This is a genomic window from Pseudomonas sp. HLS-6, from assembly GCF_002753995.1.
GTDB lineage: Bacteria > Pseudomonadota > Gammaproteobacteria > Pseudomonadales > Pseudomonadaceae > Aquipseudomonas > Aquipseudomonas defluvii.
Map to the genome: position 1 here is coordinate 3,357,141 of NZ_CP024478.1, position 461,373 is coordinate 3,818,513.

The following is a 461,373-nucleotide window of genomic DNA, read 5'->3' on the forward strand; positions in this document are numbered from 1 at the left end:
GTTGCCAGTCGGCGGTGGCCTTGAGCCTGAGGTACTGTTCTGCGGAAGCGTTCAGGTCGAGCGCTGACAGTTCGGCACCACGGGCATCGACCCGGCCTTGCAGGGCCAGGGCGATCGGGCCCTGCGAGGCCGGCAGGCTGGCATTGCCCGCAAGCCGGTAACCCGCGCTCAGGTCGCCTTCACCGGTCAGCAACACCTGATTGAGCTGCAGGGTATCCGGCAGGTCGGCGCTCGCCTTGAAGGCGTCGGCGCTGATACGCACCTTGGCCGGCAGGTTCGCCGCCAGCGGCTGCAACTGCCCATCGAGTCGTCCCTGCAAATAGCCCGTACTGTCCGCGCTTACCCGCAACGTCTGCTGCAGGTCACCGTCCACCTTCAGGGCCAATTGCCACGGCTGCCCATCCACTACAGGCAATTGCAGTTGGCCGCTGGCCTGCATGGGCCAGTCGCCTTCAGGCTTCAGCATCCCCTGCAGCGCCAGGTGCAAATCCTCGCGCTGAACCTGCAGGCGATCAATACGCAGGCCCTCGACGCTCCAACGCGCCGCCAGTTGCAACTCACTCAACTGCTCATTGCCATCCAGCGTCAGTCGACCAATCTGTAGCTCACCCAGCTCGATGTTCAGCGGCAATGCCAAGGCCGGCAACTGCAGCGGGCCGCTGTCTGTCGAGGGCTCGCCGGGGGCAAACGCCAGGTCCACCCGCTCGGCGCGTAGCTGGGTTACGCATAACGTCATTCGCAACAGGCAGGCGGGCGACCACGCCAGCAACGGCTGCGTCAACTCGACCCGGTTACCCGACTGCTCCCACAACAGGCGCTTGGCCTGCCACTGCCCTGCCAGCCGCCCTTGGAAGTCGTCCAGTTGCAACCCTGGCACCCGGTTCAGTACCCAACGGCTGCCCGCCTGCGTACCCAGTACAGCGGCCACACCGAAGACCACAACCAGCAGTACGCCGACCAGGCCGATGGCAATCCCTTTAAACACACGACTCACAGTTCCGGCCCCATGGAAAAGTGCAAACGAATACCGCCCTCGTCATCCAGCGCGTGGGCGAGGTCCAGGCGCAGTGGGCCCACCGGAGATACCCAGCGCACACCAAGACCGACGCCGGTCTTGAGGCTAGGCAGTTCCAGACTGTTGAATGAGTTGCCTTGATCGACGAAGGTCGCCACGCGCCACTTCTCGGCAATCGAGTATTGGTACTCAACACTGCCGGCCACCAGGTAGCGGCCGCCGATACGGTCACCGTCCGAGTTCTTCGGCGACAGCGTCTGGTAGTCGTAACCGCGCACGCTCTGATCGCCACCGGCGAAAAACCGCAACGACGGCGGCATTGATTTGTAGCCGTTGGTGGCGCTGCCGCCAAACTGTACCCGGCCCAGGAAACGGTGGTTCCGCCCAAGGGTGGTCAAGCCCTTGAGCAGGACATTGCCATGCACCAGGTTGGTGTCCGAGAGCAGGCCTTCCTTCGCGACCTGCGTGTCGAACTGCAGGCGGTAGCCATTGTGCGGATCAATGCGGTTGTCGCTGCGCAGGTAGGCATAACTGACACCGGGCATCAGCAGGTTGCTCAACCCGGAGTCGTCACCCAGGCGATACTCTTCACGCTGCCATTTCAGCGAGATCACCCGCTGCCAACCACTGGGCAACTTGCTGTGCCATTCCGGGCCTACCGTCAGCAGCTTACTGAGGCTGTCGGTATTGGCGATTTCTTCGTTCTGGTAACCGCCGGCAAAACGAAACTTGTCGGTCAGCGGAGGATCCAGAGGCACGTCGTACCACAGGCCGACGTTCTGCCGGGGGGCCGATACCTCGGTCTCGATACCGTAGCTATGACCTTCAGGGTTAACCCAATGGCGCGTCCAGTTAGCCTTGGCACGAGGCCCGACGTCCGTCGAAAAACCCAGGCCCAAGCCCATGGTACGGGGCTTGCGGGTCTGCAACTGAACCGCCACCGGGATTGTCTGGCCGACGGATGCCGTCGGTGCCGCATCGACACGTACCCTCTCGAAGTAACCACTGGACTGCAGCGCATTGTTGAGCTCGGCGATCAGCTCAGAATCATAGGGCGCACCTTCCTGGAACGGCACCATCCTGCGCAACAGGTCCTCATCGAACGGGCTGTCACCGGTAAACTGGACCTTGCCCAGGGCGTAGCGCGGGCCACTGTCGTAGACCAGCTCGATATCAGCGACCCCAGCCAGTGGATCGACCGTCAGACGTTGCCGGAGAAACCGGCCACTGAAGAAGCCATAGCGGGAAGCCTGGTTCTGAATCAGCCGCTTGGCGTCCTCATAATGCCCATGATTGAGCACTTCGCCCGAGCGCAAGTAACGGCTATTTGGAATCCGAAAGGCTTTCAGTTCACTGGCCGGCCCTTGAATACGTACCGTGATGTCGCGAATCCGGATTGGCTCGCCCGGCTCAACGGTCATCACCAGGCGTGGCCCCTTGTTCGCCTTGGCCGGGGGTTTGATCTCGGTTTCGATATGGGGCTGGTAGTAACCCAAGGCCTGGGCCGCTTTTCTGGCCTGCTCGACGGCACCGCGACTGAAGCGCATCAAAGCCTCTTCGTCACGGTCACCCAGGCTACCAATGTAACCTTCGATATTGTCCTTGAGCTCGCTGTTGGCAGGCTTTATCCGAACGACCAGTTCACTTTGTGCACAAACGGCGAAGCTGGCGATGCATAGAATCAAACCACAGGTAAAAGGTGCTAAATACGTCATAAGCACCGATGCTACCAGAGCTTTACGGCAGCCGGGCGACCGCGGCCATCGCTCATTGCTCGATTACGCCCCGATTTGCCGGGAATGCTGGGGGTTCGGGTGAAAAAAAACGTGCTCACGAACAGGCCCTACCGCAATTTCACCAATCTCCTGATAGCCCTGCCGCGCATAAAACGCCAGGTAATGCTCATTGCCGGTGTCCAGAACAATCCCTTGAGAGTGCTCATCTTCGGCACACCAGTCGTGCAACGCCTGCAGTAACTGTTCACCAAAGTGCTGGCCCTGAAACTGCGGATGGACACCCAGCAGCGGCAACATGTGAACCGCGTCAGTGGGTAGGCAGGCCATCAGTGCCGCCTGGTAATCCAGGTAACGGCGCGTGCAGTTGAACCCGGTGCTCAGCAACATGCGCATACGCCAGGCCCAGCTTTCCGTGACGCTGAGCCGACGTTGTGGTGGTGCAATCAGTGCAACGCCAATCAAACGCTCCCCGATCAGCAACCCCAACGCGGGCAGTTCTTGATAGAAGTGCTGCTGCACCAGCTCTCGCACCGTGGCGCGGATGCGGTGGTCGTAACCAGGGCGCGCCGCTTCGAACAGGTAGGCAAAGGTCGGCTCGCGGCGGTAGGCATGGTAAAGCAACGAGCGGGTTTCATGACTGTAGCCCCCATCGAGCAAGCGGACTTCAGCCGTAACAGCAGTCGATTCGGACATCGTGAAAACCTCCAGGCCTGGGCATTCATTGCCAGTGAGGTACTCGCTACGCTGGCGCGCCCTCGTGAAGCACGTTAGCAGGCGATCGACAGGGCCGCCACGCTGGTCGTGGCCGACGATGTCAGCTAGCATCCTGACTTTTACCAGGATTGTTGCTTCCATGAAGATCGTCTCGTTCAACATCAACGGCCTGCGCGCCCGGCCCCATCAGTTGGCCGCGTTGATCGAAAAGCACCAACCGGACGTGATCGGCCTGCAAGAAACCAAAGTGGCTGACGAGCAATTCCCACTGGCTGAAGTTCAGGCGCTGGGCTACCACGTGAACTTCCATGGTCAAAAGGGCCACTACGGCGTCGCCCTGCTCTCGCGCCAAGCGCCATTGAGCCTGTTCAAGGGCTTCAGTACCGACGAGGAAGACGCCCAGCGCCGTTTCATCTGGGGCACCTTCGCCGACGTCGATGGCACACCGATCACCATCATGAACGGCTACTTCCCCCAGGGTGAAAGTCGCGACCACCCCACCAAATTTCCGGCCAAACAGCGTTTCTACAGCGACCTGCAAACCCTGCTTGAAAGCCAGTTCCAGAACCAGCAGCCCTTGGTGGTAATGGGCGACGTGAACATCTCCCCGGAAGACTGCGACATTGGTATCGGCCCGGACAACGCCAAGCGCTGGCTCAAGACCGGTAAATGCAGCTTCCTGCCGGAAGAGCGCGAGTGGATGGCACGGCTGAAAAACTGGGGCCTGGTCGACAGCTTCCGCCACCTGAACCCTGACGTTTGCGACCGTTTCAGCTGGTTCGACTACCGCAGCCGTGGTTTCGAGGATGAACCCAAGCGTGGCCTGCGCATCGACCTGATCATGACCTCTCAAGGGCTGCTGCCACGGCTCAAGGATGCAGGCGTCGATTACGAACTGCGCGGCATGGAAAAGCCCTCGGACCACGCACCGATCTGGCTGGAATTGAGCTAAGCCCCGCCCCTGGCTTGCCTGCATCCCACATGTGGGAGCGGGCTTGCCCGCGATGCAAACACCGCGAACGCCAAGGCACCCCACCGACACCCGGTGGCAGACAACGCCGATGTTCAGTCCAGCTTGAGCTGGCTGATCGTGTCTTTATCAGCGTCCTTATACTGCTGCGCCGTCATCTCTTCAAGATTGTCGACCGTGCGTTCATAGCTGTCTGCGGACGCACACACGTGTGCCTCAAAACGACTGGGGCCGCGGCTGTCCGGATCCTCGGCCAGGCGCTTGGCTTCAAGCGCTTCACAGTGTTCCGTGTACTGCGCAAGGTTCGCCTTCGATGACTCAAGATGAGCCGCCTGATCCTTTTCGGCTTGCGCCAGGGCCGCCTCATCCTGTTTTTCACGGATATCCGCAGCAAGGTCCAGGACATCCTCGGCGTCCTTGCCATCCAACGCCTTGGCCATTCGCGCGCGGTCAAGCCCATATGCTTCCCTGACCACTGTCAGCGCCCGATCAAACGCCGCTTTCTGCTCCAGGTCCAAGCCCTGACTTATGGCCACCATCGACGCAGAAAATGATGCTTCACTGGTACTGTCGACGTGCGTCGCACACGCCGCAAGCAGTGCAAAGGAAGAAACCAGTAACGTCACGCTTAACCGTTGCAGCATCGGTCGATCCTCACGTCAGGCGTTTGGCCACAGGGAACCACGCAAAATGCGTGTTTCTCAGAGGGTAGTAGCAATGTTGCCGGCGTACCATTCAGCCAAGATCCTCTGACCCTTCGTCATCTTGCGGTCATCGTATTGTCTTAATCTCCCGGCACGACCTATAGCCGCGAGCACCCACTGGCATGTTCCCCCTTGTTTTTCGGCTGCTCCTCAGCCTGTTAGCCGCCCTCCCCATCGCCGCGCACGCCGGGCAAACGGTACTACGCCTGCAGGGTTCCAACACTATCGGCAGCGTGCTGGCGCCAGCCTTGGTGCGCGGCATGCTGCAAACGCAAGCCGTGCAGGACATCCAGATCCTGCCCGGCACGGTTGCCAACGAAGTCCAGGTACAAGGCCACACTGCTCAGGGCGAGTTGATCCAGGTGAACATTGCGGCCCACGGGTCGAGCACCGGTTTTACCGCGCTTAAAAACGGTGACGCCGACCTGGCGGCGGCCTCGCGCCCGATCAAAGACAGCGAACTGGTCGACCTGGAAGCGCTTGGCGATCTGAAAAGTGCCGATGCCGAGCAGGTGATCGCCCTTGATGGCATGGCGGTGATCGTCCACCCGGACAATCCCTTGCCACAATTGACCACCGAACAGTTGGCAAAAATTTTCGCTGGCCGCATTACGACCTGGGACGCGCTAGGTCTCGGCAGCGGGCCGATCCGCTTGTACGCTCGCGACGATCGCTCCGGTACGTTCGAGACGTTCAAGAGCCTGGTACTCGACCCCCATGATCTGACGCTGGCAACCAGTACCACACGGTTTGAGTCGGGTGAGCAGTTGGCCGCCGAAGTTCGTCGTGATCGTCAGGCAATCGGTTTCAGCAGCCTGAGCTCAGTGCACGGCGCCAAAGTCCTGGCCATCGCCGACGGCGCGGCGAGTGCGATGTTGCCGACACCCGGGCTGATCGCCAGCGAAGATTATCCGCTGGCCCGTCGGCTGTATTTCTACCTGCCACCCGGCCAGCACAACCCCTGGGCCCAGGCGCTGATTCGCTTTGCACAAAGCGAACCCGGCCAGGCCATCGTCACCGCCAGCGGCTTCATTGCCCAGACCATCCAGGCGATGCCGGTACGGGCCAATGCCGAGATGCCTGCGGCTTATCGAGGTCTGCTTGAACAGGCACAACGGCTCTCGGTGAACTTTCGCTTCGCCGAAGGCAGCGCCACGCTGGACAACAAGGCGCAAGCCGATCTGCAACGGGTGGTCGCGTACCTCAAGCGCACCGGCAAGCTCGACCAGAAGATCAGCCTGGTGGGGTTCGGCGATGCCAAGAGCGACCCGGCGCGCGCCACCCTGCTGTCCAAGTTGCGCGCCATGGCCGTGCGCCGCGAGCTGGCCCGGCAAGGCGTGACCGCTCGGGAGATCCTTGGCCTGGGCGCCGAACTGCCGGTAGCGGCGAACGACCAGGACGAAGGCCGAATCCGCAACCGCCGGGTCGAGGTCTGGGTTTACTGAGGCTCGCTGCGAAGTGGCTCGCGCGGTACGTACTTGCCGATCTCGTACTTGCCGATCGCGGCGCGGTGGACCTCATCCGGGCCATCGGCCAATCGTAACGTGCGCTGCATGGCGTACATGTAGGCCAGCGGGAAGTCACCGGAAACGCCAGCCCCGCCATGTATCTGAATGGCCCGATCGATCACCTTCAACGCAACGTTTGGTGCCACCACCTTGATCTGGGCGATCTCGCTGCGGGCCACCTTGTTACCCACCGTGTCCATCATGTAGGCCGCCTTGAGGGTCAACAGTCGGGCCATGTCGATCTCCATCCGCGAATCAGCGATCTTGTCGATGTTACCGCCCAGCCGCGCCAGCGGTTTGCCAAAGGCGTTGCGCGCCACTGAACGCTTGCACATCAACTCCAGGGCACGCTCGGCCATACCGATCGAACGCATGCAGTGGTGAATGCGGCCTGGGCCGAGACGGCCCTGGGCAATCTCAAAACCCCTGCCCTCGCCCAGCAATACGTTGTCGTAGGGTACGCGGACATTCTCGAAGAGCACTTCAGCATGACCATGGGGCGCATCGTCATAACCGAACACCGGCAACGGCCTGACAATGTTCACCCCGGGGGTATCGGTAGGTACCAGGATCATCGAGTGCTGTTGATGACGTGGCCCTTGCGGGTTGCTCAAGCCCATGAAGATCATGACCTTGCAACGCGGATCACAGGCGCCGGAGGTCCACCATTTGCGCCCATTGATCACCCACGCATCGCCATCGCGCACCGCCGTAGCTTGCATATTGGTGGCGTCAGAAGATGCCACGTCCGGCTCGGTCATGGCGAACGCAGAACGAATCTCGCCACGCAACAAGGGCACCAGCCACTGCTGCTTATGCGCCTCACTGCCATAGCGCACCAACACTTCCATGTTGCCGGTGTCCGGCGCAGAGCAGTTGAATGGCTCCGGCCCCAGCAATGAGCGGCCCATGATTTCGGCCAACGGCGCATATTCCAGGTTGGTCAGCCCCGCCCCCAGTTCCGACTCAGGCAAGAACAGGTTCCACAGGCCTTCAGCCTGAGCCCTGCGCTTGAGTTCCTCCATGATTACAGTCGGCTGCCAGCGATCACCCTCGGCGACCTGACGCTCGAAGACCGCTTCGGCCGGGTAAACATAGGCATCCATGAACGCCATGACGCGCTCGCGCAACGCCTGGACCTTGGGTGAATAGGCGAAATCCATCGGCAGTACCTTCTGCGTAAAAAGGGGCTGAGCAGACTGTAGTTCACCGGCCAAAATCCACCTAGCCTATTCTCACCGTGTATAAACATTCATAAGCGATATATGATCAGCAGATAACACCTACAAGAGCAGCGCCCATGAACCTGAACAAGGTCGATCTCAATCTGTTTATCGTCTTCGATGCGATCTACACCGAAGCCAACCTGACCCGCGCCGGGCAGATCGTCGGCATTACCCAGCCAGCGGTCTCCAACGCCCTGGCACGGCTGCGTGATACCTTCAACGATCCCTTGTTCGTGCGTACCGCTCAGGGCATGGTGCCTACCCCCATGGCCCAGAACATTATCGGCCCGGTGCGTAACGCCCTGTCGTTGCTGCGTGTGTCGGTACAGGAGAGCCGGATCTTCACCCCCCTGCAGGCGAACAAGACCTTTCGTATCAGCATGACGGACCTGACCGAAGCGGTGATTCTGCCCCCCTTGTTCCAACGCCTGCGGCGTCTGGCCCCGGCAGTGGCCATCGAAAGTTTCCTCTGCAAACGCCGAGAAACGACCAAGGAGCTGGCGGCCGGGCGCCTTGACTTCGCCGTCGACGCGCCGCTCAACACAGACCCGCAAGTGCGTCATGTAAAACTGATGCAAGACCAGTACGTCTGCGCCATGCGCGAGGGCCACCCGCTGGCCAAAGACACGCTCAGCCTGGATGAATACATGGGCCTGACCCACATCCACATTTCCAGCCGCCGCAACGGGCTGGGCTATGTCGACCTGGCACTGGGCAAGATGGGCTTGCAACGCAAGATCGCCCTGCGTTCACAACATTACCTGATGGCCTCGCAGGTGTTGCAACAGACCGACATGGTGATGACCGTGCCAGAACGCTTTGCTCGGCTCCATCATCTGAATTTCACACCACTGCCGGTCAACGATGTTCCGCCGCTGGAAACCCACCTGTACTGGCATGAGAGCACGGACCAGGACCCCGCCAACCGCTGGATGCGCGAGCAGATCATCGAGTTGTGCCAACGGGTCGTCGCGCAAGAAACGCAGCCCGTACACGCCTGAACTCAAACCCTGTCGCATGCACAATCACAATCCAGCTTGACGTATACGTAAAGCTGCCTTTAGGTTTAGCGCATGCACCTAGCCGAGCCTTGCCATGAGTAGCCAGACCTACAGTATTTCCGACCTTTCCCGCGAACTGGACATTACCACCCGTGCCATTCGCTTTTATGAGGAGCAAGGACTGCTCAGCCCCGAACGCCGGGGCCTGGAGCGTATCTATACGGCTCGCGACAAAGTCAGCCTGAAGCTGATCCTGCGTGGCAAGCGAATCGGCTTTTCGCTGGCAGAGTGCCGCGAGCTGATCGAGCTCTACGACCCCAGCAGCGGTAACCAGAAGCAGCTCAACAGCATGTTGGCAAAGATTGCCGAGCGGCGCGCCCAGCTTGAGCAGCAGTTACTCGACATCCAACAGATGCAACTGGAACTGGACACCGCCGAAGAGCGCTGCATACAGGCGCTGGCAACCACCCTGAACAATCAGAAAAGCGCCGTTGAGGCCTCACAGGAACCTTCCCAATGACAATGCCCGAGAATGTCCGCCTGGTCGAAGTCGGCCCACGCGACGGCCTGCAGAACGAAGCCCAGCCGATCAGCGTGGCAGACAAGGTACAGCTGGTCGATGACCTGACTGCTGCGGGGCTTGGTTACATTGAAGTCGGCAGCTTTGTCTCACCGAAGTGGGTACCGCAAATGGCGGGTTCCGCCGATGTGTTCGCGCACATCAAACAAAAAGCCGGCGTGACCTACGCCGCCCTGGCACCGAACCTGCGCGGTTTCGAGGACGCACTGGCCGCCGGAGTCAAGGAGGTCGCGGTATTCGCGGCGGCCTCTGAAGCCTTCTCGCAGCGAAACATCAACTGCTCGATCAGCGAGAGCCTGCAACGCTTCGTACCGATCATGGAAGCCGCACGACAGCACGGCGTGCGTGTACGCGGCTATGTGTCGTGTGTACTGGGCTGCCCTTATGAAGGTGCGGTAAGCGCCGAGCAAGTGGCCCCGGTAGCCCGCGAGCTTTACGACATGGGCTGCTATGAAGTCTCGCTGGGTGACACCATCGGTACCGGCACCCCAGGCGCAACCCGCCGGATGTTCGAGGTGGTTGGTGCGCAGGTACCACGGGCACAACTGGCCGGGCACTTCCATGACACCTATGGCCAGGCACTGGCCAACGTCTATGCCAGCCTGCTGGAAGGGATTGCCGTGTTCGACAGCTCGGTCGCAGGGCTGGGTGGCTGCCCTTATGCCAAGGGCGCCAGCGGTAACGTGGCCAGTGAGGATGTGCTGTACATGCTTCAGGGCCTGGGCATCAAGACCGGTATCGACCTGGACGCACTGATTGCAGCCGGCCAGCGGATCAGCAACGTTCTGGGCCGCGCCAGCGGTTCACGTGTTGCGCGTGCACGTAACGCCCAGTAATCCCGTGACGGTAACAGCCGGCCTCGCAGCCAGTGTTACCGCCCCCACATTTTTCAGGGAAAAAACGGGTAACACAGAAACAAATCGACAGATTCTCCCGGCCAACCTTTTCAACAAAATCTCTAAACCATTGATTTTATTGAGTTTTAAAAAGTTGGCACGCCACCTGCTATATGTTCGGTACAACAACAATAAAAAATGCGACAACCCAATAAAAATAAGACGCAACGACTCTGGCATAACAAGAACAACCACGGCAGAGACGCAGCTAACAGATTTTTTTGGAGATGATGTGCTTTTCGGGGGCGTGCCCCCACGACCAGGCAGAGAACAATAAAACTACCCCAAGGTAGCGCCCGTCAGGTTGTATCAGCAATGATGAAAGCAGATCAGCGCTCAAAAAAATACGTTTGCTCTTGATCCCGGATGGGGATCGCCCGCAACACAGAGGTCGTGGCCGACAAAAACAACAAAAGGCCACCCTCACAATAATAAAAAGAGCACGCAACAATCTTTGAGGGGAGCCTAGGCTCCCCTCAGTGCTTCCTGCCTCCTCAAAAATCGCCCACAGATCCACGCCTCTGCAACGGGTGCGGTGGATAGTCGCAGGCACGTCGCGCACAACGGCCCGAGCCAGGCAATCTGCGGCCTGCGCCCCCACCCAACTGAATCTGATACGGTTTTTATCGCAATACCTGAGCCTGTTATGCAAACAGAACGCTCGCCATAGTGCTCTGGCCTGATCGAGGCCTGATGAGCGACGAACCATGAGCGATAGAATCCCCGTCCAGATCGTTGAGATTGCCGAGCCCTCCCCCTTCAAGAAGAAGGCCGCCAGCAGCGACGGACACATCCACACCCGCAGCTTCACCGGCCTGTTCCGCAACCTGCGCATCGGTGGTGCCGGCTTTCTTTTCCTGCTGTTTTTCGGCACGGTCTGGTTGAACTGGGGCGGTCGTCAGGCCGTGCTCTGGGACCTGGCCGAAAGCAAGTTCCATATTTTCGGTGCCACGTTCTGGCCGCAGGATTTCATCCTGCTTTCGGCATTGCTGATCATCTGCGCCTTTGGCCTGTTCGCCATTACCGTGTTTGCCGGGCGCATCTGGTGCGGTTATACCTGCCCGCAAAGCTCCTGGACGTGGATCTTCATGTGGTGCGAGAAGATCACCGAAGGCGAGCGCAACCAGCGAATCAAACTGGATGCTGCGCCCTGGAGCCTGAACAAGCTGGCCCGCCGTTCAGCCAAGCACACCCTGTGGCTGGCCATAAGCGTACTGACCGGGCTGACCTTTGTTGGCTACTTCACGCCGGTCCGGCCACTGGCCGAAGAACTTTTCAGCTTGCAACTGGGCGGCGTCAGCCTGTTCTGGGTGCTGTTTTTCACCGGGGCAACCTACATCAATGCTGGCTGGCTACGTGAAGCCGTCTGCATGCACATGTGCCCCTACGCCCGCTTCCAGAGCGTGATGTTCGACAAAGACACCCTGACCGTCGCCTATGACCCGCGACGCGGCGAGTCACGCGGCCCACGCAAGAAAGACGTCGACCACAAGGCCAAGGGCCTGGGCGACTGCATCGACTGCCATATGTGCGTACAGGTTTGCCCCACCGGCATCGACATCCGCGATGGCCTGCAAATGGAGTGCATCGGTTGTGCGGCCTGCATCGACGCCTGCGACTCGATCATGGACAAGATGGGCTATGACCGTGGCCTGATCGGCTACAAGTCCGAACACACCCTGCAAGGGGGCAAAACCCATTGGCTGCGCCCACGCTTGCTCGGCTACTGCACCGTGCTGGTGGTGATGATCGGTGCCCTGGTGATTGCCTTGAACCAGCGCCCAATGGTCTCGCTCGATGTCAGCAAGGACCGCGGCCTGTTCCGGGAAAACAACCTGGGGCAGATCGAGAACATCTACACCCTCAAGGTCATCAACAAAACCCAACAGCGCCAGCATTACCGCCTGCGCCTGGTCGACAGCGAAGGCTTCGTGCTCCACGGCCAGACCGAGTTCAACCTGGCACCGGGCGAGATCAGCGACTTGCCGGTCTCGGTGGCCATGCTCGCCGACCGTCCGGACAGCAGCGCCCAGGAGATCAGTTTCGAGGTTGTCGACAGCGATGAACCCAGCGTACGCAGCGTGGCCCGCAGCCGCTTTGTTGCGCCTTTGAACCGCTGATCACATACACTCCGTGTACCCAGAACCTGCCGAGCCATGATGAAACGCTACGAGAAATTCGCCGACGATATTGCCGAACTGATCCGTTCCGGGGTGCTCGGCCCTGGCCAGCGAGTACCGTCGGTGCGCTATGCCAGCCAGACCCACGGCGTCAGCCCGTCCACGGTGTTCCAGGCGTATTACCTGCTGGAGCGTCGCGGGCTGATCCGCGCCCGGCCACGTTCCGGCTATTTCGTTAACGCCCACGCACCACGCCAGTTCAATGAGCCGCAGATCATCGAGCAGGCCACCGAGTCCACCGAAGTTGACGTCAGCGAACTGGTGTTCTCCATCCTCGACTCGATCAAAGACCCGCAAACCGTCGCCTTCGGCTCGGCCTTCCCGAGCCCGAACCTGTTCCCACTGCCGCGCCTGGCCCGCTCGCTGGCCAGCGCCAGCCGGGAAATGGACCCACGCATGGTGGTCACCGACCTGTCGCCAGGCAACCCGCAACTGCGGCGGCAGATAGCCCTGCGCTATATGGTCGGCGGCTTGATGCTGCCGATGGAGGAGCTGCTGATCACCAACGGCGCCCTGGAGGCGCTGAACCTGTGCCTGCAAGCCGTCACCGAACCCGGCGATCTGGTAGCGATCGAGGCACCTGCGTTCTACGCCTGCCTGCAGATTCTTGAACGGTTGAAACTCAAGGCCGTGGAAATTCCCGTTCACCCACGCGAAGGCATCGACCTTGGCGTCCTCGCCCAGACACTGGAGCGGCATCCGGTAAAAGCCTGCTGGTGCATGACCAATTTCCAGAACCCGGTGGGCGCCAGCATGCCGGAGGAGAAGAAGAAACAGTTGGTGGAACTGCTGCGTCAGCATCAGGTGCCACTGATTGAAGATGATGTCTACGCCGAACTCTACTATGCCCAACAGGCACCGAAACCGGCGAAGGCGTTCGACACCGATGGCCTGGTGATGCACTGCGGTTCCTTCTCCAAAAGCCTGGCACCGGGGTATCGCATCGGCTGGGTGGCCGCCGGACGCTACGCCCAGAAGATCGAACGGCTCAAGCTGATGACCTCGCTGTGCGCCTCAATGCCGGCGCAGGCAGCCATTGCCGACTACCTGCAGCACGGCGGCTATGACCGCCACCTGCGCAAACTGCGCTATGCCCTGGAAGAACAGCAGAGCGCCATGCTCGCGGCCATTGCCAGGCATTTTCCGGCACAAACGCGGGTCAGCCACCCGGATGGAGGCTACTTCCTGTGGCTGGAATTGCCGGAGCAGATGGACTCTCTGAAGCTCTTTCAGATGGCCTTGGCACAAGGTATCAGCATTGCACCGGGGCCGATTTTCTCAGCCACTCAGCGCTTTCGTAACTGCATACGATTGAACTACGGCAGCCCTTGGACCGAGCAATCGGAAAAGGCCATGGAGACACTGGGGCGAATCGTCCGCTCGTTCTGATCTGCAGGCGCGTCAGCGCCCACCCCCCAACTCGATAAAACTGCCGGTGGAATAGGACGCCTTGTCCGACAGCAACCAGATAATGGCCTCGGCCACTTCTTCAGCCCGCCCGCCGCGCCCCATGGGGAGGCTGGCCTCCAGCGTGCTGACCCGGTCCGGGTCGCCACTGAGCGCGTGGAAATCGGTGTGAATGTAGCCAGGACGCACGGCGTTGACCCGCACACCGTCACTCGCGACCTCCTTGGCCAGCCCCACGGTAAACGTGTCCAGCGCACCTTTGGAGGCGGCATAATCGACATATTCGTTGGGCGAACCGAGCCGGGCGGCCACTGAAGATACGTTCACGATACTGCCCCCCAGCCCGCCATGGCGGGTCGACATGCGCTGCAGCGCATGTTTGGCGCAGAGCATAGGCCCCACCACATTGGTCTTCATCAGCTTGAGCAGACGGAACTCGGACATGTCCTCAAGCCGGCTGGTGTGCCCGATGGTCCCGGCGTTGTTGACCAGCGCCGTCACCCGCCCCAACTCACTGTCGACCCGATGAAACAACTGGATGACTTCATCTTCGACACTGACATCGGCGCGAACGGCAATCGCCTCGGCACCCAACTCACGGACCTCAGCCAACACACGCTCGGCCGCCTCATCGTCGGCGTGATAGTTGATGCAAACCCGATAGCCCTGAAGCGCCGCAAGACGTGCGGTAGCGGCACCGATGCCACGGCTTGCGCCGGTTATGACGATGACTTGCTGCATGAAAACCCCTTGCCCAAATAACCTTTGCTTAATTAAGGCTAACGCCCCGATCAGGCCGCTGACAACACCTTACAAACCTGTAATCCAACGCTCAGCTTTCTGACAGGCCAAACGGGCTAGAATCGAGCCCTCAGCGTGATCGCTGTCTCCCGCTTCGCCACACCGGGGGATGAGCCAGCGGCAACAGGCCACGCTGCACCTGAACGCCAATTCCGCTATTCTGCCGGCTAACCGCTGGGCACTCGAACACACGTGACACACCAGCGTCTGGATCTGGAGATTAACCATGCTGACCAAGAAAATCGCCCTGTTTGGCCTGCTGGCCTTCAGCACCCTGACTCAAGCCGGCCAGACCATTGATGTCTACCGCGACCCCAACTGCGGTTGCTGCAAGGAATGGATCAGCCACCTGCGTGACAACGGTTTCACGGTCAATGACCATGTCGAGCCGAACATGAGCGCGGTCAAGGAACGCCTGGGCGTTGCCCCCCGCCTGGCCTCATGTCACACCGGTGTGATCGACGGCAAGTTCGTCGAGGGCCACGTACCCGCCGAACAGGTCAAACTGCTGGCCAAGCGCTCCGACCTGAAAGGCCTGGCCGTCCCAGGCATGCCAATGGGGTCACCCGGCATGGAAATGGGAGACCACAAAGACGCCTACCAAGTCATCGGCCTGACCAAGGACGGCACTGACGAAGTGATCGCCACGTACTGATCGCGTGTTCATGCTCAGCCACTGGGGGCTGTTTCTCAGTGCTTTTGCGGCAGCGACGCTGCTGCCCATGCAGTCCGAAGCCGTATTGGTGGGTTTGCTGATTGGCGAGCCCGATGCGGTGCTCAGCCTGCTACTGATTGCCACACTCGGTAATGTGCTGGGTTCGATCGTCAACTGGTTGCTGGGCCGCGGTATCGAACAGCTACGCGACAAACGCTGGTTTCCGTTCAAACCCGAGCAACTGGACAAGGCCCAGCAGCGCTACCAACGTTACGGTCAATGGTCACTGTTGCTGAGCTGGATGCCGGTGATCGGCGACCCGCTAACCCTGATTGCCGGGGTAATGCGTGAGCCGTTCTGGCGCTTCCTGTTACTCGTCAGTGTGGCCAAGGGTGGTCGCTACCTGATACTTGCGCTGCTCACCCTTGGCTGGATACACCGTTGATACTGGCACGGCACTAGCCCCAGATCTGCTCCTCTGTCCAGCCCAGTTCGGCAAAGTCCTGAGCCCTTAGCTCAGACTCCTGCGCACAGAAAAACTCATCGAGTTGCGGTGGCGGCACTTCGGTTTCGGCAAGCATCGCGTGCACCTGGCCACGGTGGTGGATCTGGTGCTGAAACAGGTGCGCCAGCAGACGCAAGCGCTGCTCACACTGCACACGGTCAGGCCGCACGATACTGACTTCACGCTGCAATTGATGATCGTGCAACTGGCTGCAGTAGGCGATCAGCCGATGATCGACCTGCGCCTGCTCGCGCTGCAACTGGTCACAGCCCTCAAACGCCTCCAGTGGCTCGAAGAGCCCTTCTGCCTCGATGTCCGGCGGCTCACCACGGTGCTCACGCTCCAAGGCCTGAAGGTAGAACGTGTCGACCTGCAGAATGTGCTCAAGCGTTGCCTTGATCGATGGAAAAAAACCGCAGCGTGGCGCGACGAAATCATCCTGAGTCAATTGCTGACAGGCTTTGTACAAGCGGTGATTGGCCCAGGCATTGTTGTAGGCCATGGTCAGCAGGTGGTGCGACAGTGGCTCGGCCATGATCGGCTCCTCAACAGAAGCGTTGCAGTTGCATCTCCCGCAAGCGACTCAACGTACGCCGGAACGGGAACTCGAGATACCCTTGAGTGTAGAGCGCTTCCAGCGGTACCTGCGCCTCCAGGTACAACGCCACCCGACGGTCGTAACATTCATCGACCAATGCAATGAAACGCCGCACACCATCATCCTGCACCGATAACTGTGGCAACTCGCGGTCACCTGCAGCAACCCGCTCAACCCCGTCCTCAGTGCCCCGGGCAATTTTTGCCGGGCGCTGAGCCGCGCCGAGGGCAGGCACCTCGCCAAGCAGAATCGCCTGGAAACGGTCGCACAAGGCCATGAACTCCGGCGCGGCCATCGGCTGCTCGCACAGGTCGGCGTAGCGACACCAGAGCACCTGGTCGCTGCGTTGCACTACCTGCACGCTGCGGTGCTCTACACGCAGGGGTTCGGCTGACCATTGGGCATCACCACAAAGGCTCGCAAACACCGCCCCCAGTACACTGCTCTCGCCAGGCTGGCGCACCCAATAGCGCTGTTTAGCCACCCCAGGGTGCAGGCGGTGATCCTGCCCGCCGTCCACAGCGACGACCTGCATATGCTGCTCGATCGCCGCGATGGCCGGCAGAAAGCGCTCACGGTTGAAGCCATCGTGGTAGAGCTGCTGCGGTGGCTGGTTAGAGGTGGCAACGATGACCACCCCCTCATCGAACAGCACCTGGAACAGTCCACCCAGAATGATCGCATCACCAATATCGTTAACGAACAACTCGTCGAAGCAGAGCACCCGGATCTCGTCAGCCAAGGCGCGTGCCAGGGCCCGTAGCGGATCAGCCGTACCGTTGAGCTGGAACAGCCGCTGGTGAACCCAACGCATGAAGTGGTGAAAATGCTGGCGCCGTGCCGGCTGCTTCAGGCTGCGATGAAACTGGTCCATCAGCCAGGTTTTGCCACGCCCCACCGGCCCCCACAGGTAGACGCCACGTGCTGACGCACCCTGTTCTACAGCGTCGAAACAGGCTTGCAGGGCTGTCGCCGCCTGCAGTTGGGCTGCATCGGCGACAAAGCCGTTACAGGCGACCGCCTGTTGGTAGAACTGCAACGGTGAAGCTTCGCTGAAGCCAGACATCAGGAGCGTCTCAGGCAAAACGCCAAGCCTACCGCCGTGCAGTGCCTGAGCGCCAGCCTTCCCCTGCCCTCAGTGCAGTTACGGTACACGTCTGGAGTCGCGTGGCGGACGCGAAGGCTCCAGATTCGGCACCTGCTGTTCCCGGCGCAGGTTATCGCCATTACCGATGCCCCGGTTTTCCAGGGTCGGCGGGCGCGGATTGGGTTGGGTAGACGGGCCAGGAACTGGCGGCATGGCCGGCACGCTACCTTGTCGACTGTTCGGGTTGGCTCTGCGGATCGGGCTGTTATAAGGGTTATCGGGTTGCGCAGCCAGGTACAACGGAGCAGCCGGTTGCGCCTGCGCGGTTGCCGCCAGCAACAGACTCAAGCCAAGCAACTGCACGCCTAGCCATGATGTGTTCATCGAATCACCTCCACAACGCGTTGCGCCCAATCGTTGGATAGCTCGGAACACTACAGGTTCAGCGACAAACCTGTGGTTTGCTGCTCACATCGGCTACCACCACCCCGGTGTATTTGCCACACTGAGCCTGTGCCCTATTACCGAGGACTGCCCATGTTCCGTACCTTGCGTCAAACCTTGAGCGTGCTGCTGATCCTGGCCTTGAGCGCGTGCGCGCTGTTTCAGGGGCGTGACCCGGTAAACATCAGCGTCATCGGTATCGAACCGCTACCGGGACAAGAGCTTGAACTGCGCATGGCCGTCAAGCTGCGTATCCAGAACCCAAACGAAACGCCTATCAACTACAACGGTATTGCCCTGAACCTTGAGGTCAATGGTCAACCACTGGCAGCCGGTGTCAGTAATCAGCGCGGCAGCGTTGCTCGCTACAGCGAGGACATACTGGTGGTACCGGTAAGCATCACCGCCTTTTCCATGCTGCGCCAGGCGTATGGATTAGGTCAGGCGCGCAGCCTCGATGGCCTGCCGTATGAGTTACGCGGCAAACTGGCCAGCGGGCCACAGGGTACCGTGCGCTTTACCAACCGCGGGCGCCTGAACCTGCCAGAACCCACAAGCAGTGTCTGGTAGCCGCAGGCTTTGCAAGGTTGTAGAGACGGCTGTCACCAATGTCAGCGTGATGCAGCCATCAGCTTGTTGACTTCACTGCGCACCATGTTGGCGTATTCGGGCGGCGACATGCCGTCCAGCTCCGTACGCACCCACTCGGCCCACTTGCCCTTGCGGCGTGGCTTTTCGCCGATCAGTCGTGCAGCCTCGCCCTTGGCTTTGCCCAGGCTGGTCTGCCAGAGTTCGAACAGCCGGGACTTCTCGTCTTCGATCTGTGCCCGTTCGGCAAAACTCTTGTTGGCCAGATTGAAACTCATGAGGACTTCCTACCGCTTGAAAATGGGCGTTATCTTACACTGTAGCCGCTGGCGTCGGCCAAACCGCTGCAACTTTCCGCGACGCCAGCATCCATCGATCAATGTTCACCAAAATAGAGGAAGCGTTCATGGCCAGGAAAATCACTGTGCAAGCCGATACCGAGCAGATCAAGGATCAGGCCTTCAGTGAGCTGCAGGCGCTGATTGAAGAGTCGGAAAGGCTGCTGAGAGACAGCGCCACGCTGGTTGGCGAAGAGGCCGAGACCTTGCGAACCCAGGTCGGCCAGAAACTCAAGCAGGCGCGCCATGCGATGAACGCTGTCGGTGAGCGTGCGAAACCGGTCGTCGAAGCGACTGAAACCTACATCGGTGGCCACCCTTGGCAGACCGTAGCGATTTCGGCCGGGGTCGGCCTGATCGTCGGCCTGCTGCTGGGACGTCGCGGTTAACGCCTGCAAGCAACAACTGCGCGACCGTCAGGGCCCGCGCAGTTGCAGCGGGTCGACCTGTGCACAGGCAATCGCCATGCCCACCAACTCCGGCAGGTGTTCGGCCTGCATGCGCTTCATGACCCGAGAGCGGTACAAGTCGACCGTCTTCACACTGACAGCCAACTGCTCAGCAATTTCCCGGTTGGTAAACCCTTGCACCAACGGCAGGAACACATCACGTTCACGCGGGGTAAGGCTGTCAATGCGTGCCTGCACCGCATCACGCTGACTGCTGCCAGCCTGCGCCCGGTGAGAGCGCCCCAGGGCATCTTGAACGCTGTCCAGCAACAACTGATCGTTATAGGGCTTTTCGATAAAATCACAGGCCCCGGCCTTGAAGGCTCGTACCACGATCGGCACATCGGCATGACCGCTGAGAAAGATGATGGGCAAATCAAGCCCACGCGCCCGCAATGCTTCCTGCACGCTTAGCCCGCCCATACCTGGCATTCGCACATCAAGCAGCACACACGCTGGCAGACACGCGTCACAGGCATCCAGAAAGGCCTGGCCACTGGTGAACGGCAATGCCTGAAGGCCCACCGACTCCAACAGCCAGACCGTGGAATCGAGCATGCCCTGATCGTCATCGACCACGTAAACCTTCGGTTCCTGCATCAAGACCTCTTGTTCAGACAGTAGCTGCCGGCGCCAGCCGACAACACAGAATCAATCCGCCGCCATCGCCCGGACTGGCCTGCAGCGTTCCACCAAAACCCTCGACGATACTGCGGCTCATGCTCAAACCCAAGCCAAGCCCCTCCGGCTTGCTGGTATTGAACGGGGTGAAGATACCGTCGAGCCGCTCTGCAGCCACACCCGGCCCCTGGTCGCACACCCGGATCGTCAACCACCCTGCCTCTAGCACAGCACTCAGCAGCACACGAGAAGGCCGCCCGGGCTGTTGCTCGCGGTTAGCCTCGAACGCATTGCGCAGCAGATTGAGCAAGACCTGCTCAAGGAGGATGCGGTCGGCGTAAACCGGCGGCAGATTGTGCGCCATACGCTGGTCGATCGTCACCTGTGCTTGATTGGCTTCCCACGCACACAGGCGCACGGCTTCACGGGCAACCTCGGCGATATGCAAGGCTTGCAGGCGGCGCGGCTCCTTGCGCAAAAAGGCACGCAGGCGCTTGATCACTTCAGCCGCATGAGTGGCCTGTTCATTGATCCGCTGCAAGCCCTGGGCTACACGCTGCACAGCCTTGGGGTCGTGCTCCAGTGTCTGCAGATAGCGCTGACTGGCACTGGCGTAATTCACCACGGCGGCCAGCGGCTGGTTGATCTCATGGGCGATCCCCGACGCCAGCTCACCCAGGGTGACCAAGCGCGCAGTATGCGCCAGTTCGTCCTGATGTCGACGCTGCTGAGCTTCGCGCAGTTCGCGCTCCGTCATGTCCCGCGCCACCAGCGAGTAATAGCGCTCACCGCCGTTGGCACGATGAGCCAACAGTACCAGCGACACCGGAAACAGGCTGCCGCCGCCGCAAGGCTTGAAGGTCGCTTCGCACTGCCAGACGCCCTCGCGTTCGGCCTGTTGCCAACCTTCAGCATCCAGGCGCTGCACGGCCTCATCATCGAGCACATCACGAAGGCCCGGTGCCGCCTGCTGTTCAACCAGCCCCAGTGCACGCCGTGCCGAACGATTGAGGTAGGTGAGTTGCCCCGCCGGGTCGGTAAACAACACCAGATCCGTGTTGGCTTCTACCACCTCGGCCAGTCGTCGCAAGTTCTCCTGAGCCTCAACACGAAGGGTAATCTCACGGGAAACACTGATCACTTCCACCACCGCGCCGGTGTAGGTTTCCCGGATCGCCCGGCTGGCAATCTCAAACCATCGGTAATGGCCATCCCGGTGGCGAACACGACAGGTCATGGTCTGATAACCATCCTGCTCCAGTGCCTCGCCAGCCTGGGGTAGCGACTGCAAGCAGTCATGAGGATGAAACAGGCTCTGCACGGCAACACCACGCAGTTCTTCAGGCCAGTAACCGAGCAAACGGTAGGATGCCGGCGACGCATCAAGGAAACACCCATCGGGCGTGTGCCGAGAAATCAGGTCGGTAGTGTTCTCGGTAATCAGCCGATAGAGCCGTCGAGCCTGGCTGGCATCGCGCACACTCTGGCGCTCGGCGGTCGCGTCACGGCAGCGGGCGATCACCTGACGGCAATCATCTGAAGGGATCAGCGTCCATAGCAGAATACGCTCGCCAACCTGCGCTTCTACCTCGGCAATAGCCCGATCCTGAAACAGGCAGGCCTGGATCAAGGCGGCGTAGTTGGAGGGCAGCACCGTCGCCGGGGAGCGCCCCAGGGCCAGCGCCTCAAACGCCGGATTAGCGCTGAGCAGCCGCGCCGCTGCATCGAGTATGAGCGTAGGCTGCGGGTCCTTGGCAAACAAGGCAGTCGTCGATAGCGTCAAGAATAGGTCCGTTTTTTATAGTATAAGTACCATATTGCTATAGTCTAGCTTCCATATACTATGGCGTTTCGAGTAAAAAATGCGACACCCAGCGGGCCACGATCTCGCTGTAGAAACCTGATCAGAGCTAACAATCAGCCAACGGGGGTTTCAGTTCGCCAAGCGCGGCTGCCTCCTGCACAGGACACTGTCATGTCGATCTACGAACAAGGCCTCGCGCCCGCCTCTGTCAATCACACTGCCCTTACTCCCCTGAGTTTCATCGAGCGCACGGCCGCTGTCTATGGGCAATATCCTGCCGTCATCCATGGCTCGATCCGCCGTAACTGGCAAGACACGTATGCCCGGTGCCGACGCCTTGCCAGCGCCCTGGCCGGCCGTGGCATCGGAAAAGGCGACACCGTTGCCGTCATGCTGCCCAACATTCCGGCAATGCTGGAGGCACACTTCGGCGTGCCAATGATCGGCGCCGTACTGAACACCCTTAACGTGCGCCTGGATTACGAGGCCATCGCGTTCATGCTTGAGCATGGCGAAGCCAAGGTACTGATCACCGACCGCGAGTTCCACTCGGTGATCACCGCAGCACTGGCCCTGCTGAAGAACCCACCCCTGGTCATTGACGTAGATGACCCGGAGTATGGCGAAGGCTGTGCGGTCAGTACGCTGGATTACGAGGCCTTCCTCGCTGAAGGCGACCCGGACTACGACTGGACCTGGCCGGAAGACGAATGGCAGGCCATCTCGCTCAACTACACATCCGGTACTACCGGCAACCCCAAGGGCGTAGTTTACCACCATCGGGGCGCCTACCTGAACTCGCTGGGCAACCAGATCACCTGGGCAATGGGCAACCACCCGGTCTACCTCTGGACCCTGCCGATGTTCCACTGCAATGGTTGGTGCTATCCGTGGATCGTCACTGCACTGGCCGGCACCCATGTATTCCTGCGCCGGGTAGACCCACAGAAAATCCTGACCATGATTCGCGAGCATCAGGTCACTCACCTGTGCGGTGCCCCCATTGTGCTCAACGCACTGATCAACATGCCCGACACGGCCAAAGCCGCCATTGACCACCCCGTCAATGCCATGGTTGCCGGCGCTGCGCCACCGGCCAAAGTGATTGGCGCGGTCGAGGAAATGGGCATCAAGGTGACCCACGTCTACGGCCTGACTGAAGTGTATGGCCCGGTCACCGTGTGTGCCTGGCATAGCGAGTGGGACGAAAAACCACTGTATGAGCGCGCCCGCATCAAGTCACGCCAGGGCGTTCGCTACGTCACGCTTGAAGGCCTGATGGTCGCCGACCCACAAACCCTGGAGCCTGTACCGCGCGATGGCAACACCATCGGCGAGATCTTCATGCGCGGTAACACCGTCATGAAAGGCTACCTGAAAAACCCGACTGCCACTGCAGAAGCGTTCCGTGGCGACTGGTTCCACACTGGCGACCTCGCCGTCTGGCACCCGGACGGCTATGTCGAAATCAAGGACCGGTTGAAAGACATCATTATCTCGGGCGGCGAAAACATCTCGACCATCGAGGTTGAAGACACGCTGTACCGCCACCCATCGGTACTTGAAGCCGCGGTGGTCGCTCGTCCCGATGAAAAATGGGGTGAAACCCCGTGCGCCTACATCACGCTGAAAGGCCACTGCCAGGACACCACAGAAGACGAGATCATCGCCTTCTGCCGCGAGCACCTGGCCGGTTTCAAATTGCCGAAGACGGTGATTTTCAGTGAGCTGCCAAAGACCTCAACCGGCAAGATTCAAAAGTACTTGCTGCGTGACTGGGCAAAAGCGCTCTGATCCCTATCCACCCGATTTCTGCGAGACCCGCGATGCCTGAGTTCAATGCACCACTGCGCGACATGCGCTTCGTCCTTCATGAGGTTTTCCAGGGCCCTGCCCTCTGGGCCCGCCTGCCAGCACTGGCCGGCGCGGTCGATGCAGAGACTGCCGATGCGATCCTTGAGGAGGCGGCGAAGATTACCGGCCAGTTGATTGCCCCGCTCAACCGCAGTGGCGATGAAGAGGGTGTCGGCTTCGAGGCAGGCGCTGTGACCACACCGCAAGGCTTCAAGGAAGCCTGGCAGACCTACCGCGATGGCGGCTGGGTAGGCCTGGCCGGGAACCCGGCGTATGGCGGCATGGGCATGCCAAAGATGCTGGCCGTGCAGTTTGAGGAAATGCTGTATGCCGCCAACTGCAGTTTCAGCCTTTACTCGGCCTTGAGTGCCGGTTGCTGCCTGGCCATTGACGCTCACGCCAGCGAAGCCCTGAAAGCCACCTACCTGCCGCCGCTCTACAGCGGCGAATGGGCTGGCACCATGTGCCTGACCGAGCCTCACGCCGGCACTGACCTGGGCATCATCCGCAGCAAGGCTGAACCTCAGGCCGATGGCAGCTACGCCATCAGCGGCACCAAGATCTTCATCACCGGTGGCGATCAGGATCTGACCGAGAATATCGTTCACCTGGTACTGGCCAAGTTGCCCGATGCCCCGGCTGGGCCAAAAGGCATCTCACTGTTCCTGGTGCCCAAACGCCTGGTTAACGCGGATGGCAGCCTGGGTGCAACCAACGCCGTCAGTTGTGGCTCGGTAGAGCACAAGATGGGCATCAAGGCCTCCGCGACCTGCGTCATGAACTTCGACGGCGCGATTGGTTACCTGGTCGGTGAAGAAAACCGTGGCCTGGCCGCCATGTTCACCATGATGAACTACGAGCGTCTGTCCATCGGTATCCAGGGCATCGGCTGCGCCGAAGCCTCATACCAGAATGCCGCCACCTACGCCCGCGACCGCCTGCAAAGCCGCGCCGCCGGGGGCCCGCAGGCGAAAGACAAGATTGCCGACCCGATCATCGTTCACCCGGATGTACGGCGCATGCTGCTGACCATGCGCGCACTGACCGAAGGTGGTCGCGCCTTCGCCACCTACGTCGGCCAGCAACTGGACATCAGCAAATACGGTGAAGACGCGGCCGAGTGTGATTCTGCACAGCGCCTGGTCGCACTGCTGACCCCCGTAGCCAAAGCGTTCTTCACCGACACTGGCCTGGAAAGCTGCGTGCTGGGCCAACAAGTGTTTGGTGGGCACGGCTATATCCGCGAGTGGGGCCAGGAACAGCTGGTACGTGATGTGCGGATCGCACAAATCTACGAGGGTACCAACGGCATCCAGGCACTGGACCTGCTCGGTCGCAAGGTAGTTGCCGATGGCGGCCAGTCGCTGGCGATCTTCGCCCGGGAAATCCGCGCCTTCTGCGAAACCGCAGCACCGTTCAGCGAGCCATTGCTGCAAGCCTTGGCCCAACTGGAAAGTACCAGCCAGTGGCTTTGCCAGCAGGCCGTCAAGGACCCGAATGCGGTGGGTGCTGCTTCGGTTGAATACCTGCATATGTTTGGCTATGTAGCCTACGCCTACATGTGGTCGCGAATGGCAGCCACCGCACACGAGAACCGTGCGCAGGATCCGGCCTTCTATCAGGCCAAGCTCGCCACCGCAGCGTTCTACTTTGAACGCCTGCTGCCACGCGTGCTCTCGCTGCACGCCAGCATTCGCGCTGGAAGCACGACGCTCTACATGCTGTCCGCCGAGCAGTTCTAAGGCGGGCCACCAACGGGGCCTTGGTGCGCAGGTACCAAGGCCCCGTTGTCTTGTCTGAAAGAGACGTCCATTTGATTGCCCGCTGTATCACGCGCAAGAATGATGGTCCGTCGAGTTCGACCTACAGCACCATTGCCGCCACCCAGCCAAAGGCCAGCAGCGGCAAATTGTAGTGAATAAAGGTAGGAACCACCGTGTCCCAGATATGGTGATGCTGACCATCGACGTTCAACCCGGAGGTTGGCCCCAGGGTCGAATCCGACGCCGGCGAACCGGCATCACCCAGCGCGCCAGCGGTGCCAACGATGCACACGGTAGCCACAGGATCGAAGCCCAACTGCACGCATAGAGGGACGAAGATCGCCGCCAGGATCGGTACGGTGGAAAACGACGAGCCGATGCCCATGGTGACCAGCAGCCCAACCAGCAGCATCAGCAATGCACCGACCCCTTTGCTGTGATTGATCCAGACTGCCGATGCCTCGACCAGTGTTTTCACCTCGCCTGTGGCCTTCATTACCTCGGCAAAACCCGACGCCGCAATCATGATGAAACCAATCATGGCCATCATTTTCATGCCTTCGGTAAACAGGCCGTCAGTCTCCTTCCAGCGGACAATGCCCGACAGCGAGAAAATCAGGAAACCGGCCATGGCACCGATGATCATTGAGTCCAGCCATAGCTGGATAATGAACGCGGCAGCGATGGCACAGCCGGCTACCAGCAGTGTCAGCGGGTTGTAACGTACTGCGACCTGCTCGACCTGCTCGATCTTTTCCAGGTCATAGGCGCGTTTTTTTCGATAGCTGAAGAACACCGCCAGCAACAGGCCAAAAAGCATGCCCGCCGCCGGAATGGCCATGGCATGGGTCACATTGACGCCACTCACATCCACACCGCTGCGGCTGACATTCGCCAACAGAATTTCATTAAGGAAAATGTTGCCGAAACCAACAGGCAGGAACATGTAGGGCGTGATCAAGCCAAAGGTCATGACGCAGGCCACCAACCGACGATCAATCGACAACCGGGTCAGCACATACAACAGTGGCGGCACCAGCAGTGGAATAAACGCGATATGGATCGGCAGAATGTTCTGCGAAGAAATGGCCACCACCAGTAGCAGTGAAATCAGCAACCATTTGACCTTGCCGCCTTCATTGCCACGCTGTTGATCGAACATTGCCAGCGCCCTGTCTGCCAGTGCGTGCGCCAACCCCGACTTGGCAATGGCCACGGCAAAGGCCCCGAGCAATGCATAAGACAGTGCTACCGTTGCACCACCGCCCAGGCCACCGTTGAACGCCTTCAAGGTGCCCTCGATACCAAGACCACCTGCCAGCCCGCCGGCCAAGGCACCGATGATCAGCGCAATCACCACATGCACGCGGGACAGGCTCAATATCAGCATGATGCCGACCCCGGCAATTACTGCATTCATTCCAGAGACCTCTTGAAAACCAGACAAAAAGCGTGCGCTTCGGCAACGGGATGGCCCGGCCGAACGAATTAGTATTTTTATGGAGGGCGCACACTCTGAAGCAGACACCCCGCCTTGTCAAAGCAGGGGCCCCGAACGGGGTCGCCTGAACATCCGAAAATGACGCTTTTCAATTGAGCGTTTAAATAAAGAAACAGTATTGGCGGCCGTTACAGTCGATAGCCTCAATCATTTTTGATTCAAAGGACTTCGCCATGTCGCTCAGACAACTTTCCATTCAATGGAAAATCACCCTGCTGGCCGGACTTTGCCTCGCGAGCATTGTCACCCTGCTGGTAGGACTTTCGTTGTACCGCATGGAACACAACTCCGACCTGGTCAAGGCCAGCAGCATGCAGATGCTGACTGAAGCTGCCCAGGCTCGCATCGAGTCTCAGGGCGAAGTCCAGGCCTCAAGCATCCGTCGTCAATTCATGGACGCCTACCAGTACGGTGCCGGTTTCGCCCGCCAGGTCCTGTTCCTGCGCGAGCAGTCCGAAAAGCGCTTCCTGGATGCGTTCGACCTGCGTGAAGACATGACCCGCCAAGTGCGCTCGGCATTGCAGGCAAACCCCGAACTGCTGGGCCTGTCGCTCGTCTTCGACCCCAATGCACTGGATAACAAAGACGCGCTGTTCATTGGCCAGAAGGACTTGGGCAGTAACGAAACAGGTCGTTTTGCGCTGTACTGGTCACAGCCAACACCAGGCAATCTGGTGTCCATGGCATTGCCCGAACATGACATCAACGACACCAGCGTCGGCCCGAGCGGGGAACCCGCCAACACCTGGTTCGCCTGCCCACGCAGCACTCGCCAACCGTGCGTGGTTGAACCGTACTTTTATGAGATCAACGGTCAACAGGTGCTGATGACCAGCATCGTCTACCCGCTGATCGTGGCCGACAAGGTCGTTGCCTCTCTCTCAGTCGACATCAATCTCAACAGCCTGCAAGGGCTCAGCCAGCAAGCCAGCCGCAGCCTGTATGAAGGCCGTACCCAGGTCGGGATCCTCAGCCCTGTCGGCCTGTTGGCAGGCTACAGCCCTGACGCGAGCAAACTGGCCCAGCGCTTTGAACAGGTCGACAGCGCCAACGGCGCCGAACTGGTTCGCCTGCTGGCCGATACCAGCGCCATGCACAGCATCCACCACAACAACCGCTTGAAGGTACTGGCATCGTTTGCCCCCATCCCAGGCGCCAAGTCATGGGGCGTATTACTGGATGTGCCTGAAAGCGCACTGACAGGCCCGGCCGAAGCACTTAAAGCGGAGCTGGATCAACGCAACACCAGCGGCACCTTGATCGAGCTGGGGCTTGGCCTGCTGGCGGCACTGGTGGGCCTGCTACTCGTCTGGTTGATGGCCCGCAGCGTCACCCGCCCTATCCTCGGTGTTGCAGCGATGCTCAAGGACATTGCCAGTGGCGAAGGCGACCTGACCCGCCGCCTGAACTACGAGAAACGTGATGAGCTGGGTGAGTTGGCCGGCTGGTTCAACCGTTTCCTGGACAAGTTGCAGCCGACCATTGCAGAGGTCAAACAGTCGGTTCAGGCAGCCCGTAATACTGCCGACCAGTCTTCGGCGATTGCCAGCCAGACCAGTGCCGGCATGGAACAGCAGTACCGCCAGGTCGACCAGGTGGCTACCGCCTCCCACGAGATGAGTGCCACCGCGCAGGACGTCGCTCGCAGCGCAGCACAAGCCGCTCAAGCGGCCCGCGAGGCGGATCAGGCCACCCACCAGGGCCTGGCAGTTATCGACCTGACAACCAGCAGCATCGACACCCTGGCGGCCGATATGAGCTCTGCCATGCGCCAAGTCGAAGGCCTGGCCGAAAACAGTGAAAAGATTGGCTCGGTGCTGGAAGTGATTCGCTCGATCGCCGAGCAGACCAACCTGCTGGCCCTGAACGCGGCCATCGAGGCGGCCCGGGCGGGTGAAGCCGGTCGTGGCTTCGCCGTTGTCGCTGATGAAGTGCGCAACCTGGCGCGACGTACTCAGGAGTCGGTCGAAGAAACCCGTCAGGTCATCGAACAGCTCCAGGCCGGTACGCACGACGTGGTGGGCGCGATGGACAGCAGCCACCGCCAGGCCCAGGGCAGCGTCGAACACGTCAGCCAAGCCGTCATCGCCCTGCGCCAGATCGGTGATGCCGTCACGGTCATCACCGACATGAACCTGCAGATTGCCAGCGCGGCCGAGGAGCAAAGTGCGGTGGCCGAAGAAATCAACAACAACGTCGCAACCATTCGCGACGTTACCGAATCGTTGGCCGGTCAGGCCAATGAGTCGGCGCGGGTCAGCCAGTCACTCAACAGCCTGGCCAACCAGCAGCAAGGCCTGATGGATCAATTCCGAGTGTGACAACCAAACCCCATAGCGGCTACCCAGCCGCTATGGGGCCGCCTGCCGCTTGCCTTGGCGCGGCAACTCAATACTGACACGCAATCCGCCCATGGGACTGTCCTGCAAGCTCATGCGCCCGCCCCAGGCGTCGACGATATCGCGCACAATGCCCAACCCCAGGCCATGACCATCGACCTGCTCGTCCAACCGAGCACCGCGGTTTAACACCTCGTCACGCAAATGTTCCGCGATACCCGGGCCATCGTCGTCGACCCACAGCACATAACCCTCAGCACACTCCTGAATAGTGACGCACACCTCTGCGAAAGCCCACTTGCAGGCGTTGTCCAGAAGGTTGCCGAGGAGCTCCAACAAGTCTTCACGGTCCCAGGGCAAGAGCAGGCCCGGCGCCGAGACATGGTTAAGGATAAGCGCCTGGCCATGAATCATGTTCAAGGTTGAAAGCAGCCCCGGCAGTTCGGCATCACAATCGAACTGAGCCCCTGGCAAGGCATCACCCGCCAACCTCGCACGGTTCAGTTCCCGCCCCAACCGTTGCTGAATCTGCTCAAGTTGCTCACGCAACTGTTCACGGATTTCGGGGTGATCGTTGAGCTTCTCGCTGGAGGCCAGGCTGAGCAACACCGCGAGGGGCGTCTTGAGCGCATGCCCAAGGTTTCCCAAGGCATTTCGTGAGCGCCTGAGGCTGTCTTCAGTGTGGGCCAGCAGGTGGTTGATCTGCGCAACCAGAGGCTCCAGCTCTGTCGGCACTTGCGTATCGAGCTGAGAGCGCTTGCCCTGCTGGAGCTGGGCAATCTGTTCGCGCGTACGCTCCAGAGGTCGCAGGGATCGGGTAACGGTTATTCGCTGAAGTATCAGGACCAGCAACAGGGCTATCAGCCCCATTCCCAAGCCGATCTGCTGCATGCGCCGAAAGCCATCGCGTACGGGGGTATAGTCTTGCGCCACGCTGATGGAAATCAGTTGGCCCAGGCGTCGATAGTCTGCCCGCAGTACCAGCAGCTGCTGCCCCTCAGGGCCAAGCTGAAGCCCCGCGTGCAAGCCTGGGGTTTTCGGCATGGGCATGTCCATGTCCCACAGGGACCGGGACCGCCAACTGCCGCCCTCGAAATCAACGCGGAAGTAATAGCCGGAAAATGGCCGTTTGTATGCTGAGGATACCCGTCGCTCATCCAGCTCCAGGCCGGACTGGCCGCGCCCCAATGCAACCAGAAGGTTCTCACTCTCTTTGCGCAACCCGGTTTCCAGGTAGCGTTGCAGCCCGACCTCGAACAACCACAAACTCAACTGAGCCAGCACCAACCCCACGACGACTAACACGCCAACCAGGCCGAGACTCAAACGTGCCTGAATCGACTTCACTGCCCCACTCCACCGAAGCGGTAGCCTTGGCCACGGCGGGTTTCGATCACACTGCGACCGAGCTTGCGACGCAGGTGATTGACATGAACCTCCAGAACATTGGAGTCGCGCTCGGTTTCACCATCGTAGAGGTGCTCAGCCAGGTGGCTCTTCGAAAGGATCTGCTGAGGGTGCAGCATAAAGTAGCGTAACAACCGAAACTCAGCCGCAGTCAGTTGCACGTCTTCACCATTGCGCGTCACGCACTGGCGACCTTCATCCAGGTGCAAACCCGCCGACTCCAGCTTTGGCTGGTTGGCCAGGCCACGCGCACGACGCAACAACGACTGAATGCGCAGTTGCAGTTCTTCGGGGTGAAAAGGCTTGGTCAGGTAATCATCGGCTCCAGCCTTGAGCCCTTCAATACGCTCAGCCCAGGAATCGCGGGCCGTCAGGATCAGAACAGGCGTAGCCAGCCCGCCGGAACGCCACTGTGCCAGAACCTCAAGCCCAGGCAGCCCGGGTAGGCCAAGGTCCAGAATGATCGCGTCATAGGGCTCGCTCGCGCCTTGATACACCGCATCACGCCCGTCAGCCAGCCAATCGACTGCGTAGCCCTGACGCTGTAGACCCGCAGTCAGCTCATCGGCCAGCGGAACATTGTCCTCGACCAGTAGCAAACGCATCAGTCGTCTTCCTCATCTTTGAGCAGCGCACCGGAGGCCGCATCGAGTTTGATTTCACGCACGACACCTTCGGTGGTCAGCAATTCCACTTCATAGACATACTGGCTGTGTTTCTCCTCCAGCTCGGCCTCCAACAGCCTCGCCCCGGGATGTCGGCCCAGGGCTTGTTGCATCAACTGCTCGAGCGGCAGGATGACGCCCTGCTGACGTAAATGCAGGGCTTCATCCTGATCAAGGTCACGGGCCAGCACTTGCGCACAGTACGCTGAAAGTATGAGCAGCAGCGCCAAGCCCGTTCGAGAAACGTGTTTCATCACTTGTCCTGATGGTCCTTGAGGACTGCACCGGTAGTTGCATCCAGGTCCACATCCCACTCTACGTTCTGGGCATCACGCAGTTCGACCTTATAGATGTAACGGCCGTAGGCGTCTTCGAGTTCGGTGTCCGTCACTGTTGCGCCTGGGTGCTTGGCCAAGGCGGCAGCGTTGAGCTTCTCGAAGGACTGAATCTTGTTCTCCTGAACCAGCTTCATCGCTTGGTCCGGCCCCAGGTCTTTCGCCATGGCAATGTTGGCGGTCAGGGCAAGGGCAGCGGTGGCGAACAGGGCAGTCAACGTTTTCATAGTGCATCTCCATAAAGGTTAATCTTGTCCACGGGGAGCAGAATAACGAACTGGACTTAATTCAAACTGAAAATGGCTGGCCCCATGATAGCGCAGCACTACCCCGCTAATGCCTGGCGTTCTCTATAATCAGCGCCTCTGACTGCGAGGTCCGTATGAGTGCGATCCATATCAAGTATCCGGCGCTAACCTTCAAAGCAGGCACGCAAGCCTTTGCCAGGTTACGTCAGCGCCCCTTGCAGGCAGCGGATGTGGGCATCGTGCCCGGCGCTGCGGGTGGCCCAAAAGCACTCGGTATTCAGGGCCTTGATCTGGCATTGTTCGGGCAATGGCTACCTTCAGCCCCGCGTGAACGGTCATTGATCGGCGCCTCTATTGGCTCCTGGCGCTTCGCCAGTGCCTGCCTCCCCCAGCCTGCGCAAGCGCTACGCCGTCTAGGGGCGCTGTACACAGCCCTGGACTTTCCAAAAGGTGTAACCCAGGAGGAGGTCAGCCTGAGTTGTCATCGAATGCTTGATGCGCTGCTTGAAGGACGCGATGCGCAGATTCTCGACAATCCGCTCTATCGACTGAACATCATGCTGGTCAAGAGCCATGGCTTGCTCGCGCACGATCAGCGCGCTCGATTGGGCGCAGGGCTATCCGCTGTGATTGCCGACAATTTACTCGGGCGCTCGCGCTTGGCTCGGCATTTTGAACGGATCATCCTCCATGACGCCCGCCTTACTCCGCCTCTACAGCCGCTGAACGACTTTCCGTCACGGTTGCTGCCGCTGAGCACCACCAATCTACGTCAAGCCCTGCTGGCTTCTGGCTCGATTCCAATGGTGATGGAAGGCGTACGCGACATACCAGGTGTCGGCCGCGGGACCTTTCGCGATGGTGGCCTACTCGATTACCACCTCGACTTACCCTACAACGGTGACGACATAGTCCTGTACCCGCACTTCACTGATAAGGTTGTACCTGGCTGGTTCGACAAAGCCCTGCCTTGGCGGCGAGGCAATGCCGAGCATCTGAAAAATGTGCTGTTAGTGGCACCTTCAGCGCAGTACCTGGCCAGCCTGCCATACGGCAAATTACCCGATCGCAGCGATTTCAAACGTTTCATCGGTGATGCGACTGCGCGACAACGCTACTGGCACAAGGCAATGGCTGAAAGCCAACGTCTGGGTGACGAGTTTCTTGAATGGGTAGAAACCGGCAAGCTACATGAGCGTCTGCAACCACTGCACTAGCCTTGCTGTTAAACTGCTCGCCAGCATCGCTTCTAAGAGTTATAGACACCGTGGAAATTTTCAAAGAATTCACGTTCGAATCCGCCCACCGCCTGCCGCACGTACCCGACGGGCATAAGTGCGGGCGCCTGCATGGCCACTCGTTCAAGGTCGCACTGCACCTGACCGGCCCTCTCGATCCTCATACAGGCTGGATCCGCGACTTTTCCGAGATCAAGGCGATCTTCAAGCCGCTCTATGAACAGCTCGACCACAATTACCTGAACGACATCCCTGGCCTGGAGAATCCTACCAGCGAGGTGATTGCCAAGTGGATCTGGGACCAGGTCAAGCCGTTGCTGCCGGAGCTTTCCAAGGTCCGCATTCATGAAACCTGCACCAGCGGCTGCGAGTATTACGGCGACTAAATCGCACGTAGCGAACAGCAAACCACCCGTGATGGGTGGTTTTTTTTGCCCGCAAAAACCGGAAATTTTTCAAAGCCACAAAGACAAAACCCCTACCTGCGTGTGCAGATAGGGGTTTCGGAATTTAATCTTGACGATGACCTACTCTCACATGGGGAAACCCCACACTACCATCGGCGATGCATCGTTTCACTGCTGAGTTCGGGATGGGATCAGGTGGTTCCAATGCTCTATGGTCGTCAAGAAATTCTGTGTACCAGACCGTCTTTCGACGCTCCAGCAAATCGGGTATGTGATAGTTGTGAGTCGCAAACTTTCGGTTCGTTTCGTCTTCACAACACCGCAATCTGGCTTTTCGACGCAAATTGCTTGGGTGTTATATGGTCAAGCCTCACGGGCAATTAGTATTGGTTAGCTCAATGCCTCACAGCACTTACACACCCAACCTATCAACGTCGTAGTCTTCGACGGCCCTTCAGGGAGCTCAAGGCTCCAGTGAGATCTCATCTTGAGGCAAGTTTCCCGCTTAGATGCTTTCAGCGGTTATCTCTTCCGAACATAGCTACCCGGCAATGCCACTGGCGTGACAACCGGAACACCAGAGGTTCGTCCACTCCGGTCCTCTCGTACTAGGAGCAGCCCCTCTCAAATCTCAAACGTCCACGGCAGATAGGGACCGAACTGTCTCACGACGTTCTAAACCCAGCTCGCGTACCACTTTAAATGGCGAACAGCCATACCCTTGGGACCGGCTTCAGCCCCAGGATGTGATGAGCCGACATCGAGGTGCCAAACACCGCCGTCGATATGAACTCTTGGGCGGTATCAGCCTGTTATCCCCGGAGTACCTTTTATCCGTTGAGCGATGGCCCTTCCATACAGAACCACCGGATCACTAAGACCTACTTTCGTACCTGCTCGACGTGTCTGTCTCGCAGTCAAGCGCGCTTTTGCCTTTATACTCTACGACCGATTTCCGACCGGTCTGAGCGCACCTTCGTACTCCTCCGTTACTCTTTAGGAGGAGACCGCCCCAGTCAAACTACCCACCATACACTGTCCTCGATCCGGATGACGGACCTGAGTTAGAACCTCAAAGTTGCCAGGGTGGTATTTCAAGGATGGCTCCACGCGAACTGGCGTCCACGCTTCAAAGCCTCCCACCTATCCTACACAAGCAAATTCAAAGTCCAGTGCAAAGCTATAGTAAAGGTTCACGGGGTCTTTCCGTCTAGCCGCGGATACACTGCATCTTCACAGCGATTTCAATTTCACTGAGTCTCGGGTGGAGACAGCGCCGCCATCGTTACGCCATTCGTGCAGGTCGGAACTTACCCGACAAGGAATTTCGCTACCTTAGGACCGTTATAGTTACGGCCGCCGTTTACCGGGGCTTCGATCAAGAGCTTCGCGTTAGCTAACCCCATCAATTAACCTTCCGGCACCGGGCAGGCGTCACACCCTATACGTCCACTTTCGTGTTTGCAGAGTGCTGTGTTTTTAATAAACAGTCGCAGCGGCCTGGTATCTTCGACCGGCATGGGCTTACGGAGCAAGTCCTTCACCCTCACCGGCGCACCTTCTCCCGAAGTTACGGTGCCATTTTGCCTAGTTCCTTCACCCGAGTTCTCTCAAGCGCCTTGGTATTCTCTACCCAACCACCTGTGTCGGTTTGGGGTACGGTTCCTGGTTATCTGAAGCTTAGAAGCTTTTCTTGGAAGCATGGCATCAACCACTTCGCGCTCTAAAGAGCACTCGTCATCAGCTCTCGGCCTTAAGATCCCGGATTTACCTAAGATCTCAGCCTACCACCTTAAACTTGGACAACCAACGCCAAGCTGGCCTAGCCTTCTCCGTCCCTCCATCGCAATAACCAGAAGTACAGGAATATTAACCTGTTTTCCATCGACTACGCTTTTCAGCCTCGCCTTAGGGACCGACTAACCCTGCGTCGATTAACGTTGCGCAGGAAACCTTGGTCTTTCGGCGTGGGAGTTTTTCACTCCCATTGTCGTTACTCATGTCAGCATTCGCACTTCTGATACCTCCAGCAAGCTTCTCAACTCACCTTCACAGGCTTACAGAACGCTCCTCTACCGCATCACCTAAGTGATACCCGTAGCTTCGGTGCATGGTTTGAGCCCCGTTACATCTTCCGCGCAGGCCGACTCGACTAGTGAGCTATTACGCTTTCTTTAAAGGGTGGCTGCTTCTAAGCCAACCTCCTAGCTGTCTAAGCCTTCCCACATCGTTTCCCACTTAACCATGACTTTGGGACCTTAGCTGACGGTCTGGGTTGTTTCCCTTTTCACGACGGACGTTAGCACCCGCCGTGTGTCTCCCATGCTCGGCACTTGTAGGTATTCGGAGTTTGCATCGGTTTGGTAAGTCGGGATGACCCCCTAGCCGAAACAGTGCTCTACCCCCTACAGTGATACATGAGGCGCTACCTAAATAGCTTTCGAGGAGAACCAGCTATCTCCGAGCTTGATTAGCCTTTCACTCCGATCCACAGGTCATCCGCTAACTTTTCAACGGTAGTCGGTTCGGTCCTCCAGTCAGTGTTACCTAACCTTCAACCTGCCCATGGATAGATCGCCCGGTTTCGGGTCTATACCCAGCGACTAAACGCCCTATTAAGACTCGCTTTCGCTACGCCTCCCCTATTCGGTTAAGCTCGCCACTGAATATAAGTCGCTGACCCATTATACAAAAGGTACGCAGTCACCTAACAAAGTAGGCTCCCACTGCTTGTACGCATACGGTTTCAGGATCTATTTCACTCCCCTCTCCGGGGTTCTTTTCGCCTTTCCCTCACGGTACTAGTTCACTATCGGTCAGTCAGTAGTATTTAGCCTTGGAGGATGGTCCCCCCATATTCAGACAAAGTTTCTCGTGCTCCGTCCTACTCGATTTCATTGATAAGAGATTTTCGCGTACAGGGCTATCACCCACTATGGCCGCACTTTCCAGAGCGTTCCGCTAATCTCAAATCAACTTAAGGGCTAGTCCCCGTTCGCTCGCCACTACTAAGGGAATCTCGGTTGATTTCTTTTCCTCAGGGTACTTAGATGTTTCAGTTCCCCTGGTTCGCCTCTTGCACCTATGTATTCAGTACAAGATACCTAGGTTATCCTAGGTGGGTTCCCCCATTCAGAGATCTCCGGATCAAAGTCTGTTTGCCGACTCCCCGAAGCTTATCGCAGGCTACCACGTCTTTCATCGCCTCTGACTGCCAAGGCATCCACCGTATGCGCTTCTTCACTTGACCATATAACCCCAAGCAATCTGGTTATACTGTGAAGACGACATTCGCCGAAAATTCGCAATACTCTTAAGACTTAAGAGACACTCACAAATTTTACCTTAGCCTGAATAAACACCAGTGAAAGTGCTATTCAGTCTATTTCTATCACATACCCAAATTTTTAAAGAACGATTCTGAAAAAGTTCAGAAATCAACATTCACCATCATCACAATGGAATGCTCATTTCTAAGCTTTGACACGGCTAAGCAAGAGGGGTGGTGGAGCCAAGCGGGATCGAACCGCTGACCTCCTGCGTGCAAGGCAGGCGCTCTCCCAGCTGAGCTATGGCCCCAGCAATTGGTGGGTCTGGGCAGATTCGAACTGCCGACCTCACCCTTATCAGGGGTGCGCTCTAACCAACTGAGCTACAGACCCAATCGAGGGTTACTACATGCCGACCTCACCCTGCTCTTTATTCAAAAGCATGGGGTGCGCTCAAACCATCTGAGCTACAGGCCACCATCAAGGTTGCTAACCTAATCGTCTTCTTCAATGAATCAAGCAATTCGTGTGGGAGCTTATGAAGCAGCTGATGTCTTCGATTAAGGAGGTGATCCAGCCGCAGGTTCCCCTACGGCTACCTTGTTACGACTTCACCCCAGTCATGAATCACACCGTGGTAACCGTCCTCCCGAAGGTTAGACTAGCTACTTCTGGTGCAACCCACTCCCATGGTGTGACGGGCGGTGTGTACAAGGCCCGGGAACGTATTCACCGCGACATTCTGATTCGCGATTACTAGCGATTCCGACTTCACGCAGTCGAGTTGCAGACTGCGATCCGGACTACGATCGGTTTTGTGAGATTAGCTCCACCTCGCGGCTTGGCAACCCTCTGTACCGACCATTGTAGCACGTGTGTAGCCCAGGCCGTAAGGGCCATGATGACTTGACGTCATCCCCACCTTCCTCCGGTTTGTCACCGGCAGTCTCCTTAGAGTGCCCACCATAACGTGCTGGTAACTAAGGACAAGGGTTGCGCTCGTTACGGGACTTAACCCAACATCTCACGACACGAGCTGACGACAGCCATGCAGCACCTGTCTCAATGTTCCCGAAGGCACCAATCCATCTCTGGAAAGTTCATTGGATGTCAAGGCCTGGTAAGGTTCTTCGCGTTGCTTCGAATTAAACCACATGCTCCACCGCTTGTGCGGGCCCCCGTCAATTCATTTGAGTTTTAACCTTGCGGCCGTACTCCCCAGGCGGTCAACTTAATGCGTTAGCTGCGCCACTAAAATCTCAAGGATTCCAACGGCTAGTTGACATCGTTTACGGCGTGGACTACCAGGGTATCTAATCCTGTTTGCTCCCCACGCTTTCGCACCTCAGTGTCAGTATGAGCCCAGGTGGTCGCCTTCGCCACTGGTGTTCCTTCCTATATCTACGCATTTCACCGCTACACAGGAAATTCCACCACCCTCTGCCCTACTCTAGCTCGCCAGTTTTGGATGCAGTTCCCAGGTTGAGCCCGGGGATTTCACATCCAACTTAACGAACCACCTACGCGCGCTTTACGCCCAGTAATTCCGATTAACGCTTGCACCCTCTGTATTACCGCGGCTGCTGGCACAGAGTTAGCCGGTGCTTATTCTGTCGGTAACGTCAAAACAGCAAGGTATTAGCTTACTGCCCTTCCTCCCAACTTAAAGTGCTTTACAATCCGAAGACCTTCTTCACACACGCGGCATGGCTGGATCAGGCTTTCGCCCATTGTCCAATATTCCCCACTGCTGCCTCCCGTAGGAGTCTGGACCGTGTCTCAGTTCCAGTGTGACTGATCATCCTCTCAGACCAGTTACGGATCGTCGCCTTGGTGAGCCATTACCTCACCAACTAGCTAATCCGACCTAGGCTCATCTGATAGCGCAAGGCCCGAAGGTCCCCTGCTTTCTCCCGTAGGACGTATGCGGTATTAGCGTTCCTTTCGAAACGTTGTCCCCCACTATCAGGCAGATTCCTAGGTATTACTCACCCGTCCGCCGCTGAATCGAGGAGCAAGCTCCCGTCATCCGCTCGACTTGCATGTGTTAGGCCTGCCGCCAGCGTTCAATCTGAGCCATGATCAAACTCTTCAGTTCAATACTGCTTGGGTTTTGAGAAAACCCTAAACTTGGCTCAGCAATCTCAAATGACTATTTCGATTTCTCGTGTAGTCACTTGTGATGCTGATAATCTTTTTGACTATCAGTCTGATTTCACAAGCACCCACACGAATTGCTTGATTCGATTGTTAAAGAGCGGTTGGTTAAGAGCTTTTCGTCTCAACCGAGGCGCGCATTCTACGCTTTCCTCTGTCTCTGTCAAGCGTTTATTTTGAAGTTTTTCAGAATTTTCCGTTCAACTTCAACCACTTGACTCGCTTCGATCTCTCGTTAGCGGGAGGCGAATTTTACAGCGTTTCAACTCGCTGTCAACTACCTTTTTCACCGCTGCCGATCTATTCGACCGAAGCACTTCCAGCACCATCTTTAAACATCTAACTCGTTGATTACCAAGGAGTTTTCTGTTTCGACTGCGCCGGAAGAGGTGCGCATTATAGAGAGATGAAACGAGGCGTCAAGCCGTATTATTGAAAACAACCGATAAAAGAAAGATGCGCACTATATTGCTCATTGGTAAAGGGTTCGCGCATCATACGACGACCCCCTCAGCCTATATATAGAAAGGACATCGTCCGCAGCATGAATGCCCAACCCCGCAGCCTGGCGACAACCCTATTCCCCATTGCACTGCTAATGATTGCCATGGCCTCGATCCAGTCTGGCGCTTCGCTGGCCAAGAGCCTGTTCCCCCTTATCGGGGCACAAGGCACGACCACACTGCGCCTGATATTCGCCAGCGTGATCATGCTGCTGTTGCTGCGCCCCTGGCGCGCCAAGCTAAACGCCAGCACACTCAAGACAGTGTTGATCTATGGCGCGGCACTGGGTGGGATGAACCTCCTCTTCTATATGTCGTTACGCACCGTGCCGCTTGGCATCGCCGTAGCCCTGGAGTTCACAGGCCCTCTGGCGGTAGCGCTCTACGCATCACGGCGCGCGGTAGACTTCCTCTGGATTGGTCTTGCCGTGCTGGGTTTGGCGCTGCTTATCCCGGTGGGCCAGACAGGTACGGGCATCGATCTGGTCGGTGCCTGCTATGCATTGGGGGCGGGCGTCTGCTGGGCACTCTATATTCTGTATGGCCAGAAAGCCGGCGCCGATAATGGCATTCAGACTGCCGCGCTGGGGGTGGTGATCGCCGCTTTCGTCGTAGCGCCCTTCGGCATTGCGCATGCAGGCACCGACTTGCTATCCCCTGCACTCATCCCCGTAGCAATTGGCGTCGCGATCCTCTCCACCGCCCTGCCCTACAGCCTGGAGATGGTGGCACTGACCAGAATGCCTGCCAAGACCTTTGGCACACTAATGAGCATCGAGCCAGCCTTTGGCGCGCTTTCCGGCCTGCTGTTCCTCAATGAGGTGCTCAGCCTGACCCAGTGGCTGGCCATCGCGGCGATCATCACCGCGTCTGCTGGCGCCACACTGTCCTTGCGTAGAGAGCCGCAACCCTTGGTTGCAGCCGACTGACATGAGAAATACTTTCATCTAAATCGATGCAGGTCATTGTGTCGAATACCTGCCATCTTTAAGCTGTAACCTGACGCCAAGCTTGAAGTTTTTCATTCATCAGACAAGGATGCTGTAGGCGCCAGGAAGGATGCATCGGCTATGTAGACGGCTCGAAGGCTCGGGCACGCAGTAAGGACAGGAATGAAACGAATTTTGCTCATCCTAGCCATTTTGGCCATCGCAGGCTGTGCCGCGACCGCCAAGACAGAGGTCAAGCGCGGGAAAAAAGGGCTGCACATCAATTGTTCCGGCCTGTCGTCATCGTGGAGCAAGTGCTACAGCAAAGCCGAAAGCTCATGCGGCAGCAAAGGCTATAAAGTCCTCGCAAAATCTGGCGATGATGAAGGAGAGCCTGGGGATTTTGTCTTTGGAATAAACCCGGCGGGATACACCAGTCGCAGCATGATCGTGATCTGCCGCTGACCCGGACACGGTAGAAGGCTACCCTCAGGCGACCTTCTACCGTTGCTGCACGGTCAATCAATCAGATTGCCGCCGTGCGCACCTGCAACCATTGCAGCGCATCGCCTCCGAGCAAAGGCGACAATCGCTGACACACCTCGTCGTGATACGCGTTGAGCCACTGCCGCTCCTCGGCGCTCAGCAACTCAGGCAGCAAGCAACGCGTATCAATCGGGCACAACGTCAGGGTTTCAAATTCGAGGAAGTCACCAAACGTGCTCTTCCCCGACTCCCGGTTGAACACCAGGTTCTCGATACGGACGCCCCACTGCCCTGGCCTGTAGGTTCCTGGTTCAATTGAGGTAATCATGCCCGCTTGCATTGCCGTCTGCGGTGCAGGCGCAGCCTGATAGGCAATGACCTGTGGGCCCTCGTGCACATTCATGAAGTAGCCAACGCCATGCCCGGTGCCATGCCCATAGTCGACATGCTCAGCCCAAAGTGGCGCCCGTGCAATGGCGTCGAGCAGGGGTGAAAGCACCCCACGCGGAAACCGCGCACGTGAAAGCGCAATCATACCCTTGAGTACGCGCGTGCAGTCCTGCTTCTGTTCGACGCTTGGCGAGCCGATGGGCACCATCCGCGTAATGTCGGTGGTACCGCCCAGGTACTGCCCACCTGAGTCGATCAACAGCAGTCCATCCCCCTCGATTGTTGCATGGGATTCCTCGGTTGCCCGGTAATGCGGCATGGCACCATTACTGTTGAAGGCGGCAATCGTCGCAAAGCTGGGCGAGACGAAACCGGGGCGACGGGCTCGAGCCGCGCCCAGCTTTTCGTCAACGGTCACTTCCGTGATGCGCTCACGCCCCAACGCCGACTCGAACCAGGCAAAAAACTCGCACAACGCCGCACCATCCTGTTCCATGGCCTGGCGGACGTGAGCCAGATCAGCTTCACTTTTGCGCGATTTGGCCAGGGTCGTCGGATTGATCTCCTCCACAAGCCGCACATCGTTGTTCAGGTTCGCCACAAGACCGAGAGTGACCTTGGCTGGATCAATCAACAACGAGCAGCCTGGGGCAATTTCGGCCAAAGCCGCACCTGCGGTGGTGTAGTCCCGCAAATGAACACCATCGGCTTCGAGCACCTGACGCAGGTTTTCGTCGACCTTGCTCAGGGCCACGAACAGGATTGCCTTCTCCTGGCTGACCAAGGCAAACGACACAAACACCGGGTTGTAAGAGACATCACTGCCGCGCAGGTTGAACAGCCAGGCAATGTCATCCAGCGTGGCGAGGAAATGCCAGTCGGCGCCACGCGCCTGAAGCGTCCGACGCAGGTTTTCCAACTTTTGCACCCGACTGACCGTCGCATACGGTGGCAGATGTGGGTAAACCGGGTTGGCTGGCAATGGCGGGCGCTCATCCCACACATCAAGCAACAAGTCTTTATCTGCCAACAACCGCACATTGCGCAGTTTGAGTCGCGCCTCCAGTTGCCGGGCTGATGCCAATGCCATGACGGTACCATCGACAGCAACTGCACCGCCCTCAGGCGCCTGCTCAGCGAGCCAGTCCAGCGGGCCGGGCTGGCCGGGCAGCAACTTCATCAGCACGATACCACTGCCACTCAACGCTTTTTCGGCCTGCTCCCAGTAGCGGCTATCCACCCAAAGACCAGCGAAATCCGCTGTGATGATCAGCGTCCCCACCGAGCCATGAAAACCGGAGAGCCACTGCCGTCCCTGCCAATACCCTGGCAGGTACTCGGAAAGATGCGGGTCGGCCGACGGCACCAACAGCGCATCGACACCTTCCCGGCTCATCACGTCGCGCATACGCGCCAAACGCGTCGTTACTGCCACCTGCGTTGAAGACTGACTGTTCATGCTGACTCCTGCTACCACGACATCCATTGGTCTTGGTCGCAGATAATGGAACAGCCCTCAGCCCTGGGCAACTGCCCAGAAGGGTGCTGCCTGCGATGACGCCTTGATGGCCGCTGCAGCCTGGTCGATGTCGGCCTCACTGGTGTAGCGCCCCAGGCTCAGGCGAAGGGTTCGGCGCGCGGCTTGCTCGTCATGCCCAAGGGCGAGCAGCACATGGGACGCTGCACTGCTGGCTGAATTGCATGCCGACGTGGAGGAGAACGCCAATCGCGTGGCCAGAGCGTGCAGATCGACGCTATTGTCGGCGAAGGTCAGGCTCAACGTATGAGCAATGCGCTGCTGGGGGCTTCCGTTCAAGCCTAGCCCCGGCACGCCAGCCAACTGCTCCAGCAAGCGAGTACGCAAGCGCCTGATGCGTGCAAGCTCGTCGTCAAACAGTTCGCCGGCCAACGCGAAGGCCGCGCCCATCGCCACGATTTGATGGGTCGCCAACGTTCCTGAGCGCAACCCACCCTCATGCCCGCCGCCATGCACTTGAGCCTGAAGCGCGGGGCGAGCACGCTCACCGACATACAATGCCCCGATACCTTTCGGACCGTAGACCTTATGCGCAGAGAAGGACACCAGGTCCACCGGCCAACGCGCCAGATCGATCTCGACCTTGCCGGCCGCCTGGGCCGCATCGACATGCAGGAATGCACCATGACCACGCACGTGTTCGCCAATGGCCTGCACATCGTTGAGCGTTCCCAGTTCGTTATTGACCAGCATCAGCGAAACCAGAAAGGTATCGTCTCGCAGCGCACCCGCAACGGCCTGCGGCGTAATGAGCCCTTGAGCATCCGGCGCCAGCCAGGTGACCTCGAACCCGGCCAGTTCAAGTTGCCTGACACTATCAAGCACAGCTTTGTGTTCGATCAGGCTGGTGATGATATGCCCGCCACTGCGCCCCTGAGCCAGGCCCTTGAGTGCCAGGTTGTTCGACTCGGTAGCACCGGACGTCCAGACGATCTGCTCGGGTTTAGCGCGCACCAGACTGGCAACCTGAGCACGCGCTCGCTCCACCGCCTGACGGGCCTGCTGCCCATAACAATGAGAACTGGACGCGGGGTTGCCAAAATTTCCAGATACGCCCAGACACTCGACCATCACCTGAATGACCCGCTCGTCGACAGGTGTCGTGGCGGCGTAGTCGAAATACAACGGTAGATTGCTCATAGGTCAAGCCCTTGCTTGGCGCCGCGCCGCTGCAGAGCGAGCACTACGCCAATCCTTCCTGGTAAGTTCACCTGGATAGTGCCTCGAGACCTATTAGAACAATAAATTATTAATTATTATATTTATATTCCAATATTGGCATCACTGACACCTGACAGCAAACCTCAGTGAGGTCACATCGCCAAGCGCTGCGCCAAGGCTTTCGCCTGCAGCGCCACATCAGTGACAGCAGTACTTTCCCACCACATACCGCGCAACGGCGGCCCAATGGCGAACAAGCGCTCACTGGCATGCCCTTGAGCATCCAGCACAGCGCCGTCCGGGTTGGCAGCAATGCCCAGCGCCAGTGGCCCCGGCTGAACAAGGCCACGCGCCAGCAGGTTTTGCGGCAGGGGCCGATCAACACGGCGCCAATCGTATTCGATACCCATTGAATTGATCAGTGCCGCCCCCGTCACACGCGTCGTCGCCTGCTGACCGCGGAAACGCAAACGAATACCCACCGCCTCGCCCTCAACAGCGTCGACGCCTTGCCAAGAGGCAGCATGAATGCGCAAGCGCCCCTCGTCACGCAGACGTTGGAGCAATGCCGCGCCAGGCGGCGCTGAACGGTGGTGATGACTCTCCCACCAGGGCCGTACATGACGCACAAACTGGCGCCGCTCACGATCGCTGGCCTGGCTCCAGAGCCTGGCGATATGTTGTCGGACGGTATCCAGCGGCGCCTGCCAGTCGACACCCTGAGCAATCGCCAAGCGGCATTGTTCACGTACAGCTCGAAGCAGTTGGCGGGGGCTGCGCAAGCCAGGGTCAGTTGCCAGGAAGTCGACCCAGGTCGGGGGCTGCCGACGGACATGGGGTAGCAGGCCATGGCGGGAAAACACCTCGATAGGTCCCCGATGCCCAGCCTGCTGCAACGACACCAACGCATCGATCATGGTCAGGCCGGAGCCGATGATCAACACTCGCCCTTGAGGATCAAGCCCACGCATGGCCGAGACATCCCAAGGGTCAAGGGTGGTCTGCTCCAACGCCTCTGCACCAAGGCGCGGGGTACGTGCGGCAGTAAACATGCCCGTAGCCAGCACAGCGCGCTCAGCCCGCAGCCGGCGCCCGTCGGCACACTGTATAAGCACGCCCTCGTTGTCGACGTGCAGGTCGTCTACCTCGCTACGCAAGTGCTCGACTCTGGAGCCTGAACGCGCACCTATGACCTCAGCGTCAGCCAGACGTTGGCGCGCATAACAGCCGAACAGGCCACGGGGCGGAAACAACTCGGCAATCGGTACCTGTTGCTCGGCAGACTCAGGCCAACCGCCCTCCCGAATACACTGCGTAAGCCACTGGGTCAGGTCATCGGGGTTATCTGGGTCGACACTCATCCGCGCGGCATTGCCATTGAGGGTATGCCCTGGTTCAGTCGCACTGTAGGCCTCGCCACGAGCAAGCTCGGGCCGAGGTTCAACGACGACGATACGTCGTTGACCAGGCTGGCGTAGCAGTTGCGCAGCAAGCATCGCGCCACTGAGGCCACCCCCAACAATGAGTACATCAATGACTGTATCCGGGTACGTCGCAGCGTATGGTGCGTGCATTCGCGTCTCCTTGCGCAATTATCTGGATGATAAGCGGCAAACGGCGGCAAACGCAGCCACACCGGTACTAAAGTAGGTTCATGCCGACGGCGCGCCAAAGCGCTTGCGATAGTCGCTCGGCGCCAACCCCATGACCTTGTGGAACACTTTGCGGAAAGCCCCAGGGTCTTGATACCCGACACCCCAGGCAATCTGCTCGACATTGCGATTGGTGAACTCCAGCATGCGACACGCGCGCCCGACGCGAACCTGCTGGCAGTACTCGGTCGGTTTCAGTCCGGTAGCACGACGAAAACGGCGCAGAAAGGTACGCTCCTCAAGGCCGGCATAACCGGCCATCCCTTCGAGGCTGACATCCTTGGCGCCGGTGCCTTGCAACCAGTGCTGAACCTTGAGAATCGCTTCGTCTCCATGGTCCAGGCAGGGGCTGAAGACACTGCCTAGACGCTGCCCGCTCACCACCCGTTCCACGGCCAGGAACCGGGCGGTTTCCGTCGCCAAGGTAGCCCCCAGAAAGCGCTCGACCAGGTTCAAACCCAGCTCGGTCCAGGCCATCAACCCTGCGGAAGTAATAATGTCGCCGTCATCCAGCAACGGCAAATGGGTCTCGACCTTCACCAGTGGAAAGCGCTGAGCCAGGGATGGCGCAAAGTTCCAATGCGTGGTTGCCGGGCGGCCGTCGAGCAAGCCGCTTGCCGCAATAAAGAACACCCCGACGCATACCGACACCAGCACGGCGCCCTCACGGTGCCACTGCCTGAGGTCGCCACAGAACCGCTCAAGCAACTCAGGATCCGGCGCCTGGGTGAGGCTTGGCGGAATGATAATGGCGCGCGGCTGGTGAGCGCGCTGCGGATGCGTATCAAAGCTGACCGCCAGCCCTCCGCCATCGACCTCACACCAGTGAGTGACACGCAACAACGGCCGCTCCAGCGCGCCGAGCTCGACGGACATGCGATTCGCGACCGCCAGCAAGTCGGTAACACCCTGCACGGCCGCCATCTGCGCGCCCGGGTACACCAGAATGCCGATCTCCAGCGTGTCGCGTACGGTAGTCATTGTCAGTTTTTCCAGCCAATTTGTCGGTTGCGCCAATCTGCAAGCCTGTCGATCAAGCCTATAACTATCGCCACGTCACAACCACTCCCAGTACAAGGAAAGCGACATGACCCGACACGCGCTGATCGTCATTGATATTCAGAACGACTATTTTCCCGGCGGCAAATGGCCCCTCGACGGTGTCGAGTCTGCTGCCGATAACGCAGCACAGGTATTGGCAGCAGCGCGGGCCCGGAACGACCTGGTGGTTCACGTGCGCCATGAGTTCGAGTCCGCGGACGCACCGTTCTTCACGCCCGGCTCAGAGGGTGCTCAGATACATCCCAAGGCAGAAAACCAGGCAAATGAACCGGTGGTTCTCAAGCACAAGGTAAATGCCTTCCTGGATACCGAGCTCAAGGCACTGCTGGATGATCACCACGTCAGCGCCATTACCCTGGTCGGCAGCATGAGTCATATGTGCATCGACGCGGCAGCACGCGCGGCGGCCGACTTTGGCTACGCGACCACAGTCATTCACGATGCCTGCGCTACCCGCGCACTGGTGTTCAACGATATGACAGTACCCGCTGAGCAGGTGCATGCCGCCTATATGGCGTCGCTGGCATTCGGTTATGCGCAGGTCGTGTCGACAGCCGAATACCTCGACGCCCAACGCGACTGACCTACCGGGCAGCGCTCAGATCACGACATTGCGTACGAAGCGTACCGCCACCTCACCATCGTTGCGATAGACGTGCATCCGGTTGCTGGCGAAGGTAAAAAATTCGCCAGCGGCCAGGCTGTGTACCTGATCCTCGATCAACAAGGTCAGGCAACCTTCAAATACGTAGAGTTGCTCGCTCCACCCGTCAGCATCGGCCTCGGAGGGGTACACTTCGCCGGGCTCCAGGCGCCACTCCCACAACTCGACCTCGCGGCTGGCCGCGGAGCTGGCCAACAGAATCGCCTTGCTGCCCGGATGAACGCCCGTCCAGGCCAGTTCGTTGATTCGACTGGGATCGCGATTGTCCGGTGCCTGGATCAAATCGCTGAATGCGACATCAAGTGCTTCGGCTATTCGATCCAGTGTCGTCAGGCTGACGTTCTTTTCGCCAGCCTCGATGGCAACCAGCATGCGACGACTCACACCCGATTTTTCCGCCAGTGCAGTCTGGCTGAGGCCGGCAGCATGACGCAGGCGACGGATGTTCTGACTGACGTGCTGCAACACAGACGCCCTGTGATTCGAATCTTTGTGCACTATATTGCTCGCTGGTAGAGTGTGCGCAGTATACTGCCCACTTTGGCGCATTGTGCGTCGCCCATCATTCGTGTGCAAGACCATGACCTCAAGCGCCCCGCAACACGCGACCGTGTCCTTCCGGCCAAGCAAAGCCGAGTGGGTACTGATCTTCATCACTGTCCTCTGGGGCGGCACTTTTCTGCTCGTGCACAAGGTGATGACCGTGAGTGGCCCGATGTTCTTCGTGGGCCTGCGTTTTGCGGCTGCCGCACTGTTCGTTGCCATGGTATCGGCCCGCTCGCTGTCCGGCCTGACCACCACCGAACTCAAGGCCGGTTTCTTGATTGGCGTCTCCATCATGCTTGGCTATGGCCTGCAGACAGTTGGCCTGCAAACCATCAGCAGCAGCCAATCGGCGTTTATCACAGCCTTGTATGTGCCATTCGTGCCCTTGCTTCAATGGGTGATTCTGGGCCGTCGCCCCGGGCTCATGCCAAGCATCGGCATCAGCCTGGCATTCATCGGGCTCATGCTGCTGGCAGGCCCGAACGGCCGTTCGTTGCAGTTCAGTCCCGGCGAGATCGCCACGGTGGTCAGCGCGGTCGCCATTGCAGCCGAGATCATTCTGATCAGCCGCTTTGCAGGCAAGGTCGATGTGCGCCGCGTCACTGTCGTACAACTGGCAACGGCCTCGGCCCTGTCATTCCTGATGATTGTTCCGACCCAGGAAGCATTGCCAGACTTTTCCTGGCTACTGGTGCTCAGCGCTGTCGGCCTGGGCGCGATGAGCGCAGCCATCCAGGTGGCAATGAACTGGGCACAGAAATCGGTTTCGCCTACCCGCGCCACCCTCATCTACGCGGGCGAACCCGTGTGGGGCGGCGTCTTCGGACGGCTGGCGGGAGAGCGCCTGCCGGGCGCCGCGCTGGTCGGTGCATTGCTCATCGTCATTGCGGTAGTGGTCAGCGAATTGAAGGTCAAACGTCGAGAGGAGAAGTCCGTCGAGGAAGAGATACGCGAACAAGAGCGCGAACCGGGTTGAGGCAGCAGGCTTCACGCCATCCCTGAAAAAAACTGTTATAAAAAAATAGTTTAATGCACCGTTCTTGTAGGATTCTGCGACAGCTTGCAGGTTGGTGATCGACGGTCCGGCACGTATGATCCCTTACAAACTCCTGCAGATTAGAAACCCATGTCCTTGATAGTTCTGCTGCTTCTGCCATTCATCGGCAGCTGTCTGGCGGCTGTCCTGCCGCATAACGCGCGTAACAGTGAGTCACTACTGGCAGGTCTTGTTGCACTTGTCGGCACCGTACAGGTGGCGCTGCTGTACCCTCAGATTGCCGATGGCGGCATCATTCGCGAAGAAGTGCGCTGGCTGCCCAGCCTTGGGCTGAACCTGGTCTTGCGCCTGGATGGCTTCGCCTGGCTGTTCTCCCTGCTGGTGCTTGGCATCGGCACGCTGGTCTCGCTCTATGCCCGTTACTACATGTCCCCTCAGGACCCGGTACCGCGCTTTTTCGCGTTTTTCCTGGCATTCATGGGGGCCATGCTCGGCCTGGTGATTTCCGGCAACCTGATCCAGATCGTATTCTTCTGGGAACTGACCAGCCTGTTCTCCTTCCTGCTGATCGGTTACTGGCATCATCGCAGCGATGCACGACGCGGGGCCTATATGGCCTTGATGGTTACCGGGGCTGGCGGCCTGTGCCTGCTGGCAGGGGTGCTGCTGCTCGGCCATGTGGTCGGCAGCTACGACCTGGACACGGTGCTGGCTGCCGGTGATCAGATACGTAGCCATGCCCTCTACCCGGTACTACTGCCCCTCATCCTGCTGGGCGCCCTGAGCAAAAGCGCACAATTCCCCTTCCACTTCTGGCTTCCCCATGCCATGGCCGCGCCGACGCCCGTATCGGCCTACCTGCACTCCGCAACCATGGTCAAAGCCGGGGTGTTCCTGCTCGCAAGGCTTTGGCCGGCGCTGGCCGGCAGCGAACAATGGTTCTGGATCGTCAGCGGCGCGGGCGCCTGCACCTTGCTGCTGGGCGCTTACACGGCGATGTTCCAGAATGACCTCAAGGGCCTGCTGGCCTATTCGACCATCAGCCACCTGGGCTTGATCACCCTGCTGCTCGGGCTTAACAGCCCATTGGCGGCCGTCGCGGCAGTGTTCCACATTCTCAATCACGCAACCTTCAAGGCCTCACTGTTCATGGCGGCCGGGATCATCGATCACGAGAGCGGCACCCGTGACATTCGCAAACTCAGCGGGCTGTTTCGCCTGATCCCCTTTACCGCGACGCTGGCCATGGTTGCCAGTGCTTCGATGGCCGGCGTGCCATTGCTCAACGGCTTTCTGTCCAAGGAAATGTTCTTCGCCGAAACCGTGTTCATTTCCTCCACTGCCTGGGTCGAAACGACCCTGCCGGTCATCGCGACACTGGCCGGTACCTTCAGTGTGGCCTACGCCCTGCGCTTCACCGTGGATGTATTTTTCGGGCCGCAGGCCACCGACCTGCCCCACACGCCGCATGAGCCACCGCGCTGGATGCGTGCACCGGTCGAGCTCCTGGTACTGACCTGCCTGGTGGTGGGTATTTTTCCAGCCCAGTCCGTAGGCCCCCTGCTTGCCGCGGCCGCCTTGCCTGTAGTCGGCGGCACCCTGCCCGAATACAGCCTGGCAATCTGGCACGGCTGGAATGCACCACTGATCATGAGCCTGATTGCCATGGCGGGCGGCATCGTGCTGTACCTGTTGCTGCGCAACCAGTTCAAGCTCGGCCGCATTGCCCATCCACCCTTCATCGAGCGTTTCAACGGCAAGCGACTGTTTGAACGCTGCCAGGTACTGCTGATGCGCATGGCCCGCCGTGCCGAGCGCCTGCTCACGACCCGACGCCTGCAAAAGCAGTTGTTCATGCTGGTACTGGCAGCGTTCCTCGCAGGCCTGCTGCCCATGCTGCACAGTGGCCTGAGTTGGGGTGATCGACCGAAGATCCCAGGTTCCGGTGTATTCGTGGCCCTCTGGCTGATCGCAATTACCTGCGCCCTTGGTGCGGCCTGGCAAGCCAAGTATCACCGACTGGCCGCCCTGACCATGGTCAGCGTATGCGGCCTGATGACCTGTATCACCTTCGTCTGGTTCTCGGCACCCGACCTGGCGCTGACCCAACTGGTCGTGGAGGTGGTCACCACGATCCTGATCCTGCTGGGCCTGCGCTGGCTGCCACGCCGGATCGAGGGCGTCTCGCCCCTGGGCAGCCAGGAGCGTGCCCGCCTGCGACGCCTGCGCGACCTGGTACTGGCAGTGCTGGTCGGTACCGGCATGGCCCTGCTGTCCTACGCCATGCTGACCCGGCCTACCCCCAACGACATCTCCTCGTTCTACCTGAGCCGGGCACTGCCCGAGGGCGGTGGCAGCAACGTCGTCAACGTGATGCTGGTGGACTTCCGCGGCTTCGATACCTTGGGCGAAATCACCGTGCTGGTTGCCGTGGCGCTCGCGGTGTTTGCCCTGCTGCGACGTTTCCGACCGCCACGCGAAAGTATCGAGTTACCCGCACAACAGCGTCTGCTGGCGCCGGACGTGGTCACCGATCTGGTCAACCCACGGCACGCCGCCGATACGGCACTGGGTTTCATGATGGTGCCCGCCGCCCTGGTTCGCCTGCTACTGCCGATTGCCCTGGTGGTGTCGATGTACCTGTTCATGCGCGGGCACAACCAGCCGGGCGGCGGCTTCGTTGCCGGTCTGGTGATGTCGGTAGCCTTCATCCTCCAGTACATGGTCGCCGGCACCCAGTGGGTTGAAGCACAAATGAGCCTGCGCCCGCTGCGCTGGATGGGCACCGGCCTGCTCTGCGCCACCCTCACCGGGGTGGGTGCCATGCTGCTGGGCTACCCCTTCCTGACCACCCACACCGCCCACCTTCACCTGCCGGTGATCGGTGACTTGCATGTGGCCAGCGCACTGTTCTTCGATATCGGCGTGTTCACGGTCGTAGTCGGTTCAACCCTGCTGATCCTTACCGCGCTGGCGCACCAGTCGGTACGTAGCCATCGCCCCGGTGGCCACGTGAAAAATTCTCAACCAGGAGCCGCCTGATGGAAGAAGTCATTGCAATTGCCATCGGTGTACTCGCCGCCTCAGGTGTATGGCTGATACTGCGGCCACGGACCTTCCAGGTAGTGATGGGCCTGTGCCTGTTGTCCTATGGCGTCAACCTGTTCATCTTCAGTATGGGCAGCCTGTTCATTGGCAAGGAGCCAATCATCAAGGACGGCGTACCGCAGGACCTGTTCAACTACACCGACCCGCTGCCCCAAGCCCTGGTACTGACGGCAATCGTCATCAGCTTCGCCATGACCGCCTTGTTTCTGGTCGTACTGCTGGCGTCACGTGGCTTGACCGGCACTGACCACGTCGATGGCCGGGAGCCGAGTGAATGAATGCGATGAACCAACTGATCGTCGCCCCCATCCTGCTGCCTCTGATGACCGCAGCGCTGATGCTGCTGCTCGGCGAAAAGCGACGGCCACTCAAGGCCCGTATCAACCTGGTTTCAACCCTGCTTGGCCTGGGCATTTCCGTGGTGCTACTGGTGTGGGTACACACACAGGGGCATGCCAGTTCGATGGGTGTTTACCTGCCCGGGAACTGGCCCGCACCGTTCGGCATCGTGCTGGTAGTCGACCGCCTCGCGGCAATGATGCTGGTGTTGACCGGCATTGTCGGGCTTAGCGCGCTGCTCTACGCCATGGCCCGCTGGGACAGCGCAGGAGCCAGTTTCCATGCCCTCTTCCAGATCCAGCTGATGGGGCTGTACGGGGCCTTCCTGACGGCAGACCTGTTCAACCTGTTCGTCTTTTTCGAGGTGCTACTGGCGGCATCCTATGGCTTGATCCTGCACGGTTCGGGACGGGCACGGGTCAAGGCCGGCCTGCATTACATTGCCATCAACCTCGTCGCGTCATCGCTGTTCCTGATTGGCGCAGCGATGCTCTATGGCGTTACCGGCACCCTGAACATGGCCGACCTGGCGGTCAAGATCCCACTGGTGCCTGAGGCCGACCGAGGCTTGCTGCACGCTAGCGCCGCGATTCTGGCCATCGCCTTTCTGGCAAAGGCCGGCATCTGGCCGTTGAATTTCTGGCTGGTACCGGCGTACTCGGCAGCAAGCGCCCCCGTGGCCGCACTTTTCGCAATCATGACCAAGGTCGGCATCTACACCGTGTTGCGTCTCTGGACCTTGCTGTTTTCCGGGCAAGCCGGCGACTCTTCATTCTTCGGTGGTGAATGGCTGGTGTACGGCGGCCTCGCAACCCTGGGTTGTGCCGCACTGTTGATACTCGCCGCCCAGCGTCTTGAACGTATGGCCAGCCTGAGCATCCTGGTCTCGGCAGGTACGCTGCTGGCCGCGATAGGCTTCGGGCAACCCGCCCTGACCGCAGCGGCGCTGTTCTATCTGGTCAGCTCGACGCTGGCGCTGTGCGCACTGTTCCTGCTTGCGGAACTGATCGAACGCTCTCGTTCGGTCAACGAGATTCCGCTGGACGACGACGGCGACACCCTGCCGGCGCCACCCGAGCCACCCCAACTGCCCAAAGGCATCAACCTGGACGATGATCAGAAGGCCGTTGTCGGCCAGGTCATCCCCTGGGCCATGGCGTTTCTCGGCCTGAGCTTCATCGCCTGCGCCCTGCTGGTGATCGGCATGCCACCGCTATCGGGTTTCATCGGCAAGCTGAACCTGATCAGCGCCCTGCTCAACCCGCGAGGCCTCGGCATCACGACCGAACAGCCGTTGCCGATGACCGGCTGGACACTGCTGGCACTGCTGGTGCTCTCGGGCCTGGCATCACTGATTGCCCTGGCGCGCGTCGGCATCAAGCGCTTCTGGACACCACAGGAACGCCCTTCGCCAGTACTAAGGCGCCTGGAATGCCTGCCGATTGTTGCCCTGCTCGGCTTGTGCGTACTCCTCAGCATCCAGGCCGAGCCACTGTTACGCTACACGCACGACACTGCGAACGGCCTGCAGAACCCGCAGCAGTACATTTCTGCGGTGTTCGCTACACGGCCAGTGGCAGGCCCGCTGGCTGTACCTGAGGGGGTGCAGCCATGAAGCGCCTGTTCCCTGCCCCTCTGATATCGCTGGCGCTGTGGTTGCTGTGGCTGGTATTGAACCTTTCGATAAGCCCCGGCAACCTGTTGCTGGGCGCGCTGCTTGGCATGCTCGCACCGCTACTGATGGCCCCCCTGCGACCACAGTCAGTGAGCATTCGCAAACCTGCGACCATCGTACGCCTGATCCTGCGGGTGGGCCTGGATGTGCTGAGCTCCAACCTGCAAGTGGCTCGCAGTGTCCTGACTGCCGGCCAGCGCCCACCACGGTCGGCCTTCGTGCGCATTCCACTGGACTTGCGCGATGCTCATGGGCTAGCAGCCTTGTCGATGATCACAACGGTGGTCCCTGGCACCATCTGGTCGGAGCTGGCGCTGGACCGCAGTGTCTTGTTACTGCATGTCTTTGATCTGGACGACGAAACGCAATTCATCGAGCACTTCAAGCACACCTACGAACGCCCGCTGATGGAGATCTTTGAATGACAGGCCTGCTCGCCAACGCCATTCTCGCCAGCCTGTTCATTTTCGCCATGGCCATGGCCTTGACCTTGGTCAGGCTGTTCCGAGGCCCATCGGCGCAAGACCGGGTACTGGCGCTGGACTACCTGTACATCCTGGCCATGCTGATGATGCTGGTGCTGGGCATTCGCTACGCCAGTGATACCTACTTTGAAGGCGCGCTACTGATCGCGCTGTTCGGCTTTGTCGGCTCGTTCGCCCTGGCCAAATTCCTGCTGCGCGGTGAGGTGATCGAATGAGCGAGTTCAATGCATTGCCATTCTGGCTTGAACTGGCTACCGCGGCACTGCTGCTAACCGGCAGTGTGTTTGCCTTGATAGGCGCATTCGGCCTCCTGCGCATGAAGACGTTCTTTCAGCGCATGCACCCACCAGCCCTTGCCTCGACGCTGGGGACCTGGTGTGTCGCCCTGGCCTCGATCCTGTACTTTTCCGGCCTCAAGCACATGCCGGTTCTACATGCCTGGCTGATCCCGATCCTGCTTTCGATTACCGTACCGGTCACCACACTGCTGCTGGCGCGAGCGGCACTTTTCCGCAAACGCATGGCGAATGAGCCTGTGCCAGAAGAGATCAGTAGCGGGCGCGACAGGGGTAACTGATAGATCACGTGCTAAGGCGTTGCAGCTCACGTCGAACCATCGAAGCAAACTCCGGCGGGCTTAGTTGGTAGAGTTGCGCGGCAACCCAATCAAGCCAGGCGGCCTTAAGTTGTGCACGCTGCGCAAGCCATTGTTCAGCCAATTCGCGCGCCTGCGCCTGGTGCTGCGCATGAAACTCGGCCCGACCACGCCGTTCAGTGCCGACATCCGTCATTCGCTGGCCTTGAAGGTCATCTCGCCCTTGCGCCACTTGGCCGCTTTGGCGGTGGCCGCCTTGAGAATCTTGCTCAAGCCTTCCTGCAGTTGTGCATGGGCCGCAAATATCAGCACCACACTCTGCCCTTCACGTAACACGATTCCGTTGCCGTCCGGGGTCGATACGAAGGCATAGTCGCCCAGACCATAAACCGTATGTTTGATGTCACGGAATCGAACTTCCAACTTACCGCCCTCACGACTGGGCAGTACCGCCGCGCGAAAGTGGTCGCCGACCTTTAACTCCAGACGCTGCTTGTCATCAACGACCAACGCCTCTTCAGTGTCGATTTCGGCCATGTAAAGGCCTTCGGCACTTTGTTCAGTGACATAGACAAAACGCGATTGAAACTGTTTGACCAGCTTGGCCCGAAGATCGCCCAGCACAAACAGGGCCTGCATATCCAGATTGCTGACTGCCAATGAAAAATTCCTCAACGACTGATCACGCCCCTGCCAACGCTGGCAGCAATGCCGCGCAATGGCCAAGGCACGTTGTTTTGAATGGCTAAGATAGTAGTGGTTTAGCGAATGATTATCCCGTGCAGATAAACACCCAAGCCTGAAGGAAAGTTAACTATTTCCTGCCGGCATAAGCCTTTTGGCGAATTCTCAGCAGATTTCCTCAATCAAGGAAGCTTTTTCTGACAGCAATATTGCATCAGACATGCGATAGCTGAAAGAACAGCCCCATCAGCGGGGGTGTCCTGACAATCACTCATGCACTACAGGAAGCTGAATATGCACGAAAACACTGAATTCCGTCGAGAGGCCAACGCGTATTGTGGTGTAGAAAGTCGAAACCCTGCCAAGCCTCCCCGCTTCGTCGTGGTACCTGCAGGTATCGGATTCTTTCACATAACCGAGTACACCACCGGGCGGGTCAAAGGCTTTCGCCGTCAGCACACGGAAGCCTGCGCACTGGCGCGTGACCTTGAGCGCTGAAGGCGTGCACTCAGCAGGCGTGGCGAGCCGCACCCACCCTGGCAGCCTTGTTCAACTGATCCAGCCACGCGGCGCGGCATTCCTGAGCCTCGCTGCGGCTGGCAAAAGCGGTGCCTCGACGCTCGCCATTGACCAGCACCACCCAACATACTCGCTTGCCAAGTGCCTGCATCGATGCAGGCACACCAGAACCGATCATCACGGCTACATCGACCTTGCTATGCATGATTCCCTCCGGAACGTCATTAGCAAACTAACGATAGGGCCATGATAAAACCCGTTCCTCTCGGGAAAAAGCTATCGCCTGCATAGCAGTTTTACATCAGCCGCAACAAAACACTCAGCCCACAGCCGCCACCTGCGGCTTGTAACCCAGGCGAAAGCCACCCCAATGACGCCCATGAACCTCAATGGGCACAGACAGATCATGCATCAGCTCACCGGTATCGCGGGTGTAGGTCTGCAACAAAACAGCCTGTTGGTGGCTGCCACATCGAATGCCTGTCGGGTCATCGAACTTGCGCTTGCTGCGATTATGCGCAGTATCAAGCGCTTCATCGCCGGTCAATGGCTGATTGAACGCTGCGTTGTGCGTTGGCACATAACCCTGTTGCGTGCAGGCAATGGCAAACACCAAGCCTTCGTGCTCTTTCAGCAAAGGCTCCTGGATGGCCGGCAGAACCTGGTCAGTGTACTGGTCAAAGCGCGTGCGATAACGCACGGGCCGAGTACCGGGGATCGCCTGATAGTGCCGATCAAACAGATCATCCAGACTGATACGGCCTTGTGCGACATCGGCCTCAAACTGCCTGGCCATTTTCTGCGCCCCCTCGCGCGCCAGGTCGTAGATGCGCTGGTGATACTCGTCCAGGCCGACCTCAGCCAAGCGCTCACTGATGCTCTCGGCCTGCCCTTCCATTTGCACCGCAGCCTTGGCCAGTTGCCGGGTCTGTTGGTCGCTGACCTGCAGGTCGCTGCGCATTTGCTCGACAGCGCGGAACAGGCTGTCGAGTTGGCCCAGGTTGGTTTCTGTACCTTGGGCAATCTCGCTGATCTGCTGCTCTACGCCCGCGGCCAGCCCGGCAATGCTGTCGAGTTGCTCACCGGTGTGCTCCACCTGATCGACCCCCGTGTGCAGGTCATCGGACAACTCACGAATCTGCTCCACGACCTGGGCCGTGCGTTGCTGGATATCAGCAACCATCAGCCCGACCTCTTCAGTCGCCGTTGCCGTTCGCCCGGCCAAGCCGCGCACCTCATCGGCAACGACCGCAAACCCGCGCCCATGCTCACCGGCGCGGGCAGCCTCGATAGCCGCATTCAGGGCCAGCAAGTTGGTCTGACTGGCAATGGTGTGAATCACCAGGGTGACCCGCGCAATGTCTTCACTGCGTTGATGCAAGGCCTCGATCAACTCGCGACTCTCGCTGGCACGGGCACTCAACTGATGCATCCGCTGGATCGACTCCGCAAGCACCGAACGCCCGGCAGCACTGCTCTGGTGTGCTTCACGGGCGGCAGCCAAGGCCTGCTGGCTGAGGTGCGAGGTCGCTTGCTCAGTATCGATCATGACGTGTGCGCTACTGACAATCTGAGCGGCTGAAGCAAGTTGCGATTGCAGCTTGCCGGCCAGTTGCTTCACAGAAAATGCCACACCCGCTGCCGACAAGGCGTTATGACTGGTGGTGCGCGAAAGATCACGGGTCAGCTCAGTGAGCGGATCGACTGCACGATGCACTTCATCCGGTTCGCGCCGGCGAAAACGCGGCAGCACAAGGGTCAACAAAGCCAGTGGCGCGCAGACATAGAACGACAGCCCGGCAAATGCCATCGCGGCCAACAGCACCAGCAGTACCAGACTTTGCAGCGCGACCCCCGCCCACCCCTGCCTGGCAATGGGTGAATGGCGCGGTGTTAGCATGGCCTCTGGCAGAGATCCTTCTCGCATCATGGTTCAAGCTCCATAGACACTGTCGTTTTTGTGACGCCATTAAACGCCACTATAAAGCCATTATCTATGCTTCCTTGGACCTAATACGACTGTGCTTGATACAGGACAAGAAACGCAAAGGCCCCGGGGTTTGATCCCTGGGGCCTTGAGCTACACCCGTGCTGACGTCAGATCTGACGCTGGTGCTTGTCGATCTGCTCGTGGCGTTCTTGCGCTTCGATGCAGTACTTGGTGGTCGGGCTGATAAGCAGACGCTTCAGGCCGATTGGCTCACCACTGTCATCGCACCAGCCGAAGCTTTCGTCGGCAATTCGGCCCAGTGCCATCTCCAGCTGTGGCAGCAGGCGCTGATCACGTTCGATGGCGTTGACCAGCCAATGGCGCTCTTCTTCGACCGAGGCAGCGTCGGCAGGATCGGCAGGCGAGTCCAGGCTTTCAATGGCTACACGGCTCTGTTCGATACGCTCCTGGGTTTCGATCTTCATCGACTGCAACAAGTCGGTAAAGAAGGCCAGTTGCTCGGCATTCATGTAGTCATCGGCCGGCATGGCCAGCAACTTTTCCTTTGTCATTGATTTCTCTATAAAAAATACGTGCATTAAGGCGAATCGGGTGCTGCTCGCGACGAGCGCGCTCAGCGGAATTCTTCAAGCACCATCCGGCACTCAATTTACAGGGGGCGGCAGTCTAAGGCCGAGATTCGTACTCAGCAACATAAAAGACAGTGGATGCACCCGAAAAAACCAAGGGTCATACTCACCTGATGGCCCGAGAGCGCAGGCTTTATAGCAAATAAAAGGGCTAGCCGGCGTACTGCAAGAGACAAACGGCAGCACCCGCCCCCGGCTCCCGGGAACCAACCGTTCAGATACTGTAACAATTTCTTGTGCATTCACGTGAATGCACACTACCCCAACAACTGACTCAACACCGCACGCAACTTGCCCGGTTTCACCGGTTTGCTCAACAACGGAGCCCCAAGGCGCTGCATCGCCAGACGGCTCTGATCGCTACGATCAGCAGTGATCATCACCGCGGCAATCGGCCGCCCAAAGTGCGCCCGCAGGTCCATGACCACATCACAGCCTGTTATTCCGTGGTCGAGGTGGTAGTCCGCCAGGATCAGCTCCGGCTCACGCCCCTGCAGCACCTCCAGCGCACTCTCACGGTCTGTGGCGGTCAGCACCTCACACCCCCACTGGCCAAGCAACGAGGCCATGCTCTGGAGAATGCTCAGCTCATTGTCCAGTACCAGCAAACGGCGCCCCGGCAATGGATTGCCGATACTGGGTTGCGGCAACACGGCTGCCGCCGGTGGGCGTGGCAAATCGTGGGTCAGCGGTACATCAATGCTGAATACCGAGCCGCGCCCCGGCCAGGAACGCACACGCACCTGGCAGTCGAGTATGCGGGCAATACGCTCGACAATCGCCAACCCCAGGCCAACCCCCTTGCGATCAGCCGCACGACCAACGTCGAGCTGATTGAACTCCAGAAAAATCGACTCCAGGCGATCGGCGGCAATCCCCCTACCGCTATCCCACACCTCAAGTCGCAGGTAATGACCACATCGCCTGGCCCCCAACAACACACGTCCGTGCTCGGTGTATCGGCAGGCATTGCTGAGGAAGTTACGCAGGATCCGCGTCAACAAGCGCAAATCGGTATGAATCACCCGCTGACCGCTACGCACCCGCAAGCTCAGCCCTGCCGCCTCCGCTACCGGCTGGAACTCCGACGCCAATGGGGCCAACACCTCATCAAGGCTATACAGGTCAAGGTCCGGCTTGATCGCGGCCTGGTCCAGCCGGGAGATATCGAGCAAATCGGTAAGCAGGTCTTCGGCGCCTTCCAGCGCCTGATGAGCGCGTTCGACCAACACCTGCTCGGTGGCCGGTAGCGGTCGCTCACGCAAGGTAGAAATCAGCAGCCGCGCCGCATTCAACGGTTGCAACAGGTCATGGCTGGCCGCAGCCAGGTACTTGTCCTTGCTACGGTTGGCGGCCTGGGCCGCATCGCGAGCCTCAATCAATTCATTGGTACGCTCGGTGACACGCTGCTCCAGTTCATCGTTGAGCTGTTGCATGCGCTCTTGAGCCTGCTTGCGCTCGGTAATATCGGCAACAAAGCCTTCCACCAGGCCCTCTTCATCCGGTCGTCGCAGCAGGTTCATCAGCACGTCGATACTGCTGCCATCACGGCGACGCAACTGTGTCTCATAGCCCAGCAAGGCGCCGTCACGCTGCAACACCTGGGTAATTTGCAACAGCTCCGTCGGCCCACCGACAAACAAATGCCCTCCCAGGTCTCTGCGAGCAAACAACACAGCCTGAGGGTCCGAGTAACCCAGCATACGTGCCAATGCCGGGTTCGCGGCACGCAGGCCATCGTCCAGGCTGGCCTGAAAAATCCCGTGTACCGCGTGCTCGAACAGCCACTTGTAACGATTGCGCTCGGCCTCCAGCTCCTCCAGCCGCACGGCCAACTCCGGGTAGTGGCTCTTGCGAACCGTGTGGTTGCTCAGCCCTAACAGCCCGGCAAGGGCATCGGCCCGAGGTTCAGAGGGCCTCGCCATACACCACCTCGACATCACGCAAGCTCGAGGCACGCGGGTTGGTCAGAATGCATGGATCATCCATGGCATGCTGCGACAGGAACGGGATATCCGACAGGCCAACACCGTGCAGGCCAAGGGTTTCATGGAAGCCCACCGCATGCTTGAGGGCAATCAGGTGCTCAACCAGCCGCTGGCGAATCTGGTTATGGTTCAAACCGCGGCAATCAATACCGAGGGTCTCGGCGATCACCTTGAAACGCTCGGGGGCGGCGCTGTAGTTGAAGGCCACGACGTGCTCAACCAACACCGCATTGCACAAGCCATGCGGCAGGTCGAGAAAACCGCCCAGGCTATGGGACATGGCATGTACCGCCCCCAGGATGGCGTTGGAAAACGCCAACCCGGCCTGCATGCTGCCCAACATGATCTTCTCGCGCAGGGCGATATCGCCGGGATTGGCGATCATCTGCACCAGGTGGCCGTTGATCAGGCGCATCGCTTCCAGGGCATGGGGATCGGTCAGCGGCCCGTGGCCGGTAGAGACAAAAGCCTCGATGGCATGCACCAACGCATCGATACCGGTGCAGGCGGAAAGGAATGGGTCCATGCTCAGGGTGGTTTCCGGGTCGATCAACGACACATCCGGCACCACTGCCTTGCTGACGATGGAGAATTTCATCCGTTCTTGCTGGTTGGAAATGATCACGAACTGCGAGACATCCGCCGAGGTGCCGGCCGTGGTCGGGATCAGGATCAGCGGCGGGCTCGGCACGCGAATGGTATCGACCCCTTCAAACTCCAGAATATGCCGCCCATGCGCGACCACGATGCCAATGCCCTTGGCGCAATCCATCGGGCTACCGCCACCGACGGCGACAATCACATCACACTGCTCACTGCGGTAACGCTCAGCGCCGGCCATGACCTCCTCGACCCGAGGATTGGGCGACACGTCGCTGTACAGGCAGTACTCAATGCCTTGCTCACGCAGGCTGGCTTCGATATCAGCCACCCACCCCGCCACGATCACCCCAGGGTCGCTGACCAGCAACACCTTGCGTGCGCCAAAGGTCTTGGCGTAGTTGGCCACATGGTGCCGACAGCCGGCGCCGAAGATGATTTCCGGGGAGACGAATTTACGCAACTGGCTCAGGTTCGGGCTCATGCAACGCCTTCTTGTTTTTTTTAAGATAGCGCCAGCCTAAAGCATCGGACCGGGATTGCAATCAGACCGTCAAGGTCGTCGAAGATAAGCCGCGCCGGTCACTGCAACCAGTGACCGGCGGGAGAAGGATCAACGGTTGGCGAAGTACATCGTCACTTCAAAACCAATACGCAGATCAGTGAACGCAGGCTTTTTCCACATAGCTCGATCCTCTTCTAGCACCACAGGATTGCGGTGATTTCATTAAACACTTGCCCTGCAAACCACGCCTCCTACTTTGGGAGCAAATGGCGCAGCGCTTTGGTGCCATACCCTCAACAAGCCCTTCAGATACGCCGCGCACACGCGAGCGCCCTGCCAAGGGCAGATCCCGTCAAGCGAGCACTGAGTGGAGCACGAAAAAGCAGCCGCTGAACACTGACAGAAATGCCAGGTATCCAGCGGCTGAAAGGGACGTGAATTAGAAGAAGCCCAGCGGATTGATGTCGTAGCTCACCAGCAGGTTCTTGGTCTGCTGGTAATGGTCGAGCATCATTTTGTGGGTTTCACGGCCAACGCCAGACTTCTTGTAACCACCAAATGCGGCATGGGCCGGGTACAGGTGGTAGCAGTTGGTCCACACGCGACCGGCCTTGATCGCGCGGCCCATGCGGTAGGCGCGATTGATGTCACGGGTCCAGACGCCAGCACCAAGGCCAAACTCGGTGTCGTTGGCAATCGCCAGGGCTTCGGCCTCGTCCTTGAAGGTGGTCACACCAACGACAGGGCCGAAGATTTCTTCCTGGAACACCCGCATGCCATTGTGCCCCTTGAGCAGGGTCGGCTGGATGTAATAGCCCTGGGACAAATCACCGGCCAGACGCTCGCGATCACCACCGGTGAGCACCTCGGCGCCTTCTTCGCGAGCGACCTGCATGTAGGAGAGGATCTTTTCGTACTGCTGTTCTGAAGCCTGGGCGCCGACCATGGTTTCGGTGTCCAGCGGATTGCCGCGTTTGATCTGGCCGATCTTCTTCATCACCGCGGCCATGAAGGGCTCGTAGATCGACTCCTGAACCAACGCCCGTGATGGGCAGGTACAGACTTCACCCTGGTTGAAGAACGCCAGCACCAGGCCTTCGGCAGCCTTTTCGATGAATGCAGGTTCGGCCTGCATGATGTCTTCAAAGAAAATGTTCGGCGATTTCCCGCCCAACTCCACTGTCGACGGAATGATGTTTTCGGCAGCACATTTGAGGATGTGCGAGCCCACAGGAGTGGAACCAGTGAAGGCGATCTTGGCGATGCGCTTGCTGGTGGCCAGGGCCTCACCCGCTTCACGACCAAACCCCTGAACGATGTTCAACACGCCCGGTGGCAACAGGTCGCCAACCAGCTCGGCCAGCACTGTAATCGACAGCGGCGTCTGCTCAGCGGGTTTGAGCACGATGCAGTTACCGGCGGCCAGCGCCGGCGCGAGCTTCCAGGCCGCCATCAACAGTGGAAAGTTCCACGGGATGATCTGCCCGACCACTCCCAGCGGCTCGTGGAAATGGTAAGCCGTCGTGGTGTCATTGATCTCGGCAGCGCCACCCTCCTGAGCACGGATGCAGCCGGCAAAGTAACGGAAATGGTCAGCGGCCAAGGGTACGTCGGCATTCAGGGTTTCACGGATGGCCTTGCCATTGTCCCAGGTTTCGCTGATGGCCAGCACTTCCAGGTACTGCTCGATACGGTCGGCAATCTGCAGCAGAATCCGCGAGCGGTCCTGCACCGAGGTTCGCCCCCAGGCATCGGCAGCGGCATGGGCGGCGTCCAGTGCACGGTCGATATCGGCCGCATTGGAGCGCGGAAACTCCGCAATCAGTTGGCCATTGACCGGCGAGCTGTTGCTGAAGTACTGGCCGCTCAACGGCGCAACGAACTCACCGCCGATGTAGTTGCCATAACGGGGCTTGAAACTGACAAGGGCATCTGGGGTGCCGGGTGCTGCGTAAATCATGCGCAAACCTCTGCTGATCGAGGCCTGCCGAAGGGCAGGCAGTGGTTCGATCTTAGCCAGCAGGTCGATAGCCGCGAATGAGCCGTTGGCAGCGGGCGGCTCATTATTTGGTAGTAGGTCTGGCAGGCGTCGTAGCACCTTGGCAAGGCCTGGCTCCCACCGCCCAATGTCTGCGGGAGCAGGCCTTGCCGGCGAGCTGGTGCCTTAACGGTCCTTGAACTGTGCTTCGCGCTTGGCGATGAAAGCCGCCATGCCTTCTTTCTGGTCTTCAGTGGCGAAGGCCGCATGGAACACGCGACGCTCGAAGCGCACACCTTCGGTGAGGTTGACTTCAAAGGCGCGGTTGACGCTTTCCTTGACCATCATGGTCATCGGGATCGATTTGCTGGCGATCACGGCAGCGACCTTCAGCGCTTCGTCGAGCAACTCCGCCTGAGGTACGACACGGGCAACCAGCCCCGCACGCTCGGCCTCTTCAGCGCCCATCAGGCGACCGGTCAGGCACAGTTCCATAGCCTTGGCCTTGCCTACGGCGCGCGTCAGGCGCTGAGTACCGCCCATGCCTGGCAGCACACCCAGGTTGATTTCCGGCTGGCCGAACTTGGCGTTGTCAGCGGCAAGGATGAAGTCGCACATCATCGCCAATTCACAACCGCCACCCAAGGCGAAACCGGAGACGGCAGCAATGATCGGCTTGCGGCGATTGGCGATACGGTCAGCGTCGCTGAACAGGTCATCGACGTAGATCTGCGGGTAACGCAGGTCGGCCATTTCCTTGATATCGGCACCGGCAGCAAAGGCCTTCTGGGAGCCGGTAAGCACCACGCAGCCGATGTTCGGGTCGCGTTCGAGCTGGTCCAGCGCCTGGTTGATCTCACTCACGATTTGCGCGTTCAGGGCATTGAGCGCCTGCGGCCGATTGAGGGTGATCAGACCGACCTTGTCACGGATGTCCAACAGGATGGTTTCGTACGTCATGCAAACGGCTCCCTTCAAAGATTGCGCGCAATGACCATGCGCTGAATGTCGCTGGTGCCTTCGTAGATCTGGCAAACCCGCACATCGCGGTAGATCCGCTCCAGCGGGAAGTCGCTCAGATAGCCATAACCGCCCAGGGTCTGCAAGGCATCGGAGCAGACCTTCTCGGCCATTTCCGAAGCAAACAGCTTGGCCATCGAGGCTTCCACCAGCGCCGGACGCCCTGCATCACGCAAGGCTGCGGCATGATGCACCATCTGCCGCGCCACGGCGATGCGCGTTGCCATATCGGCCAGACGGAACGCGACAGCCTGATGCTCGATCAATGGCTTGCCGAAGCTTTGCCGCTCGCGGGCATAATCGCGGGCCACTTCAAACGCTGCGCGGGCCATACCCACCGATTGCGCGGCAATGCCGATGCGCCCGCCCTCCAGGTTCGCCAGCGCAATCTTGTAGCCTTCGCCCTCCTCGCCGAGGCGGTTGGCCACCGGCACGCGGACGTCATCGAAAACGATCTGGCAGGTGTCGGAAGCATGCTGGCCCAGCTTGTCTTCGACCCTGGCGACCTGGTAGCCCGGTGAATCCGTCGGCACGATGAAAGCGCTGATGCCGCGCTTGCCGGCTGCCGGATCCGTCACGGCAAACACGATCACCACACCGGCATTTTGCCCGGAGGTGATGAACTGCTTGCAGCCATTCAGTACGTAATGATCGCCATCACGGCGGGCGCGGGTTTTCAGGCTGCTGGCATCGGAACCGGCCTGCGGCTCGGTCAGGGCGAACGCACCGAGCATGGCGCCACTGGCCAGCGGGGTAAGGAACTGGGCTTTCTGCTGGTCATTGCCAAACTTGAGGATCGGCACACAGCCCACCGAGTTGTGCACGCTCATGATGGTCGAGCAGGCGCCATCACCGGCAGCGATTTCCTCAAGGGCCATGGCGTAAGCCAGGTAACCGGTGTCACAACCGCCCCACTGCTCCGGCACCAGCATGCCGAAGAAGCCCAGTTCAGCCATTTCGACCATGGCTTCTTTCGGGAAGCGGTGCTCACGGTCCCACTGTTCGGCAAAGGGCCGCAGACGCTCTTGGGCAAACTGCCGGGCGGCGTCGCTGATCTGCTGTTGTTCGTCATTCACTAACATGGTGGACCTCAATACAGGCATTCAACGGCCATGGCCGTGGCTTCACCGCCGCCGATGCAGATCGCAGCCACACCACGGCGCAGGCCTTTCTGGCGCAGGGCCGAGAGCAGCGTGACGATAATCCGCGCACCCGACGCACCGATTGGATGGCCAAGGGCGCAAGCGCCACCGTGGACATTGACCTTGTCATGGGGCAATTCGAGCGCGTGCATGGCGGCCAGGGTAACCACGGCAAAGGCTTCGTTGATTTCGAACAGATCGACTTCGCTGAGGTTCCAGCCGGTACGCTTCATCAGCTTTTCGATGGCGCCAATCGGCGCAACCGGGAACAGCGATGGCACATCAGCGAACGCCGCGTGACCATGGATCACTGCCAGCGGCTTGAGGCCGCGTTGCTCGGCCTGGGAACGGCGCATCAGCACCAGCGCGGCAGCGCCGTCGGAGATCGAACTGGAGTTGGCCGCCGTTACGGTACCACCGTCACGAAAGGCCGGTTTGAGTTGCGGGATCTTGTCCAGGCGCGCCTTGGGCGGCTGTTCGTCATCACTGATCAGACGCTGTTCCTTGCCCACGGTGACTTCGACCGGAACGATCTCGGCGGCGAAGCTGCCGTCCTTGATCGCCTGCTGGGCGCGGGTCAGCGAGGCAATGGCAAAATCGTCCTGGGCTTTGCGACTGAAGCCATTCTTCTCGGCGCAATCCTCAGCGAAGGTGCCCATCAAGCGGCCCTTGTCGTAGGCATCTTCCAGGCCATCGAAGAACATGTGATCGATGATCTTGCCGTGCCCCATGCGATAACCGCTGCGGGCCTTGTCCAGCAGGTACGGCGCGTTGGACATGCTTTCCATGCCACCGGCCACCACCACATCGGCGCTGCCGGCCAGCAGCAGGTCATGGGCCATGATCGCGGCCTGCATGCCCGAACCACACATTTTGTTCAGGGTTGTACAGGTAGTGCCCTTGTCCAGGCCGGCACCGAGGGCTGCCTGACGGGCCGGCGCCTGACCAAGACCGGCAGGCAGTACACAGCCGAACAGCACCTGCTCGACGCTATCGCTGGCAATACCGGCGCGCTCTACGGCTGCACGGATGGCTGCAGCGCCGAGTTGCGGGGCCGTCAGGCTTTTCAGGTCACCCTGCAGCCCACCCATGGGGGTACGCACGGCGCTGACAATGACAATTGGATCGTTGGCGAGGGTCATGATGGTTACTCTCTGATTACTTGGCAGCCATGCGCAGCGCACCGTCGAGACGGATCACTTCGCCGTTGAGCATGCTGTTCTCGATAATGTGACGGGCCAGCGCCGCGTATTCCTGCGGACGCCCCAGGCGTGGCGGATACGGCACACCTGCAGCCAGCGAATCACGCACTTCCTGAGGCATACCCGCCATCATTGGGGTCTCGAAGATGCCTGGGGCGATGGTCATCACGCGGATACCAAACCGCGCCAGTTCACGGGCCGCCGGCAACGTCAGGCTGGCGATGGCGCCCTTGGAGGCAGCATAGGCTGCCTGGCCGATCTGGCCATCATAGGCAGCGATGGATGCGGTGTTGATGATCACTCCGCGTTCACCCTCGGCACCGGCCTCAGTTTCAGCCATGGCCGCCGCAACCAAACGCAGCAAATTGAAGCTACCGACCAGGTTAATGTTGATTACCCGACTGAAGCTGTCCAGGCCGTGCGGGCCCTGTTTACCGAGGATCTTCTCGGCACCGACCACGCCGGCACAGTTGACCAGCCCGTGAAGGCTACCAAAGGCTTCAACTGCGGCATCCACAGCAGCCTTGGCGGCGGCTTCCTGGCTGATATCGGCAACCGCGTAACGCGCCTTGGGGCCAAGGGCCTGCGCCTTGGCCGCTACAGCCTCGGCATTGAGGTCGACCAGCATGACCTGGGCACCGGCCTCGATGAGCATTTCGGCGGTGGCCGCGCCCAGCCCGGAGGCCGCGCCGCTGACGATGAAGTTTTTATTGGCAATGTGCATGTTCGGGTTCCTCAGGCGCTGGCGGTCTGACCCAGCGCGGCTTGTTGTTTGGCGATTTCCTGATTGCGCAGGATGAAGCGCTGCAGCTTGCCGCTCGGGGTTTTCGGCAGCTCGCTGACAAATTCGATTTCACGTGGGTAGGCATGGGCATACAGGCGTTGGCGCACGTGCTGGCGCAGGGTTTCGGCCAGTTCGGGGCTGGCGCTGTGGCCATTGCCCAGCACCACGAACGCCTTGACCAGCTCAGTGCGCTCTGGGTCGGGTTTGCCGATCACCGCGGCCTCGACTACCGAAGGGTGTTCGATCAAGGCGCTCTCGACGTCGAACGGTCCAACCCGGTAACCGGAGGTGGTGATCACGTCGTCACTGCGGCCGACGAAGCTGATGCTGCCGTCGTCGTTCAACTCGACGGTGTCGCCACTCAGGTAGTACTTGCCGACAAAGGCCTTGGTTGGCAGGCCGTGATAACCCGCGAACCAGCACAGTGGTGACTGCTCACGGTCCACGGCGAGAATGCCCGGCTGCCCGGCAGGCAGTTCACGCTGCTGCTCATCCAGCACGACAATGCGATGCCCTGGAACGGCAAAACCTGCGGCGCCCATATGCACCTTGTGCGCAAGACCATGGTGATTGCACAGGACCATGCCCAGCTCGGTCTGGCCATAGTGGTCATGGATAGGCACATTCAACTGCTCGGCGAACCAGCGGATCACTTCTGGGTTGAGCGGCTCCCCAGCGCTACTGACCACCCGCAGGCAACCCTTGATCGGCGCCGAAAAGTCCTCACCGGCAGCAATCAACATACGGTAGGCGGTCGGCGAACCGGCGAGGTTGGTAATGCCGTATTTCTTGATAACCTTGTAGGTGCTTTCAACGCTGAACGGGCCATCGAAGAAGGTCGTCGCGTGGCCCAGCGACAGCGGGCCGGTAACCGCATAGTAGAGCCCGTAAGCCCAACCCGGGTCGGCCAGGTTCCAGAAAGCGTCTTCCGGGCGCAGGTCGATGGCGTCGCGCATGTACCCCTGGAAGGCGACGATCGCGCGCAGCGGCACTTCCAGCGGCTTGGCCGGGCCGGTGGTGCCGGAGGTGAACATCAGCAGAAACGGTGCGTCGGCGCTCAGCAGCACTGGCTCGCATTCACTGGCCGCAGCATTGAGTTCGGTATGGAAGTCGAGGTCGCCGGAGTCGGCCTGGGCGAGCACCGAGATAATCCGCGGGCAACCCTCGACGTCATCGAGCTTGCTGCGGTTGTTGCGGTCGGTGATCACCACCTTGGCACCGGAGCTTTCCAGTCGGTGCTCGATCGCCTTGGGGCCAAATGCGGTGAACAGCGGCTGGTACACCGCACCCAGACGCCAGGTACCGAGTATCGTCACCAGCAGTTCTGCGGTACGTGGCAACAAACCCGCCACACGGTCGCCAGGGCCTACACCCTGAGCCTTGAGCACGTTGGCAAACCGCGCGGCGCGGGCCTGCAGATCGGCAAAACTGTAGTGCGTGCTGTTACCGTCACGGTCTTCGCAGTTCAACGCAATACGCCCGTCCTGGGCATGTCGGTCACAGCACTCAACACAGGCGTTGAGCGCCTCAAGGTTACCTGCAAGGGCCTCGTCGGCGGCCTGCTGATAGTTGAAGCTGCTCGCAGCCACGCTGTATTCACGCATCACCAGACTCCTCGTTTCTTATTTTTGGAATAAACGAATGATCTGTTGATAGTCGCGCTGGTCACTGCCTGCGGCAATGGTCAAAGCGCGCAATCTGGATGACTGGTTTGGCCACTCAGTCGGTCGGCAGAAGAATCAGGCTGCGGTAGTGCCCCGGGTTACTGCCGGTCCATTTGCGGAATACCTTGTAGAACGAGCTGGTATCGGCAAACCCCAGGCGCGCGGCAATGTCAGCAAAACTGACGTCGGCTTCGGCCAACCAGGTAATCGCCAGTTCCCGGCGCACACTGTCTTTCAAGCCCTGATAGGTCTGCCCTTCATCGGCCAAGCGCCGCCGTAACGTCGAGGCGGAAATGCACAGGCGCTGGGCCAGGGCTTCGGTCTCGGGCCAGGCAGCAGCGGGCAGCGCGCGCAGGTCGTGGCGAATACGCCGCGCCAGGCTGGCCGGGTCGCGGTACTTGACCAGGATGTTGGCGGGCGCTTCGGCCAGAAAACGCTGCAACTCATCGACGCTGCGCCTGACGGGAAGATCAAGGCACTCGGCCGCAAAGATCATCCGCGTGCGCGGGCGACCGAACTGCAGGTTCTCGGAAAACATCACCCGGTAGTCGTCGCAGAAGTCCGGCTCGGTACAGCGCAGTTCGATGGCCAGGATCGGAATACGCCGCCCTGCCAGCCAGCAGGCGACACCATGAACGATCATCCAGAAGGTGAAGTAGGTAAACGCCCGACGGGGTGCATCTTCAGGTTCGCCGACCACGATTTCGGCCAGGCTCTGCTGGCGCACCAACACCGGTTGCAAGTGCTCCAGCATCAATGACAGGAAGCTCAGCGCCGACTCCAGCGCGGCGCCCAGCGTGGGCTGCGCCATGGAAGAACGGCACAAAAATGCCAGGCTGCCGCTGCGCAAGCCGCGCGGGTCCATGCAGAAAAACTCATCGTGACAACGTCGCGCCAACAGCCGCCATAGCTGCGCATAGGCACTGGCCGGCACACGGGCATCGAGCTGGCCCAACTGCTGCGGGTCGATGCCGACCCGTTTGAGTACCTCGCTCGTGGCGCTGCCTGCTGCACAACTCTGCAACAGGGCCTCACGCACCAGTTGCATGGAGATCGTGTCTTTCTCCGTCATCGCTTGTACTTCACCTTCCCTTGAGGTTGCCGGTCGACATCTTAGAGCTCCGCCAGCGAAAACGCTCGTTTCAGCCCTGCTGTGCCAGGTCCAGAAATGCCCGTATCAGCCGTAGCTCACGGCGCCGTTCCAGACAACCCAGCATATGCTGGTTGATCAGCCCCGGGCCGGCAATCGGCCGGGCCACAACACGCGGGTCGTGGCTGACTTCGACCGAGGCGACAATGCCGATACCCAGCTCTGCCGCCACGGCTTCGGTCACTGCTTCGCGGCTATCCAGTTCCAGCAGGACCCTGGGCTGCACCTGCGCTTCGCTGCACGCCTGATCGAAGGTGCGCCGGGTAATCGAACTGGGCTCGCGCAGCACCATGATCTGTTTATCCAACTGGTCAATGGGCAACTGCGCAGTACTGGCAGCCCATTCATGCCCGGCCGGAATCAGTGCACAGATATGCGACGGCCCAAGGCTCTGCAAATACAGCCCCTTGCGCGGTTCCACCTCGGTCAGTACCGCCACATCGGCATGTTCGGACAACAACGCCGCAAGGGTTTCCTGAGCATTGCCCAGGCGCAGGTTGACCGTAATGCCCGGGTAGCGGGCGCGCAATTGCGCGAGCATCGGCATGACCCGGTGCGGGCCGTCTGCGGCCACTTCCAGGCGCCCGGTCAGCAACTGCCGGTTGGCTTCAAGCATCGCCTGGGCCTCTTCAGCCAGGCTGAACATGGCACGGGTGATCGCCGCCAGGCGGGTGCCCTCCTCGGTCAGTTCCACCCGGCGCGCCGTACGGCGCAACAAGGTGATCTGGTAATGCTCTTCAAGTGCCTTGATATGCCCGGTGACCGCTGGCTGGCTGATGAACAAGCGATTGGCGGCCCGGGTAAAACTGCCTTCACGGGCCACGGCATCAAAGGCGCGGAGCTGGAACAGGTTCATCAGTATCGGCCCCACTTATAGTTGGCATAACAACAAACAATTTGATTGATGGCGCGCGGAATTGCAACTTAAGCCCCGTACCTTCAGCCCACAGTTTGTGAGGACCACCACCATGAGTACTGCCGCTCCGATCCTGCTGACCCCTGGCCCCCTGACCACTTCGGCCCGTACACGGCAAGCAATGCTGGTGGACTGGGGCTCGTGGGACCGTGACTTCAACCAACTGACCGCCAGCCTGTGCCAACAACTGCTGGCCATCATCAACGGCGCCGGGACACACCATTGCGTTCCCCTGCAAGGCAGCGGCACCTTCGCCGTGGAAGCAGCCATCGGTACCCTGGTACCGCGCGACGGTAAAGTGCTGGTACTGATCAACGGCGCCTACGGCCAGCGCCTGGCAAAAATCTGCGAAGTACTAGGGCGCGCCTACAGCACGTTCGAAACCGCAGAAGACGAGCCGACCACGGCTGCCGATGTCGACCGCCTGCTGCAAGCCGACGCCAGCATCACCCACGTGGCGCTGATTCATTGTGAAACCAGTACCGGCATTCTCAACCCGCTGCCCGACATCGCCCGGGTCGTCGCCAACCACGGCAAGCGCCTGATCATCGATGCCATGAGTTCGTTTGGAGCCTTGCCGATCGACGCCAGCGAAGTGCCCTTCGATGCCCTGATCGCCGCTTCCGGCAAGTGCCTGGAAGGTGTGCCGGGCATGGGCTTCGTATTCGCCAACCAGGCATCGCTGGCCGCTGCCGAAGGCAACTCGCATTCCCTGGCAATGGACCTGCACGATCAACACAGCTACATGGCCAAGACCGGCCAATGGCGCTTCACCCCGCCCACCCATGTGGTCGCGGCCCTGCATGAAGCCCTGCTGCAGTACAACGAGGAAGGTGGCCTGCCCGCTCGTTATCAGCGCTACGCCAGCAACTGCAAAACCCTGCTCGATGGCATGGCCGCCATTGGCCTGCGCAGCTTCCTGCCGGCAGACATCCAGGCACCGATCATCGTCACCTTTCACGCCCCTCGTGATGCACGCTACGCCTTCAAAGACTTCTACGAGCGGGTCAAGGCCAAGGGGTTCATCCTCTACCCTGGCAAGCTCACCCAAGTGGAAACCTTCCGCGTCGGTTGCATCGGCTGTGTTGGCCCGGACGGCATGAGCGCCGCCGTCAACGCCATTGCCGAAGTGCTGCGCGAAATGGAAGTGCTGGATATCTGAAGCCGTTTTCAATCCGCCCGATGGCATGACCGATCAAGGAATTCACCGATGAACTACAAAAACCCAACACACCTGCAAGCCGCGATCCTCGACTGGGCCGGCACCGTGGTCGACTTTGGCTCCTTTGCACCTACGCAGATCTTCGTCGAAGCCTTTGCCGAGTTCGACGTCGAGGTTTCTATCGAGGAAGCCCGCGGCCCGATGGGCATGGGCAAATGGGACCATATCCGCACCCTCTGCGACCAACCGCAGATTGCCGAGCGCTACCGCAAGGTGTTCGGACGCACCCCGACCGATGATGACGTGACCGCCATTTACCAGCGTTTCATGCCGCTGCAGATCGAGAAGATCGCCGTGCATTCGGCACTGATCCCCGGCGCGCTGGACACCCTCACCGGCCTGCGTCAGAACGGCCTGAAGATCGGCTCGTGCTCGGGCTATCCGAAAGTGGTGATGGACAAGGTGGTCGAGCTGGCGGCAAAGAACGGCTATGTTGCCGACCACGTAGTGGCCACCGACGAAACCCCTAATGGACGCCCTTGGCCGGCGCAAGCGCTGGCCAACGTGATTGCCTTGGGCATCGACGACGTCGCTGCATGCGTCAAGGTCGATGACACCGTGCCAGGCATCCTCGAAGGCCGCCGCGCCGGCATGTGGACCGTCGCCCTGGTCTGTTCCGGCAACGCCCTGGGCCTGACCTACGAAGGCTATCGCGCCCTCGACCCGAACACGCTGGAAGCCGAGCGCAAACGCATTCATGCGATGTTCGAAGGTTCGCGCCCGCACTACCTGATCGACACTATCAATGAGTTACCCGGTGTGATCGCTGACATCAACCAGCGTCTGGCCCGAGGTGAGATGCCGCAAGCGGTTTGACTGCGCAGTGCCGGCTCCCGAAAGGAGCCGGCCTCACCTCAACGCTGATGCAACGCGACCCAGCGCGCATAGCTGTCAATGAACCCCTGCAGAAACGGCCGGGTTTTCTCCGAAAGCTTGCCATGTTCATCGAACAGGCTCCCCGCCCCGCCTACATATGCCTCAGGCTGCTGCATGCAGGGCACGTCGAGGAACACCAGCGACTGGCGCAAATGATGGTTGGCACCAAAGCCCCCCACCGCACCCGGCGACACACTGATTACCGCGCCCGGCTTGCCGCTCCAGGCACTCTGCCCGTAGGGCCGTGAACCCACATCAATGGCGTTTTTCAGCACACCTGGGACCGAACGGTTGTACTCAGGTGTCACAAACAACAGTGCATCGCTGTTGCGAATCTGCTCACGAAAAGCCGTATAGGCAGCGGGTGGCGTGCCATCAATGTCTTCGTTGTACAGCGCCAGCCCGCCAATTTCGACAATACTCAATTTGAGACTGGGGGGCGCCAACTCGGCAAGCGCGCGAGCGACCTTGCGATTCAAGGACTCCTTACGCAGGCTGCCCACCAGCACCGCAACTGAATAGACCGGACTCATAGCGCTCTCCAACCTGAAAAACATAGGGAATTTTAGGTATAGACGATCAGTGCAGCTCCTCAGTTTTTTTCTACACTGGCAAAACTCCCCGCAGTTACAGCGGTCTATGGCTGACAGCGCATTTTTATTTCAGAGGTTGCACGTTAAATGACAGCAGTACTGGTCGGACAATTTCATGCACGGGATGCTGAAGGACGTATCTACCCTGTACATGAGTTCCAGGAATCTACCCTGCAGGCCGATGGAACTGCCGCCTCGCTCCCCGTTACCACCTACCGCCTGGCGATCGGTGACCGGGTCAACCACCTGGGTGAAGACCGTTTTGAACTGGTGCAAAGCGGTGTGGAGATCATCCGCATCCCCTGAGCCCATTCAGGGCGTAATGCAATCGACGGTATAGACCCGCCCCTGGGCGGTGTCTTCATGCTGGAGCCCATGCACGTCCGCGACAAAGCCGGGAAAACCGGTGTCGAAAGCCCGCGCGAAGGCCAGGTAGTCGATGATTGAGCGTGTCGCCTCGGTGAAGCGCTCACCCGGCATGATCAAGGGTATGCCCGGCGGGTACGGCACCAACATGACGGCGGCAATACGCCCGATCAATTGGTCGATGGGCACCGCCTCCACCTCCCCCCTGATCAGTTTGTCGTAGGCGTCGGCCGGTTTCATGACCACCTCTGGCAAACGGGTGTACAAACGCTTGAGTTGCTTGGCCGTGGCATTGCTGCGGTAACAGTCGTGCAACTGGTCACACAGGTCACGCAGGCCCAACCGCTGGTAACGCGACGGGTCCAGGTTTGCCACGCACGGCAGGCTTTCGAGCAAGTCGGTATTGGCGTCGTAGTTGCGCTTGAACTCCAGCAGCTCGGTCAGCAAGGTGCTCCACTTGCCCTTGGTAATACCCATGGAAAACAGCACCAGGAAGGAATAGAGCCCGGTCTTTTCCACCACCAGCCCTCGCTCCCAGAGAAACTTGCTGACCACGGCCGCCGGAATCCCGTGCTCGCCCAGCGCACCGTCCGCAGTCAGGCCCGGCATGACCAGCGTGACCTTGATCGGATCGAGCAGCACATAGTCATCGGCCACCTCGCCAAACCCGTGCCATGCGGCCTGCGGCTGCAGCAGCCAGTCAGCAGTAGCCACCGCCCGCGCACCTTCGACCCGTGGTGGTTGCCAGACACTGAACCACCAGTCATCGGCGGCGATATGCGTGCGCAGGTTGGCCAGGGCCCGCCTGAAGCTCAACGCTTCATCGAACATTTCCTGCAGCAACGAACGCCCCGCCGGGCCTTCCATCATCGCCGACGCCACGTCGAGCGACGCCAGGATGCTGTATTGCGGCGACGTGGAAATATGCATCATGAACGCTTCGTTGAAACGGTCTCGGTCCAACTGCCGAGCCCCGCCATCCTGCACATGGATCATCGAAGCCTGGCTGAAGGCTGCCAGCAATTTGTGGGTCGAATGGGTGCTGAACACCAGCGGGCTGTCCGCACTGCGTGACGTTCCCATGGCGAAACGCCCGGCGAAAAACTCATGAAACGCCGCATAGGCATACCAGGCTTCGTCGAAGTGCAGCACCTCGACACTGTTGCCGAGCATCTGCTTGATCAGCTCGGCGTTGTAGCACAGGCCGTCATAGGTCGAGTTGGTCACCACGGCCATTCTCACCTTCGGCGCGCGGCCCTGCGCCAGCGGGTTGGCGTCGATCTTGGCCTGAATCGACTCGCGGCTGAATTCACTCAGCGGGATCGGCCCGATGATGCCCAGTTCGTTGCGTTCAGGGCACAGGTACAAAGGGATTGCACCGGTCATGATAATGGCGTGCAACACTGACTTGTGGCAGTTGCGGTCAACCAGCACCAGATCATCGCGAGCGACCATCGCATGCCAGACAATCTTGTTGGCCGTAGAGGTGCCGTTGATCACAAAGAAGGTGTGGTCCGCACCAAAGTTGCGCGCAGCCCGCGCTTCAGCGTCAGCCAGTGGCCCGGTGTGATCGAGCAGCGAGCCAAGCTCCGGCACCGACACCGAGAGATCCGAGCGCAAGGTGTTTTCACCGAAAAACTGGTGGAACGCCTGGCCCACCGGGCTTTTGCGATACGCCACGCCGCCACCGTGCCCCGGCGTATGCCAGGAGTAGTTGGACTGCGCAGTGTGTTGCACCAATGCCTTGAAGAACGGCGGCAACAGCCCGTCCAGGTAATTGTGCGCAGCCCGTGCCACCTGCCGCGCCAAAAACGGTACCGTGTCTTCAAAAAGGTAGAGGATACCGCGCAGCTGGTTCAGCTCGCTCATGGCTTCTGCCGGCGCATTCTCCAGCGTCACTTGCTCGCCCAAGGCAAAGATCGGCAGGTGTGGCGCACGCAGCCGCGCCAGGCGAATGAGCTCGACCATGTTCTGCAGCAGGTGAGTATTCTCCCCGGCACCCTCGGCAGCGATCAGCATGCACGCCAGGCCATGGTGAGTGGACGCCACCAAACGTCCTTCGGCGTAATCCACTGCCGAAAGAATCGCAAAGCCGTCTTGCGTCAGCTCCTGGGCAATGGCGCGTACGCGCTCGCCAGCAACCGTATCAGCCTTGATATCGCGGTGAACGATCAGAACGGGAAACTTAAGATCCTTGTACATGCGCCACCCCACCCCGGAAACGACAGGCCCGAAGAGCCTTTCACTTCACAGGTTAGAAGGTTGCCGCCAGTGTGCAGGAACGACTTCAGTTCGCCTCGTTCATCTGTTGCCACAACGACGGACCACCCGCGGACTTGGCGATCGCTTCCAGGCGGGCAAGATGGGCTTCAAGCTCGCTGGCGTTAGCCCGAATGATTCGTCCAGGCTGACGATCAGCCGGCAACCGACGAATTTCGCTGCCCTGAATGCTGTTGCCGTTACTGTCTTCAGCACCGTCGGCAGCCAACGAAAGGCTGGTCTGCCCGCCGGTCATGGCCAGGTAGACGTCTGCCAGCAACTCGGAGTCGAGCAACGCGCCGTGCAAGTCGCGGCCGGAGTTGTCGATACCGTAGCGTTTGCACAAGGCATCAAGGCTGTTGCGTTGCCCCGGATGACGTTCCCGCGCCATCATCAGGGTGTCGAGCACGTCGCAGTATTGGGTGATGTCAGTGCGGTCGGCGTAACCGGCCAAGGCGAATTCGTTGTTGATGAAACCAACGTCGAACGCCGCGTTATGGATGATCAGCCGCGCACCCTTGATGTATTCATAGAATTCATCGGCGACTTCGGCAAAGCGCGGTTTGCCAATCAGGAACGCATCGGTGATGCCGTGAACGCCGATAGCGCCCTCGTCACTCTCCCGATCCGGTTGCAGGTAAACGTGGAAGTTGCGGCCCGTCAGACGCCGACCAATCACCTCGACACAACCGATCTCGATGATCCGGTGACCGTCGGTAACCGGCATACCGGTGGTTTCGGTATCCAGCACTACCGACCTGTTGTTATGCATCTCCACGCCGGTGATCTCCTGCCGCGCACATCTAGAAAACCGCACCCCGTCGCTGATCCGGCCAAGCCGACAGTGACAGGGTGCTCAATTGGGAAAGCCGGGAATTCTACCTCAGCTCCCAGGCATTTGCCGGACCGATTTACGCTCAGCGCAGACCGCGCACTTCGTCGACACCGCGGTTGGCCAACTGGTCGGCACGCTCGTTGCCGTCATGGCCAGTGTGGCCGCGCACCCACTTCCAGGTCACCTGGTGCCGACCGACCTGTTCGTCAAGCTGCTGCCACAGGTCGGCATTCTTCACCGGTTGCTTGGCAGCGGTTTTCCACCCGCGTTTCTTCCAATTGACCATCCACTCGTTAATGCCCTTCATGACATATTCCGAGTCGGTGACCAACAACACTTCGCAACTGCGCTTGAGGGCTTCCAGCGCACGGATGGCGGCCATCAACTCCATACGGTTGTTGGTCGTCTCGCGCTCGCCCCCCCACAACTCCTTTTCCACACCCTTGCAAATCAGCAGGGCGCCCCAGCCACCGGGGCCAGGGTTACCCTTGCAGGCACCATCGGTGTAGATCTCGACGCTTTCGCTCATGTACAGCCTTTTTCATCAGTAATTGCCCCCGAGCCTGCACGCTCAGGGTTCGGAATTGCGTCGGTTGACCTTGGCCATCGGAAGGGGCAGCAACTTGCCCATGGGTTCGCGACGCTCCTGGCGCAGCGGCCGCAGGCCAACCACCATTTTGCGCGCTACCAACAGGTAGACACCACCGCCGACACCCTGCCATCGGCCGGCCAAGCGCTCCCAGCCTTCCAGGCGCTGTTGCCAGGCGGCGGAAGCGAGCGGCGGACGATAGCACCCGAAGCGGCGTTTCTCCAGCGCGAAGCCCAGCAGGTTCAACCAGTCGCCGACGCGAGAGGGCGAGATGCAGCGCGCCTTGCGCAAGGCATCATGGGCAAAGAAATGACGCACTCCCCAGGTACTCCAAGGGTTGATACCGACGATCAATAAATGCCCACCAGGGCGCACGCTGCTGGCGGCCTCGCGCAGCAGGCCGTGCGGCGAAAGGCTGAAGTCCAGCCCATGCTGCAGCACGACCACATCAGCGGCGTGCTCACTCAACGGCCAGGCCTGCTCTTCACAGACAATCTCCACCCCTGGCAACGGCGCGCCCAGGCGCACATTGCGCTGCACTTGCGGCGCATTGGGCGGAGCCTCGGCACAAGGGCCGTAATGCACCAGGTAGCCACCGAAGTAACGCCCCAGTTCCTCCTCCAGCAGCCGCTGCTCTTCTTTGAGCAACAACTGCCCCAATGGCCCGCCGAACCAGTCTCTCGCCAAACTGATCAGCTCAAGCCAGTCCGGATCAGCCTGAGCGAACGCTTTGTCGGTCATAGCCCTCTCCCGCTTGCCGGGTTCTCGTGGAACCCCATAGCCTCTAAGATGCACCAATGTCCCACGCTTGGCGAATCGCACCATGATACAGATCGATGCCCTGCCCGCTTTCTCCGATAATTACATCTGGCTGTTGCAGGACCCTGCCAGCCGCCGTTGTGCGGTCGTCGATCCGGGGGACGCCGGCCCCGTGCTCACCTGGCTCGACCATCACCCTGGCTGGCAGTTGAGCGACATTCTGATCACCCACCACCACCACGATCATGTCGGCGGCATCGAAACGCTCAAGGCGACCACCGGCGCCCGGGTGTGCGGCCCGGCCACAGAGCCAATCCCGGCCCGCGACCTGGCCCTGAACGACAACGACCGCCTGCACGTGCTGGGCCTGACGTTCCAGGTGCTGGCAGTGCCCGGTCATACACTGGGGCATATTGCTTATTACAGTAGCCAGACACCAACACCGCTACTGTTCAGCGGCGACACGCTATTCGCCGCTGGCTGCGGTCGCCTGTTCGAAGGCACTGCCGAGCAAATGCACCAGTCACTGCAACGCCTGGCAGCCCTGCCAGCCGAGACGCTGGTCTATTGCACACATGAATACACTCTCAGCAACCTGCGCTTTGCCTGTGCGGTGGAACCACAAAACCCGCATATTGCCCAACGCTTCGCCGACGTTACCCAGTTTCGAGCACACGATCGCATCACATTACCCTCCACGCTGGCACTGGAGAAGCTGACGAACCCCTTTTTGCGCACCGGCGAAACATCCGTTAAAGAAAAAGTGGACGAACGGAATGGCACCCCAAGCGCCTCTCCAAGTACTGTTTTTGCTGGCTTAAGGGCTTGGAAGGATACGTTCTAAGCAGACGCGGCTGGGCACCAAAAGTTCTGAGAGGTTGACCACCCCCCGGCTGCTTTCTAGAATCGCCCGACATTTTTGCCAGGAACTTACTTCCAGCCAATGTCGTCCCTTAGCCGCAGAACCCTCAATTCCGTCACCCTGACGCGCGTCGCACAAGCTGTCGCGCTGGCTCTGACTGCCACGCTCGTGGGCTGCCAGAGCACCAGTCATATGGGTGACTCCGAGAGCGTTCGCGCGCACAACTACCAGGCCCGACTGAAGCAAAAACCGGTCTTCATCCACGACAAGCCTGCACAACAGGCACCGGATGATGTCTGGGAGCGCATGCGTCAGGGCTTCAAGTTGCAGGACGATATCGGGGTCAACCCGCGCATCGAGCAACAGCGCCTGTGGTTTGCCAGTAACCCTTCGCACCTGGAAACGGTCGGTGACCGCGGCAGCCTGTACATGCATTACATCGTCGAGCGTCTTGAAGAGCGCGACATGCCGCTGGAACTGGCACTGCTACCCGCGATCGAGAGCGCCTACAACCCCCTGGCGTATTCACGCGCCCATGCGGTCGGCCTATGGCAGTTCATCCCCTCGACCGGGCGGCACTTCAACCTGCGCCAAACGCGTTTCTATGATGGTCGGCGCGACATTACCGCGTCGACCAACGCAGCGCTGGACTACCTGTCACGCCTGCACGACATGTTCAACGGCGACTGGCTGCTGGCACTGGCGGCCTACAACGCTGGCGAAGGCACCGTGAGCCGCGCCATTGAGCGTAACGAACGCCTCGGCCTGCCGACCGACTACTGGAACCTGCCGCTCCCCAAGGAAACCCGCGACTACGTGCCCAAGCTGCTGGCACTCTCGCAAGTTGTGCTGACACCACAGGCTTACGGCGTAAACCTCAACCCGATTGCCAATGAACCCTACTTCGAGGCCATCGAGATCAAGGACCGCCTGGACCTTTCGCGCGTGGCGGCCCTGGCCGAAATCGACGAAGACGAGATGTATCAGCTCAACCCGGCCTTCAAAAAACGCATGACGGTCGATGGCCCACAGCAACTGCTGGTCCCCACGGCCAAAGCGCAACTGCTCACGACCAGCCTGTCGAACATGAAGCCCGAAGAGTTGCTCAGCTTGCAGCCCAAGCCGGCCGTGTTCAAAGCCGCATTGGCCGAAGCGGAACCCGGCACAGCGGGTACCGCCCGTAGCTACCGGGTCAAGCGGGGGGACAACCTCGCCAGCATTGCCAAAGCCAACCGTGTCAGCGTCAACGATCTGCAACGCTGGAACAAGCTTTCCGGGCGCAACGTCAAGGTCGGCCAGACCCTTGCCTTGCGCGACACCAAAGGTGCCGTGAAGCAACGCTCCACCCAGTACAAGGTGCGCAAAGGTGACTCGCTGTACATGGTCGCCAAACGCTTCAACGTCGAAATGCAGCACCTCAAGCGCTGGAATCCGAGCACCGCGCACGCACTCAAACCAGGCCAGACACTGACCGTCTATCTGCCTCATTGAGGCCGCACGGCACATCAACTCGGTGCCGCGCCGCCCCTGTGCGACCCGGTACTCTTTTTCCTGTCGATACAAGCTGTTACTGTAGCCAGACCAAAGCCCAAGCCGCCTGGAATGGATCCCCGACTTGATACGCCCCCTCCTGCTGTCAATCAGCCTGGCCTTGAGCTTTCCTGCGGGCGCAACAATCATCGAAAGCCATGGTTACGCCCAGTTTGGCACGCTCAAGTATCCAGCCAAGTTCACCCATTTTGACTGGGTCAATCCGCAAGCGCCCAAGGGCGGTACGTTGCGGGCCATGGCCTTTGGCACGTTCGATACGCTCAACCCCTACACCTTCAAGGGCAGCAGCCCGGTAACCACGCCGAACTTCCTGCAGTATGGCGTGAGCGAGCTGAACGAAACCCTCATGGTCGGTACCGGCCAGTACGATCCTTCCGGCGATGAGCCGACGTCCAGCTACGGCTTGATCGCCCGCTCGGTCGAGTACAGCGAGGACCGTAGCTGGGTGGTGTTCAACTTGCGTCCTGAAGCGCGCTTCCACGACGGCGCCCCGATTACCGCGACAGACGTCGCGTTTTCCTATCGCACGCTTCTCAAGGAAGGCCATCCGCTCTACCGCACCAACCTGCAGGAAGTACAACGGGTCGACATTCTCAGTCCTCAGCGGATTCGCTTCGTGTTCAAACGCGCTGGCAATCCACTGTTGATCCTGCGCCTGGGCGAGATGCCGGTACTGCCGCAGCACTACTGGAAAACACGCGACTTCAAGGCCACGACCTTCGAGCCGCCCTTGGGCAGCGGACCGTACCGCATTGTTCAGGTACAGCCCGGCAGAAGCCTGGTGTTCGAGCGCGTCAGTAACTATTGGGGCAAGGACCTGGCGGTCAATCGTGGCAAGTACAACTTCGACCGGGTTGAGTTCGAGTTCTACCGCGACAGCGATGTTGCGTTTGAAGCCTTCAAGGCGGGCGAATTCGACATCTATATCGAACACCAGGCGAAGAACTGGGCCAATGGCTATACCTTCCCTGCCGTACGTCGCGGCGAGGTGATCAAGGCGCAGATCCCGCACCAGATTCCAACCCAGACCCAAGGCCTGTTCATGAACAGCCGCCGGGCGACCTTTGCCGACACCCGGGTTCGCCAGGCGCTGGGCCTGATGCTGGATTTCGAATGGACCAACCGCACCCTGTTCAGTAGCGCCTACCAGCGCGCGACCAGTTTCTACCCAAACAGCGAGTTCAGCGCCACTGGCTTGCCTGTCGGACAAGAATGGCTAATGCTTTCGCCCTACCGCAACCAACTGCCGCCAGAGCTGTTCACCCAGCCGTTCAAGGTCAGCAGCACCGAAGGCCGGGGCATTGGCCGGGATACCTTGCGCCAGGCCCTGACACTGCTCAACCAGGCGGGCTGGAAACTGAGCGGACAACGCCTGCTCAACGCCAAGGGGCAACCCTTGAAACTGGAGATCCTGCTGGTCAACCCAAACCTGGAGCGGATTCTGCAACCTTATGTCGAAAATCTGGCGAGCATCGGGATCGATGCACGCTTGCGCACCGTTGACCGCGCCCAGTACAAACAGCGGCTGGACCAGTTCGATTTCGACATGATTCTGATGACGCTCAACCAGACCCTCAGCCCGGGTCTTGAACAGTGGCAGTATTTCCATTCAAGCCAGGCCGCGGTCAAAGGCAGCAAAAACTATGCAGGGGTCAAGGACCCGGTGGTCGACCACTTGCTGGAGGTACTGCTCGCCGCAAAAAGCCGGGACGAGCAGGTTGCGGCCACTCGCGCACTGGACCGGGTACTGCTCTGGCAGCACTACATGATTCCCAACTGGTACCTGAACAATCAGCGCCTGGCCTACCGCAATCGGTTCGCCTTCGTCGCCACACCGCCCTATACCCTGGGCCTTAACAGTTGGTGGCTCAAGCCTTCGGAGAATGCCCAATGACGCCATTGCCCGGCTTTCGCATACTGGCTGGCCTGTTGCTTGCTGGCCTCAGCCTGCAGACCCTGGCCGCGCCGCAACATGCGCTGACCCTGTACAACGAAGCGCCGAAGTACCCAGCCAACTTCAAGCACTTTGATTACGTCAACCCGGACGCGCCCAAGGGCGGCACCTTCCGCCAGAATGGCTTCGGCAGCTTCGACAGCCTAAACCCATTCATCAACAAGGGCGTCTCGGCGGACAACCTCGACCTGATCTACGACACCCTGGCCCGCGCCAGCCTGGACGAACCGTTCAGCGAATACGGCTTGCTGGCACAACAGATCGAAAAGGCCCCGGACAACAGCTGGGTGCGCTTCTACCTGCGCCCGGAAGCCCGCTTCCACGACGGCCACCCGGTACGCGCCGAGGACGTGGTGTTCACCTTCAACATGCTGATCAAGCACGGCGCCCCACTTTACCGCGGCTACTATGCCGACGTTGCGGAAGTGGTCGCCGAAGATCCGCTGCGGGTGCTGTTCAAGTTCAAGCACAACAACAACCGCGAGCTGCCGCTGATTCTCGGGCAGATCGCCGTATTGCCCAAACACTGGTGGGAAGGTCGTGACTTCACCAAGGGCAACCTGGAAATCCCGCTGGGCAGCGGGCCTTACACCATCGCCGAGGTCAAGCCCGGGCGCTCAATTCGCTACGTGCGCGACAAGAACTACTGGGGCAAGGACCTGCCGGTCAACCGCGGCTTCTACAACTTCGACCAGATGACGGTCGATTACTACCGAGACAACACCGTCGCCCTGCAGGCACTCAAGGCAGGGCAGTTCGATTATTGGCTGGAAAGCAGCGCCAAAAACTGGGCAACGGCCTACGACACCCCAGCGGTACGCGAAGGTCGCCTGATCCGTGAAGAAATCCCCAACGGCCTGCCCACCGGCATGCAAGGCTTCGTCTTCAACCTGCGTCGTCCTGTGTTCCAGGATGTGCGGGTACGGGAAGCCCTGAGCCTGCTGCTGGACTTCGAGTGGACCAACAAGCAGTTGTTCAACGGCGCTTATACCCGCACCGGCAGCTACTTTGAAAACTCCGAGATGGCTGCCCGTGGCCTGCCTGATGCCGCCGAACTGAAGATCCTTGAACCCCTGCGCGGCAAGGTTCCCGAGCAGGTCTTCACCCAGGCCTTCGCCAACCCGGTCACCGATGGCAGCGGCATGATCCGCGAACAGCAGCGCAAAGCCTACAAGCTGTTGCAGGAGGCCGGCTGGAGCATCAAGGATGACAAGATGGTCGATGCCCAGGGCAAACCGCTGAAAATCGAATTTCTGCTGGCCCAGACCGAGTTCGAGCGTGTCCTGTTACCCTACAAACGCAACCTGGCCGACCTTGGTATCGATCTGACCCTTCGCCGGGTGGACGTTGCCGAATACGTCAACCGCCTGCGCTCACGTGACTTCGACATGATCGTCAGCGGCTTCCCGCAATCCAACTCCCCGGGCAACGAGCAGCGTGAGTATTGGCAAAGCGCCAGTGCCGACAACCCGGGCAGCCGCAATTTCATGGGCCTGAAAGACCCCGCCGTGGATTCGCTGGTGGAATCGCTGATCAACGCCGAATCGCGGCAAGACCTGATCGCCCATACCCGCGCACTCGACCGCGTATTGCTATGGGGTTACTACGTGGTACCCAACTGGCACATCAAAACCTGGCGCGTGGCCTACTGGAACCATATCGGCCATCCGCAAACCCCGCCCAAGTTCGACATTGGCATCAACACCTGGTGGATCAAACCCAGTACTACCCCTGTGATGCCCGTAGCAGCACCGACCGAGACTGCATCGACGAGCGGAGCACACTAGTATGCTGGCCTATACCCTACGCCGCCTGCTGCTGATTATCCCGACCCTGCTGGGCATCCTGGTCATCAACTTCATCATCATCCAGGCCGCCCCCGGCGGCCCGGTAGAGCAGATGATCGCCAAGCTCGAAGGTTTCGAGGGCGCCACCAGCCGGATTGCCGGCGGCGGCGCCGAAGTGTCGGTAGCCGGTTCCAACTACCGCGGCGCGCAAGGCCTGGATCCGGCCCTGATCAAGGAAATCGAGCGCATGTACGGCTTCGACAAGTCGGCGCCGGAACGCCTGTGGATCATGATCAAGAACTATGCCCGGCTCGATTTCGGCGAAAGCTTCTTCCGCGATGCCAAGGTCATCGACCTTATCGCAGAAAAGCTCCCGGTCTCGATTTCCCTGGGGCTGTGGAGCACCCTGATCATGTACCTGGTCTCGATCCCCCTGGGCATCGCCAAGGCCACCCGCCACGGCAGCCATTTCGACGTCTGGACCAGTTCGGCGATCATCATCGGCTACGCAATCCCGGCGTTTCTGTTTGCCATTCTGCTGATCGTATTGTTCGCAGGGGGCAGCTACTTCGACTGGTTCCCGCTGCGCGGCCTGACGTCGAACAACTTCGACGAACTGAGCACCACCGGCAAGATCCTCGACTACTTCTGGCACCTGGTACTACCGGTGACCGCACTGGTAATCGGCAACTTCGCGACCATGACCCTGCTGACCAAGAACAGCTTCCTTGACGAGATCAACAAGCAGTATGTGATCACCGCCAAGGCCAAGGGCCTGAGCAATAACCGTGTGCTTTACGGGCATGTGTTCCGCAATGCCATGCTGCTGGTGATTGCCGGCTTCCCCTCGGCCTTCATCGGCATTTTCTTCACTGGCTCGCTGTTGGTGGAGGTGATTTTCTCGCTCGACGGCCTGGGCCTGATGAGCTTCGAGGCAGCCATCAACCGTGACTACCCGGTGGTGTTCGGCACGCTGTTCATCTTCACCTTGCTGGGGCTGGTCGTGAAACTGATCGGCGACCTGACCTACACCCTGGTCGACCCACGTATCGACTTTGAAAGCCGGGAGCAATGAGATGAAACTGTCACCGCTCAATCGCCGGCGTTTTGAACGCTTCAAAGCCAACCGCCGTGGCTGGTGGTCGCTCTGGCTGTTCCTGATCCTGTTCGGCCTGAGCCTGGGCGCGGAACTGATCGCCAACGATAAACCCCTCGCCGTGCGCTACGACGGCCAATGGTACTTCCCTGCGGTCAAACGCTACCCGGAAACCACCTTTGGCGGCGAGTTTCCGCTGGAGCCCAACTACAAGAGCCCGTACATGCGCGAACTGCTGGCCGCCAAGGACAGCTGGGTACTCTGGGCGCCCATTCCTTTCAGCTACCAGAGCATCAACTATGATCTGAAAGTCCCCGCCCCCGCGCCACCCTCGGCACAGAACTGGCTGGGCACCGACGACCAGGGGCGCGATGTGCTGGCGCGGGTAATCTATGGCTTTCGGATCTCGGTGCTGTTCGCGCTGACCCTGACAATCCTGAGCTCGATCATCGGCGTGATCAGCGGCGCCCTGCAGGGTTTCTATGGTGGCTGGGTAGACCTGGCCGGGCAGCGCTTCCTGGAGATCTGGTCAGGCTTACCAGTGCTTTACCTGCTGATCATCCTGGCCAGTTTCGTGCAGCCGAACTTCTGGTGGCTACTGGGCATCATGCTGTTGTTTTCCTGGATGAGCCTGGTCGACGTGGTGCGTGCCGAATTCCTGCGCGGGCGCAATCTGGAGTACGTGCGTGCGGCGCGAGCCCTCGGCATGCAAAATGGCGCGATCATGTTCCGGCATATCCTGCCCAACGCCATGGTCTCGACCATGACCTTCATGCCCTTCATTCTCACCGGCGCAATCGGCACCCTGACCGCACTGGACTTCCTCGGCTTCGGCCTGCCGCCTGGCGCTCCATCGCTGGGTGAACTGGTCGCACAGGGCAAGTCCAACCTGCAAGCACCGTGGCTGGGTATCAGTGCGTTTGCGGTACTGGCGCTGATGCTTAGCCTGCTGGTGTTCATCGGTGAATCCGCCCGCGATGCCTTCGACCCGAGGAAATAAGATGAATCAGGACAATTTGATCGAAGTCCGCGACCTTTCCGTCGAATTCGTCGTCGGCGACCAGATACAACGGGCCGTCGAACATATCAGTTTCGATATTCGCCGCGGCGAGACGCTGGCCCTGGTGGGCGAAAGCGGCTCAGGCAAATCGGTGACGGCTCACTCGATCCTGCGCCTGCTGCCCTACCCGATCGCCCGCCACCCCTCCGGCAGCATCCACTATGAGCAACGCGACCTGCTGAAACTGGACGAAAAGCAAATGCGCCACATCCGTGGCAACCGCATTGCGATGATCTTCCAGGAACCGATGACCTCGCTGAACCCGCTGCACACCATCGAAAAGCAGATCAACGAAGTACTGCTGCTGCACAAAGGCCTGACGGGTAAAGCCGCCACCGAGCGCACCCTGGAGTTGCTGGACCTGGTGGGAATTCCCGAACCGGTCAAACGCCTCAAGGCACTCCCGCACGAACTCTCTGGTGGCCAACGTCAACGGGTAATGATCGCCATGGCCCTGGCCAACGAGCCGGAGTTGCTAATCGCCGACGAACCAACCACCGCCCTGGACGTGACCGTCCAACTGAAAATTCTCAACCTGCTCAGGGAGCTGCAGTCGCGGCTGGGCATGGCCATGCTGCTGATCAGCCATGATTTGAACCTGGTAAAAAGAATTGCACATCGCGTATGTGTCATGCAGCGCGGTTGTATCGTCGAACAAGCGTCGTGCAACGAATTGTTCAGTGCTCCACAGCATCCGTATACCCAGATGCTGCTGGGCGCAGAGCCCAGTGGGCAGCCTGCGAACAACCCGATCGGCAAGCCGCTACTGGAGGTCGAAGACCTGCGTGTGTGGTTCCCGATCAAAAAAGGCCTGATGCGACGAACAGTCGATTACGTCAAGGCGGTGGACGGCATCAATTTCAGCCTGCCTCAGGGCCAAACCCTGGGGATTGTTGGCGAGAGTGGTTCCGGAAAGTCCACGCTGGGTTTGGCAATTCTGCGGTTGCTGCACAGCCAAGGTGCCATACGTTTTCAAGGAAAGGCGCTAGACTGCCTTTCTCAGCAACAGGTTCGGCCGTTCCGACGGCAGATGCAAGTGGTCTTCCAGGACCCTTTCGGCAGCCTCAGCCCACGTATGTGCGTGAGCGATATCGTCGGTGAGGGCCTGCGCATCCATCGGATTGGCACGGCAGCAGAACAGGAACAGGCGATCATAGAGGCACTCAAGGAGGTAGGGCTGGATCCGGAAACCCGGCACCGCTACCCTCACGAGTTCTCTGGAGGCCAGCGACAACGAATTGCCATTGCCCGGGCATTGGTATTGAAACCGGCACTGATACTGCTGGACGAGCCCACTTCGGCGCTCGACCGGACCGTTCAGCGCCAAGTGGTGGAGCTGCTGCGTTCGCTGCAGACCAAGTACAACCTGACCTACTTGTTTATCAGCCATGACCTGGCGGTGATCAAGGCGCTAAGCCACCAACTGATCGTGGTCAAGCAGGGCCAGGTGGTTGAACAAGGTCCGGCGGCAAGCATTTTCGCTGCACCGCAACATACTTATACACAGCAGCTGCTGGAAGCGGCCTTTTTGGCCCCAACAGCTGTCGATTAACCTGAAGAGGAACAACACATGGGTTTTCTCGCCGGTAAGCGCGTACTGATCGTCGGTGTCGCAAGCAAACTGTCCATCGCATCCGGTATTGCTGCCGCCATGCATCGCGAGGGCGCAGAACTTGCCTTCACCTACCAGAACGAAAAGCTCAAGGGCCGCGTCGAAGAGTTCGCCGCTGGCTGGGGCTCCAGCCCTGAGCTGTGCTTCCCCTGTGACGTTGCCAGCGACGAAGAGATCGCCAAGGTCTTCGAGGAACTGAGCAAGAAGTGGGACGGCCTGGATTGCATCGTGCACTCGGTTGGCTTCGCCCCGGGCGACCAACTGGATGGCGACTTCACCGAGGTCACCACCCGCGAAGGTTTCCGCATCGCCCACGACATCAGCGCCTACAGCTTCGTCGCCCTGGCCAAGGCCGGTCGCGAAATGATGAAAGGCCGTAATGGCAGCCTGCTGACCCTGTCCTACCTGGGCGCAGAGCGCACCATGCCGAACTACAACGTCATGGGCATGGCCAAGGCCAGCCTGGAAGCCGGCGTACGCTACCTGGCCGGCAGCCTGGGCCCAGAGGGCACCCGCGTGAACGCCGTTTCCGCTGGCCCGATCCGTACACTGGCTGCCTCCGGCATCAAGAGCTTCCGCAAGATGCTGGCTGCCAACGAAGCCCAGACCCCACTGCGTCGTAACGTCACCATCGAGGAAGTCGGCAACGCTGGCGCCTTCCTCTGCTCCGACCTGGCGTCGGGCATCAGCGGCGAAATCATGTACGTAGACGGCGGCTTCAACACCACCGCCATGGGCGATCTCTCCGAGTAAGCCACAGCCGTAGTTGCAAACAAACCCCCGCTTTTTAGCGGGGGTTTGTATTTGTGGGCCAACGATACAGACGCCAAGCCTGCATCCCACAGGAAGCTGTAGGCCGTGGCACTTGCCCCAAACAAAAGCCCCTGGCCTTTCGGTCAGGGGCTTTGTCGGTTGCCGTTGCTGCTCTAGAGGAACGTCACTCAGTAGCGAGTGATGTCCGCCTTGGCTTCCAACTGCTTGCGGTAGGCTGCAAAGTCTTGCTGGCCAGCACGCGACGCCAGGAAGCGACGGTAGGCCGACTTCTCTTCGTCAGTGGCCGCAGAACCTTCGTTGACGCCATCCAGACGCAGTACAACGAAGCTGCCATCGGCCAGGCTGACACTGCCGAAGAGCGGCTTGTCCTTGGCTTCAGGCTTGCCCATGCGGAACAGGGCTTGCAGCTCTACAGGATCAATACCGTCCTGATTACGCGTCACTGCTTCCTGTACCTTCCAGCTCTGGCCCTCATACGCCGCTGTCGGCGCGATCTTGCCGTCACGCAGGCCGGCAATCAGGGCTTCGCCTTTAGCCTTCACAGCAGCACTGGCGTGCTCCTTGGCCAGGTGCTTGCGAATGCTGTCGGCGACCGCTTCCAGCGGCAGCTGGGCCGGCTTGCGATGCTCTTTGACGCGAATGACCACGACCGTTTCAGGGTCCAGCTCGATGGACGAACTGTTAGCGCCCTCTTCCATGACTTCAGGGCTGAACGCCGCCTGAATCACAGCACGGTTAGCCGTCACGCCTTCGCCACCTTCACGACCGAAAGGCTCGGACGTCTTGACCTTCAAGCCCAGCTCCTGAGCTGGCTGGCTCAGGTCGGAGGCCTCGAATGCGGAGTCAACCAGTTGCTTGGTCGCCTCGACAAAGCGCTGCTCGACCTGCTGCGTCTTCAACTCTCGCGTCAGCTTGTCTTTCAGGCTGGCGAAACTTGGCACCTCAGGTGCTTGCACACCCAACAGCTTGATCAGGTGAAAGCCGTAGTCGGTACGAACCGGGGCCGACACTTGATCCTTGTCCAGCGCGTACAGCGCCTCTTCGAAAGCCGGGTCGTAAACGCCCTGACCCGCAAAGCCGAGGTCACCGCCATTGCTGGCCGAGCCCGGGTCCTGCGAAAACTCCTTGGCCAGCGCGGCAAAGTCTTCACCTTTGGCCAGGCGCTGTTGAATCTCTTCGATACGAGCCTTGGCCTGCGCTTCATTCACCTTGTCGTTGACTTCGATGAGGATGTGCGCGGCATGACGCTGCTCGGCGAGGCCGGAAATTTCTTTCTCATACAGCGCCTGAAGCTCATCTTCATTGACACTGACCTGATCGAAGAACGCGGACTTCTTCAGCTCCAGGTAGTCGATGACCACTTGATCCGGGCTCATGAACTCCTTGGCGTGCGCGTCGTAGTGAGCCTTGATCTCGTCGTCGCTCACCTTGCTCGCAGCAACATCTGCCTTGAAGGTGATGGAGGCGAAGTCACGGGTCTGTTTTTCCAGACGGGCGAATGCTTCAACCTGCGAGTCGGTCACAAAACCGCTTCCGGCAAGGCCGGTACGCAGTTGGCCAATGAGCATTTCCTGCGCCAGCATTTCGCGGAACTGCAGACGGCCGTAACCCATCTGCCGAATGACCTGGTCGAAGCGCTCGGCACTGAACTTGCCGTCAACCTGGAACTCCGGCGTCTGCAGGATCAGTTGATCCAGCGCCGCTTCGGAGAACGCGAACTTGGCATCGTGGGCCCCTTGAAGCAGCAACTTGCGATCGATCAGCCCCTTGAGTGCCGCTTCGCGCAACATGTTTTCATCCAACAGGGAGGCGTCGAAATCCTTGCCCAACTGTTGCATCAGCTGACGACGTTGCATGTCGACCGCTTGGCTCAGCTCGTTCTGGCTAATGGCATCGCCATTGACCTTGGCAGCGTCCTGGCTGTGGCTGGTGGCCTGGAAGATGGCATCGACGCCGGTCAGCGCCATCAAGGCTACGATGACACCGATGATGGTCTTGGCAATCCAACCTTGTGAATTGTCCCTGATATTCTGCAGCATGCGTCCCCCAGAAACGGTTGTACTGATAAAGCAACCGCGGAGCGTGGGTAGAGTCCTGATAGAAGAAAGGCGCATCCGAGGATGCGCCTTCTCGTAGCTGGCGAAGCGGTCGAAAGCCGGATATCTAAGCTTTCGGAGGAGACGCCTCTCGAGAGGCTTGCCCCCTTTGCGCTTCGCTGTCGAACCAGGCCATGGCCTGACTCGACGAGGCGTAAGCCCGAAAGAAGCGACTTAGTTGACGGCTTCTTTCAGTGCTTTGCCAGCTTTGAAGCCTGGCTTCTTGGCAGCAGGGATTTCCAGAGTCTTACCGGTTTGCGGGTTACGGCCGGTACGCGCAGGACGGTCGGTCACGGAGAACGTGCCGAAGCCTACCAGTACAACCGAGTCACCTGCCTTCAGGGCGCCGGTGACGGAGTCGATTACTGCATCCAGCGCACGGCCAGCTACAGCTTTCGGGATGTCAGCAGATGCAGCGATAGCGTCAATCAGTTCCGACTTGTTCACTCTAAGTCCCCTTATATCTCTATTGAGTATGTTTCTAAGTATGTAATCAAAGCAAAACGATGCTGGGTGGCCAGTTGGCATTTAAGTGCCGCCCTATAACAAAGGCTCTAACTGCCGCCAACCAAGCCCCCCAACCAAATACGTATTAATGCGTGCTGATTCTTTCCTTGGAATCACCGTCGCGCTTTTCATCCTTTGCGACAATCTCGGGAGCCACATCTGGCAAGGGCTCCGGGGCGTATTGCAGCGCAATTTGGAGGACTTCGTCAATCCATTTCACGGGTTTAATCTGCAGATCCCGCTTAATATTCTCAGGAATTTCTTTCAGATCCCGCACATTCTCTTCCGGAATGATCACCGTCTTGATTCCGCCACGGTGTGCGGCCAGTAGTTTTTCCTTCAAACCACCAATCGCCAATACCTGACCACGCAGGGTAATTTCACCGGTCATTGCCACATCGGCACGCACCGGAATCTGGGTCAGTGCCGACACCAGCGCGGTGCACATACCGATACCTGCACTTGGACCGTCCTTCGGCGTGGCCCCTTCCGGCATGTGGATATGGGTGTCACGCTTCTCGTGGAAGTCTGCAGGAATACCCAGGCTGCGGGCCCGGCTACGGACGACGGTCTGTGCAGCGGTGATCGACTCAACCATGACATCGCCCAGCGAACCGGTCTTGATCAACTGGCCCTTGCCTGGCACCACAGCCGCTTCGATGGTCAGCAATTCGCCACCCACCTGAGTCCAGGCCAGCCCCGTAACCTGGCCAACCTGATCCTGCTGCTCAGCCAGACCATAACGGAACTTGCGAACGCCGAGGAAATGCTCGAGCTGATCGCCACTCACCTTGACGGCCACCTGCTTGTGCCCGGTGTGTTCCTTGACCACCTTGCGACAAACCTTGGCAATCTGACGCTCAAGGCCACGCACACCGGCTTCACGGGTGTAGTAGCGAATGATGTCGCGAATCGCCGTGGTGTCGATATCCAGTTCGCCTTTCTTCAAGCCGTTGGCCTTGATCTGCTTCGGCACCAGGTACTTGACAGCGATGTTGATCTTTTCGTCCTCGGTGTACCCCGGCAAACGGATGACTTCCATACGGTCCAGCAGGGCTGGTGGAATGTTCATCGAGTTCGAGGTGCAGAGGAACATCACGTCCGACAGGTCGTAATCGACCTCAAGGTAGTGATCGTTGAAGTTGTGGTTCTGCTCTGGATCCAGCACTTCCAGCAGCGCCGACGCCGGGTCGCCACGCATGTCGCTGCCCATCTTGTCGATTTCATCGAGCAGGAACAGTGGGTTGCGTACACCAACCTTGGTCATTTTCTGGATCAGGCGACCCGGCATCGAGCCGATGTAGGTACGCCGGTGGCCACGAATCTCGGCCTCGTCACGCACGCCGCCCAGCGCCATGCGCACGAACTTGCGATTGGTCGCAGCCGCGATCGACTCCGCCAGGGACGTTTTACCGACACCGGGCGGGCCCACCAGGCACAACACCGGACCACGGATCTTTTTGACCCGTTTCTGTACGGCAAGGTACTCAAGGATGCGCTCCTTGACCTCTTCCAGGCCATAGTGGTCGGCATCGAGGATTTCTTCGGCCTTGGCCAGGTCCAGGCGGACCTTGCTCTGAGCTTTCCACGGTACCTGAACCAGCCAGTCCAGATAGGAGCGCACCACGGTCGCTTCAGCAGACATCGGAGACATCTGCTTGAGCTTGTTCAGCTCGGCTTGCGCCTTGGCGTAGGCATCCTTGGGCAGGCCCGCCTCGTCGATGCGCTTTTTCAGCTCTTCGACTTCGTTGTGACCTTCTTCGCTATCGCCCAGCTCTTTCTGAATGGCCTTCATCTGCTCATTCAGGTAGTACTCGCGCTGGCTGCGCTCCATTTGTTTCTTGACCCGGCCGCGGATGCGCTTCTCGACCTGCAACAGGTCGATTTCGGCATCCAGCAAGGCCAGGACATGCTCAACCCGGGCACCCAGGTCGATGATTTCGAGGATTTCCTGTTTCTGCTCGATTTTCAGCGCCATGTGTGCAGCCATGGTGTCGACCAGACGACCCGGCTCATCGATGCTGTTCAGCGACGACAGGACTTCAGCCGGGACTTTCTTGCCCAGCTGGACATATTGCTCGAACTGCGACAGCAGCGTGCGCACGAACACTTCGGATTCGCGGTCAGCGGCTTCCGACTCGTCGATCAGTGCGACTTCGGCACGGATGTGCCCGTCAACTTCGTTGAAACGCTCGACAGCACCACGCTGCTCACCCTCGACCAGCACCTTGACGGTGCCATCAGGCAGTTTCAGCAGCTGCAGAACGGTAGCGATGGTGCCCACACGATACAGGGCGTCTTCGCCTGGATCATCGTCGGCTGGATTCTTCTGGGCCAGCAGGAGGATCTGCTTCTCGCCCGTCATCGCGGCCTCGAGGGCCTCGATGGACTTCTCGCGCCCCACAAACAGCGGGATAACCATGTGCGGATAGACGACAACATCACGCAATGGCAAAAGAGGCAAGTCGAGGGTTGTCTTCATGATTTCGCCTCTACAGCGGCCTTGTGGCCGTAAAACCGATGGAATTTGAGCTTGAACCTAATGTGGGGGCAGCCCCGGAAAAAAACAAGCTCTACGACAGGAAAAGCAAAGGGGCCCGAAGGCCCCTTGCTGATTCGAGCCGGTGAAGGGCTCAGGCATCAGGTGCAGCTTTGGCTTGCGGCTCGCTGTTCTCATAGATCAACAGCGGCTGCGAAGAACCATCGATGACACTCTCGTCGATCACCACCTTGCTGACATCCTTCTGCGAAGGAATCTCGTACATGGTGTCGAGCAGGATGCCTTCGAGAATGGAACGCAGGCCACGTGCGCCGGTCTTGCGCTCCAGTGCCTTGCGGGCAACTGAACGCAGCGCGTCGTTGCGGAACTCCAGGTCCACGCCTTCCATCTCGAACAACTTGGCGTACTGCTTGGTCAGGGCGTTCTTTGGCTCGGTCAGGATCTGCATCAAGGCAGCCTCATCCAGCTCGTCGAGGGTTGCCAACACGGGCAAACGACCGACGAACTCAGGGATCAGGCCAAACTTGACCAGATCGTCCGGCTCGACTTCACGCAGCGACTCGCCAACCTTCTTGCCTTCCTGCTTGCTGCGTACTTCGGCAGTGAAGCCGATGCCGCCGCGGGTGGAACGGCTCTGGATCACTTTTTCCAGGCCAGAGAACGCACCGCCACAGATAAACAGGATGTTGCGCGTATCGACCTGCAGGAACTCCTGCTGCGGGTGCTTGCGGCCACCTTGCGGCGGAACGGAAGCGACCGTGCCTTCGATCAGCTTGAGCAGCGCTTGCTGCACGCCCTCACCCGACACATCGCGGGTAATCGACGGGTTGTCCGACTTACGCGAAATCTTGTCGATTTCGTCGATGTAGACAATACCCATCTGGGCTTTTTCGACGTCGTAGTCGCACTTTTGCAACAGCTTCTGAATGATGTTCTCGACATCCTCACCGACATAGCCCGCTTCAGTCAGCGTGGTGGCATCGGCGATGGTGAACGGCACATTCAGCAGGCGCGCCAAGGTTTCAGCGAGCAGCGTCTTGCCCGAACCAGTCGGGCCGATCAGCAGGATGTTGCTCTTGCCAAGTTCGACGTCGTCGTTTTTCTTGTCGCGTTGGTTCAGGCGCTTGTAGTGGTTGTACACCGCTACGGCCAAGACCTTTTTCGCGCGCTCCTGACCAATGACGTACTGGTCCAGGATGGCGCTGATTTCTTTCGGCGAAGGCAATTTATGCGCACTGCTCTCGGCCTGGGCTTCCTGCACCTCCTCACGGATGATGTCGTTGCACAGGTCGACGCACTCGTCGCAGATAAATACCGAGGGGCCGGCAATCAACTTGCGCACTTCATGCTGGCTTTTGCCGCAGAAGGAGCAATAGAGCAATTTGCCGTTGTCCTCGCCGTTACGGGTGTCAGTCATTCGATCGATCCAATCCGGTAGGCTTGCAACACAAGATGAAGGCAATTGCGGGCTTTTTCAAGTCCGCAGGTGGCTGGGCGGGCCCAGCACCTGCTTTTGAGTCGATCAAGCAGTCATTTGACGCTTGTCGAACACCGAGTCGATCAGACCGTACTCGGCAGCGCGTTGAGCGCTCATGAAGTTGTCACGGTTGGTGTCACGCTCGATGGTTTCGATCGACTGGCCGGTGTGGAACGCCAGCAGTTCGTTCAGACGCGAACGGATCGAAAGAATTTCCTTGGCATGGATGTCGATGTCCGACGCCTGACCCTGGAAACCACCCAGCGGCTGGTGAATCATCATCCGCGAGTTCGGCAGGCAATGACGCTTGCCCTTGGCACCACCGGCCAACAGGAACGCACCCATGCTGCAGGCCTGGCCGATGCAGATGGTGGAGACGTCTGGCTTGATGAACTGCATGGTGTCGTAGATCGACATGCCCGCAGTCACCGAACCACCCGGCGAGTTGATATAGAGATGGATATCCTTGTCCGGGTTTTCCGCTTCAAGGAACAGCATCTGCGCCGCTACCAGGTTAGCCATGTAGTCCTCTACCGGGCCAACCAGGAAGATGATCCGCTCCTTCAAGAGGCGCGAATAAATATCGTAGGCACGTTCGCCACGAGCGGATTGCTCGATAACCATCGGGACCAGGCCGCCTGCGGCCTGGATGTCAGAGCTCTGCTGATAATAAGAATTGCGGGACATGTCCTGCACTCACTCCCAAATAGTCATGTCTTGAATACGCATAAGCCAGCACGAAGGCTGGCTTATGGTGTTTTCCTACGAGAAAAGGAAATCAGTCGGCAGTTGGTGCTTGCGCCGGCTTGACAGCTTCTTCGTAAGAGACCGATTTATCGGTCACAGTCGCTTTCTGCAGAACAGTATCCACAACTTGTTCTTCCAGCACAACCGAACGGACTTCGTTCAGTTGCTGGTCGTTCTTGTAGTACCACGCCACGACTTGCTCAGGCTCCTGGTAGGCCGAAGCCATTTCCTGGATCAGCTCACGTACGCGGTCTTCGTCCGGCTTCAGCTCGTTCTGCTTGACCACTTCGGCGACGATCAGGCCCAGCACGACGCGACGCTTGGCTTGCTCTTCGAACAGCTCAGCCGGCAGTTGCTCTGGCTTGATGTTGCCACCGAACTGTTGAACGGCTTGAACGCGCAGGCGGTTCACTTCGTTTTCCAGCAGGGCCTTTGGTACTTCGATCGGGTTGGCAGCCAGCAGGCCGTCCATTACCTGATTCTTGACCTTGGTCTTGATCGCCTGACGCAGTTCACGCTCCATGTTCTTGCGAACTTCGGCGCGGAAACCATCGACACCGGCTTCCTTGATACCGAACTGGGCGAAGAACTCTTCGGTCAGCTCAGGCAGCTTGGGCTCGGAAACGCTGTTGACGGTAACGGTGAACTCGGCAGCCTTGTTGGCCAGGTCCAGGTTCTGGTAGTTCTCAGGGAAGGTCAGGTTCAGAACGCGCTCTTCACCGGCCTTGGCACCGACCAGACCTTCTTCGAAGCCTGGGATCATGCGACCGGAACCCAGCACCAGCTGAGTGCCCTTGGCCGAACCGCCGGCGAAGGCTTCGCCATCGATCTTGCCAACGAAATCAATGTTCAGTTGGTCTTCGTTCTGAGCAGCGCGCTCTGCCACTTCGTAACGGACGTTCTGCTTACGCAGTACTTCCAGCATGTTGTCCAGGTCGGCGTCAGCCACTTCGGCGCTCAGGCGCTCAACGGCGATCGACTCGAAACCGGCAACGGCGAACTCAGGGAATACTTCGAAGGTGGCAACGTATTCCAGGTCCTTGCCCTTTTCGAACACTTTTGGCTCGACGGCAGGGGCGCCAGCAGGGTTCAGCTTCTGCTCAACCACAGCTTCATAGAACGTGGCCTGGATCAGGTCGCCCAGGGCTTCCTGACGTGCTGCGTCTTCGTAACGCTGACGAATCACGCTCATAGGCACTTTGCCAGGACGGAAGCCTGGGACCTTGGCGCGACGGGCAGTCTGTTGCAGACGCTTGTTGACTTCGGTCTCGATGCGCTCGGCCGGAACGCCGATGGTCATGCGGCGCTCGAGAGCGGAAGTATTTTCAACAGAAACTTGCATGGATATTCCTCGTTGCACAGACGTTAGCCGGCGATACCCGACTCCAGAATCAAGGGCAAGCATTCTAGTAGCTCAAACACCAGAAGTCACCCCGTTCAAGACGACGGGAAACCACACCGGTCCTTTTATATGAAGGGGTATCGGCCAAAATGGCCAGACACCCGCAAACCAAGGCGCGCCGGGCACTACGAAACGGTGCTCGATTTTGCCCACACCCTCGGCAAATCTTTTCAAAACACTACACGACGCTCATCACGGCGCAGTTTCATCGAGCTCATTAAGCCCGCAGTACTCTTCCCAGCTCATGCCCAATGCCTCGGCCACTTCACGATGCACTTCCAGGCGCATGGCCTGCAGCTCCTCGGGAGATGCTGCAATCAGCTGCAGCGCCAGTTCCCAAGGCTGGAGCCCCTGCGTCTCGGCTTCATCTTCGAACGCCCACTGGATCTGTTGCGCCTGATCATGCTCGCTAAGCTGGGCAATTTCAGCCAGCAACTGCGGATTGGCCTCGGCGAAACGCTCCAGGGCAACCGCCTGGCGGAACTCTTTTGCGATCATATAGCTCTTCCTTCCTGCAGCCGACAGCTCGACCACTACCTCAACCGCCTGAAATCTATCAGCTTTCAGGCCATTGTCACCACCCGTGCGCACGCTGAATACCTTGACGCCACAGGTCTTTGCGACGCAGACGATCAGATAGTGCTCATCTGATCCAGATCAAACCCGGCCAGGCCTTTTGCGATTCAATTGAAACCTGAGCATCAAGACAGCCCCTCGCACACCAACCCCAGTGCCTGGCTCGCCCTCCATATTCCGGGCAAATCACCGCGCAAACAAAGACAACAACTGTCGAAAATCACTGCAAAGGAGATATGAAAATGGCTAACTCCGTAAAAAAAATGCCGGTCCAGCAAGAAGAAAAACCCGGCCAGCACTTGGCCACCTCAGATATGTGGCGCCCCTTCGAAAAACTCCGTCAGCAGGTTGATCACCTGTTCGAGGATTTCAACCGAGGCTCGCTTTCCACCCCATTCGGCCGAGGCCTGTTTGACGCCGAACCCTTCTGGCGCAGGGAACTGATCAGCCGCAATGTACCCGCCGTGGACATTTCCGATAAAGAAAAAAGCTACGAAATCACGGCCGAACTTCCCGGCATGGATGAAAAAAACATCGAGGTCAAACTGTCCAATGGCAGCCTGATCATCAAAGGCGAAAAGAAAGAAGACAAGGAAGAGAAAAGAAAGGGCTACTACCTCTCCGAGCGCCACTATGGCTCGTTTGAACGGGTATTCAACCTGCCCAAAGAGGTCGACGCCGACAAAATCGAAGCCAGCTTCAGTAAAGGCATATTGACCATATCGCTACCGAAAAAGCCTGAAGCCATCAAGCCAGAAAAGGTCGTGCCCATTAAAAGCAGCTGATGCTGCACCCTTGCCCCTTGTCGCGCCCACGGCAAGGGGCGTCTGGGAAAATGCCACAGACCCTAACAGGGCAACCACCTCGATTCTTGATGCGTCACCGACCGCTGCACCTCAGTACGCATCGGAGAGCAGCAATGGACAAATACCAGCACAGCCAGAAAGACAAGCTGTTCAAAACAGACAAAACAGATCCATACCTGGAAGCGCACCGACCTGGTGGCTCAGCGCAATGTCCGGAATGTGGCGCCAAATACCATGCAGGTCAGTGGTCATGGCATGCTGATGCGCCCCACGTTTCAGTCGAAAATTTTGTCTGCCCGGCCTGCAGGCGTATCGCCGATCGCGCAGTAGCGGGCCAAGTGCGGCTGGCAGGAGCATTTCTGCAAAAGCACCGCGAGGAACTTGTTCATCTTGTCCGCAATACAGAAGCAAGGGAAAAGGCCGAGCACGCCTTGGAACGACTGATTGATGTAACAGAGGATGGCGATGAGGTTCTGGTTACCACGACCGGCCTGCACCTGGCCAATCGCATCGGCCACGACCTGGAAGCTGCTTACGACGGAGACACCAGTTATCGCTACAGCGACAGCGAGTTCTACCTCAGCGTGGACTGGCGTCGAGACTGATTCGGCAAAGATCAAACCCAGAAGTAAAAATCAGCAGTCAGAAACGACAAAGGGCAGCCACATGGGCTGCCCTTTTTGCCTGTTCATTCCCAAAGTGTTCCCAAAACGCTCCCATTTGAAGGGAAATCTTGAAAAACGCCTTTAAAAACAAACGCTTAGATGGTGCGGACGAAGAGATCCGAATTTATCAAGAAATCACCAGCATTTACTGGTCGCACCATGGGTAGAAGGCAGTAGCTGTACTAGAAACTGTACTAAAAAATCACCGCTGGGGGTCTTAGGTGATCGCCACAGGCACAACTATATCAAGCTGCAACCGGTCGCACCGGACGATAAGCTGCATCAGGAAAATGATCGGCCCCCTCCGCCCAGGCACGTAACTGGATGCGATAGTCACGCCACTGGCGATCATTACCAGATAGCGCTGCAGGGTCACCGTCCTCGATGCGCAACAGCTGATCAGCAACCACCAGCAACTCAGCCGAACGCCAGGCCGTTTCAATCTCAACGGCAGCGCGGTAGGCAATCATTGGATCAATGGCCCATGTGCCGTCAGCCATGGCGACATACTCAGCAGCGCGATCATCCTCGGGACGAGCACCGACCATCAAAATATACCCACTAGGGCAATCACCGCCGACCTGCTGAAAGTTTTCACCGACCTTTGCATATACCGGAAAATTCATCCCTTAAGCCTCCATACCTGCGCCCTGCATGGCAGGGCTGTTTGGGTTGACGCCGGATAAGTCGGAGTCGTGATGAGCTGCCCGATAGGCGTGTTAATGAGAAGGCCGGCTGATCCTGTTCGAGCAACAATTTTATCTCTTCGACCAGCGGCCAGTACGCCATAGGAGGCCGTAGTGGTTCCAAACTCAGCAGGAGTACAGGTTTCCCATTCGCCGTTATACAAGAACTGCGGAACGCAAATTACCGGATGATCGCCAAACGGATTGGCCACCTCGTACCGAGAGTTAATTGCAACGTTTACCGGCGAACCCTCTGAACCACCATTGAAGTAGACGTAAGCAAACCCGGTTGCAGCATCCAGCGCGTTGAGCTGCGCCTGTTGGTTAGCGTAGCTGGTTGCCAATACGGCTGCATCGGCAAGCCCTGGGTTACTTACCGAACCGAACAGCACCACACCCCATACACCAACGCCGTGTGTTGGGAACGTCTCTGTACCAGTACGCGCTACCAAGGAGGCATTGAACGTAGCCAAATCTGCGTTAGCGTTAGATCCGCCTAATGTCCCCAAAGACACCGCAGACGGCCCACCTTTAGATTCAACGCTAAAGGCCCCGCTACCACTTAACAGGGCACCATTCCCCCCAACCGTGACGTAGCCACGTCCGAGCAATGTGCCGCTTATATTTTGAATCTGATCTTGACGCAGCGTGCCTGTAGCAAACCCAAGACTACCGTCGCCACGGAAGAACGCCGGTCCCAAAGACCCAGCCGACTTTCCGTTCCAGTCCGGCACACGGATCTGGTTTGCCACGCTGTCATAAGCCCAGCAGAGTCGCTTGGTTGGGTCAGATAGCCAGAGCGCTGGCGTGGTTACTGGAACGCTTGGTGTACCGCTTTGCAGATCAGCAACCGCAGCAGGATATTGCGCCAAGGCATTACTGATCAGTTGACCATCCGCCTTGATAACCCCGTTTGGCGAGCTGTTGCGGTTCGGCAACATGACTACCTCACCAAAGAATCGTCCCGCACGACCATCAACTGATGCCGCCGAGGCTGCTGCCGCTGCTGCCGAAGAACTTGCAGAGCTTTCTGAAGATGATGCAGCAATAGCAGAAGCGGCCGCTGCCTGGGCAGACTCGACAGCCAAAGCCGGTTGTTCTTCTATTTGTGCAAGCGTGAGATTAGACGTCACAGGGTCGCCAAAGGCGTCGAATGCCAACACCTTTGAGGCCCGCAAGCCCTTTACAGGCAATGGCGGAATGCCTTCAGGCTCAAGTGGGCTAACCGTGAAAGCCCGGCCGCTGTCCCGGTTGATCTGTTTGATGGCCAGCCAGAGCCGGTCTAGATCCCGGTTTACCGTTTCAGATAGAAGATCACCGTTGATCTGGTAATCGTTCAATCGCTGGAAGGGGATCATCTGCTGGAATAGCAGATCCCCAGTCGGCGGCGCCGTGAAAGTACAAGTGCTGGTCGGGTTTCCAATGTTGGTCAACGTGAAACCCGAGGTGACCAGAACACCATCCAGGGTGATCTGTAGATCGCTCGCATCCAGTAGCAGGAACGGGATGGTAAAAACGGTGGTCACGCCGTTGGCGGCGTAGCGCTTGTAGGTGACTCCGGGTTGAACTGACATGGTTGGCCCCTTTGAATCGCGGGCTCAGTAGTCGACCTGCACCTCGTGCACGCCCGCATTAGTGCGCCAATCGTCCCGCCGAGCCTCTGTCGGTTTCCCGACTATTCGGCCAATGCGTACGGGGGTCTGTGCAATGGCGCCAGATCCGGAATCGAGGTAATCGTCGTCCTGGTCGGTAAGCGCTGGGTTGAAGTCGCGCATCTGGTCCCACAGCGGGCCGCGCAGCACATCGACGTGCGCCCACAGGAAGCGCGCCGACAGCGGCGACTCGAGGGCATCGAGGATGCGTTTCTGTTTGTTGGTACTGCTGTGCTCCTCCCCTACCCCGCAGCCTGTGCCCCTGAGAGCCTGGCGCAGGATGGTCGGCACAAAGCCGCCCGGCCCGTTGGTCTCAACCACCACCCGGGTGATCTGGTACTTGATGACCAAGTCGCGGACCTGCTTTACCTGACCGCCGGTGATCTTCTCAGTGCGCTCGTCGAATTCGGCGATCTCGCCTTCCAGGCCTTTGCACACTTGCCAATAGAGTTGGCCACGGGCATCGGTCAGAATCAGCGAGAAGGCCGATGCGTCGGACTTGATCTTGCCTAGCGAGCAGTCCCAGTACGCTGCAGCGCCGACGATTTGCGTGCTGCCCAGATACATGGCGCAGGCGCCGTTGGCGTAGCGGATCTCCGGTTCCAGGTCATACGGGATCATCCGAGCCGGGTCGAGACGAACCTCGGTAACCGGCTTGCTGTGCAGCTGATACTGGCTGTCCCATTCGTTGATGGTCCGGGTTTCGCGGCGGCGCGTCTCCAGCGTGGCCATGTCGAACCGCTCAGGCCAAGCACTACCGGCATAGCAATCGACCAACGTGCAGGGTGGTGTAAAGAAGGCAATACCGGTTTTGGTTAATTGGTAGTCCTTGCCAACCACCAGTACCCGCGCGTGCTTGCCGATACCAGAGAACACCACTTCTGGCACAAATGGCACGTCGTAGGCGTTCTCCTTGGCGTCCTCTATCCGATGCTCCTGATCGAACATACGGATGGTCAGACAGTCGGCGCCCATGCTCTCGACCTCGTCATACAGACTGTCGTGCGTATGCGGGGTGCCGATGTACAGTTTGCTGCCGCCCGGTACCAGAATGTGCGTTTGCTCGCCCAGGCGGTACCGAAGCTTTTCCCGGGCCTCAGGCGTCTGAATGTTCCGTGGTACCTCAACGTCGTCGTTCTGGCACTCGTCGGCCCGTGCGGACGTGACGTTCGACAGGATGCCCTTGGCGAACATGCTGGCGTTCCGAAAGTCAGCCGCGCCGTCCACCCACCACTGCTCCACCGTGCCCTGGTTGGGTGGCAGAAGGTGGCGGGTCAATGGATGGTTCCGGATTACGTTTTGCGTGTCACGACTGGTCTTGTAGGCAGTCGGGTCTGACTCCGACTGGTGCAGGATTCGGAATGTGGGGTTCTTGTAGTACAGCCAGGCGTTATAGATAGCCAACAGGGTCGACTTACCGAAGCCCCGGAAACAACGCAAAACGGCCAGAGGCCCTTTAGCCTCCAGCCATATCAGTGCGCGAACGTGGATAACCGGCACATCCCACCGCATGCGCCGTGCCCACAGCATGAAGAAAACCAGTAGGCTGACTTTCTTCTCGGGCTCAGTGGACATTACCGCTTCGCTGCATCTTCTCGATTATCGCCTGGGCTTCGCGCTCAGCGGCCGCCAACTCGCCTTCCAGTTCGTCTACAGCATGGCCAGCGTCTGGCGCCGGCTTCTGCCGGTTCATCACGCCGGCGATGTTCACAACCTTCAGAAGCAGGGTCATGGTGGCGGCGGCGTTTTTCTTGCACCAGTACCGGTCGCCGCGCTCCTGCTGGGTGAGTTCAGCCGGGGGTTTCTCGGCTCCCGGCCAGTTATGCGGATCTACTTCGGTGATAACGACCTCGCCCAAGCGTTCGCTGAGCGCCTGCAGACGGGTGATTTGATCGTCACGCATATCAGCGCCCCCCTACAGCTGCGCCAAGGCTTGGGCCGCGATCTGGAGTTGCTTCGCCAGGCTCCCACCAGAACTGCTGGCCAAAGTCCTTGCGCGCGCGGCGGCGCATGTTGCGCAGATAGCCAGGGGAGAAATACTCCTGCAGCTGGTGAAAGATCATGTGGTCAGTTGCGGCCTTGGTGTACCAAAGGTTTGCCGCTGGTGTGTGGCTCTTCAGCAGACGGACCAGGTTGCCGCCAACCTTGTCGACGTCGCCTTCCGTGGCACTGCCTTTCAGGTTCGCGATGGAATCGATGTCACCAGCGATTGGCCCAAATATTGAAGCAACGAATGAGGTTCCCATCTGCGTCTGGTTGCTGAATAGGAAGTCGCCGTACAGGCCGAGCGAACCACCCTTCAGGAATGCGGCGGCACCGAAACGAAGGCCAGGCACCCCCAACACGCCGTCATCCAGCATATTCTTGGGGTCGCGCCCACTGGCAATTTCATTGAGCTGAATGGCCATACCGCCAAGTACCGTGGTACTGGCCATCAGCGCAGCCATGTACCCGGCCTTACCCCAGCCGGTTTCTTGGGCCATGGCGCGCTTGAAGTGGCGCATCATCATGGCAATAGAAAAGCTTTTGAACTGCCAGAACGAGCGCGTCATCTCGCCCTTGACCGTCCCACGCTGCACGCCGCCGTGCATGAACGCTTTTTCGCGTGCGCCCGGCTCGATGATGGCCATGTTGGTTTCGTCCAGCACGGTACCGAGCAACTTGGTGGCGGCCTGATCCTTGAGGCGCTGCGGTGTGGTCTTGAGCTGGCGTGCTAGTTGCACCAGGTCGGCGTCCGGTATGCGGTAGATACTGCCCGACGTCAGCACCGTGTCTCCTGAGCCACGCCAGTCCTCCGGCTGCGCAAGGCGCCAGACAGCCCAGTCAGTTTCAGTTACACCCTGACCAAGTAGCCGCTTGCTGTCGGCCGGGTCCATGCTGGCGATGGTTTGGAAACGGCGCGACATATCCCCTATCGTGTCCATCATCACGGCACCAAACGCACGCTGGGCGCCGGCAGTCATGGCGTTCATGCCTGAGACCTGCATCACCTTGCTGGCAGCGGTCTGTGAGAACTTGGCTACTCGGCCCGATATCTGCTCAGTGGTCCCAAGGCCGTCAGCCCCCCAGCGGTTCAGGCTGCCGATCATCTGATTCAGGCCAAGACCTGCACGCTGCGCCAGTCGCCGATCGGTAGCGTCAGCCGGATTGAGCATGCGTAGCTCGTTCTCGAACACCTTCATCACCGGCATACCGTTCATGGATGCAGTGAGGCCCAGCGTTCCCTGGTCGGTAACACTGGTGATGACCGCCGAACCCAATCGGCTGGCAACGTTAAGGGCGCGGTAGGTATCGAAGCCGTTGGCAATGGCTGCCGACGCTGGCGGTTCGCGGGTGCCAGCCACTTCCTCATATAGGTATTCAATCTTCTTGCGCTGCTTGGCGGTTGACGTTGCATCCTTCGGCCGCATCTCGTCGGTAGCCTTCTGGCCAGCATCGAGGAAGTAGCGCATCTGGTTGTTTGGGTTCGGGCCTAGGGCTTCGACCAGGGAGATATCGCGGGCGGCGCGATCAATGTGGCCGATCAGAAGTTCCAAGAGGTTCTTGTCGCCATAGGCCTGCTGTGCGGCGATGAAGCTTTCAGCGTCCTTATAGTGGATCTGCCGCGACTCGCTGCCACGGTTGGCGCGCATGCCATTACCGGCGACGTTGCCGGGCTCCATCTTGTTGGTACCACCGGTGGCCAGCGTCTGCCAGGCATGATTCAAGAACTCTGTCAGCTGCTGGTCATTCATGGGCGTGCCGTCTTCATTCATGTACTTGGCACGGTTCGCCCATTTGAGGTGGTCACCCACCCACTTGGCCTGATCCTTAGATACCTTGATTTGCGAATGGTCACGCGGCATCGCCCAGTCATCCAGCTGGCCAACATCGCCACCTGAGCGGTTGAAACGCTGGCGCAGTTGCTCTGCAGTGTCGGCAAACTGCTTGGCCGCAACCTTGGCAGCAGCATTGCCAGAATCTTGCCCGTGCAGCTCGCGCACCAAGGCAAGGTTGCCGGCCTCGTCCTGGAACAGGCCCATGAACTTGCCTTTGGTCACATCGATGACATCAAGCATGTTGCTCAATGCGTCGTCACGGATTGCGCGTGTGGCTGACTCAATGGACTGGATACCACTCTTGCCGTCGCTGGAGAACGCCAACAACCGGTCGAGCCCTTCTAGCGGCTGGCCAGGGAAGCGCTTCATATAGCTCTCGATGCGATCGTGAGCCAGGATCGTCAGTGCAACGCGCTTCTTCTTGAGGTCGGCTTCGGCCACCAGATCCTTGGCGGATTTGGTGGCGGCTTCGTTCAGGCGGTCAGCGGCTGTCTTGGACTGCCAGGCCGGATCGGTATGCGACAGTTGTTTCATGTTCCGGCGAACGCGGTTTTCGATGCCTTGTATTTCAGCTTGGGTAAGGGATCGACCAATCGCCTGAGTGACGGCCTGGATACATTCGGGGCGCATGGGCTTGCTCCTTGGGGGATGGGAGCAAGCCTATGGAGGTGAGGCAGTCGGTTTCCCGACTATTTGAAGTGCATCACCAAACGCCTATCCACACCCCAAAGCCATGCACGATAGCTACCGGGAAAAAGATAGCGCCGGCGATAAGGAAGCCCCATTTCTCATCGGTGAAACACACAAAAAGATGCGTGAACCACGCACCTGTAGCAGCCAGGAACAACAACGTAATCGCGGCGCTAGAAAGTTTTTCCATCATTGGTGGGTCTCCTTCTTATTGCAGAGCATTCGAGATCAGTGCGCGTTATACATTATTGGCAGCGTCTCTGCCGCTACATTCCCCGCTGCAAAAAACAAGCTGCCGCAGCAGCAAAGCCTTTGCTGTCTTGCTGGGCGGCCTGAATATCAGCATCAGCCTGGGCCAGCAGTTCACGCGCGGAAATCGTCACCGGCTTGCCGTCAGCATCCGTCGCTCCCGTGGCCAAGTGCATATCGTCCATGCGTGCCAGCACCTCATTAGCTAGTTGGATGGTGGGATCGGTATCGATCTGGCTAGGGCCAGCAAGGTCTGTTGCATCTTTTGCCGGTTGCGATGCAGTTTCAGCGCCGGGTGTTGCGGGTTTCGCCTGATTTGATGCAGGTTTCGCCTCTGGCGTTGCAGGCTGTTGCGCAGGTGTTGCAGTCTTCGATGCACCAATATCCAGAGCCTTGGCCTGCAGCACTGGCTGAGCCCGATCCTGATCGGCAATGATTCTGGCCATCTCCTGTCGGGCAACCTGGGCGATGCTCAAACGGTTGCCTTCAGCCACAGCACCAGCCAGCGGCTTCTGTTCAACACCCTTGGTGATGGCGTCCGCCCGCCGCTCTATGCGCGGCTGCATACGCTGAGGGATCTCCCCACGGGCCAGCGCTGCAAGATCAGCACGGGCAAGCTCTGCGGTTCGGTTGCCGTCAAGGGAGTCAGTCAGCGCTGTGATACGGTCGGAAAGCTCTAGGCGCTCAGCTTCGATAGTCTGACGGGCTGATGCCTCTGCCAACTTGCGGCCCTGCCCTTGGGCCTGAAATTCTTTCGCCCGCTCTCGGAAAGTAGCGTCCAAACCATCCAGTGAACGCTGCACGCTCGCTAACTCAGTGCGGATATCTGCCACGTTCGGCAACATACCGGCAGCTTCCTGCTCGAGCTCGATGCGCAAGGTTGGTTCCAGGTCCTGGCGGGCGGTGAACAGCGCCTGCTCACGGGTAGGCGCCACCGGCCTTGGCTGATCGGTACCCCGCAGGAACTCAGCGGCGTGGATGCTATCGGGCAACACCACTGGTTCGCCGCGGCTGATCTGACTGATAGCAGTGCGTAGCGCTTCTTGGTGAGCGACGGCCGACCGGGGATTGATCGGCGCACCTGGTGCAGTGTCGACGTCAAAGTGCTGAGTGGTGCGCTCGGCCAAGGCCGCATCAACCTGCTCGGTGGTAGGCCTGCGCATGCCGGCCCTGCCGATGCCGAAGAACGCAGCCCCCAGAATGGCATCGGTAGCCATCGCTGTGCCGTCCATCATCCGATACTGGGCAGCCTGGGCGGTGTACCCACCATCCTCCAGAACTTTGGCGGTAAGCCCGCGCCCTGTCATACCCAAGCCAACGTTCGCTCCCACAGCAATTGCAGCATCACCGAGAACAGGGCCAACGAACCGCGCCGCCGGCAAGATTGCACCAATGCCCACGGTGCCGGCATCTATCAGCCCCTTGAGCGTTGCGGTGTTCTCATCGATGCCTTCGGTCATAGCCACCTGCTTACCGCTGTAACCTGCAGGTCCACCAGCAGCCACTGCACCGCCAACCGGCCCCGCCAATACAGTGCCGACCACGGTGCGCGGCAGCACAGCGGCAGCCTCGCCCAGGATCTGACCTACAACACCGACTTCAGCAGGATCAGGGCGCAGCTCCATCACTTCTTGGGCTGTGCCTTTCCCCAGCGTTTCCTGGCTCGATCGCTCGGCGCTGGTGACGTCCGGGGTACCGCCGAACTTCGGCTCGGGCAGCAACACGCTGGCGGCCGCATCCAAGCCAGTCTGCCAGAGCGAGCTGAAACCGGACTCGACCGACGAGCTTGCCTCAAGCCCACCACGCAATAAGCCAGGGCCGATAACGTCAAGAGCGCCCGTAAAGGCGCCTGGCTCAAGTCGTTCGGTAGTTCTATCCAGGCGCTGCTCTTGGCTCGCTACCTCACCCTCGTCGACCATTCCATCAAGCCAGCTCACTTAGCTACCCCCACGTTAACGATCATCGGTTCATTGGTCTTCGGGTCTACCTGAATACGACCCGCGTTCAGCAGGTAGTAAGCCCCCTCCTTGCCCGGTACCGGCGACATAGGCATGTCCTCCAGCTGGCCGATGGGGAACTCGGTACGCTTGGCCAGGCCTTCCAGTTCGATGTCCACGATCTTGCCGAAGTTGCTGTCGGACATGCCGTAGGGCTTCACGACCTTGGCGCCAGCACGCTCTGCAATGCCACCAGTGATCATGTCGACAGCAGCCTGGGCCGTCTTGCTATCGAGGTCATCTCCCGCTTCATAGCTCAAGCCCTTCGACGTAGCGGTACCCACGTACAGCGCTTTGAAGCCTTGGTAGGCTTGCTCACGTTGCGGGGTACCTGGTTGTAGTGAGTTGCCAACGTGCTCGTCGAATGCGGCACGGAGCATGTCTTCCTTGGGCTGAGGCGTGGACTTATCCGCCAGAACCTTCTGACCGAGTAGCAGCATCTTGGGCACGTCGGTACCGTCGGTGCCTTTGAGCCCACGAAACTGCGCCATGCCGGCCAGAACGGTGACTGGTTGATCTGCGGCCAGCGACTTGGCTGTTGCAGCAAAGTCGGCGCCTGTAGGGGCTGCTTTGGCCAAGGCACCAAAGATCTGCAGCTTGGTGTTGTCGTCGGCCTGGAGCAGAGCAGCTTTCAGCATAGTCTGCTCGCCCTCCTTCAACGGTACTCTGGCAACCTCTGGGCCATAGGCCTTACGCATTGCGTTAACAGTGTCGTAGCGCCCGCCCAACTGCTCGACTAAGCGCTGCTGACCTTCTGGCGTGCTGATACCGCTGATATCCAGCGGCTCGACGTCGGTACCGGTACGCATGGAGTTGAAGGTCAATGGATCTTCCTTCATCAGCTTGACGTTGCTTTCTATAGCGGACTGCAAGCGGTTGAGGTTAGTAACCTGGGCAACACTCCCGCCGTTGATAGCAAGTTGCTGGCGCTGTTTATCCAGGTACTGTTGCTGCTCCAGGATCGGCAGGCGTAAAACCTGCTGTACCTGGTTCATCTCCGCAATGCGGGTGTTGTACTCGCCAGCAGCCGAGGTACCAGATAGGCCAGCCTGCCAGCGCTGCTGCTCTGCTGGCGAAGGTGGAATGCCCGTGGCGGCCTGCCGATCCATCTGGGTCAGGATGCGCTCTGCCTTCATTTCACGCATTTCAGCCTGGCGCTGGTTGTGTTCCTTCACCTGGTAGATGCGACCGGTAACAGTGTTCAGCAACTGGTTGCGTTTCTCAGGATCAAGCTTCTTGGCGTAGAACCCATCTTCGGCGGTCAGGTCGTGCTCGATCTGCTGCAGGTTGCCGAGCCCATCACGTGCAGCAACCACCCGCTGGGTGGCATGAGTAGTCCAATTGGAGTCCTTGAACTCCTGTTTCTTTGCGGTCCACATTTCGCCATAGGCCAGACGCCCAGCGATGTCGATGTCTTCGGCATCCATGCAGGCGTTGATCTGATCTATGTTCGCGCCGGGCATGGCTGCATCCTTGCCCAACATGTCCATGCGTACAGCCAAATCGCCCTTGGCAGCATCGGTACGGGCCGAAATGGCGACCTTACGGATGTTGTCCAGGCCACTTAACTGGAAACGCTTGGCAGAAATCCCAAGCCCCTCTTGCTCTGCCTCGTCCAGGCCTGGACTGGTGATAGGGTCAAGCTTGGAAACAGCCCCCGTATAGGCCTCTTCAAGTTTGTCGTAGGTGATTTTCCCCAGCCTAACCTGCTCAGCCAGATCGGTGGTGATGGTTGAGATTTGGGTTTCACGCTCGAGCAGAGCGTTGTTCGCCTTCACTCTGGCAAGGGCTTTGTTCTCCCGGGTCTGCTGATCCATCACAGTCAGTGCAACGTTCTGGACTGCATTACCGGCCTGCTGGAGGCCTCGACCCTGACCGCTGGAATCGCCGGTTATCACCCTGTTCTGCTGAGCCTCAGGGAGTACACGGGAAATACCTGGCCCCGTTGGAATCCTCATCAACCATTCCCTCCTACACCAGCAGCCTTACCGTTGCTGCCTGCAGAGGCCTTCCAGTTGGAATAGCCCATGAACCCCTGCGCAGCACCACCAAGGACCGTGCCTGCCGCCTGCATGTTGGCCGAAGACTGTGCCTGCCGCCCCGCCAACGATATGTTGCTGGCATCGACATAGCCTCGCTTTCGCTGGTTTTCGCCGTTGAAGATCGTCATTGCGGCATCTTCTTCCGCGTTTTTGTAGATATCTTCATTGATGTTCACGGCGGTACCGGCACCAACTTCAACACCAGAAGCCGCAAGTGCGGCATTAGCCTCACCTGCTTGGATGCGCGCCATTTTCCTGATGCGGTCGGCCTGCACCACAGCAGCGCTGGCTGCGTTGTCTGCATCGATTTGGGCCTGATCTGATTGAGCATCGGCGGTTAGCTTGGCCTGCCTGCCTTGCTGGACCGATGAGTAAGCCGACATTGCTGTACCTGCTACCAGCGCAGTGACCAGAGCAACTTCAACACCCATGGTTAGATCTCCATCTTGAAAAGTGGGCCAGCTTCACGAAAGCCAAGGTGGCGATACAGTCGCGCCGTACCTTCGACGTTCATGGCAGTGGTGATGCCCATATGAATCTGCTTGGCGCCCTTGATCCTGGCCCACTCCTTGAAGGTTAGGATCAGGCGGGATGCAAGGATCCCTTGTCGCCGCCCTGGTTCGATAAACACGGAATAGTCGTAGGCAATCAGGTCATTGCTGAACCACTGCTCAGCAACTGCACCGGCGAAACCGCCAACAACCTTGCCGTCAACTTCAGCAGCGAACACAACGCCTAAACCGTCGATCAGGGCACGGAGGTGCTTTTCGACCTTCTCGGCGGAATAGCCCGCCTCGGAATAGCAGCTGGTTTCGTGCAACAGGGTGCCAAGCTCAACCAAGCGTGGAACATCATCATGGGTTGCGGGCCGAATCATTGGGCACCTCAGTCGTTGATTGTGATTTTCTTGATGACGCAGAGCAGGTGGAACGGCAGCGGCTGGTCTTGGACAATTTCGACCGAGGCCTTACCGCGCTCCCAGCCCAGGTTCTCCAGTCGATGATCTCCGGTGAACAATGGCGCCGGCTTGTCCAAGACACCGACACCAAGGTTGCGAAATGCGATGGTTTGGCCGTTTACCTTGCAGCCGGTGGTTTCCAGAAACCGCAAAGTGATCTCACCCACGCGCATGCTGTTGCCCTGGGCGCTGCCGGTGCCGCCCTGAACCTCAGGCGTCAGCGTTTTGATGCGGGTCGTGAACGGCAAACCCGCCTGGATGTTGAAGGCCACTCGCGGGAGAGTGATCTGGCCGCCAGTGACGACCTGCTGTTGCATGACAACGCCGTCTGCGACGATGTCGAGGGTCTTGCCTTCCAGATGACTCAGGCCAGACCAGACCGCCTTTCCGGCTTCGCTGGTGCCGAAGATGCCGCAATCAACCTGACAGCCATCTGTGAAGCGCTCGATGTAGCGTACGTTCTGGCCGTTGATGGTACGGCGCACAACCGCGAACACTTGGTCACCGTCTTCGGTAGGAATCGAAGCAACCGACTCGAAAGCACCATCAGTGATCTGGCGGGCCCAGCCGACCACATCCTGGTCACGGTCGACTGTCATGGTCGCCATCACACCGTCAGCGCGGGCCATGAACAGAATCGACTCCTGCTCTTGCTGATAAGCCATCGAGACGATGCCCGACTTCGTAGCGTGCTCGGACAGCACGGACATATCCGGCGAGCCATACGCGTCGGAATCGTACTTGTAGGCCATAGCCCGCAGCTTGCGATTGGAGCGCTGGACGAAATACAGCTCGTTGCCGATCCGAACAGGCCGCACCTTGTTGCAACCGTACACCGACTGGTTTTTTACCTGGATGTTGGTCGGTGTGATGGGCTTTTCGACACCACCGGTCAAACTGAACTCACCGCCGTAGGTAAGCGCGATCAAGACCTTGACCTGAGCCAAGTGGGAGACTGGGTTGATTTGGTCGGAAGCGACAGTGAACGACATTGCATCGTCGTCCTTGGTGCCCAGCTCGAAATTCAGGTACTCGCCGGTACGGCTGAGCCATACGGTTTGGGGGTAGTTCGGCGATCCCGCGCAGGCCAGGCGCTGCTCGTACAACGTACCGGTAGCCGGGTACCCATTCACCGCATCCCAAACCGGCGATTCGAGCGACCAGGCGTTAGCCGTAGACGCAACTGCAGACGTGAGCGCAGCTTTGATGATGCCTTTGACGATTGTTGAGCTTGTGTACGCAGTTATCTGGACAAGCCCCTCATTGATCTTGACGTACTTGCCCACATCCGTAGGACGCCAGCCTGCGGCACTGAGAGTCAAGGTGATGGCCTTACCCACAGGATCTTTTGCGCTTGGCGTATTGCTGGTCTGTGGCGACAAGCTCAACTCCCAGTTGGCAATCGCAGTGCCCGCGAACGCAACGACCACCTCAACGGTGGCCACGGTGGCGCTGGTGACTGTGGTCACCTCGGCAATGCCTCCGCCAGCGGCAATCTGCCGACCAACATCAGACGCCAGGAAGGCGCTGGCCGAAGAAGTGAACGTGCGCCCTGTACCTACAGTGGCATCAGAAATGGTCGCGGACGTGCTGAACTTAATGCCGGCCTCAGCAAACGGTGTCGTAACGAACGGTGCCGGGGCCAACGTCCATGCGGTATTGGTGACCCGACGTAGGCGATGGATTGGCACCATGGGGTGGAACAGAAACATGGTGTCAGCGCCCTGCACGTATTCCAGCTGAGCAAGCATGTCCTGTGTGTATGGGCTGACCAGTTCAAGCGGAACGCCTGGAGCGCTCTCGATTGGGTCGCCATTAGGGTAGAAAAGTCGCACGTACAGGTCACCGAACTCGACCATGTAGGCCTGCTCGGTGTTGAATACGTAAGGGATCAGGATTGCCTTTTTGTCGTGGAACTTGGCCGCAGCGCAATGCAGCGTGCCATATCGGCGCATCGCCCCACCGTGCACAACTGGCCACGCATTCTCCATGGTCATGGCGCCGTTCTGGTACCGAGCAATATCGACACGGCCATACATCCGCGGGGAAATCTCACCAGCGGTGAAATTGGTCTGGATCAGTGTGAACCTGGCCATCAGCGCCATGCCCCAAGTCGAGCAGCCAAGAGGCGTTCATCGCCCAACGTCTGGGGTGGGTCTTCCTGGCCATCCACTGCCTTGGCAACTTTCAGCGCCCGCTCCAGTTTCATCTCGCGGGAGTCACGCTCCGATGTCGACTGCGTTATCGGATAGGCCAAAACAGCGGCCATAGCGATGGTCATCAGATCAATCAGGTGTGAGTCCCAAGAGCTCTCCACTTCATTGCGGAAGACATAGCGCAGCTCCAGCACGGTTGTATCGGCCTGGATGGATCGACCTTCCACCAAGTAATCGATCTGCATCCCACCGGTACCGACCTCAAGCACGCGCAGGCAGTCGGCGGGCAGCTCAAAGGCATGGGAGTAGCCAAATGCTGGAGCAACTGCGTCAGGCGCCAGCACGATGCGCTTGATACAGCAGTTCCAAGGATGGGCACGCAGCATGGTGTCGCGCTGCGAGGGATAGAGGTTTGCGCAGAGCTTCGCCCGGTCCAGGTTCACCTGGTCGGCAAAGTCGTTGATGGTCTGAGCACCGAGCATCAACAGCGCGTTGGAGCAAATTGAAACGCCGGTAGCCATCGTCATACTTTGTGTCTCCGGATAAAAAGACCGGGGCACAAGGCCCCGGAAAGGTGGTTCGCCATCCGTGGCAGCGCGGTTAGTTCTGGCCGGCGTACTGCGCTACCAAGGTGATGACCTGGCCAGCCTGAAGGGCTGCACCAGCCACAGTGGAAAGCAGCTCACTTTGATCGGTAGGCAAGCCCTGCTGAGCAACGCTGACCTCAAACAATGCACCGTTAGCAAACTGGGCCTCGGCCACAGCGTTACCAGCAGCAGCCACTGAGGTGGCAGCCAGATAGCGAGCCTGCGACACCGGATCGCCCAGGTTGAGGGTGGAAGACGCGGCACCGGCTGAGAAATACAGCTTGGTACCGGGCATGAGGCGTGCACCGAACGGCAGAAAGCCCCACGAGATCTTGTCGCCGATTGCCAGGCCACCAGCCGGAACGGTGAAGGTACTGACCAGAATCTGGATATCGGCGCCCTGCAGGTTCGGTTTCACCAGTTGCTGAGGAAGCGCAGCACGGGCGGCGGCGACGGATGCGTTTGCGGTTGCCATGGTTTGGCTCCTAAATCTGGGAAGAGGTAAAGGCCAAAGCCGCTTACGCGGCCTCGGTTACTGCGATTTCCACGACCTTTTCTTCCTCGACCCGAACGGCGCCGATGGACATCTTGGCGTAGATGCGGACGTTGAAGCCCTTGCCCGGGTCTTCACCCACCTTGGTGGTGATGTCCGCCCCTTTGCCCAGGGTTACGCCGGACTTTGCCCAGGCGTACAAGCGTCGGGTTGCGCCGTCGTAAGGGGTGCGCTCGCTGGGAATCCAGTTGAAGCCCATCCATTTACCTTCAACGTCGCCGTCCTCGAGGAATCGACCGGCCAAGTAGTCGGCGCTGGTCAGCGTCGGGTCAGCCAGGATGTCAGCAGCTGCCTGGGCGCTGTAGCTGATGAACAACTCTTCGCCGGCATGCTTGTCGGCCTCGTTCTTCCGGAACATCTTGCGGGCTTGAATGATCTTGGCTTTGGTCAAGCCAGTACCGCCCACCGCGATCTTCTGGGTTGCCGGAAGGATGATGTTGCCGGAGGCTGAGCGAGAGTTACCGCCCATCGAGGCGATGATGACGTCATCTTTCGCACGGTTCAGCGAAGCAATCATTGCCTTGACGTATTCGGACGTCGGGTCAACCAGCATGCGGATCTTGTCCTGGTCATCGATCATGTCACCGTCATCCCAGTCGAACAGGTCGACAAAGCGGGTGCTGTGTGGTTGATCGTTGATTGGGGTGTCAGCGTGGCGCTGGGTGCGGCGGTTCGCGGTGCGCTGGCCCAGGCGGTTAACCGACTTGGACATCCCGACGATGTTCGGCTCGATGGTTACATGCGGCTCGAAGCGCGATTGCATCTGCTGAGCCAGGTGGCGGAAGTTGTCAGCGAACTGCTGAACAAACGCCTCGGTGATTTGCTGTGACATACGATGCACTCCAATGCAGATAGTTGGGTTGCCTGCAGGGTGTCCACCGCTTGGGTGGGCCTGAATTCCTGGCGTGCATCGGCATTGCTTCGCCTGGGGCTTGCCGGGTATCTGCGTGCCACCGCAGGCCGGCCCATTGCTGGGATGCCTGCGATGTTTGTGCATGGAGGGTGTCGGTTTCCCGACTATTTGCGCTGAGGACTCAGCCGAGGCGGGATTTGTTCTTGCTGTAGCGTTGCTCGTACATGGCATCCAACTGTTGCTTGATGGCGGCGCGCTTCGGATCGTGCGCCGGCATCTTCGCCAACTGCTCGCGCAGCTCACTGGTCTTGACGTTGAAGTCGGCCTCATTCACCGCGCCACCGTTGATTGGCGTGTCTTCGCTCAGCTCCTTGCCGATATTGGCCGTGAAAGCGATGAAGTCCGGGTCGTTCCCATACTTGGCCATCAGGTTCTGAAAGCTGCCCGGCTGGCCTTCCGCACTGGCGAAGGCCTCGGCTGCACGATAGGAGGCGCGCACGTTGGTCTGCATGGCCTGGTCATCGGTCCAAACAGACTTGAGTGCAGCGGTGCAGTCTTGGGCGGTCAGCTGGGCGCCACCCTCGACCAGGCCGGGGGCAACCTTCAAGTACTCACCGATCACATACGACACCTGGTCGTTCGTCAGGCCCTTGGCGTGGGCCCCCTTCAGGAACGACTGCGTACCCTCGTCGGCCTTGAACTCTTCCCAGTTGAAGCCCTCGACCCCTTCCAGCTTGACGTTGTATTCATCGACGGTCTTCGGCGCCACATCACCCGAGCCCAAGCGGGTTTCGAGGCTCCGGTAGGCGTCGGCAACCTTCCGCGACGATGCTTCAAGATCAAGGCTGCCATCCTCCTTGTTGGTGCGGTACTTCTCAGGGAGCCAGTCGTTGGTTGCACCAGTGTTCAGCACGGTGCTTGCCGGTGGGGTTGCTGCTGGTGGGGTAGCGCCGCCGCTTGGGTCGCCGCCCTCGCCTGTTTCGTTGCACAGGTAGTGGCCGAGACGGTTGTGGATGTACCAGTTCATGCGTCACCCCCGGTGAATGGATCAGCAGGCTTGGCAATGGAGCGAACGAACCACATAAAGCCCTGTTGAAGGTTGGTCTTGGCTAGCGCCAGCAGTCGCTGGTCGACGCCATCGATCTTGCCGATCTGCTTGAACAGCTCACCGGCATCAGCTTCCAGAGCCTTGATCGAATTCATTCCGTCGATCTCGGATTGGCTCAGGTCACGGTAGCCGGTGATCTTCTTGTGCTGATTGTCCATGGTCATTCCTCTTCAGGTTGGTCTTGCACGCCATTGGCGCGATTGATGCGGAGCAGGATGTGGTCGAGCACCTCGCGGTGGCCGGCCTGCAGGTAGGTTTTGAGAACGGCATCGATGCCGCCCACGGTTACGGCGTTTCGGCTGAAACGCTGAATCAGGTGCTCGAGCACAAGCACACCCTCGGCGTGCTGCTCGAATACCCGCTTGAACATGTCGTCGATTTGCTCAGGGGTCACGCTGCTGCTCCTGGTGCTTGTTTGAGTGCGGCCTCACCGACCATCTGTTGCATTGCCATCTGCTGTTGCTGCTCCATGGCCGCCTGCTGGGCTTGGGCGCGGTCCTCCCGCAGCTTGTCGCGGTCGGCCTTGCTGCGGATGACAGCTGAGGGCACGCCCATAGCCTCGCCCTTGAAGCGCTGGGCCTCGTCCAGATCGATGTTGTCCATAACGGTTGGATCTGCCTGAGCGACGACCAGTGCTCCTTGCACGAACTGGTCGATGGCCGTGACCTCTTCCAGCTTCTGAGAGCGGGCCAGCGGACTCAGGTAACGCACGGTGAAGTTGCGACCTGCCAGCGTTTCAGGTGCCTGCCCGAGGATCCCGGCCCGGTACGCGATACCGAAGCAGCGCTCGATCAGGGGTTGCAGGTACTCGGTCTGCAGGCGGCCATAGACCGGGCCCAGCAGTTGGCGGATCAGATTCACCCGCACATGCACTTCGGTCGCCGTCATGGCCGGGCCGTCTTGCGCCTGGAGCTGGTCAGCCATCAGGGTCTTGCGGATGGCGGCCTGCAACCTGCTGATACGGGCGTCGGCGTACTGGAAGTTGGACCCGCTTTGCAGGGGTTTCATGCTGTCGACGGAGTTGGCCACGATGATCTTGCGCGGGCCTACACGCACGGTCTTCGGGTTAAGCACCCCGTCATCTTCCGCGATCCACATGCCAGCAATGGCCAAGTCAGCCGCAGCCAAGTCCATGCGCACCATCTCGTTGAGGGTGCGAGCGTCCGGAAGCGCATCGGCCACAGGGCCAGTGGCATACACGCTGTCGGGGATCATCATCCAGCGCGGCACAACGACCGGCATTTCGTGATAGCCCGACTCTGTCACGACCTTCTTTGCAGCAACCTCCACCTTGCAGGAAGCGATCGGCATGTTCTTGGCCAAGCGGGCGCCGACCATGTAGGTGCTGCGCGGGTAGACCGCGTGCACGAACTCAACCAACTCTTGGGGCTTGGTCTTGGCCAGCTTGCGCGTTGGCTCGCTAAGGTTCTCCTCCCCGAACTCATTGACGGCCTGTTCGGCGGTGAGCTTGTAGGTGCGGTAGACGGTATCGATCTTGCCGCCTGCCTTGGACGCCGAGCAGAACACGCTGGCGATGGGCCAGAGGTCGAACGTGAAACCGCCCCGCTCCCGGTCAGAATCGATGTACAGGGCGAACCAGCCGGCGCAAACAACGTCGAGCAGTCCCTCAAAGGCTGCCGCGTCGAAGTTGGATGCGTGAATGTTCTGCCAGATGATGTCGGACGAGTCGTCCAGCCAGCGGCGTTCATCCTCGCTCTCTTGGCCGACGTCCATGCCGAACCAGATGCTGTTGGCCGGCGTCAGGCCGGACTGCACCGACGACGACAGGATGCGTGCCGCGTCGGTGGTGGTGCCGTCGAAGATCCGCGCTTTGCGGTTAAGGGCTTCCTGTGCGCTCATCATCTCGCAGTAGAAGCCGTTCCCCCGGATCGGGTAGGTGTGGTCGTAGCAATCGCGCCAGACCTGCTCATGCGGGCTGCGCAGCGACTTGAGCGTGCTCAGGGTCTTGCAGATCTGGTCGGCATTCATGATCCGAGGGTTCTCTTTCCTTGCTCGATGACGGTGCCTGCGGCGCCACCGGACGACAGCAGGCTGCTTTCGGACTTACGCTTACGCCGCACAGCGGTTTCGTCGTTGGCTTTCTTGGCCGCTGCGTCAGCCGCTTTTTGGGCGGTGACTGCGGGATCTTCGGTCTGAACGACCTTGGGTTTGCTTGGGCCTCCGCCGCACATGGCCTTACTCCTTCGCAGCCGGCTCAGGACACAGCCAGCCCTCGCTGGTCATGACAGCCTGCTTGATGGTGGTTGGATCGACGGCTTGCGCGGTGGTGGGTTGGCGCTGCTCCAGGGTTGCGCGGTCGGAGTCGCGGCGCGCATCGATGACCAGGGGCTCACCGCCATCGTTCAGACGCTGGGCCTCGGCTTCGGCCTGTTCCTTGGCGCCGTCGCCGATGGCAACGAAGTCGCTAAACCAGTCGGCCTGGCCTTCGACTGGCGTGTACCAGATCTTCCAGCGACCGCCACCGTTGTGTTTGGCGGTGTAGGTAGGGGTTACAGGTGGCTGCGATTCAGTGCTGGTGGTCGTCGATGCTGCTGGATCGACGGCTTGCGCGGTGGTGGTTACTGGTTCGCCCGGGGTCTGGACGATCAGGCTATCGGGGGCTGGCATGGGGTGAGCCTCGGTGATTGGTAGGGATCAACGAGGCCCAGCATCATGGTGGAGAGGTGTCGGGATCCCGACTATTTGGCGGGGCACGCAGTCCGGACGTAGTCCTGCAGTGCGCTCAGTTGGCGGATGGCGTCGTCGCCGTCGTTGGTGATTCGGACAATTCGTTCAGCAGCCGCTGGGTCAAGTTCGGCTCGCGCTTGATCATGGTCCAGGCTGCTGGCGCCTGTTGATCCTCTTGCGGGGCACTTGGCGAGGACTGACAGCCGGTGTTCGCCAGCAGCGACAGCAGCACGAAGGTTGGCATTGGTCTGATTGGCACGTTCACGCTCCTGGGTATGTTCGGTGTCGAGCTGGGTCAGTAAGCGCTGGGTGTTCTTGCGGGATTCGTTTGCGTTCTCCAGCTCTCGCACACGCTGCGTAGCGGTGCTTAAGCTGGTGTCGGTATGGTCGAGCCGCCAAAGCGCCAGAATCAACGCCAGAGAAAGCCCAGCGATGAGATAGCGGACCATCACTGCACCGCCTTGCACTTGGCGTTGCGCTCGAGCTGGCGTTTCCAGACGCCAGGACAGCGCTTGTTGCCGGGTGTCGAGCAGTCGAAGCCGGCGGCATACCGGTACAGCAGCAGCGCTTCGCAGGCCCCGACGTAGTTACCCTCCAGCAGGTACCGGCGCGGTGATCCAGTGCGCCAGTTGCCCATGCCGTACTGGCCCACAAAGTCCATGTACAGGTCGAACTCTTCCTGGTACAGCTTCACGCCCGGGATCGAGGCCGCGAACTGCTTTTCGTCCTGACTGATAAGGTTTCGTGCCAACACGTCTGCCCGGGCCGGGGTGATGGTGTCGCCCATCCTGACGCGGGTGCCGTCCTCATACCGCGTCGAGCCGTGGCCGATGGTGGGAACGTCGCCCTTGGTGGGGATGATGGCGTTGCTGGTATAGCCCTCGTTGGCCTTCCAGGCGCCAATGCCGGCAAGGCTCATGGTCAGCAGGCCTACCGCTATGCGGTTGCGGGCGCTCATCGCTGGCACTGCTCGCGGATTGATTGGATGCGTGCCTCACTCTCGGCGGACTCGCGGCGGTCGCGGCGAGCCTGGAAGTAGGCATTGACCAGCAGGCCGAACACTGCGACCAGGACACCAGCAATACCGATCCAGTTGACCTGGGACAGCCAGCCGACAAAACCGGTGGCGGCGCCGACCATCATCCCTTTGTTTGCGACGGACGCGCCCACCACTTCCGCAATCCCTTCCGGTGCCTGATTCGCCATGTGCTTGCTCCTGACTGGGGCGTTCATGGGTTGCCTCCAGGGTCAAAAAAACCCCGCACGGTGGCGGGGCATCGATGACACGGAGAATCAGGGCAGTGGGCTGTCGGAATCCTGACTATTTCGCGTGGTACGCCCACCAGTCACCGACGGCGACCATAGGCAGCTTTGAGCGGTCTTGCTCGGTGATCTTGCACCAGAGCAGCACCAAGCGTTCGCCTTCGCTGTAACGCGGCTCAGCGCCCTGTTTCCATCCGATCAGCGTGGTACGGGCAACATCGATGGCATCCGCCGCCGACTGGATCGAGTAACCACCCCGTAACACCATGGTGATGACCCTGAACCAATCGATGCGCTTCGGGCCTGGCCGCGATGGTGGCGGCGCGTGCAGTACAAGCGGGCGCGCAGCCAAAGCCGCACGAACGGGCTCAGGCTGCGCAAACAGGGCCATTTGCTCAGGCGCAGGCGGCTTCATACTGGTCACCCTGACCCGTTCCAAACGCGTGCGCGCGCGAGGCAGACACCGGTTGAGCGCTCGCCCGCTCCATTGCCTCGGTCAATTCCTTGATCACTGCCAAGAACATGGCGCGAGGATCTTTGGCGTTATCGAACATGAACGGGTGAACGGCATGGCGAAGCCCGACCATCGTGCCGCTGGGCAACATCTGGTCGACACCGACGAAGACAAATCCGTCGTTGCCGAACCCACGGCAATACCAGGTTGGTCCATGGATGCTCTTGCTCATGATGCAGCCCCCTCAAGCGGAACGATGCGTACCTGCACACCTGGTGTATCGCCGAACCGCTTGCGGGCGAAAACGTCGACAACCTGCACGTCGTCCTTCCACACCACGCCGTTGAGGCCGTCACAGATGGCTTTGAGTACGTTGTCGAAGTCGGGTTTCTTGGTTGGCATGACGTCACCAGCAAGCGCAGCGGCCTGTTTTTTCTTGCTCCAGGACTTCGGTACCGAGAGGTTGACGCGGATCTCGACCATGACCGGGCCTTGCAGCAGTTCACGACCTGCCATGGCGTTGCTGCCGCTGGTAGCGATCAGGCCTTCGTAGTTGGCGGTCTTGGCTGGTGTGTACATGCGAGCGTGTCCGGCGATGGTGCTGACGCGTGGCCTGCCCTTCCCCACTGGCTCACCCGGTACCAGGAACGAAACGGGCTTCAGGTCATGCATGGTTGTCTCTCCGGATTCCTACCTTGGCCAGCAGCAAAGCGCGTGCAGCCTTGGGATCATTGGGTATGCCCTGTGCGGCCATCAGGTCGCGGGCTTCCTGGTGCGATGCTGCGAGCTGCACCTGGCGTGGTGTCTTGGTGTCGTGACTGATGCCCATAGGGATCTTGCCGTCGAGGGGCTGGGCGTTCTGGGCGCGGCGCTGGACGATGGCGTAGTTGCGCTCGAAGTTCTGGCGCAGTGCCTTGTCGCTGTGCTTGGCGGTGCGCAGGTCGAACAGGCCGGTAGCTTCGGCTGCGACCTTCACGGCTTCATGGGTGTACTTGCCAATCAGGGCTTCGGTCCAGGCTTGGTCTTCGCTTGGGAAGCCGGGCATTTGCATGCACAGCGAGCGGAAGACGTTGGCGGATGGTGGCCAGTCGTACTGAGGGTCAGCCGATACGGCACTCAGCCCGTTGGCGAGCTGCTGGCCGTTCAGGTCGCCCAAGATCTTGGACCAGGAATGCTCCGGGTTAGCTGATTCGCCGAAATTCGCCGTCCAGCGGTGCCCGTAGATCTCCGTCATCTTGAGCCAAAGCTTGTTCAGCGCCTTCTGCGACAGCCTGGACTGCTCGTTCGAGTTCTTCCCCTGCACGCTTGACCCGGTCGACGGCAGAAAGTGGACGTTGGCGAGCAGGTCGGTGGCCTGCTGCGGTTTTTGCTGATCCATGGGTATACCCCCCGGCTTGTGCCTGGCGAAGTTGGTGTTTCAGGGATTGAGCGAGCGCGTGCTCCCACTGGGCCTGCGACTGTTCCTTCTCAGGGCGTGCAATCCAGTACGAGCGGAATTCGTTAAGTGCGTCGGCATCGATGGCCGTGGGAATGGCATTGCGTAGTGCGGTGGCGCCCCAAGTCCTGGGATTCGGCTCCCAGCCGTCAAGCATTACGAAGTAGCCACGCGCGGAGAGAGTAGTAGGGCTTTTACCGGATATCGGAGGTAGGTTGCTGATCAGCGTTTCGTCTGATTCTGATCCGGTTGCTGATCCATTTTCAGATTCGCTGAAAGCCTCGTAATCCGTGGCCTCTGGCTGTTCTTGCGGTGGTTGCTGATCTGGTTGCTGATCTGGTTGTTCATCGGTTGTTGATCGTTTGGACGGACTATCCCAGTCCGCATTCGGCAGCTGGTAAACAAGAGGTCCAACAGGGGTGATGACACCGAGGGTGATCAGACGATCAATGAGGGATCGGACCTTCTGCCTGGTGGGGGAACCAGACTCATGGCGGCCGCGAGTGGGGGCAATATACAGCTCTTCACGGAACATTTGTTCGCTGAGCCGACGCTTAACACCAGACACGCCCGTCCTGTAGTCCATAAACCGGCGTATGGCGCAGTACAGCTTGAAGACGTCCGCTGGCTCATCGGCCAAGGCGCCCCACTCTGCGTCATTGATCTGGAAGGAAGGCACTAATCAGCCCTCTTCCAACTGGTCGACGTTCTGGACGTGCTCCATCCAGCGCTTGGCCTGGTGGAAGATCGCCTCGATGTCGCGCTGGTTGAAGCAACGCATCTCCATCGGAACGATCTTCAAATCCAGCACCGCGAGAATCTCGGCGAACTGCTGGAACTTCTCCGGCTTCATGCGGCTGATGGTCGCTTCGTCGCAACCGACTGCATGCGCAACCGGGCCATTGCCGACCGATGCAAGCCGCTGCATGAGAACGGCCATGTTCTTGCGAGACGTTACAAGCTGCTCCTGGCTTAATGCGGTCGTGGTCATGGTCAAGCCGCCACGTCGTCGGCCCCAGCAAATCGCTCGGGGTACAAGATGTGGATCTCGGTTAGTTCGCCGTCGAAAACCTGAACCAGCTTTTCAGCTAAAGCAGCAGAGGCGCGCTGTGTACCGCGCTCCACTCTGGACAAATTTCCGGAGTCGAACCGATCACCGAGCGCTGCGAGGCGAGCCGAAACATCGGCCAATGTCCACTTATGGGACAGTCGTGCGCGTTTTAACGGAGTCATGGCTAAGGCCTTATTGAGATTGAACAACTCAATTCTGCGCAATGCGCAAATTTCACGCAACAAAAATCTGCGCATGACGCTTTGCGCCTGACGCAGCAGCTAGGGAGAATCCAAGCCATGGATATCGGACAGATCATCAGAAAAGCGCGGAAGGCCAAGGGCTGGACGCTGGAAGAGCTTGCTCATCGGGTCGAAACCGACTCTGGCAACCTGTCGCGCCTGGAGCGCGGACTACAGGGTGCGAGCAAGGAATTACTGGGACGCGTGCTCAAGGCGCTAGATCTGTCGCTGGCCTCGGCTGGTAGGATCGACGAGGGAAGCAATATCACCCCAGCCCTGCAGCCAACCCGAAAGCACAAGGAATATCCGTTGATCAGCTGGGTTCAGGCCGGTGACCTGACAGAATCGCCAAGCAACGTAGGAAGTGAGCACAAGTGGTTTGAATCGACGGAGAACGCTGGTGATGGGGGCTACTGGCTCAAGGTCCAAGGCGACTCAATGACCTGCCTCGGCAATCCAAGTTTTCCTGCTGGCTCGCTAATCCTGGTGCGACCCGAAGCCGACGTCATTAACGGTAAGTACTATGTGGTCGAGATGCTTGATAGCGGCGAGAAAACCTTCAAACAGTACGTAGAGGACGCAGGTTTCAAGTACCTACGCCCCCTGAATCCTGGCTACCGTACCATCGAGATAAATGGGAATTGTCGGGTTCTCGGACGTGTGATCGATACAAAGATGACGGGGCTTTGATCATGGAGTCACTTGGCAAAATCACGACGGGCCTGGATACACCCATCAAGCGGGGTGGCTTCATCATCCTATTGGTTGGGGTGGTATTGACGGTGGTAGGTGCTTTACAGCTTGGCTTCAGCACTAGCAGTTACAATTGGCTCACCGGGTTTCTCAGCGCTTGGGGAGAGGCATTAGTTTTCGACCGTCGCAGCTACCGTCATTACCCTCTTGCAAGCATCGGCCCGTACGTTCTGATTGCTGGTTTAACCCTCTCCTACTTCTACGACAGAACCGTAGGCCGCTTGGTAGCATGGATACACCGAGGGTCGACCCCGATCTAACTCTGTCAAAGAAATAAGAATCCCGCCATCGAGCGGGTTTTTTTTTGCCATCGATAAATTTTCTGCGCTTGACGCAAATTAAATTCTGCGCATAATGCAATCCATGTTCTGCGCATTACGCAAATTCGGAAGAGCCCGGAACTAGGCGAAAGCCACCGCTCTTTAGTTTCAAGCGCCGCAGCAAGCCATGGCGTTGCCCTCGGGCAGAACGGTACAGCGGTAGCCTCGCCGCGTGGCTCGAAGCATAGAGAGCCCCAGATCACAAGAGAGCCAGTGGGTGACGAACCGCGACTGGCTGTTGAGCCCAAAGGGCTCCCGAAAAAGTATTCGCCCAGCCCACCGTGGCGTGTAACGGAGGCCAGCAACACAAATTTCCCTGACAGCCGGAAAGACGGCCCGATGCCCTGCTCCCCATCGCAGGCTGCATCGGAGTGTGATCTGGAAGCGCAGGCTGATGCGCAGGTTTGAAAGCAAACAGTTTCCGCGAACGATCGATACCAGCTAAGTAGTTTCATATGCCCGCGCGGTACTGGGTCGTAATAACTGGCATTGAGGTAGGCGCAAGCCGTTCACCTCGGCATGGTTCGCAAGCCGGAGATCAGTACCGGCCAGATCACACCCCGATGCATCCCGCCTACATCGAGGTAACCACCATGTTCAACAAGACCGCCCGCCCGCTGTTCGATGAACGAATCAGCAAGGTGCTGGAAACGCCACCAGGTGACTTGGTGGATACCGAAAGTGAACTCAGCTATGCCGCTGGCATGGCGGCATACGCCCTGGCTCGCGGCGATATCGGCCACGAAGAGCACAACCTGCTGAACATGCGCATCGACATGGCGCGGTTCAGCGTTCTGGCTCGCATCCAACGGCAATGCCGGATAGAGCGGGTGGCGCCGCAATGACCGCCCACGACATGTGGCTCGACCCGCCAGACGACGAGCCAGAACCCTGCGAGTTTGACTACGACGTTGATCCGGACAACCTCCCGGTCGGCGACTACCGCTCAGATGAGCGCGACATCATGCTGGAGCGCCGCTATGACCAGTAAATGCCGGGCGGTAATCGCCCCCTCCCTTCCCGCCCTAATCAAGGCCCTGCAAGCGCAGGGCTTTTTTCTGCCCACTGCTATGCCAGGCCTGCCCCACCGCATCGAAGTGCGCGGGGACATGCTCGTTGTGAGGTTTCCATGAGCGAAGTGAATCTCCCCCCGGTAGGGTCAACGGTGCGAATCGTGAAAATCGACCTTCCTATTTGGCCTCAGGCTGAGCAGTTCATTGGCGCCGATTGCACGCTCTGTGCGGTCTTCCTCACTTGTGACACCTGGATGGTTGCTGTTGAGCACCAAGCAGAAGGTGTCTGCTGCTGTTTTCAGGCTCGCATGGTGCGTACGCCTGAGCAGGCCGCAGCGGAAGAGCGGGCAGCAGCAATCAAGGAAATGCAGCAGGTTGTGGGCACGTTCAACGTGCATCCGTTTGAGTGCCTATACGACGCGGGCTATCGCAAGCTGACTTCGCCATGACCGCCGCCAAACGCCTGGAAGACCTAGCAATTTCCTACGCCAAGAACCGCGCCGAGCTGATGGAGAACTCGAAGGCCATCCGTGACCTGCATAACGATGTGGATGCCTACATCGATATGAAGCCTTTCCGTGATCGCTTCTACCAAGGTGAATGGCTGGACGATGAAGCTGTTCTTCGCTGGAACGGCTGGCTGTACGCGGTTGAGGTTCTGTACATCCTCGACGACAAGCCACTCGATGAAGACGACGCATACCGCTCCATGGCGATCCTGCTGGACGAGCGCAAAGCCATTAAGCAGCGCGCCAACGCCCTGAAGTCCCGCCTTCGCCAGATCGGTAACAAGCTACTAAAGGCTACGGCATGACCACCGCCCAACGCCGGCGCCGCCACCTGATCTGGCGCGGCGCTACCTCCTCCCTTATTGGCTGGTCCGGTTGGCTGCTGCTGATCGGACTGGCTGACCTTGTCACCCGATAGGACTCCAAGACATGAACGATCTCGCGATCAAACAAACCTTCAGCCTGGCCCCGCAGAACCTCGACGAAGCGTTGAAGTTCGCCGACTACTTGGCCAACTCCGACATCGTCCCCAAGGACTTCCAGCGCAAGCCGGCCAACATCCTGGTCGCAGTTCAGTGGGGCATGGAGCTGGGCCTGCAGCCGATGCAGGCCATGCAGAGCATCGCGGTCATCAACGGCCGCCCTGCCCTGTGGGGTGACGCGGTCATCGCACTGGCTCGCAGCTCGCCGCTGTGCGAGTACGTCACCGAGACAGACGACGGCGAGACGGCAACCTGCCGAGTTAAGCGCCGCGGTGAGGAAGAGCAGGTGCGCACGTTCAGCATGACCGACGCCAAGCTCGCTGGCCTGGTCGGCAAGCAAGGCCCATGGAGCCAGTACCCAAAGCGGATGCGCCAGATGCGTGCTCGAGCATTTGCTTTGCGTGACGTTTTCCCAGACGTGCTGCGCGGCATGGCGGTGGCCGAGGAGGTACAGGACATCCCGACCGAGCGCGAGCTCAACCAGACGCACGCCCGCAAGGCCGACGAGCCGAAGCAACTGCCGGCCTACCCCGACAGCAAGCTCGAAGAGAACGCCGACAAGTGGCGATCGATGATCGCCGCGAACCGCACCAGCCCCGATCACCTGCTGGCGAACCTCACCAGCAAATACACCCTCACCCCAGAGCAGATCGAGCGCATCCACGCGCTGGCCCCCATCGAAGGAGATCACACCAATGCAAGTGCATAACGTCCAGCAGGGCACCCCAGAATGGCATGCCCTCCGCTCCAGCTACTTCACCGCTTCGGAGGCGCCAGCGATGATGGGCGCATCGAAGTACCAGACCCGCACCGATCTGCTGACGATGAAGAAAACCGGCATCGTGCCGGAGGTCACCCCGGCACAACAGGCCATCTTCGACCGTGGCCACGCCACCGAGGAACTGGCCCGGCCACTGGTCGAGGAAATGATCGGCGAAGAGCTCTACCCCATCGTCGGCACCAGCGGCAACCTGCTGGCGTCGATGGACGGCGCAACGATGCTCGGAGACACCCTATTCGAGCACAAGCTGTGGAACGAGCGCCTGGTTGCGCAGGTCCGCGCCGGCGAGCTCGAGGCCCACTACTACTGGCAGTTGGAGCAGCAGCTGCTTGTGAGCGGCGCCGAGCGTGTGATCTTCGTTTGCTCGGACGGCACGCCAGAAAAGTTCGTGCACATGGAGTACCAGCCAGTTGCTGGCCGACGCGAGCAATTGGTGGCCGGCTGGGCCCAGTTTGAAGAAGACCTCGGTACCTTCGAGGTGCAAGAAGCCAAGGTCGAAGTTACCGGCGCAGCGCCTGATCAGCTGCCAGCCCTGCGCATCGATGTCACCGGCATGGTCACCGCCAGTAACCTGGATGCGTTCAAAGCCCATGCTCTGGGCGTGATCGGCAACATCAACACCCAGTTGTCGACCGACAAGGACTTCGCCGACGCCGATGCCACTGTGAAGTGGTGCAGCGAGGTCGAGGACAAGCTTAAGGCCGCGAAAGAACACGCCTTGAGCCAGACCGAAAGCATCGACGTGCTGTTCAAGGCCATCGATGACATCGCGGCAGAGACGAGGCGCAAACGCCTGGAGCTGGAAAAGCTGGTCAAGGCACGCAAGGACATCATCAGGTCCGATATCGTCATGGACGCGGCCAAAGCCTTGCAGGACCACATCGACCAGATCAACGTCACGCTCGGCGGCAAGATCCGCATGCCGCGTGTTCACGCTGACTTCGCCGGGGTCATCAAAGGCAAGCGCACGATCGACAGCCTGAAAGAAGCGGCTGATGCCGAACTCGCCCGGGCCAAGATCGAGGCCAGCCGCATCGCTGACGGCATCCGGGCGAACCTAAACAGCCTGCGCGAACTGGCGGCCAGCCACGCGTTCCTGTTCCACGATGCCCAGGACCTGGTGCTGAAGGCCAATGACGACCTGGTGGCGCTGATCAAGGTCCGCATCAATGAGCACGAGCAGGAGCAGCAGGCCGAGCAGCAGCGCCGAGATGCCGAACTTGAACGTCAGCAGGCAGAGCAACAGGCTGCTCAGCAGCAACCCGTGCAGGAGCAGGTCCAGGCGCAGCCGGTGGTCGAGCAGATCCACAGCCCAGAACCAAAGCCAGCAGCCACGCCGATAACCACGGCAGCTCAGCCAACAGCCGACGACGGCCAGCGTATCAAGCTTGGCGATATCAGCACGCGCCTGGGCTTCACGCTGACGGCTGACTTCCTGACCTCGCTGGGCTTCGAGGCAGTAGCCCAGGAACGCTCGGCCAAGCTGTACCGCGCCAGTGACTTCCCCCGCATCTGTGCCGCGCTGATCAACCACATCCAGGCGGTGCAAGCCAATCGCGCCGCTGCATGATCAGGAGCACCTGCCATGGCCAGCCAGACTGTGGAAGAGCTGTACGACCGAGTCGAAGAATTTACGTCCCTGCTTGCCGCCGCTGAGCTCCACGCAGACGGCTCTTGGGAAGAAGAATTCATCACCAACATGCGGGCCAACTTCAAGCGCCACGGCCCGCGCACCCTTCTAAGCCCACACCAGCAGAAAAAGCTGGAGCAAATCGGCAAATACTGAGGAAACCCCATGAAAGTAGAACACCGCGATGCCATAGAGCGCGCCAAGCTGCACGGAATTGAACCCATGGTGCTGGCTCACCAGCTCATGGTGCACGACCTGGTCGAAGCCGCCCTCTTTGAGCTGCGCAATATCAAAGTGCCGTTCGGCCGCTTGGGCGAGGATGACCAGCAAGAGGTGATCGACCGCATTACGAAACAGGCCGAGGAAGTCGTGTGGACGGCGGTGGGCATCATCAGTTCCCGCAGCGTCGACACCATCCCGATCAAAATCGCCGACTCCAAGTTCAAGGAGAAGAACATCACGGTGACTGGCGTGGTGGACGCCCAAGACCCGAACCGGCATGGCCTGATCGATCTATCCGGAAAGCTGGCCCTGTTGGTGCTGGCCCCGAACGACTACGCCGAGGGCGTCGACGGCATCCGCGCCGAGCGGGACCAGCGCGAGCTGCCGCTGAGCGCATCCGAGATTGTCGCAGGCATGGGCCTTGATCGCCGGCAAGAACAGCAGCTGGATCTGGCAGAGCAGCAGGACCAGCAGAGTCCTCAGGATGACAGCGACGTGGTGGACGCAGAGTTTCCCGAGGGCGGTTTCCCCGACAGCAAGGAATTCGGCGACTTCGACTACGACGACGCCAAGCAACTGATCGTGCTCAAAGCCAACGGAAAGCCGTTCAAGGCCCACTGGGTGCAGAGCCGCCTGGCCATCAGCAGCGAGCAGGTAACCACCCTGCTGGTACGCCTGCTCGACGACAAGGTGATTGAGGTTGAAGCCGAGGGCGAATCTGCCCTGGAGCACAGCTACAAGGTCGTCGCCACCCTGGAAGACGTGGTCGCTTGATCGCCAGCCACCACAGCAATACCCACAGGCGCCTACGGGCGCCTTCTTTTCGCCTAAAGGAAAACCGCCATGTCTCAATTGATCTGCGTCTTCGACACCGAAACCACCGGCTTCCCGCACTGGAAACTGCCGAGCGACGACCCGCGCCAGCCACACCTCGTCGATGTCTGCGCCCTGCTCTACACCACGGAAGGCGAGCTGGTCGACAGCTTCGAGGCCATGGTTCGCCCGGATGGCTGGGACATCCCCAGCGATGTCGCGGCAATCCACGGCATCACCAACGAGATCGCGCTCGAGCACGGGATCCCCGAAGCGCTGGCCGTCAAAGGCTTCCTTGGCATCTGGCGCCGCGCCGGGCTGCGGGTCGCGCACAACGAATCGTTCGACGCTCGCATGTTGCGGATCGCGCTGAAGCGCTTCAAGGATTCCTGGGTGGCTGAGGACTTCCGCGACGGCGCCAAGTTCTGCACCGCGATCACGTCAAAGCCTATCTGCCAACTGCCACCGACCGAGGCCATGAAGGCCACTAACTTCAAGAACAGCTTCAAGACGCCAACCGTCTCCGAGGCCTTAAAGTTCTTCACAGGTGAAGACCTGGTCGACGCCCACCGCGCCCGCCCCGACGCCGAGGCCTGCGCCCGCGTGTACTTCGCCCTGCAGGCCTACCAGTCGGCGGCCTGACTGCAAGCAACAGTCCCTTGGAGCAACAATCGTGAAGATCGGAAGACTTGAGATAACTGCGAGCCGTTTCCCTTGGCAGGGCTACGGATGGTTCCCGCATAAGAACGGGAAAGGCCCAACGGCCATTCTCAATCCGAACGGCGCTCGTTTTGGTGCCGGCTGGAACTACAAGCTCGGCATCAGCGTAGGCGGCACCACCATCCTGATCGACCTGCTGTTCGGCACCGTCCGCATCAGTCTGAAGTAATCACCAGCGCCGGGTAACCGGCGCCACACAACAACCAGAATATTCTAAAAACCGCAGGGTTATTTAAAACCTCCCACATGTAAATCAAGCCTTGGCCAGCTCAGGAAGTTTCTTTATAACCTCAACCAAAGTCAGATCACCTCTCAAAAATTTACGAACCTCAAACTCTTGAACGCCAGGCACACCATTAGACTTTACATAAGAAACACGTAAATCATAATAAATATCAGCGTTAAGAATCCCTTCAAATGACAGGACTGACTGCCCACCATTACTCAGCGGAGAACATTCTGACGCCCCCAGCTCTTCATCTCCTAAAAACACGCGACCCACTACATGCTCACAATAGGCACCAGCATTCACAATAGACAAATATACCAGCTCCTTTGGGACACCCGAAACCAGTGAACGACGTATCTTGTCGCTTCTCACTTGTAACAACGGCTCAAGAGAAATCTCGTGATTTCTTAGAGATATATTTGTCGCCTTTACCAACTCAGTCTGCTGAAACACAGATGCTTTCAATTCGTCAGCCTGCATGCGCAATGCCTCAGAACTAATCCGAAGTTCCTTACCTTGCTGAAGGAAGCCCAGTACCAGCCATAGAAATGCTACCGGCCCGAATGCACCGGCAAGGAAATCACCAACCTCGTTCAACGCGATCGTTGAGAGGTTACCGAGCCTCCCCCAAAGCAGCCAGGTAAGCCCTGCGAGGTAAAGCAATGTGACTATTCCACCAATCAACCCAAGCCTACGCCCCATACACACCCTTAAATTCAACCAATTAGTCCATCATGAATACTGCAATCAAATAGGGCGACGATCACGGCGTCGCCCTATGCAGCCGGTTACTTAATATTTTTAAACAGCAAAGCCTCCGCGTAGACAACGGCTGCAGCTTGCTGCATTTCGTTCCAGCTTCCAAAGCCCGTTTCTTGCTTTATGAACCCTTCCCATTCTGCGTCCGGGATAGCTTCAAAGTCGTCAGTAGTTTCCACCTCATACCCTGCCCCCCGACACAACTCGTAGAAATCGGAAAAGCGACTATGCTCGGACACAAAATTTGAGTTCATCACTTCAAGAAATGGGACAGCTGCTTTCCCTTCAAGTTCTCGAGCATTCTTCAGAAGCCTCTCAAGGCCATCAGTATTTCTTGTGACTTTTATCATCAGATGACTCCGCAGTATTGAAATACTAGTAAGACACAGGAACACCTAAAGATCTAGTTCAACGATTCTTTGCTGTGTTTGAAACATCAACGATGTCGCCCCACCCAATCGAGGAACACATGACAACAGCAATCGACCTGTTCGCCGGCTTCGGCGGATGGAGCACCGGCGCGTGCGCCGCAGGCGTCCAGGTTCTCTGGGCGGCAAACCATTGGCCCGAGGCCGTGAAGTGGCATTCAGCCAACCACCCACACGCCGAGCACGTCTGCCAAGATCTGCATCAGGCCAGATGGGAGCAGGTGCCCTCGCACGACCTGCTGCTGGCATCGCCCTGCTGCCAAGGCCACTCGAAGGCACGGGGCAAGAAGTCGGGAAACCCGCAGCACGACTCGTCACGCTCGACAGCTTGGGCGGTGGTATCCGCTTTGGAGTTTCACCGGCCGGAAGCGGCGCTGGTAGAGAACGTAGAAGAGTTCACCGACTGGGCGCTGTACCCGGCCTGGGTCGCGGCAGTTCAGGCGCTGGGGTACCAGGTCGCACCGCATGTTGTTGACTGTGCCGACTTGGGCGTACCGCAACACCGCGTGCGGTTGTTCTTGGTGCTAACCCGCAGCAAGGCACCACTGATGCTAGAACTTCACCGACATCAGCATGTGCCGGCCGCCAGCTTCCTCGACTTCGATGCCGGGCGCTGGTCATTGATCGACAAGCCGGGCCGGGCCCGGGCCACCCTCGACAGGGTTCGCAACGGCCGCGAACGCTTCGGACACCGCTTCATCATGCCCTACTACGGCAAAGGCTCTGGAACCACCGGGCGCGACATCAACCGGCCGATAGGCACAATCACCACCCTCGACCGCTGGGCACTGGTCGATGGCGACCGCATGCGGATGCTCAGCGCCAGCGAGGCACTGGCCGCAATGTCGTTCCCGGCTGACACCCTGCGCCCGAATAACCACCGGCTGACCATGCACATGGCGGGCAACGCTGTACCGCCGCTGGCCGGGCAGCGCGTGATTGAGGCCTTACTGAAGGCCGCATAGCAAAAAGAGTACATTTGTACTCATCATGAAATCCCAACTCCCCCTCTACTGAACAGCCGCCATACGCGGTATGGAGCCCCTATGAACACAGCACGTGCCACCGAAGACATCGAGTTCATCAAACTACCTGAGGTCCGGAGAATCACCGGCATGGGTACAACCTTCATTTATGAGAAGGCCAAGCAGGGGGAGTTCCCCCGCCAGGTCAAACTGGGCACCAAGTCCGTAGCCTGGATCAGGGCCGAGGTTCAAGAGTGGGCAAACGCTCAAATCGCAGCAGCCCGTGGACAGAGCTGACGGGCTACTCGCCCGCCTCAAGCTTGTCGAGATAGTCCGCCCACTCCTGCATCATCGTTCTCCGCTGCTCCACGTACTCCGCATGGTTGTACGAGCCCCGCACCTTGTTGGGGTCTGCGTGAGAAAGCTGTGCCTCAATCCAATCTCTGTTGTAGCCCATCTCATTGAGGGCGGTTGATACCGTTCCACGTATGCCGTGGCCGGTCAGCTTGCCCTCATATCCCATTCGCTTGATGGCCACGTTGATGGTGTTCTCGCTCATCACCTTGCTGGGATCGTTCCGGCCGGTGAACAACAGCTTGCAGCGCCCGGTCATCTGAAGCACCTCCCGCACTACCCCTACCGCCTGCCGCGACAGTGGCACCAGATATGGCGGAATTTCCCCACTTTCAGTACGAACACGGCTTCGCAACTGCTTTACCCCCTCCGGGGGGATGCGCCACAGCGCTTCGTCCAGGTCAAACTGGGTCGGTGATGCCGAGCGCGCCTCAATCGTGCGCACCATGGTCAGCAGCATCAGGCGGATCGCGCTTTTGGTGAACATCGACATACCCGAGGCTCGCAGCTTGCGCAGGAACTCGCCCAGCTCATCGCGGCGCAATATCGGGTTGTGCTTAACCGGTGGCTGGATGGCCGCGACGATATCGATGTCCGAGGCCGGGTTCATCTCAATGACGCCCTCGGCAATGGCATAACGGAAAATCTCGTTCAGCCAACCTCGGCACTTTTCTGCGACATGCAGCGCACCGCGTTCCTCCAGGCGGCGAACAGCCTTCAGTACATCCGCGCGCTTGATATCAGTGATCGGCATTCGACCAAGCGCAGGGATTAGATCCTTGTCCAGGTACCGGCGCGATTGGGCTGCACTGCCCTTCTTGGCATCGGTCAACCGCAAGGCTTTGAAGTTATGCCATCGGTTAGCCACAGCCTCGAAGGTATTCCCCGCACGCTCGCCAGCCTCAACGTGTGTCTTTCGGCGCTGCTCTCGCGGATCAATCCCCTTGGCAACTAGGGCACGGGCTTCGTCCCGCAGCTCTCTGGCTTCGCGCAGGGAGATTTCTGGGTAGGTACCAAACGAGAAGCGCGGCTGCTTGCCGTGCCATGAATAGCGGAAGTACCAGGACTTGGTGCCGACAGTCGCGACAAACAGTGAAAGACCATCGCTGTCGCTGAGCGTGTAGTCCTTTTCCTTGGGCTTGGCCTGCCTGACGGCGGTATCGGTGAGTGGCATTTAGTACAGTTCCGGAGGGTCATATTCAGCTGTGCTGAGAACTGTACTAAAAATTCGCGACAGACTGCGAAAGAAAGCGGAAGTCCACAAAAGAAAAAAGCCGCTCTAGGCGGCTTGTTTCTTGGCTTTCGCGGAACTCAACGGAACCTAGCGAAAGTACATGTGGTGCGGACGAAGAGACTCGAACTCTTACAGCTTGCGCCGCTGGAACCTAAATCCAGTGTGTCTACCAATTTCACCACGTCCGCGTAAAGCGTTTAAAGCAAAGGCGCCGGACTATTCATCGGGCGCCTTTTAGAATATGGGGTGGACGATGGGGATCGAACCCACGACAACAGGAGTCACAATCCTGTGCTCTACCAACTGAGCTACGCCCACCATATTACGTTACTGCTTCACTTGTGCCAAAGCTGCCTTAATGGCGCACCCGGCAGGACTCGAACCTGCGACCATCCGCTTAGAAGGCGGATGCTCTATCCAGCTGAGCTACGGGCGCATATTTAATCTGCTTTCGTTTAAGATTACAAACTAACTTTTCAGTCCCGCCAAACGAGCTTAAAATCCGCTCATTCTGCCTGACCTTGCTAACCAGTGCTAGGCTCTGCCCGACAAGTGCGACGAATGTTATAGACGAGTGGCAGGGTCGTCAACTCTTTTTTGAAAAAAATTCATTTTATTTAAGGGCTTAGAGCATTTGCCAGACCAAGCGCCTTTGCCCTAGGGCTGTGTCATGCGAGAATGCGCGCTCATTTTATTCCCTCTCGATGGTTAATCACGCGTCATGACTGCACAACTTATCGACGGCAAGGCGATCGCCGCCAACCTGCGCCAGCAGATCGCCCAACGTGTCGCGGAGCGCCGCCAGCAAGGCCTGCGCACTCCTGGCCTGGCAGTGATCCTGGTCGGCAACGACCCCGCCTCTCAAGTCTATGTTTCGCACAAGCGCAAGGATTGCGAAGAGGTCGGCTTTATCTCCCAGGCCTTTGACCTGCCCAGCGATACCACGCAGCAAGCCCTGACCGACCTGATCGATCGCCTTAATAACGACGCGAACATCGACGGCATCCTGCTGCAGTTGCCGCTTCCGGCACACCTGGATGCATCGCTGCTGCTTGAGCGCATCCGCCCAGACAAAGACGTCGACGGCTTCCATCCTTATAACGTCGGTCGCCTGGCTCAGCGCATTCCCCTGCTGCGCCCTTGCACGCCGAAAGGCATCATGACCCTGCTGCAGAGCACCGGTCAGGACCTGTACGGCATGAATGCCGTAGTGGTGGGGGCTTCGAACATCGTTGGCCGCCCAATGGCCATGGAGCTGCTGCTGGCAGGCTGCACCGTGACCGTCACCCACCGTTTCACCAAGGACCTGGCAGGCCACGTCGGCCGTGCCGACCTGGTAGTGGTTGCCGCCGGCAAGCCAGGCCTGGTCAAGGGTGAGTGGATCAAGGAAGGCGCGATCGTCATCGACGTCGGCATCAACCGCCAGGAAGATGGCAAGCTGGTCGGCGATGTGGTTTATGAAACCGCCCTGCCACGCGCAGGCTGGATCACGCCGGTTCCAGGTGGTGTAGGCCCGATGACCCGTGCCTGCCTGCTGGAGAACACCTTGTATGCGGCAGAAACGCTGCACAAATAAGGCATCAGGCAACTGAACGTACGGCACCTGCGAAGGTGCCGTTTTTGTTGGCACCCGAAAAACCTGATCGCCCTTCCCCCCCTCGACGCCCTCACCACAGCCGATTCCGCTGCACCGCGACCGCATTCAGCTTTCCCGGCTGAGCACCACACCGGCTTCAGCCGGGATTTACACGGCATCCCACGGACAATAGGCACATAGCCAACCCTGGATGCGTGCCTCGATGCAAACCACCAATACCGTCTTGATGATCCGCCCGGCGCGGTTCGCCTTCAACCCGGACACGGCCTTCAACAACCGCTTTCAGCAACCCTTTCTCGCCCCCGAACAGGCACAGCAGAAAGCGCTGGAAGAGTTCGATGGCTACGTCGACACCCTGCGCCAGCACGGCGTAGAAGTACTGGTCGTGCAGGACACCCCTGCCCCTCACACCCCGGACTCGATCTTCCCCAACAATTGGTGGAGCAGCCACGCGGACGGCAGCCTGGTGCTGTATCCGATGGAAGGCCAGAACCGTCGCCTGGAGCGCAACAAAGGCGTACTGCGCGTTCTGGAAGAGCGCTTTGCAATTAACACCACCGTCGACCTGAGCCCGCTGGAGCAGCAGAGCATGTTCCTCGAAGGCACCGGCAGCATGGTGCTGGACCGCGAGCACCGGATCAGCTACGCCTGCCACTCCGGGCGCACCCACAGCGAAGCGCTGCGCCAGTTCGCCGAGCAACTTGATTACCGCCTCTGCGTGTTCCACGCCGTCGACCGGCACCACGCGCCGATCTACCACAGCAACGTGATGATGAGCGTTGGCACTGAGCTCTCGGTGGTGTGCCTGCAAGCCCTGCCCGATGCGAGCGAGCGGCAGGCACTGGAGCGCTCCCTGCGCGACACCGGCAAAGACATCCTGGCACTGGACTTCGACCAGCTTGAAGGCTTCGCCGGCAACATGCTCGAAGTCCACGACAAGCAGGGCCAGCCGCTGCTGGTGATGTCGCGTAGCGCCTGGGCTTCGCTGAAGCCCGACCAACGCGAACAGGTCGAACAGCACAGCCGCCCGGTGGTGGTGAACATCGACAACATCGAACGCATTGGCGGTGGCAGCGCCCGCTGCATGCTCGCCGAAGTCCACCTGCCCGTGCGCAACTAAACTGATTATAAGAAGGAGAACAGCATGACCCGTTATCTGGATGTCACCGACCTGAGCCACCTGGTCACTCGTAAAGGTTTGAGCACCTGCCTGCGCGAGATGGCCGAGTACATCCGCCAGGACTATCTGCGCTGGCACGACTTTGAAAAGTGCGCGCGCCTGGCCAACCATTCGCCCGATGGTGTCATCGAATTGATGCCGGTATCCGATGCGAACCTGTATGCCTTCAAGTACGTCAATGGCCACCCCAAGAACACCCAGCGCGGCATGCTCACCGTCATGGCGTTTGGCGCGCTTGGCGATGTCGATACGGGCGCCCCGGTCCTGCTGAGCGAGATGACCCTGACCACCGCCCTGCGAACCGCCGCCACCTCGGCCCTGGCCGCACGCTACCTGGCGCGCCCGGGCAGCCGCAGCATGGCGCTGATCGGCAACGGCTCGCAGAGTGAATTTCAAGCCTTGGCATTCCATGCCCTGCTGGGCATCGAAGAGATCCGTCTGTACGACCTCGATCCGCAGGCGACCGCCAAGCTGATCGCCAACCTCAGCACCTTCCCGGCACTGAAACTGATTCAGGCCAGCTCTGTGGCCGACGCCGTTCGCGGCGCCGATATCATCACCACAGTCACCGCCGACAAGGCCTACGCCACCATCCTCACCCCGGAGATGATCGAGCCAGGCATGCACCTCAACGCTGTCGGTGGCGACTGCCCAGGCAAGACTGAGCTGCACCGCAACATCGTCGAAAACGCCCGAGTGATTGTTGAGTACGAGCCACAAAGCCGTATCGAAGGCGAGATCCAGCAGATGCCGGCCGACTCACCGACCACCGAGTTCTGGCAAGTCGTGAACGGCCAGGCAGCAGGCCGCGAAAATGACACCCAGGTGACCCTGTTCGACTCCGTCGGATTTGCCCTGGAGGACTATTCGGCCCTGCGCTATGTACTGGACGAGGCCACGGCACTCGGGATAGGCCACCAGATCGAGCTGGTGCCTGAACTCAGCAACCCGAAGGACCTCTTCGCCCTGCTGCGCAACCCTGCCGAAACCCTGGCAAAAAAACGCGCCTGAACCCGCCAAACCTGCTGCGCCCAGGCGCGGCAGGTCGGAAACGGCTGTGCAAAAGCCAAAACAGGCAACACCACAGCCGAATCGGCTGCACGGCAATTGTTAACAGCAAATTACGGTCGCCATGGCCGGCTGAAACGACACAAAAAAAAACCGCTCATCGCGCATTCTGAGGCCAGACCGAAGAGTCACTTCAAGACCCAAACAGCCTCACGATTTTTTACTGCCCTAAATCAATTACAAAACCAAGGGATACCCTCATGACTTCGTTTCGAAAGCCCCTTAGCGTGTTGCTCCTTGCGCTGTGCGCAAGCGCGGTTCAGGCTCAAGAATGGAAAGAAATCCGTTTTGGTGTCTACCCTGAGTACCCGCCGTTTGAATCGGTAGCGGCCGACGGCAGCCTGCAAGGCTTCGACATTGAGCTGGGCAATGCCATTTGCGCCAAGCTGCAGGTCAAGTGCACCTGGGTCAACAACGAGTTCGATGGCATGATTCCGGCACTGCGTGCGCGCAAGTTCGACGCGATCATGTCCTCCATGGCCGTGACCCCGGCACGGCAGAAGCAGATCGACTTCACTGACCGCCTGTTCCTCAGCCCGACATCCGTGATCACCCGCAAAGGTGCTGATTTCGGCGACACGCCGGAATCGCTCAAAGGCAAGCAGGTCGGCGTGCTGCAAGGCTCGCTGCAAGAGGCCTACGCCCGCGCCAAGCTGGCGCCGCTGGGCGCGCAGGTCAAGGCCTACCAGGCCCAGGACCAGAACTATGCCGACCTGATGAACGGCCGACTCGACGCCACCCTGACCGACAAGCTGGAAGCCCAACTGAACTTCCTGGCCAAACCCGAAGGTGCCGACTTCAAGACCGGCCCGGCCATCAAGGACCCCACCTTGCCGCTGGACATCGCCATGGGCTTGCGCAAAAACGATAGCGAACTGAAGGCCTTGCTGAACAAAGGCATCGCTGAGGTCCTTGCCGATGGGACCTTCGCCGAAATCCAGAAAAAGTACGTCGGCGACCTGGATATCTACAACGAGTAAATCTGTCTGCGGCCAGCCATCCTGCTGGCCGCAGCGGTCTCCACTCCAGCTTCTGACGAGACTCTCCCGTGAATGACCTCCTCCACTCAATCGGCCTGCAGGCCCTGAGCCTGCAGGGCTTTGGCCCGCTGTTGGCGCAAGGGACCTGGATGACCCTGAAACTGGCGCTGCTGTCGCTGGCATTAAGCCTGAGCCTGGGCCTGATCGGCGCCTGCGCCAAGTGCTCACCGCTACGCCTGCTGCGCGCTCCGGCCACGCTTTACACCACGCTAATACGCAGCGTGCCGGACCTGGTACTGATCCTGCTGATCTTCTACACCCTGCAATTGTGGCTCAACGATTTCACCGAAATGCTGGGCTGGAACTACGTCGAGATCGACCCGTTCAGGGCCGGGGTGATCACCCTGGGTTTCATCTACGGTGCCTACTTCACCGAGAACTTTCGCGGTGCCATTCTCAGCGTACCGGCAGGCCAGCTCGAGGCTGCTACCGCGTACGGCCTGAGCCGCGCCCAGCGTTTTCGCCTGGTGCTGTTCCCACAGCTGATGCGCTTCGCCCTGCCAGGGCTGGGCAACAACTGGCTGGTACTGCTCAAGTCCACGGCGCTGGTGTCGATCATCGGCCTGGCCGACCTGGTCAAAGCCGCACAGAACGCCGGCAAGACCACCAATAACACCCTGTACTTCCTGATCCTCGCCGCACTGGTCTACCTGGTGATCACAACCCTTTCAAACCGGCTATTCAAACGCCTGGAACGGCGCTACAACACGGGCATCAAGGGGCTGGCATCATGATCGAACTGCTTGAGCAATATGGCCTGGCCTACCTCTACAGTGATGGCGCCGGTTTTTCCGGGCTGGCGGTGACCCTGTGGTTGTTTATCGTGACGACCGTCCTGGGTTTCCTGCTGTCGCTGCCCTTGGCCCTGGCCAGGGTTTCACGCCAGCGCTGGCTGCGCTGGCCCGTGGAGTTCTACACCTACGTCTTTCGCGGCACACCACTCTACATACAACTGCTGATCTGCTACACCGGCCTGTACGGGCTGGAGGTCGTTCGCGACAACGCCTTGCTCGACGCGTTCTTCCGCAACGCGCTGAACTGCACCCTGCTGGCCTTCGTCCTCAATACCTGCGCCTACACCGTGGAGATCTTCGCCGGGGCGATTCGCAATATCCCCCACGGCGAAATTGAAGCGGCCCAGGCCTATGGTCTGTATGGCTGGCGCCTGAACCTGTTCGTGATTCTGCCAGCCGCCCTGCGCCGTGCGCTGCCGGCCTACAGCAACGAACTGATCCTGATGCTGCACGCCACCTCCCTGGCCTTCACCGCAACCATCGCCGACATCCTCAAGGTCGCGCGCGACGCCAATGCCGCGACCTTCCTGACCTTCCAGGCCTTTGGTGTCGCGGCCCTGCTGTACATGCTGCTGTCCTTCGTGCTGGTCGGGCTGTTCCGCCTGGCCGAACGCCGCTGGATGCGTTTTCTTGTTCCTGTCCGAGGCTAAACCATGACCCTTTCTGCACACGCCTTGTCGTCCCATCACCAGCCACTGACTGAGCCACTTACGACAGCACGCCAGGCCAACGTCGCCCAGACAGCGGCGGTCAAACTGACCGTCGAAGACCTGCACAAACACTACGGCGATCATCAGGTACTCAAAGGCGTCTCGCTGCAAGCGCGCAAAGGCGATGTCATCAGCCTGATTGGTGCCAGCGGCTCGGGCAAAAGTACAATGCTGCGCTGCATCAACTTCCTTGAACAACCCGACGCGGGCGCGATTACCCTCGATGGCCAAACCATCGAGATGCGCCAGGGTCGCGCGGGCGTGCGCGCACCGCACCCTGCCCAATTGCAGAACCTGCGTACGCGCCTGGCCATGGTGTTCCAGCACTTCAACCTGTGGAGCCACATGACTGTGCTGGAGAACATTTGCCTGGCCCCTCGCCGTGTGCTCGGTGTCAGCGCACAGGACGCCGAAGCCCGCGCTCGCGCCTACCTGGACAAGGTCGGGCTGCCATCGCGCGCAGCCGATCAGTACCCGGCGTTTCTCTCCGGCGGGCAACAACAACGGGTTGCCATCGCCCGCGCACTGGCCATGGAGCCGGAAATCATCCTCTTCGATGAACCCACCTCGGCGCTAGACCCAGAGCTGGTGGGCGAGGTGCTCAAAGTCATACAGACGCTGGCCGAGGAAGGTCGTACCATGCTCATGGTCACCCACGAAATGGGCTTTGCCCGGAAGGTGTCCAGCCAGGTGTTGTTCCTGCATCAGGGCCGGGTCGAGGAACAAGGTAGCGCCGCGATACTCGACCACCCGCAGAGCGAGCGCCTGCAGCAATTTCTATCCAACCGTTTGAAGTGAAGCAGACCCGCATGGAAAACAAGGCCAACAGCCCCCACTGCGCGCCCCCTCTGGACCGGATCGATGAAGCCATCATTGATGTACTGCGCCATAACGGGCGGATCACCTATGAGAAGCTTTCATCACTGGTGCATCTGACGCCTCGCCCGTGCCTTGAGCGGGTGCGCAAGCTGGAAAGGCGCGGCGTGATTCGAGGCTACGGCGCGATCATCGACGTGCAGATGGTTTCACCGGGGCTGTCGCTGCTGGTGCTGGTTGCCCTCTCCAACCAGAGCGGGCGCGCAGCGCAACGCGCGTTTGAGGCCTGCGTTCGGGCCTGCCCACAGGTTTTTGAATGCCAACTGATCAGCGGCCACTTCGATTACAGCCTGCGCATGCGCTGCCGGGACATGGAGCACTACCGGGTGCTGACCGAGACCTGGATGAACAACGACGAACTGCACATCGACAAATTGGTCGCGCACCCAGAGCTGGCCGTGGTGAAAAACACCGCAACCCAACTCTAGGCACCCGTGATGCAGGCGATGCCATCGGCGCCTGCATCGTCAACACCGCTGACGCCTATACCGTCAGCGGTGCCAATGCAGCCCACTCCGCGGGCTGCACATAACCCTCGACCCACAGCGTCACATCGGCAGCGGGCATTGGCCGGGCAATGCAGTAGCCTTGCGCCATGTCACAGCCCAAGTCCATCAGCAACTGACCATGTTCAACCGTTTCCAGGCCTTCGGCGATCACCTGACGGCCGAACGCCCGCGCCAGGCTAATCACCGCGCGGGTCAAGGCCAGGTCATCCTGGTCGTGGAGGATGTCACGAACAAACGACTTATCGATCTTGATCGTCTGGGTTGGCAGCCGCTTGAGGTAACTCAGCGATGAGTAACCTGTGCCGAAATCATCCAGGGAGAACTGCACACCCAGCTCCTGACAGGCATCCAGGCATTGGCTGACCCGCTGAATGTTCTCGATGGCCACCGATTCGACGATTTCCAGATCCAACATGCTTGGCGCCACCGCTGCGTGGCGGGCCAGCAGTCGTTTCAACCGCTCGACAAAGTCCGAACGCTGGAAATGCCGGGCCGCAATGTTCACGCTCACCGACCAGCAGAAACCCTGCAGTTGCCATTGGTGCATTTGCGCCATGGCCTGATCGATCACCCATTCACCGATATCGACGATCAGGTCAGTCTGCTCTACCAACGGTAAAAATTCCGCCGGCGGCACCAGCCCCTTGACCGGATGCTGCCAGCGCAACAACGCCTCAAAGCCAATCACCGCACCGGTGCGCATATTGACCTTGGGCTGGTAGTACAGGCACAACTCACCCTTGGCCAACGCCTGGCGCAAGCGCTCAACGGTCTGGTGGGTGGCCTTGACCTCCTTGTCCAGCGAGACGTCAAACACGTGGTAGCGGTTACGCCCACTTTGTTTGGCCACATACATGGCCTGGTCGGCATGGCGCAGCAAGGTGTCGGCATCGTCATTGTCGAGCGGAAACAGCGTCACCCCGATGCTCGCGCTGACTCTCAAGTCCTGACCGTTGATGGCGTAAGGCGATGCAACGGCGGCGAGTACCCGCTGAAGGGCAATGTGCAGACGATAGTGGTCGTGAACGTCACGCAGAATCAGCACGAACTCATCGCCTGACAACCGCGCCACGGCATCACCGCCGCGCAGGATGCCCTTGAGACGGGCGGCCACCTCGACCAGCAACAAATCGCCACTGGCGTGACCATAGCCATCGTTGACTGCCTTGAAGCCATCCAGATCAAGCATGCAGACTGCCAACTGCGTGCCCTCTTGCCGGGAAAAATCCAGTGCTTGCGTCAACAGGTCAGACAGGTAGGCCCGGTTGGGCAAACCGGTGAGCACATCGTGGCTGACCCGCCATTGCAGGGTGCGCAGCAACTGGCGCTTCTCGCTGACATCGAAACGAATCGAGACATACTTGCGTACCTTCCCGCTCAGCGGGTCCATCAATGGCACCATCGTACTGTCGACCCAGTACAACGAGCCGTCCTTGGCGCGGTTGCAGATCTCGCCTTTCCAGACCTTGCCCATTACCAGGGAACGCCACATCTCCTGGAAAAACTCCGGATCATGCAGGCCCGAATTGAGGATACGGTGGTTGGCCCCAAGCAGCTCTTCGCGGCTGTAGCCGGAAATGCTGCAAAACTGTTGGTTTACGTAGGTAATCCGACCCGTCAGATCGGTTTCGGAAAAAATCGCGGCCGCATCGACGGCCGCGCGGTAGTTATCGTCCATGACGTCCTCTGCACCCTGCCGGCTATCGATTGAATCGCTCGACCAGAGCGCGCAGGCCCGAAGAAATGCGCTCCAATTCACCGCCCCGTGTCGCCGCAGCATTGGCATTCTGCGCGGTTTTCTGCACCGTGCTGGCTACCGTATTGATCTGCCGCGAGACATCTTCGGCGACATTTGACTGTTCCTGAGAAGCAGCAGCCATCTGATGGCTCATGTCACTGATACGCTCTACGGCTTCGCGGATACCTTGCAAGGCACGCTGTGCTTCCAGCACCTGCGCAACCCCCTGCTCTGCTTCCTGAATACCCAGGTTGGCGATGCTCACGGCCTCCTCCGCACCCGTACGAAGGCTTTCAATGACGCCCTGAATTTGCAGGGTCGACTGACGGGTCTTGCCGGCCAATGCCCGCACTTCGTCAGCCACCACCGCAAAGCCGCGCCCTTGTTCGCCGGCGCGAGCGGCCTCAATGGCAGCGTTGAGCGCCAACAGGTTGGTCTGTTCGGCAATCGAGCGGATCACGCTCGCAGCCATCATGATGTCCTGGGTCTGCCCGGCCAGGTTTCCGACTGCCTGGTTGATCTGGGTGACCGTACTGGCCAGCAACTGGATCGCTTCGCGGGTGGTACCGGCCACCTGACTGCCCTGATCGGCCAAGAGGTTGGCGGTTTGCGCTTCACCTGCCGTTTGCTGCACATGCTGGGCGACCTCAGCGATGGACGCGGCCATCTCGGTCATGGCCGCTGCCGTCATGTCGGTTTCGGCACGCTGTTCGAGCAACGCCGACTCCGTGCTGCTGGACAACCGACTGGAATCGGTCGCTGCCTCAGCCATCTGCCTGGCCAGATCGCTCAAACGTGTGAGGGCTGTTTTCAACCGCGCCTCTTCACTGATCAGGATCATCTGCAATTGAGCGCTCGGCCCCACGGCATCGGTGTAGGTCATTGCAACGATCGGGTCAGCAAAGGTATTGGGCGTAGACTGCACGATCTGTTTGAGCTCGCGCCCAAGGCGGCTGTGGCCATAGAGACCAACCAGCCCGAAAAGCCCAAGCGTGGCGCCCTGGCCAAGCAGACCGGGAGCGGCCTGGTTTAGCACAATGGAAACCCCGGCAGCCAGCACCGGCAACGCCAGTACCTTGCCGATCACCGCAGCGCGGCGCAGCACTGGCACGGCGGGCTTGCCTTCACGCAAACGCGCATACAGCGTCTCGGCACGCTGCACCTGCTCGCGGGTTGGCTTGACCCGCACAGACTCGTACCCCACCAGGCGCCCGTCCTCGAGCACCGGCGTGACGTAGGCACTGACCCAGTAGAAGTTGCCGTTCTTGCAGCGGTTCTTGACGATCCCCATCCAGCTCTGGCCGGCCTTGAGGTACTGCCACATCTGCTGGAACACCTCTGGCGGCATGTCCGGGTGACGTACAAGGTTGTGGGTACTACCGATAAGTTCTGCCTGACTGAAGCCGCTCATGGCGGCGAATTCGGCATTGCAGTAAGTGATCTTACTGGTGGTATCGGTTGCGGAAACAAGGCGTTGATGTTCCGGAAACGTCTGTTCGACAGAGGTTACCGGCAAATTGAGACGCACGTTAGAACTCCGTTAGTGGCGGTCGTAATCCTGGATCCAGTCCATGTTGAACCAGGCATTCAGACTCTTGTCTGACAATCCAATTCTACGAATTACATCACGTTTATGACAGTAATGTTACAGAATCTGGCGTTGCCTAGCTCGACCAAATACCGTTAAGTTCTTGATTCTAAATGGGAATTAAGCGATGACAATTTCAGGTTTGGGTTCAGCCATAAAGCGCTACCGCAAGGTGGCAGGGCTTACTCAGGCTGAATTCGGCGAGAAAACCGGTTTTGATCCCAAAACCATCAGCCGCTTTGAAACCGGCTCCTACACCCCAAGCGTTGAAGCACTGTTCAAATTTGCCGAAGTGCTGGGTATAAAGCTGAAAGCTTTTTTCTCGGAGTTGGGCGATGAAGACGAGCAAAGAGCCTATCTGTTCAACGTCGTACACAAAGCCCCCCCAAAAGACCTGGGAAAGCTGATCGCGGCGGTCGATATGGCCCTGTCCAGGCGTTAACGCCAGCAACAGCAAGCAGACAGGCTTATCGCTAAACAGCGCTGCCCCATTTTAGGGGCGCGGAGTATATCTGATTCAGCCCCCAGATGGGGGCTGAGGCTTGGCAGCGCCCCGCGTTTCTAGAAGCGCCAGAACGACGGTGTGAACAGCACCAGAACGGTGAGGATTTCCAGACGCCCCAGCAGCATGCCCACGGTCAGCAGCCACTTCGCAGCATCGGGCAGTGAGGAGAAGTTACCGGCCGGCCCGATCACCGGCCCCAACCCAGGCCCCACATTGCAGACGGCCGTCGCCGCTCCGGTCAGTGCAATGGTCCAGTCCAGGCCGATCAGGGCCAGCCCCAGCGCAATGGCGGCGATGGTGGTGGTAAAGAAAAAGCAGAAGGTCAGCAGCGAACGCACGATGTCTTCATCCAGCGGATGGCCGTTGTACTTGCTGCGAATCGTTGCGCGCGGGTGAATCAGTTGCGACAGGCTGCTATGCAGTAACTGGCCGGCGACCTGAAAACGAAAGATCTTCAAACCACCGGCGGTTGATCCCGAACAACCACCGACGAACGTCAGGTAGAAGAAGAACAACACCGAAAATGTGCCCCACAGGGTGTAGTCACCCAGCGCAACGCCCGTTGTAGTGACCACCGATGTGACGTTGACTGCCACCAGGCGCACCGCCTCCCACCATCCATATGGCCCGTTGAAATGCAGCCAGGTGCCGACCAGCAGCCAGGTCAACACCAGAAAGCCAATGAAGCCACGTACCTGATGATCCTTGAACAAGGCGCCTCTATTGCCCCGCAGCACCGCCACATACAACGTAAAGGGCAAGCTGCCGAGGATCATCACCCCTACCGCGACCCAGTGAATGGCCGGCTGCGACCAGTGCGCCAACGAACTGTCCGAGGTCGAGAAGCCACCGGTGGATATCAGTGACATTGAGTGGTTGATCGCCTCGAACGGCGTCATCCCCGCCCACCAGAACGCCAGGTAGCCAATCCCGGTCAACACGACATAGACCAGCAGAATGTATTTCGCCATGACATGGGAGCGTGGCAGCACTTTGTCCGACCAGTCCGACGACTCGGTCTGGAACAAGCGCATCCCCCCGACGCGCAGCAACGGCAGAATCGCTACCGCCATACCGATAAAGCCGATGCCGCCCAACCAATGCAACATCGAGCGCCAGATCAGCAAGCCCGGAGACGCGGTGTCCAGCCCGGTCAGCACGGTCGAACCGGTGGTGGTGATACCCGACATCGTTTCAAAAAACGCATCCGTGTAGCTGATATCCCGTATGAACACCATCGGCAGCGCCGCAAAGGTACAGACCACGACCCAACTGGCCGTCGTCAGCAAATACATGTCTCGCGGGCGTAAATGAGCGTCCTCGGGACGCCCTTGTGCGACCAGCGCAATACCGGTGAGAAAGGTGATGACACCTGAACGGACAAATGCAGAAAGCCCGTCCTGCTGCTCATAAAGCATCAAGGTGAACAGAGGGATCGTCATGCTCACCGCAAGGGTGATGAGGAAGACACCGAGGATGAAACCAATCAAGCGGATTCTGGCAACTGACATGTATGGGCTCTGACTGAATGGCGCGCGCAAGTATCGTTATAGCGCAGCACACAGACGCGTAAAGAATCCGTAAAATTCAGTGGCTTCACGCCTCATACTGCCACCGCCCGCGCAGCCACTGTTGCGCCAACAACAGCAGCGAAACTGTTGGCCCAGCAACAGCCATTCAACAGGGCGCACTTCAAGCAACACTTGAGCACCCCGCAAAAAGCTCATAACAAGCTGATAAATAAAGACTTTCAACACATGGAACAACTCTTGCTCCTGCCCCTGCACCTTCAACAGCAACGGGCCTGTAGCCATGAGCACTCCAATCAAAGTCGTCGCCGTTTCCGGTGGCACGTTCCGCCCTTCGCGCACACTGGTTCTGACCCAGGCCATCCTGGCTGAACTGGCGCAACAACTGCCCATCGAGAGCAAGGTCATTGAACTGGGGGATATCGTCCGCCCACTGGGTGGCGCACTCTCGCGTAAAGAGCTGCCGGAAACCGTAGAGCATGAGCTGCGCGCAATCGAGTCCGCCGACCTGCTGATCGTCGCGGCCCCCGTCTACCGTGGCACCTACCCGGGCCAGTTCAAGCACCTGTTCGACCTGATTGGCCAGGATGCCTTGATTGATACGCCAGTACTGCTCGCCGCAACCGGTGGCAGTGAACGCCATGCGCTGGTCATCGACCACCAACTGCGCCCGCTGTTCAGCTTCTTCCAGTCGGTCACCCTGCCGATCGGGGTCTACGCCGCTGAAGCCGATTTCAGCAACTACCAGATCACCAGCACGGCCCTGCAGGCTCGTATCCGCCTGGCCGGGGAAAAAGCTGCCGAGCAGCTCAACGGCCACCGCGCTGTTCTACGTAAAATTGCCTGAGGCGCCGACATGAATGTTTTCTGGTTTCTGCCCACCCACGGCGACGGTCATTTGCTGGGTACCAGTGAGGGCGCCCGCCCCGTCACCCTGCCCTACCTCAAACAGGTGGCCCAGGCCGCCGACAGCCTCGGTTACTACGGCGTACTGATACCCACTGGACGCTCCTGCGAAGACTCCTGGGTGGTGGCCTCTGCCCTGGTACCGCTGACCGAACGCCTGCGTTACCTGGTAGCGATCCGCCCCGGGATCATTTCGCCGACGGTCTCTGCACGCATGGCCGCGACCCTTGATCGCTTGTCCGCAGGTCGCCTGTTGATCAACGTGGTAACCGGCGGTGACCCGGACGAAAACCGTGGAGATGGCCTGCATCTGAGCCACAGTGAACGCTATGAGGCCAGTGGCGAGTTCCTGCATATCTGGCGGCGTGTGCTGCAGGGCGAAGCCGTGGACTATGACGGCAAGCACCTGCAAGTGCAAAACGCCAAGGCGCTCTACCCGCCCGTGCAAAAACCCTATCCACCGCTGTATTTCGGCGGCTCTTCCGACGCGGCCCACGAGCTGGCCGCCGAGCAGGTGGATGTCTACCTGACCTGGGGCGAGCCACCGGCGGCTGTCGCCGAAAAGATCGCCGATGTCCGTGCCCGCGCAGCCAAACACGGGCGCACCGTGAAGTTCGGCATTCGCTTGCATGTGATTGTCCGCGAGACCGCCGAACAAGCCTGGCAAGCAGCCGACAAGCTGATCGCCAACATCAGCGACGAAACCATTGCCGCCGCGCAGCAGTCCTTCTCGCGTTTCGATTCCGAGGGGCAACGGCGCATGGCCGCACTGCATGGTGGTCGGCGTGACCAACTGGAGATCTACCCGAACCTCTGGGCGGGCGTTGGCCTGGTGCGTGGCGGTGCAGGCACGGCCCTGGTCGGTGACCCGCAACAAGTGGCCGGGCTGATCAAGGAATATGCCGACCTCGGCATCGAGAGCTTCATCTTCTCCGGCTACCCACACCTGGAAGAGGCCTATCGCTTTGCCGAACTGGTCTTTCCGCTGCTGCCGGAGCCCTATGCGAGCCTGGCAGGCCGCGGTGTCACCAACCTCTCAGGCCCCTTTGGCGAAATGATCGCCAACGACGTGCTGCCCACCCAGGCAACCGCGCAACCAGCCTGATGGTCGCGCCTCAAGCCCCCCTCCCCCCCGATGAGGACAGCCTGTGACTGCTATTCATCAATCCGCACGCCTGACGCCACTGCAGATTGCCCAAGCGCTGGCCAGCACCTTCGCCGAAAGCGCCGCGGAACGTGACCGCCTCGGCGGCACACCGAAAGCCGAGCGCGATGCGCTGCGCCAAAGCGGCTTGCTGGGCTTGATCATTCCGACGCAATACGGCGGCCTGGGCGCCAACTGGACAGAGACGCTGAACATCGTTCGCGAATTTGCCAAGGTCGACAGCTCGATCGCTCACGTCTTTGGCTTCCAGCACCTGATGCTGGCTACTGTGCGCTTGTTCTCCCGGCCAGACCAATGGCAACCGTGGTTCGAGCTGACAGCACGCAACAACTGGTTCTGGGGCAACGCCCTCAACCCGCTGGATACCCGTACCGTCTCGAAAAAACTCGCCGGTTGGCGTGAGTTCTCGGGGCGTAAAAGCTTTTGCTCGGGCTCGGCCGACTCGGAAATGCTGATTGCCTCGGCGCTGGATGAGTCCACCCAGGGCAAACTGCTGATTGCCGCCATCCCAAGCGGGCGCACCGGCATCACCCTGCACGGAGACTGGGACAACATTGGTCAACGGCAAACCGACAGTGGCAGTGCGACCTTTGAACGGGTACGGGTCGAGGAAAACGAGTTGCTGCTCGAACCCGGCCCCTTGAGCACGCCCTTCGCCTGCCTGCGCCCGCTGATCGCGCAGCTCACCTTCGTCAACATGTTCCTTGGCATTGCCGAAGGCGCCTTCGTCGAAGCCCGCAACTACACCCTCAAGGAAACCCGCCCGTGGTTCAAGGCCAAGGTTGAACACGCCAACGAAGACCCTTACATCCTCGGCCACTATGGCGAGTTCTGGGTCGGCCTGGAAAGCGTGCGATTGCTCACCGAACGGGCGAACGCGCTGCTCGATCAGGCCTGGCGCAAGGAGCATCAACTGCATAGCGTAGAACGCGGTGAACTGGCCGTCGCCATCGCAACCGCCAAGGTGGCGGCAACACGCATCGGCCTGGACCTGACCAGCCGCTTGTTTGAAGTGACCGGTGCCCGTTCCACCCACGCGGCCCTGCGCCTCGACCGCTACTGGCGCAACCTGCGCACACAGTCTCTGCATGATCCTGTGGACTACAAACTGCAAGAGCTGGGTGACTGGGCGCTGAATGCTCAACTGCCAACCCCGACGTTCTACTCCTAGGGTGGTGGCCTCGCGTCTTCGCAGCGGTTCATCAACGGCGACCCGGTCGTTGCCCCAGACAACACCGGGACAACACCACCGGAACAACACCGGGGCACATGTGCCCCGGTGTCGATGCAGCATCAGGAGTCTTTGCTGCAGTCGCGCGGGATGATGCCTTTCTCCTTCGCGTACTTTTGTGCAGAAGCTTCGATGATTGGCCGCAGTAGTGCGCGGTCGGCCTGCACCCAATCGCTGATCAGGTTCCACTTCTCCCCATCCCACTGCTGGAAGCGCACGGCACCGCCGCCCTCATGGTCGGAGCAGGACAGTTGCAGGGGTTGCACCAGGCCTAGCGCGCCCAGTTCCTTGAGCCGCGCCTCATCCAGCTTCAGGTGCTCAAAGCCCCAGCGCACCTGCTCGCCGCTCAACGGCTTGTGGCCGTACTTTTCCTGCGCCAGGCGTACCGCCTCGACGTTGAGGATGCCGTTCACCACACCCAGGTTGTAGTAGACGGTCCCGAAACGCTTTGGATCGGCGAGGTCGCCATGACCGGCATCGATAACGTCCTTCTTGATCCCTTGCGTCACCGGGAACGTGGTCCCGGACGGGTGCGTGGTAATCGAGATGAAGCCCTTGGCTGCAGCCCCTGCCGGTGCGGCGTCTTCCTCGGAGTTACTCCAGATGTTGCCGATGATTCGGTCCGCCGGGAAGCCGACCTTCTGCGCGCTCTTCAAGGCAACCGGGTTCATGACACCCCAGCCTCGCAGAATGACCCAGTCCGGCTTGGCGCGACGGATGTTCAGCCACTGCGATTGCTGTTCGTTGCCAGGGTGCGGCACCTCCAGCAAGGTCAGGGTAAAGCCATACTTGTCGGCCAGCGCCTGCAGCACCTCATTGGTCTCCTTGCCATAGGGTGAACCATGGTAGAGCGTGACGATCTTCTTGCCACTCAACTTGTCCAGGCCACCCGACTGCTGGCCGATGTAGTTGATGATCGCCGACACTTCGGAATACGGGTTCAGTTGCAACGGGAAGGCATAGGGGAACACGCTGCCATCGGTAGAGTCCGTGCGCCCGTGGTTGATGGTGATCAAGGGCAATTTGTCTGCCGTCGAGCGGTCCAGGGTGGCGTAGGCAATACCTACCGAGAGCGGGTTGGTCGCAGCGGCCGGCGCCCCGTTCAAACCGTTCTTCAGGCGTTCGTAGCACTCAACGCCCTTCTCCACCACGTACTCGGTTTCGCACTCGCTCCAGGTCAACTTGACGCCATTGACCCCACCATTGGCGTTGACGTACTTGAGGTAATCGATAAACCCGCCAAAGAACCCGGTACCGCCTGCCGCGTAAGGGCCAACACGGTAGCTTTGCAGCGGGAAGTACTGCTCGCCATCGGCCTTGGCGATGAAGGCAGTGGCACTCAAGCTCACGGCCAGCGCGAGGCTGCTGAGCAAAGATCGTTTGAACATCGCGTGTTTCCTTGTCGAATCGTTGAGCTATGGCTTGCGCCTGAAGGGTGAACTGCGGAGCACGCTCCGCCTGCAGGGATTCGCTCAGTAGCGCAGCGGCCATCGCCGTGCGCGCTCGCGAAAGCGTTGCCAGAGGCGCGCCAGCCCCTCTGGTTCCTTGATCAGGAAAAGGATGATCAGTGCGCCGAACACCATCTTTTGCAGGTTCTCGACCTGCCCGGCATCGATCAGGCCCGCAGGCAACAGCCCGGCCAGGTTCGAGAGCAGGATCGGGAACAGCACGATGAACGCTGCACCGAGGAAGTTGCCGAGCAAGCTGCCCAGGCCACCGATAATGATGATGAACAACACCTGGAATGAGCGGTTCAGGTCGAAGCCATGCGGCTCTACCGTACCCAGGTAGGTGAAGGCCCACAGTGCGCCGGCAATGCCGAGGAAAAAGCCGCTGATGGCAAAGGCCAGCAGCTTGGTCTTGAGCAGCGGAATACCGATGATTGCAGCGGCAGTGTCCATGTCGCGCACCGCCATCCAGTTACGCCCCAACTCACTGCGCACCAGGTTTTTGCCCAGCCAGAACAGCACCACGACCACCCCAAGCGTGAACAGGTAACGGCCCGCCGGCGAACTGAAATCGACCCCCATGAGGTGTAGCGGCGGCGCACTGATCACCCCAGAGGCGCTGTCATTGGAAAACCAGCTGAACTTGGTCAACGCCCATTGCACGAAAAACTGCGCAGCCAGGGTGGACACCAGCAAGTAGAAGCCTTTGATGCGAAGGCTGGGCAAACCGAACAGCAACGCCGTCAGGGCCGCACAAACGCCGCCCAGCACAAGGCTCAGCAGTAGCGGCAAACCCGGTACTCGCAGTTCGATGTTGTAGGTAGCAAAGGCCCCTACCGCCATGAAGGCCGCCGAACCGAGGGAGAGTTGCCCGGCATAGCCCGTCAGCAAATTCAGCCCAAGCCCGGCCAGCGACAACACCAGAAAAGGAATCAGGATGGCACTGAACCAGTAGTCATTGCCCAGGTAAGGCACCGCCACAAAGGCAAACAGCAGCAGCGCCAGCAATGCGTGGCGATCCTGACGCAAGCGGAACACTCGACGATCCTGGGCGTAACGGGTACTGAACTGACCGGCTTCGTTGTACAACATGGCACTCTCCCTCAAACCCGCTCAATGGCACGTTCGCCAAACAATCCGGCTGGACGCACCAGCAAAAACAGCAACGCCAGGACATAGGGGAACCAGTTCTCGATCCCCCCGCCCACGAACGGCCCGAGGTAGACCTCGGCAAGTTTCTCGCTTGCGCCGATGATCAAGCCGCCGACAATCGCCCCACTGATCGAGGTGAACCCGCCAATGATCAGTACCGGCAAGGCCTTGAGCACGATGAGCGAAAGGGAGAACTGCACGCCCAGGCGAGCGCCCCAGAGCAGCCCGGCGACCAGGCCGACAAACCCTGCCACGGCCCACACCACGGCCCAGATGTGCTGCAAGCGAATGCCCACGGCCAAGGCTGCGACGGGATCGTCGGCCACGGCCCGCAACGACAGGCCAATACGGGTCTTGCTGAACAGCAATGACAGCACCAGTACCAGCAGCGCTGCCGTGGCTGCCGCAAACAGGTCGAACGAAGACAGCAACATGCCGCCCAACGCCAACGGCTCATCACTGATGCCCAGGTCAAGGCCGTGCACCTGCGCGCCCCACAGCGCCTGGGCAAAACCTTCGATCATGTACGACAGGCCGAGCGTGGCCATGAACAGGGTGATCGGTGAGCGGTTGACCAACGGCCGCAGCACCACCCGCTCAACCGCCAGGGCCAACAGCACCATCGCCGCCAGGGTCACCACAAACGCCAACCAGAACGGCAACCCGCGCTCCAGCAAACTGACAAAGGTCAGCGCGGAGAACAGCACCATCGCGCCCTGAGCGAAATTGAACACGCCGGAGGCCTTGTAGATCAGCACAAACCCGATGGCCACCAGGGCATACATCACCCCGGCCAGCAAAGCGCCGATCAGTACTTCAAAGAAAAAATCCATGTCGTTTCCTGCTTTTCGGGCAATACGAAGCCAACCGCCCAACGCAGGACGGCAAACACGTAAACGCGCGTTAGTGTCGGGTACCGAGGTAAGCAGCAATGACCTCAGGGTCTTGCCGGACCTGATCCGGCGGGCCATCGCCAATCTTGCGGCCGTAGTCCAGCACCACCACATGGTGCGAAATGCCCATGACCACGCCGATGTCGTGCTCGATCAAGACCACGGTGGTACCGAATTCGCGGTTGATGTCGACGATGAAACGGCTCATCTGCGCCTTCTCTTCGGCATTCATTCCGGCCATTGGCTCATCCAGCAACAGCAAGGTAGGTTCCGCGGCCAAGGCACGGGCCAACTCAACCCGCTTTTGCAAACCGTAGGGCAAGGTGCCGACAATCGCATCACGCCACGGCTGGATCTGCAAAAACGCAATGACCCGTTCTGCCGCAGCGCGCTGAAGGTCATCTTCAGCCGCGACTCGCCCCACCCGCAGCACTTGCTCCAACCAAGTGCTACGCCGTTTCAGGTTGCGCCCGGTCAGGACGTTGTCGAGTACCGTCATGCCCTTGAACAGCGCGATGTTCTGAAAGGTCCGGGCGATACCGCGTTGCGCCGCGTCGTGAGGACGCATGCGGCGCCGCACCTGGCCGGCAAAATGAATGTGGCCTTCCTGTGCCTGGTACACACCGTTGATCACATTCAACAACGAACTCTTGCCGGCACCGTTAGGCCCGATCAAGGCGCAGATCTCACCGGGCGCGACCGAAAAGCTGATGCCGGTAACCGCCTTGACGCCCTTGAAGGACAGGGAAATATTGTCCAGCGCCAGTAGCGGCGCCGGAACAGCAGAGTGGCTTGTGGACATCGTTCGCTCTCCTCATCAAGCCAATTGTGGATGGTCGTCAATCCAACCACTGATACGGCTGGCAGGCTCACTCGGCGCCACCTGCCAACGTGCGGGGTCTGGCCAGGTCCGCACACGAATGTCCAGCGCGGCAAAAAAGGCCTGCGCTGGTTCTGCCAACGGCTCCCCGACCAACAACGGTGCCTGTATGCGGCTGAAGCCAAGGATGTCGCGCAGCGCACGCCTCACCAGCCAGTAACCAAGCACACGCCTGAGTACGCCCGGCTGCGCCGCCAGCGCCCAATCCACCAGCCGCCGCTGCCAGGTGCCCTCCTCAGGCAGACGTGCCAGCACCTCCTGGTGCAAACGGCCATAGGTCTCCCGGGTCCCGGCCACCAAGGTTGGCCCCAGCTCACGGCGATCGCGGTCACGGGTGTGCAGGCTCTCGGGGAAGTTCAGGCGAAACCCGGCAATCAGCCACGGCGCCAGCAAGTAGCGCGCCTGACCACTGGCGGCAAAGGCCCGGGCGGCCAGTGCTTCCTCGCCCGGCCCAAGGTGTTCAAGCTGTACCAGACGCGCCCCTTCGCGCACCAGCTCTGCATGGCTGATGCGCTGCAATTCGATGTGCTGGCCCTCATGCAAACGGTAAAAGATGAAGGCGCTGCGCTCCGTGCGCGCCTTCAGCTTGAGCGCCGGGTCGGCCGCCCGTGCCACAAGCACGGCATAATCGAGCGCTGTTTCTGCATGCTCGGCGGCCAAGCCTCGACCATCGGCATAAAACAGCAGAGCAGCATTCAGATTCGCCGCACCGACCTGCGCCAGTTCCTCAGCGCCTTCAGCAAAGAAGTAACCAGGGTTCAGCTCACGCAACAACTCAACCTGAGCAGCACCGCCCTGCAACGGATCGAACAACACCGCAACACCGCCCAACCATTGCGCAGCGAGTGCCGCGATCAGGGCTTCCGGGCGTGGACGGCTCAACACCACGAGGGTGTTCGCCTCGGTAAAACCACGCAGTTGAAGCGCCGAGGCCAAGCGACGGACTTCATCTGCCAACTGCTGCCAGGTACGCACCTGCCAGACACCCAGATGCTTGTGCCGCAGGGCCAGACGTGTACCGTGGTCAGCCGCCTGTCGCTGCAACCATTCAGGCAAGGTGCCAGGGGCATCAGGGCTGTGTTGCGCAAACTGAACCATAACGACTCCCGCCTCAGGCTACGGCCTTGTCGACCAAACGCCGGGCTTCCAGTTCACGGACCAATGGCAGTACCTTGCGCCCGAAGTACTCGACTTCCTCCTGGAAGTGCAGGAAACCACCCAACACCAGATCCACCCCCACGGCTTTCAGAGCGACGATGCGTTCGGCGATCTGCTGCGGCGTACCAATCAGGTTGGTCTTGAAGCCATCGTTGTACTGCACCAGGTCCTCGAAACTGGACTTGGCCCAGTTGCCTTCGCCTTCCGGGCTGGCCTTGCCGGCTTGCCGCGCCGCATCGCCAAAGGCGTTGACCGCTTCCGGATCGGCCTTGTCGATGATCTCGGCGAGTACCGCGCGGGCCTCTTCCTCGGTGTCGCGGGCGATGATGAATGCGTTCACACCGACCTTGACCGTATGGTTGTTCGCCGCAGCCTTGGCCTTGATGTCATCCACCTGAGCCTTGATGCCGTCTACGGTATTGCCGTTGGTGAAGTACCAGTCAGACACCCGTGCCGCCATATCGCGAGCGGCCCGCGAGCTGCCACCCTGGAAGATCTCTGGATGCTGCTGCAGTGGCTTGGGCCGCAAGGTGTAGTTATGGAAGCGATAGAAGTCACCGCGCTGGGTGAAGTTGTCGGTGGTCCAGATACCTTTGAGTGCAGTGATGAACTCTTCCGAACGACGGTAGCGTTCATCGTGTTCCAGCCACGGTTCGCCGATCGCGGTGAACTCACCCTTGAACCAGCCCGACACCACGTTGATGGCCACCCGCCCACCCGTCAGGTGATCGATGGTCGCAATCTGCTTGGCCAACAACGCCGGAGTCCAAGGCCCTGGCAGTACCGCAGCAATCACCTTCAGGCGCGTGGTGGCGGCGAGCAGTGCATGGCTGAACGTGACCGATTCATGCTGGTACTCCGCGCCATAGCCGGCGGTGAAGCGGATTTGCGACAGCGCATACTCGAAGCCGGCGTTCTCGGCGATTTGCGCGAGCTTGCGGTTGTAGTCGATGTCCCAGCTGGTGCGCTGTTCGATCTTGCTGACCACCAGACCACCGCTGACGTTAGGCACCCAATAGGCAAACTTGATCTGTTCTTGGCTCATTGCAGGTACTCCATTGAGTTGAAAGGGCTGAATCAGGCTGCGCTGGCGTTGCGCTGAAAACGTGGGCCGAGGCTTGCGACCGCAGCCTCGACCGCCCGCTCGATACGCTCGCGCAGCTGCGTGTTACTGATGTGGTAGTTATCGAAATCGGCTTCTGCGGCGTACACGCCAACTGGCAGGCTGAGCGCCTGGAAAAAGCCGAACAACGGTCGTAGCTGATGGTCGATGATCAGGGCATGGCGCTCCGAACCACCGGTGGCGGCCAACAGCACAGGGACCTGCTTCAAGGCCTCGTGATGAACAAAGTCGAACAGGTGCTTGAACAGACCGGTATAGGACGCGCGGTACACCGGGGTTGCCGCAATCAGCAAATCGGCGCTTTCGATGGCCTGCAGGTCTGCCTGTACCGCGGCGGGCAAATCTTCACGGCGCAGCACACCGGCGAATTGCGGGCCGACCTTGGCCAGCTCAATCAGTTGCAGCTCAATGGGCACCTGTTGCGCCAGCTCTGCCACCAGCGCGTTAAGCAGCACCAAGGTACGTGAGGGCTGTTGCACGCTCCCCGAGACTGCGACGACTTTCAGTATTCTGCTCATTGATCGACCCCTGCCTGGACATGCCACCGCGGCATCCACACAAGGGCTATAGCAGCAACTGTGCCACTGCATTAATTCCTTATATTTCAATGATTTAACAGAAATCAGCGAACATCGCCCGATGTACCGCAGCAGGCAAGCTGCTGATCATCTGTTGCCGGGCAAACACTTGCGCGCAGCAGGCCATTGCCGACATGCCTGCACACCCTCCTGACGCAGCTGTTGCCTGGGCAGCAGCAGTTCCACAACGTGCCCGCCAGCCGACATCAAAAAGCAGCCAAAACGTGCCAGACACCACGGATTACGGGGCCTTCCATGCTGGGCATGGCCTGTGCATTACACCGTAGGACAGCGACCGGACCGGTTCGCGGCTTTGTTTAATGCCCTCACAGGAGCGACAGCATGACTGCCCAGCAACAGCACATTCCGCACCCCCTCTCCACCGGAACCGACTATGAGCAACTGGCTGCGCGATTCCGGCCGATTTTCACCCGCATCGCCGCCGGCGCCCTCGAACGCGAGCGCACCCGCAGCCTGCCCTACGAGCCGGTAAAATGGCTCAAGGAAGCCGGCTTTGGCGCCGTGCGCGTACCGGTGCAATACGGTGGCGCCGGCGCCTCATTGCCACAATTGTTCCAACTGCTGATCGAACTGGCCGAAGCCGACTCCAACCTGCCGCAAGCCCTGCGCGGCCACTTCGCCTTTGTCGAAGATCGCCTCAACGCTCACGCCAACACGCCACAGGACGTCTGGTTCAAACGTTTTCTCGACGGCGACCTGGTGGGCAATGCCTGGACCGAAGTAGGCGCCGTGAAGCTGGGGCAGGTGATTACCCGTGTCTCGCGCCAAGGCGATCAGTGGCGGGTCAATGGCACCAAGTACTACAGCACCGGCAGTATCTTTGCCGACTGGATCGACCTCTATGCCCAACGTGACGACACTGGCGGTGATGTCATCGCTGCGGTTCGTGTCCAGCAACCCGGCATTACCCTCAGCGACGACTGGGACGGTTTTGGCCAGCGCACCACTGGCAGCGGCACCTCGGTGTTCGATAACGTTGTGGTCGAAGACGAAAACCTGTTCGACTTCGCCACCCGCTTCAAGTACCAGACAGCGTTCTATCAGTTGGTACTGCTGGCGGTACTGGCAGGCTCCGGTCGCGCAGCCGTGCGCGACATCGCCGAAGAAGTGCGCAAACGCACGCGCATTTTCAGCACGGGCAATGCTGCCGCGGCCAGTGACGATGCCCAGGTTCAGCAGGTGGTCGGCAAGGCTTCGGCCCAGGCCTATGCCGCCGAAGCCACGGCACTGCGTGCTGCCGCTGCCGCGCAGCGCGCCTACGAGAGCCACTTTGGCAATGATGCTGAAGCTGAGCGCGCAGCCAACATCGCCGCCGAACTGGAGTCGGCTCAAGGCCAGGTCGTCATTGCCGAGCTGGTCCTGCGCGCCACCAGCGACCTGTTCAACGCCCTCAGCGCTTCAGCCACCAGCACCAGCAAACTGCTCGACCGTCATTGGCGCAACGCCCGCACCGCCGCCTCGCACAACCCGCTGATCTACAAGGAACGGATCATCGGTGACTGGGAGATCAACGGCACCGAACCACCGTATGTCTGGCAGATCGGTGGTGGTGCTAAACAGGGCTAATGCAAACGCCCCCTCGTCACATCGACGAGGGGGCGGCTCAATCATCGTGGCCTGTTATCCCGCCGGGATCAGGCCAGTACTGAAGCGTCTTCTTCACGTGCCGCCAGCGCGGCGAGATCGCGGTAATCGGCAGCAGGATGGTTCTGCGGCAAACGCGGGCCTTCGCCGAAGAGTTTTTCGCGCAAGGTGCCGGGAGCGTACTCCGTCTTGTAGACACCACGCTTCTGCAACTCTGGCACCAACAGCTCGACCACATCGGAGAAGGTTTCATGAGCCAGGGCATAGGCCAGGTTGAAACCATCCACGTCGGTTTCCTCAACCCATGCCTGCAACTCATCCGCCACTGTTTGCGCACTGCCCACCAACAGCGGGCCAAAGCCGCCAATGCCCACCCAGTCGGCCAACTCTTTTACGGTCCATTGCTTGTTCGGGTCGGCCGTGGAGAACGTTTCGACCGCCGACTGAATAGCGTTGGTATGGATGTGCTTGAGGACCTGATCCGGTTGGTACTCGGAAAAGTCGATGCCGGTCCAGCCCGAAATCAGGGCCAGAGCGCCTTCATAACTGGTGTACGACTTGTAGTCCTGCCACTTGGCCTGGGCCTGGGCATCAGTTTCGCCGACGATCACCGTCAGCAGGTTGAAGACCAGCACCTTGCGCGGATCGCGACCGGCTTCGGCAGCACGCCGACGAATGTCCGCCACGGTCTTCTTCAGCAAGATTTTCGACGGAGATGCAACAAACACACATTCAGCATGCTCCGCCGCGAACTGCTTGCCACGGCTGGAGGCTCCCGCCTGATACAACACCGGGGTGCGCTGGGGCGACGGCTCGCAGAGGTGAATGCCCGGAACCTGGAAATGCTTGCCGGCATGCTTGATGCCATGGATCTTGCTCGGGTCACTGAAGATACGCCGCTCACGATCACGCTGTATCGCACCCTCCTCCCAACTGCCCTCAAACAGCTTGTAGAGCACTTCAAGGTACTCGTCGGCATAGTCGTAACGGGCATCGTGATCGCTCAGGGCTTTCTGCCCGAGGTTACGCGCACCGCTGTCCAGGTACGAGGTGACAATGTTCCAGCCAATACGCCCCTTGGTCAGGTGGTCGAGGGTGGAAAGGCGGCGGGCAAAAGGATAGGGGTGCTCGAAACTCAACGACGCGGTCAGACCGAAACCCAGATGCTCGGTCACCAGCGCCATCGGGGTGATCAGCGCCAGCGGATCGTTGACCGGTACCTGGGTCGACTGACGGATCGCCGCATCACCATTGCCGTTGAACACATCGTAGATACCGATGACATCCGCGATGAAAATGCCGTCGAAACGGCCACGCTCCAACAACTTGGCCAGGTCGGTCCAATACTCCAGGTCCTTGTACTGCCAGGAACGGTCCCGGGGATGCGCCCAGAGGCCAGGAGATTGATGACCGACGCAGTTCATCTCAAAAGCATTCAAACGAATTTCACGGGGCATGGGAGTTCTCCAGTACGCAACAAGTTCTACGCCACATCAGGCGCTCTTGCCGAGTACGTCTCACAAACCATGCCAGCTACTTAGTTCTTTATTATCAATAACTTATACAAACAAAACGATCGAATGCCTGTGTAACCGGCGACACCTTGTTGATCCACTGTACGTGAGACAACAGCAAGACCATGTGTTTGCAGCAAGACAGCACGTGCCGGGTGGAAGCTGTAAACCCTGAATTTTAGAGGCAAAACATATAGTACTAATACTATACAACGCAGGTAGTACTTCCATAATTGACCGACATTGTTATATAAGGTGCGCGGAGCCATCTGCGCTGCTTCCCACCGACAAGGGTGCAGCAAACATCAAGAGCTAATAATCAGCCACCGGGTGCCAGTTATGTCGATCTTCACACAGGGACCAGTCCCTGCACGCGCGCGTCTTATTACCTTCAATACGCTCTACCCGAGCGAACCTGGCGCCGGCTTTTCCCACATTCCCCCGTTTTGATCAGTCGATTCCGAGTGAGCTGAAACGCTGCGCGACATGATTCCGCCGGCGTAACACAGCACTCGACGCTTACCCGTTTTTCCTGGCGAAAAGCTGCAGCCCATCGCCACGACGCCGTGCACCCAAAAAACGGCTGCAGGGCACACCAGGCAATAAAAAAAACAAGGAGCCACACCGATGAAAAACGCTGAGCTGTCCCATGCGCAGAGTTGCGACCGCATCCGCGCCAACCCCAAATTCCAACGCCTGGTACGCAGCCGTTCGCGCCTGGCCTGGTCATTGAGTGCCGCCGTGCTGGGCGCCTACTACCTGTTCATGCTGGTGGTCGCGTTCTACCCGCACGTACTGCATGCCCCTCTGGCCGAAGGCCGCCAACTGACGGTAGGGATCCCGGTCGCGGCGGCAATCATCGTGCTGTCCTGGCTGCTCACCGGCTGGTACGTGCGCAGCGCCAACACCCGCTTCGACGCACTGAGTGCCGACCTGCTGGAGGAGTTGAAATGAGCCGTCGCCTCGCCTCCCTTGGCCTTGCCAGCCTGCTGCTGGCACCGGCCGCAGCCTTTGCCGCCCCCCTCGTCGTGGCGGAAAAACAACCGATCAACCTCCACGCCATCGGCATGTTCTTCGTGTTCGTCCTCGGCACCTTGATGATCACCTGGTGGGCTGCACGGCAAACCAAGTCGACCTCGGACTTCTACACCGCTGGCGGCGGCATCAGTGGTTTCCAGAACGGCCTGGCGATTGCCGGTGACTACATGTCGGCGGCCACCCTGCTGGGCTTGTCCAGCCTGGTCTTCGCCAAAGGCTATGACGGTTTCATCTACACCGTGGCGTTCTTCGTCGGCTGGCCGATCATCACCTTTCTGATGGCCGAGCGCCTGCGCAACCTGGGGCGCTATACCTTCGCCGACATCGTCTCGTACCGTCTGGACCAGACCAAAATCCGCACCTTCGCAGCCTTCGGCTCGCTCACCGTGGTGTGCTGCTACCTGGTCGTGCAGATGGTCGGCGCGGGTCAGTTGATCAAGCTGCTGTTCGGCCTGGACTACTCCACCGCCGTGATGGTGGTTGGCGTGCTGATGCTGGTCTATGTGATCTTCGGCGGCATGATCGCCACCACCTGGGTACAGATCATCAAGGCTGTACTGCTGCTGGCCGGCGGCACGACCCTGGCCCTGCTGGCCATGGCCGAGTTCGGCTTCAGCTTTGAAACCCTGGCAACCCGCGCGGTTAAAGCCCACGCTACGGGCTGGAACATCATGGGCCCCGGCTCGATGCTCGCCGACCCGATCAACGCAGCTTCGCTGTCGCTTGGCCTGGTGTTCGGTATTGCCGGCCTGCCGCATATCCTGATGCGCTTCTTCACCGTGCCGAACGCCAAGGAAGCCCGCAAGTCGGTGTTCTTTGCCACCGGCTTCATCGGTTTCTTCTTCCTCGTGGTCATGGTGCTGGGTTATGCCGCGATTGTGATCGTCGGCACTGACCCGCAGTTCTATGTCGGCGGCGACCTCAAAGGCGCATTGATCGGCGGCGGCAACATGGTTGCCATGCACCTGGCCAAGGCCGTGGGTGGCAACCTGTTCCTCGGCTTCCTCTCGGCCGTGGCTTTCGCCACCATCCTGGCCGTCGTGTCGGGCCTGGCCCTGGCCGGTGCGTCGGCGATCTCCCACGACCTGTACGCCACCGTACTGAAGAAAGGCACCGCCAGCGAAAAAGACGAGATGCGCGTAACCCGTATCGCCACGGTCGGCTTGGGCATCATCGCCATCCTCCTGGGCATCCTGTTCGAGAAGCAGAACGTCGCCTTCCTGGTGGGCCTGACCTTCGGCATCGCCGCCTCCACCAACTTCCCGGTACTGATCATGGCCATGTACTGGAAAGACCTGACCACCAAGGGCGCCCTGGCCGGTGGTTTCGTCGGCCTGTTCACCGCCCTGACCCTGGTGATCCTGTCGCCTGCGGTCTGGGTGTCGGTGCTTGGCAATGCGCAGGCGATCTACCCGTATGACCACCCGGCCCTGTTCTCCATGCCACTGGCCTTCCTGGTGATCGTGCTGGTGTCCAAGCTCGACCGCAGTGCGCAAGCCGCCCGCGAACGTGCCGCATTCGACGACCAGTTCGTACGTGCCCAGACCGGCCTGGGTGCCGCCACGGCAGTCGCCCATTGATCCGCGTAAACCGCTGACCGTATCACCTGCAACCACCTGCACCGATCGCAACCGCGACCGGTGCAGGCCATGCCGTACCCCATTCAATAACAATAAAAGGGCTTTACCATGTACCGCACGCATCCCATCGCTACCCGCCTTTTGGTTTCGGCAACGCTGGCCGGCCTCTGCGCACCTGCCAACGCAGAGTTTCTCAAGGACAGCAAAGCCAACCTGGAGCTGCGTAACTTCTACTTCAACCGCGACTTTCGCCAGCACAACGCGCCTCAAAACAAGGCTGAGGAATGGGCCCAGGGCTTTCTGCTACGCTATGAGTCCGGCTTCACCGAAGGCACGGTCGGCTTCGGCGTCGATGCCATCGGCCTGCTCGGGGTCAAACTCGATTCAAGCCCGGATCGCAGCGGCAGCGGCCTGCTGCAACGTGACCGCGAAGCACCACACCGCGCTCAGGACGAGTACGGCGAACTGGGCATGACCGCCAAAGTACGCGTCTCCAAGAGCGTACTGAAAGCCGGTACGCTGCTACCCAAACTGCCAGTGCTGATGGCAAACGACTCCCGCCTGCTGCCGCAAACCTTCGAGGGCGGGCAACTGAACTCGCAGGAAATCGACAAGCTGAACGTCGACCTCGGTCAGGTGCGCCAGGTGAACCAGCGCGACTCCACCGACTATGAAGACATGGCCATCACCACGGGTGGGGCGAAGAACATCAAGGCCCGTAGCACCACCAGCGACCAGTTCAACTTCGCCAACCTCACCTACAAGTGGAGCGACAGCCTGAACACCACCTATGGCTACGGCGGGCTGGACAACTTCTACCGCCAGCATTTCCTTGGCCTGAACCACATACTGGCACTGGGTGAAGGGCAATCGCTGAAAAGCGACCTGCGTTTCGCCCGCTCCCTTGATGAGGGTGGCAGCAACGTCGACAACAAGGCATTCGGCGCAATGTTCACCTACGGTATCCAGGGCCACGCCTTTGGCCTGGGGTACCAGCGCATGAGCGGCGACACCGGTTTTGCCTACATCAACGGCGCCGACGCATACCTGGTGAACTTCGTGCAGATCGGTGACTTCGCCAACAAGGACGAACAGTCCTTGCAGGCGCGCTACGACTTCAACTTCGCCAGCGTGGGCATTCCCGGCCTGACATTCATGACCCGCTACCTGCAGGGCGACAACATCGACCTCGGCGCCGGCAAGCCTGAAGGCAAGGAATGGGAGCGCGATACCGATATCGGCTATGTGGTCCAGAGCGGTACGTTGAAAAACTTCGGCATCAAATGGCGCAACGCTACCGTGCGCACCAGCCACTTTGGCAACAAGCTGGACGAGAACCGCCTGATCCTGAGCTACAGCATCGCGCTGTGGTAACGGCCGCGGCCATCACCTGAAGCGGCAACAGGGGCATTGATTCCAATGCCCCATCCAACATCTGGTTATAACCTAATAGCACATAATTATATTTGGCTATAAAAAAAGCCGTTATGCTTCTCGAGCCCCGCTCACAGCTCGTCTGGTGCTTAGATAGATTATGGATGCAGGTTACTTAGGTTTTTCCGTTGCAGGCTTGGTTGTCGGATTCATCGTCGGCATGACCGGCGTTGGTGGCGGATCGCTGATGACTCCGATCCTGCTCTGGTTCGGCATCAACCCGGCTACGGCGGTAGGCACCGACCTGCTCTACGCTGCCATCACCAAGGGCAGTGGCGTCTGGGTTCATGGCAAGAACAAGAACATCGACTGGAAAATCACCGGCTGGCTCGCGCTCGGCAGTGTTCCAGCCGCAGCGCTGACACTCTGGTTCCTCACCACCCTGCACACTGACACCCAGGCCTTGAACGCGGTGATCAAGCAGGGCCTGGCCGTGGTACTGGTACTGACGGCACTGGCGATTCTGTTCAAAAGCCGCCTGCAGGCCTTCGCCAGCAAACACGCCGGCGACCACTACCACCTCAGCGACAAGACCCTGAACATCCTGACCGTGATCACCGGCATCGTGCTTGGCATCATGGTTTCCCTGACGTCCATCGGCGCTGGCGCCTTGGGCACCGTAGCACTGTTCCTGCTGTACCCGTACCTGGCTACCCGTCGTCTGGTCGGTACCGAAATCGCTCACGCCGTGCCCCTGACCCTGGTCGCCGGCCTCGGCCACGCCAGCATGGGCAACATGGACTGGACCCTGCTGGGCTACCTGCTGCTTGGCTCGCTGCCTGGGATCTACATCGGCAGCCACCTGACCGGCCGTATCTCCGACAACGTACTGCGCCCTTGCCTGGCCTGCATGCTGCTACTGATTGGCTACAAACTGGCCTTCTGATCACGATACCGGCGCCGCCATCGCAGGCAAGCCAGCTCCAGCAAAGCCCGCGCACGCTGTAGGAGCGGGGCTTGCCCGCGATGCAGCCACCGCGAACCCACTGACACCCTGCCGAAGCCATCGCAGGCAAGCCAGCTCCAACAGAACCCGCGCAGCCTGTAGGAGCCGGGCTTGCCCGCGATGCAAACACCGCTTACTCGCTGACACCCCACCGACGCCATCGCAGGCAAGCCAGCTCCAACAGACCCCGCGCAAAGCTGTAGGAACCGGGCTTGCCCGCGATGCAGCCACCGCGAACCCACTGACACCCTGCCGAAGCCATCGCAGGCAAGCCAGCTCCAACAGACCCCGCGCAAAGCTGTAGGAGCCGGGCTTGCCCGCGATACATACGCCGCGAACCCACTGACACCCCACCGACACCATCGCAGACAAGCCTGCTCCAACAAAGACCGCGCAAAACTGTAGGAGCGGGTCTTGCCCGCGATGCAGCCACCGCGCACTCACGGGCACCCCGCCGACGCCATCGCAGGCAAGCCAGCTCCAACAGACCCCGCGCAAAGCTGTAGGAGCCGGGCTTGCCCGCGATGCAAACACCGCGCACTCACTGGCACCCCACCGACGCCATCGCAGGCAAGCCAGCTCCAACAGACCCCGCGCAAAACTGTAGGAGCCGGGCTTGCCCGCGATGCAAACACCGCGCACTCACTGGCACCCCACCGACGCCATCGCAGGCAAGCCAGCTCCAACAGACCCTGCGCAAAGCTGTAGGAGCCGGGCTTGCCCGCGATGCAGACACCGCAAACCCACTGACACCCCACCGAAGCCATCGCAGGCAAGCCAGCTCCAACAAAGACCGCGCAAAACTGTAGGAGCCGGGCTTGCCCGCGATGCAAACACCGCGCACTCACTGACACCCCGCCGACGCCATCGCAGGCAAGCCTGCGCCAACAGGTAGCCGTTAGAAACTCAACAACCACAAGCTGAGAGCGGGGAACGCGACCAGCAACACAATGCGTAGCAGGTCCGAACACAGGAACGGGACGATACCTATCGCGGTTTCACTGTAGGGCACGTCGCGCGCCGTGCGCTGGACGATGAACAGGTTCATGCCCAGCGGAGGGTGAATCAGCCCGATCTCCACCACCATCAAGGCCAGAATGCCAAACCAGATCGATTTTTCCGAGGCGTCCAGGCCATAAAAATCCAGGCCCATGATCATCGGATAGAAGATCGGGATGGTCAGCAGAATCATCGCCAACGAATCCATCACACAGCCCAGCAGCAGGTACAGGCCAAGGATGACGACCAGCACCAGCATCGGTGCAAGACCACTGTTGATCACCCACGCGGCCAACTCCGTGGGCATCTGGGTCAGGGCCAGGCCGGAGTTGAGCAGGTCTGCGCCCAGCAGCACGAGAAAAATCATCGCCGAGGTTTCTGCCGTACCCAACAGGCTCGCCCGAATACCGTCCCAGCGCATGCCGCCTTGCTGAACCGCAAGGATGCCGCAGGCCGCCGCACCGATCGAAGCCGCTTCGGTGGGGTTGGCCCAACCACCATAGATGCCGACGATCACCACCAGGAAAACGCCAATCACTGGCGACACCTGAACCAGTGCCTTGAGCCGCTCCACCCGCGTTGCCTTCGGCGACACCGTGGCCTGGCTTTCGTCACGGGAGACCATGATCCGCAACACGATCATGTAACCGATGATGGCAACAACCCCCGGCACGATCGCCGCCACAAACAGCTTGGCAATCGATTCCTGGGTCAGCACGGCATAGATGATCAACGGCACCGACGGCGGAATCAGGATACCCAGGGTGCCACCGGCAGCAACGGTCGCGGTCGCCAGACGACCGGAATAGTTGTGCCGGCGCAACTCGGGCAATGCCACATGGCTCATGGTCGCTGCCGTGGCCAGGGACGACCCGCAAATCGCCCCGAAACCTGCGCAAGCACCAACCGCCGACATGCCCATGCCGCCCTTCCAGTGGCCGATGAACGCCGACGCACAGCGAAAGATCGAACGTGACAGGCCACCGTGGGTGGCGAACTGGCCCATCATCACAAACAGCGGGATGACTGCCAGGTCGTAGTTGGACAGGCGCGAATAGGCCAGATCATTGAGGGTGAACAACAGGCTCGACAGATCGCCGTTGTTCACCGCCCAGAAACAGGCCGCGCCACCGATCAGCATGGTGATGCCGATGTGCACACGCAGTAACAACAGCACCATGGTAATGGACAGCGCAATCAGACCCAGGCTCAGACCGCTCATGCGCGACCTCCCATACGGTGGAAAATGTCGGCAATACGCGCCAGCGCGCACACACCCAATAGCACCAAGCTAGGCACGATCAGCATTAACGGAATCCACAGCGGGAACGACAGCAATGTGGTGACATCGCCGTTTTCATGGTTGTCGAACATCTGCTGTGTGGTGCGCCAGGCCATAATCCACGCCACGGCGCAGCACAGCAGGTGCGCCAAGACATCCAGCAGGTCACGCACCCGTACTGGCAACCACTGGGTCAGCGCGTCGACCTTGATGTGCTGACCGCGCAGCTCGCACAACGGCAGGAACGCAGCGATGGCAAAGGAGGCGCCCACCTCCATCAACTCCATGTCCCCCCGGATCGGCGCCGAAAACAGCTTGCGCCCGACAATGGAAACCAGCGACATGCCGATCAATGCCATGAACGTCAGCCCGCCGGCCAGGGCAAAGCCCTGGGCCAGCTGCATCAAGGCCCTTCGGCCACTCCCCTGTGTTACGTCCGAGGCGACGTTGAAGTCCAAGGATTCGTTCATGGGCGGTTACTGCGCTGCGCGGGAGAGCTTACGCACGCCGTCCACCAGCGCCTGGCCGTCGAGCCCCTTGCCGGCCACTTCCTTGACCCATTGATCGACCGCTGGCGCAGCCGCCGCCTGCATGTCGGCGTAGGCCGCACCATTGATTTCGACCAGACCTTCGGCCGGGGTGGCGTCGTGAGCGCGGTCCATGGCGTTGTCCCAGGAGTTGGCAAAGCGTTCGGACAACGCCTTGCCGCTGTTGCGCTCGATGATCGCCTGCAAGTCTTTAGGCAGGCTGTCGAACTTGCGCTGGCTCATCAGCATGGCCAGTACGGTGTAACCGAAGGCCGGCTGCCCGGCCGGCGTGGCGCTGTGGTACTGGGTCACTTCGTTGAGCTTGGTCGCCGGCACCACTTCCCAGGACGCCAGGGCGCCATCCACCACACCTTTGGAAATGGCCTCAGTCATCTGCGCGGGCGGCATGCTGACTGGAGTGGCACCCAGGCTTTCGATGGTCTTGGCAGCGGTACGGCTGGAGGCACGCAGCTTCAGGCCTGTCAGATCCGCCAGGTTCTGCACCGCCTTGCCGCGCGTGTGCAGGCTCATGCCGCCGTCACCGTGGATCACCAGCACCTTGTAGTCCTTGAAGTCGTCCTTGGCGTACTGCTCGTAGTAATCCCAGATGATCTGGTTCCCAACCTTGCCGCCATAAGGCAGCACGAACGGCAGTTCCAGCGCCTCGACCCGCGGGAACTTGCCGGCGGAGTACGACGGGCCGGTCCAGACGATATCGGCGACCCCGTTACGGGCCATATCCGCGAGCTTGGCCGGCGTGCCGCCCAACTGCATCGACGGATAGAGCTGGCATTGCAGGCGGTCCTGGGATTCCTGGCGCAGCTGATCGCACCACGGCTGAATGATGTTGACCTGAGCGTTGGAGGTGGACGGCAGGAAATGCGCGACCTTGAGGGTGTAGGTCTCGGCATGAGCAGACAGGGCACCTGTCATCGCAATGCACAGGGCGGCAGCTTTGATTTTCTTCATTGTGGTAGCTCCGTTTTGTTTTTGTAGTCGTGTGCGCAGCCGTGGTTCGTGCCGGCATGGGAGGCATTGATACGTTAACAGGTTAATTTTATCAACCGGCTCGTCATGCCTGAAAATGAGCTGAAGCTACCAAAAATCCCGACAAAAAATTTAATAACTCTTAAAAATCAGTTAATTAGCATGATTACTCTGTTTTTCAAATGAAGCTCCTTCGGCTAAAAATCTAAAAAAATGTTGTTAACAGCTTAACAAGTAGCTAACTTTCAGCTGCAAGCCCCTACCGCGCAAAGGGGCCTTCACTCCAAAAACAAAAATGCCTAGAGATAACAATAATGATAAGGAAATTGGGCTCACTGCCCCTGCTCTCCTGTGCCATCGCCAGCAGTTTCAGCGGCGTCGCACTGGCCGATTTCATCGGTGACAGCACCGCACGCATCGAAGCGCGCAACATGTACATGAACCGCGACTTCCGCCAGGACAATGCCCCTCAGGCCAAAGCCGAAGAGTGGGCACAAGGCTTGACCGGCCGCTTCGAGTCAGGCTTCACCGAAGGCACGGTGGGTTTTGGGGTGGATGCACTCGCCCAGGTCGGGATCAAACTCGACTCCAGCCGTGACCGCCGCAACACCGGCCTGCTGCCCTATGGCCGGCAAAGCCTGGAGCCGGAAGACAACTACAGCGAACTGGGCATGACCGCAAAACTGCGGGTATCGAAAAGCGTGCTCAAGGTGGGGACCTTGCAGCCCCTTCTGCCCGTAGTCTCGTATAACGACACGCGCCTGCTCTCCTCCACCTACTCCGGCGGCCTGCTGACCTCGCAGGAAATCGACGGCCTGACCCTCAACGCCGGGCGCCTGGACAAGATCAACCTGCGCGACTCATCCAGCAACGATGAGATGAACTACGGCGGCGTGGAAAGCGATCACCTCGACCTGGCCGGCGGTAGCTACAACCTCACCCCGAACCTGACGGCGAGCTACTACTTCGCCAAGATGGAAGACATCTACCAGCAGCACTTCGCCGGCCTGGTACACACCTGGAAACTGGGCGAAGGCGTCAGCCTGAAAACCGACCTGCGCTACTTCAGCACCGGCGAAGACGGCGAGAAACGCTTTCGCAGTGCGGCACGGGTCAATGGCGGGCACATCGACAACCGCTTCTTCAACGGCATGACTACCCTGGCGGTGGGTGCGCATAAATTCGGTTTGGGCTACCAGAACCTGTCGGGAGATGGCGACTTCGCGTTCCCAGGCGTAGACCCGTACTCGGTCAACCTGGTGACCTACAACGCCTTCACCAAAGCCGAGACCGACGCCTGGCAAGCCCGTTACGACTATGACTTCGCGGGCCTGGGCATTCCCGGGCTGGCTTTCATGACCCGCTACGTCAACGCCAAGAACGTCGAGACTGCCGCCGTGCAGGGCGGCACAGAGTGGGAACGCGATACCGACCTGGTCTACACCTTCCAGGACGGCTCACTGAAAGGCCTGAACATACGCCTGCGCAACGCGACCTTCCGCTCCGGTGACGGCCTGAAAACCGCAATCGACGAAAACCGCATCATCCTCGGCTACACCCTGGCACTGTTCTAAGCCTGACGCGCGCCTGCCCGCAACCCTGGGCAGGTGCGACACACTCAGGGCTTGATCTGCTTGAGCTCTTCCAGCAAGCCAAGCAGTTGCTGCAGCTTCTCCTCGCCCATCTGTTGCTGAATACGCCGATAGTTCGCCTCCACCTCGTCAATCATGGACACGAAGCACTGCTGCCCCTTTGCCGTCAGATTGATCATGACCCGCCGCTGATCATGGGCAAGCTTGCGCCGGCTGACGATACCGTCGCGCTCCAGACGCCCCAGCACGCCGGTCATGCTCGGTTTGAGAATGCAGGCCAGCTCCGCCAACTGATAATTTTCCATCTCGCCCTGCTGACGCAGAATGCGGATGACCCGCCATTGCTGCTCGGTGAAACCGTGCTGGTTGAGCAATGGCCGAAAGAACGCCATGGCTGCTTCGCGGGCCTGTAGCAGGGCGAGCGTGAGAGAGGGGCTGGTAACGGGCATGAGGGGTAATGGGCTCCGACGTGTTATGAGTTATTCAACGGCGCTGACACCAGACTGCCCAACAGAGGGTGCAGCGTCAATTGAATAGCGGCCTGACCCTACCGGCTCATCAGGTACTTGGCCACGGCATGGTAGGCCGGCAACGACGTCGCATCGTTGGCCGCGTTGGCGGCGACGGGATGGCTGGCGAACCGTGCGATCACCACCTCGGCCTTTGGATCAACATAGAGTGCCTGGCCATAGACACCTCGCGCCATGAATGCACCATGCTCGTTATGGGTGTTCCACCACATGTCGTGGTAGCTCCAGCCGGCCAATGTGGCGTAGCCGGCCTTGGCAAAGGCCTCCTTGCTGGCACCGCGGCGAATGTCATCCACGGCAGCCTTAGGCACGACCTGCTGCCCGTTGTACCGCCCTTCGTTGCGGATCATTTCACCGAACCGGGCCAAATCACGCAGCCCCGCATTGAAACCACCACCCGCAAACGGCGTACCCGTCGAGTCGACCGTCATGTAGGCATCCTGCTCCGCCCCAAGCTTGCTCCAGATACGCTCGGAAAGCAGCTGCGCGACGTTTTTACCACTCACCCGCGCCAACACCCAGCCCAAGGCATCGGTATTGGCCGTGCGGTAATGGAACGCCTCACCGTGAACACCTTCTGGCTGCACGGTTTGCAGGAACTCGTAGTACGAACGCGGGCCGGTGTAGTCTTTCGGCTTAGGCAGAGGGCTACCGGCGGCAGCATGCGCCCATACTTCAGCCTTGGGGTCGGCGTAGTTCTCGCTGAAGCGTATGCCCGCGGTCATGTCCATCAACTGGCGCACGGTCGCACTGCCAAACGCCGACTTGCCCAGCTCTGGCACGTACTCAACCACCTTGCGCTCAGGATCAAGCGAGCCCTCGGCCACCATCATCGCCGCCAGCGTGCCGATGAACGTCTTGGTCACTGACATCCCTGCATGCTGCCCTTCGGGCTTCAATACGCCGAAATAGCGCTCGTACACAACGCGCCCTTTGTGCAGCACGACGATGCCATCGGTGTAGTTCGCCAACAACGAATCGCGCCAGGTCATCGGGCGGTCGCTGCCCATCGGGACAAAACTTACCTCATCAATACCCGCCTGCAGCTCACGCTCGAGCGTGTTGGGTGCACCAATGCCACGCGACACATTAATCGTCGGCATCAACTCCCTGAAGTGCGCGACACTCCAACGCCACTGCGGATACTGGAAGTAACTGCCATCTTCGAAGCGAATAATACGCTCGGGCGGGGGTGGCGACCCGACCATCCAGCCCATTTTGGCTGGGTCACTCTCCAGCGCATTAGGGGTGGGTGGGCTACTGAATGCAGCACTCGGCATCATCAATGCCAGCACTGCACACACGAGGGGAACACGAACAGCGCGTTGCATCCGACCAAGCTTCATAGCTCAACTCCCTTTTGGCTTATCGCCACCATACCGATAACCGCCTAAAGCCGCTCGCTTTAGCGTGCCATGATATGGCGCCGTACCGCGATCAAAACACGGCCGTTTGGATTAGGTATGCAGATGCTGCGATGGCGTCGGCGGGGTGCCTGTGAGTGCGCGGCGCCTGCATCGCGGGCAAGCCCGGCTCCTACAGAACTGGCGCGAACCCTGTTGGAGCAGGCTTGCCTGCGATGGCGTCGGTGGAGTGTCAGTGCGTTCGCAGCGCCTGCATCGTACCGAGCAATTCAGACACACTCTCCAGCGCATCAGGCATGGCGACACCGGGCACAACAGCGAACAACTTGCCCTGCTTCGCCGCATCGCCAGTGCCATGAAACAACGCACCTGGGCCGGTACTAATAACGAACCTCTGCCGCTCGTCAGGCGTCATTGGGCACCGCCTTGCCTGGCTGGCGGGCACGCGTTGGGCATGAGGGTGTAGGGATGGGTTTTGGATGAATTTGGAGTGGACACAGGTAAGGCTCCTTCTGCTATAGAGGAGCTGCCACGATCCTTCCTACGGGATTGGGTGGCAGCTGTGCACGGGGTAGGAATACCGGGGCAAAAGGAACCCGGCCAGGCCGAAGCCTGCCCGCACACAGCCGCCATAGCACTGCGCTGCAGGCGAAAACACCTGCAGCCAGGTATGTGGGCTGTTGCACCTTTTGCTTATCGGGTTCCTACGCCCGGCCACGGGATTGACCGTGACTTTCGCTGACGAGTCAGCGACGGGCGAACCATACCGAGCCTGACCGCAGGCTGCAACCCGGTTTACAGCACGGGTTCTGCACACCTCGCCATGACCGCACATGCTGCACAAGGGATGGTGCAGCGTGACAAAGAGCACCCAAAACACATCGCCTTCTCGCATTTCTGCGCTTTACCAAACTCGTCAGGCCGCATTGCCCAGTAGCTCAGAGCTTCCTGCTCAGACTGTCCTTGCGCAGCCGGAACCACCCTTTTCCTGATAAACTCCACGACAGCCGCAATCGCCCCAATCGTACCTCTACAGACACTCCCAATGCCCTCGAACACCGCCAAAACCATTACACCAGAGCCTTCTCGGCGCTTTTCTGTTGCGCCCATGATGGACTGGACTGACCGCCACTGCCGTTTCTTCCTGCGGCTGCTGTCGCAAAACGCCCTGCTCTACACCGAGATGGTCACCACCGGCGCGTTGCTGCACGGTGATGCGGAGCGTTTTCTGCGTCATGACGAGGCTGAGTACCCGTTGGCGTTGCAGTTGGGCGGCAGTGTTCCGGCGGACCTGGCGGCCTGTGCGCGCCTGGCGCAGGGCGCGGGCTATAACGAGGTGAACCTGAACGTCGGCTGCCCGAGCGACCGTGTGCAGAACAACATGATCGGCGCCTGCCTGATGGGGCATCCGGCACTGGTTGCCGATTGCGTGAAGGCGATGATCGATGCCGTGGATATTCCGGTGACGGTCAAGCACCGTATTGGGATCAATGGCCGCGACAGTTATGCCGAGCTGTGCGATTTCGTCGGCCAGGTGCGTGAGGCCGGCTGCCGCAGTTTCACGGTGCATGCCCGTATCGCGATTCTCGAAGGCCTGTCGCCGAAGGAGAACCGTGAGATCCCGCCACTGCGCTATGACGTGGCGGCGCAGTTGAAGCAGGACTTCCCCGACCTGGAGCTGATCCTCAACGGCGGGATCAAGACGCTTGATGAGTGCAAGGTGCACCTGCAGACGTTCGACGGGGTGATGCTGGGCCGCGAGGCATATCACAACCCTTACCTGTTGGCCGAAGTCGATCAACAGTTGTTCGGCAGCACGGCTGCGGTGATTTCGCGCAGTGACGCGCTGGCCAAGCTGCGTCCGTACATCGCGGCGCACCTGGCGGCAGGTGGTGCGATGCACCATATCACCCGGCATGTTCTCGGCCTCGGCCAAGGTTTCCCGGGGGCGCGCAAGTTCCGCCAGTTGCTGTCGGTGGACATCCACAAGACCCAGGATCCTCTAGGCCTGCTCGATCAGGCCAGCCAGCTTTTGCAAGGGCGCTAAGCCGGGAACCTGTAAACGTTTTACGACTCGAAGGGTTATCGACCTCCTGCCTGCCAGCACGGCCCTTGAGCGGCTGGCAGGGCTCGGGTAATGTCGTAGGAATCGCACAGGACAGAGCACGCTCATGACTTCCAAGCTGGACCAACTCAAGCAGTTCACCACCGTGGTTGCCGATACCGGCGATATTGATGCAATCAGCCGCCTCAAGCCCGTCGATGCCACCACCAACCCGTCGCTGCTGCTCAAGGCTGCGGCGATGCCCGGTTACGCCGAGCTGCTCGACCAGGCCGTGCGTAACAGCAAAGGCGACCTGGGGCTGGCCTGCGATGCCTTCGCGGTGGCCGTCGGCAGCGGTATCCTGAAAGTCATTCCAGGGCGTATTTCCACCGAAGTGGATGCACGCCTGTCGTTCGATGAGCCGGCCCTGCTGAGCAAGGCGCGCCAACTGATCGAGCTGTACGACAAGGCCGGCGTTGGCCGTGACCGCATACTGATCAAGCTGGCTTCGACCTGGGAAGGTATTCGCGCTGCCGAAAAGCTCGAACGCGAAGGTATCCAGACCAACCTGACCCTGCTGTTCTCTTTCGCACAGGCCGTGGCCTGCGCCGATGCCGGGGTGTTCCTGATCTCGCCATTCGTGGGCCGGATCTATGACTGGTACAAGAAGTCCACCGGCAAGGAGTATGTCGGTGCCGAAGACCCGGGCGTGCAGTCGGTCACGCGCATTTACAACTACTACAAGGCCAATGGCTACGACACCGTGGTCATGGGCGCGAGTTTCCGCAATATCGGCCAGATCGAACAGTTGGCCGGCTGCGACCGCCTGACCATCAGCCCCGAGTTGCTGCAGCAACTGACCGACGACCAAGGCGAACTGGTGCGTAAACTCAGCCCAGGGCATGCTGGCGAGCCGCGCCAGCACCTGAGCGAGAGCCAGTACCGCTGGGCCATGAACGAAGACGCGATGGGCACCGAAAAACTGGCCGAAGGCATTCGCCAGTTCGCCCGCGACCAGGAAAAGCTTGAAGCCTTGCTGGCCGCAAAAGCCTGAGGCAATGCGCTGCCGAAGCGGGTTCGCCTGCTTCGACGCCCTCCCCGCGCACGCCCCTCCCCGCCTGAGTTGACCTGAGTTGCCGATGCCCGAAAACCCTACCTTGCCGCTGGTGCTGGCTGGCCCGTTGTTACGCCGCCTGGAACCTTCGCGGCTGGTGATGTGGCTGGTCGCTTCACAGCCGCTACAGCCTGACCTGTTGTTGTACTGCACGGGCACAGCCCCTGTTGAACTGCCCCTGGAAGGCGAGCGTTGCCGCATTGTGCCGATTGGCCGCCATGCCTTTGTGCACTTGATCGACGTGAAGCTGGACACCCCCTTGCCCGTCGATGAAGCGATCGGCTATGACCTGATCATTCACGGCGCCAGCGAGCCACAGCATATCGCTGACTGGGCACCGCACCTGCTGTATGACGGCAAGCAACGACCTGACTTCGTCTTGCGTGCACAACTGGACAACGTGCTGCATGGCTCTTGCCGCAAACCGCACTTCGACGCGGCAGACGGCCTGCTCTGCGCCGACCGGCTGCTGGCGACCGAGCACACTGCGAGGGCACGCCCGGCACTGCTGATGATGAGCGGCGACCAGATCTACGCCGACGATGTCGCTGGGCCCATGCTGCGTGCTATCCATGCCTTGATTGCTCGCCTGGCGCTGTTCGAGGAGCGATTGGAGGGCGCGGTGGTCGAGGACAGCACCGCGTTGTACGAGCACCCCGCCAGTTACTACCACCGCGCTGACCTGCTGCCGGAAATCAAGAGCAACGAAACCCTGCGCGAGCGGTTTTTCGGCGGGGCCAGCAAACCTATTTTCACCAGCAGCAATGCCGACAATCACTTGGTCACCTTCGCCGAAGTCATGGCCATGTACCTGCTGGTGTGGTCGCCGGTCTGCTGGACGCTGATCGATCCGCAGCCACCAGCACTGACACCCGAGCGCCAGCAACGTTACGACGATGAGCAAGCCGTGATTCGCAGGTTCGTCGCAGGCCTTGGCCAGGTTGCCCGCGTGCTGGCACACCTGCCGAGCCTGATGATCTTTGACGACCACGACATTACCGACGATTGGAACCTGTCGGCGCAGTGGGAGGAAAGTGCCTATGGCCACCCTTTCTCGCGACGCATCATCGGCAATGCGCTGATCGGTTACCTGCTTTGCCAGGGCTGGGGCAACAATCCGGACGCATTCACGCGGTTACTGGCAAGCTGGCAGGGCCTGGCCGACGGCGCCATGAACGACCGCTACCTGAACAGCCCGCAACAGGATGCGCTGATCGGTGAGTTGCTGCGCTTCCAGAACTGGCACTATGCGCTGCCCAGCACCCCAGCGCTGCTGGTACTCGACACCCGCACCCGCCGCTGGCGCAGCGAGAGCAACCTCAGGCGCCCTTCAGGCTTGCTTGACTGGGAAGCCCTCAGCGAACTGCAACAGGCCCTGCTGGACCACCCATCGGCGATTATCGTCTCGCCGGCGCCGATCTTCGGCGTCAAGCTGATTGAAACCGTACAACGGGTATTCAGTTGGCTAGGCTATCCGCTGCTGGTGGATGCCGAAAACTGGATGGCTCATCGGGGCGCAGCGCAGGTGATCCTGAATATTTTCCGCCACTCACGCACACCCGGGCATTACGTGATCCTGTCGGGTGATGTGCATTACTCGTTTGTCTACGAAGTGCTGATTCGTCACCGCCAACGCAGCCCACACCTCTGGCAGATCACCAGCAGCGGTATCAAGAACCAGTTTCCACGGCGCCTGCTGGAGACCTTCGACCGCCTCAACCGCTGGCTGTATTCACCCCGTTCGCCACTGAACTGGCTGACCAAGCGTCGACGCATGGAAGTCATTCCGCGCACCCCGACACACAGCAAGGCTGGCGAGCGACTGTGGAACAGCGCAGGCCTGGGTCAGGTGTTTTTCAACGCGCAGGGGCAGCCGGAGCGCGTTTTCCAGCTCAACGCAGACGGCTCGCCGCCCACAGAGTTTCCTCGCGGGCAACGCCAGTAGTCAGGGAAGTTACCAGGGAGCGCAGAAACGCGCCCCTGGGCACGATCAGGTTCGCTCGAGGGCGTTGACCAGGTCGTGGAAGGCTTCGCGATTGGAATCGTTCAGGCCCATGAGGATCTTGTGCGCCTCAAGTACCTTGGCCCGCACCACGTCCTCACTCTGGTCCTGAGACGGCAGGTCGGTGAGGCATTCCGGGCACGGGATCGGCCGGTCGACGATGTTGAATACCTGATCGAAACCCATCGACTGCAACAGCCGGGTGATGTCGGCGTGGGTGGTGACCACGGTCGGCAGCAGCCCAACCTTCTGCCGCGAGAGAATCGACAGCTTGGCCAACAGGCCCAGGGTGGTGCTGTCGATGCTTTGGGTTTCGGTCAAATCAATCACGATCGCCGAAAAATTCAGCGCGGTGAAGATTTTTTCAATAGTCGCATCCAACGCCGAACACAGGGTAAGGCGTACTTCACCGACGAACTTCAGAACGAAGGTGCCATTCTGCTCGGCGAACTGGATTCTACCAGTACTCATTGAAGGTTCCTGCTCAACACCAATAGGGCGATATCATCCGGCATCTCCCCAAGCGTAGCCAATCCGAATCGTTGCCGCAGCCCATCCAGGCTGCCGCCCGCTGCCTTGACGATTTCCGGCAAGGCGGCTTCTTTATCTTTGAGTGTGCTGCCAGGCAAAAGGTCCAGAATGCCATCAGATAGCAGCGTAAGGCTGAATGCTGGTGGCAACTCCATGACCTGATCCTGATAGGTGGCTTCCTCGAACAACCCCACCGGCAGCCCGCGACCCTCGAGGTAGCGGCTCTGGCCTGGGGTATACAACACCGGCAACGGCAAGTGCCCGCCAATACTGTAGGTCAGAAGGCCGGTGTCTTCGTCAATCACGCCACCTACCATAGTGACATGTTTGCCCAGCTTGCAGTTGATCAACCCTCGGTTGATGTGCCCGAGCACTTCCGAGGGTTTGAAATCACGCAGGGTGCCACTGCGCTTGAACTCGAACAACAGGCGCGTGGTCATGAACTTGAGCAGCACCGTGACGAAGGCGGACGACGCCCCATGGCCGGAAACATCCGCCAGGTAAAAGGCAATACGACGCTCGTCGACACGGAAGTAATCGGCAAAATCGCCCGAGAGGTAGAGCGACGGAATGATCTGGTGCTCGAATGAAAAGTCACCCGCCACCCAGGGGCTTTCCGGCAACATGTTCATCTGCACCTGACGGCCCGCTGTCTGGTCTTCCTGCAACAGGTGCAGGCTGGCTTCCAGTTCGCGGTTGGCCGCTTCAAGTTTCTCCCGGTAGCGCTGGTTTTCCAGTACCAGTTGCGCACGGTCCAGTGCTCGACGCACCGAGTGCTCAAGTACTGCAAGGTCTTCCAGAGGCTTGATCAGGTAATCGGCAGCACCCAGCCGCAGCGCTTCGACAGCGTCATTCATGACCCCGGCGCCAGACACCACAATGACCGGCAGATCAGGTGTGCGCTCAGTCACCTGGCGAATCAGCTCCAGGCCACCCATCTGCGGCATGCGCAGGTCACAAATCACGAGATCGGGCTGGTTCTGCTCGAAGACTTGAAGACCCTGCTGGCCATTACTCGCTTGCAGGACATTGAAACCGCTGTCTTCGAGGTAGGCGGCGAGACTGGCACGTACTACGTCGTCATCGTCGATTATCAGCAGCGTTGCACTGGTTTTCTGCATGTGGGCAAACGGCGCCAGAAATAGGTTGGGGTAGGCGGCTCGGTCGGGCCGGAGCGCACTTACTGGATTCACTTCTAGCCTCTCTTCTATGAGTTGTAGGACAAGATGACCTGCCCAGCAAATATCAGAGGTGCCCTGTAAGGCGCAGACGGTACTCCCATCTGCCGGGTGTTTCAAGCTCACGCCGATGGTCGCTGATGCTCTTTACAGCGCAAAGAGCCGGGAGTTATAAAAACGGCTTTGACCGCAACTCAATGGAAGGATGCAGGTATGAGTCGAATCCACGCAGACTACAGCGAAAAGCGCGATTTCATTCGAATGAAAGTGGACAAGGATGTCAGCCTGATCCACGCCGACCAGGTCATTGCCGCTGTATGTCTGGATCTTTCAAGCAGCGGCCTGCAGGTACAGGCCCCCCGCTCGTTCAAGGTCGGTGACGCGCTTGAGGTTCGTATCGAGTCTGATCACCCTGCCCTCAAAGGGCTGGAGGCCAGTACCCGAGTCGTGTGGATTGCCGATCAGGCCGAAGGCCAGCAGAAACTGGGCCTGCGCATCATCGAAATGCACTAAGCCACGCCCAGGAAAGAGGTGCACGTTTGCTGAGCAGCAGCGATACCATCGCAGGCAAGCGTGCTCCCACGGTGCAGGAGCAGGTCTTGCCAGCGATGCACGCGCTGCGTATCGGCCGACGGCGGCCGGGACGCCTTTTAGCGCTTCTGCGGATCAGAAGTCGTCTTCGACCTGCCCATCCTTGACCTTGAACTCACGGTTTTGCAGGTAGGCGTTGCGGATGAAGGTGTACTTGTCGCCACGAATCATCTTCTCGGCTGACAACAGGCTGGCACGGGTATCCACTACATCAACGCCAATACTGGTGTTACGGGTCGGGATATGGCCCATGTAACGGAAGGGTTCGGTGTAAGTGTCCGGGTACTTGGAAATGGCATCACGGACGTTGCTTGGGCCCAGGAATGGCAATACGACGTATGGGCCGCTGCTTACGCCCCAGTAACCCAGCGTTTGGCCGAAGTCTTCATCGTTGCGCTCCAGCCCCATCTTGGTGCCCACATCGAAGAAGCCGACAAGACCAAAGGTGGTGTTGAAGATCAGCCGTGCAGTATCGACCCCGGCAGCACGAGGCTTGAGCTGAAGGACATCGTTGGCCAGGTTGCCAACATCACCGATGTTGCGAAACATGTTGTGGATACCGTCTTCCAGAAACTGTGGCGTGACGGCCTGGTAACCCTGCGCCAAAGGCTTGAGCGCATAGGTGTCGATCGTATCGTTGAAGCGGAAGATGGGCCGGTTGATGCTCTCCCATGGGTCTTCCTCGGTTGCCGCCTGGGCCGCCAGGGGCCCCAGCAGCAGCCCGGCACAGACGCAGACACGGGTCATCCGATCAATCAAGCCTGTACCAATCCTGCGCATACACTCACTCCTCGACAATCACAAGGCGCTATCCGCGCCCCAAACTCAAAAATGAGATCAGTATAAAGGGTATGTCTCAGATTAGTCAGCGCGACATGGCCGGGATCAGCAAAATGTAAACATTTGCCACATTGTTTGATCGTCATCTGGCTGTCACCCTCTGTGCGTAGCCTGCAAGGTTATTTCAGGGACGATGCCATGCCCCAATCACCTGCTTTAACCGCACTGCTATTCGGACTACGCGGCTGCCTGGTTGACTTTGGCGCACGTAGCGATAGTTTCGAGCATTCGCCACAGGCGACTCCCGGCGCACTGCCGGCATTGGCACGCCTGCGCAGGCAAGCCGTGCCCTGCGGCTGGATCGATGAAATCCCGCTCGCTGTGGCCGAACACTTGAGCCGCCCCTTGCCCGATTGGCTCAAGCCGCACAGCAGTATGCACGACACGCCCTGGCCCAGAGTGTGTAAAAACACTTTCGCATCTTGGGTGCCTCAGCCCAGTGTTCCTGGGCGAGGCGGTTTCCCAAGCAAATAGCCGCGATCAGCGCCAATAGCGCGTCAGAGCGTTTATGAAGCGCTTTGGCACCTCTTGGAGCAGCAAAAGCTGGGGCTTTTACGCCGTCATCGCCTTCAACAGGCCTTCGGTGCCGATGATTTTCATCACCCGTTTCAAGTTGTAGGCGAGCACATTCAAGCTCATCTCCGCACTCACCCCGTTCAGCTTTCGGGTCAGGAAGTGCGTTGCGCCCATCCATTGCTTGAGCGTACCGAAGGGATGCTCAACAGTCCGTTTTCGAACCCGCATCATCTCTGGTGCTTGGTTCAACCGGCGCTGCATTTCCTCCAGCACTGCTTCATGCTCCCAGCGCCTTACTCGACGATTTGTGCTTGGTGTGCACTGGGTTTTCAGCGCACAACTCTGGCACTTAGAACTCCAGTAACAGTGCATATTCATGCCTTTCTCAACGCTGGAGAATCGCCAGATCAGTGCCTCTCCCGCCGGGCAGGTGTATTCGTTTTTCGTCGGGTCATACACGAAGGCATCTTTATTGAATCGGCCATCAGCCTTGGCGCTTGAAGTCATTGGCTTAGGCACGTAGGCCGTGATGTTTGCGTCGTGACAGGCAAGGATCTCTTCACCCTTGAAGTAGCCTCGGTCAGCCACCACGGACAGCGTTTCTGCGCCGATGGCTTCACGAGCCTGCTTCGCCATTGAACTGAGTTGGTCGCGGTCTGAACCGCTGTTGGTGACCTCGTGAGCAACGATCAGGTGGTGCTGCGTATCGACAGCCGTCTGCACGTTGTAGCCGACGATACCGCTGCCGCGCGTCATCATCGAACGGGCATCCGGGTCGGTCAGCGAAACCTGTTTATCAGGGGAATCGTTGAGCTGAGTTTCGATCCCTTGAAGCTCTTTCATATGCGCTTTTAGCTTGGCAATCTTATCTTCCAGGCTGGCAGTGTCTGGCGCGGAGGCGCTAGGAATCTGTCGATCAGCCGCATCGAGCACAGCCAAATAACGGCTGATGCTCGCCTCGATTTCTTCCATACGCCGCTTCAGTTTCCCGCCGCGTCAGGATAGTTGTCGTGTGAGTTGATTCGATGAGTCTTGGTCGGTGGGCGGACGTGAGAGCCGTGTGGCGCGTTATTCGATAGAGCATCGGGAGTGGGTGGTGCGGCAGATGATGCCGCCCTTGAACCGGACGGTGCCGGAGCTGGTGGAAGCGACAGGCATTACTGATGCCACCCTGTATGCTTGGCGCAAACAGGCCAGAGCAGCGGGAGCAGTGGTGCCGGGAGATGGACAGCAGGCCGACCAGTGGTCGAGCCAGGACAAGTTTCGGGTGGTGCTGGAAAGCGCCAGCCTCAATGCGGCTGAGCTGGCGGAGTACTGCCGGCGCAAAGGCCTGTATGTCGAGCAGATCAACGCCTGGCGCGAAGCCTGCGAGCAGGCCAACAGCCTGGCTCAGCCGAGCAAGACCCGGCGCGAACGCGAAGAGGAAAAGGCCGCGAAGAAGCGCATCAAGCAGCTGGAGCGTGAACTACGGCGCAAGGATGCGGCGCTGGCAGAAACCGCGGCTCTGCTGGTGTTGCGAAAAAAAGCCGAGGCGCTCTGGGGGAAGGACGAGGACGAATGATCAGCGCCCCGGATCGCCGTGAAACGCTGCAGTTGATCGAGGACGCCGTGGCGGCGGGAGCGCGGCGGGCGCAGGCCTGCGCCGAACTGGGCCTGTCGCTGCGCAGCCTGCAGCGCTGGCAGCACTGCCCGGAGGATCGGCGTCCTTCGGCACAGCGAGCTGAGCCGGCCAACAAGCTGACCCCGCAAGAGCGCCGCCGCGTGCTGGAGGTTGCCAATCAGCCCGAGTTTGCCAGCCTGCCGCCGCAGCAGATCGTGGCGCGGCTGGCCGATCAGGGCACCTGGCTGGCCTCGGAGTCGACCTTTTACCGGTTGCTGAAGGACGCCGAACAGCAGCATCCGCGCGGCCGTAGCCGCCCACCGGTGAAACGAGCGCTGACGACCCATGTGGCCGACGGCCCGAACCAGCTGTGGTGCTGGGACATCACCTGGCTGCCGACCACGGTCAAGGGCCGTTACTTCTACTGGTACATGATCAAGGACGTCTACAGCCGGAAGCTGGTGGCCAACGAGGTGCATGAAAGTGAAAGCGCCGAGCAGGCCGCCCAGCTGCTACGCCTGGCCTGCCTACGTGAACAGCGAGCAGGCCAGCCGCTGGTACTGCACTCGGACAACGGCAGCGCTATGAAGGGCTCGACCATGCTGGCGGCCATGCAGAACCTGGGTGTGATGCCCTCGTTCAGCCGCCCGCGGGTGAGCAATGACAACGCCTATGCCGAGGCCTTGTTCCGCACGGCGAAGTACTGCCCGCTGTGGCCGGAGCGGCCCTTCGACACGCTGGAGCAGGCCAGGAACTGGGTGAACAGCTTCGTGGCCTGGTACAACCATGAACATCGCCACAGCGCCCTGAAGTTTGTGACCCCGGCGCAGCGACATACTGGCCAGGCGGAAGAGTTGCTGCGCAAGCGTATCGAGCTGTACGAGGCGGCGCGTGCACGGCACCCGGAGCGCTGGAGCGGCAACATTAGGAACTGGGTGCTGGCACCAATCGTGTGCCTGAACCCGGAGCGGGAAGCGGTACTGCAGCAAACATCAAAGGCAGCGTGACACGCTCACGCGACAACTACCTTGAAAATCGCCGGTTTGGCGCTGGTGAAATTGCGGTCACGGTTGTTCACTGCCTTGAATTTGCTGCCGTCGATGGCAACCAAGTTTTCGCCAAACAACCCCAACTGCTGGCAGAGCAAAACGAACTGGCGGCAGACGCCGCGAATGGCCTTGCTGTTATCTTTTCGGAAGTTGGCGATGGTCTTGAAATCGGGCATCAATCGCCCGGTTAACCACATGAGTTCGACGTTGCGCTGAGCTTCTCGCTCAAGACGCCGGCTCGATTGAATGCGGTTTAGATAGCCGTAGATATAGATCTTCAGCAGGATCGAAGGGTGGTAAGCCGGTCTTCCGGTTTCGGCTGGAATGACGCCATCAAAACCTAGCGTGGCTAGGTCGAGTTCATCGACGAAAACGTCAACCACCCGAACCGGATTGGTATCGCTGACGTAGTCGTCGAGGCTTTCGGGAAGTAAGGTGCTTTGACCTCGGTGTTCACCCTGGATAAACCGTTTCATGGGCGTCCCATACGCTGAGATTCTCGGAAATCATAGCAAGGGTTTACCGGTGCGTTTTTACACACTCTGGGCCGGCACCGGACGCGTGCTGGCATGCATTGATGGCGCTGAAAGTAAACCAACTGGATGGCTGCGTGCTGGTCAGCGGCGAACCCAGGTTGCTGCAGTCCGGGCTCAACGCGGGTCTCTGGACCATAGGCCTGGCGGCATGCGGCTCATTATGTGGTTTGAGCAGCAGCCAGTGGCAGGCCTTGAGCCCGCAAGAGCAGGCACACAAACGCGGCAAGGCGACACTGCAGCTCTATGCCTTGGGCGTGCATTCAGTCATCGACCATCTGGAAGCGCTCGACGATTGCCTCGCCGATATTGGCCAGCGTCGACTCAAAGGCGAGAAGCCCTGACACACCACCGTTGATCCGGGTCATGCAAAGCAACGCCGAGTGGATTACCCTGTCAGACATGGCATGGACCTTTCGCCAGTGGCGGTGGTCCATGGCTGTGCCTATTCATAAAGGGAGATCACCATGCCTGCCCGCGAACTGCAACAGCAAATCGAGGCCCTGCGCGAGCAACTGGAGCAAAATCCACCGCTCTCACTGGAAGAGCGTGAAAACCTGCAACAGCTGATGCAACAGATCGAAGCCGAGCTCAAACTGGAGCAATTCTCCACAGAAAACAACCTGGTAGACGGGGTGAACCTGGCGGTCGAACGCTTCGAAGTCGACCACCCTGGCCTGACAGCCACCTTGCGCAATATCGTTCAGAGCCTGCAAAGCATGGGTATCTGAGAGTACCAGAGCCAGCACCTGCAGCCCTGCAGGCGCTGGCGCTTACTGGCGTACCAACCGCGAATTGCCCAGACTGATCGTATCGGTACTGCGGTAGGGGTTGATGTCCAGCCCGCCACGGCGCACATAGCGCGCATATACCGTCAGCGTCTCAGGCTTGAGCAGACGCTTGAGGTCGAGGTAGATCCGCTCTACGCACTGTTCATGGAAGTCCGCATGCTGGCGGAAGCTGATCAGGTAGGCCAACAGGCTGGCAGGGTCGAGCGCCGGGCCACGGTAATGCACGGTCACGCTACCCCAGTCCGGCTGGCCGGTGACCGGGCAGTTGGATTTGAGCAAATGGCTGTGCAGGGTTTCTTCGACCACCCGCCCAGTATCGCAGCGCAGCAACTCCGGCTGAGGATGCTCGTACTGGCTGATGCTGACATCCAGGTCATCAATACAGACACCCGGCAACGCCGCTACGCCCTCCCCTTCGACCTCAGACAAGGTACGCACGCGCACACCGACCGGCTTGCCGGCGGCTGCCGAAAGGTCTTTTTCCAGGCAGGCCTGCAGCGCTTGCACCGAGGCGAATACAGTCTGGTTCAGCGAATTGAGGTAGAGCTTGAACGACTTCGACTCAATGATGTTCGGCGAATCGGCCGGGATCGCAAACTCACCGATGGCCACCACCGGCTTGCCGGACGGCAGCAGCCAGGACAGCTCAAAGCAGTTCCAGTAGTCGACACCCTGCCAAGGCAAGGTGTCAGCGCTGACACCCAGCTCAGCCCACTTCGCCGCACGCGGGATCGGGAACAACAGGGACGGGGTGTAAGTGGCGATGTATTCGCTGGACTTGCCCAGCGGGGAATGTTCGGCGGCGGGGTGCATGGCTCAAACCTGAAGGACGAAATACGCCTAGTTTATCGGGTTTGTGCCATGCGTTGGGCAATCACCTGTCACTGAGCGATGGTCAGCTTGCCCACCATGCCGGCCTGGTAGTGGCCCGGAACGTTGCAGGCGAACTCGATCGGGGTCGACTGGGTGAACGTCCAGGTCAGTTCTGCGGTCTTGCCGGGAGCGACCATTACCACATTGGCATCGTCATGGGACATCCCGCCCCCGTGCATCATCCCGCCATGATTCATCGTCATGTGGCTCATGTTTCCATGGTCCATTTTTGCGTGATCCATCCCACCCGGCATGGCGAGCATTTCCTGTTGATGCCGAGCATGCATGGCCGCATCACCGAGGTTGAACTCGTGTGGCAACTGGCCCTTGTTGATCAGCACGAAACGTACGGTCTCACCCGCCTTGACCTGCAGCGCACGCGGGGCAAAGTACATGTCGCCAAGTTCCACCTCGACAGTACGGGTTGCCTGGTCTGCGGTAGCGGGATGACCGAAGGCAAAGGGTTGCGCCGGCGCAGCAAACAGCGGCAGGCTGAACAGCGCCAAGGCGCCGGCAAGGATAAAACGTGACATGGTCGGTTTACTCCGGGGTTGTCTCGACATGACAGCCACTCTAGCGAGGTGCCACTGGCAACCAGCTGACGAAAAGATTACAACTTCGTCAGCTTTGCCTTTTGCCATTCACACCACGGTATAACGCCCTGCCCACCCATACTATGAGCACCCCATGAAACTGCTGATCGTCGAAGACCAGGCCAAGACCGGCCAGTACCTGTGCCAGGGCTTGAGCGAAGCCGGGTTCAGCGCAGAGCTGGCCACCGATGGCAATACGGGCCAGCACCTGGCGCTCAGCGGCGATTACGCGCTGTTGATTCTTGATGTCATGCTGCCAGGCCGTGATGGCTGGCAGATCCTGCAGGCGGTGCGCGCCGCCGGGCTGGATACCCCGGTGCTGTTCCTGACGGCGCGCGATGCCGTGGAAGACCGCGTGCACGGTCTGGAACTGGGTGCCGACGATTACCTGGTCAAGCCGTTCGCCTTCTCCGAATTGCTGGCGCGGGTACGCACCCTGCTGCGTCGCGGCAGCAGCCCGACACAAGAAACCCTGCTGGGTGTGGCAGACCTGAGCCTTGACCTGATCCGCCGCCGGGTGGAACGCGCCGGGCAACGCATCGACCTGACCGCCAAGGAGTTTTCCCTGCTTGAACTGCTGCTGCGCCGCCAAGGCGAAGTACTGCCAAAATCGCTGATTGCCTCGCAGGTGTGGGACATGAACTTTGAAAGCGACACCAACGTGATCGAGGTCGCTATCCGCCGCCTGCGCCTCAAAATCGACGACGCACACGACAACAAGCTCATCCATACCGTGCGCGGCATGGGCTACGTCCTCGAAGAGCGGACGGCCTGATGCGCCGTCTTTCACTCGGCAACCGCCTGGCGCTGCTGTTTGCGGCCTGCACGGCGGTGGTCTCGCTGTTTGCTGGCGTACTGTTCAGTCGCGCCAGCGAAACTCATTTCATCGAGTTGGACCAGCAATTGCTCAGCGGCCGCCTGTCGTTGATGCGTCAGCTACTTGAGGGCGTGCATGACCCTGCAAGCCTGAACACGCGGCTGCCTGCGCTGCAGACGGAGCTAAGCCATCAGGCCGATCTGGCCGTGCGCATCCGCGGCAATGACGGACGCCTGTGGTTCGATAGCCAGCCCGGCCTGCCGGACTCGCCAATGTCGCCCGGCCTGAACACCCTGACGAGCGACGGCGCCGATTATCGCAGCCTCAGCGAACCCCTCGACGGCGACGGCACACCGAACCTGACACTGTTCCTCGACATCACCCATCACCAGCACTTCCTGCAGCGCATGCAACGGCTGATCTGGCTGACCGTAGGCCTCTCGGCACTGGCCACCGCCCTGCTCGGCGCCTGGGCCGTACGCAGTGGCCTGCGCCCCTTACGGCAGATGGGTGAAGTGGCGGCCGGGGTTTCGGCCCGATCGCTGACCACTCGCCTGCCGGTAGCACAGATGCCGATTGAGCTCGCGGACCTGGCGAACACCGTCAACGCCATGCTTGAGCGACTGGACGATGCCTTCCAGCGCCTTTCGGCATTCTCTTCCGACATCGCCCATGAGCTGCGTACGCCGCTGTCCAATCTGCTGACCCACACCCAGGTCACCCTGACCCGTCCGCGCAGCCTGGAAGAGTACCGCGAGGCCCTGCACGGCAACCTTGAAGAGCTGCAGTGGATGGCTCAACTGGTCAACGACATGCTCTACCTGGCCAAGGCCGATAACGGCCTGCTAATGCCCAGCCGTCAGCCGCTGGCATTGGAAGATGAGGTTGGCGCACTGCTGGAGTACTACGCACCATTGGCCGAGGACGCTCAGGTACGCTTGAGCCATATTGGCCAGGCGCGACTGGAAGGCGACCGCCACATGTTGCGCCGGGCACTGTCCAATCTGCTGGACAATGCCTTGCGGTTTACCCCGGCTGGCGGCGAGATCCGCCTGAAGATTGAGCAGCAGGATGCGGGGGTGAGGCTGGAAGTGGCCAACAGCGGCGAGCCGATTGACCCAGCGCTGATACCGCGGCTGTTCGACCGATTCTACCGCGTCGACCCGGCGCGCCATGAGGGCAACAGTGAGCACGCAGGTTTGGGCCTGGCGATCACCCAATCGATCATCAAAGCGCATGGCGGAACCATTCATGGCGAATCAGCGCAGGGCTGGACGCGCTTCGTGATTGAGTTGCCGACAGCGTAGGGGGCTGCAGCCCATCTTGTAGGAGCCGGGCTTGCCCGCGATGGCATCAACGCGGTGCCAGCAAGTTCGCGGTGCTTGCATCGCAGGCAAACCTGCTCCAACACACCCTGCAGGAGCCGGGCTTGCCCGCGATGGCATCGGCGCGGTGTCAGCAGGTTCGCGGTGCTTGCATCGCAGGCAAGCCTGCTCCAACGCATCCTGTAGGAGCCGGGCTTGCCCGCGATGGCATCGGCGCGGTGTCAGCAGGTTCGCAGTGCTTGCATCGCAGGCAAGCCTGCTCCAACGCATCTTGTAGGAGCCGGGCTTGCCCGCGATGGCATCGGCGCGGTGTCAGCAGGTTCGCGGTGCTTGCATCGCAGGCAAACCTGCTCCAACACACCCTGCAGGAGCCGGGCTTGCCCGCGATGGCATCGGCGCGGTATCAGCAGGTTCGCGGTGCTTGCATCGCAGGCAAGCCTGCTCCAACGCATCCTGTAGGAGCCGGGCTTGCCCGCGATGGCATCGGCGCGGTGTCAGCAGGTTCGCGGTGCTTGCATCGCAGGCAAGCCTGCTCCAACGCATCCTGTAGGAGCCGGGCTTGCCCGCGATGGCATCGGCGCGGTGTCAGCAGGTTCGCGGTGCTTGCATCGCAGGCAAGCCTGCTCCAACGCATCCTGTAGGAGCCGGGCTTGCCCGCGATGGCATCGGCGCGGTGTCAGCAGGTTCGCGGTGCTTGCATCGCAGGCAAGCCTGCTCCAACACATCTTGCAGGAGCCGGGCTTACTCGTAACGCAGGGCGTACGCTGGCTCTACTTGCGAGGCACGCCACGCCGGATACAGCGTCGCCAGGAAGCTCATCACCAGCCCTGCACTGCAGATCAACGCCACATCGCCCCATTGCAGTTCCGACGGCAATGTACTGACGAAGTACACGTCGGAGGTGAAGATATGCTGCCCGCTCACACGCTCGAGCCAACCGACCAGTTGGCTGACATTGATCGCGGCGATCACCCCGAGCACGCCCCCGATCAGCGTGCCGACGATACCGATCAATGTCCCCTGCACCATGAACGTGCCCATGATCTGCGCGGGCGTGGCGCCGATGGTGCGCAGGATCGCGATATCCGCGCCCTTGTCATTCACGACCATGATCAAGGTGGCAATGATGTTGAACGCCGCCACCGCGATGATCATCATCAACAGCAGGCCAATCATGGTCTTTTCCATTTTCATGGCACTGAACAGGCTACCCTGGGTGTGGGTCCAGTCATCGGCGCGGTACTGGTCACCCAACTGACCGACAATCGCTGCCGACACTTGAGGTGCGCTGTACAGGTCCTGCACCTTGATTCGTACACCCTGCACCTGGTTCGGCGCCCAATGTTGCATCTGCGCCGCATCGGCCATGTGGATCAGGCCCATGGAGCCATCAAGCTCGGCACCAACTTTGAACACGCCCACCACGTTCAGGCGCTGCATGCGCGGGGTAATACCGCCTGGCGCGGTGCTGACTTCCGGCACGATCAAGGTGAGCTTGTCACCGACATTCAAATGGAAACGCCGCGCTGTAATCTCACCGATCACCACGCCGAACTCATCCGGTTTCAAGTCATCCAGGCGGCCCTGAACGATGTGACTGGCAACGATCGACACCTTGGCTTCCTGAGCCGGGTCGATACCACTGATCTGGATAGGCTGCATCATGCCCTTGTAGGACAGCATGCCTTCAAGCTCTGTCAGCGGTGCTGCGGCAATCACCTGCGGGTTCTTCAGTGCAGTAGCGGCCACGGCTTGCCAGTCATCCACCGGCTTGACGCCCAGCAGGGCAGCATGGGGCACCATGCCGAGAATCCGTGCGCTCATTTCACGCTGAAAACCGTTCATGACCGACAGCACCACGATCATCGCCAGCACGCCCAGGGCCAGGCCGATCATCGAGGTCATGGAGATGAACGAGATAAAGTGGTTACGGCGCTTGGCGCGGGTGTAGCGTGCGCCAATGAAAATAGACAAGGGTCTGAACATGAACTGAAGCACCCGGAAAAAGAGAAAGAACACGGTGCCGGACATTCACGACCGGCCCCCTGTACGGCCAGATCAGATCGGCACCAGACGCCCTTCTTCCAGGCGCAGTACGCGGTCCATCTGCCGGGCCAGGCTGAGGTCGTGGGTCACCACCAGAAAGGCGGTCTGCGACGAACTGCTCAGCTCCTTCATCAGCTCCTGGATACCTTGGGCGGTATGCTGGTCGAGGTTGCCGGTCGGCTCATCAAGCATGACCAGGCCAGGGCGATTGACCAGCGCTCGCGCAATGGCCACGCGCTGACGTTCACCACCAGACAGTTCAGACGGTTTGTGGCTCAGACGATGCCCCAGCCCTACCCGCTTGAGCAGCGCTTCAGCGCGCTCGCGCGCTTCAGGAATGGCGGTACGACCAATCAGCAGCGGCATGCAGACGTTCTCCAGCGCGGTGAACTCTGGCAACAGGTGGTGGAACTGGTAGACAAACCCCAGCGCACGGTTGCGCAACAGGCCTCGGGCCCGCTCACCCAGCGCCGAAAGCTCTTCACCAGCCAGCCAGACACTGCCCTCGGTAGGCGTATCCAGGCCACCCAGCAGGTTGAGCAAGGTACTCTTGCCCGAGCCGGAACTGCCGACGATGGCAATCCGCTCACCCGGGTGCAGTTCCAACTGCAGGCCCGAGAGCACCCGAACCGACTCCGGGCCCTCTTCATAGGACTTGCCCAGGTTGCGGCAACTCAGCACAGCTTTATTACTCATGCCCAACTCACTCATAACGTAGCGCCTCCGCTGGCTGGGTGCGTGCCGCACGCCAGGCCGGATACAGGGTGGCGAGGAAACTCAGGACCAGTGCCGCGCCACAGACCATCCAGACATCCTCGGCCATCACCTGGGACGGCAGGTAGTCGATGAAATAGACGTCGGCATTGAGGAATTTGTGGCCGATCAACGACTCAAGGCCGGCGATCGCAGCACTGACGTTCAGGGCAGCGGCAATGCCGATCACCGCACCGATAAGCGTACCGACCACGCCAATGACCGTACCCTGGACCATGAAGATTGCCATGATCTGCCCCGGGGTTGCCCCCAGGGTGCGCAGAATGGCGATATCGCCCTTCTTGTCGTTCACCACCATCACCAGCGTGGAGATGATATTGAACGCAGCGACAGCGACAATCAGCAGCAGCAACAGGCCGATCATGGCTTTTTCCATGCGAATGGCCTGGTACAGGTTGCCGTGGCTGCGGGTCCAGTCGCGGGCGTAGAACTCCTGGTCACCCAGTTTCTGGGCGATGCTCCAGGCCGTGCGCGGCGCCTGGAACAGGTCATCGAACTTCAGGCGCAGGCCTTGCACCTGGTCGGCTTTCCAACGGTGCAAGCGCGACAGGTCGGAGAGGTTGGTCAACCCGAGGTAGCCGTCGATCTCGCCAGCGCCAACATGGAAGATGCCGACCACGGTGAAACGCTTCATGCGCGGGAACATGCCAGCAGGCGTCACGGTCACTTCAGGTGCTACGAAGGTCAGCTTGTCGCCAATGCCGACGCCCAACTTGGTCGCCGCCTTGTCGCCGATCATGATGCCGAACTCGCCGGGCACCAGGTCATCAAGCCGGCCCTGGCGGATAAAGTCATCGATGATCGAGACCTTGCGCTCCTGACCTGGGTCAATACCGTTAAGCAAGACTTTCTGCACCTTGCCATCGTGAGTCAGCAATCCTTGCATCTGGGTGAACGGTGCCACCGCCACCACCTGCGGGTTCTGCTTTACTGTATCGGCAAGTGCAGGCCAGTTATTGATGGGCTGGCCGGTTTCAAGCGTGGCATGGGGCACCATGCCCAGTACGCGGGTACGCATCTCATGATCGAAGCCATTCATGACCGAAAGCACCACGATCATCACCACCACGCCCAGGGCGAGGCCGATCATCGAGGTCAGGGAAATGAACGAGACGAAGTGGTTGCGGCGCTTGGCACGGGTATAACGCGTACCGATGAATACGAAGAGAGGTCTGAACATGTCGGGGCTTGTTCGGATGAAAGAGGAACGTCCTTGTGGCGGGGCTTGGACAGCAGCTTTACACTCAGACCACCGCCGCTACCATGGGTTCGCCATGTCGACATTAGATGAAGAAGATCGCCGCGAATACTACCGTATCGAGGATAGGATCGCACTGGAAATTCGCCCACTGAACGTTGCCGATGCGTCTGGCACAGAGTTGTTGCAAGATGCGTCACCACTGTTCAACCTGCTCAGCGAACTGCACCTGAGCGAGTTCGAGTCACAGCACCTGTTGCGCCAGCTCAGCGAAAAGGACCGCACCCTCGCAGCCTTTCTCAAAGCCCAGAACAAACGCATCGACTTGCTCAGCCAGGTAGTCGCCCAGAGCCTGCTCGGGCAGATCGGCGAACCGCACGCCGTAAAACTCTCCGAAGGCGGCATCGAGGCCCGCCAGCGCCAGGCGCTGGCTGTGGGCAGCCGCGTCGCGGTGAAAATGGTGTTGATGCCGCAAGCCCTGGGGTTGCTGCTACGCGCCAAGGTCACGCATTGCGACAGCAAGCCTGACGGGCTGTTCGATATTGGCGCCGAGTTCATCGACATCACCGACGCACAACGCCAGCTACTGGCGCGCTACATCCTGCAACGCCAGGCGCAACAACGGCGCCAGGCACTGGAGCAGAACAGCGCAACGCCCACCTGAGTTTCACTCTTTACCTTGAAGGAACAAACGTGACCCAGATCTACGGCCACCGTGGCGCCAAGGGCGAAGCGCCCGAGAATACCCTGACCAGCTTCCAGCAGTGCCTGAGCCATGGCGTGCGGCGTTGCGAACTCGACCTGCACCTGTCTGCCGACAATGAACTGATGGTCATTCACGACCCGACACTCAAGCGCACCACGGGTCGACGCGGCAAGGTGGTTGAGCACAACGCCAGTGATCTGGTGACCTATGACGCACGCAAGGGTGGACCGGGCTGGGTGCACCCGTGCCCCATCCCGCGCCTTGAGGAGTTGTTCGAGAAGTGTGATTTCGAGCACTGGCAACTTGAGGTCAAGAGCGCCTCACGCATGCGTGCCGCCACCACGGTACTGGCTATCCGCGAAATGGCACTGCGCTTTGGCCTGCTCGACAAGATCACCATCACCTCCAGCTCACGGGAAGTGCTCGCTGCCGCCCTGGAACTGACCCCGGATATCTCGCGCGGCCTGGTAGCCGAATACGCCTGGCTCGACCCACTGAAGGTCGCCCAGAACTATGGCTGTGAGATGCTTGCGCTGAACTGGACACTGTGCAGCCCGGAACGCCTGGCAAAAGCTCAGCGCCAGGGCTTGCACGTGTCGGTGTGGACAGTCAACGAACCGGCGCTGATGCGCAGGCTCGCTGACTTCGGCGTAGACAGCCTGATTACAGACTTTCCCGGTTTGGCCACTGCCACCCTCGAGAATTGCTGAAATCGGTCTCCCCGGCCGGCTCAGGCCACCGGCCGGAGCCGCTCAAAAAAGCCGGTTGAGGCCGTCGTAGGCCGCTACCCGATAGGCTTCAGCCATGGTCGGGTAGTTGAAGGTGGTGTTGACGAAGTACTTCAGGGTATTGCACTCACCCGGCTGGTCCATGATGGCCTGGCCAATGTGAACGATCTCCGACGCCTGATAACCGAAGCAATGTACGCCGAGGATTTCCAGGGTCTCGCGGTGGAACAGGATCTTCAGCATGCCCTGGGGCTCACCGGCGATCTGCGCACGCGCCATGCTCTTGAAGAACGCCTTGCCGACTTCGTAAGGCACCTTGGCCTGGGTCAGCTCCTGCTCGTTCTTGCCGATCGAGCTGATCTCAGGAATGGTGTAGATACCGGTCGGCACGTCGTTGACGAAGCGCCAGCTGCCGTTATCAACGATGCTGCCCGCTGCCGAACGACCCTGGTCGTGAGCAGCACTGGCCAGGCTCGGCCAGCCGATCACATCGCCCGCGCCGTAGATGTTCGGCACACAGGTGCGGTAGTTCTCGTCCACTTCGATCTGGCCACGGCTGTTGACCTTGATACCGATGTTTTCCAGGCCAAGCTTGTCGGTGTTGCCTGTACGGCCGTTGCACCAGAGCAAGGCGTCCGCCTTGATCTTCTTGCCCGACTTCAGGTGCAGGATCACGCCGTTATCCAGCCCTTCAACACGCTCGTAGTCTTCATTGTGACGTACGGTGATGTTGTTGTTGCTGAAGTGGTAGCTCAACGCCTGGGAGATTTCCGAGTCGAGGAAGCTGAGCAACTGACCACGGTTGTCCACCAGTTCAACCAGTACACCCAGACCACTGAAGATCGAGGCGTATTCGCAACCAATGACACCGGCACCGTAAACGATCAGCTTGCGCGGCGTATGGCCGAGGCTGAGGATGGTGTCGCTATCGTAGATACGCGGGTGATGGAAATCGATATCGGCCGGGCGATAAGGACGCGAGCCGGTAGCGATGATGATGTGCTTGGCTACCAGTTTCTCGACCACGCCGTTGGCGCAGACCACTTCGACGGTCTGTTCGTCAGCGAAGCTGCCGGTACCGAAGAACACGTCAACGCGGTTACGTGCGTAGTAGCCGGTGCGAGAAGCCACCTGCTTGGCGATTACCTTCTCGGCGCTCTTGAGCACGTCCGGGAACGAGAACCAGCGCGGCTCACCAATGGCCCGGAACATCGGGTTGGTGTTGAACTGCATGATCTGGCGCACCGAGTGACGCAGGGCCTTGGACGGGATGGTGCCCAGATGGGTGCAGTTGCCGCCGACCTGGCGACGGCTATCGACCATCGCCACCTTGCGCCCTGCTTTGGCGGCATTCATTGCCGCCCCTTCTCCTGCCGGGCCGGACCCCAGCACCACTACGTCGTAGTTGTAGACAGCCATGCGTACTCCTTCAGAACAGGCCCGCTCGCCACGCCGGCGATCGGGGCTAGATCATGCCGCCAAGAGCGTCATGAAAATATTCGGGTGCAGTCTAATCAAGCGTGAACGCCGCGCACATTAACCCTTGGTCGCGTCGTAGGCTATTTTTCTCTGCACTACATCTCACACTGCAACAGTCTGTTACTGCGCGTGCATCAGTCGCTCAAATGCAGGCGTCGCATGGGAGACGAAGCCTGTATCGGCACGGGTCACGAAAACTGCTGCTACATTGTATTTCAAGGCAAACGCCCAGCCCTGTTCAGGGCCGAGGATCAGCAACACCGTGGACATGCCATCGGCCATCAGCGTTGAGGGATCAAGCACCGTGACCGAAGCCAGACGATGGCTGACCGGTGAACCAAGCCGCGCATCAAAGACATGCGAAAAACGCTGACCATTCTGCTCGAAAAAATTGCGATAGTCTCCTGATGTAGAAACACCGTAACCCTCAAGCGCCAGCACTTGCTGAGCGACCTGCTGATCGGTACGCGGCCATTCCAGCGCAATGCGCCACGGATTGCCGTCCGGCTTGCGCCCCACCGCCTTGAGTTCACCTGTCACTTCAACCAGGTAGCTGCTCACGCCCAGCGCACGCATTCGCTCGACCAGCAAATCGACGGCATGGCCGGCAGCGATGCTGTTGAAGCCCAGCTCCAGCGGGGCATCCTTGCACAACTGCAGCCCGTCGATCTGCAGGTGTTCGTGGCCAACACGCCCGCGGGCTGCAGCCAACGCCTGCGCACCGGGCACCTGTTCACCCCGGGACTGCGGGCCAAAGCCCCACACATCAAGCAATGGCTCAACGGTTAGGTCAAAGGCGCCCTGGCTTTGCCGCGACAACTGCTCACCCAACTGCACCAGTTGCAGCACGTCTGCCGGCATGACCTGACAACTGTTGGCCGGCAAACGGTTGAACTGCGCAATCAGTGAGTCGCTGCGGTAGGTAGAAAACGTATGGTCGATCTGCTGGAGAACCGCCTCCACCGCAAACCGGACCTGTTCCGGCGCCGGGCCCTGAGCCGTACGCACATACTGCACCGTGTAGGTACTGCCCATGGTCGGGCCACTGATGCGCTCCAGCGAAGGCGTACGGTCGCAACCGCACAGCCACAACGCCAGAATCACCAGCCCCCCACCTGCCCACCGCGCCATTACGCCTCCTTGAGCCCAGACACAAAAAACGGGAACCCTGGGGTTCCCGTCTTGTGCAACCTGATGACCGTTTAGTGCGGGAATGCAGGCGGGTTGACCCCGGCCATGTCTTCCATCACACGCACGACCTGGCAGCTGTAACCGAATTCGTTGTCGTACCAAACGTACAGGACAACGCGGTTATCGTTGCAGATAGTCGCTTCGGCATCGACGACGCCTGCGTGGCGCGAACCAACGAAGTCGGTGGAAACCACTTCCTGGGAGCTCACGTAGTCGATCTGCTTGTGCAGGTCCGAGTGCATGGCCATCTGGCGCAGGTACTCGTTGATCTCTTCGCGAGAAGTCGCCTTCTCCAGGTTCAGGTTCAGGATAGCCATCGAGACGTTAGGCGTCGGAACGCGGATAGCGTTGCCGGTCAGCTTGCCCTTGAGCACTGGCAGTGCCTTGGCGGCAGCGGTGGCAGCACCGGTCTCGGTGATCACCATGTTCAACGGAGCGCTACGACCACGGCGGCTGCCTTTGTGGAAGTTGTCGATCAGGTTCTGGTCGTTGGTGTACGAGTGAACGGTTTCGACGTGGCCGTTGACGATGCCGAACTTGTCATTCACAGCCTTGAGCACCGGCACGATGGCGTTGGTGGTGCAGGAGGCCGCCGAGATGATCTTGTCTTCAGGGCTGATTTCGCCGTGGTTGATACCGTGAACGATGTTCTTCAGGGCACCTTTGCCAGGCGCGGTGAGGATCACACGGGAAGCACCCGGGCAGGCCAGGTGTTGACCCAGGCCCTCGGCATCACGCCATACACCGGTGTTGTCGACGATCAGAGCGTCCTTGATGCCGTACTGGGTGTAGTCGACTTCACTTGGGCTCTTCGCATAGATCACCTGGATCAGGTTACCGTTGGCGGTGATGGTGTTGTTTTCTTCATCGATGGTGATGGTGCCATCGAATGGACCATGTACCGAGTCACGGCGCAGCAGGCTGGCGCGCTTGACCAGGTCGTTGGTAGCACCTTTACGCACGACAATGGCGCGCAGGCGCAGGCCGTCGCCACCACCGGTCTTCTCGATCAGGATACGGGCCAGCAGGCGACCGATACGACCGAAGCCGTACAGGACCACATCAGTGCCCTTGCGTGCAGAAGCGTTCTGCTTGCCGACCACGTCGGCCATTTCTTCGCGCACGAACTGCTCGGCGGTACGGCCGTTGCCTTGTTCCTTGAACTTGACAGCCAGCTTGCCCAGGTCGACCGAGGCGGCGCCCAGCTTCAGCTCGCTCATGGCCTTGAGCAGCGGGAATGTCTCGTGGACAGACAGTTCGGATTCGTCGGACTGGCGATGACGCGCAAAGCGGTGGGCCTTGAGGATCGCAATCACTGAACGGTTGATCAGGCTACGGCCATAGATCGAGCTCACCACGTTGTTATTGCGGTAGAGCTGACCGATAAGCGGGATCATCGCTTCTGCAAGCGCTTCACGATCAATCCACTCACCAAGACACTGGTCGGGCTTCTGAGTCACGGGAACCTTCCACATGTAGGGACAGAAAAAAGGGGCTACATTATGACGCCCCGAGGTGTTTCGAGCAATGCGCGCCTGTCGCTCCTCATATCGAAGCATGACATCCGTGGTTTTTTGCCCCCTTCGCGCCTGACAGGCCGCCCCCAGGCCCGGTACAATCGACCCTTTGTCGCAACGCTTGGAGCTCGACCGCCCGTGCCAGTTCTGCGTCTTCCGCACCTGCCGGCCACCGCCGGCAAACACACCTGGAGCAACCTGCCGGGCGCCGCCCTGAGCCTGGCTATTGCCGAAGCCGCCAGCGCCGCCAAGCGCTTCACCCTGCTGCTGACCGCCGACAGCCAGACGGCCGACCGCCTGGAGCAGGAACTGCGCTTCTTCGCACCGCAGTTGCCGGTACTGCCCTTCCCCGACTGGGAAACCCTGCCGTACGACCTGTTCTCGCCGCATCAGGACATCATCTCTCAACGCGTGGCCAGCCTGTACCGGCTGCCGGAACTCGACCACGGCATTCTCGTGGTACCGATCACCACCGCCCTGCACCGCCTGGCGCCAACACGCTTCCTGATGGGCAGCAGCCTGGTGCTGGATATCGGTCAGAAGCTCGACGTCGAGCAGATGCGCCTGCGCCTTGAAGCCAGTGGCTACCGCTGCGTCGACACCGTTTATGAACACGGCGAGTTTGCCGTGCGCGGAGCACTGATCGACCTGTTCCCGATGGGCAGCAAGCTGCCTTACCGGATCGACCTGTTCGACGACGAAATCGAAACCCTGCGCACGTTCGACCCGGAGACCCAGCGCTCGATCGACAAGGTCGATTCGGTACGCCTGCTGCCCGCGCGCGAATTTCCGCTACAAAAGGACGCCGTGACCCAGTTCAAGGCGCGCTTTCGTGAACGGTTCGACGTCGACTTCCGCCGCAGCCCGATCTTCCAGGACCTCACCAGCGGCATTATTCCGGCAGGCATCGAGTACTACCTGCCACTGTTCTTCGAGGAAACCTCGACGCTGTTCGACTACCTGCCGCAGGACACCCAGGTGTTTTCCCTGCCGGGTATCGAGCAGGCCGCCGAACACTTCTGGAGCGACGTGCGCAACCGTTACGACGAGCGCCGCATCGACCCGAACCGGCCATTGCTGCCCCCCGTCGAACTGTTCATGCCGGTAGAGGACTGCTTTGCCCAACTCAAGCGCTGGCCGCGCATCGTGGTCAGCCAGGATGACAGCGAGGGCGGTGTTGGCCGCGAGCGCTTCGCCGCGCAGACGCTACCGAACCTGGCCATCGAAGCCAAGGCCAACCAGCCGCTGGCCGCACTGTCCAGTTTCCTTGAGCAGTTCCCGGGCCGCGTCTTGTTCACCGCCGAATCGGCGGGGCGCCGCGAAGTGCTGCTGGAGCTGCTCGAACGCCTGAAGCTGCGCCCACAGACCCTCGACAGCTGGGACGACTTCGTTCAAAGCAAAGAGCGCCTGGGGATCACCATCGCGCCACTGGACGACGGCCTGCTGCTGGAAAGCCCCGCCCTGGCACTGGTCGCCGAAAGCCCATTGTTCGGCCAGCGCGTCATGCAGCGTCGACGCCGCGAGAAGCGCAGCGACGGCACTAACGATGCGGTCATCAAGAACCTCACCGAACTGCGCGAAGGCGCGCCGGTGGTCCACATCGACCACGGGGTTGGCCGCTACCTGGGCCTGGCGACGCTGGAGATCGACAACCAGGCCGCCGAGTTCCTGACACTTGCCTACGCCGAGGGCGCCAAGCTCTATGTACCGGTCGCCAACCTGCACCTGATCGCGCGCTACACCGGTAGCGACGACGCCTTGGCACCGCTGCACCGCCTGGGCTCGGAAGTCTGGCAAAAGGCCAAGCGCAAAGCCGCCGAACAGGTCCGCGACGTAGCCGCCGAACTGCTCGACATCTACGCCCGCCGCGCAGCGCGCAAGGGTTATGCCTTTGCCGACCCCGCAGCCGACTATGCCACCTTCAGCGCCGGCTTCCCGTTCGAGGAAACCCCGGACCAGCAAGCCGCCATCGAAGCGGTACGCGAGGACATGCTCGCCGCCAAGCCGATGGACCGCCTGGTCTGTGGCGACGTCGGCTTCGGCAAGACCGAAGTGGCCATGCGAGCCGCGTTTATCGCTGTGCATGGCGGACGCCAGGTGGCCATCCTGGTGCCCACCACCCTGCTCGCCCAACAGCACTACAACAGCTTCCGCGACCGCTTTGCCGACTGGCCGGTGACCGTGGAGGTGATGAGCCGCTTCAAGTCAGCCAAGGAAATCAACGCCGCCGTCCAGGACCTGGCAGACGGCAAGATCGATATCGTCATCGGCACGCACAAGCTGCTGCAGGACGACGTCAAGATGAAAGACCTCGGCCTGGTGATCATCGACGAAGAACACCGTTTCGGCGTGCGCCAGAAGGAACAGCTCAAAGCACTGCGCAGCGAAGTCGACATTCTTACCCTCACCGCCACGCCGATCCCGCGGACGCTGAACATGGCCGTGTCCGGCATGCGCGACCTGTCAATCATCGCGACCCCGCCAGCGCGACGACTGTCGGTTCGCACCTTTGTCATGGAGCAGAACAAAAGCACCATCAAGGAAGCGCTGCTGCGTGAGCTGCTGCGCGGCGGCCAGGTCTACTACCTGCACAATGATGTGAAGACCATCGAAAAATGTGCTGCCGACCTCGCCGAACTGGTGCCGGAGGCGCGTATCGGCATTGGCCACGGGCAAATGCGCGAGCGTGAACTCGAACAGGTGATGAGCGATTTCTACCACAAGCGCTTCAACGTCCTGATTGCCTCGACCATCATCGAGACCGGTATCGACGTACCCAGCGCCAACACCATCATCATCGAACGCGCCGACAAATTCGGCCTGGCGCAGCTGCACCAGCTACGTGGACGCGTGGGGCGCAGCCACCACCAGGCGTATGCCTACCTGCTCACACCGCCACGCCAGCAGATCACCGCCGATGCGGAAAAGCGCCTGGAAGCCATCGCAAACACCCAGGACCTTGGGGCAGGTTTCGTCCTTGCCACCAACGACCTGGAAATCCGTGGTGCGGGCGAACTGCTCGGCGAAGGCCAAAGCGGCCAGATCCAGGCCGTCGGCTTCACCCTGTACATGGAAATGCTCGAACGTGCGGTCAAAGCCATTCGCAAGGGCACGCAACCCAACCTCGATCAACCGCTCGGCGGCGGCCCGGAAATCAACCTGCGCGTGCCAGCACTGATTCCCGAGGACTACCTGCCGGATGTCCATGCACGCCTGATTCTCTACAAACGCATTGCCTCGGCTACCGACGAAGACGGCCTCAAGGACCTGCAGGTGGAAATGATCGATCGCTTCGGCCTGCTGCCGGAGCCGACCAAGAACCTGGTGCGCCTGACCCTGCTCAAATTGCAGGCCGAGCAGCTCGGCATCAAGAAAGTCGATGCTGGCCCACAAGGCGGGAAGATCGAGTTCGCCGGGGAAACCCCTGTCGACCCACTGGTACTGATCAAACTGATCCAGAGCCAACCCAAACGCTACAAGTTCGAGGGCGCAACGCAGTTCAAGTTCATGGTTCCCATGGAGCGCGCAGAAGAACGCTTCAATACCCTCGAGGCGCTGTTCGAGCGCCTGACCCCGACATCCGCTTAAGGAAAACCGATGCGCCTGATTCGCTCCCTGGCCCTGCTGGCCGCGCTCTGCTCCACCAGCGCCTTCGCTGACGGCCTGTATCAGATCGAGATGATTCTGGTTCGGCAAAACAGCGTGCCGGCCATTACCAGCCAGTACGCCCCGGAAGACTGGGCCGCCGACGCCAAGACGTTAAGCAGCACCGACGAAAGCAAGCCTGCGATGAACGACGAAGCGGCAAAGCTGCAGGCCGACAGCCAGTACACCATCCTGCTGCACAAAGCCTGGCAACAGAACCTGAGCGCAGAACCGGGCAAGGTCGCCATCAGTGACGGCAAGCGGCACTTCGGCCACTTCCCCGTGGAAGGCAACCTGAGCCTGAGTGACGGCCGCTTCATCAGCGCTGACGCCAGTTTCTGGGTCAACCGTTTTGCGGCCGACGGCAGCATTACCCAGACCGAACAGTTCAAGCAGAGCAACAGCAACATGCGCCTTGGCGACCTGAACTACCTTGACGGCGGCCATCTGGCACTGCTGCTCAAGGTCACGAAGCTTTGAAATGCCCGACCGCGTGATAGCCCCGCTTCCACCCCAGCCACGCCTGTGGCTGGGCAGCATTGAGTTCAGCGCCTTCGAGCCTCGCAACGGGCGCATGCAGCGCTACACCCAACACCGCGCCGCACTCGCCTTCGGCTATGCCGGCGACTATGTCAGTGGCACCCTGCATGCGCGTCAGGCGCAACCCCTGCAGCGCCACCTGAGCGCCGAGCAAAGCCTGCGCGAAACACTCCTGAGCCTGGGCTTCAAGGTTGCCACCCGGCAGAGCAAAGCCTTGCCGGAAAGTGCCGGCGAGCCGTTCGAGCTCCCCAGCGAGGCAGCCTGGTTACGCTTTGTCCTCAATGACCTGCCACACTTGCGCGAGCAAGGCTGGCAAATCATCTGCGCTGACGACTTCGCTTTTGACCTCACCCCGGTCGACGACTGGTACGCCCAGGTCGTCGAGACGCCCGAACGCGACTGGTTCGACCTCGAACTGGGCATCGTGGTCAATGGCGAGCGCTTGAGCCTGTTGCCGATCCTGCTCAACCTGCTGCGTACCCACCCGGAATTGCTCAACAGCGCGCACCTGGCCAAACGCCGTGACGACGAGCAGATCCTGGTGCCCATCCCCCACCCTCATGCACCGCGCAAGACGCTTCAGATCGCCCTGCCGTACGGGCGGCTCAAACCGGTATTGGCCACCCTGGGGGATTTCTACCTGCGCGAGCCGGGCGAGACTACCGTGCGCCTGGCTAGCCCCGACGCGGCGCGCCTGAACGCCCTGCTCGAGCTGCCACTGACCTGGGAAGGCGGTGACCGGGTTCGCGCGCTGGGCGAACGCCTGCGCGATATTCGTACCCAGGCCGTCACCACCCCTGAAGGCCTGAAAGCCACCCTGCGCCCCTATCAGCTTGAAGGCCTGAGCTGGATGCAGGCGCTGCGCGAACTGGACGTCGGCGGCATCCTGGCTGACGACATGGGCCTGGGCAAGACGCTGCAAACCCTGGCCCACCTGCTGACTGAAAAAAACGCAGGCCGTCTTGATCGACCGGCAATGGTGGTAATGCCCACCAGCCTGATCCCCAACTGGCAGGATGAAGCCGAGCGCTTTGCTCCGCAGTTACGAGTACTGGCATTGCAAGGCATTGGTCGCCGACAGTACTTCGACAAGCTGGCGGACTACGACCTGCTACTGACAACCTATGCGCTGCTGCCCAAGGACCTTGACCACCTCAAGCACCTGCCACTGCACGTACTGATCCTGGACGAAGCCCAGTACATCAAGAGCCCCACCAGCAAGGCCGCTCAGGCTGCGCGACAGCTGGAGGCGCGGCAACGCCTGTGCCTGAGTGGTACGCCACTGGAAAACCACCTGGGCGAACTCTGGTCACTGTTCCACTTCCTGCTGCCGGGATGGCTGGGCGACAACAAGGCGTTCAACCGCGATTACCGGGTGCCTATTGAGCGCCAGGGTGACGAAGAACGCTTGCAGCACCTGAATGCACGGATAAAGCCCTTCCTGCTGCGCCGAACCAAGGAGCAGGTGGCAACCGAACTGCCGGCCAAGACCGAAATGATCCACTGGGTCGACTTGACCGAAGCACAGCGCGACGTCTATGAAACCATGCGCCTGGCCATGGACAAGAAAGTCCGCAACGAGATCAGCCGCAAGGGTGTTGCCCGCAGCCAGATCATCATTCTTGAGGCACTGCTGAAGCTGCGCCAAGTCTGTTGCGACCTGCGTCTGGTCAAATCCGAAGCAGCCGGCCCATCACGCAGCGCGAACTCGGGCAAACTCAACAGCCTGCTGGAGATGCTTGAAGAATTGCTCGCCGAAGGCCGTCGAGTGCTGCTGTTCTCGCAGTTCACCAGCATGCTTTCGCTGATTGGCGAGGAACTGCAACAGCGCGGTATCGACTATGCGTTGTTGACGGGTGACACCCGCGACCGACGCGCACCGGTTGCAGACTTCCAGAGCGGCCGGCTGCAGATTTTCCTGATCAGCCTCAAGGCCGGTGGCGTCGGCCTCAACCTCACGGCAGCCGACACCGTGATTCACTACGACCCATGGTGGAACCCGGCAGCCGAACAGCAAGCGACCGACCGTGCATACCGCATTGGCCAGGAAAAACCGGTGTTCGTCTACAAGCTGATTACCCGCGGCACCGTGGAAGAGAAGATCCAGCAGCTGCAGCAGGAGAAGTCTGCACTGGCAGCCGGTGTACTGGATGGGCGCCAGGCCGGAGACTGGAAACTGGAAGACGACGATATCGACGCACTACTGGCACCCTTGCCAGGCCGTCGTCACCCGCCTAAAAGCGGGTGAGCGCGGTGTTAACGAGGGTGTCAACGAAGGTGTCAGCGGGGCGCCAGCGCGATCAAAGCAGCGGCACAATCAGCCCGCCAACACCCGCGCCAAGGTCGACTTCACCTTGCCCATGCCATCGTGCAGTGCCTGCTCGATTTCGGCCATGGTGATCACGGCGGTTGATTTACCCGCCGCCGGGTTCACCACCAATGCCAGGCAGGCATAGTCCAGCTCCAGCTCGCGTGCCAATGCGGCTTCCGGCATGCCGGTCATGCCGACGATGTCGCAGCCATCACGCTCAAGACGGGCGATCTCGGCAACGGTTTCCAGGCGTGGCCCTTGGGTGCAGGCATAAACACCATGGCTGCTGTAACCGACACCTTCGGCTGCCAGCGCGGCAATCAACCGGGCACGCAGTGGCTCGCTGTAGGGGTAGCTGAAGTCGATGTGCGTGACCTGCTCCAGGTCATCGGCAAAATACGTGTGCTCACGACCGCTGGTGTAGTCGATCAGTTGATGCGGCACACAGAAATGCCCGGTCCCCATCGCCGCATGAATGCCACCCACGGCGTTCACCGCCAGGATTGCCTCAGCACCCGCCTGCTTCAAAGCCCACAGGTTGGCACGGTAGTTGACCTTATGCGGTGGAAAGCGGTGCGGATGGCCATGACGAGCCAGGAACAGCACTTCACGACCGGCATACTCACCCACCAATACGTCAGCCGACGGCCGGCCATAGGGCGTGTCCATCGGCAGCGCCTGACGAATGTTCAAGCCCTCAAGCTGGGTCAGGCCGGTACCGCCGATAATGGCGTAAACAGTCATTGTGTGTCCTTAATCGATCAACTGGGCTTCTTGCAAAGCCCCTAAAGCCGCTAGCCAGCGTGGCTGTTGGCGATACTCGGTAGTGGCAAAGCCTTGCCCGCGCATGCGCGCGATACGTGGCGAGGGCTTTACCTTCATGCGCTGGGCTGCCGACAACGCAAGCTCTGCCGCCGCCCGATCGTTGCACACCAGCCCCATGTCACAGCCTGCACTCAAGGCGGCCTCGATTCGACTGGCAGCGTCACCAACGACGTGCGCACCGGCCATCGACAGGTCATCACTGAAGATCACACCGTCAAAACCCAGCTCGCCACGCAGAATGTCCTGCAGCCAGCGCCGCGAGAACCCGGCAGGTTGATTATCGACCTGCGGATAGATCACGTGCGCCGGCATCACAGCAGCCAACTGCCCACTCAGGCGAGTGAACGGAATCAGGTCGGCGGCGCGGATCTGCGCGAGACTGCGCTCATCGGTCGGGATCGCCACGTGCGAATCCGCCTCGGCCCAGCCATGGCCGGGGAAATGCTTGCCACAGGCCGCCATGCCGGCCGCGTTCATGCCACGGATGAAGGCACCAGCCAGCACGGTAGCGCGCTCGGGGTCACCTTCAAACGCACGGCTGCCGACCACCGCACTGCGCTGATGATCGAGATCCAGCACTGGCGCGAAGCTGAGGTCCAGGCCTACCGCCAGCACTTCGGTCGCCATCAGCCAGCCACATTGCTCTGCCAGGTACTCGGCATTGTCGTTGTCGGCAATGGCGCGCATGGCCGGCAAACGCACAAAGCCCTGACGCAGGCGCTGCACCCGGCCACCCTCCTGGTCAACCGCCAGGATCAGGTCGGGGCGAATGGCGCGAATGGAAGCGGTCAGTTCTCGCACCTGGCGCGGGCAGTCGATGTTGCGGGCAAAAATGATCAGGCCCGCCACTTCGGGCTGGCGCAGGAGTTGACGGTCTTCGGCGGTCAACCAGGTACCGGCGACGTCCACCATCAGGGAGCCTTGCAGGCTGGCACTCATAAATGATCCTTCAGTTGAGGGAGGTCGTGGCCCACTCGGGGCACGCGGCTTCTTCGATCTGCACAGGGCAATGCACCGGCACCTGCTCGAACAGGCTCACCAGGTCGGCACTGCGTAGGCGCACACAACCATGGGACAGCGGAACGCCCATGGGTTCCGTGTCCGGCGTGCCATGCAGGTAGATATAGCGGCGGAAGGTATCGACCGGCCCAAGGCGATTGCGCCCTGGCTCACAGCCACTGAGCCAGAGGATGCGCGACAGAATCCAGTCACGCCCGGGAAACTGCTCATGCAGTGCCGGCGTCCAGGTTTCACCCGTCCAGCGTCGCCCCCTCAGCACCGCGCCGCAGGGCAAGCCCGCGCCAATTTTTGCGCGAACCTGATGGCGACCGCGAGGGGTACATCCGGAACCACTGGTTTCCCCCGCACCATTGAGCGCGGTAGACACTGGAAGACGCACGACCAGGCGCCCCTCGGCAAACCCATAGAGGCATTGATCGGCGATGGAAATATGCAGTAAATCGAGAGTAGGCATGGGGCGCTAGCTTAGCTGAAGCGCCCCGCCGTTGCATCAGGCCTTGGCAGGCATTGGCGCACTGCCCGACTTGCTGCGCGGACGCAATTGCGCAGCGGCCATGGCTTCGTCGGTCACACCGCTTTCGGCGCGCATGCCGGCCGCCAGGAACGGCACCATGAGGCGCATGACCTGCTCGATCGAGGTGTTGACCCCGAAATCGGTTTCGGCGATTGCGCGCAACGCCTTGATGCCGGACATGCTGAACGCGGCGGCACCGAGCATGAAATGCACACGCCAGAACAGTTCGATTGGCGGAATACGCGGCGCCGCTTCGTTGACCAGCAACATGTAGCGACGAAACACCTTGCCGTACATGTCTTCCAGGTACCGCCGCAAGTGCCCTTGGCTCTGGCTGAACGCCAAACCCAGCAGGCGCATGAAAATGGACAGGTCGTTGCCACTGCGCGGCTGCACCGCCAGCGCCTGCTCGACCAACATTTCCAGCAGCTCTTCGAGTGTCGGCTTTTGCTCCGGACGCGCCTGACGACGCTCCAGCTCACGCTCCAGGCTGGCACAGAACGGGCCAAGGAAACGCGAGAAGACGGCCTGGATCAGCGCCTTCTTGGAACCGAAATGGTAGTTCACCGCCGCCAGGTTGACGCCGGCCTTGCTGGTAATCAGCCGCAATGAGGTTTCGGCAAAACCTTTTTCCGCGAACAACTGTTCTGCTGCATCGAGAATGCGTTCAACGGTTTCCGACTGGGCCATGACTACTCCGCCTGACAAACACTTGTTTGAAACATACGTTTCAAGCAAGGGTATTGTCAAGTCTGGGCGGCCGTTTTCTGGCTCACGGGTCACGTATTTAATCACAGCTTCAAGGCGCAGGCTTCAGGCAACAAGCCCACGCAAGTCGACGTCGTTGCAACGCCAACAGCCCGTCAGGTGAAGCTTATGTATTGCCAACCCTCTTCCACTGTATATAATCCCAGTCACTGTATAAAAAGACAGAGCGATCGACATGCTAAAACTGACGCCACGCCAAGCTGAGATTCTGGCTTTTATCAAACGCTGCCTGGAAGACAACGGCTTCCCGCCAACACGTGCGGAAATCGCCCAGGAGCTGGGCTTCAAATCGCCCAACGCTGCCGAGGAACACCTCAAGGCACTGGCCCGCAAAGGCGCGATCGAAATGACCCCGGGCGCCTCTCGCGGCATCCGCATCCCAGGCTTCGAGGCCAAGAGCGACGACAGTGGCCTGCCAATCATTGGTCGGGTCGCTGCCGGTGCACCCATTCTCGCCCAGCAACACATTGAGCAATCCTGCAACATCAACCCAAGCTTCTTCCACCCCAAGGCCGACTACCTGTTGCGCGTTCACGGCATGAGCATGAAGGATGTCGGCATTCTGGACGGTGACCTGCTGGCCGTTCACACCTGCCGCGAAGCCCGTAACGGCCAGATCGTCGTTGCCCGTATCGGCGACGAAGTCACGGTCAAACGCTTCAAACGCGAAGGCAACAAAGTCTGGCTGATAGCCGAAAACCCTGAGTTCGCGCCCATCGAAGTCGACCTCAAAGAGCAGGAACTGGTGATCGAAGGCTTGAGCGTCGGCGTCATTCGCCGCTAATTAGGAGGCGTTATGCAGTTCCCCCATGTACCTCAGCAAGCCCAACTGCCGTTGTTCGAGGCGTTCCTGGCCCAGCCGATCCTGCCCCGCCTGAAGCCGGCAGAACCTGTGCGACCGAACAACGATCCCGAGGTATTCAGTGAGCTTTCCTTCCGAGGTGCACTGGGGAACTGCCAAAGCCTGTTGGCCCCAATGCTTCGTGAACTGAGCGAAGAACAGGATGCCCGCTGGCTGACCCTGATCGCACCGCCTACCAGCCTAACTCAAGCCTGGCTACGCGATGCCGGCCTGAACCGCGAACGCATCCTTCTGCTACAACCACGCAACACCCAGAGCGCCCTGCAACTGGCCTGCGACGCCTTGCGCCTGGGCCGCAGCCACACCGTAGTGAGCTGGTTAAACCCGGTCAGCACGTCGGCCCGCCAACAACTGATCAATGCTGCACGTGCCGGGCACGCGCAAAGCCTGAACATCCGCCTCGGCTGACGTTCAGCAGGTCAATACATCTGCAGGCAAGGCTTCTCCAGAACGGAGAAGCCCTCAAGGGCGATTAATGCAGAACCCGTGGGCCGTCTTCACGCTCGATCTCGCCTTCAACCAGCTTGCCAGCCATCTGCACGCCCACGCTGAGCATGGCCTTGGCCACTTCTACGTGCTGCCCTTGCAGAAAAGCCTTGGCGTCCTCTGAGAAATCCAGGGTAACCAACGACCCTTCGTCCTCGGCGCGGCGCAGTTCGATGCGGCCGTCAGGTAACTCGACAATTTCTAGAAAGGACGTTGGCATAAAAGGCTGTTCTCCACGAAAGGCTGGCATTGTACCAGCCACCGATGAACTCAGCACTCACTCAAGCCCTCACGGAAACGAACGGTCAGGCTTTTGAGATTCTGCCGCCAGAGCTCCAACGCCTCCCGCGATAGCGGCTCAACCTCAGGTTCATCAAGGCTGACCGCCTGAATCAATGGCTGAGTAACGTCGGTTTTCGGCTTTTTTGCCGCGACAGGCGGTCGGAACAAATTGGCATAAGCACTTATCAGTTGCGCCAGCCAGGTTTCCGGCTGACGCGCCAACTCGATCAGCTCGGCCATCTCGGGGATGGCCACCGCCTCAAGCACTTCAGGCGTCAGCAACAGCTCGACACGCGATGCGCCGGCTTGTGGCAAACGGTAGAAGCCCGCAATTTCGTGGCACAAGCCCAGCAACGCCCCATAGAGATGGAAGAGTGCCGACTCACGCTCGGCCTGAACCAGCGCCTGGGCATTCATCGCCCGACTCTCCTGCGCCTTGCCAAGCGCCTCAAGGGCCAGGCCAGCGAAATAGATCTTCTGATTGGTGCGGGTATAGAGTTCCTGGGCCATCTGGATGCCCTCCGAAAGGCTGCAAGGCGGGCCTGCCAGTTTCAGGGATGCCCTGCCCGACCGCAAGCAGTGTCTGGCCCTGAAATGAAAAAGGCCGCATCCGACACACGTCGGATACGGCCCTCGACTGCGCCAGAACGATCAGCGCTTGTCTTCGACCTTCCAGGCATTGCCATCGTAGAAGGCACGCCAGCCGGTAGGCTTGCCGTCCACCTCGGTCTGCACGTACTGCTCCTTGGTCTTGCGGCTGTAACGGATAACCGCAGGACGACCCTCAGGGTCTTTCTTGGGCGCTTCGCACAGGAAATGGTACTTCGGATCAATCTCGTCCTTGTGCGGAACGATCTCGATCACCAGCGGCGCACGGGTCTCACGGTTTTTCGGGAACTGGCTGGCGGCCAGGAACAAGCCCGAGGCACCGTCGCGCAGCACGTAGGTGTCATCGACCTTCTCGCACTTGAGCTCCGGCATCTTCACCGCGTCCATCTTCGGCGGCGCCGCCTCACCGCTCTTGAGCAGCTTGCGGGTGTTCTTGCACTCGGTGTTGGTGCAACCGAAGAACTTGCCAAAACGGCCCGTCTTCAACTGCATCTCGCTGCCGCACTTGTCGCACTCAAGGCTCGGGCCCTCATAGCCCTTGATACGGTAGTTGCCCTCTTCGATTTCGTAGCCGACGCAATCCGGGTTGTTACCACAGATATGCAGCTTGCGCTTCTCATCGAGCAGGTAGGCATCCATCGCCGTGGCACAGATCGGGCAACGGTGCTTGTTGCGCAGCACCCGCGACTCGGACTCACCCTCATCATCGGCAGCAATCTCGTCACCCGGCACCAGGTTGACCGTCGCCTTGCAGCGCTCTTTCGGCGGCAGGCTGTAACCGGAACAGCCAAGGAACACGCCGGTCGAGGCGGTACGAATCATCATCGGACGACCGCAATCACGGCACGGAATATCGGTCAGCGTCGGCTGGTTGGCACGCATGCCGTTTTCGCTCGACTCGGCCGCCTGCAGCTTGCTGCTGAAGTCGCCGTAGAATTCGTCGAGAACGCTCTTCCAGTCACGCTCACCCTGGGCGACGTCGTCGAGGTTTTCTTCCATCGCGGCGGTGAAGCCGTAGTCCATCAGGTTGGAGAAGCTCTCAGACAGGCGCTCGGTGACGATATCGCCCATCTTCTCGGAGTAGAAACGGCGGTTGTGCAACGTGACATAGCCGCGGTCCTGAATGGTGGAAATAATGGCGGCATAGGTCGACGGACGACCAATACCACGCTTTTCCATCTCCTTGACCAGGCTGGCTTCAGAGAAGCGTGCCGGCGGCTTGGTGAAATGCTGGCTAGGGTCGAGCTGGATCAGCTTCAGGCTTTCGCCCTGCTCCATTTCCGGCAGCACGTCATCGTCGCCCGGCTTGCTCTGTTGCGGCATGACCCGGGTGTAACCGTCGAACTTCAGGATACGGCCCTTGGCACGCAGTTCGAACTCACCGGCTTTCACACTGACAGTGGTCGACAGGTACTGTGCCGGCGGCATCTGGCAGGCCACGAACTGACGCCAGATCAGCTCATAGAGGCGCTCGGCGTCGCGCTCCATGCCACTGAGCTTGCTTGGATGTGTATTGACGTCAGACGGACGAATCGCTTCGTGAGCCTCCTGAGCGCCCTCCTTGCTGCCGTACACAATCGGCGCATCAGGCAGGTACTTCTTGCCGAACTCGCTTTCGATGTAGCTGCGCGCCATTTCCACGGCATCGACCGACAGGTTGGTCGAGTCGGTACGCATATAGGTGATGTAACCGGCTTCATACAGACGCTGGGCCATCATCATGGTTTTCTTCACGCCGAAGCCCAGGCGGTTGCTGGCAGCCTGCTGCAGGGTCGACGTGATGAACGGTGCCGACGGCTTGCTGCTGGTCGGGCGGTCTTCGCGCTTGACGATGCTGTAGCTGGACGCCTTGAGCTTTTCCAGCGCAGCCATCGCCTGGGCTTCGTTGAGCGGCTTGAACGCTTCACCGTTCTCACGTGCCACTTCAAAGCGCACTTTGGCGTTCTTGGCGGTGCCCAGGTCGGCGTGGATCTCCCAGTACTCTTCCGGGATGAATGCACGGATCTCGCGCTCGCGTTCGACCACCAGCTTTACCGCGACCGACTGCACACGACCGGCCGACAGGCCACGGGCAATTTTCTGCCACAGCAGCGGCGAGACCATGTAACCCACTACACGGTCAAGGAAGCGCCGCGCCTGCTGGGCATTGACCCGATCGATGTCCAGTTCGCCCGGCTGGGAGAACGCTTCCTGAATGGCCTTCTTGGTGATCTCGTTGAACACAACGCGCTTGTAACGATCGTCATCACCACCAATGGCTTCGCGCAGGTGCCAGGCAATGGCTTCCCCCTCGCGATCCAAGTCGGTTGCGAGGTAGATGGTGTCAGCATCCTTGGCCAGACGGCGCAGTTCCTCGATGACCTTTTCCTTGCCGGGAAGGATCTCGTACTTGGCTTTCCAGCCGTGGTCTGGATCGACACCCATGCGCGCGACCAATTGCTTGCGCGCCTTCTCCTTGGGCGTGAGTACCGGCCCCTCTGCCGCGGCAGCCTTGCCGCGCTTGGCAGCAGGCTCCTTGCTGGCGCTGGCCGAACCGCTGGTGGGCAGGTCTCGGATATGGCCGATACTCGACTTCACCACGTACTGGTTGCCCAGGTACTTGTTGATGGTCTTGGCCTTAGCCGGGGATTCCACAATGACCAGCGATTTGCCCATGGATCGGAAAATTCCTGAATACTGAAAATAAAAACACGGCAGGTACCTGACGTGGCACCGCTATATATAGTGGCAACAGAGTGAGGTCAAGCGCAGTGAACTAGCCTGCTTCGGCATCGCCACGGGTAAACAACGTCTCTTCGGCCTTGACCAAAGCAAAGCGCGGCACCTGCTCGCCGTCAACCTCGACCGACTCGAGGAACATCGAAAGAGGCCGCACCCACAGGCCGAACTCGCCATAGAGCGCTTGATAAAACACCACCCACTCCTCGGTTTCGGAGTGTTGGGCGACACTGAATACACGATACTCAGGCCCTTTGTAATGCCGGTATACGCCTGGTTGTATCTGCATGCTGCCTGCCCTCTTGAGAAAAATATCCTGCACAAACAAAAACCGGGGCACAAGGCCCCGGCTTCCTACCACCCAACGCTTAGACGCGTTCGAAAACAGTGGTAATGCCCTGGCCCAGGCCAACGCACATGGTCGAGACACCGAAGGTACCGCCATTCTGCTTCATGACATTGAGCAGCGTTCCGGAGATTCGAGCGCCGGAACAACCGAACGGGTGACCCAATGCAATCGCGCCGCCGTGCAGGTTAACCTTCTCATCCATCTTGTCGAGCACTTTCAGATCCTTCAGCACGGGCAGAGCCTGTGCCGCGAAGGCTTCGTTCAGCTCGAAGAAATCGATATCGGTAATTTTCAGGCCGGCGCGCTTGAGCGCTTTCTGCGTAGCCGGCACCGGGCCGTAGCCCATGATCGCCGGGTCTACACCAGCCACCGCCATCGAACGAATCACCGCCAACGGCTGAATGCCCAGGTCCTTGGCACGCTGCGCCGACATCACGATCATGCACGAGGCACCGTCGGTGATCTGCGACGAGGTACCTGCCGTCACGGTGCCGCCCTTCGGATTGAACGCCGGCTTGAGTGCAGCCAGGCTTTCCAGGGTGGTGTCCGGACGAATGGTTTCATCGTAGTCGAAGACTTTCAGAAAACCATTCTCGTCATAGCCCTGCATCGGGATGATCTCATCCTTGAACTTGCCTTCGACCGTCGCCTTGTGGGCGAGCTGGTGCGAACGCAGACCAAAGGCATCCTGCTGCTCACGGGTGATGCCATGCATCTTGCCGAGCATTTCAGCCGTCAGGCCCATCATGCCCGAGGCCTTGGCCGCATACAGCGACATGTGCGGGTTCGGATCGACCCCGTGCATCATGCTCACGTGACCCATATGCTCGACGCCGCCGACGACGAAAACGTCACCATTGCCGGTCATGATTGCCTGGGCGGCGGTGTGCAGCGCGCTCATCGAGGAACCGCACAGACGGCTGACCGTCTGCCCGGCAGCGGTGTGCGGGATCTGGGTCATCAGCGAAGCCATGCGGGCGATGTTCCAGCCCTGCTCCAGGGTCTGGTTGACGCAGCCCCAGATGACGTCCTCGACTTCGCCCGGATCAACCTTGGCGTTACGCTCCAGCACTTTGCTGATCAGGTGCGCCGACATGTCTTCAGCGCGGGTATTGCGGTGCATGCCACCCTTGGAGCGGCCCATCGGGGTGCGACCGAAGTCGACAATCACCACGTCTCTTGGATTCAGGCTCATAAATTCATTCTCGCTCTATATCGTTGGGCGCTTAACCGAAGAAGCTCTGGCCGTTGCGGGCCATTTCACGCAGCTTCGCGGTGGGGTGATACAGCGGCCCCAGATCGGCGCACTTATCGGCCAGGGCAACGAACTCAGCCACCCCGATCGAGTCGATGTAGCGCAGCGCACCGCCACGGAAGGGAGGGAAACCAATGCCGTAGACCAGGCCCATATCCGCTTCGGCAGCGGTTTCGACAATGCCATCTTCCAGGCAGCGCACAGTTTCCAGGCACAGCGGGATCATCATCCAGTTGATGATGTCTTCGTCGCTCACGTCGCGCTGTTCATAGATGATCGGCTTGAGCACTTCCAGCACCGATGCATCGGCGACTTTCTTCGGCTTGCCGCGCTTGTCGGTCTCGTAGGCATAGAAGCCCTTGCCATTCTTCTGACCCAGGCGCTTGGCCTCATACAGCACATCGACGGCCGAACGACGGTCGTCCTTCATGCGATCAGGGAAGCCTTCGGCCATCACGTCACGACCGTGGTGGCCGGTGTCGATACCCACTACGTCCATGAGGTAGGCAGGGCCCATTGGCCAGCCGAACTTCTCCATGATCTTGTCGATGCGAACGAAGTCGACACCGGCGCTGACCAGTTTGGCGAAACCACCGAAGTAAGGGAACAGTACGCGGTTGACCAGGAAGCCCGGGCAGTCGTTGACCACGATCGGGTTCTTGCCCATCTTCTTGGCGTAGGCCACGGTGGTGGCAACGGCAACGTCACTGGACTTCTCGCCACGGATGACTTCGACCAACGGCATCATGTGCACCGGGTTGAAGAAGTGCATGCCGACGAAGTTTTCCGGACGCTTGAGCGCCTTGGCCAGCAGGTTGATGGAAATGGTCGATGTGTTGGAAGCCAGGATCGCATCCTCCTTCACTTGACCTTCCACTTCAGCCAGCACCGCTTGCTTGACCTTCGGGTTCTCGACCACGGCTTCGACGATGATGTCGACGTTGGCAAAGTCGCCGTAGGACAGGGTCGGGCGAATCGAGTTCAGCGCTTCAGCCATTTTCGCCGGGGTCAGACGGCCTTTTTCGACGCGATTGCCGAGCAGCTTGGAGGCTTCGTTCAAGCCCAGCTGAATGGCTTCCTCGCGAATATCCTTCATCAGGATCGGCGTACCCTTGACCGCCGACTGATAGGCGATACCGCCGCCCATGATGCCGGCGCCGAGTACCGCGGCCTGCTTCACATCGCGAGCGATTTCGTCATGGGCCTTGGCCTTGCGCTTGAGCTCCTGATCGTTCAGGAACAGGCCGATCAGGCTCTGGGCAACCGAGGTCTTGGCCAATTTGACGAAGCCGGCCGCCTCAACTTCCAGGGCCTTGTCACGCCCGAAATTGGCCGCTTTCTGAATGGTCTTGATCGCTTCGACCGGCGCCGGGTAGTTCGGGCCAGCCTGGCCCGCAACGAAGCCCTTGGCGGTCTCGAAGGACATCATCTGCTCAATCGCGTTGAGCTTGAGCTTGTCCAGTTTTGGCTGACGCTTGGCCTTGTGATCGAACTCGCCACTGATGGCACGCTTGATCAGATCCAGAGCCGCAGCCTGCAGCAGTTCAGGGGCAACGACAGCATCGACGGCCCCTACCTTCAACGCGTCTTCAGCCCGGTTTTCCTTGCCGGCGGCAATCCACTCGATAGCGTTGTCGGCACCGATCAGGCGCGGCAGACGGACCGTACCGCCAAAGCCCGGGTAGATCCCCAGCTTGACTTCAGGCAAGCCGATCTTGGCGCTGCTGGCCATGACGCGGTAGTCCGCGGCCAGGCACATTTCCAGGCCGCCACCCAGGGCGATGCCGTTGATCGCGGCCACAGTCGGCACCGGCAGATCTTCGAAATCGCTGAAAATACGGTTGGCTTCCAGGTTGCCGGCGACCAGTTCGGCCTCGGGCAGCTTGAAGTTATCGACAAACTCGGTGATATCCGCGCCGACGATGAACACGTCCTTGCCACTGCTGACAATTACGCCCTTGATCGATGCATCGGCCTTGATAGTGTCCACGGCCTGACGCAGTTCGTTCAGGGTAAGACGGTTGAACTTGTTGACGGACTCACCCTTGAGGTCGAACTTCAGTTCGACGATGCCGCTTTCAAGAGCCTTAACCGTGATGGCTTTACCTTCGTAAATCATCAACTGATCTCCACGATATGGAAGCTGAACAGTACACGCCGATCGCTGAAGAAAGGTTCGACAGGCCACAAGCCTGCGTTTATCGGACCCTTGCTCCAGGCACACCCGTCAGCGCGATAGTCGGGATTCTGTAAGCGCGTTCTTGTAATACAAACGCTCAATTCATACGCCCGTTTGATTGGGTGTGCACACATTCTCCGAAATCCTTTCGGTTGTCAAATGCACAAAAGTGTCGTTAAAACGCGACTTTCCGGTCATTTTTCCTGGGCGACAGGAAAACCACGGCCAGGTTGATCGACCATCATTCATATCAACGATAGTCGTCGCAGCCCTGCCGCAATCAGTGGACATTCAGCGTATGAGAGAAAAGAAAAATCAGAATGTGCATGCCTGAGACGACAGCACAGCTACACTCGAACCATCACGAACGATAGCCGGCCTGCCTGGCCTGTAGCCCGATCACGAATGGATCGGGCTTTTTTCTTGAAGGGCTTGAAGGCTCACGCCAGGGTGCGGAGCACTTCGGCAATATCTTGCAATACAGCCGACTCCCCCTTCTCGCCCCAGTACAGCGCGATCATCTGCGGCCCCGCCTCGACTTTGTAGACGCTATCGGGCAGCTTGGTGAACTGCTCCAGCAAGTGAGGATCGGTACAGGGTTCGCGCCACTGATTCTGCCACTGCCCGGCCTCGACCTGCCAATAGCACCAGCTGTCCACCCGCCCTTTGCGCCGGGCCCGATGGTACTGCGCACACGTGCTGGGAGGCTCCTGCGGCAGCCAGTGCGGCCAGGTTTGCGGCGACAATTGCATGGCCAGCCCCATACGCCGGGCCTCCATGCGCAAGGCCATGCGCCCACTCTGCCGATGGGACGGCAACAGCCACGCCATGGGGCTGAGAATCAGCGCAAGGATTGACACCACCAGCCAGACCGTCATATCTGTTGTTCCTAATTGAGCCTTAAAGACGAACTGATTGATCTCAGTCCAGAACAATCAGCCTGAAACCGACCATACTTTAACCATTGTGATTGCCAGGAGAGCCTCTCATGTCGTACGAACACATACTGGTCGCTGTAGACCTGACCGAAGAGTGCGATCCGGTCATAAAGCGTGCCCGCGAACTCGCCAGCACCGACGAAACCAAAATATCGCTGGTGCATGTCATTGAGCCCATGGCCATGGCCTTTGGCGGCGACGTGCCGATGGACCTGTCGCAACTGCAGCAGCAACAAATCGATCAGGCCAGGGAGCGCATGCATCGCGTCATCAACAAATACCCTGAACTGAGCGAGAACAACGTCCACCTGCCCTATGGCCAACCGCGCCAGGAAATCCATACGTTGGCCAAGGAACAGGGTTGTGACCTGATCGTGGTTGGTAGCCATGGCCGCCATGGCCTGGCCCTGCTACTGGGCTCGACCTCCAATGACGTCCTGCATGGCGCTCCCTGCGATGTGCTTGCCGTACGCCTGATGAAAAAAGCCGAGTAAAACACCAGGCCCGGCGTGCAATCGCATGCCGGGCCCGCCGCCTCAGCTGTCGAGCTCAGCCCAGCGCTCTACCAGCACATCCAGCTCACCCTGCAGGGACTCCAGCTGCGCCAGCACCTTCGAGGTCTCGTCGATCGGGCGCTGATAGAAACCAGCGTCGGCGATTTGTGCCTGAACAGCAGCCATCTTCTGCTCAAGTTCATCGATCTGCCCCGGCAAGGCATCCAGTTCACGCTGCAGTTTGTAGCTGAGCTTCTTCTTCGCCTCTACCGGTTGAGCAGCCGGCGCGGGCTCAGGCTCAGGTGCGCTGACCACCGCACTGTTGAGTTCAGGCTTGCCAGACTTGTTCTCGGTTACACCGAGCAGTTTCGGCGAACCACCTTGGCGGATCCAGTCCTGATAGCCACCGACATACTCACGCACACGGCCCTCACCCTCGAACACCAAGGTGCTGGTGACCACGTTGTCGAGGAACGCCCGGTCGTGGCTGACCATCAATACCGTACCCTTGAAGCCAGACAGCACCTCTTCGAGCAGTTCGAGGGTTTCCACGTCCAGGTCGTTGGTCGGTTCGTCGAGTACCAGCAGGTTGGCCGGCTTGCTGAACAGCTTGGCGAGCAACAGACGCGCACGCTCGCCACCCGACAGGGCCTTTACCGGGGTGCGGGCGCGTTGTGGGCTGAACAGGAAATCACCCAGGTAGCTGAGCACGTGACGGCTCTGACCATCGATATCGATGAAGTCGCGGCCTTCGGCCAGGTTGTCGATAACGGTTTTTTCCAGATCCAGTTGGTGGCGCAACTGGTCGAAATAGGCCACTTCCAGGCGGGTACCGGACGACACCGTACCGCTGATGGGCTGCAAGTCGCCCAGCATCAGCTTGAGCAGGGTGGTCTTGCCGGTACCGTTGGCGCCGAGCAGACCAATACGGTCCTCGCGCTGCAGCACCATTGAAAAGTCATTCACCAGCTTCGGGCCACCGGGGTGAGCAAAGCTGACATTTTCCAGCACCATCACCTGCTTGCCGGATTTCTCGGCGGTGTCGAGCTGGATGTTGGCCTTGCCCTGACGCTCGCGACGCTCACTGCGCTCGACGCGCAAGGCCTTCAGTGCACGCACACGGCCTTCGTTACGGGTACGCCGGGCCTTGATGCCCTGGCGAATCCAGACCTCTTCCTGGGCCAGGCGCTTGTCAAACAGCGCATTGGCGGTCTCCTCGGCGGCCAGCATGGCTTCCTTGTGCACCAGGAAGCTGGCGTAGTCGCCGTTCCAGTCGATCAGGCCGCCACGGTCCAGCTCAAGGATGCGGGTCGCCAGGTTCTGCAGGAAGGAACGGTCGTGGGTAATGAACAGGACTGCGCCGCCAAAACCACTCAAGGCATCTTCAAGCCAGGCAATGGCGCCGATGTCCAGGTGGTTGGTGGGCTCGTCGAGCAGCAACAGGTCGGGTTCGGACACCAGCGCCTGCGCCAGGAGAACACGACGACGCCAGCCGCCGGAAAGCTCGGCGAGGGTCTTGTCGGCAGGCAACTGCAGGCGGCTCAGGGTGCTGTCGACCAACTGCTGCAGGCGCCAGCCATCACGCGCCTCAAGGTCATGCTGAACATGCATGAGCTTTTCCAGGTCAGCATCATTGGTGATGTTCTGGCTCAGGTGATGGTACTCGGCAAGCAGCGCACCGACACCGTCCAGGCCTTCGGCGACGACGTCGAACACGGTCCGTTGGTCGGCGACCGGAAGCTCTTGCGGCAGTTCGCCGATCTTCAACCCTGGCGAGCGCCAGATTTCACCTTCGTCGGGTTTCTGATCACCCTTGACCAGGCGCATCATGCTCGACTTGCCAGTACCGTTGCGGCCGATGATGCAGACCCGCTCGCCACGGGCGATTTGCCAGGACACTTTGTCCAGCAACGGCATCGCGCCGAAAGCCAGGGACACATCGCTGAATTTGAGCAGGGTCATGATCTTCTCCAAAAACCGGGCGCGCATTCTACCCGGTTTGCGACACACTCACATCAAGGAAGCACCTTCTATGCGCCAAGCCCTTCATTACAACTCGATACAAGCACAGTGCTTTGATCAGCCCCCGGCAACCGGCTAAGCTTAACCACGTAATACCCATCAGTGCTGGCGACGCCGACACTTGTTCTGGTCAAACTGTTCGGAAGTATCATGCGCCGTCGCCTGTACACCCTCGTTTCATGCATTGTTCTCTCTGCCTCTGCGGTCAGCGCCGCACAGGCGGCCGATATCACGCTGCAGCGCCAGTATTACGATGAAGCCAAGCGCGCCCTGGCCAAGGGCGACAGCGGCCCGTATCGGCGTTACGCCCAGGCGCTGAGCGATTATCCGCTGGAGCCCTACCTGGCGTATGACGAACTGACCGCTCGTCTGAAGACGGCAAGCAATGCCGAAATCGAGAAGTTCCTTGCCGAACACGGCGACCTGCCGCAAGCCAACTGGATGAAACTTCGCTGGCTGCGTTGGCTGGCCGATCGCGGCGAGTGGGACACCTTCGCCCGTTACTACGACCCCAAGCTCAACTTCACCGAGCTCGACTGCCTCAACGGCCAACACCTGCTGATTCAGGGCAAGCGCGCCGAAGGCTATGCCAGCGCCGAGAAACTCTGGCTGGTCGGCAAGTCACAGCCCACCGCCTGCGATGCCCTGTTCGACCGCTGGGCTGCCGAAGGCCAGTTGACCGAGGAAAAACGCTGGCAGCGCCTCAAGCTAGCCGCCCAGGCGCGCAATTACGCCCTGGCGAACAACCTGGTCAAGACCTTGAACAGCCTCGGCCCGCAAGGCCGGCTGCTGATCGACGTCGCGCAGAAGCCTGAACTGCTGAATCAGCCTGGCCGCTTTGCCCCAGCCAACGAGGCAATGGCCGACGTGGTCAGCCTCGGCTTGCGGCGCCTGGCTCGCCAGGACCCGGAGCGGGCCATGGCCCTGCTCGACGACTACGCCAACCGCATGCACTTCTCGCGCGACGAGAAGGTTGCGATTGCCAACGAAATCGGCCTGACCCTGGCGCGCCGCTATGACCCGCGCGCGCTCGAGCTGATGACCCGTTATGACCCGGAGTTGCGCGACAACACGGTCACCGAGTGGCGCCTTCGCCTGCTGCTGCGCCTGGGCCGCTGGGAGGATGCCCACGAGCTGACCAAACGCCTGCCACAAGACCTGGCCAGCAGCAGCCGCTGGCGCTACTGGCAGGTTCGCAGCCTGGAATTGGCGCAGCCGAAGAACCCACAAGTCCCGCTGCTGTACAAGAACGTCGCCCGTGAGCGCGATTACTACGGGTTCCTTGCTGCCGACCGCGCACAAACGCCTTATCAGCTCAACAACAAGCCGTTAATGCTGAGCCAACAGGTCATCAACAAGGTTCGCAATACCCCAGGCATACGCCGCGCACTGGAGTTCCATGCCCGCGGACAAATCGTTGACGGGCGCCGCGAGTGGTATCACGTCAGCCGCCACTTCAACCGCGACGAGATGGTTGCCCAAGCCAAACTGGCTTATGACATGCGCTGGTACTTCCCGGCCATTCGCACCATCAGCCAGGCGCAGTACTGGGATGACCTGGATATCCGCTTCCCCATGGCCCACCGCGATACCCTGGTACGTGAAGCGCAAGCCCGCGGACTGCATTCGAGCTGGGTATTTGCCATTACCCGCCAGGAAAGTGCCTTCATGGATGATGCGCGCTCCAGTGTTGGCGCCAGTGGCCTGATGCAACTGATGCCCGCCACCGCCAAAGAGACAGCGCGCAAGTTCAGCATTCCCCTGGCATCCCCAGCGCAGGTATTGAACCCGGAGAAGAATATCCAGCTGGGCGCCGCCTACCTGAGTCAGGTACACGGCCAGTTCAATGGCAACCGGGTACTCGCTTCGGCCGCCTACAACGCAGGCCCGGGCCGGGTCAGACAATGGCTGCGAGGCGCCAACCACCTGAGCTTCGACGTCTGGGTTGAATCGATCCCCTTCGACGAAACGCGCCAGTATGTGCAAAACGTGCTGTCCTACTCGGTGATCTACGGGCAAAAGCTCAACTCACCGCAGCCCATTGTGGACTGGCACGAACGCTATTTTGACGATCAGTAAGCCACACGCCTGCCGGCATGGAGCCCTGATGGGTTCCATGCCAGCAGGCTACCCAGCCCGAGGGAACAGCGGGGTTACTCCAGCACCGTCACCGGCATACCCACCTCGAGCACACCCTCGCCGTCGGCCACCAGGTTTTGCCCGAACATCACATCGCCATCCTTCTGCCGATACGTCTTCAACGTAGTCAACGGCTCACGGTCGGCGCTGCGCTCACCCGTCAGTGGATCAATCGTGGTCAGGATGCAGCGGGTGCACGGCTTGAGCACACGAAATGCCTGTGTGCCGATACGAATGCGCTTCCAGCCGTCCTCGGCAAACGGGGCACTCCCCTCAATCACCAGATTGGGCCGAAAACGCTGCATTGCCAGCGGTCGGCCAACGCGCTGTACCAGGTCATCAAGCGAGGCCTGGCCAATCAACAGCAAGGGAAAACCGTCAGCAAAGGCGACACGGTCGCTGTTCTCGCCATACCCGGCAGGCAGGTAGCGGGTTCGCTGTTCAGGCACATGAACCAAGCGTACAGCGGTACCCATGAATACGCTCAACCAGTCCGCCGCCGCATCACCGGCGTCCGGAACGCGCAAGGTATCGCGCCAGACCGTTACACCGCGCAAAGCGTCATCGGGACTCGGTACCGAAACGTGAAGTGCATCCTGGCCAGCCGCGCTCAACACCAAGCCCCCCTCGGCATCATAAAGGGCCGACAACTGACTCATCCGGGGATACGCACGCTGGGTCAGGAAGCGTCCGCTCTCACGCTCCACCAGCATCCAGCGCCGGTCTCCAGTCAGCCCCAACAGCCCACAAGACGACTGCTGCAACGATTCTCCCTGGGCCGACTTGAGTGGGTAACGGTATAACGCGCTCAACTGCATGTGGCCTGCTCCCTGAGATGTCAAAGGCAGCAAGCTTACACCGACAGCCGGGCTGGCGCTGCCCGGCCTGCTCCCGTCAGGCGGTGGCCGTGTCCAACATCAGACGCTCGCGCACCACGTCGACCAGCTTGTCGGGCTGAAACTTGGAGAGGAAGTTGTCACAGCCGACCTTCTTCACCATCGATTCGTTGAAACTGCCGGACAACGAGGTATGCAAGACCACATACAAACCACGCAAACGCGGATCGTTGCGGATTTCCGTGGTCAATCGGTAACCGTCCATCTCTGGCATTTCAGCATCGGTGAACACCATCAACAGCTTCTCGCAGATGTCTTCACCGGCGTCGGCCCAGGCTTTGAGCATGCGCAGCGCCTTCAGCCCGTCACTGGCCACATGCATTTTCACGCCAAGTTGAGACAGGGTGTCGCGCAGCTGGGCGAGCGCCACCGTAGAGTCATCCACCAGCAACACCTCACGACCAAAAGCACGCGCCAGCAAGGGATCCTCGAGCTTGTCGCGGGATACCTTGGCACTGTACGGAACGATTTCCGCCAACACCTTCTCAACGTCGATGACTTCGACCAGTTGATCGTCAACCTTGCTGATGGCCGTCAAGTAATGCTGCCGGCCCGCACTGCTGGGCGGCGGCATGATAGCCTCCCAGTTCATGTTCACGATCCGGTCGACACCGCCGACCAGGAAGGCCTGTACGGAACGGTTGTACTCGGTGACGATAATGGTGCTGTTCGGCCCGGGCTGCAGCGGGCGCATGCCGATCGCCTGAGAAAGATCGATCACCGGCAGGGTCTGCCCACGCAAGTTGACGACACCACAGACAAACGGATGGCGCTGAGGCATCAGCGTCAACTTCGGCAGTTGAAGCACCTCTTGAACCTTGAACACGTTGATGGCGAACAACTGCCGACCTGCCAGACGGAACATGAGGATTTCCAGGCGGTTCTCGCCTACCAGCTGCGTCCGTTGGTCTACCGTGTCGAGAATGCCAGCCATTAGAAGAACCCCTGTTTCGCAAATTAAATGCATTAACCGTATATCGGCCGTTTTTCGCCCAGCTTGACCCCTCAAATAAAATGCTGGGCACCCCATTGATGTCACTTTAGCATCATGCTTTACTGCACTCATCCTCTTCATGCCCTTCCACGGGCACCTCAGACAGCATCAGGGAAACCCCTAGCAGCAATCGGGTGAGACCTGATGCTCGCAATATCCATTAGCCATTAATGTGACGCCATTCTCATTGCATGAATGGAGTCAGGCTTTTGTTTGCTATCGCTCGGTTGTGGCCAGCTTCTGCTCCGGCACTGCAAAACGTCCGCTGCCAGGCAGATTATCGGCACTTCGCCAACCTGCGCCCTGCGGGAGCCGCATAATGCAAGACGACTCACCCAACACGAGCGCGCTACAAGACTTTCTGATTGATGCCGAGGTTCTGCTGACCAAGACCCAGGAATGCCTGACGCACCTGGAACTGATCGGCAACGATCCGGATGCCATCGACTGCATGGTCGACACACTGGGTTCCCTGGCTAATCGCGCACAGGCCCACGACCAATCCGAGATTGCCGAATTCTGCCTTCAACTACGACTTCTGCTTGAGCCAGAGCGATACCGCAATCGTTTGCACGGTGAGGCGCTAACCGTGCTTTCGGACTGCCTGACACTGCTTTCCTGGCAACTGGAGTTGATTGATCCGCAAACCGGCATTCTCAGCCTGGATAACCAGGAGCAACTCGAGCTGATCGGCAACCTGACCAACACCTTGGACCCGCAAGAGGCGAGCCGCGCAGAATGAGCCGAGTCGCCCCATGCCAGCCGCTGTTTTTCAAGGCCAACTAGCCTCAACTAAAGTCGAACTAAGCCCGCGATAGAGCCGTTACCTGAACGGTGCAGAAAACACACTAAGCCATAACTTTGAACGCGTTCGACTAGTTCCAGGTAAAGCGCTTAAATCCCACCCGACCTTGATGTAAGGGAAGGTATCTTTACTGCACCCGTGATAGCGAAGTGCTACAATCACTCAAAAACGGAACGACCGTACCACCCAGTAAAATCTGACCATTCAGACACCTTCGGCACCCGCGACCAAATGTATATGAAGTGCTAATATGCGTCCCTGCGGTCGACACACAGCATCGCAGTGCTTAATTCATGGCATTGCCTGTTGGTTGAAAGCGTGGCCGCCATGCCAATGTAAAACCAACAATCAACAAGTTGTTTAAGGCAATACGACCAATACCTCTTGTTCGACCTTTGACAGGCTTTCAACAGCGATATATTCAGTGGCTTCATTCCCTATGCTCCTACGCCTCATGACGTTCAAGCGCTGGTCACCCGGAGCCGCCCTATTACGCTGGTTGACCGCAGGGCTTTGCCTGAGCTCGATTGCCGCAAACCTGTACCTGTACCTGCATTCGATGCCCATGCCGGGCAGTTTGCTGGCACTGCAGGCCTTGGCCATGCTGTGCATTGCATGGCAATTGCTGCGAAGCGCGCGCTCAATCGCCTTGCGCCCGCAGGAACTTGCCGAGCGCATGCTGAAAGTGCAGGAAAGTGAGCGCCAACACCTGAGCCGCGAGTTGCACGACGATATCGGCCAGTTGCTGACCGCCGCCAAACTTCAAGCCGACTGGCTCTATCGTCGCCTGCCGGCGGAGTTGCAGGAACACTGCACAACCCTGCGCAAGACACTGGACGATACATTGGCCAATGTCCGCGATGTCTCAGCGATCCTCAATCCTCGGCAACTGACCAGCCTTGGCCTGGAAGCAAGCCTGCGCGCGCACCTGCTGCGCACGCTGGAGAACACCGATGTGCTGTGGAGCCTCGATTGCAGACAACGCATGGACGGTATCCCGCAGGAAACCGCAATCGCCGCCTTTCGGATTACCCAAGAGGCCGTCACAAACATTTTGCGACACGCACGCGCCAGCAATCTGGTCGTCTGCATTCAACGCCTGCCTGAAGGCCTGTCACTCTCGATCACCGATGACGGCCAAGGTTTCCTGGCCACAGACAACCCTGCCGAGGGCGGCCAGCGCGGCTTGGCCGGCATGCTCGAACGCGTGAACCTGCTGGGCGGCAGCCTTTCGGTAGACAGCCAGCCCGGCCACGGCACAAAGATCCAGGCATTGTTCCCATGGGCACCACGAACCCTCGAACGCGCCAATGCAAGTAAGACCCCATGACCTGTAAATTACTGCTAGTAGATGACCATTCACTGATTAGAGCCGGCGTACGCGCACTGGTATCCGACATTCCGGGCTACACCGTGATAGGCGAAGCCAATGATGGCAACCAGTTGCCAGAACTGGTTCGACGACTTGACCCGGATATCGTCCTGCTGGATATCTCCATGCGCTCAACCAGCGGCCTTGACGCCCTGGCACAGCTGCGCGCAACCGATAGCCGCTGCAAAGTCTTGATTCTGTCGATGCACACTGACCCGGAGCTGATCATGCGCGCCCTGGAAACCGGCGCCCACGGCTACCTGCTCAAAGACACCACTGCCACCGAGCTTGAACAAGCTCTTGCCGCACTGCGTTGCGACGAACGCTACCTGAGTCCGGCCATTGCCCATACGGTCATCAATCAGGCATTGCTCAAAGCCAAGGCGAACAAGCCGGAAGCGGCCGATAATCACAACCTCACGGCACGCCAACTGGAAATTTTGCGGTTGATTGTGCGCGGAAAGTCCACCCGGGAGATTGCAAACGGCCTGGGCCTGAGTATTAAAACCGTAGAAACCCATCGCTCGCAGATCATGAAGCGCCTGCAGATTTACGACGTGGCCGGCCTGGTTCTGTTTGCCGTACGTGAGCAAATCATCAGCCTGGACGACTGAGCACTGAATACGCCTCGGGCAGACGCACTCGCAATGCCCCTCAGCAACACCGTGAGCCGCAGGCTTGCCACCCAAAGCGCCCTGCCATCCTGATTGAACGCCCCCTGCGTACGCCTGACACAGCCAGGCGCTAACATGCCCCCTTGTGCCAAGGTCTATCGACATTCCAGCTGCAACGTCACGCAGCACCGATATCGGCCTCGGCACAGCAAGAGCGGGGTACGATCAACGGTCGGAAAACACCCGCATTCATGGAAATGCCATTGAAAGCGTGCCGCCTAACGTGCATTATTCGACAAAATATTGGCAATCAAGGACGACGCCGGTGAAAAAGTCGGTTTATTGACTCATTGTGCAAGCGCCTGCCAGGTACCTGTTCCTTCCTGTCGCGCTGCACGATCGCAGCGCCCTTGCTTCGAGGCTATGTGAGATGAGTGTACTGATTCCCTGCATCATCGCTGGCGGCGCTGGCACAAGGCTCTGGCCGGTTTCCCGCGAAGCCATGCCCAAGCCATTCATGCGCATGCCAGATGGTCAGAGCCTGCTACAGAAGACCTTCATCCGGGCCAGCAACCTGAAGGATGTCGAGCGGGTGTTGACCGTGACCAACCGCGATGTTTTCTTCCGTACCCTGGATGAGTACCGGGCACTGAACCAGGCCCGCGTCGCACTGGACTTCATTCTCGAGCCTTGTGGCCGCAACACCGCGCCCGCCATTGCCGCCGCTGCCCTGCATTGCGCACGCCACTACGGTGAGGACGCGCAACTGCTGGTACTGCCAGCCGACCATCTGATCAGTGATCTGCAGGCCTTCGAAACAGCCGTTGGACATGCCAGGGAACTGGCCGAACAGCGCTGGCTAACTACGTTCGGCCTGGTCCCCAGCCGCCCGGAAACCGGCTTTGGCTATATCGAGAAGGGCCAACCGCTGGGCGCTCACGGCCATCAGGTTGCGCGCTTCGTTGAAAAGCCTGACGCAGCCACCGCACAACGCTACCTGGAAGAAGGCCGGCACCTGTGGAACGCCGGCATGTTCTGCATGCGTGTGGATGCCATCCTGCACGAACTGGAGATGCATGCACCGCAGTTGCTCGCGGCCGTAAGCGCATGCCTGGAGCGCAGCCAGAGCAAAACCGGTCACGATGAGTTGCAACTGGAACTGGATGCTGACAGTTTTGCGCAAGTCCCGGACATCTCCATCGACTACGCAGTGATGGAGCCCTCAAAACGGGTTGCGGTACTTCCCAGCGAACTGGGCTGGAGCGATATCGGATGCTGGCAAGCCGTACGCGAACTGAAGGAAAGCGATCACAACGGCAACCAATGCAACGGCGAGACCGTACTTCACGACGTGAGCAACTGCTACATCGATTCGCCTCGCCGCCTGGTAGGAGGCCTTGGCCTGGACAACCTGATCATCATTGATACGCCCGATGCGTTGCTGATCGCGGACGCGCAGCGCAGTCAGGAGGTCAAGTTGATCGCCCAGGAGCTCAAGCGCCAGGGCCATGACGCCTATCGCCTGCACCGCACCGTGACGCGTCCTTGGGGCACCTACACCGTGCTGGAGGAAGGCCCGCGCTTCAAGATCAAGCGCATCATGGTTCGCCCGGAAGCGTCGCTGTCGCTGCAGATGCACCATCACCGCAGTGAACACTGGATCGTGGTCAGCGGAATGGCGATGGTGACCAACGGCGAAGAAGAATTTTTGCTCGACACCAATGAGTCAACCTTCATCAAACCCGGCTGCACCCATCGCCTGCGCAATCCGGGGGTCATCGATCTGGTGATGATCGAAGTACAAAGTGGCGAATATTTGGGCGAGGACGACATCGTACGCTTTACTGATATTTACGGACGCGCCCCAGAGCCGATCATCGGCTGACTCAGGCAGGCGCGCCTTTCATATCGGCCAGCGTTACCCGCCCGGCGATAGAGGAAAGGCTTCATGCGCGTACTCTGGACACTGCCCAACCTGCCCTGGCCAACCACCAGCGGTGGCAAGACCCGGCAATACAACCTGCTACGCGGCCTGGCCCAACGGGGCCACCGCATCACCTTGTTGGTGCAATCGAAGGTCCCCCTTGGGGACGCGGCACGGCAAGCGCTCGAACCCTGGGTCGAGCGCTTGATCGTACTGCCCAGGCGCCCGCTGCGCAGCCCGCTCAACCTGCTCGCAGCGTTCTATGTCAGCTACCCGATGCGGGCCAGTATCAACGGCCTGGCGCCCCACCTGCGGCATTGTTTCGAGCACTTGCTGCAAGAACACTGGGACGTGATACAGATCGAGCACAGCTACAGTTTTCAACCCTTCGAAAAAGCCCTGCAATCGAGCGGACTGCCATTCATTGTCAGTGAGCACACCGTTGAATCCATTGCCGGTGCCGCCCGCCAGGACCGACTGCCCTTGTGGCTGCGCCCTTTCAATACCTTCGACCGCTGGCGCTACCGGTACTGGGAAACACGGGTACTGCGCCAGGCCAGCGAAGTGATTGCGGTCAGTGAAGACGACGCCGGCCTGATCAGCCGAATGACTGGCCGCACCGCCCGTGTGGTCATCAATGGCGTCGACTGCGAGTACTACCAGTCTGTGAGCCCGGCACTGCACAGCCAACGCCTGTTGTTTGTCGGCAATTTCGAGTACGGCGCCAACCTCAATGCCATTGAGTGGGCCCTCGACGACATCATGCCGAAAGTCTGGCTGAGCAACCCGGCGGTTCGCGTGGCAATCGCGGGCCATGCCCTGCCGGAACAATTGAAATTGCACTGGAATGACCCGCGTATCGAGTGGATCGGCTACCTGCCCGACCTGCGCGACATACAACGTCACTCGGCGATTTTCCTCGCCCCGCTGCGCCATAAAGGTGGCTGCAAGGTCAAGGTGCTGGAAGCCATGGCGGCCGGCCTGCCCGTGGTCACTACCCGCGATGGCGTCGCCGGCCTGACCGTAAACAATGGCGAACACTACCTGGGCTGCGACGACAGCGATGGCCTGGCCTTGATGATTACCCAACTGCTCAACCAACCCTGGCGCATGCGACAACTGTCGGACGCTGCTCGCCAGTTCGTCAGTACAACGCACGACTGGAGCGTTGCAGCGGCACAACTTGAAGCAGTACACGCGCGCCTCAGCGCGCTGTCCAGAACAGGTGGTGCCGACCTGGACAGCGCACTGCTAAGCCGCTCAGCCGAGTAATTCGCTCAACGGAATGAACTGCAGCATGTCGCCTGGCACGAGTGTCTGGCCCTCACGAACCTCGACCAGTCCCTCTGCCCAGGCGGCACTGCGCAGCACGCCAGAACTCTGGTTTTTGTAGATCCGCGCCTGCCCGTGCTCCATTCGCCCCCGCAAGTATTCCCGGCGACTGCCGGCCTTGGGCCATTCAAAGCCGGCTGGCACGGCAAACTGCAGAGGCGCGACGTCCTGAACACCCTGGCGGCGCAACAGGTAGGGACGGGTCAGCAGGCCGAACGTCACCAGCGTCGACGCAGGGTTACCGGGCAGCCCGACCACCGGCACACCGCGGTAATGCCCGAAGGTCAGCGGCTTGCCTGGCTTGATTCCCAGCTTCCAGAGCCCCAACTCGCCTTCCTCACGCAAGGCGATACCCAGGTAGTCGGCTTCACCGACCGAAACACCGCCGGTAGAGAGGATCAGGTCGACGTCAGAGAGACGCCCCAGGCATTCGCGGGTCTTCTGCAGGTCATCCTCAAGAATGCCGACGTCGACCACTTCACAACCCAAACGCTGCAACCAGGCCGCCAGCAGCCGTCGATTGCTGTTGTAGATCTGCCCGGGGCCCAACGGCAAGCCAGGCTCAACCAACTCATCACCGGTGGACAGCAACGCTACCCGCACGCGCCGAACCACCGTCAGCTCAGCGCAGCCCAATGAGGCTGCCAAGCCCAACTCGATAGGCCCCAGGCGTGTGCCGGCAGCCAGCACCTGCTCACCGGCGCGTGTTTCCTGGCCTTGAGGACGAATGTTCTGACCAACGCGCAACGGCTGGGTGAAGCGCACCCGCTGATCGGCCAGAACCTCGGTATTTTCCTGCATCTCCACACAATCGGCGCCCGCCGGCATTGGCGCACCGGTAAAGATACGCGCACAAGTGCCGGGCTCCAGTGGTGCGGGCGCATGACCGGCAAATATCCGTTGGCTCACCACCAGCGGCTCACCCTGCCAATCGGCCAGGCGCAAGGCATAACCGTCCATGGCGCTGTTCGGCCACGGCGGCAGGTCCAGGCTGGCAACCAGTTCACGGGCCAGTACGCGGCCTTCAGCCTCAGCCAGGCAGACCTGCTCATACTCACGAACAGGCGTGCTATCGGCCAACGCCAGCAGGCGTTCAAGGGCCTGCTCGACGGACATCAGCGGCTTCACCGCCGCGGCCTCAGCCACGGCTCTGGCAGGGTTCGGCCTGCTTGAGGTGGGTGACAAAATTGCACGGGCGATGACGGGCATCCAACTGCTCGGCCAGGATGCCGTCCCAGCCGGTACGGCATGCATTGGTCGAACCCGGCAGGCAACACACCAGCGTGCCATTGGCCAGGCCCGCAAGCGCGCGCGACTGGATGGTGGAGGTGCCGATATCGGCCAACGAAATGTGCCGGAACAGCTCACCAAAACCATCGACCTGCTTGTCCAGCAAGCACGTCACCGCTTCGGGCGTGCTGTCGCGACCGGTAAACCCTGTACCACCGGTAATCAGCACCACTTGAATCTGCTCATCGGCAATCCAGGTCGCGACCTGAGCCCTGATTTTGTAGAGATCGTCCTTGAGCAATACACGCGCCGCAAGGGCGTGCCCGGCCGTCGTCAGGCGTTCGACGAACACCTCACCCGAGGTATCGGTTTCAAGCGTACGGGTATCACTGACGGTCAACACCGCGATGTTAAGCGGCACAAAAGGTACATCAGCCTTGGCTTTCATGGGACCTTGAATCCATTGGTAGGAACACATGCCCGGTGTTATATCACAGGCCACATCAACTCGCGCCCGGCGCTACCCTGACCACGATCAACACCTGACAGCTATGCTGCACTCAACAAGGAACTTGCTGTAAAGGTATGCATCTCAAGGACCGTACAGCATCCCATCCATGACTGGAGATACACGATGATCCAACGAGCACTCCCAGCGATCCTCCTCGCACTGGGCCTGGGCACCCTGGCAGGCTGCTCATCGCCAGCCGTGATCACCCTCAACGACGGACGCGAGATCCAGACCATCGACACGCCAACGTATGATGATGACTCCGGTTTCTACGAATTCGAGCAACTGGACGGCAAGCGCAACCGCGTCAACAAAGACCAGGTCCGCACGGTCCAAGACCTCTGAAACGGGGCGGCTCGCGTGCTACGCCGATGGTCAGTGTCGATTGCCGGCATCGAAGAACACCCTCAGAATACGCGCCCTTTTCTCCTGTTTGAGGTTGTTTCACATGCGTAAGACTCTTGCCGCCATTACTCTGGGCCTGCTGTGCGCACAAGGCGCAGTGGCGGGCGATGGCACGACGGCAATCGGCGGCGGCCTGGGCGGCGTTCTAGGTAACGTTGTCGGGCAAAAACTGGGCGGCAGCACCGGTGCAGCTGTCGGTGCCGGCGTTGGCGGTGCAGCGGGCAGCGCAATGGCCGCGAAAAAGGGCAACAAAGCCGAGGCAGCGCTGGGTGGCGGCCTGGGGTCGGCAGGTGGCTCGCTGATTGGCGGCAAGCTCGGTGGTAGCACCGGCTCGGCCATCGGTGCAGGCCTGGGCGGTGCAGCCGGTGGTGCTCTGGGCAACAACCTGGCCGACGGCAACAAGAAGCGTCGCCACTGATACAACGCCTGCGATGGCATCAGCAGGGTGCCCGCGGGTTCGCGGCACCTGTATCGCTGGCAAGCCCCGCGCCAACAACCTTGTGCGACCGTTGTTGAAGCGGGCTTGCCAATGATGTGCCTTACATCGCCGCCTGGGCAGGCGCTTCCTCAGGCAATACCGGTACGAAGTTCAGCTGCAAGCGCTCGCTGCTCCAGGCACGGGTCTTGTTGGTCAGCTCAAGGTTGTTGTTGAGCTTCTGGCCATAGGTTGGAATGATTTCCTTCAGCTTGGCCTGCCACTCAGGGGTCTTGATACGGTCCTTGAAGGTCTTCTCCAACACACTCAGCATGATCGGCGCAGCAGTCGAAGCACCAGGTGATGCACCCAGCAGTGCGGCGATGGTGCCGTCCTCGGACGCAACCACTTCGGTACCGAACTGCAGGATACCGCCGTGCACAGGGTCTTTCTTGATCACCTGAACCCGCTGACCGGCCTGAAGCAGTTTCCAGTCTTCGTTCCGGGCGTTCGGGAAATACTCACGCAGGGCTGCCATGCGGTCGTCGAAGCTCAGCATCAACTGGCCCATCAGGTAGGTGCTCAGGTCGATGTTGTCGATACCGGCGTGGGTCATTGGCATGATGTTGTGGCGGGTCAGCGCAGCGAACATGTCAAGCAACGAGCCATTCTTGAGGAACTTCGTCGAGAACGTGGCGAACGGACCGAACAGCAGCACTTCCTTGCCATCGATCACTCGGGTGTCCAGGTGCGGAACCGACATCGGTGGCGCACCGACCGAAGCCTTGCCGTACAACTTGGCCTTGTGGCGCGCAACGATGTCCTGGTTGTCCGTCATCAGGAATTGACCGCCGACCGGGAAGCCTGCATAGCCTTCGGCTTCAGGAATACCCGACTTCTGCAGCAACTTGAGCGCACCACCACCGGCACCAATGAAGACGAACCTGGCCTTGACGCTGGTTTCGACGCCTTTGTTGGCCAGGTCGGCAACGACCACGGTCCAGGTGTTGTCTGCATTGCGAACAATGTCGCGGACTTCATGCTGAACGTGCAGTTTGACGTTATCGTGTTGGGTCATCGACGCGAACAACTGGCGGGTAATCTCACCAAAGTTGACGTCGGTGCCGATCGGCATGCGTGTGGCTGCGATCTTCTGGTCGGCGGCACGGCCTTCCATGACCAGCGGCACCCACTGCTCGATCTGCTTGTGGTCTTCGGTGTATTCCATGCCGCGGAACAACGAGCTGTGTTGCAGGGCAGCATGACGCTTCTTCAGGAACTCGACGTTCTTGTCGCCCCAGACGAAGCTCATGTGCGGCACATTGTTGATGAACGACTTAGGATTGTTCAGCACATTGCGCTCGACCTGATAGGCCCAGAACTGCTTGGAGATCTCGAACTGCTCATTGACCCCGACAGCCTTGCTGATATCGATCGTTCCGTCGGCACCTTCGCTGGTGTAGTTCAGTTCGCAGAACGCCGAGTGACCGGTACCGGCGTTGTTCCAGGCGTTGGAGCTTTCTTCGGCAACCTTGTCCATGCGCTCATAGATGTCGATGGACCATTCAGGCTCCAGCTCGTTGAGGTAGGTCCCAAGGCTTGCACTCATGATGCCACCGCCGATCAGCAGCACGTCTACGGTTTTCTCGGGCTCATTGGGCTTGGAGCAACCGATGACGCTCAGGCACAAGAGCGTCAGCAGGATTTTTTTCATAGTTCAATCCAATTGAAGTGAAGTAATTGGCAATGACTGCTCGCCCCGTTGTGCACGCCCGATTTTTGTTTTTGCTCGCGCAGGCCAACGCAGAGGGCGACCCGGTACTCAGGCAGCAGGCCTGGACACCGGCGCGATGGCTGGCGGCTGGGGTTGTTCGATGGATCGGGGAACAGTCGTCACGCCGTGCGGTCATCTGAAGCGGCAACCGCCGGGTGCTTGCATGGCCTAAGCCAACGCCGCCTTAAAGCAGGAAGCGGGCCAACTGCGCTCACACCAACGGCCAATGGCTAAAACGTGTCAGCCCGCGCATATTCAGCGGTTTTCATGGCGACAATCCGCCACATTGCCACGCCTCAGCGGCTGGCAAGTGGCGGATTTCCCCCGCCTGTGGCGATCAGGCGCTGAGGCGAGCGGTAACGGCGCCCAGTTGCCCGGACAGCTCGTGCAGGCGACCACCGGCCTGCTCGGTATGTTCCACCGCTTCCTGGTTGGCGGTCGCAATCCGCGTGATTTCCACCAGGTTGCGCGAGATATCATCGGCCACGCTGGTCTGCTCCTCCGCAGCCGTGGCGATCTGCCGGTTCATGTCGCGGATCGCTTCCACCGCCAAGGTGATGCGCTGAAGCATTTGCCCCGCACGTTGAACTTGCGCGGCCCCCTCCTCACTGCGCACCTGACCGCTCTCAATGGCCTTGACCGCCTCCATGGCACCCGACTGTACAGCGCTGATGATCTGATTGATCTCGGCAATCGACGCGCCGGTGCGCTGAGCCAGGCTGCGCACTTCATCGGCAACGACCGCAAAACCACGGCCCGCTTCGCCGGCACGCGCCGCCTCAATGGCCGCGTTGAGTGCCAGCAGGTTAGTCTGCTCGGCGATACCGTGAATGACCTCCAGCACTTTGCCAATCCGCGCACTGTCGTGCTCCAGATTGCGAATAACGCCTGCGGTACCGACAATTTCCTGATTAACGGCGGCAATCGTATCGATCGTCGCCTGCATCACCTGCTCGCCTGCCTGGGCATTGTGATCTGCCTCGTCGGCGGCACGCGCCGCTTCAGCTGCATGGCGTGCGACCTCCTGCGCCGTGGCAGACATTTCATGCATGGCCGTCGCGACCTGATCGGTGCGCTGAAACTGGTCATCCGTGCCACGAGCCATGCCGCCGGCGATGGTCCGCAACTCGCCGCTGGCCGACTCAAGGTCTACCGCGTTGCTCTGCAGACGCCCAAAGGTATCGGCAAGGAAATCACGCAAGGTATTGGCCGCTAACGCCAGGCGCCCAAGCTCATCCTGACGGTCACTGGCAACACGCGCATCGAAACGGCCATGACTGAGGTTCGCCACATACTCAATCAGCGTGCGGATTGGCTCGACAATGTTGCGGTTGACCAGCAACACACTAAGCAGCCCCACGAGCACAGCCGAGCCGAACATGATCAACAACCCCAGCCAGACCGTGCGCTGCGCCGCTTCACTGATGTGTGTAGCGCGCGCCTTGGCATCCGCGCGCAACTGGCTGACCAACTCACTCATCTGCTCACTGGTTGCCCGGTCGACACCCTTTACCGCCTGATCGCCTGCAACAGGATCACCGCCTGCTGCCAAAAAGGCTTCGCGGCCTTTGGCGTAGGCCGCACCCAGTTGACGATGGCTATCCTTGAGTTGCACGAGGCGCGCCTGGAGCTGAGATTCTTGTGCGTTGCTGTTGATCAATTGCGCAAGAATGTCCTGCACTTGCTGCTCGCGTGCCTGGAACTGCTGCCAGTACTTGTCCAGTTCCGCAGGTTGCTTGCCACGCAGCAGGACGTTTTTCCACTCCTGAACCTGGACCTTGAATTGCAAGTTGGCCTCATCGATCAGCTGCGAGGCCTGTAGCGGCCCATCGACCAACTCACCATATCCACGCACGCTGGCAGAGAGAAACTGGAAGCAGACCAGAGCAATCAGCAGCATCGCCAACACGCTTCCGCCAAGCAGAGCGAGGATTTGCATCCGTAGAGATTTACGCAGGAACATCGGGCAGGGTCTCACAACAAGGTAGAGGTGTGTGTACCAATGCAAGACGCGGAGACATCCTTATCTCCCTTGGCAAGCAGCCAGCATCAGCAAAAAAAACGGTCATCCGTGACGGCCGGCAAGCATTCAAGTGCTACGCAACAACGGGTTACGATAGTCTCAGGGGATTACTACAGAAATGTGACAGACGGTATTAGAGCCGTCATAAAACTGTAAAGACCTCGCTTACACCTTGTTATCGGCTTCATGTGGCGTATCTGCAGCACTGAACTGCAACGCCGCCAGCCGGGCATACAGCGGGCTTTCGGCAATCAACTGCCGATGAGTGCCGACCGCCACCAGCCGGCCCTGATCGATGACAGCGATCCTGTCGGCATGCTGCACGGTTGCCAGGCGGTGAGCGATCACCAGCGTGGTTCGTCCGGCCATCAACCCTGGCAAGGCTTGCTGGATCAAGTGCTCGCTCTGTGCGTCCAGCGCACTGGTCGCCTCGTCGAGCAAGAGGATCGGCGCATCCACCAAAAGCGCCCGGGCAATGGCCAAGCGCTGACGCTGACCACCGGAAAGCCCAAGCCCGGACTCGCCCAGGTGGGTTTGATAGCCTTGAGGCAACTGCAGGATGAACTCATGGGCGTAGGCACTGCGTGCAGCGGCCTCGACCTCGGCGCTGCTGGCATCGGCACGACCGTAGCGGATATTGTCCTCGACCGTGCCGTAGAACAACGCCGGGTTTTGTGCGACCAGCGCGAAGTTTCGCCGCAAGTCCTGAGGGTCCAGTCGATCAACGGGCTGGCCGTCGAGCAGGATCTGCCCGGCTTGCGGATCGTAAAAGCGCAGCAGCAGATCAAACAGCGTTGATTTACCAGCACCCGACGGCCCGACCAACGCCAGGGTCTCGCCGGGCGCCACCACCAGGCTCAAATGATCAATAGCAGCCGGGTTCGGTCGCGACGGATAGGCAAAGCACACCTCACGCAGTTCCAACTGGCCGCTGACCCTTTCCGGCAAGTGCATCACGCTGTGCTCCGGCGAAACGATCTCACTGCGTGCGGCCAACAGCTCAGCAATACGTTCCGCCGCGCCCGCAGCACGCTGAAGCTCACCGATCACCTCGCTCAAGGTGCCAAACGCACTGCCGACGATCAGGCTGTAAAAAACGAACGCGGCCAGCTCACCGCCGGAAATACGCCCCGCGATCACGTCCATGCCACCCACCCAAAGCATCACCCCCACCGCACCGAGCACCAGCACAATGACCAGGGTAATCAGCCAGGCGCGCTGCAGAATGCGTTTGCGCGCGGTGTCGAACGCCGCTTCGACCGTCACAGCAAAACGACGCTGGTCGCTGGCCTGATGGTTGTAGGCCTGCACGGTCTTGATTTGCCCCAGGGTTTCGGCCACATAACTGCCAACATCCGCTACCCGGTCCTGGCTCTGACGCGACAGGCTACGCACCCGCCGACCGAAAACCAGAATCGGCACCAGCACCAGGGGCAACGCCAACACCACAATGCTGGTCAGCTTCGGGTTGGTCACGAACAGCAGCACAACGCCACCCACCACCATCAAGGCATTGCGCAGAAACAACGAAAGCGAAGAACCGATCACCGATTGCAGCAACGTTGTATCGGCGGTCAGCCGCGACTGAATTTCTGAACTGCGGTTGCTCTCGAAAAAACCGGGGTGCAGGTAGACCAAGTGATCAAACACCTGCTGACGGATATCAGCAACAACACGCTCACCGATCCACGACACCAGGTAGAAGCGCGTAAAGGTGCCAACCGCAAGGGCCAGCACCAGCAACAAGAACAACCCGATAGACTGATTCAGCAGTGTTGGCGACTGCGTCATGAAGCCCTGGTCAACCATCAAGCGAATCCCCTGCCCCATCGACAGGGTAATCGCCGCCGTCAGCACTAGCGCGACCAGCGCGGCGATTGCCTGTTTTCGATACGGGCGGATAAAACGCCATGCCAGTTGAATGGCCTGGCGTTGCCGGGAAGACACACGGAGGATCATGACAATGCCACTTTCAGTCGATTTGCAGCAGCCTACACCCGAGCAGCAGCATGAGCACAGCACTTAAGCCGCATCCCAGCAGTGCCTAGTAGATTTCGTTCTAAAGTGCTACTGGCAGTTTGTATGGCTTTCTGGTGGACTTGGTACATGCGCGGCGACTCGCGAAGGACCTTGTCACAAGGCGGTCATCGCGCCTATCTAGGCTGAGCTTGCAACCTGATGAGGAGACAGGATATGAGCTTGCAGAACAGCAGCACATCGCAACAAGCGTCGCCCCACGCCAACCCGGCCTGCGGCGCGATCATTGATGCTCAGGGTCGTGAAATCCCGATCACCGAGCAGATGATCCAGAAGGCTTGCCAGGACCTGGAAAAGAGCCGGGAACAAACCGCCAAAAAAGCCTGATCGGTACCGACTTCCTGAACCCGGCGCCAGCGCCGGGTTTTTATTGCCTGCCGTTCAGACCTGCACAGCCCCCAGCGCTGCGATCATCTGCCGCAAGGCTGGCGATTCGCCATTGACCTTTACGGCAAGGCCTTCGATTTCACGACGCGCCGGGTACTGCTTGCGCAAGAGGTCGAAGGCTGCTCGCTGCTTACCCGGGTCACGGCCAAGGCTACGGCGAAAATCTGCATCGTCACGGCGCGGGTCATACACGGCTCGGCACAGCGTGGCCAAGGCCCAGGCCGGATCGGTTTCGGCTTCAAGGCTCAGTTGCGCCAGCCATGGCCGTGGCAACAGATCGACCAGTTTCACCTGCTCGGGCTCGCCTCGCCAGGCGCAGAATGCCTGATAGATCTGCGCGGTACCGCGCTGCTTGCCATCCAGGCTGTAGCCCGCAATGTGCGGCGTGGCCAGTACACACAGGTCGGCAAGTGCCAGATCAACCTGTGGTTCGCCTTCCCAGACATCCAGCACGGCCTGGACATCGTCACGGGCGAGCAACAGCTCACGCAGGGCGCTGTTATCCACCACGGGCCCTCGGCTGGCGTTGATCAGCCAGGCACCTGGCCGCAGGCGCGCCAGTCGCTCGCGATCGAGCAGATGCCAGGTTGCGTGCTCTCCGCTACGGGTCAGCGGCGTGTGCAGGCTGATCACGTCGCACTCGGCGAGAATACGCTCCAGGCCGACATAATCCCCGCCCTCGCGAGCCTGCCGCGGCGGATCACAGACCAGCACCGACCAACCCAGCCCGCGCAGCACCTCGACCAGCCGACGTCCGACTTCACCAGCCCCCACCACACCATAGGTACGCTTGGCCAGATCAACGCCATCCAGTTCGCCCAGCGTCAGCAGGCTTCCCAGTACATAGTCCACGACGCCGCGGGCATTGCAGCCGGGTGCACTGGACCAGCGAATGCCTGTCTGCTCGAAATAGTCCAGGTCGAGGTGGTCCGTACCAATGGTGCAGGTACCGACAAAACGCACCTTGCTGCCTTCAAGCAAGGCCCGATCAACCTGAGTCACCGAACGCACCAGCAGGACGTCGGCGTCCCGCACACAGGCGCTGTCGATGGCTCGCCCCGGGTAACGGCGAATTTCACCGAAGCCGGCAAAAAAAGCATCGAGCAGCGGAATATTTTCGTCGGCAACAATAAGCATGGCGATCTCCTGTCGGGGAGCGCAGTTTAGGCGCATCGGCCCCGGCCAATCCAGTCACAGGTTATTTCCTGACCGATCCGTCAACGGTTAGACTAAGCAATTTTCCACACCTTCAATGGGGACACCTGCCTTGTGACACTCATGACCACCGACACCACCCCGCTCTCCCGCCCCGCTAGTGTTCGCGCCGAATTGAGCACCCTGATGCGCCTGGCCACCCCCATCATCATCGCGCAACTGGCAACGACCGCCATGGGCTTCGTCGATGCGGTGATGGCCGGGCGGGTCGGCCCGCGGGACCTTGCCGCCGTAGCGCTGGGGAACTCCATCTGGGTGCCGGTGTTTCTATTGATGACCGGCATTCTGCTGGCGACCACGCCCAAGGTTGCCCAGCGCTTCGGCGCCGGCCAGCCTGCCGAGATTGGTCCGTTGGTGCGCCAGGCACTGTGGCTGGCACTGGCGGTCGGAATTGCTGCCAGCCTGTTGCTGATCAGTGCCGAGCCAATCCTGCACGTGATGAAGGTCGACCCGGAGTTGATCGCGCCCTGCATGGGTTATCTGAAAGGCATCGCTTTCGGCCTGCCGGCCGTAGGCATCTACTTTGTGTTGCGCTGCTGCAGCGACGGCCAGGGGCTCACACGCCCGAGCATGGTGCTGGGGCTTGCCGGGCTCATGCTGAATATCCCGTTGAACTACATCTTCATCTATGGCCACCTGGGCCTGCCGGCCATGGGCGGTGTCGGCTGTGGCTGGGCCAGCGGCATCGTCATGTGGTTCATGGCCCTGTGCATGGCGGTCTGGATCGCCCGGGCGCCGGTCTATCGCCCAAGTGAGGTGTTTGCCCGCTTCGACTGGCCGCAGTGGGCCCTGATCAAGCGCCTGCTCAGTATCGGCCTACCAATCGGCATCGCGGTATTTGCAGAGTCGAGCATCTTTGCCGTGATTGCCCTGCTGATCGGCAGCCTCGGCTCAACTGTGGTTGCCGGGCACCAGATTGCCCTCAACGTCAGCTCCCTGGTGTTCATGATTCCGTACTCGCTGGGCATGGCCGTCACCGTGCGGGTCGGCCAGGCCATCGGCGCCGGCGAGCCACGCCAGGCACGTTTTGCTGCGGGCGTCGGCATGGCCACGGCGTTGGCCTACGCCTGCTTTTCAGCAAGCCTGATGCTGCTGATGCGCGAACCCATTGCCTCGATCTACACCGCCGACAGCGCAGTCATCCAGATTGCCTCGATGCTGATCGTCTACTCGGCGCTGTTCCAGTTCTCCGACGCGGTCCAGGTCACTGCCGCCGGTGCACTGCGTGGCTATCAGGACACGCGGGTCACCATGATCCTGACCCTGTTCGCGTACTGGGGCATTGGCCTGCCGGTGGGTTACCTGCTCGGCCTGACCGACTGGCTGGGCACGGCCAGCGGGCCAAGCGGCCTCTGGGAAGGCCTGATTGTCGGCTTGACCTGCGCCGCATTGATGCTCTCGGTGCGCCTGGTGCGCAGTGCACGCAAACGCATCCGGCAGGCAGCGGCTTAATCGAGCTTCTTGCGGATCCAGTACAGGTAAGTACCCGACAGCTCCTGCTGCTCGACCAGTTCATGGCCGAGGAATACGCAGAACTTGGGAATATCGCGACGGGTCGAAGGGTCTGTCGCGATGACCTTGAGCAGGCCACCCGCGCCAAGATCGCGCACGTACTGATGCAGCATCATCACAGGCTCAGGGCAGTTCAGACCACTGGCATCAAGGACCGCATCGGCGGTCAGGGTAGAATCGGTGTCAGTCATGCTTTTCTCCGAAGACTAGGTAACAGCTGTCTTGCACTGCCTGGCTGGGCCAGTGCGACGTGCAACAGCCTCAACGTGGTTTCATATCCAGTCGGCGCAGATGGCAGGTGACCTCTTCACGGTCGTGATACAGCTGCTTGCAGCCAATCGATACCTTGACCTTGCGCGCCTTGAAGCCTTCTTCGATGCGCTCCAGCAAACGCCGAACCTCGGCATAGCGCTGCTTCATCGGCAATTTCAGGTTGACCACCGCTTCGCGGCACAGGCCCTCGCCCAGCCAGGTTTCCAGCAGTGCTGCACTACGCGCCGGCTTCTCGACGATGTCACAGACCATCCAGTCTACGGTCTGCTTGGGCTTGTAGGTAAAACCATCGGCCATCAAGTGCTGGACCAGCCCGGTGTCCATCAAGCTTTCAGCCATTGGCCCATTGTCGATAGCCGTCACCAGCATACCGCGCTTGACCAGTTGATAGGTCCAGCCACCCGGTGCGGCACCCAGGTCGACCCCGGTCATGTCTTCAGACAGGCGCTGCGGCCATTGATCGCGTGGAATAAAGTGGTGCCAGGCTTCTTCCAGCTTCAGGGTTGAGCGGCTTGGGGCTTCACGCGGGAATTTCAGCCGCGGGATCCCCATCGGCCACATGGCCGAATTGTCCGCCGCTGCCAACCCGACAAACACCCGCCGGCCACTGACAAAGGTCAGCAGCAAGCGCGGCTTGGCGGCGTCGTCCACCAGCCGGCCAGCGTTGAGCAACGCCTTGCGCAGCGGCCCCTCGAACTTGCGGCAGAACGTCGACAGTTCCTTGCCGTCGTTACTGTCCATGACCTCCAGCCAGAGGCTGCCGCACACCGGGTACTCGGCCAGGGTCTCCAGCAGCACGCTGATCCGGTCGGTTTCAGGCAGTTCGACAAAACTGCCACGGGCCCATTGCCGAGGGAAAATCAACTGCGAGAAGCGCAGTTCACGCATCAACCGCTCGGCACCTTCGGCGTCGTTGCAAATGAACTCGGCGCACGCGCTTTGCGGTTTGGCCTTGGCATAACCGGCCACATTCAGCCGCGCGGCATGCTCGGCGATTTCGGAACAGACTTCGCCCTCGAAACCGGGTCGGCAATGCATAAACAGGGTATTCATCAATCACTCCAGGACGGTCGGCAGCACACGCAGCAGACCCTGGCCGAGCGCACGGCGCAACGGCGGCAAATCGGCGAATGATAAAGGAGTTTAGGAACCAGTGACACGTCCCGCCGGTCCAGTATTTAGCCGGGCCCGGCAATCAGGTCTAACCTGACCCTTCAGCCAGGTCCGTGCGTTGCGGACCGACACCTTGACGGTGAGTTCGGCGACCGCAGGGCGATTGCCGATCACCGGCCCAGAAGGAGTTGACCCATGCCCTCGCTCGACAGCCTGAATACCCTCAAGACCCTGACGGTAGGCAACCGCCTCTACCACTATTACAGCCTGCCTGAGGCCGCCCGCAGCCTGGGCGACCTGAGCGCACTGCCCCTGTCGCTCAAGGTACTGCTGGAAAACCTGTTGCGCTGGGAGGACGGCAAGACGGTCACCGGCAGCGACCTGTATGCCCTGGCCAAATGGCTTGAAAATCGCCGGTCCGACCGCGAAATCCAGTACCGCCCGGCGCGGGTACTGATGCAGGATTTCACCGGGGTACCCGCGGTGGTCGACCTGGCGGCCATGCGCGCTGCCATGGCCAAGGCCGGGGGAGACCCTCAGCGCATCAACCCGCTGTCACCGGTGGACCTGGTGATCGACCACTCAGTGATGGTCGACCGCTACGCCAGCCAGCAGGCTTTCAGTGAAAACGTCGACATCGAAATGCAGCGCAATGGCGAGCGCTATGCCTTTCTGCGCTGGGGGCAAAACGCGTTCGACAATTTCCGTGTGGTACCGCCAGGTACCGGCATTTGCCACCAGGTCAACCTCGAGTACCTGGGGCAGACCGTCTGGACCCGCGAGGAAGACGGCCGTACCTACGCCTTCCCCGACACACTGGTTGGCACTGATTCGCACACCACCATGATCAACGGCCTGGGCGTGCTGGGTTGGGGAGTGGGCGGCATCGAAGCAGAGGCAGCCATGCTCGGCCAGCCAGTTTCCATGCTGATCCCCGAAGTGATTGGTTTCCAATTGACCGGCAAACTGCGCGAGGGCATCACGGCCACCGACCTGGTGTTGACCGTCACCCAGATGCTGCGCAAGAAAGGCGTGGTCGGCAAATTCGTTGAGTTCTATGGCGACGGCCTGGCCGACCTGCCCTTGGCCGACCGCGCCACGATCGCCAACATGGCCCCGGAATACGGTGCCACCTGCGGCTTCTTCCCGGTCGACGACATCACCCTGGATTACCTGCGCCTGTCGGGTCGGCCCAAGGCAACCGTGAAACGGGTCGAGGCCTATTGCAAAGCGCAAGGCCTATGGCGCCTGCCCGGCCACGCGCCCGCCTTTACCGACACCCTGGCACTGGACCTGAACAGCGTCGAAGCCAGCCTTGCAGGCCCGAAACGCCCGCAAGACCGCGTGGCGCTTTCGCAGGTCCGCCAAGCCTTCGATGACTTCATGAGCCTGCAACCCAAGGCGAGCGCGCGCAATGGCGGGGTGACTACTGGCAGCGATTATCCGGCTCTGCAAGAGGGGGCGGTGGTCATCGCCGCCATAACCTCCTGTACCAACACCTCCAACCCCAGCGTAATGATGGCTGCCGGGCTGGTGGCCAAAAAAGCCGTGGAGAAAGGCTTGCAACGCAAACCCTGGGTGAAGAGCTCGCTGGCACCCGGCTCAAAAGTGGTGACTGACTATTACCAGGCAGCAGGCCTGACCCCTTACCTGAACGACCTTGGCTTCGACCTGGTGGGCTATGGCTGTACCACCTGCATCGGTAACTCCGGCCCTCTGGACGCGCCCGTCGAAAAGGCGATCACCGAACATGACCTGACCGTAGCGTCGGTACTCTCCGGCAACCGCAACTTTGAAGGCCGTGTGCACCCTCTGGTAAAAACCAACTGGTTGGCTTCGCCGCCGCTGGTGGTGGCCTATGCCCTGGCCGGCAGCGTACGTATCGACCTGAGCAAAGAACCGCTGGGCACTGGCCGGGACGGCCAACCCGTCTACCTGCGCGACATCTGGCCCAGCCAACAGGAAATTGCCATGGCCGTGGCCAGCGTCGATACGGCGATGTTCCATAAAGAGTATGCCGAAGTCTTTGCAGGAGACGCCCAATGGCAAGCCATCGAGGTACCGCAGGCTGCCACCTACGCCTGGCAGAACGACTCGACCTATATTCAACACCCACCGTTCTTCGATGACATCACTGGCCCGCTGCCACAGATTCAAGACATTCACGGCGCACGCATCCTGGCATTGCTGGGTGATTCGGTGACCACCGACCATATCTCGCCAGCCGGCAACATCAAGGCTGACAGCCCGGCCGGGCGCTACCTGCGCGACAAGGGCGTGGCCCCGCCTGATTTCAACTCCTACGGCTCACGTCGCGGCAACCATGAGGTGATGATGCGCGGCACCTTCGCCAATATCCGTATCCGCAACGAAATGCTCGGTGGCGAAGAAGGCGGTAACACCGTGCATATTCCCAGCGGCGAGAAACTGTCGATCTACGATGCCGCCATGCGCTACCGCACCGACGGCACGCCACTGGTGGTGATCGCTGGTCAAGAGTATGGCACCGGGTCCAGCCGCGACTGGGCTGCCAAGGGTACCAACCTGCTGGGCGTGAAAGCAGTACTGGCGGAAAGCTTCGAGCGTATCCACCGCTCCAACCTGGTGGGCATGGGCGTACTGCCCCTGCAATTCAGGCCCGGACAAAATCGCAAGACCCTGGCGTTCAAGGGGGATGAGCGTATCGATATCCTTGGCCTGAGCGGGGCCGCCCTTTCACCGGGAATGGCGCTGCGCCTGCGTATCACCCGGGACAACGGTCGCGAGGATAGCCTGGAGGTCTTGTGCCGCATCGACACCCTGAACGAAGTGGAGTACTTCAAGGCAGGCGGCATCCTGCACTACGTGCTGCGGCAGCTGATCGCCGGCAAGGGGGCCTGATGGATGGCCCTGCGGCCATCGTCGTTGCCCCGTAAAAAGGCGTGTCTTTTACCGTGCAGTTCAAGTCCAACATCGCGGACTTCACCGTAAGGTAATCGACATGCCATCACCTCGTGGGGTTGCCCTTGCCCTGCTCTGCCTCGGTTACGCCTTCGCGCTGAGCCAGGGCCAACTGACACGTGCCGCCCTACCCGGGTTAATCCTGCTGCTGTGTGCGGCAGCGCTTGTGCAACGACCTCGCAGCAGCTGGTTGAAGGCCTGCGGCCATGGGTTGTTCGTGCTGCTCGCGGCGGGGCTGGCCCTGCATTGGCTTCCCGGCTTCAACAGCGCCAAAGTCATCGACGCGCAACGCTTCAGTACCGACGCCGCACCCTACTCGATGTACCTGAACCTGGATAAGCCGCTGATCGCGTTCTGGATACTGCTGGCTTGCCCGTGGATGCTGGCCGGCACACGCAACATCTCCACCAGCGTCCCCATGATTGCAACCATGACCGCCGTGATCGCTATGGCCTGCCTGGGCAGTGCACAATTGCTCGGCATGGTCGCCTGGGCACCGAAATGGCCAACACAGGGCTGGCTATGGCTGGCCAACAACCTGCTGCTGGTGAGCGTGACCGAAGAAGTGCTGTTTCGCGGGTACATTCAGGGTGGCCTGCAACACCTGCTCAGGCACCGTGAGCATGGCCAGCGCCTGGCGCTGCTATTGGCCGCAGGCGTATTCGGCCTGGCCCACCTCGGTGGCGGTTGGCAATGGGTGGTACTGGCAAGCATTGCAGGCGCAGGTTACGGCCTGGTTTACCGCCATGGCGGGCTGCTGGCAGCGGTTGTCAGCCACTTCACCCTGAACCTGCTGCATTTCAGTTTGTTCACCTACCCAATGCTGAATAAATGAGCCAAAGTGTGAACGACTGGTCAGTTGCTGACTTTTATGTCAAAAGCATGAAAGAATGCTTGCAATTTTCTAAAAGCTGCAGCTTTTTTCGCATAACTCAGGTCATGATTGAAAACCCTGCGCTCGATCAATGGCTGCAAAAATCGACTCAATAAAAACAACTCGCTGCCGATACCCCTCGAAAGCCTTCCGGATTGAACAGCTAATGCGTAATAACCAGCCGATTACCCAGCGCGAACGGACGTTTCCAGATCAACAACGTTTGATTTCGACTACCGATGCCAAAGGTCTGATTACCTACTGCAACGATGCCTTCGTCGAAATCAGCGGTTTCTCGCGAGAGGAGCTGTTGCGCGCCCCACACAACCTGGTTCGCCATCCGGACGTGCCGCCGGCGGTATTTGCTCACATGTGGGGCACCCTGAAACAGGGGCTGCCATGGATGGGTATCGTCAAGAACCGCTGCAAGAACGGTGATCACTACTGGGTCAACGCCTACGTGACTCCTGTTTTTGAAAACAATCAGGTCGTCGGCTACGAGTCCGTGCGGGTAAAACCGACGGCTGAACAAATACGCCGCGCCCAAGGGTTGTACGAGCGAATCAACCAGGGCAAGTCGGCTATTCCAAAGCGTGACAAGTGGCTGCCGGTGCTGCAGGACTGGCTACCGTTCATTCTGGTCAGCCAGATCGGTTTCCTGATCGGTAACTGGCTCGGCCATTCGTGGGGCTTTGCCCTGGCCGCTGGCTTGTCCGTGCCACTGGGCCTGATGGGCCTGACCTGGCAACAACGCGGCCTCAAGCGCCTGCTGCGTCTGGCCGAGCAGACCACCTCTGACCCGCTGATCGCCCAAATGTACAGCGACAGCCGTGGAGTTCAGGGCCGCCTGGAAATGGCAATGCTCAGCCAGGATGCACGCCTCAAGACCTGCCTGACCCGCCTACAGGACACCGCTGAACACCTGAACGAACAGGCGCGTCAATCCGACACCCTGGCGCATAACAGCTCCTCGGGGCTGGAGCGCCAACGCGTTGAAACCGAACAGGTCGCCGCTGCCGTCAACCAGATGGCCGCCACCACTCAAGAAGTGGCCAACCACGTTCAACGCACCGCCGATGCCACCCAGGAAGCCAATCGCCTGACTGGACGCGGCCGGGATATCGCCGGGGAAACCCGCGAAGCCATCCAGCGCCTGTCCCAGGCCGTCGGCGAAACCGGGCAGACCGTGACGCAACTGGCACGTGACAGTGACGAAATCGGCGGCGTGGTGGATGTGATCAAAGGCATTGCCGACCAGACCAACCTGCTGGCACTGAACGCTGCCATCGAGGCTGCCCGTGCCGGCGAAATGGGCCGCGGCTTCGCGGTCGTCGCGGATGAAGTTCGTCAACTGGCACAACGCACCAGCGAATCGACCGGCCAGATCCACGGGCTGATCGCCAAGCTGCAGCAAACTGCCAGCAACGCCGTACAGACCATGGAAGCGGGCCATCGTCAGGCCGAAGAAGGCGTGGCTCGGGTCATGGAAGCCGACCAGGCACTGCTGGGTATCAGCGAAGCGGTGGCCAACATCACCGACATGACCACCCAGATCGCTGCCGCCACCGAAGAGCAGACTGCCGTGGCCGATGAGATCAGCCGCAATATCAGCACCATTGCTCAACTGGCCGATCAAACCTCCGAGCAGGCCCAGCACTCTGCCCTGCTTAGCGAAGAGTTGACCCGCACCGCCACCAGCCAGTACTCGCTGGTCGAACGCTTCAACCGCTGAACCGGTCAGGCGCACAGCCACAAGGCTGTGCGCCGACACCCCATCTACCAGTCGAGCGTCAGCTCGCTCTCGAAGTAGCGCTCTTCACCACTTAACGGGTCCTTGAAACGCAGGCTATGCGCCAGCAGTTTCAGCGGCTTGCTGTAATCGTCGTCCTCGTGACGCACCTCTGGGTAGAAGGGATCGTTACAGATGCTCGCCCCCAGCGCAGTCATGTGCACGCGCAACTGATGCGTCTTGCCGGTCACTGGCGACAGCCCATACCGCCAGAACTCGCCATTTTTTTCCAATACGTCGGCCAGCGTCTCGCTGTTACTGACCCCGTCTACTTCCTGCATGCGGAAAAATGGCTCCCCGCTGACCAGGCGGCTTTTATGCACCAAGGGGAACGCCAGTGCTGGCAAGGCAGGGGCAATAGCCTGATAACGCTTGTCGATCTGCCGATTGGGAAACAATGATTGATACGCGGAACGGCTCTGTGGATTGGCAGAAAACAGCACCAGGCCTGCGGTGTGTCGATCGATACGATGCAACGGCACCAGGTTCGGGTTATCCAGACGACGGATCAGCCGCCGCAGCAGGGTCTGCTCGACATACTCGCCCGTGGGCGTTACTGGCAAGAAATGCGGTTTGTCGGCCACCACCAGGTGCTCATCCACATGCACCAGGGTTTCCTGCACGAGAATCGGCTTTTCGTTAGGCACTTCACGAAAGTAATGGATGCGCAGCCCCTGGCGATAGGGCAGGTCGACCGGGATCGGTGCACCCTGAGCATCCAGCACACGGCCCCGGGCAATACGGTCAAGCCATTGTTCACGCCCGATGGCCTTGAAGTGATCACACAGGCAGTCCAGTACCGTTAACCAGGCACCTGGGGGGAGACAGACGGTGCTGGCTTGATGCTGTGCCGGATCGAATGAAGCGAAGGCCATGGGAACACCCAGAGGATAATGGCCGACCATTATCCCGCATGGCACTCAGCTCAGCCAGCCTGAACCGCTGCCGCTTCGGTGAACTCCTTGAGCCAGCGCAGTACATCGACGGCGTCCCAGCGCGTAGGGTCATACAGCGCATACAGCAACCCCTGATAACCGACCACATCCAATGGGCGGTGATAGCCGGCACGTTGAAACAAGGCTTCTATTTCAGCGAAGCAGGTGTTGAAGTGCAGTTTGTTGAAGGGTGTCTTGCCCTCAAGCACAAGCCCGTCAAGGCGCAGTTCAAGCACCGCCTCACTGACCATCTCGACCGACATGCGATTGACGGTGTACTTCAGTTGTTCGACGTTGACCATGTTTCGAGTCCTTGGGCGTAACCGCCCGCAAATACTGTATCTATATACAGCATATTGAGTGACCTGCATGCCGTCAATGACAGCACCTCACTTACTGCAGGCCAGGCAGGTAACCGGTGCCCTTGCGAATCGTCAGGATCTGCCGGCGCTCGGCAGAGGCCGATAACCCCAGGTGCACCCAACTGTCGAACTCCAGTATCAGTTGATCAAACGCCAGCGTGCTTTGCGCTATCAACTGCGCCAGCTCCAGCGGAGCCATGCCCGCAACACTGATGTCTGCCGCCAACCCCAGCCTGTGCGTACTCTTGGGCGAGCCACCCACTGCGCGATTGAGTGCGGGCGAACGGTAGCCGCTGCTGACCAGCACGGGACGGCCAACCAGGCTGCGCACCTGCTCCAGCGTGGCGCAAAGGCGCTTGAGATTGAGCAGAACCTCATCATTCGGGGTGTTATCGATACCCAGGCGACTGGCGGTCCGGGACGCGGTCATCTCGGACAGGGTGAAGTGTTTGGAAAGGTTCATGGATGCCACTCCTTTGGCTGAATAGGTCACACACGCTGCCGCTCCCGAGGCAACGGAGTAGAGTGTGAACCCGTCCAGGCCCGGTGTGCGCCAGGAAAAAGCCACCGGGAAGAAACGACATCAGCGCAGAAAGGCGACGACCTGCTCGGCATCAAAAGGCCAGTTCAACTCGGCACCGCTGTCGCAACGACGCAGCACGGGAATTCGCAGCCCATAACGCTCGACCTGCATCTCGTCCTCGGCAATATCCACCAGTTCGACCAACAGGCCATGCTCGACAAACGGCATCAACAGGGCTTCTGCCACTTCACACAAGTGACATCCCAGGGTGCCGAACAGCTGGCATTCAGGAAGCATTGACAGTTACCGATAAAAAGAATGAATGGGTATTTTAGGTCGAGGGTACAAGGCCGTCGAGGCACTTGCCCCACGCCATCCCTGACGCCTGCGATACTGATTCGAATCAAGGAGCCACGCAGCACCTGGCGCTATGCTTTTGTGTTTTTTTGCTGTTTTCGTACATGGAGTATGTTGTGTTTGCAAACCTGCTGATCATTCTGGCGTCATCGCTGGTCGTCATTGCCATCTTCCGCCGCGTACAGCTACCACCTGTGCTCGGCTATCTCTGCGTTGGCCTGTTCGTTGGCCCAACCGCGCTGGACTGGGTCAATGAAAGCGAAGAACTGCCGGACCTTGCCGAAATGGGCGTGGTATTCCTGCTGTTTTCCCTCGGCCTGGAGTTTTCCCTGTCGAAAATGATGGCGCTGCGCAAAGTGGTGTTCGGCCTCGGCAGCCTGCAGGTCATTTGCTCCACGTTTGTACTGGCCGGGCTACTCGCCCTGCTCGGCATGCCGACCAACGCAGCATTGCTGCTGGGGGGTGGCCTGGCGCTGTCGTCCACCGCGATCGTCAGCAAGGAGCTGACCAGCCTCGGGGAAATTTTCAGCAGCCACGGGCAGAACGCGATCGGTGTATTGCTGTTCCAGGATGTCGTGGCGGTTCTACTACTGACACTGGTACCGGTGTTTGCCGGGCAAAGCGGCCAGGCGTGGTACTTCGCACTGCCACTCACGCTGGGCAAGACGGTGATCCTCTTCGTCGGCCTGCTGATGGCCAGCCGCTGGTTGCTGCCCCGACTGTTCCACGAAGTGGCCAACTCTCATTCGGCGGAACTATTCGTTCTGCTGGCGCTGGTCATCGTGCTGCTGACGGCCTGGCTGACACACCTGCTGGGCCTGTCTCCGGCACTGGGCGCGTTCCTGGCCGGCATGCTGCTGGGTGAAAGCCATTATCGCCATCAGATCGAGGCGGACATTCGCCCCTTCCGCGACATCCTGCTGGGGCTGTTTTTCGTCAGTATCGGCATGCTGATCGACCTGCAATTGTTCGCCAGCCATGGCCTGGAGATCCTCGCCTTGACCCTGGCCCTGCTGGTTATCAAGGGCGCGGTGGTGGCTGCCCTGGTTCGCGTTCGTGGCAGCGACAGCGAGACCGCATGGCGCAGCGGCCTGGCACTGGCCCAGGGCGGAGAATTCTGTTTCGCCCTCATGGCCCAGATGCAACACAACAAACTGCTGCCCGAGGCGCTCGGCGACCTGCTGCTGGCGGCAACGTTCTGCTCGATGCTGGTCACCCCCCTGCTGCTGCGCGCGGCGCCCTCTATCGCCGCACGCCTGCACCGCAAACCCAACCAGGAAGTTCAACTGGAAGAAATCGGCGCACAGAGCGCGGCCCTGAGCGGCCACGTACTGATTTGCGGTTATGGCCGGGTTGGCCAGTCGATCGGACGCTTCCTGCGCCAGGAGCAGCTCGCCTTCATCGCCCTGGATGACGACCCGGTGCGCGTGCAGGAAGCTGCAGCGGGGGAACACAACGTCCATTACGGGGACTCACGCCGCGGCGAGCTGCTGGCGGCAATCGGCCTGGACCGGGCACGCCTGCTGGTCATTGCCGTGGACAAGACAGAAGTTGCCTTGAATGTGCTCAAGGCCGCACGCCAACTGAACCGTGACGTTCCAATTCTCGTGCGTACCCGTGATGACAGCCAGCGCGAAGAACTGCGCGCCGCCGGTGCCAACGCGGTGGTACCGGAGTTGCTGGAGTCCAGCCTGATGCTGGCCTCCCATGCACTGGTCATGCTCGGCCTGCCGCAGGACCAGGTGCAAAAGCGTGTCGACGAAGTACGCAGGACCCGCTATCGCCTGCTCCATGGCTTCTATCATGGTGCGCAGACCAGCCTGATCGACAGCGAAGGGCAACCCAAAGTGCTGCTGCACGCTGTGAGCCTGGGGGCCGACGCCTATGCCTGTGGCCGTCCGCTGGGCGAACTGGCCCTTGAGACACTGGGTGTCGAGCTGCAATCCGTACAGCGCCAGGGTAACGATTTGAAACTCAATGCCAGTACCTGCCTGCATGCGGGCGACGCCGTGGTGCTCAGCGGCCCGCTGGAAGCGATAGAAGCCTGCGAATCACTGCTGCTGGGCGGTCGCTAGTCGGCCTCAGTCCTGGCTGGTGGCGCCGATCTTGTGAATCGACAAATCGGCGCCGTAATACTCCTGCTCCTGACTCAGGCGCAAGCCATGCACACGCTTGATCACACCATACACGCTGAAACCACCAGCCAGCGCCACCAACACCCCCGCCAGGCTGCCAATCAACTGGCTGATCAGACTGACACCGCCCAATCCACCCAAGGCACTCTGGCCAAAAATGCCACAGGCAATACCGCCCCAGACCCCGCAGACGCCGTGCAGTGGCCAAACACCCAATACATCATCAAGCTTCCAGCGGTTCTGCGCCGCGGTAAAACACCAGACAAACAGCGCACCGGCAATTGCACCGGTTGCCAGCGCACCAACGGGGTGCATGAGGTCCGAACCCGCACAGACAGCCACCAACCCGGCAAGCGGTCCGTTGTGCAGAAAACCAGGGTCGTTACGCCCCACCAGCAGCGCTGCCAACGTTCCACCAACCATCGCCATCAGCGAGTTGACCGCCACCAGGCCGCTGACGGCCTGCAAGGTCTGCGCACTCATGACATTGAAGCCAAACCAGCCGACGATCAGAATCCACGACCCCAAGGCCAGAAACGGGATATTGGAGGGTGCAAAGGCCACCAGGCGTCCCTCACGGTAACGACCATTGCGCGGCCCCAGCAGCAACACTGCGGCCAAGGCCAGCCAACCGCCCATGGCGTGCACCACCACAGAGCCGGCAAAGTCATGGAAGCCAGCCCCGAAACGCGCCTGCAACCAGGCCTGGACACCGAAATTGCCGTTCCAGACAACCCCCTCGAAAAAGGGATAGACAAAGGCAACGATCAGCGCAGTGGCACACAACTGCGGCACAAAGCGTGCACGCTCGGCGATACCACCGGAAATAATCGCCGGGATCGCTGCCGCGAAGGTCAGCAGAAAGAAGAACTTGACCAATCCATAGCCATGATCGGCACCCAGCGTGGCGGCCGGATGCATGAAGCTGACACCATAGGAAATCCAGTAACCCACGAAGAAATAGGCCAAGGTCGAAATGGCGAAGTCACTGAGGATCTTCGACAAGGCGTTGACCTGATTCTTGTGCCGCACAGTTCCCACCTCAAGGAAGGCGAAACCGGCATGCATGGCCAGGACCATCACGGCCCCCAGCAAGATGAACAAGGTGTTGGAGCCATGAACCAGTGTGTCCACGGCGCTTTGCAAGTTTTCCATGTAAAGGCAGGCCTGCAAGGGGAGAAAAAGCACCAAAGCAGTTCGCACACCCCTTGCGACGCCCCGATTTGGCGCACCTGCAAGGCCGAACGCACTACCTGCTTGAGTTTTTTCTGGGGTTTGTCTTGGATTGGGTTAAGGTTTATCCACCAGCCTCGGGCCTTACGCCCACATTCAGCGCAAGAACGAGCCCGGATGCACCACAGCACAGCAAAAGCTGTACCAGTGAACCTTTGATACCGCTGCACACTCGAACTATTCACATGCCTCTGAGGGAAACGCCGATGACCAGCAAAATGGCAAAGAATGCTCAAGAAACCCTGATGGCAGATTTCCAGACCCTGGTGCGTGACACCGAAAAACTGCTGGAACATACCGCGACACTGGCCGGCGACCAGGCGGATGAACTGCGCACCCAAATCCACGACAGCCTGCTGCGCGCCCGAGAAACCCTGAAATTGACCGAAGACTCTCTGCGCGAGCGCGGTCAGGCAGCCTTGGGCGCCACCGAGGAGTATGTACAAAGCAACCCATGGCGCTCGGTGGGTATCGCGGCGGGTGTCGGCCTTCTGATTGGCCTGCTGGCCAGCCGTCGCTGAGGCCCTGCGGTATGGAAACCGAAACAACCAACAACGGGCCGTCTTCCCGACGGCTCGGTGCCGCCGTCCTGGGCCTGCTGCACGGCCATGTGGAACTGTTCGGTATCGAGTTGCAGGAACAGAAAACGCGAAGCCTCGGCCTGCTGCTGCTGGCCGGGCTGGCCCTGGTGTTCACACTGCTGCTGCTGGGCGCATTGTCCGTGCTGGTACTGATCCTGCTCTGGGACAGCTACCGACTGGCCGGGATCATTGGCCTGTGCGTGTTCCATGGATTGGCGGCGCTGTTTTGCGGTTTGCGCCTGAAGGCGCTGATATCCGACGAGACCTCCCCCTTCAGTGCAACCCTTGAGGAACTGGCCAAAGACCGGGAGCGCCTGTTGCCATGAGCCTGTCCCAGCTACCCCACAAACCTAACCGCCATGACCTGCGCAAGGCGCTGGTGCGCTTGCAAATGGAAATGCACCGCCAGGAAATCCGCCAAGCCTCGGGTGAGCTGCTCGAGCCACTGACTCGCCTGAAAAAAATGACGGGCAACCTGCAGGATGGCCTGGGTATCAAACACGCGCCGCTCTGGGGGCTGGGCGCCGTTGTCGCCTTGGGTTTCCTCACCGGCAAGGGCGCCAGAAGCGGCAATCTTGCTCGCCTGATTCGCCTGGGCAGCAGCCTGATTCCCTTGATCAGGGTATTCATGCAGCCCCCCTCTGGCAGACCCTGAGCAAACTGGCTGCATTCTTGCAGCGTCGGCCAGCAGGCCTTGCACTGGCAAGGCCTCGTTGCCAACCCACTTCACCTGAGGAGCCGCCGTGTTCGACGGGCAACCGCTCGCCTGCTTTCAGCCCTTCATCGATACTGCCACAGGCCGTATCGCCGGCGTGGAAGCCCTTGGACGCTTGCGCCAAGCCGACGGCTCGCTGCAGAGCGTCGGCGCGCTGTTCAACGATCCTTCACTGCCCATAGACAACCTGCGCGAACTTGATCGGCAACTGCGTCAACATGCCCTGCGACAGTTCCATCTTGCCCCTGAGGACTGGTTTCTCAGCCTGAATATCTCCCCACGCTGGGTCAGTGAGCTGGCGACCGGGCAACCACTGCCAAGCTTGATGCAGTTAGAAAAAGAGGGTATCGATCCACAACGGGTGGTCTTCGAGATCACCGAACTCAGTGGTGACCCGCAACGCCTGGCCGAGGTGGTCAAGCGCTATCGCCAAGCCGGTGCAAGGATCGCCATTGATGATTTCGGTGCTGGCTACTCCCAATTGGACCGGGTGCTGGCGCTGCAGCCCGACATCCTCAAACTGGACATGCGCCTGTTTCAGGCCGCCGCTCGAGGCGGGCCCAGTAGCGAAGTGGTAAAAGCCCTCGCGCAGATGGCGGAAAAGACCGGCTGCTGGATCATCGCCGAAGGGGTCGAGACTGAAGCGGAGCTGAACTTCGCGCTCGAGTGCGGTGCACGCTTCGTCCAAGGGTTTCTGTTTGCACAGGCCGAACTCGAATTCTTCCCGGCCGAGGCTTTTGTCGAACGTTTTGCTCATCTGCGCCAACAGTACGTCCATGGCAAGCTTGACGAGCGCAAACGCTTGATGGACATGCGCCGCAAGCTGAGCACCCTGATGCCACAACTGCACGCCTGGGCCATGGCGAAGGCACCGCTCAAGCAGCTGCCACAGCTGGACGCCTATCCCTGGGTATTACGCTTTTTTCAATGTGACCGCCATGGTACCCAACTGACCCCGAATCTGGAGTGGCGGGAGCGTCGCTGGCATAGCGATGCCAGCTATCTGGGCCACAACTGGTCATGGCGCCCCTACTTCTACCAACTGCTCGCCGAAGGCTGGGAAGAACGTCGACTGATCCTCTCGACCACCTACCGCGATGCCACCAGCAACCAGTATTGCCTGACGGCAGGACAGTTTTTCGATGAAGGTCGACGCTTGTTGTTGATCGATGTCGACGCAGCCGGGCTGTAAGGCTTGCAGCCGAGCGCTCGACACAGGAAGCTAGGGCAATGACTGCCTTGCACCTGACCTGGAGAAATGGCCTTGGATTGGCACACCCTGCTTACCCGCGAACGCCTTGGTAAAACCCTGCACAGCCCCGAAGAGCTCGGACGTAGCCCGTTCCACAAAGACCATGACCGCATCATCTTCTCCGGCGCCTTCCGCCGCCTGGGGCGCAAGACCCAGGTCCACCCGGTGTCAAGCAACGACCATATCCACACCCGCCTGACCCACTCCCTGGAAGTCAGTTGCGTGGGCCGCTCACTGGGCATGCGCGTCGGCGAAACCCTGCGCGATAGCCTGCCCCAATGGTGTGAACCCAGTGACCTGGGCATGGTGGTTCAGTCGGCCTGCCTGGCCCATGACATTGGTAATCCACCGTTCGGCCATTCTGGCGAAGACGCCATACGCCACTGGTTTCAGCAAGCGGCCGGGCGCGGCTGGCTGGATGCAATGAGCGACGCCGAGCGTGCCGACTTCCTCAACTTTGAAGGCAATGCCCAGGGCTTTCGCGTGCTGACACAACTGGAGTACCACCAGTTCGATGGCGGCACCCGTTTGACCTACGCAACGCTGGGCACCTACCTGAAATACCCGTGGACCGCGCGCCATGCCGACGCGCTTGGCTACAAGAAGCACAAGTTCGGCTGTTATCAGAGCGAACTGCCGCTGCTTGAGCAGATCGCCCGAAAGCTGGGCCTGCCGCAACTGGAAGAACAGCGCTGGGCGCGCCATCCACTGGTCTACCTGATGGAGGCAGCAGACGACATCTGCTATGCCCTCATCGACCTTGAAGACGGCCTTGAGATGGAGCTGCTGGACTATGCCGAAGTCGAGTCGCTGTTGCTTGGCCTGGTCGGCGATGACCTACCGGAAACCTACCGCCAGCTCGGCCCCGCTGATTCGCGTCGACGCAAACTGGCGATCCTGCGCGGCAAGGCCATCGAGCACCTCACCAACGCCGCGGCCCGCGCCTTTGTCGAGCAGCAACCCGCGCTGCTCGCAGGCACGCTGCAGGGGGATCTGGTCGAGCATATGCACGGTCCGGCCAAGCGTTGCGTACTCCAGGCCAAGGACATGGCGCGCAAAAAAATCTTCCAGGACAAACGCAAGACACTGCATGAAATCGGCGCCTACACCACACTGGAAATTCTCCTCAACTCGTTCTGTGGTGCAGCCTTGGAACAGCATGGTGGGCGCACGCCCTCGTTCAAGCACCGTCGCATTCTCGACCTGCTCGGCAACAATGCGCCGAACCCGGCAGGCTCCCTGCACAACTCATTCATGCGCATGATCGACTTCATCGCCGGGATGACCGACAGCTATGCCAGCGAGATGGCGCGCGAAATGACCGGGCGTTCGAGCCTGGTCTGAGCCGACGCCCGCCCACAAGAGTCCTGCCCGTCAGGACTCTTGTACAGCAGAAGCTTACATACCAAATTAACTCGCCCTGTAAGAAACAACCTACAAATACAACAAACAACTTAAACAGTTCGTAAAACGCGCAACAAATTGATTAAAAAACAGCATTGACACAACAAGTATCGAGCTAAACGCGTAGTCCTACACTGTTTAAATTGTAGGAATTATCCCATATTGGCCACTCTCCCCCCTGTATGCCTGCGCACCGGTCTACATCTGAGCTAAGGTGCGCCCTCCTATTGGTTCCCACCGGAAGAGGCCTATGTATTCTGTTTTTATTGTTGATGATCACCCGGTCATACGTTTAGCCGTGCGCATGCTGTTGGAGAATGAAGGCTACCAGGTAGCCGGCGAATCGGATAACGGCGTAGATGCCATGCAAATGGTTCGAGAATGCCAGCCAGACCTTATTATTCTGGACATCAGCATCCCGAAACTCGACGGGCTGGAAGTGCTTTCACGCTTTCATGCCATGTCGCTCCCCTTCAAGATACTGGTGCTGACGGCCCAGTCCCCAACACTGTTTGCCATGCGCTGCATGCAGTCGGGCGCCAGCGGGTATGTGTGCAAGCAAGAAGACCTCAGCGAACTGCTCAGCGCCATAAAAGCGGTACTGTCGGGATACAACTACTTCCCTAGCCAAGCCCTTACTCACGCCCGGGATGCTGAAAACACCAACAACGAGATTGATCTCTTCAAACACGTCAATGACCGGGAACTTATGGTGCTGCAACTCTTTGCCCAAGGCAGGAGTAACAAGGAAATTGCCAAAGGCATGTTTCTCAGTAACAAGACCGTGAGCACTTACAAGAAGCGCCTGATGCAAAAGCTCAGGGCAAACTCGCTGGTGGAATTGATTGAAATGGCAAAACGCAATGCACTGGTATGAAGAGCGCCATGGTGAAGCACTTCACTGCCGCATGCATGCTGGCGATATCCGCCTGTACCTTGCAGGCGGCAATGGCCGAGGTCGACCAACCGGGTCAGTATGCCCTGCTTAGCCGCTCGGGCCCGGTTCGGATCAACATCACCCTGACACCAGAGCAGACGGAATGGCTCAATGACAAACACGAACTGATACTGGGTACCTCAGCGCCGGATTACCCCCCGTTCGACATGACCGCCAGCGGCCGTGACTACGAGGGCCTGACGGCGGACTACGCCGGCTTGCTGAGCAATACGCTCGATATCCCGATTCGCGTCGAACGTTTCGCCAACCGAGAGGATGCCGTTCGCGCACTGACCGAGGGCAGGATCGATCTGCTGGGCAGCGCCAACGGCTACGAGGCCGGCGCACAGGGCGTCGTACTCTCACACCCCTACGCGATTGATCAACCGGTACTGGTCACCCGCGAAGACGAAAGCAGGCCGCTCAACACCGGCCTGGCCAATCTGCGCTTGAGCATGGTTTACCATTACTTGCCACTGGACGAGGTACGCACCACCTACCCCAAAGCGACCACCCACACCTACGTGTCCTACCAGCACGCACTCAATGCCGTGGCGTTCGATCAGGCCGATGTTTTTCTCGGCGATACCATCTCGACACACTACATGATCAACCAGGGCTACTTGCAGAACGTCAAGATGGCCAACTTCGGCAAACACGAACCCGTGGGCTTCAGCTTTGCCCTGCGTAGCGACAACAAGATGCTGCTGGGGATGGTCAACGCAACACTCAGCGCGGTATCCAGCGCCACGCGGGAACGCATCTTCCAGCGCTGGAGCGCAGGTAGCGGAGTCTTGCTGAGCGACCGCAAACTGCAACTGTCCAAGCGCGAAGAGCGCTGGCTGGGTGAACATCCCGTGGTACGCGTGGTGGTCAACGAAAACGCTGCACCACTGACCTTCTTTGACAGTTCCGGCAATTTTCGCGGCATCGCCGCCGACCTGCTCGAACTGATTCGCCTGCGCACAGGGCTGCGCTTCGAGGTGCAACGCACCACGGGCATCAGCGACATGATCCACCGTATCGACAACAACAATGCCGATGTGATCGCCGCCATTTCGCCCAGCGCCGAGCGCGATGCCACGCTCGCGATCAGTCGGCCCTACCTGGAAAACTCCTATGTCCTGGTGACGCGCAAGGGATCGGATCAGCCAACCAGCCTGGAGCAATTGCAAGGCAAGCGGGTAGCACTGACCCGAGGCAGCACGGTCATCAACCTGCTGCGCCAACGTTTTCCAACGATTCAACTGGTCGAGACAGAAAGCACCTCAACGTCAACCTCGCTGCTCGCCCAAGGCCAGGTGGACGGTACGATCACGGCGTTGATCAATGCCAATTTCAGCATGGCCTCCGAGCCGGATCTGATCATTCGCTCGACGGTCGGCGCCGAGCCGTCAAACTTTTCGATGGCCACGGCCAAAGGCGCCCAGGAACTCAGTTCGATTCTCGACAAGGCCTTGCTGAGCATCACCCCCGAAGAGCTGGGCGTCATCAACAGCCGCTGGCGCGGCTACAGCGCCGGTGGTGACTCGTACTGGCGCAATCATCAGCGCCTGATCGTGCAGATCATTCTCGGCACCGCTGCGCTACTGCTGCTATCGCTGGCCTGGAACGCCTGGATGCGTCGGCAGATCAAACAGCGTGAAGCGGCTGAGCGCGCCCTCAACGACCAGTTGGCCTTCATGCGTGCAATGGTCAACGGCACCCCACACCCCATCTATGTCCGGGATCGCCAGGGGCTGCTGCAAACCTGCAACGAAAGCTACCTGGAGGCGCTTGAGGCCAAAGCGGAAGCGGTGCTCGGCAAGCCGGTGCCATCCGGCGGAAAAGGTGGAAAGCGCCAGGCGCGAAAGATCCATGCGGACTACGAGATGGTCATGAAGCAGGGTACACCGCTGATCGGCGATCGCCCCCTGCTGCTCAAGGACCGGCAATTGACCATCTATCACTGGATCCTGCCGTACCGCGACTCGCTAGGTGAGGTTCAGGGCATCATTGGCGGCTGGATCGACATCAGCGAACGCCGCCAACTGATCGAAGACCTGCGCCTGGCGAAGAAACAGGCCGACGAGGCCAACCGTGCCAAGAGCACCTTCCTGGCCACCATGAGCCATGAAATCCGTACCCCCATGAATGCGGTGATCGGCATGCTTGAACTGGCGCTCAAACGCGCCGAAAAGGGTCAGCTCGACCAACTGGCCATCGAAGTCGCACACAACTCGGCGACCGACCTGCTGGCATTGATTGGTGACATTCTGGACATTGCCCGCATCGAATCCGGCCACCTGAGCCTGGCGCCGGAGCGCGTCAATCTGGCCGAACTGGTGGAGTCAGTAGGACGGGTGTTCGACGGGCTGGCTCGTCAGAAAGGCCTGCGCCTGAACATGGACATCGCCATCAATGCTCAACGCGAAGTATTGCTCGACCCGCTTCGCTTCAAGCAGATCCTGTCCAACCTGGTCAGCAACGCCATCAAGTTTACCGAACGTGGCCATGTCACTGTACATGTGTCCCTGTACCCGAACCCGGGTGCCAGCGGGCTGACCCTGGAAATGTCGGTGCAGGACACCGGCATCGGCATCAGCCAAAGCGACCAGCAACGCCTGTTCCATCCCTTTGCCCAAGTCTCCCCCGAGAGCCAGTTGGCCCGCAGTGGCACCGGCCTGGGCCTGGTGATCAGTCGCAACCTGTGTGAAATGATGGGTGGCCGGCTGATCCTTCACAGTCAACCGGGGCACGGTACCGATGTTCAGGTCACCATGCCGCTGACCGGGCTTGAGGCCTGCACCGAAACCCAGGCACCGGAACCGGAAACACCCGCAGTGCCGGCGGAAATGAGCGTACTGGTCGTCGACGATCACCCGGCCAACCTGTTGTTGATGGCCCAGCAACTGGATTATCTGGGCGTGCGCCATACCAGCGCCGAGGACGGCCTGAGCGGGCTGCACGCCTGGAAGCAGGGGCATTTCGATGTACTTATCATCGATTGCAACATGCCGCGAATGAACGGCTACCAGCTTGCCCAGGCCATTCGCGAGCATGAGCAGCAACACGGGCTGACTCGCTGCACCCTGTGGGGTTACACCGCCAACGCCCAGCCAGAGGCTCGTGGGCAGTGCCTGCAGGCCGGCATGGATGACTGCCTGCTCAAACCGATCAGCCTCAGAGCCCTTGGCCAGCGCCTGGCACAAGCACCGCTGCTGCCCCATGCGCCACACGTGGCACACGTCGCCGAACTGGACCTTGAGCGCCTGGAGCCTGTGGTAGGTAGCTCTCGCAGCGATCTGCGCCGCCTGCTCGAACAACTGCTGCAAAGCAATCAGCGCGACCGGCAGACATTGCTGGAACTCGACACACAGGGGTCACCAGAAGCCTTGATGGACCATGCCCACAAGGTACTTGGGGCGGCACGCATCGTTCAGGCATCAGCCTTGATGGAAGCCTGCGAGCAGTTGGAGCGCGCGTGCAGCAAAAATGCCCAGGAACCGGTAATCCGGCGTCGGCGCCAACGGCTGTTGCGGGAAATGCAGACGTTCGAACTGGCCTTGCAGGAAAAAATTACAGAGCTGAGCGCTGTAACAAGCCTGCAGGAGGAGTGAGGAGGAAGCAAAACAAGGCAGGCAAAACTGAAAACGGCAGCCCTGAGGCTGCCGTTTCACTGGATATCAAGGAACCGGATTGATTTCGTTTTCCGGGTACCAGGCATCGAGCAGCGGGCTGAGCTCGATCTTGGTCAGCTCGTTGCGAGCCTTCAACCAAGCCTCGACAGCAGCGCGTTGCGCTTCAGTCACCGAGCCACGCTTGGCCGAGCAGACCAGGCCGAAGTCGTCGCCGCCGACATAGTCCAGGCCGTTGGCGTCCATGGCTTCTACAAGAAAGGCATCGAGGAAGGCATCGACAGCTTCTTCGGTCAGATCTTCCTTGAACTCCAGGTTCAGTTCGAAGCCCAGCTCCTGGAATTCACCCACGCAGAGCTTTTTACGCAAACGGCGGGAACGGTTGGTCGCCATGAAACAATCCTCTTAAGTAATAACGCGGCGCACTCTATCAGTTTTGCCTCCCCGGTGCCCGATTAAAACGCCACGGCAGGAAAACCGACTGCCATGAACAGCAGGCTTTCAAGTCAAAACCAAGGTCGATGAAGCCGCCCATCGCTGCGCAGCTTGGGGCATAATGCACGCACTATTTTTGTCATACCGGGGCGTCCATCTTATATCGCCTCGTTTTTTTCACCCCTCGCTCGCAGGGTTCTACCTCAGATGATCAAATCACTACGCCCTCTTCTTGTTGCCGGCCTTTTACTGCCACTGGCATTGCCAAGCCATGCGGCTGCCGTCAACACGACCCTTTCGCCGAAAGTCGAACAGGCCCTGAAGACCAACAAACTGCAGGAATCGGCCCTGTCGCTGGTGATGCTGCCGCTCAATGGCCCCGGAACGCCCACCGTGTTCAATGCCGATGTCTCGGTCAACCCGGCCTCGACCATGAAACTGGTCACCACCTATGCGGCACTGGAGATGCTCGGCCCCACCCATCAATGGAAAACCGAGTTCTACAGTGACGGCCCGCTGAGCAACGGGGTGCTGCAAGGCAACCTGTACCTCAAGGGTGGCGGCGATCCCAAGCTGAACATGGAAAAACTCTGGCTGCTGATGCGTGACCTTCGCGCCAATGGCGTTCAACGCATTACCGGCGACCTGGTGCTCGACCGCAGCCATTTCGTCCAACCCCAACTGCCCCAGTTCAATGACGACGGCGGCGATGAGAACAAGCCGTTTCTAGTCAAGCCCGATGCGTTGATGATCAACCTCAAGGCCCTGCGTTTCGTTGCCCGTAACGATGGCGGCAAAGTGCTGGTGTCGGTCGAACCACCGATCGCCACCATCCACATCGACAATCAGGTCAAGGCCGTAGCCGGCAAGCAGTGCACGGGCGATGTGCGCTACAACCCGATAACACGGGCCGATGGCATCACCGTGGTCGTCAGTGGTCAATTGGGCGAAGGTTGCAATTCTCAAACCTACCTCTCCCTGCTTGATCACCCCACCTATGCCGCCGGCGCAGTGCGGGCAATCTGGAACGAGCTGGGCGGCAGCATCGACGGCCGCGACCGGGTCGACGCCCTGCCGAAGAATGCCCGCCTTCTGGCTCGGGCATTCTCCCCGGACCTGGTCGAGATCATTCGTGATATCAACAAGTACAGCAACAACACCATGGCCCAACAGCTGTTCCTCAGCCTGGGCGCGCAGTACCGCACCGACGCCGATGGCGATGATGCTCGCGCAGCTCAACGCGTGGTCCGTCAATGGTTGGCGAAAAAGGGCATTACTGCGCCGCACCTGATCATGGAAAACGGCTCAGGCCTGTCGCGTGCCGAACGGATCAGTGCGCGCGAAATGGCGACGCTGCTGCAAGCCGCCTGGAAGAGCCCCTATGCCGCCGAGTTCATCAGTTCGATGCCGCTGACCGGCATGGATGGCACCATGCGCAAGCGCCTCAAGCGCACCGCCATGGCCGGCGAAGCCCACATCAAGACCGGTACCCTGAACACCGTACGCGCCATTGCGGGCTACAGCCGCGACAGCAACGGCAATACCTGGGCCGTGGTAGCGATCCTCAACGACCCAAAACCTTGGGGCGCTTCGGCGATTCTTGACCAGGTGCTGCTGGACCTGTACCGCCAACCCAAGCTGGTGAACAGCACAGCGGCCGTACAACCCTGAGGCCAAGGGCCTAACAGGGACAGATAGGCACCGAAGGCTGTACAGGTAGCGCACCTGGACAGCCTTCGGCGGTTTTCGGGGCACCCTCACCGAGGGTTGATAACCACGGCGTTGAGCACCCCACAACCAAACGGACTCAGCGCGCCTGAATCTTCCAGGCACGGTGGATCTTGCTGTTGCGTGCAAAGTCCGGGTCCAGTGTCTGGGCGCTGATTTCCTCTACGGCATACCGCTCGCTCAGACGCTCATCCAGCTGGAACTTGCGGAAGTTGTTCGAGAAGTACAACACACCGCCCGGCGCCAGCCGTGCAACCGCCAGGTCCAGCAGCTCGACATGGTCACGCTGAACGTCGAATACACCTTCCATCCGCTTGGAGTTGGAGAAGGTTGGCGGGTCGATGAAGATCAGATCGTACTCGTCGCGACACGCCTGCAACCAGGCCATCACATCACCCTGCTCCAGGCGGTTCTTGTCCGAGAAGCCGTTGAGCGAGAAATTGCGTCGCGCCCAATCCAGGTAGGTGCGTGACAGGTCGACACTCATGGTGCTGCGCGCACCGCCCTTGGCCGCATGCACGCTGGCCGTGGCGGTGTAGCAGAACAGGTTGAGGAAACGCTTGCCGGCTGCTTCACGCTGGATGCGCATCCGCATCGGGCGATGGTCGAGGAACAGGCCGGTGTCCAGGTAGTCAGTCAGGTTGACCAGCAGCTTCACCCCGCCCTCATTGACTTCAGTGAACTGCCCCTGAGTGTTCTGCCGTTCGTACTGGCGAGTACCGGACTGCCGCTCGCGGCGCTTGACCACCACACGGCTCTGATCGATACCGAGGGCTTGAGGAATGGCCGCCAAGGCGTCGAACAAACGCGCCTGCGCCTTTTCCGGATCGATCGAACGGGGTGCCGCGTACTCCTGCACATGCACCCAATCCTGATAAAGATCGATGGCCAGTGCGTATTCCGGCATGTCGGCATCATAAAGGCGGTAGCAACTGATGTTCTCGCGCTTGGCCCACTTGCCCAGTTGCTTGAGGTTCTTCTGCAGACGGTTGGCGAACATCTGCCCGCCTTCACTCAGGCGTGCAGGTTCGCTGGCCGATGCGGCGGTCGGTTGCGCGGCGTCATTGCCATCGCGCTCAGGCTGACGACGCTCGCCCGTGACGAACTGATCCGGTTGTACCTTGATCAACAGCAGCTTGCACGGCAACGCGCCGTTCCAGAAGGCATACTGCTTGTGGCTGCGGATACCCATGCGCTTGCCCAGGTCCGGCGCACCGGTGAACACCGCCGCCTCCCAGTTCAGGCAGGCCTGACGCAGGCGCTCGCCCAGATTCTGGTAAAGGTAGAGCAGGCTGGCTTCATCACCCAGACGCTCGCCGTAAGGCGGGTTACAGATGACCAGGCCTTTCTGATTCTGGTCTGGACGCGGCTCGAACGAACCCACCTCGCCCTGATAAATCTTCACCCAATCGCTCAGCCCTGCGCGCTCGACGTTATTGCGCCCCGGCTGAATCAGTCGCGGATCGGCTTCATAGCCACGAATCCACAGCGGTGGTCGCGCCAGGCCAGCCTCGGCACGCGCCAGGGCTTCGTCATGCAGCTTGCGCCACAGGGCCGGGACATGGCCCAGCCAGGCACTGAAACCCCAGCGCTCGCGCTTGAGATTCGGGGCAATGTCGGCAGCGATCATTGCCGCTTCGACCAGGAACGTACCAACACCACACATAGGGTCGGCCAGCGCGCCGCCTTCAGCGGCAATGCGCGGCCAACCGGCACGGATCAACACCGCAGCGGCAAGGTTTTCCTTCAGTGGCGCAGCACCTTGCTGCAAACGATAACCACGCTGGTGCAGGCTGTGCCCGGACAGGTCCAGCGATAGAATCGCTTCACCGCGGTCCAGGCGCAGGTGAACACGCAGGTCCGGGTTGAGCTTGTCGACCGATGGGCGCTCACCACTTGAAGTGCGCAGCTTGTCGACGATGGCGTCCTTGACCTTGAGGGCACCGAAGTGAGTATTGTCGATACCCGAGCCATGACCGCTGAACTCAACGGCCAGTGTCCCGGCGGCATCCAGATGATCGGCCCACTCGACGTCATGCACGCCGTAGTACAGGTCATCGGCGTTCTTCATCGAGAAGCGCTTGAGCACCAACAGCACGCGGTTACCCAGGCGCGACCAGAGGCACAGGCGATAGGCGGTTTCCATGTCGGCCACGCCGCGAATGGCGGAAGTGTGCTCGCGCACCTCTTCAAGGCCAAGCCCGCGCGCCTCCTCGGCTAGCAGGCCTTCCAGGCCCTTGGGGCAGGTTAGGTAAAGTTCGAAACGGTCCGACATGAGTTTTCCAAGCCTTGAGCAATAAGTGAAAGGGCAAGCGCATCGCCCTTTCGATGTTTGATCGAACGCCCTTCCATCAAGCATTCGAGTGGTACCCGAGCGGGGTACCGGACCACCCGGAAGAACAGACCCTTGCATGCGACAACGCAGCACTGATCACCGGGCAGAGTGAAAATATCCGTTACAAAAGAATAGTGATGACCCTTCGTCGTTTTCTTGGTTCAACTGAAGGTGACCTTCAGCACTGGCCAAATGACGCCATCTACGGGCAAAGCCTGATAATAGCGGCCTTTTCCGAGAATCCATCGCAGTAGCAATTTTTTACTTATCCTTGTGACCCTATGAAAGGTTACGTCCTTATGACAAATCGATCATTCACAGTGTGTCGTGCATTGGTTAGAAATCAAACTATGTTGTCACCGCAACGGGGCAACACTTACTGCTCGCCACGCCGGCAGCGAGCGCACACCGGCAGAACGATTCTGCCCGGCCTCAGACGAGGCCGACGGGACATTACAGTCAACAAGTGAGGGCAACACCCTATGAGAAGACTTAAGCGTGATCCGTTGGAACGAGCATTTTCACGTGGCTACCAATATGGGGTCACCGGCAAATCCCGCGAGCTTTGCCCTTTTACTCTACCGTCGGTTCGCCAAGCCTGGATCAACGGCTGGCGTGAAGGACGAGGCGACAACTGGGACGGTATGACCGGCACTGCGGGTATCCACAGACTCAACGAACTTCACGCCGTTGGCTGAACGAGGATCGAATTCGATTAACCATGCCAGCCCTATCCGGGCGGCGGGCTAAGGCCCAAGGGCCCCTGACGGGGCCCTTTTTTATGCCTGCGGTTCAGCGGCCTGGTAACGCGGCAATCGCGTCTACTGCTTCGCGAATCAGCGCAGGTCCTTTATAGATGAAGCCCGAGTAAATCTGTACCAGGCTGGCGCCAGCAGCGATTTTTTCTGCTGCATGCCGCCCCTCGGTAATACCACCTGCGGCGATGATAGGCATTTTACCGGCCAGTTCACCGGCAAGAATCTTCACCGTATGGGTACTCTTCGCCAGCACCGGCGCGCCGGAAAGACCGCCCGCCTCGTCAGCATGCGGCAAGCCTTCGACCCCTTCGCGACTGAGGGTGGTGTTGGTTGCGATCACCGCATCCATGCCCGACTCCAGCAACGTTGCAGCCACCAGCGCAGTTTCTTCGTCGCTCATGTCAGGCGCGATCTTGATGGCCAGCGGCACACGCTTGCCGTGCTGCGTCACCAGTTGCTCACGACGCTCGGCCAGGGCTTCAAGCAATTGCTTGAGCGAGTCACCGAACTGCAGGGTGCGCAGGCCGGGCGTATTCGGCGAGCTGACGTTGACCGTCACATAGCTGGCATGGCTGTAGACCTTGTCCAGACAGATCAGGTAGTCATCCACTGCACGCTCGACCGGCGTATCGAAGTTCTTGCCGATATTGATGCCGAGCACACCGCGGTATTTGGCGGCCTGCACACGGGCAAGCAGGTGGTCGACCCCAAGGTTGTTGAAACCCATGCGGTTGATGATTGCCTGGGCTTCAGGCAAGCGGAACAGGCGCGGCTTGGGATTACCCGGCTGCGGCCGCGGGGTGACGGTACCGATCTCGACGAAACCAAAGCCCAACTGAGCGAAACCGTCGATGGCCGCGCCATTCTTGTCCAGGCCAGCGGCAAGACCGACTGGGTTGTCGAACGACAGCCCCATCACGGTCACCGGCAAACGGGGCGGCGCCTTGGTCAGCAAACCGTTGATACCCAGACGACCACCGGCACCGATCAGGTCCAGGGACAGGTCGTGGGAGGTTTCCGGGGAAAGCTTGAACAGCAGCTGGCGGGCCAGGTTATACATGGGCGGGCTTAGCTCGACGGAAATAAAAGCGCGATTATAGCGGCGGCACAGGCCCGAGGACAGCGCCACGACCCCGGTCTGGCATATGGGTTGCTTTGTCACCTCAACGAAACCTGTCTGCATTCGGGCAGGCAAGAACGACAGAGCGGTCAACATCACGTGAACACTACACTCCCGGCAAACCCACTGGCCTGGGTCAATGGCAGCGATGCGCCAGAAAAGCACAGCCTGGATATCGGCTTCATGGCCCTGACCGACTGCGCCCCACTGGTCGTGGCCGCCACCCAGGGGTTTGCCCAGCCCTACGGCCTGACCCTCAACCTCAAGCGCCAAAGCTCATGGGCCAACCTGCGCGACAAGCTGATCAGCGGCGAACTGGATGCCGCTCACAGCCTGTATGGCCTTATCTATGCGGTGCACCTGGGCATCGGGGGTGGCACCACCACCGACATGGCGGTGCTGATGGGGCTTAATCAGAACGGGCAGAGCATCAACCTCTCCAAGGCGCTGCAAAACCTGGCCGTGACCGATCCTGAAGCATTGGAGCGCCACGCGCACCAAAACCAGACAAAACTGACCTTCGCCCAGACCTTCCCGACCGGCACCCACGCCATGTGGCTGTACTACTGGCTCGCCAGCCAGGGTATTCATCCATTGGAAGACGTCAACAGCGTGGTGATCCCGCCAATGCAAATGCCCGCGCACCTGCAGGCCGGCCGGATCGACGGTTTTTGTGTAGGGGAGCCCTGGGCAGCCAGTACTGTCGAGCAGGGGTTGGGCTTCACGCTGGCGACCAGCCAGTCGATCTGGCCAGACCACCCGGAGAAAGTACTCGGCTGCACGCTCGCCTTCGTCGAGCGCTACCCGAATACAGCACGGGCACTGGTGATGGCGGTGTTGGCTGCCAGCCGGTTCATCGAACAAAGCCCTGAAAACCGCCGCAGCACCGCGCAACTGCTCAGCGGCCGCAGTTACCTCGACACCCCGGTCAGCCACATTGAACCGCGCCTGCTGGGCGACTACCACGATGGCCTCGGCAACCACTGGCACGACCCGCATGCCTTGCGCCTGCACGATAACGGCCGCGTCAACCTGCCCTACCTGTCAGACGGCATGTGGTTCATGACCCAGTTCCGCCGCTGGGGCTTGTTACGTGACGACCCGGACTACCTGGCGGTTGCCCAACGCATTCATCAGTTGACGCTGTACCGCGAAGCCGCCGGCGCATTGGGCGTACCTTGCCCGGAATCGGCCATGCGCAGCAGCCAACTGATCGATGGAACGCGCTGGGACGGCACCGACCCGTATGGATATGCCCGCAGCTTTCGCCTGCATGCCCTGGCCGACGCGCCCGTGGCGCGCGCCCAGCACTGAGAGGAAAGGCCCCTATGCTGCGTATCCTGCTGATCGACGACACCGAGAAAAAAGTCGGCCGACTCAAAGCTGCGCTGATCGAAAGCGGGTTCGAGGTTATTGAAGAATCCGGGCTGACCATCGACCTGCCGTTGCGCGTCGAAACGGTGCGCCCGGACGTCATTCTGATCGATACCGAGTCACCCGGCCGCGACGTGATGGAACAGGTGGTATTGGTCAACCGTGATCTTGCCCGACCGATCGTGCTGTTTACCGACGAACACGACCCCAAAATCATGCGCCAGGCCATCCACGCCGGCGTCAGCGCGTATATCGTCGAAGGTATTCAGGCCAGCCGCCTGCAACCGATTCTCGAGGTGGCCATGGCCCGCTTTGAGAGCGACCAGGCCCTACGTGCGCAGCTGCAGGCGCGCGACCAGCAACTGGCAGAACGCAAGCGCATCGAACTGGCCAAGGGCTTATTGATGAAGATGAAGCATTGCAACGAAGAAGAGGCCTACACCTTGATGCGGCGCCAGGCCATGAGCAAGCAACAGAAACTGATTCAGGTTGCCGAGCAGGTCATTGCCATGAACGACTTGCTTGGCTGATCGCCATTCTGGCCCGGCTCTTGCTAATTCGTAGTCACAGGTAGCCAACGGCGGTTGCCACACATTTCCGACAAAGACGTCGCTCGCCCTCCAGCTCAGGCTGGTCGGGCAGCGGCGTTTTTTTCGTTTCGCCCTCCGGGGTACGACTTCCGTTGCAATGCTGACCGAGGTGTTCGATGAATACGAGCTTCTGGAAATCCGGCCATATCCCAACCCTGTTTGCCGCCTTCCTGTATTTCGACCTTAGCTTCATGGTCTGGTACCTGCTGGGCCCGCTGGCCGTGCAAATCGCCAGCGACTTGCAGTTGACCACCCAACAACGCGGCCTGATGGTGGCAACACCGATTCTGTCGGGTGCCATCCTGCGCTTCATCATGGGCGTGCTGGTTGACCGATTGTCGCCGAAAACCGCCGGACTGATCGGCCAGGTGATCGTCATCACCGCACTGTTCTGCGCCTGGCACCTGGGGATTCACAGCTACGAACAGGCGCTGCTGCTTGGGGTTTTCCTCGGTGTGGCCGGCGCTTCCTTTGCTGTCTCCCTGCCACTGGCATCACAGTGGTACCCGGCCCAACATCAGGGCAAGGCCATGGGCATTGCCGGTGCAGGAAACTCCGGCACCGTGTTTGCCGCCCTCTTGGCTCCGGTGCTGGCCGCCGGCTTTGGCTGGAGCAACGTCTTTGGTTTCGCCCTGATACCGCTGATCCTGACCCTGGCACTGTTCACCCTGCTGGCGCGCAACGCCCCGCAGCGCGCGAAACCCAAAGCCGTAGCGGATTACCTCAAAGCCCTCGGTGATCGTGACAGTTGGTGGTTCATGTTCTTCTACAGCGTCACCTTCGGCGGCTTTATCGGCCTGGCCAGTGCCCTGCCCGGCTACTTCAACGACCAGTACCATCTGGACCCCGTCACCGCCGGTTACTACACCGCGGCCTGCGTCTTCGGTGGCAGCCTGATGCGCCCGCTTGGCGGCGCATTGGCTGACCGCTTCGGCGGCATCCGCACACTGCTGGCCATGTACAGCCTGGCAGCCATCTGCATCGCCGCGGTCGGCTTCAACCTGCCCAGCGCCGTGGCCGCACTGGCGTTGTTCGTCAGCGCCATGCTGGGCCTGGGTGCGGGGAACGGCGCTGTGTTCCAGTTGGTTCCGCAGCGCTTTCGCCAGGAAATCGGGGTAATGACCGGGCTGATCGGCATGGCCGGAGGCATCGGCGGTTTCCTTCTGGCAGCCGGCCTGGGGACAATCAAGCAACACAGCGGCGACTATCAACTGGGGCTGTGGTTGTTCGCCAGCCTGGGCGTACTGGCCTGGTTTGGCCTGCACGGTGTTAAACGCCGCTGGCGCACCACCTGGGGCTCGGCGGCGGTCACCGCCGCCCGCGTCTGAGGTAGCCATGGGCCTGCAATTGAGTGTTGCCCAGGCCAGCGCCATCGGCCCGCGCGAGGAAAACCAGGATGCGCTGCGCCTGGTAACCCCCGCCCCCGAGCTGGCCGCCTGCAAGGGCTACCTGTTCGCCCTGGCCGACGGCGTCAGCCACTGTGCCGACGGCGGCCTGGCTGCACGGGCCACCCTGCAGGCCCTGGCCATGGACTACTACAGCACCCCGGCAACCTGGGGTGTCGCTCAGGCGCTGGAGCGCCTGCTACTCGCCCAAAACCGCTGGCTGCGGGCCAACGGCGGCGGCCAACCGCTACTGACCACACTGACCGCCCTGGTGCTACGTGGCCGACGCTTTACCCTCGCGCATGTCGGCGACTGTCGCGCCTACCGCTGGCATGCCGGTCAATTGCAGCGCCTGAGCCAGGACCATGTCTGGGATCAGCCCGGTATGCAGCACGTACTCAAACGCGCCCTCGGCCTGGATGAGCATCTGCTGGTGGACTTTCTCGAAGGTGAGCTGCAGGCCGGTGAATGTTATGTGCTACTGAGCGACGGCGTCTGGGCCAGCCTGAATGAGCAGCAGATCGCCGCCCATTTGCGCGAGCAGCCAGAACTGGACCAGGTGGCCCAGACACTGGTCAGTGCCGCCCATCATGCAGGCAGCCAAGACAATGCCAGCGCCTTGCTGGTGCGTATTGAGGAACCGGGGGCGGCCAATCTGGGCGACAGCCTTGCTCAATTGCAAGACTGGCCATTGCCTCCCAGCCTGCGCCCAGGGCAGGTTATCGATGGCTGGACCGTCGACAGTCTGCTCGCCCACAGCCGCCAATCACTGCTCTATCGCGTACGTGACAACCAGCACCAGCACTGGCTGCTGAAAACCCTCCCAGCCACACGTCAGGACGACCCAGGAGGACAACAGGGCCTGCTGATGGAGGAATGGTTCCTGCGCCGGGTTGCCGGACGCTATTTCCCCGAGGTGCACACTGCAGGACAACGCCAACACCTGTACTACCTGATGCGCGAGTACAACGGCCAGACCCTGACCGAGCTGTTCCAGCGCGAAGGCCCCTTGCCATTGGAGAAATGGCAGAACGTCGCCCGCCAACTGCTGCGGGCGGTCGGCCAACTGCACCGACGCAACATCCTGCACCGCGATATCAAACCGGAAAACCTGCACCTTGCCGGGGACGACCAACTGCGCCTGCTGGACTTTGGTCTGGCCTACTGCCAAGGGCTGTCCGAGGCACCTATGGAGGACTTGCCCGGGACACCTTCGTTCATCGCTCCAGAAGCCTTCCAGGGCTGCCCACCCAGCGCACAACAAGATCTCTATGCAGCAGGCGTAACGCTCTTCTACCTGCTGACCGGTCAGTACCCCTATGGCGAGATCGAAGCCTTCCAGCACCCGCGCTTTGGCACACCCACCAGCGCAGCGCGCTTGCGACCCGATGTGCCCGACTGGCTGGAACGCAACCTGAGCCAGGCCATTGCTGCCGACCCACAACAACGTTATGAAACGGCCGAACAATGGCTATTGCAGCTTGAGCAGGGCGACCAACAGTCGTCAACACTGCGGCCTCGGCCACTGCTTGAGCGTGAACCCTTGAAAGTCTGGCGCGGCCTGGCGCTGCTGTCCCTGCTGCTCAACCTGATTCTGCTCCTGCACCTGCTGAAATCTTGAAATGCTCACTAAATCGCAGGCAAAAAAAAGCCCGGCCTGAGCCGGGCTTTTCAAGCGTCAGACCAATTACTTGGCTTGAGCTTCAACCTGCGCTTCTACGCGACGGTTTACAGCACGACCAGCTTCGGTGGCGTTATCGGCAACCGGACGGGTCTCACCGTAACCAACGGACTGAACGCGGCTCGACTCAACACCGTACTGCTGGGTCAGAACCTGCTTGACGGCGCCAGCGCGACGCTCGGACAGCTTCTGGTTGTAAGCGTCAGGACCGACGGAGTCAGTGTGACCTTCAACAGTGGTGGTGGTCTGTGGGTACTGCTTCATGAAGTCAGCCAGGTTCTTGATGTCGCCGTAGCTGTTTGGCTTCACAACCGACTTGTCGAAGTCGAACTTGACGTCCAGCTCTACACGAACGACTTCAGCCACAGCTGGGCAGCCGTCAGCGTCAACGGTAACGTTGGCTGGGGTGTCAGGGCACTTGTCGACATTGTCGCAAACGCCGTCGTTGTCGCTGTCGGAGCAGACTTCAGCAACAGGTGCTGGAGCTGGTTCAGCTTTCTTCGAGCTACCGCCAAAGTTCAGACCGATACCGACGCTTGGCGCCCACTCGGTGTCGCCCTGGTCGATGTTGTACTGAGCTTCAACGCCAGCACGGGCGTAGAAGTTTTCAGTGAAGTACAGCTTGGCACCGCCACCCAGGTTGGCGAAGGTGGAACCGTTACGACCGCTACGACCGTTCTGGCCGATGCTCTGGTCCGAGAAACCAGCGGAAACGTAAGGACGCAGCAGGTCACCTGGGTTGTTGAAGTGGTACAGAGCATCCAGGGCAGTGTTGGAGCCCTTGATGTTGCGACCGTCTTCAGCACGAGCATTGTGGACTTCGTCATAACCCAGACGCAGTTCAACGTCGTCGGTCAGGAAGTAACCAATCGAGCCGCCGAACAGGTTGCCGTTGTTTTTGAAGTCACGAGCGCTGTCGAACATCTCTTTCTTGGCGAAACCTTCCACCTCGACTGCGCCTTGGCCTTGTGCCAGAGCGCCGAACGAAGTTGCGGCTACAAGAGAACCAATGGCAATGCCCAAGGTGTTTTTCAATTTCATCCGTTAAATCCCCATCTGGTGATTGTTAAGCAGTCCCACCAAATCCGGGGGACAACTCGCGGGCAAGTTTAGCAGAACCTGCCCGTACGTTAGAGATATTTGCGTGCTACTAAGTTTCGGAAATGCCCGCAAATTTCTCACGTAGCTTGTCGAGCGCCCGCTTGTACCGCATTTTCGTGGCGCTCAGACCCATGTGCATGATGTCGGCGATTTCCTGAAATTCCAGCTCTGCGACAAAACGTAGCACCAGGATTTCACGGTCAATCGGATTGACATGCACCAGCCATCTGTCCAGTCCGCCCTTTTCTTCCGGTTTCGGGGCCTTGTCGTCCGAGGCCTCCTCGACCGGATCAAGACTCAGGGCATCCATCAAGCGACGCTTGCGTCGCTCTTTGCGGTACTGGGTAATGCACTCGTTGTAGGTAATGCTGTAGAGCCAGGTCTTGAACTTGGACTTACCCTCGAAGTTCTTCAGGCCATACAGCACCTTGAGCATGACTTCCTGACAGACATCGTCGGCATCCCGATCGTTCCCTAAATAACGCGCACAGACGTTGAACAGGGTCCGCTGGTAGCGCCGCATGAGCTCTTCATAGGCGCGGGTAACATGAAACAGCTCCTCATGCGAACGCGCCACCAACTCCTCATCAGTGAGCTCGCGGGGGTCGTAACGCATGGACAGCGAGTGAACTTTATTCAAAACAGATCTGGCCGAGAGTCAGGTCAAATGCCCCACAAAATAGCCCGAGGCCATTTTGCGGGGGCATACATTAGCAGAAATTGCCCGATCAGCGGCTACTGACTCGCTGTTCCAGCAGAATCCGATTGGACAAGGACACCAATTCACCATCATCTGTCAGCAGGGTCGTCTTGACCGTACCGATCTCCTCGATCTGCCCCTCGACCTCGCCAACCCGCACCTGCTGGCCAACCTGATAAAGTTCACGCACGTAAATTCCGGCCAGAATCTGCCCGGCAATCTCGCGGCTGCCGAGCCCCATGGCCAAGGCAACGGCCAGACCAACGGTTATCAAACCAATCACAATCACGTGGTTGAGCAGGTCAGTCTTGACTTCCAACTGGCTGATCGCCACGGAGATACTGATGATGATCACCAGCCCCTGAACGATCCGCCCAACGCCGGCGGCATACTCCAGGCCTATGCCTTCTGCCGCACCGCGCACCAGGCCATTGGCAACCTGGGCCAGCAGTACACCGGCCAGCAGCACCAAGGCGGCACCGAACACTTTAGGCAAGTACAGGGCAAGCATGTCCAGCGTAGCTGAAACCCGCTCCAGCCCCAGAGATTCAGCTGCAGAAACCAGGAAAATCAGCAATACGAACCAGTAGACGATTTTCCCGACCAGGGTAGAAATCGGCACCTGGATACCCACCCGACCCAGCATCTTGGTCAGCCCGGTACCCGCCATAAGGCGATCCAGGCCAACCTTGGCCAGCAGTTTCGACAACAGGGTGTCGAGCAGCTTGGCGACGACGAAGCCAAGCAGCACCACCACCAGGGCACCGAACAAATTGGGAATGAAGTTCGCCACTTTGGTCCACAACGCCGTCATGGCGGTGACCAGGCTCTGGGTCCAGAGATCTAGTTCCATATTCAATCGGCCTTATCAGCTTTACGGGCAGAAGCACTGCGGCGTACCGGCGCAACATGCGCCGAGCCATTATTGAGGGCAATCATCAGCGCCTGGATCCAGCGACCCAGCAAGCTGAAAAGATCACCGGCACCGACCTGGCGGTTGGCGGTTTTCAGGACACGGCCCAGGCAAGCGTCATCGTCACGCTCGCGGCCGGAAGGCGAAGCCTTTAGCAGGTCTCGCAGGGATTCTTCAAACGGATCGTGCATAGGCACCTCGCGCAGTATCTGTCAAAGACGAGGCCGCCGTGGCATCGGTCACATGGGCCACACCGGGCACCTGCATCATCATGTGACGCCTCAGACCCAACGCAAGCGACGAAACAACCACCACTGCCCCAGGGCCAACGCAATCAGCAGGACACTGGCGAACAGAAAGCCGTAGGGGCTTTCGGAACCCGGAATACCGCCAACGTTGATCCCCAACAGGCCTGTCAGAAAGCTCATGGGCAGGAAAATACAGGTAATGATACCGAAGCGGTACATGGTTCTGTTCATCCGCTGACTCAAACGCCGGTCTTCGTTCTCCAGCACCAGCGCGACACGCTCACGGGTCAGCTCCAGCTCTTCGAGGTAACGAATCAGGCTGTTGTTCAGTTCGTTCCAGTAATCGGCGTCTTCTTCGGCGAACCACGGTACCTTGTTACGGGCCAGTTGCGCGTAAATTTCCCGCTGCGGCGCCAGGAAACGGCGTAGCCCGGCAGCACGACGACGCATCTGCAGCATGCTGCCATGCTCAGGCGCATACCGTTCGTCGGTTTCCAGCTTCTCTTCCTCGCCGTCCACCTCTTCGGATAGATCACTGACCAGCGCCTGAACCTTTTCGGTCAGCAACTGGGCTAGCGCCAACAGCAGTTCCGATGCCGATTTCGGGCCGCGGCCCTCTGCCAACTGCTGCAACACTTCATCGGACGCGCGCAGCGGCCGCAGACGCAGGGAAATAACCCGCTGCGCCTCGGCAAAAATGCGTACCGAGACCATATCTTCCGGCTCGGCACCCGGGTTGAGATTGACGCCACGAAGAAACAACAGCATCTGTGCGTCGGGCAGCGGCAGCAAACGAGGCCGCGTGTTTTCCTCAAGCAACAGGTCACAGGCGAACTCGTTCAAGCCGCTGTCGCGACGTAGCCAGGTCTGGGTCTGCGGGTGACTGCGATCCCAGTGCAACCAGAGGCTTTGCTCGGACTGCAGTTGAAGATCATCCAGCTCAGTCCGGGCAATCGAACGCGCACCGCCTTTTCCATCCAGCACCAGGGCATGCACCAGCCCCCATTGCGCGTTTTCTTCCTCGAACATCCCCACCCCACAGACCAGCTTCAGAACTTACTCAGGCATTTTCAACGGGCTTGGCGAAACGATCACACCGTTGTTGTCGGCGTAGATGTATTCACCTGGACGGAAGGTCACACCAGCAAACGTCACGACCACATTGAGGTCGCCAATGCCGCGCTTGTCGGTCTTCTTCGGGTGGCTGGCCAGGGCCTGAACGCCGATATTGGTCTGGGCAATGGCATCGACATCACGGATGCAGCCATAAATCACCAGGCCTTCCCAGCCGTTTTTAGCTGCCTTTTCCGCGATCATGTCCCCCAGCAGGGCACAACGCAGGGAGCCGCCACCATCAACCACCAGTACTTTGCCCTTGCCATCAAGGTCGGCCTGCGACTTGACCAGGGAGTTGTCCTCGAAACACTTGATGGTGACGATCTCGCCACCAAAGGAATCACGACCACCGAAGTTACTGAACATCGGCTCCAGCACCTGCACCAGCTCAGGGTAGGCGTCGCACAAATCGGGCGTAAGGTAATGCATGGGAAACTCCTGTCACTTGCCAAGACAATGGATGTCGGAACTCACAGTTTCTTGCGGTTGACGAGACATGGCGATCCGGCTTTAGGCCAAGGCTACACGTCGATGCCGATTCGGTCACCCTCATAGGCGAGGCTGAACACCTTCAAACTGGTGCAGGCAGCCTGCTGTACCGGCTGCCCACACGGCAAACGAAATTCAATGCCGTGTCGCTGGCAGCGCAACACATTCCCTTCCAGGGTCGCACTGTGCAGGGGCGCGCCCTGATGCGGGCAGCGGTTCTCAATCAACAACGGCTGATTGTCGACCACCAGCAGCAACAGCTGCTGACCACTCACCTGAAAGGTCTTGCGGTAGCCCTCCTGCAGATTGATCAGACGCTCCAGTGCAACAAACATAACCCTAACTCAAACACAAAGTGACCGAAACGACGACAATCGTCACATATTAGCCGTAACCAGGCTCTGAAGAAATGTTCTGTTCGCGACTGTCCAGCGGCAGCAGCGGATCGCGCAACCAACGCTCGACCATTGGCCAGACTTGCACTTGAGCCGGTTTGCTCACCAGCATGTCGACATGCCCGAAGTTGTCAAAACCCTCCTCCGCGCCCAGCCGTACGAACTGCTTGTGCTCACTGCCCATTTGCTCGAACAGCTTGCGACAGGCCCAGACGGGGTCCTGGTGATCCCCTGCCCCTGCCACCGCCAGTATGGGCACCTGAACATCGGCAAGGCCGGCCCACCAGTCCTGCTTCTTGTCACCGAAGCGGCCGAACAGCCCATGCCAGCGCATGCTTTCCAGCGCCAGGCCGATCGGTTCGTCCTCAGGGCCACGCCCCAGCCTGGCACCGGACAAATGCACAAAGCGCTTGAGCAATAGCCGAGAGGTCCATTCCACCGGTGGAATCTTCAGCGGCCAGTAAATGCGACTGACCTGCGTGCCAAAGAATGCCGCGCTGGCCACCTCTTCAGCGCCCAGCCAACTGCCCCCCAGTGCCGCCGCCAGGGTCGTCCCTCCCAAGGAGTGCCCCAGCCAATGCGGCACCTGACCCGCCTGCTCACGCACAAACGCGGCAATCGCCGGCAGGTCATAGCGAGCATAGTCGGCCACGCGGTTTTGCCGGTACTCGCGGTTACGCGGCGACAGGCCATGCCCACGCATTTCTGGCATCCAGACATCGAAACCGGCCCGAGCCAGATGGGCACCCAGGCCGATACCCCGCGGCGAGTACCAAAAACGCCGGTTGGAAAAACTGCCGTGCAGAAGAATCACCGGCACACCACGAACCTGCTCCTGATCAGCCAGGCCCAATCGTGTCACCGCCAGTTCTACCGTGCGGTCAGGGCTGTTGCCAGCCTTGAGGCGGTAGACATCTTCGCTCAGGTCTCCCCGGCGCTCGGCACTGAGCAAGGCCACGGGGAAAAGGCTACTGCTGCTTTGCATAGATCTCTTGCACAAAAAAGGGCGAGCACCATCACTGGAACACGCCCTGAAAAATTCGGTGGAAGCGCTCGAACACCAAACTCCGGCGATCGAGCGCTTCATTTCAGCGCATCAGTTTGCTGCGCCTTGCCCCTCGGCCAGGAAGAACCAGGTCTCAAGCACGGAGTCAGGGTTCAGCGAGACGCTCTCGATCCCCTGTTCCATCAGCCACTTGGCCAGGTCCGGATGGTCGGATGGGCCTTGGCCACAGATACCGATGTACTTGCCGGCCTTGTTGCACGCCTGGATGGCGTTGGCCAACAGCTTCTTGACCGCAGGGTTACGCTCATCGAACAGGTGGGCGATGATCCCGGAGTCACGGTCCAGGCCCAGGGTCAGCTGGGTCAGGTCGTTGGAGCCGATGGAGAAACCATCGAAGTACTCCAGGAACTCATCGGCCAGGATGGCGTTGGATGGCAGTTCGCACATCATGATCACGCGCAGACCGTTCACGCCACGGCCCAGGCCGTTTTCGGCCAACAGGTCGACCACCTGGCTGGCTTCGCCAAGGGTGCGGACGAACGGTACCATGATCTCGACGTTGGTCAGGCCCATTTCGTTGCGCACACGCTTGAGCGCACGGCACTCGAGCTCGAAGCAGTCGCGGAACGACTCGCTGATGTAACGCGAGGCGCCACGGAAGCCCAGCATCGGGTTTTCTTCTTCCGGCTCGTAGAGCTTGCCGCCGATCAGGTTGGCGTATTCGTTGGACTTGAAGTCCGACAGGCGCACGATCACCTTCTTCGGCCAGAACGCTGCTGCCAGGGTGCTGATGCCTTCGACCAGTTTCTCGACGTAGAAGCCCACGGGGTCATCGTAGCCGGCGATGCGCTTGTCGACGCTGTCTTTCAGCTCTTGCGGCAAACCGGCGTAGTTCAGCAGTGCTTTCGGGTGCACGCCGATCATGCGGTTGATGATGAACTCCAGGCGCGCCAGGCCGACACCGGCGTTGGGCAACTGGGCGAAGTCGAATGCACGATCAGGGTTACCGACGTTCATCATGATCTTGAACGGCAGGTCAGGCATGGCGTCGACCGAGTTCTGACGCACATCGAAGCCCAGCTCACCTTCGAAGATGAAACCGGTGTCGCCCTCGGCGCAGGAAACCGTCACGCCCTGGCCGTCTTTGAGCACCTGGGTGGCGTTACCACAACCTACGACAGCAGGAATGCCCAGCTCACGCGCAATGATCGCGGCGTGGCACGTACGGCCACCCCGGTTGGTAACGATCGCGCTGGCGCGCTTCATGATCGGTTCCCAGTCCGGGTCGGTCATGTCCGATACCAGCACGTCGCCTGGCTGGACCTTGTCCATTTCGGCGATATCGTGGATCACGCGCACCTTGCCAGCGCCGATGCGCTGACCGATGGCACGGCCTTCCACCAGCACTTTGCCGGTTTCCTTGAGCAGGTAGCGCTCCATCACATTGGCACTGGAACGGCTCTTCACCGTTTCAGGACGGGCCTGAACGATGTACAGCTTGCCGTCATCACCGTCCTTGGCCCACTCGATGTCCATCGGGCGCTGGTAGTGCTGCTCGATGATCATGGCCTGCTTGGCCAGCTCGGTGACTTCGGCGTCGCTGAGGCAGAAACGGGCGCGGTCGGCACGATCAACATCGACGACCTTGACCGAACGACCGGCCTTGGCCTCGTCGCCGTAGATCATCTTGATCGCCTTGCTGCCCAGGTTGCGGCGCAGGATGGCCGGACGGCCGGCCTGCAGGGTGTTCTTGTGGACGTAAAATTCGTCCGGGTTCACCGCGCCTTGCACCACGGTCTCGCCCAGGCCGTAGGCGCCAGTGATGAAAACCACGTCACGGAAGCCCGACTCGGTGTCGAGGGTGAACATCACACCGGCGGTACCGGTTTCGGAGCGGACCATGCGCTGCACGCCAGCCGACAGGGCGACCAGCTTGTGGTCGAAGCCCTGGTGCACACGGTAAGCAATGGCACGGTCGTTGAACAGGGAGGCAAATACCTCCTTGGCGGCGCGGATCACGTTGTCCACGCCACGGATATTCAGGAAAGTCTCCTGCTGACCCGCGAACGAGGCGTCTGGCAAGTCTTCGGCAGTGGCCGAGGAACGCACGGCGACGGCCATGTTCGGGTTGCCTTGGGACATTTCAGCAAAGGCGGTGCGGATTTCGGCATCCAGACGCGCCGGGAACTCTGCGTCCATCACCCACTGACGAATCTGCGCACCGGTTTTTACCAGGGCGTTGACGTCGTCCACGTCCAGCGCGTCGAGTGCGGCGTGGATACGCTCGTTCAGGCCACTCTGCTCAAGAAAATCACGGTATGCCTGAGCCGTAGTGGCAAAGCCGCCAGGAACCGATACACCGGCGCCGGCAAGGTTACTGATCATCTCGCCGAGGGATGCGTTCTTGCCCCCCACATGCTCCACATCATGGACGCCGAGCTTATCGAGGGAAACTACGTACTCTACCAAGGTGATCTCTCCACTAACTGTATTGGAAAAGCTCAGGACGCCGGCGATTTCGCTAGGAACGTGCCGGGCGCTTGTGGCCTGGACCTGGAAAATAAGTGAGAATGCCGACAAGGGTTGTTCGGCAAACCGAACCTATCATATCCAAGATTCGTCACCAGCTTAAGGCCCATGGCGCAAATGAAACGATCTGCTTTCTTTATTTCCGATGGCACCGGCATCACCGCCGAGACCCTGGGACAAAGCCTACTAGCGCAGTTCGAGAACATTCCCTTCAATAAATTCACGCGACCGTACATTGATAGCGTGGAAAAAGCGCACACCATGGTACAGCAAATCAATGCTGCCGCAGAACGCGACGGGGCGCGTCCGATCATCTTCGATACCATCGTCAATCAGGACATTCGCGAGGTGCTGGCGACCTCCAATGGCTTCATGATCGATATTTTTTCAACCTTCCTCTCCCCTCTGGAACAAGAGCTGACCGCGCACTCTTCCTACTCAGTGGGCAAATCCCATTCGATCGGTGGCAACTCCAACTACATGGAGCGTATCGAGGCGGTGAACTTCGCGCTGGACAACGACGACGGCGCGCGCACGCACTACTACGACAAGGCCGACTTGATTCTGGTGGGTGTATCCCGTTGCGGCAAAACCCCGACCTGCCTGTACATGGCCATGCAATTCGGCATCCGCGCAGCCAACTACCCGCTGACCGAAGACGACATGGAACGCCTGCAGTTGCCCACGGCGCTGAAAAAACACCAGCACAAGCTGTTCGGCCTGACCATCGACCCGGACCGCCTCACCGCGATCCGCCACGAGCGCAAGCCCAACAGTCGCTATGCCAGCTTTGCCCAGTGCGAATTCGAAGTGCGTGAAGTGGAAAACCTGTTCCGCCGCGAGAACATTCCGCACATCAACTCCACCCACTTCTCGGTGGAAGAGATCTCCGCGAAGATCCTGGTGGAAAAAGGCGTAGAGCGGCGCTTCAAATAACACCCAGGAACGCGTGGGCGTAAGGTCGGATGCATGGCCTCGGTGCGGTGCCCGTGAGATCGCGGCGTCTGCATCGCGGGCAAGACCCGCTCCCACAGCTAGCGCGGACTCTGTTGGAGCAGGCTTGCCTGCGATGGCCTCGGCGCGGTGCCTGTGAGTGCGCGGCGTCTGTATCGCGGGCAAGACCCGCTCCCACAGCTAGCGCGGACTCTGTTGGAGCAGGCTTGCCTGCGATGGCCTCAACGCGGTGCCCGTGAGATCGCGGCGTCTGTATCGCGGGCAAGACCCGCTCCCACAGCTAGCGCGGACTCTGTTGGAGCAGGCGTGCCTGCGATGGCCTCAACGCGGTGCCCGTGAGTGCGCGGCGCCTGTATCGCGGGCAAGACCCGCTCCCACAGCTAGCGCGGACTCTGTTGGAGCAGGCTTGCCTGCGATGGCCTCGGCGCGGTGCCCGTGAGATCGCGGCGCCTGCATCGCGGGCAAGACCCGCTCCCACAGCTAGCGCGGACTCTGTTGGAGCAGGCTTGCCTGCGATGGCCTCAACGCGGTGCCCGTGAGATCGCGGCGTCTGTATCGCGGGCAAGACCCGCTCCCACAGCTAGCGCGGCCTCTGGGATGCCTGCATCGTTAGCCTAAAAACAAACCCCCGCTAAAAAGCGGGGGTTTGTCAGCAGCCGGGTTCTGTTACCCCGGCATCAGAGCGTCGACTGCCCGCTCAATGCCAGATCCACCAGTTCACGGTTGGCCACGGCATACATCGCGTAGTCCGTCCCCGTCGCCGCACGCAACTCATCAAGCATGACGCGCCAGCGCTGCACCATCACCGCATGCTGCCCCATCCACAATGCCACCCGGGCGTCCATGTCCTGCGGTGCATCGACCATCTGCAATACAGAGATGGTAATTGCTCGCTGCTGCAGGTCGATGTCGTCACGGAACGCTTCGCGTGCCAGGGCCTGCCAGTTGTTTTCCACCGGCAGGTTGCTGATTTCCTGCAGGTACCAGGTCAGGTCCAGGGCGCTGCCCACAGCGAAGAAGGCCTTGGCCACTTCGGCCGGGTCTTGCCCGGTCACGTCGGACGCTTCGATGATCGGCAACAGTGTGTACAGGTGCGTCGTACCGGCAACCATTCGCGCCAGCAACTCCGGCACACCGGCTTCGACGAAGCCCTGGTAGCGGGCCTGCCAGCGTTCACGGGTCGGACCTTCCAGCAGCTCGTCCAGTTTCAGGCCCAGCGCAGCGATTTTCGGCCCGAAGTGCGCCGCGTCGCGCCCGGCATCCTGTTCGTTACGACGGCTACGCAGGAACCAGCGAGTAGCGCGACGCCCAAGACGCATCAGCTCGTCCATCAGGGTCAACTGCACCTCGGCCGAAACCTGATAGTCCAGTGCCTCGATCTGACGGAACCAGTGCGGCAGATGGAAGATGTCGCGCACGATGACATAGGCGCCGGCAACGTTCGCCGGGCTCATGCCCGTGGACTCCTTGAGCCGCTGGACGAAGGTGATGCCCATGTTGTTGACAAGGTCGTTGGCGATCTGGGTACTGACGATCTCGCGTTTCAGGCGATGGCGACGCATGGCCTCGGCGAACTTGTTGACCAACGACGGCGGGAACGCCGTCTCCATGTCACGGGTCAGGTAGTCGTCGTCCGGTACCAGCGCCTTGAGCAGCGCTTCCTTGAGGTCGATCTTGCTGTAGGAGATCAGTACCGACAATTCAGCGCGGGTCAGGCCCTGGTTTGCCGCCAGACGCTCAGCCAGTTGCTCTTCGCTCGGCAGGAACTCGATGGCGCGGTCCAGCTTGCCACGGCTTTCCAGGTCAGCCATCAGGCGCTTGTACTCGGCAATGCGCTCCTTGGCACGGCGTGCAGCCAGCGACAACGCTTGGGTCTGCTTGTAGTTGTTGCCCAGCACCAGCGCGGAGACTTCCTCGGTCATGCTGCCCAGCAGCTGGTTGCGCTGCTTCTCGGTCATGTCGCCAGCCTGCACCACTTCGTTGAGCAGGATCTTGATATTGACCTCGTGGTCAGAGCAGTCCACGCCACCGGCGTTATCGATGAAGTCGGTGTTGGTTGCACCGCCGTTCAGGCCGAACTCGACACGGCCAAGCTGGGTCATGCCGAGGTTGCCGCCCTCACCCACCACTTTGCAGCGCAACTCGTTACCGTCGACGCGCAGGGCGTCGTTGGCCTTGTCGCCCACATCGGCGTGGCTCTCTTCACTCGATTTGACGTAAGTGCCAATACCGCCGTTCCACAGCAAGTCAACCGGCGCCTTGAGCAACGCATTGAGCAGCTCGGTCGGGGTCAGCTTGTCTGCTTCGATGGCAAAGCGCGCTTTCATCTGCGGGGTAATCGCGATGCTTTTGGCGCTGCGCGGGAAGATCCCGCCGCCTTCGGACATGATGCTGGTGTCGTAGTCGCTCCAGGCTGAACGCGGCAAGTCGAACAACCGCTTGCGTTCGGCGAAGCTGCTGGCGGGCTCCGGGTTCGGATCGATAAAAATGTGCAGGTGGTTGAATGCCGCGACCAGTTGCAGCTTGTCGGACATCAGCAAGCCGTTACCGAAGACGTCGCCGGCCATGTCGCCAATGCCGATCACACTGATCGGGTCTTCCTGAACGTTGATACCGCGCTCGCGGAAATGCCGCTGCACACCAACCCAGGCGCCGCGGGCCGTGATGCCCATCTTCTTGTGGTCGTAACCGGCCGAGCCGCCCGAAGCGAAGGCATCGCCGAGCCAGAAGCCGTAGTCGATGGCAATGCCGTTGGCGATGTCGGAGAAGGTCGCGGTGCCCTTGTCGGCCGCGACCACCAGGTACGGGTCATCGTCGTCGTGGCGCACCACATTGGCCGGCGGCACCAGGGCGCCGTCCTTGAGGTTGTCGGTAATGTCCAACAGGCCAGAGATGAAGATGCGGTAGCAGGCGATACCTTCAGCCTGAATATCATCACGGCTGCCGCCCAGCGGCAGGCGACGCGGGAGGAAACCACCCTTGGCACCGACCGGGACAATCACCGAGTTCTTCACCTGTTGCGCCTTCACCAGGCCCAGCACTTCAGTACGGAAGTCTTCCTCACGGTCGGACCAGCGCAGGCCACCGCGCGCTACGTTGCCGAAACGCAGGTGTACACCCTCGACCCGTGGCGAATAGACGAATATCTCGAACTTCGGCACTGGTTTTGGCAGTTCCGGGATCAGCTTCGGATTGAACTTGAAGCTGAAGTAGGACTTGTTATGGCCATTGGCATCAGGCTGGTAGAAGTTGGTCCGCAGGGTGGCCTTGATCAGGTCCAGGTAGCGTCGCAGGATGCGGTCTTCGTTGAGCACCTGAACGTCGTCCAGGGCACTGAGGATCGCCTGCTCCAACCGCTGCTGCTTGTCGTCCAGGTCTTCAACAGTGAGTTTGCGCGCCAGGTAGAAGCGGGTCTTGAACAGTCGCACCAGCTCGCGGGCAATATCAGTGTGGTTGTTCAAGGTGCTGGCGATGTAGCCCAGATCGAAGCCCAGGCGAATCTGCTTGAGGTAGCGGGCATAGGCTCGCAGCAGCGCAACATCGCGCCATGGCAGGCCGGCAGTCAGTACCAGGCGGTTGAACGCATCGTTCTCCGCATCGCCATTGACGATATGGACAAAGGCATCCTGCAAGGTGTCGTTGAGTTGCTGGATGTCCAGGTTCAGGCCTTCGCTGTAGGTGAAGGCGAAGTCATGGATCCAGAATTCGCGACCATTGGCATGACGCAGGCGATACGGGAACTCGCCCAGTACGCGCAGGCCAAGGTTTTCCAGGATCGGCAGCACGTCAGACAGCGCCAACGGCGTATCGGCGTGGTACAGCTTGCAAAACAGTTGATGCTTACCGGTCTGGGTCAACGGCTGATAGAAACTCATTACCAGCGGCTTGTGCTCGGACAGCGCCAGCAGGTGCTGCATGTCGACCACTGCCGAATGGGCGGCAAAGCGCTCGCGGTAACCGGCCGGGAAGCCTTTCGGGAAGTCCGCCAGGACATTGGTACCCTGAGCTTCACCAAAGCTTTCTACGGTCAGGCTGACGTAGTCGTCCTGCCACGAACGGCAGGCCTGAATGACTTCGTTTTCCAGTTGCTGCGGATCGATTTCGATGCGGTTCTTCGGGTCAACCCGCAAAATCAGCTGCACACGCGCCAGCACAGACTCGGAGAAGAAGGTCCAGAACTCGCAATCGGTGGCTCTCAGGCGATCCATCAGGACCTGCTGGATCTTCTGCCGCACCTCGGTGGAGTAGATGTCACGCGGCACATAGGCCAGGCAGTAGCAGAAGCGGCCGTAAGGATCCTTGCGCAGGAAGACGCGGATCTTGTTGCGTTCCTGGATCTGCACAATCGACATGACGGTAGTGAACAACTCGTCGACTGGCGTCTGGAACAGGTCGTCGCGGGGCAGTACTTCCAGCACCTGCGCCAGTTCCTTGCCCAGGTGCGCCTTGGGGTCGAAGAGCGAACGACGCTCGATTTCGGCGACCTTGCCACGAATATAAGGAATTGCCCGCACGCTTTCCCCGTACACCGTCGAGGTGTAGAGGCCCATGAAGCGGCATTCCTTGATCACCTTGCCGTCAGCGTCCATCTGGCGAATAGACACGTAATCCGGGTAGGCCGGACGGTGTACCCGGCTCGGATGTGCCGCCTTGGCAAAGGACAGCAGCAACGGTTCCCTGAGGTAGTTGACCGCATAGTCTTCAATGCGCAATTCATCGACGGTCAGGCCGGTGCGCAGCAAGCGGGCCAGGCCCAGGAAGGACTGCTCGTCGTACTGCAGATGAGCGCCTTGGGCATCATTACCGACCACGAACTCCTCGTAGCCAAGGAAGGTGAAGTGGTTACCCACCAGCCACTCGAGGAAACCCTTGACCTCGGCCTTTTCAGCCTCGGCCGGGGCATAGGCGGTCTGCTCGACCAGCGCGAGCATTTCTCGCACCTTGGCTTTCATCGGCTCGAAATCGGCAACGGCAACCCGTACTTCAGCCAGCACCTGCTCCAACTCGCGGGTCAGCAGGTTCAGCTCGGCGGCGTTGGCGCAGCGATCAATCTCCAGGTACATCAGCGATTCTTGCAGAACGCCCTCTGCCTGGGTGCCCTTGGGCAGAATGTCCAGCAGTTCGCCCTTGGCGCCGCGGCGGACACTCAATACCGTGGTCTGCAGCGTGTGGATGCTGTAGCCGCGCCGGTTCAACTCGGTGCGTACCGAGTCGACCAGAAACGGCAGATCATGGTGCAGCACTTCGACGGCGGTATGCGTGGACTGCCAGCCATGACGTTCGTAGTCGGGGTTGTAGACACGAACCTGCGGCTGGGCGTGATCGAAACGCTCCAGCATGCGCCAGGCTGAAAGGGTGCAGCCCGCCAGGTCGGAAAGGCGACGCTGGGTCAGTTCGTCCAGAGAGATGATGCCGAAGAATTGCTCGGCGAACAGCGCCACTTGTGGCAGTGCCTGTTCGCTGATGTGCTGCGCCAGGGCCGCTTGCAGTTGATGCTGGAAGTCGGCTTTGCTGGCTGCGGTGAAGAACGCCATCTGTGGTACTCCGCTTGGGCTTTATTATTGAGAGAAGCGTCGTGCGCGTGCGCCTGATACGGGTCAACGATAGCCAACCCTGAGCAGGAAGACGGTAAAACCATTGGTCACATTCACCAATTCAACGGATGAGCATCTGCAAAAACGACTGCCGCTCCAGAGCTAGGCTGTGTCTTTACGGGTGACCATCGACAACGCAGCTTAACGAGGCCTGGGAGGCGCCTGCTTGCGCCGCTGCGACATATTCGGTCATTGACGTGCAGGCTGACGTTTATCCGCCAGCTGAACACTGGCAGAATCATGCCTCACCTTATTGATCGAGCCTTCCATGCAACTGACCACCGCCCAATTGATGGCCACCCCGTGCGACGACGAAGAAGACAACATGGCGACGCTGTGTTGCATCAGTGACAAGGGCGAAATGTTCCTGATGACCCGTTACCCGGACGAAGACGAGGTGGAAATCACCCTCGATGACGAGCCTTCGACCCTCGACGGCCTGAAGATCACCCTCGGCCCGAAACGCCTGTTGATCGAGGTTGCGCCTGGCGACGCGGATGCACTGGGCGGTGACGATCACCTGGAAATCACTCACAGCACGCCGGACAGCGACCTGGCTGAAGTCGAAGAAACCCTGCAGAACATCCTCAAGGGCACCGGCACCTACGTCAGCGAACTGTAAGGAGGTTAGTCGCCGGGCCCCTGGATAGATTAAAGTATCAACCCCTGCCGACGGCTTTTTCAGACTGCACCTCGGCTCTTTATCCAGGAACCCTCGACGATGGAACATCGTGAAGCGCTGATCGCGCTGCGCACCTTTCTTTCAACCCAGATTCTTGGCCAGGAAAAACTGGTCGAGCGCTTGCTGATCGTGCTCCTTGCCGATGGCCATATGCTGGTGGAAGGCGCGCCGGGCCTGGCCAAGACCAAGGCGATCAAGGAACTCGCCGAGGGCATCGAAGCCGAGTTCCACCGGATCCAGTTCACCCCGGACCTGCTGCCGGCCGACATTACCGGCACCGAGATCTACCGTCCGGAAACCGGCAGTTTTGTCTTCCAGCAAGGCCCCATCTTTCACAACCTGGTGTTGGCCGATGAAATCAACCGGGCACCGGCCAAGGTACAGTCGGCCTTGCTTGAAGCCATGGCCGAGCGTCAGGTCAGCGTCGGGCGCAGCACCTATGAGCTCTCACCCCTGTTCCTGGTGATGGCCACCCAGAACCCGATCGAACAGGAAGGCACTTACCCGCTGCCTGAAGCACAGCTCGACCGATTCCTGATGCACGTGAAAATCGGTTTCCCGGATGCCGCCGTCGAGCGACGCATTCTTCAACAGGCTCGTGGCGAAGCCCTCAACGGCGAAACCAAGCCGGAACGTCGCGTCAGTCAGCAGGCCATTTTTGCCGCACGCAAGGAAATCCTCGGCCTGTACATGGCCGATGCGGTGGAGGAATACCTGGTACAACTGGTCATGGCCACCCGCACTCCAGCCAAATTCGACACCGAGATGGCCGACTGGATCGCCTATGGCGCCAGCCCTCGTGGCTCCATCGCCCTGGACCGTTGCGCACGGGCTCACGCCTGGTTGGCGGGCCGAGACTTTGTCAGCCCCGAAGACATTCAGGCGGTACTGTTCGACGTACTGCGCCACCGCATCATTCTCTCCTTTGAAGCCGAAGCCGCCGGTATTGACCAGGACCGGGTGATCCAGCGCATCCTCGACGTCGTTGCCGTGGCCTGATCCCATGCCCTCTCAACTACTGGCGGCCCCAGGGATTCGCATCGGTCTTTCAGAACTGATCGAAATGCGGCATCGCGTGCGCGAGGTGCAGCTGTTTGCCGCCCCCGGCCAACGCAGCCCGCTGATCGGCTTGCACCATTCGAAGCTGCGCGGACGTGGCGTGGACTTCGATCAGGTGCGGGTCTATCAAGCCGGAGACGATGTGCGCAATATCGATTGGCGAGTGACGGCACGCACCCAGGAGCCGCACACCAAACTGTTCCACGAAGAGCGCGAGCGCCCCATCTACATCCTGGTGGAGCAGAGCCAGCGGCTGTTCTTCGGCTCCGGCCTGATGTTCAAGTCGGTACTTGCCGCCCAGGCTGCGGCACTGATTGGCTGGGCGGCGCTGGGCCACAATGATCGTATCGGTGGCCTGGTGTTCGGCGACAACGCCTATTACGAGATCAAGCCGCGGCGCAGCAAGCAAAGCCTGCTGCAGTTGCTCAACCGACTGGCCCGCGCCAACCAGGCGTTGCACACCGAAGCGCAACCGCAAGGCGATACCCTGGGCATGGCCTTGCGCCGCGCGCGGGAGGTTCTGCGCCCCGGCAGCCTGGCCATCGTCATCTGTGACGAGCGGGCGCTGAGCACCAGTGTCGAACAACAACTGAGCCTGCTCTCACGCCATTGCGACCTGCTGCTGTTGCCGCTTTCCGATCCACTGGATCATGCCCTGCCGGCAGCCGGTTTGTTGCGCTTCGCCCAACGGGGGGCGCAACTGGAGCTGGACACCCTCGACGCCAACCTGCGCCAGAGCTACCGCAGCCAGGGCGAGGCGCGCATCGAGCGCTGGGAGCTGCTGGCACAGAAGCTGAGGGTGGTACTCATGCCCTTGAGCACCCAGAGTGAAATGATCGAGCAACTGCGCGAGTACCTCAATCCGCAACGTCCAGGGCAAAAACGATGAACGGCCTGGAACAGTTGCAGCCCTTGATCGCGCCGGAGCCGATTGGTCTGTGGCCACCCGCACCTGGCTGGTGGGCCTTGCTCCTGCTCCTGCCGCTGCTCGGCTGGGGCGTCTGGCGCCTGCGTCACTGGCGGCCGGGGAAAAAACCCATCGTGCGTGCCGAGTTGCCGCTTGACCCAATACGCCTTGAGGCCCTGGCCGAATTGGCGCGCCTGACCAAACCCTACGACGGCGCGCCTGCCGGTGCCTGGTTGCAGCAGATCAATGCGCTGCTCAAACGGCTCTGCCGCAATCATTACCCAGGCAGCCATAGCCACACCCTCAATGGTCGACAATGGCTGGCATTTCTCGACAATCGCTGCCCGGCTGCGGGCCTGACGCGTTGGATGGTGCTGGTCGAAGGTGCCTACAAACCCGAGTGCAAGCTCGATGACAAAGCAATCGCCGGGCTGACCCAGGCGGTTGAGATCTGGATCCGCAAACATGTTTGAGCTGGCATGGCCGTGGGTCTTCGCCCTTTTTCCGCTACCCTGGCTGGCGCGCTGGCTGCTGCCCGCCGCCGACAGCGGCGAACCGGTGCTCAAGGTTGCCTTCCTCGATGAACTGGAAGGACTGGCCGGACGCCGCGCCCGGCTGAACCTGCCCACGTGGCGGCAACAGACGCCGTTTATCGTCGTCTGGCTGTTGCTGTTACTGGCCGCCGCGCGGCCCCAATGGCTCGGTGAGCCTGTGCCCGTGGCTGCCAGCGGCCGTGATCTTATGGTCGCCGTGGATGTTTCCGGCTCGATGGACTTTCCCGACATGCGCTGGCAGGACGACGACGTCAGCCGCCTGACCCTGGTAAAGCAGCTATTGGGCGATTTTCTCCAGGCCCGTCAGGGTGACCGCATCGGCCTGATCCTGTTCGGCAGCCAGGCCTACCTTCAGGCCCCCCTGACGTTCGACCGGCGCACCGTGCATACCTTCCTCAATGAAGCGCAGATTGGCATCGCCGGCAAGAACACCGCCATCGGTGATGCCATCGGCCTTGCCGTCAAGCGCTTGCGGCTGCGCCCGGCACAAAGCCGGGTGCTGATTCTGGTCACCGACGGCGCCAACAATGGCGGGCAGATCCATCCGCTGACCGCCGCACGCCTGGCGGCTCAGGAGAGCGTGAAAATCTACACCATCGGCATCGGCGCAGACCCCGAACAGAGCGGTACTGCTGGCCTGCTTGGCATCAACCCAAGCCTGGACCTGGATGAAGCCTCGCTCAAGGAGATTGCCGAGTTGACCCATGGCGCCTATTTCCGCGCGCGCGACGGCAAGGAATTGACGGCTATCGGCGAAACACTCGACCGCCTGGAACCCGTCGCCCAACAACCGACGCAGGCCCGCACCGCCGAGGCGTTGTACAGCTGGCCACTGGCACTGGCGCTGTTGCTGAGCGTGTTGCTGGTGGTGCGTGAGCGCTGGCACGACAATCCACTGCAACGCCTGCTCAGCAACCGACGCTTCCTGCAACCGCACCCTGAATGGCGCGAACGCCTCAAGCGTCTGCGCCTGCGGAGGCGTCGATGATCGAATTCTGGCCACAATGGCTACGCCCTGCCTGGCTGCTGGTACTACCGCTGCTAGGCTGGTTGCTGTGGAAGCTCTGGCATCGCCAAAAGCGTGCCGGTCGCTGGCAGATGATCTTGCCTCCGGCATTCCACGCTGTACTGTTGGGTGGTGGCAGCGGTCGCGACAGCAAGTTGCCGTGGGTGGCATTGGGGGTGGCGTGGCTCGTGACGGTCATCGCCTTGCTTGGACCAAGCTGGCAGCGCCTGGAGGAAACCCGACAGCGCCCAGCCGATCCTCTGGTGGTATTGCTGGAGCTGACACCGCAAATGCTTGCGACTGACAGCCCACCCAATCGCCTGGAGCAGGCACGACGAAAACTGCTCGACCTGCTCGAGCATCGCCGCGACAGCCAGACCGCGATCATCGTCTATGCCGGCAGCGCACATGCACTGGTGCCGCTGTCCGACGACCTGGACACCAGCCGCAACCTGCTTGAAGCCCTGGACCCCTCGATCATGCCGCAAACCGGGCAGCGCGCTGACCTGGCCGTACGCAAAGGCCTGGCCCTGCTGTCACAAGCAGGCCTTGGCCAAGGCCGTTTGCTGCTGATTGGCTCCTCGTTGAGCACCGAGGAACGGCAAGGCATCGTCCAGGCGCTGGGCCGCAAGGGACCAAAGCTGCTGATGCTGGGTATTGGCAGCGCAGAAGGCGCACCGGTAAAACAGAGTAATGGGGAATTCCTCAAGGATGCCGAGGGCACGATTCTCATGCCCCGCCTGGACAGCGCAAGCCTGAGGGAGTTTGTCATGGAAACCGGCGGCAAGTACCGCCATGCCCGAATCGACGACCTGGACCTGCGCGGCCTCGGCCTGTTCGCCCCGCCCCGGGCATTGCATGACGATGGTCAGACGGTGCAGTTGGACAGTTGGGCCGATCAGGGCTACTGGCTGCTGCTGCCGCTCTTGTTGCTGGCGGCCTGTGCGGGCCGGCGCGGCTGGCTGTTCTGCCTGCCGTTGCTGTGGGTGCTGCCACAACCCAGCCATGCCTTTGAACTTGATGACCTGTGGCTACGCCCGGACCAACAAGGCCAGCGCCTGCTTGAACAACAACGCCCCGCCGAGGCAGCACAACGCTTCCAGAACCCGCAATGGAAAGCCCTGGCACTGTACGAGGCCGGTGACTATGCCGGCGCGGTGCGCCTGTTCGCTGAAGGCAACACGGCGGCTGCCCACTACAATCGCGGTAACGCCCTCGCACGCAGCGGAGAGTTGGAGGCTGCCGTGGATGCTTATGAACAGGCGCTGGAGCGCCAACCGGAACTTCAGCCGGCCATTACGAACAAAGCACTGGTCGAGCAACTGCTGCGCCAGCAAAAAGCTGCCGAACAGGAACAGGCGGCGGCCACTGAAACGGAAACCGAACAGAACGCGCCCGGCACAACGACTGACAGCAACACGGATAGCCGCAGTACCGCCGCGGCTGACAGCGAGCAAGACACTCAAAGCGCACAAGAACAGCAAGGCCAGAACCCGTCGTCGGGAGCAGAACAAACGCCGCAAGGGAACAGCGGCGACCAGGATGATGAAACCACTCATCCGCCGCAACGGCCAAGCGACGCAAGCCTTGGCGCCGAACAGCGCCAGGCCCTTGAGCAGTGGTTGCGGCAGATCCCGGACAACCCTGCCGAACTGCTGCGCCGAAAATTTTGGTATGAACAGCAACAACACCAGGAAACTCATTGATGAGACGCGCCTGCGCCCTCGTTTTCAGCCTTGCCCTCAGCCTGCAGGTACAGGCCGCCGCGTTGCTTGCCAGCGTAGACCGCACACGCCTGAACGCCGGTGAAACGCTCGAGCTGACCCTTCAAACCCAGGACATCACCCAGTTTGGCAAGCCAGACCTGGAGCCCCTGCAGGCCAATTTTGAGGTTCGCGACACTCGCCAGGTGAACAACCTGACCACCCTCAATGGCGAAACCCAAGCCAGTACACGCTGGATCATCACCCTGCTTCCGCGCCAAAGTGGCAGCCTGCAAATACCCGCGCTGCAGCTGGGCGAGGTCAGCAGCCAGCCGATTGAGCTTCAGGTGCTGCAAGCACAGGATAACGTGGTCGAGAACCTGGCTCCGGTGTTCATCGAAGCCAGCCTCGACCAGGACAGCATTTATGTGCAGGCCCAAGCCGTTTTAACCCTGAGGATCTACCACTCGGTAGCCCTGTACGATGACAGTAGCCTGAGCCGGCTCCAGCTGGAGGGCGCGAAGGTAGAACCACTGGGCGAATCACGGACCTACGAGAAGGAAATCAACGGTGTACGCCATGGCGTGATCGAAATGCGCTATGCGATCTACCCACAGCAAAGCGGCAACGTGACCATTCCGTCCCTGACCTTCAGTGCCACCACCGTAGAACCGGCGACAGATCAAGACAGCGCCCCGCGCAGTGGCAAACAGACCCACGTGAGCTCTGCACCGATTACCTTGTTGGCCAACCCCATACCAGCCACTTACCCCGCCAACACGCCTTGGCTACCGGCGCGCAACCTGACCCTGGAAGAACACTGGAGCCCGGACCCGACGCAAGCCTCAACCCAGATTGGCGACTCCCTGACCCGTACAGTGACCATCAAGGCCGAAGGCCTGTCCAGCACACAGATACCACCGCTGGCGAACACTGAGGTCATAGGCCTGCGCCACTACCCTGACCAACCGCAACTGCGTAACGAGATCAACGACCGCGGCCTGCTCGGTAGTCGCGAAGAGCGCGAGGCGCTGGTGCCAACGCACGCGGGCACACTGGAGCTGCCCAACCAGGAGGTCATTTGGTGGAACACCCGAGAAGACCATCTGGAACGCAGCAGTCTGCCCGCGCGAACCTTGCAGATTCAGGACAACCCGGCACTCAGCGCTGAAACGCCGAGCACGTCGATTCCCCTTGAAAACGGCCCGCTCTGGCCCTGGCAACTCAGCACACTGATACTGGCCCTGACCACCTTGAGTGGCTTTGCCCTCTGGTGGCGGGCCCGCTCACAACCGGCCGTGCTGCGTGCGGCTCAAAGCGGCCCGAGCCCGCGCACCCTGCTCGACGACCTCAAACGCGCCTGCCAGGCCAACGACCCGCAGGCCACCCGGCAGGCCCTCGACGCCTGGGCGCGCCAGCAACCCGAAACCCTTGCCGAAATGGCGGCTCGCTTCGTTCCATTGTCCGATGCCCTGGATGGTCTGAACGGCGCGCTTTACAGCGAAACCGGACAATACTGGCAAGGCGAAGAGCTGTGGCGGGCCATTGGCACTATCCCAACCGCTGAACAGACTCAACCGACACCCGGCGAAAGTAGTAGCCTGCCACCCCTCTATCCCAAGTAATCAGCCGCTCTAGCCTGCGCACCTTCAGGCTTCCTTAAGAAAACTCGTCGACACTTGCTCCCAACGATATACAGGAGCAAGCACGATGCCTGAGCCCACCGACACCATTTGGCCCTTCGCTTTACCGCTTCGGCTGGCACCTGAGAACAGCGCGATGTTGAGCCTGGCGCACGCGTTGCCCAACAGCGATGAGCGCCCACTGTTCGAGGATTTCATCCGCCAGCGTTTTCACTTGGTACATGGCGCCGACATACGTCACTTCATGCCTGAGCTGTTTGGCCTGAAAGACCAGAACAATGCCTTGTGTGCCGTCGCAGGCCTTCGCCGCGCCAGCACCTCACGGTTGTTTCTGGAACAGTATCTGGATGCGCCAATCGAGCACTACATCCCGTCAGAGAACGAGCAACCGACGCAGCGCGACTGCATTGTCGAAGTCGGCAATCTGGCCGCCAGCGATACCGGCAGCGCCCGCCTGAGCATCATCACCATGACCTGGCTGCTAGGTGCTGCAGGCTTTCAGTGGGTCTCGTTTACCGGCAGTACCGGCCTGGTCAACAGTTTCCATCGCCTCGGTTTGAAACCTACCACCCTGTGCGCAGCAGATCCTCAGCGCCTGGGCGATGAGCGCCACACGTGGGGCCAGTATTACGACAGCCGCCCGAGTGTCCACATCGGCAACATCTGCAGTGGTTTCCAACACTTGGCCAAGGCCGGGCTGTTCAAACGACTTGGCCTGCCGCCCGTCGACCGGGAGACCTGCAATGTCGCCTGAACTGAGCCTGTTTGAAAATCAACTGCAACGCCATGCACAGGAGCGCCCTTTTGCTCTGGCCCTATGGGGTGACGAACTGCGCCTGGACTATGAAGCGCTGTGGTCAGAGGTCAATTATCGCCGCCGGTTACTCAGCGAGCAGCCTGAAGGCTGTGTAGTGCTCGCGCTGGACAACAGCCCCGAGGCGATGCTGTGGGACCTGGCCGTGCTCTTTGAAGAGCGCCCATGCCTTACCCTGCCACCCTTTTTCAGCCCTGCGCAACGCCTGCACTGCCTGGAGCAATGCCAGGCACCGCTGGTCGTCGCTGAGACCAGCATGGCAAGCGAACTCGAAGCGGCAGGCTACCGCTTCCAGGGCACCCTGTGGAGCAAGGCCGCGGTCTCAGCCGTAGTACTGCCAGAGGGAACCGCGAAGATCACCTTCACATCGGGCACAACCGGCGCCCCAAAAGGCGTGTGCCTCAGTGCCGACAGTTTCCTGCGGGTGGCCCGAGAGCTGGCGGCGGCCAGTGAGCCTGTAAAGCCTGATCATCACCTGGCACTGCTGCCCTTGGCGATCCTGCTGGAAAACCTCGGTTGCTATGCCGCCCTCTTTGCAGGTGCGGTGCTAAGCCTGCCTAGCCAGGCCCGCCTGGGTATTCGTGGCGCCAGCGGCGTCGATACCCCCACCTTCCTGCGCTGCCTGGCAGAACGCCGCCCACACAGCCTGATTCTGGTCCCCCAATTGCTGCAACTGCTGGTCGGCGCCACGCAAGCGCAGGCATTCGATCCTTCCTGCCTGCGCTTTGCCGCGGTAGGCGGTGCGCGGGTATCCCCAGGCCTGCTTCAAGGTGCACACCAACTCGGCATACCGGCCTATGAAGGCTACGGCTTGTCCGAGTGCGCCTCGGTGGTGTGCTTGAACGTACCTGGCGCTATCAGGCCGGGAAGCGTTGGGCGGCCATTGCCCCATGTAGAGGTCAAGCTGGCTGATGACGGCGAAGTACTGATTCAAGGCTCGACCATGCTCGGCTACCTGGGCAACCCGGCCCAACCGACAACGTGGCTGGCCAGTGGCGACATCGGTGAGTTCGATGACGAAGGCTTTCTGTACATCAAGGGCCGCAAGAAGCATCAGTTCGTCACCAGCTACGGCCGTAACGTCAATCCCGAGTGGGTGGAAGCAGAACTCACCCAAGGCGGGGTCATTGCCCAGGCATTCGTGCATGGCGAAGCCCTGCCCTATAACGCAGCCCTGCTCTGGCCTCATGACCCGAGCTGCAGCGACCAGGCCCTTGCCGATGCCGTAGCCAAGGCCAATACAGCCCTGCCCGACTACGCACGCGTTCATCACTGGCTGCGTTTGCCTCAACCCTTTACCCCTGCCAATGGCTTGCTGACCGCCAATGGCCGACCACGCCGCGATGCCATCCTTGAGCAATACCACGCGGCACTGGACTCCTTTAATCGTTCTGAGGAACTGTCGTCATGAGTTTTTTTGAAACCCTGCAAGCTGCAACCGCCCAAGAACGCAGCGCGCTGTTTGAAGTGCCGGTCATCCGCAAGGCACTGGCCGGTGAGGTCACACTGGAGAGCTATCGGGCCTTCCTGATTCAGGCCTACTACCATGTTCGCCATACCGTACCGCTGATGATGGCCTGCGGTGCACGCCTGCCCGAGCGACTGGAGTGGTTGCGCCACGCAGTATGCGAATACATCGAAGACGAGTACGGCCATGAGCAGTGGGTACTGAACGATATCGTCGCCTGCGGCGGCGACCGTGAAGCGGTGCGCACCGGCCAACCCGATCAACCCATCGAGCTGATGGTTGCGTTTCTCTATGACCTGATCGCACGTGGCAACCCGGTGGGCCTGTTCGGGATGGTCAACGTGCTTGAAGGCACCAGCATCGCCCTGGCAACCCATGCCGCCGAACGCATTCGCGACCGCCTGGCACTGCCTGAGGAGGCCTTCAGCTACCTGAATTCCCATGGCGCGCTGGATATCGGGCACATGCAGACCTACCGCAAGCTGATGGATCGTCTCGACGACCCAGCTGATCAGGCCGCCGTCATTCATGCCTCGAAAGTGGTCTACCGGTTGTACGCGGACATGTTCCGGGCACTGCCGCAAAACACCCAGGCGCCAACCCTGCTGGAGAGCAATCATGCGGCTCAATGAAGCCCGAGTCGTGCTCACCGGTGCCAGTGGTGGCATTGGTCTGGCAATCACCAATGCGCTGCTCGCCAGCGGCGCTCAGGTACTGGCGGTGTCTCGCCATGAAGACGCCTTGCGCCCAAGCATGACGCGTTACCCCAGCCAGCTGCGCTGGGTGTCGGCAGACCTGACCAGCGCCACAGACCGGCATAAAGTGCAGAATGCCGCCCAGGCCATGGGCGGCATCAACCTGCTGATCAACGCCGCCGGGGTAAACCAGTTCGCCATGCTTGAGCAACTGGAAGACAGCGACATCAGCCACATGCTGGACCTGAACATCATCGCCCCGATTTCGCTGACACGCTTGCTGTTGCCACTTCTCAGAGAGGCCCCAGCAGCAATGGTGGTCAATGTCGGTTCAACCTATGGTTCGATCGGCTACCCCGGGTACTCCCCCTACTGCGCCAGCAAATTCGCCTTGCGCGGCTTTTCCGAAGCACTGCGTCGAGAGCTGGCCGATACCCGGGTGAACGTACTTTATGTGGCCCCACGAGCGACCCAGACACGCATGAACAGCGCGGCTGCACAGGCGCTCAATGACGCCCTGAAAGCCAATACCGACGACCCGGAAATGGTCGCCAACGCCGTGATCCACGCCATTGCCGGTGACCGTCGCGACCTTTACCTGGGCTGGCCTGAGCGTTTTTTTGTAAGCCTCAATAACCTGCTGCCAAGCCTGGTAGACCGCGCCCTGCGCAAGCAGCTGCCGTTGATCAGACGCTTCAGCCATATTGGCTCCACGGAGAAAAACAAACCATGAAAAAACTGCTGATCGCCCTGCTGGCCACCGTATCAAGCACCTCACTGTGGGCCATGGACGCCACCGACCAACAACGCCTGAGCGATATTCAACAGCAATGGGCAAAAATCCAGTACGAAACACCCGAGGGTAAACGCGCCGATGCCTTCGAGCAGTTGGCCGCCAAGGCCAATGCCTTCTCCAAGGAGCGCCCAACCGCAGCCGAGGCCTGGATCTGGTCTGGCATCGTCACCAGCAGTTGGGCAGGCGCCCAAGGCGGGCTCGGTGCCTTGGGCAAGGTCAAAGAGGCGCGCAGCGACCTGGAAAAAGCCTTGTCGATCGACCCGACGGCGCTGCAGGGTTCCGCCTACGCCAGCCTCGCTGCACTGTATGATCGAGTGCCTGGATGGCCAGTCGGCTTCGGTGATAGTGACAAGGCCGATACGCTGCTCAAACAAGCACTGCAGATTAACCCCAACGGTATAGACAACCTGTACTTCTGGGGCGACCATCTCTACCGCCAGAAGCACTACGCTGAAGCCAAGGCTGCCTTGCTCAAGGCACAACAGGCTCCTGCTCGTCCGGGTCGAGAAAGCGCCGATAAAGGGCGACACAAGGACATACAGGCGCTGCTGGTTGAAATAGACAAAAAACTCAACTGACCAAGGAGCCGGCATGCGACTGCTGCTGATTGAGGACGATGTTTCGCTGGGTGAAGGTATCTACCAGGCACTGAGCCGCGACGGCTATACCACCGACTGGATCAAAGACGGTAGCAGCGCGTTGCACTCGTTACTGAGTGAAACCTTCGACCTGGCCATCCTCGATCTTGGCCTGCCGCGCATGGACGGGCTGGAGGTGTTGCGGCGTCTGCGCAGCAGCGGCTCGAACCTGCCCGTGCTGATCCTGACCGCGCGTGATGCCACCGAAGACCGCATTGCCGGCCTTGATGCCGGTGCCGACGACTACCTGGTCAAACCTTTCGACCTGGCCGAACTCAAGGCGCGCCTGCGCGCCTTGATGCGACGCAGTGCCGGGCGCGCCCAACTGCGCATCGAACATGCTGGAATCAGCCTGGACCCTGTCAGCCATCAGGTCACCTATCTGGGGCAGCCAGTTTCATTGACCCCCAAAGAGTACCAACTGCTGTACGAGCTGCTGTCCCCCCCCGGCCGGGTCATGACCCGCGAACGGCTGACCCAGTTGCTCTACGGCTGGAACGACGAAGCAGAAAGCAACACGCTTGAGGTGCATATCCACCACTTGCGCAAGAAGCTCTCCAGTGACTTGATCCGGACCATTCGCGGTGTTGGCTACCTGGTGCAAGAAGCACGATGAAATCCATCCGGCGGCGAACCCTGACCCTGATCATTGGCCTGTTGATCGGCGGCCTGATGACCCTGTCTGTGCTCAACCTGCATGACAGCAACCACGAAATTGCCGAAGTCTATGACGCCCAGCTGGCACAAAATGCCCGCTTGCTGCAGGGCATCATGCGCATGCCAATGCACAGCAGCGATCACAGCGAACTGTACCGTGCGTTCAACGAGGCGCTGGGTCAGGCATCCCCTAAGGTCGATGGGCACCCTTACGAAAGCAAAATGGCCTTTCAGGTCTGGAACCTCGATGGCCAGTTACTGGTGCATACCGCCAGTGCACCTAGCTTCACTGCACCGCCGAGCGATGCCGGCTTCAATGATGTGGTCGACCTGAAGAACCAGCAATGGCGTACCTTCGTGCTGGTCGACACCGAGCATTCCCTGCGCATCTGGGTTGGCGAGCGCGACGATGTGCGTAACGACCTGGTCAACCGCATCGTCCGCCACACCCTTGGGCCCAACCTGATTGGCAGCCTGCTGTTAGCGACGATGATCTGGTTTGCCATTGGCTGGGGGCTCAAACCACTGGCCAATATGGCCACGACACTGCGCGCCCGCCACCCCGGGTCGCTGGAGCCCATACAACTGTCACCATTGCCCAATGAGCTGGAGCCGATGCAAGCCGCACTCAATCGGCTGCTGGGACAGATTCAGGAAGTCCTTGGCCGGGAGCGACGTTTCATCGCCGATGCGGCCCACGAGTTGCGTACCCCGCTGGCAGTGCTAAGGGTACACGCGCAGAATCTGCAGGAAGCGCGCAACGACGCGGAACGCCAACAGTCCCTGCACAACCTGATTGCCGGTGTGGACCGAACCTCGCGCCTGGTCAATCAACTCTTGACCATGGCACGCCTGGAGCCACGGCTTGGCAGCGCACCACTACAGCCCATCGACCTGACTGCCAGTGTGCGTGACTCATTGGCACAACTGACCCCCTGGCTGCTCGACAGGGGCCTTGAGGTGAGCCTGGAAGCGCCTGAGGCGCCCCTGCGGATACTGGGCGATAGCGCAACCCTCGATATTGCCTTGAACAACCTGGTCACCAATGCCGCGAATTTCTCACCCAAAGGCGGGCTGATCACCGTGCGCCTGGAGGAGACCGCCAGCGAAGTGCTGCTGAGCGTCGAAGACCAAGGCCCTGGCATTGACCCTGAACATCGTGATCGCCTGTTCGAGCGCTTCTTCAGCCGTGGCAACGACCAAGGCGCCGGCCTCGGCCTGGCCATTGTACAAACCATCGCCAAGCGCCTCGGCGCAAAAGTCAGCCTGGACAACCTGCCGCAGGGTGGCCTGTGTGCAAGCGTGCACTTCCCCCAGGCGCATGCCTGAAGTTCGCATGCCGCCGGTTGTCTCGGCCCTGCTGATCCCGGAAACTGGCAACCCCGGGGCGTAGTCGCGCTACCATAGCCGACCGCCCCTGCTGGCCAACGCTGCCCAGAGCGACCCGGTTTCCTCTGCACAGGACTTTCAATGCGTCTGTTTCACACCTCCGACTGGCACCTGGGGCAAACCCTCCACAGCCAGGAACGTGACTTCGAACATGCCTGCTTTCTCGACTGGCTGCTTGGCCAACTGGCCCTGCGTCAACCCGATGCCCTGCTGATTGCCGGCGACATCTTCGATACGGTCAACCCTCCGGTCAAAGCCCAGGAACGCCTGTACGACTTCATCGTCCGCGCTCACGAACAGCAGCCTGCGCTGGATATCGTGATCATTGCCGGCAACCATGACTCCGGTGCCCGTATCGAACTGCCGGCACCGTTGATGCGCCGCCTGCGCACCCATGCCCTGGGCCGTGTGCAGTGGCTGGATGACGGCCAGCTCGACAGTGATCGCTTGCTGATCCCGCTGACCGATGCCAAGGGCAAAACCCGCGCCTGGTGCCTGGCGCTGCCCTTCCTGCGCCCGGCCGAAGTGACCGGCGCACACGTGGGTGACGATTACCTGCACGGCATCACCCAGGTACATGAACGCCTGATCGCTGCCGCTGAAAGCCGACGCAAACCGGGGCAGGCGCTGGTCGCCATCAGCCATGCGCACATGGCTGGCGGGTCGATTTCGGAAGACTCCGAGCGCAGCCTGATCATCGGCAACGCCGAAGCACTGTCGGCCAAGCTGTTCAGCAACTCGGTGGCGTATGTCGCCCTGGGCCACCTGCACAAACCGCAGCGGGTCAACGGCGAGGAACGCATTCGCTACAGCGGCTCGCCGCTGCCGTTGTCGTTCTCGGAAATTGGCTATCAACACCAGATACTCGAGGTGGAACTGGACGGCGCGGCACTGCGCAGCGTCGAGCCACGGCTGGTACCGCGGGCCGTGCACCTGCAACGCCTGGGCCCTGCCTCCCTGAACGAGGTGCTGGAACACCTGGCAGCGCTGCCCGAAGTCGACCTGCTGGCTGACCTGCAACGCCAGCCCTGGCTGGAAGTGCGCGTGCGTCTGGATGAACCACAACCGGACCTGCGCCAGCAAATCGAACTCGCGCTGAACGGCAAGGCCGTGCGCCTGGTACGGATCGCCGTCGAGTATGCCGGCGCTCAACAGGATGACGACGACAGTAGCCCCTTGATTGAACTTGGCCAACTCAGCCCGCAAGACCTGTTCAGCCGCGCCTGGGAGCAGGCCTATGGCAGTGCCGTGGACGAGCAGACACTGGCCGACTTCGCCCAACTGCTGCAGGACGTGCAACAGGAGGAGGAGCACCCATGAAAATTCTCGCCATTCGCCTGAAAAACCTTGCGTCCCTGGCCGGCCCTTGCGAAATCGACTTCACCGCCGAGCCCTTGGCCAGTGCTGGCCTGTTTGCGATCACCGGCCCCACCGGCGCGGGCAAGAGCACCTTGCTCGATGCCTTGTGCCTGGCACTGTTCGGCGCTGTACCACGCCTGAACAGCATTGGCCGGGAAACCAAACTGCCAGAAGTCGACAGCGAGATCCTTACCAGCGACCCGCGCACGCTGCTACGTCGGGGCACCGGCAGCGGCTTTGCCGAAGTTGATTTCGTCGGTATCGACGGCCACCGTTACCGGGCACGCTGGGAGACCAACCGCGCCCGCGATAAAGCCAACGGCAAGCTGCAAGGCAGCCGTCAGAGCCTGCATGACCTGGACGGCAACCAGTTACTGAGCAGCCAGAGCAAAAGCGAGTACAAACAGCTGATCGAGGCCAAGCTGGGGCTCAACTTCGAACAGTTCACCCGTGCGGTCATGCTGGCCCAAAGCGAGTTCAGCGCCTTCCTCAAGGCCGACGACAAGGACCGCAGCGAACTGCTGGAAAAACTCACCAACACGGCGATCTACAGCCAGTTGGGCCGACGTGCCTACAGCAAGAGCAAAGAAGCCGAAGATATCCACAAGGCCTTGCAACAACAGGCCAGTGGTATCACCCCGCTCAGCCCGGAGGCACGCGCTGAACTCGACCAGCGTGTTGAACAGGCACAACGCCAACTCAAGACCGAACAGGCGCAACTGCGCCAGTTCGAGCAGCAGCGCAGTTGGCTGACAGAGCTAGGCAACCTACAGGCGCAACAACGTGCCGCCGCCGAGGACGCCCACAGTGCCCAGCAGCACTGGGAGCAACTGGCCACAGAACGCCTGAACCTGGAGCGGCTGGAGCAGTTGGCGCCGCAGCGCCATCAGTTTGCCCGACAACTGGAGCTGACCGGCCAGCGCTCGCCACTGACCGTTGCCATTGAACAACAGCGCCAGCAACAGGTTGAGTTGCAGACCGCCCAGCAACAACTGGAACAACACCTGCACCACGCACGCGAGGCACTGAACCAGGCACTGGCTCAGCAGGCGCAAAACGCACCGTTGCTACGCCAGGCCTTCGCCGAGCAAGACACCCTGGCGCGCCTGGAACAGGAACTGGCCGACAGCCTTGCCCTGCACCAACAGGCCGAGCAGGCCTCCCGCGAGGGCCAGCAGCAGCTACACACCCTGATCGAACAACAGCAGCGTAATAGCGAGCGTCTGCAGCAACTCGACGAGCAACTCGCACACAGCGCGCACCTGTCCGGCCTGGGCGACGCCTGGAGCGCCTACCGGGGCCAACTGCAGCAACTGATGCTCATTGGCAACCGGCTCAACAAAGGTCGCGAGGAACTGCCCGCCCTGCAGCAACGCGCCACGGATGCGGCCCGCCAACTGGAAGAACAGCGCACACACCTGGCGCAGATCTACCACGAAGCCGGCGCTGAACCCGAGGCCCTGGCAGAGCAGATCAGCCTGCTGGGAACGCTGCTGCAAGACAACCGCAAGCAACAGCGTGCGGTCGAAGAACTGACCCGGCTCTGGAACAGCCAGCAGGATCTGGACAAACAAATCCAAGCCTTGCGTGAACGCCGGCAGGCCGCGCAGCAGCAACGCGAACAGTTGATCAGCGAGGGGCTGCAAGGCAAACAAGAGCTGATTGCCGCCGAGCAGGCACTGAACCTCACACGACAGCTGCTTGAGCGTCAGCGTCTGGCCCGCAGTGCCAGCGTCGAAGAGCTCCGAGCGCAGCTACAGGACGACCAGCCCTGCCCCGTCTGCGGCAGCCAGGAACACCCGTACCACCAGCCCGAAGCGCTGTTGCAAAGCCTTGGCCGACATGACCAGGATGAAGAAGCCAACGCCCAGCGCCTGGTCGACGGGCTGAAAGAAAAACTGGATGAACTGCGAGCGAAACTGGCCGGCGTCAATAGCCAGATCAAGGAATACCTGCACCAGCACGAGCACCTTGTCACTCAACAGCAGGCGTTGGCCCCCAGCCTCGATGCTCACCCGCTCTACGCCCAGTTGGCCCATCAGGACAGCAACGCCTGCTCGGCCTGGCTGGAGCTTCAACTGCGCCGCCTGAACGATGACATCAACCGGGACGAGCAACGCCAGCACACACTGCTCACGCTTCAGCAGGACGCCGCCCGCCTGCAGCAACAACTGCAGGTGGCCGTCGAGGCCAGCCAGCAGGCAACGCTGCACGTGAGCCAGCAACAGCAGGCGCTGAGTGACGACGAGGAACGCCTGGAACAGGCACTGGCAAGCTTCGCCGGCCTGCTGCCCGCCGACATCCTGCAAGCACTGCGTCAGGAACCGTCAGCCGCCTTCCTGCAACTCGACCAGCAACTGGCGCAGCGCCTGGAACTGGTAGACCGGCAAAAAGACGAGCAACAGGACTACAACGACCGCCAGCAGCAACTGGAAAAGGCCAGCCTGCAACAACAGGCACGGGTACAGAAGCTGGAGGAGCTGCAGCAGCAGGTCGTTGCCCGGCAAACCCAACAGCAGCAGGCAAAAGCAACGCTAGACGGCCTGCTTGGCGAGCACGAAAACGCCCAGCACTGGCAACAGCAACTGGAGCAGGCCGTTGAACAGGCGCGCAGCGTCGAAGCGACCACCCAGCAGCAACTGCAGGACAGCCTCGCCCGCTCGATCGAGCTGACAGCCGAGCTCAAGGCCAAAGCGCAACAGCGAGATGCCCTGGAAGAGGAATGCCGTCAACTGGAGGCCGTCATCGGCCAATGGCGACACGCCCATCCTGAATTGGACGATGCCGGCCTGACGCAATTGCTGGCGTTCGATGACGAACAGATCAGCCAGTTGCGTCAGCGCCTGCAAAACGCCAGAAAAGCCATCGAGCACACTCAGGTGCTGGTGCAAGAGCGCGAACAGCGCCTTCAGCAACATCAGGCCCAAGCCAACGGGGAACTGCCAGCCGATCAGCTGGAACAAGCCATGGCCGCGTTGCAGCAACAGCTGCACACCCGCGAGCAACAGTGTGCCGAACTGCGCGCCGAGCAAGCCGACGACCAGCGCCGCCAACAGGCCAACCAAGCGCTGGCAGAACAGATTGCCCAGGCCTATACCGAGTGGCAACGCTGGGCGCGCCTGAACGCCTTGATCGGTTCTGCCACTGGCGATACCTTCCGCAAGATCGCCCAGGGCTACAACCTCGACCTGCTGGTGCACCATGCCAACGCACAGCTGCGTCAATTGGCCCGCCGCTACCGGCTCAAGCGCGGCGGCAGCCTGTTGGGCCTGTTGGTGCAGGATACCGAGATGGGGGATGAACTGCGCTCGGTGCACTCCTTGTCCGGGGGCGAAACCTTCCTGGTCTCGCTGGCGCTGGCCCTGGGGCTGGCGTCGATGGCCTCGAGCACGTTGAAGATCGAGTCGCTGTTCATCGACGAAGGCTTCGGCAGCCTCGACCCCGAATCGCTGCAACTGGCCATGGATGCACTGGACGGTTTGCAGGCTCAAGGGCGCAAGGTCGCGGTGATTTCTCATGTGCAGGAAATGCACGAGCGGATTCCGGTACAGATCCAGGTTCGTCGCCAAGGCAATGGCCTGAGTACCCTGGAGGTCAGTGGATGATCCTCTATTCGTTTCGGCGCTGCCCTTACGCCATGCGTGCACGCATGGCCTTGCGCTACAGCCAATGCCCGGTGGAGATCCGCGAGGTCAGCCTCAAGGAAAAACCGGCCGACATGCTCGCCTTGTCGCCCAAAGGTACGGTGCCGGTGTTGAGTGTCGAGGGCAAGGTGCTGGAAGAAAGCCTGGACATCATGCGCTGGGCCTTGGCCCGGCATGACCCGCAAGACTGGCTGCTGAGTACCGACTCACAGGCTGCGCAACAGGCCAACGCACTGATAGCGCGTAACGACAGCCTGTTTAAAGTCAGGCTCAACCACTACAAGTATGCCGAGCGCTACCCGGCGCATTCGCGTGAGGAATACCGACAGCTGGCCTGTGAAATCCTTGATGACCTGGAGGCACACCTGGCGCAGCACGACTACCTCCTCACCTCGCACCCAAGCCTGGCGGATGTGGCCCTGATGCCGTTCATTCGCCAGTTCGCCGGGGTTGAACCAGACTGGTTTGCCCAAGCCCCCTACCCCAGGCTGCGAGCTTGGCTGCAGGGTTGGCTGGACTCGGCGCTATTCAAGGCAATCATGGCCCGCTGAAACCACCCGCCCTGTTGTTGCAGGCTGGCCTGCGATGGCGCCGGTGGGGTGTCAGTGGGTTAGCGGCGTCTGCATCGCAGGCAAGACCTGCTCCTACAACTTTGGACTGCCCACCAAGGGTTGGATTTGTGTCCAATTTCTCGGGGGCAGTCCACCTGTGGGAGCGGGCTTGCCCGCGATGGGGGCCGTGGTGTATCAGCAGGTGCGCGGCGCCCGCATCGCAGGCAAGACCTGCTCCTACAACTTGGACTGCCCACCAAGGGTTGGATTTGTGTCCAACTTCTTGGGGGCAGTTCACCTGTGGGAGCGGGCTTGCCCGCGATGGGGGCCGTGGTGTATCAGCAGGTGCGCGGCGCCCGCATCGCAGGCAAGACCTGCTCCTACAACTTGGACTGCCCACCAAGGGTTGGATTTGTGTCCAACTTCTTGGGGGCAGTTCACCTGTGGGAGCGGGCTTGCCCGCGATGGTCAATTGACGAACTTCAGGTCCGAAGGCGCATCCTGGGCAAGCTTCTGCACAGTCTTGCCCAGCAGGCCGGTGTGTCGGTCGCGCTGGATGACCACGATCTGGTTGCTCTTCTGGTTGGCAACCAGCACATAGCCACCGCTCGGGTCGAGGCTGAACTCGCGAGGATGATCACCTTCCACCGAGCGCCGTTGCAGCGGCGTCAGCGTCCCCAGGGCCGAGTCGATTGCGAACACCAACAGCTGGTTGGCGGTACCGCGATTACTCACGTACAGGAAGCGCCCGTCCGGCGAGAGGTGCAAGGCCCCCGCCGCTTTGCTGGTCGGCGCCTGAGAGTCGCTCAAGGGCAGCCGTTGACGCTCGATGAGTACGCCATCCTGTACATCGAACACCACCACTTCAGCACTCATCTCCAGGGTCAGGTAAGCCTGTTTGCCAGTGGCTGCGAACACCAGATGGCGTGGCCCACTGCCCGGCGGCAGGTTGACCGCCGCAGGGCGGGCCGGGCTCAAGGGGCGCTCGGGGTTGGCGCTGTCGTAGCGATAGATGAACACCTTGTCGGCGCCCAGATCGCAGGCATACAGGTAGCGCCCATCCGGCGACGACACCGCCGCATGCACATGGGAGCCGGACTGGCGCTCCGGGTTGACGTAGCTGGGCGGATGGCGTTCTTGCTGCACCACCGGCAACAAGCGCCCGTCTGCCGCCACGGGCAGCACCGACAGGCTCCCGCCCGGGGTTGGCTGCACCGCATAGTTGGCAACGAACAGGTAGCGGCCGTCATTACTGAGGCTGGCGTGGGTCGGCTCGTCACCCAGGCTGTCGAGCCGGCTCAGCGGGCTTATCGCACCGCTGCCGGGGGCAAGCGCAAAGCTGCTGACCTGGCCATGCCCGGCGCCGTTCTCGTTGACCGCAAACAACAGGCGACGGTCACTGGACACGACCAGCCAGGACGGGTTGACACTCTGCACCACCTGCAGCGGCTCTGGCTCGATCTGCCCGCTCTGGCTGTCAAAGCGGTAGCGATAGATCCCCTCGCTGCTGCCCTGGGTGTAGCTGCCGACCAGCAGTTCGTGGCCTTGCGCCGTAGCCGTCATGGCAACAGCACTATTGATCAATAGACACGTCAGCAGACGTTTCATCGTCATCCTCTTCCGAGGCGCGCAAGGCACTCATGCACACCAGACGGTGCTCGACACCGTCGGCCGCGATCAACCAGTCGCCGCTGTCCGCGCGGGCTGCATTGATCTGCTCAATGCTGAACTGCCAGCGTTTGAGTGCACGGCCATCCATGCATTCAACCTGCAGACCGGTCTCATCGAAGGTGAAATCAAAGGCATGCAGGCCGTCGATCAACAGCATGTCGCTGGCTTGCAGGGCGTGGGAAAGGGTCGTCATGAGAGAGGTATCATCGTGCGGAAAAGCACAATGATACTCCAATGCAAACAACATCGCCGGCACCCCAGCCCCCGTAGGGGCCGGCGTTGCCGGCGATGCGCTCAACCGAGGCGATCAATGGGCGAAAATCGACCCACCCTCCTTGCCCACCAGTTTCTCCGGCTTGATCAGGAAACGTGCCAGTGCCGGCAACAACCACAATGCGCCGAACATGTTCCAGAGCAACATGAAGGTCAGCATCAAGCCCATGTCAGCCTGGAACTTGATTGCCGAGAAGATCCAGGTCGCAACGCCAATGGCCAGGCACAAACCGGTGAACAGCACCGCCTTGCCGGTGGACTTGAGGGTTTGATAGTAGGCCTCCTGCAGCGGCAGCCCGGCGCGCAGGAAACTCTCCAGGCGACTGTAGATGTAAATGCCGTAGTCCACACCGATACCCACCCCCAGCGCCACCACAGGCAGGGTCGCCACCTTCACACCGATGCCCATGAAGGCCATCAGCGCATTACCCAGCACCGAAGTCAGCACCAGCGGCAGCACGATGCACAAGGTCGCGGCAAACGAGCGGAAGGTGATCATGCACATCACGGCCACACAGATGTACACCAGGATCAGGATGGTCAGCTCGGCCGACTTGATCACGTCGTTGGTCGCGGCCTCGATCCCGGCATTACCCGCTGCCAGCAGGAACTCCAGGCCGTCCTTGTTGTGTTCATCGGCGAAGGTCTGGGCCGCCTTGATCACGCGATCAAGGGTCTCGGCCTTGTGATCGTTGAGGAACACCAGCACCGGGGCCAGCGAACAGTCGCTGTTGTACAAGCCATCGGCACGGGAGATCGAACTGTTCAGCACATCCGGGTTACGCGACAAGGTCTCCCATTTCAGGTTGCCCTCGTTCATGCCCTTGATGACCTGCTTGGACACCGTTACCAGTGAAATCGCCGATTGCACGCCCGGGGTGTTTTCCATGGTCCACATCAACTCATCGACCGGCGCCATGGTCGAATAGACCGAGCAGCCTTCGGATGGCGTCTTGACCATGATCACCAGCACATCCGAGCTGGTCGAGTAGTTACTGATGATGAAACGGTTGTCCAGGTTATAGCGCGAGTCAGGACGTAGTTCAGGCGCTCCCTGGTCGAGATCACCGATCTTCAGGTTCTGGCTGTACCAGAGGCCACCACCGAACGCGAACAGCGCCAGCACCACTGACACAGGCGCAACCTTGGCACTGGCAAAGCCGGACAGCAGCCGCCAGAACGGGTGCTCACGCGTGGCATCGCGCTTGCTGCGCTCGATAGCCTTCTTGCTGATGCCGACATAGGAGATCGCCACCGGCAGCAGGATCAGGTTGGTAAAGACGATCACCGCCACACCGATGGAGGCGCCAATGGCCAACTCGCGGATCACCCCGATATCGATGATCAGCAGGGTGATGAAGCCCACCGCGTCGGCCAGGATGGCAATCATCCCCGGCAAGAACAGTTGGCGGAAGGTTCGCCGTGCAGCGGTCAGGGCATTGTCGGCATCGCTGGACTGCAAGGCGATACCGTTGATCTTCTGCACCCCATGGGAAATGCCGATGGCGAAGATCAGAAACGGCACCAGCATCGAGTACGGATCCAGGCCAAAGCCCACTGCGTGCATCAAGCCCAACTGCCAGACCACCGCCACCAGGGTGGTGATCAGCACGGCGATGGTGCTACGGATACACCAGGTAAACCAGTACAGCAGCACCCAGGTGATGGCCAGGGCGATGCCGAAGAACATCGCGACCATCATCAGGCCATCGATCAGGTCGCCAACCTTCTTGGCGAAACCGACGATGTGGATTTTTACATTGGGGTTCTGTGCCTGGAACTTGTCGCGGATCTTCTCTTCCAGCTGATGGGAGAACTGCTGGTAATCCAGCTTGATCTGCTTTCCCTGGTCCTGCGGGTCGGGGTAGGACTCCAGCAGCGGTACATCGACAATGCTGGACTTGAAGTTGTTGGCCACCAGACGGCCTATCTGCCCGGACTTGAGCACGTTGCTGCGCAGTTCATCCAGGCTGTCGGCGGAACCATCGTAGGTCTTCGGAATGACCTCGCCACCGGCAAAACCTTCTTCGGTCACCTCGGTCCAGCGAACGTTCGGGCTCCACAACGACTTGAGCGCAGAACGATCGACACCGGGAATGTAGAACACCTCATCATGGATCTGACGCAGGGTTTCCATGTAGTGCTTGTCGAAGATATCGCCATCGACTGCCTCCACCGAGATACGCACCGTATTGCCAAGGTTGGCCAGGTCGTTACGGTGCTCAAGCATTTTCTCGATAAACGGATGCTCAAGCGGGATCATTTTCTCGAAGCTGGTCGAGGGGCGGATCAAGGTGGCCTGCCAGAACAGGAACAGGCTGACGACCAGGCAGATGAAGATGACAGCAGGCCGGTTGTTGAAAATCAGGCGTTCAAGAACCGACGCCTTGTCGTGATGGTGCTGGTGGGTGCCGAACGATTCCCGACTGGTCATGGTTGTACCCTCTCAGCGCCAGATGACGTGGCAACATGGACGCCGCCCTGGCCTACCAGAATCAGCTTGCCATCCGTGACTGCGCTGGCAGCCGCCAGCGCGATACGATCGGCCCGGTTATAGACACTGAAGCTTGCACCATCGTCGGTGCTGCGCAGGACGCTACCGCCATTACCGACCAGCACCAGGCTGCCATCGTCCAGAAGCGTCGCGCTGGACAAGCCGAACTCCAACTGCCCGCGTTCGGCATGCAGGGGAATGGTTTGCCAGGTGTCGCCAAAGTCGGTGGAGCGGAACAGGTTGCCGCGCAAGCCATAGGCCAGCAGCGTGCGTGCTTGCGCCGTACCGACCACACCGAACAACGAGCCCTGGTAGGGCCCTTCCACCCGGTTCCAGGTTTGCCCAGCGTCGGCTGAGCGGAACATCACGCCCTGCTCTCCAACGATGAACAGCCCTGCATCCTTCACCGCCGCGATGCCATTGAGGTGCAGTTGATCTTCGTTATCCAGACGGTCGCTGACCTCTTGCCAGGCTGCGCCGCCATCAACGGTTTCAAGCAGAGCCCCATAAGCCCCCACAGCAAAACCGTGCTGCGCGTCCTGGAACCACACATCCAGCAAGGGCGCTTCACGCTTGAGGTCTTCGAATTGCTTGCTCCAGGTCGCGCCGCCGTCACTGCTGGCGAGGATCTGCGCATCATGGCCTACCGCCCAGCCATGGCGGGCATCGGCAAAGTAAACCGCAGTGAGCATCTGCCGGGTGGGCACCCGTGCCTGGGTCCAGGTCTGCCCCTGGTCATCGGAGAAAAGGATGTGGCCACGGTCACCAACCGCTACCAGCCGGGCGCCGGCCTTGGTGACGTCAAGCAACAGACTGCGAGCGGCCTTATCGGACTCAATGGCGTAGACCGTTGCCGAGGCTGCAGACTCCTGCGCCTGCGCCGCCTCGATAGTATTGGCAAACATGCCCAGGGCCAACGCCAGAAGGCTGCTGCCAACCAACACGGTCGGCCCCCTGCGCCCTTGTCCTGCACCATACCCGGTGCGCGCCATGACGGGCTCACCCATAGATCTCTCCCCCGATTTAATTGTTATTTGGGTCAAATCCAGTTGCGGGCACAGCCAAAAACCCTGTTCCAGAGCCCCGCAATAGCTGAGAACCATCCTATCGGGGTTTAGAAAGGGCTGACAACGAACAAGACGTTATCTTTTGTTAAGCGCGGGAAAGGAGGCTGCGGGCGCGTGGCGCCTGCATCGTTGGCAAGTTGGCGCCCACAGGGCCTTGTGTAGCCCTGTGGGCGCCAACTTGCCGGCGACGGCATCAGCGAAAGCAGACGCCGACAAGCGTGTCAAAAACCCGATCAAGCCAGGCTTTTGCTGACCACTTCATAGACATCACTGGACAGCGCGCCGGAGGCAAGAATGCGCTCCAGCTCACCCTTCATCAGCGCCTGACGCGCAGCGTCGTACTTGCGCCAGCGAGTCAGCGGTGCCAGTTGCCGCGAGGCGATCTGCGGGTTGAGTGCATTGAGCTCAATCACCAGGTCCGCCAGGAAGCGGTAGCCGGAACCGTCTGCCGCATGGAAGTTGACCAGGTTCTGCCCGGCAAACGCACCAATCAGGGCGCGCACCTTGTTCGGATTCTTCATCGTGAAGGCCGGATGCTGCATCAGTGCTTTGACTCGCGCCAAACCGCCCGGCAAGGTGCTGGCCGCCTGGACGCTGAACCACTGGTCCATCACCAACGGGTTGTCCTTGAAGTGGTCGGCGAACGTCTCCAGCGCCTTGGCCCGCTCGGCCTCGAACGACGAGTTGACCAACACGGCCAGCGCGGTCAAACGCTCCGTCATGTTGTCGCACGCATCGAACTGCTCCAGGGTCGCTTCCAGCACCTGTGGTTTGCCACTGAGCATCAAGTAGGACAACACGATGTTCTGCAGGCTGCGACGGGCAAAATGCTCGGCTTCGGCCACATACGCGGTGGTGCGCGACACCGCGCGATTGGCCTGATAACGGGCCCACAGTGCGTCGAACAACTGCTCGGACAGTTGTTTGCGGGCGAATTCGCGGGCCGCATGGATAGCATCGACATCCGCCACTTCACTGATTTCAGTGAGGTAGGCCTCGCTGGGCAGCGAAAGCATTTCAGCGACCATCGCCTGATCCAGTTGATCATTGCTCAGGACGCTGCCCAGTGCGGTTACCAGGCGCGGGTCGAGTACCAGCTTGGCGCCCTGCTTGTGCTGTTCGATCAGCTCTTGCAGGATCTGCACAGACAACTGCTGGCCGGCTTCCCAACGGTTGAAGCCGTCGCTGTCATGCTGCATCAGGAACATCAATTGGTCGCGGTCATAGGGGAAGCTCAGCTTGACCGGTGCGCTGAAGCCACGCAGCAATGACGGCAGTGGCTTGGCCGCCACATCGACAAAGGTGAAGGTTTGTTCAGCCTCGGTCACTGACAGTACGCGGGTAGTGCCCTCGGCCGCCGCCTCACCGAGCAGACGCAGTGGCAAGTCATTGCCCTGCGCATCAAGCAGGCCCAGCTCTACAGGAATGACGAAGGGCTGCTTTTCCTGTTTGTCCGGGGTTTGTGGATAACTCTGCCGGAAGGTCAGGCTGTAGGTCTGCGCGACGCTGTCATAGGCATCGCTGACCGCCAGGCGTGGCGTGCCAGCCTGGCTGTACCAGCGTTTGAACTGGCTCAGGTCGACGCCGTTGGCATCTTCCATGGCCTTGATGAAGTCGTCACAGGTGACCGCCTGGCCGTCATGACGCTCGAAGTACAGGTCACTGCCCTTGCGGAAGCCTTCAACGCCCAACAGGGTACGCACCATGCGCACCACTTCCGAGCCCTTCTCGTACACGGTCAGGGTGTAGAAGTTGGAAATTTCGATGAAGCTGTCCGGGCGCACGGCGTGAGCCATGGGGCCGGCATCTTCGGCAAACTGGTGGGTACGCAGGTAGGCCACGTCTTCGATACGCTTTACCGTACGCGAGTTCATGTCAGCCGAGAACTCGGCATCACGGAACACCGTGAAGCCTTCCTTGAGCGACAACTGGAACCAGTCACGGCAGGTCACGCGGTTGCCCGACCAGTTGTGGAAGTATTCGTGGGCGACCACCGCCTCGACACGCTGGTGCGCAGCGTCGGTGGCGGTTTCGGCGCGGGCCAGTACGCAACTGGAGTTGAAGATGTTCAGGCCCTTGTTTTCCATGGCGCCCATGTTGAAGTCGTTGACCGCAACGATCATGAAGATGTCCAGGTCGTACTCACGCCCATAGACCTCTTCATCCCAGCGCATGGACTTCTTCAGGCTGGTCATGGCGTGCTGACACTTGTCGATGTTTTCCGGCTCGACATAGATACGCAGGGTGACGTCACGTCCCGACTGGCGAGTGAACGTGTCTTCGACACACCACAGGTCGCCCGCCACCAGCGCAAACAGGTAGGCCGGTTTCATGAACGGGTCTTCCCAGGTCGCCCAATGCCGGCCGTCTTCGCCAGGCCCGGTGCCGACCGGGTTACCGTTGGACAGCAGCACCGGGTAGCGATGCTGCTCGGCAATCACCGTGGTGGTGAATTTGCTCATGACGTCCGGACGGTCGAGGTAATAGGTGATCTTGCGAAAGCCCTCGGCTTCGCATTGGGTGCAGAACATGCCGCTCGACTTGTACAGGCCTTCCAGCGCGGTGTTGCTTTCCGGATGGATCTTGACCGAGGTGTCGAGGGTGAAGAGCGCCGCCGTTGGCTGCAGTGTCAGGTGACTGTCGCTCAGCTCATACTCGGTAGCGCTCAGTTCGCGGTCGTCGAGCTGTACCGACAGCAGTTCCAACTGCTGGCCATCCAGCACCAACGGTGGCAAGCCAGCGCCCCGCGCCGGGTTACGGCGCATGACCAACTGCGCGTGGACCAATGTGTGGTCCTCGAACAACTCGAAGGTCAGGTGGGTCTCGTCGATCAGGTATTCGGGAGCCTGATAGTCCTTGAGGTAAATCACTTGCGGCTGTTCGGTACGCATGTGGCGATCCTTTTACTGATGCACGGCGAGTTGATAGGCCGTGTATTTGCGAATATTGATCACGCCGGTGTCGAAGATCAGGTACTGGCCCTTGATGCCCAGCAGCGTGCCTTCAGCCAGGGGATTCTTGTCCAGGTTGAAGCTGACGATCTTGCTCGGATAGGCCTCGACCGGATAGCGAATGTCGACGGTTTGAGCATCTGACAACGGTTGAATGGCCTGCAGGCCAAAACGTGCGTGCAGTGCCTGGAGGCCCTCGGCGCACTGCTCGAACAGCTGGTCGCGCACAGCGACCAGGTCCACCGCCTCGGCATCGCCCTTGAGCAACGCACGCCAGTTGGTGCGGTCCGGTACATGGGCGCGGAACAGGTCCTCGACCAACCCCGACTGTTGCCGCGTGGCCACACGCATGATCGGCAGCGCCTGGCTGGCGCCCTGATCGAGCCAGCGGGTGGGCAACTGGCTGGCTCGGGTGATGCCGACCTTGAGCCCGGACGAGTTGGCCAGGTAGACGATATGATCCGTCATGCAGAACTGTTCGCCCCATGCCGGCTCGCGGCAGGTGCCCTGGTCGTAGTGACACTTCTCCGGGGCCATGATGCAGACGTCGCACTGGGCCAGCTTGCTCATGCAGGGGTAACAGTAACCCTGGCTGAAACTGGTCTTGGTCTTGCGCCCGCAATGGATGCAGTGAATTGCCCCCAGGTACTCGAGGCGCACGGTGGTTCCCAACAAGGGGTTGACCGGTACTTCGCTGTCGCCAAGACGAAACGCGTACTGAACCAGGGGCGTCTCAAGACGCGCCGACATTTTGCTGATGGATCCGCGACCGAGCTCGATCAATGGAGCGCATCCGACTTGAACAGAATGTTCGGCACCGGTGCCGACTTCGACGCGCATTCCTGCGGGCCCATGTAGCCGGTGCGCTGCTCTTCCGGCAGGTTCTGCATTTCCCAGGCAATGACGGCCTGCAACGACAGTTCTTTCTGCTCGGCGGTGAGCTTGCGCCCGTCGGACCATTTACCGATTTCCACGGCGAGCTTCAGGCTCTCGTAGATTTCCGGGGTAATGTTTTCGATCATTTGCGAAAAAGTGGACATAGCGTCTCCCAAAATCAAGTCGTCAGTTTACGCCGGGCCAGCGCCCCGCCCAAGAGCCCGCTCAGACAACCGACCAATAACCCACCGACATGGGCGGCGTTGGCGATCTGGCCGAAGCCGAGCAAACTGACAAGGCCGGACAGGCACAGCAACAGCCAGATCAACATCATGACCAACACCCCGCGCGGCATGCGATAGAGCGGGTTGGGCGCGAGCCACTGGTACAACCAGATATACCCCAGCAGGCCGTAAAGCACCCCGGACAAACCGCCAAACAGGCTCGGCCCGCCGAACAGGTACTGCGCAGCGTTGGACACCACGCCAAACAACAGCGTCAGGCCGAGCATGACCCAAGCGCCCTGGCGCCACTCGATACGGCGGCCCAGCTCCCAAAACCACATACCGTTCATGGCCAGGTGCAATAGGCCGAAATGCACCAGCATCGGTGTTGCCAGGCGCCACCATTGGCCAGCGGCCAGGCTCTCGGCCAGCGGCGTGAAGTACAGGTAGTCACCGTGTACGGTGAAATCGAGAAACGTCAGCCAGCTCAAGGTCGAGAGGTTGTCACCCAGGCCGGTCAAGCCCGCCACCACCAGGCACAGCAGCAAGATCGCCGTTGTCGCCTTGCTTGCGCGAAGCTGATCGATAAAGCCGGGGCGTGTCGGTTCACTGTTCGGTAGCGGCTCGGCGGCCAACTCAGCATTGCCTTCAGGGAAGCGCTGATACAACGCCAGCACCTCGCCCGCCAGCGGCTCGCTGACCCATAACACCTGCTCGCCGCCCTCCTCACTGACCCGGTGAGGCACCTGAAGGCGCCTCAGCAGGCCGATGAACCCGCTCAGGTCGATGCTCAACGGCAAGCGCAGCACCTCGACCACATTCACCACGCTCATGCATTGGCCTCCGGCCGCTCGACATCGACCCAGACGAACTTGTGCGGATCGAGCCGGGTTTCATTGTCCAGCCGATAGGCCACCAGCTTGCCGTACAGTACGGCGCTGTAGTCCAGGCAAGCCAGGTTGGGGCGAATCGGCGCGGGCTTGCCGCTGCGCCAGTAATGGCCGACGAACAGCATAGGCTCGTCCTCACCGTAGCGCAGCAGGTTACTTTTCTGCGTGTGGGTCAGTGGCGTGCTGGCAACCTGCTCGGGCAAGGCATCGGGTTGGAAAACGATGTCGCCGTAGGTCTGCGGGTCTTCTTCCCAGAACTTGGTCCGGAAAAATGCTCGGGTCAGGCCATCGCCACCGGTCAGGGTCAAGCCGCCCGGCAAGCGCATGTCGGTACCCCGCAACAGGCGATTGCATACGACAGAGGCAAAGCTGTCGGACACCGCCGACGCCTGGACAAAACGCTCGTCGATACAACCGTTCGGACGCTCCTGGCGCAGCGGCTCGATCAGGTTGGCGTCCCAACAGGCGTGAACCAGGCGGAAACGCCCGGCATCGAGGAACAACGGCAGCTCATAGAACCAACCGAGGAAATCGTGCCAGTCACCAGGATGCTGGGCGAACTGGGTGAGTGTTGCGTCAATCAGGTGGGCATGACGTGGGGTGTGTTCACGCACATAGGTCTTGCCACTGCCCGGCAAGGCCGGCGTGCTCCAGCCCAGCGCGCTGAATTCGTGGTTGCCCATGATGCACCGGGCCTGACCGGCCTCGACCATGTCATGAACAAGGTGCAGCGCCTCGCGGATCCGTGGCCCACGGTCAATGATGTCGCCCAGAAACAGTGCCTGACGCTGCGAATGCCGCCAGACACCTCCCAGGCGTCTGTAGCCAAGGGTTTCCAACAGGTGTTCAAGGGTTTGGGCGCACCCATGTACATCACCGATCAGATCGTAACTGCGCGCGGGATCGAGCATCAGTCGCCTCCACCGCCCAAACGGCTGCCCCAGCCGAGCTTGGTTCTGCACACCTCGTAGTAATTGTGGTCCAGCGGATGAATCAAGCGCAGCTTTTGCGGCTTTTTGTTCACCGTGATGGTGTCGCCTGGGGCGCAGGTAAAGTGGTTCTGGCCGTCACAGGAAACCTGCGGGTAAATCTGCAGGTCCTTGGACACGACGATCTTCAGCTCGCTGTTGCCATCGACCACGATCGGTCGCCCGGACAGCGTGTGCGGGTACATCGGCACAATGACGATAGCGTCGAGCTTGGGGTGCATGATCGGCCCGCCTGCCGACAGCGCATAAGCGGTCGAGCCGGTCGGGGTGGCCACGATCAGGCCGTCGGCCTTCTGGCTGCAGACAAACTGGCCATCGATGTAGATCTCGAACTCGATCATGCGTGTCGACTTGCCCGGATGCAGCACCACGTCGTTCAGTGCATCGCCCTGGCCAATGGCCTCGCCATGCCGACGGACTTCAGCCTGAAGCAGGAAGCGGTTTTCCACCAGGTAATGGCCATCAAGTACTTCGGCGACCTTCACCTCCAGCTCATCGGGCCGGATATCGGTGAGAAAACCCAGGCTGCCGCGGTTGATCCCCAATACCGGAATGTTGTGACGGGCCAAGGCCCGGGCAGCACCCAGCAGGCTGCCATCGCCACCGACCACGATGACCATGTCGCAGACTTCGCCAAGCAGCTTGCGCGACGAAGTTTGCAGGCCATGCCCTGGCAGCACTTCGGCGATGGTGTCCTCAAGGATGACGTGCAGATGCCGCGCCAACAGGAATTTTTTCAGTCGGCGAATGGTATCGAGTACCTGGGAACTGCCAAGGCGACCGATGATACCGATATTGCGAAAATGCTCCATGGGGCTCCTGCAAGGCTCTGCGGCGGGTGAAATGGCCAGTGGGCGAAAGACACCGATTATGGGCGAAAGCGCTGTGCAGCGGCAAACGCTGGCGTTTTTTCGCACTGCAGCGGGCATCAGGGCTATGCTCGCAGAATGAACCCATTTCATGACCTGACCGACCTGCCCCGTCACCTGCGCCAAGCGCAGGTGCGTGATCTGGCCTGGGTCATCCTGGCCCCGCCCATGCTCAGCGCCACGCCGTGGCCTCAACGCCACCCGCTGCAGGGCAGTGACTGGGTACAGCAACCGGCGCACCTGAGCCAATGGCTGCAGCGCCTGGACCAGGACAGCAGCGCATTGCTGCTTTGGCTGGCACAGGCCGCCAACCGGCGACTGGGCCTGTACTACGAACGCCTATGGCAGTTTGCCCTGCATCACGCACCCGGGATCGAACTGCTGGCCGCCAACCTGCCGATCCGTGACGGTGGGCACACGCTGGGCGAACTGGATATCCTCCTGCGTGACCGCGACGGGGTACATCACCTAGAGTTGGCGATCAAACTCTACCTGGGACCACAGGCAGGTGATGGCAGCGATCCGGCGCAGTGGCTTGGCCCCGGCTGTCATGACCGCCTTGATCTTAAATTGGCCCATCTGGCCCAGCACCAGCTTCCCATCTCGGCCCGCGCCGAAAGCCGCGAAGCCTTGGCGGCGCTGGACATCGCGCAGCTCAACGCACACCTATGGCTGGGCGGTTACCTGCTCTACCCGTGGCCGGGTCATGCCGCATCACCACACGGGGCCCACCCCGAGCACCTCAAGGGCCGCTGGCTGCACCAACGCGACTGGCCGGCGTTCTTTGCGCAGAGCCCGACCGGCCGCTGGCAACACCTGCCGCGCCATGCCTGGCTGGCACCGGCGCGCTACCCGACTGAACAGACCTGGACGGCCGAGCACCTGCAGGCCTGGCTAAGCGCCCTCGATCCAATGGCCCCTGCGCAACTCATGGTAAGGCTGGTGGAAACCGGGCCCGGCGATTGGGAAGAAGCCGAGCGCGTGTTTCTGGTGGCGGATACCTGGCCGAATCTGCCCGGCTGACACACCCCTGGCGCCGTCTAGACAACCGTCAAACGCAGTGCCAGAGCCATCAGGGTGAGTAGCAGCACCGGCACGGTGAGCACGATGCCGACCTTGAAGTAGTAGCCCCAGCCAATGTGCACCCCTTTACGCTCCAGCACATGCAGCCAGAGCAGGGTCGCCAGGCTGCCGATCGGGGTAATTTTCGGCCCCAGGTCACTGCCAATCACATTGGCATAGACCATCGCTTCCTTGACGACCCCTGTGGCCTGGCTGGCGTCGATGGACAAGGCGCCAATCAGTACGGTCGGCAAGTTGTTCATGATCGACGACAGGACGGCGCTGAGCAGCCCGGTACCCAGTGCCGCCCCCCAGACGCCGGAGCGGGCGAACGTGTCGAGCCAGGTGGCCAGTTGCCCGGTCAACCCGGCATTACGCAAGCCATACACCACCAGGTACATGCCCAGCGAGAAGATCACGATATGCCACGGGGCTTCCTTGAGGACCTTGCGTGTGGAAATGGTGTGGCCGCGGGCGGCGACCAGCAGCAAGACAGCCGCACACACCGCCGAGATCGCGCTGATGGGAATGCCGAGCGGCTCCAGGGCAAAACACCCCAGCAGCAAGATCAACAACACCAGCCAGCCGGCCACAAAGGTGGCCGGGTCTTGAATCGCATTGCGTGGCCGATCCAGTTGCAACGGGTCGTAATCGCGCGGAATGTCACGTCGAAAGAACCACATCAGGATACCCAGGGTGGCCACCACGCTGACCAGGTTCACCGGCAACATGACGGCGGCATAACGGTTGAAGCCGATGCCGAAAAAATCCGCAGAAACGATGTTCACCAGGTTAGACACGACCAATGGCAAGCTGGCGGTGTCGGCCACGAAGCCCGCCGCCATGACGAATGCCAGAGTCGCCGCTGGCGAGAAACGCAAGGCCAGCAACATGGCAACGACGATAGGTGTAAGGATCAGCGCTGCGCCGTCGTTGGCAAACAGTGCCGACACCAGCGCCCCCAGCAACACGATGTAAGCGAACAGCCGCCGCCCGCTGCCACGCCCCCAACGCGCCACATGCAGGGCCGCCCAGGCGAAGAACCCCGCTGCATCAAGGAGCAGGCTGATGATGATCAACGCAATGAAGGTACCGGTAGCGTTCCAGATGATCTGCCAGACCACCGGAATATCGCTCCAGTGCACCACACCGCTGATCAGCGCCAACAACGCCCCGAACGTCGCGCTCCAGCCGACACCGAGGCCCTTGGGTTGCCAGATCACCAAGGTGATAGTCAGCAGGAAGATCAATGACGCCATCAGCATGAGACAACAGCCTTGCAGAAAGTCGAGGGGAAAAGACGGCGGATTTTAACGAGTGTTTGTTTGGTCACTAACGAAATTTTGCTGCTATTTCTCCTATGATCTCTGAAACAAACAATTACAGTTAATGCCCAGCGCCAAGCAAGAGCGCGAAATACGACCTGATAACGAGGAGCTCATATGACGCTAACCAACACCCGGGACCGCTACGGCAGTCTGTCGATTGCCCTTCACTGGCTGATGCTGATACTGCTGGCAGCGGTGTACGCCTGTATCGAGCTACGGGGTATGTTCCCCAAGGACAGCGCCGAGCGCGCCCTGATGAAAGACCTGCACTTCATGCTCGGCCTGAGTGTCTTTGTGCTGGTCTGGCTGCGCCTGTTGCTGCGCGTCATCAGCCCGACACCCCGTATCGAACCTAACCCTCCGGCCTGGCAGCGCGGCCTGGCCACACTGATGCATTGGGCGCTGTACGCGATGATGATCGGCTTGCCTGTGGCCGGCTGGCTGATTCTCAGCGCCAGCGACAAACCGATCCCCTTCTATGGCTTCAACCTGCCCGCCTTGATTGCGCCAGATCCAGACCTGGGCAAGCAGATCAAGGGCTGGCATGAGCTGATTGCCTCGCTGGGCTACTGGCTGATCGGCCTGCACGCCCTGGCTGGGCTGTATCACCACTATGTCAGCCGCGACAACACGCTGCGGCGCATGCTGCCAAAAGCCGACTAAACCAGCCCCCGGCGGCCTTGCAGGCCGCCGGTGTGCAGGAAAATCAGCCGCGTGCCGGGCGCGAAGGCGCCCTGTTCCACCTGCTCGCGCAAGGCGAGCAGGGCTTTCCCCGTGTACAGCGGCTCAAGGGGAAGGCCCGACTGCACTTCGCTCGCCTCAATGAACGCCAACAGTTCTGCATCGACCCTGGCAAAACCTGCGCGGCTGGCGTCGTGCAGCACGTAACCTGCCCGGCCTGCTCCCAGCAGCCCATCGACCTGTGCGGCAACACCATGATCCCCGGGCACCGCCAAAGCACCCTGCACCCAGTGCGCGCCTGTTTCAGCCGCCACCAGACCGGCCAATGTGGTACCGGTCCCGACCGCCAACCACCAGCCATCGTAGTCAGGCCAACCCAGTGCCGAAAGCTGACATCGCGCCTGCTCTACAATCTGCGCGCACCCTTTGACCCCCAACGCACCACCGCCACCTTCCGGTACACAATGCCAACCAGGGTAGCGGGCGTGCCAAGGCGCCCAGAAGCCCGGTTCATGCCGCGCCCGATAGCCGCCATAACCCAGCCAGTGCAGCTCCATGCCGAAGGCGCGCAGGTCACGTACCGTTGGTGTGTCCTGCGGATGACCGCGCAGCAACCCGACAGTAGCGAAACCAAAGCGCAGGCCTGCCGCCGCGAGTGCATGAAGGTGATTGGAGTACGCGCCACCGAGGCTGATGACGCCAGGAGCCCCTGCCGCACGGGCCTCACGCAGGTGCTCCAGCAGTTTGAACCACTTGTTGCCGCTGATCAGCGGGTCGATGAGGTCAAGGCGCAGCACCGCCGCTTCAACACCGGCACGGCTCAACCAGGGCAGTGACAGCGGCTGGAGTGGGGCCAAGGGAAGTGAATCGAACATTCCGACAACAAACTCGGTACAGGGCGGGAAGCGCAGTCTAGCGCACCCCGCCGTACCTGCCGCATCAGAGTTCGGCAGCCAGCCGTGAGCCCTGATTGATTGCGCGCTTGGCATCCAGCTCGGCCGCAACATCGGCACCACCGATCAGGTGCACCGACTGACCGGCGGCGTGCAAGCCATCGTACAGCTCACGCAGCGGATCCTGGCCGGCACAGATAACCACGTTATCGACTGGCAGAACCTGCGGCTCGCCCGCGCCAATACGGATATGCAGCCCTTCATCGTCGATGCTCAGGTATTCGACACTGTTGAGCATCTGCACCTGCTTGTTTTTCAAACCCGTGCGATGAATCCAGCCGGTGGTCTTGCCCAGACCGTCACCCACCTTGGATTTCTTGCGCTGCAACAGAAACACCTGACGGGCCGGCGCATGCGGTTGCGGATGTATCCCGGCAACGCCACCACGGGCCTGCAAGGTGGTATCAATGCCCCACTCTTTCCAGAAAGCCTCACGGTCCTGACTGGTCGCTACCCCCTGGTGAACCAGATACTCGGACACATCAAAGCCGATCCCACCGGCACCAATGACCGCCACGCGCTGGCCTACCGGCTTGCGCGCCAGCAAGACGTCCAGATAGCTCAACACCTTAGGGTGCCCGATACCGGGAATAGCCGGCAGACGCGGTGCGATACCGGTAGCGAGAATGACCTCATCGTAGCCGCCCTTGAGCAGTTGCTCGACACTCATGCGCTGCTCAAGGCAAACCTCGACACCGGTGGTCTGCAGCTTGCGCTTGAAGTAGCGCAGGGTCTCATAGAACTCTTCCTTGCCCGGCACACGCTTGGCCACATTGAACTGCCCGCCAATTTCACTGGCCGAGTCGAACAGGGTGACCTGATGCCCCCGCTCTGCAGCCACCGTGGCAGCCGCCAGGCCCGCCGGACCTGCACCGACCACCGCAATTTTCTTCAACAGACGGGTCGGCAGGTAGTTGAGCTCTGTTTCATGACAGGCACGCGGGTTGACCAGGCAACTGGTCAGCTTGCCGCCAAAGGTGTGATCCAGACACGCCTGGTTGCAGCCAATGCAGGTGTTGATTTCGTCAGCACGACCGGCAGCGGCCTTGTTGACGAACTCCGGGTCCGCCAGGAACGGACGCGCCATGGAGACCATGTCGGCATCGCCCTCAGCGAGGATCTGCTCAGCGATTTCCGGGGTATTGATACGGTTGGTGGTGATCAGCGGAATCTTCACCGAACCGCGCAACTTGGCGGTGACCTTGCTGAAGGCGGCACGCGGCACCTTGGTGGCAATGGTCGGAATACGCGCTTCGTGCCAACCGATACCGGTGTTGATCAGCGTGGCGCCAGCCTGCTCGATGGCTTTGGCCAACTGCACGATTTCGTCCCAATCGCTGCCCCCCTCGATCAGGTCGAGCATCGACAGGCGGAAGATGATGATGAAGTTCGGCCCGACCGCTTCACGCACCCGACGAACGATCTCCACCGCCAGACGCATGCGGTTCTCGTAACTGCCACCCCAGCGGTCAGTACGATGGTTGGTATGGGCGGCGAGGAACTGGTTGATGAAATAACCTTCCGAGCCCATGATCTCGACGCCATCGTAGTCGGCGCTCTGTGCCAGCATCGCACAGGTTACGAAGTCCCGGATCTGTTTCTCGATCCCCTCCTCGTCCAGCTCCTTGGGCTTGAACGGGTTGATCGGTGCCTGAATGGCACTGGGTGCGACCTGCTTGGGGCTGTAGGCATAACGCCCGGCATGAAGGATCTGCAGGCAGATCTTGCCACCGGCTTCATGCACCGCCTGAGTCACGATACGGTGCTTCTGGGCTTCCTCCGGCGTGCTCAGCTTGGCCGCACCGGCATACACGCCCCCTTCTTCGTTCGGGCCAATACCGCCGGTCACCATCAGCCCCACCCCACCCCGGGCGCGCTCGGCAAAATAGGCCGCCATGCGCTCAAAACCACCCGGTCTTTCTTCAAGGCCGGTGTGCATCGAGCCCATCAGGGTGCGGTTGCGCAACGTGGTGAACCCCAGGTCCAGCGGAGCCAACAGATGCGGGTATTGGGCAGCGGCCATAACGTACTCCACAACAAGCGTTAATCACGGAATGCAGGCCTCTCACCCGGAGGTGGAACCCGTCAGTTATCTGAGGTCGACATTAAAGAGCTGTTACCCGTCGCTCAATGACCGAAAGTGACAACTTATTGATCCAACCGCGCAGCACGACTACCCTAACGGCTTAAATCCTTAGTCGGCCTTGCCCGCCTCATGCAAAAACTCCTGCTCGGGGCTCTCGCCCTGGTTGTCATCACCATGCTTTGCGGCTACGGGCTATGGACAGAACAACGTCCCGCCGGCCATTACCTGTCCGACCTGCGTGTCGAACTGACACTGAACCAGGGCATCCCCGCGAACCAGGGCAACCTGCTCGGTATCGAGCCTGAGCTGTTCCCCGGTGACTACCAAAGCCTGCAACGCTTGCACCTGAAGCTGGCGGCTTACTTGCAGCACGCACGTGAGCAGGGCCTGATCAGCCGTAAAACCGTTGTCATCCTGCCCGAACACATCGGCACCTGGCTTTGGGCGCTTGGCGAAAAGAGCGAGATGTACCAGGTCACCCACCTTGATCAGGCCCGGCAGTGGCTGGAGTTGAGCAACCCGTTGCGCTATGGGCTGGCGATGCTTGGCGCCACAGGGGATGACCGCCGCGCTGACGCACACTTGCGCATGAAGGCGGCCCAGATGGCGAGCGACTACCAGCAACTGTTCGGCGGCCTGGCACGCGAGTTCGACATCACCCTCGTAGCAGGTTCCATCGTCCTGCCCGAGCCGTATGTAGACGGCGGCACTCTGCGGGTGGGCTCAGGTGCCCTGTACAACAGCAGCCTGGTGTTCGCCAATGACGGCTCAATACTGGGCCAACCAGTACGCCAAAAACACCCGGACAACGGCGTACGCCGCTTCATTCATGCTGGCGCACAACCCTTGCAAGTACTCGAGACGCCGGCAGGACGCCTGGGCGTCCTGGTGGGCAGTGACAGCTGGTACCCGGACAACTACCGCCAGCTTGAGCAACAGGCGGTGCAGGTGATCGCCAACCCGGCCTTCATCGGCGTCAAGCATGGCTGGCGCGCGCCCTGGCGTGGCAACCGCCATCAGCCGCTGGCGACACAACTGCCACTCAAACCCGGTGAAGTGAGCGAGGGCGAAGCCTGGCAGCGTCTGATACTTGCCAACAAAGGCCGCGAACAGGCGAGCATGAGCGTGTTCCTGCAGGGGCGCTTCTGGGAAGTCAGCGCCGACGGCGAGGGCTTTGCCAGCCGTAACGGCCAGAACTTTAGTGTCAGCGCCAAACCTGGCGCGCGCCTGCTCAACCTCTGGCTGTAAGACGATGCCTCGTCCACGGGTACGCCTGGGAGATCTTTCGGTAGGGTTCGTACAGAGCCTGGAGGAAACCGTCCGCTACCTCGGCCACGACCCCGCGCCTCTGCTTGCGCACTATGGCCTGGAGCCGGCGCGCCTGGCCGAGCCATGTGCCCGGCTGTCGATACCGCGCTACATGCACCTGGGCCATGCCGCCATCACCCTCACGGGCAACCCGGCCCTGGGCCTGCACATGGGCCGCCTGAGCCGCCTGAGCCAGACAGGCCTTGCCGGGGTGACCGCAGCCCAGGCGCCCACCGTCGGCGAAGCCGCTCGCACCCTGCTGCGCTTTGAACCCCTGTATGCCGCCAACTACCGCGGTCAGTCGACGTTTCATGAAGACCCGCAAGGTGCCTGGCTGCGCTTCTACTCGATCAGCCCATACAACGCCTACAACCGCTTCGTGGTCGACTCACTCCTGGCGGGCTGGCTGGCGCAACTGTCGAGCGTGGCGGGCATGCCGCTACACGCCGAACGTATCGATATCGAATTCGAGGCCCCAGCTTATGCCGAGCAGTATCAGGGGTTGTGCCTGACGCCGGTTCATTTTGCTGCCGAGACCAACCAGCTACGCCTGAACCGTAACCAGTTGGAGTTGCGCAACAGCACCCACTGCCCCAGCACCTGGCAGCACCTGTTGCAGTTGTGCGAACTTGAACTGGAACAGCGCACGCGCATTCGCAGCCTCAGCGAGCGCATCGTGCAACTGCTGGGGCCGCTGCTCAGCGGTGGGCATGAGCCGGACCTGGAAGAAATCGCCAACCGTCTGCAGCTTCCGACCTGGACGCTACGACGCAAACTGGCTGAAGAAGGCACGCAGTTCCGAACGATTCTGAACGACACGCGGCGCGACCTGGCGATGGCCTACATCCGCGATACGGAGCTGGCATTTGGCGAGATCGCCTACCTGTTGGGATTTGCTTCGGCAGAGGCCTTCCAGCGTGCATTCAAGCGTTGGAGCGGCGTTACCCCTGGCGACTTCCGTCGCAGTCAGCGGCGCACTATCTAGAGCTCTGTAGCGTCATCTGCAGGCTCTGGCAGATCGAGTTCGTAGGCGTTGTAGTCGAGAAGCTCTTCTTGATAGTCGTCCATTGTCTGCTCCGTTTTTCTCATTCATCTCATTGATTCGTCACTCACCTTAAAGTTGCGCAGTGACGAAAAAATGACAAGACCGCTGTTTGAAATAAACGTAGCAGACGCCGGACGATTTATCCGCGCCGCCTACTGAACCGGTTGCTCCGCACTCACCGTAGGGTTGACCGCAGGTGTCGGCTCACTGAGTGCAGGCGCGAGCGGAGCGGCAGGCACCTCCTGAACCGTGATTGGCGCGGCCTCAACCGGAGGGGCAACAGGCTTCGAAGCTGCACCGTCATCGACTACCGGCGTGGCAGATGGCGCGGCGGGCGGCGCAGCGGGTGCAGGCGCCAGAGGAGCAGGCTCAGGCACGCTGGCTGCAGCTGGCGGTGTCGGGGCCTGAGTCGGGGCCGGCGCCGGGTTGCTTTCCGGCACACCCAGTTCAACGGCTGGCGCAGCCGCAGGCGCCGGCTCTGGTGCGTGCTCTGGCGCCTTCTCTGGCTCAGTCGCCTTCTTCTGTGGCTTCTTCTGCTCTTTGGGCAAGAAGCTCTCAACCAGCGCGAAGTAGCGCTCATAGAACTTGGCCGAGGTTACGGTCTCGCTGGCCACCTTGACCATCGAGTCGTCGGTAGAGCCAATCGGCATCGACACCGAACCCAGCACACCGACACCAAGACTGGCCGAGGTATTGGATTTTTTCAGCGCATAGCGGTCTTGCAGGGCGTTGGCGAACATGGTTGAGCGCTTGGCGCTGCTGTTGTCAGCCGCACAGACCACGTTGAAGCTGATCTGCATATGAGTGTCGCCAGTCTGCTGGAAACTCTTGTTACCCGTGACCTGACCAGCACTGCTGGTAGTGATGATGTAGCCCTGACTGAGCAAGGCACGCCGCGCAGCTTCGCACGAACCGGCCTCGCTCACCGGAAAGCTGCGCGAGAAGGTGCCCGAATCGTCGAAATTCTCGTGTTCGTAAATGGCGGCTTTTTTCGAGGAGCAGCCGGAAACACCCGCCAGCACTAGGGCCAGCCCGAGCGCACCAAAGACGGTTGACTTTGACATTGCAAATCCTGGGGAGAACGTTCGGCGCCTATTGTGCTACACATCGGCGCATCACTGAAGTGTCGAGGCAAGATTGGGCGGTAAATTGCCCGGAGACGCCTTTCGAGATTGAAGCAATGACCCAAACAAAAAAAGCGACCCTAAGGTCGCTTTCTCTGTTGCTTCGAGGAGTTCAAGGGCCTCGAAGCGGATATGGCGCAGCGGACGGGACTCGAACCCGCGACCCCCGGCGTGACAGGCCGGTATTCTAACCGACTGAACTACCGCTGCGTATCGCACAGACTTTCGTCCGTTTGAAACTGGGATCTGGCCTGAAGGTTTCGGTACCTTCCGACCTCAAACCGGCTGTTAAACCGATCTGGAGAAAAGTGGCGCAGCGGACGGGACTCGAACCCGCGACCCCCGGCGTGACAGGCCGGTATTCTAACCGACTGAACTACCGCTGCGCATATGGACTTGCGTCCTGTTCCTCTCAATTAGGTGCCTTCTTTCAAAAGCGCCTGGGTCAGGAACATCTCAGGAAGTGGTGGGTGATGACGGGATCGAACCGCCGACCCTCTGCTTGTAAGGCAGATGCTCTCCCGGCTGAGCTAATCACCCGTGTGCTTCGCTGAGGTGGCGAAATTTACGCAGGTATCGAACCTAAGTCAATACCCCTGTTGAAGTTTTTTTTAAAAAACCGCAAAAAAGTTGCTTCACCCTTAAGCGACAAGCTGCCCGCAAAAGCAGAAACCGCCGTGTACCTCATGAAGCGCCCAGCGTAAAACCTGTTACTGGTAAATCATCTTCTTGGTCATGCCACCGTCGACCACGAACTCCTGCCCAGTAACAAAGCCGGAATTCTTCGACAACAGCCAGGCCACCATAGCCGCCACATCCTCTACCGTCCCCACCCTGCCCGCCGGGTGCTGAGCATGGTCGGATTCAGTCAGCGGTTCGGCACGGCGCTGGGAGGGGTCACGGGCATCGATCCAGCCCGGGCTGACGGCATTGACCCGGATCTCCGGGCCAAGGCTCACCGCCAGGGCGTGGGTCAAGGCCAGCAAACCGCCCTTGCTCGCGGCATAGGCTTCGGTATCAGGCTCGGACTGCGCCGCCCGGGTCGAAGCCAGGTTCACGATAGCGCCACAATGCGCACGCAGGTAAGGCGCACAATGCTTGGCCAGCAGCATCGGTCCACCCAGGTTGACCGCCAGCACACGGTTCCAGTGCGCAAGGCTGAGGCTTTCCAGGGTCGTATTGTGAGGGTCGGCAATGGCGGCATTGCACACCAAGGCATCAAGCCGGCCGAACTGGCCCAGCACCTCGGCCACACCGACGGCGACCTGGGCCTCATCGGCGACATCCATGGCAACGAACCAGGCATTGTCACCCAGCACTTTGGCGGCCATGGAGCCACGCGCACGGTCAAGGTCGGTCAGCACCACCTGCCAGCCTTCACAGATCAGCCAGGCAGCAATGCCAAGGCCAATCCCCCGTGCCGCACCGGTGACCAGTGCGACACGACCGTTATGGCTGCTTTCGGGGGTTGACCAGTCGATCACAGCGCCGCCAACCCGCGGGCCAGATCGGCCTTGAGGTCAGCCACATCTTCCAGGCCGACCGCAACACGGATCAGACTGTCGCGGATACCGGCCGCCTCACGCTCCTGCGGCGACAGACGACCGTGCGAGGTGGTGCCCGGGTGCGTGATGGTGGTCTTGCTGTCGCCCAGGTTCGCGGTGATCGAAATCAAGCGGGTGGCATCGATGAAGCGCCAGGCTCCTTCCTTGCCGCCCTTGACCTCAAAGCTCACCACCGCGCCGAAGCCCTTCATCTGACGCTCGGCCAGCTCATGCTGCGGATGGCTCTTGAGCCCGGCATAGTGAACCTTCTCGATGCCATCCTGCTGCTCCAGCCATTCGGCCAGTGCCTGTGCGTTGGCACAATGGGCACGCATCCGCAGGTTGAGGGTTTCCAGGCCCTTGAGGAAGATCCAGGCATTGAAGGGGCTCAGCGACGGGCCTGCCGTACGCAGAAAACCCACCACTTCCTTCATCTGCTCGGCGCGACCTGCAACCACACCGCCCATGCAACGACCCTGGCCGTCGATGAACTTGGTCGCCGAGTGCACGACAATGTCGGCGCCCAGCTTCAGCGGCTGCTGCAAGGCCGGCGTGCTGAAGCAGTTGTCGACCACCAGTTGCGCGCCCTTGGCATGGGCCACGCTGGCCAACGCGGCGATATCCACCAACTCGGCCAGCGGGTTAGACGGCGACTCGACGAACAGCAGCTTGGTATTGGCCTTGATCGCCGATTCCCAGGCAGCCAGATCCGTCAACGGCACATAGTCAACCTGCACACCGAAGCGCTTGAAGTACTTCTCGAACAGGCTGATGGTCGAACCGAACACACTCTGCGACACCAGCACATGATCGCCAGCGCTGCACAGGGCCATCACCGTCGAGAGAATGGCCGACATACCCGTCGACGTCGCAACCGCCTGCTCGGCGCCTTCAAGGGCGGCGATGCGCTCCTCGAAAGCCCGAACGGTCGGGTTGGTGTAGCGCGAATAGACGTTGCCCGGCACATCACCCGCGAACCGCGCGGCGGCATCAGCCGCCGTACGGAACACATAGCTGGAGGTGAAGAACAGCGGGTCGCTGTGTTCACCTTCCGGCGTGCGATGCTGACCGGCACGTACGGCCAGGGTATCGAACGCAACCCCTTCAAGGTCGCTGTCGAGGCGCCCGGCATCCCATTCCTGTGTCATGCCGCTGCTCCCACTCAGTTGTTGTAGAGGTCGATGATCGCGCTGACCGCTTGATTCTTGACCTTGGAGGCGTCGTTACGCGCCTGCTCGATCTTCTCGAGGTAGGCTTCGTCGATATCGCCGGTCACGTACTGGCCATCGAACACCGCGCAGTCGAAATTCTCGATCTTGATCTTGCCGCCGCCCACTGCGTCGATCAGGTCCGACAGGTCCTGGTAGACCAGCCAGTCGGCGCCGATCAGGTCAGCGACGTCCTGAGTGGTGCGGTTGTGTGCGATCAACTCATGAGCGCTCGGCATGTCGATGCCGTAGACGTTAGGGTAACGTACCGCTGGCGCCGCCGAGCAGAAGTAGACATTCTTCGCACCCGCTTCACGGGCCATCTGAATGATCTGCTTGCAGGTGGTGCCGCGCACGATCGAGTCATCGACCAGCATGACGTTCTTGCCACGGAACTCGAGCTCGATGGCGTTGAGCTTCTGCCGAACCGACTTCTTGCGCGCGGCCTGGCCGGGCATGATGAAGGTACGACCGATGTAGCGGTTCTTGACGAAACCTTCGCGGAACTTGACGCCCAGGTGGTTGGCCAGTTCCAGCGCAGCGGTACGGCTGGTGTCGGGAATCGGGATGACCACATCGATGTCGTGATTCGGGCGCTCGCGCTGGATCTTCTCGGCGAGCTTCTCACCCATGCGTAGGCGAGCCTTGTAGACCGAAACGCCGTCGATGATCGAGTCAGGACGCGCCAGGTAAACGTGCTCGAAAATGCACGGCGAGTATTTCGGATTGGTCGCGCACTGACGGGTGTGCAACTGGCCATCTTCGGTGATGTATACCGCTTCGCCCGGCGCCAGGTCACGAATCAGTGTGAAACCCAGTACGTCCAGCGAAACGCTTTCGGAGGCGATCATGTACTCGACGCCTTCGTCGGTATGACGCTGACCGAAGACGATCGGACGGATGGCGTTCGGGTCGCGGAAGCCGACAATCCCGTAACCGGTGATCATGGCCACTACGGCGTAGCCACCACGGCAGCGATTGTGAACATCGGTGACGGCAGCGAAGACATCTTCTTCAGTCGGCTGCAACTTGCCACGCACCGCCAACTCATGAGCGAAGACGTTCAGCAGCACTTCCGAATCGGAACTGGTGTTGACATGACGCAGATCGGATTCGTAGATTTCCTTGGCCAACTGTTCGACGTTGGTCAGGTTACCGTTGTGCGCCAGCGTAATGCCGTAAGGCGAGTTGACATAGAACGGCTGAGCCTCGGCCGAGGTCGAGCTGCCCGCAGTCGGGTAGCGCACATGACCAATACCCATATGCCCCACCAGGCGCTGCATGTGGCGCTGCTGGAACACATCACGCACCAGGCCATTGTCCTTGCGCAGAAATAACCGGCCATCATGGCTGGTCACAATACCGGCAGCGTCCTGGCCGCGGTGCTGGAGGACGGTTAGCGCGTCATACAGCGCCTGATTGACGTTCGACTTACCGACGATACCGACGATGCCACACATGCGACGCAACCCCTACTTAATGAAACTGGACTGAACAGCACTCAAGGCGTCTTGGGCCCCAGGAGCTGCTCCTTGAACGGGAGATCAACCGGTGCGCTGATCCCGCTGGCGAGCCACTGGCTGGTAAACCCCAGAATAAGGTTTTTCGACCAGTCAGCGACCAATAGAAATTGTGGCAAAAGCCGGGACTCCTGCCACCACGGATCCTGTTGTACCGGCCCCAGGCTCAGCAGCCCGACCGCCACGACAACCAGCAAGCCACCCCGCGCGGCGCCGAAGGCCATGCCGAGGAAACGATCGGTCCCGGACAACCCGGTGACACGAATCAGCTCGCCGATAATAAAGTTGATCATTGCCCCCACCAGCAAGGTGGCGACGAAAAGAATGGAGCAGCCGGCGATGACGCGGGCCGACGGCGTCTGGATGTAGCTTTCCAGGTATTGCGATACACCGCCGCCAAACATCCAGGCCACAGCCCCGGCGATGATCCAGGTAAGCAGCGACAAGGCTTCTTTGACAAAGCCGCGCTTCAAACTGATCAGCGAGGAAATGGCGATAATCGCGATGATCGCCCAGTCGACCCAGGTAAATGCCACGGTGCTGCCTGCAAACGGATAAGGCGGCGCATTTTACCAGAGCGATGAGCTATCGGTAAGCGGTGATTTGCCGTCCGGTAACGACCGGACGGCAAGGCTTAGCTGCGTTCTGGCTGAAAACGAACGACAAAGCCCTTGAGCTTGTGCTGACGCCCCAGCAGATCACGCAAGCGCTCAGCCTCGGCACGTTCGATCAACGGCCCGACAAACACCCGATTCATGCCGTCAGAGGAACGAATATAGGCGTTGTAGCCCTGGCTACGAAGGGTTTTCTGCAAGGTATCGGCACTGGCACGGTTGGACAGGCTGGCCAACTGCACCGACCAACTGACCGGCAGGCCGTTGACATCGACCTTGCTCGGCGCAACCGGCTTGGCCGCTGCAACAGCCGCAACCGGAGCAGGCGCAGGTGCCGGCTTACTCACCGGCGGCGCCGCTGGCGCGACCGACTTGGGCGCTGTGGGCACCGGCACGGGCGTAGAGGCCGGCGCGGGAGCAGGCGCTGGCACAGGCGTCGATACCTGTGCGACCGGCGTACTCGGGGCCGATAACGCAGGCACCTGTTGCACTGCAACCGGCTCATCAGGCAACGGTTGTGGCTCAGGCACCTGCACCGGTTCAACCTGAACCTGCGGCAAATTCGGCATGCCAGGCGCTTCCGGCGCCTCGACCTGCACCTGACGCAACTCATCCTCACGCGAGAACAACATGGGCAGGAAGATCACCGCCAGCGCAACCAACACCAATGCGCCGACCATACGTTGCTTGACGACCTTATCCAGCGACGCCATCTACCTCGTCCTCCTTGGCCTGCCGAGCGAGCCACTCAAGGGCTTCACCGACACAGAAAAATGATCCGAACAGCAGGATTTCATCATCTGCCGTTGCGTGCGCACACTGCCCTTCAAGGGCCGCTGCGACACTTGGATAAGACTGCACGTTCGCACCAAGATTCTCTAGCGCTACCTGCAACTCGACAGCCGGTCGGCTACGGGCGCTCTGCAGCGGCGCCACCGCCCAGCCGTGAACCTGCTTGCACAACGGTTCGATAACGCCCGCCAGGTCTTTGTCACTGAGCAGGCCAAACACCGCCAGGCGCTTGCCTTCAGGTGCTCGCGCCGCCAGGCGCTGAGCCAGGTATTGCGCTGCATGAGGGTTGTGCCCCACGTCCAGCAGAATACTCAGACGCTTGCCCTGCCAGGTAAACTGCCGACGGTCCAGACGACCGACGATCCGGGTAGCCTTCAAGGCAGCGATGATCTGCCCGGCATTCCATGGCAAATCCAGCAACAGGTAAGCCTGCAAGGCCAGCGCCGCGTTTTCCATCGGCAGGTCAAGCAACGGCAAGTCCTGCAACTCGACTGCATTGCCGCGCGCATCAACGCCGCGCCACTGCCAATACAGGTCAGTACTGGACAGATCGAAGTCACGACCACGCAGGAAAAACGGACAGGCCAACTCACGCGCCTTATCCAGCAAGGGCTGTGGCGGATTGAGATCACCACACAAGGCCGGCTTGCCCTCGCGGAAGATCCCGGCCTTTTCAAAGGCGACCGATTCGCGGGTATCGCCCAGCCAGTCGGCATGATCGACACCAATACTGGTGACAACAGCAAGGTCGGCATCGACCAGATTGACAGCATCCAGCCGACCGCCCAACCCGACTTCCAGCACAACGGCATCCAGCGCCGACTGCCGGAACAGCCAGAACGCCGCCAGCGTACCCATCTCGAAGTAGGTCAGGGAAATGTCGCCACGGGCGGCCTCGACCGCCACGAACGCCTCGCACAACTGCGCATCGCTGGCCTCGACACCGTCGATCTGCACGCGCTCGTTGTAACGCAGCAGGTGCGGCGAGCTGTAGACACCCACCTTGAGCCCCTGCGCCTGCAACAGTGCCGCCACGAAGGCGCAGGTCGAACCCTTGCCGTTGGTGCCGGTCACGGTGATTACCCGTGGCGCCGGCTTGCCCAACCCGAGCCGCGCCGCAACCTGTTGCGAGCGCTCCAGGCCCATGTCGATGGCCGACGGATGCAACTGCTCCAGGTAGGCAAGCCAGTCGCCAAGGGTACGCGAGGTCATACCGTGGCTGGCGCCGGCGGAACAACCACAGGCTCGGCAACCGCAGCAACGATCTTCGGCGTCGGCAGCCCCATCATCTGGGCCAGCAGCGTGCCCAGACGTGCACGCAACTCCTGACGCGGAATGATCATGTCGATGGCGCCGTGCTCAAGGAGGAACTCGCTGCGCTGGAAGCCTTCTGGCAGCTTCTCACGTACGGTTTGCTCGATGACACGCGGGCCGGCGAAACCGATCAGCGCCTTGGGCTCACCAACGATCACATCCCCCAGCATTGCCAGGCTGGCAGAGACGCCGCCATACACCGGGTCGGTCAGCACCGAAATGAACGGAATGCCTTCTTCACGCAGACGCGCCAGCACGGCCGAGGTCTTGGCCATCTGCATCAGCGAGATCAGCGCTTCCTGCATGCGCGCACCACCGGAAGCCGAGAAGCAGACCATTGGGCAACGGTTTTCCAGGGCATAGTTGGCCGCACGAACAAAACGCTCACCGACGATGGCACCCATCGAGCCACCCATGAAGGAGAACTCGAAAGCACTGACCACAATCGGCATGCCAAACAGGGTGCCGCTCATGGAGATCAGCGCGTCTTTTTCGCCAGTCTGCTTCTGCGCACCGCTCAGGCGGTCCTTGTACTTCTTGCCATCACGGAACTTCAGACGGTCCACCGGCTCCAGGTCGGCGCCCAGCTCGGCACGGCCTTCGGCGTCGAGGAAAATGTCCAGGCGCGCTCGCGCACCGATACGCATGTGGTGATTACACTTCGGGCAGACATCCAGGGTCTTTTCCAGCTCCGGACGATAAAGCACCGCTTCGCAGGATGGGCACTTGTGCCACAGCCCTTCAGGCACGGAACTTTTCTTCACCTCGGAACGCATGATCGAAGGGATCAGTTTGTCTACCAACCAGTTGCTCATGCTTTCTTTCTCCAGTAGCGGCGACCGCAGACAGCGCACTGTCGGGTCACGCGTATGCCCTTGAGCCAATTCGTGTTTATAAGAAGGTGGCGCGGACCCGCGAGGTCTCGCGTCGATCCCGCACCCCATTCACTCTTTACAGGCGATGCCACAGGCACCACCCGGTAATTTCGACCGGCCTTGCGGCACAGCCAGGCAGCATCAGGCTGCGATAGCTATGGACGATGGCCCGCCGCCAACCGTCACATCCGCGTATCACGCCTGACGCACCGCACGTAAAAACGCTTCGATACGGGCCGGGTCCTTGATCCCCTTGGCCTGCTCGACCCCGCCACTGACATCCACCGCATAAGGCCGAACCTGGGCAATGGCCGATGCCACGTTGTCTGCCGTCAGGCCGCCGGCCAGGATCACCGGCTTGCTCAATTTCGCCGGCACCAACGACCAGTCGAAAGACTCACCCGTACCACCCGGTACGCCCGCCACGTAGGTATCAAGCAGAACCCCGCTAGCGTTGTGATACCGGCGGCAACTGGCTTCCAGGTCGTCCCCCGGGCGCACCCGCAGTGCCTTGATCCAGGGCCGATTGAATCCCTCGCACTGCTCAGGCGTTTCATCACCATGAAACTGCAACAGGTCCAGCGGTACGGCGTCGAGAATTTCGTTGAGTTCACAGCGGCTGGCGTTGACGAACAAGCCCACCGTGGTAACAAACGGTGGCAACGCGGCAATGATCGCTCGCGCCTGATGCACATCAACCGCCCGCGGACTCTTCGCGTAAAAGACCAGCCCAATGGCGTCAGCGCCCGCCTCGGCCGCTGCCAGCGCATCTTCTACACGGGTAATCCCGCAGATTTTGCTGCGAACTGCTGACATACTCGGTAAAACCTCAGCTGAACCGGAAAGCACCGGATGTTAGCAAATGACTTGCCGGTCGTCAGCCGCCAATGCTTCGAAGCCGGTCAGGAAGTGCGGACCGATAAAACGCTCAGGCAAGGCGAACTCTTCGGGGTACTCGACCTGTACCAGGTACAACCCGTAAGGATGGGCCGTAACGCCCGCACTACGGCGGTCACGACTTTCCAGCACGTCTCGCGCCCAGGCCACCGGGCGTTCGCCCGCGCCAATGGTCATCAGCACGCCTGCAATATTCCGAACCATATGGTGCAGGAAGGCACTGGCACGAATATCCAGCACAATCATCTTGCCGTGACGGGTCACGCGCAAATGATGGATTTCCTTGATCGGCGACTTGGCTTGGCACTGCCCCGCACGAAACGCGCTGAAGTCATGCGTCCCGACCAGGTACGCAGCCGCCTCGGCCATACGCTGAACATCCAGCGGACGATGGTTCCAGGTCACTTCCTGCCCCAGGTGGGCCGGACGGATCTGATCGTTGTAGATCACATAGCGATAGCGCCGGGCCGTGGCCTTGAAGCGCGCATGAAAATGCGCCGGCATCTCCTGCGACCAGGCAACGCTGATGTCATGGGGCAAGTTGATGTTGGCGCCCATGACCCAGGCCTTGCTACTGCGCACGACCTGAGTGTCGAAGTGCACAACCTGGCCGCAACCATGTACGCCGGCATCGGTACGTCCTGCACAGACCAGGGAAACCGGTGAGTCCGCCACCTTCGACAGGGCTTCCTCAAGCGTTTGCTGCACGCTCAATACGCCGCTTCGCTGACGCTGCCAGCCGTGATAGCGCGAGCCTTTGTACTCGACGCCCAGGGCAATTCTGAAAAAGCCTTCGGCCGCTGCTTCGGCGGCCGCGTTATCAATGATGTCCAAGGGGATACAACCTGTCGATTTACGCAATGGCGGGGAGTATAACGACAACGGCAGCCACCAGGGCTGCCGTTGGACTTGCAGGAAAAGACTCAGGCCAGTCGCGAACGCATTTCGCTGGCTTCGCGGCGCTGCTCCTGATCACCCTCCTTGACCACTTCATCAAGAATATCGCGAGCACCTTCATTGTCGCCCATGTCGATATACGCCCGAGCCAGATCCAGCTTGGTCGCTACCTCATCGGTGCCAGCCAGGTAGTCGAACTCGGGTTCGTCATTCAGACTGGCGGCATCTTCAGCGGTAAACCGCGGCGCGACCGGCGGCAGCTCGAAACCCTGCGACAGCTTGTCGAGCTCGGCATTGACGTCCTCCAGCTCGGACGCAAAGCTGGCGGAAGCCGCATCCGAATCCCCCGACACGCTCAGGTCGAAATCATCAGGGAAGTCCAGATCACCCAAGCCTGAAAGCTCTGGCAGGTCGGCTTCAAGCCCTAGCGACTCATCAAATGCCGCCAGTTCAGCCTCGATATCCCGAGGCGCCTGGGCGACCGAAGGCGATGGCTGATCACCCACATCCAGGTCGAAATCAGCCAGGTCATCCAGTGGCTCGGGCTCGGGTTCAGCTTCGACAACCACTTCAGGCACTGCTGCAGGCTCAGGCTCAGGCTCAGGCTCAGGCTCAGGCTGCGGCGTTGGTTCAGGTACCTGCGGTGCGGCCACCTGCTCCTGCAGCACCGAATCAAAGCTCAGATCATCTTCAGTGTGCGCAGCTACCTGCTCGGTCAACTCCGGCACAACGGCCTCTTCGACACCCGTGGCATCCGCCAGGTCCAACCCCTCCAGATCATCCAGGCTCAGGTCAAAGGCATCACCCAGGTCATCCTCAGGCACCTGCGGCGCAACCTCGGCCGGTGACTCATCCTGGAGCAGTTCCTTGACGTACTGTGCGTCCAGTTCTGCAGCAAGGGCAGCCGCACCACCTGCAAGGGCGACCATCGCCGGGAAGCGGCTCTTCAGCGCTTCAACATCGGCGTGATTCTGCCCCGTGGCGATCAGTTGACGCTCATGACCGGTAAAGGCATCGCGATCACCTTGGCGCGCGTAGACTTCCATCAATTTCAAACGCAGATCGCTGCGCTGCGGCGCTTGTTCAACCGCTGGTTCAAGCAACTCGGCAGCATGGTTCAAACGACCACGCGCAATGCTCAAGTCAACCTCAGCCAACAGGGGGTCTACTGGCTCAGCCACAATTTCGGGCTCAGCGACCAACTCTGGCTCATCCTCAACCACTGGAGCAGCCTTCACCACTGGCTTCGGCTCAACGGCTTTCGGCGCAGGCTCTACCGGCGCCTGTTCAGCGGCCGTGGCCGCCGCTGCGGATGCAGCCACCACGGCAGGAGCCAGCTTGACGCTTGGCGCCGACACTTCCAGCCCCTCGAAGCTGCTTTCCGGCAGGTCCAGGTCAGGCCCCAACTCGGACTCTTCAGCCAGTGCACGTGCCATGCGCAGGTGCTTTTCCGCCTCCTGCTGGGCCTTGCGCTTACGCGCCAACAACAGCAAAAGCAGTAGCAACACCAGCAACGCCGAGCCTGCGATCAGTGCCAGCAGCAGCGGATTGCCCAACAGATCATCCAGCGAAGTCTTGGCTGCCTGCGACTCTACCGGCGCGGGCGCGGCATCGGTCGTAGCGGGCGCAGGCGTGACGACAGGGTTGGTCGCCGCCGGCTGCAATTGTGCAGCAATCACCGGCTGCTCCGGCGCCGCATTCGCTGCAGGCTCTGGAGCAGCTGCAGCCTGAGCTTCAAGCCGGGCCAATTGATCATTTTTCAACTGAATAAGGCGCTGAAGCTTGTCCAGCTGGCTTTGCAGGTCCGCCATGCGCTCTTTCAGCTCGGCGTTATCGCGGCGGCTGGTGTCGAGGCTTTCCTGAGTGGTTGCCAGCTTGTCAGCCAGCGCCTTGTTGCCCGAAGCACCCTTGGCGCCAGGCGTCACCAGACGCAGGTTGTCCTGCTTGACGATACGGGCGGGTGCAGCCTGAGCCTTGACGCGGTGCGTGGCGTCCAGTTGACGCGCGCGCGGGCCCAGACGGCGCCCCTCACGCCAGGCCGCATACTGCTCGGCCACTTCCTTCACGGCCTGCGGCTGGGGTGTGCTCTGAATCTGCTGGGCGTCGGGCAGGCGCAACACCTGGCCCGTCTTGAGCTGATTGATGTTGCCATTGATGAACGCATCCGGGTTCAGGGCCTGGATAGCCAGCATGGTCTGCTGCACCGAACCACCCTGACGCGCCTTGGCGGCAATTTCCCACAAGGTGTCACGGCGAACCGTGGTGTAGCGTGCCGGCGCGGTCACCGCAGGGGTCACTGCAGCCGCCTGCGCCGACTGGGGCGAGAACTTCGCCTGATCGATCAGTACGCTGTAGTCACGCAGCAAGCGCCCGTTGGGCCACATGACCTGAACAAGGAACTTGACCATCGGTGCCGGCAGCGGCTGACTGGAGGTCACCCGCAGCACACTTTTGCCGGCCGGATTGATCACCGGCGTGAACGTCAGGTCATTGAGGTAGCCCAGGCGCTCCACACCGGCCTTGGCGAACTCTTCGTTCGGTGCCAGGCTCGGCGCGATTTCGGCAGCGGTCAGGTCACGCACATCGAGCAATTCGATTTCGGCATACAGCGGTTGGTTCTGCGCCGACTTGAGGGTCAGCTCGCCCAAGCCAAGGGCATGCGCCATACCGGACGACAGCGCCGACGCGGCAGCTATTGCTAACACCAGTTTGCGAATTCGAAGCATGACCTCATCCTTTGTGTGAGCCTTCCCCGGCAACCGAGAAGAAGTGAAAAACTGCCCTTGGGCATCGACCGGCATTGAGCTGCGAGCCATGTTTGCAACCTGCCCCGCAAGCGCCCAGGGGCCGCTCACTTCCAGCAATCCAGAATCTTTATGCAAAGTGTTGCCAAGTATCTTTTACGCAAGGTCTTTTATCAACAATTCCGCCAGTTGCACTGCGTTCAAGGCCGCGCCTTTGCGCACATTGTCCGTAGTCAGCCACAGGTTGAGTTGCTCGGCTTCGTCGATACCTCCACGCACCCGCCCTACATAGACCACATCCTGCCCCACCGCGTCACCGACCGGCGTTGGATAGTCACCGGCATCGACCAGCTCCACGCCCTCTGCCGACTCCAATGCAGCATTGACCGCCGCCAGATCAACCGCCGTACGACTGTGCAACGACACACTGTAGCTATCGCCAAAAAACACCGGGACTTGAACGCAGGTCACGGAAATCTTGAGCAAAGGCAAATCCAGCAGCTCACGCAGCTCGGCCACCAGACGACGCTCCAGCACACCGTGCCCCGCATCATCACTGGCACCGACCTGAGCCAGTAGATTGAAGGCCATCTGCCGGTCGAAGAAGCGTGGCTCCAGTGGACGTGCATTGAGCAGCTCAGCCGTCTGGCGAGCCAGTTCGTTGACCGCCTCACGCCCCTGGGCCGAAACCGCCAGGCACGCGGTCAGTTGCACACGCTCCAGCTCCAGCAAACCCTTGAGCGGTGCCAATGCCACCGCCAGCGCCACCGCGGCGGCACTCGGGCTACGCAGTTGCTTGGGCGAGGCCAGGCCGGCAATCAGGGCGGCATTGGCTTCTGGCACGACGGCAGGCGCCTGCTCGGCCGACAAGGCGCCGGACAGGTCGATCACCGCACACCCGGCGGCCTGTGCTCGCGGCGCAAAACTCAGGGTCACGGCCGGGCTGGCGGCAAAGAACGCCAACTGGACCTGACTGAAATCAAACGCATCCACCTCGCGCACGCGCAGGTTCTTGCCACGGTAGGCCACCGAGCTGCCGGCCGACTCGATGCTCGCCAACAGGTGCAACGTACCCAGCGGAAAATCGCGCTCTTCAAGAATCTGCACAAGGGTTTCGCCGACCGTTCCGGTGGCGCCGATCACGGCAATATTGATGGGTTGGCTCATGAAAAATCCTCTGCGGGTACGGCGGGAGCGGCACTTTACTTGGATTCTGCCCCAAGGGACACCTCAAGCGGGCAGGAAGCAACCTCGACCGGTGTGACTGAAAACAAAAAACCCGCGCTGTCAGACAGCGCGGGTTTCGGTGTCAGCTACAGAAGCTGATCAACGCTCCAGCAGGATCCGCAGCATGCGGCGCAGCGGCTCGGCAGCACCCCACAGCAGTTGGTCACCCACGGTGAACGCGCCCAGGTACTGGGAGCCCATGTTCAGTTTGCGCAGACGACCCACCGGGATATTCAAGGTGCCGGTAACGTTGGTCGGGCTCAGCTCACGCATGCTGATTTCACGCTGGTTAGGCACCAGCTTCACCCACGGATTGTGCTGGCTGATCATGCCTTCGATATCGGCGATCGGCACATCCTTGTTCAGCTTGATGGTCAGTGCCTGGCTATGGCAGCGCATGGCGCCGATGCGCACGCAGATACCGTCGACCGGAATCGGGCTCTTGAAGCGACCCAGGATCTTGTTGGTCTCGGCCTGTGCTTTCCATTCCTCACGGCTCTGGCCGTTTGGCAGTTCCTTGTCGATCCAGGGGATCAGGCTGCCAGCCAGCGGCACACCGAAGTTCTCGGTCGGGTAAGCATCGCTGCGCATGGCCTCGGCAACCTTGCGGTCGATATCGAGAATGGCACTGGCCGGGTTGGCCAGGTCGTCGGCAACGGCAGCATGGGTAGCGCCCATCTGACGGATCAGCTCACGCATGTTCTGTGCACCGGCACCGGACGCGGCCTGGTAGGTCATGGCGCTCATCCACTCGACCAGACCAGCCTCAAACAGCCCGCCCAGGCCCATCAGCATCAGGCTGACGGTGCAGTTGCCACCGATGTAGTTCTTGGTACCGGCATCCAGTTGCTGGTCGATCACCTTGCGGTTGACCGGATCCAGCACGATGACCGCGTCGTCCTGCATGCGCAGGCTGGAAGCGGCATCGATCCAGTAACCCTGCCAGCCGGCTTCACGCAGCTTTGGGAACACCTCGTTGGTGTAGTCGCCACCCTGACAGGTCAGGATGACGTCGAGGGTCTTGAGCTCTTCAATACTGTAAGCATCCTTGAGAGGGGCAATTTCCTTGCCCACTGCCGGACCTTGTCCACCCACATTGGAGGTGGTGAAGAACACCGGCTCGATCAGATCGAAATCCTGCTCTTCCAGCATCCGCTGCATGAGCACGGAACCGACCATACCGCGCCAACCGATCAGACCTACACGTTTCATCGCAACTACACCTTTGCTAAAAAGTGGGCCGCTGCCTTAAAGGGAAAAAATCGGCAGCGGGCCAGAGAGATTACAGATTCCGCAGCGCTGCGACTACTGCGTCGCCCATTTCCTGCGTACCCACCTTGTTGCAACCTGCCGACCAGATGTCGCCCGTACGCAGGCCTTGATCCAGCACCAGGCTCACTGCCTTTTCAATGGCATCGGCCGCTGCTGTCTGATTGAAACTGTAACGCAGCATCATCGAGACCGACAGGATAGTCGCCAGAGGGTTGGCAATACCCTGCCCGGCGATGTCCGGTGCCGAGCCGTGGCAAGGCTCATACATACCCTTGTTGTTGGCATCCAGCGACGCTGAAGGCAGCATGCCGATAGAGCCGGTGAGCATGGAAGCTTCATCCGACAGGATGTCGCCAAACATGTTGTCGGTGACGATCACGTCGAACTGCTTGGGCGCACGAACCAGTTGCATGGCCGCGTTGTCGACGTACATGTGGCTGAGCTCGACGTCCGGGTAATCCTTGGCCACCTGCTCGACCACTTCACGCCACAGTTGGCTGGAAGCCAGCACGTTGGCCTTGTCGACCGAGCAGAGCTTCTTGCCGCGCACGCGTGCCATGTCAAAGCCCACACGGGCGATACGACGCACTTCACTCTCGCTGTATGGCAGGGTGTCATAGGCCTGACGCTCACCACCTTCCAGCTCACGGGTGCCGCGCGGGGCGCCGAAATAGATACCACCGGTCAGCTCGCGAACGATGAGGATGTCCAGGCCAGCGACGATTTCAGGCTTCAGCGACGAGGCGTCCGCCAGTTGCGGATAGAGGATCGCCGGGCGCAGGTTGCCAAACAGACCGAGCTGCGAACGGATCTTCAGCAGGCCACGCTCAGGGCGAATGTCACGCTCGATCTTGTCCCATTTCGGCCCACCGACAGCGCCCAGCAGCACGGCGTCAGCCTTGCGCGCACGCTCCAGGGTTTCGTCGGCCAGCGGCACGCCATGCTTGTCGATGGCCGCGCCACCGATCACATCGTGCTCAAGGCTGAAGCCCAGTTGGAACTTGTCGTTGGCAAGCTCCAGCACCTTGACCGCTTCGGCCATGATTTCCGGACCAATACCGTCACCTGGGAGAATCAGAATCTGCTTGCTCATGCTTTCCTCTATTCAATTCAAGCGGTGTGCCGACACAGGCCCACCCAAAAAACTAGCGCTCGGCCCACAGTACCAGCACGTCGGTGCTGAAGGAGCCATCAGCTTCAATCTGGTAATACTGCCGCACTTCCTCGCCCATTGCCTGCTGCAATTGGCGTATGGCCGCACGCATCGGCTCAGGGGTACGCATGCGTTCCACCCACGAGGTGTACTCGAGACGTAAACGCTGACGGGTGTGGCTGCGCGTGAACAAGCCGGCTTCACTGACCTGCTGCAGCCACTCGGCGGCCGAGTAGTCACGCACGTGACTGGTGTCACGCAGCACTTCCACGGTTTGCAGGTAGGTATCGAGCAACGGGCTGCCAGGCGACATGACATCAATGAATGCCACAACCCCGCCCGGTTTCAACACACGACGCACCTCACGCAACGCCAGGCCCAAATCGCTCCAGTGGTGCGCCGAGTAACGGCTGAACACGAAATCGAACGAGGCATCGGCAAACGGCAGGCGTTCGGCCGCACCACGCTCGGTAACGATATTGCCCAGGCCACGTTCAGTGGCCGCGGCTGCCACCACGTCGAGCATCTGCTGCGACAGGTCGTAGGCGACTACCTCAGCCACCAACGGTGCGACGTGAAAACTCACATGCCCGGCGCCGCAGCCCAGGTCCAGTACACGCGCACTGCCCTGGTCGCGCAACGCGGCCTGCAACAGCGAAAATTCGGTACCTTGGGCATGCACGGCGCTACTCAGGTAGGCGGCAGCCTGTTCGCCGAACTGGCGCTGGACGACTTCAGTGTGAACGGTGCTGCGGGTCATCGGCAGATCTCCTGGGCCCTATCGCCGGCAGTGCCAGCGATAGCCTCGACAAACTCAATACAGCAATCAGGCGTCACGAAACAGCCAAGGCTGGCTGGCGCGATGCTTGGCTTCGAACGTCGCGATGGCATCACGGTCCTGCAGGGTCAGGCCGATATCGTCCAGGCCATTGAGCAGGCAATGCTTGCGGAACGCGTCGATCTCGAAGCTCAACACCTTGCCATCGGGACGGGTGACGGTCTGCGACTGCAAATCGACCGTCAACTGATAACCTGGCGCCGCTTCAACCTGCTTGAACAGTGCGTCGACTTCCTCATCGCTGAGGATGATCGGCAGCAAGCCGTTCTTGAAGCTGTTGTTGAAGAAGATGTCGGCATAGCTCGGCGCAATAATGGTACGGAAACCATATTCCTCAAGCGCCCACGGCGCGTGCTCACGGCTGGAACCGCAACCGAAGTTTTCCCGCGCCAGCAGCACACTGGCACCCTGATAGCGCTCATGGTTGAGCACGAAATCCTGGTTTACCGGGCGCTTGCTGTTGTCCTGGTAAGGCTGACCGACATCCAGGTAACGCCACTCGTCGAACAGATTCGGGCCGAAACCGGTGCGTTTGATCGACTTCAGGAACTGCTTGGGAATGATCTGGTCGGTGTCGACGTTGGCACGGTCCAACGGGACGACAAGGCCGGTATGCTGGGTAAAGGCTTTCATGCTGCGCTCCCTTGAATCAACTCGCGTACATCGACAAAACGACCGGTAACGGCGGCGGCCGCGGCCATTGCCGGGCTGACCAGATGGGTACGTCCGCCAGCACCCTGACGGCCCTCGAAGTTACGGTTGGAGGTCGACGCACAGTGCTCGCCCGACTCCAGACGGTCCGGGTTCATCGCCAAACACATCGAGCACCCTGGCTCACGCCATTCAAAACCGGCTTCAAGGAAGATCTTGTCCAGGCCTTCCTGCTCGGCCTGGGCTTTCACCAGGCCCGAGCCGGGCACAACGATCGCCTGCTTGATGGTCGAGGCAACCTTGCGGCCCTTGGCAATTTCAGCGGCGGCACGCAAGTCTTCGATCCGCGAGTTGGTGCAGGAACCGATAAATACGCGATCAAGCTGGATGTCGGTGATCGCCTGGTTGGCCTGCAAGCCCATGTACTTCAGGGCCCGCTCGATGGAACCGCGCTTGACCAGATCGGCCTCGGCAGCCGGATCCGGTACGCGCTGATCGACAGCAAGGACCATTTCCGGCGAGGTGCCCCAGCTGACTTGCGGCTTGATCTGCGCTGCGTCCAGTTCGACGACGGTGTCGAACACAGCATCAGCATCGGAAACCAAATCTTTCCAGGCTTCGACCGCGAGCGCCCACTGCTCGCCTTTCGGCGCATACGGGCGGCCCTTCACATACTCGACCGTCTTCTCATCGGTAGCGACCAGACCGACACGGGCACCGGCTTCAATGGCCATGTTGCAGATGGTCATGCGCCCTTCGACAGACAGGTCACGAATCGCGCTACCGGCGAACTCGATGGCATGGCCGTTACCGCCAGCGGTACCGATCTTGCCGATCACGGCCAGCACGATGTCCTTGGCAGTCACACCGAACGGCAATTGGCCTTCGACACGCACCAGCATGTTCTTCATTTTCTTGGCGACCAGGCACTGGGTAGCCAGTACGTGTTCGACCTCGGAGGTGCCAATACCATGGGCCAAGGCACCGAAAGCACCGTGGGTGGAGGTGTGCGAATCGCCGCAAACCACGGTCATGCCTGGCAGGGTCGCGCCCTGCTCCGGGCCGATCACATGGACAATGCCCTGGCGCACATCATTCATCTTGAACTCGACGATGCCATACTCGTCGCAGTTTTCATCGAGGGTCTGCACCTGCAGGCGCGACACCTGGTCGACGATGGCCTCGATGCCGCCCTTGCGCTCAGGCGTGGTCGGCACGTTATGGTCAGGCGTGGCAATGTTGGCATCGATGCGCCAGGGTTTGCGATTGGCCAGACGCAGGCCTTCGAAGGCTTGCGGCGACGTCACTTCGTGAATGATGTGACGATCGATGTAGATCAGCGCCGACCCATCGTCGCGCTGCTTGACCAAATGCGAATCCCAGAGCTTGTCGTAGAGCGTTTTGCCGGCCATCAGACTGTTCCTCATCAGCGTCTTTCTATGCCAATAACCACTTGGCTTGTACGGACGATGCTATGAGGTTAGATTGAATAACTCAAATTCATAATTTTTATACTTTGGATAACCAAAAGGAATCCGAGTAGTGGACCTGGCCAACCTCAATGCTTTTATTGCCATCGCCGAAACCGGGAGCTTTTCCGCTGCCGGCGAACGCCTGCACCTGACCCAGCCGGCCGTCAGCAAACGCATTGCCGGGCTTGAGCAACAATTGGACGTACGGCTGTTCGACCGCCTGGGTCGCGAAGTGAACCTGACCGAGGCCGGGCGTGCGCTGCTGCCGCGGGCCTACCAGATCCTCAACGTGCTGGACGACACCCGCCGCGCCTTGACCAACCTGACTGGGGAAGTCAGCGGCCGCCTGACTCTGGCCACCAGCCATCACATCGGCCTGCACCGTTTGCCGCCATTGCTGCGAGCCTTTACCCGAGCCTACCCGTCCGTCGCACTGGATATTCAGTTCCTCGACTCGGAAGTGGCCTATGAAGAAATTCTTCATGGCCGCGCCGAAATCGCCGTCATCACCCTCGCGCCCGAGCCTCACGCCCTGGTTCGCGCCGTGCCCGTCTGGGACGACCCACTGGACTTCGTCGCCGCACCCGAACACCCGCTGGCACGCAAGGGCGCGGTAAGCCTGGCCGATATCGCACACCACCCAGCGGTTTTCCCCGGCGGCAACACCTTCACCCACCATATCGTTCAGCGCCTGTTTGAAGCGCAGGGCCTTACCCCCAACATCGCCATGAGCACCAACTACCTGGAAACCATCAAGATGATGGTGTCCATCGGGCTGGCGTGGAGTGTGCTGCCACGTACTATGCTCGATGATCAGGTCGCATCCATCGCGTTGCCAGGCATACAACTGTCGCGACAACTAGGCTACATTCTGCACACTGAGCGAACGTTATCGAATGCCGCCAAAGCCTTCATGGCTTTGCTCGACAGCCATGCAGTATGACCTTGAGCCCTGGCTGAACGCTTACAGAAGGCTCTGATCCAAAGGATGTGTTACTCGCCAAAGGTCTGGTATCGATGCCCAAATCAGCAAACCGGTTTCCGCGCCTGCCCCGTATACACGCCGCCGACCCTCGGGAATCCGAGCAGACCTGGGAAAGCGCCACACAATTGCTGGCCGCTCTCAACTGCGCGCACCTGGGCGCCTGGTTCTGGGATGTGGAAAGCGGACGCCTGAGCTGGTCACGCGGAACACAGGCACTGTTCGGTTTTGACCCGCAGCAGCCACTGCCCAACGACCTCGACTATCTCGAGCTGTTGCCCGTGGAAGACCGCGCCCGCACCCTGCAGACCTTTTATGCGGTAATGGCGGGCGAGCCGCAGGACCAAGCCTTGCGCCATCGCATCCGCTGGCCGGACGGCAGCGTTCACTGGCTGGAGATCAACGGTAGCCTGACCCATGACAAACAGGGCAAGCCACAGATGATCGGGGTCATACGCGAGATTACTCGCCAGCGCGAGCGGGAAGCGGCGCTGATCAACTCCGAGAAGCGCTTCGCCACCCTGTTCCACCTCAGTCCCAACGTGATCCTGCTGACCCGACGCATCGACGGTCAGATCTATGAAGCCAATCAGCATTTTGAGAAAACCCTGGACTGGCCCTGCCACCAGGTGATCGGCAAGACCACACTGGAGCTGGGCCTGTGGGTCAATCCACAGCAACGCCATCAGGTCCTGGAGGCCACCCGCAACACCAGCGACCCCGTCACCCTGGAAGTGCAGTTTCGTGCAGGCAGCGGACAAATCCATGACGGCATACTCAGCACCCAGGGCATCGAGATGGAGGGTGTCGCCTACCTGCTCAGCACCTTTGTCGACACCACTGAACGCAAACGTGCCGAACAGGCGCTCAAGGACAGCCAGGAGCGCCTGGATCTGGCGCTGGACTCCGCGCAACTGGGTACCTGGGACTGGCACATTCCCAGCGGCATGCTCTATGGATCAGCCCGCGCCGCACAGTTGCACGGCCTTGATCCCGTACCGTTCCATGAGTCTTTCGAAGCCTTCTTCGAAGGCGTGCCCGAACAAGAACGCAGCAGCATGCGCCAGGCCTATCGCAGCCTGCGCGAAGGCCCAGCCGGCAACTACCAGATCACCTACCGTATACAGCTGGAAAATGGTACGTCGCGCTACATCGAGAGCCGCGCGCGCCTCTACCGCGACGAACAGGGTAATCCTCTGCGCATGGCCGGCACCCTGCTGGACATTACCGAACAGGTCGAACGCGAGCAGCGCCTGACCAGCTCGGAAGAAAAATTCGCCAGCCTGTTCCAGGCCAGCCCAGACCCGATTTGCGTAACCCGCCAGGACAGCGGTCAATTCTTCGAGATCAACCCGGCCTTTACCCAGACCTTTGGCTGGCAAGCCAAACAAGTACTCGGGCGCACCGCCGAACAGATCGGCCTGTGGGCCGAGTCGAGCGAACGGGCCAAGCGTATTGAACAGGTTATTCGCGATCAGGCCCTGAACAATGTCGCCGTGCTGGTCAACCATAAGGATGGCCACCCCTTGACCTGCGTAATCTCCAGCCGCCTGATCAAGGTCGACAATGAGCCGTGCAGCGTTACCACCCTGCGTGACATTACTCAGCAACAACGCGCCGAAGCCGCGCTGAAAGCCAGCGAAGAAAAATTCGCCAAAGCCTTCCACTCAAGCCCCGACGCGATCACCATCACCGAACGCGAGAGCGGCCGCTACCTGGAGGTGAACGACGGTTTCTGCCGTTTGACCGGCCACAAAGCCACCGAAGTCATTGGCCGCACATCCCTGGAGATCGGTGTCTGGGCTGACGACAAACAACGGGCAGCACTGCTTGCCGAACTGCAGGAAAAAGGACGGGTCCACCATCGAGAAATGCTCGGGCGCAACAAGCGCGGTGAAGTGCTCACCCTGGAAGTGTCGGTAGAACCCATCACGCTCAATGAAGCCGAGTGCCTGCTGCTGACCGCACGCGATGTCAGCCAACTGAAAAACGCCCAGGCGCAGATTCGCCACCTGGCCTATCACGACTCGCTGACCAATTTGCCAAACCGTGCCTTGCTGATGGACCGCCTGAGCCAACAGATCGCCTTGCTCAAACGTCACAACCTGCGCGGCGCCCTGCTGTTCCTCGACCTGGACCACTTCAAGCACATCAACGACTCGCTGGGCCATCCGGTGGGCGATACCGTACTGAAAATCATCACCGCTCGCCTGGAGGCCAGCGTGCGCCTGGAAGACACCGTGGCGCGGCTCGGCGGGGACGAATTCGTTGTCCTGATCAGCGGCCTGGAAGGTAGCCGTGAAGAGGTCGAAGACAAGGTTCGTAGCCTGGCCGACACCCTGCGAGCACTGCTGGCGGAACCGATGTCACTGGACGGACAACGCCTGCAAGTAACCCCGAGCATTGGCGTGGCACTGATTCCCGACCATGGATCGACCCCAGCCGACCTGCTCAAGCGCGCCGACATCGCCCTCTACCGCGCCAAGGACTCGGGCCGCAACACCACTCAACTGTTCCACAACACCATGCAAAAGGCCGCAAGCGAGCGCCTGCGCATGGAGAATGACCTGCGCCTTGCACTGGCACGGGGTGAACTGGCACTGCACTTCCAGCCGCAGGTCGACGCCCGCGATAACCGCATCATCGGCGCCGAGGTCTTGCTGCGCTGGCATCACCCGCAACTGGGCCAGCAACCGCCCAGCCAGTTTATCCAGGTGCTGGAAGAAAGCGGCCTGATCCTTGAAGTCGGCAGCTGGATTCTCGACGAAGCCTGCGATGCCTGCGCGCACATGCTGCAGGACGGCCTGATCGATGCCGATGAGTTCAGCCTGTGTGTCAACATCAGCCCACGGCAGTTCCGCCAGAACGACTTCGTCGAGCGGATACGCCGCAGCCTGGATGACTATGGCCTGCCCTACCGGATGCTCAAGCTGGAGATTACCGAAGGCATCGTGATCCAGAACCTGGAAGACACCATCAACAAAATGCGCGAACTCAAGACGTTTGGCGTCAGCTTCGCCATGGACGACTTCGGTACCGGCTACTCGTCACTGACCTACCTCAAACGACTGCCGGTTGATGCACTGAAAATCGACCAATCGTTCGTTCGCGACGCGCCGGTAGACCCCAACGACGCCGAGATCGTCCGCGCCATCGTCGCCATGGCCCGCAGCCTGGACCTGGCGGTGATTGCCGAAGGGGTGGAGTTGTCCGAGCAACTGGAATTTCTTGAACAGCTGGGTTGCCACCTCTACCAGGGTTACCTGCACAGCCGCCCACTGCCGCTGAACGAGTTTCGCGAACTGCTGCAGGAAGCCCCCGAGGATCGCTAAAGCCTCTGGGGGATGCAGGCTTGCCTGCGATGGCCTCGGCGCGGGGCCTGTGAGTACGCGGCGCCTGCATCGCGGGCAAGCCCCAATCCCACAGCTGGCGCGGGCTCTGTTGGAGCTGGCTTGCCTGCGATGGCCTCAGCGCGGTGCCTGTGAGTTCGCGGCGTCTGTATCGCGGGCAAGCCCGGCTCCTACAGCTGGCGCGGGCTCTGTTGGAGCTGGCTTGCCTGCGATGGCGTCGGCGGGGTCTCAGCGAGTTCGCGGCGTCTGTATCGCGGGCAAGCCCGGCTCCTACAGGCTGGCGCGGGCCCTGTTGGAGCAGGCTTACGTGCGATGGCCTCGGCGCGGTACCTGTGAGTACGCGGCGCCTGCATCGCGGGCAAGACCCAATCCCACAGCTGGCGCGGGCTCTGTTGGAGCTGGCTTGCCTGCGATGGCGTCGGTGGGGTGTCTGCGAGTGCGCGGCGTCTGTATCGCGGGCAAGACCCAATCCCACAGCTGGCGCGGGCTCTGTTGGAGCTGGCTTGCCTGCGATGGCGTCGGTGGGGTGTCTGCGAGTGCGCGGCGTTTGCATCGCGGGCAAGCCCGGCTCCTACAGGCTGGCGCGGGGCCTGTTGGAGCTGGCTTGCCTGCGATGACGTCGGTGGGGTATCTGCGAGTGCGCGGCGTCTGCATCGCGGGCAAGCCCGGCTCCTACAGGCTGGCGCGGGGCATGTTGGAGCTGGCTTGCCTGCGATGACGTCGGTGGGGTCTCAGCGAGTTCGCGGCGTCTGCATCGCGGGCAAGCCCGGCTTCCTACAGGTTGCGCGGGCCTGTTGGAGCTGGCTTGCCTGCGATGGCGTCGGTGGGGTGTCTGCGAGTGCGCGGCGTCTGCATCGCGGGCAAGCCCGGCTCCTACAGGCTGGCGTGGGCTCTGTTGGAGCTGGCTTGCCTGCGATGACGTCGGTGGGGTCTCAGCGAGTTCGCGGCGTCTGTATCGCGGGCAAGCCCGGCTCCTACAGCTGGCGCGGGCTCTGTTGGAGCTGGCTTGCCTGCGATGGCGTCGGCGGGGTCTCAGCGAGTTCGCGGCGTCTGCATCGCGGGCAAGCCCGGCTTCCTACAGCTGGCGCGGGCTCTGTTGGAGCAGGCTTGCCTGCGATGGCCTCGGCGCGGTGTCCGTTAGTTCGCGGCGTCTGTATCGCGGGCAAGACCCGCTCCTACAGCTTGCGTGGGCTCTGTTGGAGCTGGCTTGCCTGCGATGACGTCGGTGGGGTGCCTGTAAGTACGCGGCGCCTGCATCGCGGGCAAGACCCGCTCCTACAGCTGGCGCGGGCTCTGTCGGTGGGGTGTCTGCGCCAGCATGTCTGGGGCTTAAAAAAACGACCCCCCGCTAAAAGCGGGGGGTCGTGTACAGCGTGAGGGCACCCAGAGGCGCCCCTTTCATCGCCATGCGCACTCAGTTGAGTGCAGGCTGGTTCCCATTGATCGGGATACGCTTGGCCTTGGCCTCTTCCGGAACGATGCGCAGCAGGTCGATGCTGAGCAGGCCGTTGGCCAGGGCTGCGGCCTTGACCTCAATATGGTCGGCCAGCCGGAACGACAGTTTGAAAGCCCGCTGGGCAATGCCCTGATGCAGGTAGGTCACGCTTTCGGCGTTGCTGTCGCGCTTGCCGCCAACAACGGTCAAGACGCCTTTCTCCACTTGCAGGTCCAGGTCCTGCTCTTGGAAGCCGGCAGCGGCAACGACGATTCGATAGTGGTCATCGCCATGCTTTTCCACGTTGTAAGGTGGGTAGCTGCTACCCGCTTCATTACGTGCCGCCGACTCGAACAGGTCATTAAAACGGTCGAAACCAACGGAATGGCGGAACAGTGGAGCCAAAGAAAAAGCAGTCGTCATGGTACATCTCCTGATAATCAGCGAGGGATTCAACGCGACCCGAATTCGGCATCGCGTACTCCCTAGATGTGGACCCGACAAACGATTTCAAGCGCCCTCTGAAAAATTTTTCAGGCCGCCTCAGTGAACGGCATACCGAGCAATTGCCCGACGCGATCACAGTCGGTTTCCCGGCGCAGTTCGGTGAACAGCGCGGTCGCTTCGGGGTAGGTACGGGTCAGCATCGCCACCCACTGTTTCAGGCGCCCAGGTGCCGCACGTGGCGTCAGCTCGGCCCTGGCCTGGCGCCAGAAGTCCTGGAGCAACGGCATCAGCGCCTGCCAGTCCAGCGGCACAAATTCGACCCGATCGCGCTCGGCGGCGATCTGCCGCGCCAGGTCCGGCCGGGATACCAGGCCACGACCCAGCATGATGTCCTCGACACCACTGATTTCACGGCAACGTCGCCAGTCTTCCAGGGTCCAGACCTCACCGTTGGCAAACACCGGCACCTTGACCACGTCCTGCACCCGCGCCACCCACTCCCAATGGGCAGGCGGCTTGTAGCCATCCACCTTGGTGCGCGCATGCACCACCAGGTGCGCCGAACCGCCTTCGGCCAGCGCCGTGGCGCAGTCAAGCGCACCGTCCGGGCTGTCAAAACCCAGGCGCATCTTCGAGGTCACCGGAATATGCGCCGGCACTGCCCGCCGCACCTCGCGAACAATGGCGTGCAGCAGCTCAGGCTCCTTGAGCAATACTGCGCCGCCACGCGACTTGTTCACCGTCTTGGCCGGGCAACCAAAGTTCAGGTCAATCACCGGCGCGCCAAGCTCACAGGCCAACGCGGCGTTCTCGGCCAGGCACACCGGGTCGGAACCCAGCAATTGCACGCGCAGCGGTACGCCGGCTGCGGTTTGCGCACCCAAGGCCAACTCAGGCGCCATCTTGTGGAAATGCGCAGCCGGCAACAAACGGTCGCAGACCCGAATGAACTCAGTGACACACCAGTCGATGCCGCCAACCCGGGTCAGGACGTCGCGCAGAATGTTGTCGACCAGCCCCTCCATGGGGGCCAGGGCAATTTGCATAGGTTGCGTCTCGAGCGAAGAAGGCGCGCAGTCTAGCAAAAAGCCGGGTCTATCGGGCCCCGGCCATCAGCGCCTGACCATACCCCTCAAGAAACTCTGCGGGCATGCGCTTAGGCTTGCCTGTGGACAACTCGATGCAGACAAAGGTGGTCTGCGCCCGTAGCAAGGTGGCGCCATCGCTGGGACGCACCAACTGAAAACGACGTGTCATTTTCAGGCGCTGATCCCAATCGACGATCCAGGTCGCCAACTGCAACTCATCGTCCTGATACGCACTGGCCAGGTAATCGATTTCATGCCGAACCACAGCCATCGCCCGGTCAAGTCGCCGATACTCGACCAGATCCAGGCCCAGGCGCTGCGAATGGCGCCAGGCGCAACGCTCCAGCCAGGTCACATAGACCGCGTTATTGGCATGACCAAGGCCATCGATGTCTTCTGCGCCAACGCGCAGGTCGATGACGAATGGTGTTTCAAGATCCCAACTCATGCCCGCTCCAGGTGCTAGGTAGACCGACAGAGTGTAACGGATGCTCAGGCCGATTGGCGCGCCGCCAAGGTAATGCGCTCAAGCAATGCCAATACCGCCTCGATGAACAGAGGTGCGGACAACACCCGTTGATGCCCACCCTCAGGCAACAGCAACAAGCGACTGTCAAACCAGGCGTCATGAATGACCTGTGCTTCACTGGGCGAAATCCGCTCGTCGTTCTGCGCATGCACGATCAACCCGGGCAGCTCGAGCTGATAGCCGTTAACGTCAAGCCGCGACACCTGCACACCGACATCCCGCTCAACCTGCCGAATGAACGCGGCTCGCGCCCGCGACGGCATGCCCAGATGCTGGGCAAAACCTCGCAGCACCTCAAGCAGACGCGCCGGGGCTGCCACACTCACCGCGGCATCAGCGCGCAAGCCCCACTGCAACGCCAGCAGCACGCTGGCACCGCCCATCGAGTGCCCGATCACCGCGTGCAACGGTGGCAGCTCGGCGGCAGCTTCCAACAAAGCTCGGGCGAACAGCACCACATGCGCCTGCTGCCCAGGGGAATGGCCATGGGCCGGCCCATCCAGCGCCACCACCGTATACCCGGCCGCCACCAGCGCCTGGATCAAATGCGCGAACTGAGTGGGCCTGCCTTCCCAGCCGTGCATCAACAGTACCGCTGGCCCCTGCCCCCAACGCAGTGCTGAAAGCCCGAACCGCAGGGTTATCCGCTCGGCACTGGCCAGCAGCGGCAACTCCCAGGCCTTGGGCGGCAGGTTGCGCGGGGTCATGAAGGCCTGGCGCATCGTGCTCGCCACACGCTCAGGCACCAGCCGGCCAAGGGTACCGTTCACACCACGAATCCAGCTCAAACGGCTCATCGCTTTGCTCCTGTTACACGATCAGATCACCGCCGACTTGGCGGCACGCAGGACACGGTCAGACAGCTCATCGGTACCAAGCGCACGCGCCAATGCCAGACCACCCACCATCAAGGCCAGATCAGCCAGGACCTTGTCGGCGTCCTCAGGACGATCGGCCAGTTGAACCATCATCAGCTCGATGTGCTCGGCCAGGACCTGACGGAAGCTGTCGGGCAAGCGCGTCATTTCGCTCAAGGAAGTGGGCAGCGGGCATGCATGCTCGGTCGCATCTCGGTGCTTACGTGACAGGTAGAATGCCGCCACCAGGGCCCGACGGCCTTCACCATCAAGTGCCGGATCGACCTGTGCCAGCAAGGATCGACGCTCGCCCAACAACTGGCGAAAGGCCTCGAGCATCAACGCATCCTTGCTTTCGAAATGAGCATAAAAACCACCGACGGTAAGCCCAGCCGCCCCCATCACCTGGTTGACGCTAGGCTCTACCGGACCGTGCTGAATCAACGCACTGCAAGCGGCGTCGAGAATCCGATCGCGGGTCTTGGCCTTCTTGTCGTTCATGGCACATCTCAAAATATTATGATCGAAATATTATATACATAATATTTTTTGGCAAGCAAAAAAGCCCGCCGCTCATCGCGCCAGGCTTAAAACTTTTTTTTCGGAACAAAAACAAAAGGCTCATTCAATAATCGAATGAGCCTTGAAATCCCGCAAAGCGGGTAAATTGGCGTCCCCTAGGGGACTCGAACCCCTGTTACCGCCGTGAAAGGGCGGTGTCCTAGGCCACTAGACGAAGGGGACATGTAACCTTCGTGCAGATCCGTTTTCACGAATCCTGGCAAAATTGGTGGAGCTAAGCGGGATCGAACCGCTGACCTCCTGCATGCCATGCAGGCGCTCTCCCAGCTGAGCTATAGCCCCAGATTTTTCGCCTCGCGGCGCAGCGACCTCTTACGACATCGCTTGTGTAAAACTGGCGTCCCCTAGGGGACTCGAACCCCTGTTACCGCCGTGAAAGGGCGGTGTCCTAGGCCACTAGACGAAGGGGACGCAACCCTTCTACCAATCGATCAGACTTCATCCTGATCGTATTCGCAGTTATACAACAACTACGAATCTGGAAATTGGTGGAGCTAAGCGGGATCGAACCGCTGACCTCCTGCATGCCATGCAGGCGCTCTCCCAGCTGAGCTATAGCCCCACAAGTCGCTTTGAACTGAATCGCTGGGCTGGGTGCTTCGCGCTTCGTTTCGTTCATCGCTGTGGACGGGGCGCATATTAAGATCGGATCAAAGACCTGTCAAATAAATTTTCAACAAAATCCAAAGTTTTTTTCCGAGATAACAAACACTTACCGCCCTCACCGGGAAAACACCCGGTAATTCAGGGGTGTACGCCCCGTGAGGCCGGGGTTGCCGGCGCCACAGGGGCGTTATGCAAGGCAGCACGCTTACGCGATGGACGCGAACAGCTTCTCCCACTCCTTGTTTTCTTTCTTCGACACACCACCCAGCAGGTCCAGCGCCTGGCGCAAGCGGTAGCGGGTCAGGTCCGGGCCAAGGATTTCCATGGCGTCGAGCACCGAGACCGAACTGGCCTGACCGGTAATCGCGGCAAACATCAGCGGCATGGCATCGCGCAGTTTAAGCTCCAACGCCTCGACCACGGACTGAATGCAGCCGGTGATGCGATCCTTTTCCCACTGACGCAGGCTTTCCAGTTTCCACAGGATCAACTGCATCAGTTGACGAACCTGATCAGCGGACAGTTTCTTGTGCTCGAACAGCGTCGCATCGAGCTTCAGACCACCTTCAAAGAAGAACCCGCCCAGTGGCGCGATCTGGCTGAAGGTTTCCACCCTGCCCTGCACGTGCGGTGCGATCTTCATCATGTAATCGCTGTTGAAGGCCCACTGCTGAACGCGAGCAGCAAACTCCTCGACCGGCAGATCGCGCAACCACTGACCGTTGAGCCAGGACAGCTTCTCGATATCGAAGATCGGCCCACCCAGGGAAACCCGCGACAGATCGAAATGCTCGACCATCTCGGCCAGGGAGAACTTCTCACGCTCGTCCGGCATCGACCAGCCCATGCGCCCCAGGTAGTTGAGCATGGCCTCGGGCATGAAGCCCATACGCTCGTAGAACGTCACCGAGGTCGGGTTCTTGCGCTTGGACAGCTTGCTCTTGTCCGGGTTACGCAGCAGCGGCATGTAGCACAGCACCGGCTGCTCCCAGCCGAAGTACTCATAGAGCTTGATCAGCTTCGGTGCCGAGGGCAGCCACTCTTCACCGCGCAAGACGTGGGTGATGCCCATCAGGTGGTCATCGACGACGTTGGCCAGGAAGTAGGTCGGCAGGCCATCGGTCTTCATCAAGACCTGCATGTCCATACGGTCCCACGGGATTTCGACGTCGCCACGGAGCATGTCCGGCACCACGCAGACACCTTCGGTCGGTACCTTCATGCGGATAACGTGAGGCTCGCCCGCGGCCAGACGGCGCTGTACTTCCTCAGGCGAGAGCAGCAAGGCGCGACCGTCATAACGCGGCGTCTCGCCACGCGCGATCTGCTCGGCACGCATCTGGTCCAGTTCTTCGGCGGTGCAGAAGCACGGGAAGGCGTGCCCCATGTCGACCAGTTGTTGAGCGTACTGCTTGTAGATATCGCCACGCTCACTCTGCCGGTAAGGGCCGTGCGGGCCACCGACGTCCGGCCCCTCGCTCCACTCGATACCGAGCCAGCGCAGGGCGTCGAAGATCTGCTGCTCGGACTCACGGGTCGATCGCAGTTGGTCGGTATCTTCGATACGCAGGATGAACTCACCGCCGTGCTGCTTGGCAAAGCAGTAGTTGAACAGGGCGATGTAAGCGGTGCCGACATGGGGATCGCCAGTCGGCGATGGCGCGATTCGCGTGCGAACGGTGGTCATTGAGAGTCTCGAACAAGAGATGAAACAAAGGCTGGATGTTAACAGGGAGCGGGCACTCGGCTCCAGCAATGGGCGCGATCGTCACTTGTGCCAGCGGATCCAAACGCTGTTAAATCTGCTTACATTTTTAGAACGATCGTACCCATGCCTGCCCAACTCAAACGTCGCCTGCTGATTTTCTTCACGCTGGCTCTGCTCATCGCCCTCGCCTTCCTGGCGCACTGGTACCTCAAGGGACGCTTCTACGAAACCACCGACAACGCCTATGTTCAAGGTGAAATCACGCGTATTTCCAGCCAACTTGGCGCACGTATCGACGAGGTACTGGTCGAGGACAACCAACGGGTGGAGAAAGGCCAGGTACTGGTTCGCCTGGAACGTGACGACTTCGACCTGGCGGTGGAACACGCTCGCGCCAACCTCGCGACACGAGAGGCCGAGCGCTTGCAAGCCGAAAGCCGCCTGACCCAACAAGCCAGCCTGATCGCCGCAGGGCAAGCACAGGTTGCCGCCAACGAAGCCACGCTCGGGCGCACCCAATTGGACCTCAATCGGGCAGAAGCACTGCGTAAACCCGGTTTTGTCTCGGAGGAGCGCGTTACCACGCTGTCAGCGGAAAGCCATGTCGCACGTTCCCAGGTGAGCAAGGCCCAGGCTGACCTGCAGGGCCAGCGCCAACAGGTCAACGCCCTCAGTGCCGAGATCAAACGCCTCGACGCACAGATCGCCAGTGCCCGCGCCGAGCTGGCCCAGGCCGAACTGAACCTGACGCGCAGCGAAATCCATGCGCCGATCAGCGGCTTTATCGGGCAACGTGCCGCGCGCAATGGCCAATATGTGCAGGCCGGCGCCTACCTGCTGTCGATCGTTCCAGACCAGGACATCTGGGTTCAGGCCAACTTCAAGGAAACCCAGATCGGCAAGATGCAACCCGGCCAGCGCGCCGAACTGCGCTTCGACAGCTACCCGGATACGCCGATCGAAGCCCGGATCGACAGTCTGTTCGCAGCCTCTGGCGCCCAGTTCAGCCTGCTGCCACCGGACAACGCCACTGGCAACTTCACCAAGGTGGTTCAGCGCATTCCGGTGAAACTGACCTTCGCTCCAGACAACGCACTGCACGGCAAGATTCGGCCTGGCATGTCTGTCACTGCCACAGTCGACCTGCGCAGCACCGGCAACCCTGACAATGGCCGGTGACGCCTTGATCCGCCCCATCGGCGAACCGAGCCGACGGGACTGGATTGCCGTCATGAGCGCGATGCTTGGCGCGTTCATGGCGGTGCTGGACATCCAGATCACCAACGCCTCGCTCCAAGATATCCAGGGGGCGCTGTCAGCGACCCTGGAAGAAGGCTCCTGGATTTCCACCTCGTATCTGGTCGCGGAAATCATCATGATTCCGCTCACCGCGTGGCTGGTACAACTGCTTTCGGCTCGACGCCTGGCGACCTGGGTATCGCTGGGCTTTCTGGGGTCATCCTTGCTGTGTTCGATGGCCTGGAACCTGGAAAGCATGATCATCTTTCGTGCAATGCAGGGCTTCACCGGCGGCGCACTTATCCCGCTGGCTTTCAGCCTCACCCTGATCAAGCTACCGGAACACCACCGCGCCAAGGGCATGGCCATGTTTGCCATGACCGCCACCTTCGCGCCCTCCATCGGCCCGACACTGGGCGGCTGGCTGACCGAAAACTGGGGCTGGGAATACATCTTCTATATCAACATCCCGCCCGGGCTGCTGATGATTGCCGGCATGCTCTATGGCCTGGAGAAAAAGGCGTCGCACTGGGAGCTGCTAAAAAGCACCGACTACGCAGGCATCGTCAGCCTGGGTATAGGCCTGGGCTGCCTGCAGGTCTTCCTGGAGGAAGGTCACCGCAAAGACTGGCTCGAATCGAGCCTGATCGTCAGCCTGCTCAGCATCGCCACCTTCAGCCTGATTACCTTTGTCATTCTGCAGTTTTCCAAACCCAACCCGCTGATCAACCTGCGCATCCTTGGCAACCGTAATTTTGGCCTGTGCAGTATTGCCAGCCTCGGCATGGGCTTTGGCTTGTATGGCTCGGTCTACCTGCTGCCGCTGTACCTGGCGCAAATTCAGCACTACAACGCCCTGCAGATCGGTGAAGTCATCATGTGGATGGGCATCCCCCAGCTGTTTCTGATTCCGCTGGTTCCACAATTGATGAAGGTGATTTCGCCAAAAATCCTCTGCACGCTGGGCTTTGCCCTGTTCGGCATCGCCAGCTTCAGCTCCGGGGTACTGAACCCGGACTTTGCCGGCAGTCAGTTCAACCAGATCCAGATCATCCGCGCCCTCGGCCAACCGATGATCATGGTGACCATTTCGCTGATTGCTACCGCTTACATCCTGCCCCAGGACGCGGGCTCGGCATCGAGCCTGTTCAATATCCTGCGCAACCTCGGGGGTGCCATCGGCATTGCCCTGCTGGCAACCTTGCTGGACGCCCGCACCAAGGTCTACTTCGACTATTTGCGCGAATCACTGGTGCCCAGCAATCCGCAGGTTGCCGAACGCCTGGGGTTGCTCGCGGAGAAGCTGGGCAGTGAAACCGCAGCATTGGGCAAGCTCAGCGAGATCACCCATCAGCAGGCGCAAATCATGGCCTACAACGATGCGTTCCACTGGGTTGGGCTCGGGTTGGCAATCAGCATGCTGGCGGTCCTGCTGACACGTAAACTGCCAGCAGGACTCAAGGCCGGGGAAGCACACTGACCTGTGCGGTCAGACCGTCAACAAGCGCTCACGCAAGGCCGCGATCTCGTCCCGCAATTGGGCCGCTGCCTCGAATTCCAGGTCTCGGGCCAACTGGTACATTTTCTCTTCCAGCTGCTTGATGCGCTTGGTGATCTCGGCCGGTGAACGCAGTTCGGCTTCGTAACGCGCACTGTCCTCTGCCGCCTTGGCCATGCCTTTGCGTTTCTTGCTGCGCGAACCGGGGACAGTGGCCCCTTCCATGATATCGGTGATGTCCTTGACCACGCCCTTGGGCACGATGCCATTGGCCAGGTTAAAGGCCACCTGCTTCTCCCGACGGCGCTCGGTTTCATCGATAGCGCGCTGCATCGAACCGGTCATACGGTCGGCATAGAGAATCGCCCGGCCATTGAGGTTCCGCGCAGCCCGGCCAATGGTCTGAATCAGCGAGCGTTCCGAACGCAGGAAACCTTCCTTGTCGGCATCGAGAATGGCCACCAGCGACACTTCCGGCATATCCAGGCCTTCGCGCAACAGGTTGATGCCTACCAGGACATCGAAGGTTCCAAGGCGCAGGTCTCGGATAATCTCGACCCGCTCGACCGTGTCGATGTCCGAGTGCAGGTAACGCACCCGAACATCATGATCAGCAAGGTAGTCGGTCAGGTCTTCAGCCATGCGCTTGGTCAGGGTGGTCACCAGCACTCGCTCCTCGACCGCGACACGCTTGCGGATCTCCGAAAGCAGATCGTCCACCTGCGTGGTTGCCGGACGTATCTCGACCTGCGGATCGACCAGCCCTGTCGGCCGCACCACCTGCTCGACCACCCGCCCCGCATGCTCGGCCTCGTAAGGCCCCGGGGTTGCCGAGACAAAAATGGTCTGGGGACTGACGCTCTCCCATTCATCGAAACGCATCGGTCGGTTATCCAGCGCCGACGGCAAGCGAAAACCGTACTCGACCAGGGTTTCCTTGCGCGAACGGTCGCCTTTGTACATGGCGCCAACCTGAGGAACACTGACGTGGGATTCGTCAATGACCAGCAAGGCGTCATCGGGCAGGTAGTCGTACAAGGTCGGCGGCGGCGCACCGGCAGGACGTCCCGAGAGGTAGCGCGAGTAGTTTTCGATACCGTTGCAGTAGCCCAGCTCGAGGATCATCTCCAGGTCGAAACGGGTACGCTGCTCAAGACGCTGCGCCTCGACCAGCTTGTTCGCCTTGTGCAGGTACTCCAGACGCTCCTTGAGCTCCTCCTTGATGCCCTCCACCGCCTCCAGCAGGGTTTCACGCGGAGTGACGTAGTGACTCTTCGGGTAAAAGGTGAAGCGCGGCAGCTTGCGAATCACTTCGCCAGTCAAGGGATCAAACGCGGCAATGTTCTCCACTTCGTCATCGAACAACTCGATGCGGATGGCCTCCAGGTCCGATTCGGCCGGAAACACATCGATCACATCGCCACGCACGCGAAAGGTGGCACGGGCAAAATCCATTTCATTGCGGGTGTACTGCAGGTCGGCCAGACGACGCAGCAAGGCACGCTGGTCGAGCTTGTCGCCACGGTCCACGTGCAGCACCATTTTCAGGTAGGTCTCCGGGCTGCCCAGACCGTAGATGCAGGACACGGTGGTCACGATGATCGCGTCGCGTCGCTCCAGCAACGCCTTGGTCGCCGACAGGCGCATCTGCTCGATATGGTCGTTGATCGACGCATCTTTCTCGATGAAGGTGTCAGACGACGGTACATAGGCCTCAGGCTGGTAGTAGTCGTAGTACGAAACGAAGTACTCCACGGCGTTGTTCGGGAAAAACGCCTTGAATTCGCCGTACAACTGCGCCGCAAGGGTCTTGTTCGGCGCCAGTACCAATGTTGGCCGCTGAACCTGGGCGATGACGTTGGCAATGCTGAACGTCTTGCCAGAGCCGGTCACACCGAGCAGGGTCTGATGTGCAAGCCCGGCCTCGATACCTTCGACCATCAGGCGGATGGCTTCTGGCTGATCACCAGCTGGCTGGAAACGGGTGACGAGTTGAAACTCGGACATGACAAACCCCTGAAATGTACGGATACAGGCAACTGTATTTATAGACAGTATTTATACCGAATGAAGGGCACCTGACGCCAGTTTCAACCTGACATGCGGTGCTTTTCCTGCATTCAACCCGGTAAATCGACTAACGGTAAAAAAATAATCGGCCAAACAGCAGGAAAAGCTGCGTCAGGCTGTCGCCGTGACCGATGGGTATCACTATACTGACTCCCCGTTTATGCACCGCTCTAGTGCATCCGACTGGAGCGTGCGACCTCTTTCACCCTCCATTCAGAGCCAAGGTAATAATGAGCCTGTTTTCCGCTGTCGAGCTGGCACCACGCGATCCCATTCTGGGCCTCAACGAAGCATTCAACGCCGATACCCGCACCAACAAGGTCAACTTGGGTGTAGGGGTCTACTGCAACGAAGAGGGGCGCATTCCACTGCTGCGCGCGGTCATCGAAGCCGAAACCCAACGCGCTGCCCTGCACGCCTCCCGCGGCTACCTGCCAATCGACGGTATTGTTGCCTACGATCAGGCGGTACAGAAGCTGCTGTTCGGTGCCGAGTCGCCACTGCTGGCCGCTGGCCGCGTGATCACCACCCAGGCCGTCGGTGGTACCGGCGCACTGAAGATTGGTGCCGACTTCCTCAAGCAACTGTCGCCAAACGCTGTCGTCGCCATCAGTGACCCAAGCTGGGAAAACCACCGCGCGCTGTTTGAAGCCGCTGGTTTCCCGGTACAGAACTACCGTTACTACGATGCCGCCACCAATGACGTAAACCGCGCTGGCATGCTGGAAGACCTGAACGCCCTGCCGTCGGGTTCCATCATCGTCCTGCACGCTTGCTGCCACAACCCGACTGGCGTCGACCTGAGCCCAGAAGACTGGAAAAACGTCCTGGAGGTCATCAAGGCCAAAGGTCACGTGCCATTCCTCGACATGGCCTACCAGGGCTTTGGCGACGGCATCACCGAAGACGCCGCTGCTGTGCGCCTGTTCGCTGAATCGGGCCTGAGCTTCTTCGTTTCCAGCTCGTTCTCCAAGTCGTTCTCGCTGTACGGTGAGCGCGTTGGCGCACTGTCCATCGTGACCGAGTCGAAGGAAGAAAGCGCACGGGTACTGTCGCAGGTCAAACGCGTTATTCGCACCAACTACTCCAACCCTCCGACTCACGGTGCAAGCATCGTCGCCGCTGTGCTCAACAGCCCGGAACTGCGTGCCATGTGGGAAGCCGAGCTGGGTGAAATGCGCCAGCGCATCCACGGCATGCGCAAGCAGATGGTCGAACTGCTGGCCGAGTACGGCGCCAAGCGCGACTTCAGCTTCGTCGGTCGCCAGCGCGGGATGTTCTCCTACTCCGGCCTGACAGTTGAGCAGGTTGCCCGCCTGAAGAGCGAATTCGGTATCTATGCCCTGGATACCGGCCGCATTTGCGTCGCCACGCTGAACCAGAGCAACATTCACGTGGTGACCAAGGCAATCGTCGAGGTGTTGTAAGCTGTTTTTTGCCAAGGGGAAGTTAGCAAAAGCTTGACTTCCCCTTAGCAATCAGTAAGATACGCCACAGATTCCGCGATAGCTCAGTCGGTAGAGCAAATGACTGTTAATCATTGGGTCCCTGGTTCGAGTCCAGGTCGCGGAGCCAAACATATGAAAAACCTCCAGTTGCGCAAGCACTGGAGGTTTTTTCGTTTCAGCACACTGACAATCCATACTGACAATCAATGTGCTGAACGACCGCGCTATCAGGTTCGACCGATCGGGAAGAAACGCCCCCCACTCCACACACCCAGCCAGTCTTCCTCATCAATCCGCCGATGCACCGCCAGCTCCACCAACTGGTAGAACACATTGCGGTGGATAAGCGCTTCAAGGTTGCTGCGCATGTGTACGTAGGGCGAAGGCTCCTGCGTTAGCGGGTCAATTTCAAAACGCAATGGGTGCTCAGCACCGGCATCGACCTGCTCGTCGACGTTGCTGGTAAAGCGCAGCAGTTGCTGCTCGCCACTCCCCTGCACCTCCAGGCTGACAGCAACGAAAGGCGCATCGTCAACCTTGATACCTACCTTTTCTACCGGCGTAATCAGGAAGTAGTCATCGCCATCTCGACGGATGATGGTCGAGAACAACCGAACCATCGGCTTGCGACCGATCGGGGTACCCATGTAGTACCAGGTACCATCACGGGCGATACGCATGTCGATATCGCCACAGAAGTCCGGATTCCACAGATGCACCGGTGGCAGCCCCTTTTCTGTTTTGGGGATCTGCGCCAATAAATCGTTAGCCTTGCCGGTACCGTCCATCATCCCTTCCTCAAAGACTCATGCCCAACAGGCTGCGAGCGTAGTCTTCCAGCGGCTGGGCAAGCAAATCTTCCGGTTTATTGTCGTGGAACGTCAGCAAACCGCCACGACTCTTGATCCGAGCCGTATCGATCAAGTAGCGGGTATTGGTTTCGATCAACATCAACTGAATCACACCGGTGTCGATCCCCAGGCGATCGACCGCCTGCTGGTCATACCATTCGTCGCCATTGCCAATACGGTCATCAGCCTTGGCAAAGCGTGCATACAGCAGGTAATGCGCACCCACTGACCGCGCCTCATTCAACGCGTCTTCCAGCCCCAACGGCCCCTGAGCACGACGCACCATCGGGAAGTACTCAATGAAACCCTTGAACGCCTCTTCAGCCACAACGTTAGGGCGCGGGTAAGCGCCGCCAGGCGGTACGAACGCCCCCTGACCGATATAGATAAACGAGTCGGGTTGCAGCCGCAATGACATCGAGCGCCGAGTCTCACTGTGATCGAGCAAGCCGGCATCGCTCAAATGGTAACGGGCACCCTCGCCCATATCGCTGACATTCATGCAGCCGCTCAGCGCCGTCAGCGCCAGCAGCACAACCAGGCTACGCATCTTTCCTCCAATGGCCGGCGACGGAAAACCGGCGAATAGTCGGCAGATGCAGATTTTGCGCCAGCTCCAGAAGGACCAGGTTAACCGCCGATGATTTTCATCACTGTTGCACCACCGGAGAAGGCCACCGGCTGCTTGTCAGCCAATGCCTTGACCAGCAAGCCCTGCAACGCGGGAAGTGCCTGGTGGCGCGGCTTGTCCAGAAGATCACCGACATAGTGACGATTGCTGGAAGAGAGGCAGCCATGCAACCAGCCTGTAGACGACAACCGCAAACGCGAGCAGGTACGACAAAACGGCACGCTTTCATTGGCAATCACACCAAAGAAGCCCTGGCCGGGAATGCAGTAGCGCAAGGCGGTCGCATCGACCGGCGCATCGGCCTGCAAGTACTCGTAGCGCTCACCAATTACCTGCAGCAACTGCTGCAGGCCAACAAACTGCTGCAAGAAAGCATTGCTGTCGCGCGCCAGATGCCCCATGCGCATCAATTCGATGAAGCGAAGCTCATAGCCGTGCTCCAGGCAGTAATCCAGCAGCGGTAGCACCTGATCAAGGTTCTGCCCGTTCAGCGGCACCATATTGACCTTGATCTTCATCCCCGCGGCGCTGGCTTGACGCATGCCGTCGAGCACAGTGGCCAGGTCGCCGCCACGCGCAATGCTGCGAAAGGCTTCGGCATTCAGGGTATCGAGGGAGACGTTAAGCCGAGCAATTCCGGCCTCTATCAGCAACGGCAGCTTGCGCGCCAGCAATTGGCCGTTGGTGGTCAGGCTGATTTCATCCAGGCCGAAACCGGCAACGGTCTTGAGAAAGGCTTCAAGTTTCGGGCTGACCAGCGGTTCCCCGCCCGTGATGCGCAGGCGCTCGATACCGGCCGCCTCGATCAGGTAGGCAACGCCACGCGCCATTGCCTCAGCCGACAGCTCATCCTGAGCCGCGACCAGCCGCTTGCCGTCCGGCACACAATAGGTGCAAGCGTAGTTGCAGGCGGCAGTAAGGCTGACACGCAAATTGCGAAAGCGTCTGCCTTGATGATCGACGATCATGATGACTCCGGCACGAATGAAGTTGGCTTGCAAAACCTGACTCAAAAATCAGGTATTTGCAAGCCTCATCCTCGAGTATATTCCCGAGTGACTCACGCCAGTAGCACTAAAGCTCTGCCGAGCGGCTCAGTTACCGGAGGCTTCAGGGTCACGCTTGCGCTTGTTGCCCATGCGCACACCGATATCCATCAGGAACTGGAAAAAACCTTCCTGATCTTCCAGCACATTGCTCCAGAACGGCGAGTGATAGAGCGCTACGGCACCATGCACCAACGCCCAGGCGGCACAGTAATGGAAGTATGGCGGGACATCCTCAAGCTTGCCTTCACTGATGCGCCCTTTGATCAATAGGGTCAGACGGTCGAAGTTGGATGCGCGGATCTTGTGTAGCTCCTCGACCATCTCCGGCACCTGATTGCCCTTGACCACCTTTTCTTCCAGGCGGTCGAACAACCGGTAGCGCTGCGGATCACGCATCCGGAATTCGAAATAGGCACGCGACAGGGCTTCCTTATCGCGGTCGACGTCGGCAGAGTGCAGCAATTGGTTCAAATCGCGCTCATAGTCGAGCATCAGGCGCAGGTAGATCTCCGCCTTGGACTTGAAGTGCTTGTAGATCGTGCCTTTGCCGATACCGACAGCATCAGCGATCATCTCGACGGTGACACTGTCTTCACCCTGTTCGAGAAACAGCTTGAGCGCGGTGTCGAGAATCTCTTGCTCACGGCGACGAAACTCACGGACCTTACGAGGTTCTTTCTGCATAAGAAGGACTGGATCAAAATCGAAGCCAGGTATTATGCCTAACTTGCGCCAAAATGCACGGATCATCCAACCATGTCTATGTTTCATGATGAGTTCCCACACGCTGACGGCCTCCGCTATCTGAACCATGCAGCCGTCGCACCTTGGCCAAAACGCGCGAGCGAGGCGGTCTCACGCTTCGCCAACGAGAACGTTTTGATCGGCGCCCGCGACTATCCAGACTGGATGGCCATGGAGCAGAGACTTCGCGAACGGCTCAAGCGCCTGACGAACGCACCGTCGACGGATGATATCGCGCTGGTCAAAAACACCTCGGAAGCACTGTCGTTCGTCGCCTTCGGCCTCGACTGGCAGGCTGGCGATCAAATCGTCATCAGCGATGAGGAGTTCCCTTCCAATCGGGTGGTCTGGGAGGCGCTGGCCAACCAAGGCGTGAAGGTCCGACAAGTCAGCCTCAAGGGCCACGACCCGGAAGGCGCCCTGCTGGAGGCCTGTGATGCGCGCACGCGGCTACTGGCAATCAGTGCCGTGCAGTTCGCCAGCGGGCTTCGCCTAGACCTTACGCGCCTGGGGCGCGGCTGCCGCGAGCGCAACGTGCTGTTCTGCATCGATGCCATTCAGCAACTGGGCGCCCTGCCCTTTGATGTCCAGGCCTATGACTGCGACTTTGCCATGGCTGACGGCCACAAGTGGATGCTCGGCCCGGAGGGGCTCGGGGTGTTCTACTGCCGCGCCGAAATTCGGCCACAGCTGGAGCTCAGCGAGTATGGCTGGCATATGCTTGAGCACATGGGTGACTACAACCGCACCACCTGGGAGCCGGCGCGCAGCGCACGGCGCTTTGAATGTGGCAGCCCGAACATGCTCGGTGCTGTGGCCCTGGAGGCCAGCCTGTCGCTGCTGGAAGAAGTGGGCATGGAGCGCGTGGCCAGCGCCATCGAAGAACGCGTGCAATGGTTGAGCAATGGGCTTGCCGCCATCCCCGGCGTGCGCCTGCACAGCCCACTGGAGCCCTCCCGCCGCGCCGGGATTGTTTCGTTCAGCATCGATGGCCAGGAACATGCGCAGGTGTACCAGTCACTCAAAGCCGAACAGGTCGTCTGCATACCGCGAGGACCGGGTATACGCTTTTCCCCACATTTTTACACAGATAAGCGCGTGATCGACGAAACACTGGCCTTGGTACGCCGGCTTGCAGAGCAATGAGTGCTCAACAACCCCACGCGTATTCCAAATTTGTTTAAAAATCGACCAACCTGCAGTGGAATAGCGCCAATCCTGACCAATACTTGAACTGTTAGCGCGGCATACCCCCCCCAAGTGTCGCGCTGATAAAGGTGCGAAAGGATTGAGTACCTTTGTTTTACTCCTAATGGTCTTAACCCGGATTCACCCCCCAGAACCCGGGTTTTTTTTGCCTGCGATTCAGTGCTTGGCGACACGCGCCAATGGAAACAGGCGCTTGAAGTTAGCTGTAGTCTGCTCGGCAAGCCGCTCGTAGGTTTCCCCACGCAGCATGGCAACGAACTCCGCCACTTCCCGCACATACTGCGGCAGGTTTGGCTTGCCGCGGTATGGAATCGGCGCAAGGTACGGCGAGTCGGTTTCCACCAGCAGGCGATCGACCGGCACCTGGCGTGCGACATCGCGCAAGGCATCCGCATTACGGAAGGTGACGATGCCGGAAAGGGAAATGTAGAAACCCAGGTCCAACGCAGCCTTGGCCATGTCCCAGTCCTCGGTAAAGCAATGCAGCACGCCAGCCTGCGGCAATGCAGCTTCACGCAGCAGTGCCAGGGTATCAGCGCGCGCCGCACGTGTATGCACGATCACCGGCTTGCCGGTGATACGCGCGGCATCCAGGTGCAGGCGAAAAGAGTCCTGCTGCAGCTCGGCAGCTTCAGGCTCGTAGTGATAATCCAGGCCGGTCTCACCGATCGCCACGACATGGGGGTGATTCAGCTCCTGCAGCAACCAGTCCAGGGCCGGCTCGGCACCGGGTGCCAGGTCTAGTGGGTGAACCCCTACCGAACAGTCGACATCACCGTAGCGCTCAGTGACTGCCTTCACCGCTGCGGCATTCTCCGCACTGACGCCAATGCACAGAAAGTGCCCAACCCCCCTCGCCCTGGCAGCATCCAGGGCAGCATCCAGAGAGCCCTGGCAGGCGGTAAGGTCGAGACGGTCGAGGTGGCAATGGGAATCTACAAGCATGAGGTCTTTACACAGAAGTAATTGAAAAATCGGCGCTCAGCGCTGAGCCGTAAGCATCGCCCATGAGGCCAGCAAGGACTCGAGCAGCAACACGCGGTTAAGGTTGGCTTTGGCCAGCACCTTCTGGCGCTGGGCAAGAATCCAGTCCTGAATTTCCAGCACCTTGCTCTGGCTGCTTTTTTGCGCAAGGTACTGCACCACCTTGCGCATGTCAGCGAGGCCAAGCCCCTCCTCATCCTGGGTCAACTGGTAGCGCAGGACCAGGTTGGACCAGTCGCAAAACCAGTCGAACAGCAACAACAGCGGCACCGCGCTCCAGGCCTCGGCAAGCTGGCTGGGCGACGACTGTTGCTTGAGCAACTTCTTCACCCCGTCGACCACCAGCGCACGCTGCTCGCGCACGCCCTGTGCCTGCAAGCTGACAGCCGCCAGCGGCGAGCCCGCAGCCAAGGTCAACAACTCTAGGCGCTCTTGCTCGTCACTGTCGGGCAACGCCTTGCCGAGCCAGGCCAGGCTCTGCTCGAAACCCGGCAATGGGCAAGCTTGCTGCAGGCAGCGGCTCTTGATGGTCGGCAGCAGCCGGCTGGGCTGGTGGCTAACCAACAACAACACGGTATCGCCGGACGGCTCCTCAAGGCTCTTGAGCAGGGCGTTGGCCGCATTGATGTTCATCGCTTCTACCGGCTCGATCAGCACCACCTTGCGACCCCCCAACTGGGCGGTCTGAACGATGAACGATACCAGGTCACGCACCTGATCGACCTTGATCGGCTTGTCGGTATCCTCCGGCTCCAGGACATAGTTGTCCGGATGGCTGCCAGCCGCCAGCAACAGGCATGACTTGCACTCACCGCAGGCCTGCAGCCCCTTGGGACGCTGGCACAACAGCAAGGCCATCAGGCGCTCGGCCAACGCCCGCTTGCCGATGCCCTGAGGACCGTGCAGCAGGTAGGCATGAGCATGCTGCGTACGCCCTGCCAACTGCTGCCACAGCGCGTCCTGCCAAGGGTAGGCCTCAGCCACGGCAACGCTCCAGGATTTCAGGCAGCAAGGCATCAATGGCACGCTGCACCTGCTCCAGCGGCAAGGCGGCATCGATCAGGCGATAACGCGCAGGCGTGGCCTCGGCACGCGCCAGATAAGCCTGACGCACAGCCTCGAAAAACGCCTGCCCCTCCTGCTCGAAGCGGTCGAGACGGCCACGCGCGGCAGCGCGCGCCAGGCCAACCTCCACCGGCAGATCGAACACCAGGGTCAGGTCAGGGCGCAACTCACCCTGAACGAACTGCTCAAGCGTGGCAATGCGCTCTAGCGACAAGCCGCGACCGCCACCCTGATAAGCGTAGGTCGCATCCGTGAAGCGATCACAAAGCACGACGGTGCCCCGTGCCAATGCCGGGCGGATCACTTCGGCCAGGTGCTGGGCACGCGCAGCGAAGACCAACAACAGCTCGGTATCGGGGTGCATCAGCTCTTCACTGGGCGCCAGCAACAGCTCGCGAATACGCTCCGCCAGCGGCGTGCCACCCGGCTCCCGGGTCAGCAGCACGTCCACGCCCTGGCTGCGCAGGTGCTCGGCCAGGTACTCGCGGTTGGTGCTCTTGCCCGCACCTTCAGGGCCTTCCAGGGTAATAAACAAGCCGCTCACAGGCAGTCCTTAATTTTGATCAGTACGGGAGGACTCATCGACCGCTGTCGAAGACTCGCTCGGTTCGACGACCATGTCATCGGGTGTCGACTGTTGGGCTTGCGGTGCCGGGCTCGAGCGATAATCGGCGCGACGCTTGAGCTGATACTCACGCACCGCTGAATTGTGCGCGTCCAGGTCATCGGAGAAGACATGACTGCCATCGCCACGCGCCACGAAGTAAAGGCTGCTGCCAGGCAATGGGTTCAACGCCGCATGAATCGCCTCACGCCCCACCATGGCAATTGGCGTCGGCGGCAAGCCCGCATTCACATAGGTGTTGTAAGGGGTCGGCTCGCGCAGGTCAGCACGGGTGATCTTGCCGTTGTAGCGCTCGCCCATGCCATAAATCACCGTTGGATCCGTCTGCAGCAACATGCCGATTTGCATGCGTCGCACAAATACACCCGCGATCTGGGCACGTTCCTGAGGAACGCCGGTTTCCTTTTCCACCAGCGAAGCCATGATCAGCGCCTGATAAGGATCGCGATAAGGGGTTTCAGGGGCACGGGCATTCCACTCCTGAGCCAGCACCTCTTCCAGGCGCGCATACGCTTGCTGGAGGAACTCGACATCGGTCATGCCGCGCACAAAGCGGTAGGTATCCGGGAAAAAGCGCCCCTCCGGAAACACACCAGCGTGCCCGAGCTTTTCCATGACCTCGCTGTCGCTCAGACCGTTAAGCGTCTGTTCGATTTTTTCGTGCTTGGCCAAAGCGGCGCGCACCTGACGGAAGTTCCAGCCTTCAACCAGCGTCAGGTTGTACTGCACCACCTCACCGCGACGCCACAGCTCGAAAAGCTCGCGCACGCTCATGCCTGGGCTGAGACGATACTCGCCTGTGTGCAGCGGCACACCGACCATATTGAAACGCCAGTACAGGCGTAACCAGAAAGCATCCTTGAGCAAGCCATCCGTTTGCATACGGTAGAACATGCGATTGGGCGTCGTACCGGTCGGCACATCGAGCAACTGCTCCTGGGACACATGCAGCGGCTGCTGAAGGGCCGAGTTCAACTTCCAGGCGGAGTACCCCAACAGCAGGCCACCCAGGATCAGGCCGATCTCCAGCAGTACCAAGAATTTACGTCTCACAAATCAGGCATCCAGTAACGTACGGGCAATGGCCTGCAGTTTACGGGTGACCGGGCCCGACGACCAGTTCATCGATCCACACGAGCACACCGGCCAGATACCGTAAACACTGTTACAGAGAAAGACCTCATCGGCTCGCGCAAGATCCTCAAGGGCCAGGTCGCCGACACGAACGTCGATCCCGAGGCGCGCAGCCTCGACCATCAGCGCCGCACGCATGACCCCGGCAACCCCGCAACGGCTGAGGTCGGCAGTCAACAACACGCCATCCCTGACCAGAAACAGATTGCTGTAGACCCCTTCGACCACGCGGCCGGTGATGTCACGCATCAACCCTTCGGCATAGTCGGGATCCTGCCACTCGGAACGGGCCAATACCTGCTCAAGACGATTGAGGTGCTTGAGCCCCGCCAACAGCGGCTGTTCCGCCAGGCGGGTACGGCATTCGAACAGCTTCACACCATGCTCGGCATTGCCAGCGGGGTAAGCCGCTGGCGGATTGCCCTGCAAGATACGCCGCGGCGGCACGCCAGCGGCGGGCGCATAGCCACGCTGACTGTCACCCCGGGTCAGAATGAGCTTGAGCACGCCCTCGCCCAGCAGGCTGGCGTAACGGCTCAACTCATCGCGAATCAGTGCCAGATCGGCGTTAATCGCAAGGCGCTGGCAACCCAGCGCCAAGCGTTCGAGGTGATACTCGAACAATGATGGCCTGCCGGCCTTGACCGCGATGGTCTCAAACAGACCATCGCCGTAGGCCAACCCTCGACTTTGCAGTGCCAGGGTATCGGCCGGCTGACCATCGACCCAGCTTTGCATCAACCGGCGAACCGGCGGAACACCAGCGAGCCGTTGGTACCGCCAAAACCGAAGGAGTTGGACAACACCACATCGATCGACATTTCACGCGCCTGATGCGGCACGAAGTCCAGGTCACACCCTTCGTCCGGCTCATCGAGGTTGATGGTCGGCGGTGCCACCTGGCCGTTGATCGACAGCACGCTGAAGATCGCTTCCACAGCCCCGGCAGCGCCCAGCAGGTGACCGGTCATGGACTTGGTGGAACTGACCGCCAGCTTGTACGCATGCTCACCAAACACCGACTTGATCGCCGATGCTTCCGCCAGGTCACCCGCCGAAGTCGACGTGCCATGGGCGTTGATGTAGCTGACTTCGCTCGGGTCGAGGCGCGCATCACGCAGGGCATTGGCCATGCAGCGTGCAGCACCGGCACCGGTTTCCGGTGGCGAGGTCATGTGATACGCGTCGCCGCTCATACCGAAACCTACCAGCTCGGCATAAATGGTCGCACCACGGGCCTTGGCGTGCTCCAGCTCTTCAAGCACCAGCGCACCGGCGCCGTCGGCCAGAACAAAGCCATCACGGCCCTTGTCCCATGGACGACTGGCACGGGTCGGCTCGTCGTTGCGGGTCGACAGCGCACGAGAAGCGCCAAAGCCCCCCATACCCAAGCCACACGCAGCCATTTCAGCACCACCGGCAATCATCACGTCGGCTTCGCCAAAGGCGATATTGCGTGCGGCCATGCCAATGCAATGCGTGCCGGTCGTGCATGCCGTGGCAATGGCGTAGTTAGGCCCCTGTACGCCCAGGTGGATCGACAGGAAGCCGGAAATCATGTTGATGATCGAGCCTGGCACGAAGAACGGCGAAATACGCCGAGGCCCCTGCTCATGCAAGGTGCGGCTGGTTTCTTCGATATTGGTCAGGCCACCGATGCCCGAACCCATGGCCACGCCGATACGCTCACGGTTGGCATCGGTCACTTCCAGGCCAGCATTACGCACTGCCTGAAAACCGGCCGCCAGGCCGTACTGGATAAAAAGGTCGAGTTTGCGAGCTTCCTTGACCGACAGGTACTGCTCAACCTCGAAGCCCTTTACCGAGCCGCCAAAACGGGTGGAGTAAGCAGAAAGGTCTGTATGTTCGATCAGACCAATGCCACTGCGGCCAGCCAGAATGCCCTGCCAACTGCTCGGCACGTCCGTACCCAGTGGCGACAGCATACCCATACCGGTGACCACGACGCGTCTACGCGACACAGCACTCTCCTTTTTCTAAGGTCTACATCTCTCGCAAAGAAAAAACCGCACGCCAGTGAAGGCAGTGCGGTTTTTCCATGACAAGAAGCGACGACTACAACGTCTTAAGCCTGGTGGCTGGTGACGTAGTCGATAGCTGCTTGAACAGTAGTGATCTTCTCGGCTTCTTCGTCAGGGATTTCGGTCTCGAATTCCTCTTCCAGAGCCATCACCAGCTCAACGGTGTCAAGGGAATCGGCACCCAGATCTTCGACGAAGGAAGCAGTGTTCACTACTTCTTCTTCTTTAACGCCCAGTTGCTCGGCGACGATTTTCTTGACGCGTTCTTCGATGGTGCTCATACCTTGTTTTCACTCCTAATGGACATATGTCAGGCAGCTGGCCGGGGTGTAAGTGTATAGAAAGAGTTTGGCTTTTCAAGCGCCAAGCGCTTCTCGAACGTCACACCCAACCGCTGACTAGAATTTGGTTGCAGCTTTATAACGGATTTTACACGCCACGTATGACATTTTTTTGAAGCAATCCGTCACATTTGCCTTACATGTACATCCCGCCGTTGACCGGAATGGTTGCACCAGTGACATAACCTGCACCCTCGGACGCCAGGAAAGCCACGACTTTGGCGATTTCCTCGGCTTGTCCCAGACGCCCCAGAGGAATCTGGGTCTGCAGGGCTTCGCGCTGCGCTTCTGGCAGCTCGCGCGTCATGTCAGTGTCGATGAAACCAGGCGCCACCGAGTTGACGGTGATCGCACGGGAGCCCACTTCACGCGCCAGCGCACGGCTGAAGCCTTCCAGGCCAGCTTTGGCAGCTGCATAGTTGACCTGACCGACGTTACCCATGGCACCGACTACCGAACCGATGCTGATGATACGACCCCAGCGCGCCTTGGTCATGCCGCGCAGCACGCCCTTGGACAGACGGTACAGGCTGTTGAGGTTGGTATCGATAACATCGAACCACTCATCATCCTTCATCCGCAGCATCAGGTTGTCGCGGGTGATACCGGCGTTGTTGACCAGGATCGTCGGCGCGCCGAACTGCTCCTGAATCGCGGCCAGTGTGGCGGTAACCGACTCATCACTGGTGACGTTCAGCTCAAGGCCGGTACCCGCGATACCGTGCTCCTTGAGGGTCGCAGCGATGCGCTCGGCACCAGCAGCCGAGGTGGCCGTACCGATGACCGTAGCGCCCAGGCGACCCAGCTCCAGGGCGATGGCCTGGCCAATGCCACGGCTGGCACCAGTCACCAGTGCAACTTTACCTTGCAGGCTCATGCAAGCTTCTCCTAATTTCAGGCCAGCGCCGCACGGGTGGCGGCGACAGCGTCTGGGGTATTGAGGTTATAGGTGGTCACACCGTCAGCGCAGCGCTTGTTCAAACCGGCCAGGACCTTGCCTGGGCCGCACTCGACCAGCGAGGTAGCGCCTTGTGCTGCGAGGTACTGAACGCATTCAACCCAGCGCACTGGCTTGAACAACTGCTCCAGCAAGTCGCGCTTGAGCGTGTCCAGATCAGCAGAGACCGTCGCGTTGACGTTCTGCACGACCGGAATCTGCGGCGCCTGCCAATCGATGGCAGCAACCGATTCAGCGAACCGTTCAGCAGCCGGGCGCATCAGTTCACAGTGCGACGGCACGCTGACCGGCAATGGCAGGGCACGCTTGGCGCCACGCGCCTTGCACCCTTCGATTGCGCGCTCGACAGCGGCCTTCGAACCGGCGATGACGACCTGGCCAGGCGAGTTGAAGTTGACCGCGCTGACGACATCACCCTGTGCCGCTTCAGCGCACACAGCGATGACATCCGCATCATCCAGGCCCAAGACCGCAGCCATGGCGCCCTGCCCGGCCGGTACGGCCTCCTGCATCAGCTGACCGCGACGCTCGACCAGCTTCACGGCATCGCCGAGGGACAAGCTACCCGCGGCCACCAGGGCGCTGTATTCGCCCAGGCTGTGACCGGCGACGAACGCAGGGCGAGCACCACCCTCCGCCAACCACAGGCGCCACAGGGCGATCGAAGCGGTCAGGATAGCCGGCTGAGTTTTGTCAGTTTGATTGAGTTGCTCTTCCGGGCCCTGCTGGGTCAGTGCCCAGAGATCATAACCCAGAGCCTCGGAGGCCTCGCGGAAGGTATCGATGACCAGTGGGTACTGGGCGCCCAGCTCGGCCAGCATGCCGAGGGACTGCGAACCTTGACCCGGAAAGACGAATGCGAGGGATGCAGACATTGAACAAGCCCCTAATGATCTTGTCGTCGAAAATTGAGCGAACAGTCGCAGGACTGATCGCAAGAAACTGAAAATTGGATGGTAACGAGAACCAAGCGGTCACATTTAACCACTTCCTTGCCGATATGCCTAAAGCAACAGATCCTCAAGACGCCCATGCAAGCGCTGCGGCAGATCTTCCTGGATTTCGATCAGTGCACGCTGAATAGCACTCTGAAACCCCTGAACGCCCGCAGAACCATGGCTTTTGATAACAATACCCTGCAACCCCAGAAAGCTCGCACCATTGTGTCGCGCTGGCGCAAGATCGGCCTGCAAGCGCTTGAGCAATGGCATGGCCATGGCACCTGCCACGCGAGCAAACACCCCCTCACGGAACAGCGCCTGAATACGCGCACCGATCATGGTTGCCAGGCCTTCACTGGATTTGAGCAGGATATTGCCGACAAAACCGTCGCAGACCACGACATCAGCCTCACCACGGTACAAGCCATCACCCTCGACGAAGCCGATGTAGTTCAAGCCCTTGGCATTCTGCAACAGGCTGGCAGCCAGCTTGACCTGCTGATTACCCTTGATGTCTTCAGTGCCTATGTTGAGCAGCGCCACGCGCGGACGATAGACACCCAGCGCCTGAGCCGCCACCGAGCCCATCACTGCAAACTGATAAAGGTGCTCGGCACTGCAATCGACATTGGCCCCCAAATCAAGCAACTGACAGTAGCCTGCCTGCGTAGGAATGGCTGCCACCATCGCCGGGCGATCAACACCTGGCAGCGTTTTCAGCACATAACGCGACAGCGCCATCAGCGCACCGGTATTGCCAGCACTCACGCAGGCCTGAACCTTGCCATCACGCAATAATTCAAGGGCGACGCGCATGGACGAATCCGGCTTGCCACGCAACGCCTGCGAAGGCCGCTCATCCATGCCGATCACTTCACTGGCCGCAACAATCTGCAGACGCGAGCGATCTGCTGCCGACTGGCCAGCGATCAAATCTTCAAGGAGGGAGGGTTGACCAACGAGGGTCAGGTGCAGCGAGGGGGTAGCCGAAAGGCAAGCAATGCTCGCCTGAACAATGCTGCGGGGACCGAAGTCCCCGCCCATTGCGTCGATCGCGATGATCTGAGCGGACAAGGATTACTCGTCAGCGCCCTTGTCGATCACTTTACGACCACGGTATACGCCTTCTGGCGATACGTGGTGGCGCAGGTGAACTTCACCGGTGGTTTTTTCTACGGACAGAGCGCTGGCCTCGAGGGCGTCGTGCGAACGGCGCATGTCACGGGCAGAGCGGGATTTTTTGTTCTGCTGAACAGCCATAATTGATTAACTCCTAAACGTTTGGGTCACGCTTTAACTGCGCCAATACACTGAACGGGTTGGACCGCGTTACCTCGTCCTCGCTCGGCTCGGGCTCATCGGCGCCCGCCGGCTGCTGGCATTCTTCCGGATGATGAGCAGGCACAATGGGCAAGGCGAGCAAAAGCTCCTCCTCGATCAATGCCTGCAGATCCAATGGATCTTCGCCCAGTTCCAGCACGTCATAACCTTTCGGTAACGACTGGGTATTCGAACCCTCCTTCACCACAGCGTAAGTACATTCGCTATGGATCGGCAGGGTAACCAGCTCAAGACAACGCTGGCAAACCATTTTGACTTCGACGTTGAGGTCAGTGTGTATAACCACTGTCTTCTGCTCGTCTCGCTCAAAATCGAATTTCGCCTGCACCATACCGACATTGTCGGAAAGCGGGTCGCAGAGTCTCTCCAAATCGGCCAGCAGCACTTTCCCTTCAAGGGAAACGCCACGATCTGCCAATTTGCGCGGGTCAACGTGAGGTGGAATCGGGTCATTCAACATAGGCGCAGCATTCTAGGGATGCCCCCCGCCCCTGTCAAAGGAAATTAGGCCCCATGGCTCATGTTAGAATTGGCGAACCCGCTCAGGAGTTCATCATGCTGCCTTTATTACTGGCTTCAAGCTCACCCTACCGGCGCGAATTGCTGGCGCGCCTGCAACTCCCCTTCAACTGGGCCGCCCCGGACATTGACGAGCGACGCCTGGATGAAGAGCCCGCCGTAGAGCTGGTGAAGCGCCTGGCACTGGAAAAAGCCGAAGCGCTGGCCACCACCCACGCCAACCACCTGATCATCGGTTCCGACCAGGTCGCGGTACTGGGCGAGCAGATTCTCGGCAAGCCGCACACTTTCGACAAGGCCTGCGAACAGTTGCTGGCAGCCAGCGGCAATCATGTCACCTTCCTCACCGGGCTTGCCCTGCTCAACAGCAGCACCGGCCACGCTCAGGTTGACTGCGTGCCTTTCACGGTCAACATGCGCGAACTGGACCTGCCACGCATCGAGCGCTACCTGCGCACCGAACAACCCTATGACTGCGCCGGCAGCTTCAAGGCCGAAGGCCTGGGTGTCAGCCTGTTTCAAAGCACCCACGGCGTCGACGCAACCAGCCTGGTGGGCCTGCCGCTGATTCGCCTGGTGGACATGCTGCTCAAGGAAGGCGTCACCATTCCTTGAGGCGCAAAAAAGCCGACCCTCAGGTCGGCTTCTGCCTAAACACGCAACACCGCGACACGATCAGCGCAGCGTCGGCCCCTGAAAACCCATCCACATTGCCAAATGCTCGGCAACACTGGCCCCCAGGCGCTTGGAGAAGCGATCAAACGGCGACTCTTCAATCGTAAAGTCCACCAGGTTTTTCTCGCCGATCACATCGCGCGCGACATAACTGGCACTGCCAAGGCCATCCACCAGCCCCAACTTCACCGCCTGCTCGCCCGACCAGATCAGGCCGCTGAACAACTCTGGATGCTCTTTATCCTTGAGTCGCTCACCTCGCCCCTGCTTGACGCTGGCAATGAACTGCCGATGAGTGGTCTCCAGCACACCCTGCCAGAACCTGGTTTCTTCAGGCTTCTGCGGCTGGAACGGATCCAGGAATGCCTTGTGCTCGCCGGCCGTGTAGGTACGGCGCTCAACACCCAGCTTCTCCATGGTTCCGACAAAGCCATAACCTGCAGCAGTCACACCAATCGACCCTACCAGGCTGGCCTTGTCGGCATAAATCTGATCAGCCGCACTGGCGATGTAATAGGCACCAGACGCCCCTAGGTCACTGATGACGGCATACACCTTGATCGCCGGGTACTGCGCACGCAGACGAAGAATCTCGTCATAAATGTACCCAGACTGCACCGGGCTGCCGCCCGGGCTGTTAATGCGCAGGATCACACCCCTGGTCTTGGGATCTTCAAACGCCGCACGCAAGCTACCGACTATGTTGTCGGCACTGGCAGGCTCCTGATCAGCGATCATGCCACGCACTTCGATCAGCGCGGTATGACTGGAGCCACGAGCCGCCGCCTTCTCGACATCCATCAACGGCGTGAACAGCATCAGGGCGCCAAACAGATAAGCGAAGGTCAACAGCTTGAAAAAGATGCCCCAGCGCCTGGCGCGCCGCTGCTCCTGCACGCCAGCCAACAGCGTTTTTTCAAGCAGCTGCCAGCTTTTCTGCTCTTCATTCTTTTCAGCGCTGGGCGCTTTCCATTCATCAGCCATGCTCACCTACCCTGGGATACCGTCACAGCCGACTGGCGCGCCAGCAAGGCCCAGCCAATCCTGCAACTGAGAAAAATGATCGATGGACAGCCGAGGCTCATAGGCGCTCAATACCTCCAGCGACATCGCACCATGACCGACCGCAACCGAATGCACACCTGCATTGCGCGCCATCAACAGGTCAAACGCCGAATCCCCGACCATCAGCGCACGCGCAGGCGCGACACCACAATGCGCGAGAATCTCTTCCAACATCAAGGGATGGGGCTTGCCCCGGGTCTCGTCAGCGGCACGGGTGATATCGAAGAAATGCTCCCAGCCATTGGCCTGGAGCACCCGATCAAGGCCGCGACGCGCCTTTCCGGTCGCAACCGCCAGCCGATAGCCATCCGCGCGAAACGCCTCAAGCGCCTCGACAACCCCGTCGTACAACGGCGAGGGTTGCTCATCCAGCGCCATGTAAACGTCAGCATAGTGCTGCCGGAACGCCGCCACCGCCGACGCATCAAGCTGCGGATACAGCGTGCTGATTGCCTCAGGCAAGGCCAGACCAATAATACCCTTGACCGCCTCGACTTCGCTGCGCGGGTGGCCGCCACGATCTGCCGCCAGGTGCATCGCCTCGACAATACGCCCGATCGAGTCGGCCAGTGTGCCGTCCCAATCGAAGATCAGCAGGTCGTACTCACGACGCACTCAGACGCTCCACAGTCTTGGACCACATGTCATCCACCGGCGCCTCAAGCTTGAGCACGCCGCCATCAGGCATCGGCACATTCAAGGCATAGGCATGCAGGAACAAGCGCTTGCCACCCAGCTCACGGATCTCGCGAGTGAAGTCTTCATCGCCATACTTGCTGTCGCCGGCAATGCAATGCCCGGCATGCAAGGCATGCACCCGGATCTGGTGAGTACGCCCCGTCACCGGACGCGCCTCGACCATCGTGGCGAACTCACCGAAACGGCGCAGAACACGGAACAGCGTCAACGCCTCCTTGCCTTCAGGGTTCACCTCGACCATCCGCTCACCGGAGCGCAGGTTGCTCTTGAGCAACGGCGCGCTGACCTGCTTCTTGGCCGTCGCCCAATGACCGCGCACCAGCGCCATGTAGCGCTTGTCTACGCCGTCACCGCGCAAGGCCGCGTGCAGGTGGCGCAGCATGCTGCGCTTCTTGGCGATCATCAGCAGGCCAGAGGTATCCCGATCGAGGCGGTGGACCAGTTCCAGCTCCTTGGCATCGGGGCGCAACTGACGGAAGGCTTCAATGACACCGAAGCTCAGGCCACTGCCACCATGCACGGCGATCCCGGCTGGCTTGTTCAGCACGATCAGTGCCTTGTCTTCGTAGACAATGGCCGCTTCCAGGCGCTGCAGCAAACCCTGGGCAACCGGCGCCGGCTCGTCGCGCTCGGGCAGACGAACGGGCGGCACGCGCACCACATCACCCGCCTGCAGCTTGTACTCAGGCTTGATCCGCCCCTTGTTAACCCGCACTTCGCCTTTGCGCAAAATGCGGTAAATCAAGGTCTTGGGAACGCCCTTGAGTGCAGTGATAAGAAAATTGTCGATACGTTGGCCGGCAAGTTCCGGCGCGACCTCAATCAGCTGAACGCCGGGGGTCGGGGGGGTATTGGTCGTCATTTGCGCATCATAACAATTTTTTATGGATTTGAAGCACTTAATGATTGCTGCTATAGTCGCGAACGCCGCCAAAAGCGGCTGGCCAGCGGACCAATGGCTTTGAGCCGGCCCTGACCTACGCAATTCTTGAGGACGCGAGGCCGTCCGACGGGGTGTTTGCCAGTTTACAAAATGCCTGGAATAGCCACCAGCGCAGACGAGAGAAGACCGATAAAAAACAAAAAGAGCGGTGCATTACCCTCCCTTCACGTTTTTTTCGATGCCACTCCGTCAGTGCAATCGCTTCCGCGCAGTTATGGCGAACGCTTCGGAAATACAAGCCTTAGCCATAAATGCGCGGGCTCCCGTACGGAGCCGGCGATAAATGCAACCCGTTGCGGATTCAGCGCGCGGCAGCACCCGAGTTATCAGGGATACGTGTAGGGTGGAGATGCACAACCGTCGGACCGTGTAGTAATGCGTCCGGTCGACAGGCCTCTACGGGCCCACTCGTCCAGACCCGTTCTTGATCAAGATGCCCCCGTGGCGTCCATGGCCGAAGGCTGATTCCTCCTCCTGACTGAGTGCATTTGACACCACAGCTAGCAGGACGCGTCGTCGCGACTTCGGCAGCACTGGATTCCAGTCAGGCCGAATCTCGCTAGACACGGGAGTGGCCCGCCACCCCCGACGCACCCTGACACCGACCGTGAGAAGTCGTGTGTGCCGAACGCCGTTTCCGGCAGCCCGGAAACCGACGGTACTACATGAAAAGAATGCTGATTAACGCAACTCAACCCGAAGAGTTGCGTGTTGCTCTGGTGGACGGCCAACGTCTCTACGACCTGGATATCGAGTCCGGCGCTCGCGAGCAGAAGAAAGCCAACATCTATAAAGGCCGGATTACCCGGATCGAACCCAGCCTCGAAGCCGCATTTGTCGACTTCGGTTCTGAGCGCCATGGCTTCCTGCCACTGAAAGAAATTTCCCGCGAATACTTCAAGAAGGCCCCAGAAGGCCGCGTCAACATCAAGGAAGTATTGAGCGAAGGCCAGGAAGTCATCGTCCAGGTCGAGAAAGAAGAGCGTGGCAACAAGGGCGCCGCCCTGACCACCTTCATCAGCCTGGCTGGCCGCTACCTGGTACTGATGCCGAACAACCCGCGTGCCGGTGGCATCTCGCGCCGCATCGAAGGCGAAGAGCGCAACGAACTGCGCGAAGCCCTCAATGGCCTGGTCGCCCCTGCCGACATGGGCCTGATCGTTCGCACTGCCGGCCTGGGCCGCAGCAGCGAAGAGATGCAATGGGACCTGGACTACCTGCTGCAGCTCTGGACTGCAATCAAGGAAGCCTCCCTGGACCGCGCGGCTCCTTTCCTGATCTACCAGGAAAGCAATGTCATCATTCGTGCCATCCGCGACTACCTGCGCCAGGACATCGGCGAAGTACTGATCGACAGCATCGACGCCCAGGAAGAAGCCCTGACCTTCATCCGTCAGGTGATGCCGCAGTACGCCAGCAAGATCAAGCTCTACGAAGACAGCGTCCCGCTGTTCAATCGTTTCCAGATCGAAAGCCAGATCGAAACCGCCTTCCAGCGCGTGGTCGAACTGCCGTCGGGCGGCTCGATCGTCATCGATCCAACCGAAGCCCTGGTCTCCATCGACATCAACTCGGCGCGCGCCACCAAAGGTAGCGACATCGAGGAGACCGCGCTGCAGACCAACCTGGAAGCAGCCGAAGAAATCGCTCGCCAACTGCGCCTGCGCGACATTGGTGGCCTGATCGTCATCGACTTCATCGACATGACGCCGGCGAAAAACCAGCGCGCAGTCGAAGAGAAGGTACGTGAATGCCTGGAAGCCGACCGCGCACGCGTTCAGGTTGGCCGCATCTCGCGTTTCGGCCTGCTGGAAATGTCCCGCCAACGCCTGCGCCCATCTCTGGGCGAGAGCAGCGGCATCGTCTGCCCACGCTGCAGCGGCACCGGCATCATCCGTGACGTCGAATCCCTGTCGCTGGCCATCCTGCGCCTGATCGAAGAAGAAGCCCTGAAGGACCGCACTGCTGAAGTCCGCGCCCAAGTGCCGATTCCGGTCGCAGCGTTCCTGCTCAACGAAAAACGCAACTCGATCACCAAAATCGAACTGCGTACCCGTGCACGCATCGTGATCCTGCCAAATGATCACCTTGAAACCCCGCACTTCGAAGTGCAGCGCCTGCGCGATGACAATCCAGAAGCGCTGAGCGGCCAGTCCAGCTACGAAATCGCCGCCACCGAGACCGAAGAAGTCCAGCCAGTTGCCGCGACTCGCACCCTGGTTCGCCAGGAAGCTGCGGTCAAGACTGCACCGGCCCGCGCCAATGCACCGGTACCTGCCGCACCAGAACAGCCTGCCGCCCCTGTGCACGTTGCGCCGGAGCCAAGCCTGTTCAAAGGCCTGGTCAAGTCGCTGGTGAGCCTGTTCGCCAGCAAGGAAACGCCTGCCGCCGCACCGGTTGTCACCGAGAAGCCGGCCGCCGAACGCCCACAGCGCAACGAAGAGCGCCGTAGCGGTCGTCAGCAGAGCCGCAGCCGCAACGGTCGTCGCGACGAAGAGCGCAAGCCACGTGAAGAACGCGCCGAGCGTGCCCCACGCGAAGAGCGTCAGCCGCGCGAAGCCCGTGAAGAAACCCCGGCCCGCGAAGAACGCGCACCACGCCCGCCGCGCGAAGAGCGCCAACCACGCCCACCGCGTGAAGAGCGTCGCCGTGACGAACGCGTTCGTGAACTGCGCGAGCCCCTGGATGCCACTGCACCGGCTGCTGCCGCCGCACCGGCCGTACGCGAAGAGCGTCCTGAGCGCGCCCCTCGTGAAGAACGCGTAGCCCGCGAAGAACGCGCTCCGCGTGAAGAGCGTGCACCGCGTGAAGAACGCGCGCCACGTGAAGAGCGTGCACCACGCGAAGAACGTGCACCACGCGAAGAGCGCCAACCGCGCCCACCACGTGAAGAGCGTCAGCCACGTCCTGCCGAGGTTGCTGCCGAAGCGACCGAAGAGCAACTGCCAAACGAAGAGCTGCTGCAGGAAGACGCCGAAGGCGCCGATGGCGAGCGCCCACGTCGCCGCTCTCGCGGTCAGCGTCGCCGTAGCAACCGTCGTGAACGTCAACGTGACGCCAATGGCAACGTCGTTGAAGGCAGCGAAGAAGCGGCTGAAGAGTCGAGTGCCGAACAGGCAGCGGGCGTTGTCGTTGCTGCAGGCGCAGCCATCAGCGCTGAAGCCGAAGCACAGGCCAACCAGCAAGCTGAAAACGCTACCGCTGCTGTCGAAGCACCTGTAGCCGCTACCGAGGTCGTCGCAGAGGCTGCACCTGCAGTCGAAGCAGCACCGGTAGAAGCCGCACCTGCGGTAGTTGAAGCTGCAGTAGTTGAAGCTGCCGTGGTCGACATTGCCCCTGCCGCCGAACAGCCTGCGGCACCTGTCGAAGCCGTTGAACCCGGCGCGGCTCCGGTGGTGGAAGTCACCCCAGCCCCAGCTGAAGTTGTGGTCGAGGCCCCGATCGCTACTGCCAAGGAAGCCGAACCTGCAGTCGAAGCACCTGCTCCGGTTGTGGTTGAAGCACCCGCTGCCGAGCCGGTAGTCGCCGCCGAAGCACCTGCCCTGCCGCAACCAAGCAGTGGCCGCGCACCAAACGACCCACGCGAAGTGCGTCGTCGCAAGCGCGAAGCTGAAGCTGCTGCAGCCGCGGCAGCCGCTAAAGCCGCTAAAGCCGCAGAGGTACCTGCTGCCGCCGTCGAGGCACCAGTAGAAGCCCCAGCACAAGCCGAGCAACCGTCCACCGAAGCTGTCGTAACGGCAGAAGAAGTGACCGAGCAAAGCCCAAAGGCCCTGGAAACCGCAGAAGAGCCTAAACCGCTCGCCTGATTCCAACGGCTGAAAAAAGCCCCGCCAGCTAACGCTGGCGGGGCTTTTTTATTGGCTTGAAACTCAACTCGGACTCACCGCGACACCGCACACGGCGGCTGCGCCACACTCAGTACAGATTAGGCTCCATCTCCAGTTCGACACCAAAACGCTCAAGGATATCGACCTGGATCTTCTGTGCCAGCCGATGAAGCTGTGCGCCACTGGCCTGGCCGTAATTGACCAGCACCAATGCCTGAAGTCGGTGAACACCAGCATCGCCATCACGATAGCCTTTCCAGCCGGCCAGTTCGATCAACCAGCCCGCCGCCAACTTCACCCGACCATCTGCCTGAGGGTATGCCACAAGCCCTGGATGAGCCTGACGAATATGCTCAGCCAACGCAGCAGACACCACTGGGTTCTTGAAGAAACTTCCCGCATTGCCCAATTCAGCAGGGTCCGGCAGTTTTTCCCGGCGAATGCTGCAAATCGCATCGCTGACATTCTGCGCCGTTGGCTGTTCGATACCCTGCTCGCTCAAGCGCTGACGCACTGGCCCATAGTCCAGATGCAAGTGCATGACCCGGCTCAGCGCAAAGCGCACACGCAGGATCAACCAACGCCCGGGATTACGCTTGAACAGGCTGTCACGGTAGGCAAATGCACAGTCTTCAAGGGCAAACTCATGCAGTTCACCAGTCTGACGATCCAACGCAGTCAGCCCGACAAATACATCCTTGATCTCTACGCCGTAAGCACCGATGTTCTGCATCGGCGCAGCACCGACCGTACCCGGAATAAGGCTGAGGTTTTCAAGCCCCGACAGCCCCTGCGCCAGGGTCCATTGGACAAACGCATGCCAAGGCTCACCAGCCTCGGCCTCCACGATGACCCGCTGCCCGTCATCGGCGAGAATCCGCACCCCCTTGCTGGCCATGCGCAGTACCAACGCGTCGATATTGGCCGTGAGCAACAGGTTGCTGCCGCCACCAATCACCAGCACCGGCCACTGCTGCGCAGCCGCATGGGCCAATACCTCACGCACCTCCGCATCGGTGTGCGCTTCGGCAAAATGCGCTGCACGCACATCAATACCAAAGGTGTTGTAAGGCTTGAGCGAAACACCTGATAGCACCTGTACGCTCATAAACGCCCCTTCAACTCGACAACCAGCCCCCGACAGGCGCTCTCGATCAGGTCGAGCACCCGCTCAAAGCCCTGCTCGCCACCGTAGTAAGGGTCTGGTACGTCATCGACAGCACCCTCGAAGCGCCGCAGAAACAGGTCCAGCTCTGCCTTGGCCTGCGCTGGGCGCATCGCCTGCAAGTGCCCCAGATTACTGTTATCCATCGCCAGGATCAGGTCGTAACGCTCGAAGTCGGCGACACTGACCTGCTGCGCACGCTGCTGGGACAGATCATAGCCACGCAACTGAGCCGCACGCCGGGTACGGCTGTCTGGAGGGTTGCCGACATGCCAGTCACCGGTTCCGGCCGATGCCACCTCGATCACCTCAGCCAGGCCCGCCTCCTTCAACTGATGGCGCAAAACACCCTCAGCGGTCGGCGAGCGGCAGATGTTGCCCAGGCAGACAAAAAGAACCCGCATCAAGCCTCCAGCAAGCGCCGCACGCGCTCGAGATCTTCAGGGGTATCAACCCCTACCGGCGGGGCCTCCAGGGCATCGGCCACATGGATACGCACACCGTTCCAGAGCGCCCGCAACTGCTCAAGCGACTCGGTTTTCTCCAACCAGCACGGCCCCCAGCCGACGAAGTCCTGCAGGAAACCGGCACGGTAGGCATACATGCCAATGTGTCGGCGATACGGAACACCCGGCGGAAGCTGATCGCGGCTCTGCGCAAAGGCATCACGGGCAAATGGCAACGGGGCACGACTGAAGGTCAGGGCCAGACCGTTGCAATCACTGACCACCTTGACCGCATTCGGATTGAACAAGGCCTCGACCTCGGTAATCGGTTCGGCCAGGGTAGCGATACCGGCCTCCGGGTGAGCGGCCAGGTTAGCCGCCACCTGATCGATGATCACGGGCGGAATCAGGGGCTCGTCGCCCTGCACGTTGACCACGATCGCGTCGGCAGGCAGGCCCAACTGGGTCGCCACTTCGGCCAGACGGTCGGTACCCGAGTCATGATCCTCACGGGTCATCAGCACTTCAGCGCCAAAGGCCTCACAGGCCTTGAAGATCTCGGCATCATCGGTGGCCACGACCACCCGTGCCGCGCTGCTCTTGCGCGCCTGCTCCCAGACATGCTGGATCATCGGCTTGCCGGCAATCAGCAGCAGCGGTTTGCCCGGCAGCCGGGTGGAACGCAAACGGGCCGGAATCACAACCGTGAACGCTTGACTCATTTTTCCAGGCGCTCTTCGTCGGTCAGGGTGCGCGCTTCGCTCTCCAGCATGACCGGGATACCGTCGCGAATCGGGTAGGCAAGACCGGCGCCCTTGCTGATCAGCTCGGTCTTGTCAGCGCTGAGCTTGAGCGGGCCCTTGGTGATCGGGCAAGCAAGGATATCGAGCAATTTGGTGTCCATGGAAATTCCTCAGGCCTGTGGCCGGAAAAAGAAAAGGTTCAGGGTTGCCGATGCCCGGGCAGCAAACGCGCCAGTTGGCCGTCGAACCAGCGGGCGAAGGACGGCGAAGGCACCGCATCTACAGCAAGGTACCACCAGTCGGCAGCGGCGAAGGCACGGCATTTCACCGCATCCTTTTCGGTCATCACCAGCGGCAAGGACGGCGTAAAGTTCAAGGCCTCGGCGCTATAGACCGCATGATCGGCAAAGGGATGTGGCTCTGGTCGCCAGTTTAGCCCTTGCAAGGTATTGAAGAAACGCTGCGGATTGCCGATCCCGGCCACCGCATGCACGGCCTGGCCAGGCGGAAAATGCTCGACGCCACGACGCTCGCCACTGCGAACATTGACCAGCGCGGTCGGCTCAAGCCCAAAGGCATAGCCTTCGTCACTGTCGGCCGCAGCACCATTGAACAGTACCGCATCGACCTCATGCAGGCGCTCGACCGGCTCACGCAGTGGGCCCGCCGGCAGGCAGCGACGATTGCCCAGGCCGCGTGCCGCATCGATCAGCACCAGTTCCAGATCGCGGGCCAGCCGATAATGCTGCAAACCGTCATCACTGAGGATGAGGTCCAGCGGCTCGGCAGCCAACAACGCCTGGACCGCGCGCGACCGGTCGGGATCGATCATCAGCGGCACACCGCTACGCTGGACGATCAACAACGGCTCATCGCCCGCCTGAGCAGCAGACTGGTCGGCACGCACGCGCCAGGGGAGCTGCGGCGGTGTGGCGCCATAGCCGCGGCTCACCACACCGACACGCAGCCCCTGGCGGCGGCAGTGTTCGATCAGCCAAAGAATCAGGGGGGTCTTGCCGGTACCGCCGACGGTGATATTACCCACTACCACCACCGGTACCGGGGCACGGTAACTGCTGCTCTCACCGGCCAGAAAACGCTGGCGCTTGCGCAACACCACGCGCCGGTAGAGGGCTTCCAGCGGCCGCAACAAGGCAAGGGCCGGATGCCCGGCATACCAGGCCTTGAGCAATCGATCGGCAAAGGCCATCAAGGATTCCCCGGCGCCGCCTCGACCGTGGTCATGCGCAACTGGCTGAAGCCCAGCTTGCCCGCCGCATCCATCGCGGTGACCACCGCCTGATGCGGCGTCTTGCCATCAGCGCTGATCGACAACGGCAGGCGGGTGTCCCCACCCGACTCTTTTTGCAAGGCATCGATCAGCGTCGCCAGATCACTCTTGGGCAGCAGGTTATTGTTCAGCGAGTACACGCCCTCAGCACTGATGGTGATTTCCAGCTGCTTGAGCTCCGACTCCGGGGCCGGCGTACCACTGACCGCCTCCGGCAACTCGACGCGCAACTGGGTTTCACGCGTGAAGGTGGTGGTGACCACAAAGAACAGCAGGAGGATGAACACCACATCGATGAGTGAGGCCAGGTTGATGTCCACGGTCTCCCGTGGCTTGCGCCGGAATTTCACGCCCTGCCCTCGGCCAGATCAACATCACGGTCGCCCTGAACCACTTCGACCAGCTTGATTGCTTCTTGCTCCATACCCACTACCAGTTCGTCGATACGTCGCTGCAGGAAGCGGTGGAAAAAGACCGCAGGGATACCCACCATCAGGCCGGCCGCCGTGGTGATCAACGCCTTGGAAATACCGCCCGCCAGCACCGAGGCGTTGGCCGACATGCCCGTGCCCATGAACGAGCTGAAGATATCGATCATGCCCAACACCGTTCCCAGCAAGCCGAGCAGTGGTGCCATGGCCGCAATGGTGCCCAGTGCATTGATGTAGCGCTCCAGCTCGTGAATGACCCGGGCAGCGGCTTCCTCAATGCACTCTTTCATGATTTCGCGACCGTGCCGCGAGTTCGCAAGGCCCGCGGCGAGGATCTCGCCCAGTGGTGAATCGGCGCGCAAGGCCTTGAGCTTTTCGCTATTGAGTTGCTTGTCCTGAATCCAGCGCCAGACCTGACCCAGCAGGTGTGGCGGGGTGACGCGGCTGGCGCGCAGGGTCCACAGGCGCTCGGCGACGATCGCCATGGCGGCGATGGAACTCAGAATGATCGGCAGCATCATCCAACCGCCAGACTTGACCAATTCCCACACAGTAACGACCCCCTCGAAAAAGTCCGCCACTTTACCATAGGGCTCCCACCGCCCGCAGGTCGTCATGTCGGCTAACGCCAGAAGCGCCGCTGGCTGCGTATCCCTTCAGGCTCGTCAAAACGTCCCAAGCGCAGCGACAGCGCACCTTCCACTGCGCTGTCGTAGGGCGTGATACCCAACATCGCAAAACGCGCCATCACCTCGGGATGAGGATGGCCGAAGGCGTTGTAACGCCCGCGCGAAATGAAGACCCCCTTGGGTGCCAACGCCTCAAGAAAAGCCAGGCTGGAAGCGCTGCGGCTACCATGATGGGGCGCCTGCAGCCAGTCGACGTGGGGCGCTGTCGCGGCCTGGAGCCAGGCGCGCTCACCGTCCGCATCGATGTCCCCGGTGAGCAGCAAACGCTCACCCGACGCCTCGACCCACAACACGCATGAGCCTTGATTGCTGTCGGCGGCATCGTGCCATTGCCATACAGAAAAGCGTACGCCATCCCACTCCCAGTGTTCACCGGCAACACAGGGCTGCGCCTGCAAGGCCTGGGGCAACCTCTGCACCTCACCGGCCAGCACCCGCGCAACCGGTAAACCACGCTTCACCGCCAGCGCGCCTCCGGCGTGGTCGGCATCGGCATGACTGAGCAACATCAGGTCGAGCGTACTCACCCCCAGCTTAAGGAGCGTAGGCAGTACGATGCGCTCCCCCAGATCGACCTCCCCCATGGCCGGCCCCGCGTCATACAACAGGGTGTGGTGACGGGTACGCAGAATGAAGGCCTGCCCCTGCCCTACATCCAGTTGCCAGACGTCCAACTGCCCCTCTGGCACCTCATCACGCGGGGCAAACGCCGCCAGCAGCACGGCAGGCCAACCCAATACCCGCATCGGCAGCCCTTTGGGCAACAACACCAGGAACACCCCAAGGCAAACCAGCAGCCATGCCCATAACGGCAAGGCAGCCGGCACCCAGGCCGGCTGCCAGTCGGCGACCTGCCCGAGCACACGAAACAGCACATCGAGCAAACCACCTGCCAGCCACAGCAGGCTTGTACCGAGAACCGGCACACCCAGCAGTAACGTCCCTGCCAGGGCGACGGGCAACACCAGCACACTGATCCAGGGCACCGCCAGCAGATTGACCAGCGGCGCACTGAGGCTCACGGGCAACCCAAGCACCAGCAAGAATGGCAGCAACCCCAAGGCGATCATCCATTGCGCCCGGGTCCATGCCTGCCAGACACGCCAGGTGCCCAGCCGCCCGCTAAAGGTGAAGATCAAGATCGCGACAGCACCAAAGGACAACCAGAACCCCGGCTGCAGGCTGGCCAGCGGTTCAATCAGCAATACCGCATTGAGCGCCAGCAGCCACGGCAGCGTTACCCCCAGATGACGAAAACGCAGACGCCAGAGCAACACCACCGCCAACATGATGCAGGCTCGACGCACTGGCACCTGAAACCCGGCGAGCAGGCCGTACCCCAGTGCAGCGGCAAGTGCCAGCAAGCAGGCCGCGGGCAACCAGGGCAGCGCACGCGGCCAGAGCCCGAAACGTGCCAGCCCCGCCACCACGGCATAGACCAACCCGGCCAGCAACCCAATGTGCTGCCCTGAGATCACCAACAGGTGTACCGTGCCGGTTGCCTGCAGCGCCTGCCAGGCCACTGCCATCGCCTAACACCAGGGCAGCCAGTACCCCTTCGCGCCCTTGGGCATCGACCGCCATCAGCCGTTGTCGAATCGCGTCGCGCCAGGCCATGCTCGCGGGCGCCAAGCGCTCACCGTCCTTGACACTGCCGGTCGCGCCGATACGACGGGCCAGCAGGGTCATTTCCTGATCGGCCGCATGAGGGTTGAGCAGGCCCGCCGGACGCTTGAGGCTGACGGCAAGGCGCCAGCGCTCTCCGCTGTTAACAGGCGGCCCGCCATACCAGCTCAGACGCAAGCGCTGAGGCAGCTGGGCGCGGCGTGAGGTGACCTCTGCAAGTTCAAAGCGCACCGACTGCGCCGTGTGTTCAGGCAAGCCAACCACTCGCCCCTCCACCCACAGCGTGCGGCCGTCCAGCTCTGGCGACAGGCGATCATCCAGCGCGCCTTGCGCCGATACACAGGCCCAGCAAAAACCCAGCAGGAAACACCCCAAGGGATAGGCCCGCGACGGCAGACAGCACAGCCCAAGCAGTATCAGCGCAACCCACACCCCGACCGAAGGCAGTGCAGGAAGCCAACGCAGGCATAACAGCCCGAGTGCAAGCGCAATCATCCCTGTGCGCATGATCTGAAGCTCCTGAAAAAGAATCACTCCAGAGGCTTAGATCAGCGACGGCATATGCTTGCTTATTAATTGTCACAAAGTCTGAATTGGAGGCTTTTAGAATCCGTGCATACTGGCGGATCAAGAACGCCGAGAACCCACATGCCGCGTCGACTTTTCAAACGCTACATGCCCGATCCGACCAGCATTCGGGAACACAAATCCTTACGCTTTCTCGGGCGACTGCTGCACGACCCCAACCTCTGGCACCTGAATCGCCATTCAGTGGCACGCGCCATGGCCGTCGGCCTGTTCGCCGCATTCATACCGATCCCGATGCAAATGTTACTGGCCGCCAGCCTGGCGATACTGGCGCGGGGCAACATGCCGATTTCCGTCAGCCTGGTCTGGCTGACCAACCCGATTACCATGCCGCCGGTGTTCTTCTGCACCTATCAGATGGGCGCCTGGCTGATGCAGATACCTCCCCGCACCCTGCCCGACGAGCTGACCTGGGAATGGATCACCGATCAGCTCTCGACACTGTGGCAACCCTTCCTGCTGGGCTCAGTGGTCTGCGGCCTGCTGCTGGGTGGGCTGGCCTACTGCCTGACCATGCTCTATTGGCGCTGGTGGGTGGGCAGGCAGTGGCGCCAGCGCAAGGAAAAATCAGCTGCGCATTCCTCGACCACTGACCAGTAGCCGCACGCAGCCGACGTACAGCACGGCGGTCGCGACCAGCATGAAGCTGATGGCCACGCCAATGCGAATATCGGACACGCCCAGGATGCCGTAGCGGAACGAGTTGACCATGTGCAGCACGGGGTTAGCCAACGATACCGTTTGCCAGAACGGCGGCAGCAGGTTGATCGAGTAGAAAACGCCCCCCAGGTAGGTCAACGGGGTCAGCACGAATGTCGGGATAATCGAGATATCGTCGAAATTACGTGCAAACACTGCGTTGATGAAGCCCAACAGCGAGAAGATCGTTGCCGTCAGCAACACCACCAACACCGTTACGCCCAGATGGTGCACCTGCAGTTGGGTAAAGAACAGTGACAACAGGGTCACGATGACCCCTACCGCCAACCCGCGCAACACGCCACCCAGGGTGTAGCCAATAAGGATGGTGTGTGGCGACACTGGCGAGACCATCAGTTCCTCGATGGAGCGCTGGAACTTGCTGCCAAAGAAACTGGAAACCACGTTGCCATAAGAGTTGGTGATCACCGACATCATGATCAGGCCCGGCACGATGTATTCCATATAGGTGAAGCCACCCATATCACCGATCTGCCGACCGATCAGGTTACCGAAGATCACGAAATACAAGACCATGGTGATCGCCGGCGGCAGCAGGGTCTGCGGCCAGATCCGGGTAAAACGGCGCACTTCGCGGTAGACGATAGTGTTGAGGGCGACCAGATTGCCGCGCAGCTCCGAACTCATACCGCCACCTTCGCCAGATTCTTCTCCACCAGGGACACAAACAGCTCCTCAAGACGGTTGGTTTTGTTACGCAGGCTTTGCACCTCGATGTTCTGCAGGGCCAATTGGCCGAACAGCGCGGTGATGCCCATGGCCTTGTCCACCTGGACTTCCAGGGTGTGCGGGCTGATCAGTCGGCACGGGTAGCCGGCCAACTGCGGGGCCTGGGGCAACTCCTGCTTCAGGTCGAGCAGGAAGGTCTCCACATGCAACGAACCGAGCAGTTTGCGCATACTGGTGTTTTCGACAATGGTGCCGTGATCAATGATGCCGATGTTGCGGCACAGTTGCTCAGCCTCTTCGAGGTAATGCGTCGTCAGGATGATGGTGATGCCCTGCTCGTTCAGCTCAGTCAGGAAACTCCACATCGAACGCCGCAACTCGATGTCCACACCAGCGGTTGGCTCATCGAGGATCAGCAAGCGCGGCTCATGAACCAGCGCCCGGGCAATCATCAGGCGGCGCTTCATGCCACCGGACAACGAACGCGATGGCACATTGCGCTTGTCCCACAGCCCCAGTTGGGTCAAATACTGTTCGGCACGCGCCTTGGCCACCTTCGACGGAATGCCGTAGTAACCCGCCTGGGTCACGACGATGTCGAACGTCTTCTCGAACTGGTTGAAGTTGAACTCCTGGGGCACCACGCCGAGGCAGCGCTTGAGCGCGGCAGGTTCGCGGTCCAGGTCATGGCCAAAGACCTTCACGGTACCGCTGGTCTTGTTCACCAGCGTGGAGAGGATGCCGATGGTGGTGGATTTGCCGGCGCCGTTGGGGCCGAGCAAGGCAAAAAAGTCACCTTCGGCGACATCCAGGTCAATGCCCTTGAGGGCCTGGAAGCCGTTGCCGTAGGTCTTGGTTAGCTGCCTTATGGACAGAGCAGAACTCATAACGGGTCTATGCACCAGTGTGGAAGGGTTTAAGAACAACAGGCTGAGTGGCCATGGTGAGGGGCGCGGCCACACAAGTACAGTCACGTGTATCGATAATAACTATCAGAATAAGCGCTGCAATCAGGTCAGCGCCGTCATCACGGCAACCTGATAGGCCGGGCGCTCCTTCAGCCGTTCATACCAGGCACGCAGGTGACGCATCTCCGGACGCTCAATGGGCATCTCGAACCAGGCATAGGCGAAACAGCCCAGCGGCACATCGCCAACGCCGAGTGCATCACCGCTGAGGTAAGGTTGCCGCGCCAGCGCCTGATCGGCAATTGACAAGACCTGGGCGCAGGTCTTGTGCGCTGCGTTGATGGCGACCCAATCACGCTGTTCTGCCGGTGTCCGCAGCATGCCCCAAAACAATGGGCGAAACGGCGTAGCCAAGGAGGAGGTTACCCAGTCCATCCATTTTTCCGCCTCGGCCCGCTGCCGAACATCACTCGGGTACCAGCTCGAATCCGGCGCATGACGTGCCGCCAGATAGCGCACGATGGTGTTGGACTCCCACAGCACCAGGCCGTCCTCTTCGATCAGTGGCACCAGCCCATTCGGATTCTTCGCCAGGTATTCCGGCTCTTGCACCACCCCGAAAGCACCGCCAGCGTCAATCGACTGGTAGTCCAGGCCCAGCTCCTCTGCACACCACAGTACCTTCCTGACATTGGTCGAGTTCTTTCGGCCCCAAATCTTGAGCATGACAAATCCTTAAGCCATTTGTGGTGCCCTCAGTCTAACCCAGTCGTTTGCTCAGGTAATCGTTCGACACACTCACTACTGAACACCTGCCCAGCGCCACGGTCAGTGATCTGAGGCGGCCGTTTGGGCGATGCCGTCTACGCTGTCAGGGACGACCCGTTGCCCTGACGTTTCACGGAGGAAGACCTATGTTGCTGTTGTGGTTCGTAGTTCTCGTAGTCGGTTCAGCCTACTTGATGCATCGCCGCATCGCTGTACTGCCGATTCTGGGCATCGTTGCTGCCTACTTGCTGGCAATGGGCCTGTTCAGCAGCGCCCCCACGTGGTTGATGACCCTGCTCTGGTTGATGCTGATCATCAAGTCATGCATTTTTGTGCTGCCAGAATTGCGCCGTAAATGGTTCAGCGCCCCCTTGTTTGCCTGGTTCCAGCGCACGCTCCCCCCCCTGTCACAAACCGAGCGCGACGCAATCGATGCCGGTACGGTGTGGTGGGATGGCGAGCTGTTCAGCGGTCGCCCGAACTGGAACACCCTGCTGGCGTACCCAAAAGCACAATTGAGCGAAGAGGAACAGGCCTTCATCGACGGCCCGACCGAACAGCTCTGCGCCATGGTCAGCGACTGGCAGATCAGCCAGGATCTCGACCTGCCCCCTGAGGCCTGGGCCTTTATCAAGGAACAGGGCTTCTTTGCCCTGATCATTCCCAAAGCATATGGCGGCAAGGGGTTCTCGGCCTATGCCCACTCACAGGTCGCCATGAAACTGGCGACCCGCAGCGGCGATCTGGCCTCCACCGTGATGGTTCCCAACTCGCTGGGCCCTGCCGAGCTGCTGCTGCACTATGGCACCGAAGCACAACGCAACCATTACCTGCCTCGCCTGGCACGCGGCGATGAAATCCCCTGCTTTGCCCTGACAGGGCCACTGGCCGGCTCCGATGCCGGGTCGATGCCCGACACCGGCATCGTCTGCAAGGGCCAATGGCAAGGCCAGGAAGTACTCGGCCTGCGCCTAAACTGGGAAAAGCGCTACATCACCCTTGGCCCGGTAGCCACCCTGCTGGGCCTGGCCTTCAAAGCCTACGACCCTGAACACCTGCTGGGCGACATAGACGATCTCGGCATCAGCCTGGCGCTGATTCCTACCGACACGCCCGGTGTCGAGATCGGCAAACGTCATCTACCACTCGGTGCCGCCTTCATGAACGGCCCCAACAGCGGCAAGGATGTGTTCATATCGCTGGATTACCTCATCGGCGGCCAAGCCATGTTGGGCAAAGGCTGGATGATGCTGATGAACTGCCTCTCGGTGGGCCGCTCCATCTCACTGCCAGCTGTGGGTACAGGCGCTGCCAAGTACACCAGCCTGGTGACCGGCCAATACGCGCGAATTCGTGAGCAGTTCAACGTGCCGCTGGCCGCCTTCGAAGGCATCCAGGAATCCCTTGCGCGCATCGCCGGCAACGCCTGGTTGATGGACAGCGCTCGCATACTGACGGCCAAGGCGGTCGATCTCGGGGAAAAACCGTCGGTCCTCTCTGCCATTCTCAAGTACCACCTGACCGAGCGCGGCCGCGAATGCATCCAGCACGCCATGGACGTTCATGGCGGCAAGGGCATCATCATGGGGCCGAACAATTACCTGGGGCGCAATTGGCAAGGTGCGCCAATCTTCATCACCGTCGAAGGCGCCAATATCCTTTCGCGCAACCTGATGATCTTTGGTCAGGGGGCCATCCGCTGCCACCCCTTTGTACTCAAGGAAATGGCCTTGGCCGGGCGCGAGGACCACGATCAGGCACTCAAGGAGTTCGACGCCCTTGTGCTGCGCCACATCAGTTTTGCCATGGGCAATGCCGCCAGCACCCTGATACTCGGCCTTGGCCTGGGGCATTTCGAGAAAGCGCCGGGCGACGCCCTCAGCCAAGGCTATTTCCGCGCCCTGAATCGCCAGGCTGCCGCCTTTGCCTTGCTGGCAGACCTGTGCATGATGCTGCTGGGAGGCAGCTTGAAACGGCGCGAACGACTTTCGGCTCGCCTGGGTGATGTGCTCAGCCACCTGTACCTGAGCTCGGCAGCACTGAAGCACTATTACGACCAGGCGTCACCCGATCACTTGCAACCGTTGCTGCGCTGGGCCATGGAAGAAAACCTCGGCCAATCTGAAAAAGCCCTGGACCGCTTGCTCGACAACTTCCCCAATCGCTTTCTCGGCTGCGCGCTGCGGCTGCTGGTGTTTCCGTTTGGGCGCCGCCATACCGGCCCAAGCGATGAACTGGACGCTGAAGTCGCGGCGCTGATCGGTCGAGCGCAAGGCGACCCGGCACTGGAGGCGCTGCTGTCCGGCTGCTACCGGCCAGAGAACGCCGAAGACCCGGTTGGCGCCTTGCACCATGCCAGCCAACAACTCGTCGCCAGTGAACCATTGCAGCACACCCTGCACCAGGCCCTGAAAAGCGGTCAGGTAGTGCCCGCGCCCGGGCAGTCCCCCATTGACGCAGCCTTGCAGGCTGGTGTTCTTCAGGCCAGCGAAGCACTCACCCTGCACGCTGCAGAACGGGCGCGACGCCGGGTCATTGACGTGGACGCCTTCGACAAGGATGCACTGCTACCGGTCGCCGGCAAGGTGCGCTAAAGGCAATCGAACCGGGACATCGGGCGCCGGGGGCCGTATACTCCCGCGCCCGTTTTGCTCAAGAGGATCGCCAGCATGGCCAACGCGCATCTGGATTACCATCTCAACCTGCTCAACCACCTGCGCACCATTCTGGTTGCACTGGGCGAGGCCGAACAGGTACCGGAAGAGAGCCATGCCCTGTTCCTCGAACGCTTCGACGAACTGCTGACGCAACTTCCACAAGACCCACTGGAAAGCCAATACCTGGGCCAGGACCTGATGTGCCAGGTCATTCAGCGTTACCCACAGATTGCCCACCTGGTGCCACGCGACCTGCTGTGGTTCTTCGGTGGCGATTGCCTGCATTTCATGCCAGACGACGAGCTGGACCTGTATCAGGCACTGGAAGAGCGCCGCTATGAAGCGGAGCAGAATGACGAGCCATTCGACTGGAACCAGGAAAAACAGCTGCTGAGCATGTCGAACGACGACAGCAAGCACTAAGACAACGCAAAGGTGAAGGCAGGGCTCTTCAAGGGCGCTGCCTGAACACCGCTCAAGGCCACTGACACAACGACCAGCGCAGCAAAGCCAGAGCAGCAAACCGCACAGGCCTGATCCAGGGGCGGTAAATACCGTGCATGGGCTTTTCAAAGGCAAAAAAAAACGCCGTTCAATCGAACGGCGTTTTCTTTGAATTGGAGCGGGAAACGAGACTCGAACTCGCGACCCCGACCTTGGCAAGGTCGTGCTCTACCAACTGAGCTATTCCCGCAAAATGGCGTCCCCTAGGGGACTCGAACCCCTGTTACCGCCGTGAAAGGGCGGTGTCCTAGGCCACTAGACGAAGGGGACGCTGCCCAAAACATGCAACGCATGTTTCAGTGACCAGATCAGAATCTTAGACCCTAACCTGGATTTTCTTACCAGCCCTGCCCTTGAGCAAGACCGTTAAACTGGAGCGGGAAACGAGACTCGAACTCGCGACCCCGACCTTGGCAAGGTCGTGCTCTACCAACTGAGCTATTCCCGCATTGGCGTCCCCTAGGGGACTCGAACCCCTGTTACCGCCGTGAAAGGGCGGTGTCCTAGGCCACTAGACGAAGGGGACACACTACAACTTTTCGCTCCCTGCTGCGTTTCGCTGTGTGCTTTACGCTGCAAGTGGCGCGCATTCTAGGGGTGCTTTGAAGAGTCGTCAACCCCCAGATACAAATTTATTTAAATCAATGACTTCCCCCTGCTTTCCAGCCCGCTCAAGGCTCGGCAGGATCAGCCGACACAGGGGAAGGCACTGCGCCTTTACTGATGAGCGACGACCCTCGAACAGGTCTATCCGGTTAAAAGCTAAGCCACTACACTCAAACGGTAAATAACCCTGCATGAGGCGTTAACGGTGACACCACTTCTGATCACCCTGCTTATAGTGGCCGGGATCGCACTATTGATCGTGATCGGCTACCTGAACAATGTAGTCGAGAACAACAAGCTGGAGCGGGCCCGACTGAAAGTCGAGCTGGCCGAACGCCTGCGCCGTTGTGGCGAAATCACAGAAACCTTTCCTGGCCAGTTGATGACCCCGGCCTTGAAGCTGCTGCTGACCCGCCTGGAACTCAACCTGAACCTGCGCCAACTGGCGCTGGACAAGCACAACAGTGAGATCAAGGCGCGCATCGCCGAACTGGAAGGATTGATTGCCAAAGGTGAGGCCTTGCCGGTAAACAATCCGCCAGGGCCGATCCAGACCGAAGCCCGCGCCAAGGATGTGCGCTTTCTACTTGAAGGCTTGCACAATCAAGTGACCCGTGCAGCCCAGGAAGGTTTCCTGCCGACCAACGAAGCCAAGTACTGGGTCAAGGAAGTCCGTCATATTCTGGTGCTGCTGCATATCGAGTTCTTCAACAACCTGGGCCAACAGGCCTTGCAGCAGAACCAACCGGGCCATGCCCGCCTGGCCTTCGAGCGCGGCGTGCAATACCTGCGAAAGCAGCCGGAACCTGCTGTCTACCAGGAGCAGCTCGCTTATATGGAGAAGCTGCTGGCGCGCGCCAATGCACAGGTGCTGAGTACGCTTGAACCTGCCGAAGACGAGGTCAACGAACTCACCGAGGGCTTGAAGTCCGACACCACTGAAGACTGGAAGAAGAAAGTCATCTACGACTGAAACAGGAAACACCCCCTGCAACGGCATCAGGGGGTGTCAGTGAGAACACAACGCCTGCAATGTTGGCAAGCCCCGCTTCCATACCGTGTGCAACACCCTGGAAGCAGACTTGCCCGTGAGCAGCGTGCTGCCTACATCACCAGGGAGCAGTCCGTTGAGCGCAGGAATATCTCGGCAAGGCGCTCCAGCCCGGCCTGATCCTCAACCGTAAACCGCGCAAGCTTCGGGCTGTCCAGGTCCAGCACCCCAATCAAGCACCCGTCCTTGACCAGCGGGATCACCAGTTCGCTGTTCGAGGCGCTGTCGCAGGCAATGTGCCCTGGAAACGCATGCACATCTTCAACCCGCTGGGTCTGCCGAGTAGCGGCAGCGGCACCGCACACCCCACGGCCAAACGGAATCCGCACACAGGCAACCTGCCCCTGGAACGGCCCCAACACCAACTCTTCGTTACGATTAAGGTAGAAGCCCGCCCAGTTCAGGTCATCGACCTGACTATAGAGAAAGGCCGAGAACTGAGCAGCGTTGGCAATAAAGTCGCGCTCGTCAGCCAGCAAGGCTTCCAGTTGCGCAGCCAGCAGACCATAGCCAGACAAGCCAGCACCGGTTGCATTCAAATCAATCATGTTTCTGCTCCAGCAATTTAAGTCCTACCCAGTAACGGGCGAACTGATAAGCACAACGGCCATTACGATTGCCACGCCCCGTGGCCCAGCGAATCGCAGCCTTTTCCAGTGTTTCATCACGCACCCAGACCAGGTCCGAGGCTTGCGCCAGCTGACTGATCCAGTGCTCGACCACATCCAGAAAGTGTTCCTGAGTGAAGGGATAGAACGACAGCCACAGGCCAAAACGGTCAGACAGGGCGATCTTGTCCTCCACTGCCTCGTTGGGGTGAAGCTCACCGTCGATCATTTTCCAGTTTTCATTGTCGCTCTGCTTCTCTGGCACGAGGTGCCGACGGTTGGACGTGGCGTACAACAGCACATTGTCCGGCGCCTGCTCCAACGAACCATCCAGCACACTTTTGAGCACGCGATAGTCGCTCTCCCCGGCCTCGAACGAGAGGTCGTCACAGAACAACACAAAGCGCTGAGGCAGTTTGTGCAACTGCTCAACCACCCGCGGCAAATCAGCCAAGTGGTCACGCTCGATTTCGATCAACCGCAAACCTGCCGTCGCATACTCCGCCAGCAACGCACGCACCAACGACGATTTACCCGTACCACGCGATCCCCACAGCAGCGCATGATTGGCCGGCATGCCATCGAGAAACTGACGGGTATTGCGCCTTAACTGCTCACGCTGCTGATCGATGCCGATCAGGTCGGACAAACGCATGTCCAGGCTCACGTCCAGCGGCAGCAGGAAGCCACTGCGCCCTTCACGCTGCCAACGGGCAGCCAGGCAATGTCCCCAGTCAATGGCCGGGCGTGGCGCAGGCAAAAGAGGTTCCAACCGCGCCAATACAGCTTCAGCGCGCTCAAGAAAAGCATTCACACGAGAGTCCACATCAATTCCTCAAGACAGATTCAGGCAAATGGGCAAGCGGAATATGCAACAGGACGTGCCAGGAGCCGGGGCTGATCGGCTATGCTTGCGCAGCGCACGGAATGTGAAACTGGCTCGGAACCCATGGATATCAAGTTCACCAATCGCCTGTCCTATAAGCAAGCCAGGCTGACAGTCCTGGCAGGCTTCGTCCTGGGTACCTTGCTCAGTCTTCTCCAGATCGGCATCGATTATGCCAGTGAAGACGCCTCCATCAACCGCGAGATGCGTGCACTCCTGGAAATCAGTCACAACCCGGCCTCCCGAATTGCCTACAACATCGACTCGGAGCTCGCCCAGGAACTGGCTCAGGGCCTGCTGCAGTCGCCCGCGATCATCCAGGTACGCCTGATCGACAACAACGACACCGTATTGGCTGATGTCCAGCGCCCACGCCTGGAAAGCCGCTACCGGGTGCTCAGCGATTTTCTGTTCGGCGAACATCGTGAATTCCAGGAACGCCTGCAGCTCAGCCACATGCCGGATGAGTACCTCGGCACGCTGTTTCTGGAAGTCGATACCTTCGCCTTCGGCAGCCGCTTCCTGAAACGTGCGGAAGTCACCCTGCTCAGCGGCTTTGTACGCAGCCTGGTGCTGACATGCATTCTGCTGACCCTGTTTTACTTCATGCTGACCAAACCGCTGGTTCGGGTAATCCGTGCGCTGAGCAACAGTGACTCACGCAACCCCAACCAAAACAAGCTCTCCTTCCCGCCAGGCCATGAACAGGATGAGATTGGGGTATTGGTAAAAGTCGCCAACCAGCAATTCGTCAGCATGGCGACCGAGATCCAACAACGGCGCAATGCCGAAAATCGCCTGACTGACTACCTGAGCGAACTGGAAAACATCGTCTCGGCACGCACCAATGAACTGCGGGCCAGCAACGCAAGCCTCAGCCGTTCCAATGAAGAACTCGAAGTCGCCCGACGCCGCGCCCTGGACATGGCGCAGGCTCGAGCAGCCTTCCTGGCCAACATGAGCCACGAAATCCGCACACCGCTGAACGGTTTGCTGGGCATGATCGCACTTTCACTGGACAGCCCACTGAATGCCGAACAGCGCCAGCAACTGTCGATTGCCCACGACTCGGGCAAAGTACTGGTGGAACTGCTCAACGATATTCTGGACCTCTCCAAGTTCGATGCCGGACAGCTGGAGCTGGAACGAATCCCGTTCGACCTCGGCACACTGGTGGAGGACACCGCCAGCCTGCTTTCGCAGAATGCCGCCCCCAGCGTCGAGCTCACCTGCCTGATCGATCCGAAATTTCCAGCCCTGGTGCTTGGCGACCCGACTCGGGTCAGGCAGATCGTCAGCAACCTGCTGTCCAACGCCCTGAAATTCACCCGCTTTGGGCGCGTGGACGTACGCCTGCGCAGCGAATCTGGCGGCGTACGCCTGGATGTCTGCGATACGGGCATTGGTATTCCCTACGATGCACAAGTCAGGATATTTCAACCCTTCACCCAGGCCGGGGCTGGCATCACACGCCAGTATGGTGGCACCGGCCTGGGCCTGACCCTGACCAATAATCTCTGCGAGGCCATGCAAGGCCGCCTCAGCATCAGTTCCGAAGCAGGTTTTGGCAGCCAGTTCAGTGCCGAGTTACCGTTGCCAGCCCACACGCTGGCAATCGCACCAGCACCGTTACAAGGACGGATTGCTGCCATCAGCACTGCAGACAGCGGCCTGGATGAACTGCTGGCGACACTGTTGCCTGCCTGGGGCCTTGATTATCGGCGGCACGACAACCTCGACACGCTGCCCGAACAGCAACCTGATCTGCTGATCACCGACAACCTGAGCGGGCTGTTCGACCTACGCCCCACCGTCAAAGCACCGATCCTGCTGATCACGGCATACGGTAACTTCCTGTCCAGCGAACACGCCGCACAACTGGCGCCCTTGCAACAACAAGCACGCCCCCTCACCCGCAGCGCCCTGTACCAGTCATTGCAACGCGCCCTGCACGGCTCAGACAGCCCCACCTCGCCACCCCAGCAGGGCAGCCCGAACAGCGAGCGTCGAGCACACATCCTGCTGGTCGAGGACAACCCGGTTAACCAACTGGTCGCGAAAGGCATGCTGGCCAAGCTCGGCTGCGACGTCAGTGTCGCCAAGCAAGGCGTGGAGGCTCTGGAACAGCTTGAGCGAAACGACTTCGACCTGGTGCTGATGGACTGCAACATGCCGGTGATGGATGGCTACGAGGCCAGCCGGAGGATCCGCCAGAGCGGACGCTGGCCAACGCTGCCGATTATCGCCCTGACCGCCAACGCCATGCCCGAGGAACGTGAGCGCTGCCGCGCGGCGGGCATGAACGACTACCTGGCCAAACCGTTTCGCCGCGAGGAGCTGCTCACCCTGATCAATCAGTGGGTGCCCCTGTAACACGCCGCATACTGCCGACAGTGCTCACTTGAGCAGCGACTCGATCTGCTCCACCAAGGCCTCCGGCTTGGTACTGGGCGCAAAACGACTGACCCGGCCCGTTGCCGGGTCGAAGAGGAACTTGGTGAAGTTCCACTTGATCGCCTGAGACCCCAGCAACCCCGGGGCCCGCTTTTTCAGCTCAACGAACAAGGGATGAGCCGCAGGCCCGTTGACATCGACCTTGGCAAACAGCGGAAAGCTGACGCCGAAGTTCAACTCACAGAAACCTGCAATGGCCCGTTCATCACCCGGCTCCTGCTTACCGAACTGGTTGCAGGGAAATGCCAGCACCACCAGGCCTCGCTCACGGTAACGCTGCCAGAGCTGCTCAAGGCCCTTGTACTGCCCGGTGAACCCGCATTCGCTGGCGGTATTGACAAGCAACACCGCCTTGGCCGGGAAGTCCACCAGGGTTTTCTGCTCACCCTTGATCGTGGTGCAAGGGATGCTCAACAGTGCGTCAGCCATGACCGACTCTCCTTGAATAGTCCACAGGTCAGGTTCGAGGAACCAGGTCCAGGCACACCGAATTGATGCAATAACGCAGGCCTGTCGGCGGCGGGCCATCGGGAAACACATGCCCAAGGTGGGCATCGCAGACCGCGCACGTCACCTCGGTACGGATCATGCCGTGCGAGGTATCACGGATTTCGATCATCGCGCTGTCGGCAATCGGCTCGTAAAAGCTGGGCCAGCCGCAGCCCGAATCGAATTTTGCCCGAGAGTCGAACAACGGCGCGCTGCAGCAGATGCAATGGTAGACACCATCAGTCCTGGTTGAGTTGTACTTGCCACTGAACGGCCGCTCGGTGCCCTTCAGACGACAGACCTGGTACTGCTCCGGGTCAAGCATTGCACGCCATTCGTCGAGGGTTTTGTCGATCTTGTCCATGGGGAAACCTCTGTAACGGAAAAAGCCCGCGTCGTGTCTTTTCGGCAACGCGGGTGGCACGTATTATTGCGCCTCATCAGACGCCAGTCTGGCACCCGCGTTACACGCATTTCAAACGTTTTCACAGCGCAATGCGCGGCGATCTTTTCTAATCGGGATCACATCATGCAGGTCAGCAAATCGAACAAGCTCGCCAATGTCTGCTATGACATTCGCGGCCCGGTGCTCAAGCACGCCAAACGCCTGGAAGAGGAAGGCCACCGCATCCTCAAGCTGAACATCGGCAACCCGGCGCCCTTTGGTTTCGAGGCACCGGAGGAAATTCTCCAGGATGTGATCCGCAACCTGCCGACTGCACAAGGCTACAGCGACTCCAAAGGCCTGTTCAGTGCGCGCAAGGCCGTGATGCAGTACTACCAGCAGAAACAGGTAGAAGGTGTCGGTATCGAAGACATCTACCTGGGCAACGGCGTGTCCGAACTGATCGTGATGTCGATGCAGGCACTGCTCAACAACGGTGACGAAGTCCTGATCCCGGCACCGGACTACCCACTGTGGACCGCCGCAGTCAGCCTGGCGGGTGGCAAACCGGTTCACTACCTGTGCGACGAACAGGCCGACTGGTTCCCAGACCTGGACGACATCAAGGCCAAGATCACACCAAACACCAAGGCCATGGTGATCATCAACCCGAACAACCCGACCGGCGCGGTGTATTCCCGCGAACTGCTGCTGGGTATGCTCGAGCTGGCGCGCCAGCACAACCTGGTGGTGTTCTCCGACGAAATCTACGACAAGATTCTCTATGACGAAGCCGTGCACATCAGCACCGCCTCGTTGGCACCCGACCTGCTCTGCCTGACCTTCAACGGCCTGTCCAAGTCCTACCGGGTTGCTGGCTTCCGTTCCGGCTGGCTGGCCATCTCCGGGCCCAAGCTGCATGCCCAGAGCTACATCGAAGGCATCGACATGCTGGCCAACATGCGCCTGTGTGCCAACGTGCCGAGCCAGCACGCCATTCAGACCGCACTGGGCGGCTACCAGAGCATCAACGACCTGGTACTGCCACAGGGCCGTCTGCTCGAGCAACGCAATCGCACTTGGGAACTGCTCAACGACATCCCCGGCGTCAGCTGCGTGAAGCCGATGGGTGCACTCTATGCGTTCCCGAAAATCGATCCGAAAGTCTGCCCGATCTTCAACGACGAGAAGTTTGTTCTCGACCTGCTGCTCTCCGAGAAGCTGCTGATCGTCCAGGGCACTGCGTTCAACTGGCCATGGCCGGACCACTTCCGTGTCGTGACACTGCCACGTGTGGATGACCTGGAACAGGCAATCGGTCGTATCGGCAATTTCCTCAAGACGTACAAGCAGTAACGCACCGCGAAACCAGCCTGCGCCGCCCCTGGCGCAGGTCTCACACCTAATAAGGTTTTTTCCTACAGCCATTACAGCGTTGGCGCGCGAAAAAATCCGGTGCCTGCCACGCGGGTAAGTACACAGTTTGAAATAGTCCCCCGGTTGAATCAGCGGGGCGGGCACCTTATATACCCGCATACGCTACATTTTTATCCGTCAGGAGAACGTAACAACCATGATGCGCATCTTGCTGTTTGTGGCCACCAACCTCGCGGTTGTGCTGATTGCCAGCATTACCCTGAGTCTGTTTGGCTTCAACGGGTTCATGGCAGCCAACGGGGTTGACCTCAACCTCAATCAACTGCTGATTTTCTGTGCTGTGTTCGGCTTCGCCGGCTCGCTGTTCTCGCTGTTCATCTCCAAGTGGATGGCGAAGATGAGCACCGGCACGCAGATCATCAGCCAGCCGCGCACGCGTCACGAGCAATGGCTGCTCCAGACTGTTGAAGAGCTCTCCCGCGAAGCCGGTATCAAGATGCCGGAAGTGGGTATTTTCCCTGCCTACGAGGCCAACGCCTTCGCGACCGGCTGGAACCGCAATGACGCCCTGGTAGCGGTCAGCCAAGGCCTGCTGGAACGCTTCTCACCCGACGAAGTACGCGCAGTGCTGGCCCACGAGATCGGCCACGTTGCCAACGGCGACATGGTTACCCTCGCGCTCATCCAGGGCGTGGTCAACACCTTCGTGATGTTCTTTGCCCGCATCATCGGTAACTTTGTCGACAAGGTGATCTTCAAGAACGAAGAAGGCCAGGGTATTGCCTACTACGTTGCGACCATCGTCGCCGAACTGGTACTGGGCATTCTCGCCAGCATGATCGTCATGTGGTTCTCGCGTAAACGCGAATACCGCGCTGACGAAGCCGGTGCCCGCCTCGCCGGCACCAACGCCATGATTGGCGCCCTGCAGCGCCTGCGTTCGGAACAGGGCGTACCGGTGCACATGCCTGACACCCTGAATGCCTTCGGCATCAATGGCGGCCTCAAGCATGGCCTGGCTGGCCTGCTGATGAGCCACCCACCGTTGGAAGACCGTATCGACGCCCTGCGCCGTCACGGCTGACCGTTACGCAATAGACAAAAGGGCGACTCAGGTCGCCCTTTTTTTGTGTGCAGAACGCTGCATTTCCTGTGGGATGCAGGCGTGCCTGTGATGGCGTCAGTGGGGTGCCTGTGAGTGCGCGGCGTCTGCATCGCGGGCAAGCCCGGCTCCTACAGCTGGCGCAGGCCCTGTTGGAGCTGGCTTGCCTGCGATGGCGTCAGTGGGGTGCCTGTGAGTTCGCGGCGTTTGCATCGCGGGCAAGCCCGGCTCCTACAGGTTGCATTAGCAGGCTTGCCTGCGATGGCGTCGGTGGGGTGCCTGTGAGTGCGCGGCGTCTGCATCGCGGGCAAGCCCGGCTCCTACAGGTTACGCGGGCTCTGTTGGAGCTGGCGTGCCTGTGATGGCGTCGGTGGGGTGCCTGTGAGTGCGCGGCGCCTGCATCGCGGGCAAGCCCGGCTCCTACAGCTGGCGCGAGCTCTGTTGGAGCTGGCTTGCCTGCGATGGCGTCGGTGGGGTGCCTGTGAGTTCGCGGCGCCTGCATCGCGGGCAAGCCCGGCTCCTACAGGCTGCGCGGGCTCTGTTGGAGCTGGCTTGCCTGCGATGGCGTCGGTGGGGTGTCAGTGAGTTCGCGGTGGCTGCATCGCGGGCAAGCCCGGCTCCTACAGGCTGCGCGGGTTCTGTTGGAGCTGGCTTGCCTGCGATGGCGTCGGTGGGGTCTCAGCGGGTTCGCGGCGGCTGCATCGCGGGCAAGCCCGGCTCCTACAGGTTACGCGGGCTCTGTTGGAGCTGGCTTGCCTGCGATGGCGTCGGTGGGGTGCCTGTGAGTTCGCGGCGTCTGCATCGCGGGCAAGCCCGGCTCCTACAGGTTGCGCGTGCTCTGTTGGAGCAGGCTTGCCTGTGATGGCGTCGGTGGGGTGCCTGTGAGTGCGCGGCGTCTGCATCGCGGGCAAGCCCGGCTCCTACAGCCTGCGATGGCGTCAGCGGGGTGTCTGGCCTGTGGTCAGCGTTCGAGCCGATACACATGCTCCAACAAGCCCGCGCTTCCCGCTGCCTGGAACTTTGGGCTCTCCGCGAGAATGTCCCGCGTCTCTTCAAAGGTAATCTGCCACCCTGCGTACAGGGCACGGACTTCTGCCTCAAGTACGGCAAAGGGCGGCCCGTCGATCGTTGATTGATCGTAGTCCAGTGTGATCAACAGCCCCTTGGCGTGTGCCGCCAGCAACGCTTGCAGGTGGCTGGCATAGCGCTGGCGCATCGGTGCGGGCAAGGCAATCAGGGCTGCACGGTCATACAGGGCCGAGCAATCGCCAACATCTTCGGCGGTCAGGGCAAAGATATCGCCACACCAGAGCTCAAGCCCCTCGCACTGGTAGACCTTGAAAGCGCCACGTCGAGATACCTGCGGATGCAACTGATGCTCGCTGAAAAACGCCTCTACCGCACGCTCGGACAACTCAATACCCTGCACCCGCAACCCTTGCCCGGCCAACCAGAACAGATCAAGACTCTTGCCACACAAGGGCACCAGCACCTTGTCGCCTGCCATCAAGCCGAGGCTGGGCCAGTGTCGCTGCAGGTAAGGATTGACCTGATCCAGGTGAAAACCGATCTGATTACGCGCCCAGCGGTCATGCCAAAATTCCGGCTGCATGAATGGCTCCAAAATTTCGATCAAATGATACGAAAACTTATATTAGATTTAGATAAATGAACTGACAGAAGATAACCCCATCTTAACCTCAGGACCTCTTCCATGCTGCCCAGTCTGTTTATTTCCCACGGTTCGCCCATGCTCGCCCTGGAACCCGGCGAGAGCGGCCCTGCCCTCGCACGACTGGCAGAAGCACTGCCTCGACCCAAAGCCATCATCGTGGTCTCTGCGCACTGGGAGAGCCAGGCGTTGTGCGTGAGCAGCCACCCAAGCCCGAAAACCTGGCATGACTTTGGTGGCTTTCCACCGGCACTCTTTGCCGTTCAGTACCCCGCCCCCGGCGCACCAGCACTGGCAGCCCAGATTGTCGAGCAGCTCAAGAGCGCCGGCCTGACGGCTTCGCTCGACCCACAGCGCCCATTCGACCATGGCGCCTGGGTACCGCTGTCACTGATGTATCCACAGGCCGACATTCCGGTCGTAGAAGTGTCCCTGCCCAGCCACCTGGGCCCACAGTTACAGGAACGGGTTGGTAATGCCCTGGCTGCGCTGCGCCAGGAAAACATCCTGCTGATTGGCTCCGGCAGCATCACCCACAATCTGCGCGAGCTATCCTGGCACGCAGGCCCGGACAGCGTAGAACCCTGGGCACTGGCATTCCGCGACTGGATGGTGGAAAAGCTCGAAGCCGGTGACGATGCCGCGCTGCTGGACTATCGCCGCCAGGCACCGTTTGCGGTGCGCAACCACCCGAGCGATGAACACTTGCTGCCGCTGTACTTCGCTCGCGGCGCAGGCGAGCATTTCAGCATTGTTCACCAAGGCTTCACCCTGGGTGCATTGGGAATGGACATTTACCGCTTCGACTGAGCCATTCACCCAGCCGACAGGCAAAAAAAATCCCCGAACCAGTCGGGGATTTTTTTATGACGCGCGGATCAATCTTCGCGGTAGCGACGCAGCTTCAGCTGCTTGCCGGCAACGCGAGTGTCCTTGAGCTTGGTCAGCAGACGCTCAAGACCGTCTTCTGGCAGCTCAACCAGGCTGAAGCTGTCACGCACCTGGATGCGACCGATTGCTTCACGTGCCAGGCCACCCTCGTTGAGGATAGCGCCGAGCAGGTTCTTGGCAGCGATACCATCACGCGCACCCAGCGCGGTACGGCAACGAGCGCGACCTTCGCCCAGCGGCATTGGCGCACGACGCTCACGATCACTGCGCTCTGGACGATCACCCGCAGTACGCTCACGCGGAGTGTAGGTCGGCACCAGTGGCTGCTCACGCTCAACCGCTTCCAGGGTCAGCGCCTGACCGTTGGTTGCTTTGCGCAGCAGGGCAGCAGCCAGGGCACGTGGGCTGCAACCGATGTCGGCGGTCAGGCGGTCCAGCAGGTCGCCATGAGTCGACTCAGCGTCGGCTACCAGCGGCGCCAGGCTGTTGGTCAGCTTCTTGATACGCGCATCCAGAACAGCCTGGCCGTTCGGCAGGCGAACTTCGGCAACTTTCTGGCCCGTTACACGCTCGATAACCTGCAGCATGCGACGCTCACGCGGGGTGACCAGCAGCAGTGCACGGCCTTCACGACCTGCACGGCCAGTACGGCCAATACGGTGAACGTAAGACTCAGGATCGTACGGCATGTCAACGTTGAACACGTGAGTGATGCGCGGTACGTCCAGACCACGAGCAGCAACGTCGGTCGCGACGACGATGTCCAGACGGCCATCCTTGAGCGAGTCGATGACGCGCTCACGCTGGTTCTGGGCGATGTCGCCGTTCAGTGCTGCAGCCTTGTAGCCTTTGGCTTCCAGGGCGCTGGCCAGGTCCAGGGTCGCTTGCTTGGTACGTACGAAGGCGATCAGCGCATCGAACTCTTCAACTTCCAGCAAACGCAGGACAGCGGCTACTTTCTGGTCCGCGTGGACCATCAGGTGAGCCTGCTCGATGGCCGTTACGGTCTGGGTCTTGCTCTGGATCTTGACGTGCTTCGGATCGCGCAGGTGGCGCTCGGCGATGGCACGGATAGAAGCAGGCAAGGTCGCCGAGAACAGTACGGTCTGACGGCTTTCCGGCATGGCCTTGAAGATGACTTCCAGGTCGTCCATGAAGCCCAGCTTGAGCATTTCGTCGGCTTCGTCGAGCACCAGGTGATTGACGGTCGCCAGGACTTTCTCATCACGACGCAGGTGGTCGCAGAGACGGCCCGGGGTAGCAACGACGATTTGCGCGCCGTTACGGATTGCTTTCAATTGTGGGCCCATTGGGGCACCACCGTACACGGCCACCACGGTTACGCCCGGCATTTGCTTGGCGTAGGTTTCAAAGGCGGTGGCTACTTGCAGCGCCAACTCACGGGTTGGCGCCAGGATCAGGGCTTGCGGCTCGCGCTTGCTCGGGTCGATGCGATTCAGGATTGGCAGTGCGAAGGCAGCGGTTTTACCGGTACCTGTCTGCGCCTGGCCGATCATGTCATGACCGGCGAGAATAATCGGGATCGATTGTTGCTGAATGGCGGATGGCTCTTCGTAGCCGGTAGCCAATACAGCAGCAACAATGCTCGGATGAAGGTCGAGAGCGGCGAAGCCGCCGGTTTCCTGGGTCATGGGTCTGCCTCTAAGTGCATCCGCAAAGACCCATGCTCCAAAGCTGCGCATGCCTTGTAAGACCCACGGGTCACCCTGGCAGCTTTGTCGGCGGGGATTTGCGAAAACGATTGAAGAAAAAGGAACGTCAAGGAGAGTCCGCTGTGCGGACGCGCAGCCGAAGCTGGCTTCGGGAAATTGCACTACCTAAGACGAGGTCTAGTAAAAGACCGGCGCGTACTATACCTGAAATAGCGCTTCACGTGAGAGTTTTTTATCGAAAGATGACAGCATAGAGCGGCGCCCCGGATTACGCGCATATCGCCCCGGGGCATGGGCTGAATCGATTATTTCAGCAGCCGCCTCAACTCGCCGGGCGGATCGCTCCGATCAACGGTTGCAACGAGTAGCCCAGACGGGGTGCCAATGCATCGGCCCGAGCGACAAGGCCAGGCATGTCCAGCGTCTGCTCGAGGTCTGCCGGAACCAGCAGAATGACGTTACCCTCCTTCACCGGCAGCTCCCAATAGTGCCGATGATACAGCCCGCGCAACAACGCAGCCCCCAGCGGCTTGCCGTCATCCGCCGCCCACTGGTTGATCACCAGCCAACCGCCGGGATTGAGGCGTTTCTGGCAGTTCTCCAAAAAGCGCCAGGCCAGATGCCCCACGCTCGGCCCGTGATCGGTATACAGGTCGACGAAAATCAGGTCGGCGGTTTCGGCGGTTTCCAGCAGCTCCACCGCATCGCCCACGCGGATATACAGGCGCGGGTCGTCGTCTAGCCCCAAGTACTCAATGGCCAGGCGCGGCACATCCGGGCGCAGCTCGATCACCTCGACATCGTCCAGCGGCAGGAACTTCAGGCAGGCCTGGGTCAGGGTGCCGGCACCAAGCCCGAGGAACAAGGCACTTTCCGGCTCGGCATGGCACAACGCGCCAATCAGCATGGCACGGGTGTAGTCGTACTCCAGCCAGCTTGGATCGGCCGTGAACACACAGCTCTGCTCTATGGCCTCACCGAACTCAAGGAAGCGGTAGTCCTCGACCTCCAGCACACTGATGGTGCCGTACTCGTCGTGAACCTGGGCCAGCAGCCGCTCTACCCGTTCCTCTGTCATCTCGTCTCCCGGCACCGATGCCTGCCCAAGCAAAACCGCCATTGTCCGCCAATGCAGGCAGTGCAACAAGGCGCCTTGCAACTGTTACCATGACCCCAGCCCTCTTTATAATCTGATAACAACCGAGTCTGCGATGAGCCAACCCTGGAGTCCTGACAGCTGGCGCGCCCTGCCGATCCAGCAACAACCGACCTACCCTGACGCGACGCACCTGCACAAGGTCGAGCAGACGCTGGCCAGTTATCCACCGCTGGTGTTTGCCGGCGAAGCCCGCGAACTGCGCCGTCAGTTCGCGGAAGTCACCGAGGGCCGCGCCTTCCTGCTGCAAGGCGGCGACTGCGCCGAAAGCTTCGCGGAGTTCTCAGCGGCAAAAATTCGCGACACTTTCAAAGTGCTCCTGCAAATGGCCATTGTCATGACCTTTGCGGCCGGCTGCCCGGTGGTGAAAGTCGGCCGAATGGCCGGACAATTTGCCAAACCCCGTTCGGCGGGCGACGAAACCATCGCCGGTGTCACCCTCCCCGCTTATCGCGGCGACATCGTCAACGGCATTGGTTTCGATGAAAAAAGCCGCGTGCCTGATCCAGAGCGCCTGCTGCAGGCCTACCACCAGTCCACTGCCAGCCTGAACCTGCTGCGCGCCTTTGCCCAGGGCGGGTTTGCCGACCTGCATCAGGTGCACAAGTGGAACCTGGACTTCATCGCCAACTCGGCCCTGGCCGAGAAGTACAGCCAACTGGCCGACCGCATCGACGAAACCCTGGCCTTCATGCGCGCCTGTGGCCTGGACAGCGCACCGCAGCTGCGCGAAACCAGTTTCTTCACCGCCCATGAAGCGCTGCTGCTCAACTACGAAGAAGCCTTCGTGCGCCGCGACAGCCTGACCAACGACTGGTACGACTGCTCGGCGCACATGCTCTGGATTGGCGACCGCACCCGCCAGCTCGACGGCGCGCATGTCGAGTTCCTGCGCGGGGTGAACAACCCCATAGGGGTCAAGGTCGGCCCAAGCATGAACACCGAGGAATTGATTCGCCTGATTGACGTGCTCAACCCGGAAAACGACCCGGGGCGCCTCAACCTGATCGTGCGTATGGGCGCGGAAAAAGTCGGCGACCACTTGCCGGCGCTGATTCGTAGCGTGGAACGTGAGGGGCGCAAGGTGCTCTGGAGTTCCGACCCCATGCACGGCAACACCATCAAGGCGAGCAGCGGCTACAAGACCCGAGACTTTGCGCAGATCCTCAGCGAGGTCAAACAGTTCTTCCAGGTACATCAGGCTGAAGGCAGTCATGCCGGCGGTATCCACATCGAGATGACCGGGCAGAACGTCACCGAGTGTATCGGCGGCGCCCGTCCGATCACCGAAGATGCACTGTCGGACCGCTACCATACCCACTGCGACCCACGCATGAACGCGGACCAGTCACTGGAGCTGGCCTTCCTGATTGCCGAAACCCTCAAGCAGGTGCGTCGCTAGACCTGTACGCGCCGACGCAAACGCCAAAGCCCAAGCCACTGTCCTGACAATCAAGGACCCTGGCTTGGGTCGCACACCGATGTGTCCGCCTTACACCTTGAACGCCAGCATCACCGCACACAGCACCAAAAACCCGCAGAACAGTGAACGCAGCACCTTCTCCGGCAAGGCATGGGCCAGTTTTACCCCCCAACTGATGCTGAGCAGCCCGCCCAGCGCCAAGGGAACGCCCATGCTCCAATCCACGTGCTGATGCACACCATATGTGACCAGGGTTACCGCCGTGCTGGGCGCCGCCAAGGCCAGCGAAAGGCCTTGGGCGACCACTTGAGTCGTGCCGAACACGCTGGTCAGCACCGGCGTGGCAATCACCGCACCGCCCACCCCGAACAGGCCGCCCACAACACCCGCGCCACTGCCCAGAACGCCCAGCCACGGCCAGGGTTGGCGCAACTCGCTCGAGGGCGGCGTGCTACGCATGAACATGCGCGCCAGGTTCCAGACCACCAGCGCGATCAGGAAACCGACAAAGCCCAGACGCATCGCGCCAGCATCCAAGCCCACGGCCCAGATCGACCCCAGCCAGGCAAAGACAAAGCCCGCTGCGGCCAGCGGCAACGCATGCTGCAAGGCAATACGGTTGCGCTGATGGTAGCGCCACAGGGCCAACAACACGTTAGGCACCACCATCACCAACGCAGTGCCCTGTGCCAACTGCTGATCGAGGCCAAACAGCAGGCCCAGCGCAGGAATCGCGATCAAGCCGCCGCCGATGCCAAACAACCCACCCATCGTACCCAAGGCGGCGCCCAACGCGATGTACATCATCCACTCGATCATTCCGGCCCCTTGAAGGTCATCAATCGTCACATGCTACCCAGCCAGGGCTAGTAGGGAAACGCACAGCAACGCACAATGGCTATGCCAATTACGCAAAGGCGATACAGCCGATGAACCCTGATGCCCTCACCGAACAACTCAGCCTTTTCCTCGATGTTCTGGCGGCAGGCAGCTTTTCCGCGGCCTCCCGACGCCACCCGCTAACGCCGTCTGCGGTGGCCCGGCGCATCGATGCCCTGGAGGCCGCCGTAGGCAGCCGACTGTTCGTGCGCAGCACCCACGCGGTGCGTCCCACCCCAGCTGGTAACGCATTCGCCGAGCGCGCCCGGCGTATCGTTGAAGAACTGCGCCTGGCACGGGCCGAAGCCGTGTCACTGAGCAACGCGCCTGAAGGCCTGATTCGCATTGATGCGCCCGCCGCGTTCGGACGCCGTCATCTGGCGCCTGCAATCGCTGATTTCCTGGTGGCCTACCCAGGCCTGGATGTTCAACTGCGCCTGATCGACAGCTTCGTCGACCTGCATGGCGCGCACCTGGGCGAAGTCGATCTGGTGCTGCGTGCCGGGCCACTGGCCGATACCCGCCTGGTAGCGACACCCTTGGCCTACATGGTGCGCATTGCCTGCGCCAGCCCGGCCTACCTGGAACAGCGCGGTGTGCCGAGCAGCCCGCAGGAACTGCCAGAACATGATGGCCTGGACTGGGACGGCCTGGCCCCGCCGTTCGCCTGGCGTTTTGCAATCGACGGACAGATGCGCCTGCTGCGGCCCTCACGCATGCGCATGAGCGCCAACAACGCAGAAACCCTGTTGTTCGGCGCACTGGCCGGGCTGGGCATCGCCCACCTGCCGACCTGGTTGATCAGCGAGTACCTGCTACGCGGGGAGCTGCTGCCGCTGTTCTGCGACAACGGCCTGCCAGCAGCGGAAAGCAGCGGCATCTATGCCTTGCGCCTGGAGCACGAAACCAACTCCCGCAGCCGCTTGCTGCTTGAGTTCCTCAAGAGCCGCTTCAGCCCGGTACCGCCATGGGACCTGGCGTTGCGCAGTGAGCTGCGCTGGCAGTAAGCCCCCCTTTCACGGCACTGCAGACACAAAAAAACCCGGCAAAGGCCGGGTTTTTCGTGGGCGCCAGGAAATTACTTCTTGGAACGGCCCTTGAAGCTGTTGTCGCGAGTGTCGATGTCGATGAACTCGTCGATCTGGATGAAGTCAGCAACAGAGATCTCGGTACCGTTCTTCAGTTTGGCTGGCTTCATGACCTTGCCCGAAGTGTCGCCACGTGCGGCGTTTTCGGTGTACACAACCTGACGGCTGATGGTGGTCGGCAGCTCAACGGAAACCAGACGGCCTTCGAAGAATACGGCTTCGCAGATGTCTTCCATGCCTTCTTCGATGTACGGCAGAACGGCCTCGATGTCTTCGGCGTTCAGTTCGTACATGGTGTAGTCGGAGGTGTCCATGAAGGTGTAGGAGTCACCGCTGATGAACGACAGGGTCGCTTCTTTGCGATCCAGGATCACGTCGTCCAGCTTGTCGTCTGCACCGTAAACGGTTTCAGTCTTGTAGCCGGTCAGCAGGTTTTTCAGCTTGGTCTTCATGATCGCGCTGTTACGGCCCGACTTGGTGAATTCCGCTTTCTGAACCAGCCACGGGTCGTTGTCGATCCGCAGTACGGTACCGGGTTTCAGCTCTTTACCAGTTTTCATTACGAGATATCCGAATTTGGATGGATTTACAAAAATCGAGGCCGCATATCATAGCCAATTTCGGTAAAACTGTACCAGCGTCGTGGCAAGGTCCGGCTGAGCGGCCTGCGTAGCGCACCAACGCCGGGCGTGCGCATCCAGTTCCGGCCAGTGCGCAAGCAGCTGTTGCCAGGCCGGCCCCATATCACGATCCATGTTCCAGGCACGCCAGAGATCCACCAACGCGGCACTCGCCGCTGCCGACAGACCTTGGGTGTAGTGCTCCAGAAAGGCCTCGAGTTTTTCCCAGTGGGCGTACGCTTCCTGCACATAGATATGCCAGAGCAGTGGGCGCCCAGCCCACTGCGCACGGACAAACGAGTCCTCCCCGCGCACCGCATTGAAATCGCAGCACCATAACAACTGGTCGTACTCGTCCTGGCTGACAAACGGCAGGATCTGCACGGTCAGCGCACCACGGCGAGCGATGCTGCCGGGCACCAGACCTGTCTCCCCCAGCCACGCCTGCACATCACCCAGAATGCGCCCTTCGGGCACCAGCAGATGGTTGGGCCGACTGTCGGTAGCCAGGGCCTCGAGCCAACTGGCCACCCCTGGGTTTTCATAGGCAAACAATGAAATCAGCCGGGCATTGGCGTGTGGTTGCACGCCAATGCCCCGCAAAAACGCCTGACGCGCCAGCGGATCCTGCTCAAACGCCTGACGCCGCGCCAACAGGCTCGCTTCACGCAGCAGCCCGCCCGTCCTGGTGGTAAAACCCGGAAAGAAAAAAACCTTGCGCAGCCCATTGGCCTGAGGCGACGGCAACCCGTGACACCCCTCAACCCAATCCTCGGCACTGAGGTACTCAAGGTTCAACCACAGTACCGGCGTCGGGTGTTCCAGCATGGCCTGAACGTAGGCAGGCGGCAGCTGACAGCCAAAGGCTCCGATCACGACATCGGCCACCGGGGTTGGCTGCCAATCGACGGGCCACTGGCAGACCTGAACGCCCTGCTGCCACTGTTGCCCGGCAGCCGGATCAGCCTGTGGACAAATGCGTACGAACGCCCCCAGATCATCCACCCACAGACGCACCGCCAGCCCCTGTTCTGCCACCAACTGCCGGGCCAGGCGCCAGGTGACGCCGATATCGCCATAGTTATCGACCACACGACAGAAGATGTCCCAGGAAGCATTCATGTGAGGCACCTCAGGTATCGGTCAGAAAAAAGCGTGGATTGTCCGGATAAATCATCGCAGACAAAAGCACCGACACTGAAAAAACCCGGAACGGCATGCGACAATTGCATTTTCCTCGCCCTGGCCAGGAGGCTGCCATGCCCCTTCGCGCACGACGTCACGCCCTGAGCATTACCCTAAAACCGTTTCAATTGATCATCTGCATTGCCCTGGGCCTGTGGCTGGGGTTCGCCGCCATCGCGCTGACCGTCTGGCTGGCCCTGCATTTTGCGCCGCAAGCCACCGCGCCGCTGAGCCAGGCGGTTGAAACCCTGCGCCCAGCCCCGGTACAGGCCCCACAACAACCTGCTGCGGCCGATAACCCGATGTTCGAGCGCTACAAGGAAATACTGCGCAAACAGGAAGTGCAGCAGGCCGAGGAGCAGATGGAAAGCAATCCACGTAACCTGTCCAACCCCAAGTGCCAGTTCTGGCTGCAACAGAACCGCACTGCACCAACCGATAAAAGCCGCGCCAACGTCCTGGAATTTTGCAACTGACATGAACAAGGCCGAACTGCTGCAACAGATCATCGAAAAACTGGGTATTGACCTGGAGGTTGCCCAGCGCGCGGCCCAGACCGCTTATGAAACCGCGACCCACGAAGAGAACATCGCCGAGAACAAATACGACACCCTGGGCCTGGAAGCCTCATACCTGGCCACAGGCCAGGCACGCCGCACAGAAGAAATCCGCCAGGGACGAATTGCCTACCAACAGCTCCTGCTGCGCCCCTACGACCCGGAACGCGGCATTCAGGTCAGCAACCTGGTGACCCTGGAAGCGGAAAACGGCAATCAACGGCATCTGTTCATCGGCCCTGAAGCCGCCGGCCTCACGATCACCCAGGCGCAAACCCTGATTACCGTCATCACTCCCCGCTCGCCACTGGGCCAGAGCCTGATGGGCAAGCAGGAAGGCGACGCCGTCAGCCTGGTTCTGGCCGGGGTACGCCAGGACTATGAGGTGATTGCCGTTCAGTAGTTGTTGGCCCTGGCATCAAGACAGCGTTCCAGCACCTGCAGGAACGCCTTGGCGGCCGGCGACGGCGAATTCGACCAAATCGCGTAGACATGGCGCACGGGGGCATCACTGACCGGCAAGGCCACCACCCCCTTGAAACCACGGGCAATGGGTGCGGCCACCAACCCCAGGGCCAACCCGCGCTGAACAAACTTTTCCACCAACATCACACTACCGACCTCGAACTGCACCCGATGGCGCACCCCGGCGGCGGTGAAGGCTTCATCGGTCTGGCGCCGAGCGCCTGTACCCGCTGGAAAATCCACCAGCGGTTGGTCTTCCAGGTCGGCCAGACACACGCGTGACTGGCAGGCCAACGGATGCCCCGCAGGCAACAACGCCACCAGTTCTTCCCTGGCCAGCAGCCGCGACGCCACCCCCTCGATCGGTTCACCAGGCCAGACACCGATAAAGGCAACATCCAGGCGCCGCTCCCGCACATCCGCCATCAACACCTCGCTCTTGTTGATCAGCCAGCGAATATCAACCTGCGGGTACTCATGATGGAAACCTGCCAACAGGTCGACCAGATCCAGCTCTGTCAGAGAGCTGATCTCGCCTATGGACAAGCGCCCACGCACTTCTCCACAGGCGGCGGCGACATCATCACCAATCCGCCGGGCGGCCTCCAGCGCAGCCTGGCCGCTGACCACAAAGGCTTCGCCGGCGGGCGTCAGGCTCACCCGTCGCGAGCTTCGCTCAAACAGTCGCGCCCCCAAGGTCTCTTCAAGCCGGGCAATCTGGTGGCTCAATGCCGACTGCACGACATGGCAACGCTGCGCAGCCAGGGTGAAACTGCCGGTATCGGCAACAGCCAACGCGTACTCGATCTGCTTGAGGTTCATACATTCATCTGTTTTATAGATTGATCGAATGAAAACGATACATTGGCGTCATATTAAGGCGCTGTCGATACTAGGCACCAGCACGCACCAACCACCGATACAGGGAACGTCCGATGACCGCAGCCACGCCACCGCTGAGCCGCGCACTGATTCTGCTGATGGCCATTGCCACGGGCCTCGCCGTCGCCAGCAACTACTATGCACAACCACTGCTGCACAGCATTGCCCAGCAGTTCAACCTCAGCACCGCAAGCGCGGGCAGCATCGTCGTTACGGCCCAACTGAGCTACGGCGTCGGGCTGCTGCTGTTGGTGCCACTCGGTGACCTGTTCGAACAGCGACGCCTGATTGTCACCATGATGAGCATCAGCACCCTCGGCCTGCTGATCAGCGCCTTATCTGCGAGCCTGCCCTGGTTGCTGCTGGGCACCGCGTTGACCGGCCTGTTCTCGGTGGTGGCTCAGGTGCTGGTACCCATGGCCGCCGGCCTGAGTGATCCGGGGCAACGCGGCCGGGTGGTGGGCACACTGATGAGCGGCTTGTTGCTGGGCATCCTGCTGGCGCGCACCGCAGCCGGTTTCATGGCAACCCTGGGGGACTGGCGCAGTATTTACCTGCTGGCAGCCGGGCTGATGACCCTGTGCACCCTTGCCCTGCTGCGCGCCCTGCCATCGCGCCATCAACCTGCAGGCATGCGCTATCCCGCCTTGATCGGCTCGGTGTTCCGCCTGTTCGCCGAAGAACCGGTGTTGCGCCTGCGCTCACTGCTCGGCCTGCTGGCCTTCAGCCTGTTCGCGCTGTTCTGGACACCGCTGGCCTTCCTGCTGTCTGCCGAGCCTTATCACTACACCGACGCGATCATCGGCCTGTTCGGCCTGGCCGGTGCCGCCGGCGCCCTGGCTGCCAACTGGGCCGGACGCCTTGCCGACCGAGGCAAGGGCTCAATGGGCACCCTGGTCGGCCTGCTGGCATTGCTGCTGGCCTGGTTGCCGCTGGCCTTCGCCCAATCGTCACTGGCTGCATTGCTGGTTGGCGTGCTGGTTCTGGATCTGGCAGTACAACTGGTACACGTGAGCAACCAGAATGCGGTGATCGCCCTGCGCCCGGAGGCGCGTAATCGGCTGAACGCAGGCTACATCACCTGCTACTTCATCGGCGGCGCACTGGGTTCATTGCTCGGTACACAACTGTTCCAGGCTTATGGCTGGGACGGTATCGCGCTGGCCGGAACGATCATCGGCGGCCTGGCGCTAGTGGTATGGCTACTGGCGCAGTACCAGCGCACTCGCCTGACCAGTGCCGCCTGAAGCCCAGAGCACGACCCTCCGTCGCCTGCTGATTGACTTGTCATAGCGCAAAGGGCTGAGTAGGGCGTTGGTCAACAGCCCCTTTACTCACTGGGAAGCACTATGACAAGACTCACGGTTCAAGCCGGCGATTTCTTGCAAGGTGAGGGCGAGTACCGCAATGGATCGCTCACACTCAAGACCTGCAAAAACCCCATGCCCGGAGAAAAAATCACCCTGTCACGCATCAGGGACATGAAAATCGCCAATCAGGAGTTTAATCGCAGCCTGAGCAGCGCCCTTGGCTGGGGCGTGGCCGGCGCACTGATGGCAGGCCCTCTTGGCTTGATCGCCGGCCTCTGGCTGGGCGGCAAGGAGGAAGAGGTGACCTTCGTGGCCACGCTCAAGGACGGGCGCAAACTGATGGCTGTCACCGACGGCAAGACCTGGTCAAAGCTTGACGGCCAGTGGCGTAAACACAAGCCATCGTCGCCGCCGTCAGAGCACTAGAGCCCTCCCCCCTCCTTACAACTCACTGAATTTTCGGTGAACTCAGGGGCGCCTTGTCCATGGCGCCCCTGCTAAGATAGCGGCCGTTTTTCGCCCCCGCAGCTGTCCGGCGCAATGCCGGTAGTTATCGCGTTCTAGCGCACTTAATGTTTCGCCGCACCGGGCCTCCAGCACTTGGGTAGCAGCCGAGCTATAACGGCGCACCCGCTGCAGGCCCTCAAGGAGCTTTTCGCATGACCCTGCACCGCCTGCCCCTCGGCCTGCTGAGCTTCAGCCTGGCCTTGAGCTCATCGCACACCATGGCCGAAAACGGCATCACACTGGCACCGTTGACAGTCTCTGAGCAACTGGACGAGGGCTACCAGGCCCACGAAGCGACCGTCGGTGGCTTCCAGCCCGCCCCACTGCTCGATACGCCCGCCTCGGTCTCGGTGTTTACCGAGTCGCTGATTGCCGACCGCCAGGTGCGTCTGCTCAGCGAAGTGCTGCAAAGCGATGCCTCTGTAGGCGAAAACTATGCGCCCGTGGGCTACTACGAGAACTTCATGGTGCGCGGCTTCAGCCTGGATGCGGCCAGCAGCTACAAGATCAACGGCCAGACCATCGCCGGGGAACAGAACGTAGCACTGGAAAACAAACAGCAGGTGGAACTGCTCAAGGGGCTCTCAGGCTTGCAGAGCGGCGTATCCGCGCCGGGCGGAGTGATCAACTACGCCACCAAACGCCCTGAGGACGTTCGCTCACTGACCCTGTCAGGCGATGATCAGGGTGAGCGCTACATGGCCGCCGACCTGGGCGGCTGGTTCGGCAGCGAACGGCAATTCGGCCTGCGGGCCAACCTGGCACATGAAGACATTCGCTCGTATGTCGAACACGCCGATGGGCAACGGGACTTCGCGTCGCTGGCGTTCGACTGGCAGCTCAACCCCGACGCCCTGTTGCAGTTGGACGTCGAGTATCAGCAGCGCGAGCAGCGTTCGGCGCCTGGCTATCAACTGCTGGGCGGCAACAGCCTGCCGCACAGTGTCGACCCCGAGGATCACCTGGCCTACCAACGTTGGGCCAAGCCCGTGACGATTGACTCGCTGAACCTGGGTGGGCGCTTCGAGTACCGCTTCAGCGATATCTGGACCGGCAGCCTCAGCGCCTCGCGCAGCAAGGTGGTGATCGACGACTACAGCTCGTTTGCCTTTGGGTGCTGGGATGCCACCTGCAACAACCCTCCGCCAGGCAACTTCTTCAGCCCCAGCGGCGACTACGACATCTACGACTACCGCAGCCCCGATGATACCCGACGCATCGACGAAGCCCAGATTACGCTCAATGGCCGTTTTACCGCTGCCAGCCTGGAGCATGACCTGACGGTCGGCAGCAGTGCGCAGCGGCGAACACTGGATCAACGACCTACTGTTTCCAATCCGGTAGGCACTGGCAATATTGCTCAGGATCCTGCAACGATGCCCACAACCGAGGCGGATGTTGGCCAGAGCACCCGCCGCCTCGACAGCCGCCAGTACGGCCTGTTCATCAGTGACCGCATCAGCTTCAACGAACAGTGGCAGACCGTGCTAGGCGCGCGCGAGGTGCGCCTGGATGAGCACGCCTTCGATGAAGACGGCAATTCAACACGCACCACACAGCGCTACGAACTGCTGCCCAATGCCGCGCTGATCTACAAACCGCGCCAGGACATTTCGATCTACACCAGCTACAGCAAAGGGTTGTCGTCGGGCGGCACCGCACCACTTTTTTCCAGCAACGCATCAGAAACCCTGGCCCCTACCCTGTCACGCCAACTGGAAGTCGGCATCAAACGCGACTGGCAACGCCTGAGCCTCAGCGCAGCGCTGTTTCAGTTGCGCCAGGCGTACCAGTACATGCGCCCGGACGGCGCCGGGGCGTTCACCTATGTGCAACAGGGCCAACAGAAGAACACAGGCCTGGAACTGGGCGCGAGCGGCTGGGTGACGTCAAACCTGCAGATCAATGCCAGTGCTGCGGCGATTCGCGCCCGGGTCGAGGGTAGCGACACCGCCGATTACGAAGGCCACCAGGCCCTCAACGTACCGAACTTCCGCGCCGCCCTGCAGGCCGACTACAGCCTGCCCGGCCTACCCGGCCTGGCGCTGCTCGGCGGTGCACGCTACAGCGCCAGCAAATACGCCAACCATGCCGGCAGCGTGGCCGTCGGCAGTTATGCCGTGTTTGATCTTGGCAGCCGCTACCGCACCCGCATCGGCGGATACGACACGGTACTGCGCCTGACGGTGGACAACCTGTTCGACCGCCGTTACTGGCGTGACGCCAGCGAATACCTGGGGGATGGCTACTTGTTCCCCGGTGCGCCACGCACAGCCAGGGTATCGGCGTCGGTCAGCTTCTAAGGTCGACACGGCAGCGGTCGACAGCCGCCATCGCGCCCGTGAAGGGCGATGGCGGCCGCTGGCATTAAAACGACTCGCTGCCTTCGCGAATCTCGACACTCAGGACCTCGGAAACGGTCGCCATCACAGGCGCCGCGTCCGGGCGACTGATCCAGCCGCCATACGCATCACCCTCGGTGTCCCAGTTCCACAGCACCAGGCCTTGTGCGGCCAGTTCGGCGTGAGCGCGGAGCATCAATTCAGGCACCTCGACTTCGTCGAGAAACTCTTCGGCCAGCGGGTCTTCAACGCCGAAGCTCAGCGTCACACCGCGGCTTTCGGCAAGTTCGCCCAAGCATTCGACGAAGGACTCCGTGTCACTCCAGTCGACGTAAAAACCGGTTTCCCAGTCGATGATGTCCTTGATGATCCACAACAGCCGGGATGGGTCGCCCTCAGCCTCTTCGGCGTCATCGCCATCCAGCTCGGTTTCGCGCAACATCTGCAGATGGCGATCGCGCAGCTCGTCCGAAGCGCTGATGGCAATGATCAATTGCTCAGCCGCTTTTACCTGTGATGCGTTGAAATATTCACTGATCATATGAAACGCCTTACTCCCTGATTCCATGGCATAAACAAAAAAGCCCCGAACTACTGGAGTTCGGGGCTTTCATTTGTCTGGCGGTGAAGAAGGGATTCGAACCCTTGATACAGTTTCCTGTATACACACTTTCCAGGCGTGCTCCTTCAACCGCTCGGACACTTCACCGGATCTCGTCAAGCTGTTCAGCCTGTCGAGGGGCGCTAATGTAGTCGAAAGTTTTTCTTTTGGCAAAGGTTTTTTTCAGAATTTTCATGCGCTTAAGGGCCACGGCCACGCTTGCCTGCCAAATAGGGCAAAGCCGCCAATCTATAAAGCGCTTTACCCGCCTTTCACCGTCGCCCCCCAGCGTACGGGGCCGCAGGCGCCAGGGCTGACCGGCCAGTCAGCCTTGGCGCTTTACCTGGCTGCAGAGGCTGAGTAACGTCTGCCTCACTCTTAACAAAGGATCCCTCTCATGAGTGAGCTGATTACCTACCACCTGGACGAGGGTATCGCGACCCTGACCCTGAACAACGGCAAGGTCAACGCGATCTCTCCCGATGTGATCGCCGCGTTCAACAGCGCGCTGGATCGTGCGCAGCAAGACCGTGCAGTGGTAATTATCACCGGCCAACCGGGCATCCTCTCCGGCGGTTATGACCTGAAGGTGATGACCTCCGGGCCACAGGCGGCCGTGAGCCTGGTCACGGCAGGCTCTACCTTGTCCCGGCGTCTGCTCGCTCACCCGTTCCCGGTGATTGTCGCCTGCCCCGGGCACGCCGTGGCCAAGGGTGCCTTCCTGCTGCTCTCGGCCGATTACCGTATCGGTGTCGAAGGCCCTTTCAGTATCGGCCTGAACGAAGTACAGATCGGCATGACCATGCACCACGCCGGCATCGAACTGGCCCGCGACCGTCTGCGCCGCTCGGCGTTTCACCGCTCGGTGATCAATGGCGAGATGTTCGACCCGATCAGCGCCGTCGACGCCGGCTTCCTGGATAAAGTCGTGGCTGCCGAGCAGTTGCAGGAGGCCGCCCTGGCCGCTGCCCGGCAACTGAAGAAAATCAACATGAGCGCGCACAAGAACACCAAGCTCAAGGTGCGCAAGGCCCTGCTCGACACCCTGGACGATGCAATCATTCTCGATCAGGAACACCTGGGCTAACGTCTCCGACGCATCGCAGGCGAGCCTGTTCACCACAGGCCCCACACAAGGCATTGGCTTTCACACCGGGCCGACCTTGCCTGCGATGCCTTGGCCCTCGGCCAGCACCATCAGTGTTTGCCCCCACGAGTGCACAGCCGTACACTGCGCCGCGTTTGCCCAGTGTGAGTCACTCGATGCTTTATCTGATCCGTATGCTTCTGTTGGGCATACACTTTCTGCTGGCGGGTACGCTTGGCTTGTTGATTGGCCTGTGCCGCCCCTTCAACCCAGACAACAGCCGGATTTTCGCTCGCCTGTATGCCTGGCCCATTGGCGGGTTGCTGCGCCTGCGGGTCAAGGCCGAAGTCGGCCCCTTGTTCGACCAGCCGCCCGGCTGCGTGATCATCGCCAACCACCAGTCCAACTTCGACCTGTTCGTCCTCGGCGGTGTCGTCCCGCCACGCACGGTGTGCATCGGCAAGAAAAGCCTGGGCTGGATACCTTTTTTCGGTCAGATCTTCTGGCTTGGCGGCAACATTCTGGTCGACCGCAGCAACGCCTACCATGCACGGCAGGCGCTCCATGCCACCACCCGGATAGTGCAGCACAACAACACCTCGATCTGGATTTTCCCGGAAGGTACACGCAACCCCGGCAACCAGTTGCTGGACTTCAAGAGCGGTGCGTTCCGCTTGGCGATTGAAGCAGGGGTTCCCATCGTGCCGGTGTGCGTCAGCCGTTATGCACAGCGCATGCGCCTGAATCGCTGGAACAGCGGCGACGTCATCATCCGCTCGCTGGCGCCCATCTCGACCAGCGGCCTCGGCAAAGAGGACATCCCGGCGTTGATCCAACAGTGCCGAGAACAGATGCAGCGCTGCATCGACACGATGGAAAACGAACTGCCGTCGGCCTGAGCAGTTGCCGGATCGATGCAGTCATACCAAGCTGACAGGATCACCTGAAGAAGCGAGCAGTCATGGGACGAGTCGTTGCAGCCGCGGTGTACAGCGCCGGCAGAAAAGTTACGTCAATCGAACTGGACGAAGGCAGCCACTGGGCCAGCAAGCCAGGGCACTTTGTCTGGATCGGCCTGGAAGAGCCTGATGCGCAGGCGCTGGCCAATCTGCAGCGCCAGTTCAACCTGCACGAACTGGCCATTGAAGATGCCCTGGAAAAACACAGCCGGCCGAAGCTGGAAACATTCGGCGACGCGCTGTTCATCGTGACGTATTCACCCGTGCGCCACGAGGGCAAGCTGGAGTTCATCGAGACGCACATCTTCGCCGGCAAGGGGTACATCATCACCTGCCGCAATGGCCACTCGAAGTCCTACGCGCTGGTACGCCAACGCTGCGAAGCGCGCCCGCTGCTGCTGGAGCATGGCGAGGACTTCGTCCTCTACGCCCTGCTCGACTTTGTCACCGAAAACTATCAGCCAGTCAGCGAAGCGATTCACGGCGAAATCGAAGAGCTGGAACAGAGCGTACTGAGTGGTGCACTCAACGAAGACGACATCAAGCGCCTGCACGGCCTGCGCCGGGACATTCTGCGCTTGCGTCGCTATGTGGCGCCGATGGTCGAGATCAGCGAGGAACTGCAACGCCTGACGTTCCCGTTCATCGACAAGAACATGCGCCCGTACTTTCGAGATGTGCAGATTCACGTGACCCGACAGATGGAAGACCTGGCCGGTATTCGTGACATCGCCAGCCAGACCATCGAGATCGGCATGCTGCTGGAGTCATCGCGGCAAAGCATCGTCCAGCGCAAGTTCGCCGCCTGGGCGGCGATACTGGCCTTCCCCACCGCCGTGGCCGGTATCTACGGCATGAACTTCCAGAACATGCCTGAGCTTGGCTGGCAGTACGGCTACTTTGCCGTACTGGGGGTGATCACCGTAGGCTGCTCCGCACTCTTTGCCAGTTTCAAGCGCTCCGGCTGGCTCTGAGGTGCACCCTCAGGCCGTCGTGCCTTCGGGCTTATGGGCCACGAAGCGCATCATCCATTCGGCCACGGTTTCACCCTGGTGCTCGCTGGACAGGCTGGCCAGCCCTTGCCGATAGACCTCATCGCCCAGGTGCTGCTGACGCAAATCAAGCAGCGCCCGTGAGTAATCGTGAACGAACTCGGGGTGCCCCTGGAAACACAGCACCTGATCGTCGATGTGATAGGCCGCATACTGGCAGAACTCGCTGGACGCGATCAGCGTGGCGTTTTCCGGCAAGCGGGTGACCTGGTCCTGATGGCTGATCAACAAGGTCAGGTCTTCGATCGGCGGGGTCATCCACGGCTGCTGTGCGTTCAGGCGATAACGGTGAATACCGACGCCCCAGCCCTGCGTCGCACGCTCGGTCTTGCCCCCCAACAGCAGCGCCAGCAACTGATGACCAAAGCACACGCCAAGCAACTTGTCGCCACGCTGATAGCGCTCAAGCAAAAAAGTCTTGAGGGTTTGAATCCAGGGATCGCTGCCAAACGAATCGGCCTTGCTACCGGTAACCAGGTAAGCATCGAACGATTGCTCATCACTGGGGTACTCGCCGTTCATTACGTTATACAGGCTGAACTCGGCGGCGATGGGTTGGCGGGCAAACAGTTGCTCGAACATCCGGCCGTAGCCCTGAAACTGCTCGACCAGTTCCGGCCGCAGGACGTCGGTTTCAAGGATGCAGATGCGTAGCGACATAGAGATAGTCCCGAACGACAAAGGCGAAATGCGTGCTAGAGCCTGCCGCGATTAAGGCCTGTAAGCAAGTAGAATGCACTGACGAACGGTCATGCAGACTGGATCCACCGACGAACTGCACGCACGTGTCTAGCAAGGGCGATCATCATGGCATGGCAAAACGCCTGATAGCCAAAGCAAAGATTCTAAACGCTGGAAATACCAAACCGTTCTAAAAGATGGGTGACGTTGACCCTAAGGTTAGTTGTATACCCACTTTCAGCAGGTTTGTGTCGGCGCCTGGCAGGCCCGAAATCACACGTAAAACCTTCGACAGGGAAGCCACTCGGCATTCAGGAATAACAACAAAAAGGCAGTCAGCCATGTTCAAGCACACGAAAGTACGTCAGGCAGGGCTCATCCTCTTTGCCACTACCCTACTCTTGATTCTGCCGAATCTATCGCGGCTGTTCGGCTGAGCGACGCGCACGCCTCAGGAACCTATCAGCCGTAGTGTATGCTGCCGGTCTCATTGGTTGGAGACTGTTCCATGCGACGCTGCCTTGCCCTGCTGTTTGCCGTGCTGAGTCTACCGTTACAGGCCGCTCAACTGGTTCTGGAACTGGGTGATGCGCCGATCAACTGGCAAACCGAAGACTTGCTCAAGCACCCGCAAGCGCAGTCGATCAGCATCGCGGACGATGTTTCCTACAAGAAAGCCATGCACTACCGCGCCATCCCCCTCAGCGCCCTGCTGACCGGGGTTTCGGCACAGGATCACCTGCAGGCAGTTGCGCTGGACGGCTTCGCCGCCGAGATGCCAGCGGCGCCACTGCTCGCCAAGGGGCCAGCACGGGCCTGGCTGGCCATTGAGGACCCCGCCAAACCCTGGCCGGGCCTCGGCAAAGGCAAACCAAGCGCAGGCCCCTTCTACCTGGTATGGACGAACCCGCAGGCAGGTCATATCAGCCCTGAACAGTGGCCTTTCCAGGTTGCCAGCATTCGCCGCCTGGACGCCGTCGCCGAACGCTTCCCGGCCATGCGCCCCGCACCTGGGCTTGCAGACAATAGCCCGGTCAACCTCGGCTTTACCGTGTTCCAGAAAAACTGCCTGGCCTGCCACACGCTCAACGGCGCCGGCGATGCACAGTTTGGCCCGGACCTGAACCTGCCCTACAACCCGACCGAGTACTTCCACCTCGACCACCTGCGCCGCTATATCCGCGACCCGCAAAGCCTGCGTCAGTGGCCACAGGCGAAAATGCCCGGCTTTAGCAGCAGCGTGCTTAGCGACGGCGAGCTTGACGCCCTGCTCGCCTACCTCCAGCACATGGCCGGGCACAAGCAGCCCTAGGGCTATTGCTGCTGCGCGCCGAGGGTCGGGGTGACCAGCACCTTGGCGTGCATCTGCTCAAAGCCACCACCCCGGCGCATGCCGCGCACCGGGCACGCGTCCAGGTAATCCAGGCCGACCGCCAACTTCAGGTGCCGTTCGGGGCGCTGCAGTTGGTTGGTGACATCAAAGCTGTACCAGCCATTGTCCAGCCAGGCCTCTGCCCAGGCATGGCTGGCCAGGTGCTGGCTGTCGCTGTCGAACAAGTAACCAGACACATATCGTGCCGGAATGCCAAGGCTGCGGGCGCACGCTAGGAACGCGTGGGCGTGGTCCTGACAGACGCCCGCGCCACCCGCGAACGCTTGCGCGGCACTGGTCTCCACCACCGTCGCCCCGGGGGTGTAGGCAATTCGCTCGTGCAATCCATGCATCAGGTCAATCAGCGCGGAACGATCACGGCGCTTGCGGCATTGGCGCTCGGCAAATGCGCGCAGCGCTTCGTCGGCCTCGGTCAACCGCGTGAAACGCAAGAACGGCAGTGCCGAACCCGCCTCATGTTCAACCTCGAACTGCTCGTCGATCTCCACCTGCCCCCGAGCCCGGATAATCAATTCGGAATGCGGTTCATCCAGGCTCAACACGTGCAGGATGTTGCCGAATGGGTCTACTTGCGCCCGTGCCGGTCGAGGCAGGTCGAGGTGCCAATTGAATACCTGCTGCCGCTCGGTGTCGTGTGGGGTCAGGCGCAGGTACTGGATGCTGGTGCGTACCGGGTCTTCATAGTGATAGGCGGTTTCATGACTAATGGTCAGTCTCATACGACCTCCAGGTAAGCGCTGTGAATGGCGTTGCCCAACTGGCGTACCAGCGGGATGTAGTCGCTCAACCAAGGGTGCAGGCCCGCATCGAGGATTTCGTCGATACCGGTGTAGCGCAGGCGCGCATCCACCTCGGCAGCCAGGCGCTGTGCCGGACGGCCGTTGGCGCCGGGCAGGCTGGCCAGGATCTGGTCGATCTCTTCAGTGCAAGCCCTTAACGAACGCGGCACATCCGCACGCAGCAACAGCAACTCGGCCACATGCCGCGCCGCAGGTGCATCGCGGTAGATCTCGGTGTAAGCCTCGAAAGACGACAGGGCCCGGAGCAAGGCGCTCCACTGGTAGTAACCCCGGGCCGAGCTGTCACTGACCGCATCGGCTTCATCACCCAGCACTTCATAGCGGGCGTCAAGCAGGCGCAACGTGTTGTCGGCACGCTCGATAAAGGTGCCCAGCCGGATAAAACGAAAGGCATCGTTGCGCATGATGGTGCCGTAGGTAGCACCGCGAAACAGGTGTGAGCGCTCCTTCACCCACTCACAAAAACGGCTCAGGCCATAACGCCCTACGCCCTGCTCGGCAATGCCACGGATTTCCAGCCAGGCCGCATTGATGTTCTCCCACATGTCGGCGGTAATTCGCCCACGAACCGCATGCGCACAGGCCCGTGCCGAGCCAAGACAACTGTAGATACTGGCCGGGTTGCCCGGGTCCAGGGCGAAATGCTGCAACAGTCGCTCGGCGTGCAGTTCGCCATGACGTTCGAGGTAGTCATCAAGGGTGCCCGTGATCAGCAACGGCATCGCCAGCTCATCAAGGCCGCCTCCGCGGCCGTCCTGCGGCATCAGTGACAGTGAATAACTGACATCAAGCATCCGCGCGAGGTTCTCCGCCCGCTCCAGATAACGCGACATCCAATACAGATCCGAGGCCGTTCTACTCAACATGATTCAATCCTCAACGACCCAGGTGTCCTTGGTACCGCCCCCCTGGGACGAGTTGACCACCAGCGAGCCCTCACGCAGCGCCACCCGGGTCAAACCACCGGGCACCACGCGGGTTTCCCGGCCGGACAAGACGAAGGGACGCAAATCGATATGCCGTGGGGCAATGCCGTTCTCGACAAAGGTCGGACAGGTCGACAACGACAGCGTCGGCTGCGCGATGTAGGCCGCAGGGCGCGCTTTGATCCGCGCCGCAAAGGCTTCGAGTTCGGCACGGCTGGCGGCAGGCCCGACCAACATGCCGTAGCCGCCCGAGCCCTGGGTTTCCTTGACCACCAGCTCCGGTAAATGCGCCAGCACATGGGATAACTCAGCCGGTTTGCGGCATTGCCAGGTCGGCACGTTCTTCAGAATCGGCTCCTCGTCCAGATAGAAACGGATCATGTCGGTGACATAGGGGTAGATCGACTTGTCGTCGGCGACCCCGGTACCAATTGCGTTGGCCAGTACCACGTTGCCGCAGCGGTAAGCAGACAACAGGCCGGGCACGCCCAGCATTGAGTCAGGGTTGAAGGCCAGCGGATCGAGGAAGGCATCGTCCAGGCGCCGGTAAATCACATCGACCGCCTTGGGGCCGTCCGTGGTGCGCATGTACACACGCTCGTCCCGTACAAACAGGTCCGCGCCTTCGACCAGTTCCACGCCCATTTCACGGGCGAGAAAAGCATGCTCAAAGAAGGCACTGTTAAAACGACCGGGGGTCAACACCACAACACTGGGGTTATCCAGCGGGCTGGAACTTTTCAGGGTGTCGAGTAACAGGTTCGGATAGTGATCGATCGGGGCGATGCGTTGAGCGGCGAACAGCTCCGGGAACAGGCGCATCATCATTTTGCGGTCTTCGAGCATGTAGCTCACACCGCTGGGAGTACGCAGGTTGTCCTCGAGTACGTAGTAGCTGCCGTCGCTGTCGCGCACCAGGTCGACCCCGGAGATATGCGCGTATAGATCACGGTGCAGATTCAACCCCTGCATTGCCAACTGATACTGTTCGTTGGCGAGCACCTGCTCGGCCGGAATGATGCCGGCCCGCAGAATGCGCTGATCATGGTAGAGGTCGGCGAGAAACAGGTTGAGGGCCTTGACCCTCTGGATGCAGCCCCGTTCGATCACGCGCCACTCAGCGGCGGGAATACTACGGGGAATGGTGTCGAACGGGATCAGGCGTTCAGTGCCTTGCTCATCGCCATAGAGGGTGAACGTAATACCGGCACGATGAAACAGCAGGTCGGCTTCCCGACGACGCTGAGCCAACAGTTCCGGCGGGGTCTCGGCCAGCCAACTGGCGAATCCGCTGTAGTGCGCTCGGACTTCACCGTTGCCGGCATACATTTCGTCATAAAAGCTGCGGATCATGCCGAACTCCTTGTCATCCGGACCAAGACGTCATCGCAAGCCCCGTGCCATCGGCATAAATGCTTTTATTTCAAGTGGTTATAGAAGCGAGGGAAAAACACCGCACCAGAGCAGTGCGAGATACACCGTCAACCGGGCGACGGCGCCTCATTGCGAGGCAGTGCCCGGCTGACGGTTGATTGGCTCAGGCCAGCAAACGTTCTTGCTTGACCCCCCAGCCTTGGACCTCACCACCCAGCGGTGCGATCACCGCCTCAAAGCCCTGTTCGAACTCATCGATGCCGCCATGGGTGGCATACATCACCTTGCTCAACTCCAGATGCCAGCCGCCATCCGCACATTCACAGACCTGTGCATTGAGCGACTCGCCGCGGAATTTCCCGGCTGCTCTGCGGGCACGCTCCTCATCGGGGAAAACGGCATAGAACTCGATGGGGTGGATACGGGCAAAGTCGAACCCGCCTTCCTTCATGCTGCGCAAGACATTAATGCTGATGTCATCATATTGGCTGCTCATGAATCGTCCTCCGCAAATACCGATGGATTAACCTTCAGTGCGTGACGCTATCGCCCACAGTAGAGGCGCGGGCCTTCGAGCTAGTGATCAAGACAGGGCCGGGAAGCGTGAATCAGGTAGACCCTGAGTGCATCCTAGCGCTTGCGCAGCGCTCGTGCCAACCGATGTAAGTCGTATCGACACATCAAAAAACAAAAGCCCCGATAAATCGGGGCTTTGGTCAAACAGGCATCACGTAGTACCGGTGATCAGTCCGGCACGCCGTGAACCACACCGGCGGTGTTGTCCAGCAGGCTCTTGGTCGCCGTCTGGATGAACGACTCCAGCTTGCGCGTCAGTTCAGCCTGGTCCGGGCTTTCGATTCGCTCGGCCTTGAACTCGCGACCCAGTTGGTAGCGGTACATGCGTGGCGACATGTCCTTGGACTCGATCAGAATCCGATCACCCGTTACCAGGCCAACGGTCTGCTCGCTACCCGACGGTTTGATCATGCCAAAACCCTGGTCGCCTTCCGGCAGGTTAAGCAGGTCACGCCCCCAGCACTGATGACGGGTTTCGCCACCGAGGCGACCCATGATGGTCGGCACGATATCGATCTGGGTACCCACGGTGTGGCTGACCGCACCGAACTTCTCCTGGATACCCGGCGCAATGAGCAGCAGCGGTACGTTGAAGCGGCTCAGGTCGAGTTCGGTGACCTGCTGGTTGTTGCCGAAACCATGGTCGCCAACAATAACGAACAAGGTTTCCTTGAAGTACGGCTCTTTGCGCGCCTTCTCGAAGAACTGACCCAATGCCCAGTCGGAATAACGCATGGCGGTCAGGTGCTCGTCGAGACGACCCTGGCCCGTCACAGGCTCTACCGGCAGGTTTTTCGGCAACGCGTACGGCGTGTGGTTGGACAGGCTTTGCAGCAAGGCATAGAACGGTTTCTTGCCATAGTTTTTCGCCAGTTCTTCAGCACCACGGTCGAACATGTCCTGGTCAGAAACGCCCCAGGTCGGGTCGGAGAACACTGGATTGACGAAATCGTTACGGCCAATGAAAGTGGTCATGCCCTGGTTGCTGAAGAACCCGGACTGGTTGTCCCAGGCGAAGTCGCCGTTATAGACATAGACGTCATCGTATTTGCGTGCACTGAGCAGCGCTGGCAAACCCGACAGTTTGTGGCTGCCTTCAGGCGTCTGCATCAGGTATTCGAAACCTGGCAGGTTGGGGAAGCAGCCCATGGTGGCGAACATACCCTGGTGGGTATGGGTGCCGTTGGAGAAGAAACGGTCGAACAGCAACCCTTCCTTGGCCAGTTTGTCGAAGTACGGCGTAATGTTGGTGGTGGCACCCAGCGCACCCACCGAATGCCCGGCGAAGCTTTCCAGCAGGATCACCACGACGTTCTTGATCGGCAGGGTTTTCTCGACTGGCGGGGTGAACTCACGGCGCACAGCCGCTTCATCGGCATCGACCAGCTTGTCGTGAGGCGTCAGCAACATGCTGCGCACGGTCTCCTGCGCTTCATCCTGCGGCAGGGTGGCCTTCCAGATGTTGTCACGCTCTTCGGACATCCGGCTCTTGGCAGCGGTGATCAGGGTCAGCGTACCGTTCAGGCCCAACTGGTTGGCAAAGTTCGAATCGGTGGTGTAAGCGTCGCCCCAACGCATCGGCGGGCCTTGACGCAAGGTACCGCGTGCGGCAACCACGGCCACCAACAGCACCATGAAGAACACGCCGCCGCGCACATACCAAGGCGCTACGCTACGCGCACCGGCCACACTGCTGCCGTATACGCCACGAGGCCGCGTCATGCGGTCGACACCTTTGAACAGCAGGCTCAGCAACCAGGTCCCGAAGGCCCAGGCCAACAGGTAACGTACGACAGGGAAGCCGTACCACAGCATGCTCAGTACGGTCTTCGGATCTTCCTTGACGTACTGGAAGACCAATCCGTTAAGGCGCTGGTGGAATTCACGGTAGAAGTCCATCTCCATCAGGCCGAGGAACATGGCCACACTGGCGGTCACGGTCAACCAGAAACGGAACAGGCCGCGTGCGGCCATCGCCCGAACACTCAACAGTGCCAGCATCAGCGGAATGCAGAGGTACACCACCAGGCGCAGGTCGAAACGCAGGCCGTTGGCGAACGCCTCGGCCAACGTCGAGACCGGGGTGTTGCCGATCTGATCGCTGTTGTAAACCAGCAGTGCCAGCCTCACCAGGCTGAGCATCAGCATGATCACCAGGCCGCTCAGCAGCGTATAGGCCAGGTGCGATTTGACGGTCGGTTGCAGCGCGCGCGAAGCAGCACGCTGATGACTCAAGGCGTCCGTGTTAGCCATGAATAGGAAGATCCCAAAGATTCAGATTTGAAAGAAACGAAGAGCAAAATAACAAGCCTGCCCTAAACAACCGGGCACTGGGGAGCCATTCGTCGAACAGGCATTTGAGCGCACGAATTGTCGGCAATCGAATGTGAAAATTCTGTTCAGAAACTTGCCACGCTTCATGAAATCGACTACGGCGCCCTAAGGCGCCGTAGTGCAGCATCAATCGTTGCTGGGCTTGTTTACAGCCTGCAGCACGTATTGCGGCAAGGCAAACGCACCGATGTGAATCTCTGGGTTGTAATAACGCGTAACGATTCCACTGCCGGCGAAACGCTGACGCAGGGTTTCCAGCGGCAGTTTGCGGTAACTGGTGTTGGTAGCGCCCCACGCGAAGGTCATTGCACCGCCGATGTAGGTCGGTACCGCGGCCTGGTAGAAGTGCCAATCGGCGAACAGGCTGCGCATGCGGCTTGCGGTGGTTTGAACTTCAGACAACTGCATGAACGGCGTGCCGTTCTGAGTGACCAGAATACCACCGTCGTTCAGGCAACGGTGGCAGGCCTGGTAGAAGTTCTCGGAGAACAGCACCTCTCCCGGACCAATCGGGTCAGTGGAGTCGGAGATGATGACGTCGAACTTCTCTTCGGTGGTGGCGACGAACCGCATGCCGTCATCAATGACCAGATTCAGGCGCGGGTCATCGTAGGCGCCCTTGGAGTGCTCCGGCAGGAACTCCTTGCACATGTCGACCACGGTACCGTCGATCTCGACCATGGTGATGTGCTCGACGCCACGGTGCTTGGTCACTTCACGCAACATGCCACCGTCACCGCCGCCGATGATCAGTACGCGCCGCGCAGTGCCATGGGCCAGGATCGGGACGTGGGTGAGCATCTCGTGGTAGATGAACTCATCGGCCTCGGTGGTTTGGATCACACCGTCCAGCGCCATCACGCGCCCCATGCGCGGGTTCTCGAAAATCACCAGGTGCTGGTGCTCGGTACGAACCTCGTGCAGCAGCTTGTCCATGCGAAAGCGCTGGCCGTAGCCTTCGTACAACGTCTCCAGGTAGTCGCTCATTGCGGGACCTCCAATAAAAGCGGCTGACAACGGGCGCAAACGCGCCCGCCATAGAAAAGGGCGCAGTGTACGTTGTCGATCATGACAGGTCGAATATTCGTCGAGGCACCGCAGGCCGCGCAGGCACCTACAGACGGACATTGCCCCGGGGGCCGGCAATCGCCCAGATGATCAGGCCCAGCACCGGCAACAGCAGGATCAGCAGCACCCAGAGCACCTTGGGCCCGGTCCCTACGCTGCTTTTAATCACGTTGATGATTGCCCAGATGTCCAGGGCCAGGATGATCAGGCCAAGAAAGCCATTAAATGTCGAACCCATGATGCCGCTCCTGTGACGGGATGTGTCACTGAGCATAGCCAGCGCTCAACACCCTGGTGTCCACACCGACTTAAACGTGCAAGGCCAGCCGCAGTGCTTCAAGCGACGGCGCGGCGGAAATCCCGACTTCGGCAGACAACTCAAGCACCCGCTCCAGGTCGTTGCCGTAAACCAGCACGACCTGCAATTCATCGTCGAGCGGCTCACTGAAGTCGAGCAACACATAGCCGCCCGCCTCTTTGTTCATGCTGCTCATCTGGATCTGGATGCGGTTGAGTGCGGTCAAGGCTTCAGTCTTGGCCAATTGCTTGGGCTTGATGTTGAACGCCACATCGGGGCCGAAGGAGGCGACGATCTGGGCGAACAGGTCCTGGTAGCTGTCAGCCTGGAACAGCACGGTGTCCGGCAGGCTGCCCACCACAACCCATTCACCCAGGGGAATCGGGAAGGTGTCGTCGTAGTTGATATCGGGGTTGGCGGCCAGAAACCCGGCTGGATCGGCATACGCCTGAGCGGCTTCGTCAGCGATCCGCTCGATGTCATCCTCACGCAGGCAGCCGGAGCTGATTTTGCCGATGAGTTCGACCAGTTGGTTTTTCATGAGGGGCCCCTTACGACGATAAAAGGCGCCAAGGATAACGGTAAACACCCACCGAGGGTTAGCCGGCCAGCGCTTGCAACTGCGTCACGGCGCCCTGCGCGCCCATGGCCTGGGCTGCGCCTAATGCGCTCATGCCCTTGGCATCTGCACGTTTGGGGTCGGCCCCCTGTGCCAGCAGATAGTCCACGATTGCGGTTCGGTTGAACATCGCCGCCATCATCAATGCCGTACGACCATCAGCCGTCGCCGCCTCGACGCTGGCGCCCTGCTCCACCAGCAGTTGCACCATGGCCAGGTCGCCCTTGAACGCGGCGCCGGCAAGCGGCAGTTGGCCATTGTTGTTGGCGACGTGCGGATCGGCACCGTGCTGCAACAACACACGCACCGCCTCGACATGGCCATGGTAGCTGGCAAGCATCAACAGGCTATCGCCTTTGTGGTTGCAGAGATTGGCCGGCAGCCCCTGCTGCAACAAGCGCTCAAGAACAACGGCATCACCTTGACGGGCGCAATCGAAAACCTGCTCGGCAAAGGCAATGGCTTCGTCGTTGAGTTGTTCGCAAGTGAGTTGGTCGGACATGGGGGGCTCCTGGCTGCCGGAAAAGCCCAAGTCTTGGCCAGCACGGGCTGGGGGTCAAAGCGGAATAACGCATTGATGCAACAGAAGAAATCTATTGGTACGCAGGGGTGTCCGCGAGTGCGCGGCGTCTGTATCGCGGGCAAGCCCGGCTCCTACAGGCTGCGCGGGCTCTGTTGGAGCTGGCTTGCCTGCGATGGCGTCGGTGGGGTGCCCGTGAGTGCGCGGCGTTTGCATCGCGGGCAAGCCCGGCTCCTACAGGTTACGCGGGCGCTGTTGGAGCTGGCTTGCCTGCGATGGCGTCGGTGGGGTGTCAGCGAGTACGCGGTGGCTGCATCGCGGGCAAGCCCGGCTCCTACAGGTTGCGCGAGCTCTGTTGGAGCTGGCTTGCCTGCGATGGCGTCGGTGGGGTGCCTGTGAGTGCGCGGCGTTTGTATCGCGGGCAAGCCCGGCTCCTACAGGTTGCGCGGGCTCTGTTGGAGCTGGCTTGCCTGCGATGGCGTCGGTGGGGTGTCCGTGAGTGCGCGGCGCCTGCATCGCGGGCAAGCCCGGCTCCTACAGGTTGCGCGGGCTCTGTTGGAGCTGGCTTGCCTGCGATGGCGTCGGTGGGGTGCCCGTGAGTTCGCGGTGGCTGCATCGCGGGCAAGCCCGGCTCCTACAGGTTGTGCGGGCTCTGTTGGAGCTGGCTTGCCTGCGATGGCGTCGGTGGGGTGCCCGTGAGTTCGCGGCGGCTGCATCGCGGGCAAGCCCGGCTCCTACAGGCTGGCTTGTCTGCGATGGCGTCGGCGGGGTGCCCGCGAGTTCGCGGTGGCTGCATCGCGGGCAAGCCCGGCTCCTACAAGCAGGCTTGCCTGTGATGCAAAGCGTCAGAACTGGTTTACGTCGATCAAGGCGAAGCTGACTACATTGCTGTGGCCCGCCAGTTCCCCACCCTGGCGTACCAGCCCGCAGGTCGCCATGCCGGCCTGCTGAGCCGCATCCAGTTCTTCGACGATGTCCGAGAGGAACAGGATCTGCTCTGCCGGCAAATCAATCGCCTGGGCGATGGTGCGGTAGGATTGCGCCTCGCGTTTACCACCGGACGTCGTGTCGAAATACCCGCTGAACAGCGGGGTCAGGTCGCCGGCTTCAGAGCAGCCGAAAATCAGCTTCTGCGCCTGAATGGAGCCCGAGGAATACACGTACAGGGCATAGCCTTCCTGATGCCAGCGCTTGAGCGCTTCAACCGCATCCGGGTAGACATGACCCTTGAGCAGCCCCGCCTGATAGCCCTCGGCCCAGACCATGCCTTGCAACGCCTTGAGTGGCGTGGCCTTGCGGTCTTCAGCAATCCACTGCAGCAAGATTTCAATTACCCGCTCAACGTCAGCAGCGGGCTCATTGCTGTCTGTGCGCACAGCCTGCAATTGGGCCGCCACGGCAGGCTCAGCCGCATGGGTACGGACAAAATCGGGCAGGTGCCTGGCCGCGAACGGAAACAGCACGTCGAAGACAAAACTCACCGCGCTGGTAGTGCCTTCAATGTCGGTGAGGATGGCTTTGATAGTCATGCAGGCTCCGGTCAGTCGTCGATACGCGGGAATTGATCGGCGATTTTGTCGCCAGTGAACTGCGCTACCCAACCTTCGGGGTTGTTGAACAGGCGAATGGCAACGAAATGCGGGTTCTCGCCCATGTCAAACCAGTGAGGGGTGCCGGCCGGCACCGAGATCAGGTCGTTCTTCTCGCAGAGCACGGCGTAGACATACTCGTCGATGTGCAGGGTAAACAGGCCTCGCCCGGCGACGAAAAAACGCACTTCGTCTTCCGCATGGCGGTGTTCATCCAGAAACTTGGCACGCAGTTCGGCCTTCTGCGGGTGATCGCTGTTCAGGCTTACCACATCGACGGTGATGTAGCCGCATTCGGTCATCAGCTTGTCGATCTGGGCCTGGTAGGCCGCAATCACCTCTTCCTGGCTAGCGCCCGGCTGGATCGGCGCATTGGCGGCCCAACGCTCGAAACGCACGCCCTGCTCTGCCAGGGTCGAGGCGATGTCCTCAACGTGGGTCAGCACCTTGTTCGGGATGTCCGGGGTGGACTGGTGGTACACGGTCAGGCTGCTCATCAGGGGCAACTCCTAGTTGTAGCGACTCAACGACCGGTAACCGATCGCACTTTCAATTCACACTCGAAGAGGAATTCGAAGGCTTCGACCTGACGCAACGCGTCACTCATGCGCGGGCCCCAGGTGTACAGGCCATGGCCACGGATCAGGTAGCCGACGCAGTCGGGGTGCGCCTCAAGCCAGGGCTGAACCTTGGCCGCCAGGCGGGTGATGTCCTGATCGTTCTCGAAAATCGGCACCTGCACCGTCGACTCGTGGGTCGAGATACCACTGAAGGCTTTCTGCAGTTCATAGTCTTCGAACACCAGGTAGTCCCCAGCGGTCACTCGTGACAGCACCGTGGCATTGACCGAGTGGGTATGCAGCACGGCCCCGATGTCTGCCCGCCAGGCGTACAACTGAGTATGCAGCAAGGTTTCCGCCGAGGGCTTCTTGCCCGGCTCCAGGCTATTGCCAGCGAGGTCGGTGGCCAAGACATCGTCCACGCCCAGCTGACCTTTGTGTTTGCCGGAGACCGTCAACAGCGCCTGATCCGCCGCCAGGCGGGTGGAATAGTTGCTGCTGGTGGCCGGCGACCAGCCACGGCCATAGAGAAAGCGCCCGGCTTCGATGATTTCCAAGGCCAATTGTTCACGGGTAAGGCTCATGCCCTGTCCTCTTTCATTCGAGTCGCAATGATAACGGCTGCCGCCACGGCAGCGACGCTGGCAATACTAAAGGTTGTAGTGGGGCCCAACGCATTCCAGCTGTAGCCCGAGTACAAGGCACCCAATGCGCCACCGGTGCCAGCCAATGCGGCATACAACGCCTGCCCCTGCCCTTGCTGGCGCGCCCCGAAGCTGCGCTGCACGAAGGCGATGGCTGCGGCATGAAAACTGCCGAAGGTGGCCGCGTGCATCAACTGCGCGACCAGCAACACGGCCAGGTGCTCGGCGTACTCGCCCAGCAGCATCCAGCGTAACGCTGCCAACAGGAAACTGGCCAGCAGCACCCGGCGCAACGACACCCGCGCCATGATCCAGCTCATGGCCAGAAACATCAGCACCTCGGCCACCACGCCCAACGACCAGAGCAGGCCAATGGTGCCACGGCTGTACCCCAGGCGCTCAAGGTGCAGGGTCAGAAAGGTGTAGTACGGGCCATGGCTCAATTGCATCAGGGCCACACAGGCATAAAAAGCCAACACGCCGGGGCGAAGCAATTGCTGGATAAACCCCTCGCCAGCATCGCGCACATGCTGCCCGGGCGGGTGTGCATTGGGCACCCACAGGCTGGCCAGGACGATACCGGCCATGATCACTGCCAGCGCCACCGGGTAGATATCCAGGCTGAGCCATTCGAACAACCGGCCCAGCCCCGCAACCGTCAGGATAAAGCCGATTGACCCCCACAAGCGGACCTGGCTGTAGCGTGCGGTCTGCCCCTGCAGGTGTGCCAGGGTAATGACCTCGAACTGCGGCAGCACCGCGTGCCAGAAGAACGCATGCAGGGCCATCACCAACGCCAGCCAGGCGTAGCTCTTATCGATGAAGATCAGCGAAAAACTCGCCAGCGTCGACAACGCACCAAGCCGCACGATCAGCAGGCGCTGGCCGGTGCGGTCCCCCAGCCAGCCCCACAGATTCGGCGCCACGCAGCGCATCAGCATGGGGATGGCCACCAGCTCGCCGATCCGCGCACTGGAAAACCCCAGGTGATCGAAGTACAGCGCCAGGAATGGCGCTGTCGAACCGAGCAAGGCGAAATAGAACAGATAGAAGCTGGACAGTCGCCAGTAGGGAATCGGCGCCACGGCTCAAGCGGCCACGGCGCGATCGAACACTCGGGGCATTACAACTGGCCCAGCACCGGCGTGCTGACCTTCACATCGGCATTCTGCCCACGGTGACGCAGCAGGTGGTCCATCAGCACGATGGCCATCATCGCCTCGGCAATCGGGGTAGCACGGATGCCTACGCAAGGGTCGTGGCGCCCTTTGGTGATGACGTCGACCGGGTTACCGTCGATATCGATCGAACGGCCAGGGGTGGTGATGCTCGACGTTGGCTTGAGCGCCAGGTGCGCGACAATCGGCTGACCCGAGGAGATCCCGCCGAGAATGCCGCCAGCGTTGTTGCTGAGGAAACCTTCCGGGGTGAGCTCGTCGCGGTGTTCGGTACCGCGCTGGGCCACGCTGGCGAAGCCCGCACCGATCTCCACACCCTTGACGGCGTTGATGCTCATCAGTGCATGAGCCAGCTCGGCGTCCAGGCGATCAAAGATCGGCTCGCCCAGGCCAGGCATGACGCCTTCGGCGACAACGGTGATTTTCGCCCCAACCGAGTCCTGGTCGCGACGCAACTGGTCCATGTAGGCTTCCAGCTCTGGCACTTTGTCCGGGTCTGGGCTGAAGAACGCGTTCTGCTCAACCGACTCCCAGGTCTTGAAGGGGATTTCAATCGGGCCCAACTGGCTCATGTAGCCACGAATGGTGATGCCCTGACTGGCCAGGTACTTCTTGGCGATGGCACCGGCGGCCACCCGCATAGCGGTTTCGCGCGCCGAGCTGCGGCCACCGCCACGGTAGTCACGTACACCGTACTTGTGGTGGTAGGTGTAATCGGCATGCGCCGGGCGGAACAGGTCCTTGATCGCCGAATAGTCCTTGGACTTCTGGTCGGTGTTGCGGATCAACAGGCCAATTGCACAGCCGGTGGTACGGCCTTCGAAAACGCCGGAGAGGATTTCGACTTCGTCGTCTTCCTGACGTTGCGTGGTGTGGCGGCTGGTGCCAGGCTTGCGCCGGTCCAGGTCGTGTTGCAGGTCGGCCAGCGAAAGCTCGAGGCCCGGCGGGCAGCCGTCGACAATGGCGACCAACGCCGGACCATGGCTTTCGCCAGCGGTGGTGACAGTGAACAGCTTGCCATAGGTATTGCCGGACATGCAGGACGCTCCGCGAATCAGCCTGATTTGAACAAGGCCGCCAGTATACGCAGGCTCACCGGCGAGTTCATCCCTGTTGGCGAACCTTCTAGCCCGGCGTGTGTCCAACTTTCATCTCTCCAGCAGCGGCCCTGTAATGTTACGCGCCCTCACCCTGCTTCTTCTGTGCCTCAGCAGCCTCGCCCAAGCGGCGGCCCCCAGCGTTCTACAGCGGCCCCTGGACCTCGATACAGGCGCCGGCATCCTGCGCGGCAGCCTGCTGCTGCCCCGCAGCGAGCGACCGCCGCCCGTGGTGTTGATCATTGCCGGCTCAGGCCCGACCGACCGCGACGGCAACAACCCCAACGGCGCTCACACCGACAACCTCAAGCGCCTGGCACTGCTGCTCGCACGCAACAATATCGCCAGCGTGCGCTATGACAAACGCGGCGTTGCCGCCAGCCTGGAGGCGACACCCGACGAACGTGACCTGAGCGTCGAAGGTTATGTGGCCGATGCCGCAGCCTGGGGCCGTGCGCTCAACGCCGACCCACGCTTCGGCCCGCTGGTGTTGCTGGGCCACAGCGAAGGTGCATTGATCGCCAGCCTGGCGGCCGAACCGGCCGGGGCCAGCGCAGTGATTGCCGTGGCTGGCAGCGGGCGCCCGGTGCATGACGTGCTGCATGCGCAGATTGCCGAGCGCGTACCTGACCGTTATCAAGCACAGGCCCAGGCGATCATCGACCAGCTGAAAATCGGCCGTACATCGAGCGATGTTCCCCCGCCCTTGCAGGACATTCTGCGCCCCAGCGTTCAACCCTATTTGATCTCACTGTTCCGACAAGACCCGGCAGCCGCCTTTGCCCGTCTGAAAATCCCGGCGCTGATCGTGCAAGGCAACCATGACGTGCAGGTCAGTGTCGACGATGCCCTGCGCCTGAAGGCCGCCAAACCCGATGCCGAACTGGCACTGATCGAGGGCATGAACCATATGCTGCGGATCGCCCCGGCTGACGTGCACCAGCAACAGCAAAGCTACCTCAACCCGGCGCTGCCACTGGCCAGCGCACTGGGCGAGAGAATCGTCGAGTTTATTCGTCGATTGCCGGCAGCTTGAGCAGAAGTTCCGGAAAAATGCACTCCAGTCCAGGCCAACCCTGCCGATAAGCCGGTGCTGGCATCCAAATTACGGCCAGCCTGCTGCGCACAAGAGGATTGCCGTGATGACCGATGTCCCACCCCAGGATGCCCCCGAAGCAAGCGCCGAAACGGTCGCTCCAGAACCTGCCCCGCTGCCGTGGGAAGACCTGAAGCCGGAGCACTTTCGCATGCTGCGCCTGGCCCCGCTGCCGACCGACCGGGCCACCGGTGCGCGGCCCTTGCGTTTCGTCCAGTACGGCTATGCCGAACGGCACAGCAAGACGCACAGCCTGCTGCGCATGGAGATTCGTCTGCCTGGGCAAAAAGTGCGCAAGGAGCAGAATCGCCTGGACATCCGCGTCGACCATGAGACGCACCACGTGAGCTTCGGCCCTGACAGTGGCCTGCAGATGGAGCCCCTGAACCGTGGCCTCGGACGTTTTCTGCTGGCTCAAGGGGTGCAGTGGGCACAACAAAAGTGGTCGCACTACCGGATCGAGGGTGCGGCACTCCCGAGCAAGGACGCGCTGAACGAAGACACCCGCCAACGCCGTGACCATGTGCTGAAAAACGTCGGGCTGGAGGTCGAGTACGCCGATGTCCAGCACATGAAGGGGCGCTACCTGGAAGTGCAGGTGGGTGAGCTCAAGGGTGGCTGGAACAACGAGAAGGTCCAACAGGTCGAGATAATCGAGGCTGCGGGCATGCTCCAGCAGGCCGAACAGACCCTGCAGGAAAAAGAAACGCAACTGCGTGAGCGGGACGAGCGCGTGAACAAATACAAGCGCGAGGACAGCGGCCTGCGCTTCACCATCACCTGCCTGGTCGCCTTCGCCGTGTTCCAGGCCGGGCTGCTGATCTGGATTGCAACCCAACGCTGACAACCTGCAGGTGCTATCGCTGGCAAGCGCCCCACCGTACTTGTGGGGTTTGGCTTGCCAACGATACAGACGCCGTTAGCGCTTACACCCGCGAAGCAAACAGCGCCTGATGCTCACGGCACTGCTGCGCCGTCAGCATGAATACGCCGTGACCACCGCGCTCGAAGTCCAGCCAGGCAAAATCCACCTCGGGGTACAAGGCCGACAGGTGCACCTGGCTGTTGCCCACTTCGACAATCAACAAGCCCTTCTCGGTCAGGTGATCCGCCGCTTCAGCCAGCATCCGCCGGACCAGGTCCAGGCCATCGTCGCCACAGGCAAGGCCCAGCTCCGGCTCATGGTGGTACTCCTGAGGCATGTCGGCGAAGTCTTCGGCATCGACATACGGCGGGTTGGAGAGGATCAGGTCGAAACGCTGACCCGGCAGCCCCTCGAAGCCATCGCCCTGAACTGTAAAAACCCGCTCTTCCAGGCCATGACGCTCGATGTTCTGATTGGCGACTTCCAAGGCCTCGAAGGACAGGTCGGCCAGCACCACTTCAGCGTCCGGGAACACTTCGGCACTGACTATACCAATGCAGCCAGAGCCGGTGCACAGGTCAAGAATGCGCTTCGGCTCTGCCGCCAACCACGGCTCGAAACGCTTTTCGATCAACTCGCCAATGGGTGAGCGCGGAATCAGTACACGCTCGTCGACGATGAACGACATACCGCAGAACCACGCCTCACCCAACAGGTAAGCCGTCGGAACGCGGTCTTCGATACGACGCTTGAGCAGAGCCTGAAGGTGCGCCACTTCCTCGTCTTCGAGGCGGCAGTCAAGGTAGCTGTCGGCCACTTCCCATGGCAGGTGAACTGCGCCCAGCACCAGCAGGCGCGCCTCGTCCCAGGCGTTGTCGGCGCCATGGCCGAAGAACAGCTCCTTCTCGTGAAAACGGCTGACAGCCCAACGAATATGGTCGCGCAGGGTGCGCAGGCGGGAAGTGGTCACGGTAGACTCCTAGAGAAACGACCGGCGATTCTAACAGCCTGGCCAGGAATATGGCTGCCCATGACGTTTTAAGCGATTGGCCAACATGGCTGCAGGCCACTAACCACGCCGCTTGTACGCTAAGCGATTCACATCTGCGTCCAAGCAGGGGAGAATAGGCGAAAAGCCCTATCCAAAGGAGCCCCTGATGTCCGTTCCAATGACGATGTTCCACCTCAGCGGTCGCGGTTATCCGCCGGCCAAGCTGAGTAACGCCAGCCTGGTGATTATCGATGCGCAGAAAGAGTACCTGAGTGGTCCTCTGGCGCTGTCAGGCATGGACGAAGCCGTGGCCAACATCGGCAAACTGCTCGACGCGGCGCGCAAGGCCGGCCGACCAGTGATTCACGTACGCCACCTCGGTACTGTTGGCGGCCTGTTCGACCCACAGGGCGAACGTGGTGAGTTCATTCCCGGCCTCGAGCCACAGGGCGATGAAGTCATCATCGAAAAACGCATGCCTAACGCGTTCAAGAACACCAAGCTTCATGAAGAACTGCAGAAACTCGGTCATCTGGACCTGATTGTCTGCGGCTTCATGAGCCACTCCAGCGTCAGCACCACCGTACGTCGGGCCAAGGACTACGGCTACCGCTGCACCCTGGTCGAAGACGCCTGCACCACCCGCGACCTGCCCTTCAAGGGCGGCGTGATACCCGCAGCGCAGATCCAGCAAAGTGAAATGGCGATCATGGCCGACAACTATGCCTGCGTGACCCAAGTCGCTAGCCTGATTTGACCTGACAGCTGGCGGAACCACATCGGTACTTTCAGGTCGAAGGCCCGATATCCATAGAGGAAATCGGAATGAAGTTATCCGATGGTTTCGACGCCAAGCGCCTTCGCTCACGCGAACCGCGTAATTGGTCAATGCGTTTTGCGGCTGCCTTTTCGGCCCTGCTGGCGACCCTTGGCGTACTGCTGGCGATGGCCGGCACCGCCAGCCTGTTGGGCCATGCACCCGCCTTGGGCGAGCTGGCCAACAACCGTGCCGCGGCGGCTGTCATCGTCGGCGCGGGCGTGTTGCTGCTGTGGCTGGGCGTATGGCTGTGGCGCCGTTGTCGGGCACGGCTGCGGCGTGGCCGGGAACTCAACCTGGCACCACACTTGATGAAAAAGCACGATTGAATTAACGAGACGCGGGGAGTCGCGTAAACTGCGCCGCCCAGGCGGAGGCTTACATGCAAGACGACGATTTTTCCCTGTTCAAGAGCGAAGTGCGCGGCGTCAAGCCGATCAAGCATGATCGCGCCGAGATTGGCAAACCCAAGGCCGACCGCAAGCAATTGGCCGGCCTGCGCCAAGCGGCGACCGTGCGCAGCGACCAGACAATAGTCGATGGGCTCTCCGACCAGTTCGTGATCGATGTCGGCCCGGAAGATGACCTGCACTGGAGCCGTGACGGTGTCCAGGAAAGCCAGATGCGCAAGCTCAAGCTTGGGCAGATCGCCTTTGAGGGCAGCCTCGACCTGCATGGCATGAGCGTGGAAAAAGCCCGGGAAACCCTCTGGGACTTCCTCGCCGAAGCCACCCGCTTCGAGGTGCGCTGTGTACGGGTTACCCACGGCAAGGCGGTACGCCTGGATGGCAAACGGCCAATGATCAAGAGCCACGTCAACACCTGGCTGCGTCAGCATCCGCAGGTGCTGGGTTTCACCTCCTGTCAGGCCCGTCACGGCGGCACTGGCGCGGTGTATGTCATGCTCAAACGTACCATGCTCGAAGGACGCGACGAGTAAGCTGTGCTTGCAGCGCCGCCGCCGCCGCCGTACCCTTCGCGTTTGCGATTATTCCCCACAGGTAGATCCATGTCCCTGGAACAGAACTACACCGCGATCCTCGGCCAACTGGGCGAGGATGTCTCCCGCGAGGGCCTGCTCGACACGCCCAAGCGTGCCGCGAAGGCCATGCAGTACCTTTGCCGCGGTTATTCCCAAACCCTGGAAGAGGTGACCAACGGAGCGCTGTTCAGCTCCGACAACAGCGAAATGGTCCTGGTCAAGGACATCGAGCTGTACTCGCTGTGCGAGCACCACCTGCTGCCGTTCATCGGCAAGGCGCATGTTGCCTACATCCCGTCTGGCAAGGTCCTGGGCCTGTCGAAAGTCGCGCGTATCGTCGACATGTATGCCCGCCGCCTGCAGATCCAGGAAAACCTCAGCCGCCAGATCGCCGATGCTGTCCAGCAAGTGACTGGTGCCCTCGGCGTGGCCGTGGTCATTGAAGCCAAGCACATGTGCATGATGATGCGCGGCGTAGAAAAGCAGAACTCGTCCATGGTCACCTCGGTGATGCTGGGTGAGTTCCGCGAAAATGCCGCCACCCGCAGCGAGTTCCTCAACCTGATCAAGTGATCGGTTGTACACCTTCAAGCCGACCTCACGGGGTCGGCTTTTTATTGTGAGATGCCGTCATGATCGTCAAAGCCCTTCGCATTGGCCTCGGCCAACTGATCGTCGTTCTCGACCTGATCACCCGCCCGCGCAAACTCAAGCGTGACCCGGCCGCACAAGCCAAGATCGAACAGCATGCAAAAGGCCTGAGCCTGTATCAGTTCCACGCCTGCCCCTTCTGCGTGAAAACCCGCCGCACCCTGCACCGCCTCAACGTGCCAGTGGCCCTGCGTGATGCAAAGAACGACGAACAGCATCGCCAGGCCCTGCTGGAAGGTGGCGGCAAGATCAAAGTGCCGTGCCTGCGCATCGAAGAAGACGGCAAGACCACCTGGATGTATGAATCCAAGGCGATCATCGCGTACCTGGATCAGCGCTTCTCAGCAGCCTGAGGCGACGCCATCGCAGGCCAACCAGCTCCAACAGGCCCCGCGTAACCTGTAGGAGCCGGGCTTGCCCGCGATACAAACACCGCGAACTCACGGGCACCGCGCCGACGCCATCGCAGGCAAGCCAGCTCCAACAGAGCACGCGCAACCTGTAGTAGCCGGGCTTGCCCGCGATGCAAACGCCGCGCACTCACTGGCACCCCGCCGAGGCCATCGCAGGCAAGCCAGCTCCAACAGACCCCACGTAACCTGTAGGAGCCGGGCTTGCCCGCGATGCAAACGCCGCGCACTCACTGGCACCCCGCCGACGCCATCGCAGGCCAGCCAGCTCCAACAGACCCCACGTAACCTGTAGGAGCCGGGCTTGCCCGCGATGCAGACACCGCGAACTCACTGTCACCGCGCCGACGCCATCGCAGGCAAGCCAGCTCCAACAGAGCACGCGCCAGCTGTAGGAGCCGGGCTTGCCCGCGATGCAGACGCCGCGAACTCACTGTCACCGCGCCGACGCCATCGCAGGCAAGCCAGCTCCAATAGATCCCACGTAACCTGTAGGAGCCGGGCTTGCCCGCGATGCAGACACCGCGAACTCAATGACACCCCGCCGACGCCATCGCAGGCAAGCCAGCTCCAACAGCGCCCACGTAACCTGTAGGAGCCGGGCTTGCCCGCGATGCAGACACCGCGAACTCAATGACACCCCGCCGACGCTATCGCAGGCAAGCCAGCTCCAACAGCGCCCACGTAACCTGTAGGAGCCGGGCTTGCCCGCGATGCAGACACCGCGAACTCAATGACACCCCACCGACGCCATCGCAGGCAAGCCTGCCCCAACAGCCCCCGCGCAACCTGTAGGAGCCGGGCTTGCCCGCGATGCAGACGCCGCGTACTCACGGGCACCCCGCCGACGCCATCGCAGGCAAGCCAGCTCCAACAGAGCCCGCGCAACCTGTAGGAGCCGGGCTTGCCCGCGATGCAGACGCCGCGTACTCACGGACACCGCGCCGACGCCATCGCAGGCAAGCCAGCTCCAACAGAAAACCCACATGCCCTGCGCGGCCCACCGAGGCAGGCGCCGCTACTTCAGACAGTTAGCCCAGCATGGTCACATGGCGTGGATGGCTGGCCACGCGCTTGAGCCATGCCTGGATCGCCGGGTAACCAGAAAGGTCGAAGCCGCCTTCATGGGCGACATGGGTGTAGGCATACAAGGCCACGTCGGCTATCGAATACTCATCGCCCACCAGATAAGGCGTTAGCTGCAGCTGCTTCTCCATCACCCGCAGGGCCTTGTGCCCGCCTTTTTGCAGCTTCTTGTACTCGTCCAGCCGGTCTTCAGGCAGCCTCAGGTAGAACTGGATGAAACGCGCCACGGCCAGGTAAGGCTCATGGCTGTACTGCTCGAAAAACTGCCATTGCAGCACCTGGGTTCGCAGGCGCGGCTCGGTGGGCAAATACTCCGTACCGTCCGCGAGGAAGTTCAAAATGGCGTTGGACTCCCACAGGCAGGTGCCGTCCTCAAGCTCCAGCACCGGCACCTTGCCGTTAGGGTTCTTGGCAAGAAACTCGGGGGTCTCGGTGTCGCCACTGAGGATGTTGATGGGGTGCCACTCATAGGGCAGGTTCAGCAGGTGGAGCATCAGCTTGATCTTGTAGCAGTTGCCCGACTGGTAATCACCATAGACCTTGTACATTTCCCCTCCCCTTTTGAGTGCTGAAACGAAACTGTCTGCAATAGTTGGTGACTGTACGGCCAAATGCAACGATTGCTGTACTGCAAACATCGCGGTAGTGCAGGTTAGTCTGAAAAATCTGCTTACACACGAACAAGGACTGCCCGCATGACCGACGCCACTTCTGCGCACCTGCGCCCACTGGCCGACTCTTCACCCTCCGCAGTGGTCGCCGGCTTTATCGCCATGCTCACCGGCTACACCAGTTCATTGGTGTTGATGTTCCAGGCGGGTCAGGCGGCTGGGCTTAGCAGCGGGCAGATTTCTTCCTGGATCTGGGCCCTGTCGATTGGCATGGCGGTTTGCAGCATCGGCCTGTCGTTACGCTACCGCACACCGGTGACCATCGCCTGGTCAACCCCCGGAGCAGCGCTGTTGATCACCAGCCTGGGCGGCGTCAGCTATGGCGAAGCCATCGGTGCCTACATCACCTGCGCCGTGCTGGTGGTGATTTGCGGCCTGACCGGGAGCTTCGAGCGCTTGGTCAAGCGCATCCCTGCCTCGTTGGCGTCGGCCTTGCTGGCGGGCATTCTGTTCAAGATCGGCAGCGAGATTTTCATTGCAGCCCAGCACCGCACCCTGCTGGTACTGGGAATGTTCTTCAGCTACCTGGTGATCAAGCGCCTTTCGCCTCGCTATGCGGTGCTCGCGGCCTTGCTGGTGGGTACGGCGCTGTCCGGCGCCCTTGGCCTGCTGGACTTCAGCGGCTTCAGCCTGGAAGTGGCAACGCCGGTGTGGACAACCCCGTCCTTCTCACTCGCCGCAACCATCAGCATTGGTATCCCGCTGTTTGTCGTCGCCATGACGTCGCAAAACATGCCAGGTGTTGCCGTGCTGCGCGCCGATGGTTATCAAGTGCCGGCCTCGCCACTGATCACGGTCACCGGCCTGGCTTCGCTGGTGCTGGCACCATTCGGCTCGCACGGCATCAACCTCGCAGCCATCAGCGCGGCGATCTGCACCGGCCCGCACGCGCATGAAGACCCGAGCAAGCGCTACACCGCCGCCGTCTGGTGCGGGATTTTCTACGGTATTGCCGGGGTATTCGGGGCGACGTTGGCGGCCTTGTTCGCGGCGCTGCCCAAGGAGCTGGTGCTGTCGATTGCCGCCCTGGCGCTGTTTGGCTCGATCATGAACGGGTTGACCGTGGCCATGAACGAAGCCAAGGAGCGTGAAGCAGCACTGATCACCTTTATGGTCACCGCCTCGGGCTTCACGCTGTTTTCCGTGGGTTCGGCGTTCTGGGGGATCGTGGCCGGGGTATTGACGCTAATGATTCTGAACTGGCGCAAGGCCGCCTGAGCGCAGCGGCCTTAGGTGGGCAGCGCCAGCCCTCACAAGCGGAAGTGCCCAACCATCCCTTTCAACTCGGTGCCCAGCTGTGCCAGTTCAATACTTGAACTGGCATTGCCCTGCATAGCTAGCGCGGACTGATCAGCACTGCAGCGAATGTTGCTGACGCTACGGTTGATCTCCTCCGCCACCGAACTCTGCTGCTCGGCAGCGGCGGCAATCTGCTGGTTCATCTGCTGAATCAAAGACACGGCCGCCGCAATACTGCCCAAGGCACTCTCCGTCTGCAGTGCATCGGCAACGGCCAGTTTGACCAGCTCACCACTGCCCTGAATCTGTTCAACCGAAGCCTGGGCGTTACTGCGCAGGCTACTGACCAACCGCTCGATTTCTTCGGTGGACTGCTGGGTACGCTTGGCCAGTGCCCGCACCTCATCCGCGACCACCGCAAAACCACGCCCCTGCTCGCCTGCCCGTGCGGCTTCGATGGCCGCGTTGAGCGCCAGCAGGTTGGTCTGCTCGGCCACACTCTTGATTACCTCGAGCACCTTGCCGATGTTCTGCACCTCGGCACTCAAGCGCTCGATGCCTTCACTGGCCGACGTGGAAGCACTGGCCAACGCCTCGATACGCTGCATGCTCTGGCGCACTACCTGATGGCCGCTCTCAACCTTGTCATCCGCCGCCTGGGCCGCTTGAGCGGCTTCTTCGGCATTGCGGGCCACATCGTGAACGGTCGCGGTCATCTGGTGCATGGCCGTGGCAACCTGTTCCGTTTCCTCCTTCTGGCTGCTGACCTCACGGTTAGTCTGCTCGGTGACGGCCGACAACGACTGAGCATTGCCGGCCAACTGCTCGATACCTACCTGCAACCCACTGACGATACCCGCCAGGCCACTGCCCATCTGCTGCATGGCCAGAAGCAACTGGCCCACCTCATCATGCCGATCAACGGCAATGTCGCCGCTCAAATCGCCAGCAGCGATCTGCTGAGCACGGCCGATCACCCGGCGCAACGGCCCAACGATTGCCCGCGTAATCAACCATGCGGCAACAACACCGACCACCAGCGCCAACAGTGAAGCGGCAATAATCAGCCAGGTGTTGCGCCCAAGTTCAGCCTGCATGGCCGCCTCTTCAGCGGTCGACGCCTGATCGACCTGCGCCATGACCTGCTCGGCGCGCTGCTGCAGCTGCTGTTTAAGTTGTTGTTCGCGGGCCAGCAGGTCGGTGTACTCGCCGAGTTTCTCGCCAAAGCTGGCAATATGGGTGGCCACCTCCGTGAGCACGCTCTGGTAACCGGCATCCTGCACACTGCCCTTCAATTGCGCGACCAGCGCTGCCGCTTGTTCCGCCTGCTCGATACGCCCCTGACGAACGTCCTCTGCGCCCTTGCGGCTCTGCTCCAGCCGTACACGGGCCTCGTCCATGGCCAGCAGCATCAGCCGCGCCACCTGGGCGACCTGACCAGCCTGCTCAACGAACTCTGCCCCTCGCGTGCCCTGCGAGTCTTTCAGGGTCCAGGTGCCGTCATCCGCGAGCCCGGCTTGCAAGACGTCAAGGTTGTTGGCCACGCTGGAGACCGACCAATTAGCCATGTCCAGCGCCAGCTCCTTGGCCTGAGTCAACTCGACGACCTGGTCAAATGCCTGGCGATAGGCAAGCAGTGACGGCTCAACACTCGCGCTGGCCAGCTGCGGCAGTTCGCGGGCCTGCGCCTGCAAAACCTCCACCCCTTGGTGCAAGGCTTCAACCGCCTTGGGATCGGACGTCAGCGCGTAAGTCTGCTCACGCAGGCGTACCTGCAACAACGCATCGTTGACCGCAGTCATTTGCTTGAGGCCATCGAACCGTTTGCCTACGCCAAACAACGCGGCAACACCCAGCCCCGCTACCAGCGTCGTCAACAACAACACCAGGCTAAACCCAAGGCCCATCT

At 60.3% G+C, this 461,373-nt stretch carries 417 protein-coding genes, 18 tRNA genes, 3 rRNA genes and 10 pseudogenes (2 of these 448 running past the window's edge); 174 read left to right on the top strand and 274 right to left on the bottom strand.

Features of this window, described 5'->3' with window-relative positions:
• The 3 genes from CS390_RS15655 to CS390_RS15665 all read right to left on the bottom strand — a co-directional run.
• On the bottom strand, window positions 1-994 hold the 5' end (the start) of the coding sequence (locus CS390_RS15655) for a translocation/assembly module TamB domain-containing protein (RefSeq protein ID WP_099775298.1). Its footprint begins 2,681 nt before the window's first position; the window shows 994 of its 3,675 coding nt (coding positions 1-994); its start codon is at window positions 992-994; its stop codon lies off the left edge, out of view.
• Window positions 991-2,730, bottom strand: coding sequence for an autotransporter assembly complex family protein (locus CS390_RS15660; RefSeq protein WP_099775299.1), 1,740 nt, complete (start codon window positions 2,728-2,730; stop codon window positions 991-993). The genes CS390_RS15655 and CS390_RS15660 overlap by 4 nt, the downstream gene beginning before the upstream one ends.
• Window positions 2,731-2,793: 63 nt before the next feature.
• Window positions 2,794-3,444, bottom strand: coding sequence for an N-acetyltransferase (locus CS390_RS15665; RefSeq protein WP_065758556.1), 651 nt, complete (start codon window positions 3,442-3,444; stop codon window positions 2,794-2,796).
• Between the two features lie 160 nt (window positions 3,445-3,604).
• Between CS390_RS15665 and xthA the strand changes: the two genes are divergently transcribed.
• The gene (gene xthA, locus CS390_RS15670; RefSeq protein ID WP_065758520.1) at window positions 3,605-4,417 is read left to right on the top strand and encodes an exodeoxyribonuclease III; all 813 of its coding nucleotides are present in this window, start codon (window positions 3,605-3,607) and stop codon (window positions 4,415-4,417) included.
• 113 nt (window positions 4,418-4,530) lie between these two features.
• Here xthA and CS390_RS15675 read toward each other — a convergent pair whose 3' ends face one another.
• Window positions 4,531-5,079, bottom strand: coding sequence for a hypothetical protein (locus tag CS390_RS15675; RefSeq protein ID WP_065758519.1), 549 nt, complete (start codon window positions 5,077-5,079; stop codon window positions 4,531-4,533).
• Between the two features lie 182 nt (window positions 5,080-5,261).
• Here CS390_RS15675 and CS390_RS15680 point away from each other — a divergent pair, with 182 nt between their 5' ends.
• Window positions 5,262-6,584, top strand: a complete 1,323-nt coding sequence (locus CS390_RS15680) for a substrate-binding domain-containing protein (RefSeq protein ID WP_099775300.1) — start codon at window positions 5,262-5,264, stop codon at window positions 6,582-6,584.
• Here CS390_RS15680 and CS390_RS15685 read toward each other — a convergent pair.
• Window positions 6,578-7,810 (bottom strand): acyl-CoA dehydrogenase, encoded by a 1,233-nt coding sequence (locus CS390_RS15685; protein WP_065758517.1) that lies wholly within the window; start codon window positions 7,808-7,810, stop codon window positions 6,578-6,580. The two genes, CS390_RS15680 and CS390_RS15685, sit on opposite strands and share 7 nt — an antisense overlap.
• A gap of 137 nt (window positions 7,811-7,947) precedes the next feature.
• On the opposite strand from CS390_RS15685, the gene CS390_RS15690 reads away from it, so the two are divergent.
• The 5 genes from CS390_RS15690 to mapR all read left to right on the top strand — a co-directional run bounded on the left by CS390_RS15690 (window position 7,948) and on the right by mapR (window position 13,919).
• A complete protein-coding gene (locus CS390_RS15690; protein ID WP_099775301.1) occupies window positions 7,948-8,874 on the top strand; it encodes a LysR family transcriptional regulator in 927 nt (308 codons plus the stop codon).
• A 94-nt stretch (window positions 8,875-8,968) separates the two neighbouring features.
• On the top strand, window positions 8,969-9,394 hold the full coding sequence (locus tag CS390_RS15695) for a MerR family DNA-binding transcriptional regulator (protein WP_065758515.1): 426 nt from the start codon (window positions 8,969-8,971) through the stop codon (window positions 9,392-9,394).
• Window positions 9,391-10,290, top strand: coding sequence for a hydroxymethylglutaryl-CoA lyase (locus tag CS390_RS15700; protein WP_065758514.1), 900 nt, complete (start codon window positions 9,391-9,393; stop codon window positions 10,288-10,290). The genes CS390_RS15695 and CS390_RS15700 overlap by 4 nt, the downstream gene beginning before the upstream one ends.
• 767 nt (window positions 10,291-11,057) lie before the next feature.
• A complete protein-coding gene (ccoG, locus tag CS390_RS15705; RefSeq protein WP_065758513.1) occupies window positions 11,058-12,470 on the top strand; it encodes a cytochrome c oxidase accessory protein CcoG in 1,413 nt (470 codons plus the stop codon).
• Between the two features lie 39 nt (window positions 12,471-12,509).
• Window positions 12,510-13,919 carry a GntR family transcriptional regulator MpaR gene (mapR, locus tag CS390_RS15710; protein ID WP_065758555.1) on the top strand — a complete coding sequence of 470 codons (1,410 nt, stop codon included), beginning with the start codon at window positions 12,510-12,512 and terminating at the stop codon, window positions 13,917-13,919.
• Window positions 13,920-13,931: 12 nt separating this feature from the next.
• On the opposite strand, the gene CS390_RS15715 is transcribed toward mapR, so the two are convergent.
• Window positions 13,932-14,678 (bottom strand): SDR family oxidoreductase, encoded by a 747-nt coding sequence (locus tag CS390_RS15715; RefSeq protein WP_065758512.1) that lies wholly within the window; start codon window positions 14,676-14,678, stop codon window positions 13,932-13,934.
• Window positions 14,679-14,964: 286 nt separating this feature from the next.
• Between CS390_RS15715 and CS390_RS15720 the strand changes: the two genes are divergently transcribed.
• Both CS390_RS15720 and CS390_RS15725 read left to right on the top strand, forming a co-directional pair.
• Window positions 14,965-15,393, top strand: coding sequence for a DUF411 domain-containing protein (locus tag CS390_RS15720; protein ID WP_065758511.1), 429 nt, complete (start codon window positions 14,965-14,967; stop codon window positions 15,391-15,393).
• Between the two features lie 10 nt (window positions 15,394-15,403).
• On the top strand, window positions 15,404-15,838 hold the full coding sequence (locus tag CS390_RS15725; RefSeq protein WP_065758510.1) for a YqaA family protein: 435 nt from the start codon (window positions 15,404-15,406) through the stop codon (window positions 15,836-15,838).
• A 13-nt stretch (window positions 15,839-15,851) separates the two neighbouring features.
• Here CS390_RS15725 and CS390_RS15730 read toward each other — a convergent pair whose 3' ends face one another.
• The 3 genes from CS390_RS15730 to CS390_RS15740 form a co-directional block, all read right to left on the bottom strand.
• Window positions 15,852-16,433, bottom strand: coding sequence for a DinB family protein (locus tag CS390_RS15730; protein ID WP_065758509.1), 582 nt, complete (start codon window positions 16,431-16,433; stop codon window positions 15,852-15,854).
• 10 nt (window positions 16,434-16,443) lie between these two features.
• Window positions 16,444-17,562: a cell division protein ZapE gene (gene zapE, locus CS390_RS15735; protein ID WP_065758508.1), complete on the bottom strand. Its 1,119-nt coding sequence runs from the start codon at window positions 17,560-17,562 to the stop codon at window positions 16,444-16,446.
• Between the two features lie 78 nt (window positions 17,563-17,640).
• Entirely contained in the window at window positions 17,641-17,967 is a 327-nt protein-coding gene (locus CS390_RS15740) for a hypothetical protein (protein ID WP_065758507.1), read from the bottom strand.
• 153 nt (window positions 17,968-18,120) lie between these two features.
• Between CS390_RS15740 and CS390_RS15745 the strand changes: the two genes are divergently transcribed.
• A complete protein-coding gene (locus tag CS390_RS15745; RefSeq protein ID WP_065758506.1) occupies window positions 18,121-18,597 on the top strand; it encodes an LEA type 2 family protein in 477 nt (158 codons plus the stop codon).
• A gap of 41 nt (window positions 18,598-18,638) precedes the next feature.
• Here CS390_RS15745 and CS390_RS15750 read toward each other — a convergent pair whose 3' ends face one another.
• Window positions 18,639-18,893, bottom strand: coding sequence for a hypothetical protein (locus CS390_RS15750; protein ID WP_065758505.1), 255 nt, complete (start codon window positions 18,891-18,893; stop codon window positions 18,639-18,641).
• 128 nt (window positions 18,894-19,021) lie between these two features.
• Between CS390_RS15750 and CS390_RS15755 the strand changes: the two genes are divergently transcribed.
• Window positions 19,022-19,342 carry a YqjD family protein gene (locus CS390_RS15755; protein WP_065758504.1) on the top strand — a complete coding sequence of 107 codons (321 nt, stop codon included), beginning with the start codon at window positions 19,022-19,024 and terminating at the stop codon, window positions 19,340-19,342.
• 27 nt (window positions 19,343-19,369) lie between these two features.
• On the opposite strand, the gene CS390_RS15760 is transcribed toward CS390_RS15755, so the two are convergent.
• Both CS390_RS15760 and CS390_RS15765 read right to left on the bottom strand, forming a co-directional pair.
• The gene (locus tag CS390_RS15760) at window positions 19,370-20,002 is read right to left on the bottom strand and encodes a response regulator transcription factor (RefSeq protein ID WP_065758503.1); all 633 of its coding nucleotides are present in this window, start codon (window positions 20,000-20,002) and stop codon (window positions 19,370-19,372) included.
• A 13-nt stretch (window positions 20,003-20,015) separates the two neighbouring features.
• Entirely contained in the window at window positions 20,016-21,806 is a 1,791-nt protein-coding gene (locus CS390_RS15765; RefSeq protein ID WP_099775302.1) for a PAS domain S-box protein, read from the bottom strand.
• Window positions 21,807-21,998: 192 nt separating this feature from the next.
• Here CS390_RS15765 and CS390_RS15770 point away from each other — a divergent pair, with 192 nt between their 5' ends.
• Together CS390_RS15770 and CS390_RS15775 are read left to right on the top strand one after the other, a co-directional pair.
• The gene (locus CS390_RS15770; RefSeq protein WP_099775303.1) at window positions 21,999-23,621 is read left to right on the top strand and encodes an acyl-CoA synthetase; all 1,623 of its coding nucleotides are present in this window, start codon (window positions 21,999-22,001) and stop codon (window positions 23,619-23,621) included.
• A 32-nt stretch (window positions 23,622-23,653) separates the two neighbouring features.
• Window positions 23,654-25,423, top strand: coding sequence for an acyl-CoA dehydrogenase C-terminal domain-containing protein (locus CS390_RS15775; protein ID WP_099775304.1), 1,770 nt, complete (start codon window positions 23,654-23,656; stop codon window positions 25,421-25,423).
• Between the two features lie 121 nt (window positions 25,424-25,544).
• Here the strand turns inward: CS390_RS15775 and CS390_RS15780 are convergent, their stop codons facing one another.
• Window positions 25,545-26,864 (bottom strand): Na+/H+ antiporter family protein, encoded by a 1,320-nt coding sequence (locus CS390_RS15780; protein ID WP_099775305.1) that lies wholly within the window; start codon window positions 26,862-26,864, stop codon window positions 25,545-25,547.
• Between the two features lie 575 nt (window positions 26,865-27,439).
• On the opposite strand from CS390_RS15780, the pseudogene CS390_RS25710 reads away from it, so the two are divergent.
• Both CS390_RS25710 and CS390_RS25715 read left to right on the top strand, forming a co-directional pair.
• Window positions 27,440-28,408 (top strand): annotated as a pseudogene (locus CS390_RS25710) (HAMP domain-containing protein); the annotation flags it as partial.
• Window positions 28,409-28,510: 102 nt separating this feature from the next.
• Window positions 28,511-29,266 carry a methyl-accepting chemotaxis protein gene (locus CS390_RS25715; protein ID WP_371918268.1) on the top strand — a complete coding sequence of 252 codons (756 nt, stop codon included), beginning with the start codon at window positions 28,511-28,513 and terminating at the stop codon, window positions 29,264-29,266.
• 30 nt (window positions 29,267-29,296) lie between these two features.
• Here CS390_RS25715 and CS390_RS15790 read toward each other — a convergent pair whose 3' ends face one another.
• From CS390_RS15790 to CS390_RS15805, 4 genes are read right to left on the bottom strand one after another with little or no spacing between them, the layout of a single operon-like run.
• Window positions 29,297-30,631, bottom strand: a complete 1,335-nt coding sequence (locus CS390_RS15790) for an ATP-binding protein (RefSeq protein WP_065758497.1) — start codon at window positions 30,629-30,631, stop codon at window positions 29,297-29,299.
• Window positions 30,628-31,296 (bottom strand): response regulator transcription factor, encoded by a 669-nt coding sequence (locus tag CS390_RS15795; protein WP_065758496.1) that lies wholly within the window; start codon window positions 31,294-31,296, stop codon window positions 30,628-30,630. The genes CS390_RS15790 and CS390_RS15795 overlap by 4 nt, the downstream gene beginning before the upstream one ends.
• Complete coding sequence (locus CS390_RS15800) at window positions 31,296-31,610, bottom strand: PepSY domain-containing protein (protein ID WP_065758495.1); 315 nt, start codon at window positions 31,608-31,610, stop codon at window positions 31,296-31,298. Before CS390_RS15800 ends, CS390_RS15795 begins: the two co-directional genes overlap by 1 nt.
• Window positions 31,610-31,918 carry a PepSY domain-containing protein gene (locus tag CS390_RS15805; RefSeq protein WP_065758494.1) on the bottom strand — a complete coding sequence of 103 codons (309 nt, stop codon included), beginning with the start codon at window positions 31,916-31,918 and terminating at the stop codon, window positions 31,610-31,612. The genes CS390_RS15800 and CS390_RS15805 overlap by 1 nt, the downstream gene beginning before the upstream one ends.
• Before the next feature lie 155 nt (window positions 31,919-32,073).
• Here CS390_RS15805 and CS390_RS15810 point away from each other — a divergent pair, with 155 nt between their 5' ends.
• Entirely contained in the window at window positions 32,074-33,156 is a 1,083-nt protein-coding gene (locus CS390_RS15810; RefSeq protein ID WP_065758493.1) for a hypothetical protein, read from the top strand.
• Window positions 33,157-33,206: 50 nt separating this feature from the next.
• On the top strand, window positions 33,207-33,563 hold the full coding sequence (gene queD, locus CS390_RS15815; RefSeq protein WP_083199754.1) for a 6-carboxytetrahydropterin synthase QueD: 357 nt from the start codon (window positions 33,207-33,209) through the stop codon (window positions 33,561-33,563).
• Between the two features lie 128 nt (window positions 33,564-33,691).
• On the opposite strand, the gene rrf is transcribed toward queD, so the two are convergent.
• The 5 genes from rrf to CS390_RS15840 form a co-directional block, all read right to left on the bottom strand.
• A 5S ribosomal RNA gene (gene rrf, locus CS390_RS15820) occupies window positions 33,692-33,807 on the bottom strand.
• Between the two features lie 136 nt (window positions 33,808-33,943).
• A 23S ribosomal RNA gene (locus tag CS390_RS15825) occupies window positions 33,944-36,834 on the bottom strand.
• Window positions 36,835-37,087: 253 nt separating this feature from the next.
• Window positions 37,088-37,163, bottom strand: a tRNA-Ala gene (locus CS390_RS15830).
• 6 nt (window positions 37,164-37,169) lie between these two features.
• A tRNA-Ile gene (locus CS390_RS15835) sits at window positions 37,170-37,246 on the bottom strand.
• A gap of 168 nt (window positions 37,247-37,414) precedes the next feature.
• Window positions 37,415-38,951 (bottom strand): 16S ribosomal RNA (locus CS390_RS15840).
• Together the 16S, 23S and 5S rRNA genes with 2 tRNA genes alongside form the textbook arrangement of a ribosomal RNA operon.
• 603 nt (window positions 38,952-39,554) lie before the next feature.
• Here CS390_RS15840 and rhtA point away from each other — a divergent pair.
• Both rhtA and CS390_RS15855 read left to right on the top strand, forming a co-directional pair.
• The gene (rhtA, locus tag CS390_RS15850) at window positions 39,555-40,442 is read left to right on the top strand and encodes a threonine/homoserine exporter RhtA (RefSeq protein WP_099775307.1); all 888 of its coding nucleotides are present in this window, start codon (window positions 39,555-39,557) and stop codon (window positions 40,440-40,442) included.
• 183 nt (window positions 40,443-40,625) lie between these two features.
• Window positions 40,626-40,907, top strand: coding sequence for a hypothetical protein (locus CS390_RS15855; protein ID WP_065759932.1), 282 nt, complete (start codon window positions 40,626-40,628; stop codon window positions 40,905-40,907).
• A gap of 61 nt (window positions 40,908-40,968) precedes the next feature.
• Here the strand turns inward: CS390_RS15855 and CS390_RS15860 are convergent, their stop codons facing one another.
• The 4 genes from CS390_RS15860 to CS390_RS15875 form a co-directional block, all read right to left on the bottom strand.
• Window positions 40,969-42,777 carry an aminopeptidase P family protein gene (locus CS390_RS15860; protein ID WP_099775308.1) on the bottom strand — a complete coding sequence of 603 codons (1,809 nt, stop codon included), beginning with the start codon at window positions 42,775-42,777 and terminating at the stop codon, window positions 40,969-40,971.
• Between the two features lie 57 nt (window positions 42,778-42,834).
• Window positions 42,835-43,995, bottom strand: a complete 1,161-nt coding sequence (locus CS390_RS15865; RefSeq protein ID WP_099775309.1) for an aminotransferase class V-fold PLP-dependent enzyme — start codon at window positions 43,993-43,995, stop codon at window positions 42,835-42,837.
• A gap of 173 nt (window positions 43,996-44,168) precedes the next feature.
• The gene (locus CS390_RS15870; protein ID WP_065759929.1) at window positions 44,169-45,590 is read right to left on the bottom strand and encodes an FAD/NAD(P)-binding protein; all 1,422 of its coding nucleotides are present in this window, start codon (window positions 45,588-45,590) and stop codon (window positions 44,169-44,171) included.
• Between the two features lie 78 nt (window positions 45,591-45,668).
• Window positions 45,669-46,649, bottom strand: a complete 981-nt coding sequence (locus CS390_RS15875; RefSeq protein WP_099775310.1) for a GlxA family transcriptional regulator — start codon at window positions 46,647-46,649, stop codon at window positions 45,669-45,671.
• 106 nt (window positions 46,650-46,755) lie between these two features.
• Here CS390_RS15875 and CS390_RS15880 point away from each other — a divergent pair, with 106 nt between their 5' ends.
• A complete protein-coding gene (locus CS390_RS15880; RefSeq protein WP_065759927.1) occupies window positions 46,756-47,313 on the top strand; it encodes a cysteine hydrolase family protein in 558 nt (185 codons plus the stop codon).
• A 15-nt stretch (window positions 47,314-47,328) separates the two neighbouring features.
• Here the strand turns inward: CS390_RS15880 and CS390_RS15885 are convergent, their stop codons facing one another.
• A complete protein-coding gene (locus tag CS390_RS15885) occupies window positions 47,329-47,892 on the bottom strand; it encodes a helix-turn-helix domain-containing protein (protein WP_065759926.1) in 564 nt (187 codons plus the stop codon).
• Window positions 47,893-47,974: 82 nt separating this feature from the next.
• Between CS390_RS15885 and CS390_RS15890 the strand changes: the two genes are divergently transcribed.
• From CS390_RS15890 to CS390_RS15920, 7 genes are all read left to right on the top strand, one after another.
• Window positions 47,975-48,916 carry a DMT family transporter gene (locus CS390_RS15890; protein WP_099775311.1) on the top strand — a complete coding sequence of 314 codons (942 nt, stop codon included), beginning with the start codon at window positions 47,975-47,977 and terminating at the stop codon, window positions 48,914-48,916.
• Window positions 48,917-49,066: 150 nt separating this feature from the next.
• Entirely contained in the window at window positions 49,067-51,979 is a 2,913-nt protein-coding gene (locus CS390_RS15895) for a monovalent cation/H+ antiporter subunit A (protein ID WP_099775312.1), read from the top strand.
• Complete coding sequence (locus CS390_RS15900) at window positions 51,979-52,323, top strand: Na+/H+ antiporter subunit C (RefSeq protein ID WP_065759923.1); 345 nt, start codon at window positions 51,979-51,981, stop codon at window positions 52,321-52,323. The genes CS390_RS15895 and CS390_RS15900 overlap by 1 nt, the downstream gene beginning before the upstream one ends.
• Window positions 52,320-53,999, top strand: a complete 1,680-nt coding sequence (locus CS390_RS15905; protein WP_099775313.1) for a monovalent cation/H+ antiporter subunit D — start codon at window positions 52,320-52,322, stop codon at window positions 53,997-53,999. The genes CS390_RS15900 and CS390_RS15905 overlap by 4 nt, the downstream gene beginning before the upstream one ends.
• The gene (locus CS390_RS15910; RefSeq protein ID WP_099775314.1) at window positions 53,996-54,484 is read left to right on the top strand and encodes a Na+/H+ antiporter subunit E; all 489 of its coding nucleotides are present in this window, start codon (window positions 53,996-53,998) and stop codon (window positions 54,482-54,484) included. The genes CS390_RS15905 and CS390_RS15910 overlap by 4 nt, the downstream gene beginning before the upstream one ends.
• Window positions 54,481-54,759, top strand: a complete 279-nt coding sequence (locus tag CS390_RS15915; RefSeq protein ID WP_065759920.1) for a K+/H+ antiporter subunit F — start codon at window positions 54,481-54,483, stop codon at window positions 54,757-54,759. Before CS390_RS15910 ends, CS390_RS15915 begins: the two co-directional genes overlap by 4 nt.
• The gene (locus CS390_RS15920; protein WP_099775315.1) at window positions 54,756-55,121 is read left to right on the top strand and encodes a Na+/H+ antiporter subunit G; all 366 of its coding nucleotides are present in this window, start codon (window positions 54,756-54,758) and stop codon (window positions 55,119-55,121) included. Before CS390_RS15915 ends, CS390_RS15920 begins: the two co-directional genes overlap by 4 nt.
• A gap of 4 nt (window positions 55,122-55,125) precedes the next feature.
• Here CS390_RS15920 and CS390_RS15925 read toward each other — a convergent pair whose 3' ends face one another.
• Both CS390_RS15925 and CS390_RS15930 read right to left on the bottom strand, forming a co-directional pair.
• Window positions 55,126-55,335, bottom strand: a complete 210-nt coding sequence (locus tag CS390_RS15925; protein WP_065759918.1) for a hypothetical protein — start codon at window positions 55,333-55,335, stop codon at window positions 55,126-55,128.
• Window positions 55,332-55,799 (bottom strand): hypothetical protein, encoded by a 468-nt coding sequence (locus CS390_RS15930; protein ID WP_065759917.1) that lies wholly within the window; start codon window positions 55,797-55,799, stop codon window positions 55,332-55,334. Before CS390_RS15930 ends, CS390_RS15925 begins: the two co-directional genes overlap by 4 nt.
• A gap of 318 nt (window positions 55,800-56,117) precedes the next feature.
• Here CS390_RS15930 and CS390_RS15935 point away from each other — a divergent pair, with 318 nt between their 5' ends.
• Window positions 56,118-56,321, top strand: coding sequence for a hypothetical protein (locus tag CS390_RS15935; RefSeq protein ID WP_099775316.1), 204 nt, complete (start codon window positions 56,118-56,120; stop codon window positions 56,319-56,321).
• Between the two features lie 10 nt (window positions 56,322-56,331).
• Here CS390_RS15935 and CS390_RS15940 read toward each other — a convergent pair whose 3' ends face one another.
• The 14 genes from CS390_RS15940 to CS390_RS16005 form a co-directional block, all read right to left on the bottom strand.
• Window positions 56,332-56,547, bottom strand: a complete 216-nt coding sequence (locus tag CS390_RS15940) for a hypothetical protein (protein ID WP_065759915.1) — start codon at window positions 56,545-56,547, stop codon at window positions 56,332-56,334.
• Window positions 56,548-56,661: 114 nt separating this feature from the next.
• Window positions 56,662-58,272 carry a methyl-accepting chemotaxis protein gene (locus CS390_RS15945; protein ID WP_065759914.1) on the bottom strand — a complete coding sequence of 537 codons (1,611 nt, stop codon included), beginning with the start codon at window positions 58,270-58,272 and terminating at the stop codon, window positions 56,662-56,664.
• Between the two features lie 167 nt (window positions 58,273-58,439).
• A complete protein-coding gene (locus CS390_RS15950) occupies window positions 58,440-58,844 on the bottom strand; it encodes a TraR/DksA C4-type zinc finger protein (RefSeq protein ID WP_065759913.1) in 405 nt (134 codons plus the stop codon).
• A 335-nt stretch (window positions 58,845-59,179) separates the two neighbouring features.
• Window positions 59,180-60,847 (bottom strand): NahK/ErcS family hybrid sensor histidine kinase/response regulator, encoded by a 1,668-nt coding sequence (locus tag CS390_RS15955; RefSeq protein ID WP_065759912.1) that lies wholly within the window; start codon window positions 60,845-60,847, stop codon window positions 59,180-59,182.
• Window positions 60,831-61,994 carry an alcohol dehydrogenase-like regulatory protein ErcA gene (gene ercA, locus CS390_RS15960; protein ID WP_065759911.1) on the bottom strand — a complete coding sequence of 388 codons (1,164 nt, stop codon included), beginning with the start codon at window positions 61,992-61,994 and terminating at the stop codon, window positions 60,831-60,833. Before ercA ends, CS390_RS15955 begins: the two co-directional genes overlap by 17 nt.
• 129 nt (window positions 61,995-62,123) lie before the next feature.
• Window positions 62,124-62,195 (bottom strand): pyrroloquinoline quinone precursor peptide PqqA, encoded by a 72-nt coding sequence (pqqA, locus tag CS390_RS15965; protein ID WP_009394664.1) that lies wholly within the window; start codon window positions 62,193-62,195, stop codon window positions 62,124-62,126.
• A 259-nt stretch (window positions 62,196-62,454) separates the two neighbouring features.
• On the bottom strand, window positions 62,455-63,975 hold the full coding sequence (locus CS390_RS15970; RefSeq protein ID WP_099776725.1) for an aldehyde dehydrogenase family protein: 1,521 nt from the start codon (window positions 63,973-63,975) through the stop codon (window positions 62,455-62,457).
• Between the two features lie 204 nt (window positions 63,976-64,179).
• Window positions 64,180-64,953 (bottom strand): enoyl-CoA hydratase, encoded by a 774-nt coding sequence (locus tag CS390_RS15975; protein ID WP_065759910.1) that lies wholly within the window; start codon window positions 64,951-64,953, stop codon window positions 64,180-64,182.
• A 14-nt stretch (window positions 64,954-64,967) separates the two neighbouring features.
• The gene (locus CS390_RS15980; protein WP_065759909.1) at window positions 64,968-66,095 is read right to left on the bottom strand and encodes an acyl-CoA dehydrogenase; all 1,128 of its coding nucleotides are present in this window, start codon (window positions 66,093-66,095) and stop codon (window positions 64,968-64,970) included.
• An 8-nt stretch (window positions 66,096-66,103) separates the two neighbouring features.
• Window positions 66,104-67,297 carry an acetyl-CoA C-acyltransferase gene (locus tag CS390_RS15985; protein WP_099775317.1) on the bottom strand — a complete coding sequence of 398 codons (1,194 nt, stop codon included), beginning with the start codon at window positions 67,295-67,297 and terminating at the stop codon, window positions 66,104-66,106.
• A 16-nt stretch (window positions 67,298-67,313) separates the two neighbouring features.
• Window positions 67,314-68,081: an SDR family NAD(P)-dependent oxidoreductase gene (locus CS390_RS15990; RefSeq protein WP_065759907.1), complete on the bottom strand. Its 768-nt coding sequence runs from the start codon at window positions 68,079-68,081 to the stop codon at window positions 67,314-67,316.
• 11 nt (window positions 68,082-68,092) lie between these two features.
• Window positions 68,093-69,745: an acyl-CoA synthetase gene (locus tag CS390_RS15995; protein WP_099775318.1), complete on the bottom strand. Its 1,653-nt coding sequence runs from the start codon at window positions 69,743-69,745 to the stop codon at window positions 68,093-68,095.
• A 115-nt stretch (window positions 69,746-69,860) separates the two neighbouring features.
• Window positions 69,861-70,877 carry an AraC family transcriptional regulator gene (locus CS390_RS16000; protein WP_099775319.1) on the bottom strand — a complete coding sequence of 339 codons (1,017 nt, stop codon included), beginning with the start codon at window positions 70,875-70,877 and terminating at the stop codon, window positions 69,861-69,863.
• Between the two features lie 70 nt (window positions 70,878-70,947).
• Complete coding sequence (locus CS390_RS16005) at window positions 70,948-71,811, bottom strand: LysR substrate-binding domain-containing protein (RefSeq protein WP_065759904.1); 864 nt, start codon at window positions 71,809-71,811, stop codon at window positions 70,948-70,950.
• Window positions 71,812-71,923: 112 nt separating this feature from the next.
• Here CS390_RS16005 and CS390_RS16010 point away from each other — a divergent pair, with 112 nt between their 5' ends.
• Window positions 71,924-73,033: a 2-aminoethylphosphonate--pyruvate transaminase gene (locus CS390_RS16010; protein WP_099775320.1), complete on the top strand. Its 1,110-nt coding sequence runs from the start codon at window positions 71,924-71,926 to the stop codon at window positions 73,031-73,033.
• Between the two features lie 48 nt (window positions 73,034-73,081).
• On the top strand, window positions 73,082-73,909 hold the full coding sequence (phnX, locus tag CS390_RS16015; RefSeq protein WP_065759902.1) for a phosphonoacetaldehyde hydrolase: 828 nt from the start codon (window positions 73,082-73,084) through the stop codon (window positions 73,907-73,909).
• A gap of 38 nt (window positions 73,910-73,947) precedes the next feature.
• Here the strand turns inward: phnX and CS390_RS16020 are convergent, their stop codons facing one another.
• Entirely contained in the window at window positions 73,948-74,502 is a 555-nt protein-coding gene (locus CS390_RS16020; RefSeq protein WP_065759901.1) for an NADPH-dependent FMN reductase, read from the bottom strand.
• A gap of 147 nt (window positions 74,503-74,649) precedes the next feature.
• On the opposite strand from CS390_RS16020, the gene CS390_RS16025 reads away from it, so the two are divergent.
• A complete protein-coding gene (locus tag CS390_RS16025) occupies window positions 74,650-74,868 on the top strand; it encodes a hypothetical protein (RefSeq protein WP_065759900.1) in 219 nt (72 codons plus the stop codon).
• A gap of 6 nt (window positions 74,869-74,874) precedes the next feature.
• On the opposite strand, the gene CS390_RS16030 is transcribed toward CS390_RS16025, so the two are convergent.
• The 4 genes from CS390_RS16030 to CS390_RS16045 form a co-directional block, all read right to left on the bottom strand.
• Window positions 74,875-77,130: an arginine/lysine/ornithine decarboxylase gene (locus tag CS390_RS16030; RefSeq protein ID WP_065759899.1), complete on the bottom strand. Its 2,256-nt coding sequence runs from the start codon at window positions 77,128-77,130 to the stop codon at window positions 74,875-74,877.
• Between the two features lie 85 nt (window positions 77,131-77,215).
• On the bottom strand, window positions 77,216-77,959 hold the full coding sequence (gene dnaQ, locus CS390_RS16035; RefSeq protein ID WP_065759934.1) for a DNA polymerase III subunit epsilon: 744 nt from the start codon (window positions 77,957-77,959) through the stop codon (window positions 77,216-77,218).
• Between the two features lie 145 nt (window positions 77,960-78,104).
• Window positions 78,105-78,551: a ribonuclease HI gene (gene rnhA / locus CS390_RS16040; protein WP_065759898.1), complete on the bottom strand. Its 447-nt coding sequence runs from the start codon at window positions 78,549-78,551 to the stop codon at window positions 78,105-78,107.
• A 42-nt stretch (window positions 78,552-78,593) separates the two neighbouring features.
• The gene (locus CS390_RS16045; RefSeq protein WP_065759897.1) at window positions 78,594-79,352 is read right to left on the bottom strand and encodes a methyltransferase domain-containing protein; all 759 of its coding nucleotides are present in this window, start codon (window positions 79,350-79,352) and stop codon (window positions 78,594-78,596) included.
• A gap of 82 nt (window positions 79,353-79,434) precedes the next feature.
• On the opposite strand from CS390_RS16045, the gene gloB reads away from it, so the two are divergent.
• From gloB to fabI, 8 genes are all read left to right on the top strand, one after another.
• Window positions 79,435-80,214, top strand: coding sequence for a hydroxyacylglutathione hydrolase (gene gloB, locus CS390_RS16050; protein WP_099775321.1), 780 nt, complete (start codon window positions 79,435-79,437; stop codon window positions 80,212-80,214).
• A gap of 99 nt (window positions 80,215-80,313) precedes the next feature.
• A complete protein-coding gene (locus CS390_RS16055; RefSeq protein ID WP_065761187.1) occupies window positions 80,314-81,723 on the top strand; it encodes a transglycosylase SLT domain-containing protein in 1,410 nt (469 codons plus the stop codon).
• Between the two features lie 124 nt (window positions 81,724-81,847).
• Entirely contained in the window at window positions 81,848-83,677 is a 1,830-nt protein-coding gene (locus CS390_RS16060; protein ID WP_177442410.1) for an extracellular solute-binding protein, read from the top strand.
• Window positions 83,674-85,524, top strand: coding sequence for an extracellular solute-binding protein (locus CS390_RS16065; protein ID WP_065761186.1), 1,851 nt, complete (start codon window positions 83,674-83,676; stop codon window positions 85,522-85,524). The genes CS390_RS16060 and CS390_RS16065 overlap by 4 nt, the downstream gene beginning before the upstream one ends.
• Window position 85,525: 1 nt before the next feature.
• Window positions 85,526-86,599, top strand: coding sequence for a microcin C ABC transporter permease YejB (locus tag CS390_RS16070; protein WP_099775322.1), 1,074 nt, complete (start codon window positions 85,526-85,528; stop codon window positions 86,597-86,599).
• A 1-nt stretch (window position 86,600) separates the two neighbouring features.
• Window positions 86,601-87,620, top strand: a complete 1,020-nt coding sequence (locus tag CS390_RS16075) for an ABC transporter permease (protein ID WP_065761184.1) — start codon at window positions 86,601-86,603, stop codon at window positions 87,618-87,620.
• 1 nt (window position 87,621) lies between these two features.
• Window positions 87,622-89,232 carry an ABC transporter ATP-binding protein gene (locus CS390_RS16080; RefSeq protein WP_065761183.1) on the top strand — a complete coding sequence of 537 codons (1,611 nt, stop codon included), beginning with the start codon at window positions 87,622-87,624 and terminating at the stop codon, window positions 89,230-89,232.
• 18 nt (window positions 89,233-89,250) lie between these two features.
• The gene (fabI, locus tag CS390_RS16085) at window positions 89,251-90,045 is read left to right on the top strand and encodes an enoyl-ACP reductase FabI (RefSeq protein ID WP_099775323.1); all 795 of its coding nucleotides are present in this window, start codon (window positions 89,251-89,253) and stop codon (window positions 90,043-90,045) included.
• A 188-nt stretch (window positions 90,046-90,233) separates the two neighbouring features.
• Here the strand turns inward: fabI and CS390_RS16090 are convergent, their stop codons facing one another.
• The 7 genes from CS390_RS16090 to CS390_RS16120 all read right to left on the bottom strand — a co-directional run bounded on the left by CS390_RS16090 (window position 90,234) and on the right by CS390_RS16120 (window position 99,293).
• A complete protein-coding gene (locus CS390_RS16090) occupies window positions 90,234-92,105 on the bottom strand; it encodes a SurA N-terminal domain-containing protein (protein WP_099775324.1) in 1,872 nt (623 codons plus the stop codon).
• A gap of 231 nt (window positions 92,106-92,336) precedes the next feature.
• The gene (locus CS390_RS16095) at window positions 92,337-92,609 is read right to left on the bottom strand and encodes an HU family DNA-binding protein (protein ID WP_065761180.1); all 273 of its coding nucleotides are present in this window, start codon (window positions 92,607-92,609) and stop codon (window positions 92,337-92,339) included.
• A gap of 145 nt (window positions 92,610-92,754) precedes the next feature.
• Window positions 92,755-95,151 (bottom strand): endopeptidase La, encoded by a 2,397-nt coding sequence (lon, locus tag CS390_RS16100; protein ID WP_065761179.1) that lies wholly within the window; start codon window positions 95,149-95,151, stop codon window positions 92,755-92,757.
• A gap of 151 nt (window positions 95,152-95,302) precedes the next feature.
• Window positions 95,303-96,586, bottom strand: a complete 1,284-nt coding sequence (gene clpX / locus CS390_RS16105; RefSeq protein ID WP_065761178.1) for an ATP-dependent Clp protease ATP-binding subunit ClpX — start codon at window positions 96,584-96,586, stop codon at window positions 95,303-95,305.
• Window positions 96,587-96,691: 105 nt separating this feature from the next.
• The gene (clpP, locus tag CS390_RS16110; protein WP_065761177.1) at window positions 96,692-97,333 is read right to left on the bottom strand and encodes an ATP-dependent Clp endopeptidase proteolytic subunit ClpP; all 642 of its coding nucleotides are present in this window, start codon (window positions 97,331-97,333) and stop codon (window positions 96,692-96,694) included.
• Window positions 97,334-97,424: 91 nt separating this feature from the next.
• Window positions 97,425-98,735 (bottom strand): trigger factor, encoded by a 1,311-nt coding sequence (gene tig / locus CS390_RS16115; RefSeq protein WP_065761176.1) that lies wholly within the window; start codon window positions 98,733-98,735, stop codon window positions 97,425-97,427.
• A 252-nt stretch (window positions 98,736-98,987) separates the two neighbouring features.
• Entirely contained in the window at window positions 98,988-99,293 is a 306-nt protein-coding gene (locus tag CS390_RS16120; RefSeq protein ID WP_099775325.1) for a DUF6388 family protein, read from the bottom strand.
• A gap of 320 nt (window positions 99,294-99,613) precedes the next feature.
• Here CS390_RS16120 and CS390_RS16125 point away from each other — a divergent pair, with 320 nt between their 5' ends.
• Both CS390_RS16125 and CS390_RS16130 read left to right on the top strand, forming a co-directional pair.
• Window positions 99,614-100,156 carry an Hsp20/alpha crystallin family protein gene (locus CS390_RS16125; RefSeq protein WP_065760262.1) on the top strand — a complete coding sequence of 181 codons (543 nt, stop codon included), beginning with the start codon at window positions 99,614-99,616 and terminating at the stop codon, window positions 100,154-100,156.
• Window positions 100,157-100,290: 134 nt separating this feature from the next.
• Entirely contained in the window at window positions 100,291-100,782 is a 492-nt protein-coding gene (locus tag CS390_RS16130) for a BCAM0308 family protein (protein ID WP_099775326.1), read from the top strand.
• 305 nt (window positions 100,783-101,087) lie between these two features.
• Here the strand turns inward: CS390_RS16130 and CS390_RS16135 are convergent, their stop codons facing one another.
• The 30 genes and pseudogenes from CS390_RS16135 to CS390_RS16280 form a co-directional block, all read right to left on the bottom strand.
• Complete coding sequence (locus tag CS390_RS16135; RefSeq protein WP_099775327.1) at window positions 101,088-101,468, bottom strand: hypothetical protein; 381 nt, start codon at window positions 101,466-101,468, stop codon at window positions 101,088-101,090.
• Window positions 101,465-103,102, bottom strand: a complete 1,638-nt coding sequence (locus CS390_RS16140; RefSeq protein ID WP_099775328.1) for a hypothetical protein — start codon at window positions 103,100-103,102, stop codon at window positions 101,465-101,467. Before CS390_RS16140 ends, CS390_RS16135 begins: the two co-directional genes overlap by 4 nt.
• A 24-nt stretch (window positions 103,103-103,126) precedes the next feature.
• The gene (gene terL, locus CS390_RS16145) at window positions 103,127-104,755 is read right to left on the bottom strand and encodes a phage terminase large subunit (protein ID WP_099775329.1); all 1,629 of its coding nucleotides are present in this window, start codon (window positions 104,753-104,755) and stop codon (window positions 103,127-103,129) included.
• On the bottom strand, window positions 104,745-105,083 hold the full coding sequence (locus CS390_RS16150) for a hypothetical protein (protein WP_065760230.1): 339 nt from the start codon (window positions 105,081-105,083) through the stop codon (window positions 104,745-104,747). Before CS390_RS16150 ends, terL begins: the two co-directional genes overlap by 11 nt.
• A 1-nt stretch (window position 105,084) precedes the next feature.
• Window positions 105,085-107,628, bottom strand: coding sequence for a hypothetical protein (locus CS390_RS16155; protein ID WP_099775330.1), 2,544 nt, complete (start codon window positions 107,626-107,628; stop codon window positions 105,085-105,087).
• Between the two features lie 73 nt (window positions 107,629-107,701).
• Window positions 107,702-107,881, bottom strand: coding sequence for a hypothetical protein (locus CS390_RS16160; protein ID WP_157767149.1), 180 nt, complete (start codon window positions 107,879-107,881; stop codon window positions 107,702-107,704).
• Window positions 107,882-107,954: 73 nt separating this feature from the next.
• Complete coding sequence (locus CS390_RS16165; protein ID WP_157767150.1) at window positions 107,955-109,874, bottom strand: hypothetical protein; 1,920 nt, start codon at window positions 109,872-109,874, stop codon at window positions 107,955-107,957.
• Window positions 109,871-111,892 carry a hypothetical protein gene (locus CS390_RS16170; RefSeq protein ID WP_157767151.1) on the bottom strand — a complete coding sequence of 674 codons (2,022 nt, stop codon included), beginning with the start codon at window positions 111,890-111,892 and terminating at the stop codon, window positions 109,871-109,873. Before CS390_RS16170 ends, CS390_RS16165 begins: the two co-directional genes overlap by 4 nt.
• The gene (locus CS390_RS16175; RefSeq protein WP_099775333.1) at window positions 111,892-112,407 is read right to left on the bottom strand and encodes a hypothetical protein; all 516 of its coding nucleotides are present in this window, start codon (window positions 112,405-112,407) and stop codon (window positions 111,892-111,894) included. Before CS390_RS16175 ends, CS390_RS16170 begins: the two co-directional genes overlap by 1 nt.
• Window positions 112,408-112,409: 2 nt before the next feature.
• The gene (locus tag CS390_RS16180) at window positions 112,410-112,853 is read right to left on the bottom strand and encodes a GNAT family N-acetyltransferase (protein ID WP_065760235.1); all 444 of its coding nucleotides are present in this window, start codon (window positions 112,851-112,853) and stop codon (window positions 112,410-112,412) included.
• A gap of 8 nt (window positions 112,854-112,861) precedes the next feature.
• Complete coding sequence (locus CS390_RS16185) at window positions 112,862-115,030, bottom strand: hypothetical protein (RefSeq protein ID WP_099776733.1); 2,169 nt, start codon at window positions 115,028-115,030, stop codon at window positions 112,862-112,864.
• On the bottom strand, window positions 115,030-115,617 hold the full coding sequence (locus tag CS390_RS16190; RefSeq protein WP_256587506.1) for a hypothetical protein: 588 nt from the start codon (window positions 115,615-115,617) through the stop codon (window positions 115,030-115,032). Before CS390_RS16190 ends, CS390_RS16185 begins: the two co-directional genes overlap by 1 nt.
• Before the next feature lie 73 nt (window positions 115,618-115,690).
• Entirely contained in the window at window positions 115,691-116,152 is a 462-nt protein-coding gene (locus tag CS390_RS16195; RefSeq protein ID WP_099775334.1) for a hypothetical protein, read from the bottom strand.
• Between the two features lie 43 nt (window positions 116,153-116,195).
• Window positions 116,196-117,062 (bottom strand): phage capsid protein, encoded by an 867-nt coding sequence (locus CS390_RS16200; protein WP_256587507.1) that lies wholly within the window; start codon window positions 117,060-117,062, stop codon window positions 116,196-116,198.
• A gap of 202 nt (window positions 117,063-117,264) precedes the next feature.
• Window positions 117,265-118,110: a hypothetical protein gene (locus tag CS390_RS16205; protein ID WP_099775336.1), complete on the bottom strand. Its 846-nt coding sequence runs from the start codon at window positions 118,108-118,110 to the stop codon at window positions 117,265-117,267.
• Window positions 118,107-118,349 carry a hypothetical protein gene (locus CS390_RS16210; RefSeq protein WP_099775337.1) on the bottom strand — a complete coding sequence of 81 codons (243 nt, stop codon included), beginning with the start codon at window positions 118,347-118,349 and terminating at the stop codon, window positions 118,107-118,109. The genes CS390_RS16205 and CS390_RS16210 overlap by 4 nt, the downstream gene beginning before the upstream one ends.
• Window positions 118,350-118,351: 2 nt before the next feature.
• The gene (locus tag CS390_RS16215; RefSeq protein WP_218195289.1) at window positions 118,352-118,585 is read right to left on the bottom strand and encodes a hypothetical protein; all 234 of its coding nucleotides are present in this window, start codon (window positions 118,583-118,585) and stop codon (window positions 118,352-118,354) included.
• Window positions 118,582-120,180: a portal protein gene (locus tag CS390_RS16220; protein ID WP_177442411.1), complete on the bottom strand. Its 1,599-nt coding sequence runs from the start codon at window positions 120,178-120,180 to the stop codon at window positions 118,582-118,584. Before CS390_RS16220 ends, CS390_RS16215 begins: the two co-directional genes overlap by 4 nt.
• On the bottom strand, window positions 120,177-120,383 hold the full coding sequence (locus tag CS390_RS16225) for a hypothetical protein (protein WP_099775339.1): 207 nt from the start codon (window positions 120,381-120,383) through the stop codon (window positions 120,177-120,179). Before CS390_RS16225 ends, CS390_RS16220 begins: the two co-directional genes overlap by 4 nt.
• Window positions 120,384-120,387: 4 nt before the next feature.
• A complete protein-coding gene (locus CS390_RS16230) occupies window positions 120,388-120,819 on the bottom strand; it encodes a hypothetical protein (RefSeq protein WP_099775340.1) in 432 nt (143 codons plus the stop codon).
• A gap of 71 nt (window positions 120,820-120,890) precedes the next feature.
• Window positions 120,891-121,328, bottom strand: coding sequence for a lysis system i-spanin subunit Rz (locus CS390_RS16235; protein ID WP_099775341.1), 438 nt, complete (start codon window positions 121,326-121,328; stop codon window positions 120,891-120,893).
• Window positions 121,328-121,837 (bottom strand): glycoside hydrolase family protein, encoded by a 510-nt coding sequence (locus tag CS390_RS16240; protein WP_099775342.1) that lies wholly within the window; start codon window positions 121,835-121,837, stop codon window positions 121,328-121,330. Before CS390_RS16240 ends, CS390_RS16235 begins: the two co-directional genes overlap by 1 nt.
• Window positions 121,834-122,085 (bottom strand): holin, encoded by a 252-nt coding sequence (locus CS390_RS16245; RefSeq protein ID WP_099775343.1) that lies wholly within the window; start codon window positions 122,083-122,085, stop codon window positions 121,834-121,836. Before CS390_RS16245 ends, CS390_RS16240 begins: the two co-directional genes overlap by 4 nt.
• A gap of 115 nt (window positions 122,086-122,200) precedes the next feature.
• Complete coding sequence (locus CS390_RS16250) at window positions 122,201-122,557, bottom strand: hypothetical protein (RefSeq protein WP_099775344.1); 357 nt, start codon at window positions 122,555-122,557, stop codon at window positions 122,201-122,203.
• Window positions 122,538-122,828, bottom strand: a complete 291-nt coding sequence (locus tag CS390_RS16255) for a hypothetical protein (protein ID WP_099775345.1) — start codon at window positions 122,826-122,828, stop codon at window positions 122,538-122,540. The genes CS390_RS16250 and CS390_RS16255 overlap by 20 nt, the downstream gene beginning before the upstream one ends.
• Window positions 122,825-123,268 carry a RusA family crossover junction endodeoxyribonuclease gene (locus CS390_RS16260; RefSeq protein WP_065760247.1) on the bottom strand — a complete coding sequence of 148 codons (444 nt, stop codon included), beginning with the start codon at window positions 123,266-123,268 and terminating at the stop codon, window positions 122,825-122,827. Before CS390_RS16260 ends, CS390_RS16255 begins: the two co-directional genes overlap by 4 nt.
• Window positions 123,261-123,974, bottom strand: coding sequence for a hypothetical protein (locus CS390_RS16265; RefSeq protein WP_256587508.1), 714 nt, complete (start codon window positions 123,972-123,974; stop codon window positions 123,261-123,263). Before CS390_RS16265 ends, CS390_RS16260 begins: the two co-directional genes overlap by 8 nt.
• Before the next feature lie 73 nt (window positions 123,975-124,047).
• Window positions 124,048-124,617, bottom strand: a pseudogene (locus tag CS390_RS25720) (DnaT-like ssDNA-binding domain-containing protein); the annotation flags it as partial.
• Between the two features lie 96 nt (window positions 124,618-124,713).
• Window positions 124,714-125,022 carry a CII family transcriptional regulator gene (locus CS390_RS16275; RefSeq protein WP_099775347.1) on the bottom strand — a complete coding sequence of 103 codons (309 nt, stop codon included), beginning with the start codon at window positions 125,020-125,022 and terminating at the stop codon, window positions 124,714-124,716.
• 2 nt (window positions 125,023-125,024) lie between these two features.
• Window positions 125,025-125,339, bottom strand: coding sequence for a helix-turn-helix transcriptional regulator (locus CS390_RS16280; RefSeq protein ID WP_256587509.1), 315 nt, complete (start codon window positions 125,337-125,339; stop codon window positions 125,025-125,027).
• A 42-nt stretch (window positions 125,340-125,381) separates the two neighbouring features.
• Between CS390_RS16280 and CS390_RS16285 the strand changes: the two genes are divergently transcribed.
• The 11 genes from CS390_RS16285 (at window position 125,382) to CS390_RS16335 (ending at window position 132,736) form a co-directional block, all read left to right on the top strand.
• Window positions 125,382-126,014 (top strand): LexA family transcriptional regulator, encoded by a 633-nt coding sequence (locus tag CS390_RS16285; protein ID WP_099775348.1) that lies wholly within the window; start codon window positions 125,382-125,384, stop codon window positions 126,012-126,014.
• 976 nt (window positions 126,015-126,990) lie between these two features.
• Complete coding sequence (locus CS390_RS16295; protein WP_157767152.1) at window positions 126,991-127,242, top strand: hypothetical protein; 252 nt, start codon at window positions 126,991-126,993, stop codon at window positions 127,240-127,242.
• On the top strand, window positions 127,239-127,388 hold the full coding sequence (locus CS390_RS24995; protein WP_157767153.1) for a hypothetical protein: 150 nt from the start codon (window positions 127,239-127,241) through the stop codon (window positions 127,386-127,388). The genes CS390_RS16295 and CS390_RS24995 overlap by 4 nt, the downstream gene beginning before the upstream one ends.
• Window positions 127,389-127,571: 183 nt before the next feature.
• Window positions 127,572-127,859: a hypothetical protein gene (locus CS390_RS16300; RefSeq protein WP_157767154.1), complete on the top strand. Its 288-nt coding sequence runs from the start codon at window positions 127,572-127,574 to the stop codon at window positions 127,857-127,859.
• Window positions 127,856-128,224 (top strand): hypothetical protein, encoded by a 369-nt coding sequence (locus CS390_RS16305; RefSeq protein ID WP_099775352.1) that lies wholly within the window; start codon window positions 127,856-127,858, stop codon window positions 128,222-128,224. The genes CS390_RS16300 and CS390_RS16305 overlap by 4 nt, the downstream gene beginning before the upstream one ends.
• 124 nt (window positions 128,225-128,348) lie before the next feature.
• Window positions 128,349-129,110, top strand: a complete 762-nt coding sequence (locus tag CS390_RS16310; protein WP_099775353.1) for a hypothetical protein — start codon at window positions 128,349-128,351, stop codon at window positions 129,108-129,110.
• Complete coding sequence (locus CS390_RS16315) at window positions 129,097-130,752, top strand: YqaJ viral recombinase family protein (RefSeq protein WP_099775354.1); 1,656 nt, start codon at window positions 129,097-129,099, stop codon at window positions 130,750-130,752. The genes CS390_RS16310 and CS390_RS16315 overlap by 14 nt, the downstream gene beginning before the upstream one ends.
• Window positions 130,753-130,767: 15 nt before the next feature.
• Entirely contained in the window at window positions 130,768-130,968 is a 201-nt protein-coding gene (locus tag CS390_RS16320) for a hypothetical protein (RefSeq protein WP_099775355.1), read from the top strand.
• 9 nt (window positions 130,969-130,977) lie between these two features.
• The gene (locus CS390_RS16325) at window positions 130,978-131,808 is read left to right on the top strand and encodes a cell division protein FtsK (protein WP_099775356.1); all 831 of its coding nucleotides are present in this window, start codon (window positions 130,978-130,980) and stop codon (window positions 131,806-131,808) included.
• Between the two features lie 69 nt (window positions 131,809-131,877).
• Window positions 131,878-132,489: a 3'-5' exonuclease gene (locus tag CS390_RS16330; protein ID WP_099775357.1), complete on the top strand. Its 612-nt coding sequence runs from the start codon at window positions 131,878-131,880 to the stop codon at window positions 132,487-132,489.
• Window positions 132,490-132,520: 31 nt separating this feature from the next.
• Window positions 132,521-132,736, top strand: coding sequence for a hypothetical protein (locus tag CS390_RS16335; protein WP_099775358.1), 216 nt, complete (start codon window positions 132,521-132,523; stop codon window positions 132,734-132,736).
• Window positions 132,737-132,820: 84 nt separating this feature from the next.
• On the opposite strand, the gene CS390_RS16340 is transcribed toward CS390_RS16335, so the two are convergent.
• Window positions 132,821-133,498: a hypothetical protein gene (locus CS390_RS16340; RefSeq protein WP_099775359.1), complete on the bottom strand. Its 678-nt coding sequence runs from the start codon at window positions 133,496-133,498 to the stop codon at window positions 132,821-132,823.
• Window positions 133,499-133,584: 86 nt separating this feature from the next.
• Window positions 133,585-133,905 carry a hypothetical protein gene (locus CS390_RS16345; RefSeq protein ID WP_099775360.1) on the bottom strand — a complete coding sequence of 107 codons (321 nt, stop codon included), beginning with the start codon at window positions 133,903-133,905 and terminating at the stop codon, window positions 133,585-133,587.
• Window positions 133,906-134,024: 119 nt separating this feature from the next.
• On the opposite strand from CS390_RS16345, the gene CS390_RS16350 reads away from it, so the two are divergent.
• Together CS390_RS16350 and CS390_RS16355 are read left to right on the top strand one after the other, a co-directional pair.
• On the top strand, window positions 134,025-134,948 hold the full coding sequence (locus CS390_RS16350; protein WP_099775361.1) for a DNA cytosine methyltransferase: 924 nt from the start codon (window positions 134,025-134,027) through the stop codon (window positions 134,946-134,948).
• An 81-nt stretch (window positions 134,949-135,029) separates the two neighbouring features.
• Window positions 135,030-135,245 carry an AlpA family transcriptional regulator gene (locus tag CS390_RS16355; RefSeq protein ID WP_065761834.1) on the top strand — a complete coding sequence of 72 codons (216 nt, stop codon included), beginning with the start codon at window positions 135,030-135,032 and terminating at the stop codon, window positions 135,243-135,245.
• A 4-nt stretch (window positions 135,246-135,249) separates the two neighbouring features.
• Here CS390_RS16355 and CS390_RS16360 read toward each other — a convergent pair whose 3' ends face one another.
• The 4 genes from CS390_RS16360 to CS390_RS16375 form a co-directional block, all read right to left on the bottom strand.
• Window positions 135,250-136,476 carry an integrase arm-type DNA-binding domain-containing protein gene (locus CS390_RS16360; protein ID WP_099775362.1) on the bottom strand — a complete coding sequence of 409 codons (1,227 nt, stop codon included), beginning with the start codon at window positions 136,474-136,476 and terminating at the stop codon, window positions 135,250-135,252.
• A gap of 163 nt (window positions 136,477-136,639) precedes the next feature.
• Window positions 136,640-136,724, bottom strand: a tRNA-Leu gene (locus CS390_RS16365).
• A gap of 54 nt (window positions 136,725-136,778) precedes the next feature.
• Window positions 136,779-136,854, bottom strand: a tRNA-His gene (locus tag CS390_RS16370).
• Between the two features lie 41 nt (window positions 136,855-136,895).
• A tRNA-Arg gene (locus CS390_RS16375) sits at window positions 136,896-136,972 on the bottom strand.
• A 285-nt stretch (window positions 136,973-137,257) separates the two neighbouring features.
• Here CS390_RS16375 and folD point away from each other — a divergent pair.
• From folD to CS390_RS16415, 8 genes are all read left to right on the top strand, one after another.
• Window positions 137,258-138,112 carry a bifunctional methylenetetrahydrofolate dehydrogenase/methenyltetrahydrofolate cyclohydrolase FolD gene (gene folD / locus CS390_RS16380; RefSeq protein WP_065761832.1) on the top strand — a complete coding sequence of 285 codons (855 nt, stop codon included), beginning with the start codon at window positions 137,258-137,260 and terminating at the stop codon, window positions 138,110-138,112.
• Window positions 138,113-138,335: 223 nt separating this feature from the next.
• Window positions 138,336-139,253 (top strand): citrulline utilization hydrolase CtlX, encoded by a 918-nt coding sequence (gene ctlX / locus CS390_RS16385; protein ID WP_065761831.1) that lies wholly within the window; start codon window positions 138,336-138,338, stop codon window positions 139,251-139,253.
• A 24-nt stretch (window positions 139,254-139,277) separates the two neighbouring features.
• Window positions 139,278-140,324 carry an ornithine cyclodeaminase gene (locus CS390_RS16390; protein ID WP_065761830.1) on the top strand — a complete coding sequence of 349 codons (1,047 nt, stop codon included), beginning with the start codon at window positions 139,278-139,280 and terminating at the stop codon, window positions 140,322-140,324.
• Between the two features lie 257 nt (window positions 140,325-140,581).
• Window positions 140,582-141,361, top strand: coding sequence for an ABC transporter substrate-binding protein (locus CS390_RS16395; protein WP_065761829.1), 780 nt, complete (start codon window positions 140,582-140,584; stop codon window positions 141,359-141,361).
• 68 nt (window positions 141,362-141,429) lie between these two features.
• A complete protein-coding gene (locus tag CS390_RS16400) occupies window positions 141,430-142,155 on the top strand; it encodes an ABC transporter permease (RefSeq protein WP_099775363.1) in 726 nt (241 codons plus the stop codon).
• Window positions 142,152-142,865 (top strand): ABC transporter permease, encoded by a 714-nt coding sequence (locus tag CS390_RS16405; RefSeq protein ID WP_065760108.1) that lies wholly within the window; start codon window positions 142,152-142,154, stop codon window positions 142,863-142,865. Before CS390_RS16400 ends, CS390_RS16405 begins: the two co-directional genes overlap by 4 nt.
• Window positions 142,866-142,868: 3 nt before the next feature.
• The gene (locus CS390_RS16410; protein WP_099775364.1) at window positions 142,869-143,723 is read left to right on the top strand and encodes an ABC transporter ATP-binding protein; all 855 of its coding nucleotides are present in this window, start codon (window positions 142,869-142,871) and stop codon (window positions 143,721-143,723) included.
• Window positions 143,724-143,734: 11 nt separating this feature from the next.
• Window positions 143,735-144,229 carry an Lrp/AsnC family transcriptional regulator gene (locus tag CS390_RS16415; protein WP_065760110.1) on the top strand — a complete coding sequence of 165 codons (495 nt, stop codon included), beginning with the start codon at window positions 143,735-143,737 and terminating at the stop codon, window positions 144,227-144,229.
• Window positions 144,230-144,284: 55 nt separating this feature from the next.
• Here CS390_RS16415 and CS390_RS16420 read toward each other — a convergent pair whose 3' ends face one another.
• The 3 genes and pseudogenes from CS390_RS16420 to CS390_RS25725 form a co-directional block, all read right to left on the bottom strand.
• A complete protein-coding gene (locus CS390_RS16420) occupies window positions 144,285-145,988 on the bottom strand; it encodes a bifunctional diguanylate cyclase/phosphodiesterase (RefSeq protein WP_099775365.1) in 1,704 nt (567 codons plus the stop codon).
• 22 nt (window positions 145,989-146,010) lie between these two features.
• Window positions 146,011-147,135: a methyl-accepting chemotaxis protein gene (locus CS390_RS16425; RefSeq protein WP_371918269.1), complete on the bottom strand. Its 1,125-nt coding sequence runs from the start codon at window positions 147,133-147,135 to the stop codon at window positions 146,011-146,013.
• 159 nt (window positions 147,136-147,294) lie between these two features.
• Window positions 147,295-147,459, bottom strand: a pseudogene (locus CS390_RS25725) (PAS domain-containing protein); the annotation flags it as partial.
• 304 nt (window positions 147,460-147,763) lie between these two features.
• On the opposite strand from CS390_RS25725, the gene CS390_RS16430 reads away from it, so the two are divergent.
• Window positions 147,764-148,078 carry a helix-turn-helix domain-containing protein gene (locus CS390_RS16430; RefSeq protein WP_099775367.1) on the top strand — a complete coding sequence of 105 codons (315 nt, stop codon included), beginning with the start codon at window positions 147,764-147,766 and terminating at the stop codon, window positions 148,076-148,078.
• 119 nt (window positions 148,079-148,197) lie between these two features.
• Here the strand turns inward: CS390_RS16430 and CS390_RS16435 are convergent, their stop codons facing one another.
• Both CS390_RS16435 and CS390_RS16440 read right to left on the bottom strand, forming a co-directional pair.
• Window positions 148,198-149,652, bottom strand: a complete 1,455-nt coding sequence (locus CS390_RS16435; protein ID WP_099775368.1) for a TrkH family potassium uptake protein — start codon at window positions 149,650-149,652, stop codon at window positions 148,198-148,200.
• A 36-nt stretch (window positions 149,653-149,688) separates the two neighbouring features.
• Window positions 149,689-149,955, bottom strand: a complete 267-nt coding sequence (locus CS390_RS16440) for a hypothetical protein (RefSeq protein ID WP_099775369.1) — start codon at window positions 149,953-149,955, stop codon at window positions 149,689-149,691.
• On the opposite strand from CS390_RS16440, the gene msuE (CS390_RS16445) reads away from it, so the two are divergent.
• From msuE (CS390_RS16445) to CS390_RS16455, 3 genes are read left to right on the top strand one after another with little or no spacing between them, the layout of a single operon-like run.
• Window positions 149,954-150,517: an FMN reductase gene (msuE, locus tag CS390_RS16445; protein WP_065760116.1), complete on the top strand. Its 564-nt coding sequence runs from the start codon at window positions 149,954-149,956 to the stop codon at window positions 150,515-150,517. The two genes, CS390_RS16440 and msuE (CS390_RS16445), sit on opposite strands and share 2 nt — an antisense overlap.
• Before the next feature lie 9 nt (window positions 150,518-150,526).
• Window positions 150,527-151,681, top strand: a complete 1,155-nt coding sequence (gene ssuD / locus CS390_RS16450; protein WP_099775370.1) for an FMNH2-dependent alkanesulfonate monooxygenase — start codon at window positions 150,527-150,529, stop codon at window positions 151,679-151,681.
• Between the two features lie 43 nt (window positions 151,682-151,724).
• On the top strand, window positions 151,725-152,912 hold the full coding sequence (locus tag CS390_RS16455; protein WP_099775371.1) for an acyl-CoA dehydrogenase family protein: 1,188 nt from the start codon (window positions 151,725-151,727) through the stop codon (window positions 152,910-152,912).
• A gap of 122 nt (window positions 152,913-153,034) precedes the next feature.
• Here CS390_RS16455 and CS390_RS16460 read toward each other — a convergent pair whose 3' ends face one another.
• The 7 genes from CS390_RS16460 to msuE (CS390_RS16490) all read right to left on the bottom strand — a co-directional run bounded on the left by CS390_RS16460 (window position 153,035) and on the right by msuE (CS390_RS16490) (window position 160,144).
• The gene (locus CS390_RS16460; protein WP_099775372.1) at window positions 153,035-154,360 is read right to left on the bottom strand and encodes an ABC transporter substrate-binding protein; all 1,326 of its coding nucleotides are present in this window, start codon (window positions 154,358-154,360) and stop codon (window positions 153,035-153,037) included.
• Window positions 154,361-154,444: 84 nt separating this feature from the next.
• Complete coding sequence (locus CS390_RS16465; RefSeq protein ID WP_099775373.1) at window positions 154,445-155,512, bottom strand: branched-chain amino acid ABC transporter permease; 1,068 nt, start codon at window positions 155,510-155,512, stop codon at window positions 154,445-154,447.
• 11 nt (window positions 155,513-155,523) lie between these two features.
• Entirely contained in the window at window positions 155,524-156,405 is an 882-nt protein-coding gene (locus CS390_RS16470) for a branched-chain amino acid ABC transporter permease (protein WP_099775374.1), read from the bottom strand.
• A 70-nt stretch (window positions 156,406-156,475) separates the two neighbouring features.
• On the bottom strand, window positions 156,476-157,267 hold the full coding sequence (locus tag CS390_RS16475) for an ABC transporter ATP-binding protein (RefSeq protein WP_065760122.1): 792 nt from the start codon (window positions 157,265-157,267) through the stop codon (window positions 156,476-156,478).
• Window positions 157,268-157,282: 15 nt separating this feature from the next.
• Entirely contained in the window at window positions 157,283-158,443 is a 1,161-nt protein-coding gene (locus CS390_RS16480) for an AMP-binding protein (RefSeq protein ID WP_099775375.1), read from the bottom strand.
• Between the two features lie 13 nt (window positions 158,444-158,456).
• Window positions 158,457-159,548 carry a dimethylsulfone monooxygenase SfnG gene (gene sfnG, locus CS390_RS16485; RefSeq protein ID WP_099775376.1) on the bottom strand — a complete coding sequence of 364 codons (1,092 nt, stop codon included), beginning with the start codon at window positions 159,546-159,548 and terminating at the stop codon, window positions 158,457-158,459.
• 32 nt (window positions 159,549-159,580) lie between these two features.
• Entirely contained in the window at window positions 159,581-160,144 is a 564-nt protein-coding gene (gene msuE / locus CS390_RS16490) for an FMN reductase (protein ID WP_099775377.1), read from the bottom strand.
• Window positions 160,145-160,546: 402 nt separating this feature from the next.
• On the opposite strand from msuE (CS390_RS16490), the gene CS390_RS16495 reads away from it, so the two are divergent.
• Window positions 160,547-161,791 carry an acyl-CoA dehydrogenase family protein gene (locus CS390_RS16495; protein ID WP_065760126.1) on the top strand — a complete coding sequence of 415 codons (1,245 nt, stop codon included), beginning with the start codon at window positions 160,547-160,549 and terminating at the stop codon, window positions 161,789-161,791.
• A gap of 68 nt (window positions 161,792-161,859) precedes the next feature.
• On the opposite strand, the gene CS390_RS16500 is transcribed toward CS390_RS16495, so the two are convergent.
• Window positions 161,860-163,266 (bottom strand): LLM class flavin-dependent oxidoreductase, encoded by a 1,407-nt coding sequence (locus CS390_RS16500; RefSeq protein ID WP_099775378.1) that lies wholly within the window; start codon window positions 163,264-163,266, stop codon window positions 161,860-161,862.
• 684 nt (window positions 163,267-163,950) lie between these two features.
• Here CS390_RS16500 and CS390_RS16505 point away from each other — a divergent pair.
• From CS390_RS16505 to CS390_RS16520, 4 genes are all read left to right on the top strand, one after another.
• Window positions 163,951-164,277 (top strand): DUF485 domain-containing protein, encoded by a 327-nt coding sequence (locus CS390_RS16505; protein WP_065760128.1) that lies wholly within the window; start codon window positions 163,951-163,953, stop codon window positions 164,275-164,277.
• The gene (locus CS390_RS16510; RefSeq protein ID WP_177442413.1) at window positions 164,274-165,941 is read left to right on the top strand and encodes a cation acetate symporter; all 1,668 of its coding nucleotides are present in this window, start codon (window positions 164,274-164,276) and stop codon (window positions 165,939-165,941) included. Before CS390_RS16505 ends, CS390_RS16510 begins: the two co-directional genes overlap by 4 nt.
• Before the next feature lie 108 nt (window positions 165,942-166,049).
• Window positions 166,050-167,315, top strand: coding sequence for an OprD family porin (locus CS390_RS16515; protein ID WP_099775379.1), 1,266 nt, complete (start codon window positions 166,050-166,052; stop codon window positions 167,313-167,315).
• Window positions 167,316-167,475: 160 nt separating this feature from the next.
• Window positions 167,476-168,261, top strand: a complete 786-nt coding sequence (locus CS390_RS16520) for a sulfite exporter TauE/SafE family protein (protein ID WP_065760131.1) — start codon at window positions 167,476-167,478, stop codon at window positions 168,259-168,261.
• Between the two features lie 958 nt (window positions 168,262-169,219).
• On the opposite strand, the gene CS390_RS16525 is transcribed toward CS390_RS16520, so the two are convergent.
• From CS390_RS16525 to CS390_RS16535, 3 genes are read right to left on the bottom strand one after another with little or no spacing between them, the layout of a single operon-like run.
• Entirely contained in the window at window positions 169,220-170,542 is a 1,323-nt protein-coding gene (locus CS390_RS16525; protein ID WP_099775380.1) for a TRAP transporter large permease, read from the bottom strand.
• On the bottom strand, window positions 170,539-171,072 hold the full coding sequence (locus tag CS390_RS16530; protein WP_099775381.1) for a TRAP transporter small permease: 534 nt from the start codon (window positions 171,070-171,072) through the stop codon (window positions 170,539-170,541). The genes CS390_RS16525 and CS390_RS16530 overlap by 4 nt, the downstream gene beginning before the upstream one ends.
• 6 nt (window positions 171,073-171,078) lie before the next feature.
• On the bottom strand, window positions 171,079-172,098 hold the full coding sequence (locus CS390_RS16535) for a TRAP transporter substrate-binding protein (RefSeq protein ID WP_083199905.1): 1,020 nt from the start codon (window positions 172,096-172,098) through the stop codon (window positions 171,079-171,081).
• A 332-nt stretch (window positions 172,099-172,430) separates the two neighbouring features.
• On the opposite strand from CS390_RS16535, the gene CS390_RS16540 reads away from it, so the two are divergent.
• On the top strand, window positions 172,431-173,690 hold the full coding sequence (locus CS390_RS16540) for an OprD family porin (RefSeq protein ID WP_065761739.1): 1,260 nt from the start codon (window positions 172,431-172,433) through the stop codon (window positions 173,688-173,690).
• Between the two features lie 44 nt (window positions 173,691-173,734).
• On the opposite strand, the gene hpaR is transcribed toward CS390_RS16540, so the two are convergent.
• The 3 genes from hpaR to CS390_RS16555 all read right to left on the bottom strand — a co-directional run bounded on the left by hpaR (window position 173,735) and on the right by CS390_RS16555 (window position 176,017).
• Window positions 173,735-174,157, bottom strand: coding sequence for a homoprotocatechuate degradation operon regulator HpaR (hpaR, locus tag CS390_RS16545; protein ID WP_099775382.1), 423 nt, complete (start codon window positions 174,155-174,157; stop codon window positions 173,735-173,737).
• A gap of 98 nt (window positions 174,158-174,255) precedes the next feature.
• Window positions 174,256-175,521: a serine hydrolase gene (locus CS390_RS16550; protein WP_256587639.1), complete on the bottom strand. Its 1,266-nt coding sequence runs from the start codon at window positions 175,519-175,521 to the stop codon at window positions 174,256-174,258.
• Window positions 175,522-175,834: 313 nt separating this feature from the next.
• Complete coding sequence (locus CS390_RS16555; protein WP_099775383.1) at window positions 175,835-176,017, bottom strand: hypothetical protein; 183 nt, start codon at window positions 176,015-176,017, stop codon at window positions 175,835-175,837.
• A 630-nt stretch (window positions 176,018-176,647) separates the two neighbouring features.
• Between CS390_RS16555 and dusA the strand changes: the two genes are divergently transcribed.
• From dusA to CS390_RS16570, 3 genes are all read left to right on the top strand, one after another.
• Window positions 176,648-177,649: a tRNA dihydrouridine(20/20a) synthase DusA gene (dusA, locus tag CS390_RS16560; protein ID WP_099775384.1), complete on the top strand. Its 1,002-nt coding sequence runs from the start codon at window positions 176,648-176,650 to the stop codon at window positions 177,647-177,649.
• 124 nt (window positions 177,650-177,773) lie between these two features.
• Window positions 177,774-178,700 carry a transaldolase gene (tal, locus tag CS390_RS16565; RefSeq protein WP_099775385.1) on the top strand — a complete coding sequence of 309 codons (927 nt, stop codon included), beginning with the start codon at window positions 177,774-177,776 and terminating at the stop codon, window positions 178,698-178,700.
• Window positions 178,701-178,785: 85 nt separating this feature from the next.
• Window positions 178,786-180,705 carry an alkaline phosphatase D family protein gene (locus CS390_RS16570; protein WP_099775386.1) on the top strand — a complete coding sequence of 640 codons (1,920 nt, stop codon included), beginning with the start codon at window positions 178,786-178,788 and terminating at the stop codon, window positions 180,703-180,705.
• A 45-nt stretch (window positions 180,706-180,750) separates the two neighbouring features.
• Here CS390_RS16570 and rssC read toward each other — a convergent pair whose 3' ends face one another.
• Window positions 180,751-181,233, bottom strand: coding sequence for an anti-sigma factor antagonist RssC (gene rssC / locus CS390_RS16575; protein WP_065758484.1), 483 nt, complete (start codon window positions 181,231-181,233; stop codon window positions 180,751-180,753).
• A complete protein-coding gene (gene rssB, locus CS390_RS16580) occupies window positions 181,230-182,414 on the bottom strand; it encodes a two-component system response regulator RssB (RefSeq protein WP_065758483.1) in 1,185 nt (394 codons plus the stop codon). The genes rssC and rssB overlap by 4 nt, the downstream gene beginning before the upstream one ends.
• Window positions 182,415-182,684: 270 nt before the next feature.
• On the opposite strand from rssB, the gene CS390_RS16585 reads away from it, so the two are divergent.
• A complete protein-coding gene (locus tag CS390_RS16585) occupies window positions 182,685-182,984 on the top strand; it encodes a PilZ domain-containing protein (RefSeq protein WP_099775387.1) in 300 nt (99 codons plus the stop codon).
• A 153-nt stretch (window positions 182,985-183,137) separates the two neighbouring features.
• On the opposite strand, the gene CS390_RS16590 is transcribed toward CS390_RS16585, so the two are convergent.
• A complete protein-coding gene (locus tag CS390_RS16590; protein WP_099775388.1) occupies window positions 183,138-183,842 on the bottom strand; it encodes a VacJ family lipoprotein in 705 nt (234 codons plus the stop codon).
• Between the two features lie 612 nt (window positions 183,843-184,454).
• Window positions 184,455-185,405, bottom strand: a pseudogene (locus CS390_RS16595) (IS1182 family transposase); the annotation flags it as partial.
• A 73-nt stretch (window positions 185,406-185,478) separates the two neighbouring features.
• Here CS390_RS16595 and CS390_RS16600 point away from each other — a divergent pair.
• Window positions 185,479-187,025 (top strand): IS3 family transposase gene (locus CS390_RS16600; RefSeq protein ID WP_256587615.1). Its coding sequence is split into 2 segments (ribosomal slippage): window positions 185,479-185,965 and window positions 185,965-187,025, totalling 1,548 coding nucleotides; the frame shifts between segments, so codons are not numbered across the junction.
• A gap of 35 nt (window positions 187,026-187,060) precedes the next feature.
• On the opposite strand, the pseudogene CS390_RS16605 reads toward CS390_RS16600, so the two are convergent.
• Window positions 187,061-187,543: pseudogene (locus CS390_RS16605) on the bottom strand (transposase); the annotation flags it as partial.
• Between the two features lie 71 nt (window positions 187,544-187,614).
• Here CS390_RS16605 and CS390_RS16610 point away from each other — a divergent pair.
• Together CS390_RS16610 and CS390_RS16615 are read left to right on the top strand one after the other, a co-directional pair.
• A pseudogene (locus tag CS390_RS16610) lies at window positions 187,615-187,944 on the top strand (HAD family phosphatase); the annotation flags it as partial.
• A gap of 123 nt (window positions 187,945-188,067) precedes the next feature.
• On the top strand, window positions 188,068-188,331 hold the full coding sequence (locus tag CS390_RS16615; RefSeq protein ID WP_065758479.1) for a DUF4404 family protein: 264 nt from the start codon (window positions 188,068-188,070) through the stop codon (window positions 188,329-188,331).
• A gap of 42 nt (window positions 188,332-188,373) precedes the next feature.
• Here CS390_RS16615 and queF read toward each other — a convergent pair whose 3' ends face one another.
• Window positions 188,374-189,204, bottom strand: a complete 831-nt coding sequence (gene queF, locus CS390_RS16620; protein ID WP_065758478.1) for an NADPH-dependent 7-cyano-7-deazaguanine reductase QueF — start codon at window positions 189,202-189,204, stop codon at window positions 188,374-188,376.
• Window positions 189,205-189,272: 68 nt separating this feature from the next.
• Entirely contained in the window at window positions 189,273-189,797 is a 525-nt protein-coding gene (locus tag CS390_RS16625) for a plastocyanin/azurin family copper-binding protein (protein ID WP_065758477.1), read from the bottom strand.
• Window positions 189,798-189,951: 154 nt separating this feature from the next.
• Between CS390_RS16625 and CS390_RS16630 the strand changes: the two genes are divergently transcribed.
• Window positions 189,952-190,632, top strand: coding sequence for a heavy metal response regulator transcription factor (locus CS390_RS16630; protein ID WP_065758476.1), 681 nt, complete (start codon window positions 189,952-189,954; stop codon window positions 190,630-190,632).
• Entirely contained in the window at window positions 190,629-191,981 is a 1,353-nt protein-coding gene (locus CS390_RS16635) for a heavy metal sensor histidine kinase (protein ID WP_099775389.1), read from the top strand. Before CS390_RS16630 ends, CS390_RS16635 begins: the two co-directional genes overlap by 4 nt.
• A 759-nt stretch (window positions 191,982-192,740) precedes the next feature.
• Here the strand turns inward: CS390_RS16635 and CS390_RS16640 are convergent.
• The 3 genes from CS390_RS16640 to CS390_RS16650 all read right to left on the bottom strand — a co-directional run bounded on the left by CS390_RS16640 (window position 192,741) and on the right by CS390_RS16650 (window position 195,999).
• Window positions 192,741-193,985 carry a lipoprotein-releasing ABC transporter permease subunit gene (locus CS390_RS16640; protein WP_065758492.1) on the bottom strand — a complete coding sequence of 415 codons (1,245 nt, stop codon included), beginning with the start codon at window positions 193,983-193,985 and terminating at the stop codon, window positions 192,741-192,743.
• Window positions 193,986-194,057: 72 nt separating this feature from the next.
• Entirely contained in the window at window positions 194,058-194,741 is a 684-nt protein-coding gene (lolD, locus tag CS390_RS16645) for a lipoprotein-releasing ABC transporter ATP-binding protein LolD (protein ID WP_176717400.1), read from the bottom strand.
• Between the two features lie 7 nt (window positions 194,742-194,748).
• Entirely contained in the window at window positions 194,749-195,999 is a 1,251-nt protein-coding gene (locus CS390_RS16650) for a lipoprotein-releasing ABC transporter permease subunit (protein WP_065758473.1), read from the bottom strand.
• Window positions 196,000-196,093: 94 nt separating this feature from the next.
• On the opposite strand from CS390_RS16650, the gene CS390_RS16655 reads away from it, so the two are divergent.
• The gene (locus CS390_RS16655; protein ID WP_065758472.1) at window positions 196,094-196,681 is read left to right on the top strand and encodes a PilZ domain-containing protein; all 588 of its coding nucleotides are present in this window, start codon (window positions 196,094-196,096) and stop codon (window positions 196,679-196,681) included.
• 29 nt (window positions 196,682-196,710) lie between these two features.
• On the top strand, window positions 196,711-197,433 hold the full coding sequence (locus CS390_RS16660; protein ID WP_065758471.1) for a glycerophosphodiester phosphodiesterase: 723 nt from the start codon (window positions 196,711-196,713) through the stop codon (window positions 197,431-197,433).
• Between the two features lie 42 nt (window positions 197,434-197,475).
• Here CS390_RS16660 and sthA read toward each other — a convergent pair whose 3' ends face one another.
• The 3 genes from sthA to CS390_RS16675 form a co-directional block, all read right to left on the bottom strand.
• Entirely contained in the window at window positions 197,476-198,870 is a 1,395-nt protein-coding gene (gene sthA / locus CS390_RS16665; RefSeq protein WP_065758470.1) for a Si-specific NAD(P)(+) transhydrogenase, read from the bottom strand.
• A 180-nt stretch (window positions 198,871-199,050) separates the two neighbouring features.
• Window positions 199,051-200,061 carry an FAD:protein FMN transferase gene (locus tag CS390_RS16670; RefSeq protein ID WP_099775390.1) on the bottom strand — a complete coding sequence of 337 codons (1,011 nt, stop codon included), beginning with the start codon at window positions 200,059-200,061 and terminating at the stop codon, window positions 199,051-199,053.
• Between the two features lie 71 nt (window positions 200,062-200,132).
• Window positions 200,133-201,596: a glyceraldehyde-3-phosphate dehydrogenase gene (locus CS390_RS16675; protein WP_065758468.1), complete on the bottom strand. Its 1,464-nt coding sequence runs from the start codon at window positions 201,594-201,596 to the stop codon at window positions 200,133-200,135.
• Window positions 201,597-201,776: 180 nt separating this feature from the next.
• Here CS390_RS16675 and mfd point away from each other — a divergent pair, with 180 nt between their 5' ends.
• The 3 genes from mfd to CS390_RS16690 are packed head-to-tail and all read left to right on the top strand — an operon-like array spanning window position 201,777 to window position 208,071.
• Complete coding sequence (mfd, locus tag CS390_RS16680; RefSeq protein ID WP_099775391.1) at window positions 201,777-205,226, top strand: transcription-repair coupling factor; 3,450 nt, start codon at window positions 201,777-201,779, stop codon at window positions 205,224-205,226.
• Window positions 205,227-205,235: 9 nt separating this feature from the next.
• Window positions 205,236-205,763 (top strand): CsiV family protein, encoded by a 528-nt coding sequence (locus CS390_RS16685; protein ID WP_099775392.1) that lies wholly within the window; start codon window positions 205,236-205,238, stop codon window positions 205,761-205,763.
• Window position 205,764: 1 nt separating this feature from the next.
• Entirely contained in the window at window positions 205,765-208,071 is a 2,307-nt protein-coding gene (locus CS390_RS16690; protein WP_099775393.1) for a DEAD/DEAH box helicase, read from the top strand.
• Between the two features lie 69 nt (window positions 208,072-208,140).
• Here CS390_RS16690 and CS390_RS16695 read toward each other — a convergent pair whose 3' ends face one another.
• The 4 genes from CS390_RS16695 to CS390_RS16710 are packed head-to-tail and all read right to left on the bottom strand — an operon-like array spanning window position 208,141 to window position 211,183.
• Window positions 208,141-208,878, bottom strand: coding sequence for an S-methyl-5'-thioinosine phosphorylase (locus CS390_RS16695; RefSeq protein WP_065758464.1), 738 nt, complete (start codon window positions 208,876-208,878; stop codon window positions 208,141-208,143).
• Window positions 208,879-208,887: 9 nt separating this feature from the next.
• Entirely contained in the window at window positions 208,888-209,886 is a 999-nt protein-coding gene (nagZ, locus tag CS390_RS16700) for a beta-N-acetylhexosaminidase (RefSeq protein WP_176717401.1), read from the bottom strand.
• Between the two features lie 22 nt (window positions 209,887-209,908).
• Complete coding sequence (locus tag CS390_RS16705) at window positions 209,909-210,433, bottom strand: L,D-transpeptidase (protein ID WP_099775394.1); 525 nt, start codon at window positions 210,431-210,433, stop codon at window positions 209,909-209,911.
• 36 nt (window positions 210,434-210,469) lie between these two features.
• Window positions 210,470-211,183 (bottom strand): TetR/AcrR family transcriptional regulator, encoded by a 714-nt coding sequence (locus CS390_RS16710; protein WP_099775395.1) that lies wholly within the window; start codon window positions 211,181-211,183, stop codon window positions 210,470-210,472.
• 253 nt (window positions 211,184-211,436) lie between these two features.
• Here CS390_RS16710 and lexA point away from each other — a divergent pair, with 253 nt between their 5' ends.
• Both lexA and sulA read left to right on the top strand, forming a co-directional pair.
• Window positions 211,437-212,045, top strand: a complete 609-nt coding sequence (lexA, locus tag CS390_RS16715) for a transcriptional repressor LexA (protein ID WP_065758460.1) — start codon at window positions 211,437-211,439, stop codon at window positions 212,043-212,045.
• 12 nt (window positions 212,046-212,057) lie between these two features.
• Window positions 212,058-212,531, top strand: coding sequence for an SOS-induced cell division inhibitor SulA (gene sulA, locus CS390_RS16720; RefSeq protein WP_065758459.1), 474 nt, complete (start codon window positions 212,058-212,060; stop codon window positions 212,529-212,531).
• 64 nt (window positions 212,532-212,595) lie between these two features.
• Here the strand turns inward: sulA and CS390_RS16725 are convergent, their stop codons facing one another.
• From CS390_RS16725 to CS390_RS16760, 7 genes are all read right to left on the bottom strand, one after another.
• Window positions 212,596-212,829: a hypothetical protein gene (locus CS390_RS16725; protein WP_065758458.1), complete on the bottom strand. Its 234-nt coding sequence runs from the start codon at window positions 212,827-212,829 to the stop codon at window positions 212,596-212,598.
• A 50-nt stretch (window positions 212,830-212,879) separates the two neighbouring features.
• Window positions 212,880-213,401: a DUF6586 family protein gene (locus tag CS390_RS16730; protein ID WP_065758457.1), complete on the bottom strand. Its 522-nt coding sequence runs from the start codon at window positions 213,399-213,401 to the stop codon at window positions 212,880-212,882.
• Window positions 213,402-213,542: 141 nt separating this feature from the next.
• The gene (gene topA / locus CS390_RS16735; RefSeq protein WP_065758456.1) at window positions 213,543-216,155 is read right to left on the bottom strand and encodes a type I DNA topoisomerase; all 2,613 of its coding nucleotides are present in this window, start codon (window positions 216,153-216,155) and stop codon (window positions 213,543-213,545) included.
• Between the two features lie 100 nt (window positions 216,156-216,255).
• Window positions 216,256-216,507, bottom strand: a complete 252-nt coding sequence (locus CS390_RS16740; RefSeq protein WP_065758455.1) for a DUF1653 domain-containing protein — start codon at window positions 216,505-216,507, stop codon at window positions 216,256-216,258.
• Window positions 216,508-216,586: 79 nt separating this feature from the next.
• Window positions 216,587-217,762 carry an acetyl-CoA C-acyltransferase FadA gene (gene fadA / locus CS390_RS16745; protein WP_099775396.1) on the bottom strand — a complete coding sequence of 392 codons (1,176 nt, stop codon included), beginning with the start codon at window positions 217,760-217,762 and terminating at the stop codon, window positions 216,587-216,589.
• Window positions 217,763-217,793: 31 nt separating this feature from the next.
• Entirely contained in the window at window positions 217,794-219,941 is a 2,148-nt protein-coding gene (gene fadB, locus CS390_RS16750) for a fatty acid oxidation complex subunit alpha FadB (RefSeq protein WP_099775397.1), read from the bottom strand.
• 500 nt (window positions 219,942-220,441) lie between these two features.
• Complete coding sequence (locus tag CS390_RS16760; protein WP_065758452.1) at window positions 220,442-220,879, bottom strand: hypothetical protein; 438 nt, start codon at window positions 220,877-220,879, stop codon at window positions 220,442-220,444.
• A gap of 110 nt (window positions 220,880-220,989) precedes the next feature.
• Between CS390_RS16760 and CS390_RS16765 the strand changes: the two genes are divergently transcribed.
• A complete protein-coding gene (locus tag CS390_RS16765; protein WP_065758451.1) occupies window positions 220,990-221,433 on the top strand; it encodes a universal stress protein in 444 nt (147 codons plus the stop codon).
• Between the two features lie 42 nt (window positions 221,434-221,475).
• On the opposite strand, the gene CS390_RS16770 is transcribed toward CS390_RS16765, so the two are convergent.
• Window positions 221,476-223,395, bottom strand: coding sequence for an ATP-binding cassette domain-containing protein (locus tag CS390_RS16770; RefSeq protein WP_065758450.1), 1,920 nt, complete (start codon window positions 223,393-223,395; stop codon window positions 221,476-221,478).
• 210 nt (window positions 223,396-223,605) lie between these two features.
• On the opposite strand from CS390_RS16770, the gene CS390_RS16775 reads away from it, so the two are divergent.
• A complete protein-coding gene (locus tag CS390_RS16775) occupies window positions 223,606-225,534 on the top strand; it encodes a transglycosylase SLT domain-containing protein (RefSeq protein WP_065758449.1) in 1,929 nt (642 codons plus the stop codon).
• A 74-nt stretch (window positions 225,535-225,608) separates the two neighbouring features.
• On the opposite strand, the gene CS390_RS16780 is transcribed toward CS390_RS16775, so the two are convergent.
• Both CS390_RS16780 and CS390_RS16785 read right to left on the bottom strand, forming a co-directional pair.
• The gene (locus CS390_RS16780) at window positions 225,609-226,412 is read right to left on the bottom strand and encodes an MOSC domain-containing protein (RefSeq protein ID WP_099775398.1); all 804 of its coding nucleotides are present in this window, start codon (window positions 226,410-226,412) and stop codon (window positions 225,609-225,611) included.
• Window positions 226,413-226,488: 76 nt separating this feature from the next.
• Complete coding sequence (locus tag CS390_RS16785) at window positions 226,489-227,424, bottom strand: chemotaxis protein CheV (RefSeq protein ID WP_065758447.1); 936 nt, start codon at window positions 227,422-227,424, stop codon at window positions 226,489-226,491.
• 379 nt (window positions 227,425-227,803) lie between these two features.
• Here CS390_RS16785 and CS390_RS16790 point away from each other — a divergent pair, with 379 nt between their 5' ends.
• The 5 genes from CS390_RS16790 (at window position 227,804) to CS390_RS16810 (ending at window position 233,471) form a co-directional block, all read left to right on the top strand.
• Window positions 227,804-228,226: a hypothetical protein gene (locus tag CS390_RS16790; protein WP_065758446.1), complete on the top strand. Its 423-nt coding sequence runs from the start codon at window positions 227,804-227,806 to the stop codon at window positions 228,224-228,226.
• 502 nt (window positions 228,227-228,728) lie between these two features.
• The gene (locus CS390_RS16795) at window positions 228,729-229,619 is read left to right on the top strand and encodes a sensor histidine kinase (protein WP_065758445.1); all 891 of its coding nucleotides are present in this window, start codon (window positions 228,729-228,731) and stop codon (window positions 229,617-229,619) included.
• Window positions 229,616-230,275, top strand: coding sequence for a response regulator transcription factor (locus CS390_RS16800; protein WP_099775399.1), 660 nt, complete (start codon window positions 229,616-229,618; stop codon window positions 230,273-230,275). Before CS390_RS16795 ends, CS390_RS16800 begins: the two co-directional genes overlap by 4 nt.
• A gap of 430 nt (window positions 230,276-230,705) precedes the next feature.
• Entirely contained in the window at window positions 230,706-232,160 is a 1,455-nt protein-coding gene (locus tag CS390_RS16805; protein ID WP_099775400.1) for a mannose-1-phosphate guanylyltransferase/mannose-6-phosphate isomerase, read from the top strand.
• A 63-nt stretch (window positions 232,161-232,223) separates the two neighbouring features.
• Window positions 232,224-233,471: a glycosyltransferase family 4 protein gene (locus tag CS390_RS16810; protein WP_099775401.1), complete on the top strand. Its 1,248-nt coding sequence runs from the start codon at window positions 232,224-232,226 to the stop codon at window positions 233,469-233,471.
• On the opposite strand, the gene glp is transcribed toward CS390_RS16810, so the two are convergent.
• Entirely contained in the window at window positions 233,460-234,647 is a 1,188-nt protein-coding gene (glp, locus tag CS390_RS16815; RefSeq protein ID WP_177442414.1) for a gephyrin-like molybdotransferase Glp, read from the bottom strand. The genes CS390_RS16810 and glp overlap by 12 nt on opposite strands.
• A 22-nt stretch (window positions 234,648-234,669) precedes the next feature.
• Entirely contained in the window at window positions 234,670-235,209 is a 540-nt protein-coding gene (gene moaB / locus CS390_RS16820; protein ID WP_099775403.1) for a molybdenum cofactor biosynthesis protein B, read from the bottom strand.
• Between the two features lie 186 nt (window positions 235,210-235,395).
• Between moaB and CS390_RS16825 the strand changes: the two genes are divergently transcribed.
• Together CS390_RS16825 and CS390_RS16830 are read left to right on the top strand one after the other, a co-directional pair.
• A complete protein-coding gene (locus tag CS390_RS16825) occupies window positions 235,396-235,617 on the top strand; it encodes a YgdI/YgdR family lipoprotein (protein WP_099775404.1) in 222 nt (73 codons plus the stop codon).
• 103 nt (window positions 235,618-235,720) lie between these two features.
• Complete coding sequence (locus tag CS390_RS16830; RefSeq protein ID WP_065758439.1) at window positions 235,721-236,095, top strand: bacteriocin; 375 nt, start codon at window positions 235,721-235,723, stop codon at window positions 236,093-236,095.
• A 121-nt stretch (window positions 236,096-236,216) separates the two neighbouring features.
• On the opposite strand, the gene mqo is transcribed toward CS390_RS16830, so the two are convergent.
• The 4 genes and pseudogenes from mqo to CS390_RS16845 all read right to left on the bottom strand — a co-directional run bounded on the left by mqo (window position 236,217) and on the right by CS390_RS16845 (window position 241,848).
• Window positions 236,217-237,806 carry a malate dehydrogenase (quinone) gene (gene mqo, locus CS390_RS16835; protein ID WP_099775405.1) on the bottom strand — a complete coding sequence of 530 codons (1,590 nt, stop codon included), beginning with the start codon at window positions 237,804-237,806 and terminating at the stop codon, window positions 236,217-236,219.
• 397 nt (window positions 237,807-238,203) lie between these two features.
• The gene (locus CS390_RS25730; RefSeq protein ID WP_371917179.1) at window positions 238,204-238,971 is read right to left on the bottom strand and encodes a methyl-accepting chemotaxis protein; all 768 of its coding nucleotides are present in this window, start codon (window positions 238,969-238,971) and stop codon (window positions 238,204-238,206) included.
• 117 nt (window positions 238,972-239,088) lie between these two features.
• Window positions 239,089-239,829 (bottom strand): annotated as a pseudogene (locus CS390_RS25735) (HAMP domain-containing protein); the annotation flags it as partial.
• A 225-nt stretch (window positions 239,830-240,054) separates the two neighbouring features.
• Window positions 240,055-241,848, bottom strand: coding sequence for an ABC transporter transmembrane domain-containing protein (locus CS390_RS16845; protein ID WP_099775407.1), 1,794 nt, complete (start codon window positions 241,846-241,848; stop codon window positions 240,055-240,057).
• 234 nt (window positions 241,849-242,082) lie between these two features.
• Here CS390_RS16845 and CS390_RS25090 point away from each other — a divergent pair, with 234 nt between their 5' ends.
• A complete protein-coding gene (locus CS390_RS25090) occupies window positions 242,083-242,253 on the top strand; it encodes a PA1571 family protein (RefSeq protein WP_177442415.1) in 171 nt (56 codons plus the stop codon).
• Between the two features lie 54 nt (window positions 242,254-242,307).
• On the opposite strand, the gene pdxB is transcribed toward CS390_RS25090, so the two are convergent.
• Window positions 242,308-243,450, bottom strand: a complete 1,143-nt coding sequence (gene pdxB, locus CS390_RS16850) for a 4-phosphoerythronate dehydrogenase PdxB (protein ID WP_099775408.1) — start codon at window positions 243,448-243,450, stop codon at window positions 242,308-242,310.
• Window positions 243,451-243,591: 141 nt separating this feature from the next.
• On the opposite strand from pdxB, the gene CS390_RS16855 reads away from it, so the two are divergent.
• The gene (locus tag CS390_RS16855; RefSeq protein ID WP_099775409.1) at window positions 243,592-244,980 is read left to right on the top strand and encodes an MATE family efflux transporter; all 1,389 of its coding nucleotides are present in this window, start codon (window positions 243,592-243,594) and stop codon (window positions 244,978-244,980) included.
• On the opposite strand, the gene tusA is transcribed toward CS390_RS16855, so the two are convergent.
• Entirely contained in the window at window positions 244,977-245,231 is a 255-nt protein-coding gene (gene tusA, locus CS390_RS16860; protein WP_065758433.1) for a sulfurtransferase TusA, read from the bottom strand. The genes CS390_RS16855 and tusA overlap by 4 nt on opposite strands.
• Before the next feature lie 70 nt (window positions 245,232-245,301).
• Window positions 245,302-246,366 carry a 23S rRNA (cytidine(2498)-2'-O)-methyltransferase RlmM gene (gene rlmM / locus CS390_RS16865; RefSeq protein ID WP_065758432.1) on the bottom strand — a complete coding sequence of 355 codons (1,065 nt, stop codon included), beginning with the start codon at window positions 246,364-246,366 and terminating at the stop codon, window positions 245,302-245,304.
• 255 nt (window positions 246,367-246,621) lie between these two features.
• Between rlmM and acnA the strand changes: the two genes are divergently transcribed.
• The 3 genes from acnA to CS390_RS16880 all read left to right on the top strand — a co-directional run bounded on the left by acnA (window position 246,622) and on the right by CS390_RS16880 (window position 251,972).
• Window positions 246,622-249,306, top strand: coding sequence for an aconitate hydratase AcnA (acnA, locus tag CS390_RS16870; RefSeq protein ID WP_099775410.1), 2,685 nt, complete (start codon window positions 246,622-246,624; stop codon window positions 249,304-249,306).
• 100 nt (window positions 249,307-249,406) lie between these two features.
• A complete protein-coding gene (locus tag CS390_RS16875; protein ID WP_099775411.1) occupies window positions 249,407-250,201 on the top strand; it encodes a CPBP family intramembrane glutamic endopeptidase in 795 nt (264 codons plus the stop codon).
• A gap of 205 nt (window positions 250,202-250,406) precedes the next feature.
• Window positions 250,407-251,972: a PAS domain-containing methyl-accepting chemotaxis protein gene (locus tag CS390_RS16880; RefSeq protein ID WP_099775412.1), complete on the top strand. Its 1,566-nt coding sequence runs from the start codon at window positions 250,407-250,409 to the stop codon at window positions 251,970-251,972.
• A gap of 44 nt (window positions 251,973-252,016) precedes the next feature.
• Here the strand turns inward: CS390_RS16880 and CS390_RS16885 are convergent, their stop codons facing one another.
• From CS390_RS16885 to CS390_RS16900, 4 genes are all read right to left on the bottom strand, one after another.
• Window positions 252,017-252,904, bottom strand: a complete 888-nt coding sequence (locus CS390_RS16885; RefSeq protein ID WP_065761174.1) for a pseudouridine synthase — start codon at window positions 252,902-252,904, stop codon at window positions 252,017-252,019.
• A gap of 50 nt (window positions 252,905-252,954) precedes the next feature.
• Entirely contained in the window at window positions 252,955-253,266 is a 312-nt protein-coding gene (locus tag CS390_RS16890) for a transcriptional regulator (RefSeq protein WP_065761171.1), read from the bottom strand.
• A 91-nt stretch (window positions 253,267-253,357) separates the two neighbouring features.
• Complete coding sequence (locus CS390_RS16895) at window positions 253,358-253,789, bottom strand: D-Ala-D-Ala carboxypeptidase family metallohydrolase (RefSeq protein ID WP_099775413.1); 432 nt, start codon at window positions 253,787-253,789, stop codon at window positions 253,358-253,360.
• A gap of 120 nt (window positions 253,790-253,909) precedes the next feature.
• Window positions 253,910-254,146 carry a glutaredoxin family protein gene (locus CS390_RS16900; RefSeq protein WP_065761169.1) on the bottom strand — a complete coding sequence of 79 codons (237 nt, stop codon included), beginning with the start codon at window positions 254,144-254,146 and terminating at the stop codon, window positions 253,910-253,912.
• Window positions 254,147-254,322: 176 nt separating this feature from the next.
• Here CS390_RS16900 and CS390_RS16905 point away from each other — a divergent pair, with 176 nt between their 5' ends.
• Window positions 254,323-256,281: a monovalent cation:proton antiporter-2 (CPA2) family protein gene (locus tag CS390_RS16905; protein WP_099775414.1), complete on the top strand. Its 1,959-nt coding sequence runs from the start codon at window positions 254,323-254,325 to the stop codon at window positions 256,279-256,281.
• Between the two features lie 6 nt (window positions 256,282-256,287).
• On the opposite strand, the gene CS390_RS16910 is transcribed toward CS390_RS16905, so the two are convergent.
• The gene (locus CS390_RS16910; RefSeq protein WP_065761167.1) at window positions 256,288-257,496 is read right to left on the bottom strand and encodes an ammonium transporter; all 1,209 of its coding nucleotides are present in this window, start codon (window positions 257,494-257,496) and stop codon (window positions 256,288-256,290) included.
• A 284-nt stretch (window positions 257,497-257,780) separates the two neighbouring features.
• Between CS390_RS16910 and CS390_RS16915 the strand changes: the two genes are divergently transcribed.
• From CS390_RS16915 to CS390_RS16945, 7 genes are all read left to right on the top strand, one after another.
• Window positions 257,781-258,095 carry a YqjD family protein gene (locus tag CS390_RS16915; RefSeq protein ID WP_065761166.1) on the top strand — a complete coding sequence of 105 codons (315 nt, stop codon included), beginning with the start codon at window positions 257,781-257,783 and terminating at the stop codon, window positions 258,093-258,095.
• Window positions 258,096-258,106: 11 nt separating this feature from the next.
• Window positions 258,107-258,481: a phage holin family protein gene (locus tag CS390_RS16920; RefSeq protein WP_065761165.1), complete on the top strand. Its 375-nt coding sequence runs from the start codon at window positions 258,107-258,109 to the stop codon at window positions 258,479-258,481.
• Window positions 258,478-258,810, top strand: coding sequence for a hypothetical protein (locus tag CS390_RS16925; protein ID WP_099775415.1), 333 nt, complete (start codon window positions 258,478-258,480; stop codon window positions 258,808-258,810). Before CS390_RS16920 ends, CS390_RS16925 begins: the two co-directional genes overlap by 4 nt.
• Before the next feature lie 88 nt (window positions 258,811-258,898).
• The gene (locus CS390_RS16930) at window positions 258,899-260,062 is read left to right on the top strand and encodes an EAL domain-containing protein (RefSeq protein ID WP_065761163.1); all 1,164 of its coding nucleotides are present in this window, start codon (window positions 258,899-258,901) and stop codon (window positions 260,060-260,062) included.
• A gap of 72 nt (window positions 260,063-260,134) precedes the next feature.
• On the top strand, window positions 260,135-261,466 hold the full coding sequence (locus CS390_RS16935) for a deoxyguanosinetriphosphate triphosphohydrolase (RefSeq protein WP_099776744.1): 1,332 nt from the start codon (window positions 260,135-260,137) through the stop codon (window positions 261,464-261,466).
• 310 nt (window positions 261,467-261,776) lie between these two features.
• Window positions 261,777-262,403: a response regulator transcription factor gene (locus CS390_RS16940; RefSeq protein ID WP_065761162.1), complete on the top strand. Its 627-nt coding sequence runs from the start codon at window positions 261,777-261,779 to the stop codon at window positions 262,401-262,403.
• On the top strand, window positions 262,400-266,062 hold the full coding sequence (locus CS390_RS16945) for a transporter substrate-binding domain-containing protein (RefSeq protein ID WP_371918203.1): 3,663 nt from the start codon (window positions 262,400-262,402) through the stop codon (window positions 266,060-266,062). Before CS390_RS16940 ends, CS390_RS16945 begins: the two co-directional genes overlap by 4 nt.
• Before the next feature lie 66 nt (window positions 266,063-266,128).
• Here the strand turns inward: CS390_RS16945 and CS390_RS16950 are convergent, their stop codons facing one another.
• Window positions 266,129-266,473 carry a YggL family protein gene (locus tag CS390_RS16950; RefSeq protein ID WP_099775416.1) on the bottom strand — a complete coding sequence of 115 codons (345 nt, stop codon included), beginning with the start codon at window positions 266,471-266,473 and terminating at the stop codon, window positions 266,129-266,131.
• A 249-nt stretch (window positions 266,474-266,722) separates the two neighbouring features.
• On the opposite strand from CS390_RS16950, the gene dacB reads away from it, so the two are divergent.
• Entirely contained in the window at window positions 266,723-268,186 is a 1,464-nt protein-coding gene (gene dacB / locus CS390_RS16955; RefSeq protein ID WP_065761160.1) for a D-alanyl-D-alanine carboxypeptidase/D-alanyl-D-alanine-endopeptidase, read from the top strand.
• A gap of 136 nt (window positions 268,187-268,322) precedes the next feature.
• On the opposite strand, the gene rlmKL is transcribed toward dacB, so the two are convergent.
• Entirely contained in the window at window positions 268,323-270,518 is a 2,196-nt protein-coding gene (gene rlmKL / locus CS390_RS16960) for a bifunctional 23S rRNA (guanine(2069)-N(7))-methyltransferase RlmK/23S rRNA (guanine(2445)-N(2))-methyltransferase RlmL (protein ID WP_065761159.1), read from the bottom strand.
• Between the two features lie 542 nt (window positions 270,519-271,060).
• Here rlmKL and rmf point away from each other — a divergent pair.
• Entirely contained in the window at window positions 271,061-271,276 is a 216-nt protein-coding gene (gene rmf / locus CS390_RS16970) for a ribosome modulation factor (RefSeq protein ID WP_010223328.1), read from the top strand.
• Between the two features lie 94 nt (window positions 271,277-271,370).
• Here the strand turns inward: rmf and CS390_RS16975 are convergent, their stop codons facing one another.
• Window positions 271,371-272,396, bottom strand: a complete 1,026-nt coding sequence (locus CS390_RS16975; protein WP_099775418.1) for a quinone-dependent dihydroorotate dehydrogenase — start codon at window positions 272,394-272,396, stop codon at window positions 271,371-271,373.
• 159 nt (window positions 272,397-272,555) lie between these two features.
• Between CS390_RS16975 and CS390_RS16980 the strand changes: the two genes are divergently transcribed.
• From CS390_RS16980 to CS390_RS16995, 4 genes are all read left to right on the top strand, one after another.
• On the top strand, window positions 272,556-273,770 hold the full coding sequence (locus CS390_RS16980; RefSeq protein WP_099775419.1) for a CmpA/NrtA family ABC transporter substrate-binding protein: 1,215 nt from the start codon (window positions 272,556-272,558) through the stop codon (window positions 273,768-273,770).
• 14 nt (window positions 273,771-273,784) lie between these two features.
• Window positions 273,785-274,360: an ANTAR domain-containing response regulator gene (locus CS390_RS16985; protein WP_099775420.1), complete on the top strand. Its 576-nt coding sequence runs from the start codon at window positions 273,785-273,787 to the stop codon at window positions 274,358-274,360.
• A 176-nt stretch (window positions 274,361-274,536) separates the two neighbouring features.
• Window positions 274,537-275,748 (top strand): NarK/NasA family nitrate transporter, encoded by a 1,212-nt coding sequence (locus CS390_RS16990; protein ID WP_099775421.1) that lies wholly within the window; start codon window positions 274,537-274,539, stop codon window positions 275,746-275,748.
• Window positions 275,749-275,755: 7 nt separating this feature from the next.
• Window positions 275,756-277,426: a bifunctional protein-serine/threonine kinase/phosphatase gene (locus CS390_RS16995; protein ID WP_099775422.1), complete on the top strand. Its 1,671-nt coding sequence runs from the start codon at window positions 275,756-275,758 to the stop codon at window positions 277,424-277,426.
• 66 nt (window positions 277,427-277,492) lie between these two features.
• Here the strand turns inward: CS390_RS16995 and CS390_RS17000 are convergent, their stop codons facing one another.
• The 9 genes from CS390_RS17000 to ppsA form a co-directional block, all read right to left on the bottom strand.
• Window positions 277,493-278,527 (bottom strand): OmpA family protein, encoded by a 1,035-nt coding sequence (locus CS390_RS17000; RefSeq protein ID WP_065758610.1) that lies wholly within the window; start codon window positions 278,525-278,527, stop codon window positions 277,493-277,495.
• A gap of 109 nt (window positions 278,528-278,636) precedes the next feature.
• On the bottom strand, window positions 278,637-279,227 hold the full coding sequence (sigX, locus tag CS390_RS17005; protein WP_176717403.1) for an RNA polymerase sigma factor SigX: 591 nt from the start codon (window positions 279,225-279,227) through the stop codon (window positions 278,637-278,639).
• A gap of 88 nt (window positions 279,228-279,315) precedes the next feature.
• Window positions 279,316-280,140, bottom strand: coding sequence for a mechanosensitive ion channel domain-containing protein (locus CS390_RS17010; protein WP_099775423.1), 825 nt, complete (start codon window positions 280,138-280,140; stop codon window positions 279,316-279,318).
• Window positions 280,141-280,142: 2 nt separating this feature from the next.
• Complete coding sequence (locus CS390_RS17015) at window positions 280,143-280,397, bottom strand: CrfX protein (RefSeq protein WP_176717402.1); 255 nt, start codon at window positions 280,395-280,397, stop codon at window positions 280,143-280,145.
• 84 nt (window positions 280,398-280,481) lie between these two features.
• The gene (locus CS390_RS17020; protein ID WP_065758606.1) at window positions 280,482-281,477 is read right to left on the bottom strand and encodes a zinc transporter ZntB; all 996 of its coding nucleotides are present in this window, start codon (window positions 281,475-281,477) and stop codon (window positions 280,482-280,484) included.
• Window positions 281,478-281,504: 27 nt separating this feature from the next.
• On the bottom strand, window positions 281,505-281,993 hold the full coding sequence (gene rraA, locus CS390_RS17025; RefSeq protein WP_065758605.1) for a ribonuclease E activity regulator RraA: 489 nt from the start codon (window positions 281,991-281,993) through the stop codon (window positions 281,505-281,507).
• Between the two features lie 92 nt (window positions 281,994-282,085).
• On the bottom strand, window positions 282,086-282,388 hold the full coding sequence (locus CS390_RS17030; protein ID WP_099775424.1) for a Rieske (2Fe-2S) protein: 303 nt from the start codon (window positions 282,386-282,388) through the stop codon (window positions 282,086-282,088).
• A gap of 49 nt (window positions 282,389-282,437) precedes the next feature.
• Window positions 282,438-283,433, bottom strand: coding sequence for an alpha/beta fold hydrolase (locus CS390_RS17035; RefSeq protein WP_099775425.1), 996 nt, complete (start codon window positions 283,431-283,433; stop codon window positions 282,438-282,440).
• 111 nt (window positions 283,434-283,544) lie between these two features.
• Window positions 283,545-285,923 carry a phosphoenolpyruvate synthase gene (gene ppsA / locus CS390_RS17040; RefSeq protein ID WP_065758602.1) on the bottom strand — a complete coding sequence of 793 codons (2,379 nt, stop codon included), beginning with the start codon at window positions 285,921-285,923 and terminating at the stop codon, window positions 283,545-283,547.
• 177 nt (window positions 285,924-286,100) lie between these two features.
• Here ppsA and CS390_RS17045 point away from each other — a divergent pair, with 177 nt between their 5' ends.
• On the top strand, window positions 286,101-286,919 hold the full coding sequence (locus tag CS390_RS17045; RefSeq protein WP_065758614.1) for a pyruvate, water dikinase regulatory protein: 819 nt from the start codon (window positions 286,101-286,103) through the stop codon (window positions 286,917-286,919).
• 695 nt (window positions 286,920-287,614) lie between these two features.
• Here the strand turns inward: CS390_RS17045 and CS390_RS17050 are convergent.
• A complete protein-coding gene (locus tag CS390_RS17050; protein WP_099775426.1) occupies window positions 287,615-292,471 on the bottom strand; it encodes an NAD-glutamate dehydrogenase in 4,857 nt (1,618 codons plus the stop codon).
• A 328-nt stretch (window positions 292,472-292,799) separates the two neighbouring features.
• On the opposite strand from CS390_RS17050, the gene CS390_RS17055 reads away from it, so the two are divergent.
• The 17 genes from CS390_RS17055 to CS390_RS17135 all read left to right on the top strand — a co-directional run bounded on the left by CS390_RS17055 (window position 292,800) and on the right by CS390_RS17135 (window position 312,096).
• Window positions 292,800-293,153 (top strand): hypothetical protein, encoded by a 354-nt coding sequence (locus CS390_RS17055; protein ID WP_099775427.1) that lies wholly within the window; start codon window positions 292,800-292,802, stop codon window positions 293,151-293,153.
• A 99-nt stretch (window positions 293,154-293,252) separates the two neighbouring features.
• Window positions 293,253-294,212, top strand: coding sequence for a MoxR family ATPase (locus tag CS390_RS17060; protein ID WP_099775428.1), 960 nt, complete (start codon window positions 293,253-293,255; stop codon window positions 294,210-294,212).
• 4 nt (window positions 294,213-294,216) lie between these two features.
• Window positions 294,217-295,161, top strand: a complete 945-nt coding sequence (locus tag CS390_RS17065) for a DUF58 domain-containing protein (RefSeq protein WP_065758598.1) — start codon at window positions 294,217-294,219, stop codon at window positions 295,159-295,161.
• Window positions 295,158-295,652, top strand: a complete 495-nt coding sequence (locus tag CS390_RS17070) for a DUF4381 domain-containing protein (RefSeq protein ID WP_099775429.1) — start codon at window positions 295,158-295,160, stop codon at window positions 295,650-295,652. Before CS390_RS17065 ends, CS390_RS17070 begins: the two co-directional genes overlap by 4 nt.
• On the top strand, window positions 295,645-296,721 hold the full coding sequence (locus CS390_RS17075; protein WP_065758596.1) for a VWA domain-containing protein: 1,077 nt from the start codon (window positions 295,645-295,647) through the stop codon (window positions 296,719-296,721). Before CS390_RS17070 ends, CS390_RS17075 begins: the two co-directional genes overlap by 8 nt.
• Window positions 296,718-298,445 carry a VWA domain-containing protein gene (locus CS390_RS17080; protein ID WP_099775430.1) on the top strand — a complete coding sequence of 576 codons (1,728 nt, stop codon included), beginning with the start codon at window positions 296,718-296,720 and terminating at the stop codon, window positions 298,443-298,445. The genes CS390_RS17075 and CS390_RS17080 overlap by 4 nt, the downstream gene beginning before the upstream one ends.
• Window positions 298,445-300,067, top strand: a complete 1,623-nt coding sequence (locus CS390_RS17085; RefSeq protein WP_065758594.1) for a BatD family protein — start codon at window positions 298,445-298,447, stop codon at window positions 300,065-300,067. The genes CS390_RS17080 and CS390_RS17085 overlap by 1 nt, the downstream gene beginning before the upstream one ends.
• An 85-nt stretch (window positions 300,068-300,152) precedes the next feature.
• The gene (locus CS390_RS17090) at window positions 300,153-300,839 is read left to right on the top strand and encodes a thermostable hemolysin (protein WP_065758593.1); all 687 of its coding nucleotides are present in this window, start codon (window positions 300,153-300,155) and stop codon (window positions 300,837-300,839) included.
• Window positions 300,829-302,310: an AMP-binding protein gene (locus CS390_RS17095; RefSeq protein WP_099775431.1), complete on the top strand. Its 1,482-nt coding sequence runs from the start codon at window positions 300,829-300,831 to the stop codon at window positions 302,308-302,310. Before CS390_RS17090 ends, CS390_RS17095 begins: the two co-directional genes overlap by 11 nt.
• Complete coding sequence (locus CS390_RS17100; protein WP_065758591.1) at window positions 302,307-302,999, top strand: TenA family transcriptional regulator; 693 nt, start codon at window positions 302,307-302,309, stop codon at window positions 302,997-302,999. Before CS390_RS17095 ends, CS390_RS17100 begins: the two co-directional genes overlap by 4 nt.
• Window positions 302,986-303,795 (top strand): SDR family oxidoreductase, encoded by an 810-nt coding sequence (locus CS390_RS17105; RefSeq protein WP_065758590.1) that lies wholly within the window; start codon window positions 302,986-302,988, stop codon window positions 303,793-303,795. The genes CS390_RS17100 and CS390_RS17105 overlap by 14 nt, the downstream gene beginning before the upstream one ends.
• Window positions 303,792-304,436 carry a hypothetical protein gene (locus CS390_RS17110; RefSeq protein WP_099775432.1) on the top strand — a complete coding sequence of 215 codons (645 nt, stop codon included), beginning with the start codon at window positions 303,792-303,794 and terminating at the stop codon, window positions 304,434-304,436. The genes CS390_RS17105 and CS390_RS17110 overlap by 4 nt, the downstream gene beginning before the upstream one ends.
• 13 nt (window positions 304,437-304,449) lie before the next feature.
• Entirely contained in the window at window positions 304,450-305,112 is a 663-nt protein-coding gene (locus tag CS390_RS17115; protein WP_099775433.1) for a response regulator, read from the top strand.
• A complete protein-coding gene (locus tag CS390_RS17120) occupies window positions 305,109-306,482 on the top strand; it encodes an ATP-binding protein (RefSeq protein WP_065758587.1) in 1,374 nt (457 codons plus the stop codon). The genes CS390_RS17115 and CS390_RS17120 overlap by 4 nt, the downstream gene beginning before the upstream one ends.
• A gap of 141 nt (window positions 306,483-306,623) precedes the next feature.
• On the top strand, window positions 306,624-307,862 hold the full coding sequence (locus CS390_RS17125) for an exonuclease SbcCD subunit D C-terminal domain-containing protein (protein ID WP_099775434.1): 1,239 nt from the start codon (window positions 306,624-306,626) through the stop codon (window positions 307,860-307,862).
• Window positions 307,859-311,506, top strand: a complete 3,648-nt coding sequence (locus tag CS390_RS17130; RefSeq protein ID WP_099775435.1) for an AAA family ATPase — start codon at window positions 307,859-307,861, stop codon at window positions 311,504-311,506. Before CS390_RS17125 ends, CS390_RS17130 begins: the two co-directional genes overlap by 4 nt.
• Window positions 311,503-312,096 (top strand): glutathione S-transferase, encoded by a 594-nt coding sequence (locus tag CS390_RS17135; protein ID WP_065758584.1) that lies wholly within the window; start codon window positions 311,503-311,505, stop codon window positions 312,094-312,096. Before CS390_RS17130 ends, CS390_RS17135 begins: the two co-directional genes overlap by 4 nt.
• A gap of 468 nt (window positions 312,097-312,564) precedes the next feature.
• Here CS390_RS17135 and CS390_RS17140 read toward each other — a convergent pair whose 3' ends face one another.
• From CS390_RS17140 to CS390_RS17185, 10 genes are all read right to left on the bottom strand, one after another.
• Window positions 312,565-313,704, bottom strand: coding sequence for a lactonase family protein (locus CS390_RS17140; protein ID WP_065758583.1), 1,140 nt, complete (start codon window positions 313,702-313,704; stop codon window positions 312,565-312,567).
• The gene (locus tag CS390_RS17145) at window positions 313,670-313,960 is read right to left on the bottom strand and encodes a DUF5629 family protein (protein ID WP_065758582.1); all 291 of its coding nucleotides are present in this window, start codon (window positions 313,958-313,960) and stop codon (window positions 313,670-313,672) included. The genes CS390_RS17140 and CS390_RS17145 overlap by 35 nt, the downstream gene beginning before the upstream one ends.
• Before the next feature lie 114 nt (window positions 313,961-314,074).
• Window positions 314,075-316,474 (bottom strand): RND family transporter, encoded by a 2,400-nt coding sequence (locus CS390_RS17150; RefSeq protein WP_065758581.1) that lies wholly within the window; start codon window positions 316,472-316,474, stop codon window positions 314,075-314,077.
• Window positions 316,471-317,541 (bottom strand): YCF48-related protein, encoded by a 1,071-nt coding sequence (locus tag CS390_RS17155; protein ID WP_083199756.1) that lies wholly within the window; start codon window positions 317,539-317,541, stop codon window positions 316,471-316,473. Before CS390_RS17155 ends, CS390_RS17150 begins: the two co-directional genes overlap by 4 nt.
• A 293-nt stretch (window positions 317,542-317,834) precedes the next feature.
• A complete protein-coding gene (pepN, locus tag CS390_RS17160) occupies window positions 317,835-320,492 on the bottom strand; it encodes an aminopeptidase N (protein WP_099775436.1) in 2,658 nt (885 codons plus the stop codon).
• Window positions 320,493-320,504: 12 nt separating this feature from the next.
• Window positions 320,505-321,335, bottom strand: coding sequence for a DUF2797 domain-containing protein (locus CS390_RS17165; RefSeq protein ID WP_065758579.1), 831 nt, complete (start codon window positions 321,333-321,335; stop codon window positions 320,505-320,507).
• Window positions 321,332-321,592, bottom strand: coding sequence for a YeaC family protein (locus CS390_RS17170; RefSeq protein WP_065758578.1), 261 nt, complete (start codon window positions 321,590-321,592; stop codon window positions 321,332-321,334). Before CS390_RS17170 ends, CS390_RS17165 begins: the two co-directional genes overlap by 4 nt.
• A 14-nt stretch (window positions 321,593-321,606) precedes the next feature.
• Window positions 321,607-322,476, bottom strand: coding sequence for a rhomboid family intramembrane serine protease (locus CS390_RS17175; RefSeq protein ID WP_099776747.1), 870 nt, complete (start codon window positions 322,474-322,476; stop codon window positions 321,607-321,609).
• Between the two features lie 5 nt (window positions 322,477-322,481).
• The gene (locus tag CS390_RS17180; protein WP_065758577.1) at window positions 322,482-323,453 is read right to left on the bottom strand and encodes a metallophosphoesterase; all 972 of its coding nucleotides are present in this window, start codon (window positions 323,451-323,453) and stop codon (window positions 322,482-322,484) included.
• Window positions 323,453-324,343, bottom strand: coding sequence for an NAD(+) kinase (locus CS390_RS17185; RefSeq protein ID WP_065758576.1), 891 nt, complete (start codon window positions 324,341-324,343; stop codon window positions 323,453-323,455). The genes CS390_RS17180 and CS390_RS17185 overlap by 1 nt, the downstream gene beginning before the upstream one ends.
• A 135-nt stretch (window positions 324,344-324,478) precedes the next feature.
• Here CS390_RS17185 and CS390_RS17190 point away from each other — a divergent pair, with 135 nt between their 5' ends.
• Entirely contained in the window at window positions 324,479-325,423 is a 945-nt protein-coding gene (locus CS390_RS17190; RefSeq protein ID WP_065758575.1) for a DUF1853 family protein, read from the top strand.
• A gap of 17 nt (window positions 325,424-325,440) precedes the next feature.
• On the opposite strand, the gene CS390_RS17195 is transcribed toward CS390_RS17190, so the two are convergent.
• Window positions 325,441-326,727, bottom strand: coding sequence for an arsenic transporter (locus CS390_RS17195; RefSeq protein WP_099775437.1), 1,287 nt, complete (start codon window positions 326,725-326,727; stop codon window positions 325,441-325,443).
• Between the two features lie 177 nt (window positions 326,728-326,904).
• Between CS390_RS17195 and CS390_RS17200 the strand changes: the two genes are divergently transcribed.
• Window positions 326,905-327,453, top strand: coding sequence for a cytochrome b (locus CS390_RS17200; protein ID WP_065758573.1), 549 nt, complete (start codon window positions 326,905-326,907; stop codon window positions 327,451-327,453).
• Here CS390_RS17200 and CS390_RS17205 read toward each other — a convergent pair.
• Window positions 327,450-328,346: a 1-aminocyclopropane-1-carboxylate deaminase/D-cysteine desulfhydrase gene (locus tag CS390_RS17205; RefSeq protein WP_065758572.1), complete on the bottom strand. Its 897-nt coding sequence runs from the start codon at window positions 328,344-328,346 to the stop codon at window positions 327,450-327,452. The genes CS390_RS17200 and CS390_RS17205 overlap by 4 nt on opposite strands.
• Before the next feature lie 64 nt (window positions 328,347-328,410).
• The gene (locus CS390_RS17210; protein WP_065758571.1) at window positions 328,411-330,447 is read right to left on the bottom strand and encodes an NADPH-dependent 2,4-dienoyl-CoA reductase; all 2,037 of its coding nucleotides are present in this window, start codon (window positions 330,445-330,447) and stop codon (window positions 328,411-328,413) included.
• 192 nt (window positions 330,448-330,639) lie between these two features.
• Between CS390_RS17210 and CS390_RS17215 the strand changes: the two genes are divergently transcribed.
• Both CS390_RS17215 and CS390_RS17220 read left to right on the top strand, forming a co-directional pair.
• On the top strand, window positions 330,640-331,758 hold the full coding sequence (locus tag CS390_RS17215) for a carbon-nitrogen hydrolase family protein (protein ID WP_065758570.1): 1,119 nt from the start codon (window positions 330,640-330,642) through the stop codon (window positions 331,756-331,758).
• A gap of 4 nt (window positions 331,759-331,762) precedes the next feature.
• The gene (locus tag CS390_RS17220) at window positions 331,763-332,803 is read left to right on the top strand and encodes an AraC family transcriptional regulator (protein WP_099775438.1); all 1,041 of its coding nucleotides are present in this window, start codon (window positions 331,763-331,765) and stop codon (window positions 332,801-332,803) included.
• 212 nt (window positions 332,804-333,015) lie between these two features.
• Here CS390_RS17220 and CS390_RS17225 read toward each other — a convergent pair whose 3' ends face one another.
• From CS390_RS17225 to leuC, 20 genes are all read right to left on the bottom strand, one after another.
• Window positions 333,016-333,927, bottom strand: coding sequence for a DUF2242 domain-containing protein (locus CS390_RS17225; protein WP_065758568.1), 912 nt, complete (start codon window positions 333,925-333,927; stop codon window positions 333,016-333,018).
• Between the two features lie 193 nt (window positions 333,928-334,120).
• A tRNA-Asp gene (locus tag CS390_RS17230) sits at window positions 334,121-334,197 on the bottom strand.
• Between the two features lie 99 nt (window positions 334,198-334,296).
• A tRNA-Asp gene (locus CS390_RS17235) sits at window positions 334,297-334,373 on the bottom strand.
• A gap of 78 nt (window positions 334,374-334,451) precedes the next feature.
• Window positions 334,452-334,527 (bottom strand) — tRNA-Val (locus CS390_RS17240).
• Window positions 334,528-334,697: 170 nt separating this feature from the next.
• Window positions 334,698-335,471, bottom strand: coding sequence for an SDR family oxidoreductase (locus CS390_RS17245; protein ID WP_065758567.1), 774 nt, complete (start codon window positions 335,469-335,471; stop codon window positions 334,698-334,700).
• Entirely contained in the window at window positions 335,468-336,679 is a 1,212-nt protein-coding gene (locus CS390_RS17250) for an O-succinylhomoserine sulfhydrylase (protein ID WP_065758566.1), read from the bottom strand. Before CS390_RS17250 ends, CS390_RS17245 begins: the two co-directional genes overlap by 4 nt.
• A gap of 14 nt (window positions 336,680-336,693) precedes the next feature.
• Window positions 336,694-338,199 (bottom strand): amidophosphoribosyltransferase, encoded by a 1,506-nt coding sequence (gene purF, locus CS390_RS17255; RefSeq protein WP_065758565.1) that lies wholly within the window; start codon window positions 338,197-338,199, stop codon window positions 336,694-336,696.
• 41 nt (window positions 338,200-338,240) lie between these two features.
• The gene (locus tag CS390_RS17260; protein WP_065758564.1) at window positions 338,241-338,795 is read right to left on the bottom strand and encodes a CvpA family protein; all 555 of its coding nucleotides are present in this window, start codon (window positions 338,793-338,795) and stop codon (window positions 338,241-338,243) included.
• 98 nt (window positions 338,796-338,893) lie between these two features.
• The gene (locus CS390_RS17265) at window positions 338,894-339,586 is read right to left on the bottom strand and encodes an SPOR domain-containing protein (RefSeq protein WP_065758563.1); all 693 of its coding nucleotides are present in this window, start codon (window positions 339,584-339,586) and stop codon (window positions 338,894-338,896) included.
• A complete protein-coding gene (gene folC / locus CS390_RS17270; protein ID WP_099775439.1) occupies window positions 339,570-340,877 on the bottom strand; it encodes a bifunctional tetrahydrofolate synthase/dihydrofolate synthase in 1,308 nt (435 codons plus the stop codon). The genes CS390_RS17265 and folC overlap by 17 nt, the downstream gene beginning before the upstream one ends.
• Window positions 340,874-341,794, bottom strand: a complete 921-nt coding sequence (gene accD, locus CS390_RS17275; RefSeq protein WP_065758561.1) for an acetyl-CoA carboxylase, carboxyltransferase subunit beta — start codon at window positions 341,792-341,794, stop codon at window positions 340,874-340,876. Before accD ends, folC begins: the two co-directional genes overlap by 4 nt.
• Before the next feature lie 255 nt (window positions 341,795-342,049).
• A complete protein-coding gene (locus CS390_RS17280; protein ID WP_065758560.1) occupies window positions 342,050-342,670 on the bottom strand; it encodes a phosphoribosylanthranilate isomerase in 621 nt (206 codons plus the stop codon).
• 39 nt (window positions 342,671-342,709) lie between these two features.
• Window positions 342,710-343,591, bottom strand: coding sequence for a tRNA pseudouridine(38-40) synthase TruA (truA, locus tag CS390_RS17285; protein WP_371917248.1), 882 nt, complete (start codon window positions 343,589-343,591; stop codon window positions 342,710-342,712).
• Between the two features lie 83 nt (window positions 343,592-343,674).
• Window positions 343,675-346,374, bottom strand: coding sequence for a FimV/HubP family polar landmark protein (locus tag CS390_RS17290; protein ID WP_099775441.1), 2,700 nt, complete (start codon window positions 346,372-346,374; stop codon window positions 343,675-343,677).
• A gap of 174 nt (window positions 346,375-346,548) precedes the next feature.
• A complete protein-coding gene (locus tag CS390_RS17295) occupies window positions 346,549-347,559 on the bottom strand; it encodes an aspartate-semialdehyde dehydrogenase (RefSeq protein WP_099775442.1) in 1,011 nt (336 codons plus the stop codon).
• A 159-nt stretch (window positions 347,560-347,718) separates the two neighbouring features.
• Window positions 347,719-348,831: an aspartate-semialdehyde dehydrogenase gene (gene asd / locus CS390_RS17300; RefSeq protein WP_099775443.1), complete on the bottom strand. Its 1,113-nt coding sequence runs from the start codon at window positions 348,829-348,831 to the stop codon at window positions 347,719-347,721.
• Window positions 348,832-348,901: 70 nt separating this feature from the next.
• Window positions 348,902-349,984 carry a 3-isopropylmalate dehydrogenase gene (gene leuB, locus CS390_RS17305; protein WP_065760968.1) on the bottom strand — a complete coding sequence of 361 codons (1,083 nt, stop codon included), beginning with the start codon at window positions 349,982-349,984 and terminating at the stop codon, window positions 348,902-348,904.
• A 52-nt stretch (window positions 349,985-350,036) separates the two neighbouring features.
• Window positions 350,037-350,804, bottom strand: a complete 768-nt coding sequence (locus CS390_RS17310) for a class I SAM-dependent methyltransferase (RefSeq protein WP_099775444.1) — start codon at window positions 350,802-350,804, stop codon at window positions 350,037-350,039.
• 66 nt (window positions 350,805-350,870) lie between these two features.
• Complete coding sequence (gene leuD / locus CS390_RS17315; protein ID WP_065760966.1) at window positions 350,871-351,515, bottom strand: 3-isopropylmalate dehydratase small subunit; 645 nt, start codon at window positions 351,513-351,515, stop codon at window positions 350,871-350,873.
• Window positions 351,512-352,945, bottom strand: coding sequence for a 3-isopropylmalate dehydratase large subunit (leuC, locus tag CS390_RS17320; RefSeq protein WP_065760965.1), 1,434 nt, complete (start codon window positions 352,943-352,945; stop codon window positions 351,512-351,514). Before leuC ends, leuD begins: the two co-directional genes overlap by 4 nt.
• Before the next feature lie 130 nt (window positions 352,946-353,075).
• Between leuC and CS390_RS17325 the strand changes: the two genes are divergently transcribed.
• Entirely contained in the window at window positions 353,076-353,948 is an 873-nt protein-coding gene (locus tag CS390_RS17325) for a LysR family transcriptional regulator (protein ID WP_065760964.1), read from the top strand.
• A 74-nt stretch (window positions 353,949-354,022) separates the two neighbouring features.
• The gene (locus CS390_RS17330) at window positions 354,023-357,319 is read left to right on the top strand and encodes a PAS domain S-box protein (protein WP_099775445.1); all 3,297 of its coding nucleotides are present in this window, start codon (window positions 354,023-354,025) and stop codon (window positions 357,317-357,319) included.
• A 1,432-nt stretch (window positions 357,320-358,751) separates the two neighbouring features.
• On the opposite strand, the gene CS390_RS17335 is transcribed toward CS390_RS17330, so the two are convergent.
• From CS390_RS17335 to gltX, 10 genes are all read right to left on the bottom strand, one after another.
• Window positions 358,752-359,195: an Hsp20 family protein gene (locus CS390_RS17335; RefSeq protein WP_099775446.1), complete on the bottom strand. Its 444-nt coding sequence runs from the start codon at window positions 359,193-359,195 to the stop codon at window positions 358,752-358,754.
• 110 nt (window positions 359,196-359,305) lie between these two features.
• Window positions 359,306-360,265: a tRNA-dihydrouridine synthase gene (locus CS390_RS17340; protein WP_099775447.1), complete on the bottom strand. Its 960-nt coding sequence runs from the start codon at window positions 360,263-360,265 to the stop codon at window positions 359,306-359,308.
• A 49-nt stretch (window positions 360,266-360,314) separates the two neighbouring features.
• Window positions 360,315-360,755 (bottom strand): thioesterase family protein, encoded by a 441-nt coding sequence (locus CS390_RS17345; protein WP_065761957.1) that lies wholly within the window; start codon window positions 360,753-360,755, stop codon window positions 360,315-360,317.
• Between the two features lie 44 nt (window positions 360,756-360,799).
• A complete protein-coding gene (locus tag CS390_RS17350; protein WP_099775448.1) occupies window positions 360,800-361,633 on the bottom strand; it encodes a S9 family peptidase in 834 nt (277 codons plus the stop codon).
• 21 nt (window positions 361,634-361,654) lie between these two features.
• Entirely contained in the window at window positions 361,655-362,194 is a 540-nt protein-coding gene (locus CS390_RS17355; protein WP_099775449.1) for a TetR/AcrR family transcriptional regulator, read from the bottom strand.
• Window positions 362,195-362,361: 167 nt separating this feature from the next.
• Window positions 362,362-362,437: transfer RNA gene (locus CS390_RS17360), tRNA-Glu, on the bottom strand.
• A 44-nt stretch (window positions 362,438-362,481) separates the two neighbouring features.
• Window positions 362,482-362,557 (bottom strand) — tRNA-Ala (locus CS390_RS17365).
• A gap of 53 nt (window positions 362,558-362,610) precedes the next feature.
• Window positions 362,611-362,686, bottom strand: a tRNA-Glu gene (locus CS390_RS17370).
• Between the two features lie 75 nt (window positions 362,687-362,761).
• Window positions 362,762-362,837, bottom strand: a tRNA-Ala gene (locus CS390_RS17375).
• A 249-nt stretch (window positions 362,838-363,086) separates the two neighbouring features.
• Window positions 363,087-364,568, bottom strand: a complete 1,482-nt coding sequence (gene gltX / locus CS390_RS17380; RefSeq protein ID WP_099775450.1) for a glutamate--tRNA ligase — start codon at window positions 364,566-364,568, stop codon at window positions 363,087-363,089.
• Window positions 364,569-364,712: 144 nt separating this feature from the next.
• On the opposite strand from gltX, the gene CS390_RS17385 reads away from it, so the two are divergent.
• Window positions 364,713-365,768, top strand: coding sequence for an HlyD family secretion protein (locus tag CS390_RS17385; protein ID WP_065761488.1), 1,056 nt, complete (start codon window positions 364,713-364,715; stop codon window positions 365,766-365,768).
• A complete protein-coding gene (locus CS390_RS17390) occupies window positions 365,758-367,308 on the top strand; it encodes an MDR family MFS transporter (RefSeq protein WP_099775451.1) in 1,551 nt (516 codons plus the stop codon). The genes CS390_RS17385 and CS390_RS17390 overlap by 11 nt, the downstream gene beginning before the upstream one ends.
• A 9-nt stretch (window positions 367,309-367,317) precedes the next feature.
• Here the strand turns inward: CS390_RS17390 and uvrB are convergent, their stop codons facing one another.
• Window positions 367,318-369,333: an excinuclease ABC subunit UvrB gene (uvrB, locus tag CS390_RS17395; RefSeq protein ID WP_099775452.1), complete on the bottom strand. Its 2,016-nt coding sequence runs from the start codon at window positions 369,331-369,333 to the stop codon at window positions 367,318-367,320.
• A gap of 293 nt (window positions 369,334-369,626) precedes the next feature.
• On the opposite strand from uvrB, the gene CS390_RS17400 reads away from it, so the two are divergent.
• Together CS390_RS17400 and CS390_RS17405 are read left to right on the top strand one after the other, a co-directional pair.
• Complete coding sequence (locus tag CS390_RS17400; protein WP_065761485.1) at window positions 369,627-370,823, top strand: amino acid aminotransferase; 1,197 nt, start codon at window positions 369,627-369,629, stop codon at window positions 370,821-370,823.
• 72 nt (window positions 370,824-370,895) lie between these two features.
• Window positions 370,896-370,971: transfer RNA gene (locus tag CS390_RS17405), tRNA-Asn, on the top strand.
• 100 nt (window positions 370,972-371,071) lie between these two features.
• Here the strand turns inward: CS390_RS17405 and CS390_RS17410 are convergent.
• From CS390_RS17410 to CS390_RS17425, 4 genes are all read right to left on the bottom strand, one after another.
• Complete coding sequence (locus CS390_RS17410) at window positions 371,072-371,632, bottom strand: DUF1285 domain-containing protein (RefSeq protein WP_099775453.1); 561 nt, start codon at window positions 371,630-371,632, stop codon at window positions 371,072-371,074.
• 10 nt (window positions 371,633-371,642) lie between these two features.
• On the bottom strand, window positions 371,643-372,245 hold the full coding sequence (locus tag CS390_RS17415; RefSeq protein ID WP_065761483.1) for a DUF4823 domain-containing protein: 603 nt from the start codon (window positions 372,243-372,245) through the stop codon (window positions 371,643-371,645).
• Window positions 372,246-372,325: 80 nt separating this feature from the next.
• Window positions 372,326-373,294 carry a GTP 3',8-cyclase MoaA gene (locus CS390_RS17420; protein ID WP_065761490.1) on the bottom strand — a complete coding sequence of 323 codons (969 nt, stop codon included), beginning with the start codon at window positions 373,292-373,294 and terminating at the stop codon, window positions 372,326-372,328.
• Window positions 373,295-373,420: 126 nt separating this feature from the next.
• On the bottom strand, window positions 373,421-374,059 hold the full coding sequence (locus tag CS390_RS17425) for a TetR/AcrR family transcriptional regulator (protein ID WP_065761482.1): 639 nt from the start codon (window positions 374,057-374,059) through the stop codon (window positions 373,421-373,423).
• Between the two features lie 72 nt (window positions 374,060-374,131).
• Between CS390_RS17425 and CS390_RS17430 the strand changes: the two genes are divergently transcribed.
• Window positions 374,132-375,265, top strand: coding sequence for an aminotransferase class V-fold PLP-dependent enzyme (locus CS390_RS17430; protein ID WP_099775454.1), 1,134 nt, complete (start codon window positions 374,132-374,134; stop codon window positions 375,263-375,265).
• A 219-nt stretch (window positions 375,266-375,484) separates the two neighbouring features.
• Here the strand turns inward: CS390_RS17430 and CS390_RS17435 are convergent, their stop codons facing one another.
• From CS390_RS17435 to CS390_RS17490, 12 genes are all read right to left on the bottom strand, one after another.
• Window positions 375,485-376,273, bottom strand: a complete 789-nt coding sequence (locus CS390_RS17435; protein WP_065761318.1) for a TatD family hydrolase — start codon at window positions 376,271-376,273, stop codon at window positions 375,485-375,487.
• 36 nt (window positions 376,274-376,309) lie between these two features.
• A complete protein-coding gene (locus CS390_RS17440; RefSeq protein WP_065761317.1) occupies window positions 376,310-377,296 on the bottom strand; it encodes a DNA polymerase III subunit delta' in 987 nt (328 codons plus the stop codon).
• Window positions 377,289-377,921: a dTMP kinase gene (tmk, locus tag CS390_RS17445; protein WP_065761316.1), complete on the bottom strand. Its 633-nt coding sequence runs from the start codon at window positions 377,919-377,921 to the stop codon at window positions 377,289-377,291. The genes CS390_RS17440 and tmk overlap by 8 nt, the downstream gene beginning before the upstream one ends.
• Before the next feature lie 9 nt (window positions 377,922-377,930).
• Entirely contained in the window at window positions 377,931-379,055 is a 1,125-nt protein-coding gene (mltG, locus tag CS390_RS17450) for an endolytic transglycosylase MltG (protein WP_065761315.1), read from the bottom strand.
• Window positions 379,056-379,058: 3 nt separating this feature from the next.
• Window positions 379,059-379,874, bottom strand: a complete 816-nt coding sequence (pabC, locus tag CS390_RS17455; protein ID WP_065761314.1) for an aminodeoxychorismate lyase — start codon at window positions 379,872-379,874, stop codon at window positions 379,059-379,061.
• Window positions 379,874-381,118: a beta-ketoacyl-ACP synthase II gene (gene fabF / locus CS390_RS17460; protein ID WP_099775455.1), complete on the bottom strand. Its 1,245-nt coding sequence runs from the start codon at window positions 381,116-381,118 to the stop codon at window positions 379,874-379,876. The genes pabC and fabF overlap by 1 nt, the downstream gene beginning before the upstream one ends.
• A gap of 104 nt (window positions 381,119-381,222) precedes the next feature.
• Entirely contained in the window at window positions 381,223-381,459 is a 237-nt protein-coding gene (gene acpP, locus CS390_RS17465; RefSeq protein ID WP_003175607.1) for an acyl carrier protein, read from the bottom strand.
• 196 nt (window positions 381,460-381,655) lie between these two features.
• Window positions 381,656-382,396, bottom strand: coding sequence for a 3-oxoacyl-ACP reductase FabG (gene fabG, locus CS390_RS17470; RefSeq protein ID WP_065761312.1), 741 nt, complete (start codon window positions 382,394-382,396; stop codon window positions 381,656-381,658).
• Between the two features lie 17 nt (window positions 382,397-382,413).
• Complete coding sequence (gene fabD / locus CS390_RS17475) at window positions 382,414-383,352, bottom strand: ACP S-malonyltransferase (protein ID WP_065761311.1); 939 nt, start codon at window positions 383,350-383,352, stop codon at window positions 382,414-382,416.
• Between the two features lie 129 nt (window positions 383,353-383,481).
• On the bottom strand, window positions 383,482-384,492 hold the full coding sequence (gene plsX, locus CS390_RS17480) for a phosphate acyltransferase PlsX (protein ID WP_083199879.1): 1,011 nt from the start codon (window positions 384,490-384,492) through the stop codon (window positions 383,482-383,484).
• A gap of 3 nt (window positions 384,493-384,495) precedes the next feature.
• Entirely contained in the window at window positions 384,496-384,678 is a 183-nt protein-coding gene (rpmF, locus tag CS390_RS17485) for a 50S ribosomal protein L32 (RefSeq protein WP_010447173.1), read from the bottom strand.
• Between the two features lie 13 nt (window positions 384,679-384,691).
• The gene (locus CS390_RS17490) at window positions 384,692-385,219 is read right to left on the bottom strand and encodes a YceD family protein (RefSeq protein ID WP_065761310.1); all 528 of its coding nucleotides are present in this window, start codon (window positions 385,217-385,219) and stop codon (window positions 384,692-384,694) included.
• Between the two features lie 95 nt (window positions 385,220-385,314).
• Here CS390_RS17490 and CS390_RS17495 point away from each other — a divergent pair, with 95 nt between their 5' ends.
• A complete protein-coding gene (locus CS390_RS17495; RefSeq protein WP_065761309.1) occupies window positions 385,315-385,893 on the top strand; it encodes a nucleoside triphosphate pyrophosphatase in 579 nt (192 codons plus the stop codon).
• A 60-nt stretch (window positions 385,894-385,953) separates the two neighbouring features.
• On the opposite strand, the gene CS390_RS17500 is transcribed toward CS390_RS17495, so the two are convergent.
• Genes CS390_RS17500 through rluC form a run of 3 tightly spaced genes read right to left on the bottom strand, consistent with a single transcriptional unit; the run spans window position 385,954 to window position 388,579 of the window.
• Complete coding sequence (locus CS390_RS17500) at window positions 385,954-386,937, bottom strand: S49 family peptidase (protein ID WP_099775456.1); 984 nt, start codon at window positions 386,935-386,937, stop codon at window positions 385,954-385,956.
• A gap of 6 nt (window positions 386,938-386,943) precedes the next feature.
• Window positions 386,944-387,633, bottom strand: a complete 690-nt coding sequence (locus CS390_RS17505; RefSeq protein ID WP_099775457.1) for an HAD-IA family hydrolase — start codon at window positions 387,631-387,633, stop codon at window positions 386,944-386,946.
• Window positions 387,623-388,579: a 23S rRNA pseudouridine(955/2504/2580) synthase RluC gene (gene rluC / locus CS390_RS17510; protein ID WP_065761306.1), complete on the bottom strand. Its 957-nt coding sequence runs from the start codon at window positions 388,577-388,579 to the stop codon at window positions 387,623-387,625. The genes CS390_RS17505 and rluC overlap by 11 nt, the downstream gene beginning before the upstream one ends.
• A gap of 746 nt (window positions 388,580-389,325) precedes the next feature.
• Here rluC and rne point away from each other — a divergent pair.
• Window positions 389,326-392,466 carry a ribonuclease E gene (rne, locus tag CS390_RS17515; protein ID WP_099775458.1) on the top strand — a complete coding sequence of 1,047 codons (3,141 nt, stop codon included), beginning with the start codon at window positions 389,326-389,328 and terminating at the stop codon, window positions 392,464-392,466.
• A gap of 109 nt (window positions 392,467-392,575) precedes the next feature.
• Here rne and murB read toward each other — a convergent pair whose 3' ends face one another.
• The 8 genes and pseudogenes from murB to CS390_RS17555 all read right to left on the bottom strand — a co-directional run bounded on the left by murB (window position 392,576) and on the right by CS390_RS17555 (window position 399,385).
• The gene (gene murB / locus CS390_RS17520; protein ID WP_099775459.1) at window positions 392,576-393,595 is read right to left on the bottom strand and encodes a UDP-N-acetylmuramate dehydrogenase; all 1,020 of its coding nucleotides are present in this window, start codon (window positions 393,593-393,595) and stop codon (window positions 392,576-392,578) included.
• A complete protein-coding gene (locus CS390_RS17525; RefSeq protein WP_099775460.1) occupies window positions 393,592-394,056 on the bottom strand; it encodes a low molecular weight protein-tyrosine-phosphatase in 465 nt (154 codons plus the stop codon). Before CS390_RS17525 ends, murB begins: the two co-directional genes overlap by 4 nt.
• Entirely contained in the window at window positions 394,056-394,820 is a 765-nt protein-coding gene (gene kdsB, locus CS390_RS17530; RefSeq protein ID WP_099775461.1) for a 3-deoxy-manno-octulosonate cytidylyltransferase, read from the bottom strand. Before kdsB ends, CS390_RS17525 begins: the two co-directional genes overlap by 1 nt.
• Entirely contained in the window at window positions 394,817-395,002 is a 186-nt protein-coding gene (locus tag CS390_RS17535; protein ID WP_065761464.1) for a Trm112 family protein, read from the bottom strand. Before CS390_RS17535 ends, kdsB begins: the two co-directional genes overlap by 4 nt.
• Window positions 395,003-395,040: 38 nt before the next feature.
• Window positions 395,041-396,051: a tetraacyldisaccharide 4'-kinase gene (lpxK, locus tag CS390_RS17540; RefSeq protein WP_099775462.1), complete on the bottom strand. Its 1,011-nt coding sequence runs from the start codon at window positions 396,049-396,051 to the stop codon at window positions 395,041-395,043.
• Complete coding sequence (locus tag CS390_RS17545) at window positions 396,051-396,482, bottom strand: biopolymer transporter ExbD (protein WP_065761466.1); 432 nt, start codon at window positions 396,480-396,482, stop codon at window positions 396,051-396,053. The genes lpxK and CS390_RS17545 overlap by 1 nt, the downstream gene beginning before the upstream one ends.
• Window positions 396,479-397,114: a MotA/TolQ/ExbB proton channel family protein gene (locus tag CS390_RS17550; protein WP_177442416.1), complete on the bottom strand. Its 636-nt coding sequence runs from the start codon at window positions 397,112-397,114 to the stop codon at window positions 396,479-396,481. The genes CS390_RS17545 and CS390_RS17550 overlap by 4 nt, the downstream gene beginning before the upstream one ends.
• A gap of 71 nt (window positions 397,115-397,185) precedes the next feature.
• Window positions 397,186-399,385: pseudogene (locus CS390_RS17555) on the bottom strand (DNA internalization-related competence protein ComEC/Rec2).
• A gap of 141 nt (window positions 399,386-399,526) precedes the next feature.
• Between CS390_RS17555 and CS390_RS17560 the strand changes: the two are divergent.
• A complete protein-coding gene (locus CS390_RS17560) occupies window positions 399,527-400,066 on the top strand; it encodes a DUF2062 domain-containing protein (protein ID WP_099775463.1) in 540 nt (179 codons plus the stop codon).
• On the opposite strand, the gene CS390_RS17565 is transcribed toward CS390_RS17560, so the two are convergent.
• The 3 genes from CS390_RS17565 to CS390_RS17575 form a co-directional block, all read right to left on the bottom strand.
• Entirely contained in the window at window positions 400,034-400,813 is a 780-nt protein-coding gene (locus tag CS390_RS17565; protein WP_099775464.1) for an ABC transporter permease, read from the bottom strand. The two genes, CS390_RS17560 and CS390_RS17565, sit on opposite strands and share 33 nt — an antisense overlap.
• Entirely contained in the window at window positions 400,810-401,742 is a 933-nt protein-coding gene (locus CS390_RS17570) for an ABC transporter ATP-binding protein (protein ID WP_065761470.1), read from the bottom strand. The genes CS390_RS17565 and CS390_RS17570 overlap by 4 nt, the downstream gene beginning before the upstream one ends.
• A gap of 123 nt (window positions 401,743-401,865) precedes the next feature.
• Window positions 401,866-402,489 carry a glutathione S-transferase family protein gene (locus CS390_RS17575; RefSeq protein ID WP_099775465.1) on the bottom strand — a complete coding sequence of 208 codons (624 nt, stop codon included), beginning with the start codon at window positions 402,487-402,489 and terminating at the stop codon, window positions 401,866-401,868.
• Between the two features lie 188 nt (window positions 402,490-402,677).
• On the opposite strand from CS390_RS17575, the gene CS390_RS17580 reads away from it, so the two are divergent.
• Complete coding sequence (locus CS390_RS17580) at window positions 402,678-405,125, top strand: acyl-CoA dehydrogenase (protein WP_099775466.1); 2,448 nt, start codon at window positions 402,678-402,680, stop codon at window positions 405,123-405,125.
• Window positions 405,126-405,200: 75 nt separating this feature from the next.
• Window positions 405,201-405,611, top strand: coding sequence for a PA2817 family protein (locus CS390_RS17585; RefSeq protein WP_065761473.1), 411 nt, complete (start codon window positions 405,201-405,203; stop codon window positions 405,609-405,611).
• 195 nt (window positions 405,612-405,806) lie between these two features.
• Here the strand turns inward: CS390_RS17585 and CS390_RS17590 are convergent.
• The 4 genes from CS390_RS17590 to CS390_RS17605 all read right to left on the bottom strand — a co-directional run bounded on the left by CS390_RS17590 (window position 405,807) and on the right by CS390_RS17605 (window position 406,218).
• Window positions 405,807-405,882 (bottom strand) — tRNA-Gly (locus CS390_RS17590).
• Between the two features lie 4 nt (window positions 405,883-405,886).
• Window positions 405,887-405,962 (bottom strand) — tRNA-Glu (locus tag CS390_RS17595).
• Window positions 405,963-406,064: 102 nt separating this feature from the next.
• Window positions 406,065-406,140, bottom strand: a tRNA-Gly gene (locus CS390_RS17600).
• A 2-nt stretch (window positions 406,141-406,142) separates the two neighbouring features.
• A tRNA-Glu gene (locus tag CS390_RS17605) sits at window positions 406,143-406,218 on the bottom strand.
• Window positions 406,219-406,503: 285 nt separating this feature from the next.
• Here CS390_RS17605 and CS390_RS17610 point away from each other — a divergent pair.
• Entirely contained in the window at window positions 406,504-407,271 is a 768-nt protein-coding gene (locus CS390_RS17610) for a hypothetical protein (RefSeq protein WP_065760462.1), read from the top strand.
• A 131-nt stretch (window positions 407,272-407,402) separates the two neighbouring features.
• Here CS390_RS17610 and CS390_RS17615 read toward each other — a convergent pair whose 3' ends face one another.
• Together CS390_RS17615 and CS390_RS17620 are read right to left on the bottom strand one after the other, a co-directional pair.
• Window positions 407,403-407,897, bottom strand: a complete 495-nt coding sequence (locus CS390_RS17615; RefSeq protein ID WP_065760463.1) for a GAF domain-containing protein — start codon at window positions 407,895-407,897, stop codon at window positions 407,403-407,405.
• Entirely contained in the window at window positions 407,890-408,783 is an 894-nt protein-coding gene (locus CS390_RS17620; protein WP_099775467.1) for an ATP-binding protein, read from the bottom strand. The genes CS390_RS17615 and CS390_RS17620 overlap by 8 nt, the downstream gene beginning before the upstream one ends.
• 81 nt (window positions 408,784-408,864) lie before the next feature.
• Between CS390_RS17620 and CS390_RS17625 the strand changes: the two genes are divergently transcribed.
• A complete protein-coding gene (locus CS390_RS17625) occupies window positions 408,865-411,216 on the top strand; it encodes a response regulator (RefSeq protein ID WP_099775468.1) in 2,352 nt (783 codons plus the stop codon).
• A 24-nt stretch (window positions 411,217-411,240) separates the two neighbouring features.
• On the opposite strand, the gene CS390_RS17630 is transcribed toward CS390_RS17625, so the two are convergent.
• Together CS390_RS17630 and msrB are read right to left on the bottom strand one after the other, a co-directional pair.
• Window positions 411,241-411,726, bottom strand: a complete 486-nt coding sequence (locus CS390_RS17630; RefSeq protein WP_065760466.1) for a glutathione peroxidase — start codon at window positions 411,724-411,726, stop codon at window positions 411,241-411,243.
• 28 nt (window positions 411,727-411,754) lie between these two features.
• Window positions 411,755-412,150, bottom strand: coding sequence for a peptide-methionine (R)-S-oxide reductase MsrB (gene msrB / locus CS390_RS17635; RefSeq protein ID WP_099775469.1), 396 nt, complete (start codon window positions 412,148-412,150; stop codon window positions 411,755-411,757).
• 165 nt (window positions 412,151-412,315) lie between these two features.
• Here msrB and CS390_RS17640 point away from each other — a divergent pair, with 165 nt between their 5' ends.
• A complete protein-coding gene (locus CS390_RS17640) occupies window positions 412,316-413,527 on the top strand; it encodes a pyridoxal phosphate-dependent aminotransferase (protein WP_065760468.1) in 1,212 nt (403 codons plus the stop codon).
• Between the two features lie 217 nt (window positions 413,528-413,744).
• A complete protein-coding gene (htpX, locus tag CS390_RS17645; RefSeq protein WP_065760469.1) occupies window positions 413,745-414,632 on the top strand; it encodes a protease HtpX in 888 nt (295 codons plus the stop codon).
• Between the two features lie 979 nt (window positions 414,633-415,611).
• Here the strand turns inward: htpX and CS390_RS17650 are convergent.
• Window positions 415,612-416,262 (bottom strand): thiopurine S-methyltransferase, encoded by a 651-nt coding sequence (locus CS390_RS17650; protein WP_099775470.1) that lies wholly within the window; start codon window positions 416,260-416,262, stop codon window positions 415,612-415,614.
• Between the two features lie 102 nt (window positions 416,263-416,364).
• On the opposite strand from CS390_RS17650, the gene CS390_RS17655 reads away from it, so the two are divergent.
• A complete protein-coding gene (locus CS390_RS17655) occupies window positions 416,365-417,132 on the top strand; it encodes a class III extradiol ring-cleavage dioxygenase (protein WP_065760471.1) in 768 nt (255 codons plus the stop codon).
• 68 nt (window positions 417,133-417,200) lie between these two features.
• Here the strand turns inward: CS390_RS17655 and CS390_RS17660 are convergent.
• Together CS390_RS17660 and CS390_RS17670 are read right to left on the bottom strand one after the other, a co-directional pair.
• Window positions 417,201-418,899: pseudogene (locus CS390_RS17660) on the bottom strand (DEAD/DEAH box helicase).
• 309 nt (window positions 418,900-419,208) lie between these two features.
• Entirely contained in the window at window positions 419,209-419,964 is a 756-nt protein-coding gene (locus tag CS390_RS17670) for a spermidine synthase (RefSeq protein ID WP_065760473.1), read from the bottom strand.
• A gap of 133 nt (window positions 419,965-420,097) precedes the next feature.
• Here CS390_RS17670 and CS390_RS17675 point away from each other — a divergent pair, with 133 nt between their 5' ends.
• Window positions 420,098-421,444, top strand: a complete 1,347-nt coding sequence (locus tag CS390_RS17675) for a class II 3-deoxy-7-phosphoheptulonate synthase (protein ID WP_065760474.1) — start codon at window positions 420,098-420,100, stop codon at window positions 421,442-421,444.
• Between the two features lie 90 nt (window positions 421,445-421,534).
• On the opposite strand, the gene CS390_RS17680 is transcribed toward CS390_RS17675, so the two are convergent.
• On the bottom strand, window positions 421,535-422,284 hold the full coding sequence (locus CS390_RS17680) for a sulfite exporter TauE/SafE family protein (protein ID WP_099775471.1): 750 nt from the start codon (window positions 422,282-422,284) through the stop codon (window positions 421,535-421,537).
• 110 nt (window positions 422,285-422,394) lie between these two features.
• On the opposite strand from CS390_RS17680, the gene CS390_RS17685 reads away from it, so the two are divergent.
• Window positions 422,395-423,351 carry a LysR family transcriptional regulator gene (locus CS390_RS17685; RefSeq protein WP_065760476.1) on the top strand — a complete coding sequence of 319 codons (957 nt, stop codon included), beginning with the start codon at window positions 422,395-422,397 and terminating at the stop codon, window positions 423,349-423,351.
• Window positions 423,352-423,422: 71 nt separating this feature from the next.
• Here CS390_RS17685 and efp read toward each other — a convergent pair whose 3' ends face one another.
• Together efp and earP are read right to left on the bottom strand one after the other, a co-directional pair.
• Window positions 423,423-423,992, bottom strand: a complete 570-nt coding sequence (gene efp, locus CS390_RS17690; RefSeq protein ID WP_065760477.1) for an elongation factor P — start codon at window positions 423,990-423,992, stop codon at window positions 423,423-423,425.
• A gap of 48 nt (window positions 423,993-424,040) precedes the next feature.
• Entirely contained in the window at window positions 424,041-425,174 is a 1,134-nt protein-coding gene (earP, locus tag CS390_RS17695; protein ID WP_099775472.1) for an elongation factor P maturation arginine rhamnosyltransferase EarP, read from the bottom strand.
• A gap of 137 nt (window positions 425,175-425,311) precedes the next feature.
• Here earP and CS390_RS17700 point away from each other — a divergent pair, with 137 nt between their 5' ends.
• Both CS390_RS17700 and CS390_RS17705 read left to right on the top strand, forming a co-directional pair.
• Window positions 425,312-425,713: a hypothetical protein gene (locus tag CS390_RS17700; protein ID WP_099775473.1), complete on the top strand. Its 402-nt coding sequence runs from the start codon at window positions 425,312-425,314 to the stop codon at window positions 425,711-425,713.
• Between the two features lies 1 nt (window position 425,714).
• Window positions 425,715-426,197 (top strand): GreA/GreB family elongation factor, encoded by a 483-nt coding sequence (locus CS390_RS17705; RefSeq protein WP_065760480.1) that lies wholly within the window; start codon window positions 425,715-425,717, stop codon window positions 426,195-426,197.
• On the opposite strand, the gene CS390_RS17710 is transcribed toward CS390_RS17705, so the two are convergent.
• On the bottom strand, window positions 426,191-427,081 hold the full coding sequence (locus CS390_RS17710) for a LysR family transcriptional regulator (protein WP_099775474.1): 891 nt from the start codon (window positions 427,079-427,081) through the stop codon (window positions 426,191-426,193). The two genes, CS390_RS17705 and CS390_RS17710, sit on opposite strands and share 7 nt — an antisense overlap.
• Before the next feature lie 113 nt (window positions 427,082-427,194).
• Between CS390_RS17710 and CS390_RS17715 the strand changes: the two genes are divergently transcribed.
• The 3 genes from CS390_RS17715 (at window position 427,195) to CS390_RS17725 (ending at window position 431,261) form a co-directional block, all read left to right on the top strand.
• Window positions 427,195-428,388, top strand: coding sequence for an MFS transporter (locus tag CS390_RS17715; protein WP_065761889.1), 1,194 nt, complete (start codon window positions 427,195-427,197; stop codon window positions 428,386-428,388).
• A gap of 102 nt (window positions 428,389-428,490) precedes the next feature.
• On the top strand, window positions 428,491-428,877 hold the full coding sequence (locus tag CS390_RS17720) for a hypothetical protein (RefSeq protein ID WP_065761888.1): 387 nt from the start codon (window positions 428,491-428,493) through the stop codon (window positions 428,875-428,877).
• A gap of 233 nt (window positions 428,878-429,110) precedes the next feature.
• Window positions 429,111-431,261, top strand: coding sequence for a TonB-dependent siderophore receptor (locus tag CS390_RS17725; RefSeq protein WP_099775475.1), 2,151 nt, complete (start codon window positions 429,111-429,113; stop codon window positions 431,259-431,261).
• A 64-nt stretch (window positions 431,262-431,325) separates the two neighbouring features.
• On the opposite strand, the gene CS390_RS17730 is transcribed toward CS390_RS17725, so the two are convergent.
• On the bottom strand, window positions 431,326-431,841 hold the full coding sequence (locus tag CS390_RS17730; RefSeq protein WP_099775476.1) for a hypothetical protein: 516 nt from the start codon (window positions 431,839-431,841) through the stop codon (window positions 431,326-431,328).
• A gap of 78 nt (window positions 431,842-431,919) precedes the next feature.
• Window positions 431,920-432,009: transfer RNA gene (locus tag CS390_RS17735), tRNA-Ser, on the bottom strand.
• A 289-nt stretch (window positions 432,010-432,298) separates the two neighbouring features.
• Between CS390_RS17735 and CS390_RS17740 the strand changes: the two genes are divergently transcribed.
• The 3 genes from CS390_RS17740 (at window position 432,299) to CS390_RS17750 (ending at window position 434,921) form a co-directional block, all read left to right on the top strand.
• Window positions 432,299-432,988 (top strand): crotonase/enoyl-CoA hydratase family protein, encoded by a 690-nt coding sequence (locus CS390_RS17740; RefSeq protein WP_065759895.1) that lies wholly within the window; start codon window positions 432,299-432,301, stop codon window positions 432,986-432,988.
• 176 nt (window positions 432,989-433,164) lie between these two features.
• Window positions 433,165-433,887, top strand: a complete 723-nt coding sequence (locus CS390_RS17745; RefSeq protein ID WP_099775477.1) for a 1-acyl-sn-glycerol-3-phosphate acyltransferase — start codon at window positions 433,165-433,167, stop codon at window positions 433,885-433,887.
• 62 nt (window positions 433,888-433,949) lie between these two features.
• The gene (locus CS390_RS17750; RefSeq protein WP_065759893.1) at window positions 433,950-434,921 is read left to right on the top strand and encodes a magnesium and cobalt transport protein CorA; all 972 of its coding nucleotides are present in this window, start codon (window positions 433,950-433,952) and stop codon (window positions 434,919-434,921) included.
• Between the two features lie 9 nt (window positions 434,922-434,930).
• On the opposite strand, the gene CS390_RS17755 is transcribed toward CS390_RS17750, so the two are convergent.
• Entirely contained in the window at window positions 434,931-435,659 is a 729-nt protein-coding gene (locus CS390_RS17755) for an amidotransferase (protein ID WP_099775478.1), read from the bottom strand.
• 529 nt (window positions 435,660-436,188) lie between these two features.
• Between CS390_RS17755 and CS390_RS17760 the strand changes: the two genes are divergently transcribed.
• Window positions 436,189-436,992, top strand: coding sequence for a cytochrome c (locus tag CS390_RS17760; protein WP_099775479.1), 804 nt, complete (start codon window positions 436,189-436,191; stop codon window positions 436,990-436,992).
• 2 nt (window positions 436,993-436,994) lie between these two features.
• Here the strand turns inward: CS390_RS17760 and CS390_RS17765 are convergent, their stop codons facing one another.
• The 14 genes from CS390_RS17765 to aroC form a co-directional block, all read right to left on the bottom strand.
• Window positions 436,995-437,792: a transglutaminase family protein gene (locus tag CS390_RS17765; RefSeq protein WP_099775480.1), complete on the bottom strand. Its 798-nt coding sequence runs from the start codon at window positions 437,790-437,792 to the stop codon at window positions 436,995-436,997.
• Entirely contained in the window at window positions 437,789-438,739 is a 951-nt protein-coding gene (locus CS390_RS17770; protein WP_099775481.1) for an alpha-E domain-containing protein, read from the bottom strand. The genes CS390_RS17765 and CS390_RS17770 overlap by 4 nt, the downstream gene beginning before the upstream one ends.
• 3 nt (window positions 438,740-438,742) lie before the next feature.
• On the bottom strand, window positions 438,743-440,152 hold the full coding sequence (locus CS390_RS17775; protein ID WP_099775482.1) for a circularly permuted type 2 ATP-grasp protein: 1,410 nt from the start codon (window positions 440,150-440,152) through the stop codon (window positions 438,743-438,745).
• 184 nt (window positions 440,153-440,336) lie between these two features.
• Window positions 440,337-440,669: a ribonuclease E inhibitor RraB gene (locus tag CS390_RS17780; protein ID WP_065759887.1), complete on the bottom strand. Its 333-nt coding sequence runs from the start codon at window positions 440,667-440,669 to the stop codon at window positions 440,337-440,339.
• 248 nt (window positions 440,670-440,917) lie between these two features.
• Window positions 440,918-443,002 carry an LTA synthase family protein gene (locus CS390_RS17785; protein ID WP_099775483.1) on the bottom strand — a complete coding sequence of 695 codons (2,085 nt, stop codon included), beginning with the start codon at window positions 443,000-443,002 and terminating at the stop codon, window positions 440,918-440,920.
• A gap of 207 nt (window positions 443,003-443,209) precedes the next feature.
• Window positions 443,210-444,070: a polyamine aminopropyltransferase gene (gene speE / locus CS390_RS17790; RefSeq protein ID WP_065759885.1), complete on the bottom strand. Its 861-nt coding sequence runs from the start codon at window positions 444,068-444,070 to the stop codon at window positions 443,210-443,212.
• A gap of 127 nt (window positions 444,071-444,197) precedes the next feature.
• Window positions 444,198-444,389: a PLDc N-terminal domain-containing protein gene (locus CS390_RS17795; protein ID WP_099775484.1), complete on the bottom strand. Its 192-nt coding sequence runs from the start codon at window positions 444,387-444,389 to the stop codon at window positions 444,198-444,200.
• 70 nt (window positions 444,390-444,459) lie between these two features.
• A complete protein-coding gene (locus tag CS390_RS17800; protein ID WP_065759883.1) occupies window positions 444,460-444,990 on the bottom strand; it encodes a hypothetical protein in 531 nt (176 codons plus the stop codon).
• 58 nt (window positions 444,991-445,048) lie between these two features.
• Window positions 445,049-445,570: an ankyrin repeat domain-containing protein gene (locus CS390_RS17805; protein ID WP_099775485.1), complete on the bottom strand. Its 522-nt coding sequence runs from the start codon at window positions 445,568-445,570 to the stop codon at window positions 445,049-445,051.
• 863 nt (window positions 445,571-446,433) lie between these two features.
• Window positions 446,434-447,117, bottom strand: coding sequence for an acireductone synthase (gene mtnC / locus CS390_RS17810; protein ID WP_065759881.1), 684 nt, complete (start codon window positions 447,115-447,117; stop codon window positions 446,434-446,436).
• A gap of 11 nt (window positions 447,118-447,128) precedes the next feature.
• Entirely contained in the window at window positions 447,129-447,674 is a 546-nt protein-coding gene (locus tag CS390_RS17815) for an acireductone dioxygenase (RefSeq protein ID WP_065759880.1), read from the bottom strand.
• Window positions 447,675-447,700: 26 nt separating this feature from the next.
• Window positions 447,701-448,321 carry a methylthioribulose 1-phosphate dehydratase gene (locus CS390_RS17820; protein ID WP_099775486.1) on the bottom strand — a complete coding sequence of 207 codons (621 nt, stop codon included), beginning with the start codon at window positions 448,319-448,321 and terminating at the stop codon, window positions 447,701-447,703.
• Complete coding sequence (locus CS390_RS17825) at window positions 448,318-449,466, bottom strand: MFS transporter (RefSeq protein ID WP_099775487.1); 1,149 nt, start codon at window positions 449,464-449,466, stop codon at window positions 448,318-448,320. The genes CS390_RS17820 and CS390_RS17825 overlap by 4 nt, the downstream gene beginning before the upstream one ends.
• A gap of 38 nt (window positions 449,467-449,504) precedes the next feature.
• On the bottom strand, window positions 449,505-450,596 hold the full coding sequence (gene aroC, locus CS390_RS17830) for a chorismate synthase (protein ID WP_065759877.1): 1,092 nt from the start codon (window positions 450,594-450,596) through the stop codon (window positions 449,505-449,507).
• Window positions 450,597-450,732: 136 nt separating this feature from the next.
• Between aroC and CS390_RS17835 the strand changes: the two genes are divergently transcribed.
• Both CS390_RS17835 and CS390_RS17840 read left to right on the top strand, forming a co-directional pair.
• Entirely contained in the window at window positions 450,733-451,692 is a 960-nt protein-coding gene (locus CS390_RS17835; protein WP_099775488.1) for an alpha/beta hydrolase, read from the top strand.
• A gap of 106 nt (window positions 451,693-451,798) precedes the next feature.
• Window positions 451,799-452,596, top strand: a complete 798-nt coding sequence (locus CS390_RS17840) for a hypothetical protein (protein ID WP_065759875.1) — start codon at window positions 451,799-451,801, stop codon at window positions 452,594-452,596.
• Window positions 452,597-452,678: 82 nt separating this feature from the next.
• Here CS390_RS17840 and prmB read toward each other — a convergent pair whose 3' ends face one another.
• Window positions 452,679-453,587: a 50S ribosomal protein L3 N(5)-glutamine methyltransferase gene (prmB, locus tag CS390_RS17845; protein WP_099775489.1), complete on the bottom strand. Its 909-nt coding sequence runs from the start codon at window positions 453,585-453,587 to the stop codon at window positions 452,679-452,681.
• A 187-nt stretch (window positions 453,588-453,774) separates the two neighbouring features.
• Here prmB and CS390_RS17850 point away from each other — a divergent pair, with 187 nt between their 5' ends.
• The 5 genes from CS390_RS17850 (at window position 453,775) to CS390_RS17870 (ending at window position 456,411) form a co-directional block, all read left to right on the top strand.
• Window positions 453,775-454,365 (top strand): cysteine hydrolase family protein, encoded by a 591-nt coding sequence (locus CS390_RS17850; RefSeq protein WP_099775490.1) that lies wholly within the window; start codon window positions 453,775-453,777, stop codon window positions 454,363-454,365.
• A gap of 68 nt (window positions 454,366-454,433) precedes the next feature.
• A complete protein-coding gene (locus tag CS390_RS17855) occupies window positions 454,434-454,754 on the top strand; it encodes a hypothetical protein (protein ID WP_099775491.1) in 321 nt (106 codons plus the stop codon).
• 53 nt (window positions 454,755-454,807) lie between these two features.
• Entirely contained in the window at window positions 454,808-455,365 is a 558-nt protein-coding gene (locus tag CS390_RS17860; protein WP_065759871.1) for a Smr/MutS family protein, read from the top strand.
• A gap of 69 nt (window positions 455,366-455,434) precedes the next feature.
• Window positions 455,435-455,980, top strand: coding sequence for a GTP cyclohydrolase I FolE (gene folE, locus CS390_RS17865; protein WP_099775492.1), 546 nt, complete (start codon window positions 455,435-455,437; stop codon window positions 455,978-455,980).
• Between the two features lie 59 nt (window positions 455,981-456,039).
• Window positions 456,040-456,411: a glutathione S-transferase N-terminal domain-containing protein gene (locus CS390_RS17870; protein ID WP_099775493.1), complete on the top strand. Its 372-nt coding sequence runs from the start codon at window positions 456,040-456,042 to the stop codon at window positions 456,409-456,411.
• A gap of 1,088 nt (window positions 456,412-457,499) precedes the next feature.
• On the opposite strand, the gene CS390_RS17875 is transcribed toward CS390_RS17870, so the two are convergent.
• A complete protein-coding gene (locus CS390_RS17875) occupies window positions 457,500-458,102 on the bottom strand; it encodes a glutathione S-transferase family protein (RefSeq protein WP_065759868.1) in 603 nt (200 codons plus the stop codon).
• A gap of 147 nt (window positions 458,103-458,249) precedes the next feature.
• Here CS390_RS17875 and CS390_RS17880 point away from each other — a divergent pair, with 147 nt between their 5' ends.
• The gene (locus CS390_RS17880; protein WP_099775494.1) at window positions 458,250-459,443 is read left to right on the top strand and encodes a benzoate/H(+) symporter BenE family transporter; all 1,194 of its coding nucleotides are present in this window, start codon (window positions 458,250-458,252) and stop codon (window positions 459,441-459,443) included.
• Window positions 459,444-459,475: 32 nt separating this feature from the next.
• Here the strand turns inward: CS390_RS17880 and CS390_RS25740 are convergent, their stop codons facing one another.
• The gene (locus CS390_RS25740; RefSeq protein ID WP_371918270.1) at window positions 459,476-460,348 is read right to left on the bottom strand and encodes a methyl-accepting chemotaxis protein; all 873 of its coding nucleotides are present in this window, start codon (window positions 460,346-460,348) and stop codon (window positions 459,476-459,478) included.
• Window positions 460,343-461,373: pseudogene (locus CS390_RS25745) on the bottom strand (HAMP domain-containing protein) (its annotated part continues 73 nt past the right edge of the window); the annotation flags it as partial. The pseudogene CS390_RS25745 and the gene CS390_RS25740, both read right to left, overlap by 6 nt.

Bases quoted from the DNA above. Each gene is read 5' to 3' on its own strand.
- CS390_RS15660 (WP_099775299.1), bottom strand. From the start codon at position 2,730: ATGACGTATTTAGCACCTTTTACCTGTGGTTTGATTCTATGCATCGCC.
- CS390_RS15665 (WP_065758556.1), bottom strand. From the start codon at position 3,444: ATGTCCGAATCGACTGCTGTTACGGCTGAAGTCCGCTTGCTCGATGGG.
- xthA (WP_065758520.1), top strand. From the start codon at position 3,605: ATGAAGATCGTCTCGTTCAACATCAACGGCCTGCGCGCCCGGCCCCAT.
- CS390_RS15675 (WP_065758519.1), bottom strand. From the start codon at position 5,079: ATGCTGCAACGGTTAAGCGTGACGTTACTGGTTTCTTCCTTTGCACTG.
- CS390_RS15680 (WP_099775300.1), top strand. From the start codon at position 5,262: ATGTTCCCCCTTGTTTTTCGGCTGCTCCTCAGCCTGTTAGCCGCCCTC.
- CS390_RS15685 (WP_065758517.1), bottom strand. From the start codon at position 7,810: ATGGATTTCGCCTATTCACCCAAGGTCCAGGCGTTGCGCGAGCGCGTC.
- CS390_RS15690 (WP_099775301.1), top strand. From the start codon at position 7,948: ATGAACCTGAACAAGGTCGATCTCAATCTGTTTATCGTCTTCGATGCG.
- CS390_RS15695 (WP_065758515.1), top strand. From the start codon at position 8,969: ATGAGTAGCCAGACCTACAGTATTTCCGACCTTTCCCGCGAACTGGAC.
- CS390_RS15700 (WP_065758514.1), top strand. From the start codon at position 9,391: ATGACAATGCCCGAGAATGTCCGCCTGGTCGAAGTCGGCCCACGCGAC.
- ccoG (WP_065758513.1), top strand. From the start codon at position 11,058: ATGAGCGATAGAATCCCCGTCCAGATCGTTGAGATTGCCGAGCCCTCC.
- mapR (WP_065758555.1), top strand. From the start codon at position 12,510: ATGAAACGCTACGAGAAATTCGCCGACGATATTGCCGAACTGATCCGT.
- CS390_RS15715 (WP_065758512.1), bottom strand. From the start codon at position 14,678: ATGCAGCAAGTCATCGTCATAACCGGCGCAAGCCGTGGCATCGGTGCC.
- CS390_RS15720 (WP_065758511.1), top strand. From the start codon at position 14,965: ATGCTGACCAAGAAAATCGCCCTGTTTGGCCTGCTGGCCTTCAGCACC.
- CS390_RS15725 (WP_065758510.1), top strand. From the start codon at position 15,404: ATGCTCAGCCACTGGGGGCTGTTTCTCAGTGCTTTTGCGGCAGCGACG.
- CS390_RS15730 (WP_065758509.1), bottom strand. From the start codon at position 16,433: ATGGCCGAGCCACTGTCGCACCACCTGCTGACCATGGCCTACAACAAT.
- zapE (WP_065758508.1), bottom strand. From the start codon at position 17,562: ATGTCTGGCTTCAGCGAAGCTTCACCGTTGCAGTTCTACCAACAGGCG.
- CS390_RS15740 (WP_065758507.1), bottom strand. From the start codon at position 17,967: ATGAACACATCATGGCTAGGCGTGCAGTTGCTTGGCTTGAGTCTGTTG.
- CS390_RS15745 (WP_065758506.1), top strand. From the start codon at position 18,121: ATGTTCCGTACCTTGCGTCAAACCTTGAGCGTGCTGCTGATCCTGGCC.
- CS390_RS15750 (WP_065758505.1), bottom strand. From the start codon at position 18,893: ATGAGTTTCAATCTGGCCAACAAGAGTTTTGCCGAACGGGCACAGATC.
- CS390_RS15755 (WP_065758504.1), top strand. From the start codon at position 19,022: ATGGCCAGGAAAATCACTGTGCAAGCCGATACCGAGCAGATCAAGGAT.
- CS390_RS15760 (WP_065758503.1), bottom strand. From the start codon at position 20,002: ATGCAGGAACCGAAGGTTTACGTGGTCGATGACGATCAGGGCATGCTC.
- CS390_RS15770 (WP_099775303.1), top strand. From the start codon at position 21,999: ATGTCGATCTACGAACAAGGCCTCGCGCCCGCCTCTGTCAATCACACT.
- CS390_RS15775 (WP_099775304.1), top strand. From the start codon at position 23,654: ATGCCTGAGTTCAATGCACCACTGCGCGACATGCGCTTCGTCCTTCAT.
- CS390_RS15780 (WP_099775305.1), bottom strand. From the start codon at position 26,864: ATGAATGCAGTAATTGCCGGGGTCGGCATCATGCTGATATTGAGCCTG.
- CS390_RS25715 (WP_371918268.1), top strand. From the start codon at position 28,511: ATGGAACAGCAGTACCGCCAGGTCGACCAGGTGGCTACCGCCTCCCAC.
- CS390_RS15795 (WP_065758496.1), bottom strand. From the start codon at position 31,296: ATGCGTTTGCTACTGGTCGAGGACAATGTTCCGCTGGCCGATGAGCTG.
- CS390_RS15800 (WP_065758495.1), bottom strand. From the start codon at position 31,610: ATGAAACACGTTTCTCGAACGGGCTTGGCGCTGCTGCTCATACTTTCA.
- CS390_RS15805 (WP_065758494.1), bottom strand. From the start codon at position 31,918: ATGAAAACGTTGACTGCCCTGTTCGCCACCGCTGCCCTTGCCCTGACC.
- CS390_RS15810 (WP_065758493.1), top strand. From the start codon at position 32,074: ATGAGTGCGATCCATATCAAGTATCCGGCGCTAACCTTCAAAGCAGGC.
- rhtA (WP_099775307.1), top strand. From the start codon at position 39,555: ATGAATGCCCAACCCCGCAGCCTGGCGACAACCCTATTCCCCATTGCA.
- CS390_RS15855 (WP_065759932.1), top strand. From the start codon at position 40,626: ATGAAACGAATTTTGCTCATCCTAGCCATTTTGGCCATCGCAGGCTGT.
- CS390_RS15860 (WP_099775308.1), bottom strand. From the start codon at position 42,777: ATGAACAGTCAGTCTTCAACGCAGGTGGCAGTAACGACGCGTTTGGCG.
- CS390_RS15865 (WP_099775309.1), bottom strand. From the start codon at position 43,995: ATGAGCAATCTACCGTTGTATTTCGACTACGCCGCCACGACACCTGTC.
- CS390_RS15870 (WP_065759929.1), bottom strand. From the start codon at position 45,590: ATGCACGCACCATACGCTGCGACGTACCCGGATACAGTCATTGATGTA.
- CS390_RS15875 (WP_099775310.1), bottom strand. From the start codon at position 46,649: ATGACTACCGTACGCGACACGCTGGAGATCGGCATTCTGGTGTACCCG.
- CS390_RS15880 (WP_065759927.1), top strand. From the start codon at position 46,756: ATGACCCGACACGCGCTGATCGTCATTGATATTCAGAACGACTATTTT.
- CS390_RS15890 (WP_099775311.1), top strand. From the start codon at position 47,975: ATGACCTCAAGCGCCCCGCAACACGCGACCGTGTCCTTCCGGCCAAGC.
- CS390_RS15895 (WP_099775312.1), top strand. From the start codon at position 49,067: ATGTCCTTGATAGTTCTGCTGCTTCTGCCATTCATCGGCAGCTGTCTG.
- CS390_RS15900 (WP_065759923.1), top strand. From the start codon at position 51,979: ATGGAAGAAGTCATTGCAATTGCCATCGGTGTACTCGCCGCCTCAGGT.
- CS390_RS15905 (WP_099775313.1), top strand. From the start codon at position 52,320: ATGAATGCGATGAACCAACTGATCGTCGCCCCCATCCTGCTGCCTCTG.
- CS390_RS15910 (WP_099775314.1), top strand. From the start codon at position 53,996: ATGAAGCGCCTGTTCCCTGCCCCTCTGATATCGCTGGCGCTGTGGTTG.
- CS390_RS15915 (WP_065759920.1), top strand. From the start codon at position 54,481: ATGACAGGCCTGCTCGCCAACGCCATTCTCGCCAGCCTGTTCATTTTC.
- CS390_RS15920 (WP_099775315.1), top strand. From the start codon at position 54,756: ATGAGCGAGTTCAATGCATTGCCATTCTGGCTTGAACTGGCTACCGCG.
- CS390_RS15925 (WP_065759918.1), bottom strand. From the start codon at position 55,335: ATGACGGATGTCGGCACTGAACGGCGTGGTCGGGCCGAGTTTCATGCG.
- CS390_RS15935 (WP_099775316.1), top strand. From the start codon at position 56,118: ATGCACGAAAACACTGAATTCCGTCGAGAGGCCAACGCGTATTGTGGT.
- CS390_RS15940 (WP_065759915.1), bottom strand. From the start codon at position 56,547: ATGCATAGCAAGGTCGATGTAGCCGTGATGATCGGTTCTGGTGTGCCT.
- CS390_RS15945 (WP_065759914.1), bottom strand. From the start codon at position 58,272: ATGATGCGAGAAGGATCTCTGCCAGAGGCCATGCTAACACCGCGCCAT.
- CS390_RS15950 (WP_065759913.1), bottom strand. From the start codon at position 58,844: ATGACAAAGGAAAAGTTGCTGGCCATGCCGGCCGATGACTACATGAAT.
- CS390_RS15955 (WP_065759912.1), bottom strand. From the start codon at position 60,847: ATGGCGAGGCCCTCTGAACCTCGGGCCGATGCCCTTGCCGGGCTGTTA.
- ercA (WP_065759911.1), bottom strand. From the start codon at position 61,994: ATGAGCCCGAACCTGAGCCAGTTGCGTAAATTCGTCTCCCCGGAAATC.
- CS390_RS15970 (WP_099776725.1), bottom strand. From the start codon at position 63,975: ATGATTTACGCAGCACCCGGCACCCCAGATGCCCTTGTCAGTTTCAAG.
- CS390_RS15975 (WP_065759910.1), bottom strand. From the start codon at position 64,953: ATGACGTACGAAACCATCCTGTTGGACATCCGTGACAAGGTCGGTCTG.
- CS390_RS15980 (WP_065759909.1), bottom strand. From the start codon at position 66,095: ATGTTAGTGAATGACGAACAACAGCAGATCAGCGACGCCGCCCGGCAG.
- CS390_RS15985 (WP_099775317.1), bottom strand. From the start codon at position 67,297: ATGACCCTCGCCAACGATCCAATTGTCATTGTCAGCGCCGTGCGTACC.
- CS390_RS15990 (WP_065759907.1), bottom strand. From the start codon at position 68,081: ATGCACATTGCCAATAAAAACTTCATCGTCAGCGGCGCGGCCTCCGGG.
- CS390_RS15995 (WP_099775318.1), bottom strand. From the start codon at position 69,745: ATGCGTGAATACAGCGTGGCTGCGAGCAGCTTCAACTATCAGCAGGCC.
- CS390_RS16000 (WP_099775319.1), bottom strand. From the start codon at position 70,877: ATGACGGAGAAAGACACGATCTCCATGCAACTGGTGCGTGAGGCCCTG.
- CS390_RS16005 (WP_065759904.1), bottom strand. From the start codon at position 71,811: ATGAACCTGTTCCAGCTCCGCGCCTTTGATGCCGTGGCCCGTGAAGGC.
- CS390_RS16010 (WP_099775320.1), top strand. From the start codon at position 71,924: ATGAGTACTGCCGCTCCGATCCTGCTGACCCCTGGCCCCCTGACCACT.
- phnX (WP_065759902.1), top strand. From the start codon at position 73,082: ATGAACTACAAAAACCCAACACACCTGCAAGCCGCGATCCTCGACTGG.
- CS390_RS16020 (WP_065759901.1), bottom strand. From the start codon at position 74,502: ATGAGTCCGGTCTATTCAGTTGCGGTGCTGGTGGGCAGCCTGCGTAAG.
- CS390_RS16025 (WP_065759900.1), top strand. From the start codon at position 74,650: ATGACAGCAGTACTGGTCGGACAATTTCATGCACGGGATGCTGAAGGA.
- CS390_RS16030 (WP_065759899.1), bottom strand. From the start codon at position 77,130: ATGTACAAGGATCTTAAGTTTCCCGTTCTGATCGTTCACCGCGATATC.
- dnaQ (WP_065759934.1), bottom strand. From the start codon at position 77,959: ATGCATAACAACAGGTCGGTAGTGCTGGATACCGAAACCACCGGTATG.
- rnhA (WP_065759898.1), bottom strand. From the start codon at position 78,551: ATGAGCGAAAGCGTCGAGATCTACACCGATGGTGCCTGCAAGGGTAAC.
- CS390_RS16045 (WP_065759897.1), bottom strand. From the start codon at position 79,352: ATGACCGACAAAGCGTTCGCTCAGGCTGATCCGGACTGGCTTGAGCTG.
- gloB (WP_099775321.1), top strand. From the start codon at position 79,435: ATGATACAGATCGATGCCCTGCCCGCTTTCTCCGATAATTACATCTGG.
- CS390_RS16055 (WP_065761187.1), top strand. From the start codon at position 80,314: ATGTCGTCCCTTAGCCGCAGAACCCTCAATTCCGTCACCCTGACGCGC.
- CS390_RS16065 (WP_065761186.1), top strand. From the start codon at position 83,674: ATGACGCCATTGCCCGGCTTTCGCATACTGGCTGGCCTGTTGCTTGCT.
- CS390_RS16070 (WP_099775322.1), top strand. From the start codon at position 85,526: ATGCTGGCCTATACCCTACGCCGCCTGCTGCTGATTATCCCGACCCTG.
- CS390_RS16075 (WP_065761184.1), top strand. From the start codon at position 86,601: ATGAAACTGTCACCGCTCAATCGCCGGCGTTTTGAACGCTTCAAAGCC.
- CS390_RS16080 (WP_065761183.1), top strand. From the start codon at position 87,622: ATGAATCAGGACAATTTGATCGAAGTCCGCGACCTTTCCGTCGAATTC.
- fabI (WP_099775323.1), top strand. From the start codon at position 89,251: ATGGGTTTTCTCGCCGGTAAGCGCGTACTGATCGTCGGTGTCGCAAGC.
- CS390_RS16090 (WP_099775324.1), bottom strand. From the start codon at position 92,105: ATGCTGCAGAATATCAGGGACAATTCACAAGGTTGGATTGCCAAGACC.
- lon (WP_065761179.1), bottom strand. From the start codon at position 95,151: ATGAAGACAACCCTCGACTTGCCTCTTTTGCCATTGCGTGATGTTGTC.
- clpX (WP_065761178.1), bottom strand. From the start codon at position 96,586: ATGACTGACACCCGTAACGGCGAGGACAACGGCAAATTGCTCTATTGC.
- clpP (WP_065761177.1), bottom strand. From the start codon at position 97,333: ATGTCCCGCAATTCTTATTATCAGCAGAGCTCTGACATCCAGGCCGCA.
- tig (WP_065761176.1), bottom strand. From the start codon at position 98,735: ATGCAAGTTTCTGTTGAAAATACTTCCGCTCTCGAGCGCCGCATGACC.
- CS390_RS16120 (WP_099775325.1), bottom strand. From the start codon at position 99,293: ATGATCGCAAAAGAGTTCCGCCAGGCGGTTGCCCTGGAGCGTTTCGCC.
- CS390_RS16125 (WP_065760262.1), top strand. From the start codon at position 99,614: ATGGCTAACTCCGTAAAAAAAATGCCGGTCCAGCAAGAAGAAAAACCC.
- CS390_RS16130 (WP_099775326.1), top strand. From the start codon at position 100,291: ATGGACAAATACCAGCACAGCCAGAAAGACAAGCTGTTCAAAACAGAC.
- CS390_RS16135 (WP_099775327.1), bottom strand. From the start codon at position 101,468: ATGAATTTTCCGGTATATGCAAAGGTCGGTGAAAACTTTCAGCAGGTC.
- CS390_RS16140 (WP_099775328.1), bottom strand. From the start codon at position 103,102: ATGTCAGTTCAACCCGGAGTCACCTACAAGCGCTACGCCGCCAACGGC.
- terL (WP_099775329.1), bottom strand. From the start codon at position 104,755: ATGTCCACTGAGCCCGAGAAGAAAGTCAGCCTACTGGTTTTCTTCATG.
- CS390_RS16150 (WP_065760230.1), bottom strand. From the start codon at position 105,083: ATGCGTGACGATCAAATCACCCGTCTGCAGGCGCTCAGCGAACGCTTG.
- CS390_RS16155 (WP_099775330.1), bottom strand. From the start codon at position 107,628: ATGCGCCCCGAATGTATCCAGGCCGTCACTCAGGCGATTGGTCGATCC.
- CS390_RS16160 (WP_157767149.1), bottom strand. From the start codon at position 107,881: ATGATGGAAAAACTTTCTAGCGCCGCGATTACGTTGTTGTTCCTGGCT.
- CS390_RS16170 (WP_157767151.1), bottom strand. From the start codon at position 111,892: ATGAGGATTCCAACGGGGCCAGGTATTTCCCGTGTACTCCCTGAGGCT.
- CS390_RS16175 (WP_099775333.1), bottom strand. From the start codon at position 112,407: ATGGGTGTTGAAGTTGCTCTGGTCACTGCGCTGGTAGCAGGTACAGCA.
- CS390_RS16180 (WP_065760235.1), bottom strand. From the start codon at position 112,853: ATGATTCGGCCCGCAACCCATGATGATGTTCCACGCTTGGTTGAGCTT.
- CS390_RS16185 (WP_099776733.1), bottom strand. From the start codon at position 115,030: ATGGCCAGGTTCACACTGATCCAGACCAATTTCACCGCTGGTGAGATT.
- CS390_RS16190 (WP_256587506.1), bottom strand. From the start codon at position 115,617: ATGACGATGGCTACCGGCGTTTCAATTTGCTCCAACGCGCTGTTGATG.
- CS390_RS16195 (WP_099775334.1), bottom strand. From the start codon at position 116,152: ATGGCAACCGCAAACGCATCCGTCGCCGCCGCCCGTGCTGCGCTTCCT.
- CS390_RS16200 (WP_256587507.1), bottom strand. From the start codon at position 117,062: ATGTCACAGCAAATCACCGAGGCGTTTGTTCAGCAGTTCGCTGACAAC.
- CS390_RS16205 (WP_099775336.1), bottom strand. From the start codon at position 118,110: ATGAACTGGTACATCCACAACCGTCTCGGCCACTACCTGTGCAACGAA.
- CS390_RS16210 (WP_099775337.1), bottom strand. From the start codon at position 118,349: ATGGACAATCAGCACAAGAAGATCACCGGCTACCGTGACCTGAGCCAA.
- CS390_RS16220 (WP_177442411.1), bottom strand. From the start codon at position 120,180: ATGAATGCCGACCAGATCTGCAAGACCCTGAGCACGCTCAAGTCGCTG.
- CS390_RS16225 (WP_099775339.1), bottom strand. From the start codon at position 120,383: ATGTGCGGCGGAGGCCCAAGCAAACCCAAGGTCGTTCAGACCGAAGAT.
- CS390_RS16230 (WP_099775340.1), bottom strand. From the start codon at position 120,819: ATGCCAGCCCCCGATAGCCTGATCGTCCAGACCCCGGGCGAACCAGTA.
- CS390_RS16235 (WP_099775341.1), bottom strand. From the start codon at position 121,328: ATGGTCCGCTATCTCATCGCTGGGCTTTCTCTGGCGTTGATTCTGGCG.
- CS390_RS16240 (WP_099775342.1), bottom strand. From the start codon at position 121,837: ATGAGCGCCCGCAACCGCATAGCGGTAGGCCTGCTGACCATGAGCCTT.
- CS390_RS16245 (WP_099775343.1), bottom strand. From the start codon at position 122,085: ATGGCGAATCAGGCACCGGAAGGGATTGCGGAAGTGGTGGGCGCGTCC.
- CS390_RS16250 (WP_099775344.1), bottom strand. From the start codon at position 122,557: ATGAAGCCGCCTGCGCCTGAGCAAATGGCCCTGTTTGCGCAGCCTGAG.
- CS390_RS16255 (WP_099775345.1), bottom strand. From the start codon at position 122,828: ATGAGCAAGAGCATCCATGGACCAACCTGGTATTGCCGTGGGTTCGGC.
- CS390_RS16260 (WP_065760247.1), bottom strand. From the start codon at position 123,268: ATGCATGACCTGAAGCCCGTTTCGTTCCTGGTACCGGGTGAGCCAGTG.
- CS390_RS16265 (WP_256587508.1), bottom strand. From the start codon at position 123,974: ATGGATCAGCAAAAACCGCAGCAGGCCACCGACCTGCTCGCCAACGTC.
- CS390_RS16275 (WP_099775347.1), bottom strand. From the start codon at position 125,022: ATGACCACGACCGCATTAAGCCAGGAGCAGCTTGTAACGTCTCGCAAG.
- CS390_RS16280 (WP_256587509.1), bottom strand. From the start codon at position 125,339: ATGCGCAGATTTTTGTTGCGTGAAATTTGCGCATTGCGCAGAATTGAG.
- CS390_RS16285 (WP_099775348.1), top strand. From the start codon at position 125,382: ATGGATATCGGACAGATCATCAGAAAAGCGCGGAAGGCCAAGGGCTGG.
- CS390_RS16295 (WP_157767152.1), top strand. From the start codon at position 126,991: ATGTTCAACAAGACCGCCCGCCCGCTGTTCGATGAACGAATCAGCAAG.
- CS390_RS24995 (WP_157767153.1), top strand. From the start codon at position 127,239: ATGACCGCCCACGACATGTGGCTCGACCCGCCAGACGACGAGCCAGAA.
- CS390_RS16305 (WP_099775352.1), top strand. From the start codon at position 127,856: ATGACCGCCGCCAAACGCCTGGAAGACCTAGCAATTTCCTACGCCAAG.
- CS390_RS16310 (WP_099775353.1), top strand. From the start codon at position 128,349: ATGAACGATCTCGCGATCAAACAAACCTTCAGCCTGGCCCCGCAGAAC.
- CS390_RS16315 (WP_099775354.1), top strand. From the start codon at position 129,097: ATGCAAGTGCATAACGTCCAGCAGGGCACCCCAGAATGGCATGCCCTC.
- CS390_RS16320 (WP_099775355.1), top strand. From the start codon at position 130,768: ATGGCCAGCCAGACTGTGGAAGAGCTGTACGACCGAGTCGAAGAATTT.
- CS390_RS16325 (WP_099775356.1), top strand. From the start codon at position 130,978: ATGAAAGTAGAACACCGCGATGCCATAGAGCGCGCCAAGCTGCACGGA.
- CS390_RS16330 (WP_099775357.1), top strand. From the start codon at position 131,878: ATGTCTCAATTGATCTGCGTCTTCGACACCGAAACCACCGGCTTCCCG.
- CS390_RS16340 (WP_099775359.1), bottom strand. From the start codon at position 133,498: ATGGGGCGTAGGCTTGGGTTGATTGGTGGAATAGTCACATTGCTTTAC.
- CS390_RS16345 (WP_099775360.1), bottom strand. From the start codon at position 133,905: ATGATAAAAGTCACAAGAAATACTGATGGCCTTGAGAGGCTTCTGAAG.
- CS390_RS16350 (WP_099775361.1), top strand. From the start codon at position 134,025: ATGACAACAGCAATCGACCTGTTCGCCGGCTTCGGCGGATGGAGCACC.
- CS390_RS16355 (WP_065761834.1), top strand. From the start codon at position 135,030: ATGAACACAGCACGTGCCACCGAAGACATCGAGTTCATCAAACTACCT.
- CS390_RS16360 (WP_099775362.1), bottom strand. From the start codon at position 136,476: ATGCCACTCACCGATACCGCCGTCAGGCAGGCCAAGCCCAAGGAAAAG.
- folD (WP_065761832.1), top strand. From the start codon at position 137,258: ATGACTGCACAACTTATCGACGGCAAGGCGATCGCCGCCAACCTGCGC.
- ctlX (WP_065761831.1), top strand. From the start codon at position 138,336: ATGCAAACCACCAATACCGTCTTGATGATCCGCCCGGCGCGGTTCGCC.
- CS390_RS16390 (WP_065761830.1), top strand. From the start codon at position 139,278: ATGACCCGTTATCTGGATGTCACCGACCTGAGCCACCTGGTCACTCGT.
- CS390_RS16395 (WP_065761829.1), top strand. From the start codon at position 140,582: ATGACTTCGTTTCGAAAGCCCCTTAGCGTGTTGCTCCTTGCGCTGTGC.
- CS390_RS16405 (WP_065760108.1), top strand. From the start codon at position 142,152: ATGATCGAACTGCTTGAGCAATATGGCCTGGCCTACCTCTACAGTGAT.
- CS390_RS16410 (WP_099775364.1), top strand. From the start codon at position 142,869: ATGACCCTTTCTGCACACGCCTTGTCGTCCCATCACCAGCCACTGACT.
- CS390_RS16415 (WP_065760110.1), top strand. From the start codon at position 143,735: ATGGAAAACAAGGCCAACAGCCCCCACTGCGCGCCCCCTCTGGACCGG.
- CS390_RS16420 (WP_099775365.1), bottom strand. From the start codon at position 145,988: ATGGACGATAACTACCGCGCGGCCGTCGATGCGGCCGCGATTTTTTCC.
- CS390_RS16430 (WP_099775367.1), top strand. From the start codon at position 147,764: ATGACAATTTCAGGTTTGGGTTCAGCCATAAAGCGCTACCGCAAGGTG.
- CS390_RS16435 (WP_099775368.1), bottom strand. From the start codon at position 149,652: ATGTCAGTTGCCAGAATCCGCTTGATTGGTTTCATCCTCGGTGTCTTC.
- msuE (WP_065760116.1), top strand. From the start codon at position 149,954: ATGAGCACTCCAATCAAAGTCGTCGCCGTTTCCGGTGGCACGTTCCGC.
- CS390_RS16440 (WP_099775369.1), bottom strand. From the start codon at position 149,955: ATGGCTACAGGCCCGTTGCTGTTGAAGGTGCAGGGGCAGGAGCAAGAG.
- ssuD (WP_099775370.1), top strand. From the start codon at position 150,527: ATGAATGTTTTCTGGTTTCTGCCCACCCACGGCGACGGTCATTTGCTG.
- CS390_RS16460 (WP_099775372.1), bottom strand. From the start codon at position 154,360: ATGTTCAAACGATCTTTGCTCAGCAGCCTCGCGCTGGCCGTGAGCTTG.
- CS390_RS16465 (WP_099775373.1), bottom strand. From the start codon at position 155,512: ATGTTGTACAACGAAGCCGGTCAGTTCAGTACCCGTTACGCCCAGGAT.
- CS390_RS16470 (WP_099775374.1), bottom strand. From the start codon at position 156,405: ATGGATTTTTTCTTTGAAGTACTGATCGGCGCTTTGCTGGCCGGGGTG.
- CS390_RS16475 (WP_065760122.1), bottom strand. From the start codon at position 157,267: ATGTCCACAAGCCACTCTGCTGTTCCGGCGCCGCTACTGGCGCTGGAC.
- CS390_RS16480 (WP_099775375.1), bottom strand. From the start codon at position 158,443: ATGGTTCAGTTTGCGCAACACAGCCCTGATGCCCCTGGCACCTTGCCT.
- sfnG (WP_099775376.1), bottom strand. From the start codon at position 159,548: ATGAGCCAAGAACAGATCAAGTTTGCCTATTGGGTGCCTAACGTCAGC.
- msuE (WP_099775377.1), bottom strand. From the start codon at position 160,144: ATGAGCAGAATACTGAAAGTCGTCGCAGTCTCGGGGAGCGTGCAACAG.
- CS390_RS16495 (WP_065760126.1), top strand. From the start codon at position 160,547: ATGACTGCCCAGCAACAGCACATTCCGCACCCCCTCTCCACCGGAACC.
- CS390_RS16500 (WP_099775378.1), bottom strand. From the start codon at position 163,266: ATGCCCCGTGAAATTCGTTTGAATGCTTTTGAGATGAACTGCGTCGGT.
- CS390_RS16505 (WP_065760128.1), top strand. From the start codon at position 163,951: ATGAAAAACGCTGAGCTGTCCCATGCGCAGAGTTGCGACCGCATCCGC.
- CS390_RS16510 (WP_177442413.1), top strand. From the start codon at position 164,274: ATGAGCCGTCGCCTCGCCTCCCTTGGCCTTGCCAGCCTGCTGCTGGCA.
- CS390_RS16515 (WP_099775379.1), top strand. From the start codon at position 166,050: ATGTACCGCACGCATCCCATCGCTACCCGCCTTTTGGTTTCGGCAACG.
- CS390_RS16520 (WP_065760131.1), top strand. From the start codon at position 167,476: ATGGATGCAGGTTACTTAGGTTTTTCCGTTGCAGGCTTGGTTGTCGGA.
- CS390_RS16525 (WP_099775380.1), bottom strand. From the start codon at position 170,542: ATGAGCGGTCTGAGCCTGGGTCTGATTGCGCTGTCCATTACCATGGTG.
- CS390_RS16530 (WP_099775381.1), bottom strand. From the start codon at position 171,072: ATGAACGAATCCTTGGACTTCAACGTCGCCTCGGACGTAACACAGGGG.
- CS390_RS16535 (WP_083199905.1), bottom strand. From the start codon at position 172,098: ATGAAGAAAATCAAAGCTGCCGCCCTGTGCATTGCGATGACAGGTGCC.
- CS390_RS16540 (WP_065761739.1), top strand. From the start codon at position 172,431: ATGATAAGGAAATTGGGCTCACTGCCCCTGCTCTCCTGTGCCATCGCC.
- hpaR (WP_099775382.1), bottom strand. From the start codon at position 174,157: ATGCCCGTTACCAGCCCCTCTCTCACGCTCGCCCTGCTACAGGCCCGC.
- CS390_RS16550 (WP_256587639.1), bottom strand. From the start codon at position 175,521: ATGATGCCGAGTGCTGCATTCAGTAGCCCACCCACCCCTAATGCGCTG.
- CS390_RS16555 (WP_099775383.1), bottom strand. From the start codon at position 176,017: ATGACGCCTGACGAGCGGCAGAGGTTCGTTATTAGTACCGGCCCAGGT.
- dusA (WP_099775384.1), top strand. From the start codon at position 176,648: ATGCCCTCGAACACCGCCAAAACCATTACACCAGAGCCTTCTCGGCGC.
- tal (WP_099775385.1), top strand. From the start codon at position 177,774: ATGACTTCCAAGCTGGACCAACTCAAGCAGTTCACCACCGTGGTTGCC.
- CS390_RS16570 (WP_099775386.1), top strand. From the start codon at position 178,786: ATGCCCGAAAACCCTACCTTGCCGCTGGTGCTGGCTGGCCCGTTGTTA.
- rssC (WP_065758484.1), bottom strand. From the start codon at position 181,233: ATGAGTACTGGTAGAATCCAGTTCGCCGAGCAGAATGGCACCTTCGTT.
- rssB (WP_065758483.1), bottom strand. From the start codon at position 182,414: ATGCAGAAAACCAGTGCAACGCTGCTGATAATCGACGATGACGACGTA.
- CS390_RS16585 (WP_099775387.1), top strand. From the start codon at position 182,685: ATGAGTCGAATCCACGCAGACTACAGCGAAAAGCGCGATTTCATTCGA.
- CS390_RS16590 (WP_099775388.1), bottom strand. From the start codon at position 183,842: ATGCGCAGGATTGGTACAGGCTTGATTGATCGGATGACCCGTGTCTGC.
- CS390_RS16615 (WP_065758479.1), top strand. From the start codon at position 188,068: ATGCCTGCCCGCGAACTGCAACAGCAAATCGAGGCCCTGCGCGAGCAA.
- queF (WP_065758478.1), bottom strand. From the start codon at position 189,204: ATGCACCCCGCCGCCGAACATTCCCCGCTGGGCAAGTCCAGCGAATAC.
- CS390_RS16625 (WP_065758477.1), bottom strand. From the start codon at position 189,797: ATGTCACGTTTTATCCTTGCCGGCGCCTTGGCGCTGTTCAGCCTGCCG.
- CS390_RS16630 (WP_065758476.1), top strand. From the start codon at position 189,952: ATGAAACTGCTGATCGTCGAAGACCAGGCCAAGACCGGCCAGTACCTG.
- CS390_RS16640 (WP_065758492.1), bottom strand. From the start codon at position 193,985: ATGTTCAGACCCTTGTCTATTTTCATTGGCGCACGCTACACCCGCGCC.
- lolD (WP_176717400.1), bottom strand. From the start codon at position 194,741: ATGAGTAATAAAGCTGTGCTGAGTTGCCGCAACCTGGGCAAGTCCTAT.
- CS390_RS16650 (WP_065758473.1), bottom strand. From the start codon at position 195,999: ATGTTCAGACCTCTCTTCGTATTCATCGGTACGCGTTATACCCGTGCC.
- CS390_RS16655 (WP_065758472.1), top strand. From the start codon at position 196,094: ATGTCGACATTAGATGAAGAAGATCGCCGCGAATACTACCGTATCGAG.
- sthA (WP_065758470.1), bottom strand. From the start codon at position 198,870: ATGGCTGTCTACAACTACGACGTAGTGGTGCTGGGGTCCGGCCCGGCA.
- CS390_RS16670 (WP_099775390.1), bottom strand. From the start codon at position 200,061: ATGGCGCGGTGGGCAGGTGGGGGGCTGGTGATTCTGGCGTTGTGGCTG.
- CS390_RS16675 (WP_065758468.1), bottom strand. From the start codon at position 201,596: ATGTGGAAGGTTCCCGTGACTCAGAAGCCCGACCAGTGTCTTGGTGAG.
- CS390_RS16685 (WP_099775392.1), top strand. From the start codon at position 205,236: ATGCGCCTGATTCGCTCCCTGGCCCTGCTGGCCGCGCTCTGCTCCACC.
- CS390_RS16690 (WP_099775393.1), top strand. From the start codon at position 205,765: ATGCCCGACCGCGTGATAGCCCCGCTTCCACCCCAGCCACGCCTGTGG.
- CS390_RS16695 (WP_065758464.1), bottom strand. From the start codon at position 208,878: ATGACTGTTTACGCCATTATCGGCGGTACCGGCCTGACCCAGCTTGAG.
- CS390_RS16705 (WP_099775394.1), bottom strand. From the start codon at position 210,433: ATGCCTACTCTCGATTTACTGCATATTTCCATCGCCGATCAATGCCTC.
- CS390_RS16710 (WP_099775395.1), bottom strand. From the start codon at position 211,183: ATGGCCCAGTCGGAAACCGTTGAACGCATTCTCGATGCAGCAGAACAG.
- lexA (WP_065758460.1), top strand. From the start codon at position 211,437: ATGCTAAAACTGACGCCACGCCAAGCTGAGATTCTGGCTTTTATCAAA.
- sulA (WP_065758459.1), top strand. From the start codon at position 212,058: ATGCAGTTCCCCCATGTACCTCAGCAAGCCCAACTGCCGTTGTTCGAG.
- CS390_RS16725 (WP_065758458.1), bottom strand. From the start codon at position 212,829: ATGCCAACGTCCTTTCTAGAAATTGTCGAGTTACCTGACGGCCGCATC.
- CS390_RS16730 (WP_065758457.1), bottom strand. From the start codon at position 213,401: ATGGCCCAGGAACTCTATACCCGCACCAATCAGAAGATCTATTTCGCT.
- topA (WP_065758456.1), bottom strand. From the start codon at position 216,155: ATGGGCAAATCGCTGGTCATTGTGGAATCCCCGGCTAAGGCCAAGACC.
- CS390_RS16740 (WP_065758455.1), bottom strand. From the start codon at position 216,507: ATGCAGATACAACCAGGCGTATACCGGCATTACAAAGGGCCTGAGTAT.
- fadA (WP_099775396.1), bottom strand. From the start codon at position 217,762: ATGAGCCTGAATCCAAGAGACGTGGTGATTGTCGACTTCGGTCGCACC.
- fadB (WP_099775397.1), bottom strand. From the start codon at position 219,941: ATGATTTACGAAGGTAAAGCCATCACGGTTAAGGCTCTTGAAAGCGGC.
- CS390_RS16760 (WP_065758452.1), bottom strand. From the start codon at position 220,879: ATGACGGTCTGGCTGGTGGTGTCAATCCTTGCGCTGATTCTCAGCCCC.
- CS390_RS16765 (WP_065758451.1), top strand. From the start codon at position 220,990: ATGTCGTACGAACACATACTGGTCGCTGTAGACCTGACCGAAGAGTGC.
- CS390_RS16770 (WP_065758450.1), bottom strand. From the start codon at position 223,395: ATGACCCTGCTCAAATTCAGCGATGTGTCCCTGGCTTTCGGCGCGATG.
- CS390_RS16775 (WP_065758449.1), top strand. From the start codon at position 223,606: ATGCGCCGTCGCCTGTACACCCTCGTTTCATGCATTGTTCTCTCTGCC.
- CS390_RS16780 (WP_099775398.1), bottom strand. From the start codon at position 226,412: ATGCAGTTGAGCGCGTTATACCGTTACCCACTCAAGTCGGCCCAGGGA.
- CS390_RS16785 (WP_065758447.1), bottom strand. From the start codon at position 227,424: ATGGCTGGCATTCTCGACACGGTAGACCAACGGACGCAGCTGGTAGGC.
- CS390_RS16790 (WP_065758446.1), top strand. From the start codon at position 227,804: ATGCAAGACGACTCACCCAACACGAGCGCGCTACAAGACTTTCTGATT.
- CS390_RS16795 (WP_065758445.1), top strand. From the start codon at position 228,729: ATGCTCCTACGCCTCATGACGTTCAAGCGCTGGTCACCCGGAGCCGCC.
- CS390_RS16800 (WP_099775399.1), top strand. From the start codon at position 229,616: ATGACCTGTAAATTACTGCTAGTAGATGACCATTCACTGATTAGAGCC.
- CS390_RS16805 (WP_099775400.1), top strand. From the start codon at position 230,706: ATGAGTGTACTGATTCCCTGCATCATCGCTGGCGGCGCTGGCACAAGG.
- CS390_RS16810 (WP_099775401.1), top strand. From the start codon at position 232,224: ATGCGCGTACTCTGGACACTGCCCAACCTGCCCTGGCCAACCACCAGC.
- glp (WP_177442414.1), bottom strand. From the start codon at position 234,647: ATGTCCGTCGAGCAGGCCCTTGAACGCCTGCTGGCGTTGGCCGATAGC.
- moaB (WP_099775403.1), bottom strand. From the start codon at position 235,209: ATGAAAGCCAAGGCTGATGTACCTTTTGTGCCGCTTAACATCGCGGTG.
- CS390_RS16825 (WP_099775404.1), top strand. From the start codon at position 235,396: ATGATCCAACGAGCACTCCCAGCGATCCTCCTCGCACTGGGCCTGGGC.
- CS390_RS16830 (WP_065758439.1), top strand. From the start codon at position 235,721: ATGCGTAAGACTCTTGCCGCCATTACTCTGGGCCTGCTGTGCGCACAA.
- mqo (WP_099775405.1), bottom strand. From the start codon at position 237,806: ATGAAAAAAATCCTGCTGACGCTCTTGTGCCTGAGCGTCATCGGTTGC.
- CS390_RS25730 (WP_371917179.1), bottom strand. From the start codon at position 238,971: ATGGCTCGTGGCACGGATGACCAGTTTCAGCGCACCGATCAGGTCGCG.
- CS390_RS16845 (WP_099775407.1), bottom strand. From the start codon at position 241,848: ATGATCCTCCGTGTGTCTTCCCGGCAACGCCAGGCCATTCAACTGGCA.
- CS390_RS25090 (WP_177442415.1), top strand. From the start codon at position 242,083: ATGAGCTTGCAGAACAGCAGCACATCGCAACAAGCGTCGCCCCACGCC.
- pdxB (WP_099775408.1), bottom strand. From the start codon at position 243,450: ATGCTTATTGTTGCCGACGAAAATATTCCGCTGCTCGATGCTTTTTTT.
- CS390_RS16855 (WP_099775409.1), top strand. From the start codon at position 243,592: ATGACCACCGACACCACCCCGCTCTCCCGCCCCGCTAGTGTTCGCGCC.
- tusA (WP_065758433.1), bottom strand. From the start codon at position 245,231: ATGACTGACACCGATTCTACCCTGACCGCCGATGCGGTCCTTGATGCC.
- rlmM (WP_065758432.1), bottom strand. From the start codon at position 246,366: ATGAATACCCTGTTTATGCATTGCCGACCCGGTTTCGAGGGCGAAGTC.
- acnA (WP_099775410.1), top strand. From the start codon at position 246,622: ATGCCCTCGCTCGACAGCCTGAATACCCTCAAGACCCTGACGGTAGGC.
- CS390_RS16875 (WP_099775411.1), top strand. From the start codon at position 249,407: ATGCCATCACCTCGTGGGGTTGCCCTTGCCCTGCTCTGCCTCGGTTAC.
- CS390_RS16880 (WP_099775412.1), top strand. From the start codon at position 250,407: ATGCGTAATAACCAGCCGATTACCCAGCGCGAACGGACGTTTCCAGAT.
- CS390_RS16885 (WP_065761174.1), bottom strand. From the start codon at position 252,904: ATGGCCTTCGCTTCATTCGATCCGGCACAGCATCAAGCCAGCACCGTC.
- CS390_RS16890 (WP_065761171.1), bottom strand. From the start codon at position 253,266: ATGGTCAACGTCGAACAACTGAAGTACACCGTCAATCGCATGTCGGTC.
- CS390_RS16895 (WP_099775413.1), bottom strand. From the start codon at position 253,789: ATGAACCTTTCCAAACACTTCACCCTGTCCGAGATGACCGCGTCCCGG.
- CS390_RS16900 (WP_065761169.1), bottom strand. From the start codon at position 254,146: ATGCTTCCTGAATGCCAGCTGTTCGGCACCCTGGGATGTCACTTGTGT.
- CS390_RS16910 (WP_065761167.1), bottom strand. From the start codon at position 257,496: ATGGAAAACTTGCAAAGCGCCGTGGACACACTGGTTCATGGCTCCAAC.
- CS390_RS16915 (WP_065761166.1), top strand. From the start codon at position 257,781: ATGACCAGCAAAATGGCAAAGAATGCTCAAGAAACCCTGATGGCAGAT.
- CS390_RS16920 (WP_065761165.1), top strand. From the start codon at position 258,107: ATGGAAACCGAAACAACCAACAACGGGCCGTCTTCCCGACGGCTCGGT.
- CS390_RS16925 (WP_099775415.1), top strand. From the start codon at position 258,478: ATGAGCCTGTCCCAGCTACCCCACAAACCTAACCGCCATGACCTGCGC.
- CS390_RS16940 (WP_065761162.1), top strand. From the start codon at position 261,777: ATGTATTCTGTTTTTATTGTTGATGATCACCCGGTCATACGTTTAGCC.
- CS390_RS16945 (WP_371918203.1), top strand. From the start codon at position 262,400: ATGAAGAGCGCCATGGTGAAGCACTTCACTGCCGCATGCATGCTGGCG.
- CS390_RS16950 (WP_099775416.1), bottom strand. From the start codon at position 266,473: ATGGCGACCAACCGTTCCCGCCGTTTGCGTAAAAAGCTCTGCGTGGGT.
- dacB (WP_065761160.1), top strand. From the start codon at position 266,723: ATGATCAAATCACTACGCCCTCTTCTTGTTGCCGGCCTTTTACTGCCA.
- rlmKL (WP_065761159.1), bottom strand. From the start codon at position 270,518: ATGTCGGACCGTTTCGAACTTTACCTAACCTGCCCCAAGGGCCTGGAA.
- rmf (WP_010223328.1), top strand. From the start codon at position 271,061: ATGAGAAGACTTAAGCGTGATCCGTTGGAACGAGCATTTTCACGTGGC.
- CS390_RS16975 (WP_099775418.1), bottom strand. From the start codon at position 272,396: ATGTATAACCTGGCCCGCCAGCTGCTGTTCAAGCTTTCCCCGGAAACC.
- CS390_RS16985 (WP_099775420.1), top strand. From the start codon at position 273,785: ATGCTGCGTATCCTGCTGATCGACGACACCGAGAAAAAAGTCGGCCGA.
- CS390_RS16990 (WP_099775421.1), top strand. From the start codon at position 274,537: ATGAATACGAGCTTCTGGAAATCCGGCCATATCCCAACCCTGTTTGCC.
- CS390_RS16995 (WP_099775422.1), top strand. From the start codon at position 275,756: ATGGGCCTGCAATTGAGTGTTGCCCAGGCCAGCGCCATCGGCCCGCGC.
- CS390_RS17000 (WP_065758610.1), bottom strand. From the start codon at position 278,527: ATGAAATTGAAAAACACCTTGGGCATTGCCATTGGTTCTCTTGTAGCC.
- CS390_RS17010 (WP_099775423.1), bottom strand. From the start codon at position 280,140: ATGGAACTAGATCTCTGGACCCAGAGCCTGGTCACCGCCATGACGGCG.
- CS390_RS17020 (WP_065758606.1), bottom strand. From the start codon at position 281,477: ATGTTCGAGGAAGAAAACGCGCAATGGGGGCTGGTGCATGCCCTGGTG.
- rraA (WP_065758605.1), bottom strand. From the start codon at position 281,993: ATGCATTACCTTACGCCCGATTTGTGCGACGCCTACCCTGAGCTGGTG.
- CS390_RS17030 (WP_099775424.1), bottom strand. From the start codon at position 282,388: ATGTTTGTTGCACTGGAGCGTCTGATCAATCTGCAGGAGGGCTACCGC.
- CS390_RS17035 (WP_099775425.1), bottom strand. From the start codon at position 283,433: ATGCAAAGCAGCAGTAGCCTTTTCCCCGTGGCCTTGCTCAGTGCCGAG.
- CS390_RS17045 (WP_065758614.1), top strand. From the start codon at position 286,101: ATGAAACGATCTGCTTTCTTTATTTCCGATGGCACCGGCATCACCGCC.
- CS390_RS17050 (WP_099775426.1), bottom strand. From the start codon at position 292,471: ATGGCGTTCTTCACCGCAGCCAGCAAAGCCGACTTCCAGCATCAACTG.
- CS390_RS17055 (WP_099775427.1), top strand. From the start codon at position 292,800: ATGCAACTGACCACCGCCCAATTGATGGCCACCCCGTGCGACGACGAA.
- CS390_RS17060 (WP_099775428.1), top strand. From the start codon at position 293,253: ATGGAACATCGTGAAGCGCTGATCGCGCTGCGCACCTTTCTTTCAACC.
- CS390_RS17065 (WP_065758598.1), top strand. From the start codon at position 294,217: ATGCCCTCTCAACTACTGGCGGCCCCAGGGATTCGCATCGGTCTTTCA.
- CS390_RS17070 (WP_099775429.1), top strand. From the start codon at position 295,158: ATGAACGGCCTGGAACAGTTGCAGCCCTTGATCGCGCCGGAGCCGATT.
- CS390_RS17075 (WP_065758596.1), top strand. From the start codon at position 295,645: ATGTTTGAGCTGGCATGGCCGTGGGTCTTCGCCCTTTTTCCGCTACCC.
- CS390_RS17080 (WP_099775430.1), top strand. From the start codon at position 296,718: ATGATCGAATTCTGGCCACAATGGCTACGCCCTGCCTGGCTGCTGGTA.
- CS390_RS17085 (WP_065758594.1), top strand. From the start codon at position 298,445: ATGAGACGCGCCTGCGCCCTCGTTTTCAGCCTTGCCCTCAGCCTGCAG.
- CS390_RS17090 (WP_065758593.1), top strand. From the start codon at position 300,153: ATGCCTGAGCCCACCGACACCATTTGGCCCTTCGCTTTACCGCTTCGG.
- CS390_RS17095 (WP_099775431.1), top strand. From the start codon at position 300,829: ATGTCGCCTGAACTGAGCCTGTTTGAAAATCAACTGCAACGCCATGCA.
- CS390_RS17100 (WP_065758591.1), top strand. From the start codon at position 302,307: ATGAGTTTTTTTGAAACCCTGCAAGCTGCAACCGCCCAAGAACGCAGC.
- CS390_RS17105 (WP_065758590.1), top strand. From the start codon at position 302,986: ATGCGGCTCAATGAAGCCCGAGTCGTGCTCACCGGTGCCAGTGGTGGC.
- CS390_RS17110 (WP_099775432.1), top strand. From the start codon at position 303,792: ATGAAAAAACTGCTGATCGCCCTGCTGGCCACCGTATCAAGCACCTCA.
- CS390_RS17115 (WP_099775433.1), top strand. From the start codon at position 304,450: ATGCGACTGCTGCTGATTGAGGACGATGTTTCGCTGGGTGAAGGTATC.
- CS390_RS17120 (WP_065758587.1), top strand. From the start codon at position 305,109: ATGAAATCCATCCGGCGGCGAACCCTGACCCTGATCATTGGCCTGTTG.
- CS390_RS17125 (WP_099775434.1), top strand. From the start codon at position 306,624: ATGCGTCTGTTTCACACCTCCGACTGGCACCTGGGGCAAACCCTCCAC.
- CS390_RS17130 (WP_099775435.1), top strand. From the start codon at position 307,859: ATGAAAATTCTCGCCATTCGCCTGAAAAACCTTGCGTCCCTGGCCGGC.
- CS390_RS17135 (WP_065758584.1), top strand. From the start codon at position 311,503: ATGATCCTCTATTCGTTTCGGCGCTGCCCTTACGCCATGCGTGCACGC.
- CS390_RS17140 (WP_065758583.1), bottom strand. From the start codon at position 313,704: ATGAAACGTCTGCTGACGTGTCTATTGATCAATAGTGCTGTTGCCATG.
- CS390_RS17145 (WP_065758582.1), bottom strand. From the start codon at position 313,960: ATGACGACCCTTTCCCACGCCCTGCAAGCCAGCGACATGCTGTTGATC.
- CS390_RS17150 (WP_065758581.1), bottom strand. From the start codon at position 316,474: ATGACCAGTCGGGAATCGTTCGGCACCCACCAGCACCATCACGACAAG.
- CS390_RS17155 (WP_083199756.1), bottom strand. From the start codon at position 317,541: ATGGGTGAGCCCGTCATGGCGCGCACCGGGTATGGTGCAGGACAAGGG.
- pepN (WP_099775436.1), bottom strand. From the start codon at position 320,492: ATGCGTACCGAACAGCCGCAAGTGATTTACCTCAAGGACTATCAGGCT.
- CS390_RS17170 (WP_065758578.1), bottom strand. From the start codon at position 321,592: ATGTCCACTTTTTCGCAAATGATCGAAAACATTACCCCGGAAATCTAC.
- CS390_RS17180 (WP_065758577.1), bottom strand. From the start codon at position 323,453: ATGCTCGATCCCGCGCGCAGTTACGATCTGATCGGTGATGTACATGGG.
- CS390_RS17185 (WP_065758576.1), bottom strand. From the start codon at position 324,343: ATGGAGCATTTTCGCAATATCGGTATCATCGGTCGCCTTGGCAGTTCC.
- CS390_RS17190 (WP_065758575.1), top strand. From the start codon at position 324,479: ATGAACCCATTTCATGACCTGACCGACCTGCCCCGTCACCTGCGCCAA.
- CS390_RS17195 (WP_099775437.1), bottom strand. From the start codon at position 326,727: ATGCTGATGGCGTCATTGATCTTCCTGCTGACTATCACCTTGGTGATC.
- CS390_RS17200 (WP_065758573.1), top strand. From the start codon at position 326,905: ATGACGCTAACCAACACCCGGGACCGCTACGGCAGTCTGTCGATTGCC.
- CS390_RS17205 (WP_065758572.1), bottom strand. From the start codon at position 328,346: ATGTTCGATTCACTTCCCTTGGCCCCACTCCAGCCGCTGTCACTGCCC.
- CS390_RS17210 (WP_065758571.1), bottom strand. From the start codon at position 330,447: ATGGCCGCTGCCCAATACCCGCATCTGTTGGCTCCGCTGGACCTGGGG.
- CS390_RS17215 (WP_065758570.1), top strand. From the start codon at position 330,640: ATGCAAAAACTCCTGCTCGGGGCTCTCGCCCTGGTTGTCATCACCATG.
- CS390_RS17220 (WP_099775438.1), top strand. From the start codon at position 331,763: ATGCCTCGTCCACGGGTACGCCTGGGAGATCTTTCGGTAGGGTTCGTA.
- CS390_RS17225 (WP_065758568.1), bottom strand. From the start codon at position 333,927: ATGTCAAAGTCAACCGTCTTTGGTGCGCTCGGGCTGGCCCTAGTGCTG.
- CS390_RS17250 (WP_065758566.1), bottom strand. From the start codon at position 336,679: ATGACACAGGAATGGGATGCCGGGCGCCTCGACAGCGACCTTGAAGGG.
- purF (WP_065758565.1), bottom strand. From the start codon at position 338,199: ATGTGTGGCATCGTCGGTATCGTCGGTAAGTCGAACGTCAATCAGGCG.
- CS390_RS17265 (WP_065758563.1), bottom strand. From the start codon at position 339,586: ATGGCGTCGCTGGATAAGGTCGTCAAGCAACGTATGGTCGGCGCATTG.
- folC (WP_099775439.1), bottom strand. From the start codon at position 340,877: ATGACCTCGCGTACCCTTGGCGACTGGCTTGCCTACCTGGAGCAGTTG.
- accD (WP_065758561.1), bottom strand. From the start codon at position 341,794: ATGAGCAACTGGTTGGTAGACAAACTGATCCCTTCGATCATGCGTTCC.
- CS390_RS17280 (WP_065758560.1), bottom strand. From the start codon at position 342,670: ATGTCAGCAGTTCGCAGCAAAATCTGCGGGATTACCCGTGTAGAAGAT.
- CS390_RS17290 (WP_099775441.1), bottom strand. From the start codon at position 346,374: ATGCTTCGAATTCGCAAACTGGTGTTAGCAATAGCTGCCGCGTCGGCG.
- CS390_RS17295 (WP_099775442.1), bottom strand. From the start codon at position 347,559: ATGAGCCAACCCATCAATATTGCCGTGATCGGCGCCACCGGAACGGTC.
- asd (WP_099775443.1), bottom strand. From the start codon at position 348,831: ATGAAACGTGTAGGTCTGATCGGTTGGCGCGGTATGGTCGGTTCCGTG.
- leuB (WP_065760968.1), bottom strand. From the start codon at position 349,984: ATGAGCAAGCAGATTCTGATTCTCCCAGGTGACGGTATTGGTCCGGAA.
- CS390_RS17310 (WP_099775444.1), bottom strand. From the start codon at position 350,804: ATGACCCGCAGCACCGTTCACACTGAAGTCGTCCAGCGCCAGTTCGGC.
- leuD (WP_065760966.1), bottom strand. From the start codon at position 351,515: ATGAAAGCCTTTACCCAGCATACCGGCCTTGTCGTCCCGTTGGACCGT.
- leuC (WP_065760965.1), bottom strand. From the start codon at position 352,945: ATGGCCGGCAAAACGCTCTACGACAAGCTCTGGGATTCGCATTTGGTC.
- CS390_RS17330 (WP_099775445.1), top strand. From the start codon at position 354,023: ATGCCCAAATCAGCAAACCGGTTTCCGCGCCTGCCCCGTATACACGCC.
- CS390_RS17335 (WP_099775446.1), bottom strand. From the start codon at position 359,195: ATGACGACTGCTTTTTCTTTGGCTCCACTGTTCCGCCATTCCGTTGGT.
- CS390_RS17340 (WP_099775447.1), bottom strand. From the start codon at position 360,265: ATGCAAATTGCCCTGGCCCCCATGGAGGGGCTGGTCGACAACATTCTG.
- CS390_RS17345 (WP_065761957.1), bottom strand. From the start codon at position 360,755: ATGAGTTGGGATCTTGAAACACCATTCGTCATCGACCTGCGCGTTGGC.
- CS390_RS17350 (WP_099775448.1), bottom strand. From the start codon at position 361,633: ATGAGCCGTTTGAGCTGGATTCGTGGTGTGAACGGTACCCTTGGCCGG.
- CS390_RS17355 (WP_099775449.1), bottom strand. From the start codon at position 362,194: ATGAACGACAAGAAGGCCAAGACCCGCGATCGGATTCTCGACGCCGCT.
- gltX (WP_099775450.1), bottom strand. From the start codon at position 364,568: ATGACCACCGTTCGCACGCGAATCGCGCCATCGCCGACTGGCGATCCC.
- CS390_RS17385 (WP_065761488.1), top strand. From the start codon at position 364,713: ATGCCTGCCCAACTCAAACGTCGCCTGCTGATTTTCTTCACGCTGGCT.
- CS390_RS17390 (WP_099775451.1), top strand. From the start codon at position 365,758: ATGGCCGGTGACGCCTTGATCCGCCCCATCGGCGAACCGAGCCGACGG.
- uvrB (WP_099775452.1), bottom strand. From the start codon at position 369,333: ATGTCCGAGTTTCAACTCGTCACCCGTTTCCAGCCAGCTGGTGATCAG.
- CS390_RS17400 (WP_065761485.1), top strand. From the start codon at position 369,627: ATGAGCCTGTTTTCCGCTGTCGAGCTGGCACCACGCGATCCCATTCTG.
- CS390_RS17410 (WP_099775453.1), bottom strand. From the start codon at position 371,632: ATGGACGGTACCGGCAAGGCTAACGATTTATTGGCGCAGATCCCCAAA.
- CS390_RS17415 (WP_065761483.1), bottom strand. From the start codon at position 372,245: ATGCGTAGCCTGGTTGTGCTGCTGGCGCTGACGGCGCTGAGCGGCTGC.
- CS390_RS17420 (WP_065761490.1), bottom strand. From the start codon at position 373,294: ATGATCGTCGATCATCAAGGCAGACGCTTTCGCAATTTGCGTGTCAGC.
- CS390_RS17425 (WP_065761482.1), bottom strand. From the start codon at position 374,059: ATGCAGAAAGAACCTCGTAAGGTCCGTGAGTTTCGTCGCCGTGAGCAA.
- CS390_RS17430 (WP_099775454.1), top strand. From the start codon at position 374,132: ATGTCTATGTTTCATGATGAGTTCCCACACGCTGACGGCCTCCGCTAT.
- CS390_RS17435 (WP_065761318.1), bottom strand. From the start codon at position 376,273: ATGCTTGTAGATTCCCATTGCCACCTCGACCGTCTCGACCTTACCGCC.
- pabC (WP_065761314.1), bottom strand. From the start codon at position 379,874: ATGCAAAGCTGGGTCGATGGTCAGCCGGCCGATACCCTGGCACTGCAA.
- acpP (WP_003175607.1), bottom strand. From the start codon at position 381,459: ATGAGCACCATCGAAGAACGCGTCAAGAAAATCGTCGCCGAGCAACTG.
- fabG (WP_065761312.1), bottom strand. From the start codon at position 382,396: ATGAGCCTGCAAGGTAAAGTTGCACTGGTGACTGGTGCCAGCCGTGGC.
- fabD (WP_065761311.1), bottom strand. From the start codon at position 383,352: ATGTCTGCATCCCTCGCATTCGTCTTTCCGGGTCAAGGTTCGCAGTCC.
- rpmF (WP_010447173.1), bottom strand. From the start codon at position 384,678: ATGGCTGTTCAGCAGAACAAAAAATCCCGCTCTGCCCGTGACATGCGC.
- CS390_RS17490 (WP_065761310.1), bottom strand. From the start codon at position 385,219: ATGTTGAATGACCCGATTCCACCTCACGTTGACCCGCGCAAATTGGCA.
- CS390_RS17495 (WP_065761309.1), top strand. From the start codon at position 385,315: ATGCTGCCTTTATTACTGGCTTCAAGCTCACCCTACCGGCGCGAATTG.
- CS390_RS17500 (WP_099775456.1), bottom strand. From the start codon at position 386,937: ATGGCTGATGAATGGAAAGCGCCCAGCGCTGAAAAGAATGAAGAGCAG.
- rluC (WP_065761306.1), bottom strand. From the start codon at position 388,579: ATGACGACCAATACCCCCCCGACCCCCGGCGTTCAGCTGATTGAGGTC.
- rne (WP_099775458.1), top strand. From the start codon at position 389,326: ATGAAAAGAATGCTGATTAACGCAACTCAACCCGAAGAGTTGCGTGTT.
- murB (WP_099775459.1), bottom strand. From the start codon at position 393,595: ATGAGCGTACAGGTGCTATCAGGTGTTTCGCTCAAGCCTTACAACACC.
- CS390_RS17525 (WP_099775460.1), bottom strand. From the start codon at position 394,056: ATGCGGGTTCTTTTTGTCTGCCTGGGCAACATCTGCCGCTCGCCGACC.
- kdsB (WP_099775461.1), bottom strand. From the start codon at position 394,820: ATGAGTCAAGCGTTCACGGTTGTGATTCCGGCCCGTTTGCGTTCCACC.
- CS390_RS17535 (WP_065761464.1), bottom strand. From the start codon at position 395,002: ATGGACACCAAATTGCTCGATATCCTTGCTTGCCCGATCACCAAGGGC.
- lpxK (WP_099775462.1), bottom strand. From the start codon at position 396,051: ATGGCCTTTGCCGATCGATTGCTCAAGGCCTGGTATGCCGGGCATCCG.
- CS390_RS17560 (WP_099775463.1), top strand. From the start codon at position 399,527: ATGCCGCGTCGACTTTTCAAACGCTACATGCCCGATCCGACCAGCATT.
- CS390_RS17565 (WP_099775464.1), bottom strand. From the start codon at position 400,813: ATGAGTTCGGAGCTGCGCGGCAATCTGGTCGCCCTCAACACTATCGTC.
- CS390_RS17570 (WP_065761470.1), bottom strand. From the start codon at position 401,742: ATGAGTTCTGCTCTGTCCATAAGGCAGCTAACCAAGACCTACGGCAAC.
- CS390_RS17575 (WP_099775465.1), bottom strand. From the start codon at position 402,489: ATGCTCAAGATTTGGGGCCGAAAGAACTCGACCAATGTCAGGAAGGTA.
- CS390_RS17580 (WP_099775466.1), top strand. From the start codon at position 402,678: ATGTTGCTGTTGTGGTTCGTAGTTCTCGTAGTCGGTTCAGCCTACTTG.
- CS390_RS17585 (WP_065761473.1), top strand. From the start codon at position 405,201: ATGGCCAACGCGCATCTGGATTACCATCTCAACCTGCTCAACCACCTG.
- CS390_RS17615 (WP_065760463.1), bottom strand. From the start codon at position 407,897: ATGATTGATTTGAATGCAACCGGTGCTGGCTTGTCTGGCTATGGTCTG.
- CS390_RS17625 (WP_099775468.1), top strand. From the start codon at position 408,865: ATGCTTGCGCAGCGCACGGAATGTGAAACTGGCTCGGAACCCATGGAT.
- CS390_RS17630 (WP_065760466.1), bottom strand. From the start codon at position 411,726: ATGGCTGACGCACTGTTGAGCATCCCTTGCACCACGATCAAGGGTGAG.
- msrB (WP_099775469.1), bottom strand. From the start codon at position 412,150: ATGGACAAGATCGACAAAACCCTCGACGAATGGCGTGCAATGCTTGAC.
- CS390_RS17640 (WP_065760468.1), top strand. From the start codon at position 412,316: ATGCAGGTCAGCAAATCGAACAAGCTCGCCAATGTCTGCTATGACATT.
- htpX (WP_065760469.1), top strand. From the start codon at position 413,745: ATGATGCGCATCTTGCTGTTTGTGGCCACCAACCTCGCGGTTGTGCTG.
- CS390_RS17650 (WP_099775470.1), bottom strand. From the start codon at position 416,262: ATGCAGCCGGAATTTTGGCATGACCGCTGGGCGCGTAATCAGATCGGT.
- CS390_RS17655 (WP_065760471.1), top strand. From the start codon at position 416,365: ATGCTGCCCAGTCTGTTTATTTCCCACGGTTCGCCCATGCTCGCCCTG.
- CS390_RS17670 (WP_065760473.1), bottom strand. From the start codon at position 419,964: ATGACAGAGGAACGGGTAGAGCGGCTGCTGGCCCAGGTTCACGACGAG.
- CS390_RS17675 (WP_065760474.1), top strand. From the start codon at position 420,098: ATGAGCCAACCCTGGAGTCCTGACAGCTGGCGCGCCCTGCCGATCCAG.
- CS390_RS17680 (WP_099775471.1), bottom strand. From the start codon at position 422,284: ATGATCGAGTGGATGATGTACATCGCGTTGGGCGCCGCCTTGGGTACG.
- CS390_RS17685 (WP_065760476.1), top strand. From the start codon at position 422,395: ATGAACCCTGATGCCCTCACCGAACAACTCAGCCTTTTCCTCGATGTT.
- efp (WP_065760477.1), bottom strand. From the start codon at position 423,992: ATGAAAACTGGTAAAGAGCTGAAACCCGGTACCGTACTGCGGATCGAC.
- earP (WP_099775472.1), bottom strand. From the start codon at position 425,174: ATGAATGCTTCCTGGGACATCTTCTGTCGTGTGGTCGATAACTATGGC.
- CS390_RS17700 (WP_099775473.1), top strand. From the start codon at position 425,312: ATGCCCCTTCGCGCACGACGTCACGCCCTGAGCATTACCCTAAAACCG.
- CS390_RS17705 (WP_065760480.1), top strand. From the start codon at position 425,715: ATGAACAAGGCCGAACTGCTGCAACAGATCATCGAAAAACTGGGTATT.
- CS390_RS17710 (WP_099775474.1), bottom strand. From the start codon at position 427,081: ATGAACCTCAAGCAGATCGAGTACGCGTTGGCTGTTGCCGATACCGGC.
- CS390_RS17715 (WP_065761889.1), top strand. From the start codon at position 427,195: ATGACCGCAGCCACGCCACCGCTGAGCCGCGCACTGATTCTGCTGATG.
- CS390_RS17720 (WP_065761888.1), top strand. From the start codon at position 428,491: ATGACAAGACTCACGGTTCAAGCCGGCGATTTCTTGCAAGGTGAGGGC.
- CS390_RS17725 (WP_099775475.1), top strand. From the start codon at position 429,111: ATGACCCTGCACCGCCTGCCCCTCGGCCTGCTGAGCTTCAGCCTGGCC.
- CS390_RS17730 (WP_099775476.1), bottom strand. From the start codon at position 431,841: ATGATCAGTGAATATTTCAACGCATCACAGGTAAAAGCGGCTGAGCAA.
- CS390_RS17740 (WP_065759895.1), top strand. From the start codon at position 432,299: ATGAGTGAGCTGATTACCTACCACCTGGACGAGGGTATCGCGACCCTG.
- CS390_RS17745 (WP_099775477.1), top strand. From the start codon at position 433,165: ATGCTTTATCTGATCCGTATGCTTCTGTTGGGCATACACTTTCTGCTG.
- CS390_RS17750 (WP_065759893.1), top strand. From the start codon at position 433,950: ATGGGACGAGTCGTTGCAGCCGCGGTGTACAGCGCCGGCAGAAAAGTT.
- CS390_RS17755 (WP_099775478.1), bottom strand. From the start codon at position 435,659: ATGTCGCTACGCATCTGCATCCTTGAAACCGACGTCCTGCGGCCGGAA.
- CS390_RS17760 (WP_099775479.1), top strand. From the start codon at position 436,189: ATGCGACGCTGCCTTGCCCTGCTGTTTGCCGTGCTGAGTCTACCGTTA.
- CS390_RS17765 (WP_099775480.1), bottom strand. From the start codon at position 437,792: ATGAGACTGACCATTAGTCATGAAACCGCCTATCACTATGAAGACCCG.
- CS390_RS17770 (WP_099775481.1), bottom strand. From the start codon at position 438,739: ATGTTGAGTAGAACGGCCTCGGATCTGTATTGGATGTCGCGTTATCTG.
- CS390_RS17775 (WP_099775482.1), bottom strand. From the start codon at position 440,152: ATGATCCGCAGCTTTTATGACGAAATGTATGCCGGCAACGGTGAAGTC.
- CS390_RS17780 (WP_065759887.1), bottom strand. From the start codon at position 440,669: ATGAGCAGCCAATATGATGACATCAGCATTAATGTCTTGCGCAGCATG.
- CS390_RS17785 (WP_099775483.1), bottom strand. From the start codon at position 443,002: ATGGCTAACACGGACGCCTTGAGTCATCAGCGTGCTGCTTCGCGCGCG.
- speE (WP_065759885.1), bottom strand. From the start codon at position 444,070: ATGAGCGACTACCTGGAGACGTTGTACGAAGGCTACGGCCAGCGCTTT.
- CS390_RS17795 (WP_099775484.1), bottom strand. From the start codon at position 444,389: ATGGGTTCGACATTTAATGGCTTTCTTGGCCTGATCATCCTGGCCCTG.
- CS390_RS17800 (WP_065759883.1), bottom strand. From the start codon at position 444,990: ATGAAAAACCAACTGGTCGAACTCATCGGCAAAATCAGCTCCGGCTGC.
- CS390_RS17805 (WP_099775485.1), bottom strand. From the start codon at position 445,570: ATGTCCGACCAACTCACTTGCGAACAACTCAACGACGAAGCCATTGCC.
- mtnC (WP_065759881.1), bottom strand. From the start codon at position 447,117: ATGACTATCAAAGCCATCCTCACCGACATTGAAGGCACTACCAGCGCG.
- CS390_RS17815 (WP_065759880.1), bottom strand. From the start codon at position 447,674: ATGAGCAGCCTGACCGTGTACCACCAGTCCACCCCGGACATCCCGAAC.
- CS390_RS17820 (WP_099775486.1), bottom strand. From the start codon at position 448,321: ATGAGCCTTACCCGTGAACAATTGGCCTTGGAAATCATCGAAGCCGGG.
- aroC (WP_065759877.1), bottom strand. From the start codon at position 450,596: ATGTCCGGCAATACCTATGGCAAGCTGTTCACTGTCACCACCGCTGGC.
- CS390_RS17835 (WP_099775488.1), top strand. From the start codon at position 450,733: ATGTTACGCGCCCTCACCCTGCTTCTTCTGTGCCTCAGCAGCCTCGCC.
- CS390_RS17840 (WP_065759875.1), top strand. From the start codon at position 451,799: ATGACCGATGTCCCACCCCAGGATGCCCCCGAAGCAAGCGCCGAAACG.
- CS390_RS17850 (WP_099775490.1), top strand. From the start codon at position 453,775: ATGTCCGTTCCAATGACGATGTTCCACCTCAGCGGTCGCGGTTATCCG.
- CS390_RS17855 (WP_099775491.1), top strand. From the start codon at position 454,434: ATGAAGTTATCCGATGGTTTCGACGCCAAGCGCCTTCGCTCACGCGAA.
- CS390_RS17860 (WP_065759871.1), top strand. From the start codon at position 454,808: ATGCAAGACGACGATTTTTCCCTGTTCAAGAGCGAAGTGCGCGGCGTC.
- folE (WP_099775492.1), top strand. From the start codon at position 455,435: ATGTCCCTGGAACAGAACTACACCGCGATCCTCGGCCAACTGGGCGAG.
- CS390_RS17870 (WP_099775493.1), top strand. From the start codon at position 456,040: ATGATCGTCAAAGCCCTTCGCATTGGCCTCGGCCAACTGATCGTCGTT.
- CS390_RS17875 (WP_065759868.1), bottom strand. From the start codon at position 458,102: ATGTACAAGGTCTATGGTGATTACCAGTCGGGCAACTGCTACAAGATC.
- CS390_RS17880 (WP_099775494.1), top strand. From the start codon at position 458,250: ATGACCGACGCCACTTCTGCGCACCTGCGCCCACTGGCCGACTCTTCA.
- CS390_RS25740 (WP_371918270.1), bottom strand. From the start codon at position 460,348: ATGCAGCAGATGGGCAGTGGCCTGGCGGGTATCGTCAGTGGGTTGCAG.